The organism is Cupriavidus sp. 291-E7 (assembly GCF_057798835.1).
On sequence record NZ_JBYOJV010000001.1, the window covers coordinates 1 to 457,229 of the forward strand.

At 64.0% G+C, this 457,229-nt stretch carries 408 protein-coding genes, 4 tRNA genes, 3 rRNA genes, 2 pseudogenes and 2 riboswitches (1 of these 419 running past the window's edge); of the genes and pseudogenes, 201 read left to right on the plus strand and 216 right to left on the minus strand.

What is annotated here, in order from left to right:
- Positions 1-25 precede the first annotated feature (25 nt).
- From rrf to AC3FLX_RS00025, 5 genes are all read right to left on the minus strand, one after another.
- Positions 26-139 (minus strand): 5S ribosomal RNA (gene rrf / locus AC3FLX_RS00005).
- 117 nt (positions 140-256) lie between these two features.
- A 23S ribosomal RNA gene (locus AC3FLX_RS00010) occupies positions 257-3,135 on the minus strand.
- A gap of 284 nt (positions 3,136-3,419) precedes the next feature.
- A tRNA-Ala gene (locus AC3FLX_RS00015) sits at positions 3,420-3,495 on the minus strand.
- A gap of 11 nt (positions 3,496-3,506) precedes the next feature.
- Positions 3,507-3,583 (minus strand) — tRNA-Ile (locus AC3FLX_RS00020).
- 63 nt (positions 3,584-3,646) lie between these two features.
- A 16S ribosomal RNA gene (locus AC3FLX_RS00025) occupies positions 3,647-5,178 on the minus strand.
- The 16S, 23S and 5S rRNA genes sit together here with 2 tRNA genes alongside, the layout of an rRNA operon.
- A 562-nt stretch (positions 5,179-5,740) precedes the next feature.
- On the opposite strand from AC3FLX_RS00025, the gene AC3FLX_RS00030 reads away from it, so the two are divergent.
- From AC3FLX_RS00030 to AC3FLX_RS00060, 7 genes are all read left to right on the plus strand, one after another.
- Positions 5,741-6,130 carry an OsmC family protein gene (locus AC3FLX_RS00030; protein WP_488692958.1) on the plus strand — a complete coding sequence of 130 codons (390 nt, stop codon included), beginning with the start codon at positions 5,741-5,743 and terminating at the stop codon, positions 6,128-6,130.
- A 398-nt stretch (positions 6,131-6,528) separates the two neighbouring features.
- Positions 6,529-7,350, plus strand: coding sequence for a hypothetical protein (locus AC3FLX_RS00035; protein ID WP_488693656.1), 822 nt, complete (start codon positions 6,529-6,531; stop codon positions 7,348-7,350).
- Positions 7,351-7,696: 346 nt separating this feature from the next.
- Positions 7,697-8,320 carry a response regulator gene (locus AC3FLX_RS00040; protein ID WP_488692959.1) on the plus strand — a complete coding sequence of 208 codons (624 nt, stop codon included), beginning with the start codon at positions 7,697-7,699 and terminating at the stop codon, positions 8,318-8,320.
- The gene (locus AC3FLX_RS00045) at positions 8,317-8,733 is read left to right on the plus strand and encodes an Hpt domain-containing protein (RefSeq protein ID WP_488692960.1); all 417 of its coding nucleotides are present in this window, start codon (positions 8,317-8,319) and stop codon (positions 8,731-8,733) included. Before AC3FLX_RS00040 ends, AC3FLX_RS00045 begins: the two co-directional genes overlap by 4 nt.
- 116 nt (positions 8,734-8,849) lie before the next feature.
- Positions 8,850-9,827, plus strand: coding sequence for a VTT domain-containing protein (locus AC3FLX_RS00050; RefSeq protein WP_488692961.1), 978 nt, complete (start codon positions 8,850-8,852; stop codon positions 9,825-9,827).
- Positions 9,828-9,923: 96 nt separating this feature from the next.
- Positions 9,924-12,524: a hypothetical protein gene (locus tag AC3FLX_RS00055; protein ID WP_488692962.1), complete on the plus strand. Its 2,601-nt coding sequence runs from the start codon at positions 9,924-9,926 to the stop codon at positions 12,522-12,524.
- Between the two features lie 126 nt (positions 12,525-12,650).
- The gene (locus tag AC3FLX_RS00060; protein WP_488692963.1) at positions 12,651-13,661 is read left to right on the plus strand and encodes an LLM class flavin-dependent oxidoreductase; all 1,011 of its coding nucleotides are present in this window, start codon (positions 12,651-12,653) and stop codon (positions 13,659-13,661) included.
- Positions 13,662-13,731: 70 nt separating this feature from the next.
- Here AC3FLX_RS00060 and AC3FLX_RS00065 read toward each other — a convergent pair whose 3' ends face one another.
- On the minus strand, positions 13,732-15,294 hold the full coding sequence (locus AC3FLX_RS00065) for a methyl-accepting chemotaxis protein (protein WP_488692964.1): 1,563 nt from the start codon (positions 15,292-15,294) through the stop codon (positions 13,732-13,734).
- Positions 15,295-15,485: 191 nt separating this feature from the next.
- Here AC3FLX_RS00065 and AC3FLX_RS00070 point away from each other — a divergent pair, with 191 nt between their 5' ends.
- Positions 15,486-16,226 (plus strand): lipoate--protein ligase family protein, encoded by a 741-nt coding sequence (locus AC3FLX_RS00070; protein WP_488693658.1) that lies wholly within the window; start codon positions 15,486-15,488, stop codon positions 16,224-16,226.
- A 7-nt stretch (positions 16,227-16,233) separates the two neighbouring features.
- On the opposite strand, the gene AC3FLX_RS00075 is transcribed toward AC3FLX_RS00070, so the two are convergent.
- Positions 16,234-16,953, minus strand: a complete 720-nt coding sequence (locus AC3FLX_RS00075) for a DUF3047 domain-containing protein (protein WP_488692965.1) — start codon at positions 16,951-16,953, stop codon at positions 16,234-16,236.
- 140 nt (positions 16,954-17,093) lie between these two features.
- On the opposite strand from AC3FLX_RS00075, the gene AC3FLX_RS00080 reads away from it, so the two are divergent.
- The 4 genes from AC3FLX_RS00080 (at position 17,094) to AC3FLX_RS00095 (ending at position 20,778) form a co-directional block, all read left to right on the plus strand.
- The gene (locus tag AC3FLX_RS00080; protein ID WP_488692966.1) at positions 17,094-17,312 is read left to right on the plus strand and encodes a hypothetical protein; all 219 of its coding nucleotides are present in this window, start codon (positions 17,094-17,096) and stop codon (positions 17,310-17,312) included.
- Positions 17,309-18,181, plus strand: a complete 873-nt coding sequence (locus AC3FLX_RS00085) for a polysaccharide deacetylase family protein (RefSeq protein WP_488692967.1) — start codon at positions 17,309-17,311, stop codon at positions 18,179-18,181. The genes AC3FLX_RS00080 and AC3FLX_RS00085 overlap by 4 nt, the downstream gene beginning before the upstream one ends.
- A 104-nt stretch (positions 18,182-18,285) precedes the next feature.
- A complete protein-coding gene (fusA, locus tag AC3FLX_RS00090) occupies positions 18,286-20,394 on the plus strand; it encodes an elongation factor G (protein ID WP_488692968.1) in 2,109 nt (702 codons plus the stop codon).
- Positions 20,395-20,526: 132 nt separating this feature from the next.
- Entirely contained in the window at positions 20,527-20,778 is a 252-nt protein-coding gene (locus tag AC3FLX_RS00095; protein ID WP_488692969.1) for a GlsB/YeaQ/YmgE family stress response membrane protein, read from the plus strand.
- Here AC3FLX_RS00095 and AC3FLX_RS00100 read toward each other — a convergent pair.
- The 3 genes from AC3FLX_RS00100 to argG form a co-directional block, all read right to left on the minus strand.
- A complete protein-coding gene (locus tag AC3FLX_RS00100; protein WP_488692970.1) occupies positions 20,743-23,862 on the minus strand; it encodes a transglycosylase domain-containing protein in 3,120 nt (1,039 codons plus the stop codon). The genes AC3FLX_RS00095 and AC3FLX_RS00100 overlap by 36 nt on opposite strands.
- Positions 23,863-24,169: 307 nt before the next feature.
- The gene (locus tag AC3FLX_RS00105; protein WP_488692971.1) at positions 24,170-25,195 is read right to left on the minus strand and encodes an aldo/keto reductase; all 1,026 of its coding nucleotides are present in this window, start codon (positions 25,193-25,195) and stop codon (positions 24,170-24,172) included.
- Between the two features lie 261 nt (positions 25,196-25,456).
- Entirely contained in the window at positions 25,457-26,782 is a 1,326-nt protein-coding gene (argG, locus tag AC3FLX_RS00110) for an argininosuccinate synthase (RefSeq protein WP_488692972.1), read from the minus strand.
- A gap of 255 nt (positions 26,783-27,037) precedes the next feature.
- Between argG and AC3FLX_RS00115 the strand changes: the two genes are divergently transcribed.
- The 3 genes from AC3FLX_RS00115 (at position 27,038) to AC3FLX_RS00125 (ending at position 28,412) form a co-directional block, all read left to right on the plus strand.
- Positions 27,038-27,466, plus strand: coding sequence for a VOC family protein (locus tag AC3FLX_RS00115; protein WP_488692973.1), 429 nt, complete (start codon positions 27,038-27,040; stop codon positions 27,464-27,466).
- Positions 27,467-27,544: 78 nt separating this feature from the next.
- Positions 27,545-27,748: a SlyX family protein gene (locus AC3FLX_RS00120; RefSeq protein ID WP_488692974.1), complete on the plus strand. Its 204-nt coding sequence runs from the start codon at positions 27,545-27,547 to the stop codon at positions 27,746-27,748.
- Positions 27,749-27,824: 76 nt separating this feature from the next.
- On the plus strand, positions 27,825-28,412 hold the full coding sequence (locus tag AC3FLX_RS00125; protein WP_488692975.1) for a DUF1439 domain-containing protein: 588 nt from the start codon (positions 27,825-27,827) through the stop codon (positions 28,410-28,412).
- Here AC3FLX_RS00125 and AC3FLX_RS00130 read toward each other — a convergent pair.
- The 3 genes from AC3FLX_RS00130 to AC3FLX_RS00140 form a co-directional block, all read right to left on the minus strand.
- Positions 28,409-29,266 carry a DMT family transporter gene (locus AC3FLX_RS00130; RefSeq protein WP_488693660.1) on the minus strand — a complete coding sequence of 286 codons (858 nt, stop codon included), beginning with the start codon at positions 29,264-29,266 and terminating at the stop codon, positions 28,409-28,411. The genes AC3FLX_RS00125 and AC3FLX_RS00130 overlap by 4 nt on opposite strands.
- Before the next feature lie 376 nt (positions 29,267-29,642).
- Entirely contained in the window at positions 29,643-30,485 is an 843-nt protein-coding gene (locus tag AC3FLX_RS00135; RefSeq protein WP_488692976.1) for an NAD-dependent protein deacetylase, read from the minus strand.
- Positions 30,482-30,676: an oxidoreductase-like domain-containing protein gene (locus AC3FLX_RS00140; RefSeq protein WP_488692977.1), complete on the minus strand. Its 195-nt coding sequence runs from the start codon at positions 30,674-30,676 to the stop codon at positions 30,482-30,484. Before AC3FLX_RS00140 ends, AC3FLX_RS00135 begins: the two co-directional genes overlap by 4 nt.
- A gap of 223 nt (positions 30,677-30,899) precedes the next feature.
- On the opposite strand from AC3FLX_RS00140, the gene AC3FLX_RS00145 reads away from it, so the two are divergent.
- Positions 30,900-33,233, plus strand: a complete 2,334-nt coding sequence (locus tag AC3FLX_RS00145; RefSeq protein ID WP_488692978.1) for a patatin-like phospholipase family protein — start codon at positions 30,900-30,902, stop codon at positions 33,231-33,233.
- Between the two features lie 221 nt (positions 33,234-33,454).
- Entirely contained in the window at positions 33,455-34,303 is an 849-nt protein-coding gene (locus AC3FLX_RS00150) for an IclR family transcriptional regulator domain-containing protein (RefSeq protein WP_488692979.1), read from the plus strand.
- A 31-nt stretch (positions 34,304-34,334) separates the two neighbouring features.
- Here AC3FLX_RS00150 and AC3FLX_RS00155 read toward each other — a convergent pair whose 3' ends face one another.
- Complete coding sequence (locus AC3FLX_RS00155; protein ID WP_488692980.1) at positions 34,335-35,129, minus strand: flagellar brake protein; 795 nt, start codon at positions 35,127-35,129, stop codon at positions 34,335-34,337.
- 209 nt (positions 35,130-35,338) lie between these two features.
- Entirely contained in the window at positions 35,339-36,235 is an 897-nt protein-coding gene (locus AC3FLX_RS00160; protein WP_488693662.1) for a LysR substrate-binding domain-containing protein, read from the minus strand.
- Between the two features lie 137 nt (positions 36,236-36,372).
- Between AC3FLX_RS00160 and AC3FLX_RS00165 the strand changes: the two genes are divergently transcribed.
- Positions 36,373-36,996: a LysE family translocator gene (locus tag AC3FLX_RS00165; protein ID WP_488692981.1), complete on the plus strand. Its 624-nt coding sequence runs from the start codon at positions 36,373-36,375 to the stop codon at positions 36,994-36,996.
- Here the strand turns inward: AC3FLX_RS00165 and thpR are convergent.
- The 3 genes from thpR to AC3FLX_RS00180 are packed head-to-tail and all read right to left on the minus strand — an operon-like array spanning position 36,980 to position 39,585.
- Positions 36,980-37,528 (minus strand): RNA 2',3'-cyclic phosphodiesterase, encoded by a 549-nt coding sequence (gene thpR, locus AC3FLX_RS00170; protein ID WP_488692982.1) that lies wholly within the window; start codon positions 37,526-37,528, stop codon positions 36,980-36,982. The genes AC3FLX_RS00165 and thpR overlap by 17 nt on opposite strands.
- A gap of 3 nt (positions 37,529-37,531) precedes the next feature.
- Complete coding sequence (locus tag AC3FLX_RS00175; protein WP_488692983.1) at positions 37,532-38,074, minus strand: methylated-DNA--[protein]-cysteine S-methyltransferase; 543 nt, start codon at positions 38,072-38,074, stop codon at positions 37,532-37,534.
- On the minus strand, positions 38,071-39,585 hold the full coding sequence (locus AC3FLX_RS00180; RefSeq protein WP_488692984.1) for an AlkA N-terminal domain-containing protein: 1,515 nt from the start codon (positions 39,583-39,585) through the stop codon (positions 38,071-38,073). The genes AC3FLX_RS00175 and AC3FLX_RS00180 overlap by 4 nt, the downstream gene beginning before the upstream one ends.
- Before the next feature lie 201 nt (positions 39,586-39,786).
- Here AC3FLX_RS00180 and AC3FLX_RS00185 point away from each other — a divergent pair, with 201 nt between their 5' ends.
- Both AC3FLX_RS00185 and AC3FLX_RS00190 read left to right on the plus strand, forming a co-directional pair.
- Positions 39,787-42,648, plus strand: a complete 2,862-nt coding sequence (locus AC3FLX_RS00185; protein ID WP_488692985.1) for a M16 family metallopeptidase — start codon at positions 39,787-39,789, stop codon at positions 42,646-42,648.
- A 57-nt stretch (positions 42,649-42,705) separates the two neighbouring features.
- The gene (locus tag AC3FLX_RS00190) at positions 42,706-43,077 is read left to right on the plus strand and encodes a PHA-granule associated protein 4 (protein WP_488692986.1); all 372 of its coding nucleotides are present in this window, start codon (positions 42,706-42,708) and stop codon (positions 43,075-43,077) included.
- Between the two features lie 30 nt (positions 43,078-43,107).
- Here the strand turns inward: AC3FLX_RS00190 and AC3FLX_RS00195 are convergent, their stop codons facing one another.
- The 3 genes from AC3FLX_RS00195 to AC3FLX_RS00205 form a co-directional block, all read right to left on the minus strand.
- Positions 43,108-43,662 (minus strand): hypothetical protein, encoded by a 555-nt coding sequence (locus AC3FLX_RS00195; RefSeq protein ID WP_488692987.1) that lies wholly within the window; start codon positions 43,660-43,662, stop codon positions 43,108-43,110.
- 59 nt (positions 43,663-43,721) lie between these two features.
- Positions 43,722-44,879 carry an acyl-CoA dehydrogenase family protein gene (locus tag AC3FLX_RS00200; RefSeq protein WP_488692988.1) on the minus strand — a complete coding sequence of 386 codons (1,158 nt, stop codon included), beginning with the start codon at positions 44,877-44,879 and terminating at the stop codon, positions 43,722-43,724.
- Between the two features lie 136 nt (positions 44,880-45,015).
- Positions 45,016-45,351, minus strand: a complete 336-nt coding sequence (locus AC3FLX_RS00205; RefSeq protein WP_488692989.1) for a hypothetical protein — start codon at positions 45,349-45,351, stop codon at positions 45,016-45,018.
- A 383-nt stretch (positions 45,352-45,734) separates the two neighbouring features.
- Between AC3FLX_RS00205 and AC3FLX_RS00210 the strand changes: the two genes are divergently transcribed.
- The 3 genes from AC3FLX_RS00210 to AC3FLX_RS00220 all read left to right on the plus strand — a co-directional run bounded on the left by AC3FLX_RS00210 (position 45,735) and on the right by AC3FLX_RS00220 (position 48,574).
- Positions 45,735-47,048 carry an MFS family transporter gene (locus AC3FLX_RS00210; RefSeq protein WP_488692990.1) on the plus strand — a complete coding sequence of 438 codons (1,314 nt, stop codon included), beginning with the start codon at positions 45,735-45,737 and terminating at the stop codon, positions 47,046-47,048.
- Positions 47,049-47,121: 73 nt separating this feature from the next.
- Complete coding sequence (locus tag AC3FLX_RS00215) at positions 47,122-48,066, plus strand: LysR family transcriptional regulator (protein ID WP_488692991.1); 945 nt, start codon at positions 47,122-47,124, stop codon at positions 48,064-48,066.
- 31 nt (positions 48,067-48,097) lie between these two features.
- Positions 48,098-48,574, plus strand: coding sequence for an aminoacyl-tRNA deacylase (locus AC3FLX_RS00220; RefSeq protein WP_488692992.1), 477 nt, complete (start codon positions 48,098-48,100; stop codon positions 48,572-48,574).
- 15 nt (positions 48,575-48,589) lie between these two features.
- Here AC3FLX_RS00220 and eutC read toward each other — a convergent pair whose 3' ends face one another.
- Together eutC and AC3FLX_RS00230 are read right to left on the minus strand one after the other, a co-directional pair.
- Positions 48,590-49,363, minus strand: coding sequence for an ethanolamine ammonia-lyase subunit EutC (eutC, locus tag AC3FLX_RS00225; RefSeq protein WP_488692993.1), 774 nt, complete (start codon positions 49,361-49,363; stop codon positions 48,590-48,592).
- 19 nt (positions 49,364-49,382) lie between these two features.
- Complete coding sequence (locus AC3FLX_RS00230) at positions 49,383-50,765, minus strand: ethanolamine ammonia-lyase subunit EutB (protein WP_488692994.1); 1,383 nt, start codon at positions 50,763-50,765, stop codon at positions 49,383-49,385.
- Positions 50,766-50,923: 158 nt separating this feature from the next.
- Here AC3FLX_RS00230 and AC3FLX_RS00235 point away from each other — a divergent pair, with 158 nt between their 5' ends.
- Positions 50,924-51,982 (plus strand): AI-2E family transporter, encoded by a 1,059-nt coding sequence (locus tag AC3FLX_RS00235; RefSeq protein WP_488692995.1) that lies wholly within the window; start codon positions 50,924-50,926, stop codon positions 51,980-51,982.
- 87 nt (positions 51,983-52,069) lie between these two features.
- Here the strand turns inward: AC3FLX_RS00235 and AC3FLX_RS00240 are convergent, their stop codons facing one another.
- A complete protein-coding gene (locus AC3FLX_RS00240; RefSeq protein WP_488692996.1) occupies positions 52,070-52,777 on the minus strand; it encodes a FadR/GntR family transcriptional regulator in 708 nt (235 codons plus the stop codon).
- 132 nt (positions 52,778-52,909) lie between these two features.
- Between AC3FLX_RS00240 and AC3FLX_RS00245 the strand changes: the two genes are divergently transcribed.
- From AC3FLX_RS00245 to AC3FLX_RS00260, 4 genes are read left to right on the plus strand one after another with little or no spacing between them, the layout of a single operon-like run.
- Complete coding sequence (locus tag AC3FLX_RS00245; RefSeq protein ID WP_488692997.1) at positions 52,910-53,683, plus strand: (Fe-S)-binding protein; 774 nt, start codon at positions 52,910-52,912, stop codon at positions 53,681-53,683.
- On the plus strand, positions 53,680-54,396 hold the full coding sequence (locus AC3FLX_RS00250; RefSeq protein WP_488692998.1) for a LutC/YkgG family protein: 717 nt from the start codon (positions 53,680-53,682) through the stop codon (positions 54,394-54,396). Before AC3FLX_RS00245 ends, AC3FLX_RS00250 begins: the two co-directional genes overlap by 4 nt.
- Positions 54,393-55,838 (plus strand): LutB/LldF family L-lactate oxidation iron-sulfur protein, encoded by a 1,446-nt coding sequence (locus tag AC3FLX_RS00255; RefSeq protein WP_488692999.1) that lies wholly within the window; start codon positions 54,393-54,395, stop codon positions 55,836-55,838. Before AC3FLX_RS00250 ends, AC3FLX_RS00255 begins: the two co-directional genes overlap by 4 nt.
- A gap of 57 nt (positions 55,839-55,895) precedes the next feature.
- Positions 55,896-57,593: a lactate permease LctP family transporter gene (locus AC3FLX_RS00260; RefSeq protein ID WP_488693000.1), complete on the plus strand. Its 1,698-nt coding sequence runs from the start codon at positions 55,896-55,898 to the stop codon at positions 57,591-57,593.
- 76 nt (positions 57,594-57,669) lie between these two features.
- Here AC3FLX_RS00260 and AC3FLX_RS00265 read toward each other — a convergent pair whose 3' ends face one another.
- From AC3FLX_RS00265 to AC3FLX_RS00275, 3 genes are all read right to left on the minus strand, one after another.
- Positions 57,670-58,818 (minus strand): CaiB/BaiF CoA transferase family protein, encoded by a 1,149-nt coding sequence (locus tag AC3FLX_RS00265; protein ID WP_488693001.1) that lies wholly within the window; start codon positions 58,816-58,818, stop codon positions 57,670-57,672.
- A gap of 32 nt (positions 58,819-58,850) precedes the next feature.
- The gene (locus tag AC3FLX_RS00270) at positions 58,851-59,843 is read right to left on the minus strand and encodes a Bug family tripartite tricarboxylate transporter substrate binding protein (protein ID WP_488693002.1); all 993 of its coding nucleotides are present in this window, start codon (positions 59,841-59,843) and stop codon (positions 58,851-58,853) included.
- 66 nt (positions 59,844-59,909) lie between these two features.
- Complete coding sequence (locus tag AC3FLX_RS00275) at positions 59,910-61,709, minus strand: acyl-CoA dehydrogenase family protein (RefSeq protein ID WP_488693003.1); 1,800 nt, start codon at positions 61,707-61,709, stop codon at positions 59,910-59,912.
- 125 nt (positions 61,710-61,834) lie between these two features.
- Here AC3FLX_RS00275 and AC3FLX_RS00280 point away from each other — a divergent pair, with 125 nt between their 5' ends.
- Positions 61,835-62,728 (plus strand): LysR family transcriptional regulator, encoded by an 894-nt coding sequence (locus AC3FLX_RS00280; RefSeq protein ID WP_488693004.1) that lies wholly within the window; start codon positions 61,835-61,837, stop codon positions 62,726-62,728.
- A gap of 228 nt (positions 62,729-62,956) precedes the next feature.
- Here AC3FLX_RS00280 and AC3FLX_RS00285 read toward each other — a convergent pair whose 3' ends face one another.
- The 3 genes from AC3FLX_RS00285 to AC3FLX_RS00295 form a co-directional block, all read right to left on the minus strand.
- The gene (locus tag AC3FLX_RS00285; protein ID WP_488693664.1) at positions 62,957-63,826 is read right to left on the minus strand and encodes an alpha/beta hydrolase; all 870 of its coding nucleotides are present in this window, start codon (positions 63,824-63,826) and stop codon (positions 62,957-62,959) included.
- Between the two features lie 107 nt (positions 63,827-63,933).
- Positions 63,934-64,689: an anti-sigma factor family protein gene (locus AC3FLX_RS00290; RefSeq protein ID WP_488693005.1), complete on the minus strand. Its 756-nt coding sequence runs from the start codon at positions 64,687-64,689 to the stop codon at positions 63,934-63,936.
- On the minus strand, positions 64,686-65,204 hold the full coding sequence (locus AC3FLX_RS00295) for a sigma-70 family RNA polymerase sigma factor (RefSeq protein WP_488693006.1): 519 nt from the start codon (positions 65,202-65,204) through the stop codon (positions 64,686-64,688). Before AC3FLX_RS00295 ends, AC3FLX_RS00290 begins: the two co-directional genes overlap by 4 nt.
- Positions 65,205-65,419: 215 nt before the next feature.
- On the opposite strand from AC3FLX_RS00295, the gene AC3FLX_RS00300 reads away from it, so the two are divergent.
- From AC3FLX_RS00300 to AC3FLX_RS00310, 3 genes are read left to right on the plus strand one after another with little or no spacing between them, the layout of a single operon-like run.
- Complete coding sequence (locus AC3FLX_RS00300) at positions 65,420-65,734, plus strand: FeoA family protein (protein ID WP_488693007.1); 315 nt, start codon at positions 65,420-65,422, stop codon at positions 65,732-65,734.
- Between the two features lie 31 nt (positions 65,735-65,765).
- Positions 65,766-67,625: a ferrous iron transporter B gene (feoB, locus tag AC3FLX_RS00305; protein WP_488693008.1), complete on the plus strand. Its 1,860-nt coding sequence runs from the start codon at positions 65,766-65,768 to the stop codon at positions 67,623-67,625.
- A gap of 40 nt (positions 67,626-67,665) precedes the next feature.
- Positions 67,666-68,004 carry a DUF6587 family protein gene (locus AC3FLX_RS00310; protein ID WP_488693009.1) on the plus strand — a complete coding sequence of 113 codons (339 nt, stop codon included), beginning with the start codon at positions 67,666-67,668 and terminating at the stop codon, positions 68,002-68,004.
- Positions 68,005-68,519: 515 nt separating this feature from the next.
- Here the strand turns inward: AC3FLX_RS00310 and AC3FLX_RS00315 are convergent.
- The gene (locus tag AC3FLX_RS00315; RefSeq protein ID WP_488693010.1) at positions 68,520-69,890 is read right to left on the minus strand and encodes a hypothetical protein; all 1,371 of its coding nucleotides are present in this window, start codon (positions 69,888-69,890) and stop codon (positions 68,520-68,522) included.
- Positions 69,891-70,180: 290 nt separating this feature from the next.
- Here AC3FLX_RS00315 and AC3FLX_RS00320 point away from each other — a divergent pair, with 290 nt between their 5' ends.
- The 3 genes from AC3FLX_RS00320 (at position 70,181) to AC3FLX_RS00330 (ending at position 73,160) form a co-directional block, all read left to right on the plus strand.
- On the plus strand, positions 70,181-70,330 hold the full coding sequence (locus AC3FLX_RS00320) for a hypothetical protein (RefSeq protein ID WP_488693011.1): 150 nt from the start codon (positions 70,181-70,183) through the stop codon (positions 70,328-70,330).
- Positions 70,331-70,451: 121 nt separating this feature from the next.
- The gene (leuA, locus tag AC3FLX_RS00325) at positions 70,452-72,149 is read left to right on the plus strand and encodes a 2-isopropylmalate synthase (protein WP_488693666.1); all 1,698 of its coding nucleotides are present in this window, start codon (positions 70,452-70,454) and stop codon (positions 72,147-72,149) included.
- Between the two features lie 354 nt (positions 72,150-72,503).
- Positions 72,504-73,160: an OmpW/AlkL family protein gene (locus AC3FLX_RS00330; protein ID WP_488693012.1), complete on the plus strand. Its 657-nt coding sequence runs from the start codon at positions 72,504-72,506 to the stop codon at positions 73,158-73,160.
- Positions 73,161-73,317: 157 nt separating this feature from the next.
- Here AC3FLX_RS00330 and AC3FLX_RS00335 read toward each other — a convergent pair whose 3' ends face one another.
- Positions 73,318-74,805, minus strand: a complete 1,488-nt coding sequence (locus AC3FLX_RS00335) for an AMP nucleosidase (protein WP_488693667.1) — start codon at positions 74,803-74,805, stop codon at positions 73,318-73,320.
- A gap of 262 nt (positions 74,806-75,067) precedes the next feature.
- Between AC3FLX_RS00335 and AC3FLX_RS00340 the strand changes: the two genes are divergently transcribed.
- Positions 75,068-75,457: a GNAT family N-acetyltransferase gene (locus AC3FLX_RS00340; RefSeq protein WP_215530498.1), complete on the plus strand. Its 390-nt coding sequence runs from the start codon at positions 75,068-75,070 to the stop codon at positions 75,455-75,457.
- A 10-nt stretch (positions 75,458-75,467) separates the two neighbouring features.
- Here AC3FLX_RS00340 and AC3FLX_RS00345 read toward each other — a convergent pair whose 3' ends face one another.
- On the minus strand, positions 75,468-76,187 hold the full coding sequence (locus tag AC3FLX_RS00345; RefSeq protein WP_488693013.1) for an NADPH-dependent F420 reductase: 720 nt from the start codon (positions 76,185-76,187) through the stop codon (positions 75,468-75,470).
- Between the two features lie 193 nt (positions 76,188-76,380).
- Between AC3FLX_RS00345 and AC3FLX_RS00350 the strand changes: the two genes are divergently transcribed.
- Positions 76,381-78,465 (plus strand): ParB/Srx family N-terminal domain-containing protein, encoded by a 2,085-nt coding sequence (locus AC3FLX_RS00350; protein ID WP_488693014.1) that lies wholly within the window; start codon positions 76,381-76,383, stop codon positions 78,463-78,465.
- Positions 78,466-78,732: 267 nt separating this feature from the next.
- Here AC3FLX_RS00350 and AC3FLX_RS00355 read toward each other — a convergent pair whose 3' ends face one another.
- The 3 genes from AC3FLX_RS00355 to AC3FLX_RS00365 are packed head-to-tail and all read right to left on the minus strand — an operon-like array spanning position 78,733 to position 81,485.
- Positions 78,733-79,713, minus strand: a complete 981-nt coding sequence (locus AC3FLX_RS00355) for a Bug family tripartite tricarboxylate transporter substrate binding protein (protein ID WP_488693015.1) — start codon at positions 79,711-79,713, stop codon at positions 78,733-78,735.
- A 44-nt stretch (positions 79,714-79,757) separates the two neighbouring features.
- On the minus strand, positions 79,758-80,108 hold the full coding sequence (locus tag AC3FLX_RS00360; protein ID WP_488693016.1) for an AtuA-related protein: 351 nt from the start codon (positions 80,106-80,108) through the stop codon (positions 79,758-79,760).
- A 12-nt stretch (positions 80,109-80,120) separates the two neighbouring features.
- Positions 80,121-81,485, minus strand: a complete 1,365-nt coding sequence (locus AC3FLX_RS00365) for an acyclic terpene utilization AtuA family protein (protein WP_488693017.1) — start codon at positions 81,483-81,485, stop codon at positions 80,121-80,123.
- A gap of 126 nt (positions 81,486-81,611) precedes the next feature.
- On the opposite strand from AC3FLX_RS00365, the gene AC3FLX_RS00370 reads away from it, so the two are divergent.
- Positions 81,612-82,511: a LysR family transcriptional regulator gene (locus AC3FLX_RS00370; protein ID WP_488693018.1), complete on the plus strand. Its 900-nt coding sequence runs from the start codon at positions 81,612-81,614 to the stop codon at positions 82,509-82,511.
- Between the two features lie 17 nt (positions 82,512-82,528).
- Here AC3FLX_RS00370 and AC3FLX_RS00375 read toward each other — a convergent pair whose 3' ends face one another.
- The 8 genes from AC3FLX_RS00375 to AC3FLX_RS00410 all read right to left on the minus strand — a co-directional run bounded on the left by AC3FLX_RS00375 (position 82,529) and on the right by AC3FLX_RS00410 (position 91,048).
- On the minus strand, positions 82,529-83,308 hold the full coding sequence (locus tag AC3FLX_RS00375) for an SDR family oxidoreductase (protein WP_488693019.1): 780 nt from the start codon (positions 83,306-83,308) through the stop codon (positions 82,529-82,531).
- 47 nt (positions 83,309-83,355) lie between these two features.
- Complete coding sequence (locus tag AC3FLX_RS00380; protein WP_488693020.1) at positions 83,356-84,498, minus strand: ABC transporter substrate-binding protein; 1,143 nt, start codon at positions 84,496-84,498, stop codon at positions 83,356-83,358.
- A gap of 321 nt (positions 84,499-84,819) precedes the next feature.
- A complete protein-coding gene (locus AC3FLX_RS00385) occupies positions 84,820-85,332 on the minus strand; it encodes a DUF1269 domain-containing protein (RefSeq protein ID WP_488693021.1) in 513 nt (170 codons plus the stop codon).
- 165 nt (positions 85,333-85,497) lie between these two features.
- Positions 85,498-86,934, minus strand: a complete 1,437-nt coding sequence (locus AC3FLX_RS00390; protein WP_488693022.1) for an acetate kinase — start codon at positions 86,932-86,934, stop codon at positions 85,498-85,500.
- Between the two features lie 71 nt (positions 86,935-87,005).
- Positions 87,006-88,142, minus strand: a complete 1,137-nt coding sequence (locus AC3FLX_RS00395) for a hypothetical protein (protein WP_488693023.1) — start codon at positions 88,140-88,142, stop codon at positions 87,006-87,008.
- 13 nt (positions 88,143-88,155) lie between these two features.
- Positions 88,156-88,854, minus strand: a complete 699-nt coding sequence (locus tag AC3FLX_RS00400) for a C39 family peptidase (RefSeq protein ID WP_488693024.1) — start codon at positions 88,852-88,854, stop codon at positions 88,156-88,158.
- A complete protein-coding gene (locus tag AC3FLX_RS00405; RefSeq protein ID WP_488693025.1) occupies positions 88,851-89,309 on the minus strand; it encodes a hypothetical protein in 459 nt (152 codons plus the stop codon). The genes AC3FLX_RS00400 and AC3FLX_RS00405 overlap by 4 nt, the downstream gene beginning before the upstream one ends.
- 182 nt (positions 89,310-89,491) lie before the next feature.
- The gene (locus AC3FLX_RS00410; protein WP_488693026.1) at positions 89,492-91,048 is read right to left on the minus strand and encodes a hypothetical protein; all 1,557 of its coding nucleotides are present in this window, start codon (positions 91,046-91,048) and stop codon (positions 89,492-89,494) included.
- Between the two features lie 687 nt (positions 91,049-91,735).
- Here AC3FLX_RS00410 and AC3FLX_RS00415 point away from each other — a divergent pair.
- The 4 genes from AC3FLX_RS00415 to AC3FLX_RS00430 all read left to right on the plus strand — a co-directional run bounded on the left by AC3FLX_RS00415 (position 91,736) and on the right by AC3FLX_RS00430 (position 95,478).
- A complete protein-coding gene (locus AC3FLX_RS00415; protein WP_488693027.1) occupies positions 91,736-92,518 on the plus strand; it encodes a GntR family transcriptional regulator in 783 nt (260 codons plus the stop codon).
- 106 nt (positions 92,519-92,624) lie between these two features.
- The gene (locus AC3FLX_RS00420; RefSeq protein ID WP_488693028.1) at positions 92,625-93,641 is read left to right on the plus strand and encodes a tripartite tricarboxylate transporter substrate binding protein; all 1,017 of its coding nucleotides are present in this window, start codon (positions 92,625-92,627) and stop codon (positions 93,639-93,641) included.
- Positions 93,638-94,957 carry a 3-isopropylmalate dehydratase large subunit gene (locus AC3FLX_RS00425; protein WP_488693029.1) on the plus strand — a complete coding sequence of 440 codons (1,320 nt, stop codon included), beginning with the start codon at positions 93,638-93,640 and terminating at the stop codon, positions 94,955-94,957. The genes AC3FLX_RS00420 and AC3FLX_RS00425 overlap by 4 nt, the downstream gene beginning before the upstream one ends.
- Positions 94,954-95,478, plus strand: coding sequence for a LeuD/DmdB family oxidoreductase small subunit (locus tag AC3FLX_RS00430; protein ID WP_488693030.1), 525 nt, complete (start codon positions 94,954-94,956; stop codon positions 95,476-95,478). The genes AC3FLX_RS00425 and AC3FLX_RS00430 overlap by 4 nt, the downstream gene beginning before the upstream one ends.
- On the opposite strand, the gene AC3FLX_RS00435 is transcribed toward AC3FLX_RS00430, so the two are convergent.
- Positions 95,453-96,196: a phosphoribosyltransferase gene (locus AC3FLX_RS00435; protein WP_488693031.1), complete on the minus strand. Its 744-nt coding sequence runs from the start codon at positions 96,194-96,196 to the stop codon at positions 95,453-95,455. The genes AC3FLX_RS00430 and AC3FLX_RS00435 overlap by 26 nt on opposite strands.
- A gap of 335 nt (positions 96,197-96,531) precedes the next feature.
- On the opposite strand from AC3FLX_RS00435, the gene AC3FLX_RS00440 reads away from it, so the two are divergent.
- A complete protein-coding gene (locus AC3FLX_RS00440; protein ID WP_488693032.1) occupies positions 96,532-96,696 on the plus strand; it encodes a hypothetical protein in 165 nt (54 codons plus the stop codon).
- 80 nt (positions 96,697-96,776) lie between these two features.
- On the opposite strand, the gene cynS (AC3FLX_RS00445) is transcribed toward AC3FLX_RS00440, so the two are convergent.
- Positions 96,777-97,220 carry a cyanase gene (cynS, locus tag AC3FLX_RS00445; protein WP_488693033.1) on the minus strand — a complete coding sequence of 148 codons (444 nt, stop codon included), beginning with the start codon at positions 97,218-97,220 and terminating at the stop codon, positions 96,777-96,779.
- Between the two features lie 59 nt (positions 97,221-97,279).
- The gene (locus tag AC3FLX_RS00450; protein WP_488693034.1) at positions 97,280-97,420 is read right to left on the minus strand and encodes a hypothetical protein; all 141 of its coding nucleotides are present in this window, start codon (positions 97,418-97,420) and stop codon (positions 97,280-97,282) included.
- 541 nt (positions 97,421-97,961) lie between these two features.
- On the opposite strand from AC3FLX_RS00450, the gene AC3FLX_RS00455 reads away from it, so the two are divergent.
- The 3 genes from AC3FLX_RS00455 (at position 97,962) to AC3FLX_RS00465 (ending at position 100,237) form a co-directional block, all read left to right on the plus strand.
- Positions 97,962-98,087, plus strand: a complete 126-nt coding sequence (locus AC3FLX_RS00455; protein ID WP_029050781.1) for a hypothetical protein — start codon at positions 97,962-97,964, stop codon at positions 98,085-98,087.
- A 61-nt stretch (positions 98,088-98,148) separates the two neighbouring features.
- Complete coding sequence (locus AC3FLX_RS00460; RefSeq protein WP_488693035.1) at positions 98,149-98,454, plus strand: hypothetical protein; 306 nt, start codon at positions 98,149-98,151, stop codon at positions 98,452-98,454.
- An 835-nt stretch (positions 98,455-99,289) separates the two neighbouring features.
- A complete protein-coding gene (locus AC3FLX_RS00465; RefSeq protein WP_488693036.1) occupies positions 99,290-100,237 on the plus strand; it encodes a helix-turn-helix transcriptional regulator in 948 nt (315 codons plus the stop codon).
- A gap of 61 nt (positions 100,238-100,298) precedes the next feature.
- Here AC3FLX_RS00465 and AC3FLX_RS00470 read toward each other — a convergent pair whose 3' ends face one another.
- Both AC3FLX_RS00470 and AC3FLX_RS00475 read right to left on the minus strand, forming a co-directional pair.
- The gene (locus AC3FLX_RS00470) at positions 100,299-101,348 is read right to left on the minus strand and encodes a GNAT family N-acetyltransferase (protein WP_488693037.1); all 1,050 of its coding nucleotides are present in this window, start codon (positions 101,346-101,348) and stop codon (positions 100,299-100,301) included.
- A 230-nt stretch (positions 101,349-101,578) separates the two neighbouring features.
- Positions 101,579-102,817: a DegT/DnrJ/EryC1/StrS family aminotransferase gene (locus tag AC3FLX_RS00475; protein ID WP_488693038.1), complete on the minus strand. Its 1,239-nt coding sequence runs from the start codon at positions 102,815-102,817 to the stop codon at positions 101,579-101,581.
- A gap of 511 nt (positions 102,818-103,328) precedes the next feature.
- Here AC3FLX_RS00475 and AC3FLX_RS00480 point away from each other — a divergent pair.
- The 11 genes from AC3FLX_RS00480 to AC3FLX_RS00530 all read left to right on the plus strand — a co-directional run bounded on the left by AC3FLX_RS00480 (position 103,329) and on the right by AC3FLX_RS00530 (position 117,761).
- Complete coding sequence (locus tag AC3FLX_RS00480; protein ID WP_488693039.1) at positions 103,329-105,341, plus strand: polysaccharide biosynthesis protein; 2,013 nt, start codon at positions 103,329-103,331, stop codon at positions 105,339-105,341.
- 139 nt (positions 105,342-105,480) lie between these two features.
- The gene (locus AC3FLX_RS00485; RefSeq protein WP_488693040.1) at positions 105,481-106,605 is read left to right on the plus strand and encodes a GNAT family N-acetyltransferase; all 1,125 of its coding nucleotides are present in this window, start codon (positions 105,481-105,483) and stop codon (positions 106,603-106,605) included.
- A gap of 375 nt (positions 106,606-106,980) precedes the next feature.
- Positions 106,981-108,297, plus strand: coding sequence for a UDP-N-acetyl-D-glucosamine 6-dehydrogenase (gene wbpA / locus AC3FLX_RS00490; protein ID WP_488693041.1), 1,317 nt, complete (start codon positions 106,981-106,983; stop codon positions 108,295-108,297).
- Positions 108,298-108,315: 18 nt separating this feature from the next.
- The gene (wbpB, locus tag AC3FLX_RS00495; protein ID WP_488693042.1) at positions 108,316-109,266 is read left to right on the plus strand and encodes a UDP-N-acetyl-2-amino-2-deoxy-D-glucuronate oxidase; all 951 of its coding nucleotides are present in this window, start codon (positions 108,316-108,318) and stop codon (positions 109,264-109,266) included.
- Positions 109,267-109,273: 7 nt separating this feature from the next.
- Positions 109,274-109,855: an acyltransferase gene (locus AC3FLX_RS00500; protein ID WP_488693043.1), complete on the plus strand. Its 582-nt coding sequence runs from the start codon at positions 109,274-109,276 to the stop codon at positions 109,853-109,855.
- Positions 109,856-109,902: 47 nt separating this feature from the next.
- Positions 109,903-111,018, plus strand: a complete 1,116-nt coding sequence (locus AC3FLX_RS00505) for a DegT/DnrJ/EryC1/StrS family aminotransferase (protein WP_488693044.1) — start codon at positions 109,903-109,905, stop codon at positions 111,016-111,018.
- Positions 111,015-112,469 carry a lipopolysaccharide biosynthesis protein gene (locus AC3FLX_RS00510; RefSeq protein ID WP_488693045.1) on the plus strand — a complete coding sequence of 485 codons (1,455 nt, stop codon included), beginning with the start codon at positions 111,015-111,017 and terminating at the stop codon, positions 112,467-112,469. The genes AC3FLX_RS00505 and AC3FLX_RS00510 overlap by 4 nt, the downstream gene beginning before the upstream one ends.
- 44 nt (positions 112,470-112,513) lie before the next feature.
- Positions 112,514-113,626: a glycosyltransferase family 4 protein gene (locus tag AC3FLX_RS00515; RefSeq protein WP_488693046.1), complete on the plus strand. Its 1,113-nt coding sequence runs from the start codon at positions 112,514-112,516 to the stop codon at positions 113,624-113,626.
- Between the two features lie 288 nt (positions 113,627-113,914).
- Entirely contained in the window at positions 113,915-115,147 is a 1,233-nt protein-coding gene (locus tag AC3FLX_RS00520) for an O-antigen ligase family protein (RefSeq protein ID WP_488693047.1), read from the plus strand.
- 58 nt (positions 115,148-115,205) lie between these two features.
- A complete protein-coding gene (locus tag AC3FLX_RS00525; protein ID WP_488693048.1) occupies positions 115,206-116,159 on the plus strand; it encodes a GNAT family N-acetyltransferase in 954 nt (317 codons plus the stop codon).
- Positions 116,160-116,210: 51 nt separating this feature from the next.
- Complete coding sequence (locus AC3FLX_RS00530; protein WP_488693049.1) at positions 116,211-117,761, plus strand: hypothetical protein; 1,551 nt, start codon at positions 116,211-116,213, stop codon at positions 117,759-117,761.
- Between the two features lie 76 nt (positions 117,762-117,837).
- Here AC3FLX_RS00530 and AC3FLX_RS00535 read toward each other — a convergent pair whose 3' ends face one another.
- Entirely contained in the window at positions 117,838-119,190 is a 1,353-nt protein-coding gene (locus AC3FLX_RS00535) for a polysaccharide deacetylase family protein (RefSeq protein ID WP_488693050.1), read from the minus strand.
- A gap of 454 nt (positions 119,191-119,644) precedes the next feature.
- Between AC3FLX_RS00535 and AC3FLX_RS00540 the strand changes: the two genes are divergently transcribed.
- The 5 genes from AC3FLX_RS00540 (at position 119,645) to AC3FLX_RS00560 (ending at position 125,783) form a co-directional block, all read left to right on the plus strand.
- Positions 119,645-120,937, plus strand: coding sequence for a glycosyltransferase family 4 protein (locus tag AC3FLX_RS00540; RefSeq protein WP_488693051.1), 1,293 nt, complete (start codon positions 119,645-119,647; stop codon positions 120,935-120,937).
- Positions 120,938-121,181: 244 nt separating this feature from the next.
- Entirely contained in the window at positions 121,182-122,333 is a 1,152-nt protein-coding gene (locus AC3FLX_RS00545) for a polysaccharide biosynthesis/export family protein (RefSeq protein ID WP_488693669.1), read from the plus strand.
- A gap of 13 nt (positions 122,334-122,346) precedes the next feature.
- Complete coding sequence (locus AC3FLX_RS00550) at positions 122,347-122,811, plus strand: low molecular weight protein-tyrosine-phosphatase (RefSeq protein WP_488693052.1); 465 nt, start codon at positions 122,347-122,349, stop codon at positions 122,809-122,811.
- On the plus strand, positions 122,808-125,030 hold the full coding sequence (locus tag AC3FLX_RS00555; RefSeq protein ID WP_488693053.1) for a polysaccharide biosynthesis tyrosine autokinase: 2,223 nt from the start codon (positions 122,808-122,810) through the stop codon (positions 125,028-125,030). The genes AC3FLX_RS00550 and AC3FLX_RS00555 overlap by 4 nt, the downstream gene beginning before the upstream one ends.
- An 84-nt stretch (positions 125,031-125,114) precedes the next feature.
- Positions 125,115-125,783 (plus strand): acetyltransferase, encoded by a 669-nt coding sequence (locus tag AC3FLX_RS00560; protein WP_488693054.1) that lies wholly within the window; start codon positions 125,115-125,117, stop codon positions 125,781-125,783.
- A 31-nt stretch (positions 125,784-125,814) separates the two neighbouring features.
- Here AC3FLX_RS00560 and AC3FLX_RS00565 read toward each other — a convergent pair whose 3' ends face one another.
- The 5 genes from AC3FLX_RS00565 to AC3FLX_RS00585 all read right to left on the minus strand — a co-directional run bounded on the left by AC3FLX_RS00565 (position 125,815) and on the right by AC3FLX_RS00585 (position 130,886).
- Positions 125,815-126,516 (minus strand): hypothetical protein, encoded by a 702-nt coding sequence (locus AC3FLX_RS00565; RefSeq protein ID WP_488693055.1) that lies wholly within the window; start codon positions 126,514-126,516, stop codon positions 125,815-125,817.
- A gap of 9 nt (positions 126,517-126,525) precedes the next feature.
- On the minus strand, positions 126,526-127,203 hold the full coding sequence (locus AC3FLX_RS00570; RefSeq protein ID WP_488693056.1) for a sugar transferase: 678 nt from the start codon (positions 127,201-127,203) through the stop codon (positions 126,526-126,528).
- Between the two features lie 278 nt (positions 127,204-127,481).
- On the minus strand, positions 127,482-128,555 hold the full coding sequence (locus tag AC3FLX_RS00575) for an acyltransferase family protein (protein ID WP_488693057.1): 1,074 nt from the start codon (positions 128,553-128,555) through the stop codon (positions 127,482-127,484).
- 139 nt (positions 128,556-128,694) lie between these two features.
- Positions 128,695-129,510 carry a class I SAM-dependent methyltransferase gene (locus AC3FLX_RS00580; RefSeq protein ID WP_488693058.1) on the minus strand — a complete coding sequence of 272 codons (816 nt, stop codon included), beginning with the start codon at positions 129,508-129,510 and terminating at the stop codon, positions 128,695-128,697.
- A gap of 44 nt (positions 129,511-129,554) precedes the next feature.
- Positions 129,555-130,886: an NAD(P)-binding domain-containing protein gene (locus tag AC3FLX_RS00585; protein ID WP_488693059.1), complete on the minus strand. Its 1,332-nt coding sequence runs from the start codon at positions 130,884-130,886 to the stop codon at positions 129,555-129,557.
- Positions 130,887-131,250: 364 nt separating this feature from the next.
- On the opposite strand from AC3FLX_RS00585, the gene AC3FLX_RS00590 reads away from it, so the two are divergent.
- A complete protein-coding gene (locus tag AC3FLX_RS00590) occupies positions 131,251-131,904 on the plus strand; it encodes a sugar transferase (protein ID WP_488693060.1) in 654 nt (217 codons plus the stop codon).
- Positions 131,905-131,984: 80 nt separating this feature from the next.
- The gene (locus AC3FLX_RS00595) at positions 131,985-133,055 is read left to right on the plus strand and encodes an ATP-grasp domain-containing protein (RefSeq protein WP_488693061.1); all 1,071 of its coding nucleotides are present in this window, start codon (positions 131,985-131,987) and stop codon (positions 133,053-133,055) included.
- A gap of 76 nt (positions 133,056-133,131) precedes the next feature.
- On the opposite strand, the gene AC3FLX_RS00600 is transcribed toward AC3FLX_RS00595, so the two are convergent.
- Positions 133,132-135,510 (minus strand): polysaccharide biosynthesis tyrosine autokinase, encoded by a 2,379-nt coding sequence (locus AC3FLX_RS00600; RefSeq protein WP_488693062.1) that lies wholly within the window; start codon positions 135,508-135,510, stop codon positions 133,132-133,134.
- A gap of 450 nt (positions 135,511-135,960) precedes the next feature.
- Here AC3FLX_RS00600 and AC3FLX_RS00605 point away from each other — a divergent pair, with 450 nt between their 5' ends.
- Complete coding sequence (locus AC3FLX_RS00605; RefSeq protein ID WP_488693063.1) at positions 135,961-136,986, plus strand: DUF1839 family protein; 1,026 nt, start codon at positions 135,961-135,963, stop codon at positions 136,984-136,986.
- Positions 136,987-137,069: 83 nt separating this feature from the next.
- On the opposite strand, the gene AC3FLX_RS00610 is transcribed toward AC3FLX_RS00605, so the two are convergent.
- From AC3FLX_RS00610 to AC3FLX_RS00655, 10 genes are all read right to left on the minus strand, one after another.
- Positions 137,070-137,798 (minus strand): Crp/Fnr family transcriptional regulator, encoded by a 729-nt coding sequence (locus tag AC3FLX_RS00610; protein ID WP_488693064.1) that lies wholly within the window; start codon positions 137,796-137,798, stop codon positions 137,070-137,072.
- Positions 137,799-138,186: 388 nt separating this feature from the next.
- A complete protein-coding gene (locus AC3FLX_RS00615; protein WP_488693065.1) occupies positions 138,187-140,769 on the minus strand; it encodes a glycoside hydrolase family 2 protein in 2,583 nt (860 codons plus the stop codon).
- Positions 140,766-141,752, minus strand: a complete 987-nt coding sequence (locus tag AC3FLX_RS00620) for a DUF1839 family protein (RefSeq protein ID WP_488693066.1) — start codon at positions 141,750-141,752, stop codon at positions 140,766-140,768. The genes AC3FLX_RS00615 and AC3FLX_RS00620 overlap by 4 nt, the downstream gene beginning before the upstream one ends.
- Positions 141,753-142,715: an amino acid--[acyl-carrier-protein] ligase gene (locus AC3FLX_RS00625; RefSeq protein WP_488693067.1), complete on the minus strand. Its 963-nt coding sequence runs from the start codon at positions 142,713-142,715 to the stop codon at positions 141,753-141,755.
- A 10-nt stretch (positions 142,716-142,725) separates the two neighbouring features.
- Positions 142,726-143,922, minus strand: coding sequence for an acyl-CoA dehydrogenase family protein (locus AC3FLX_RS00630; protein ID WP_488693068.1), 1,197 nt, complete (start codon positions 143,920-143,922; stop codon positions 142,726-142,728).
- Positions 143,919-144,170 (minus strand): acyl carrier protein, encoded by a 252-nt coding sequence (locus AC3FLX_RS00635; protein ID WP_488693069.1) that lies wholly within the window; start codon positions 144,168-144,170, stop codon positions 143,919-143,921. The genes AC3FLX_RS00630 and AC3FLX_RS00635 overlap by 4 nt, the downstream gene beginning before the upstream one ends.
- Positions 144,171-144,292: 122 nt before the next feature.
- On the minus strand, positions 144,293-144,433 hold the full coding sequence (locus AC3FLX_RS00640; RefSeq protein WP_488693070.1) for a hypothetical protein: 141 nt from the start codon (positions 144,431-144,433) through the stop codon (positions 144,293-144,295).
- Between the two features lie 513 nt (positions 144,434-144,946).
- Positions 144,947-145,207 (minus strand): hypothetical protein, encoded by a 261-nt coding sequence (locus AC3FLX_RS00645; protein WP_488693071.1) that lies wholly within the window; start codon positions 145,205-145,207, stop codon positions 144,947-144,949.
- Between the two features lie 95 nt (positions 145,208-145,302).
- Complete coding sequence (locus AC3FLX_RS00650; protein ID WP_488693072.1) at positions 145,303-145,845, minus strand: DNA-binding response regulator; 543 nt, start codon at positions 145,843-145,845, stop codon at positions 145,303-145,305.
- Between the two features lie 269 nt (positions 145,846-146,114).
- The gene (locus tag AC3FLX_RS00655) at positions 146,115-146,933 is read right to left on the minus strand and encodes a helix-turn-helix transcriptional regulator (RefSeq protein WP_488693073.1); all 819 of its coding nucleotides are present in this window, start codon (positions 146,931-146,933) and stop codon (positions 146,115-146,117) included.
- 509 nt (positions 146,934-147,442) lie between these two features.
- Here AC3FLX_RS00655 and AC3FLX_RS00660 point away from each other — a divergent pair.
- Entirely contained in the window at positions 147,443-149,242 is a 1,800-nt protein-coding gene (locus tag AC3FLX_RS00660; RefSeq protein ID WP_488693074.1) for a methyl-accepting chemotaxis protein, read from the plus strand.
- 28 nt (positions 149,243-149,270) lie between these two features.
- On the opposite strand, the gene AC3FLX_RS00665 is transcribed toward AC3FLX_RS00660, so the two are convergent.
- A complete protein-coding gene (locus AC3FLX_RS00665; RefSeq protein ID WP_488693075.1) occupies positions 149,271-149,981 on the minus strand; it encodes a glutathione S-transferase C-terminal domain-containing protein in 711 nt (236 codons plus the stop codon).
- 253 nt (positions 149,982-150,234) lie between these two features.
- Here AC3FLX_RS00665 and AC3FLX_RS00670 point away from each other — a divergent pair, with 253 nt between their 5' ends.
- Positions 150,235-150,933 (plus strand): hydrolase, encoded by a 699-nt coding sequence (locus AC3FLX_RS00670; RefSeq protein ID WP_488693076.1) that lies wholly within the window; start codon positions 150,235-150,237, stop codon positions 150,931-150,933.
- Between the two features lie 1,067 nt (positions 150,934-152,000).
- Positions 152,001-153,605, plus strand: coding sequence for a phage integrase family protein (locus AC3FLX_RS00675; protein ID WP_488693077.1), 1,605 nt, complete (start codon positions 152,001-152,003; stop codon positions 153,603-153,605).
- 2 nt (positions 153,606-153,607) lie between these two features.
- On the opposite strand, the gene AC3FLX_RS00680 is transcribed toward AC3FLX_RS00675, so the two are convergent.
- Both AC3FLX_RS00680 and AC3FLX_RS00685 read right to left on the minus strand, forming a co-directional pair.
- On the minus strand, positions 153,608-154,624 hold the full coding sequence (locus tag AC3FLX_RS00680) for a ParB/RepB/Spo0J family partition protein (protein ID WP_488693078.1): 1,017 nt from the start codon (positions 154,622-154,624) through the stop codon (positions 153,608-153,610).
- Positions 154,625-154,629: 5 nt separating this feature from the next.
- Entirely contained in the window at positions 154,630-155,286 is a 657-nt protein-coding gene (locus AC3FLX_RS00685) for an AAA family ATPase (protein ID WP_066737651.1), read from the minus strand.
- On the opposite strand from AC3FLX_RS00685, the gene AC3FLX_RS00690 reads away from it, so the two are divergent.
- Positions 155,222-155,389, plus strand: a complete 168-nt coding sequence (locus tag AC3FLX_RS00690; RefSeq protein ID WP_488693726.1) for a hypothetical protein — start codon at positions 155,222-155,224, stop codon at positions 155,387-155,389. The genes AC3FLX_RS00685 and AC3FLX_RS00690 overlap by 65 nt on opposite strands.
- A gap of 322 nt (positions 155,390-155,711) precedes the next feature.
- Positions 155,712-155,915 carry a cold-shock protein gene (locus AC3FLX_RS00695; RefSeq protein ID WP_006159056.1) on the plus strand — a complete coding sequence of 68 codons (204 nt, stop codon included), beginning with the start codon at positions 155,712-155,714 and terminating at the stop codon, positions 155,913-155,915.
- 118 nt (positions 155,916-156,033) lie between these two features.
- Here AC3FLX_RS00695 and AC3FLX_RS00700 read toward each other — a convergent pair whose 3' ends face one another.
- Complete coding sequence (locus tag AC3FLX_RS00700; protein ID WP_488693079.1) at positions 156,034-157,128, minus strand: replication protein RepA; 1,095 nt, start codon at positions 157,126-157,128, stop codon at positions 156,034-156,036.
- A gap of 1,654 nt (positions 157,129-158,782) precedes the next feature.
- The gene (locus tag AC3FLX_RS00705) at positions 158,783-158,986 is read right to left on the minus strand and encodes a cold-shock protein (RefSeq protein ID WP_124685789.1); all 204 of its coding nucleotides are present in this window, start codon (positions 158,984-158,986) and stop codon (positions 158,783-158,785) included.
- A gap of 312 nt (positions 158,987-159,298) precedes the next feature.
- Here AC3FLX_RS00705 and AC3FLX_RS00710 point away from each other — a divergent pair, with 312 nt between their 5' ends.
- From AC3FLX_RS00710 to AC3FLX_RS00720, 3 genes are all read left to right on the plus strand, one after another.
- Positions 159,299-160,672: an NCS2 family permease gene (locus AC3FLX_RS00710; RefSeq protein ID WP_488693080.1), complete on the plus strand. Its 1,374-nt coding sequence runs from the start codon at positions 159,299-159,301 to the stop codon at positions 160,670-160,672.
- A 621-nt stretch (positions 160,673-161,293) separates the two neighbouring features.
- A complete protein-coding gene (locus AC3FLX_RS00715) occupies positions 161,294-161,767 on the plus strand; it encodes a hypothetical protein (protein WP_488693081.1) in 474 nt (157 codons plus the stop codon).
- A 128-nt stretch (positions 161,768-161,895) separates the two neighbouring features.
- The gene (locus tag AC3FLX_RS00720; protein ID WP_488693670.1) at positions 161,896-163,269 is read left to right on the plus strand and encodes a sigma 54-interacting transcriptional regulator; all 1,374 of its coding nucleotides are present in this window, start codon (positions 161,896-161,898) and stop codon (positions 163,267-163,269) included.
- A 171-nt stretch (positions 163,270-163,440) separates the two neighbouring features.
- Here the strand turns inward: AC3FLX_RS00720 and AC3FLX_RS00725 are convergent, their stop codons facing one another.
- Both AC3FLX_RS00725 and AC3FLX_RS00730 read right to left on the minus strand, forming a co-directional pair.
- Positions 163,441-163,767, minus strand: a complete 327-nt coding sequence (locus tag AC3FLX_RS00725; RefSeq protein WP_488693082.1) for a hypothetical protein — start codon at positions 163,765-163,767, stop codon at positions 163,441-163,443.
- 816 nt (positions 163,768-164,583) lie between these two features.
- Positions 164,584-164,781, minus strand: a complete 198-nt coding sequence (locus AC3FLX_RS00730; protein ID WP_488693083.1) for a hypothetical protein — start codon at positions 164,779-164,781, stop codon at positions 164,584-164,586.
- A 252-nt stretch (positions 164,782-165,033) separates the two neighbouring features.
- On the opposite strand from AC3FLX_RS00730, the gene AC3FLX_RS00735 reads away from it, so the two are divergent.
- From AC3FLX_RS00735 to AC3FLX_RS00755, 5 genes are all read left to right on the plus strand, one after another.
- The gene (locus AC3FLX_RS00735; RefSeq protein ID WP_488693084.1) at positions 165,034-166,029 is read left to right on the plus strand and encodes a YihY/virulence factor BrkB family protein; all 996 of its coding nucleotides are present in this window, start codon (positions 165,034-165,036) and stop codon (positions 166,027-166,029) included.
- A 120-nt stretch (positions 166,030-166,149) separates the two neighbouring features.
- The gene (locus AC3FLX_RS00740; RefSeq protein WP_488693085.1) at positions 166,150-167,742 is read left to right on the plus strand and encodes a peptide chain release factor 3; all 1,593 of its coding nucleotides are present in this window, start codon (positions 166,150-166,152) and stop codon (positions 167,740-167,742) included.
- 224 nt (positions 167,743-167,966) lie between these two features.
- Entirely contained in the window at positions 167,967-169,250 is a 1,284-nt protein-coding gene (locus AC3FLX_RS00745; RefSeq protein WP_488693086.1) for an MFS transporter, read from the plus strand.
- Between the two features lie 121 nt (positions 169,251-169,371).
- Complete coding sequence (locus AC3FLX_RS00750) at positions 169,372-170,268, plus strand: helix-turn-helix domain-containing protein (RefSeq protein ID WP_488693087.1); 897 nt, start codon at positions 169,372-169,374, stop codon at positions 170,266-170,268.
- Positions 170,269-170,450: 182 nt separating this feature from the next.
- The gene (locus AC3FLX_RS00755; protein ID WP_488693088.1) at positions 170,451-171,374 is read left to right on the plus strand and encodes a mechanosensitive ion channel family protein; all 924 of its coding nucleotides are present in this window, start codon (positions 170,451-170,453) and stop codon (positions 171,372-171,374) included.
- A 103-nt stretch (positions 171,375-171,477) separates the two neighbouring features.
- Here AC3FLX_RS00755 and edd read toward each other — a convergent pair whose 3' ends face one another.
- Positions 171,478-173,304, minus strand: coding sequence for a phosphogluconate dehydratase (gene edd, locus AC3FLX_RS00760; protein WP_488693089.1), 1,827 nt, complete (start codon positions 173,302-173,304; stop codon positions 171,478-171,480).
- A gap of 287 nt (positions 173,305-173,591) precedes the next feature.
- Here edd and zwf point away from each other — a divergent pair, with 287 nt between their 5' ends.
- The 5 genes from zwf to AC3FLX_RS00785 are packed head-to-tail and all read left to right on the plus strand — an operon-like array spanning position 173,592 to position 178,837.
- Complete coding sequence (zwf, locus tag AC3FLX_RS00765) at positions 173,592-175,040, plus strand: glucose-6-phosphate dehydrogenase (protein WP_488693090.1); 1,449 nt, start codon at positions 173,592-173,594, stop codon at positions 175,038-175,040.
- 31 nt (positions 175,041-175,071) lie between these two features.
- Complete coding sequence (gene pgl / locus AC3FLX_RS00770) at positions 175,072-175,761, plus strand: 6-phosphogluconolactonase (protein ID WP_488693091.1); 690 nt, start codon at positions 175,072-175,074, stop codon at positions 175,759-175,761.
- A gap of 20 nt (positions 175,762-175,781) precedes the next feature.
- On the plus strand, positions 175,782-176,771 hold the full coding sequence (locus AC3FLX_RS00775; protein WP_488693092.1) for a glucokinase: 990 nt from the start codon (positions 175,782-175,784) through the stop codon (positions 176,769-176,771).
- A 12-nt stretch (positions 176,772-176,783) separates the two neighbouring features.
- Complete coding sequence (locus tag AC3FLX_RS00780) at positions 176,784-177,503, plus strand: response regulator transcription factor (RefSeq protein ID WP_488693093.1); 720 nt, start codon at positions 176,784-176,786, stop codon at positions 177,501-177,503.
- Positions 177,503-178,837, plus strand: a complete 1,335-nt coding sequence (locus tag AC3FLX_RS00785) for a sensor histidine kinase (RefSeq protein ID WP_488693094.1) — start codon at positions 177,503-177,505, stop codon at positions 178,835-178,837. The genes AC3FLX_RS00780 and AC3FLX_RS00785 overlap by 1 nt, the downstream gene beginning before the upstream one ends.
- On the opposite strand, the gene AC3FLX_RS00790 is transcribed toward AC3FLX_RS00785, so the two are convergent.
- On the minus strand, positions 178,834-179,769 hold the full coding sequence (locus AC3FLX_RS00790) for a 2-hydroxyacid dehydrogenase (protein ID WP_488693095.1): 936 nt from the start codon (positions 179,767-179,769) through the stop codon (positions 178,834-178,836). The two genes, AC3FLX_RS00785 and AC3FLX_RS00790, sit on opposite strands and share 4 nt — an antisense overlap.
- A gap of 559 nt (positions 179,770-180,328) precedes the next feature.
- Here AC3FLX_RS00790 and AC3FLX_RS00795 point away from each other — a divergent pair.
- Positions 180,329-182,065 (plus strand): OPT/YSL family transporter, encoded by a 1,737-nt coding sequence (locus tag AC3FLX_RS00795; protein ID WP_488693096.1) that lies wholly within the window; start codon positions 180,329-180,331, stop codon positions 182,063-182,065.
- A 4-nt stretch (positions 182,066-182,069) separates the two neighbouring features.
- On the opposite strand, the gene AC3FLX_RS00800 is transcribed toward AC3FLX_RS00795, so the two are convergent.
- A complete protein-coding gene (locus AC3FLX_RS00800) occupies positions 182,070-183,458 on the minus strand; it encodes an aminotransferase-like domain-containing protein (protein ID WP_488693097.1) in 1,389 nt (462 codons plus the stop codon).
- A gap of 145 nt (positions 183,459-183,603) precedes the next feature.
- Here AC3FLX_RS00800 and cyoA (AC3FLX_RS00805) point away from each other — a divergent pair, with 145 nt between their 5' ends.
- The 4 genes from cyoA (AC3FLX_RS00805) to cyoD (AC3FLX_RS00820) are packed head-to-tail and all read left to right on the plus strand — an operon-like array spanning position 183,604 to position 187,614.
- A complete protein-coding gene (gene cyoA, locus AC3FLX_RS00805) occupies positions 183,604-184,581 on the plus strand; it encodes a ubiquinol oxidase subunit II (protein WP_488693098.1) in 978 nt (325 codons plus the stop codon).
- A 5-nt stretch (positions 184,582-184,586) separates the two neighbouring features.
- The gene (gene cyoB, locus AC3FLX_RS00810) at positions 184,587-186,575 is read left to right on the plus strand and encodes a cytochrome o ubiquinol oxidase subunit I (protein ID WP_488693099.1); all 1,989 of its coding nucleotides are present in this window, start codon (positions 184,587-184,589) and stop codon (positions 186,573-186,575) included.
- 2 nt (positions 186,576-186,577) lie between these two features.
- Entirely contained in the window at positions 186,578-187,252 is a 675-nt protein-coding gene (cyoC, locus tag AC3FLX_RS00815) for a cytochrome o ubiquinol oxidase subunit III (RefSeq protein ID WP_488693100.1), read from the plus strand.
- Positions 187,252-187,614 carry a cytochrome o ubiquinol oxidase subunit IV gene (cyoD, locus tag AC3FLX_RS00820; RefSeq protein ID WP_488693101.1) on the plus strand — a complete coding sequence of 121 codons (363 nt, stop codon included), beginning with the start codon at positions 187,252-187,254 and terminating at the stop codon, positions 187,612-187,614. The genes cyoC (AC3FLX_RS00815) and cyoD (AC3FLX_RS00820) overlap by 1 nt, the downstream gene beginning before the upstream one ends.
- A 98-nt stretch (positions 187,615-187,712) precedes the next feature.
- On the opposite strand, the gene AC3FLX_RS00825 is transcribed toward cyoD (AC3FLX_RS00820), so the two are convergent.
- Positions 187,713-187,907 carry a DUF1059 domain-containing protein gene (locus tag AC3FLX_RS00825; protein WP_488693102.1) on the minus strand — a complete coding sequence of 65 codons (195 nt, stop codon included), beginning with the start codon at positions 187,905-187,907 and terminating at the stop codon, positions 187,713-187,715.
- Between the two features lie 139 nt (positions 187,908-188,046).
- Between AC3FLX_RS00825 and AC3FLX_RS00830 the strand changes: the two genes are divergently transcribed.
- Positions 188,047-188,697 carry a DsbA family oxidoreductase gene (locus AC3FLX_RS00830; protein WP_488693103.1) on the plus strand — a complete coding sequence of 217 codons (651 nt, stop codon included), beginning with the start codon at positions 188,047-188,049 and terminating at the stop codon, positions 188,695-188,697.
- Here AC3FLX_RS00830 and AC3FLX_RS00835 read toward each other — a convergent pair.
- Positions 188,688-189,764, minus strand: coding sequence for a porin (locus AC3FLX_RS00835; RefSeq protein WP_488693104.1), 1,077 nt, complete (start codon positions 189,762-189,764; stop codon positions 188,688-188,690). The genes AC3FLX_RS00830 and AC3FLX_RS00835 overlap by 10 nt on opposite strands.
- A 474-nt stretch (positions 189,765-190,238) precedes the next feature.
- Between AC3FLX_RS00835 and AC3FLX_RS00840 the strand changes: the two genes are divergently transcribed.
- Entirely contained in the window at positions 190,239-190,544 is a 306-nt protein-coding gene (locus tag AC3FLX_RS00840; RefSeq protein ID WP_488693105.1) for a hypothetical protein, read from the plus strand.
- A 71-nt stretch (positions 190,545-190,615) separates the two neighbouring features.
- Here the strand turns inward: AC3FLX_RS00840 and AC3FLX_RS00845 are convergent, their stop codons facing one another.
- The 5 genes from AC3FLX_RS00845 to AC3FLX_RS00865 all read right to left on the minus strand — a co-directional run bounded on the left by AC3FLX_RS00845 (position 190,616) and on the right by AC3FLX_RS00865 (position 195,591).
- Positions 190,616-191,101, minus strand: coding sequence for an SgcJ/EcaC family oxidoreductase (locus AC3FLX_RS00845; protein WP_488693106.1), 486 nt, complete (start codon positions 191,099-191,101; stop codon positions 190,616-190,618).
- 184 nt (positions 191,102-191,285) lie between these two features.
- On the minus strand, positions 191,286-191,966 hold the full coding sequence (locus tag AC3FLX_RS00850; RefSeq protein WP_488693107.1) for a response regulator transcription factor: 681 nt from the start codon (positions 191,964-191,966) through the stop codon (positions 191,286-191,288).
- Positions 191,947-193,599: a sensor histidine kinase gene (locus AC3FLX_RS00855; protein WP_488693108.1), complete on the minus strand. Its 1,653-nt coding sequence runs from the start codon at positions 193,597-193,599 to the stop codon at positions 191,947-191,949. The genes AC3FLX_RS00850 and AC3FLX_RS00855 overlap by 20 nt, the downstream gene beginning before the upstream one ends.
- Positions 193,600-193,684: 85 nt before the next feature.
- Positions 193,685-195,088, minus strand: a complete 1,404-nt coding sequence (gene fumC, locus AC3FLX_RS00860) for a class II fumarate hydratase (protein WP_488693109.1) — start codon at positions 195,086-195,088, stop codon at positions 193,685-193,687.
- 152 nt (positions 195,089-195,240) lie between these two features.
- A complete protein-coding gene (locus AC3FLX_RS00865; protein ID WP_488693110.1) occupies positions 195,241-195,591 on the minus strand; it encodes a four-helix bundle copper-binding protein in 351 nt (116 codons plus the stop codon).
- A gap of 231 nt (positions 195,592-195,822) precedes the next feature.
- On the opposite strand from AC3FLX_RS00865, the gene AC3FLX_RS00870 reads away from it, so the two are divergent.
- The gene (locus tag AC3FLX_RS00870) at positions 195,823-196,194 is read left to right on the plus strand and encodes a hypothetical protein (RefSeq protein ID WP_488693111.1); all 372 of its coding nucleotides are present in this window, start codon (positions 195,823-195,825) and stop codon (positions 196,192-196,194) included.
- A 72-nt stretch (positions 196,195-196,266) separates the two neighbouring features.
- Here the strand turns inward: AC3FLX_RS00870 and AC3FLX_RS00875 are convergent, their stop codons facing one another.
- Entirely contained in the window at positions 196,267-198,252 is a 1,986-nt protein-coding gene (locus tag AC3FLX_RS00875) for a sensor domain-containing diguanylate cyclase (protein WP_488693112.1), read from the minus strand.
- Between the two features lie 292 nt (positions 198,253-198,544).
- Here AC3FLX_RS00875 and AC3FLX_RS00880 point away from each other — a divergent pair, with 292 nt between their 5' ends.
- Both AC3FLX_RS00880 and AC3FLX_RS00885 read left to right on the plus strand, forming a co-directional pair.
- Positions 198,545-200,467 (plus strand): putative bifunctional diguanylate cyclase/phosphodiesterase, encoded by a 1,923-nt coding sequence (locus AC3FLX_RS00880; RefSeq protein WP_488693113.1) that lies wholly within the window; start codon positions 198,545-198,547, stop codon positions 200,465-200,467.
- A 179-nt stretch (positions 200,468-200,646) separates the two neighbouring features.
- On the plus strand, positions 200,647-200,811 hold the full coding sequence (locus AC3FLX_RS00885) for a hypothetical protein (RefSeq protein WP_488693114.1): 165 nt from the start codon (positions 200,647-200,649) through the stop codon (positions 200,809-200,811).
- Positions 200,812-200,917: 106 nt separating this feature from the next.
- Here AC3FLX_RS00885 and AC3FLX_RS00890 read toward each other — a convergent pair whose 3' ends face one another.
- A complete protein-coding gene (locus AC3FLX_RS00890; RefSeq protein ID WP_488693115.1) occupies positions 200,918-201,247 on the minus strand; it encodes a PadR family transcriptional regulator in 330 nt (109 codons plus the stop codon).
- A 536-nt stretch (positions 201,248-201,783) separates the two neighbouring features.
- On the opposite strand from AC3FLX_RS00890, the gene AC3FLX_RS00895 reads away from it, so the two are divergent.
- Positions 201,784-202,695 (plus strand): DMT family transporter, encoded by a 912-nt coding sequence (locus AC3FLX_RS00895; RefSeq protein WP_488693116.1) that lies wholly within the window; start codon positions 201,784-201,786, stop codon positions 202,693-202,695.
- A 10-nt stretch (positions 202,696-202,705) separates the two neighbouring features.
- Here the strand turns inward: AC3FLX_RS00895 and AC3FLX_RS00900 are convergent, their stop codons facing one another.
- Together AC3FLX_RS00900 and fur are read right to left on the minus strand one after the other, a co-directional pair.
- Entirely contained in the window at positions 202,706-203,080 is a 375-nt protein-coding gene (locus AC3FLX_RS00900; protein ID WP_488693117.1) for a hypothetical protein, read from the minus strand.
- Positions 203,081-203,199: 119 nt separating this feature from the next.
- Entirely contained in the window at positions 203,200-203,661 is a 462-nt protein-coding gene (gene fur / locus AC3FLX_RS00905) for a ferric iron uptake transcriptional regulator (protein ID WP_488693118.1), read from the minus strand.
- A gap of 509 nt (positions 203,662-204,170) precedes the next feature.
- Between fur and AC3FLX_RS00910 the strand changes: the two genes are divergently transcribed.
- On the plus strand, positions 204,171-204,899 hold the full coding sequence (locus AC3FLX_RS00910; protein WP_488693119.1) for a 2OG-Fe(II) oxygenase: 729 nt from the start codon (positions 204,171-204,173) through the stop codon (positions 204,897-204,899).
- A gap of 111 nt (positions 204,900-205,010) precedes the next feature.
- Here AC3FLX_RS00910 and selD read toward each other — a convergent pair whose 3' ends face one another.
- From selD to AC3FLX_RS00965, 11 genes are all read right to left on the minus strand, one after another.
- Positions 205,011-206,093 carry a selenide, water dikinase SelD gene (gene selD, locus AC3FLX_RS00915; protein WP_488693120.1) on the minus strand — a complete coding sequence of 361 codons (1,083 nt, stop codon included), beginning with the start codon at positions 206,091-206,093 and terminating at the stop codon, positions 205,011-205,013.
- Positions 206,093-207,214: a transglutaminase-like domain-containing protein gene (locus tag AC3FLX_RS00920; RefSeq protein WP_488693121.1), complete on the minus strand. Its 1,122-nt coding sequence runs from the start codon at positions 207,212-207,214 to the stop codon at positions 206,093-206,095. The genes selD and AC3FLX_RS00920 overlap by 1 nt, the downstream gene beginning before the upstream one ends.
- A 106-nt stretch (positions 207,215-207,320) precedes the next feature.
- Positions 207,321-207,416 (minus strand) — tRNA-Sec (locus AC3FLX_RS00925).
- 16 nt (positions 207,417-207,432) lie between these two features.
- Positions 207,433-209,349: a selenocysteine-specific translation elongation factor gene (gene selB / locus AC3FLX_RS00930; RefSeq protein WP_488693122.1), complete on the minus strand. Its 1,917-nt coding sequence runs from the start codon at positions 209,347-209,349 to the stop codon at positions 207,433-207,435.
- Positions 209,346-210,785 carry an L-seryl-tRNA(Sec) selenium transferase gene (gene selA / locus AC3FLX_RS00935; RefSeq protein ID WP_488693123.1) on the minus strand — a complete coding sequence of 480 codons (1,440 nt, stop codon included), beginning with the start codon at positions 210,783-210,785 and terminating at the stop codon, positions 209,346-209,348. Before selA ends, selB begins: the two co-directional genes overlap by 4 nt.
- Positions 210,782-211,723 carry a formate dehydrogenase accessory protein FdhE gene (gene fdhE / locus AC3FLX_RS00940; protein WP_488693672.1) on the minus strand — a complete coding sequence of 314 codons (942 nt, stop codon included), beginning with the start codon at positions 211,721-211,723 and terminating at the stop codon, positions 210,782-210,784. Before fdhE ends, selA begins: the two co-directional genes overlap by 4 nt.
- 45 nt (positions 211,724-211,768) lie before the next feature.
- Positions 211,769-212,413: a formate dehydrogenase subunit gamma gene (locus AC3FLX_RS00945; protein ID WP_488693124.1), complete on the minus strand. Its 645-nt coding sequence runs from the start codon at positions 212,411-212,413 to the stop codon at positions 211,769-211,771.
- Positions 212,400-213,374 carry a formate dehydrogenase subunit beta gene (gene fdxH / locus AC3FLX_RS00950; protein ID WP_488693125.1) on the minus strand — a complete coding sequence of 325 codons (975 nt, stop codon included), beginning with the start codon at positions 213,372-213,374 and terminating at the stop codon, positions 212,400-212,402. Before fdxH ends, AC3FLX_RS00945 begins: the two co-directional genes overlap by 14 nt.
- A 10-nt stretch (positions 213,375-213,384) precedes the next feature.
- A complete protein-coding gene (gene fdnG, locus AC3FLX_RS00955) occupies positions 213,385-216,453 on the minus strand; it encodes a formate dehydrogenase-N subunit alpha (protein WP_488693126.1) in 3,069 nt (1,022 codons plus the stop codon).
- 245 nt (positions 216,454-216,698) lie between these two features.
- A complete protein-coding gene (locus AC3FLX_RS00960; RefSeq protein WP_488693127.1) occupies positions 216,699-216,848 on the minus strand; it encodes a hypothetical protein in 150 nt (49 codons plus the stop codon).
- 20 nt (positions 216,849-216,868) lie between these two features.
- Positions 216,869-217,315: a YiiX/YebB-like N1pC/P60 family cysteine hydrolase gene (locus tag AC3FLX_RS00965; protein ID WP_488693128.1), complete on the minus strand. Its 447-nt coding sequence runs from the start codon at positions 217,313-217,315 to the stop codon at positions 216,869-216,871.
- 117 nt (positions 217,316-217,432) lie between these two features.
- Between AC3FLX_RS00965 and AC3FLX_RS00970 the strand changes: the two genes are divergently transcribed.
- From AC3FLX_RS00970 to AC3FLX_RS00980, 3 genes are all read left to right on the plus strand, one after another.
- Positions 217,433-218,191: a helix-turn-helix domain-containing protein gene (locus tag AC3FLX_RS00970; protein WP_488693129.1), complete on the plus strand. Its 759-nt coding sequence runs from the start codon at positions 217,433-217,435 to the stop codon at positions 218,189-218,191.
- A 369-nt stretch (positions 218,192-218,560) separates the two neighbouring features.
- Positions 218,561-222,388: a M48 family metallopeptidase gene (locus AC3FLX_RS00975; protein ID WP_488693130.1), complete on the plus strand. Its 3,828-nt coding sequence runs from the start codon at positions 218,561-218,563 to the stop codon at positions 222,386-222,388.
- Between the two features lie 561 nt (positions 222,389-222,949).
- Complete coding sequence (locus tag AC3FLX_RS00980; protein ID WP_488693131.1) at positions 222,950-224,557, plus strand: hypothetical protein; 1,608 nt, start codon at positions 222,950-222,952, stop codon at positions 224,555-224,557.
- A gap of 108 nt (positions 224,558-224,665) precedes the next feature.
- On the opposite strand, the gene AC3FLX_RS00985 is transcribed toward AC3FLX_RS00980, so the two are convergent.
- Both AC3FLX_RS00985 and AC3FLX_RS00990 read right to left on the minus strand, forming a co-directional pair.
- On the minus strand, positions 224,666-225,355 hold the full coding sequence (locus AC3FLX_RS00985) for an ABC transporter substrate-binding protein (protein ID WP_488693674.1): 690 nt from the start codon (positions 225,353-225,355) through the stop codon (positions 224,666-224,668).
- 137 nt (positions 225,356-225,492) lie between these two features.
- Positions 225,493-226,386, minus strand: coding sequence for a metal-dependent hydrolase (locus AC3FLX_RS00990; protein ID WP_488693132.1), 894 nt, complete (start codon positions 226,384-226,386; stop codon positions 225,493-225,495).
- A 334-nt stretch (positions 226,387-226,720) separates the two neighbouring features.
- On the opposite strand from AC3FLX_RS00990, the gene AC3FLX_RS00995 reads away from it, so the two are divergent.
- A complete protein-coding gene (locus AC3FLX_RS00995; protein ID WP_488693133.1) occupies positions 226,721-227,071 on the plus strand; it encodes a mechanosensitive ion channel protein MscS in 351 nt (116 codons plus the stop codon).
- A gap of 62 nt (positions 227,072-227,133) precedes the next feature.
- Here AC3FLX_RS00995 and AC3FLX_RS01000 read toward each other — a convergent pair whose 3' ends face one another.
- Positions 227,134-227,355, minus strand: coding sequence for a DUF3079 domain-containing protein (locus AC3FLX_RS01000; RefSeq protein WP_488693134.1), 222 nt, complete (start codon positions 227,353-227,355; stop codon positions 227,134-227,136).
- Between the two features lie 266 nt (positions 227,356-227,621).
- A complete protein-coding gene (locus tag AC3FLX_RS01005) occupies positions 227,622-228,356 on the minus strand; it encodes a GntR family transcriptional regulator (RefSeq protein WP_488693135.1) in 735 nt (244 codons plus the stop codon).
- A gap of 133 nt (positions 228,357-228,489) precedes the next feature.
- Between AC3FLX_RS01005 and pcaB the strand changes: the two genes are divergently transcribed.
- The 4 genes from pcaB (at position 228,490) to AC3FLX_RS01025 (ending at position 233,713) form a co-directional block, all read left to right on the plus strand.
- Complete coding sequence (gene pcaB, locus AC3FLX_RS01010) at positions 228,490-229,863, plus strand: 3-carboxy-cis,cis-muconate cycloisomerase (protein ID WP_488693136.1); 1,374 nt, start codon at positions 228,490-228,492, stop codon at positions 229,861-229,863.
- Between the two features lie 31 nt (positions 229,864-229,894).
- On the plus strand, positions 229,895-231,274 hold the full coding sequence (locus tag AC3FLX_RS01015) for a cation:dicarboxylate symporter family transporter (protein WP_488693137.1): 1,380 nt from the start codon (positions 229,895-229,897) through the stop codon (positions 231,272-231,274).
- A 68-nt stretch (positions 231,275-231,342) separates the two neighbouring features.
- The gene (locus AC3FLX_RS01020) at positions 231,343-232,311 is read left to right on the plus strand and encodes a tripartite tricarboxylate transporter substrate binding protein BugD (RefSeq protein WP_488693138.1); all 969 of its coding nucleotides are present in this window, start codon (positions 231,343-231,345) and stop codon (positions 232,309-232,311) included.
- Between the two features lie 4 nt (positions 232,312-232,315).
- On the plus strand, positions 232,316-233,713 hold the full coding sequence (locus AC3FLX_RS01025; RefSeq protein ID WP_488693139.1) for a class II fumarate hydratase: 1,398 nt from the start codon (positions 232,316-232,318) through the stop codon (positions 233,711-233,713).
- Here AC3FLX_RS01025 and AC3FLX_RS01030 read toward each other — a convergent pair.
- The 4 genes from AC3FLX_RS01030 to AC3FLX_RS01045 all read right to left on the minus strand — a co-directional run bounded on the left by AC3FLX_RS01030 (position 233,710) and on the right by AC3FLX_RS01045 (position 238,617).
- Positions 233,710-234,603, minus strand: a complete 894-nt coding sequence (locus AC3FLX_RS01030) for a DMT family transporter (RefSeq protein ID WP_488693140.1) — start codon at positions 234,601-234,603, stop codon at positions 233,710-233,712. The genes AC3FLX_RS01025 and AC3FLX_RS01030 overlap by 4 nt on opposite strands.
- A 101-nt stretch (positions 234,604-234,704) precedes the next feature.
- On the minus strand, positions 234,705-236,918 hold the full coding sequence (locus tag AC3FLX_RS01035; RefSeq protein ID WP_488693141.1) for a xanthine dehydrogenase family protein molybdopterin-binding subunit: 2,214 nt from the start codon (positions 236,916-236,918) through the stop codon (positions 234,705-234,707).
- Between the two features lie 42 nt (positions 236,919-236,960).
- Complete coding sequence (locus tag AC3FLX_RS01040; protein ID WP_488693142.1) at positions 236,961-237,944, minus strand: FAD binding domain-containing protein; 984 nt, start codon at positions 237,942-237,944, stop codon at positions 236,961-236,963.
- On the minus strand, positions 237,937-238,617 hold the full coding sequence (locus tag AC3FLX_RS01045) for a (2Fe-2S)-binding protein (protein ID WP_488693143.1): 681 nt from the start codon (positions 238,615-238,617) through the stop codon (positions 237,937-237,939). The genes AC3FLX_RS01040 and AC3FLX_RS01045 overlap by 8 nt, the downstream gene beginning before the upstream one ends.
- 301 nt (positions 238,618-238,918) lie before the next feature.
- Between AC3FLX_RS01045 and gcvA the strand changes: the two genes are divergently transcribed.
- Complete coding sequence (gene gcvA, locus AC3FLX_RS01050) at positions 238,919-239,812, plus strand: transcriptional regulator GcvA (protein WP_488693144.1); 894 nt, start codon at positions 238,919-238,921, stop codon at positions 239,810-239,812.
- Here gcvA and AC3FLX_RS01055 read toward each other — a convergent pair.
- From AC3FLX_RS01055 to AC3FLX_RS01085, 7 genes are all read right to left on the minus strand, one after another.
- The gene (locus AC3FLX_RS01055; protein ID WP_488693145.1) at positions 239,809-241,026 is read right to left on the minus strand and encodes a CaiB/BaiF CoA transferase family protein; all 1,218 of its coding nucleotides are present in this window, start codon (positions 241,024-241,026) and stop codon (positions 239,809-239,811) included. The genes gcvA and AC3FLX_RS01055 overlap by 4 nt on opposite strands.
- A gap of 5 nt (positions 241,027-241,031) precedes the next feature.
- Entirely contained in the window at positions 241,032-241,418 is a 387-nt protein-coding gene (locus tag AC3FLX_RS01060) for a PaaI family thioesterase (RefSeq protein ID WP_488693146.1), read from the minus strand.
- Positions 241,415-242,407 carry a tripartite tricarboxylate transporter substrate binding protein gene (locus AC3FLX_RS01065; RefSeq protein WP_488693147.1) on the minus strand — a complete coding sequence of 331 codons (993 nt, stop codon included), beginning with the start codon at positions 242,405-242,407 and terminating at the stop codon, positions 241,415-241,417. Before AC3FLX_RS01065 ends, AC3FLX_RS01060 begins: the two co-directional genes overlap by 4 nt.
- A 64-nt stretch (positions 242,408-242,471) precedes the next feature.
- Positions 242,472-243,275 (minus strand): enoyl-CoA hydratase/isomerase family protein, encoded by an 804-nt coding sequence (locus AC3FLX_RS01070; RefSeq protein WP_488693148.1) that lies wholly within the window; start codon positions 243,273-243,275, stop codon positions 242,472-242,474.
- A 9-nt stretch (positions 243,276-243,284) separates the two neighbouring features.
- Positions 243,285-244,049, minus strand: a complete 765-nt coding sequence (locus AC3FLX_RS01075) for an SDR family NAD(P)-dependent oxidoreductase (protein WP_488693149.1) — start codon at positions 244,047-244,049, stop codon at positions 243,285-243,287.
- 1 nt (position 244,050) lies between these two features.
- Positions 244,051-245,196: a thiolase family protein gene (locus AC3FLX_RS01080; protein WP_488693150.1), complete on the minus strand. Its 1,146-nt coding sequence runs from the start codon at positions 245,194-245,196 to the stop codon at positions 244,051-244,053.
- Positions 245,197-245,206: 10 nt separating this feature from the next.
- On the minus strand, positions 245,207-245,560 hold the full coding sequence (locus tag AC3FLX_RS01085; protein ID WP_488693151.1) for a Zn-ribbon domain-containing OB-fold protein: 354 nt from the start codon (positions 245,558-245,560) through the stop codon (positions 245,207-245,209).
- Positions 245,561-245,691: 131 nt separating this feature from the next.
- Here AC3FLX_RS01085 and AC3FLX_RS01090 point away from each other — a divergent pair, with 131 nt between their 5' ends.
- A complete protein-coding gene (locus tag AC3FLX_RS01090) occupies positions 245,692-247,347 on the plus strand; it encodes a tetratricopeptide repeat protein (RefSeq protein WP_488693152.1) in 1,656 nt (551 codons plus the stop codon).
- A 55-nt stretch (positions 247,348-247,402) separates the two neighbouring features.
- Here AC3FLX_RS01090 and AC3FLX_RS01095 read toward each other — a convergent pair whose 3' ends face one another.
- Positions 247,403-248,170, minus strand: coding sequence for a DUF899 domain-containing protein (locus tag AC3FLX_RS01095; RefSeq protein WP_488693153.1), 768 nt, complete (start codon positions 248,168-248,170; stop codon positions 247,403-247,405).
- 87 nt (positions 248,171-248,257) lie between these two features.
- Between AC3FLX_RS01095 and AC3FLX_RS01100 the strand changes: the two genes are divergently transcribed.
- The 3 genes from AC3FLX_RS01100 (at position 248,258) to AC3FLX_RS01110 (ending at position 250,842) form a co-directional block, all read left to right on the plus strand.
- Positions 248,258-249,478 carry a helix-turn-helix domain-containing protein gene (locus AC3FLX_RS01100; RefSeq protein WP_488693154.1) on the plus strand — a complete coding sequence of 407 codons (1,221 nt, stop codon included), beginning with the start codon at positions 248,258-248,260 and terminating at the stop codon, positions 249,476-249,478.
- Between the two features lie 48 nt (positions 249,479-249,526).
- A complete protein-coding gene (locus AC3FLX_RS01105; RefSeq protein WP_488693155.1) occupies positions 249,527-250,159 on the plus strand; it encodes a Vgb family protein in 633 nt (210 codons plus the stop codon).
- 176 nt (positions 250,160-250,335) lie between these two features.
- Entirely contained in the window at positions 250,336-250,842 is a 507-nt protein-coding gene (locus AC3FLX_RS01110; protein ID WP_488693156.1) for a GAF domain-containing protein, read from the plus strand.
- Between the two features lie 10 nt (positions 250,843-250,852).
- On the opposite strand, the gene AC3FLX_RS01115 is transcribed toward AC3FLX_RS01110, so the two are convergent.
- Positions 250,853-251,764 (minus strand): bestrophin family protein, encoded by a 912-nt coding sequence (locus AC3FLX_RS01115; RefSeq protein ID WP_488693157.1) that lies wholly within the window; start codon positions 251,762-251,764, stop codon positions 250,853-250,855.
- 89 nt (positions 251,765-251,853) lie between these two features.
- Entirely contained in the window at positions 251,854-252,867 is a 1,014-nt protein-coding gene (locus tag AC3FLX_RS01120; protein WP_488693158.1) for an MBL fold metallo-hydrolase, read from the minus strand.
- 322 nt (positions 252,868-253,189) lie between these two features.
- Here AC3FLX_RS01120 and AC3FLX_RS01125 point away from each other — a divergent pair, with 322 nt between their 5' ends.
- On the plus strand, positions 253,190-253,750 hold the full coding sequence (locus AC3FLX_RS01125) for a ferritin-like domain-containing protein (RefSeq protein ID WP_488693159.1): 561 nt from the start codon (positions 253,190-253,192) through the stop codon (positions 253,748-253,750).
- 103 nt (positions 253,751-253,853) lie between these two features.
- Here AC3FLX_RS01125 and AC3FLX_RS01130 read toward each other — a convergent pair whose 3' ends face one another.
- Positions 253,854-254,840 (minus strand): DUF1254 domain-containing protein, encoded by a 987-nt coding sequence (locus AC3FLX_RS01130; RefSeq protein ID WP_488693676.1) that lies wholly within the window; start codon positions 254,838-254,840, stop codon positions 253,854-253,856.
- 204 nt (positions 254,841-255,044) lie between these two features.
- Positions 255,045-255,920, minus strand: coding sequence for a LysR family transcriptional regulator (locus AC3FLX_RS01135; protein WP_488693160.1), 876 nt, complete (start codon positions 255,918-255,920; stop codon positions 255,045-255,047).
- A 127-nt stretch (positions 255,921-256,047) separates the two neighbouring features.
- On the opposite strand from AC3FLX_RS01135, the gene AC3FLX_RS01140 reads away from it, so the two are divergent.
- Genes AC3FLX_RS01140 through AC3FLX_RS01160 form a run of 5 tightly spaced genes read left to right on the plus strand, consistent with a single transcriptional unit; the run spans position 256,048 to position 261,194 of the window.
- Positions 256,048-257,031, plus strand: a complete 984-nt coding sequence (locus tag AC3FLX_RS01140; RefSeq protein WP_488693677.1) for a tripartite tricarboxylate transporter substrate binding protein — start codon at positions 256,048-256,050, stop codon at positions 257,029-257,031.
- Positions 257,032-257,048: 17 nt separating this feature from the next.
- Entirely contained in the window at positions 257,049-258,281 is a 1,233-nt protein-coding gene (locus AC3FLX_RS01145; protein WP_488693161.1) for a CaiB/BaiF CoA transferase family protein, read from the plus strand.
- Positions 258,281-259,297 (plus strand): cyclase family protein, encoded by a 1,017-nt coding sequence (locus AC3FLX_RS01150; RefSeq protein WP_488693678.1) that lies wholly within the window; start codon positions 258,281-258,283, stop codon positions 259,295-259,297. The genes AC3FLX_RS01145 and AC3FLX_RS01150 overlap by 1 nt, the downstream gene beginning before the upstream one ends.
- A gap of 47 nt (positions 259,298-259,344) precedes the next feature.
- Positions 259,345-260,304 carry a Bug family tripartite tricarboxylate transporter substrate binding protein gene (locus AC3FLX_RS01155; protein WP_488693162.1) on the plus strand — a complete coding sequence of 320 codons (960 nt, stop codon included), beginning with the start codon at positions 259,345-259,347 and terminating at the stop codon, positions 260,302-260,304.
- Positions 260,305-260,318: 14 nt separating this feature from the next.
- Entirely contained in the window at positions 260,319-261,194 is an 876-nt protein-coding gene (locus AC3FLX_RS01160; RefSeq protein ID WP_488693163.1) for an HpcH/HpaI aldolase/citrate lyase family protein, read from the plus strand.
- Positions 261,195-261,201: 7 nt separating this feature from the next.
- On the opposite strand, the gene AC3FLX_RS01165 is transcribed toward AC3FLX_RS01160, so the two are convergent.
- A complete protein-coding gene (locus AC3FLX_RS01165; RefSeq protein WP_488693164.1) occupies positions 261,202-261,603 on the minus strand; it encodes a hypothetical protein in 402 nt (133 codons plus the stop codon).
- 63 nt (positions 261,604-261,666) lie between these two features.
- Complete coding sequence (locus AC3FLX_RS01170; RefSeq protein ID WP_488693679.1) at positions 261,667-262,563, minus strand: LysR family transcriptional regulator; 897 nt, start codon at positions 262,561-262,563, stop codon at positions 261,667-261,669.
- Positions 262,564-262,668: 105 nt separating this feature from the next.
- Here AC3FLX_RS01170 and AC3FLX_RS01175 point away from each other — a divergent pair, with 105 nt between their 5' ends.
- Both AC3FLX_RS01175 and AC3FLX_RS01180 read left to right on the plus strand, forming a co-directional pair.
- A complete protein-coding gene (locus AC3FLX_RS01175) occupies positions 262,669-263,541 on the plus strand; it encodes an aldo/keto reductase family oxidoreductase (RefSeq protein WP_488693165.1) in 873 nt (290 codons plus the stop codon).
- A 100-nt stretch (positions 263,542-263,641) separates the two neighbouring features.
- Complete coding sequence (locus AC3FLX_RS01180; protein ID WP_488693166.1) at positions 263,642-264,235, plus strand: DUF2239 family protein; 594 nt, start codon at positions 263,642-263,644, stop codon at positions 264,233-264,235.
- Here the strand turns inward: AC3FLX_RS01180 and AC3FLX_RS01185 are convergent.
- Complete coding sequence (locus AC3FLX_RS01185) at positions 264,214-266,019, minus strand: cytochrome c biogenesis protein DipZ (RefSeq protein WP_488693167.1); 1,806 nt, start codon at positions 266,017-266,019, stop codon at positions 264,214-264,216. The genes AC3FLX_RS01180 and AC3FLX_RS01185 overlap by 22 nt on opposite strands.
- Before the next feature lie 213 nt (positions 266,020-266,232).
- On the opposite strand from AC3FLX_RS01185, the gene AC3FLX_RS01190 reads away from it, so the two are divergent.
- From AC3FLX_RS01190 to AC3FLX_RS01210, 5 genes are all read left to right on the plus strand, one after another.
- The gene (locus AC3FLX_RS01190) at positions 266,233-266,976 is read left to right on the plus strand and encodes a response regulator (RefSeq protein ID WP_488693168.1); all 744 of its coding nucleotides are present in this window, start codon (positions 266,233-266,235) and stop codon (positions 266,974-266,976) included.
- Positions 266,973-268,277 carry an ATP-binding protein gene (locus AC3FLX_RS01195; protein ID WP_488693169.1) on the plus strand — a complete coding sequence of 435 codons (1,305 nt, stop codon included), beginning with the start codon at positions 266,973-266,975 and terminating at the stop codon, positions 268,275-268,277. The genes AC3FLX_RS01190 and AC3FLX_RS01195 overlap by 4 nt, the downstream gene beginning before the upstream one ends.
- Positions 268,278-268,698: 421 nt before the next feature.
- Entirely contained in the window at positions 268,699-269,352 is a 654-nt protein-coding gene (locus tag AC3FLX_RS01200; protein ID WP_488693170.1) for a copper resistance protein CopQ, read from the plus strand.
- Positions 269,353-269,414: 62 nt separating this feature from the next.
- On the plus strand, positions 269,415-269,834 hold the full coding sequence (locus tag AC3FLX_RS01205) for an organic hydroperoxide resistance protein (RefSeq protein ID WP_488693171.1): 420 nt from the start codon (positions 269,415-269,417) through the stop codon (positions 269,832-269,834).
- A 68-nt stretch (positions 269,835-269,902) separates the two neighbouring features.
- Positions 269,903-270,451, plus strand: coding sequence for a thioredoxin family protein (locus tag AC3FLX_RS01210; protein ID WP_488693172.1), 549 nt, complete (start codon positions 269,903-269,905; stop codon positions 270,449-270,451).
- 79 nt (positions 270,452-270,530) lie between these two features.
- Here the strand turns inward: AC3FLX_RS01210 and AC3FLX_RS01215 are convergent, their stop codons facing one another.
- Together AC3FLX_RS01215 and AC3FLX_RS01220 are read right to left on the minus strand one after the other, a co-directional pair.
- Positions 270,531-270,869: a cupin domain-containing protein gene (locus AC3FLX_RS01215; RefSeq protein WP_488693173.1), complete on the minus strand. Its 339-nt coding sequence runs from the start codon at positions 270,867-270,869 to the stop codon at positions 270,531-270,533.
- Between the two features lie 180 nt (positions 270,870-271,049).
- Positions 271,050-271,520 (minus strand): hypothetical protein, encoded by a 471-nt coding sequence (locus AC3FLX_RS01220; RefSeq protein ID WP_488693174.1) that lies wholly within the window; start codon positions 271,518-271,520, stop codon positions 271,050-271,052.
- Between the two features lie 308 nt (positions 271,521-271,828).
- Here AC3FLX_RS01220 and AC3FLX_RS01225 point away from each other — a divergent pair, with 308 nt between their 5' ends.
- From AC3FLX_RS01225 to AC3FLX_RS01245, 5 genes are all read left to right on the plus strand, one after another.
- Positions 271,829-273,391 (plus strand): diguanylate cyclase domain-containing protein, encoded by a 1,563-nt coding sequence (locus AC3FLX_RS01225; protein ID WP_488693175.1) that lies wholly within the window; start codon positions 271,829-271,831, stop codon positions 273,389-273,391.
- Between the two features lie 64 nt (positions 273,392-273,455).
- Positions 273,456-274,046, plus strand: a complete 591-nt coding sequence (locus AC3FLX_RS01230; protein WP_488693176.1) for an HD domain-containing protein — start codon at positions 273,456-273,458, stop codon at positions 274,044-274,046.
- Between the two features lie 101 nt (positions 274,047-274,147).
- Entirely contained in the window at positions 274,148-274,531 is a 384-nt protein-coding gene (locus AC3FLX_RS01235) for an NUDIX hydrolase (protein WP_488693177.1), read from the plus strand.
- 219 nt (positions 274,532-274,750) lie between these two features.
- Positions 274,751-276,169 (plus strand): selenium-binding protein SBP56-related protein, encoded by a 1,419-nt coding sequence (locus tag AC3FLX_RS01240; RefSeq protein ID WP_488693178.1) that lies wholly within the window; start codon positions 274,751-274,753, stop codon positions 276,167-276,169.
- A complete protein-coding gene (locus tag AC3FLX_RS01245; protein WP_488693179.1) occupies positions 276,166-276,828 on the plus strand; it encodes a hypothetical protein in 663 nt (220 codons plus the stop codon). The genes AC3FLX_RS01240 and AC3FLX_RS01245 overlap by 4 nt, the downstream gene beginning before the upstream one ends.
- Before the next feature lie 85 nt (positions 276,829-276,913).
- Here AC3FLX_RS01245 and AC3FLX_RS01250 read toward each other — a convergent pair whose 3' ends face one another.
- The 6 genes from AC3FLX_RS01250 to AC3FLX_RS01275 all read right to left on the minus strand — a co-directional run bounded on the left by AC3FLX_RS01250 (position 276,914) and on the right by AC3FLX_RS01275 (position 281,110).
- Entirely contained in the window at positions 276,914-277,501 is a 588-nt protein-coding gene (locus tag AC3FLX_RS01250) for a cysteine hydrolase family protein (RefSeq protein WP_488693180.1), read from the minus strand.
- A gap of 16 nt (positions 277,502-277,517) precedes the next feature.
- A complete protein-coding gene (locus tag AC3FLX_RS01255) occupies positions 277,518-278,402 on the minus strand; it encodes an isocitrate lyase/PEP mutase family protein (RefSeq protein WP_488693181.1) in 885 nt (294 codons plus the stop codon).
- Positions 278,403-278,505: 103 nt separating this feature from the next.
- On the minus strand, positions 278,506-278,823 hold the full coding sequence (locus AC3FLX_RS01260; protein ID WP_488693182.1) for a putative quinol monooxygenase: 318 nt from the start codon (positions 278,821-278,823) through the stop codon (positions 278,506-278,508).
- Between the two features lie 22 nt (positions 278,824-278,845).
- Positions 278,846-279,463: a flavodoxin family protein gene (locus AC3FLX_RS01265; protein WP_488693183.1), complete on the minus strand. Its 618-nt coding sequence runs from the start codon at positions 279,461-279,463 to the stop codon at positions 278,846-278,848.
- 150 nt (positions 279,464-279,613) lie between these two features.
- The gene (locus AC3FLX_RS01270) at positions 279,614-280,165 is read right to left on the minus strand and encodes a hypothetical protein (protein ID WP_488693184.1); all 552 of its coding nucleotides are present in this window, start codon (positions 280,163-280,165) and stop codon (positions 279,614-279,616) included.
- 69 nt (positions 280,166-280,234) lie between these two features.
- Positions 280,235-281,110, minus strand: a complete 876-nt coding sequence (locus AC3FLX_RS01275) for a LysR substrate-binding domain-containing protein (protein WP_488693185.1) — start codon at positions 281,108-281,110, stop codon at positions 280,235-280,237.
- 90 nt (positions 281,111-281,200) lie between these two features.
- Between AC3FLX_RS01275 and AC3FLX_RS01280 the strand changes: the two genes are divergently transcribed.
- A complete protein-coding gene (locus tag AC3FLX_RS01280) occupies positions 281,201-281,965 on the plus strand; it encodes a sulfite exporter TauE/SafE family protein (protein ID WP_488693186.1) in 765 nt (254 codons plus the stop codon).
- A 32-nt stretch (positions 281,966-281,997) separates the two neighbouring features.
- Here the strand turns inward: AC3FLX_RS01280 and AC3FLX_RS01285 are convergent, their stop codons facing one another.
- The 3 genes from AC3FLX_RS01285 to AC3FLX_RS01295 all read right to left on the minus strand — a co-directional run bounded on the left by AC3FLX_RS01285 (position 281,998) and on the right by AC3FLX_RS01295 (position 283,726).
- Positions 281,998-282,390 carry a hypothetical protein gene (locus tag AC3FLX_RS01285; protein ID WP_488693187.1) on the minus strand — a complete coding sequence of 131 codons (393 nt, stop codon included), beginning with the start codon at positions 282,388-282,390 and terminating at the stop codon, positions 281,998-282,000.
- Positions 282,391-282,398: 8 nt separating this feature from the next.
- Positions 282,399-282,815 (minus strand): cupin domain-containing protein, encoded by a 417-nt coding sequence (locus AC3FLX_RS01290; protein WP_488693188.1) that lies wholly within the window; start codon positions 282,813-282,815, stop codon positions 282,399-282,401.
- A 62-nt stretch (positions 282,816-282,877) separates the two neighbouring features.
- Positions 282,878-283,726, minus strand: a complete 849-nt coding sequence (locus AC3FLX_RS01295; RefSeq protein WP_488693189.1) for a class I SAM-dependent methyltransferase — start codon at positions 283,724-283,726, stop codon at positions 282,878-282,880.
- 67 nt (positions 283,727-283,793) lie between these two features.
- Between AC3FLX_RS01295 and AC3FLX_RS01300 the strand changes: the two genes are divergently transcribed.
- A complete protein-coding gene (locus AC3FLX_RS01300; protein ID WP_488693681.1) occupies positions 283,794-284,219 on the plus strand; it encodes a helix-turn-helix domain-containing protein in 426 nt (141 codons plus the stop codon).
- 12 nt (positions 284,220-284,231) lie between these two features.
- Here the strand turns inward: AC3FLX_RS01300 and AC3FLX_RS01305 are convergent, their stop codons facing one another.
- Positions 284,232-284,741 (minus strand): DUF3016 domain-containing protein, encoded by a 510-nt coding sequence (locus tag AC3FLX_RS01305; protein ID WP_488693190.1) that lies wholly within the window; start codon positions 284,739-284,741, stop codon positions 284,232-284,234.
- A 139-nt stretch (positions 284,742-284,880) separates the two neighbouring features.
- Between AC3FLX_RS01305 and AC3FLX_RS01310 the strand changes: the two genes are divergently transcribed.
- Entirely contained in the window at positions 284,881-285,345 is a 465-nt protein-coding gene (locus tag AC3FLX_RS01310; protein ID WP_488693191.1) for a nucleoside deaminase, read from the plus strand.
- 72 nt (positions 285,346-285,417) lie between these two features.
- On the opposite strand, the gene AC3FLX_RS01315 is transcribed toward AC3FLX_RS01310, so the two are convergent.
- The 4 genes from AC3FLX_RS01315 to AC3FLX_RS01330 all read right to left on the minus strand — a co-directional run bounded on the left by AC3FLX_RS01315 (position 285,418) and on the right by AC3FLX_RS01330 (position 289,181).
- On the minus strand, positions 285,418-286,365 hold the full coding sequence (locus AC3FLX_RS01315) for a Bug family tripartite tricarboxylate transporter substrate binding protein (RefSeq protein WP_488693683.1): 948 nt from the start codon (positions 286,363-286,365) through the stop codon (positions 285,418-285,420).
- Between the two features lie 221 nt (positions 286,366-286,586).
- Complete coding sequence (locus AC3FLX_RS01320) at positions 286,587-287,126, minus strand: cysteine hydrolase family protein (RefSeq protein ID WP_488693684.1); 540 nt, start codon at positions 287,124-287,126, stop codon at positions 286,587-286,589.
- 48 nt (positions 287,127-287,174) lie between these two features.
- Positions 287,175-288,143 carry a Bug family tripartite tricarboxylate transporter substrate binding protein gene (locus AC3FLX_RS01325; protein ID WP_488693192.1) on the minus strand — a complete coding sequence of 323 codons (969 nt, stop codon included), beginning with the start codon at positions 288,141-288,143 and terminating at the stop codon, positions 287,175-287,177.
- A 126-nt stretch (positions 288,144-288,269) separates the two neighbouring features.
- Complete coding sequence (locus AC3FLX_RS01330; protein WP_488693686.1) at positions 288,270-289,181, minus strand: LysR family transcriptional regulator; 912 nt, start codon at positions 289,179-289,181, stop codon at positions 288,270-288,272.
- Positions 289,182-289,358: 177 nt separating this feature from the next.
- On the opposite strand from AC3FLX_RS01330, the gene AC3FLX_RS01335 reads away from it, so the two are divergent.
- Genes AC3FLX_RS01335 through AC3FLX_RS01345 form a run of 3 tightly spaced genes read left to right on the plus strand, consistent with a single transcriptional unit; the run spans position 289,359 to position 294,078 of the window.
- Complete coding sequence (locus AC3FLX_RS01335; RefSeq protein WP_488693193.1) at positions 289,359-290,714, plus strand: MmgE/PrpD family protein; 1,356 nt, start codon at positions 289,359-289,361, stop codon at positions 290,712-290,714.
- A gap of 43 nt (positions 290,715-290,757) precedes the next feature.
- A complete protein-coding gene (locus AC3FLX_RS01340) occupies positions 290,758-292,902 on the plus strand; it encodes an acetate--CoA ligase family protein (RefSeq protein ID WP_488693194.1) in 2,145 nt (714 codons plus the stop codon).
- A gap of 30 nt (positions 292,903-292,932) precedes the next feature.
- Complete coding sequence (locus AC3FLX_RS01345) at positions 292,933-294,078, plus strand: acyl-CoA dehydrogenase family protein (RefSeq protein WP_488693195.1); 1,146 nt, start codon at positions 292,933-292,935, stop codon at positions 294,076-294,078.
- A gap of 72 nt (positions 294,079-294,150) precedes the next feature.
- Here AC3FLX_RS01345 and AC3FLX_RS01350 read toward each other — a convergent pair whose 3' ends face one another.
- Positions 294,151-294,471 (minus strand): hypothetical protein, encoded by a 321-nt coding sequence (locus tag AC3FLX_RS01350; protein WP_488693196.1) that lies wholly within the window; start codon positions 294,469-294,471, stop codon positions 294,151-294,153.
- A gap of 692 nt (positions 294,472-295,163) precedes the next feature.
- On the opposite strand from AC3FLX_RS01350, the gene fliD reads away from it, so the two are divergent.
- Positions 295,164-296,621: a flagellar filament capping protein FliD gene (gene fliD / locus AC3FLX_RS01355; RefSeq protein ID WP_488693197.1), complete on the plus strand. Its 1,458-nt coding sequence runs from the start codon at positions 295,164-295,166 to the stop codon at positions 296,619-296,621.
- A 203-nt stretch (positions 296,622-296,824) separates the two neighbouring features.
- Complete coding sequence (aqpZ, locus tag AC3FLX_RS01360; RefSeq protein ID WP_488693198.1) at positions 296,825-297,529, plus strand: aquaporin Z; 705 nt, start codon at positions 296,825-296,827, stop codon at positions 297,527-297,529.
- Between the two features lie 132 nt (positions 297,530-297,661).
- Here the strand turns inward: aqpZ and AC3FLX_RS01365 are convergent, their stop codons facing one another.
- A complete protein-coding gene (locus tag AC3FLX_RS01365; RefSeq protein ID WP_488693199.1) occupies positions 297,662-299,221 on the minus strand; it encodes a methyl-accepting chemotaxis protein in 1,560 nt (519 codons plus the stop codon).
- 245 nt (positions 299,222-299,466) lie between these two features.
- On the opposite strand from AC3FLX_RS01365, the gene AC3FLX_RS01370 reads away from it, so the two are divergent.
- On the plus strand, positions 299,467-300,063 hold the full coding sequence (locus tag AC3FLX_RS01370; RefSeq protein ID WP_488693200.1) for a PAS domain S-box protein: 597 nt from the start codon (positions 299,467-299,469) through the stop codon (positions 300,061-300,063).
- 98 nt (positions 300,064-300,161) lie between these two features.
- On the plus strand, positions 300,162-300,725 hold the full coding sequence (locus tag AC3FLX_RS01375; protein WP_488693201.1) for a dihydrofolate reductase family protein: 564 nt from the start codon (positions 300,162-300,164) through the stop codon (positions 300,723-300,725).
- 28 nt (positions 300,726-300,753) lie between these two features.
- On the opposite strand, the gene AC3FLX_RS01380 is transcribed toward AC3FLX_RS01375, so the two are convergent.
- Positions 300,754-301,224, minus strand: coding sequence for a DUF6130 family protein (locus AC3FLX_RS01380; RefSeq protein ID WP_488693202.1), 471 nt, complete (start codon positions 301,222-301,224; stop codon positions 300,754-300,756).
- 286 nt (positions 301,225-301,510) lie between these two features.
- On the opposite strand from AC3FLX_RS01380, the gene AC3FLX_RS01385 reads away from it, so the two are divergent.
- Positions 301,511-302,491 carry an alpha/beta fold hydrolase gene (locus AC3FLX_RS01385; protein ID WP_488693203.1) on the plus strand — a complete coding sequence of 327 codons (981 nt, stop codon included), beginning with the start codon at positions 301,511-301,513 and terminating at the stop codon, positions 302,489-302,491.
- Between the two features lie 97 nt (positions 302,492-302,588).
- Here the strand turns inward: AC3FLX_RS01385 and pdxR are convergent, their stop codons facing one another.
- Positions 302,589-304,004, minus strand: a complete 1,416-nt coding sequence (gene pdxR, locus AC3FLX_RS01390) for a MocR-like pyridoxine biosynthesis transcription factor PdxR (RefSeq protein WP_488693204.1) — start codon at positions 304,002-304,004, stop codon at positions 302,589-302,591.
- 98 nt (positions 304,005-304,102) lie between these two features.
- Here pdxR and AC3FLX_RS01395 point away from each other — a divergent pair, with 98 nt between their 5' ends.
- Both AC3FLX_RS01395 and AC3FLX_RS01400 read left to right on the plus strand, forming a co-directional pair.
- Positions 304,103-304,540, plus strand: coding sequence for a cupin domain-containing protein (locus tag AC3FLX_RS01395; RefSeq protein WP_488693205.1), 438 nt, complete (start codon positions 304,103-304,105; stop codon positions 304,538-304,540).
- 22 nt (positions 304,541-304,562) lie between these two features.
- A complete protein-coding gene (locus tag AC3FLX_RS01400) occupies positions 304,563-305,018 on the plus strand; it encodes a carboxymuconolactone decarboxylase family protein (RefSeq protein WP_488693206.1) in 456 nt (151 codons plus the stop codon).
- A 185-nt stretch (positions 305,019-305,203) separates the two neighbouring features.
- On the opposite strand, the gene AC3FLX_RS01405 is transcribed toward AC3FLX_RS01400, so the two are convergent.
- Positions 305,204-305,440 (minus strand): hypothetical protein, encoded by a 237-nt coding sequence (locus AC3FLX_RS01405; protein WP_488693728.1) that lies wholly within the window; start codon positions 305,438-305,440, stop codon positions 305,204-305,206.
- On the opposite strand from AC3FLX_RS01405, the gene AC3FLX_RS01410 reads away from it, so the two are divergent.
- From AC3FLX_RS01410 to AC3FLX_RS01435, 6 genes are all read left to right on the plus strand, one after another.
- Positions 305,369-306,022, plus strand: a complete 654-nt coding sequence (locus AC3FLX_RS01410) for a PepSY-associated TM helix domain-containing protein (protein WP_488693207.1) — start codon at positions 305,369-305,371, stop codon at positions 306,020-306,022. The two genes, AC3FLX_RS01405 and AC3FLX_RS01410, sit on opposite strands and share 72 nt — an antisense overlap.
- 37 nt (positions 306,023-306,059) lie before the next feature.
- On the plus strand, positions 306,060-306,581 hold the full coding sequence (locus tag AC3FLX_RS01415; RefSeq protein ID WP_488693208.1) for a DUF2271 domain-containing protein: 522 nt from the start codon (positions 306,060-306,062) through the stop codon (positions 306,579-306,581).
- A gap of 27 nt (positions 306,582-306,608) precedes the next feature.
- Positions 306,609-307,433, plus strand: a complete 825-nt coding sequence (locus AC3FLX_RS01420; protein WP_488693209.1) for a DUF4198 domain-containing protein — start codon at positions 306,609-306,611, stop codon at positions 307,431-307,433.
- A gap of 6 nt (positions 307,434-307,439) precedes the next feature.
- Positions 307,440-308,456, plus strand: a complete 1,017-nt coding sequence (locus AC3FLX_RS01425; protein ID WP_488693210.1) for an FAD:protein FMN transferase — start codon at positions 307,440-307,442, stop codon at positions 308,454-308,456.
- On the plus strand, positions 308,453-310,042 hold the full coding sequence (locus tag AC3FLX_RS01430; RefSeq protein ID WP_488693211.1) for a flavodoxin domain-containing protein: 1,590 nt from the start codon (positions 308,453-308,455) through the stop codon (positions 310,040-310,042). Before AC3FLX_RS01425 ends, AC3FLX_RS01430 begins: the two co-directional genes overlap by 4 nt.
- A 107-nt stretch (positions 310,043-310,149) precedes the next feature.
- Positions 310,150-312,588 (plus strand): penicillin acylase family protein, encoded by a 2,439-nt coding sequence (locus AC3FLX_RS01435; protein ID WP_488693212.1) that lies wholly within the window; start codon positions 310,150-310,152, stop codon positions 312,586-312,588.
- A 315-nt stretch (positions 312,589-312,903) separates the two neighbouring features.
- Here AC3FLX_RS01435 and AC3FLX_RS01440 read toward each other — a convergent pair whose 3' ends face one another.
- Positions 312,904-315,924, minus strand: coding sequence for an FAD-binding and (Fe-S)-binding domain-containing protein (locus AC3FLX_RS01440; protein WP_488693213.1), 3,021 nt, complete (start codon positions 315,922-315,924; stop codon positions 312,904-312,906).
- A gap of 76 nt (positions 315,925-316,000) precedes the next feature.
- Positions 316,001-316,693, minus strand: a complete 693-nt coding sequence (locus AC3FLX_RS01445) for a GntR family transcriptional regulator (RefSeq protein WP_488693214.1) — start codon at positions 316,691-316,693, stop codon at positions 316,001-316,003.
- Between the two features lie 250 nt (positions 316,694-316,943).
- Here AC3FLX_RS01445 and AC3FLX_RS01450 point away from each other — a divergent pair, with 250 nt between their 5' ends.
- From AC3FLX_RS01450 to AC3FLX_RS01465, 4 genes are all read left to right on the plus strand, one after another.
- Positions 316,944-318,152 (plus strand): pyridoxal-phosphate-dependent aminotransferase family protein, encoded by a 1,209-nt coding sequence (locus AC3FLX_RS01450; protein ID WP_488693215.1) that lies wholly within the window; start codon positions 316,944-316,946, stop codon positions 318,150-318,152.
- A 117-nt stretch (positions 318,153-318,269) separates the two neighbouring features.
- Positions 318,270-319,274 (plus strand): Bug family tripartite tricarboxylate transporter substrate binding protein, encoded by a 1,005-nt coding sequence (locus AC3FLX_RS01455; RefSeq protein ID WP_488693216.1) that lies wholly within the window; start codon positions 318,270-318,272, stop codon positions 319,272-319,274.
- 82 nt (positions 319,275-319,356) lie between these two features.
- Positions 319,357-319,863 (plus strand): tripartite tricarboxylate transporter TctB family protein, encoded by a 507-nt coding sequence (locus tag AC3FLX_RS01460; protein ID WP_488693217.1) that lies wholly within the window; start codon positions 319,357-319,359, stop codon positions 319,861-319,863.
- Between the two features lie 10 nt (positions 319,864-319,873).
- Entirely contained in the window at positions 319,874-321,400 is a 1,527-nt protein-coding gene (locus tag AC3FLX_RS01465) for a tripartite tricarboxylate transporter permease (RefSeq protein WP_488693218.1), read from the plus strand.
- A gap of 7 nt (positions 321,401-321,407) precedes the next feature.
- Here the strand turns inward: AC3FLX_RS01465 and trhA are convergent, their stop codons facing one another.
- Positions 321,408-322,025 carry a PAQR family membrane homeostasis protein TrhA gene (trhA, locus tag AC3FLX_RS01470; RefSeq protein ID WP_488693219.1) on the minus strand — a complete coding sequence of 206 codons (618 nt, stop codon included), beginning with the start codon at positions 322,023-322,025 and terminating at the stop codon, positions 321,408-321,410.
- 84 nt (positions 322,026-322,109) lie between these two features.
- Positions 322,110-322,808: a dienelactone hydrolase family protein gene (locus AC3FLX_RS01475; protein ID WP_488693220.1), complete on the minus strand. Its 699-nt coding sequence runs from the start codon at positions 322,806-322,808 to the stop codon at positions 322,110-322,112.
- A gap of 332 nt (positions 322,809-323,140) precedes the next feature.
- On the opposite strand from AC3FLX_RS01475, the gene AC3FLX_RS01480 reads away from it, so the two are divergent.
- The 4 genes from AC3FLX_RS01480 to AC3FLX_RS01495 all read left to right on the plus strand — a co-directional run bounded on the left by AC3FLX_RS01480 (position 323,141) and on the right by AC3FLX_RS01495 (position 325,155).
- A complete protein-coding gene (locus tag AC3FLX_RS01480; RefSeq protein WP_488693221.1) occupies positions 323,141-323,539 on the plus strand; it encodes an FKBP-type peptidyl-prolyl cis-trans isomerase in 399 nt (132 codons plus the stop codon).
- Between the two features lie 112 nt (positions 323,540-323,651).
- On the plus strand, positions 323,652-324,398 hold the full coding sequence (locus AC3FLX_RS01485; protein ID WP_488693222.1) for a sulfite exporter TauE/SafE family protein: 747 nt from the start codon (positions 323,652-323,654) through the stop codon (positions 324,396-324,398).
- 102 nt (positions 324,399-324,500) lie between these two features.
- Entirely contained in the window at positions 324,501-324,668 is a 168-nt protein-coding gene (locus AC3FLX_RS01490) for a hypothetical protein (RefSeq protein WP_488693223.1), read from the plus strand.
- A gap of 163 nt (positions 324,669-324,831) precedes the next feature.
- Positions 324,832-325,155, plus strand: coding sequence for a hypothetical protein (locus tag AC3FLX_RS01495; RefSeq protein ID WP_488693224.1), 324 nt, complete (start codon positions 324,832-324,834; stop codon positions 325,153-325,155).
- Positions 325,156-325,190: 35 nt separating this feature from the next.
- Here the strand turns inward: AC3FLX_RS01495 and AC3FLX_RS01500 are convergent, their stop codons facing one another.
- The 7 genes and pseudogenes from AC3FLX_RS01500 to AC3FLX_RS01530 form a co-directional block, all read right to left on the minus strand.
- Positions 325,191-326,612: an HlyD family type I secretion periplasmic adaptor subunit gene (locus AC3FLX_RS01500; protein WP_488693225.1), complete on the minus strand. Its 1,422-nt coding sequence runs from the start codon at positions 326,610-326,612 to the stop codon at positions 325,191-325,193.
- Positions 326,609-327,658: pseudogene (locus AC3FLX_RS01505) on the minus strand (ATP-binding cassette domain-containing protein); the annotation flags it as partial. The pseudogene AC3FLX_RS01505 and the gene AC3FLX_RS01500, both read right to left, overlap by 4 nt.
- A gap of 92 nt (positions 327,659-327,750) precedes the next feature.
- Positions 327,751-328,158, minus strand: a complete 408-nt coding sequence (locus tag AC3FLX_RS01510) for a hypothetical protein (RefSeq protein WP_488693226.1) — start codon at positions 328,156-328,158, stop codon at positions 327,751-327,753.
- A 287-nt stretch (positions 328,159-328,445) separates the two neighbouring features.
- A complete protein-coding gene (locus AC3FLX_RS01515) occupies positions 328,446-330,125 on the minus strand; it encodes an amidohydrolase (RefSeq protein ID WP_488693227.1) in 1,680 nt (559 codons plus the stop codon).
- A gap of 64 nt (positions 330,126-330,189) precedes the next feature.
- Positions 330,190-331,719, minus strand: coding sequence for an amino acid permease (locus AC3FLX_RS01520; RefSeq protein WP_488693228.1), 1,530 nt, complete (start codon positions 331,717-331,719; stop codon positions 330,190-330,192).
- A 143-nt stretch (positions 331,720-331,862) separates the two neighbouring features.
- Positions 331,863-332,924, minus strand: a complete 1,062-nt coding sequence (locus AC3FLX_RS01525; protein WP_488693229.1) for a phytoene/squalene synthase family protein — start codon at positions 332,922-332,924, stop codon at positions 331,863-331,865.
- A gap of 133 nt (positions 332,925-333,057) precedes the next feature.
- The gene (locus tag AC3FLX_RS01530) at positions 333,058-333,759 is read right to left on the minus strand and encodes a DUF899 family protein (RefSeq protein WP_488693230.1); all 702 of its coding nucleotides are present in this window, start codon (positions 333,757-333,759) and stop codon (positions 333,058-333,060) included.
- A gap of 207 nt (positions 333,760-333,966) precedes the next feature.
- Between AC3FLX_RS01530 and AC3FLX_RS01535 the strand changes: the two genes are divergently transcribed.
- The 4 genes from AC3FLX_RS01535 to AC3FLX_RS01550 all read left to right on the plus strand — a co-directional run bounded on the left by AC3FLX_RS01535 (position 333,967) and on the right by AC3FLX_RS01550 (position 338,162).
- Entirely contained in the window at positions 333,967-334,200 is a 234-nt protein-coding gene (locus AC3FLX_RS01535; protein ID WP_124685660.1) for a CDP-diacylglycerol pyrophosphatase, read from the plus strand.
- Positions 334,201-334,221: 21 nt separating this feature from the next.
- The gene (locus AC3FLX_RS01540) at positions 334,222-334,989 is read left to right on the plus strand and encodes a CDP-diacylglycerol diphosphatase (protein ID WP_488693231.1); all 768 of its coding nucleotides are present in this window, start codon (positions 334,222-334,224) and stop codon (positions 334,987-334,989) included.
- 148 nt (positions 334,990-335,137) lie between these two features.
- The gene (locus AC3FLX_RS01545; RefSeq protein WP_488693232.1) at positions 335,138-336,409 is read left to right on the plus strand and encodes an MFS transporter; all 1,272 of its coding nucleotides are present in this window, start codon (positions 335,138-335,140) and stop codon (positions 336,407-336,409) included.
- A gap of 211 nt (positions 336,410-336,620) precedes the next feature.
- The gene (locus AC3FLX_RS01550; RefSeq protein ID WP_488693233.1) at positions 336,621-338,162 is read left to right on the plus strand and encodes a methyl-accepting chemotaxis protein; all 1,542 of its coding nucleotides are present in this window, start codon (positions 336,621-336,623) and stop codon (positions 338,160-338,162) included.
- A gap of 43 nt (positions 338,163-338,205) precedes the next feature.
- Here AC3FLX_RS01550 and cyoD (AC3FLX_RS01555) read toward each other — a convergent pair whose 3' ends face one another.
- The 4 genes from cyoD (AC3FLX_RS01555) to cyoA (AC3FLX_RS01570) form a co-directional block, all read right to left on the minus strand.
- The gene (gene cyoD, locus AC3FLX_RS01555) at positions 338,206-338,646 is read right to left on the minus strand and encodes a cytochrome o ubiquinol oxidase subunit IV (RefSeq protein ID WP_488693234.1); all 441 of its coding nucleotides are present in this window, start codon (positions 338,644-338,646) and stop codon (positions 338,206-338,208) included.
- Positions 338,643-339,299 (minus strand): cytochrome o ubiquinol oxidase subunit III, encoded by a 657-nt coding sequence (gene cyoC, locus AC3FLX_RS01560; RefSeq protein ID WP_488693236.1) that lies wholly within the window; start codon positions 339,297-339,299, stop codon positions 338,643-338,645. The genes cyoD (AC3FLX_RS01555) and cyoC (AC3FLX_RS01560) overlap by 4 nt, the downstream gene beginning before the upstream one ends.
- Complete coding sequence (gene cyoB, locus AC3FLX_RS01565) at positions 339,292-341,295, minus strand: cytochrome o ubiquinol oxidase subunit I (protein ID WP_488693237.1); 2,004 nt, start codon at positions 341,293-341,295, stop codon at positions 339,292-339,294. Before cyoB (AC3FLX_RS01565) ends, cyoC (AC3FLX_RS01560) begins: the two co-directional genes overlap by 8 nt.
- 87 nt (positions 341,296-341,382) lie before the next feature.
- Entirely contained in the window at positions 341,383-342,441 is a 1,059-nt protein-coding gene (gene cyoA, locus AC3FLX_RS01570; RefSeq protein WP_488693238.1) for a ubiquinol oxidase subunit II, read from the minus strand.
- Positions 342,442-342,588: 147 nt separating this feature from the next.
- On the opposite strand from cyoA (AC3FLX_RS01570), the gene AC3FLX_RS01575 reads away from it, so the two are divergent.
- On the plus strand, positions 342,589-343,911 hold the full coding sequence (locus AC3FLX_RS01575) for an MFS transporter (RefSeq protein WP_488693239.1): 1,323 nt from the start codon (positions 342,589-342,591) through the stop codon (positions 343,909-343,911).
- On the opposite strand, the gene cynR (AC3FLX_RS01580) is transcribed toward AC3FLX_RS01575, so the two are convergent.
- Positions 343,877-344,782, minus strand: coding sequence for a transcriptional regulator CynR (gene cynR / locus AC3FLX_RS01580; RefSeq protein ID WP_488693240.1), 906 nt, complete (start codon positions 344,780-344,782; stop codon positions 343,877-343,879). The genes AC3FLX_RS01575 and cynR (AC3FLX_RS01580) overlap by 35 nt on opposite strands.
- A gap of 102 nt (positions 344,783-344,884) precedes the next feature.
- On the opposite strand from cynR (AC3FLX_RS01580), the gene AC3FLX_RS01585 reads away from it, so the two are divergent.
- The gene (locus AC3FLX_RS01585; RefSeq protein WP_488693241.1) at positions 344,885-345,532 is read left to right on the plus strand and encodes a carbonic anhydrase; all 648 of its coding nucleotides are present in this window, start codon (positions 344,885-344,887) and stop codon (positions 345,530-345,532) included.
- A gap of 16 nt (positions 345,533-345,548) precedes the next feature.
- On the opposite strand, the gene AC3FLX_RS01590 is transcribed toward AC3FLX_RS01585, so the two are convergent.
- Entirely contained in the window at positions 345,549-346,979 is a 1,431-nt protein-coding gene (locus AC3FLX_RS01590; protein WP_488693242.1) for an HDOD domain-containing protein, read from the minus strand.
- Complete coding sequence (locus tag AC3FLX_RS01595; RefSeq protein WP_488693243.1) at positions 346,979-348,751, minus strand: putative bifunctional diguanylate cyclase/phosphodiesterase; 1,773 nt, start codon at positions 348,749-348,751, stop codon at positions 346,979-346,981. Before AC3FLX_RS01595 ends, AC3FLX_RS01590 begins: the two co-directional genes overlap by 1 nt.
- 465 nt (positions 348,752-349,216) lie before the next feature.
- Here AC3FLX_RS01595 and ilvA point away from each other — a divergent pair.
- A pseudogene (gene ilvA / locus AC3FLX_RS01600) lies at positions 349,217-350,281 on the plus strand (threonine ammonia-lyase, biosynthetic); the annotation flags it as partial.
- A 24-nt stretch (positions 350,282-350,305) separates the two neighbouring features.
- Here the strand turns inward: ilvA and AC3FLX_RS01605 are convergent.
- Complete coding sequence (locus AC3FLX_RS01605; RefSeq protein WP_488693244.1) at positions 350,306-351,775, minus strand: MFS transporter; 1,470 nt, start codon at positions 351,773-351,775, stop codon at positions 350,306-350,308.
- Positions 351,776-352,005: 230 nt separating this feature from the next.
- On the opposite strand from AC3FLX_RS01605, the gene AC3FLX_RS01610 reads away from it, so the two are divergent.
- Positions 352,006-352,764, plus strand: coding sequence for an SDR family oxidoreductase (locus AC3FLX_RS01610; protein ID WP_488693245.1), 759 nt, complete (start codon positions 352,006-352,008; stop codon positions 352,762-352,764).
- A gap of 16 nt (positions 352,765-352,780) precedes the next feature.
- Here AC3FLX_RS01610 and AC3FLX_RS01615 read toward each other — a convergent pair whose 3' ends face one another.
- Complete coding sequence (locus tag AC3FLX_RS01615; protein WP_488693688.1) at positions 352,781-353,272, minus strand: ankyrin repeat domain-containing protein; 492 nt, start codon at positions 353,270-353,272, stop codon at positions 352,781-352,783.
- Between the two features lie 122 nt (positions 353,273-353,394).
- Positions 353,395-354,840, minus strand: a complete 1,446-nt coding sequence (locus tag AC3FLX_RS01620) for a catalase (protein WP_488693246.1) — start codon at positions 354,838-354,840, stop codon at positions 353,395-353,397.
- Between the two features lie 338 nt (positions 354,841-355,178).
- On the opposite strand from AC3FLX_RS01620, the gene AC3FLX_RS01625 reads away from it, so the two are divergent.
- Positions 355,179-355,361: a hypothetical protein gene (locus AC3FLX_RS01625; RefSeq protein ID WP_488693247.1), complete on the plus strand. Its 183-nt coding sequence runs from the start codon at positions 355,179-355,181 to the stop codon at positions 355,359-355,361.
- Here AC3FLX_RS01625 and AC3FLX_RS01630 read toward each other — a convergent pair.
- Positions 355,331-356,566: a diguanylate cyclase domain-containing protein gene (locus tag AC3FLX_RS01630; RefSeq protein WP_488693248.1), complete on the minus strand. Its 1,236-nt coding sequence runs from the start codon at positions 356,564-356,566 to the stop codon at positions 355,331-355,333. The two genes, AC3FLX_RS01625 and AC3FLX_RS01630, sit on opposite strands and share 31 nt — an antisense overlap.
- A gap of 199 nt (positions 356,567-356,765) precedes the next feature.
- On the opposite strand from AC3FLX_RS01630, the gene AC3FLX_RS01635 reads away from it, so the two are divergent.
- Together AC3FLX_RS01635 and AC3FLX_RS01640 are read left to right on the plus strand one after the other, a co-directional pair.
- Positions 356,766-357,077, plus strand: coding sequence for a hypothetical protein (locus AC3FLX_RS01635; RefSeq protein ID WP_488693249.1), 312 nt, complete (start codon positions 356,766-356,768; stop codon positions 357,075-357,077).
- Between the two features lie 135 nt (positions 357,078-357,212).
- A complete protein-coding gene (locus AC3FLX_RS01640) occupies positions 357,213-357,878 on the plus strand; it encodes an alpha/beta hydrolase (protein WP_488693251.1) in 666 nt (221 codons plus the stop codon).
- Positions 357,879-357,897: 19 nt separating this feature from the next.
- Here the strand turns inward: AC3FLX_RS01640 and AC3FLX_RS01645 are convergent, their stop codons facing one another.
- From AC3FLX_RS01645 to AC3FLX_RS01660, 4 genes are all read right to left on the minus strand, one after another.
- Positions 357,898-358,698, minus strand: coding sequence for a MipA/OmpV family protein (locus AC3FLX_RS01645; protein WP_488693690.1), 801 nt, complete (start codon positions 358,696-358,698; stop codon positions 357,898-357,900).
- A gap of 330 nt (positions 358,699-359,028) precedes the next feature.
- Positions 359,029-359,490: a two pore domain potassium channel family protein gene (locus AC3FLX_RS01650; protein WP_488693253.1), complete on the minus strand. Its 462-nt coding sequence runs from the start codon at positions 359,488-359,490 to the stop codon at positions 359,029-359,031.
- 429 nt (positions 359,491-359,919) lie between these two features.
- Positions 359,920-360,339: a copper resistance protein CopQ gene (locus AC3FLX_RS01655; RefSeq protein WP_488693255.1), complete on the minus strand. Its 420-nt coding sequence runs from the start codon at positions 360,337-360,339 to the stop codon at positions 359,920-359,922.
- Positions 360,340-360,739: 400 nt separating this feature from the next.
- Positions 360,740-361,456, minus strand: a complete 717-nt coding sequence (locus tag AC3FLX_RS01660) for a CerR family C-terminal domain-containing protein (protein WP_488693257.1) — start codon at positions 361,454-361,456, stop codon at positions 360,740-360,742.
- 106 nt (positions 361,457-361,562) lie between these two features.
- On the opposite strand from AC3FLX_RS01660, the gene AC3FLX_RS01665 reads away from it, so the two are divergent.
- The 5 genes from AC3FLX_RS01665 (at position 361,563) to AC3FLX_RS01685 (ending at position 368,597) form a co-directional block, all read left to right on the plus strand.
- Entirely contained in the window at positions 361,563-362,711 is a 1,149-nt protein-coding gene (locus AC3FLX_RS01665; protein WP_488693258.1) for an HlyD family secretion protein, read from the plus strand.
- Complete coding sequence (locus tag AC3FLX_RS01670; RefSeq protein WP_488693260.1) at positions 362,704-364,305, plus strand: MDR family MFS transporter; 1,602 nt, start codon at positions 362,704-362,706, stop codon at positions 364,303-364,305. The genes AC3FLX_RS01665 and AC3FLX_RS01670 overlap by 8 nt, the downstream gene beginning before the upstream one ends.
- 2 nt (positions 364,306-364,307) lie before the next feature.
- Positions 364,308-365,774 (plus strand): efflux transporter outer membrane subunit, encoded by a 1,467-nt coding sequence (locus AC3FLX_RS01675; RefSeq protein ID WP_488693262.1) that lies wholly within the window; start codon positions 364,308-364,310, stop codon positions 365,772-365,774.
- Between the two features lie 296 nt (positions 365,775-366,070).
- Positions 366,071-366,913, plus strand: coding sequence for a mechanosensitive ion channel domain-containing protein (locus AC3FLX_RS01680; RefSeq protein ID WP_488693264.1), 843 nt, complete (start codon positions 366,071-366,073; stop codon positions 366,911-366,913).
- A gap of 49 nt (positions 366,914-366,962) precedes the next feature.
- Positions 366,963-368,597: a phospholipase D family protein gene (locus AC3FLX_RS01685; protein ID WP_488693266.1), complete on the plus strand. Its 1,635-nt coding sequence runs from the start codon at positions 366,963-366,965 to the stop codon at positions 368,595-368,597.
- A gap of 21 nt (positions 368,598-368,618) precedes the next feature.
- Here the strand turns inward: AC3FLX_RS01685 and AC3FLX_RS01690 are convergent, their stop codons facing one another.
- Positions 368,619-369,014, minus strand: a complete 396-nt coding sequence (locus AC3FLX_RS01690) for a hypothetical protein (RefSeq protein WP_488693692.1) — start codon at positions 369,012-369,014, stop codon at positions 368,619-368,621.
- A gap of 190 nt (positions 369,015-369,204) precedes the next feature.
- On the opposite strand from AC3FLX_RS01690, the gene AC3FLX_RS01695 reads away from it, so the two are divergent.
- Complete coding sequence (locus tag AC3FLX_RS01695) at positions 369,205-369,477, plus strand: DUF2917 domain-containing protein (protein WP_488693268.1); 273 nt, start codon at positions 369,205-369,207, stop codon at positions 369,475-369,477.
- Here the strand turns inward: AC3FLX_RS01695 and AC3FLX_RS01700 are convergent.
- Positions 369,434-370,375 (minus strand): LysR substrate-binding domain-containing protein, encoded by a 942-nt coding sequence (locus AC3FLX_RS01700; RefSeq protein WP_488693270.1) that lies wholly within the window; start codon positions 370,373-370,375, stop codon positions 369,434-369,436. The two genes, AC3FLX_RS01695 and AC3FLX_RS01700, sit on opposite strands and share 44 nt — an antisense overlap.
- Before the next feature lie 172 nt (positions 370,376-370,547).
- Here AC3FLX_RS01700 and AC3FLX_RS01705 point away from each other — a divergent pair, with 172 nt between their 5' ends.
- Both AC3FLX_RS01705 and AC3FLX_RS01710 read left to right on the plus strand, forming a co-directional pair.
- On the plus strand, positions 370,548-371,810 hold the full coding sequence (locus AC3FLX_RS01705) for an MFS transporter (protein WP_488693271.1): 1,263 nt from the start codon (positions 370,548-370,550) through the stop codon (positions 371,808-371,810).
- Between the two features lie 123 nt (positions 371,811-371,933).
- The gene (locus tag AC3FLX_RS01710) at positions 371,934-372,449 is read left to right on the plus strand and encodes a hypothetical protein (RefSeq protein ID WP_488693273.1); all 516 of its coding nucleotides are present in this window, start codon (positions 371,934-371,936) and stop codon (positions 372,447-372,449) included.
- A 131-nt stretch (positions 372,450-372,580) separates the two neighbouring features.
- Here AC3FLX_RS01710 and AC3FLX_RS01715 read toward each other — a convergent pair whose 3' ends face one another.
- Together AC3FLX_RS01715 and AC3FLX_RS01720 are read right to left on the minus strand one after the other, a co-directional pair.
- Positions 372,581-372,916, minus strand: coding sequence for a hypothetical protein (locus AC3FLX_RS01715; protein WP_488693275.1), 336 nt, complete (start codon positions 372,914-372,916; stop codon positions 372,581-372,583).
- Between the two features lie 72 nt (positions 372,917-372,988).
- Positions 372,989-373,966, minus strand: a complete 978-nt coding sequence (locus AC3FLX_RS01720; RefSeq protein WP_488693277.1) for a LysR family transcriptional regulator — start codon at positions 373,964-373,966, stop codon at positions 372,989-372,991.
- 163 nt (positions 373,967-374,129) lie between these two features.
- Here AC3FLX_RS01720 and AC3FLX_RS01725 point away from each other — a divergent pair, with 163 nt between their 5' ends.
- Positions 374,130-375,449, plus strand: coding sequence for an MFS transporter (locus tag AC3FLX_RS01725; protein ID WP_488693279.1), 1,320 nt, complete (start codon positions 374,130-374,132; stop codon positions 375,447-375,449).
- Between the two features lie 32 nt (positions 375,450-375,481).
- Positions 375,482-376,978, plus strand: a complete 1,497-nt coding sequence (locus AC3FLX_RS01730) for a M81 family metallopeptidase (RefSeq protein ID WP_488693281.1) — start codon at positions 375,482-375,484, stop codon at positions 376,976-376,978.
- An 18-nt stretch (positions 376,979-376,996) separates the two neighbouring features.
- On the opposite strand, the gene AC3FLX_RS01735 is transcribed toward AC3FLX_RS01730, so the two are convergent.
- Positions 376,997-377,464: a hypothetical protein gene (locus AC3FLX_RS01735; protein ID WP_488693282.1), complete on the minus strand. Its 468-nt coding sequence runs from the start codon at positions 377,462-377,464 to the stop codon at positions 376,997-376,999.
- A 144-nt stretch (positions 377,465-377,608) separates the two neighbouring features.
- Here AC3FLX_RS01735 and AC3FLX_RS01740 point away from each other — a divergent pair, with 144 nt between their 5' ends.
- Together AC3FLX_RS01740 and AC3FLX_RS01745 are read left to right on the plus strand one after the other, a co-directional pair.
- Positions 377,609-379,186 (plus strand): histidine kinase N-terminal 7TM domain-containing protein, encoded by a 1,578-nt coding sequence (locus AC3FLX_RS01740; RefSeq protein WP_488693284.1) that lies wholly within the window; start codon positions 377,609-377,611, stop codon positions 379,184-379,186.
- A 90-nt stretch (positions 379,187-379,276) separates the two neighbouring features.
- A tRNA-Leu gene (locus tag AC3FLX_RS01745) sits at positions 379,277-379,363 on the plus strand.
- Between the two features lie 121 nt (positions 379,364-379,484).
- Here AC3FLX_RS01745 and AC3FLX_RS01750 read toward each other — a convergent pair.
- The 3 genes from AC3FLX_RS01750 to AC3FLX_RS01760 form a co-directional block, all read right to left on the minus strand.
- A complete protein-coding gene (locus tag AC3FLX_RS01750) occupies positions 379,485-380,753 on the minus strand; it encodes a D-amino acid dehydrogenase (RefSeq protein WP_488693285.1) in 1,269 nt (422 codons plus the stop codon).
- A gap of 59 nt (positions 380,754-380,812) precedes the next feature.
- Positions 380,813-380,927: riboswitch (glycine riboswitch) on the minus strand.
- A riboswitch (glycine riboswitch) is annotated at positions 380,928-381,026 on the minus strand.
- Between the two features lie 62 nt (positions 381,027-381,088).
- On the minus strand, positions 381,089-382,300 hold the full coding sequence (locus AC3FLX_RS01755; RefSeq protein WP_488693287.1) for a M20 aminoacylase family protein: 1,212 nt from the start codon (positions 382,298-382,300) through the stop codon (positions 381,089-381,091).
- Positions 382,301-382,320: 20 nt separating this feature from the next.
- The gene (locus AC3FLX_RS01760) at positions 382,321-383,637 is read right to left on the minus strand and encodes an MFS transporter (RefSeq protein WP_488693288.1); all 1,317 of its coding nucleotides are present in this window, start codon (positions 383,635-383,637) and stop codon (positions 382,321-382,323) included.
- 285 nt (positions 383,638-383,922) lie between these two features.
- Between AC3FLX_RS01760 and AC3FLX_RS01765 the strand changes: the two genes are divergently transcribed.
- Positions 383,923-384,837: a LysR family transcriptional regulator gene (locus AC3FLX_RS01765; protein WP_488693289.1), complete on the plus strand. Its 915-nt coding sequence runs from the start codon at positions 383,923-383,925 to the stop codon at positions 384,835-384,837.
- A gap of 5 nt (positions 384,838-384,842) precedes the next feature.
- On the opposite strand, the gene AC3FLX_RS01770 is transcribed toward AC3FLX_RS01765, so the two are convergent.
- From AC3FLX_RS01770 to AC3FLX_RS01780, 3 genes are all read right to left on the minus strand, one after another.
- Positions 384,843-385,520 carry a type 1 glutamine amidotransferase domain-containing protein gene (locus AC3FLX_RS01770; RefSeq protein ID WP_488693291.1) on the minus strand — a complete coding sequence of 226 codons (678 nt, stop codon included), beginning with the start codon at positions 385,518-385,520 and terminating at the stop codon, positions 384,843-384,845.
- A 123-nt stretch (positions 385,521-385,643) separates the two neighbouring features.
- A complete protein-coding gene (locus AC3FLX_RS01775) occupies positions 385,644-386,204 on the minus strand; it encodes a cytochrome b/b6 domain-containing protein (protein WP_488693293.1) in 561 nt (186 codons plus the stop codon).
- A gap of 2 nt (positions 386,205-386,206) precedes the next feature.
- The gene (locus AC3FLX_RS01780; protein ID WP_488693295.1) at positions 386,207-386,476 is read right to left on the minus strand and encodes a PepSY domain-containing protein; all 270 of its coding nucleotides are present in this window, start codon (positions 386,474-386,476) and stop codon (positions 386,207-386,209) included.
- A 262-nt stretch (positions 386,477-386,738) separates the two neighbouring features.
- Between AC3FLX_RS01780 and AC3FLX_RS01785 the strand changes: the two genes are divergently transcribed.
- Entirely contained in the window at positions 386,739-387,734 is a 996-nt protein-coding gene (locus AC3FLX_RS01785) for a LysR family transcriptional regulator (protein ID WP_488693297.1), read from the plus strand.
- Between the two features lie 33 nt (positions 387,735-387,767).
- Here the strand turns inward: AC3FLX_RS01785 and AC3FLX_RS01790 are convergent, their stop codons facing one another.
- From AC3FLX_RS01790 to AC3FLX_RS01805, 4 genes are all read right to left on the minus strand, one after another.
- Positions 387,768-388,274 (minus strand): DUF6630 family protein, encoded by a 507-nt coding sequence (locus tag AC3FLX_RS01790; protein WP_488693298.1) that lies wholly within the window; start codon positions 388,272-388,274, stop codon positions 387,768-387,770.
- Between the two features lie 31 nt (positions 388,275-388,305).
- A complete protein-coding gene (locus AC3FLX_RS01795; protein WP_488693300.1) occupies positions 388,306-388,995 on the minus strand; it encodes an ArsR/SmtB family transcription factor in 690 nt (229 codons plus the stop codon).
- Positions 388,996-389,180: 185 nt separating this feature from the next.
- On the minus strand, positions 389,181-389,651 hold the full coding sequence (gene cynS, locus AC3FLX_RS01800) for a cyanase (protein WP_488693301.1): 471 nt from the start codon (positions 389,649-389,651) through the stop codon (positions 389,181-389,183).
- A 29-nt stretch (positions 389,652-389,680) separates the two neighbouring features.
- Positions 389,681-390,340: a carbonic anhydrase gene (locus tag AC3FLX_RS01805; RefSeq protein WP_488693303.1), complete on the minus strand. Its 660-nt coding sequence runs from the start codon at positions 390,338-390,340 to the stop codon at positions 389,681-389,683.
- A 113-nt stretch (positions 390,341-390,453) separates the two neighbouring features.
- Here AC3FLX_RS01805 and cynR (AC3FLX_RS01810) point away from each other — a divergent pair, with 113 nt between their 5' ends.
- Positions 390,454-391,332 carry a transcriptional regulator CynR gene (gene cynR, locus AC3FLX_RS01810; protein WP_488693304.1) on the plus strand — a complete coding sequence of 293 codons (879 nt, stop codon included), beginning with the start codon at positions 390,454-390,456 and terminating at the stop codon, positions 391,330-391,332.
- Positions 391,333-391,583: 251 nt separating this feature from the next.
- On the opposite strand, the gene AC3FLX_RS01815 is transcribed toward cynR (AC3FLX_RS01810), so the two are convergent.
- From AC3FLX_RS01815 to AC3FLX_RS01825, 3 genes are all read right to left on the minus strand, one after another.
- Positions 391,584-392,225, minus strand: coding sequence for a DJ-1/PfpI family protein (locus AC3FLX_RS01815; protein ID WP_488693306.1), 642 nt, complete (start codon positions 392,223-392,225; stop codon positions 391,584-391,586).
- 67 nt (positions 392,226-392,292) lie between these two features.
- A complete protein-coding gene (locus AC3FLX_RS01820) occupies positions 392,293-392,988 on the minus strand; it encodes a helix-turn-helix domain-containing protein (protein WP_488693308.1) in 696 nt (231 codons plus the stop codon).
- Between the two features lie 125 nt (positions 392,989-393,113).
- A complete protein-coding gene (locus tag AC3FLX_RS01825; protein WP_488693310.1) occupies positions 393,114-394,442 on the minus strand; it encodes an MFS transporter in 1,329 nt (442 codons plus the stop codon).
- Positions 394,443-394,698: 256 nt separating this feature from the next.
- Here AC3FLX_RS01825 and AC3FLX_RS01830 point away from each other — a divergent pair, with 256 nt between their 5' ends.
- Both AC3FLX_RS01830 and AC3FLX_RS01835 read left to right on the plus strand, forming a co-directional pair.
- The gene (locus AC3FLX_RS01830; RefSeq protein WP_488693311.1) at positions 394,699-395,115 is read left to right on the plus strand and encodes a cupin domain-containing protein; all 417 of its coding nucleotides are present in this window, start codon (positions 394,699-394,701) and stop codon (positions 395,113-395,115) included.
- Between the two features lie 60 nt (positions 395,116-395,175).
- Positions 395,176-395,499: a DUF3470 domain-containing protein gene (locus tag AC3FLX_RS01835; RefSeq protein WP_488693313.1), complete on the plus strand. Its 324-nt coding sequence runs from the start codon at positions 395,176-395,178 to the stop codon at positions 395,497-395,499.
- 140 nt (positions 395,500-395,639) lie between these two features.
- Here the strand turns inward: AC3FLX_RS01835 and AC3FLX_RS01840 are convergent, their stop codons facing one another.
- The 7 genes from AC3FLX_RS01840 to AC3FLX_RS01870 form a co-directional block, all read right to left on the minus strand.
- A complete protein-coding gene (locus AC3FLX_RS01840; protein ID WP_488693314.1) occupies positions 395,640-396,359 on the minus strand; it encodes an SDR family oxidoreductase in 720 nt (239 codons plus the stop codon).
- A 19-nt stretch (positions 396,360-396,378) separates the two neighbouring features.
- Positions 396,379-397,935, minus strand: coding sequence for an MFS transporter (locus AC3FLX_RS01845; protein WP_488693316.1), 1,557 nt, complete (start codon positions 397,933-397,935; stop codon positions 396,379-396,381).
- 103 nt (positions 397,936-398,038) lie between these two features.
- The gene (locus AC3FLX_RS01850; protein WP_488693318.1) at positions 398,039-399,583 is read right to left on the minus strand and encodes an efflux transporter outer membrane subunit; all 1,545 of its coding nucleotides are present in this window, start codon (positions 399,581-399,583) and stop codon (positions 398,039-398,041) included.
- A gap of 22 nt (positions 399,584-399,605) precedes the next feature.
- Positions 399,606-402,809, minus strand: a complete 3,204-nt coding sequence (locus tag AC3FLX_RS01855) for an efflux RND transporter permease subunit (protein ID WP_488693320.1) — start codon at positions 402,807-402,809, stop codon at positions 399,606-399,608.
- A 24-nt stretch (positions 402,810-402,833) separates the two neighbouring features.
- Positions 402,834-404,018, minus strand: a complete 1,185-nt coding sequence (locus AC3FLX_RS01860) for an efflux RND transporter periplasmic adaptor subunit (protein WP_488693322.1) — start codon at positions 404,016-404,018, stop codon at positions 402,834-402,836.
- Between the two features lie 443 nt (positions 404,019-404,461).
- Complete coding sequence (locus AC3FLX_RS01865; protein WP_488693324.1) at positions 404,462-405,433, minus strand: LysR family transcriptional regulator; 972 nt, start codon at positions 405,431-405,433, stop codon at positions 404,462-404,464.
- Position 405,434: 1 nt separating this feature from the next.
- Positions 405,435-406,130, minus strand: a complete 696-nt coding sequence (locus AC3FLX_RS01870; protein ID WP_488693326.1) for a gamma-glutamylcyclotransferase — start codon at positions 406,128-406,130, stop codon at positions 405,435-405,437.
- A gap of 66 nt (positions 406,131-406,196) precedes the next feature.
- On the opposite strand from AC3FLX_RS01870, the gene AC3FLX_RS01875 reads away from it, so the two are divergent.
- Positions 406,197-407,114 (plus strand): LysR family transcriptional regulator, encoded by a 918-nt coding sequence (locus tag AC3FLX_RS01875; protein ID WP_488693694.1) that lies wholly within the window; start codon positions 406,197-406,199, stop codon positions 407,112-407,114.
- 135 nt (positions 407,115-407,249) lie between these two features.
- Here the strand turns inward: AC3FLX_RS01875 and AC3FLX_RS01880 are convergent, their stop codons facing one another.
- Together AC3FLX_RS01880 and AC3FLX_RS01885 are read right to left on the minus strand one after the other, a co-directional pair.
- On the minus strand, positions 407,250-407,891 hold the full coding sequence (locus tag AC3FLX_RS01880; RefSeq protein ID WP_488693327.1) for a glutathione S-transferase family protein: 642 nt from the start codon (positions 407,889-407,891) through the stop codon (positions 407,250-407,252).
- Positions 407,892-408,117: 226 nt separating this feature from the next.
- Complete coding sequence (locus AC3FLX_RS01885; protein ID WP_488693329.1) at positions 408,118-409,485, minus strand: NAD(P)/FAD-dependent oxidoreductase; 1,368 nt, start codon at positions 409,483-409,485, stop codon at positions 408,118-408,120.
- Between the two features lie 118 nt (positions 409,486-409,603).
- On the opposite strand from AC3FLX_RS01885, the gene AC3FLX_RS01890 reads away from it, so the two are divergent.
- The 3 genes from AC3FLX_RS01890 to AC3FLX_RS01900 all read left to right on the plus strand — a co-directional run bounded on the left by AC3FLX_RS01890 (position 409,604) and on the right by AC3FLX_RS01900 (position 413,002).
- Positions 409,604-411,154, plus strand: a complete 1,551-nt coding sequence (locus AC3FLX_RS01890) for a bifunctional AfsR/SARP family transcriptional regulator/alpha/beta hydrolase (protein ID WP_488693330.1) — start codon at positions 409,604-409,606, stop codon at positions 411,152-411,154.
- A 291-nt stretch (positions 411,155-411,445) separates the two neighbouring features.
- Positions 411,446-411,709, plus strand: coding sequence for a hypothetical protein (locus AC3FLX_RS01895; RefSeq protein ID WP_488693332.1), 264 nt, complete (start codon positions 411,446-411,448; stop codon positions 411,707-411,709).
- A 174-nt stretch (positions 411,710-411,883) separates the two neighbouring features.
- Positions 411,884-413,002 (plus strand): GNAT family N-acetyltransferase, encoded by a 1,119-nt coding sequence (locus tag AC3FLX_RS01900; RefSeq protein WP_488693334.1) that lies wholly within the window; start codon positions 411,884-411,886, stop codon positions 413,000-413,002.
- A gap of 97 nt (positions 413,003-413,099) precedes the next feature.
- Here the strand turns inward: AC3FLX_RS01900 and AC3FLX_RS01905 are convergent, their stop codons facing one another.
- The 4 genes from AC3FLX_RS01905 to AC3FLX_RS01920 all read right to left on the minus strand — a co-directional run bounded on the left by AC3FLX_RS01905 (position 413,100) and on the right by AC3FLX_RS01920 (position 418,344).
- On the minus strand, positions 413,100-414,191 hold the full coding sequence (locus tag AC3FLX_RS01905) for a porin (protein ID WP_488693696.1): 1,092 nt from the start codon (positions 414,189-414,191) through the stop codon (positions 413,100-413,102).
- 183 nt (positions 414,192-414,374) lie between these two features.
- Positions 414,375-415,619: an NAD(P)/FAD-dependent oxidoreductase gene (locus tag AC3FLX_RS01910; protein ID WP_488693336.1), complete on the minus strand. Its 1,245-nt coding sequence runs from the start codon at positions 415,617-415,619 to the stop codon at positions 414,375-414,377.
- A 39-nt stretch (positions 415,620-415,658) separates the two neighbouring features.
- Positions 415,659-417,020 (minus strand): MFS transporter, encoded by a 1,362-nt coding sequence (locus AC3FLX_RS01915; protein WP_488693338.1) that lies wholly within the window; start codon positions 417,018-417,020, stop codon positions 415,659-415,661.
- 403 nt (positions 417,021-417,423) lie between these two features.
- Positions 417,424-418,344: a LysR family transcriptional regulator gene (locus AC3FLX_RS01920; protein WP_488693339.1), complete on the minus strand. Its 921-nt coding sequence runs from the start codon at positions 418,342-418,344 to the stop codon at positions 417,424-417,426.
- A 174-nt stretch (positions 418,345-418,518) separates the two neighbouring features.
- Between AC3FLX_RS01920 and catA the strand changes: the two genes are divergently transcribed.
- The 6 genes from catA (at position 418,519) to AC3FLX_RS01950 (ending at position 424,775) form a co-directional block, all read left to right on the plus strand.
- A complete protein-coding gene (gene catA, locus AC3FLX_RS01925; RefSeq protein ID WP_488693341.1) occupies positions 418,519-419,454 on the plus strand; it encodes a catechol 1,2-dioxygenase in 936 nt (311 codons plus the stop codon).
- Between the two features lie 105 nt (positions 419,455-419,559).
- Positions 419,560-420,918, plus strand: a complete 1,359-nt coding sequence (locus AC3FLX_RS01930; RefSeq protein ID WP_488693343.1) for an SRPBCC family protein — start codon at positions 419,560-419,562, stop codon at positions 420,916-420,918.
- Positions 420,915-421,403: a benzoate 1,2-dioxygenase small subunit gene (gene benB / locus AC3FLX_RS01935; RefSeq protein WP_488693345.1), complete on the plus strand. Its 489-nt coding sequence runs from the start codon at positions 420,915-420,917 to the stop codon at positions 421,401-421,403. The genes AC3FLX_RS01930 and benB overlap by 4 nt, the downstream gene beginning before the upstream one ends.
- Positions 421,404-421,441: 38 nt before the next feature.
- A complete protein-coding gene (benC, locus tag AC3FLX_RS01940) occupies positions 421,442-422,464 on the plus strand; it encodes a benzoate 1,2-dioxygenase electron transfer component BenC (protein WP_488693346.1) in 1,023 nt (340 codons plus the stop codon).
- A complete protein-coding gene (gene benD / locus AC3FLX_RS01945; RefSeq protein WP_488693348.1) occupies positions 422,461-423,237 on the plus strand; it encodes a benzoate diol dehydrogenase BenD in 777 nt (258 codons plus the stop codon). The genes benC and benD overlap by 4 nt, the downstream gene beginning before the upstream one ends.
- A gap of 155 nt (positions 423,238-423,392) precedes the next feature.
- On the plus strand, positions 423,393-424,775 hold the full coding sequence (locus AC3FLX_RS01950; protein ID WP_488693350.1) for an MFS transporter: 1,383 nt from the start codon (positions 423,393-423,395) through the stop codon (positions 424,773-424,775).
- A 20-nt stretch (positions 424,776-424,795) separates the two neighbouring features.
- Here AC3FLX_RS01950 and AC3FLX_RS01955 read toward each other — a convergent pair whose 3' ends face one another.
- Both AC3FLX_RS01955 and AC3FLX_RS01960 read right to left on the minus strand, forming a co-directional pair.
- Entirely contained in the window at positions 424,796-426,007 is a 1,212-nt protein-coding gene (locus AC3FLX_RS01955; RefSeq protein ID WP_488693352.1) for an MFS transporter, read from the minus strand.
- A 298-nt stretch (positions 426,008-426,305) separates the two neighbouring features.
- On the minus strand, positions 426,306-426,773 hold the full coding sequence (locus AC3FLX_RS01960; RefSeq protein ID WP_488693354.1) for a DUF6884 domain-containing protein: 468 nt from the start codon (positions 426,771-426,773) through the stop codon (positions 426,306-426,308).
- A 236-nt stretch (positions 426,774-427,009) separates the two neighbouring features.
- On the opposite strand from AC3FLX_RS01960, the gene AC3FLX_RS01965 reads away from it, so the two are divergent.
- Complete coding sequence (locus tag AC3FLX_RS01965; RefSeq protein WP_488693698.1) at positions 427,010-428,086, plus strand: GlxA family transcriptional regulator; 1,077 nt, start codon at positions 427,010-427,012, stop codon at positions 428,084-428,086.
- On the opposite strand, the gene mug is transcribed toward AC3FLX_RS01965, so the two are convergent.
- Positions 428,083-428,646, minus strand: a complete 564-nt coding sequence (mug, locus tag AC3FLX_RS01970; protein ID WP_488693356.1) for a G/U mismatch-specific DNA glycosylase — start codon at positions 428,644-428,646, stop codon at positions 428,083-428,085. The genes AC3FLX_RS01965 and mug overlap by 4 nt on opposite strands.
- A gap of 1 nt (position 428,647) precedes the next feature.
- Entirely contained in the window at positions 428,648-429,055 is a 408-nt protein-coding gene (locus AC3FLX_RS01975) for a hypothetical protein (RefSeq protein ID WP_488693358.1), read from the minus strand.
- Positions 429,056-429,392: 337 nt separating this feature from the next.
- Here AC3FLX_RS01975 and aceE point away from each other — a divergent pair, with 337 nt between their 5' ends.
- The 3 genes from aceE (at position 429,393) to AC3FLX_RS01990 (ending at position 435,756) form a co-directional block, all read left to right on the plus strand.
- Positions 429,393-432,104, plus strand: coding sequence for a pyruvate dehydrogenase (acetyl-transferring), homodimeric type (aceE, locus tag AC3FLX_RS01980; RefSeq protein WP_488693360.1), 2,712 nt, complete (start codon positions 429,393-429,395; stop codon positions 432,102-432,104).
- A gap of 243 nt (positions 432,105-432,347) precedes the next feature.
- On the plus strand, positions 432,348-435,167 hold the full coding sequence (locus AC3FLX_RS01985; protein WP_488693700.1) for a 2-oxoglutarate dehydrogenase E1 component: 2,820 nt from the start codon (positions 432,348-432,350) through the stop codon (positions 435,165-435,167).
- 190 nt (positions 435,168-435,357) lie between these two features.
- Positions 435,358-435,756: a winged helix-turn-helix transcriptional regulator gene (locus AC3FLX_RS01990; RefSeq protein WP_488693362.1), complete on the plus strand. Its 399-nt coding sequence runs from the start codon at positions 435,358-435,360 to the stop codon at positions 435,754-435,756.
- Positions 435,757-435,870: 114 nt separating this feature from the next.
- Here AC3FLX_RS01990 and AC3FLX_RS01995 read toward each other — a convergent pair whose 3' ends face one another.
- Genes AC3FLX_RS01995 through AC3FLX_RS02005 form a run of 3 tightly spaced genes read right to left on the minus strand, consistent with a single transcriptional unit; the run spans position 435,871 to position 440,085 of the window.
- Positions 435,871-437,409: an efflux transporter outer membrane subunit gene (locus AC3FLX_RS01995; protein WP_488693364.1), complete on the minus strand. Its 1,539-nt coding sequence runs from the start codon at positions 437,407-437,409 to the stop codon at positions 435,871-435,873.
- Entirely contained in the window at positions 437,406-438,482 is a 1,077-nt protein-coding gene (locus tag AC3FLX_RS02000) for an HlyD family secretion protein (RefSeq protein ID WP_488693366.1), read from the minus strand. Before AC3FLX_RS02000 ends, AC3FLX_RS01995 begins: the two co-directional genes overlap by 4 nt.
- A 13-nt stretch (positions 438,483-438,495) precedes the next feature.
- Positions 438,496-440,085 (minus strand): MFS transporter, encoded by a 1,590-nt coding sequence (locus AC3FLX_RS02005; protein WP_488693702.1) that lies wholly within the window; start codon positions 440,083-440,085, stop codon positions 438,496-438,498.
- A gap of 676 nt (positions 440,086-440,761) precedes the next feature.
- On the opposite strand from AC3FLX_RS02005, the gene ilvB reads away from it, so the two are divergent.
- Positions 440,762-442,564, plus strand: coding sequence for a biosynthetic-type acetolactate synthase large subunit (gene ilvB, locus AC3FLX_RS02010; protein ID WP_488693704.1), 1,803 nt, complete (start codon positions 440,762-440,764; stop codon positions 442,562-442,564).
- Positions 442,565-442,590: 26 nt separating this feature from the next.
- On the opposite strand, the gene AC3FLX_RS02015 is transcribed toward ilvB, so the two are convergent.
- From AC3FLX_RS02015 to AC3FLX_RS02030, 4 genes are all read right to left on the minus strand, one after another.
- On the minus strand, positions 442,591-443,511 hold the full coding sequence (locus AC3FLX_RS02015) for a LysR family transcriptional regulator (RefSeq protein ID WP_488693368.1): 921 nt from the start codon (positions 443,509-443,511) through the stop codon (positions 442,591-442,593).
- Between the two features lie 210 nt (positions 443,512-443,721).
- Positions 443,722-444,798, minus strand: a complete 1,077-nt coding sequence (locus tag AC3FLX_RS02020) for a porin (protein ID WP_488693370.1) — start codon at positions 444,796-444,798, stop codon at positions 443,722-443,724.
- Positions 444,799-444,957: 159 nt separating this feature from the next.
- A complete protein-coding gene (gene mctP, locus AC3FLX_RS02025; protein ID WP_488693372.1) occupies positions 444,958-446,460 on the minus strand; it encodes a monocarboxylate uptake permease MctP in 1,503 nt (500 codons plus the stop codon).
- Complete coding sequence (locus AC3FLX_RS02030; protein WP_488693706.1) at positions 446,457-446,657, minus strand: DUF3311 domain-containing protein; 201 nt, start codon at positions 446,655-446,657, stop codon at positions 446,457-446,459. Before AC3FLX_RS02030 ends, mctP begins: the two co-directional genes overlap by 4 nt.
- A gap of 406 nt (positions 446,658-447,063) precedes the next feature.
- On the opposite strand from AC3FLX_RS02030, the gene AC3FLX_RS02035 reads away from it, so the two are divergent.
- Together AC3FLX_RS02035 and AC3FLX_RS02040 are read left to right on the plus strand one after the other, a co-directional pair.
- Positions 447,064-447,975, plus strand: a complete 912-nt coding sequence (locus tag AC3FLX_RS02035; protein ID WP_488693374.1) for a LysR family transcriptional regulator — start codon at positions 447,064-447,066, stop codon at positions 447,973-447,975.
- Between the two features lie 162 nt (positions 447,976-448,137).
- Positions 448,138-448,335, plus strand: coding sequence for a hypothetical protein (locus tag AC3FLX_RS02040; protein ID WP_488693376.1), 198 nt, complete (start codon positions 448,138-448,140; stop codon positions 448,333-448,335).
- Positions 448,336-448,387: 52 nt separating this feature from the next.
- Here the strand turns inward: AC3FLX_RS02040 and AC3FLX_RS02045 are convergent, their stop codons facing one another.
- The 3 genes from AC3FLX_RS02045 to AC3FLX_RS02055 form a co-directional block, all read right to left on the minus strand.
- Positions 448,388-449,593: a lactonase family protein gene (locus AC3FLX_RS02045; RefSeq protein ID WP_488693378.1), complete on the minus strand. Its 1,206-nt coding sequence runs from the start codon at positions 449,591-449,593 to the stop codon at positions 448,388-448,390.
- Between the two features lie 640 nt (positions 449,594-450,233).
- Positions 450,234-451,838 carry an MFS transporter gene (locus AC3FLX_RS02050; protein ID WP_488693379.1) on the minus strand — a complete coding sequence of 535 codons (1,605 nt, stop codon included), beginning with the start codon at positions 451,836-451,838 and terminating at the stop codon, positions 450,234-450,236.
- Positions 451,839-451,904: 66 nt separating this feature from the next.
- Complete coding sequence (locus AC3FLX_RS02055) at positions 451,905-452,861, minus strand: GlxA family transcriptional regulator (RefSeq protein WP_488693386.1); 957 nt, start codon at positions 452,859-452,861, stop codon at positions 451,905-451,907.
- Positions 452,862-453,121: 260 nt separating this feature from the next.
- On the opposite strand from AC3FLX_RS02055, the gene AC3FLX_RS02060 reads away from it, so the two are divergent.
- The 3 genes from AC3FLX_RS02060 to AC3FLX_RS02070 all read left to right on the plus strand — a co-directional run bounded on the left by AC3FLX_RS02060 (position 453,122) and on the right by AC3FLX_RS02070 (position 455,490).
- A complete protein-coding gene (locus AC3FLX_RS02060; RefSeq protein WP_488693397.1) occupies positions 453,122-453,505 on the plus strand; it encodes a hypothetical protein in 384 nt (127 codons plus the stop codon).
- 595 nt (positions 453,506-454,100) lie between these two features.
- Positions 454,101-455,090, plus strand: coding sequence for an SLAC1 anion channel family protein (locus AC3FLX_RS02065; RefSeq protein WP_488693398.1), 990 nt, complete (start codon positions 454,101-454,103; stop codon positions 455,088-455,090).
- Between the two features lie 73 nt (positions 455,091-455,163).
- The gene (locus AC3FLX_RS02070) at positions 455,164-455,490 is read left to right on the plus strand and encodes a DMT family transporter (protein ID WP_488693708.1); all 327 of its coding nucleotides are present in this window, start codon (positions 455,164-455,166) and stop codon (positions 455,488-455,490) included.
- Positions 455,491-455,552: 62 nt separating this feature from the next.
- On the opposite strand, the gene AC3FLX_RS02075 is transcribed toward AC3FLX_RS02070, so the two are convergent.
- From AC3FLX_RS02075 to AC3FLX_RS02085, 3 genes are all read right to left on the minus strand, one after another.
- Positions 455,553-456,830 (minus strand): dicarboxylate/amino acid:cation symporter, encoded by a 1,278-nt coding sequence (locus AC3FLX_RS02075; RefSeq protein ID WP_488693400.1) that lies wholly within the window; start codon positions 456,828-456,830, stop codon positions 455,553-455,555.
- Positions 456,827-457,081: a hypothetical protein gene (locus tag AC3FLX_RS02080; protein ID WP_488693402.1), complete on the minus strand. Its 255-nt coding sequence runs from the start codon at positions 457,079-457,081 to the stop codon at positions 456,827-456,829. Before AC3FLX_RS02080 ends, AC3FLX_RS02075 begins: the two co-directional genes overlap by 4 nt.
- A 130-nt stretch (positions 457,082-457,211) precedes the next feature.
- Positions 457,212-457,229, minus strand: partial view of an alpha/beta fold hydrolase gene (locus AC3FLX_RS02085; RefSeq protein WP_488693403.1) — the 3' portion only. Its footprint extends 798 nt past the window's final position; only the last 18 of its 816 coding nucleotides appear in the window; the start codon falls outside the window, past its right edge; its stop codon occupies positions 457,212-457,214.

The window sequence follows — 457,229 nt, forward strand, 5'->3', positions numbered from 1 at the left end:
GGGCTTGGGGGTTCTGGGTATAAGAGCCTGGCGATGACCTACTTTCACACGGGTAGTCCGCACTATCATCGGCGCAAAGTCGTTTCACGGTCCTGTTCGGGATGGGAAGGGGTGGTTCCAACTCGCTATGGTCACCAGGCATGAGGGGTTGCCGGGCTGACTAGTGTCAGCGCGGCGAATCTGGGTGTAGTAAAGATTGGGTTGTGTTGTACACCTGGGCACTAGGCGCACTCACCAGGTAAAACACACTGGTTATAGGATCAAGCCTTACGGGCAATTAGTACTGGTTAGCTTAACGCATTACTGCGCTTCCACACCCAGCCTATCAACGTCCTGGTCTCGAACGACCCTTCAAGGAGGTCAAGCCTCCAGGGAATCCTCATCTTCAGGCGAGTTTCCCGCTTAGATGCTTTCAGCGGTTATCTCTTCCGTACATAGCTACCCTGCGATGCCTCTGGCGAGACAACAGGTACACCAGCGGTACGTCCACTCCGGTCCTCTCGTACTAGGAGCAGCCCCCGTCAAGATTCCAACGCCCACGGCAGATAGGGACCAAACTGTCTCACGACGTTTTAAACCCAGCTCACGTACCTCTTTAAATGGCGAACAGCCATACCCTTGGGACCGGCTACAGCCCCAGGATGAGATGAGCCGACATCGAGGTGCCAAACACCGCCGTCGATATGAACTCTTGGGCGGTATCAGCCTGTTATCCCCAGAGTACCTTTTATCCGTTGAGCGATGGCCCTTCCATTCAGAACCACCGGATCACTATGTCCTGCTTTCGCACCTGCTCGACTTGTCGGTCTCGCAGTTAAGCACGCTTTTGCCATTGCACTTTAGGTACGATGTCCGACCGTACCAAGCGTACCTTCGAACTCCTCCGTTACACTTTGGGAGGAGACCGCCCCAGTCAAACTGCCTACCATGCACTGTCCCCGACCCGGATTCACGGGCCAAGGTTAGAACCTCAAACAAACCAGGGTGGTATTTCAAGGACGGCTCCACGTGAACTAGCGTCCACGCTTCAAAGCCTCCCACCTATCCTACACAGATCGGTTCAAAGTCCAATGCAAAGCTACAGTAAAGGTTCATGGGGTCTTTCCGTCTAGCCGCGGGGAGATTGCATCATCACAAACACTTCAACTTCGCTGAGTCTCGGGAGGAGACAGTGTGGCCATCGTTACGCCATTCGTGCAGGTCGGAACTTACCCGACAAGGAATTTCGCTACCTTAGGACCGTTATAGTTACGGCCGCCGTTTACCGGGACTTCAATCAAGAGCTTGCACCCCATCATTTAATCTTCCGGCACCGGGCAGGCGTCACACCCTATACGTCCACTTTCGTGTTTGCAGAGTGCTGTGTTTTTATTAAACAGTCGCAGCCACCATTTTATTGCAACCCCTTCACCCTCCTGGCGCAGGCCAGTCAAGCTACAAGGGCGTACCTTATCCCGAAGTTACGGTACCAATTTGCCGAGTTCCTTCTCCCGAGTTCTCTCAAGCGCCTTAGAATACTCATCTCGCCCACCTGTGTCGGTTTGCGGTACGGTCTCGTATGACTGAAGCTTAGAGGCTTTTCTTGGAACCACTTCCAATTGCTTCGCAGCACTAGGCCGCTCGCCCCACATCCTTGAATTCCGCGCCCGGATTTGCCTAAGCGCCTTCTCCAATGCAGGGACCGGGACTTCCAACACCCGGACAACCTTCCGCGATCCGTCCCCCCATCGCATCATACGACGGTGCAGGAATATTAACCTGCTTCCCATCAGCTACGCATCTCTGCCTCGCCTTAGGGGCCGACTCACCCTACGCCGATGAACGTTGCGTAGGAAACCTTGGGCTTACGGCGAGGGGGCCTTTCACCCCCTTTATCGCTACTCATGTCAGCATTCGCACTTCTGATACCTCCAGCATCCTTTACAAGACACCTTCACAGGCTTACAGAACGCTCTCCTACCACGCACTTGCGTGCGTCCGCAGCTTCGGTGACTGGCTTAGCCCCGTTACATCTTCCGCGCAGGACGACTCGATCAGTGAGCTATTACGCTTTCTTTAAAGGGTGGCTGCTTCTAAGCCAACCTCCTGACTGTTTTAGCCTTCCCACTTCGTTTCCCACTTAGCCAATCTTTGGGACCTTAGCTGGCGGTCTGGGTTGTTTCCCTCTTGACACCGGACGTTAGCACCCGATGTCTGTCTCCCGTGATTGCACTCTTCGGTATTCGGAGTTTGCTATGGCGGGGTAATCAGCAATAGACCCCCCAACCATGACAGTGCTCTACCCCCGAAGGTGAGACACGAGGCACTACCTAAATAGTTTTCGGAGAGAACCAGCTATTTCCAGATTTGTTTAGCCTTTCACCCCTATCCACAGCTCATCCCCTAACTTTTCAACGTTAGTGGGTTCGGTCCTCCAGTACGTGTTACCGCACCTTCAACCTGGCCATGGATAGATCATCTGGTTTCGGGTCTACACCCAGCGACTCAACGCCCTATTCGGACTCGCTTTCGCTACGCCTTCCCTAATCGGTTAAGCTTGCCACTGAATGTAAGTCGCTGACCCATTATACAAAAGGTACGCCGTCACCCGTTTCCAGGCTCCGACTGTTTGTATGCATGCGGTTTCAGGATCTATTTCACTCCCCTCCCGGGGTTCTTTTCGCCTTTCCCTCACGGTACTGGTTCACTATCGGTCGATTACGAGTATTTAGCCTTGGAGGATGGTCCCCCCATCTTCAGACAGGATTTCACGTGTCCCGCCCTACTTGTCGTACACCTAGTTCCACAACGCTGTTTTCGCATACAGGGCTATCACCTGCTATGGCCGGGCTTTCCATCCCGTTCTGCTAACAATGCTGCTAAAGAGTACAAGGCTCTTCCCATTTCGTTCGCCACTACTTTGGGAATCTCGGTTGATTTCTGTTCCTGCAGCTACTTAGATGTTTCAGTTCGCCGCGTTCGCTTCCCTTGCCTATGTATTCAGCAAGGGATGACCCATTAGGGCCGGGTTTCCCCATTCGGACATCTCCGGATCAAAGCTTGTTTGCCAGCTCCCCGAAGCTTTTCGCAGGCTACCGCGTCCTTCATCGCCTGTAATCGCCAAGGCATCCACCACATGCACTTGTTCGCTTGACCCTATAACGAGTGTGTCTCAAGGACACGACCGTCATAGGTCTGAGTTCTCGCGTTTGTGCCGTATTCCAAGTCATCTTTCGATCACTTAAATACATTTTGGTTGATACAATCACAACCCGGTATCGTGTTGGGTACTTCAGCCTCTCATCAAGGCTTCACGACACCTTTACTACATCCCATATTGTTAAAGAACAGCCGAGCTAAATGCTCGTTGGCAACAGCCAAAGACAATCACTCAGAATAAACTCCTGAATACTTGTCTTTGACGACTACCCCAAGGTAAGTGGTGGAGGATGACGGGATCGAACCGACGACCCCCTGCTTGCAAAGCAGGTGCTCTCCCAGCTGAGCTAATCCCCCGTGAGATAACTTGGTGGGTCTGGTAGGACTTGAACCTACGACCCCCGCCTTATCAAGACGGTGCTCTAACCACCTGAGCTACAGACCCTTGGCTGTAACAGCAAACAAACCGATAAGTGTGAACGCTTGACTTGTGAACACAAGCCTCTAGAAAGGAGGTGATCCAGCCGCACCTTCCGATACGGCTACCTTGTTACGACTTCACCCCAGTCATGAACCCTGCCGTGGTAATCGCCCTCCTTGCGGTTAGGCTAACTACTTCTGGCAAAACCCACTCCCATGGTGTGACGGGCGGTGTGTACAAGACCCGGGAACGTATTCACCGCGGCATGCTGATCCGCGATTACTAGCGATTCCAGCTTCACGTAGTCGAGTTGCAGACTACGATCCGGACTACGATGCATTTTCTGGGATTAGCTCCCCCTCGCGGGTTGGCAACCCTCTGTATGCACCATTGTATGACGTGTGAAGCCCTACCCATAAGGGCCATGAGGACTTGACGTCATCCCCACCTTCCTCCGGTTTGTCACCGGCAGTCTCTCTAGAGTGCCCTTTCGTAGCAACTAGAGACAAGGGTTGCGCTCGTTGCGGGACTTAACCCAACATCTCACGACACGAGCTGACGACAGCCATGCAGCACCTGTGTCCACTTTCTCTTTCGAGCACCTAATGCATCTCTGCTTCGTTAGTGGCATGTCAAGGGTAGGTAAGGTTTTTCGCGTTGCATCGAATTAATCCACATCATCCACCGCTTGTGCGGGTCCCCGTCAATTCCTTTGAGTTTTAATCTTGCGACCGTACTCCCCAGGCGGTCAACTTCACGCGTTAGCTACGTTACTGAGAAAATGAATCCCCAACAACTAGTTGACATCGTTTAGGGCGTGGACTACCAGGGTATCTAATCCTGTTTGCTCCCCACGCTTTCGTGCATGAGCGTCAGTGACGTCCCAGGGGGCTGCCTTCGCCATCGGTATTCCTCCACATCTCTACGCATTTCACTGCTACACGTGGAATTCTACCCCCCTCTGACATACTCTAGCCTTGCAGTCACAAGCGCAATTCCCAAGTTAAGCTCGGGGATTTCACGCCTGTCTTACAAAACCGCCTGCGCACGCTTTACGCCCAGTAATTCCGATTAACGCTCGCACCCTACGTATTACCGCGGCTGCTGGCACGTAGTTAGCCGGTGCTTATTCTTCCGGTACCGTCATCCGCCCCAGGTATTAACCAGTGCGTTTTCTTTCCGGACAAAAGTGCTTTACAACCCGAAGGCCTTCTTCACACACGCGGCATTGCTGGATCAGGGTTGCCCCCATTGTCCAAAATTCCCCACTGCTGCCTCCCGTAGGAGTCTGGGCCGTGTCTCAGTCCCAGTGTGGCTGATCGTCCTCTCAGACCAGCTACTGATCGTCGCCTTGGTGGGCCTTTACCCCACCAACTAGCTAATCAGACATCGGCCGCTCCTGCTGCGTGAGGCCTTGCGGTCCCCCACTTTCACCCTCAGGTCGTATGCGGTATTAGCTAATCTTTCGACTAGTTATCCCCCACAACAGGGTACGTTCCGATGTATTACTCACCCGTTCGCCACTCGCCGCCAGACCGAAGTCCGCGCTGCCGTTCGACTTGCATGTGTAAGGCATGCCGCCAGCGTTCAATCTGAGCCAGGATCAAACTCTTCAGTTCAATCTCTGTGTGGTGCCGAAGCACCTCGCTCTTTCGAGCGGTCGCTCACTCTCAGAAAACTGACTGGCTCACATCTCGCGACGTGAACCAACATGTTTTACTGTGCGAGCACTGATAACTTTTGAAGCATCACAAGGCCGAAACCTCGTGGCGTTCGCCATCAAGCGCCCACACTTATCGGTTGTTTGTTTGTTAAAGAACCTCAGCGGCCGGCTTTGCCGTTCGCTGTCGCTGCGTCGTTTTCGTTGCAGCGGAGAAACGAGATTATGCAGAGCATTCAGCGTTTCGTCAACAGTTTTTGCAGAACTTTTTTTCTGCCGGTCAGCGCTGAAAACTCCCCAGCCGCTCACCCCCTGTTGCCTCGCAGCCCTTGTCGCTGCTGCGTTTGCAGTGCGCTTCGTGTTGCGAGGGGGCGAATATTAGACCGCTTCCTCGCAGTGCGCAAGCCCTTTGTCACAAAACCTTTAAAAAACTACGAAAGCGCACGGCACGCCACTTGAAGCCAAGTGTATAGAATCGGGATTCCCCGGCCATTTGGCCGACCTCCACAGGAACACTACTGATGACTATCCAAGCCAAATGGCTCGCCAGCTCCGGCTCAAGCGTCTGCGACCTCGGCAACGGCGCCGCAAACTGGCAGGCAGACCTGGATGCGCCAATGGGAAATCCGTCGATTCCCAACCCGCATGATCTGCTGGATTCGGCGCTGGCAGCCTGCACCACCCTGACGCTGCAGCTGTACAGCAAGCGCAAAGGCTACGACCTGCAGGAAGTCCATGTCAGTGTGGCCCACGAGGAAACGCCGGGGTCCTACAAGCTGATTCGTCACATTGAGTTGCGCGGGGAGCTTGCTCCGAACGTACGCGAGGATCTGCTTCGCGTCGCCAACAAGTGCCCGGTGCACAAGTCCCTGTCCGCCCAGATCACGATCGATACCACACTCGCTGCCTGATCAATCCCTCAGTCATTGACCTCACAAATGATAATGGTTATCATTTGAATCCTCGGGTTTTGACACGACCTGAGTCAGCAAATGGGTTACCGGACACTCTCGTGTCCGGCCTTTTTTCCCGCGCCGCCCCAATCGCCCCCTTTTGACCTCGGCGTCATCTTCCTGTCCCACGACACGCGCTACGTTCTTGCCCAGCGGCACTCAGAACAGATTCGGGATGTGCATCCCCCGAACGTCGGGCACTTCTTAAAACTTTGTTCGATGGACCACGAAGCCCACGCCGTGAGATAGCGCACAGCGCACTTGCGCGCTTTGCCGTCGCTTAATCGGGACTTAACATGGACCCAAAAAAGAACATGGGTTGCACAAGTCAGGGAAGCATCGGGAGCGGGGACATCTTGGCGAATTACATAGAAGAGTATTGCGCGCGCATCCGGCGCGGCGGCGTTCGCGCCATCGCAGAAAGACCAGTCGTCGTGGATCAGGACGGAACCTACGTCCTGAAATACGTGCCGTTCGAGCATCGCAACGAGAACGCCAGACTGGTGCTGATCAGCACCACTCCGGGCCACACCCACGTGCAGCTGGCAGCAACGGTTACCGAGGAATTGCTGCGCTCGCACACGCCCGGCAAGGTCATTCAGCGGGAACACAAACGGCGCGTGGAACTAGGGGGGCGGATGGTGCGACCCAACCTGATCCGGATGCTCGATCATTTCCGCGTGCCGGAACTGGTAGGCCAGCCCCATGCCGCGGCGCTCTGGAACGAAGGGTTCGACTCGATCCAGCCGCTGGCCCTGCTTCCGCATGCCACGACTCGCCGCGGCCTCGCATTCGATGGCACGCTGGAAGAGATATTCGATGCGCCGATGCTGCGCATGGTGTTCGACAATCTGTTCCTCGCCGCCCTGCGGCAATGCCGACCCGACGCCCTGTATGTCGGACTGGGTCGCACCGCATGGGCCGGATTGCAGCACGCGGTCAACGCCGGGCTGCTTTCGCGCAACCAGCTCCTCGGCATGATGCCGGTGCCTGCCCGCGCGGGCAGCATGGTGCGCTACTTTCTGCGCGAGATCGGGGAGTGCGACTTATCGCCCAATGATCCCGTGCGCCATCGTATTGCCTGGCTCGATGCCGCGCACGCCGAGATGGAAAGCGGCGTGCGCCGAGCGCACAGCCCGGCGGCCACGGCCAGCCAACCCGATTCGCTCATCGCGTAGCGCCCAGCGCACCCAGCCCCGACATTTTGGCGAATGCCCCACCTTGGTAGGGATCAACGGCATAGGGAAGTGCCGATAACTCTCCTTGAGGAATCTGACCTCCTCGCATTCCCGATTCGCGGCCCCCGTAGCGCACGGTGGGTCGCTATTTTTTTGGCGCGCCGCTGTTGCTCCCAGCCGAACTTGCCGTGTCGTGCGAAATGCGAAATGAGGCGCGTCGATCACTCGTTTGCGGAAATTTCCTACAGCGATTGCGGACGCGTCGCATTTTCGGCGGGTAGGCGGCTCCCTATACTGGCTCGTCATTTGGAACGCCCGGCCACCCCGGCGTCAATGCGAGCAAGGCATGGCAACTATCCTGATCGTCGACGATCACCCCGCACTACGGCTCGCCCTGCGCGCCCAGATCATGCATTTGCTGGGCATCAAGCGTGTGCACGAAGCGGACAATGGCCAGGATGCCGATGACCTCGTCAGGCAATACAAACCCGATCTCGTCATTCTGGACCTGGATCTTCCCCGCATCAGCGGACTGGAGGCCATACCGCGCATGCGCGCGGTGCATCCCTCCGTGCGCGTGCTCATCCTGACCGCCCAGGATCCCGTGCCCTTCGCGGGCCGGGCATTCCAGGCCGGTGCGCAAGGTTTTGTCGGCAAGACCCAAGAACTGGGCGCGATCATCCGTTGTGTGGAAACCGTGCTGGGCGGCTTCACAGTGTTTCCGTCCGCCACGCCCCGCAATGCAACGACCGGCGAAGAAGCGAATGAAAGCGTGCACCAGCTTTCGGACAAGGAGATGGAAATCCTGCGCATGCTGTCGCGCGGCATGACCAACAAGGCGATCGGCAAATCGCTGTTCATCAGCAACAAGACGGTAAGCAGCTACAAGACCCGCATCATGAACAAAGTCGGCGCGAAGTCCCTGGTCGACCTGCTCGAATTTGCGCGCCGCAACCGCCTGCTTCCATGACACTGGGCGATGCATCCGTCCACCTGAAAGCCGACGAGCGCCGCGCCATCGGTGCCGCCATTTCAAGTGCCGCATGCCATGACCCGACCGTGCGAACCATGCTGCTCGCCCAACTGATGGATGCCAATACGACCGACCTGGCGGATTTGCGCAGGGCCGTTGTCCGGCGCGACTGGCCGGGCGTGAACCGCACCCTGCACCGGATCAAGGGCAGCGCGGCGCTGGTCGCGGCGGGCAAGTCCCTCGAATCGGCAGCCGGGAACGGTAATGCCGCTGTGGTCAACACACTGTTGCCGCGCTACGCCGCTATCCTGAAGGAATTCAATGACACACTATCGGCATTGCGCCCCGGCCGAAGTCATCGCTCCAGCGAGCACGACCCTGGCGTATCAGATTCAACGAATTTGAAGTAAGCCTGCGCTTCCGCTGCGTGCACGCAATGCGGCGCGCTGGCACACTGTGAACCGGTTCCGGGAGCGCCCCCAATTTCAACGCTGCCGGCGATAACCACATTGGCGGGAGACATGTCGTGGGCGATTTGCAGGCCTTGCTGGATAGTCACGGGTTAAGTCTGGTATTCCTGAACGTACTGGCCGAGCAGGCGGGCCTGCCCGTGCCGGCCTACCCAATGCTGTTCGTGGCCGGTGCCCTGTCGATGCAGGAAACCGGGCCGTCGATTGGCGCCGTGCTGTTCGCGGTCATCGCCGCCTGCCTGATTGCCGACAGCGCATGGTATTTCGCAGGCAAGCGGCTGGGCCAGCCGATGCTGCGCACCATCTGCCGGGTATCGCTGTCGCCCGACACCTGCATCCGCCAGACCCAGTCGCTGTACCTGCGCGTCGGTCCTCGATCGCTCGTTTTTGCCAAGCTGCTGCCCGGTGCCGGCGCCCTTTCCACGGCGATGGCAGGCATGACGGAAACCCCTTTCCTTACCTTCCTGTTCTATGACGCACTCGGCGCGCTGGTCTGGGCCGGTGGCGCGCTGCTGGCCGGTGTCGTTTTCAGCGATTTCGTCGATACGATCCTGGCGGCCTTCAGTGCATACGGCCACATCGCGGTCATGATCGCGCTGGGCGGCTTCGCGCTGTTCATTGCCTGGCGCTTCTGGTTGCGCTGGCGCCTGCTGCGCCGCACCGGCCGCATTCCGCGCATGACGGTGATGGAGCTCGAACAACGCCGTGGCGTGGTGGACCGGCCAGTAGTGGTGGTGGATGTCCGCGCTCACGGCGCGGCACCGATCGAGCGCATTCCGGGCGCCCTGGTCATGGAGATGCATGCACCGTTCAGCGCACTCAACGATCATGACAAGGCCTCGGATATCGTCGTCTATTGCGCCTGCCCGCACGAGATGTCCGCCGCTGTGCTGGCCGAGCGTCTGCACTCCGCAGGTTTCTCGAATACCTGGGCGCTGGCCGGCGGCTTTGACGAATGGAAGCGCCTGCAAGGCGTTCTGACCCAGCAGGCAGTTACCGCCCAAGAGGCCCCCAAGCAGGCCGCAGCCCACTAGCAACGGTGCAGGCGCGCGCCGGTCTCCGTTTTCCCGTTTGGTTGCGGCATTCCCCTTTCTATACTGGCCCCAGACGGTTTGTGCGCGGAGGGCGGCATGCCGGGCCAGGATCGCGGTTGGAACGATGAAGCGGCGCGCGTTGCACGGCGCCGTCGGGCGTTGGATCTGCCCGCGCCGGCAGCGCATGACCGTCTGGCCCTGGCCCTGTCAGGCAACGGTGTCCGTGGTGCCACCTTCTGCCTCGGTGTCATGCAGGCACTGGCCGAGGCGCCGTTCCCCACCGCGTCTACTGCGACGATTCCCCCGCCTTCCGACGACACGTCAGGCACACGCTCGCTGCTCGCACACGTCGACTACCTGTCGACGGTCGGCAGCGGCGGATACATCGGCGCGTTTTTCACCAGCCTGTTTGTGCCTGGCCGACTACGCGCCGACAGCAGCCCCGAACAAGCCGCCGCGGAGGCCTATCGCACACTGCGGGACGATCCCACCGACCGTGCCGCCATCGCGTCGCTACGTGAGAACACTCGCTACCTGACATCCCGAAGCACCGCCGACAGCCTGCGCGCCGCCGCCGTCGTGGTACGAAACTGGATCGCCATGCAATGCGTGATCGGGAGCGCGCTACTCACCGTTCTGGCCGTGCTGGCACTCGCCCTGCATTTGATCATCGGCGCGTGGCCGGGTGTGGGCCGCAACGAGATGGCGCTGTTGTACGAGGCCCGGCGCGCATTCCATGAAGACCTGCTGCCGATCTGGTGGAGCGAATATCTGTGGCTGCCGATCGTCTCGTCGCTGCTGCTGGCCGTGCCGCCCGGCATGGCGTACTGGCTGGTGTATCCGCGAACCGACGTCCCTCGGCAGCGGACCCACGCTGCGATGCGGGCCATCCTGCTGGCCATCGTCGCCGGAGCGCTGGTGTTGCTGGAAACCCTCGCCACTGCCGTACTGATATGGCTCGCGGTGGCCACGTGCTTGGTGATACTGCTGCCCGCGCCACGCACAGTGGCCGTCTATCGCGAGCGCGCCAGACGCGCATTGCGAGCCGCCTTCTCGCTCACGGCGGCGCTGATCGCACTGGGCGTTGCAGATACGGTCGCTCGCACCTGCTACCTCTATGGATCGATGACCGCGCAGCCGTGGAGCGTTGCGGCACCCGCCGCAGTGGCCATCGTTCTGGCATGGCTGGTGCACCATGTTGCGACGCGGCTCGACACCAGCGGTGCCGGCTCGCCTGGTCGACTGACGTCGCCATTGCCATTGCCGGCGTCGTTTCTGACTGGCGCGGCCGCTGCTGTGCTGGTACTCCTGCTCTTCGTCTCGTGGTCCTGGATCGTCCTCTGGGTACGCTGGGACGGCGGAGAGCCAGTCGACTGGCTGGTCTTTGGCAAGGCATGGACCACACCATCACTGGCCATCCTGGTAGTTGCCGCGCTTGCGATGTCCCTGGCGGTGGGCCGCTTGTCGAGCCTGCTGAACCGGTCGACCCTGCAGCCGCTCCATGCGGCGCGCCTGACCCGCGCCTACCTTGACGCATCGAACGGTCAGCATCTCCACGCGCCGGCAGGCAATCCGCACGGCAAGCATCGCCTGGGTGTGACCACGCCTGCGCCCGGCGATGCCCTGAGTCTCGACGCGTACTTCGATCCCCACGTGCTGGCACCGCTTCACCTGATCAACGTGACGATGAACCAGACGATCGATCCGTCAGCGCATCTGGCCAGGCGCGGCCGCCGGGGCAAGCCGCTCTGCATCGGCCCGGGGTCTGCATTGTCATGGCCGAGCGAAGCGGGGCCGATGAGCGCCGAAGCCTATGTCCGCTTCATGGCCGACGGCAAGCCGTGCCACGCGCCATCGCAACCATCGGGCGGCGCGTCAGTGCGGGCGGAAGAACCGGCACAGGCCCGCACCATCGCCGACTGGCTCGCCATCTCCGGTGCCGCCGTTCGCACGGGACCCGGCAACGCAGCCACGCTCGGCGCATCGCTGCTGGTGGGGCTGGCCAATCTGCGGCCCGGCATCTGGTGGCCATCGGGCACGATTGGCGACTGCGCGCACGGTGGCTGGCTCGGCAGGCTGTTCCGCACCCAATACTGCCTGGCGTGCGAGCTGACCGGCCGCTTTCATGGCGTGCGCGGCGACTGGCAGTATCTTTCCGACGGCGGGCACTTCGATAACACCGCCGTCTATGAACTGCTGCGGCCCGAACGGCACGTCGGTTTGATCGTTTTATGCGATGGCGGCGACGACAGCGGCTACCACTTTGACGGCCTGGCCAATCTGATCCGGCTGGCACGCGAGGATCTTGGACTGGAAATCGTCGTCGACCAAAGCGCGGCCCACGATCCCATCCTCGGCGATGTGTTTGGCACCCCGAGCGATTTCGCCGAAGCCGCACCGGTCCAGTCGCGGAACAAGGCTGCGCTTCTGCTGAACGTGCACACCGCCACACAGAGCGGTGTGGCAAACGGCCCGCCCGTGGCCCGTATCGTCCTGCTCAAACCGCGTCTGACCGCCTCGGCACCCGCAGAAGGATTGCGGCACGCCGCGCAACATCCTACGTTTCCGCAAGAAAACACCGCCGATGCCGGCTTCGGCGACGCCGAATGGGAAAGCTATCGCGCCTTGGGTGTGACGCTCGGCCGCCGCATCGCGGCCGGGGCGGTCGCCGCGCGGCTGTTTGCGCCGGCCTCCTAGCGTGTCCGATGAGGCCCCACGCCCAGCATGGCTTCTTTGCCGGCGCCAGCACGATATTGCCGGTGTGACTACCATAGCCCGTCCCTGAATCCAATGACGTGCGGCCCTCACCGCGCGTGGCAAGTCATGATCCCCTATTCCCTGCTCGATCTTTCGCCGATCGCGGAAGGCAGCAACGCAGCCCAGGCCATGCACAACACGCTGGACCTGGCCCGGCATGCGGAACGCCTCGGCTATCGCCGCTTCTGGCTCGCGGAGCACCACAACATGCCCGGCATCGCCAGCGCAGCCACCGCCGTGCTGATCGGCTACGTGGCTCAGGGCACATCGACCATTCGTGTCGGTTCGGGCGGGATCATGCTGCCGAACCATTCGCCGCTGGTGGTGGCCGAACAGTTCGGTACGCTCGCATCGCTGTATCCGGACCGTATCGATCTGGGCCTGGGCCGCGCGCCGGGGTCTGACCAGGCCACGGCGCGCGCACTGCGCCGCCATCTCGATCACGACACCGCCGACAGCTTTCCGCAGGATGTGGAAGAACTGCGGGCCTATTTCGAAGCCGTACGTCCTGGCCAGCGCGTGCGTGCGGTGCCGGGCGCCGGTCTCAAGGTGCCGCTCTGGTTGCTGGGATCGAGCCTGTTCAGCGCGCAGCTATCGGCCGCAATGGGCCTGCCCTTCGCTTTTGCTTCGCATTTCGCACCGGGCTTCATGCGCCAGGCCGTGGATCTTTACCGCCGCACATTCCGTCCCTCCGAACAGCTCGACAGGCCGCACGTGATGCTGGGCCTGAACGTGTTTGGCGCGGACAGCGACGACGAGGCGCGCCGCCTCTTCAGCTCGCTGCAGCAGCAGTTTCTGGCGCTCGTGCGCGGCACGCCCGGTCAGCTCAAGCCGCCGGTGGACGACATCAGCCGCCTATGGGATGCCAGTGAAGCCGATCACATCCGCCGCTCGCTGGCCTGCTCCGTGGTGGGCAACCCGGCAGTCGTGCGCGAGGGCATCCAGAAGTTTGTCGACGATCTGCGTCCCGACGAACTGATGCTGACCGGCCAGATCTACGATCACCAGGCACGGCTGCGCTCATTCGAGATTGCCGCCGAAGCCATGCGCGACGTGCAGCCAACGCCGACCGTCTGAAGATTGATCCGCCCAACAAAAAACCGCGGTCCTGGCCGCGTTTTTTTGTTTGATGCATGAAGGCAGGCGCTCAGACCTGTGCCAGCCGGAACGTCGCTACCGCGCGCATCATCGAATCGGCCTGCTCGGCCAGAGACTGTGCCGCCGCAGCCGCTTCTTCCACCAGCGCGGCGTTTTGCTGCGTGACCGAATCCATCTGCGTCACGGCCTGGCCCACCTGTTCGATGCCCGTGCTCTGCTCAGCCGAGGCGGCGCTGATCTCGCCCATGATGTCCGTTACGCGCCGTACCGCGCTGACCACTTCGTGCATGGTCTCGCCAGCCTTGGCCACGAGCGTGGAGCCGTTGTCCACCTGCGCCACCGAGTTGTCGATCAGCGTCTTGATTTCCTTGGCGGCGTTGGCGCTGCGCTGCGCCAGGCTGCGCACCTCGCCGGCCACCACCGCGAAACCTCGACCCTGCTCGCCGGCGCGCGCGGCTTCCACCGCGGCGTTCAGCGCCAGGATGTTGGTCTGGAAGGCGATGCCTTCGATCACGCCAATGATGTCGACGATCTGGCGCGATGCCTGGTTGATCTCGCCCATCGTGGCCACCACTTCGCTGACCACCTCGCCGCCACGGTTGGCGATTTCGGACGCATTGACGGCAAGCGCACTGGCCTGGCGCGCGTTGTCGGCATTCTGGCGCACGATGCCGGTCAGTTCTTCCATGCTCGAAGCGGTCTGCTCAAGCGCCGAAGCCTGTTCCTCGGTACGTTGCGACAGATCGTGGTTGCCGGCCGAAATCTGATTGGTCGCGGTAGCGATCGAGCTGGCGGAGCCACGGATATCGCCGAGCGTTGCCGACAGGCGATGCTGCATCTGGCGCATCGCGGCCAGCACACTGTAGTCGTCGTTGGCACGCACTTGCACCGGCACGGTCAGGTCACCACCGGCGATGCGGGACACCGCTTCCACCGCATACGCCGGCTCGCCGCCGAGACTGCGCTTGACGGTCCGCATGATGAGGCCCATCACCCCGGCGATCAGCGCGCCGATCAGCAGCGTGCTCAGAAACGCATTGATCAGGTTGGCGCGGAACGCGTCCTCGATGTCGATCAGGAACACGCCGGTGGCCACGAACCAGTCCCAGTCCGCCACGTAGCGCGCATAGGTCAGCTTGCGTTGCGGGTTCTCCGTGCCAGGCAGCCGGCCGCGATAGGTCGAATAGCCGGCGTCTTCACCGGTGGTACGGCGGGCGCCTTCGAGAATGGCGCGATACACGTACACGCCATCCGGGTCCTTGAATTCGCCGACCATGTTGCCTTCGGTCTGCGGAAGGCCCGGATTCAGAATCACCTGCGGCTTGGAATCGACGATGAACAGATAGCCGTTCTGCCCGAAGCGCATGGCGCGCAGCGCATCCTTGGCCGCCTTCTGGGCGTCTTCCTTCGACATCGTGCCCTTGGCGGCCCGCTCGACGAACAGCTTGACGATCCCCTCGCCGGTGGCCACCAGCGACTGCAGGCCGTCACGGCGCTCCGCCATCATGACGGACTTGGTGTGGAAGGCGTTCCAGGCGCCGAGCGCGAGCAGCAACACCCACATGACGGCAAGCGCCGCCCAGAGTTTGGCATTAAGGGTAAGTCGGTTCATGATGCGACAGGCTGAGGAGTACGGGAATCCGCACGGGAATTTGGGTAAGCCTCAGACATAACGGCATTTTTGGCCCCGCTGTTTAGCAACGGGCTGGCGTATGGCGTCCGGCACACGCACAATGTGAGACAGGCCGCACGCGGCGTGCTGCCGGGACAACCTTTCGAGTTGCCATGACCCTCATGAACGCCATGCGGTTTTCCTTTGTCGATCCCGATCCCGCCGAAACCGATCCGCTGCAGGGTGAGCTGTCCCTGCTGGACCATGCCGCCCGCACGGGTCCGGTGGCCCAGCTATGGGAGGCGCCGCTCTCGCTGGTGATCCCGCGCAGCTATCTGCGACAACCCGGTATCGAAGCCGCGCGTGCCAGCTTTGCCGCCAAGGGTTGCCCGGTCTGGCTGCGCATGTCGGGCGGCGGACTGGTGCCGCAGGGGCCGGGCATCCTCAATGTCAGCCTGGCCTATGCGGTACCCAAAGGGGCCGCCACGTGGATGGAGCCGGTCTACCTGCACCTGTGCGAAGTGATTGCCGCCGGGCTGCGCCAGGTGGGCGTGGAAACGCACTGGCAGGCGGTGGAAGGATCATTTTGCGATGGCCGCTACAACCTTGCCTGGGGGCCGGGCAACGCGGCGCGCAAGATTGCCGGCACCGCGCAGTACTGGCGCCGGGCGCCGGCCGACGCGCAAACGCCGGACGGGCAGCGCCATCTGGTGCTGGCCCATGCCATCCTGCTCGTGGATGCGGACCCGGAGGAGATCAACGCGCGCGCCAACGCATTCGAAGCGGCGATCGGCAGCGGTCGCCACTATGACCCGGCCAAGGTGGTCAGCGTGAAAGAGGCCGCGGGTCTGGACGACGCCAGCGGGCTGACCCGGCAGGTGGCCGCCGCGATCGAGGCCGCCATCGCCGTTGCCACACCGCCCGGGCATTGAGCGGCGCCTATTTGCCGGGCTTGAAGACCACGTCGCCGTACCAGGCGCGTGCGGTGGCCCCGGTGTTGTCGGTGTCGGTCAGGATGCCGTAGCCGGTCAGCTTGCCCGGCGCCTCGTGAAATACCTTCTGGAAGTCGCTGGCCACATCGCGGCGCAGGCTTTGCCATTTCCCGGGCTCGTTGCCCACCACGATCATCTGCACGCGGCTGGTATGCGGGTTGGCGATGACGGTCCCCACGGGTGCGCTGCTGGTCCAGATGTACATCAGGGTGGCGTACGGCAGTTTTTCGCCGGCGGCACTGGCGGCAAGCGCTTCGGCCCGTTCGCCGATCGACAGGTTGCTGCTGCGGCCGTCGAAGAAAAACACCAGGCGCGCCGGCGCATCTTCCTTGTCACCCACGGCGTTGTCGGCGCCGGGAATAGCCGCCGCAATCTTCCAGCGCCATTCCACCACGGGCGTCTTCGACAGGTCGATATCGCCTTCATGGACCAGCCCCGACGCCGCGCCGGTGGAATCCGCCTGCAGCACCGTGATACCTTTCTGCGCCACCAGTGTGTATTGCGTCAGCTTCTTGCCGGACAGGACGGGTCGGTTTTGCCAGCCATCAGGCAGGGCGTCGCCGGGCTTGGCAGCCGAGAACGCTACGCCGGGATCGTCCGCGTGAGCCAGCGGCACGGCACCGCACAGCAGGACGGACAGCACGATTGCTTCGAGGGGGCGCACCATGAATACCGCCTTCCTGTCGTTGAGGTGAGGGTTCGCAAATGTTCCACCATTCTAGGCAGGCCGCCAAAAGCTCGCCGTGAGCCGAATGCTGAATACGAGATCGGGCACGCGCTGACAACAAGCAAACAGGGAAAGACGGAATGGAGCTGCTGATCGGCGCAATGAGCTGGCTGTTCGTCGAGGTGATCGTCGGCGTCGTGTTCTATTCGATAGGCTGGGCCGTCCTCAAGACCGTTACACTGGGCCGCTATCCTGGCCCGTGGCGCGGCGTGGACAGCCTGATCGGCGCCGAGTGGGTCGCCGTCACTGGATTGTTGGTCACGGTTGCCGTCGTGTTCGTTGTACTGAAATTGCCTTGAACATCACAAAATTGCTGCTTCGCCGCGGTGCCCTGGCTCTGACCGCCACCGCACTGGCCTTGTCCGGCTGCGCCCTGTCTCCTGTCACCCCGCTGGCCCCCGATACCGCCGCCCATCTGCCGCCGGTGCGCTTCCTGCTGACGTTCGACGATGGCCCGGACAGCGGCCCATTCGGCGGCACGCCGCTGATCCTGCGCCAACTGGCCGACAATCCGCTCACGCCGGGCATCAAGGCGGTTTTCTTCGTCCAGACCGAGCACGTGCGGCGGGGTGGCAGTCCCGAGGGTCGCGCGCAAATGCACGATACCTGTGCAAGCGGTCAGTTGATGGCCGTGCACAGCGCGGTGCCGCGGGGCCATGTTTCGCATACGGATCTGGCGCCGGACGTCCTGGCGGCGTCGCTGCGTCGCGGCCAGGCCGATATCGCCGCCCAGTGCGGACACCCGCTCGCGGTGGTGCGGCCGCCGAACTGGACCTACAACGCCGGCACGCAGGCCATCTACGCCCAGACCGGGCTGGGCATGCTGATGGCGGACGCCAACGCGCGCGACGGCAAGATCTACGGCTGGACCATCAGCCTGCGCCGACGCCCGCACATGCGGCACGAGCTGGAGCGCGTCGGCCAGGCGATGGCGGCGCACAGGCTGCAGCCCGTGGATGGCGTCACGCCGGTGGTCGTGGCCTTCCACGATACCAACGGCTTCACGGCATCGCATATGACCGACTACCTGCAGATCCTGGTCGACACCGCGCGCGACAATGGCTTGCCACTGGCCAACCCGCCGTTCTATACCGATACACAGGCGGCCGCGCGTGCCGCGCTGGCGCGCGCCAGCGCAGGCGTCTACGCACGCGAAAGCTGGCCCTGATGTGAAGTAATTTCCCGCTATGCCTTATACGGCGCGGGGAAATACGTGCGCGGCGTGGAAGTGCTACGCTAACGGCCCGTGGTGCCCTTACCAGGAGAAACACCGTGCCCCGCAAGACCCCCATCGAACGCTATCGCAACATTGGCATCAGCGCCCACATCGACGCCGGCAAGACGACGACGACCGAGCGCATCCTCTTCTACACCGGCGTGAACCACAAGCTGGGCGAGGTGCACGACGGCGCGGCCACAATGGACTGGATGGAGCAGGAGCAGGAGCGCGGCATCACCATCACGTCGGCGGCCACCACGGCGTTCTGGAAAGGGATGGCCAACAACTATCCCGAGCATCGCATCAACATCATCGACACGCCGGGCCACGTCGACTTCACGATCGAAGTGGAACGCTCGATGCGCGTGCTCGACGGCGCCTGCATGGTGTACGACGCCGTGGGCGGCGTGCAGCCGCAGTCTGAAACCGTCTGGCGCCAGGCCAACAAGTACAAGGTGCCGCGCATTGCGTTCGTCAACAAGATGGACCGCGTTGGCGCCGACTTCCTGCGTGTGCGCGACCAGATCCAGTCGCGCCTCAAGGGCAATCCGATTCCGATCCAGATTCCAGTTGGCGCCGAGGACCATTTCCTGGGCGTGGTCGATCTGGTCAAAATGCAGGCCATTGTCTGGGACGACGCCAGCCAGGGTGTGCGCTTCGAATACACCGAGATTCCGGCCGACCTCAAGGACGTTGCTCAGGAATGGCACGACAAGATGATCGAGGCTGCCGCCGAAGCCAGCGAGGAACTGCTGGAGAAGTATCTGAGCGGCGAGACGTTGAGCGAAGACGAAATCAAGGCCGCGCTGCGCAAGCGCACCGTGGCCGGCGAGATCGTGCCGATGCTCTGCGGCAGCGCGTTCAAGAACAAGGGCGTGCAGGCGATGCTCGATGCCGTGATCGACTACCTGCCATCGCCGGTGGACGTGCCCGCCATCCTGGGCCATACCGAGGACGACAAGGAAGCGGAACGTCATCCGAGCGATGACGAGCCGTTCTCCGCGCTCGCGTTCAAGATCATGACGGACCCGTTCGTCGGCCAGTTGATCTTCTTCCGCGTGTATTCCGGCGTGGTCAATTCGGGCGACACCGTCTACAACCCCGTCAAGGCCAAGCGCGAGCGCCTGGGCCGCATCCTGCAGATGCATGCCAACGTGCGCAACGAGATCAAGGAAGTGCGCGCCGGCGACATCGCCGCGGCCGTGGGTCTGAAGGAAGCCACCACGGGCGACACGCTGTGCGACCCGGACAAGGTCATCATCCTGGAACGCATGACGTTCCCCGAGCCGGTCATTTCGCAGGCCGTGGAACCGAAGACCAAGGCCGACCAGGAAAAGATGGGGATTGCGCTGAACCGCCTGGCGCAGGAAGACCCGTCGTTCCGCGTGGCCACCGACGAGGAATCGGGCCAGACGATCATTTCCGGCATGGGCGAGCTGCACCTGGAAATCCTGGTGGACCGCATGCGGCGCGAATTCGGCGTGGAAGCGTCCGTCGGCAAGCCGCAGGTGGCATACCGCGAAACCATCAAGAGCGCGGCCAAGGACGTGGAAGGCAAGTTCGTCAAGCAGTCCGGCGGACGCGGCCAGTACGGCCACGTGGTGCTGAACGTGGAGCCGCTGCAGCAAGGTGGCGGCTACGAATTCGTCGATGCGATCAAGGGTGGCGTGGTGCCGCGCGAGTTCATCCCGGCGGTGGACAAGGGCATCCGCGAAACGCTGGAGACCGGCGTGCTGGCCGGCTACCCGGTGGTGGACGTCAAGGCGACGCTCGTGTTCGGCTCGTACCACGACGTGGACTCGAATGAAAACGCGTTCCGCATGGCCGGCTCGATGGCCTTCAAGGAAGGCATGCGCCGCGCCAAGCCGGTGCTGCTGGAACCGATGATGGCCGTGGAGGTGGAAACCCCCGAGGAATTCACCGGCAACGTGATGGGCGATCTGTCATCGCGGCGCGGCATCGTGCACGGCATGGAAGACATCGCGGGCGGCGGCGGCAAGATCGTTCGCGCCGAGGTGCCGCTGGCGACGATGTTCGGCTATTCCACGTCGCTGCGGTCGCTGACGCAGGGGCGCGCCACGTTCACGATGGAGTTCAAGCACTACGCGGAAGCCCCGGCCAACGTGGCCGAGGCCGTGATCAGTTCGCGCAAGGTAGGCTGACAGCCCTGGCAGGCAGGCACGGCGACGCGGCACAAGCATGCCGCGCCGCTGTTGCCGCCCCGTTTGTCACATGAATGCGGCACAATGTGCCCCAGACCTCTTCGCACCGCTTCGCAACGGAAGGAGCGCATCATGATGGCATTTCTCGGTACGGTATTCGTAGGCCTGATCGTCGGATTGCTTGCGCGGGCCATCAAGCCCGGTGACGACAAGATGGGATGGATCATGACGATCGTCCTGGGCGTCCTCGGAGCCCTGCTGGCTGGCTACGTCGGGCGCGCGATGGGCTTCTACCGGCCGGGCGAACCCGTCGGCTGGATCGCCTCGGTCCTTGGTGCGATGGCGCTGCTATTTATCTACGACGCCGTTCGTCGCAAGCGCTAGGTTGTCCGGCGGGCTGCCCTCGGGCAGCTCAAGCAGCGTCAGCGTCGGCATGGCCGCGCTGTCGCGGCAGCGCAGCAATGTGGCATCGCTGCCCGGCGCCGCCATTGCCGTGATCTGCGGCGCCAGCGAGCGCAGCACCCGTACGGCCAGCGCACTGGTGAACGAATAGCGCGCCGCATATGGTTCGCGCACGTGCACGGTTACCGTGCCGAAGTACCGCTCACCAATCACAAAGACGAAGGTTGCGGACCGATTCACTGCCCGCGACGAAATCACACGGCCACCCGAGCCATAGGTCTGAAAGCGCTGGTCGCCGGTGCCGGTCTTCCCGCCCACCACCAGCGGCGCACCCTGCGGCTGCCCCTTGCGGTTCAGCGGCACGAATGCGCCGTTGATCGACTTGGCCGTACCGGCCTGCACCACATCGAGCATCGACCGCCGCACCAGCGTCGCAATCTCCGGCGCAATCAGCGGCTTGCCCGGCTGCGGCCGCAGTCCGTACGTGGTGGCGTAGGGCGTCTGGCCCGCAAAAGCCAGCGTGCGCACTGTCGCCGGTTGCGCATCCACGCCGTTGTTCAGGATGATGCCGGCCAGCTCGGCCAGTGCCGCCGGGCGGTCACCCGACGCGCCAACCGCCGTCGCGTACGACGGTGTCAGCGATTCGAACGGATAGCCAAGACGATGCCAGCGCGTGGCGATCTTCTGGAACGCCTCGCGCTCCAGCAGCGTGCGGATACGCGCGTCCTGCCCGAGCTTGCTGCGCGTCTTGAACAGCCAGGCGTAGACGGTCTGCCGATCCGGCTCGCTGGCTTCAAGAATCTCCTTCAGCGTGGCGTCGGGATGCGTGCCGAGGTACTCCATCATCCACAGTTCCAGCGGATGGATGCGAGACAGGTAGCCGCGGTCGTTCAGGTTGAATTTGTCATGGCCATACTTGACGAAGAGCACCTGCATGTCTTCGTCCGACGGCTGGAATTTCTTCGGCAGGCGCTCACGCAGCATGCGCGCGAAGGTTTCGTAGTCGATGTTGGGCCGTGCGCTCAGCAGCGTCACGGCCAACCGGATGGCCGCAAGACGCGGCGTGGGCTGCTTGACGCGATCCAGCAGCACGACGAGCCGTTCGTCGTTGCTCTTGCCGCGATACCGCTGCCAGAACGCGGTCATGAACGCGGTGCCTTCCTCGTCGGCAAACTGTTCCAGGTAGGCGCGCCGGCTTGGCGAGTCCCGATCTTCGAACAGCGTGGAGGCATCGGGGTGTTCCTGCCAGACCTGGTAGCGCACGATGTCGCGCATCATGCGGATGAACACCAGGTTGACCGAGTGCTGGAATCCCACCCGCACGGTCATCTGGCGCTCGCCCTCCCATTTCTCGAAGTTCGTGAACGACTGCATGCCGCCGCCCGTGAAAAACGCTTCGCCGGCATTGCCCGAATACTTGCGCTCCATCGCGGCTTCCAGCACGGCCTGGCGCGTACGCTCGGCCGGGGCCTTCGCCTTAATCAGGTAATCGATCGTCCAGCGGGTCAGGGCATCCTGGCGCGGCACCTCGACGGCCTTCAGTTCCGCCGGCGTCATGCCCTGGTAACGCTCCAGAATCTCGCTGATGACTTCCAGATAGGTCACAAGCGTGCGCAGCTTGGCCGTGGACCCAAGGTTCAGTCGCGCCCCGCTGTTGATATCGAACGGCTGGTCGACGTTGTCCGCCTGCACGCGCACCACGCTGGCATTGCCCACGCGCTCGAACAGGGTGAAGCTGGCCACCAGCCTCGACGGGTCGTCGTTATCGCGCAGCAGGTTCTTGCCGTACAGGCCCATCTGGCGCGCGTCGTCCTTGTTGCGGATGCGCTGCAACGTCTGCGTCACCAGGCGCTGTGCCTCGCGGTTGATCGTGCTGTCCACGGTCAGGTCCAGCCTGTCGAGGTCATAGCGGCTGTCGACGCCGATCATGTGCTGCACGTCGTTGCGCACCTGGTTGACCGCCTTGCGCGTGACCCAGGGTTCGGGCACCGGACGCTGCGGCGGCGGCGCCTTTTCCAACGATTGCGCCAGCGCGGCATCGCGCAATTCCGGCGTGATGATGCCCGACGACGCCAGCAGGCGCAGGTAGCTGCCGGTCAGCGCATCGAGGTTGGTGTCGTCACGGCGCAGGTGATACGACGGCCGGCGTTGAGAAATGATCAGCGACAGCGCGCGTTTGTAAGCCTGCGCCGCACGCGGCGCGGGATCGCGCGGGTCCATCTCGCGCAGCATCCGGTTGACCTCGGCGAAGTCTTCGCCGTACCAGACATACATTGCGTCGCCGATGCCTTCGATCTCGCCGTGCCCGGCGCGCGCCGACATCGGCACCGTGTTGACGTAGTCAACCACGATGTTCTCGCGCGCGCGCTGTGTGTCGGGGCCATCGCGATAGGCCCGTAGTGAAGCGGAGGTCATCTGCCGCAACTTGTCGGCAATCGACTGGGTCTTGCCCTCCGGCGAATGACGGTATTTCTCGATCTGGGTGGCCAGCGTGCTGCCGCCGGGCGTGCCGTGGCTGCGGTCGACCAGGCGGATGCCCTGGTCCACGACCGCGCGAGAAAACCGGCGCCAGTCCAGCGCCGGATTCATCATCGGGTACTCGGGATTGAGCAGGTTCTGGTTCTCGACGAAAAGCAGGGACGAGACCAGCACCTTGGGAATGGAATCGAAATTCTCGTACTGCCGCTGCGGATAGCGGTCGTAGGACATGGTGAGCGCGTTGCAGTCGCGGATCACCAGTCCGGCCTGCGTCTTTTCGCGGTACGGCGGAAAGATGCCCTGCTCCATCAGCCGCACCATGTCATATGACATGCGCGACTGGGCCGTCGTGATATAGCCTTGCCGAAGTAGCCGCTCCCCAAATTCGCCGAGCTTTTCATAGCCAAGGCGCAAGTCGTAGGGGCCGGAGTGCGGGTAGCGGATGCTGTCGCTCGGTCCGGGCATGACTTCGTATGTCAATGACTTGCCCAGCCGGCTCATGTAGCGAGCCTGCCATTGAGACGTGCGTGCCTCGTTGGTGACGAGGCTCACGACAATGTACGCGCCGCCGCATACGGCGACTGCCATCCCAACGAGGATCCAGCCACGACGTGACACGATCTGCATCCGGTTGCGCCGGGCCTGCCGTTTCGGCAGGCATCGCCGGCTCAAAGCCTGCGCCACATGACTCTCATCCGGGAGTCACCGCGTACTTTTATATTACGCGGATCGGCTGCGGAATGTGCGATGGAAGTTGGCCTGCGCACGCATTCAAACGCGGCACCGTGCGAGCCGCGCAACAGGCAGCTTGGGCATCACACCCGCCTTTGTATTTCGCGGACGAAATGCCTGCTGCCGTTGTCATACTTACGTGCGCATGCCTGCGCGCGGCAACTCAAGCGGACGCCACCGGACGTCCGCCGAACGGATAGTTCGGATCGTTATAGCCGTGCGTCGATGCATGCCCGCGCGGCACGAGGTCGTCGATCATTGACTCTTCCTGCGCCGAAATGGCCGCGCCGACTGCACCAAAATAGTCCTCGAATTGCGCCAGCGTGCGCGGCCCCGCAATGACCGAGCTGATGATCGGATTGGCCAGCACCCAGGCGGTGGCAAACTGGCCCGGCGTCAGGCCGCGCCCTTCGGCATGCGCCTTCAGCTTTTGCGCAATGACGAGCGATTCTTCGCGGAACTCGGTTTCCATCATGCGCTTGTCGGCACGCCCGGCGCGAGAGTCCGCCTGCGGTGTCTGGCCCGGCAGGTACTTGCCCGTCAGCACCCCGCGCGCGATCGGGCTGTAGGGCACCACGCCCAGGCCAAAGTGCTGGCACGCGGGCAGGATTTCCACTTCCGGCATGCGGTTCAGCAGGTTGTAGTACGGCTGGCATGCCACCGGACGCGGCACGCCGAGCTTGTCACACAGCGCGGCGATCTCGGCGATGCGCCAGCCGCGGAAGTTCGACACGGCCCAGTAGCGGATCTTGCCCGCGCGGATCAGGTCCCCCATCGCGCGTACCGGCTCTTCCAGGTTCGCGCCGGCGAAGTCGCGGTGCAGGTAAAGGACGTCGACGAAATCGGTGGCCAGGCGGCGCAGGCTGTCTTCCACTTCGCGCATGATCCAGGTTCGCGAGTAGTTCTGCTGGTTCGGGCCGCTGCCCATGCCATTGCCGAGCTTGGTTGCCAGCACCCAGTCATGGCGCTGACCCTGCAGCAGACGGCCGACCATCGATTCCGACGCGCCCTTGGTGTACACGTCCGCCGTATCGATGAAATTGACGCCATGCTCGCGGGCGCTGGCGACGATACGGCCAGCTTCCGCTTCGTCGGTCTGGTCGCCGAACATCATCGTGCCAAGGCACAGGGTGGATACGTTCAGGTTGCTGGCGCCCAGGCGGCGGTATTGCATGGTGAAATCTGTCATGGCGTGGTTCCCCGATAAACGAAGCCGAAGCAAAAAATGACAGCCGGCCTCGTCGGCCGGCAATGCGCATTGTGCCGCGTTGCGGCGCAGCGTGCAGGGCCCGCGGAGAAACCGGCCCGGAACCGGGCGACGCCGGCGGCCGGGCAATCGGGGCTATGCGGCGCTGGCAGCAGCCATCGATCCGGCGCGCCGGCTCCGGGCGAAAAAAAACCGGCACGATCACTCGTGCCGGTTTTTGCTGTTTCAGCGTGCCGCGCTGGCTCAGTCTTCGAGCTTCGGCAGTGCCGCGCTGGTCTGCGTCGACAGCAGGCCGGTCTTGGCATACGTCTGCAGCTTCTCGCGCGTGTCGACGATGTCGAGCGTACGCATCGTCAGCTGGCCGATGCGGTCCAGCGGCGTGAACATCGACTCGCCCTTTTCCATCGTCAGGCGCTCGGGCTTGTACGTCAGGTTCGGCGAGGTGGTGTTCAGGATCGAGTAGTCGTTGCCACGGCGCAGTTCGATGGTCACTTCGCCGGTGATGGCACCAGCCACCCAGCGCTGGGCGGTTTCGCGCAGCATGATAGCCTGCGGGTCGAACCAGCGGCCCTGGTACAGCAGGCGGCCCAGGCGGCGGCCATTGTCACGGTACTGCTCGATCGTGTCTTCGTTGTGGATGCCGGTGATCAGACGCTCGTAGGCGATGAACAGCAGCGCCAGGCCCGGGGCTTCGTAGATGCCACGGCTCTTGGCTTCGATGATGCGGTTCTCGATCTGGTCGCTCATGCCCAGGCCGTGACGGCCACCGATGACATTGGCTTCCATGAACAGGTCCACGGCGTTGGCGAACGTCTTGCCGTTCAGCGCCACCGGCTGGCCTTCTTCGAAACGCACGGTCACTTCCTCGCGCTTCACTTCCACCTCGTCGCGCCAGAACTGCACGCCCATGATCGGCTGGACGATGCGGATGCCCGAGTTCAGGTGCTCCAGGTCCTTGGCCTCGTGCGTGGCGCCAAGCATGTTCGAATCGGTCGAGTAAGCCTTTTCCGTCGACATCTTGTAGTCATGGCCGTTCTGGCGCATGAACTCGGACATTTCCGTACGGCCGCCCAGTTCGTCGATGAACTGCTGGTCCAGCCACGGCTTGTAGATCTGCAGACCGGGGTTGGTCAGCAGGCCGTAGCGGTAGAAACGCTCGATGTCGTTGCCCTTGAACGTGCTGCCGTCGCCCCAGATGTTGACGCCGTCTTCCTTCATCGCGGCCACCAGCATGGTACCGGTCACGGCACGGCCGATCGGCGTGGTGTTGAAGTACGTCACGCCAGCGGTGGAGATGTGGAACGCGCCGCACTGCAGCGCGGCGATGCCTTCGGCCACCAGCTGGGTGCGGCAGTCCACCAGGCGGGCGGCTTCGGCGCCGTAGGCCATCGCACGGCGGGGGATGTCGTCGTAGTCCGGCTCGTCCGGCTGGCCCAGGTTGGCGGTGTAGGCGTAGGGAATGGCGCCCTTCTGACGCATCCAGAGGAGCGCGGCGCTGGTGTCCAGGCCGCCCGAGAATGCGATACCGACGCGCTGGCCGGAAGGAATGTGCTGCAGGATGGTAGTCATCGCCAGAAAACCAGGTGAATTTGTCGGCTCTTGGGGCGCCCCCGCACGATTGGATCATGCGGCGAGCCGGTCCGGCGCCCGAAACTCGTAACCTTGAATTGTGACATGGCACGGCGTCAGCGCCAAACGCAGGCCGCGCCAAAATAAATGTGGACATTGTCCAGACCGTCGACTAGGCTTTTGTGGACGGCGTACACAAGCGCCGCATCCGCACAATGTTCCGGCCCGCCGGACCCAACCCAGCAGGAGATGTCGATGTCTTCGAAAGTCCAGTCTTACCTGTTCTTCGACGGTCGCGCAGAGGAAGCGGCCGAGTTCTACAAGACCGCCATTGGCGCGAAGGTGGAAGCGCTGATGCGCTTCAAGGACGCACCGCCCGATGCCGGCCCCGGCTGCGGCCCGGCGCCTGGCAGCGGCGAAAAAGTCATGCATATGGCTCTGCAGGTCGGCGACACCACGATCATGGGTTCCGACGGCGAAAACAAGGGCAACGCCGAATTCAAGGGCTTTGCACTGTCGATCACCGTGGGCAGCGGCGCCGAAGTGGACAAGACCATCGGCGCGCTGTCCCAGGGCGGCCAGGTGGCAATGCCGGCCGCGCCGACGTTCTTCAGCGAGCGGTTTGGCATGGTGGCCGACAAGTTCGGCATCACCTGGATGGTGCTGGTGGCACCGAAGGAATGACGCGCTGATCCACGCGCCTCCGGCTGGGCGCCGGGTAGCATCCCGTACAATGCGCCGCGCCCAACCGGAGAATCGCTAATGGAATCCCGCCTGACCGATCTGGAAGTGAAGGTCGCCTTCCAGGAGGACCTGATCGACACGCTCAACCTGACCGTCGCCCGCCAGCAGCAACAGATCGACCTGCTGCAGGCCCAGTTCCGCGTGCTGTACCAACAGGTGCGCGCCGCCGCGCCAATGGCGGCCGAGACCAATCCTGAGCACGAAATTCCGCCGCACTATTGAAGCGCGCGCATCACTTTCCGGAACGATCAGCGCAGTGACCGGGTCAGACCGGCTATCGACAGTCCGTTCCGCACCCATGTTCCTGACCGCCACGCCCACCCGCCGCACCTCGCGGCTCCTGGCAGCAGCCATCGTCGTTGCTGGCGCCATTGCCGCCACTGGCACCGCCCAGGCCGGCTACAACATCTGGACCGGCGAATACACGTTCACCAAGGCGGAACTCCAGAGCGCCGTGGACAAGCGCTTTCCCACCACGCTGCGCTACGGCGAGCTGGTCAGCGTGCAGCTATCGCGCCCGCGGCTGGTGCTCGATGAAGCCACCAACCGCGTCACCACGCAGGTGGACGCGGCGGTGACCAACACCATCATTCCATCACCGCCGGTCAACGGCACGATGTCGCTCAACAGCGGCGTGAAGTACGACACCACGCAACGCGCGGTGCTGCTCGACAACCCCACCGTGCAGGATGTACAGGTGCAGGGCATGGCCCAGTACACACAGCAGCTCAATGCCATCGGCGCCGTGGTGGCCGAACAGTTGCTCAAGGACTATCCGCTGCATACGTTCAAGCCCGAGGAACTGCGCTTCAACGGCCGCGACGTACAGCCCGGCGCCATCACCGTGAAGCCCGACGGCATCAGCGTGAAGCTCGACCTGCGCTAGCGCGCGGGCCGGAACACCAGCGCCAGCCCCGCCGGTATGGCTACCATGCCGACCAGTGCCAGCGGCGCGGGCCGGTTGCCCAGGAACAGGTAATCAAGCAGCACGGTGGCCGGGGGCACGAGGTAGAACAGGCTCGTGACGTTGACGAGATCGCCGCGCTGGATCAAGCGGTAGAACAGCAGCGTCGCCACTACCGAGATCACGATACCCATCCAGAGCAGCGGCACGTAGAAGCCCGCGGCGTGCTCGAAGCGGAATGACTGGAACGGCAGACACGCCAGGCACATCCCCAGCGCCACGGCATATTGCAACGGCAGCACTTCAACGGGCGCCTGTTTCACACCCTTCTGCCAGACCGCCCCCGTCGTAATGCAGGCCAGCGCGCCCAGCGCGCAAAGCCATCCGCCCGCCGATAACCGAGCGGCAAGCAGACTGTCGGCAACGATCGTGACCAGCCCGGCCAGCGCCAGCACCAGCCCGCCCAGGCGTGTCAGCGAAACGCGACGTTCGGCCCAGAGCAGCGTCAGGATGGGCTGCACGCCCAGCACTGTCGCCAGCACACCCGGTGTCATACCGTGATCGAGGGCCAGCAGGTAACAGATCGAGTAGCCGCCAATCATCAATGCACCGGCCAGCGCCACCCGCCAGCGTGTTCCGGGTGCCGGCAGGAGTCGCCGGCGCAGTATCCCCAGCGCGGTGAGCACCGAAAGCGCGATCAGGAATCGCAATGTGAGAAAGGCAAACGGCGACGCATGCGCCAGGCCCCAGCGGCTGAAGATCGCGCCGCCGCTCCACAGCAGTACAAACAGCGGGGTAGCGCCATAGGTAGCCAGAAGGCTCGCGCGCGTGCGCATGACGGCATCTGCCGCCACGGCATTCTTTTGGGAAGTCATGAGTTGTCCTGTTGAAAACCACGCAGACCCCGGCGCGTGCTCACGCGGCACGCATCAGCACGACATCAGTCGGTCAAACCGGGGATAAGAACAGCGGCAGTCAGCCGCGTGGGGGCGCCATCGGGGGCGCCGTGGGAGGCGCGATGGAGGGAGGCGCCACAGGACCCGCGCCAAGCAAACCGCGCTCGCGCGCTGGCAGGCCGCAGGGATCGGCGGCGACAGCAGCAGTGGCGAAAGCGATGGCTCGGAGCGTCATGGTGTGAGGATGATTCGAAATATGCCGGCGCAATCCGCTGCACCGGCAACGCACAGATGCTAGCCGCGTCGTTCGCCGCGGTCAACCGGCGTCGGCGACATCCAGGCCGAGGGCATTGCCCAGCGCCGCCAGCGTTGGCCCGATCGGCGCCGACACCTTGAGCGTCAGCAGCGGATCGGCGCGCGTTGTGCCCAGGTTGAGCGCCGCGATCGGCACGCCGCGCTCCGCGGCCCACAGGCAGAACCGGTAGCCGGAAAACACGGTCAGCGACGAACCGATGACCAATACCCCGTCAGCGGCATCCAGTGCCTGCCGACCGGCATCCACGCGCTCGCGCGGCACCGATTCGCCGAAGAACACCACATCGGGTTTGAGCACGCCGCTGCAGCGTTCGCAGTCCGGCACGGCGAAGTCGTCGAACAGGGGCGATTCCAGATGCGCGTCGCCATCGGCGGCGGGCAACGCCGAGATGTCGCGGAACGAGGGGTTATGCAGCCAGAGCCAGCGCTGGATGTCCTGGCGCCGATAGCGCGTGGCGCACGACAGGCAGATCACCTGTCCGATGCTGCCATGCAGCTCGATCACATCGCGGCTGCCCGCGCGCTGGTGCAGGCCATCCACATTCTGGGTAACCAGTGCCGCCACCCGGCCGGCATCGCCCAGCCGCGCCACCACCCTGTGGCTGATGTTCGGCTGCGCCGCGTCTGCCGCGGGCCAGCCAACCATGCTGCGCGCCCAATAGCGTTGGCGCGCGGCGGGGCCGCTCAGGAACGCCGTGATCGTCATCGGCGCCGAGCGTTGCCAGCGGCCCTGCTCGTCACGATAGCCGGGGATGCCCGAGTCGGTGCTGATGCCCGCCCCGGTCAGCACGAACAGCCGCTGATGGCGTTCGGCGAAGCCGGTCAGCGCCGTGATGTCGCTCACGGGTCCACCTTGACGCGGCCGACCTGGCGGGCTTCCCAGGCCTTCAGTTCCTGGCGGTAGCGATCCATCTCGTCGTTGTAGAAGTCGAACACGCACGGATCGCAGCCGCTCTGGCAGCACTCGTTGTCGCCGGGGCGCTCGGGCGGCTGTGGCTTGGGGTCATCGGGCAACGGAAAGGACTCGGCGGACACGGCAATGCAGGAAGAAAACGAAACCGCGCCAGTATATGCCGCCTGCGAAATACGGCTCCGGCCACGGGCTCAGGGTCTTTGGTCCAATGCATGCGACGGCAATCCCTGATATGCAGGAATCCAAACCCATATTGAATTGTTTCGAGGGTGCTGTGCCGTGCCTGACGCTTGCTGCTAGTGTGGTTGCGCCAAAAAGCCGGTACACGGCGGAATGTCTCTTGTCATGGTTACTGCCACGCGCATCACTTCCGCATTGCGTCGGTCCGCCACAGCCGTGACGGCCGCGCTGGCCTGCGCCACCGTCATGGCCACCGAAGCGGGCCAGCAGCCATTGCCGCCGCCAAATCCCGCCCCTGCCGCCCCGCCGGTATTGAGTCCCGCCGTGCCCGGCACTTCCATCGTCAAGCCATCCATGCCGCCCCACCCGGCAGCACGGCCGAAAATATGTCTCGTGCTGTCCGGGGGCGGCGCGCGCGGCGCGGCACACATCGGCGTATTGAAGGTGCTGGAGGAGCTGCGCGTGCCCGTGGACTGCATCGCCGGTACCAGCATGGGTTCGCTGGTCGGCGGCGCGTATGCCGCCGGCATGAGCACCCCCGATATGGAAAAGCTCGTGGGCGGCCTCTCCACCGACGCGATCTTCAAGGAACGGCCGCCGCGGCAAGACCTGGCCATCCGCCGCAAGATAGAGGACCACACCAACCTGATCACGCCCGAGATCGGGGTACGCAGCGACGGCCTGCTATTACCCAAGGGCGTGGTATCGGGCGTGCAGCTGGAAACCGTGCTGCGGCAACTGGCCAATGCGCCGGGCTACCGCAACTTCGACCTGCTGCCCATTCCATACCGCGCCGTCGCCACCGACCTGGTGGCCGGCACGCCGGTCGTGTTCAGCGAAGGCGAACTGGCCAATGTAATGCGCGCCAGCATGTCGGTGCCCGGTGCCGTGGCCCCGACCGAGTACCAGGGCAAGCTGCTGGTGGACGGCGGCCTGACCGACAACCTGCCCGTGGACGTGGCGCGCACAATGGGCGCGGACATCGTCATCGCGGTCAACCTTGGAACACCCCTTATGAAGCGCGAGGAACTCACCTCGCTGATCGGCGTGACGGGGCAGATGCTCAATATCCTGACCGAGCAGAACGTGCGGACATCGCTGGCGTCGCTCAAACCCACCGACATCCTGATCGAGCCGGCACTCGGCGATTTCTCGGCGGGCGACTTCAACCACCTGCCAAAAGCGATTCCGATTGGCGAAGCAGCGGCGCGCCGCGAGACCGACAGGCTGACTGCGCTGTCGATACCGCCCGACCAGTATGCGGCGCTGCGCACCGCCCAGCGCGCGCTGCCGCCTCCTGACCTGCGCCCGGTCGACGAGATCCGCTTTTCAAAGCTTGAGCGCGTGAACCCGGACTTCGCCGCGGCCACGATGGAGACCAAGCCCGGCGAGCCAATCACGCAGGCCACGCTGGACCGCGACATGCGGCGGCTGTTCGGCACCGGCGACTTCGAACACGTGAACTATCGATTCCTGGAAGAGCCTGGCAAGCGCGTGCTGGGCGTGGATGCCGTGGAAAAGACCTACGGACCGGACTATCTGCGCTTCGGGCTGGGCCTTAGCTCCGACTTCCGCGGCAACGCCTATTTCAACCTGCTGACGAGCTACCGCCGCACATGGCTGAACGCGCTCGGCGCCGAATGGCGCAACGACGTGCAGGTTGGGCAGACTTCGAGCTTGGTCAGCGAGTTCTACCAACCGCTCGATACGCGCCAGCTGTTCTTCGTGGCACCGCGCATCGAGCTGGAAAGACGCCCGGTCAACGTGTTCAGTGGTGACAACAAGATTGCCGAATACGACTTGCGCCGCACCGACTTCGCCTTCGACGTCGGCAGCCAGTTCACAAAGTATGGCGAAGCACGGCTGGGCGTGGTGATCGGGCAGCAGCACCTGTCCCTGTCCACCGGGCCCAAATCACTGGCACCCGCCGCCGGGAGCGAAGTGCAGCGACGCGCCATCGCTGGCCGCCTGCTGTTCGACCAGCTCGACAGCATCAACTTTCCACGCTTTGGCTACGGTGGAACGCTGAACATTTTCTCGTCGCAGGCAGGCATGGGCGCCACCGATACGTACACGAAAGGCGAATTCACGGCCACGGGCGCCTATTCGGTCGGCAACAACACGCTGAGCTTCGGCATCCGTGCCGGCTCCAATCTGGGCGGCCCGGCGCTGCCCCGCTACGACCTGTTCCAGTGGGGCGGCTTTCTGCAACAGTCCGGGTACAGCACGGGTCAGCTGATTGGCGGCAACATCCAGTTTGCTCGGCTGGTCTATTACAACAAGCTCGCCAAGCAGACACTGCTGGAAGGCGTCTATGCGGGAGCCTCGCTGGAAGTCGGGCGCGTCGGTGCCCCACTCGTTCCGGGCAGCCCGACGGGGCTGCTGAAGTCCGGCTCGCTGTTCCTGGGCGTGGACAGTCCCATCGGCCCGCTATATCTGGCCTACGGGCGGGCGGCCGGCGGCCAATACGCGTTCTACCTGTTCCTGGGCAAACCATGACCGCGGCCGCGAAGTGCGCCAGACGGGACCCCACCTAAGTTGTATTTAATGTCTCTATGGGGCTCTCTATACTTGGCGATGTCACCGGGATCTCCGTCTCGACTGACACCCCCCCTTCCCCCGTCGCCGTCCCAATCGGCGACATTTTTTTGCCCGAAGTTCGGAAATCCGCCAGCCGCGGCGGTAAGATGCGCGATTATCGAACAGCGCATTGGCCATTCATGGACGCCCCCAATCCCATCCACCTGAAGCCGGCCCAGGCCGATACGGTCCGCGCCGCGCACCCGCCGGCCGACATCCTCAACAGCTTTGCCGGGGACCCGAACTTCATGCTGTCGCTGGCCCGCGGCCTGACGGTGCTGGAGGCGTTTTCCGAGCGCAAGCGGCCGCTGACCATCTCGCAGGTGGCGCAGCGCACGCAACTGTCGCGCGCGTCGGTGCGGCGCTGCCTCTATACGCTTGAGCAATTGGGATATGTGAGCCAGCAGGATGGACACTTTGCGCTGCGGCCCCGCGTGTTGCATCTGGGCCACGCCTACTTTTCGTCGACCTCGCTCGTGTCGTCGGCACAGCCGATTCTCGACACGCTGAGCGCCCGCGTGCACGAGACATCGGCACTGGCCATTCTCGACGGCATCGACATCCTGTACCTGGTTCGCTCCGAAGTGCAGCGCGTACTGACTCACGCGCTGGGCATGGGCAGCCGCCTACCGGCCTATTGCACGTCCACCGGCCGCCTGCTGCTGGCCCATCAGCCCGATGCGGTGCTGGAAGCGTTCTTCGAACATGCCGAATTGCGTCCGCGCACGCTGCTGACCAAGGTATCGCGGCCAGAACTGGAAGCAGCGTTCCAGCGCGCGCGCGAGCTGGACTATGTGCTGATCGACGAAGAACTGGAACCCGGCCTGCGCGCAATTGCCGTACCGGTGCGCTCGCAGACAGGCATGGTGGTGGCCGCCATCAGCGTGAGCGTGAAGGCCAACAAGGTTTCGGAATCGGAAATGGTTGCGCGACTGCTCGCCCCGATGCGCGAGGCGGCAGTGGCAATTGGCAAGCTGGTAGGCAGCTGACGGCTACGCCGGGGCATGGCCCCGGCATTTTTCAGCCCCGGTGGGCCAGTTCGAGCTGGAACACCAGGCGCTGCAGGAAGTTTTCCATACGCCCATCGGGATTCAGGAAGGCGCAGCCGTAGTGGTGGACGGTGTTGTCGTCAAACCCGACCAGCCAGTGCCCCACCACCTGCATATCCAGCTCCAGGCGCCCCAGTTCGGCAAAATCGAGCCGGCATTTCTTGATGACGGTTCCTACCGGCAACTGGTCGGCGCCCACGGCACGCGAGCGCAGGCCGACGCCCGACAGCGAAAGGTCGGCGATATCGAGCTGCAGAACGGACTTGTCCGCCGATTCCGGCAACTGGATCTCACAGCGGTAGCCCTTGGTCAGCAGCGTGCGCGCGCGGAAATGGCGGCGGCGCTGGAAGTGATAGAGCTTTTCCGGGAAGTCGGCGATAAAGGCCGGGCCGCCCTCGAAGCGAGTGGCACCGGGCGTGCCCACCACGAAGTTCACCGGCACACCGCGCAGCAACCCCGAAAAGGCGTTCTGCTCCGATGCCAGCAGCGCCTGGCGCTCCGCATCGGCACGGCACCAGTCGAAGATGAAAGTCTTGTTGGCCGGATCGACATGCAGGATCGATGTCACGATCTCCGAGCCGCCCCGCGAACGTACGTTCAGCAGGCATTTCTGCCATGCCATGTCGCGCAGCACTGTGCCGATCTGGGAACTGTGAGTCAGCCGGTAGCGTTCATCCGACTGCGTCGAGTCCCGCTCATCGGGCTCGCCCTCGAACTGGGACAAGGATTGGCCTGCATGCGGCCCGCGGGGATCTTGAAGACTCATGGAATACGCTACTTCGAATAGTGGTTGCGCCGCAGTACGCCAGGGCGGGGGACGCAATGGATCTGTTGGCGCGCGGCGCGCCAGCGCCGCATGGTAAGCGCGCCACCATAGCGGCGCAAGCATATGCCTTTGGCCTTCGGCAAAATACGACGTAACTTTAGGAACCGACTTCGGTGGGGTAGCTTCCGCTACGCTTTCGACCCCGCCGGTTACAAAGTTTGCGGCCCTCCCGGCTTCCGTGCCAGTTCGGCACGCAGCCAGCTCAGAAGCGCCTGCCGGCGCGGGTCCCGCGCAAACGGCACCGGCGATATCAGGTGATAGGCCGTGCCATCCGCCACAAACCCGTTGGGCGCGGTCAGCCGGCCATCGGCCAGTTCATCGGCCGCCATCCATTCGGACGCCACGGCCCAGCCCAGGCCCGCCGCGGCGGCTTGCAGGCTCAGGTAGAAGTGCTCGTACCAGGCGTCCTGCCGGCCCGCCCCCATGCCGTCTTTGCCGCCCGGCACCGCCACACCCGCGCTGCGCGCCCACCGCTGCCAGGCGTCGGGGCGCGTGCGGGTATGCAGCCTGACTACATCAGCCAATGCGGTGGCTGACTGGTCGGGACGGCAGACCGGTCCCACACGCTCCGGCGCAAGCTCGCTCGTATGCCAGCGCGGGTCGAACGCAAAATCGTTTCGCCGCAGCGCAACATCGATACCTTGCGCGGCAAAGTCGACCGGACCGCCGGCCGTCATCAGGTGCAGTGGAATCTCGGGATGTACCGCCGTGAACCGCCCCAGCCGTGGAATCAGCCAGCGCATGGCGATGGTTGGCTCGCAGGACAGCACCAGCGCCGTACTGGGCGCGGGCACACGAATCCTGTCCGCGGCCGAGGCCAGCAGCTCCATCGACTGTGTGGCCGCCGCATGCAGTGTTTGCCCGGCTTCGGTCAGGAAAACCGCGCGATTGCGCCGTTCGAACAAGGCCACCCCCAGCGCGTCTTCAAGCTGCCGGATCTGGCGACTGATCGCGCCGTGCGTCAGATGCAGTTCCTCCGCCGCGCGGGCGAAATTCTGGTGTCTCGCAGCCGCCTCGAAGAAGCGCACCCACCCCATCCAGTGCATGGAAGTCATGCCGATCAGTCAGCTTTTCTATCGGAATTCCGCAAGTATAAATCGCTTTGCGTACCCATTTCTGCGAGACAGAATTGTCATGGCTGGCTACCAACGCCATCCGTTTCCGCAACGAAAACTGACCTTAAATGACCCCGCTCGCAGAACTCGCCGCCGTCGCCACGATCACCGTGCTTGCCGTCATCAGCCCTGGCCCCGACTTCGCAATGGTCACGCGCAACAGCTATCTGTTCGGCCGCCGAACCGGCCTGCTGTGCGCGCTGGGCATCGCACTGGGCGTTCAGGTGCACGTCGCCTATACGATGTTCGGGGTGTCGCTGCTGATTGCCCACGCGCATGGGCTGCTGTCCGCCATCAAGCTGATGGGAGCGGTCTACCTGATCTGGATTGGCCTGCAGACCCTGCGCAACCGCAAGCCGCTGACGATCGACACGAGGGCCGCCCCGGCCATTTCGGGTGCGGCGGCGCTGCGCATGGGTTTCCTGACCAATGCCCTGAACCCGAAGACCACGCTGTTCGTGGTCAGCACGTACACGCAGGTGGTCAGTCCCCATACGCCGCTGGCCGCACAGTTCGGCTATGGACTGTTCATGTCGGTGGCCCACCTGGTGTGGTTTGGCATCGTTGCCTGGTGCTTTGGCTCCCCGGCGTTGCGCGCCGCGATGCTGCGCCGCCAGCGATTACTGGATCGACTGATCGGCGGCACGTTGTGCGGGCTTGGCGTGGCGCTTGGCGTCAGCAATCTGGGGTGACAAGCCGATAGGTGTCACGCGCCACGTGCCGGGCGCCCTCCCTGCCCAAAAAGCTCTCGTACAACACAAAACCGGCGATATTCCAGGAAGGCAGCGTCAGCCCGTGAAACGCCGCCAGCCAGTCGCGCAGCAGCGGCTCGGGCGTGCCGGGACGGCAGCGCGCCAGCGTAAGGTGCGGCCAGAAGCGGCGATGCTCGGGCGCAATGCCCTCTGCCTCAAGCACCGTGTTGATAGCGTCGGACAGCGCCACCAGCGCCGGCGACGCTGCCAGCCCGGCCCAGAGGATGGCGCCCTGTCTGCCGCGAAACCGGCCGACGCCATGCACCTGCAGGGCCAGTGACGGCATCAGGACCGATCGCAACGCCCCGGCTATCCCCGCCGCCGCCAGCTCGTCCCGTTCCCCCAGGAAGCGCAACGTCAGGTGCAACTGCGCCGCCGGGGTGGGACGAATATCGTGATGCGCGGGCAGTGTCCGCAGCAATTCATCGGCCAATTCCGCCGGCGTATCGATCGCGATGAAGAGTCTCGGCACCGTTCAATTGAGTGCCAACGCTGCCTGCCCTGCTATGGCGTTCGGCAGGTTGCCGGCTGGCAACGCGCCTTCCAGCCTTAGCAGCGCACGCTTGCGATCCACGCCGCCCGCGTAGCCAGTCAGGTCGCCCGACGCGCCCACGATGCGGTGGCATGGCACGACGATCGAAAGCGGATTGCGCCCCACGGCCCCGCCAACCGCGCGCGAGTGGCTCGGCGGCAGGCCAATTCCGGCGGCAAGCTGGCCATAGGTCGATGTTTCGCCAAAGCCGATATCGCATAGCGCCTGCCAGATGCGCTGCTGGAAGTCGCTGCCGGCAATCCGGATGGGAATAGTGAAGTCGTGCAGCCTGCCGTCAAAATAGGCTTCGAGTTCGTCCGCCGCCTGCGCCATGACGCGCGCATCGGCCACGGATTCCGGTGCCACGGCACGGGCCTGTGCGGGATAGTATTTCTGCCCCGCGAAGAACACGCCTGTCAGCAGGCCGTCTTGCGCGCGCAGCAGGATATCGCCCAGTGGGCTGTCGATGATCTGATAGCTGTTCATGCTGCCTCTTCCTCGATATCGGCGCCTTGCGCCTTCGGTTCTTCCTTGAGTGCTTCGTAGCGATGCCACAGATGGATCGCCGCATAGGCGCGCCACGGCGCCCAGTGCGCGGTCTTTGCCTGCATCGCCCGCACAGTGGTGACACCCAGCACCTTGCGCAATGCGTAGTCGGTGGCCGGGAAGGCATCAGGCCAGCCCAGCGCACGCATGGCCACGTACTGCGCGGTCCATTCGCCAATGCCCTCGATCGCGCAGAGCCGCGCCACGGTGTCTTCGGGCGCAGCATGGGGATCGAGCCGGATATCGCCCGATGCCACCTGCCGCGCCAGGGCGCGAATCGCCCGGACCTTGGCCATCGGCACGCCCGCCGCCTGGTAATCGGCATCCGGCAGCGCGGCCAGTGCCTGGGCAGTGGGAAATGCGTGAGTCAACGGCGCCGCATCGATGGGCTGCACCACGCCGGCCAGTGCCGCCTCCGGCAACGGCTCACCGGCGATTCGCACGAGCCGCGCCAGGATGCGCCGCGCCTGTACCACCGAAATCACCTGCCCGACGATGGCCCGCACCGCAATCTCCAGGCCGTCGAATGTGCCCGGCAGACGCATGCCCGGTGCCTGCGCGGCCAGCTCGCCAAGGTGCGCATCGACGATATCGGGCCGACAACCCAGGTCGCACAGGCGGCGTACCTTGCCCAATGCCTGCGGAATGGCTTGCGCCAGCGAGCCGGACAGCGTCACGCGGACCACGGTCCGCTTCGGCACATGCTCCAGGCGCACCCACCCCAGATAGCGATGGCTGCCGACGTCGATCGACATCGTGCGCGTATAGATGCCGCCCTGGCATTGATCGATACCGTCGACCGCCCGTACCGCCAGGAACTGCAGCCACTGCGACCATGCCATCGGCGGCCGGTAGCCCAGTTCGAACACGAGCCGGTCCGCCATGCCATCGGCCGCGCGCTTGCGCATGGCCAGCGGCGTCAGACCGTACCGGTCCTTGAGCACGTCGTTGAAGCGGCGCACGCTGCCGAAACCCGCGGCAAGCGCCACCTGCATCACTGGCAGATCGGTGTCCGTGAGCAGGCGCTTGGCCAGCAACAGTTTTTGCGTCTGCGCGTATTCATGCACGGACACGCCGAACTCGGCATCGAACAGCCGTCTCAGGTGACGCTCCGTCACGCCAATGCGCGCGGCCAGCTGCGCCACGCCCGCGCCGGTCATGAATCCTTCATCGATCAGCGTGGCCGCCGCCTGGGCCAGCCGGCCCGAAATGTCCGCCAGCCCGTGACCGGGCGCCAGTTCCGGGCGGCATCGCAGGCAGGGCCGGAAGCCATGCTTTTCCGCCGAAGCCGCTGATTCATAGAACGTGCAGTTTTCGCGCTTCGGCGTGCGCACCGCACAGATCGGCCGGCAGTACACTCCGGTCGACGACACGCCTACGAAGAAGCGTCCGTCGAAGCGCCGGTCGTGCGAGGCAACGGCCTTGTAGCAGGTGTCGGGATCGAGTTCCATGACACGCATCGTACGCCTTTGCCGCCCATCGAATGCGCTGGAATCGGACATTCTCCTCGATCGGTTTCGGATGGATGACGAGCCACTTTGTACCCGATTATGAAAGTGCGGTCGGACTCGTTGCATGGTGCGCGCCTGCGGCTAGAATCTGCTCACTCACGGCGTATCGGGCCGCGGGGTTTGCCTGAATCCGGAGTTTGCATGAACCGTCGTCGTTCCGTTGCCGGCATGGCCAGTCTGGCCGGCGCCCTCGCCATCGCGTGCGGGCTGATCGCGCCCGCCGCGCACGCCGCGCGGACGGCGGCGCCCGTCGCGCCGACCGCCGCGCCCGTGGCGCATGCCACGCGCGTCACCACTGTCGAAGGCATCACCGAATACCGGCTGCCGAACGGCTTGCGCATCCTGCTGGCGCCCGACGACGCGCAGCCCACCACCACGGTCAACATGACCTATCTGGTGGGGAGCCGTCACGAGAACTACGGCGAAACGGGCATGGCGCACCTGCTCGAACATTTGCTGTTCAAAGGCACGCCGTCGCTGCCGGGCAAGACGATACCCACCGAATTCGCGCGCCGTGGCATGCAGTACAACGGCACCACGAACCAGGACCGTACCAATTTCTTCGAGACTTTCGCGGCCAGCGAGGACAATCTCGACTGGGCCTTGCGCATGGAGGCCGACCGCATGGTCAACAGCTTCGTCGCGCGCAAGGACCTGGACAGTGAGATGACGGTAGTGCGCAACGAAATGGAGATTGGTGAGAACAATCCCATGCGCATGCTTCAGCAGCAGATGTACGCGGCCGCCTATCGCTGGCACAACTATGGGAAGGCGGTCATCGGCGCACGCAGCGACGTGGAGCGCGTGGGCATCGATAACCTGCAGGCGTTCTATCGCCGCTACTACCAGCCCGACAATGCCGTGCTGGTGGTCACCGGGCAGTTCGATCCCGCCCGTACGCTCGCGCGCATCGAGCAGGCGTTCGGATCGATTCCGCGCCCGACGCGCGTGCTGCCGACCGAGTACACCGTCGAGCCCGCGCAGGAAGGCGCGCGCGAACTGATGCTGACGCGCCCCGGTGACAGCAGCATCGTTTCGACGATGTATCACGTGGCGCCCGGCACCCATCCCGATATCACCGCGCTGGACATGCTCTCGGTCATCCTGGCCGACACGCCGGGGGGCCGGCTCGAACGCAACCTGGTCGACACCCGCAAGGCGGCGTGGCAAGGCTCGTTCTTCACGTCGATGAAAGACCCGGGCGTCATCCAGTTTGCCGCGGGCACGAGCAAGGATCGGCCGATCGAGCCGGTGCGCGATGCGCTGATCGCCACGGTGGAAGGCGTCGCGACCCAACCCGTGACGGAGGAAGAACTGGAGCGCGCCCGCGTGCGGCTGCGCAATTCGTATGAGAAAACGCTGAACGATCCGGTGGCCTATGGCGTCGCGCTGTCTGGTGCCATTGCGAAAGGCGACTGGCGGCTGTTCTTCATCAACCGCGACCGGGTTGAGACCACCACGCTGGCGAATGTCCAGCGCGCGGCCGAGAACTACTTCCGGCCGGCCAACCGCACCGTGGGTGAATTCATACCCGGCGACAAGCCGCAGCTTGCCGCCATCCCCACGGCACCCGATCTGGCTGCACTGACGCAAAACTACACCGGCAAACCGGCCACGCAGGCAGTGGCGGCGTTCGATCCGAGCCCTGCCAATATCGACGCGCATACCGTACGCCAGACCTTGCCCAATGGCATGCAGCTTGCGCTGTTGCCCAAGCCGACGCGCGGTGGCGCGGTCAATGGCACGCTGATCCTTCGCTTTGGCAACGTCCAGGCATTGCAGGGCAAGACCGCCGTCGGGTCCCTGACGGCGGCCATGCTCGACCGCGGCGCCGGCGCGTTTAGCCGGCAGCAGATTGCCGACCGCCTCGAGGCCCTGAAAGCCAATGTCTCGATCTCGGGCAGCGACGAACGGCTGACCGTCCGCTTCGACACCCGCCGCGAATATCTGCCCGATCTGCTGGCCCTCTTGCGGACTGTGCTGCGTATGCCCACGTTCCCGGCCAACGAACTGGAGACCTTGCGCGCGAGCAGCGTCGCCGGCATCGAGAGTCAGCGCAAACAACCAGGCGCGGTGGCGCCCAATGCGTTGGGGCGCCACGGCAATCCGTATCCGCCCGGCGATCCGCGCTACACGCCGACGTTTGACGAAAGCGTGTCGGAACTGAAGACGGTATCCGTGAAGGATCTGCGAGATTTCCACGCGCGCTTCTATGGCACCGAGCACGCGCAGCTGGCCATCGTGGGCGATTTCGATGCCGGGGACGCCATCAGGCAGGCCCAGTTTCTGTTTGACGATTGGCGCGCGGAGATACCTTTCGAGCGCGTGGACCGGCCTTTCGTCACGATCCCGGCCACCGAGTTCACGCTCGATACGCCCGGCAAGGCCAACGCCGTGTACCTGGGCTCGCAGCCGATCGACCTGGTCAGCGATTCGCCCGACTATCCGCTGATGCTCATCGCGACTCGCGTATTCGGCGGCACCGGCATGCGCAGCCGCCTGGCGGACCGGCTGCGCCAGCTCGACGGCATCAGCTATGGCGTGTCCAGTTCGCTCTCCGTTGGGGCGCTCGACCGCGCCGGACGATTCGGGCTGTCGGCTGCCTACTCGCCCAAAAGCCTGCCCCGCCTGCGCAAGGCGATCGACGAAGAGCTGGCACGCTTTATCCGCGACGGCATTACCGCCAGCGAACTGGCCGAAGCCTCCAGCGGCCTGCTGCAGGCGGGCATGGTGAGCCGTACCCGCGATGGCGCGCTGGCAGCGGCACTGGCCAACCAGGCATATCTCGGCAGGACGATGGCACACACGGCCGCCATCGAGGAGGCGATCCGCACCGCCACGCCGGATGCCGTCAACGCCGCCATCCGGCGCTATCTTGGCCCGGCCACATTGACGCAGGCGTTTGCAGGGGATTTTGGTGCGACCCAGGTGGTGCCAGCGGCGGTTACGGGCGAAGCGGGCCCCACTGCGGCCGCCACCCCGACCGACGCAGGCAAGCCTTGAGGCAATCGGTCGATCACTGTATATTTATACAGTATTTTGTTGAGACTTGAGGTGTGGATGTCAATCGTGCGAGCTGGCAGCAAGGCGGAAGCGCTCAGGCTTCTGACCTCCGAGCATGCGCTGGCGCTTGAGCTGGACTACGAGACCGGATGGCAGGACGCCATCGAACTCGGCCGGCTCGGCGAAAAGCGCGGCATCAGGGTGCAATACCGAGGGCAGGAGAGTGTCGCCGTTCGCTCCCGCGAGGCCCTGCTGGAAGGACTGCGCAAACCCAAGACCACGTTCCGGCAGCGCAATCTGTACTGCCAGTTCGATCTCGGCCTGCTGGCCGACCGGGAATTGCTGGACCTCGAAGCCAAGGCATCGCGCCTTGGCGACTACATCCTGGCGGGTCATCTGCTGCGCCATGTCGATAGCGTCTGGGCGTAAGCCCAGCGCCATCACTGGTCCGGCGGAGATTTAGCGCCAGACGCGCGTGGCGCCTGCCCAACGCGCCGCAGCCATCACGTGCATCAGTGCGCAGTCGGCTTCTGTCCTGATGGCCGGCTGCTCGGCTTCCGGAATCGCGCTGGAACACAGCACGGCGGTGACCAAGGTCTTGATATGGCCGCGCCCCGTATTGGCAAGCGCGGCCAGGCGATCATGTCCATCAAGCACGATGAGACCGTCGCCGGCCTGCGGGTTCAGTTCCAGCGAATACAGGTGATCGCACTCGCAGCGCATGATACCGCCCGCCACTGCTACCACGATGGCGCTGGGCAATGCGAGTCCGCAGTCGCGGACGGCATTGTGCAGACGATCCAGATGAGCTTGCGCACGATAGTCGCGTGCCGAGTGCGAAGGCTCGGGGCCGTTCGAGAGGGCCACCAGCTCGTCGGCGGACACGACCAGCGTGTACGCCTGCAGCGTGGTGCGATACGTGGCCACCACGGCGCGCAGCCGGTGCACCGCGCCGTCCTTCTCTGAGACTGCCCCGACTGCCCCTTGCGGGGCCGTTACCTGGATCTTGCTCATCCTGTCTCCTATCCCCTGTCAGGCCAGCCAGGCCAGTTCACTGCGAGCCGCTACCGGCCTCAATCGCGCAGCAGTTGCTTAGCGATGATCAGTTGCTGGATCTGCGTGGTGCCTTCGTACAGGCGCAGCAGGCGCACGTCGCGGTAGAAGCGCTCGGCCTTGTACTCGGCGATGTAACCGGCGCCGCCGTGGATCTGCACGGCGCGGTCGGCCACGCGGCCCACCATCTCGGTACAGAACATCTTGGTGCAAGAAGCCAGCATGCTGACTTCCGGATCGCTCTTGCCAGCCGGCTTGGCGTCATAGCGCTGCGCGCAATCGCGCACCATCGACAGGCCTGCGTACAGTTCTGCCTGGCTGTCGGCCAGCATGCCCTGGATCAGCTGGAAGTCACCGATCGGCTTGCCGAATTGCTTGCGTTCCTTGGCGTAGGCCACGGCATCGGTAATCAGGCGATGCGCCATGCCGCAGGCCAACGCCGAGATATGCAGGCGGCCACGGTCCAGCACCTTCATGGCGGTCTTGAAGCCCACGCCCGGCACGCCGCCGATAATGTTCGCGGCCGGCACGCGCACGTTTTCAAGCACCACGTCGCACGTCTTGGTGCCACGCTGGCCCATCTTCTTGTCCGGCTTGCCCAGCGAAATACCCGGCGTGTCGGCCGGCACAATGAACGACGAAATCCCAGAGGCGCCCTGGCCGCCCGTACGGGCCATCAGCGTGAAAGCGCCGGCGCGCGGAGCATTGGTGATGAAGCGCTTGGTGCCGTTGATGACGTAGTGGTCGCCATCCAGTTCGGCGCGCGTCTGCAGCGAGGCGGCATCCGAACCGGCGTTCGGCTCGGTCAGTGCAAACGAGATGACCAGCTCGCCGCTGGCGATCTTCGGCAGATAGGTCTGCTTCTGCTCCTCGGTGCCGTCCATCAGGATGCCCTGCGAACCGATGCCAACGTTGGTCCCGAAAACCGAACGGAACGCGAACGCGGTATGGCCAAGGTCGTAGACCACGTCACATTCCTGCGACATCGACAGGCCGATACCACCGTAGTTTTCCGGGATGGAGATGCCGAACAGGCCCATCTCCTTCATGTCGGCCACGATGTCGGCCGGCACGTCATCGATTTCCTCGAGCGTATCTTCGGCCGGCTTCAGGCGGTCATCGATAAATCGCTGCACCGAAGCGCGCAGCAGGGAAAAGGATTCGGCGTCGAGGGCCATGACAGTCTCCGGGTGAGTCGGTACAACAACAATGGCCGCCAATGGTACGCCGACCATTGATTTTGACAATCCACGCCAACTTGTACAGAACCGTCAATCAAATTTGACAATCACCGGCACGCCCGTCGATTGAGTTTTATCGATCACATTTCTTTTGCGCCAGCGTCTCTCGCGTATAGCCATAGCTCACACGCAACCGATGTTCGATCTCATCGGCCTGATCGAGGCAGGAGAACACGAGGTCGTCCTTGAACTTCTGCGTCACGCCGCGCAGGCGCGGCGCGTCGTATGAAATCTGTCGTGCCCGGCAGCGCAGGAACAGCAGCGTTTCCTCGGATGCCGAGCGCAGCTGCGCCTGGTTGATCCGCTGGCACTGCGCAAGGTTCGTTTCACCTTCGGCATGGACCATCCCGGACGTCCATAGCAGAGGTGTCAGCATCAACATGAAAGGCAGGTAGCGCACGTATGACATCGACAAGGAAATTGAAAGGCGCGGCGTTCAAAATCGGCGGCAAGGATTGCGCAGCCGTATCGTCCACGCAAGTTAGCTGGATGACGGAGGTCAGGCCAGTGAAAATTCTCTCGCCCTTCGGGCGCGCATTGTAAAAACTCTTTCCAGCCAGCCAGACAATGCGGCGCAAAGTCGTTGGTGGCAAGGCTTTTGCAAAAAGACATAGGAACAAAGCAGGCTACCCCTCTTGGGTAGCCGGCGGTTCCGGGTTACGCTCTGCCATGCACACGGGTCCCGATGTGCGACGCCCCCCTCCGGCATGGCTGGCCGGCCCCGCCGCACCTCGCTCTCCCCGTCCCGATCCAGCGGCGCCCCCGCCGCCAAGAACACAAACAGAAGGTCCTATGACAGACATCGCCTCCTCGGCCGTCACCGGTACGGCACCGTCCCCCGAAGAAACCAGAAAGCGCGTCTTTGCCATCGTCGCCGCGTCGTCAGGCAATCTCGTGGAGTGGTTCGACTTCTATATCTACGCGTTCTGTGCGATCTATTTCGCGCCCGCGTTCTTCCCGAAAGGCGACCCCACCGCGCAGTTGCTGAACACGGCCGGCGTTTTCGCGGCCGGCTTCCTAATGCGTCCGATCGGCGGCTGGCTGTTTGGCCGCATCGCCGACCGCAACGGCCGCAAGAATTCGCTGCTGATCTCCGTGGTCATGATGTGCTTCGGCTCGCTGCTGATCGCCTGCCTGCCCACCTACGCCGCCATCGGCAACTGGGCGCCGGCACTGCTGCTGGCGGCGCGTCTGCTGCAGGGCCTGTCGGTCGGTGGCGAGTATGGCACCACCGCCACCTATATGAGTGAAGTGGCGCTCAAGGGCCGGCGCGGATTCTTCTCGTCGTTCCAATACGTGACGCTGATCGGCGGCCAGTTGCTGGCCGTGCTGGTGGTGGTGATCCTGGAACAGCTGCTGACCGAAGCCGAGCTGAAAGCCTACGGCTGGCGCATCCCGTTCGTCGTCGGCGCCATTACCGCGGTTGTGGCCCTGATGCTGCGCCGCACGCTGCATGAAACCACCACGGCACAGCAACGCAACAACAAGGAAGCCGGCAGCGTTGCCGCGATCTTCCGCCACCACAAGGCGGCATTCTTCACCGTGCTGGGCTATACGGCCGGCGGCTCGCTGATCTTCTACACGTTCACCACGTACATGCAGAAGTTCCTGGTCAACACGGCAGGGCTGCCGATCAAGACCACCAGCTATGTGATGACGGCCTGCCTGTTCCTCTACATGTGCATGCAACCGTTCTTCGGCGCCCTGTCGGACCGCATTGGCCGCCGCAACAACATGCTGCTGTTCGGCGCGCTGGGCGCCATTGCCACCGTGCCTATCCTGACCGCGCTGAAGACCGTCTCCAGCCCCGAGATGGCCGGCCTGCTGATCTGCGTCGCGCTGGCCATTGTCAGCTTCTACACGTCGATCAGCGGCATCGTGAAGGCCGAGATGTTCCCGCCCGAAGTGCGCGCGCTGGGTGTGGGCCTGGCCTATGCCGTCGCCAACGCGCTGTTCGGCGGCTCGGCCGAATACGTCGCGCTGGGCCTGAAGTCGATCGGCCACGAGAACGCGTTCTACTGGTACGTCACCGGCATGATGATCATCGCCTTCCTGGTCAGCCTGCGGCTGCCGCGCCAGGCAAAGTACCTGCATCACGAGAACTGAGCCGCGCACCGATGCCGTCATGGCAAACTGAGGGGCCTTCGGGCCCCTTTTTCATTTCTGCGCCAGCCTCTTCATGGACCTAAACGCCCTGCGCCTGTTCGTCGATATCGTCGACGCGGGCAACCTCAGCGCCGCCGCGCGCAAGCTGAAGATGACGCGCGCCAACGTCAGCTACCATCTCAAGGCGCTCGAAGAGGAACTGGGCGTGCAGCTGCTGCGCCGGACCACGCGCCACGTGGAACCAACACCCGTGGGTGCGGGGCTTTACGAGCACGGCCGCAACATCCTTGGCGAAGTGGCCGCCGCCAACGCGCTGATCAGCAGCATGGGCAAGAGCCTGCAGGGCCATGTGCGGCTGTCGGTACCAACCGGCCTTGGGCACGCCATGCTGTCGCCGCTGCTGGTGCAGTTCAAGCAGCGCTATCCCGACATCACGCTCGACGTCGTTTTCGACAACCGCATCCATAACCTCGTGTCCGAGGACGTCGAAGTCGCGCTGCGCATCATCTCGACGCCACCCGATTCCGTCGTTGCCACGGAGATCGGCATCGTCGACTGGATCGTCTGCGCCGCTCCGTCCTATCTGGCCGGCCGGATACCGCCGGCGGCGCTGGCCAGCCTGAGCGAGCATGCCATCGTGTGCGCGTCGCCGATCGGGCAGAAGCTCAAGGCATCGGGTATCCGCCACGGCACCAGCGAGCGCGAGCAGGTAGTGCTTGCACCGACGCTGAGTTCCGAGAACTTCGCCTTTCTGAAGGATGCGGTGGTCAGCGGCCTCGGCATCGGCATCTTTCCGCTCTATGCGGTGGGCAAGGATCTGGAAGCCGGCGCGCTCGTGCCGTTGCTGTCCGACTACCGCATCAGCGTGTTCGGCAGCAAGCTTTACATGCTGACCATGCCCAACCGCTACCAGACGATGGCCACGCGCTACCTGCTGACATTCCTCAAGACCGAGCTACAGGCAATCTGGCCTCGCATGCGCGCCGACAGTGCCTATAGTGAGAACACTCAGGACTAGTCCGCGCCCCCGCGCGGGGAGGAAGACGATCATGGCAATGGCAGGCACACTGGCTGGCCGGCTCAGCCGTATGAACAGTCGGTTCGACATCATTCGTCACCCATACAGCCTCAGCAGCATGGCCACGGCGCACGCTGCACATGTACCGGGTCATCGTCTGGCCAAGACGTTGTTGCTCGAAGACGAAGGCGGCTATGTGGCCGCCGTGATTCCCTCGAATCACCACCTGCAGCTCTCCGCCATCTGCGACATGACGGGCCGCAAACTCGTGCTGGCGCACGAAGACGAAATCCGCGAAGTATTCAAGGATTGCGATCTCGGTGCCATCCCGCCCTGCGCCATGTCCTATGGCATGCAGACCTATGTGGACGAAAGCCTGTTCGAAGAACCCGAAGTCTGGTTCGAGGCCGGCGACCATCTGGAACTCGTTCACATGGACCGCGACCAGTTCATGATGCTGATGGAAGATGCGCAGCGGGGTAAGTTCTCGCGCCTCATGATGTCGTAGCACCGGACGCAGTTGTCACGTCCCTGGCAGCGTCGCCGCGATGGCGACGCTGTCGTCTTTCAGGTCCACCCCGGACCTTCCCAGCGCCACCGCCCCACGCAACAGGAACACCAGCCGATCCGCCGCCTGCGCATAGGACAAACCTTCCGGCCGCACATTGGAGATGCAGTTGCGCTGCGCGTCGGTACGCCCCACGCGCGGGTCGTAGGTCAGATAGATGCCAAGGCTGTCCGGCGAACTGAGTCCGGGCCGCTCGCCGATCAGCATGACCACCTGGCGCGCGCGCAGCCGTTCGCCGATATCGTCGCCCAACGCCACGCGCGCCTGTTCCGCGATGACGACCGGCCCGATGCGCCATTGCCGCAACCGCGCCAGCACGGCCTGCAGCAGCGGCACGCCGTGGTGCTGGGCCGCGAGCGCGGACAGGCCATCGGCAATCACAAACACCACGTCATAGGGCTGCGCATCGGGTTTCAGCGTGGCGCCGCTAACTTCGTCGAGCCGGCGACCCAGGTCGGGCCGGCGCAGATACTGTTCCCGATCGCGCACGGCGCTGTGGACGTGCAGCACGGGCAGGCCGGTCTGCCGCAGGTCGGTGTCGATCGCGTGCGTATCCAGCGGCAAATGCACGGCATCGCGCGCCTGCGCATGCGCCATGCCGAATGCGAGCACGGTGTCCGTCGTCTGGGCATGGCCGGTCCGGCCAATGGCCACGCGGGCGCGCGTGAACTGGCGCAGGCGCCGCCAGGGATCGGTGGTGTTGTCGGGAGTCACGGGAGGGGTCGGCATCAGGCAAGCTCCGGCAGCGTCAAAGCGAGTCGGCCATCGCCAGCAGCGGCTGGCGCGCGCCGGGTTCCAGCAGCCTGCCGGTACCGTCGAGGATACCCATCGTACGCAGCCATGCCTCGAACTCGGGCGCGGGACGCAGGCCCAGCACCTCGCGCAGGTACAGCGCATCGTGGAATGACGTGCTCTGGTAGTTCAGCATGATGTCGTCGGCCCCCGGCACGCCCATGATGAAGTTGATGCCCGCCACGCCAAACAGCGTCAGCAGCGTGTCCATATCGTCCTGATCCGCTTCGGCATGATTGGTGTAGCAGACATCGCAGCCCATCGGCACGCCGAGCAGCTTGCCGCAGAAATGGTCTTCCAGCCCCGCCCGGATGATCTGCTTGCCGTCGTAGAGATACTCGGGGCCGATGAAACCAACCACCGTATTGACCAGCAACGGTTCGAAGCGGCGCGCCACTGCGTAGGCGCGCACCTCCATCGTCTGCTGGTCCACGCCATGATGGGCGTTGGCGGACAGCGCGCTGCCCTGGCCGGTTTCGAAGTACATGACATTCTGGCCCACGGTGCCGCGCCGCAGGGACAACGCCGCCTGCCGCGCCTCGTCGAGCAACGCCAGCGAGATGCCGAATGCCGCGTTGGCGGCCTGGCTGCCGGCCACCGACTGGAACACGAGGTCGACCGGCGCCCCCTGCTCCATCACCCGCAGCGTGTTGGTCACGTGTGTCAGCACGCACGATTGCGTGGGCACCTCGTAGCGGCCGCGGATATCGTCGATCAGCTTCAGCAGCGTGACGATGACGCCGAGATTGTCGCTGGCCGGGTTGACGCCGATCGTTGCATCGCCGCAGCCGTAGAGCAGGCCATCGACGATCGATGCCGCAATGCCGCGCGGGTCGTCGGTCGGATGATTGGGCTGCAACCGCACGGCCAGCCGGCCAGGCAAGCCGATACTGCTGCGAAAGCGCGTGACCACGCGGCATTTGCGCGCAACCGCGACAAGATCCTGGTTGCGCATCAGCTTGCTGACGGCCGCCGCCATCTCGGGCGTGATGCCGGGCGCCACGCGCGCCAGCGTCGCCGTATCGGTCTCGTGCCGCAGCAGCCAGTTGCGGAAATCGCCCACGGTCAGGCTGGAGATTTCGGCAAACGCCGCCGCATCGTGGCTGTCGACGATGAGCCGGGTCACCTCGTCTTCCTCGTAGGGCACCAGTGCTTCGGTCAGGCACCGGGCCAGCGGCATGTCGGCCAGCGCCATGCGCGCCGCCATGCGCTCTTCCTCGCTGGCGGCGGCGATACCGGCCAGCGCGTCGCCCGAACGCGCCGGGCTGGCTTTGGCCAGCAGCGTGCGAAGGTCGGCAAAGACATGCCGGCGGGTGCCGACGGTATGCGTGAAGGCCATGCGGTCTCCTGGCGTGATGGCTGCCCTGCTGCTCAATATAGGCGACGGCGAAGACGCAAGTTTCGCGCCGGCCAGTCACCAACACTGACTTGCCATTGTTACGCGGCACATCGACAATCCGCCTACCTATTTCAAATTCATACGTGCTCCGCCGAGACATGACGCAGCTGGAACCCCAGGAAGACCGCGCTGAAAGCGGCGCCGCAACCCCTTCTCCCGCCAACCCGCGCAGCCGGTTCAACGTCGTCACGGTGTCGTACGTGCTGACTGCCGGCGTATTGCTGCTGGTCATGCATGCCAATCTGGTAGCCGCGCTGCTGTCGGGCCTGCTGCTGTATTCGCTGGTCGACGTGCTGGCGCCCCGGCTCACCCATTCCCGGCGCGACGCGCTGGCCGTGGCCATCCTGTCGGCCATCATCCTGCTGGTGCTGACCGGTGGCATCTGGGCACTGGTGCACTTCCTTAACGTGGACAGCGCCACGGTCGAGCGCCTGCTGGACCATGCGGCCGATATCATCGACCAGTCCCGCGCCCAGTTGCCAACCTGGCTCAGCGACTATCTGCCCAGCGGAACCGAGGAACTGGTCACAACGCTGCTGGCCGCCATGCGCGAACATGCGCAGATGGCGCAGCGGCTCGGTACCGATATCCTGCGCACGCTGCTCCATATCCTGCTGGGCCTGATCATCGGGGCAATGGTGGCGTTGTACCGCGCCATTTCGCGCCCCAATCGCCGGCCGCTGGCCGCCGCGCTGATCTCGCGGGCGCGCACACTCCAGCAATCGTTCGCACAGTTCATCTTTGCCCAGATCCAGATCTCGTCGATCAACACCGCCCTGACGGCGATCTACCTGTTGCTGATGCTGCCGCTGTTCAACCAGCACCTGCCGCTGTCCAAAACACTGGTGGCGATCACGTTCATTGCGGGGTTGCTGCCCGTGCTGGGCAACCTGATCTCCAACACGGCCATCGTGATCGCTTCGCTGTCGGTATCGCTGCCGATCGCCATCGTGTCGCTGCTGTACCTGGTGGTCATCCACAAGCTCGAATACTTCCTGAACGCCCGCATCATCGGCGCGCGTATACAGGCCGCCGCGTGGGAGCTGCTGACCGTGATGCTGGTGATGGAAACGCTGTACGGGATTCCCGGTGTGATTGCCGGACCCATTTTCTACGCCTACGTGAAGCGCGAGCTGACGACCGCGGAGCTTGTGTAGCCCGCCGTGCCAAGTACCTGATTCCATTGGGAAGTGGCACGCAGCAACTGGTACGACCAATTCCGTGGCGCGTTGCGCTCGACGGGATCAGGCGTCTTCGCCGTCCACCTTGCTGCGTACGAAGTCGATGTGCGTCTGCATGGCCGTGCGCGCCTCTTCGGGGCGCCGCGCCAAGATTGCCTCGCAGAGCGTGCGATGCTGGCGCAGCAGCATGTCGGACGATTCGCCGTCCGCTTCGCGCAGGCCTGTGCCGTTGATCGTGATGTGCTCGCGCAGCATGCCGATCACGCTGGTATGCAGGTGCAGGAACATCGTGTTGTGCGAAGCCAGCGCAATGGCATCGTGCAGTTTCGCATCGGCTTCGGCCTCGCTGGCCTTGTCGTCCGCCTTGCGCGACCGCTCCAGCTCCTTCAGTAACGCCCGTATTCGCTTCAGGTCCGAGGCATCGGCCCGTTGCGCCGCAAAGTAGGCCGTCGCTCCCTCCAGCACGCGGCGGAATTCCAGGATGTCGTCGCGCAGCGCCGGATGATCGGCCACCAGTTGGCCCCAGGGCGATGCAATACCGGTGCGAAGCTGGTCCGTGACGTATACGCCCGCGCCACGCCGGCTTTGCAGCAGCCCGCGCGCCGCAAGCCGCTGGATGGCCTCGCGGATCGTGTTGCGCGCCACGGCGTAATGCTCGGCCAGCACGCGCTCGGCGGGCAGCCGCGTGCCGACGGGCCACGTGCCGTCCAGCAACGCGGTCTCCATCCTGCGCATGATGTCTTCCACGCGGTTGCGTGCGCTGCCCCCCATCGAATCCCTTTCCTTTCGTGCCGCCACCGGATTGGTCCAACCAATTTGTACTCCGGCGCGAGAGCGGGAATTATGCGCTCAAAAATGCCGCGACGCCTTTCACCCGCGGCGACCCCACATCGGAGGCAGACGATGCAACCCAGGCAGTATCCCGCCACGGTTCCGCAGCAGGTGTACCTGTTCGGCACCTGTCTAGTCGACCTGTTCGTCCCGCAAGCCGGCCTCGACGCCGTGCGCCTGCTGGAGCGCGAAGGGCTGACCGTTCACTTTCCCAGAGGCCAGAGCTGCTGCGGCCAGCCGGCCTATAGCAGCGGCAATCCCGAGCAGGCCCGCAAGGTAGCCCGTGCGCAGCTGGAGCTGTTCCGCGAACCCTGGCCGATCATCGTGCCTTCCGGGTCGTGCGGCGGCATGATGCGGCACCACTGGCCGAAGCTGTTTGCCGACGATTTCGAGGCCGCGATGCTGGCCAATGACATTGCCGGCCGCGTCTATGAACTGGCCGAATTCCTGCTCAATGTGCTGCATGTGCGCTTTGACGAAGTGACGGCCGGCGATCACGAGCGCGTGGTGCTGCATACGTCCTGCGCGGCGCGCCGAGAAATGGGTACGCGCGCGCACGGCGTGGCACTGGTCGATGCGCTGCCTGGCGTGACGCGCGTCGAGCACGAGCGGGAATCGGAGTGCTGCGGCTTTGGTGGCACGTTCTCGCTCAAGCACGCCGATATCTCGGGCGCGATGGTGCGCGACAAGGTGGCCTCCGCCTGCGCCACCGGTTGCGACCGGCTGGTGTCGGCCGACTGCGGCTGTCTGCTCAATATCGGCCACGCGGCCGCCCACGCTGGCGCCCCCCTGCCGGTCGAACATCTGGCGTCATTCCTGTGGCGCCGCACCGGAGGTGGCGCATGACCGCGATGAGCGCCCGCGAGCGGATGCTGGGTCGGCTGCGTGCCGCCGTGCCGACGTCCGGTTCGACCCTTGCCAAGGACACCGCCACGCTGGACCGGCGCATCGACCTGCATTTCGATACCCGGCGCGGCGAGCGCCCGTCGATTGCCGCAATGGTGGCGTCGATGCAGGCGGCACTGACGGCTTCGCATGCCGAAGTGGCCTGCCTCGATGCCAGTAGCTGGCCAGCATGGGTGGCCAATCGCCTCACAGTCGAAGGCGTGCGCCGCCTGCTGCTGGACACGCAACGTCCCGAAGGCGCCGCGCTTGCCCAGGCGCTGCCCGCAGGTATCGCCGGCGTCGGCTTCGATCGCCCGCTCGAAGCCTGGAAGGCCGAGCTGTTCGACACCATCGACGCCGGCTTCACGGTCGCGCGCTCGGGCTTGGCCGCCACCGGCACGCTGGTGCTGGCGCCCGACGCCGGCTCGCCGCGCACGATGTCGCTGGCACCGCCCATCCACATCGCACTCGTCTACGCATCGTCACTGCATCCCGACCTGCACAGCGCGGCGCGTGCCGAACGCTGGGCCGATGGCATGCCGACCAACCTGGTCATGGTGTCCGGCCCGTCCAAGACCTCGGACATCCAGCAGACGCTGGCCTACGGTGCCCACGGGCCGCGCCGGCTCTGGGTGGTGATCGTGACCGATCATGAAGAAGGTGCCGCACAATGAGCGAGCAAACCCTGCACTTCGTTCCCAGCGCCGATTTTCGTACCCGTGCGCGCGAGGCACTCGACGATCCCAAGCTGCGCAAGAGCTTTCGTGGCGCAATGGATTTCCTGCAGCAAAAGCGGGCCGTGCAGTTTCCCGATGGCGACGAGCTGGAGCATCTGCGCGACCTTGGCGAAGCGGTGCGCCAGCACGCGCTGGCCAATCTGCCCGACCTGCTGACGCAACTCGAAGCCAACCTCACGCGGGCTGGCGTGCAGGTGCACTGGGCCGAGACCGCCGAAGAAGCCAACGCGATCATTCATAGCATCGCCCAGAGGCGCGCGGCAACGCGCGTGATCAAGGGCAAGTCGATGGCCAGCGAGGAAATGGAGCTGAACCATTACCTGGCCGAGCGCGGCATCGACTGCATCGAATCGGACATGGGCGAGTACATCGTCCAGATGGCGGGCGAGAAGCCGTCGCACATCGTCATGCCGGCCATCCACAAGACCAAGGCCGACATCGCCACGCTGTTCGAGCAGAACATCCCCGACACGCCCTATACCGAGGACGTCGACGCACTGATCCAGACCGGCCGGCGCGCGCTGCGGCAGGCGTTCGTTGAGGCCGATATCGGCCTGTCGGGCGTCAACTTCGCCGCGGCCGATACCGGTACGCTGTGGCTCGTCGAGAACGAGGGCAATGGTCGACTTTCGACCACGGTTCCCGACGTGCACATCGCGATCCTGGGCATGGAGAAAGTGGTGGCAAAGCTCGCGCACATCGTGCCGCTATCGAGCCTGCTCACACGTTCGGCCACGGGCCAGGCGATCACCACGTACTTCAACCTGATCTCCAGCCCGCGCAAACCCGGCGAGCAGGACGGTCCGCGCGAGGTGCACCTGGTGCTGCTCGACAACGGCCGCAGCCAGGCCTATGCCGATACGCAGCTACGTGCCACGCTGCAGTGCATCCGCTGCGGCGCGTGCATGAACCATTGCCCGGTCTATACGCGGATCGGCGGCCACGCCTACGGCACGACGTACCCCGGCCCGATCGGCAAGATCATCTCGCCACACCTGCTGGGCCTGGATGCCACGGCCGACCTGCCGACCGCATCGAGCCTGTGCGGCGCCTGCGGCGAGGTTTGTCCCGTGCGCATTCCGATACCGGAGTTGCTGGTGCGCCTGCGCACCGAATCGAATCGCGATCCCGAAGAAGCCGTGCCGCATCCGCTGAAAGGCCAGGGTGCGAAGTACAGCCGCCGCGAGCATCTGGTCTGGCGCTTCTGGAGCGGCGCGTTTGCGCATCCGGCCGCATACCGTTTGTTCCGCTGGGCCGCCACGCGGTTGCGCATGTTCACGCCGTCGTCGCAGATGGGATGGACCCAGCATCGCAAGCCTTTGACACCGGCCCCGCAGAGTCTGTCCGACCTGCTCGCGGCGCGCGACCAGCCCGAATAGCCGGATACCGGCAGCGCCCCACGCACAAGAACTTAAACACCATCAAGGAGACTTCCCGTGCAACCCTGGACTCAGCTATACACACCGCTGGGCAGCCTCTGGCTGTCCGCGCTCGCCGCGGCGGTACCCATCCTGTTCTTCTTCGTCGCGCTGGCGGTGCTGCGCATGAAGGGCCATGTGGCCGCTGCTATCACTCTGGCGCTGGCGCTGGCCGTGGCGATCTTCGCCTATGGCATGCCCGCGCAGCAGGCTTTCGCATCGGCGGGCTTCGGCTTTGCCTACGGTCTGTGGCCGATTGCGTGGATCATCGTCACGGCGGTGTTCCTGTACAAGATCGTCGTGAAGACGGGCCAGTTCGATGTCATCCGCGCGTCGGTGCTGTCGATCACCGACGACCAGCGCCTGCAGATGCTGCTGATCGGCTTTGCGTTCGGCGCCTTTCTGGAAGGCGCGGCCGGTTTTGGCGCGCCAGTGGCCATTACCGCCGCGCTGCTCGTGGGCCTGGGGTTCAATCCGCTGTATGCGGCGGGGCTCTGCCTGATCGCCAATACGGCGCCGGTGGCGTTCGGCGCGATGGGCATTCCGATCATCGTGGCCGGGCAGGTCACTGGCATCGACCCGATGCACATCGGCGCGATGGCCGGCCGGCAACTGCCGCTGCTGTCGATGGCCGTGCCGTTCTGGCTCGTGTTCATGATGGATGGCTGGAAAGGCGTGCGCGAAACGTGGCCGGCAGCCTTTGTCGTCGGCGGTAGCTTCGCGGTGACCCAGTACTTCACGTCGAACCATATCGGTCCCGAGCTGCCGGACATCACGTCGGCGCTGGTAAGCCTGATCTCGCTGGCCGCGTTCCTGCGGGTCTGGCAGCCGCGCACCGCATCGCAGTCGGCACGCGGCGCCGTTTCCGGCGGCACCGTGGCGATGGCCGGTTTCGGTGGCGGCATGGGTGCGCCGTCGAGCCGCAAGGCATCGCCCTATACCTTCGGCCAGACCGTTCGCGCATGGGCGCCGTTCGGCATCCTCACGGCCATCGTCACGGTCTGGAGCCTGCCGTCGTTCAAGGCGCTGTTCGGCGCCAACGGCCTGCTGGCCGGCACGGTGCTCAAGTTCAAGGTGCCGATGCTGGATCAGCTCGTGATCAAGGCAGCGCCGATCGTGGCATCGCCCAAGCCCTATGAAGCCGTACTGAAGCTGGACCTGCTGTCGGCCGTGGGTACCGCAATCCTGCTGACGGCGGTCATCTCGGTGGTGCTGCTGCGCATGAAGCCGCGCGATGCCGTCGCGACGTTCTTCGAGACGCTGATGGAACTGCGCCGCCCCGTGTTGTCGATCGGTCTGGTGCTGGCATTCGCGTTCGTGGCCAACTACTCGGGCATGTCGTCGACGCTAGCATTGCTGCTTGCCGGCACCGGCGCCGCGTTCCCGTTCTTCTCGCCGCTGCTGGGCTGGCTCGGCGTGTTCCTGACCGGTTCGGATACGTCGTCCAATGCGCTGTTCTGCTCGCTGCAGCACACCACCGCGCATCAGATTGGCGTGTCGGACACGCTGCTGGTGGCCGCCAACACCACGGGCGGTGTCACGGGCAAGATGATCTCGCCGCAATCGATCGCGGTGGCCTGCGCGGCCACGGGACTGGTTGGCAAGGAATCGGAGCTGTTCCGCTTTACGCTCAAGCACAGCCTGCTGTTCGCATTCATCGTGGGCGTGATCACGATGGTGCAGGCGTACTGGTTGACGGGGATGATTCCGGGGTAAGTGTTATCGCCCGATGTTTGCGCTCAGTATTTGCGCCGCTCTCCCGCACGGGAGAGCGGCGCAAACGCTCGCGGCCTCAGTCGTTCGCCGCGTCTCTCGGCAGGAACGCATTCCCTTCCGTCAGCGGTGCATACCGGTAAGTCGCCGGGGTCCGGCTCAGTTTGACCGGGGCGCCCAGTCCCTTGTAGCCGCCGGCCATCTCCACCACCATTTCCCTGTGCGCGGTATGCGGATGCGTCAGCGCGTCCGGCACCGACAGTACCGGTGCGCACGGCACACCGGCGGCCGAAAGCTGATCGGCCAGCACCTTGCCGTCCCACGTTGCCAGCTTCGACTCCAGCGTGCCCTTGAGCTGCGCGCGGTTGACCGATCGCGCGCCGGCCGTGGCAAAGCGCTCGTCGTCAGCCAGCTCCGCCACGCCGATGTGTTCGCAGAAGATGCGGAACTGCCGGTCGTTGCCCACGGCCAGAAAGATCGGATCGGTGGCCGTGGCCACGGTGTCGTACGGATAGATGTTCGGATGCGCATTGCCGGTGCGGCCCGGCGTCTTGCCGCTCATGAACCAGTTGGCCGCATGCGGATGCAGCAGCGACAACCCGGAGTCGTACAGCGCCGCTTCGACGAACTGGCCGCGCCCGCTGCGTTCGCGCTCCTGCAGCGCCAGCAGCACGCCCAGCGCAGCGTTGAGTCCGGTGACCATGTCGACCACGGGCAGACCCACGCGCAACGGATCGCGGTCGGGCTCGCCGTTGATGCTCATGATGCCCGCCATCGCCTGGATTGCCGCGTCGTACCCCGGCAGGCCGCCCAGCGGGCCATCGGCACCGAAGCCCGAGACACGACAATGAACCAGACGCGGAAACTGCTGCGACAGGGCGTCGAAGCCCAGGCCCCATTTCTCCATCGTGCCCGTCTTGAAGTTCTCGACCAGCACATCGGCATCGGCCAGCAGGGCCAACAGCACGGCGCGGTCGGCGTCGGCGGTCAGGTCCAGCTTCATCACGCGCTTGTTGCGGTTCAGGCCGAAGTAGTACGACGCCACGCCATCGCGGAACGGCGGACCCCAGGTTCGCGTGTCATCGCCCTGCGGCGGTTCGATCTTGAGCACGTCGGCGCCGTGGTCGCCCAGAATCTGGCCGCAGAACGGGCCGCCGAGAATACGCGAGAGATCCACTACGCGAATCCCGGCAAGTGCACCGGTCACGCCGGCTTTGGTTGGCGTCATTGTCTCTTCCTATGTCTTGTTCTAAGTGGTCGTCAGTCCAGCTGTGCGCCAGACTTCTGCACGACGGCACGCCACTTGCCGACCTCCGCCTTGACGAAGTTGCCCAACTGCTCGGGCGATGTCGACGGCGCCAGCTCCAGCCCCTGCGCGAGCAGCGTCTTGCGGACTTCGGGCTGCTGCAGCGCGTCGGCGAATGCATGGTTCAGCTTGCCGATGACAGCGGGCGGCGTGCCTGCCGGTGCTACCACGCCAAAGAATACCGAAACATCGAAGCCGGCGACACCCTGCTCGGCAACGGTAGGCACATCGGGCAAGGCTTGCGACCGGCCCTTGGTGGTCACACCCAGGGCACGCACCTTGCCACTCTTGATGAAAGGCAGCGCGGTCAGCACATCGGTGAACGTCATGCTGACCTGCCCGCCCAGCAGATCGTTGAGCGCGGGGCCGGTGCCCTTGTAAGGCACGTGCTGGAAGTCTGTGCCGGCCAGGTTGTTGAACAGCACGCCGGCCAGGTGCGACGACGCGCCGTTGCCCGACGACGCATAGGTCAGCTTGCCCGGATGCGCCTTGCCATAGGCGATCAGCTCCTGCACGTTCTTGGCGGGCACGTTCGGGTTGACCACCAGTACGTTCGGCAGATGGCCGATCTGGATCACGGGCGCGAAGCTCTTGATCGGGTCATAGTTGATCTTGCGATACAGGCTCACGTTGATCGCCAGCGGCGCCGACGTGCCGAACATCAGCGTGTAGCCATCGGGTTCGGCGCGCGCCACGACTTCCGCGCCGATATTGCCGCCGGCGCCCGCGCGGTTTTCCACCACCACGGGCTGGCCCAGGCTGTTCTTCAGCGCGGCGGCCAGTGTGCGGGCCATCGCATCGGTCGGGCCGCCCGGCGGGTATGTCACCACGAGCATGATGGGCTTGCTGGGAAAATCCTTCTGCGCAAGCGCGGGGGTGGCAAGCAGCGTGCAGGCTGCGAACGAGGCGATGGCGGCCAGGGCCGCGCGGCGGTGCCATTGGGGCATGATGCGTTGTCTCCGGTAATGCTTTTTATAGGTTGGCGCGATTCGGGCCGCGCCTGTCCCTGAACTTCAGAACACGTTGATCCGGTCGACCGGACCTGCCGCTCGTACGGCGCCATCCGCGGGCTGTGCCACCGTCTCGCCGAGCCAGTCCGGCTCGGCGGCGCCACGCAGCGGGTCTTGCGGCAGCACGCGGTGCACCAGCACCAGTTGCGCCAGACGCATGCGGCGCGCCGATCCGATGCGGCCGGCTTCCCATGCCATCGCCACGGCGCTGGTCACGTGATAGAGCGCGGAGGCAGCCTGGCGGGCCAGCACATCGCCGTCGGCTCCCGCATCCGCCGCGCGCGCGGCCAGCGCCGTCGCGTTGGCGATAGCCGACGCGAACACTTCGCGCGCTTGCGCATGCAGCGGCGTGTCGCCGAGCAAGCCTTCCAGATAGGCGCGCAGCACCGGCAACGACCCTTCGCGGCGGATCGCACGCAGCACGTCGAGCGCAACGATATTGCTCGTGCCTTCCCAGATCGAGCCGAGGTGGGCATCGCGCACCAGGCGCGGGTCGCTCCATTCCTCGATGTAGCCGCAGCCGCCCCGGATTTCCATCGCATCGCCGGTCACCTTGCGGGCATCACGGCAGGCGCGGAACTTGATCAGCGGCGTCAGAATCCGCATCAGCGGATAGGCGTCGGCCTCGCCGGTATCCGCCCGGCGCAGCGCTTCCGCGGTCTGGAAAACCATCGTGCGCGCCTGCTCGGTGGGCAGCGTCAGCTTGAGAAGCTGGCGGCGCATCAGCGGCATGTCGGCAAGGCGCTTGCCAAACGCACGCCGCTCGCTTGCGATGAACTGGCCCTCGGTCAGCGCGCGGCGCATCAGCCCGGCGGCGCGCACGCCATTGGAAAGCCGCGAGTTGTTGATCATGTCGGCCATCTGCACGAAACCGCGCCCCAGCTCGCCCACCAGGTGAGCGTGTGCGCCTTCCAGGCGGATCTCGCCGCTGGCCATCGAGCGTGTGCCGAGCTTGTCCTTGAGACGGATGATTCGATAGTGGTTGGCACTGCCATCGGCCAGCGTGCGCGGCAGCAGGAACAACGACACGCCCTTGATGCCATCGACAGCCGTGCCGTCGGCCTCTTCCACGCGGGCCAGCACCATCGCCAGCGCGGCGTCGGGGTTCGAGCAGAACCACTTGTCACCCACCAGGCGCCAGCCGCCTTCGGCGCTGTCGTCACGGATGGCGCGCGTGGCGGTGGCGGCCACGTCCGACCCGGCGCCCTGCTCGGTCATGAACATCGCGCCCTGGTAAAGGTCGTCGAAGACCTGCGTGGTCAGATTGGGCAGAAAGCGTTCCACCAGCGACGGATCGCCGAACTTGCGCAGCGTGCGCGTCAGCGAATCGGTCATCGACAGCGGGCAGCAGAGGCCGAACTCGGCCTGCACGAACAGATAGGTCAGCGCGTATTTGGCCGCCGGGGGCATCGGCTTGTCCCAGCCGAGCACGCCACCGCGATGCGATGCCGCGGCGAGGCCGAACTCCGAAAACGCCACGCGCTCCAGTTCCACATAGGCCGGGTGCTTGTGAATGCGCTGGGCATCCAGCCCGGTGCGGGTGCGGTGTGACAGCGTCGGCGGCTCGTGGTCCGCCACGTTGGCCAGCTCATCGAGCACACCGCCCGCCAGCGCGCCCATGCGCTCCAGATGCGGCAGCAGGTGATTGAACAGGTCGGCCGGCAGGTAGAGCGGCAACAGCGCCCGCAAGTCCGGGTCTGCCGCGAACAGGCTGGAGCCGTGGCGATCGGGAACCGGATGGGCTTCCGCCTGGGCAATAGGCGCGGATTGGGATGCGGCGGGGCGTGCGGCGCTGGTTGGCATGCAATGTCTCCAGAATCTCCCTGCCCTGCAGAACGGGGCGGGATGGTTTGGGATCCATTATTTGATCGCCAACGATTCGCGTCCAATTCTAAAATTGGCTCGATCAATACAAATTCTGTATCGCTATGGAATTCCGTCATCTGCGTTACTTCCTCGTGCTGGCCGAGGAACTGCATTTCGGGCGCGCCGCGAAGCGGCTGTCGATTTCCCAGCCGCCGCTGTCGCTCAACATCCAGCAGTTGGAGGCATCGGTCGGGGCGCGCCTGTTCGAACGCGACAGCCGGGGCGTACGCCTGACCGCGGCTGGCCGCGCGTTCCGCGAGTCGGCCACCGCGCTGCTGGCGCAGGCCGAATCGGCGCGGCTGCTGGCGCGCGAGATCGAGGCCGGCGCGGTCGGCAGGCTGCGCGTGGGTTTTGTCGGTTCGATGCTTTATCGCGGTCTGCCGCAGCGGCTGCAGGAATTCCAGGCCCGCTACCCAGGCATCCACGTGGCGCTGACCGAACTCAATTCGCAGGAGCAGATCGATGCACTGCTGCATGGCGAACTGGACGCCGGCTTTGTCCACACGAGCCGGGTGCCCGACGAGCTGGCGGCAACGCTCGCGCATTCGGAGCCGTTCGTTTGCTGCATGCCGGCCGACCACCCACTGACGGCGCGCGATGCGGTGGCACTGGCCGACCTGCGCGGCGAGCCGTTCGTGCTGTTCTCGCGCAAGGCGTCGCCCGACTACTACAGCCGTATCTTCGACATGTGCGCGGCACAAGGCTTCTACCCCCGAATCCGCCACGAGGTGCGCCACTGGCTGTCAGTCGTGTCGCTGGTATCGCAGGGCATGGGCGTGGCGGTGGTGCCGGCGGCGATGGCTCGCTCGGGCATGGCCGGTGCGGCGTTCCGTCCGCTTGCCGATGCCACGGTACCGTCCGAGGTCTATTGCGTCTGGAAGCAGGCACCCGATCACCCGGCTCGCGATCACTTTGTCGAGACGGTCAAGACGGCGGCGGCACACGCGGGCATATGAACCGGCATCGGGGCAGCCATCCGGCCACGCGCATGCCGGGCGCAAAAAGAAAAAGCCACCGGTCCAGGGGACCGGTGGCTATGAAGTACGCGTGGAACGGGGTGTTCAGCGTGCTTGCAGCTTATGCCTGGGGTTGCGGCGCACCAATACCGCAAATGTGTTATTCGCCGATAAAAGTCTGCCAAGCAACCTGATTAATGCGCCAAACAGGGGTAATCCCTAAGTCAGTCAGGCGCCATCGGTGAAAGGATCGCGCGGTGCCGTGACGGCGGCGTAGTACGGCGTACCTGTCTGTGCGACGCGCGCACTCCCCTGTCCGCCGGCTGCCTGCAGAATCAGGTTCGCAACTTCCTTCGGATGCGAGATCAGCGATACGTGACTCGACGGAATCTCGATCGTATGGGCGCCCATGCGCTTGGCCATGAAGCGTTCGAGATCGGAATTGATGGTCCGGTCTTCGGTCGACACGGCGTACCACGTGGGCTTGTCGCGCCAGGCCGCCACCGTGGTCTTGGCCATCGTGATGGCCTTGCCCATCGGCTGTTGCACCGCATAGTAGGCTTCGGCCTCCTTCTTCGGCAGGTCGCCGGCGAAGTCGTTCACGAACGCCTGCTCGGACAGCTTGCCGTAGCCATCGGCCGACCATTGCAGGCCAGCCGATGCCGGGGCGGCCGGAAACTTGCGCGTGAGCGCCGGATAATCTTCGCCTGCATCGGGCGCGCGCGCGGCGATATATACCAGGCCGGACACCTTCGGATCGTCACCGGCCTGCGTGATCACCATGCCGCCATACGAATGCGCGACCAGCAGCGTCGGGCCATCCTGCTGGGCCAGTGCGCGCTTCACTGCATCGACGTCGGCATCGAACGATGTGGTCGGGTTCTGCACCGACGTCACGTGATAGCCCTTGGCCTGCAGGAGCGGAATCACCTTTTCCCAGCTCGATCCATCTGCGTAGAGGCCGTGCACGAGCACGATGTTCCTGACCGCGCCGGGGGCGGTGGTCTTCGGGGTGTTGTCCTGGGCCATCGCGCCTTGGGCGAATGCGAGGGCGGCGACGGTGGTGGCCAGGGCGGCCAGCGGGCGGTTCAGTTTCATCATCAGTCCTTTCATCTGGAACACGAGACACGCGCATGAAGCGGTCATGCTCTGTGTTTCAGTATGACGAGCGACACCGCATCGCTATTTCCACCGTCGTTCATTTTTTAGATATTGCCCGGATCGACTGCACGCTGGATGGGCAGCGCCGCCGGATTGTCGGTTGGCGTGACCACGGCATACAGATAGCGGCCGTTGCGCCAGTACTGCGCCATCAGGTTGCCTTCCGTGCGTGCGCCGTTGTGAAAACGCAGATCGCCGGGCGGCCGCACGTAATAGACGATCGTCTGCATCTGCGGGTTCTGGTACAGAATCATCGCGGCCGGGCCCTGTTCGGTCGACATCAGCCGGCCTCCCACTGGACGGAATCCGTGCGCCGAAAAATCGGGCAATGGCGCCGGCTGCACGAAATGACGATTCAGCCAGGACTGCAGGTCGCGCGCGTCGCTGGCCTTCACGTCGACCATCTGCGGCGCATCGCTGACGGCGAACAGGCGATAAGCCGACATGGCATCCGCCATCGGCAGATTGCTCTGACGCAACGCGATTTCGCGCGTCTGCCAGCCGCCCATGCCACCGACGGCCAGCGCCATCACCAGCGATGCGGCGATTGCCACACGATGCCGCGCACGATCGCGCAGGTTGCGGCGGATGCGGAACGGATCGAGCCGTGCCGGCGTATCGGCGGGAGGCGGCTCCAGGTTGGCACGCAGATGCTGCATGTCCTGCCGGATCTGCTCCACTTGCCGCGCCAGGTCGGGATGGTTGGCGATCAGCGCATCGATCTGCAGACGCCGCGTGTCATCCAGTTCGCCATCGACGTAGGCGTGGAGTTCCGGTTCGGTGGGCATCAAGGTATTCATTTGAGAACCTGCAGGGGAGGATGAACGACTTTGCCGTCGGTGAGTTCGCGGAGTGCCTTGCGGGCACGCGAGATACGCGACATGACCGTGCCGATCGGCACATCGAGGGCGTCGGCGGCTTCCTGGTAGCTGAGTCCTTCCACCGTCACCAGTATCAGCAGCGCGCGCTGTTCCGCGGACAAGCGGTTGAAGCCATCGAGCGCGGACCGTGCCATGACCACGTCCTCGGTGGACGGGGCGCTGTCTTCGTCACTGCCAATCCCGAACAACGTCAGCAGGCCTGCATAGCGCTTGGCCCGGCGCTGGCCGTCGACGAACAGGCGATAAAGGATCGAGAAAAGCCACGCGCGCAAGTCACTGCCGTCGTGGCGTGTGGCGCGGCGCGACAACGCACGCTCCAGGCACGCCTGAACCAGATCGTCGGCGCTTGCTTCATTCCGGGTCAGCGACACGGCAAAGCGGCGCAGCCTCGGAATCACTTCGCGCAGCGCGTCATCTGAGAAGTCGTTGTCCATTGGTTGGGGTGCGGCGAGGGCGGGGTTGTCGTTACATCGTTAACGTCTGGCGGACACAGCTTATTCCCCGCCAACATTACAAACAGCTAACAACATCACCCCTACAGCGCGCATATGGCGCGAATGCTATACAATCGAGAACGATTTTTATTTACGTACCCGACAGGATTTTCCCTGTTGCGCGGCGGCGATCCCGCCCCTGGACTGGAAGCATAATGCGGTTGCCTGAACTGCCCCGGCGCACGGTCGCCATCGTCAAATCGGTGGACGACGTCATTCCCAACGACCCTGTAGCGCGACGCCTGCGCGATCTCGGCTTCGTGCCGGGTGAATCCGTGCAGATCATCACGTTCGGTCTGTTCGGCAAGGACCCGCTGGTCGCCCAGGTTGGCTATACGCGCTTTGCGCTGCGTCGTTCGGAAGCCGAGCGTATCGCGGTGGAAGTGGCCACCGCTTCCGTTTCCAGCATTGCACCGGCAAGCCAGGCCAATGTGGCCGACGCTTCCGACGCCGCCCAGCGTATTGCCTGAGGGCCCGCCCGCCTTCCGACCCTATCCCATCATGTCAGTTGCCCAGAATTCCTCCGCCTTGCGCATTGCGCTGGTAGGCAACCCCAATTGCGGCAAGACCGCGCTGTTCAATCGCCTGACCGGCAGCCGGCAGAAAGTGGCCAACTACGCCGGCGTGACCGTCGAGCGCAAGGAAGGCCAGTTCGTGTCGCCGGCCGGCCGCACGGTTCGCATCCTCGATCTGCCGGGCGCGTACAGCCTGCATTCGGCCAGTCTGGACGAAGCCATCACGCGCGAAGTCTGTATGGGCCAGCGTGCCGGCGAAACCCGGCCCGACCTGCTTGTCTCGGTGGTCGATGCCACCAACCTGCGCCTGCACCTGCGTTTTGTGCTCGAACTGCGTCGCCTGGGCCTGCCGATGGTGGTGGTGCTCAATATGAGCGATGCCGCCGCGCGACGCGGTATCGTGATCGATCGTGACGCGCTGTCGCGCGCGCTGGGCGTGCCCGTGGTGCAGACCGTGGCCGTCAAGCGCGACGGTGCCGCCGCGCTGATCAAGCTGTTCGACGAGACGTTGCCGCCGGCACCGCCCGCGCAGGCACTGGACAGCGTGTCGGAACTCGACACGCACGCCGAGGTGAAGCGTCTGCTGGACGCAGCCGTGACGATGCCCACGCGCACCGCGCGCTTCGACGACGCGGTGGACCGCGTGGTGCTGCATCCGGTATTCGGCCTCGCAATCCTGGCCGTACTGCTGTTCTTCATGTTCCAGGCCGTGTTCTCGTGGGCCGAGCCCATGATGGACGGCATCGAAGGCGGCGTGCATTTCTTTGGCGAATGGCTGGGCGCAATGATGCCCGACGGCATGCTCAAGAGCCTGCTGGTCGACGGCCTGATCGCCGGCCTGGGCAGCGTGATCGTCTTCCTGCCGCAGATCCTGATTCTGTTCCTGTTCATCCTGACGCTGGAGGAATCGGGCTACCTGCCACGCGCCGCGTTCCTGCTGGACCGGTTGATGATGAGTGCGGGCCTCTCCGGCCGGTCGTTCATCCCGTTGCTGTCGAGCTTTGCCTGCGCGATCCCGGGCATCATGGCTACGCGCACGATCCAGGACCCGCGTGACCGGCTGACCACGATCCTGGTGGCGCCGCTGATGACGTGCTCGGCGCGGCTACCCGTGTATGCGCTGCTGATTGGCGCGTTCATCCCGGAGCGCACCGTGGCCGGGCTGTTCAACCTGCAGGGGCTGGTACTGTTCGCGCTTTACGTGGCCGGCATCGTCAGCGCGCTGCTGGTGGCCTACGTGCTGAAGTGGTTCCGGCGCGACCATACCGACCATCCGCTGTTGATGGAGCTGCCGTCGTACCGGATACCGAATCCGCGCGACATCGCCATCGGCCTGTGGGAGCGCGCGCGTATCTTCCTGTCGCGCGTGGGCAAGGTGATCCTGACGCTGACCGTGCTGCTGTGGTTCCTGGCCACGTTCCCGTCGCCGCCCGAGGGCGCAACGCTGCCGCCGATCGACTACAGCTTCGCCGGCATGATCGGCCGCGGGCTCGAGCATGTGTTCGCGCCGATCGGCTTCAACTGGCAGATCTGCATCGCACTGGTGCCGGGCCTGGCCGCGCGTGAAGTGGCGGTGGGTGCGTTGGCCACGGTGTATGCGCTGTCGGGTAGCGACGATGTCGTGGCCGTGCAGCTGGCGCCGATGATTGCGGCACAGTGGTCGCTGGCCACCGCGCTGTCGCTGCTGGCCTGGTACGTGTTCGCGCCGCAGTGCATTTCCACGCTGGCGGTGATCCGTCGCGAGACCAACTCCTGGAAGGTGATGGCGGCCTCGGCCGGCTACCTGGCTGGGCTGGCCTACCTCGCCTCGTTCATCACCTATCGCGTGGCGTTGATGTTCAGCTGATCTGGAGGAAACGGATGCCGCGGCATCCAGTCAAACTGCCATGACGCTTTATCACGTCTTCGAAACCCTGATCGTCCCGCTGATCGTGCTGGCCTGCGCCGTGCATGTGGCGGGGCGCTACATGCCTCGCACCCGCGAGCGCGTGAAGGCCAGCCTGGCGGCGATGCTGGGCGGCACATCGGCCAACGGTCTGCGCGGATGGCTGGCACGGCGCCTGGCGCCAACCCAGGCTGCGGGATGTGCCAGCGGGTGCGACACGAACAGCGGCTGCGGCACTTGCGATTCGAATACGTCGAATACGTCGGGGACATCGGGCGCCGGCAGTACCGGCTCCGGCGGCAGCAACGAGCAGGTCATCCACTTCGTGCGCAAATCCTGATTCTGGCGCCTCCGAGCGCAGGCAGACATGGCAACGGCGATCCCCTGGGATCGCCGTTTTGCATTGTGCGGCCTGACTTTCGGGCACGCAGAAATGGGTACGCTTTTCGTTGTGCGCTGCCGTTTCGTGGGATAGGGCGCGGTGGTTCCATTGCCGACTTACCGCAAGTTGAACTGCTTGCCCTCTCCCCCACCCCTCTCCCATTTCATGGGAGAGGGGAGCGCATAGCGAGTGCACGTGGTGGAGAGCCAAGGACGACTGACGTTCGATGCGCCAACGGTTTGCTCCCCTCTCCCGCAAGCGGGAGAGGGGCCGGGGGAGAGGGCGCGGTGGTCCCATTGCCGACTTACCGCAAGTTGAACTGCTTGCCCTCTCCCCCCACCCATCCCACGATTTATCGGAGAAGGATGCGCATCATCCGCCGCTCGGGACGGCACGCAGAAACGGGTACGCTTCGCCCAATAAAAAGCCCGCCGCATCACCAGGCGGCGGGCTTTGGTCCAGGCTGGGCAGTGCTACTGCGCCGTCCCCGGAATCGTCAGCGATACCGGCATGGCCTCGGTGCCGGCGGTGCAAGACACGGTCACTGTGAACGGACCCGAACCGGTTGGCAGCAGCGACGCCAGATTGTCCGTGAACGACACGACAGAGATCGGACCGCTGGTCGCCACCCAGTTCCAGGTGCCGTTGCAACCCATGATGCCCTCGTCCACACCGCGGTGCAGGATGTGGGCCGAAACCGGCGCCCCACCATTCGGCACGACGAACGGGCTCGGGCCGCTGTAGATCAGGCCCCATGTCGGCTGTTCGGTCACCAGCAACTGCGCGCGCGGCTTGGCGCTCAGCGTCAGGCTGCCGGCCATTTCATCGAGCACGCTTTGCAGCGGCGCGACGCCGGGCGGCCGGCTGGTGCTGACCGTGGTCACGCGAGTCGCGGCATTGGGAATCACCGCCAGTGACGGCGACGTTGTCATATACGTCCACAGGCCAGTGAAATCCGCCGTGGCATCGCCGCCATCGTTGCGCACCACTTGGGAGTCGTACGTCTGCGGCGAACCATTGAGCACGTTCAGCGCATTGATCTGCTTGCCGAACTGGGACAGCACCAGGCGATACGTCGACACGCTGGTCTTGAACACCGAAACCAGGAACGCACCGGTCAGCGTGTTGCCGTCAGGCGCGGTGACCTGCACCGTCACCACGGATTGCGCGGCGGTATCGCTCGCATTCACGCCTAGCAGCGTGCCCACGTTGGCCGCGCCGGTGACCTGCACAGCCGAGGTGCTGCTGCGCCACGTCCAGCCGGAGCCCGCGGTGGACCGATCCGCGCCGTCGCTATCGATCAGCGAGGCCGTCACCGGCAGCACCTGGCCATTGGTCATCGAAAGCACCGGATAGGGCAGCGCCAGGCTGTAGGTGCGCACGCCGGGTGCCACCACGGTGATGGTCGCGGCCACTTGCGGCAACACCGTGGTAACGCCGGATGCGCCGGTCACCGTCGCCACTACGCCGATCGTCGCCGTGCCGACGCCCACGCCGGTTACCACGGCACTGCCAGGAATCGTGCTGCCCGCCACGGCCGCTATGGAATTGTTCGTGGTCGACCAGACGAAAGCCGTGGAACCGGTCACATCGTTGCCCAGATCGTCAACGACCGATGCGGTCAGCGAGATCGTGCCACCGACGCTGACCTGTCCCGATGTACGGTTCATCACCAGCGTGTACGACTTGGCAACTGGCGTGGTGGTGCTCCCGCCCGCGTTGCCGCCCGAGTCCGCTGGCGTCGTCGAGCCCCCGCCGGAGCCGCCTCCCCCGCCGCCGCACGCCGCCATCAGCACAGCCGTCGCCATGCACGCGACCCAGCCACTCCACGTACGTGTGCCCATGATGCCCCCTCTTGTTATCGGTCCCGTTCCGAGTCCTATCAGCCTAGGCTTGATGTGCGGTGCGATGTACTGGCCAGACGACTGAGCGCCAGGCCACATATCGGGTGGAAGCCATCCATTCGGGGTAAGACATCAACGTGCGTTCGCGCACATGCGGGGCCGATATGCAGGCAGCCGGTGGATCTGCGCGAACAACGCTGGAGTTGGCAAAGGTTGACGCTGCCGCGCCTTTTGCACTACGCTCCGAGTTCGCCCCAACCCGATGGGCGAGTGACATTTCTTCCGGTTCGATGCCAGCAAACACCCTCAACCTCCGCCACGCCGCCGATGCCTCGCGCATCGATGCCGCCGTGCGCGCGCGCGTTGATGGCCTGCTGTCGGGCCGCGCCCTGCGCGCTTTCTCGCTACTGCTAAGCCTACCGACCGGTTGCCGGGCCTAGTGCCTAGTGGCAGTTCGGCAGCCTTTCGCCACCCTTTTTCCGTTTTTCTTTCGACACGAAGCGCTCGTATCACGTGCCGCTTCCTGATGCTTCCTTAGCGAGGAAGGAGATTCCCATGCCCATGTTGCGCACCCCGTCCGTCAAGTACCGTCCCGCCACCATCGTCGACATTCCCGATCGCACCTGGCCCTCGCGCCAGATCACGCGCGCGCCGCGCTGGATGAGCACCGATCTGCGCGATGGCAACCAGGCGCTGATCGAGCCAATGAACAGCGATCGCAAGCTGCGCTTCTTCGAACAGCTGGTGAAGGTTGGACTCAAGGAGATCGAGGTCGCATTTCCATCGGCATCGCAGACCGATTTCGATTTCGTGCGTATGCTGATCGAGGAAGACCGCATTCCCGACGACGTCACGATCGTCGTGCTGACCCAGGCCCGCGAAGACCTGATTCGCCGCACGGTGGAATCCGTACGCGGCGCCAAACGCGCCACCGTGCATCTGTACAACCCCATCGCACCGGCCTGGCGCCGCATCGTGTTCAATGCCTCGCGTGAAGAGATCCAGGAAGTGGCCGTCGCCGGCACGCGCCTGATCCGCGAGCTAACCGATGCCATGCCGGACACTGCCTGGTCCTACGAATACTCGCCCGAGACCTTCAGCCTGGCCGAGCTGGATTTTTCGCTGGAGGTTTCCAATGCCGTGTCCGCCGTCTGGCAGCCCGATGCCAATCGGCCAATGATCCTGAATCTGCCGACAACGGTGGAATGCAGCACGCCGAATATCTTTGCCGATCAGGTCGAATGGATGCACCGGAATCTGGCCCGCCGCGAACACATCGTGCTGTCGGTGCATCCCCATAACGACCGTGGCACGGCAGTGGCCGCCGCGGAACTGGCTGTCATGGCGGGCGCGGATCGTGTGGAAGGCTGCCTGTTCGGCAACGGCGAGCGCACCGGCAACGTCGACCTCGTGACGCTGGCCTTGAATCTGTACACGCAAGGCGTGGACCCCGAACTCGATTTTTCCGATATCGACGAAGTGCGCCAGTGCGTGGAGCACTGCAACCAGCTGCCCGTGCATCCGCGCCATCCGTACGTGGGCGATCTCGTGTTCACGGCTTTCTCGGGGTCGCATCAGGACGCGATCCGCAAGGGCTTTGCTCAGCAGAAGCCGGACGCCATCTGGGAAGTGCCCTACCTTCCGATCGATCCGGCGGACCTTGGCCGCAGCTACGACGCGGTGATCCGCGTGAACAGTCAGTCCGGCAAGGGCGGCATGGCATACCTGCTGGAGCAGGTGCATGGCATCTACATGCCGCGCCGTCTGCAGATCGAATTCAGTCGCGCGGTGCAGGTGATGACCGATGAAACCGGACTCGAAGCCAGCGCCGAAGACCTCTACGCGCTGTTCCGCCGCGAATACCTCGATGGCGACGCGCCGCTGCGCTATGTCTCGCATCGCATGGTGTCGACCACCGACAACGCCGTGGAGATCGAAATGGAAGTCATGCGCGACGGCCATCCGGTACGGGTGCGCGGCGCGGGCAATGGTCCGATCGACGCCACGGTCGATGCGTTTTCACGCGGGCTGGGTATTGCCGTGCGCGTGATGGACTACCACGAGCACGCCATGACCACCGGCGCGGATGCCAACGCAGCCTGCTATGTGGAAGTACGTGTCGGTGACTCGCCCACGGGTTTTGGCGCGGGCGTGGATGCCAGCATCGTCACGGCGTCTCTGAAGGCCATGATCTCCGGCGTCAACCGCCATCTGCAGGCGCGTGGCGGCGATGAAGCCGAGGTGGCCAGGGCCGCCTGAGAAGGCCAAGGCCCGGCGGCATCCGCTGTCTGAAAAACCGGTGTGCCCTGCCCCCACAGGGCACACCTGAAAAGACGTCCTGGCGGACGCCCACGACATGTGCGGTGCACAACCACGTGCGCACAGCGTACGGGCGCCGCCACGGTCGCGCCACGAATAAATCCGCATGTCCATAGAAGCATCACCCATGCGCGACAGGTTTATGCGGTGGCTCGGCAAACCATCTGTCGCGCATTGGCGACGGCGTCGCACGCAAATTGTGTCGGCTGCGCTTCACTTGTCTTGCATCAAGGTTTGAGGGTCAGGCTCGGGACACACTGGTCGCACTTTTTCGATGTTTTGTGCATGACCAACATGACCACTTCAACCACTCCCCGCCTTAAATCCCTCACTTCCTCGATCTGCATGGCGCTCGCCGCCGCCACGATTGGCACGCTTTCCGCCCCGGCAATGGCTGCCGACGAGGCCCAGAGCAACTGGATGATCCGCCTGCGTGGCACGTATCTCGATATGTCCAACAAGTCCGACCCGATTGGCGGCGTTGGCGCATCGGATCGCATCCATGTCAACAACAAATGGATTCCGGAAATCGATATCACGTACTTCATCGTGCCGCATATCGCGGCCGAGCTGGTACTGACCTATCCGCAGAAGCAGGACGTCAGCCTTGACGGCAACAAGATCGGCACGTTCAAGCACCTGCCCCCGAGCCTGCTGCTGCAATACCACTTCCTGCCGAATGGCACGTTCCGTCCGTACGTGGGTGCTGGTATCAATGCGACGCGCGTCTATGGTGTGAACCTGGCCGGCGGCACGCTGGGCCTGGACAACTGGAGCGTCGGTCCTGCCCTGCAGATCGGCATGGACTACAAGCTCAACAAGAACTGGTTCCTGAACATCGACGCCAAGAAGGTCTGGATCTCGAGCAACGTGTATGCGAACGGCGTCAAGGTATCCACGGTCAACCTCGACCCTTGGCTGTTCAGCGCCGGCGTCGGCTATCGCTTCTAATTTACCGGAACTCCGACACTTTCTACTTTGTCTCCTCGACGGAAGGTCGCCTGATCCGGACGCCCTTCCCGCCTCACTGCGCGCGGCAATCCCGCGCGCTTTTTTATTTCTGTGTCGTAGCCAGTGAGGCGTGCGGTGGGCCCCCGCAACGGGGACTTCAGCGGAATGCCGGTTCGTCGAAGCTACGCAGCTTGCGCGAGTGCAGTTGCTCGACGCCGTTTTCGCGCAGGATACGGATCGCTTCGAGGCCGATCGTCATATGCTGGCTCACGCGCTGGCGGTAGAACGCATTGGCCATCCCGCGCAACTTCAGCTCGCCGTGCAGCGGCTTGTCGGATACGCAGAGCAGCGTGCCATAGGGCACGCGCAAGCGGAATCCGTTGGCCGCCACGGCGGCGCTTTCCATATCGATCGCAATCGCGCGCGACTGGTTGAAGCGCGCATACAACGACTTGGACTTCAGTTCCCAGTTGCGGTCGTCGGTCGACACCACCGTGCCGGTACGCATGCGGGTCTTCATCTCGGTGCCGGACAAACCCGTCACGCGCGCCACGGCTTCCTGCAGCGCCACCTGAATCTCCGCGATCGGCGGCACGGGCACCCACGGCGGCAAATCGTGGTCGAGCACGTGGTCGTCACGCACATAGGCGTGCGCCAGCACGTAGTCGCCAAGCTGTTGCGAACGCCGCAAGCCGCCGCAATGGCCCACCATCAGCCAGCAGTGCGGCCGCAGCACGGCAAGATGGTCGGTCATCGTCTTGGCGTTGGACGGGCCTACGCCAATATTCACCAGCGTCACGCCAAGGCCGTCTTCGCGCACCAGGTGATAGGCGGGCATCTGCGGCAGCGCCCTGGGACGCGCCGCGTCGTCCGGCTCCACGCCGCCAAGCTCCTGCACGATGTCTCCGGGTTCGACAAACCGCACGTACCCGTCGCCACCATCGCCCGACATGAGGTTGCGCCCCAACGTCACGAACTCGTCGACGTATCGCTGATAGTTCGTGAACAAGACAAAGCGCTGGAAATACTGGGGTGCCGTGCCCGTGTAGTGGTAAAGCCGCTGCAGCGCCAGGTCCACCCGTTCGGCGGAGAACAGCGACAGCGGCCATGCTTCGCCGGGCGTTGGCTCGTAGGTGCCATTGGCGATGGAATCATCGATGCGGCTCAGCTCCGGCAGCACGAACGATGCTTCGAGTTCGCGGGCCTGCGTATAGCTGATGTCTGTGGTCGATGCCTCGATCACGAACGGCAGCGGAATCGGCCGCCGCGACAGACCCACCACCACCGGCACGCGGTGGTAGCGCATCAGGCGTTCGATCTGGTCACGGTAGTAGTCGCACAGCAGGTCCGGCCGCGTCACCGTGGTGCCGTACACACCAGGGTACGCAACCGTGCCCCATGACGGGCGGCTGTCGGTGACCATCGTTTCGAGATTGACTGAAATGCCGAGATACGGATAGCACGCGTGCGCGGCCGATGGCAGGGGCTTGCCCTTGGCAAACGCGTCGAAGCGCGCGCGCACCGCTGCCACGGAGCTGTCGTAGATCTCACGAATGCGCGCCAGCGCGCTATCGGCATCGCTGAACTCGGCTAGCTGATCGGCCGGGTGTGCGGAAGAGAAGATCGGGGCGTTCATGACAGGCATCATACCGCCAGCTTCAGCGCTGTGACAGGCCATTGCACGTCCGATGCATGACCGTGACGCGCCCGCCCGCTGCGTGCGGGCGCTCGCACTTTCCGGACAAAGTCGTTTGACGCCGCGGCATCGGCTTCGCTACACTCTGCGCCGAAATGCGCGACAAATCAGCGCGACACATCGCGCGACTCGCGGCGCAACCGCAGTGCGCCCCCCACTTCTGGAGGGGGCAGCATGCACGCGCCCCGGGATCACGCAGGAGGAATTGTCGATGGAAATCCGTAATCCGTTGCCCGCGGAAATCGAGGCCGCCAGGCTACTACTGGCTGCCAACGGCTGGGAACAACGGGTCGGCAATCCAGAGCGCTTTGCGCAGCTGATCGCCAACTCGCAACGCGTTGCCGTGGCGGTTGAGAACGGTGAAGTCATCGGCTTTGCGCGCGCCCTCTGCGACGATATCTCCAACGGCTACATCTCGATGGTGGCCGTCGCGCCCCAGCATCGGCGCCGTGGCATTGGCCGCGCACTGCTTCGCCACGTCATGGGCAACGATCCGGACATCACCTGGGTTCTGCGCGCGGCGCGCTCTTCCGAAGCCGCCTTTTTCGGCCAGTTGGGTTTCACGCCATCGATGGTGGCGATGGAGTGGCGCCGGCGCTAGGCCGGGCCGGTCACTGCGCCATCGCGCGCCTGAATTCCTCGGCAGTCCCCATCTGGCGGAACAGCTTGCCACCGGGCGCGAACCGGTCGGCCGTGGATAACCCACCCACCACCACCGGATCGAACCCCGCATCGCGCACCAGCCCGGCTGCCACGGACAATGCCTCGGCATCGTTGCCAGCCAGCGGCACCGCCATCAACGGTCCCTTGCGGTGACTCTCGCGCGTGAACTCGCCCGCCCCCGTGAAATTGAACACCCGGACGACGCGCGCACCCTTCAGGTACTTTTCCGTCGTCGCGCCAATGCCATTGGCCTTGACCTCGTCGACGATTGCGCCGTCGCGCGGTGCGATTGCATTGGTCGCATCGAGCACGATCTTGCCCTGCCAGCGGTTCTGCTCGCCCACTTCGGGCACCGCGCCATAGGGCACGGCAAGCAATATCACATCGGCAAACACCAGTGCCTGCGCGACCGTGCCCGCCTGCGCCAGTGAGCCGAGCGATTCGACCATCGACTTCAGTTCTCCGGGATGGCGCGAAGCGAACATCACCGGATGCCCGGCCTTGACCAGAAGGCTGCCAACCGCGCCGCCAAGCCTGCCCGAGCCGACCACGCCAATCTTCGACTTGGGCTTGTCGTGCGTTGGCTGGGCCACGACGTGACCGGCCGGCACGGCCAACAGCACGCTCCAGCCTCCGGCAATCAGGACCCTCCGCCGCCCGTGCGACATCCCTCGATATCCGTGCGCCATCTCCTGTCTCCGCTTAGTCCCGCTCCGATCACTCTAGATGAAAAATCCCGCGATGCCGAAACGCCAGGCTGTCACAGGAACGTCACGCCCCATCCCTAGACTGGCGCGCGGCCACGTGCCGCAGACGGCGCATGCCGGCCACAACAACGAACAACGATAACGGGGAAGAAACATGGAAAGCAGGTTGAGCAAGCCTGGGCAATGGATGCAGCGCGGCGCCGGCAAGGCAGCCATGCTGCTGGCCACCGCGGCGCTGGCCGCATGCGGCGGCGGCGATGACGGCACCACCGCAAACACCGGCAACAATGCCGGCGCCACACCGGCCGAGGTCAAGCCGCTGGCCGGCGGATCGCTCTACGTGGGCGCCGTGAGCTTTGGCGATACGGTTTCGGTCCAGCTCGACCAGCCTGCCGCAGGCCAGCTCACGCTGCGCTTTCTCGATTCCCGCTTCGGCCTGGCCGGCGCGCTGGTCGGCCAGTACACGGTCGATGGCGGTACCTATCGCGTATCGAATCTGACCGCCTCCGGCACCGACGTGCCAACCGCTCTGGCCAATGCCGCCGCCTCGATCACGTTCAGCTTCACGCTGGACGATGGCCTGCTGTCCGGCGCGCTGGGCCAGGTGCCCAACGTCAAGGCCGGCAATGGCAGCCTGCTGCAAGGCTATATTTCGGCCGCCAACAAGGGCGCCCAACTGAAGGACGTCGCCGGCACCTACAGCTATCTGCGCCAGGTAGGCGACACCGCCACCGCTGGCCAGCTTGCCATCCAGGCCGACGGCTCGGTGCGTGTGTGCGCCGGCCAGGGCTACAGCGCCAACTGCGCGGGCGGACAGACCGGCCAGCTCAGCGCCGATGCCGACCAGTCGCGCTATCCGGGCGCGTTCGCACTGACGATCGCCGGAAGCAAGGTCGGCCGCGTGTTCGTCGGCAAGCAACAGGGCGGCACCGCACTGTTCGTCGACGAAACGGGCGCCAGCGCCACCGCCGCTACCGGCAACTGGGTGGTGCGCGCCGCCACGTCGCTGGCCACCAACGCCATCGACGGAGACTGGGTCTGCGCCGAGCCGGAACTCGACGCTGCCAACGCCGTGACCGGCCGCACCCGTCGCAACATCATTTCGGTGACCGGCAACGTGCTGACCGCCGACAACATCCCGATGGACGTGGCCCTGGTCTACAACGGCTTTACCGCCGGCGCCGCCTTCGGCCTGATCTCGGGTACGTGGCAGGAACCGATCGCCAACCAGATGCAGAACGCCTCGCTGGCCTGGCTGCCGGTCAGCGCCAAGCTGGCCTATCAGCTGCGGCAGGTGCCGGGCACACAGCGCGTCCTGCCGGCCGTCTGCACGCCGCTACCGGCCCCAACGCCGATCAGCACGTACCTACAGGCCGCCGCCCAGCAGAACATCCTGGTCACGATGGCCGACCTGCGTCCGACGCAGCCCGCCATCGGCCGCGACCAGATCTACTACAAGCTGGGCCGCTACGCGGCGGAGCCGGCCAAGAACTTCGACGACGCCTGCGAGAACAACGGTCAGAACAAGACCGCCAAGGACGGCATCAAGACCGATTCGCGCATCGATAACCTGGCCTCGTTCACCTGCACAAAGCTGGTCGGCGAAAAGCCCGAGGACATGAAGACGCTGGTGGTCGGCCCGTACGGCGAGCCGTACCTGACCGACGGCCATCACGCCTTCAGCACGGTCTGGGAAGCACCGACCGGTGGCCCGCAAGCCAAAATGTGGGTCCGCGTGCAGGACAACCTGTCGAACCTGAACCGCGCCCAGTTCTTCCGCACGATGCGCGCGCGCAAGCTGGTCTGGCTCAAGGACGGTGACAACCGACCGGTCTACCCGGCCGACCTGCCGCGCAAGCTGGGCCTGTCGAACGGTCTCGGCAACGATCCGTATCGCTCGCTGGTCTATTTCACGCGCGACATCGGCTACAGCCAGCCCACCGGCGCTACCGAGTTCACCGAGTTCTACTGGGGCGAATGGCTGCGCAAGATCGTGGACCTGAAGCAGGTGAACCTGAACGACAACGCGAGCTATCTGGCCGCCGTGCGCAAGGCTGCCGAAGCGATGGTGGCGCTGTCGCCGGATGCCATCGTCAGTGGCGACAAGACCGCCGCCACGCTGGGCCGTCTGGGTACCTTCAATGAAACGGAATTCACGGCGCTGTCGCAACCGGTCGGCTCGGCCAAGCCGGGCAAGCTGCCGTATGCGGTGGATTATCGGCTGAAGCTGAAGCCGTAAAGACGGGCGGGCCGGAAGGCTCGCCACGTCCTGGACTGGCCTCCGGTAGGCCGAAGGCAAACACCCCGGTCCCTGGAAACAGGGCCGGGGTGTTCTTGTTTGAGGGGCAGGTCAGCATCGACGCTGGCCTGCCCGACCACCCTTGAAGGGCGCCGAGCGTACCCGTTTCTGCGGGCGTGGCAGTGTGGATGTCCGCATGGAAAAACCCACACCGCTTGCCTTTTTCACACCCTCCCGCACACGGCCGGGAGGGGAAAGCGGCAACGCTTATTCAGGCTGGATGTTCGCTGCCTTGATGATGCGGCCCCACTTGTCCGACTCCTGCGTCTGGAACTTGGCCAGTTCCGCCGGCGTGCTCGTAAACACGTCGGTACCGGTGGACTTGTAGAAGGTAGAAGCCGTGTCGCTCTTGGCGGCCTTGACCAGCATCTGGTTCAGCTTCGTCACCACGGCCGGCGGCGTGCCGGCCGGCGCGTAGGCCGCGAACCAGTAGCTCATCTCGTAGCCCTTCACGCCCGCTTCGTCGATGGTCGGCACGTCTGGCGCCAGCGGCGAGCGCGCCTTGCCCGACACGCCCAGCGCACGCAGCTTGCCCGACTTCACCTGCGGCAGGCCGGTCGCCGTGTCGGTGATCATCATCTGGATCTGGTTGCCGAGCAGGTCGGTGATCGCCAGCGGATTGCTCTTGTACGGCACATGCAGCAGCTGGACGTGCGCCATCTGCTGGAACAGCTCCCCGGCGATGCGCGACGACGAACTGCCGCTGCCGAAGCTGAGCTTGCCGGGTTCCTTCTTGGCCAGAGCGATGAACTCGCCCACGGTCTTGGCCGGCAGCTGCGGATTGACCACCATGATCTGGCCGCCACGGCCCAGCGCGGACAGCGGCGCGTAGTCCTTCACCGGGTCATACGGCAGCTTCTTGAACAGGTGCTCGTTGGCCGCATGCGTGGTGTTGGTGGTGATCAGCACCGTGTAGCCGTCCGGAGCGGCCTTGGCCACGTCGGAAGCGGCGATGAAGCCGTTGGCACCTGGCTTGTTGTCGACCACCACGGTGGCCTTGCTGTCCACCGTCATGGCCTGTCCGATGGCCCGGGCAAGCTGGTCCGTGGCGCTGCCGGCCGCGAACGGCACGACAAAGCGGATCGGCTTGTCGGGGAACTCCGCCCATGCGCTGCCTGCGGGCAAGGCCAGGCACGCGAACGTGGCAAGAGCGGCAGCAACGGCCAACGGCCTGCGAATTCCGTACATCTGTGTCTCCTCGAATCGTTTTGACATATGGGACGGCTCGGCAATCAAGCGGCGCCGCCGGCGAGCCGCGGCGGCAGGGGGATCGGCAAACCCAGCAGCAGGAAGGCCAGTGCCTTGCCGTGGGTATCGAGATTCAATGCATCGTTGACGCCACCGTCGAGCACGCCATCGATCACGAAGTTCATGGCCTGGATCGATGGCACGACGTAGCGCTTCACGGCCGAAGGCTGACGCGCCGCAAACAGCGCGCGCACGGCGTCCTCGGTAACGTGCGCGACCAGATGGTCGAAATCGCGCGCGTCATAGGCGATCACGCTGATGTTGGAGCGGTCGCCCTTGTCACCGGTACGGCCGTGGGCAAACTGATAGAGCGGCGCAACGTCGGTAGCGGTCATGGTGGACTCCGGTCAGGCGTCGACAAACGAATGGCTGGTCGCCACGGCTTCGCGCGGCACCAGGCATGAGGTGGCATTCAGTCGCGTGCGCATGGCCGTGCGCACGCCACCGCCGCCGGCGGGGCCGCAGGTATAGAGAGCATTCACCTCGCGCAACAGCGCCTGGGCGACGGCCTTGTCCTCATGAGCCAGTGCGGCACGCATGCGCACATCGCGTGCCTCGGCTTCGGCAGGCTGCTGCGCGGCGATCATCGTTCCGGCATCGTCGCCGAACACGCTCAGCACACCGATCAGGTCGAAGCGGATCGGCACGTCGAAGCCCAGCCCCTGCATCCGCTTGCGCACGATGTCGGCGGCCAGGCGCGCACGGGCGGCGGCATTGGGACCCGCGTACGAAATCTCGCCTTCGGCAAACCATCCACCCTGATGGAACAGGTTGGCCTTGAGTTGCGCGGGACGCGCGTGGCCCCGGATGTTGCGAACGGCCACGCGATCCGGCCCGGTCTGCTCGACGCTGACCGCGCCAATATCGGCAATCACGTCGGGCGTCAGGTAGGCACAAGGGTCGTGGACTTCGTAGAGCAGCTGTTCCTTCACGGTGCGCAGATCGACGCAACCGCCGGTATTGGCCGCCTTGAAGATTTCGATGCCCCCGTCGGCGTCGATCTGCGCGATCGGAAATCCCACGGCGTGCACGTCGGGCACGTCCTTCATCCCAGGGTCCGCAAAATAGCCGCCGCTGACCTGGGCGCCGCATTCCAGCAGATGGCCGGCCATCGTGGCCGCGGCCAGGCGGTCCCAGTCGTCCCAGGCCCAGCCGAAGTGAGCCATGACGGGGCCCACGGCGAGCGCGGGGTCGGCCACGCGGCCGCACACCACCACTTGCGCGCCATCGCGCAATGCATCGGCAATGCCCTGCGCGCCGATATACGCATTGGCGCAGACAAAACGCGCCTCGGGGAATGCGTCGCCAACGATACCGCGCAGCAACGCCCGCCCCGCATCGTGAGACAGGTCATCGCCCTCCACCACTGCCACGCGCGGCACCGGCAGGCCCAGTTCGGCGGCCAGCGCAATGATGCGGCGCGCGGCGGCGCGCGGGTTGGCCGCGCCGAAGTTGCCGATGATCGGAATGCCGTTGGCCAGGCACAGGCCCAGCACGGGGGTCAGCAGGTGGTCGAGCAGCGGCTCGTAGCCGTGTTCGGGATTGTCGCGGCGCGCCAGTTGCGCCAGTGCCAGCGTACGTTCGGCCAGCGTTTCGAATATCAGCGCGGCGGGGCCGCCGGCGGCGATCAGCGTACGCACCACGGGCAAGGCGGCGTCGGTACGGTCGCCGGAGAATCCGGCACCGGACCCGATCAGCAGGGGAGCAGTCATGGGCGTTGGCAACTTCGGCAGGTGAAATGGCAGCGATTCCATTCTAGAGCCCGGCTCGGCCACCCAAAAAGCGGATTATTTGGATTAATCTATCGGCTTTATGGATGAATCGCCCTCGCTCCCGCCATGTTGTCGAACCTCTCGGTGAAGCATCTGCGCGCCTTCGTGGCGCTGGCCACGCAGCGCAATTTCACACGCGCGGCCCAGGCCTGTCATCTTTCGCAATCGGCGTTCAGCACGCTGATCCAGACACTGGAAGACCAGGCGGGCAGCCGACTGTTCGAGCGCACCACGCGGCATGTGGACCTGAGCGCCGACGGCCGCCGTTTCGAGGAAGTGGCGCGCCGCCTGCTGGCGGACTTCGAGACCGCCTTCGAGGACCTGCGCGACCACGCCGAACGCCGCAAGGGCCGCGTTGCCATCGCGGCGCTGCCGTCACTGGCCGGTGGAGATCTGCCACCGCTGCTGGCGGATTTCCATCGCCGCTATCCGGGCATTTCGCTGGAGCTGTACGACCAGCTGGCCGACGGTTGCATCGACATGGTGCGGCGCGGTCAGGCCGACTTCGCGCTGGCGCCCGCCCCGGCACAGGATGCCGACCTGCGCGTGGAATCGCTCGTGCACGACACCTTTCACCTGGTTTGCCCGGCCGATCATCCGCTGGCCGCCAAGCGCCGCATCGCGCCGCAAGCGCTGGCCGGGCTGCCGTTCATCCAGTTGTCGCGGACCAGCAGCGTACGCCAGCATCTGGACGCGGCCATGCATCCGCTGAAGCTGCATGGGGTGATGGAAGTGGAGCACCTGGCCACGGTGGCGGCGCTGGTGGAAGCGGGTCTCGGGGTGTCGGTGGTGCCGGCGCTGGCGCTGTTCCAGTTTCGCCGCGAGGGGCTGGCCGTGCGGCCGATGCAGATGCCCGCCCTGGTACGCGAGATCTGCCTGGTCCGGCTGAAGGACCGCGGCGATTCCGCGGCTTCCGCGGCCATGATCGAATGCCTGCGCGCGCACTATGGCACCGGCAAGCGATAGTGAATCAGGCGCGGCGCTCAGAAGTGGCCAAGATAGCCGCCATCGACGGCCAGCACCTGGCCGGTAATGTAGGACGCCGCGGGCGACGCCAGAAAGACCACGGCGCCAGCCACCTCGGAAGGCTGGCCCCAGCGGCCCAGCGACGTACGATTGCGCAGCCATTCGGCAACCGTCGCATCCTCCACCATGCCCTGATTCGGTTCGGTGGCGAAATAGCCCGGCGCAATGGCGTTGACGGTGATGCCCTGTCGGCCGAGATCGGCGGCCATCGCGCGCGTCAGCGCATCGAGACCGCCTTTGGTGGCCGGGTAGAGCACGTCGTTGGCCCGCGCCACCTGGCCGGCAATCGACGTCACATTGACGATGCGCCCGTACTGCCCCTGCTGCATCAGCCGCGCGGCGTGGCGGCATAGCGCATAGGGCGCCACCAGATTGGTCTCAAGCATCGCGCGCAGGTCGCCTGCGTCCAGCTGCGCCATGCCGTTTCGATTGCGAGCACCGGCGTTGTTGACGAGGATGTCGAGCCGGCCGTGCCGTGCGGCAATGGTGTCGAATGCTTGGCCGACGGCGGCTTCGTCGGTGATGTCGAGCGGCAGCGCCTCTGCACTGCCGCCGCGCGCCTGCAATTGCGCCACGGCATCGGCCACGCGCTCGGTACTGCGCGCGCAGACCAGCACGTGCGCGCCAGCGGCGGCCAATGCGTCGGCCATCGCCAGGCCAAGGCCCTGCGCGCCGCCCGTGACCAGGGCCACGCGGTCAGCAAGGGAAAATGGGTGAGCTGCGGGTGAAGTCGCCATGCCGGCAACTATACCGCAGCACACTGGCCATATTGCGGCCGCGCCGCTTAGCGAATCAGCTTGCCGGTCGACGAAACGATCGACATCTCGACGAACGATGAGCCTGTGTGGCGAGTCGGGCTGTAGCTGATCAGGATGCCGCCAAGGTCGTAGTCACGCAGACCTTCCAGCGCGGCGATCAGCTTCTCGCGTGTGGGTTCGGCGCCAGCGCGGCGCAATCCTTCCACCAGCACCTTGGCCGACATGAAGCCCTCCATGCCCGCGTTGCTGGGTTCCTGCTTCTGCGCCTTGGCCAGGCTGCGGTACTCGCTGGCAATGCTCATCTGGCTCGAATTCATGCCCGGCACCACCTGCGTGATGATCAGGCCCTTGCCATCGTCGCCAAGCTCCTTGATGAACGAGTCCGCCGCGTTGTTCGACAGCGTGACGAACTGCGCCTGACTGCCCGCCTTCTTCATCTCGCGGATGATCTTCGCGGCCTCTGAGCCCGAACCGATCACCATCACGGCCTGCGGATTGGCCTTGTTGACACTGGCCACGCCCTGGCTGATATCGCCCATCGGACGGTTGAACGAGGCGGCGCCGGACGGTTGCACGCCACGCGCCTGCAGCGCGGTGGTGAAGCCTTCGAACACATCCTGGCCAAAGCCGTCGTTGGCATAGAAGATGGCGATGCGGCTCATGCCCGACGTGGCCAGGTGGTTGATCGCGCGCGCCACTTCATCCTGGTACTTGGCGCGGACGTTGAACACATAACGGTTCACCGGCCGATGCAGCGTGATAGCACCGGTCAGCGGCGCAACCAGCGGTATTTTCTCGGCGCCGATGATCGGGAGAATGCTTTCGTTCTGCGGCGTGCCGCGCACCATGAACAGCGCGAACACCTTGTCCTCGCCGATCAGCTTGCGCACGTTGTCCGGCGTGCGCTTGGCGTCGAATCCATCGTCGTAGGTCAGCAGTTCGATGCGGCGGCCCGCCACGCCGCCATTGGCGTTGACGTGGTTCAGGTACACCTGGGCACCGGCGATCTGTTCCTTCACGGAACCCGCCACAGGGCCGCTGACGCCGGCCGACTGGCCGATACGGATGGCCGATTTGGTGATGCCGGGTTCAGCGTGCACCGCCGTAGGCGTGACAAACCCGAGCGCGGCGGCAAGCATGCCGCACGCGAAGTATCGTGCGTTCTTCATTGTGACCCCTCCAGAAGCGCTGGCTTTAATAGTGTTTTGCAGCTGCCCGCCGCGCAGACGCGCGCATTCCAAAGATGCGCCGCGGGCGGCTCACGCAAAGTACCTCATCGGAGGTAATTGTTCAAATCGGGGAACAATCCGAGGGGGGAACTGTTGCTGCGGCAGCACACCACGACCTGGTTGGTCCGGTGACGGCCGGGTGTGGCCGCAGCGTGGCGCATGGGGGAACATGCGCCTGAGGCGCGCCACGTAGGGCGCGCTAAGGAAAATCATCCGCAGGCCATTGGACAACCTCGCCCGGCCTGCATTGGCCCGCGACGATCAGGGAAACGCGGGCACCGCGGGATCCAGCCCTGCAAAGTGGGCTTCCGGATGGGCCTTCTGCAGCATGGTCTCGACTTCTTCCACGCGGCCACGCGGCACATCCACCATCAGCAACAACTGCCCGGATTCGATGTCCTTCTCGAACGCGCGCAGGCGGCTGTTAGGCGCCGAACTGCCGATCATGCTGGATGCCCACGCACCGAACACCGCGCCCAGGACGGCCAGCACGCCAACCAGGCCCCATTGCGGGGTATCGCTGACGATCGGGAACATGGCTACCACCACGCCCGCGACAATGCCGACGCCACCACCCACCATCAGGCCCATTTCCGCTGCGTGCACGATGTCCGAAGTCTGGAACAGGTTCGCCTCGTGCAATCCGGTCATGTCCGCACCGTCGCGCCCCACGAAGTGAATGTGGCGGTTTTCGATACGGGCCAGCAGCAGGTCGTCCATCGTTCGGCGGGCGCTTGCCAGGTCCGGTAACAACCAGAAGATCCGTTTGCGCATGACTTGCCTCCTCTGTCAGGCCGCCCCGGAAATTGGGTCATCCGTCAGGGACGGTTTCGTTCGTTCTACTCTCTCAGCCGGAACAGCGCAAGGCACATGACGGCTGACTGTGGGATGACTCGCCTGATAAGAATTTCGTGCGTCACCTCGCGCTGCATCATCGGCTCAGAAAGTGATCGGCAAGCGCACCGTGACCGTCAGGTCGGGCGTGTCGCGCGTCAGGCCGGCACCCACTGAAAGGTTGAGGGTGTAGCGGTTGTTGAAGCGATACGAGTAGCCCACCAGCAGCGTGCCCTGCGTGATCCGTACCGAACCCGGAATGGTCTGCCCGTTCTGCTTGGTCGGCCAGATGATGCTCTGGTCGTAGCCGATACTGAACGACGCATGTTCGTTCAGCGACAGGCCCATACCGAAGTTGAACTGGAAGATATCGCCCGGGGCGATCTTGCCGAGGTTCTCCGTCTGGCCATTGAGCACGGTGCGGCTGACGTTGTCGCGCGCAAAGTTGTGCAGATAGCTGAAGGTGCCGAAGAATACCGCGGGGTCGGTCGGCAGCAGCCACGTGACACCTGGCTGGATGGCCTGGAAGCCCGTGCCGGTTGGCATGCCCAGCGGCAGGCCGGTACCGGTGGTGTTGCTCACGCAGCGTGTAATGCAGTCCGTCACCACTTCGAACGGATCGCGGCCCGTGTTCGACTTATAGCGCAGCCAGCCGATGAAGAACGGCATCTTCTCGTTGCCGTAGTTGAGCTGGTAGCGCAGCGTCGCTTCCACATCGCCCAGCCCGCTGCCGCTGGAACTGAAGACGTTGTCGACCGCCGTGCCGGTAAAGACTTCGCGGCTGACGGTATCGCTGCTCGAATGCACGTACGGAATTTTGGCTTCGATTTCGAGCCGCTTGGTGAGGCCGTAGCGGAACGCCAACGCGCCGATGTAGGTCGACGTCTTGACTTGCCGCACATCGACCAGACCAATCAGGATGGCCGGAATCACCGTATAGCCCACCAGCGCCACACGGTCGCTGGACGAATAGCCGTACTGGAAGCTCGGTTCCACGATGATCTTGCCGGCCGGCGTCAGCACACCAGGCTGGTCGAAGATAGGTGCGATTTCCGGCGGGCGCGTGTCGCGCTCGGGCGGCTTGCCCACCGGCTCCTCGACCCCGGAGGCCGACTCGCCGGGCTGCGCGGCCTGCCCCTGCGGTGGTGCATCGGGTGGCGCGGCCTCGGGTGCCTGCTGGGCCTGCACGCCCTGCTGCGCCGTGTTGTTGATCTGCGTGGCGCTAGCCGCGGCGCCGGCGGCGGCGGCATTGGTCGCCATGTTGCCGCCCGTCACACCGGTACCCTGGCCGCCGCGCTTGCGCGACAGCGTTTCGCTGTCCACGGTACTGCGCAGTTCGCGGATCGTGGCCTGTTGCTCGGCCAGCGCGCGTTTCATTTCTTCAAGCTGCCGGGCCTGATCCGCCAGCTCCTTCTGCAGCGACTCCAGCCGCGCGGCGGCAGGCGGCCCCGCATCTGGCGGTGTCTGCGCCTGCGCCATGCCACCTAAAAGCAGCATCGAGCATCCGGCATAGCCGATGCCCTGCAGCGAACGCTTCTTCATGACGTCTTCCTCCCCCGGGACGGCGGGCGTACTGCAGGGCCCGCACCTGTTCGATCATGACTACACGCTTGTTACCTCATTGCCGCAGACCTTTGGATAACGCTGTTCAACGCGGTGTTTGCCATTTGATTGCGGAACGCCGCTAGGGTGTTCACGCTTGCGTTGAGCGTCATCAGGCTCTGAATGTTTTGGTTGTTGAGATTATTCTGAATCACAGTACCGGGCATGTTCGATACCGCACCTATGTTTGCGGTGTTTCCTGCACCGTTCTGAATGACTGTGAGCAACCCGTTGGTCACGACCGTACCCGCGGCATTGGCCACGCCCGCGGCACCCGCTGCCATCGTCGATGCGCCTGTCGCGCCCGCGGCTGCCGTACTGCTGGCCGCACCAGCCGCGCCTTGCGCCGTCGCGGCCGCTCCAGCGGCGGCGGCGGTAGCCGATTGCCCGGCTTGCCCCGCGGCACCCTGCGCCGCGGCAGCGGCGGCCTGGGCAGCGGCCACGGCCGCTGCCGCCGCGTTGTTGGCCGCGGTGACCGCAACGGTCACCTGACCCAATGCCTGTGCGAGTTGCGTTGCCTGGGAGGCGGTGATGGCGCTGATATCGGGAATCGTGATGCTCGTCGATACCGCCAGCGCGCCATTGACGAACACGGCGCGGTCAATGCCGAAGCCAACCTGCAGGCCGCCCGCTTCGAAACCGCCACGCGACTCATCAAGCCGCGCCTGCGCGACCGGCTTCCACTTGGCCATTTGCTTGCGTGCTTCGGCCACCGGCGCATCGGGATCACGCTTGGCCAGTGTCATGGCCACGGCGAGCGGATCCTCGTTGGGGTGATGCCGGGCCACGCTGGCCTTGCTCACCGGAACCACTCGCGCAGGCGCTTCGGCGACGGGTTCGACTGCAACGGATTCAGAAACGGATTCGGTGGATGCGGCGACACGCGCCTCCAGCGTCGGCACGGACGGCGGTTCCTGCGCGCGTTCCACCAGCGCCGGCAGTTCCGTGGCGGCCGGCAGCGCTGCCATGTCGATGGCCGTCGGAATCGCTACACCGGCGCTTTCGGCGGCTTCTGTATTTTCGCTGGCCAGTGCCTCGGTGCTGGCGTGTGCCGTACCGGCGCACGCCAGTCCCGCGCCCAGCAGCACGGCAGCGGTCGCATGACCGGCCGTGCGTCTGGGCGGGGGTGAAATGCTTGTCTGGGCCATGATGTTCCTCAACTCAGAAATCAGAGGCGCCATGCTTGGGCATGACGGTGAAGAACAGACTGTCTCGCGGTACTCCTATCGAGTAAGGGCCCGTCGGCGCGACTCGCCAGTCCGAAGCCAGATTGAACCGCGCCTGGTCGGTACGGTTGTGGATCACGAACAGCAGGCTGCTGTCCCAGATCCGCTCAAAATGTTCGCGCTCCAGTGCGCGGGTGCCGCGTGCGGGGTCGCCAATCAGGACACGGTTGCCCTTGACGCCCTTCACCACGACGAAATGGTGGTAGCCGTTCTCCACGATCAGGACGATCGCCGGAATCTGCGCTTCCTCAAGCTTCGACAACGGCAACTCATAGCCGTCGGCCTGGAAGCCACGCGACTCCAGGAACCGCTTCATGTCCAGCAGCGAGAAACCTTCGGCGCGAATCTTGGCCTGGTCGCCGTTGACATACATGTTGGCGAAGACCGTCTGCTCCGACGTCGGGAAGTTGTACTGGAACGTCAGTAACGTGGCCACGGCCGCGGACCCGCAGCTGAAGTCGTACTGCTGGCGGATCGTGGTCCGAAAGCGTGCCTCGCGCAGGCTTGTGACCGGCACGTAGTAGGAGTTGCCCTGGTCTCCGGGAACGCGAATCGTGTCGGCCTGGGCGGCCGCGATGCCGCCCAGCGCCGCCGCCATGAGGACGGCCTTACACAGCAGGCTGCGCATGATCATTTGAACTGGACGTTGAGAATGGTCGCGTTCTGGATCAGTACGTTATTGCCCGAGTTCTGTATCACGGTCGGCAAGCCCGCAGCGTTCGAGAACGATCCTTCCGACACGATGTTGCTGCCGGAGAACGTGTTGACGGCCGCGTTGTCGCCAACGGTGCCATGCAAGCGCATGTCGTTGACCACCACTTCCGCGCCACCGCGCACGTCATCGAGCTTCTCGCTCGCCACAGCCTTTGCGGCCGTGCCGAATACATTCAGTCTGGACCCCGAGTCCGGCGTTGCCGCCACACTGGCCACCGCGCCCGCCACTGCCGTGGCCGCGCCTGTTTCACTGCTTGCAACCGCGACCGCCGTGGCGGATGCCTCGGCGATTGGCGGCCCTGCATTGGCCTGCATGAATGGCCAGACCATTAAGGCTGTCGACAGTGTCACGACAACCGCGCGATGCGATCGCATGGTGCGTCTCCCCTTGTGCTCCGAGGCATACCCCCCATCCGGGCCACTTGCTTCGGACCTGCAGGCCTTGGACATGGCAACGCGCACGGCCCAACCGCACCGTTCGCGCTGCCCTGCCTCATTCAACCCTGACGGTGGTGTTCCGCTCCGTGCGGAACGGAACATACCGCGTGCCAGGATGCTTACTTGCCAACTTGCATGTTGGCCTGCACATTGACGCTTTGTTGCACCAGCGATGCCATGCCGCTGTTCTGGTTGGCAATCATGATGCCCGCGGCCGACTGACCGACGCTGGTCATGGCATTGGACATGTTGAACGTGCCGGCATCGACATAGTTCACACCACCATTGCCACCGGCGCCGCCAACCGCACCGTTGCCGGTGCCGCCAGTACCGCCATTGCCAACACCGCCAGCACCACCGGCGCCACCGGTACCCGAGGAAGCACCCACTGCACCGTTGCCGGCCGTAGCGCTGCCGTTCGAGGCCGAGCTGGAAGCACCGCCATTGGTAGCCGAGCCGCCAGCACCGCCATTGCCGGCCACGCTGGTTTGCGCACCGCCGTTGCCGCCAGTGCCCGAACCCGCGCCACCCGTGGCAGCACCCGAAGTACCCGTGCCAGCGCCACCGTTGCCGCCAGTACCAGTGCCGGAGCCTGCCGATGCGGTTGCCGCAGCGGCGCCACCAGCAGCGCCCGCGCCGCCAGTGCCAGTGCCCGAAGCACCCGTGCCGGTAGCCGTCGCCGAGCCCGTGCCAGTGCCAGTGCCAGTGCCAGCGCCGCCATTGCCGGCGGTTGCCGTACCGGTGCCTGCGTTACCCGCACCGCGGTCGTTCGACTGGTTCGAAGCGCCCGAGCTGCCGCCAGCACCGAGACCACCACCCAGACCAGCGCCCAGAGCGCCGCCCAGACCGGAGCCACCGCTGCCCTTGGCCCAGCCGCCATCGCCGCCGGAACCGCCCTTCGAACCGGCACCAGCGCTGCCGCCCGCGCCCAGGGCCGAGCCGCCCTTGCCGCCTGCGCCCAGAGCTGCCGACAGCGCATCGCCGCCATAGCCCTTGCCGCCGCTGCCGTCGCCACCCCAGCCAATGGCCTTGCCGCCATTGCCGCCGTCACCGGCCGAAGCGCTGCCGTTCACTGCATAGCCAGCGCTGGCGCTGCCGTTGTTGGCATTGCCGCCGCTGCCGCCGGCGCCGCCATTGCCGCTGTTGCCGCCATTACCGCCATTGCCGCCCGTGCCACCCTTGCCGGTGCCGCCATAGCCATCGCCGCCTGCGCCGCCCTTCGCACCGTTAGCGTTGCCGCTATTGGTGGCGTAGTTGCCGATGTTATGGATGGAGTTGCCGGACACCGTGCCGTTCAGCTTGCTGATGGCCAGGGCCTTGCTGCTGTTGAACGAGTTGGTCAGCGTGGCGTTCGCGGTGCTGCCGTTGGCGGCCGCTGCCGTGCCATACCCGCTCAGGTCCTGGTCGGTGTAATTCTTCGAGTTGGAGTTGCTCGACGTACGGGTCGATGTCTTGGTCGACGTCAGCGTAGCCGTCTTGGTGGTGGTGCTGCGGTCAGAATTGTCCTGGGTCGCCGTCGAATTTTCGTTTGCGTTGGCCCCTCCGCCCTTCTGGGTGGAATTCGCGGTGGCAGTCTGTTCGTTCCCGCCTCCGGTCGTGTTGTTGTTCGTCGGATTCGCCCAAGCAGTACTTGCAAAGGCCAGTGCGATTGCCGACGCGAGTAAAGTCTTTTTCATACGAAGCTCCCAGGAAGTTTGTGCTGCGGCTCAGCCTCCGGCCGGCGCTCTCGAGAACATCGGCTGGAGGTTCAGGTCCGGCACGGTCGCCAAACCAGCCTTCCCTTGCGCATATTCAGTGCCAGCCCGCCCGCACATGGCGGAAATCCGTTGAAATACAAAGGCTGCCGGGGCCTTGCACGGGAACTTTTCGACGAGATTCGGTCTCCCGCCGACTCGGCGGACTGTGCTTGGGAGTAGACATGTCACAGGGGTGTGACACAGGTTCCGGCCGGTTGTCGGCCAACGGCCAACACTCTTCCGAAAAGCACCACACATTCAATGAGTTAGCGCGCACCTCGCGGCAAACCCGCATGGCTACGCGGCGTAACGGCCATGAAACAAGCACTCCGAGGGTGGTCGATATGCCGCTCTCGATGTGGCGGCCAGCGCGCGGGAGCTTTCCTCATCGGCTGGCGCATCGCGCCCGCGAGGGGGAAAACGCGTGTGCGCCAGTGCACAGGGTGAATCGCGCGAATCGGGCATGCTTTCTTGCGGAACCCGTACACATTCGGCGCCAGATGGGCGGTAATGAGCCGTAACACAGTGGCCCACGCGCCGCTAGGGTGTTTCATGCTAGGCTCTATGTCTGATTTAAAGTACATTAGTCCCATCAAGGACTTGTTAGCGCATTCGCCAGGCAAAACCATGAGTGAAGCCGTCGTTCCCCTGTATCACCAGATTTACGTGGTGCTCCGCCAGCAGATCGTGGAAGGCCGTTTTGGCCAGGGTCCGCTGCCTGGCGAAATCGACCTTGCCAAGCAATTTCATGCATCGCGCGTGACGATGCGCCGCGTGTTTGACCGCCTGGTTCAGGAAGGTCTGGTGCGCCGGCATCGTGGCCTGGGTACCTTCGTGAATCCGCACCCCGTGAAGCCGGCTTCCTCCGAGGAACGGGCCACGAGCCTGCTTGGCACGATCATCGACATGGGCGAGAAGACCGCGGTCAAGGTCATCTCCATCGATGAGGTCCACGCCACGCCGGAAGTGGCGGAGGCGCTGAAGATCCAGGTAGGCGACCCGGTCATCAAGATCGTGCGCGTGCGCCACTACAAGAGCCGGCCGCTGTCGCACATCACCACGTACCTGCCGGCGGACCTCGGACGCCCGCTGGTTCGCAAGGATCTGGAAACCACGCCGATGCTGCGTCTGCTGGAAGCGGCCGGCGTGGAACTGGGCCGCGCCTCGCAGGTGCTGACCGCACGGCTGGCCGATGTGGTGGTAGCCCCGCTGCTCGACGTACCCGTGGGCGGCGCGCTGCTGGCAGTGCGCCGCGTGGTGCTGGACAAGGCCGGCCGCCCGGTGCAACTGCTGATGGGTCAGTATCGTCCCGACCGCTACGAGTATCGCATGGAGCTGTCCCCGATGGGCGGCGGCGACAGCGCGAACGTCTGGGTGGAAAACGAAACCCGCACCGGCCTGCGCGACTGAATCCCTGGGCGCGGGGACGTCTCCCCGCGCCGACCACCGCTTTTCCGGGCGACGCATTTCGAGCCATACTGCGCACTCCTGATCACACTGTCGAGGAGCCATCGTCATGCCAGTCGTTCGCCCGGGCGTGCTTCAGCCGTCCCGTTACTCCGTCAAACCAGGCCGCCGCCGCGCGCTGGCGCTTCTGGCTCTGGCATCGCTGCTGGCGATGCCAGCCGCGCATGCCGCGATTGCAGGCGGCAAGCCGATCCGCATCCTGGTCGGCGCCCCCGCGGGCGGCACCACTGACACCCTGGCACGCACGATTGCGCAGGAAATGTCCCAGACGCTCGACCAGCCCGTGGTGGTCGAGAACCGTCCCGGCGCCGGTGGCAACATCGCCGCCGACATGGTGGCCAAGAGCGCCCCGGACGGCACCACGCTGCTGATGAGTTTCACCAGCCATACGATCAACGCCACGCTATACAAGAAGCTGCCGTTTGATCCGATCGCCGATTTCACGCCGATCACACTGGTGGCCAACGTACCCAGTGTGCTGGTGGCCACGCCCAAGCTGCCCGCCAACAATATCCCCGAGCTGATCAAACTTGCGCGGTCAGAACCGGGCAAGCTCAACTTCGGCATCGGCTCGGTTGGCTCGTCGGTGCATCTGGCCGGCGACATGTTCAAGATGATGACGGGCACCTACATCGTCAACATCCCGTACAAGGGCACCACGCCCGCCATCACCGATCTGCTGGCTGGCCAGGTGGATCTGATGTTTGCCAGCACCATCAACGTCGCGCAGCACGTGAAGGCCGGCAAGCTCAAGGTGCTGGGCGTGACCAGCCCGGCGCCGCTGCCGCAGTTCCCTGGCGCGCAGCCGATCGGTGCCACGGTCAAGGGTTTCGAATCGAGCGCGTGGTTCGGCCTGTTCGGCCCGGCCAACCTGCCTCCCGAGATCACGCAGACGCTCTATCAGGCGGCACGTCAAGGCCTGGCGCAACCGGCCGTACGCAAGCGTCTGGAGAATGACGGCGCGCAGCCCAGTGCCATGCCGCCGGAAGCATTCGCAAACTTCGTGAAACAGGACGTGAAGCGTTGGGCCACGGTGGTGAAGTATTCCGGAGCCCAGCCGGAATGACCCTGTCCAGCGGCACCGCCGTCGACCCCGTCCAGTTGCCCGCCACGCTCGCGCAAAAGCTCGTGGCACGCGCGGCCGGCGTGGCGCATGTCACCCCAGGCAGCATCGTGATGTGCAAGGTCGATCTGGCGATGTCGCACGACTCCAGCGGACCTCGCCGCGTGGCGCCGCTGCTGCGGGACCTGGGCGTGAGCGTCTGGGACCCATCGCGATACGTGGTGGTCACCGATCATTTCGTGCCGGCCTCCGACCCCGATGCGGAAGCCATCGTGCACTTCACGCGCGACTGGGTTCGTGAAGCCGGCATTCCGAACTTCATCGATGGCGAAGGCATCTGCCACGTCGTGCTGCCCGAGCGCGGCTTTGTATTGCCGGGCCGCTTCATCGTCGGGGGCGACAGCCACAGTCCCACGGGCGGCGCGTTTGGCGCCTACATGTTCGGCGTGGGCGCCACCGAAATGGCCGGGGTGCTGGCCACGGGCGAGATCTGGCTGCGCGTGCCGCAGACCATCCGCATCGATTGGCGGGGCGCGCTCGCCGACGGCGTCTGCGCCAAGGACATCATGCTGTTTCTTTGCGCCACGCTTGGAATGTCTGGCGGCGGCTACGAAGCCATCGAATTCACCGGCACGGCTGTCACGGCGCTACCGATGCAGGAACGCATGACGCTCACGAACATGTGTACCGAACTCGGCGCGCAGACAGGGCTGATCGCGCCCGATGCCACGACCATCTCCTGGCTGGCGCAGGCGGGCGTCGATGCGGCCACGCTTGCGGCCATCGACCCGCGCCAATGGCGCAGCGATGCCGACGCGCCGACGCTCTCCACGCATCGCTTCGATGCCGCGACGCTGGCACCGCATGTAGCGGCGCCGCACACGCCCGCCAACAGCGCACCCGTGGCCCAGGCCGCGGGGCAATCGATCGATATTGCCTATATCGGCGCCTGCACCGGCGCCAAGCTCGAAGACCTGCGCATGGCGGCGCGCATACTGCGCGGACGCAAGGTAGCGGCCGGTGTATCGCTGCGCGTGGCGCCCGCGTCGGCGCGCGATCAACAGCAGGCCGCCCATGAAGGCACGCTTGGCGTGCTGCTGGATGCCGGCGCCGAGCTGCTGCCGAACGCCTGCAACGCGTGCGCCGGCTATGGCGCCAGCCGCTTCCCGGCCGGCAGCCGGGCGATTGCCTCGACGGCGCGCAACTTTGCCGGACGCATGGGCGATGCGGGCAGCGCCGTCTGGCTGGCGTCGCCCTACACCGTGGCGGCCACCGCCGTGACGGGCCAGATCACCGATCCACGCACGCTGCTTGCATGACCCCTGCCCCCGATTTTTCACATCCGCCCGCCGGACGCATCTGGCGCTTCGGCAACGATGTCGACACCGATGCGATGGCGCCCGGCATCTATATGAAAGCGGGCCTTGATGAACTGGCGCGCCATTGCCTGGAAAACCTGCGCCCGGAATTCCCAGGCACGGTCCGGCCGGGCGACATCGTGGTAGCGGGTACCAACTTCGGTATGGGTTCCTCGCGCGAACAGGCGGCGCAGGCGCTCAAGCATCTGGGCGTGGCTGCCGTTCTGGCGCCGTCGTTCGCTGGCCTGTTCTACCGCAACGCCATCAATATCGGCCTGCCAGTGCTTGTGTGCCGGCAGACCGATGTGCTGGCCGATGGCACGCACGCGACTTTCGATCTCGATGGCGCGCAGGTGCGCCTGGACAACGGCACGCGCGTGCCCTGTGAACCCGTGCCGGATTTCCTGCGCGTGCTGCTCCATGCAGGCGGGCTGGTACCGCACCTGAAATCACGCCTCAAGGGGCAAGCGGGCCATCCCTGAACGGCGTATCGCCACGCGGCCAGGCGGCAACATGCGGGAACGCGGCTGCGCGCAACAACGTCATGGCCTCGTCGTCAGTGGTCTGCGAGAAATCGAGATAGAAGGCACCCACCGCGCCGAAGTTGGCCGGCGTATTCAGGCACACGACCTCGTCCGCCACCTCACGCAATTTCTCAAGGCCTTCCGCTGATCCCACCGGTACGGCGGCCACTATCCGGGCAGCCCTTGCCATGCGCGCGGCATCGAGCGCGGCACGCATCGTCGCGCCCGTGGCCACGCCATCGTCGACCACGATCACGCAGCGCCCCCGCATGGCCACCACGGGCCGCCCCTGACGGTAACGCTGCTGGCGGCGGCATATCTCGCCAAGCTGGCGGCCCCGCTCGGCATCGAACGCGCCGGACTCCACCGCGCGTTGCGCCCACGGGTCTTCATTGATCACGGTGTGCGGGTCGTGTCCGCTGGCATCGCCCTCCACCACGGCACCGAGGGCGAGCTCCGGATAACCGGGCGCGCCGATCTTGCGGACCAGCAGGATGTCGAGCGTGCCATCGAGCGCGATGGCCACCTCATGGGCCACCGGCACACCGCCGCGCGGCAATGCCAGCACCAGCGGCGGATCACCATCCGGGGTGCGCGAATAGCCCAGTTCGGCCAGACGGCGGCCAAGGTACTGACCTGCCTCCCGGCGGTCGGCAAAGCAAGGCGGCAGACTCATGGCGGACTCCTGCGTCAGGTGGAGCAGGGAAGTGAAGAACCGCTTCGGGACGCGGCTCCACAGCCACTATAGTCCTGCGCTACACGCGCGGCGGGATTTCTTCACAAGCGTCGCGCGCATGCCGATTTGATGGCATTTGTTGCGCCCGCTCCACTATGGGCCAGATAGCCGACGGCGATTAATCCTCGAATTGAAACAGTCTTTTCAGCGTATACCCGATGATCAAGCGCGCATGGTTCCGTAGGATTGCTGCGTGGCGGCAATCCCGCCTCAAAAGCCAAATCCCATGCAACGCGGCGCCCAGCAGGCCCGCCTTCGATTGAGTGAGTGTTACCGTGAATCCGCAACACATTTCCCGCACCGACGACGTGGCCGATCAAACCGAGGCCGATCTCGACATTCCCTTTGGTTCGCTGGAAGCCGCCGCAATGGCCGAGCTGCCCTACACCTTCCGCCAGGCAGGCACCTGCACGCGCTTCTATCAGGAATACTTCGGCTGACTGCCGGCGGTTCCGCGTAGAAATGTCCAGAGTGGCCGCACACACGGCCACCCTGGCGCCCGCAGTGCTTCAGTACGTTGTCAGTACGTCTTGTAGGGCAAGAACTTTCCGGACATCTCGATGCGCACGCGATCCCCGTTCGGATCGGCTTCGCGCTGCAGATCCATGCGAAAGTCGATGGCGCTCATGATGCCGTCGCCGAATTCCTCATTGATCAACGCCTTGAACGTGGTGCCATACACGCTGATCAGCTCGTAGAACCGGTAGATCAGTGGGTCGGTGGGTACCTGGGTCGGCAGAGATCCCTTGTAGGGCACCGTGCGCAGCCACGGCTCCGCCTCGGCGGGCAGGTCGAAGATTTCCATTACTGCGCGCGCACCCGCCTCGTCGAACGTCATCTGGCCCAGGCAGGCCGCGGTCGTCCATTCCTTGCTCTTGCCAACCCGCTGGGCCACATCGGCCCATGCGATGCCACGCTTTACCTTGGCTTCGATGATCAGGTCGGTTACGTCGTCGCGATTCATGGTTAGTCTCTCCGGTCATTCGTCAATGGAATCCCGGAGAAGACGGCGCCATCAGGGGGCTAGCGCGAGTGCGTTCGCTCGATGACCGCTACCGCATCGGCGGCGCCGTCGTCGAACCGTGCACGCGCGAACTGCGGCACGGTGAGCGGGCTCAAGCCTTCGAGTGCCTGCAGGACCAGCACGATGAACATGACCGGCATGACGTCCTCCCTCCGGGAATACGGCGAAATGACTGGCGCAAGCTTCGTGCCATCGCATCGCGCGGATGACGAGGCGCGTTTGACGCATCGTGGGGCGTACCACGGCCCGCTGGCTCCACCACTGGCGCGGTTCGCGCACCACCACGGGGAAACCGGCAGCTGGCCCCACATGGCTGAAGCGTACCCGTTTCTGCGCATAACGTGGCAAACCCGTAACGCGATGACGGGGCGGTTAAAGACGCCGCCATCACTGCGTGCCCACCCGCGCATTGCCAATGCCTCCGCCAAACCTTTACGTGAGTCATTTCCGATGTAACGCCACATTACTTGCGGCTGACAGGTCAGAGATCCCGTAAACGTCCGCGTCACATTCCCGCAAAGCCTTGCTGCACAAGGCTTGCCGGGCAGCTCGACGCATCACGAAAAGGGCGATGCGCGGCCTCCGTACATGTGAGACAGCCTTACAAGTGCAACCGCGTGGGCGGCGGACCCGCCGCTAGAGTGAAGCCGTATTCAACGCGAACCGAAAACGGAGCCCCACATGAAACGCGCAATCGCCCTGGCCATCCTGCTGACCACCACCAGCGCTCTGCTATCGGCGTGCATCGTTGTGCCGCCACGTGGTCCGCACTACCACCACGACTACTACCGCGGCGGCCGCTACTAAGCCGATCGCACCTAGACAACCGAACGACATTCCGGCTACCGCCGAAACCAGGAGAGCCACCATGAAACGCCAGATCCTGCTTGCTGCAACCGTCCTAGCCACGGGCGGCATCTTCGGACTGCTGTCGCCTGCCGCACAGGCGCACGACGGCTACTACAAGAACCCGCCCCCGCCGCCGCACCACGAGGTGCGCCCGGGCCCGCGCCCCGGCCAGGCCTGGGTGCCGGGCCACTATGACCGGGCCAATGGCAACTACGCCTGGCGTAGCGGCTACTGGCAGGCAGCGCGCCCCGGTCATCGCTATGTTCCCGACCGCTGGGTCCAGGGTCCGCATGGCTGGTACAAGCGCCCAGGCTACTGGCGCTGATAGCCGGGCATCGGTGGTAAGTCAGCGCACGCTCTGGCTTTATCGCTAACGCGGCATGCTTGCATGTGCGCAATGCGTGTGACTGACGAAGGTAATGCGGGCCGGACCCACGGGCATGGGGACCGGCCCGCTGCCTTTGCGCCGATGGTTGCAGTCATCCATTGAGGTAGGTTGCAGACCGGGCGACGGTGACGGTACAACGCGTTTTTCTTTCCTGCCGAGGCACGATCCCCGCTTCATCCTTTTGCACTAGTCCGCCAGACTCCCCACGAATGGCGCCATCATAAATAGTGACATCCGGAACATTTTCAGAGGGTTTCAGTAATGCGCCACCGGACACGATTTTCGTTAATGCCACACCCCCCAACCGGGTTAGTTTTTGATATTCGTCCGGCCATTTTCATTCAAATCGGTTGCATGCGTGAAACAACCTCCAGAGGTGCTGTATCAATCGTGAAACCCTCATGACAGGCCGTTCTGGATGGCTTTGCAAATACTTCTCCAGCCAAATGCACTATCCCGGCAATGGATTATGAGGGGGAGCGCATTACAACCCGGCATCAACCACGATCAGCCCGCTTGCATTCGTTCCGACCAGCCCATAAGATGAATTTAAGTTTCGATTTAGGAGCGAGATTTACTTTCGGGTTAGGGTACGGGTCATACTTCCGGTCGCGCGGACAAGCCCTTCTTACAAGTGGGCATCGACTGACACGGAAGCACGGGGTTACAGCTGAAGTACGCGGTGCCATCCACGGCATGCGCACAGGCCAGCGGTGTACTTCCCTCACGCAAAGCGTCCCGCATCTCACCCATAAACGGGGAGTCAATAAGAATGAACGCCTTGCTGATCGAGGAGCATCCACTGCTCCGGCTCGGGCTGTTGCAGATGCTCGAAACCATCCAGGAATCCGGACACGTACTGGCGCTTGCGCCGGCCGACATCAACCGCCTGGATATCCCGCACCGAAACGCCGATCTGCTGGTCTTCGGCATGCCCGCCGATGAAGCCACTGGCTGGGCACAGCTGGAACAGGCCCGTGAGCGCCTGGCACCGCAGCGCATCCTGGTTCTGGCCGATGCACTGCCATTGCATGTCCCATCTTCCGATGCCGCGCGCGGCATCTGCGGCTGCCTGCCGAAATCTGCATCGCTCGCCGTGATCGAAGCCGCCATCCGGCTGGCCATCTCCAGCGTGCAAGGGCTGATGTTCGCGGGCGAAGCCGTGACGACGCCGGCCGCATCGCGCTCGGCCATGCCCGCGGCCACCTCGCTGGCGTCGGCCGCGCCGTTGCCGCTTTCCGCCGCCCTGCCGCAGGACTCCGCATCGCCGTTCGCGTGCGCCAGCGCAATGCGCGCCGCCGTGGCCGTGCGCGATCTCACCAGCCTGCGACCTGGCCAGCCGATCGCATCGGCACCGGCCGTGCCGGCGCAGTCGATGCCGATCGCCGAGGATGGTCCGAGCTACAACGAAGCAGAAATGCTCAAGATCACGCCTCGTCAGTACGAGGTGCTGGTACTGCTGGCCCGTGGCTACCCGATCAAGACTGTCAGCCGCATGCTCAATATCTCCGTGGCCACCGTCAAAAGCCATGCATGCACGCTGTACCAGCGGCTCAAGGTACGCAACAAGGGCGAGGCGGTCTACGCAGCCTTGCAGCGCGGCGCCACGCTGGAATGGGTGAGCGGCGACGAGCACATGACACGCGGCAGCGGCACGCTGCCGGTGGTGGCTTCCCGCAGCAGCGAATCCACCTACCAGGCCACGAGTCCGACGATCTGAACGCTTCGCCGCGCCGCGCCCGCTCTGACGGGCCGGCGCGGTGATGGCAACGATGCCAGCGTCATTTCAAAGCGACCTCCTGACGTCGGTACGCCGGAAAATATCCGTCCAGGCCACTCATTTCGTCGGCTCTGCCGCAGCCGCAAAGCGCCGCATACCGTTGAGGGTTGACGATCAGCCGCTGCGTCTTGAAGACGTGGATGTCGGGCGAGAAGCGGTGCTTGAAACTGAATAGCGAATCCTCCGCCTGCCCGTTGCACGTCCGTCCTCCGCCCAGGATCAACCGCTTATGACCGTGCTCGCGGCCCCATGCGCGCTGCGCGTGGATCAGCAGCTTCTGCGGCTGGCGATGGAGAAACCGTGTATCGGCGCCGAACAGGTGGCTCTGCAGGATACCCATCGCCCGCGCAACCGATAGCAGCCCCGCACCGATGATCTGTCCTTCCTCTTCCGCCACGAACAGCTGCACGTCGGTACCGAGTTCCTGCCAGAGCGTCATGTAGTACCGCTCGTCGAAGTAGTAGTACTCCAGCGCATGCAGGCGGCTCATCGACTGGTTGTAGAGTTCGATAAACCTGATCATGGCTTCGAGGCTGGTGTCGACCCTTACGCCCACACCGGCCCGCTTGGCCTTGACGATGCCGCAGCGATGACTATGCGCGGTCTCATGCCAGTGCTCCGCCTCGGTCTTGGTCAGATCGATCGTGACAATCGGGCCTTGCTCGATGACGGCGCCGACCGAACTCTCCCAGCCGGCGTTGATGAGCGGATGAAGGCGAATGAACCATGACACGCAGCCCGCTTCGCGCAGGATGTCGACGGCCTTGCTCAGGGCTGCGTCCGTGAAGGCTCTCGATGTGCCGTCGCTGACAACGGGTCCGCCGTAGCCATAGGGCGAGACCGCATCCCAGTCGCCCCCCGGCAGCTCCCGGCGGATGAAAGGCACCAGCAGGTGTGCGCTGCCGTCCGTCGCATGCACGGCGTATGCCTTGCCTCGGTCGCCATACTCAGCGGCGCGCAGCCAGCCGGGCGTGTGGCAGCAATCATGCCGGCAGCATCCGAGCACGGCGTTCCATCGGGCGCTGGACGTATCAAGAATGGAGATTTCCATCAGATATCGCCGATGAGAATCGCGCATTCACGCGCAGCCGCCTTCATTGACGCCAGGCGCACATTGCCTTCGCCGCGTCCCCATCGAATCGCGCCGAAGCAAGCCAGCCAGCTATACGCTTGAGTCCGGTGTCCTGAGCGGACTAGGACAATACCAATGACCACTGCCATCGCCATCGCCCTCCCCTGCTTCCCCGAAAAAGAGCTGCGATTCCAACGACGCCATCGTCGTCATGCATCCCCACTCATCAGGCCCGCGGTCAGGGAGACGCCTGCGGCGGCACGGACGGGCGCACGGGAGGTGGCACGTGTGATGACCTCCGCGGCGACGCGCCCTGTCTCGCTGACCTCCGCATCGCTAAGGGTGGGGTGCACCAGGAACATCAGACTGGCTTCACCCAGCAACTTCGCATTGGGCAAACGCCGCATCGGGCGCCAGCCAGTGCCGTCGAATGCCTTCTCACGATAGACCTCGGAGCAGCCGCCCGGATAGCATGGCACGCCCTGCGCCTGGATCTCCGCCACGATGCGATCGCGGCTCCAGCCATCGTTGAGCAATCCCGGGCGGATGAATGCGTAGAACTTGTACCAGGCTGGTTGTGAATGTGCCGGACAAGACGGCAGGCGCACGGCGGCGCATGCGCCAAGCGCATCGGCGATGACCTCCGCATTGGCCGTGCGTTGCGCCGTCCATTGCTCCATGCGCGCAAGCTGTATCCGGCCGATAGCGGCCTGCATTTCCAGCATGCGCCAGTTTGTACCGAACGACTCATGCAGCCATCGGAAGCCCGGGGCATGTTGCCGCTCATAAACGGCCTCCCAGCTCTTTCCGTGATCCTTGTACGACCACATGCGCGACCAGAGCTCTTTCGAGTTGGTCGTCACCATGCCGCCCTCACCGCCGGTGGTCATGATCTTGTCCTGGCAGAAGGACCATGCGCCGATGTCTCCGATCGTGCCGACCGAACGCCCCTTGTAACGTGCGCCATGCGCCTGGGCACAGTCCTCGATCACCTTGATTCCGTGCTCCTCCGCCAGGACCATGATCGGGTCCATGTCGCAAGGTATGCCGGCAAGGTGCACGCACAGAATCGCGCGCGTGCTTGGCGTCAGGACCTTGCGTATGGTGGCCGCGGAAAGATTCCCGTTCGCAAGATCGACGTCCGCGAATACCGGCGTAGCCCCCGCGTTCACTACGCTTGAAATGCTGGCGATGAAGGTGCGTGGCGTCACCACGACTTCGTCGCCCGGTCCGATGCCCAGGGCCTTCAGCGCGACATCGAGCGCAAGCGTCCCGTTTGCCAGTGAGACCGCATGCGCCGCGCCAACCCACGCGGCGAACTCCTTCTCGAACGCCCGGCATTCCGAGCCAGTCCAGTAGTTCACCCGGTTGGAGAGCAAGACCTTTTGCACGGCCGCTGCCTCATCGGCAGAGAAGCTCGGCCAGGGAGAGAATCCGGTATCCAGCATGGTCATCTGCCTCGGCAATCGTTGTCAGGGTAAGTGCTGCAAATCGGGCGGGTCATGGCCCGCCCGATTCCGCACGCGACGCGACACACCGGGTCCTGCGGAATGCCTCCATCTAATCAAACTCGCATCGGCAAGTGAAGGCCGCCATGTGGCCTAGACCACTCAGTTGAGATGGAGCGGCCGTGGCGCGTGAATTCTCTTCGCGCCGCCGCTACGTACGCGAACACACGTAGCTGTGTTGCAAGTACCGAGGCAACAACAATAATTGCTTCAATCGGGCCTTGCGTCGACGGATCTCGTCGCGCTGATGGCGTGAAGGAAAAATCGGGAGCCGTGACTAGAAAGCATGACCTTGCGGGCCACCAGCCAGTGGCCCTTTCCATAGAACGAAAAGAAAAGCCTTCGAGCAATGCAGAACCGTGCGCAGCGATTTTTGTTCCCCAGGGTATTCGGATGCCAGTCGGGTAGTCGCCGAATCTTGGCCCGCCTCAGCGAGTGGAGGTAGCGGCAAATGATCAAATGGTTCTCGCACTGGCTGATGGCTCTGCCAAGACGCCGCAAAACCGCGCTCATGGTGACGGCGGACCTGCTCGCATTGCCGCTGTGTTTCGCCTTCGCGCTGTTCCTGCGTGCCGGCAACTTCGAACTGCTCGCGCAGTACGGCATTACGCCTCCGCTGATCATTGCTGTCTGTACGATTCCCGTCTTTTCGATGAGCGGGCTGTACCGGACAGTCATCCGGTACTTTGACCTGAAAGTCCTGTGGACAACCGGCGCCAGCCTGGCCTGCCTGGTCGGCCTTACCTACGCGCTCTCGTTCCTAGTGCATCTCGACAGGCTGCCCCGTACCGGTCTGCTGATCTACTGGTTCATCGCATTTGCCTACGTCGTGATCTCGCGCTTTGTCGCACGCGCGTTGCTGACACGCTCGCAGCAATTCCGGAAAGCGCAGCCCGGGCCCACCGCATCGCGCGTGGGCATCTTCGGCGCCGGCGAGGCCGGTTTTCAGCTAGCCATCGCCATGCGCGCCAGCATGGGCCACAAGGCGGTCTGTTTCTTTGACGATGATTTCACGCTCGACGGTAAGGTCTTTGCCGACCTGCGCGTCTATCACAGCAACCAGATGCGTGAGCAGATCCGGCTGCACGCGATCAATGAAGTCGTGCTGGCCGTTCCAAGCCTGCCGGTGGAACGCCGCCGCCAGATCGTCGACAAGCTGCACCGCTACTCGGTCAGCGTGCGCACGCTGCCCACGCTGCTCGAACTCGTGGATCGCAAGATCACCGTGCACTCGATCCGGGACATCCGGGTGGAAGACCTGCTGGGCCGCGACATCGTCCCGCCGCGTGAAGACCTGTTCGCCAAATGCACGCAACGCAAGACGGTGATGGTGACCGGCGCGGGCGGCTCCATCGGCAACGAGCTGTGCCGTCAGGTGGCAACGCAGGGGCCCAGTCGCCTGATACTGTTCGACCACTCCGAATACGCCCTCTACGCGATCGAGCAGGAACTGCGGCAACGCCACCCCGACCTGCAGATCACAGCGCTGATCGGCTCCGTTTGCGACACCGATGCCGTGTCAGCCGCCTTGCGCGGCCAGCGGGTGGACACCATCTATCACGCCGCCGCCTACAAGCATGTGCCGCTGGTCGAACAGAACATGCCAGAGGGCATTCGCAACAATGTGCTGGGCTCCCTGACCATTGCCAATCTGGCGGATCACTTTGGTGTTGAGACCTGCGTGCTGATATCCACCGACAAGGCGGTGCGCCCAACCAACGTGATGGGCGCCAGCAAGCGCATTGCCGAACTCACCTTCCAGGCCGCGGCCTTCCGCCCGAACACGCGAACGACGTTTTCGATGGTGCGCTTCGGCAACGTGCTCGGTTCATCCGGCTCGGTGGTGCCGCTGTTCCGCAAGCAGATCCGCGCGGGCGGGCCGATCACCATCACGCATCCCGATGTCATCCGCTTCTTCATGCTGATCCCGGAAGCCGCCCAGCTGGTCATTCAGGCCGGTGCGATGGCGAAAGGTGGAGAGGTCTTCGTGCTGGATATGGGCCAGCCGGTCCGCATCATCGATCTTGCCCGCACGATGATCGAGATGTCCGGGCTCGTCGAAAAGACTCGCAAGAACCCTTCCGGCGACATCGAAATCAAGGTGGTGGGTCTGCGCCCCGGTGAGAAGCTGTTTGAAGAACTCCTGATCGGTGGCGAGGTAACGCCGAGTGGACACGAGCGCATCCTGTGCTCGAACGAACCGTTCCTCGAAACCGCGGAGTTACATGCGAAGCTCGATCGTCTGTTCGCGGCCTGCGACACCCGCGACGAACTGGAGATCCAGATCGCAGTACAGGGCCTGGTCAGTGAATACACCCCTTACAGCTCTCTGGATTCGCCTGCCCGCAGGGTAGCGGCACCCGCGCAGCAGTTGCGCGGCACGACACCGCACCGGCATCCGTCCACGGAAACCAGCGTAGACCTGCCGCCGGCGACATTGTCCAATCCGAGCGAGGCTGGCTGAAGGCTGCCAGCCTTGCGCCCGATCCACATCAGGCCGGCATCGAACCGTTCGAGTGCGCCTACCTGGCCAGCGTCGGCAAACTGGCGGAGCAGCATGCCGCCACGGAAGCATCAGCCGGCTAACGGCATGGGAGGAATCGATGAACAGCGCGAATGTGATTGCCAGTGCCGCAACCGACGTGGTCCAGCCGACTTCCGACCCTAGCGGTAAAGCGGATGCCGACCACCACGCCGGACTTCATGCCCCAGCGGCAAGCGCAGCCACTACTCCCGTCAGTGAGACCGCCGAGGTGAAGGTCGCGGGCGACACGTCGCAAGTCCGCTACCACCAGCACTGCAATACCGCCGCGAATATTCCGCTTTTTAGCCAGGCGTGGTGGCTGGACGCCACCGCCGGCCCCGGAAACTGGGGCGCTGCGCTGGTCGAGCGCGGCGGACAGATAGTCGCAAGCCTGCCCTACGCGCCCCGGCACATGTACGGGTTTTTCGTCATTGCCCAACCGGCACTGGCCAAAATGGCAGGACCGTGGCTGGCACCGATGGATGGCAAGCCGGCGAGAGTGCTGGGTCAGCAGAAGGAGCTGATGGACGAACTGATTGCGCAGCTCCCTCGGTTCGACCATTTCCAGCAGCACTGGGACCCCAGCCAGACCAACTGGCTGCCCTTTTGCTGGAAGGGCTTCCGTCAGACCACCAAGTACACCTACGTACTCGATGACCTGTCGGACACGGACGCGCTCTGGAACGGCATGCAGCCCAACATCCGCGCCGAAATCCGCAAGGCCAGCTCGCGTCACGGCCTTCAGGTTCGTGACGATCTTGGTATCGACGAATTCATCAAGCTGAACCGGCAGGTCTTCTCGCGGCAAAGCATGGCGCAGCCCTACACGGAAGCCTATGTTCGCCGTCTTGACGCCGCGTGTGCGGCACGCGGCGCGCGCAAGATTTTCATCGCCGTGGACAAAGAGGGCCGTCGTCATGCGGGCGTCTATCTGGTCTGGGACGGCAAAGTCGCCTATTACCTGATGGGAGGCTCGGACCCAGTGCTCCGCACCAGTGGCGCGGCAAGCCTGTGCATGTGGGAAGCGATCCGCTTCGCATCGACCGTGGCGCGCTCGTTCGACTTCGAAGGATCGATGCTGGAACCGGTCGAGCGCTTCTTCAGAGCATTCGGCGCCAGACAGCAGCCGTACTTCTTTATTCAGAAGACCCCTTCACGCATCCTGCTGACCTACCTGTTCCTGCGTTCGCTCCGCAATCCCTGAGCTATTGCTTACGCACGGATTCGCGGCAGCTCCACATCCCCATCGATCGCATCGGTGCGGCTTCGCACATTGCCGTGCATATCGCGCACCGCGTGCGCGATGGCGTGATGCGTCCTCAATCGAATGGACGATGCCCGTTCGGGCGATGCTTCTTTTCAACGCGAATCGATAGCCTGATGACTCTCCGGCATGCGGCTGCAAGTACCGGGAAGATCGCTGCGGAAAGTGCAGCGTTGTGTGCGGGTGGCAACAATGCCTGCATCTACAGAGGTTAGGGAGTTTCTACAATCGAAGCACGGCTGATTAGTTCAGCGCTATCACCTCGCACGTCAGTCTGACGCAATCGAGTTCAACCACAAAACTTCTGATTCCATCATGTCGAGCCCAATTGCTAAAGACCTCATCGAACGGATCAAGAACAGGGAGTCCATTATCGGCATCGTCGGCCTGGGCTATGTCGGGCTGCCGCTGATGTTGCGTTACTGCGCAATCGGGTTTCGTGTGTTGGGTATCGACATCGACGAGAGCAAGGTTGCAAAACTCAATGCCGGACAGAGCTACATCGAGCATATTCCCGCGAGCAGCATCGGCCGTGCCCGCGAGACCGGATTCGAGGCCACTACGGATTTCGAGCGTGCCAGCGAGTGCGATGCCATCATCCTGTGCGTGCCGACACCGCTCAACAAGCATCGTGAACCGGACATGAGCTTCGTCATCAATACGGCGGACGCGATCAAGAAGTATCTGCGCGCCGGACAGGTGGTGTCGCTGGAAAGCACGACCTACCCCGGCACGACCGAGGAGGAACTGCTGCCGCGCATGCAGGAAGGTGGGCTGGAGGTAGGCAGCAACATCTTCCTGGTCTATTCGCCGGAGCGCGAAGATCCGGGCAACGGCAAATTCGAAACGCGCAGCATTCCGAAGATCGTCGGTGGCCAGACGCCGGTCTGCCGCGAGGTTGGTCTGGCGCTGTACGAAGTGGCGATCGACCGCGTGGTGCCGGTGAGTTCGACCAAGGCCGCCGAGATGACCAAGCTGCTGGAGAACATTCACCGTGCCGTGAACATCGGCCTGGTCAACGAAATGAAAATCGTGGCCACGCGGATGGGCATCGATATCTTCGAAGTGGTCGACGCCGCCTCAACCAAGCCATTCGGTTTCACCGCTTACTATCCCGGGCCTGGTCTAGGCGGGCATTGCATCCCGATCGATCCTTTCTACCTGACCTGGAAAGCGCGCGAATACGGCCTGCATACCCGCTTCATCGAATTGTCCGGTGAAGTCAACAAGGCCATGCCCGAGTACGTGGTCACGCGGCTGGTGGAAGGGCTGAACCAGCAGGGCAAGGCACTGAAAGGCTGCAAGGTACTGGTGCTGGGTATCGCCTACAAGAAGAACGTCGATGACATGCGCGAATCGCCGTCCGTCGAGATCATGGAACAGATTCGCGCACGCGGCGCGATTGTCGCGTACAGCGATCCGCACGTCCCGGTGTTTCCGAAAATGCGCGAGCACCAGTTCGATTTGTCGAGCGAGCCGCTCGACGGCGAATCGCTCTGCGGCTTCGACGCCGTGGTGCTGGCCACCGATCACGATGCGTTCGACTATCTACTGATCCGCCAGCACGCGAAGCTCCTCATTGATAGTCGCGGAAAGTACCGCGCGTCGTACGCAAACGTTGTCAAAGCCTGAGTACATAGGAGCGCTAGCGTGAAACGATTCGCACTGATCGGAGCGGCCGGTTACATTGCGCCACGCCACATGACCGCAATCAAGGATTCGGGCAACGAGCTGGTATCGGCGTACGACATCAACGATTCAGTTGGCATCCTCGACAGCATTTCGCCACAGAGCGAATTCTTTACCGAGTTCGAGCGTTTCTATGACCACGCCTGGCGCCTGCGGCGCCAGCCCGGTTCAGCGCTGGACTACGTCTCCGTCTGCTCGCCGAACTACCTGCACCAGTCGCATATCTCTGCCGGTCTGCGTTTGGGATGCGACGTGATCTGCGAGAAGCCGCTGGTTCCGACACCGGCCTTGCTCGATGAACTGGCGCTCGTCGAACGCGAGACCGGAAAGCGTGTGTCCAATATTCTGCAGTTGCGCCATCACCAGGCAATCCTGGCGCTCAAGGACAAGGTGGCGAGCGAGCGCAACGAGCGCAAGCACGAGGTCGACCTGACCTACATCACCTCGCGCGGAAAGTGGTATCTGGAAAGCTGGAAGGGCGACACGCGCAAATCCTTCGGCGTGGCCACGAACATCGGCGTGCACTTCTACGACATGCTGCACTTCATCTTCGGCAACCTGCAACGCAACGTGGTGCACTATGCCGCGGAGAACAAGGCCGCGGGCTATCTCGAATACGAGAACGCGCGCGTGCGCTGGTTTCTCTCGATCGATGCCAATGACCTGCCGGCGTCTGTGGTGGGCAAGAAGTCGACCTATCGATCCATCACCGTGGACGGTTCGGAGATCGAGTTTTCGGAAGGCTTCACCGACCTGCACACCACCAGCTACCGGGAAATACTCGCGGGCCGCGGCTACGGCCTGGACGACGCGCGTCATTGCGTAGAGACGGTCAGCACGATCCGCTCCGCGCGCGCGACGGCGCCCAGCGACAACGAAGGCCATCCTTTCCTTCAGCAACTGCTTGCCTGAGGCTGTGATGACGAACCATAAAGAGTTATCGGCCATCGTCGACGAAGGCGCCCAGATTGGCGAAGGGTCGCGCGTCTGGCATTTCGTGCATGTCTGCGCGGGTGCGCGCATCGGCAAGCATTGCTCGCTCGGCCAGAACGTATTCATCGGCAACCGCGTCGTCATCGGCGACGACGTCAAGATTCAGAACAACGTTTCGGTCTACGACAACGTCACGCTGGAGGACGGCGTTTTCTGCGGTCCCAGCATGGTGTTCACCAACGTCTACAACCCTCGCTCGCTGATCGAACGCAAGAACGAATACCGCGACACCCTGGTGAAGCGGGGCGCGAGTCTGGGTGCCAATTGCACCATCGTCTGCGGCGTCGTGATCGGCGAATATGCATTCGTCGGTGCAGGCGCCGTCGTCAACAAGGACGTGCCCGCCTATGCGCTGATGGTCGGCGTTCCCGCGCGGCAGATCGGCTGGATGAGCGAATACGGCGAACAGCTCGACCTGCCGGTGCGCGGCGGGGGCGAGGCCGTCTGTCCGAATAGCGGGCAGCGCTACGTCCTGGATGGCGCAACACTGCGCAAGGTCGAAGCCTGATGCAGTGACAAGTCCTCTCCGCATGCCATCCGCACAGGAAATCAGCCATGATCGAGTTCATCGACCTCAAAGCGCAGCAAGCCCGGATCAAGCACAAAATTGACGCCGCCATTCAGCGCGTGCTGGCGCATGGTCAGTACATTCTCGGGCCGGAGATCGACGAGCTTGAACAGCGGCTTGCGAGCGATACCGGCGCGCTGTACTGCATCAGTTGCGCCAACGGCACGGACGCGCTGCAGATCGCGCTGATGGCGCTGGGTATCGGGCCGGGTGATGAGGTCATCATGCCCGGCTTCACCTATATCGCCACCGCCGAAACCGTCGCCTTGCTCGGAGCGAAGCCAGTCTATGCGGATGTGGACCCACGCACCTGCAACCTCGACCCAGTGGCGCTCGAAGCGGCGATCACCGATTGCACCGCGGCCATCATCCCGGTCAGCCTGTATGGACAGTGCGCCGATCTCGACGCCATCAATGAAATTGCCACACGCCACGGCTTGCCGGTCATCGAGGACGCCGCGCAGAGCTATGGCGCCACCTACAAGGGACGCAGTAGCTGCAATCTGTCGACGATTGCCTGCACCAGCTTCTTTCCCAGCAAGCCACTGGGCTGCTACGGCGACGGCGGAGCGATCTTCACCAACGACGAGGATCTGGCCAAGGCGATGCGCCAGATCGCGCGTCATGGCCAGGAGCGGCGCTACCACCACGTCCGCATTGGCGTGAACAGCCGCCTGGATACGTTGCAGGCAGGCATCCTGCTGGCAAAGCTGACGATCTTCGACGAGGAAGTCGAACTGCGCCAGCAAGTGGCGGCACGGTACGGCGATCTGCTGCGCAACGGGGGATTCGAGGCCACGCCGCATGTCGAACCCTACAACCGCAGCGTATGGGCGCAGTACACCATCCGCGTGCAGGATCGCGATGCGTTGCAGGATGTGCTGAAGGCCGCCGGAATCCCCACGGTCGTGCACTATCCGTCGCCGCTGAACCGGCAGCCCGCCGTGGCCGCGAGTCAGGCCTGCCTGCCGGTCGGTGACGCGCTGGCGCGGGAGGTGTTGAGTCTGCCGATGCATCCATACCTCGACATGGCAAGCCAGGAGGCAATCTGTTCGGTGATTCTCCAACATGCCATGTGCCAGCCAGAGCGAGTGGTGCCTTGAACAAGCAAGCGCTCGCCGCGGACGCCGGCACGGTGGAGAAACCCCGCGCGGGCAGAAGTATCGGCGTGCTGGTCAGCGGGCAGGCCGCCGCGCAGATCATTACGTTGGCGGTTTCGCCGATTCTGACGCGCCTTTATTCTCCTCAGGATTTTGGCGCCGTGGCGGTCTTCGCGGGCCTGCTCGCGTTCTTCAGCGTTGTCGCGTGCCTGCGCTACGACTTATCGATCGCGCTGCCCGCCAGCAATCGCGCCGCCGAGAATCTGGTGGCCCTGTGCCTGCTGTGCGTGGGGGGAACCAGCGCGCTTTGCGCGCTCGGCGTGCTGTTCTTCGGTGACTCACTGATCCTGACCCTGAACTGGTCGATCAGCGCCAACGCTCTCTGGCTGCTCCCCTTCGGCGTTGCCGCGACCGGTCTCTACACCGTGATCGAGCGGTGGATGGTCCGGATGCAGTACTTTGGCCAGCTCGCGCAAACCAGACTCCTGCGATCCGTGATTGCAAACCTGGTGCAACTGGGCGGCTACAGTTTCGGCGTACTGGCCTTGATGGGCGGAACGGTGATCGGTCATGGCACCGGCGGACTGCTCTACGCGATCAAGGAAATCCGTCGCAGAGGGGGCGGCAATGTGAAGCTGGTCCGCATCGTGGCGCTTGCGCGGCGCTACAAGGACTTTCCGCTTTACTCCACCTGGACGGCCATATTCAACGTGGCGGGCGTGCACCTGGTGCCGCTGATCTTCTCGGCGTTGTTCGGCGCTGCCGTCGTCGGCTACTTTGCTTTCGCGCTGCGCATGGTATCGGCGCCGATCTCACTGATCGGTGCGGCGATCGGCAGTGTCTTCTTTGCCCAGGCCCCCGCCGCCTTGCGCGCCGGTCGCCTGCCCGAGGTGGCCGAAGCGCTGCGCCGGAAGCTGGCCAATGCCGGCGTCCCTGCGCTCGTGCTGCTTGTCTGCGCCGGGCCCGATCTGTTCGCCGCCGTGTTCGGCGAACGATGGCGCATGGCCGGCCACTATGCGCGCTGGATGGCACCCTGGGTCTATTTCCAGTTTCAGTTCTCGCCGCTTTCCTGCCTGCCCGATGTGATGGAACTGCAGAAGATGGAACTGTTCGCGCAGTTCAGCACCTTTGCGGTTCGTCTTGCCACGCTGGCAGCGTGTTACGGATTCAGCGTCCCGGCCGACACCAGCGTTGCCGTGTTCTCGGTAGTGAGCGCCGTTGCCTATCTGGGGATGCTGACGCTGTTCATGTCTCGGGTGGGAGTGGGACTTCGGGCAATGGTGACGCATGACGCCCGGCGCCTGCTGATCTTCTGCGCCTGGGCACTGCCTTCGATACTGCTGTTCAGCGGCGAACCCGACTGGAGGTCGCTGGTTGCCGCCGCTTACTTCCTGGGCCTGTCTGCGTTCTGGATGCGGCGTACGCTGCGGCCATCGCGGGCGGGTGATGAATGACGGTAGCCACGATGCACGTCGTGGCGTTGTAGACGGAGTTTCAAGTGCAAGTTCCTAGCGTAGCCCACCTCACGTCGGTTCATCCGCGCTACGATGACCGCATCTTCCTCAAGCACTGCCGTAGCCTGGCGGCCAACGGCTATCGGGTGTCGCTGGTGGTGGCCGACGGTGATGGGGATGAAAGCCGGGACGGCGTTTTCATCACCGATGTCGGCGGCTCCGCTGGGCGTCTGAACCGCGTGTTCCGCACCACGACGCGCGTGCTGCGCCGGGCGATCGCGCTGAATGCCGACGTCTACCATCTGCACGACCCCGAACTGATTCCCGTTGGCTTGAAGCTGAAGAAGCTGGGCAAGCGCGTCATCTACGATTCGCATGAGGATGTGCCCCGGCAGTTGCTCAGCAAACCCTACCTTGGGCCGAGACGATTGCGCGCGCTGGCGGGCGCCTTTGCCATGTACGAGCGACGTTCCTGCCGCGAATTCGACGGCATCGTGGCAGCCACGCCCTTTATCCGGGACAAGTTCCTGTCGATCAATCCTCGCACCATCGACATCAACAATTACCCGATTCTCGGCGAGCTTGGCGGGCCAGTGCAGTGGGAATTCAAGCAAGCGGAAGTCTGCTACGTCGGCGGCATCAGCTCACCGCGCGGTATCCGCGAGACCGTCATGGCGCTGGAGCAGGTGAAATCGCCGGCGCGACTGAATCTGGCCGGCCGCTTCGGCGACCAGGCGCTGGAGTCGGAGGTGAGAGCGGCCAGCGGCTGGTCCCGCGTGAACGAACTCGGGTATCTGGACCGCGCCGGAGTGCGCGGCGTGCTGGCGCGCTCGGTGGCCGGCCTGGTGACGCTGCACCCGCTCATCAATTTCCTCGATGCTTTGCCCGTGAAGATGTTCGAGTACATGGCGGCGGGGATTCCGCCCATTGCCTCCAACTTTCCGCTCTGGCGCGAAATCGTCGAGGAAAGCGGCAGCGGCCTGTGCGTGGACCCGCTCGATCCAAAGGCCATCGCCGATGCCGTCGACTATCTGGTGACGCATCCCGACGCGGCGCGCCAGATGGGCGAGAACGGCCGCCGCACCGTGACAAAAAAGTACAACTGGGCAAACGAGCAGGACAAGCTGCTTCATTTCTACGAGCGGGTGCTGGCGTGAGCGCATGAGCGGCGCACCGCTTCAGTGGTCTCGCCCGAGCAGTGGTGTCGGGTTCGGGCGGCACATCGTTGGGTGTGGGCTGGCTCACGCACCGCGCTATCAATGTCACAGTAAGTTTGATTAGATGGATGGAGCGCAAGCGGATATCCGTGGCGGAGCCTTGCATTCGGAAAGGCCAGATCCACCGCTTGCCAAGGGCAGCCTCTTTCACTGGCTGATCGACTGCAAGGGGGCGACGATCCGGAGTTCTGCCCGCATTAACGACCAAAGGGAGGCGGCGGGGCAATCATGAAGCACGGCAAGCTCTCACTCTTTGGCAGCCTGGTTTTCCTCACGCTCTTTCCGGGCTACTTCTACTATCACAGCGCGGTGGCCAGCGCCGTCATTCCACCGGTGCTGGGCGGCTTCTTCGGCCCGATGTCGGTGCTGCTTGGCGTCCCGATGGTGGTATTCGGTTTCGCTCCACTGCTACGCGGGCGCGAGCCGACGCTGTTTATCGATCGGGCTTTCGTTCTCTATTCGATCTTCGTCCTCGCATGGTCAACACTGCACTATCTGCTTGGTTCAGACGTGCAGGAGTCCGTCGACTTCTACATGTACAACGTGAGCACGGTATTCATGTGGCTGGCGATCTACCTGGCGGTCAGGAATATCGATCTGAGCAACAAGTGGCTGCGTTGGATAATCGCCATTTCACTGCCCATATTCCTGGCCATCGCCGCGATGAACTCGAATGGGCAGTTCTACGATACGGAGAAGATTGCCGGTGATGCCGTGCGGGTTTCCGGCTATCAGGGATTGGCCCGTTCGGCCGTCGTGGTCGCCCTGGTAGCGCTCGGATTGCATCGCGGACTGCGTGCCGCACTGGTGGTGGTGATTACCGTACCGCTGTTGTTCCTGCTCGGGGCAAGAAGCGAATTCATTGCATTCCTCGTCGTGGCCGCGGTGCTGTTCGGGCTTCGGGACGGCGCATCGCGGACCACGCTGGTCTGGATTCCGCTGGGCATTGCCGCACTCGCCATTCTGGCTGTCAACTTCCACGTCTTCGAAGGCAGTTCCCGCATCCTGCAAATTCTGGAAATCAAGGAATCGAGTTCTTATCAGGCCAGAAACGAATTGCAGCAGTATGCCATCAGGACAATCACGGAACACCCGCTGCTCGGCGGCTACGCTTCGCAGCTGGATCTCGGCGAGAGCGGGGGCTACGCGCACAACGCGCTTTCCGCGTGGGTCAGCTATGGCTTGGTGGGTTTTCTGGGCTTCGTGTACCTGCTTGGCTATGCATTGGTGCAATCCATCAGGCTGGCCAGGAAGGGCTACGCGGCGGATCCGGAGGTTGCCATCGCGCTGGCATTCAGCGTCTATACCGTGACCCTGGCGGCCACCGCCAAATCCGTCAACGACCCGATTTTCGCCTTGGCATGGGGCGCGATTGCCTGCGCACTGCGCACGCACACGCACGCGCGGGTGGGCAGGCGTCCCGCGCCGCGCTACGCAGGTCAGGGAGCCGCGCGACCCTGAAGGCCATCGGGCAGTCTCCTTTACAGCGACAACCGTCATTCATCAATGATTGAGGCATATGGACATCAATCAAAGGAAATACCGCGCGCTCTGCGAGAGCGAACGTTCAATCCCGCTGTCCAGCCAGGCCTGGTGGCTTGACGCGACGGTTGGGGCTGACCGCTGGAGCGTGGCCCTGGTGGAGCGCGGAGGAAAGGTCATCGCTGCCATGCCCTATGTCAAGAGGACAAAGTATGGCTTTGTCATCCTTACCCAGCCGCGCTCCGGACACGGATTGGGGCCGTGGCTGGCTTGCGAGGATGCAAAGCCGGCGAGAGTGCTGGGCCAGCAGAAGGAACTGATGACGAACCTGATCGAACAACTGCCGAGGTTCGATCATTTCGCGCAGGCGTGGGACTACAACCATACCAACTGGCTGCCGTTTGCCTGGAAGGGTTTCCGTCAGACCACCAAGTACACCTATCTGCTCGACGATCTGTCGGATTCGGAAGCACTCTGGAACGGCATGCAGCCCAACATCCGCGCCGAGATCCGCAAGGCAGGCTCGCGCCACGGTCTTGAGGTGCGCGACGACCTTGGTATCGACGAATTCATCAAGCTGAACCAGCAGGTTTTTTCGCGCCAAAGCATGGCGCAACCCTACACGGAAGACTACGTGCGCCGCCTTGACGCCGCGTGTGCGGAACGCGGCGCGCGCAAGATCTTCATCGCCGTGGACAAGGAAGGCCGTCGTCATTCCGGCGTCTATCTGGTCTGGGACGAGCGTGCCGCCTACTACCTGATGGGAGGCTCGGACCCGGTGCTCCGCACCAGTGGCGCGGCAAGCCTGTGCATGTGGGAAGCGATCCGCTTTTCCTCGGGTGTGTCGCGCACGTTCGACTTCGAAGGGTCGATGCTGGAACCGGTCGAGCGCTTCTTCAGGGCATTCGGCGCCAGGCAGCAGCCTTACTTCCTCATTACGAAGACACCATCCAAGGCGCTCTCGCTATATCAGCTCATGCGATCCCGATAGCCATGCCGCCGGGAAGCCAACGCGCCCTCGCTCTTACAAGGAGATACTGGAATGAGCAAGCACCATGCACGCGCCCGTCGCCCTCTTGCGCGCGCGCTGCTGCGCGCCGGTAGCCTGGCCGCGCTGCTGGCCTGTACCGTTCCGGCGGCGCAAGCGCAGGAGAGCACCTTGATGCCGGCCGCGCTGGAATGTGGTGGCCCCGTCGAAGACTTGGTCTGGCGCCGCTGGGACGCGGGCGGGCACGCCTTCGTGCAACAGCAGCTGATCGCGGACCGGCTCGTGAAGCAACGCGACACCTATGCGCTGTACGACATCGAGATTAACTTTCACAACCTCCTGGCGATGGCTCAACGTTGCCAGCGCAGCGACCGGCAGGCCCAGTTGGCCCGCCTGGTTGCCAGCACCTATACACAGCTCAAACCCGCGCCCGGTGACCAGCCAGGGCGGGCGTGGATATGCAGCGGCGGTCCCGAATGCAGCCACACCGCACGGCTGCGCGATACGGAGGTGATGCTCAACAGCACCCAGTTCCTGGCCTTCGCGAGCAGCCTTGCCAACGGCATGAGCCGCGCGAATCGGGCTGAGGCACCCAACGACTTCGTCGAGCAGACGGTAGGCATCGTGCGCGAGCACCTGGAGCGCTGGAACACGCCAGCCGCGCAGGAAATGCTGCGCAAGCAGATCGCCGCCCGGCCGGAAGATGTGAAAAATACCTCGTCAGCAATGTTCCTGACCGACAAGGAGCTGTGGCAGATTTCCGCCTACGCGGATCTGGCCGGCATGTTGGTAGCGCGGCCCCGGCTTGCACAAACGGTGGGCCTGAGTGACGCCAATCTTGCCACCATGAAAACGCACCTGGAGTTGTTGCTGCGCCTGGTCGCGGCTCGTACCACGGTGCAGGTGCTTCCCGGCCAGGATGGCAAGACCGGCAGGAGCATCAAGGTGGCCGACCTCGATGCGGGATTCTGGCGGCTCTATGACACAAACCGGTATGCCGCCTACACCGGGCGCGAGAAACCCGTGGTGTGCAAGTACGATCCGACCACCAAGCAAACGGTGGCACAGACGCTTATCCCCGCCGACCGCTTTGCGCCCGTCGCCAACATCGGCTGGGACATCAGCCATGCACGACGACTGGTGCATTTCTTCGATGCCATCGAGCGCAATCGTGCGGCGATGATCCAGATCTACGTCCTGGACCCGGCGAGTCTGCCATCGCAAGAGACAATGGCCGCCTTCGTGCGTCAGTTCAGTCTTAATGTCTGGAATCAGAGTAAGGCCCGCCCGCTGTTCACCAACTACTACAGTGGCGCCAACGGCTGGTATCGGGTGAATTACGACAACGGTACCGGAAGCTGCTCGGAGGGCTATCCACCGTACGGCGTGGCGGACTCCTTCCCCACCGGGGGCTATGCAGCCTGGCCAGCCATGCACGCGCTGGGCGCGCGCTTGTTCGACATTACGCAGTCGTTGCGCAAGGAAGACCGGGAATTCGTGGCAACCTACTACTCCGACTTTGCCAGGGCGCCCGGCGACAGCTCGCGCATGCTTGCCGAGATGATGTTCTGGCCGTCGCTGGTGCGCCGCGCCGGCACGCGCTGATCGGATGAGCCAGCCGCCGCGCTCATCGGGCGCGGCCTTCGCGGCGGCGGTCGTGACTCGCCGCCGCGACGGCCTGTCAGTGGGCCACCACCCTCTGATACAGCTCGCGCTCATCGGCGTTGCCGAGCGACGAGTTATGCCATAGCACGGTAAAGCAGCCATTCACCGCGTTGCAGGTGTCCTTCAGATCGCGGAACTTCCTCCAGGCAGCCTCGCCCATCCCCAGCCCCATGTAGCCGATAACCGTGCCTTCCATCGCAATCAGCGGACGAATGCGCAGGTTCAGCGCCTTGCCCGCGACCGGATCGAAGGCCGGATATTCGAAGCAGGTGCCGCAGCGAAAGCCTGCGTGATCGGCATAGCTGAGCGTGCTGTCGTACGTCATGCCGGCCTGCTCCCAACCGCGCATCGTGGTCGGGTGCTCCCAGCGCAGATAGTGCATACGTCCGCCCCATACCTCCTGCCTGATCTGCTCTTGCTCGCATACCTTCCGTAGCCGGTCTGCCTCCTCCTGCACCGCGCGAGGACTCTGATAGGTATTGAAGCTCGGGTGCAGTCCGATTTCGTGACCACGAGCGTGGATATGCTGCATCAATGCGCGGATCGCCGGATGCTCGGGCACGTAATCGGCATCCTTGCTGGCGTCGGTGCAGCCGCAGATGAAGTAGAAAGCGCTGACCAGCCCATGACGCTCGGAAACATCCATGATCCAGTCAAAGGTGTTGACCCGATCGCTCGGATGCAGCGTGTTGCGCGTCTTCATCCTTATCACCGGGGCCTGCAGCACGCTTCGCAAGTCACGGCGTATCAGAATGTCGCCGGCCATGCGGCGAATCATTCGCGCCGCCGAGCCAAAGCCATAACGACTCGGCACATCCACGTCATGCGACACCTTCATGCTGGGCCGAAGTTGTCTGAGCTGCAATGCCGGCCACTGGCGCTTGATCACCTGCCCAAGGATATGCAACCACTCGTCCACCACCGGCCGCTCCAGATAGCCATGCTTGTGGGCATGCGAGCCGCTGGCCGGAAAGCGCCCGAAGTTATCGAGGTCCGTTCGGCCGACTTCCTCCTGGCGCGACAGCATCCAGTAGCAGAGGCCCAGCACGTCATAGTGGATTCGATAGCCATCCGGCGTCGCTTCGATCAGCGGCGAAGGCGCGTCCGCGAGGCCCGGCGCCGGCAACGGCCCACGCAGCGCCGGCTGCCAGCCTTCGGCAAGCGCATCCCAGGTTGTGAAAGCGAGCGCCGAATCCGCGCGCCTGAACGTGACGGGGTCCGCTGCAATCTCAATCGATCCCTGGCCGGAACCGGCAAGGGTCAGGCGGACAAAACCCGCATCGGTACCTTGCAACTGAAAATCATGGCCATACCGCTCCGCGAGAATCCGTTGCAGCCAGGAGAGGGTTTCCTCAGTCATATGCCTCATTGGAATTCCAGAGTGAAGTGCCAGCGCTCTGATTGATGTCGTCCGCGGTCCACCACATGAGCACGGCATGGTGACAGCACAACGGAAACCGCGTGGCCGAACCTCGGCCGATGGCGCCGATGGAGAAATTATCGGGACTCGCCATCGTGCTCGCAATCGGGCTGGGTGTGGCACCGAACGCAAGGCGGCAGGGTGCGCCGGGCAGTGTGGTCTCGGCCACATTGGGCGCTTCCACGGGGCGTCGGACTCTGATTAGATGTATTCGTACGGATGGAATAAATACGCTGCCATCACGGCAAGGTGTTTTCGTCATCCGATTCCGACCATGCCCCAGCGCGTCCATATGCGGTCGCGGCAGGACCCGCTTTTGTCAGGCCCGCGTCTGCTCTGGTGATACGCCGGGGCGAAATCCGCCGACGACATGCGCGCCAGCCTCCAACGAACCTGTCCTTCCATGAAGAACGTCTGGATTCTCAACCACTATGCCCAGGAGCCCGGCAGCGGTCCCGGCGGCACAAGACACTTCCACCTGGCGGAGCACCTGAGCTCGTCGGGCTGGCAGGCAACCGTTATCGCGGCCAATACGGTCGGCACGCGAGAACGGCAGCAGGTAACCGGCAAGCTGTCGCACCTTGACAGTAGTCGAGAAGTTCCTTTCCTATGGGTACGTACGCCCACATACGAAGGCAATGGCGCCGGCCGCATGCTCAACATGCTGGCCTATAGCTGGCGCGCCTTGCTGCGACGGACCACGCGCGGCCTGCCACGTCCCGACGTGGTGATCGGCTCCAGCGTGCATCCCTTTGCCGCGGCGGCGGGCGCCCTGCTGGCGCACCGCTTCAAGGTTCCGTTCGTGTTCGAGGTGCGTGACCTGTGGCCGCAGACGCTGGTCGACATGGGTCGCCTGCGCGAGGGGGATTTCGTGACGTGGGCGCTGCGCAAGCTGGAGCATTGGCTGTATCGGCGTGCCACGCGCATCGTCGTTCTGCTGCCGCAGGCGTGGGAGTACATCGCGCCGCTTGGCATTCCGAAAGAACACATTACCTGGATACCCAACGGTGTGGATCTGTCGCTATTCCCACCGCCCACACCTGCACGCACCGTGCCCCCGTCGGAGCCTTTCACGCTGATGTATTTCGGCGCCCACGGGCAGGCCAACGGCCTGGACAATGTGCTGCAGGCGATGAAGCTCGTGCAGCAGCGGCCAGAGGGGCAGCACATCATTCTGCGCATGGTCGGAGATGGCGGGCTCAAGCCTGCGTTGATGGCGCAGGCACAGCAACTCGGCCTGGGCAATGTCATCTTTGAGGCGCCCGTGCCGAAAACCCGCATTCCGACGGTCGCGATGGAAGCGGATGCCTTTGTCATCGCCGTGCGTGACCTGCCGCAGCTTTACCGGTACGGCATCAGCATGAACAAGCTGTTTGACTACCTGGCGGCGGGCCGGCCCATCGTCATGGCTTCCAATGCCTCCAACAATCCGGTCGCCGACTCGACGGCGGGATTGACGGTGGCCGCGGAGCGTCCCGAGGCGCTGGCCGACGCCATCATCAGCATCGCCGCGGCGCCGCTCGAAGCGCGTCTGCGCATGGGACGGGCCGGCCGCGAGTATGTCGAGCGCAACCACAGCTTCGAGCTGCTGGCACAGCGCCTGGCAGGAGTGCTGGACGAGGCATGCAGCGCTCAGACCAAACCCGGCCGCATGACCGGGTTGATATCGAGGCTCGGTGCATTGCACAAGGGTTGAAGGGACCGGCACCGGCCCTTTTCACCCTTGCCGCGAGAGCGAGACACAGCGAACGGCGGCCCCACCCGGCGACGCCCGCTGCTCGCGGCAGCACCGCTTCCAGAGCCGAGCACTCAACGTGCGACAACGCACCGAATCATGGCACCGCCCCTCCTACGATGAGTGCCATCGGGGGCATGCCGTATGCGGTGCGATGCCCACAGCTTTCAGTAAGGAGACCACCGTGAGACCAGTCAATTGGGGCATGCATTTCGGGATCATCCTTGCTGCCTATCGCCACCGTATCGCCTCCAGCGTGTCGATCCTCATCGCCACCGGTCTGCTTGCCGCCTGCTCGGCATCGCCGGGCATGTACTTTGACAACAAGGCCGTGGTGAGCGCAATCGGTCCGGATGTCGTACCCACGGTGACACCGATCACCCTCGACCTGGTGAAAGCCCAACGCAGCAAGGCGCGTACGGACAACGAACGGGTCGATGAACTGTTCGCCACGCCGACGCCTTATCTGATCGGCCCTGGCGACATCATCTCGGTCGTGGTGTGGGATCACCCGGAACTGGTGTTCCCGACGCAGACCTACAGCATCGGCGCCGCCTTTGAAATGCCGACGTCCAGCGGCGGCTCCAACGTGCCGGGCTATGTGGTCAGTGCACAGGGCGATGTGCAATTCCCCTACGCCGGCGTCATGAAGGTTGGCGGGAAGACCGCAAACGAAGTTCGCGACCAGATGGCACGTGTCCTGTCACGAGTGGTCAGGAATCCTCAGATGACGGTGCGGGTGCTCGGCTTTCGCAGCCAGCGCGTCTACGTGGACGGCGAGGTCAAGACGCCTGGCATGCAGGCCATCGACGACGCGCCCATGACGCTGGTGGAAGCGCTCAATCGCGCCGGCGGCGTGCTGAACCTGACCGGTGACAACAGCCGCATCCGTGTTACCCGTGGCGAGCGTAGCTGGTACGTCAACATTCCCGCGCTGCTCGCCAAGGGCGTCGACCCATCCCGCATTCTGCTGCGCTCTGGCGACATCGTCCGCGTGGAACAGCGCGAGGACAACAAGATCTTTGTCACTGGCGAAGTGGTGCGCCCGGCCTCCCTGCTCATGCGTAATGGACGGATGACGCTGAACGAGGCACTTGGCGATGCCGGCGGGGTCAATCCGAGTTCAGCCAACGCGGAGCAGATCTACGTGATTCGCAAGGCGGCCGATGGCGAACCCAGCATCTTCCACCTGAACGGCAACAATCCAGCGGCGCTGGCGATTGCCGAGGGTTTCGAGCTGGAACCGAAAGACGTGGTTTATGTGGATGCACGCGAAGTGGTTCGCTGGGCCCGCGTGATCAACCAGTTGCTGCCGAGCACGCAGCCCGTGATCAGCTCTGCCACGGCATTCAAATAGCGGGATGCGAAATATGACACGCTCAATCCTGGTGATTTGCATCGGCAACGTTTGTCGCAGCCCTATGGCGGCTTGCCTGCTGAGCCGTGTCATGCCCACGTGCGAGGTAACTTCGGCGGGCCTCGCACCGCCGGTCGGCGCACCCGCCGATCCCAGCGCCGTCAGGCTGCTTGCACGCGAGGGTCTCGATATCGGCGGTCACCGCGCCCGCGCCATCGACGACGCGCTCGTGGCGGCGGCGGACCTGATCCTGGTGATGGACAGCGAGCAACGCGAAGAAATCGAGCGGATTTTCCCAATGGCGCGCGGAAAAACGCATCGGATCTGCGAATCCACGGCGACGGATGTGCCGGACCCGTACGGATGCTCGCCGACGATGTTCTATATCGTTTTGGAACTGATCAAGCAGGGCATCGCTTCGTGGTCTGTCAGGCTCGGAGATGTCGCACCAACTGAGGTTCGAGGAGAGGCATCATGAGAACGGTCAGTACCCGGGACCAAGCCCCCGCAGGCGTGGACGAGCACCAGCCGACGGTGGACTTTACCGCCTACATCGATTTGCTTGCCCGCTATCGAAGGACCTTCCTGACGGTCATCGGCATAGCCGTCGTGATCGGCCTTACCTATGCCATCCTGGCCAAGCCCGTCTACCGCACGAACATGACCGTGCAAGTGGAGGAACTGGGCGGTAACCACGTCAGCAAGCTCATCGCCGCGTTCTCACCGGGCCCTGAAACCAAGCCCGCCGCTTCCGCGGAGATTGAACTGCTGCGCTCGCGGATGGTGGTCGGAAAGGCTGTCGATAACCTGCGGCTGTACATCGAAGCCACGCCGCGCTATTTCCCCGTGATTGGCTCGACGATCGCCAGCTTCAATCCTGAACTGTCGCAGCCCGGACTGTTTGGATGGGGCGGCTTTGCATGGGGCCATGAATCGATTACCGTGTCCCAGCTCGACGTTCCCGCGGCAATGGAGGAGCGCAAGATCCTGCTGACCGCGCTGGGTAACAACGAGTTCAGGATCCGGTTTGCCAGCGACGATGTCCAGGCTACCGGCAAAGTGGGATCGCCGTTGACGATCACGACCGCCAACGGCCCGGTCACCATGCTGATCAACCAGATGGATGCGCGCCCCGGTACGCAGTTCGTGCTGCGTCGCCTGGCACGTGTTGCGGGCATCGCGCGTCTGCAGGACAAGCTGACGATCAGCGAGCGCGGCAAGGATAGCGGCGTGCTCGGCGTGTCGCTGGAAGGCGCCTCGCCGGAAATGACGGCGGCCGTGCTCAACGAAATCGGGAACGCCTACGTCGACCAGAACATCCGCCGCAAAGCCGCCGAAGCCGAAAAGTCGCTCGCATTCCTCGAACAACAGTTGCCGGTGCTCAGGCAGCAGGTCGATACGGCCGAGACGCGGTATAACGCGATGCGCAATCAACGCGGCACGATCGACCTCGGCGAGGAATCCAAGCTGATCCTGAGTCAGTCGGTACAGATCCAGACCAAGCTCCAGGAGTTGCAGCAAAAGCGCCAGGAACTGGCGGCGCGCTTTACGCCGAGTCACCCGGCAATCGGCCTCGTCGACGGCCAGATCGCCAGCCTGACCGCCCAGCTGAATGGCATATCGGGGCGAATCCAGAAACTGCCGGACGTGGAACAGAACGTGGTGCGGCTGATGCGCGACGTCAAGGTCAGTACCGAGCTGCTGCAGTCCCTGCTGAACGATGTGCAGCAGTTGAAGCTGATCAAGGCGAGCAAGGTGGGAACGGCACGGATTGTCGACCCGGCCGATGTACCGCTCAGGCCGGTCCGGCCGGACCGCGTGCTGATCGTCGGACTCTCGCTGGCCCTGGGTGTGGTTGCCGGTCTGCTGGTGATCTTCGTGCGCTATACGCTTGAGGGCGGCGTGGCCGATCCGGACGAGATCGAGCGGCAGACGGGGATGACGGTCTACTCGACCATCCCCTTCAGCAAGCAGCAGTCACAGTTGTCACCGGGCGCCGGCCTCCTGGCACTCCAGCAGCCGGACGATCCCGCCGTGGAAAGTCTGCGCAGCTTCCGTACCGCACTGCGTTTCGCAATGGCCGGAAACAACAACCGGACAGTCGTGATCACCGGGCCTGCTCCGGGCGTCGGCAAGTCATTCGTCTGCACCAACTTCGCCGCGATTGCCGCGACAGGAAGCCGCGTGGTGCTCGTCGATGCCGACCTGCGTCGCGGCAGTCTGCAGAGTTCCTTTGATGTCAGGCGCGGGCCTGGCTTGACCGAACTGTTGATGGGCGCGCCGTTGGAGCAGGTATTGCAGCGGCAAGTGGCGCCCGGCCTGGACTTCATACCAACCGGCTCGCAACCGCCGCATGCGACGGATCTGTTGCTGAGTCCCGCTATGGACTCGCTGCTTGAGCAGCTCAGGGCGCGCTATGACGTGGTGCTGATCGATACGCCGCCAGTGCTTGTGGCTGCCGACGCGGGCATCCTGGCAGGCAAGGCCGGCGCCGTGTTTCTGGTGGCACGCGCCGAGAAGACCACGACCGGCGAACTGCTTGCGGCGCAACGCGCGATCCTGCAGGCCGGCGCCGACGTCAAGGGCGTGCTGTTCAACGGGCTTCTGATCGAGGGACGCTGGTACCGCGCCCACAGCTACTTTGGCAAGTATCGCTATCTCGCCGACTATGGCAACGGGCAGACCAAGCGGGCTTGACCAAGGCGATGGCGGCTGGTGTGGTTCCCCTCCAGCCGTCCGCCGCTGAATTCGAATTCCGCTTCGTCCGTAGACCAACCAATCATGCCTCTCCTTCACGCGAACAACGTCTCATCCGTGGTCATCGCCGGCGCCGGCGGTCTTGGGCTGGAGCTTTATGACTATCTGCAGACAGAATCGCGCAGCGGCGGACCGCAGGTAGCAGGCTTTATCGACGACACGCCAGACAAGGTTCCGGAAGGCATCGACCTGCCGCATCTGGGCTTGATTCGTGAGTTCCGCCCGGCGCCGCACCAGGCCGTGCTGGTGGCGATTGGCGCCACCTCGGCACGGCAGGACGTGCTGTCATGGTTCCAGCAACTTGGGGCCGAGCTTCCGATCTATGTCCACGGCACGGCCCTCGTCTCGCCCTCTTCCCAACTGGGCATTGGCGCGTTGATTTTTCCGTTCACGGTCATCAGCCGGGGCGCGGTGGTGGAGGATGGCGTGGTGGCCAATGCCTTCAGCGGAATCGGGCATGGTGCCCGCGTGGGCGCGTGCTCCGTGCTGTCTCCTCATGCCGTTCTCAACGGCGACGCCGCCATCGGCCCGCGGTGCTTCCTGGGGACACGTGCGACGCTCTTTCCTGGCGTCAGCATCGGCGCCGATTGCGTTGTCGATTCACACACCTGTGTTTCGGCCAACGCCAAGGATCGGCAGTTCATCACGACTGGCAATTTCCAGCTGACTTCGCGCGTGATTCGCAATCAGTGATGAACGGCGCGGGGCGCCAACTGAGAACGTTTCAGAACGTTTCCGAACATTCGCGATACGACGGCACCCGGCATTTCACGACAGTCACCACGACCTCGCCGGAAACCGGATCTGTGTCGATGGACCTGGAATAGCGCTCGGTAACGCCAAACCAATCCATTCCACGTGACCACAGTCGACTTTTGACGGGGCTTGTTCCTGCCAGCGCAAAGACGAACAGGAAACCGCAAAGCGCCAACCTCGCGAGCATTGGCGAGCGGGCGGGGCGCGCAGGCCGGGGCGCGTGCTGACGAAACGGATACAGGTTGAGCCACGCCACGGCGAATCCGACGGTCATGCCGATCAGCGTTTCGGCGGGCGTGTGATATTGCCCGACCACCAGCGCAACCGCCACGAGGACCGCCACGAATATCCCGCCAGCCAGTCCGATCCTGGCCATTCGCGTGCCCAGCATCGATCCCAGTGTGGCGCCCAGCATCGGATAGACCGACGCAGTGAGCACGGCGTGCCCGCTGACGCTGTACACGTTCACCGATGGCATTGACCATCCAGTAAATTCGAACGCCAGCTTCCCCGCAAGAATGAGGCCCGCGCCGCCCACCAGCGACAGGAGCCACAAACAGGCGCGCTTCCACAAACCCAGGTAAGCCAGGCGGAGCGCAACAAGGCCCGCCAGGGGAATCGTCAGTGACGCGCCGCCACTATGGACAATCAGAAGCCAGGATAGCTGCATCGGTATGCCTCAGCTCGTCGAATGGCCGCTTATCCGGGCGTCCCGGCGATCGCCGCCGGTATCCAGGTCACGCGCGATATCCGCATCCGATGCGCTCCGTTTGCTTCCCATGAAGCGCGGGGCGGAGAACTCTCCCGCCGCGCTGATTCCCTCGCGCGCTACGACCTTGATGACGGTCTTCCACAGGATCACGATGTCCAGCCACACCGATACGTGATCGACGTACCAGACGTCCAGCCGGAATTTCTCTTCCCAGCTAATCGTGTTGCGCCCACTGATCTGTGCGAGCCCGGTAATGCCGGGACGGACCAGGTGGCGGCGCTTCTGTTCCGGAGAGTAACGCGGCAGGTATTCCATCAAGAGCGGACGGGGTCCAACCAGACTCATATCACCCTTGAGTACGTTCCAGAGTTCCGGCAGCTCATCGAGGCTGGTGGAGCGAAGAAACGCCCCGAACTTGGTCAGCCGCTCGGGATCGGGCAACAGTTCGCCATCGGGCCCGCGAGCATCGGTCATGGTACGAAACTTAAGAATGTAGAACGGTTCGCCATGCAATCCCGGCCGCATTTGCCGGAAGAAAACCGGTTTGCCCAGACGCACGCGCACCATGCAAATCAGCAACAGAAGCGGAACGGCAAGCAGCAACATGCCCAGCGAGGCCAGGACAACATCAAAAACGCGCTTCATCACAATAACTCCGAGAAACCGCACCCAATTGGGCATGGTGCAGAGGAGAGCACCGCTAATGGGCGGCCCCCCCCCGCTTGAATGGCCGGTCCGCGGCCAGAAAAGGGTGCGCATTGAATACAGAGGGGTTGCGTGCCGCGCCGGCACCTGCCTTGAACAGGCACGGACCACGCAGGCGGAGGGAGCGGCTTCATACCTCGCTGAGTCAATATAGTTCACGAGGAACGCACGCTTCGCAGCGTTGTGTGGCGATGGACACAGAATGCACGCCGCCTGCGCTATGCACTCCGGTCCAGGGCCGCCGGCCTCGTCGCCGTCCTCCGGCGCAACGCACGCAGCTTTACGTCAATCTTTCGCTCGACAACTCTGTAGACGATCATCGAAACCACGACGGTCGCGCTCACGATCAACAGGCACGCGACATCGCCCGGCAGGATTCTGTGTTTGTCGATTCCGGAAACGAGACGAGCAAAACCAGGGACCGTGAAAGCCTGCAATAGATACAGCGAATATGACGCATCGCCGATGGTCGATAGCCAGGTACCACCTGCCCAGCCTCCGGCGCTCTCCCAGAGCACCGCTCCGGAAACCAGCAACGCAGCCGGAATGCCCGCGGTGACCACCCTGTGGTCCATCGAAGAACCAGGAGTCAGGACCAGGAATCCGATGATGCCGAACACGATCAACGCGGTGAATCCCGGCGTGGAGAGTCTGTAACCGGACCTGTAAATCCAGGCGAACACGGCACCGAATACGAATTCCAGCAGCAACGGGGAGGTAAGGAATCTGTAGATGTATGGCGTAGGGCTCGTCAGCGACAGTATCGAAAGTACCGCGAAGAATGCGGGCAAGGCCCAGCGCATGGCTCGCTCGGGAAAACAGATTGAGATGGCAAAGACCAGATAGAAGAACATTTCGTATATCAGCGTCCAGCCGACATACAGTACCGGGTAGACGTTACCCTCCCCCGCGACCTCATACGGGACAAAGAAATACGAGTCAAAAATCTCCGTCGTCGTGAATTCGAAGTGCTTGAGGCTCGGTACCACCCACAATATCGCCAGCATCAGGCTGGTGAGAATCCAGTACATCGGCACGATTCGCATAAGCCTGGCGACCATGAAATCCTTCGCCGCCAGCGGGCCGCGACGCTGGCCCGTCGTCGCGATCACCATCACAAACCCGGATATGAAGAAGAAGATATCAACGCCCGCCCATCCCCATTTGCTGGCATCGCTGAGGGCGCCCGGTGTCCATCCGAAATTCCTGATCGTCGCCGCCGAATGGTAGGCAACCACTGCAATCGCCGCGATGGCGCGCAGCGATTGCACGGCAAACAGGTTTTGCTTCATGTCTTGGCTCCGGTGCGCAGCTCATGGCCCAAGCTCCAGCCACGGGCACTCAATGCGGAGGATTGCCTGTCAGATGACGTATGCGCGGTCAGGCAACGGTCTGGCGAGCAGACCGTTTGACTCGGCGATTTACCAGGATTCATCTTGGCCTCGATGGTTCGACATGATTTGCCCGAGGCAATTCATACACCGTGGTACGAATGACGCCTCCGCTGTCCTTCACCTCGCACAGCACCCGCGCCGACAACGTCTTTAGCCCGAACGGCGGCGCCGTCACCACGATGGCGCTCGGTTTCGCACCCCATAGCCGCAGGGCGGAACCAATGGGCTTGTCGAGATTCGGTGTAAAGCCGGGCTTCGCTGGCGAGTACTCGGTCAGGATCAGAATCTTGTATGGCGTCAGGCGCGCCAGTACCTGGGCAATGCGCGCGTTATCCAGGTGATCGAGCACCTGCCGCAGAAAGACGACGTCACCCGGCGGCAGGGACTCGCTGGTAATGTCCACGCACCGAAAATCCACATCGAGACTGGAGAACCTGCTGCGGTTCGACTGGATGACCGGCTCCACCACGTCGCAGGCGATATAGCGTGCGCAAGCGGAGCGGATACGCTTGCCGATATTGAAATCGCCGCACCCGAGATCCACCACGTCAGGCCGGCTTGGCATCGATTCGAGATAGGCCGTCACCGCATTGACATACGTGTCGACGATCGTCGGGTCATGGGAACTGCTCCCGCTGTAAAACTCCGCGGGATTCTCCGCCACGCCCCAGGCGCCGGTTTCGTAGACATTGGAAAACACTTCGCGTAGCGACTTTCCCTGATACGTCGCCCCGTCTTTGCGAATGATGCGGTTATGGTGGTAATTCAACAGCCACGTCGGCGCATATGGTTTTACCCATTGCTTCAATTTTTGTGTCAGCACACTACGCAAAGGCCTGCTCAGCGAATTCATGGTGCCTCCTGGTTTGGGCGCGAATGACGAGAACCCTGCTCGAACTAGTTTTCCGGGACCTGAAGAATGCTTTGTCCCCGCAGACCGTTTCCATCGGTTGCCTCTGCCGGCTCCAATGGGATGACCTGAGGTTTGACAAGGCCACTGCCGGCCTCCTTCCTGAAGCATCGACTGATATGCCCTGCGAGGTGTGGGGCCGCGAATTTAGCGCCATAGATAAAACGCAGAGCAGGACCAAAGCTCAGCGCGGACGCCGGCCCCACGACATACAGGTCGCGCACATTGGTTTCGAAATTGCGGGTCAGGCTCGGCGAGCCACCAATGAGCGAGAGTGAATTCAGAAGTTCGTCAGAAAGGAAGGAGTGCCTGGCCATATCGGCCTTGAACCCGGTGGCAAGCACAACATGGTCGGCACGGATGCTGGACTGCTCGGTCCCGCTTGCTACCTGTAGAACTATTTGATCGTTCTTGAGTTCGGCGCGCGTGATTTCGGTCTGCGTCGAAATATCGACCTTGCCTTCCACGCGATCGCGCAGCCACCAGGCACCCGACGCGGCCCAGCCGGTTTCCATGATTCTCTGGCGACGCGGCAGATTCATCATATGGAAAACCATCGGGTATTCGGAAAGCAGGAATGACAACAGGAGCGTGCCCGGACTATTTGAATCCCAGCCGCGTCCCAGGCCGACGCGCCCTCTGAGCAGCTTTGAGATACCCCCGCGAGCGCTACGCGGCGCGCCACTCCAATTCACCTCTTCGCGCACCAGCAAGCGAACCCGCGCGCCGAGTTCGCTGAAGAGCGCGGCAAGCCCGATCGCCGACTGCCCGCCCCCGACCACGACGATATCCTTGCCTTTCGCCCAAGTGAGGTCGCCGATTTCGCTGGAGTGAACCACATAAGGTTTCGGCAAACCCCGCAATACGGAAGGCTTCTGCGCAAACCCTTTCAGCCCCAAAGCGATTACCGCGCGTCGCGCCACCAGGGAACTGCCATCGGTCAGGCTCAGCTGAAAGCATCCATCCTTGCGATGCATATCGACCACTTCCACGCCGCGCACATGGTCAACCACTTGCTGCTGAAACCAGAGCCCGTAGTCTACAAAGAGTTCCAGCGGCATGCGGATTCCCACTGGCTTGTAGGCAATGCGGTGGCGACGGCAATATTCTTCCATCGTGTAGCCGCGCCACGGCGCATAGAGATTCGAGGCGAAAGGTTCCGAGCGCAGAAGCATCCCGGGAGGCATGAAGTTTCTCCAGGCATGCATGGGATGCCCGAGAATTTGATGGGGCACGCCGGTCTTGGACAGGTGGGCCGAAATCGATAAGCCATAGGGGCCGGCGCCGATAATCACCGTGTCCGTCGACGTGATTGTCATTACTTCTCCCATTGAACTTGCTTGTCGGCCGTTGCGGGTCCGGGCAGTGCAAGCGCGCTTGATCTCTGGCGTCACCTCGCCGGATCGGAGCGATCCAGCCAGCCACGTCGTGTCAATGTAGAGGTGGCCCGTCGTGTCATCCGTGCGGGCGCACACACTCCCCCAAACCCTCGTCACCATATTCAGTGTTGAGCGGAACCACCCTCTTTTGTATGACCCGCGGCACCGTGGAACGTGGCCTCGGCCACATTTCCCGCTTCACGCCGCAGCCCGGCTTTGGTTAGATTGACTCCGGAGCGGATATCCGTTGTCTGTCCAGGGACGACCGTGAATGCCGCCCCGGGACGAACCGGACAGATCGATCATGAAGCGTTTGTTTGACATAGTTTTCGCCTCCATCGCATTGCTAGGGTTGGGCATTCCGTTGCTACTTCTGGCAGCCGCTGTGCGCTGGAAGCTCGGCAGTCCCGTACTGTTCCGTCCGACGCGCGCGGGCCTCGGCGGGAAGCCATTCCCATTGGTAAAGTTCCGAAGCATGACGGAGGCTCGTGGCCCCGACGGCGAACTCTTGCCCGATGAAGACAGGCTGACGCCGTTCGGCGTTTTTCTTCGCCGATTCAGTCTCGACGAGCTGCCTCAGTTCTGGTGCGTCCTGATGGGCGACATGAGCGTGATTGGTCCGCGACCTCTGCCAATGAAGTATCTGCCGTGCTACTCATCGGACCAGGCGCGTCGGCTTCTGGTCCGTCCCGGCATTTCCGGCTGGGCACAGATAAACGGACGGAACTCGCTGACCTGGGAACAGAAGTTCACCCTGGACACCTGGTACGTCGATCACTGCTCTTTCTGGCTCGATATGAAGATCCTCTTGCTCACACCGGCCACCGTCATGCGCCATCAGGGCATCAACGCGGCTGGCGATACGACCGTGCCGACGTTCACCGGCAGTCCCGCCCAGCCGACGTCCGGCAAGTCCGCGCATGTGCCAGAGCAAGACATTCCGATCCACACGACATGACGAGTCCTCATCGTGAATGCCGAAATTTTCCTCGTAACATCGTGGCAAAGTCATAGTGATCGGATGCAATTGGAGTGCACATGAACGTTCTGCTGACATGCGTAGGTAGAAGGCGCTATCTCGTGGAGTACTTCAAGTCGGAGCTGAACGGGACTGGCATGGTGCTTGGCGTGGATATGCAACGCAATACGCCGGCCGCGAGTGCATGCGACCTGTTCCTGGTGGCGCCGAGCCTCCATGCGGAGCACTACATCGACTTCCTGCTCGATGTCTGCAGGGAACATCGGGTTTCAGCGATCCTGTCGCTCAATGACCTGGAACTGCCGCTCATTGCGGCGCACGCACATCGGTTCCGCGACATCGGAACGATACCCATCATCTCGTCCGCCGACGTCGTTCGCCTATGCGCGGACAAGTTCCTGACTGCGCAGTTCGCCGAATCGATCGGGCTGTCCACGCCGCGCAGCTATGCGACCCTGGAAAGCGCGGAGTCCGCCATCGCGGCCGGTTCCGAGGTCTTCCCGCTCGTCGTCAAACCGCGTTGGGGCAGCGCAAGCTTCGGCATCTTCTTTGTCGAGGACCAAAGCGAGCTTCGCTTCGCGCATGCCTACTGCCAGCGGCTCTGCCAGCAATCGATCTTTGCAAAGATGGGGCCGCCGGGGGAACAGGTTCTGATCCAGGAAATGATTTCGGGCCAGGAGTACGGGATCGATATCTTCAATGATCTCGATGCAAACCCGATCGGCTTCGCGGTGCGCCAGAAACTGAGGATGCGCGCGGGAGAGACGGACCAGGCAATCACTGTCGAAGGCAAGCCGTTCAGCGACCTGGCCGCCCGCATCGGCCGGGAACTACGGCATATCGGCAACGTCGACTGCGATGTGATCGAACGTGACGGACGCCAGTACCTGCTGGAAATGAATCCAAGATTCGGAGGCGGCTATCCCTTTACCCATATGGCGGGCGCCAACCTCGTACGGGTGCTGCTGAATTGCCTGCGCGGTGAACACGGGCAGGAAGTCCGCTATCAAGCCGGCGTCGAACTGGTCAAGTGCGACGAACTGGTCAGGATGAACACCGCGAACGAAGCAGGAAAGACGCTGGAGACGCCGCTCCCCTCATATGTGGAAGGCGTCGCCGAAGGTCAGTAAATCGCCGCTGAAGGATTGCGCTCCTCGGATATGGTCCTTATCGGACCATATCGCGTAGGAGCGCAATGCTATGGGCTCAGGCAGGCTTTCCCGGCGCGGCACGCACATGAGCGATCTGCCTGACTGACGGCGCCGCCACGGGCATGCCCAGGTAGGGATTCATGGTGCCGAACTCCGCCTGATTGCTGCGCTTCGGTGTCACGCCATTGAGGATGCCGCCGGACAGACTGGCGTGTGCACGTGCCAGCCGCTTGAGCGATTCATCGACCTGGTCGGGCAACGTCGACCCTGCGCGCAGCACCATCAGCGTGCCGCCGACAACGTTGGCGACGAGCGCGGCATCGGCCACGGCCAACACGGGCGGCGTATCGATCAATACCAGATCAAAGCGTTCCGCACAGGCCCGCACGGATTCTGCAAAGGCCGGATGCATCAGCAGCTCCGATGGGTTCACCGGAGGAATACCGGCCGGCAGCACGGACAGGCCGTTGACCACGGTGCGCTGGACGGCTTCCGGCAACGCCACGCGGCCGGCGAGCAGATCGGCAAGGCCCACGTCGGTGGCCAGATCAAACCAGCTTGCCACCTTGCCGCGCCGCAGGTCGGCATCGATCAGCAGCACACGCTGGCCGGCCTCGGCAAACAGCACGGCGAGATTGACCGATGCGAATGTCTTGCCAGCGCCCGCCGTGGGGCTCGTCACCGCGAGCACCCGTTGCGGCGTATCGCGCAGCATGAAATGCAGCGCCGCGCGCACGCTGCGCAGCCCTTCCACCGCCATCGAGTGCGGTGAATTGCGCGCCAGCAGGAACTGATCGTGCAGGCCAAGGCGCAGCAGCCGTTCAGCGCCGTCCAGGTCATCCTCGGAGTTCGCTACCAATTCGTCCTGGCTGACGAGCGCGCGGCCGGGTTCATGCGCGAGCAGCCCCGCAACCTTCCCGTGTACCGACTTTGCTCGCGCGTCGACAAGCTTCTCCAGTTCCACCTGCTCCTGGCTGAACACGACGTCGCCAAGCATCGGCAGGCCGAGCCGCAATTCGGCATCGTTGGCGGAATCCAGCGTGGGCCGGACGCGCTGACGCATGGTCACGCACGCCATCGCCAGACAGATCCCCATCAGCGCGCCCGCCGTCGTGGCGGGCCAGGGTCCCAGGCCCACGGGGCGTACCGGCACCAGCGCGCTGTCCAGCACGCGCACCTGTCCCGTGCGATCGAGTTGCACCAGCGACAATTGCTCCGACTTGTTGCGCAACGTCATGTACATGTCTTCGGCGACCTTCACATCGCGCGTCAGCGCCACCGACTCCCGCTCGGTCGAAGACAGATTCTGGTAGCGCGAATCCATATCCTTGCGTTCGCGTATCAGCTGCTGGATCTGGTTGTCGACCGTCTTGACCTCGTTCGCTTCCTCGGTAAAGCGTTGCAGCAGCTTCGTGCGTTCCAGCTTCAGCAATGCGATCTGGCGCTGGTAGTCCATGCTGCCAGACAGGTATGACTGCGCATCCTGCGTCGGCGTCATCGAACCGGCCTTCGAGCGATAGCGCGTCAACGCAGCCTCGGCGCGCTCCAGTTCGACCTTCACGCGCGGAATCTCGTTGCCCAGGAAGGCCAGCGTCGCCGCCGTATCGTCGCGCCGCTGCGTGGCCTGGTTGCCGATGAACGATTCGGTGATGCCATTGACCAGCGCGGCGGCGACCGTGCGGTCGGTGGTCCGCCACGAGATGCTCACGGTGCTCGCATCGCCGGGCTGCATCTCGATATGCAACCCGTTAGCCACGTCATTGATGGTCTGCACCATGTCATGGCGCGTCAGCATGAAGCGCGTGCCGGGGTGGGCGTCGATGCGCATCACCATCAGCGTCACGCCATTCGCCTCCGCCCGCGCGCCCACGCGGCCTTCGAGCAGTTCGCTGTCGCGGTCATAGAGCCGGTAAGCGTTGTCGGGCAGAACCTCCAGCGTCAGCGGCACGTTGAGCAGGCGTTCAGGCACCGAGAGCTTTTCCACCGCCACCTGCTCGCCGCTCCACGCGTACCCAAGGCTTTCCGGCCACGGCGTGCCGATCTTGCCGGGATTGGCAAAATGCGCGACCAGCCCACCGATCAGCGGCGCGCGCAAGGGCAGCGCCGTAATATCAAGACGCAGCCGCTCCACTACGGGGGCCACGACGGTGCGGCTGCGAAGCATGCCGACATCGAGCGGCACGCTGGGCGCCTGCATGGCCGCGGCGGCATTGCGTGCCTGCGCCGCGCCTTCGCGCGGCTGCAGCACCTGGACCAGCGCGCTCGCGCTGTACACCGGCGGCTGCGAAACCGCGCACACCCAGGCCACCGCCGCGCCTACCAGCCCCGCGCCCAGAATCCATCCAGCGTGGTCGACCATTGCACGCCGCGCCACGCCGCCAGCCGCGGGCATTGCCGCATCTGCCGTTCCGGCTCCCGCTGCAAAAAATGACATCTTGTTCACGACGTCCCCCTTGACTCCGAATACTGCCTAACCCCTGCGGGCGCGGCTTGTCTGGTTGCGCCAGTAGTGATGGGGCCCTTTGGTCGGCGTTTTCATCCTGCCTCCTGGTGCCCACTCGGTCGGCGTGCCGATGCATCGGCGGTTGACGCATCGGCGCGTTGTGAAGACTCCGGCAACCGGGCCTGTCACGGCAGGCGCCACGGACGCGCGCGCCCGCGCCCTGGCCAGAGTGGATGCGATCAGTGTAGGAAGCTGCCTTGGCAGGATTCTGTTCGATTCCGCACACGCTACCTGCCGCGCCGTGGCCTTGCCCTGACAACGGCCCGTGTGTTGGAAAACGTACCGAAGTGCCGCGCCGGAACGGCTCCAATGCAGGTGGACATGCCAACGCACGGCCGGCCGGCTCCGAGCCGCTTGCCATCCGAACCCGGAGGAAATGAGATGGAGCAATGCACAGCGAACACCGTGGCGCCTGCGCAGGCAGCACGGCCCGTGGTGGCGCCGCAGCGCCTGCTGCATGGCGAGGCATCGATCTGGCAGGAAACGAACTGCTACATGGACCTCTGGATCGAGCTGCTGCATGGCTGGCACCTCGACCCGCGCGCGGCACTGCCGTTCACTGTGACGCAGGACTACGAAGGCGACCATTTCACCTTCTTCAAGTTTCCGCAGGCCGACCTGGAGCTGCTGTATGGAACAGTCGTGCAGGAGAGCGCCATCTACGACACGCTGGAAGCGCACGTTGCCGAACAGGTGCGGCGCGGCCACACGATGCTGGTGGAAGCGGACAGCTTCTACCTGCCCGATACGGGCGCCACGACCTATCGCACGGGTCATGTGAAATCCACGATCGCGATCGACGAGATCGACACCGCGGCGCAGACCATGTCCTACTATCACAGCCTTGGACGCTACGCCGTCGAGGGCGAAGATTACCGGGGCGTGATGCGTCTCACGCCCGAACTCAGCACCAACGGCAACATCCTGTTTCCGTACGTCGAATGCGCGAAGCGCGTGCGCGCGCCGCTGCAAGGCCGTGAGCTGGCCAATACGGTTGCGCAGCTGATGCGCCACCACCTGGGCCGGCGCCCGACGCAGAACCCCATCACGCGCTGGCGTACCGAGTTCCCGGCGCAGGTCGATACGATCCTGGCGCGCGGCGATGCCTACTTCCATCTCTATGGATTCAACCTGCCGCGCCAACTGGGTGCCAACTTCGAGATGCTCCATCACTGCCTGAACTGGCTCGGCGAACACGGCCATCCGGTGCCGTCGGCCATCAGCGAGGCGGCCGGCAGGATCGCTACCGAATGCAAGGTGCTCCAGTTCCGCCTGGCGCGTGCCGTGGCACGGCGCCGCGCCGATGCCTGCACAGAGTGCCTGGACAACCTGGAGTCGGCCTACGGCACCGTGATCACGGGCCTGGTAGCGTCGTTCGGCAGCATCGATCCGGCACATGGCTACTGAGCGTCGCGTGTGAAGCGCGCCCCGGAACGCCGCCTGACGGCGCGTGGCATTCGGGGCGAGCTGCATTGCGCGAATGACGCCGGTCAGGCGTGCACCAGGGCAAGCGCCGGCAGAAGGCGGTCATACTCGCGCTTGACGAGCTTGTAGCATTCGCAAGAATGCTGCTCAAGTCCGCAACGGTCGAGCACGGTGATGTGGCCGCGGCTGTGGTGGATCAGGCCCATATCCTCCAGCTTGCCAGCGGCTTCGGTCACGCCTTCGCGACGCACACCCAGCATGTTCGCAATCACCTGCTGCGTGATCACGAGTTCGTTGCTGGCCATGCGATCGATCGCCAGCAACAGCCAGCGGCACAGTTGCTTGTTCAGCGAGTGATGGCGATTGCAGGCGGCGGTCTGGGCAATCTGCGTCAGCACGGCCTGCACATAGAGCAGCGTCATGCGTTGCAGCGTGGGAAGCTGCGACAGCTCGGCGCGCAGCGCGCGGGCCGGGATGCGGTACGCAAAACCGGGGCTGCGCACTTCCACGCGGCTGGGCATGGTGTCGCCACCGGTAACCACGGGGATGCCGACCAAGCCCTCGTTGCCTACCGCCGCGAATTCCACCGTGGCGCCATCCTCAAGCAACGAGAGCAGCGACACCACCGACGTGGTGGGAAAGTAGACGTGGACGATGCGCTGGCCCGAATCGGTCAGCAATTCCCCTGCACGCAGGCGGACGAGCTCGAAGTGTCGCGACAGGACTTCCCATTCATGGCGCGGCATGGCGTTGAGCAGATGATTGACATGCAGGTCCGACCGATGCGTGATCATTTTTTCCTCTCCGTTTGACCGGAGCGACATCGGTACGCGCACGCTGGCAAACGCCTGCGAGACGTGTGACCCGACTTCGCCGCTCCACCCTTTATCAGCTAGCTGCTGGCGAATACCTGGCAGCCTTGCGACTGCCGCCCGTAAAACCTGCCGAAGCTTTTTTGCGCTCCGGATATTCTTCGTTGTTGACTGTATTAAGTGCTATGGCGCACTGAACCGACAGTAGGCAGACGGATAGGTCTGGTAGTCATGCTTTGGTAGGTTGGATGTAGGAATTCGGGGGAGGAAGACGCGGGCGCGGCGGGGCGGGCGCACCGGCCATGTGGATGAGGGATATGTGTCCTGCCGCGCCAGCCGTGGCATGGCGGGCAGGTGGAGATCGACGGCGTCAGCCGTCGTAATTGACCGACCGGTCGGCGTTCAGCGCGGACACCTCGCCCGAAGGGATGGCGTTGGCCCCGGCTACACCCGCGGCATCGTGCATCAGGCGGATGCGGCGCGATTCGCCCGGCCCGAGATGGAACCAGTCGGTCTCGGGCAGGTAGGCGTGATCGTCGATATGGACCCAGCGCGCGAAGCGCCGCGCCTCCACCGTGAGCCACCAGACGCCGTCTTCGCATGCCACGCTGGCACGGAGGCCCGGATCGCGCAGCGCATCGGCGCGCCGGTTCGGCAGATAGACCGACTGGCTGAGCAACCGGTTTCCTGCCTCGTCCGGGGTAGTGTCCGACGCGGTTTCCGGAGACGCGTCATGCAGCGTCGCCAGCACCACGTCGTGCGCGGGCGGACCAAAGCGGTATGCGTATGTGAAATCGAAGAAGTGATCGAGCAGTTCCGCCGCCACCAGCCGCCGTGACTCGCGTGGCCCCAGCGTCAGCGTCCGCGTGGCCTGGTCGGCCACGGCCTCGCCATCGCGCAGGCAACGCAGCGTCAACCGCACCGTGCGCGGCGCGCCGGACTCGTTGATCAGGTGCACGTGCAGGCCGTTCAACCCTTCGTCCGTCAGCAACACCTGCAGCGGCTGCCATACCTGCCGCAGCGCGTGCCATGCCGACTTGGGCCGCGCCCGGGCATCGATGATGCCCCAGCCGGCGCCCGGCAGCAGATCTTGCAGCTGCCACACCAGCCCTCCCATGCAGGAGGAACCCGTGCGGCGCCATTCGCCGAACACTTCGGTCATGATCTCCGCCACCACGGCGCGTGACAGCGCCAGGTAGCGGGCCGGATGCTCATAGCGCAGCCGTGGCGGGTCCACCTCGAACAGCGCTCGCAGGTAGAAGTCGCGGATATCTTCGAAATCCCAGGCCGAACCGGCGTCGCGTGGCACGCGCGCCTTCCAGCGCGGGTCGTGCAACGGCTGCGACAGGCCCGCCTCCGCCAGCGTGCGCGCGCACGGCACATTGGCGAATGCCAGGCATTCGGACGTAAAGCGCACGTTGGCGAGCCGCGCATCGGCCAGCGGCCGCTCATATGCGCCCACGCCGTAGTAGTGCGTGACGCCGGTATCGGGCTGGAACGGCCACGGGCCCTCGCTCGGCGAGTTGCGCACGTAGACCGTGTCCGGCCGGTGCCTGGCCACCAGCGCCGGAATCAATTCATCGAACAGCGGCTGGCGCCATGTGCCGCGCGGGGCGCCCAGCATGGCCGCCTGCTGCTCCGCCTCGCTGCCGCCGCACAGCACGGCCAGGCTCGCATGCGCACCGGTCGACGTCAGCCACTGCGAGACTTCGCGGCTCGCATCGTCCATCAACGCGGCACTGGCGCTGGACTCGCTGCCGTAGTCGAAATTCGCGAACATGAAGTCCTGCCAGACCATCAAGCCCAGTGCATCGCAATGGCGATAGAACGCCTCGCCCGGATAGCAGGTCACGCCACTCACGCGCACCATGTTCGCGCCGGCGTCGCGGGCCAGCTCAAGCCAGCGTGCCACGGCCTCGTCGGTATCGGCCAGGCCCGGCAGGTCGTGGCTCGATACGCACGCGCCACGGCAGAACACACGTTCGCCGTTGACGCGCAGCGCAAAAGCGCCGGGTTCGCCATCGCGGTCTTCGGTGATCGTACGAAACCCAACGCGGCCGCATGCCAGTACGTGGCCGCCAAAGCTGGCGTCGATCCGGTAAAGCGCCGGATCGCCATGTGTATGCGGCCACCAGCGTCGTGCATCCGGGATGCGCAGCGTGCCGGCCAGCGTTTGGCCGCCGATGCTGCACAGTTCGCCCTGCCACACGGCGTGCTCGGGGCCCATCGCCGAGAACGTACCGTGCGTCGGCACCGGCCCTGGAAAATGCAGTTTTGCCTCGATGACGCCGTCGCTGCCTTCGATCCGGCTCGACAGTTCGGCACGTACGCCATGCGCGAGATCGGTACCGGCGGGATCGAGCAGTTCGATATCGCGCCACGGGCCGACCGCATGCACGGGCGGACACCAGCCAGGCATGTGCCCAAGCAGCGTCGTGCGAACCGTGCGCAGCGACGGCGGCTGGATCATGCGCGGCTTCCACCGAACCGGGCCGCGCTGCGTGCGCAGCCACGGATGCATCGCGCGAAAGCAGATATGCAGCGCGTTGTCCGCGCCCGCCAGTTCCACTTCCACCTGGTGTGCCGCGAACATATGGTGCGTGGTAAGCACCTTCACGCCGTTGAGCCAGACCTCGGCAATCGTGGCAAGACCGTTGAAGCGCAGCAACCGGCGGCCGCTGCCGGAGAAATGCAGCCGGTACCAGTAATCGTTATGGTGCAGTGGCGGCGGCGCCGTATCGTCCCAGCGTCGCGCGGCGCGCAGCGCGCTGGCCACGGTACCGGGCACTGGCGCGGGCAACCAGTGGCCGGTCTCGGACAGCTCGCCCGGATGCGCGGCCGCATTCGCAAAGGTTTCAAGCAGGGTCCAGTCGCCTTCAAGCCGCGATCGCCCCACGGCCACCCCGGGCTGCAGGATGGGCAGCAATGCCGGTTCCGGATCCCGTGCGGTCATGTGACGGTCTCTCCAAAGTGGGCCGCCAGCGCGGGTACCGTGCCCTGGTAAGCCAGTTCGAGCTGTTCCAGGCAATCCTGGCAGCTATCGGACTTGTGGCTGATGACGGCGCGCATCAGGCGGAACTGCATGACCATCGCCTCGGACGCCATCGTGTAGCACGCTTCGGCCACGGTATCGGGTAGTGACTGCCCGTTCATGACCAGCCAGCGCACATAGCAACCGAGCAGTTCGAAATTGGCGCCGAGCTGACGCAGCACGCTGGCGGCATAGATCTGGAAGTTGGCCTCGTTGCGCGCCATCAGTTGTTCCAGGTGCGCCGGGAAAGCGGCGCGGAATGCCTGGATCGGGTTCTGGCGCGGACGCCGCGCCAGGTGTCCGCGCAACAGGTCCACCGACGCGCGCAACAGGGCATCCTCGGTCATGGCCGGAAAGCGGCGGCGCACCACTTCCGCCTGTGGAAACATCGCCACGCCCCACATGGTTTCATGCGCAGGCATGCGGAAGATGGCCAGGTAGTCGTCGCCGCTGGCGGTGTGGTAGCCGTCGTGATGGTAGTAACCCACCGCCGTCGCCTCGGGCACCAGCGCATCGATCGCGATGCACGCTCGTGCATGCTGACGCCGGTATGCGCCAGCGGGCTGGGGAAGCTGGTAGCTGTCCACCTCCAGCAGCACCGCGTTGCCACGGTTGGTCTGCGCGGCAACGTGCGCTTCGAGCTGGTTGTAGGTCGACAGTTCGTCCTTGACGATGCCGTACAGCCGCTCAAGGTCGGCCGACGGGATGTTCGACGAAGTGAACTGGTCCCCTTCGAAATCTAGGGTGACCGTGAACGGCAAAGCTGCGACGGGTTCGAAGTCCCATCCATGCAACAGTTCAACCCAAAGGTCGATGTGGCGGTTGGCATGTGACCATACCGGATTTCCACCATGCAGCGCGTGCGCGCCGCCGCGTGTGCGTACAGCCTTGCCGTCTCCGTACATTTACACGTCTCCCAGCGTCTCACGCACCGGTTGCGGCCACTTCGCGGGGTCGAGACCGTGGTGCTTGAGCAGTGCCAGCACCAGCCGTTCAATGCCGAATCCCACACAACCCGTATGCGCCACACCGCCATCGGCCAGGCCGATATGCCAGAGCGCGCCGAAGTGGTCGATGTGGTAGTTGAAACTCATGCAGGCCGTGGGCGGCGCGCCATCGTTGACCGGAATCAGCAGCTCGAACTTGAGCTTCAGTTCGCGCTGGCTGTCGGCCACGATCTTGCCGCCGCGTCCGAAGAAAGGATCGTTGGCGACGTCGACCTCCACCGGTAGCTGCAACGCCTCGGCCAGGGCTTGTCCGCGCTCCATCCACAACTGGCGGAACGCGACGATGCGCTCGGGCGAGCCCAGGCACACGTATTCGCGCTGGCGAAACAGCTGCATGCGCGTAGGCTCCAGCGACGGCTCATGCCGATAGCAATACGACAGCACGTCCACCACCTTGCCTTCGCTGGGCAACGGACCACGCTTGGCCACCACCGGGTAGATCGGGTAGCAGGCAGCGGGCGTCAGCACCACGCCAGTGAATTCCTGCTGGTCGGTCCACTCTTCCTTGTCTTCTATCCTGGCGAGCAGGCGGCGATGCCCGCGGTCGTCGCCGCAGAAGCTGTGAATCGTGCCCGCCAGCTGCGGAAAGTTCTTCAGGTATTCGCTGGTCTCGAAGTCCTGCCGGCCCATCGCGGGCGGAAAGCGCAGGACTTCGGCGTGCTGGTCCACGCCGATTCGCGTGATGGCCGCGTTCAGGCCATCGGCAATGCTTTCGAACTGCGCGCTGCGGCCATACAGGCCCTTCACGCCGGTTTCGATCAGCAGGCCAGCGGCCAGCAACCGCTCCAGGTAGGTCGGCCCGACCGCGGTTTCGGCTGCGCCGCCGCCCGGCGCCGCCTCAGTCAATGCATGGGCGTCCATAAGTGGTTCCTCACGAACGGTCGGCCAGCAACAGATTGGCCGTGTTGGTCTGGATGCGATCGTTGTTGATCATCAGCGGTGCCGACCACAGGTCGCGCAGATGGCGGCCCAGGCTGAACGGCGTGCCGTGCTTGTAGCCGGCCATGCCGCATACCAGCAGTGCCTGCTGCACGACTTCGAGCGCGGTCGTCGACATGGCGGTCTTCAGTCCATTCATCTCCGCCGCGAGCGCGAACGCCGCCGGCACCGATGCGCCCGCGTGACGCGCGCGCTGGCGCTCTAGCGCCATATCGATGCGTGCTTCCATCATCTGCAGCAGGCTGACCGCTTCGGCCACGCGCGGTGCCGACGGCGGCAACTGCCCGGGGCGCGCGCGCGCCTGACCCTGGAAGAAGGTCTTGGCACGCGACACCGCATCGCCGGCAATGCCCAGCCACAGCGCACTCCAGAGGATGTGCGAAACGGGCGTCATCGTGGTATCGGCAATCTCGCCGAACGGCACCGGCAGCACCTGGTCCACCTGCCCCGTGGCCTCCAGCCGGAAGCCATTGCTGCACGTGCCACGCATGCCAAGCGTGTCCCACGTGTTCAGGCTTTGCAGCGTGTAGTCCGGCTTCAGCGCGCAGACCAGCACCTGGTCTGACGGCGAAGCATCCGCATGGCGGCGTGCCGTGATCAGGATGCCGTCGGCATGCGCGCCGTAGGAGATCGTGGGCGCCATCTTCAGCAGATGGAACCGGTCGCCTTCCACATTGACGGCGCAGCCACTGTTGCGCAGTGCGCCACCGATGGCTTCCTCAGACGTGGCCGACGCCAGCAGCAACTGTTCCTTGGCCACGCGCGCCAGCAATTGCTGATGCCAAGGGCTGCCAGTGCCGTGTTCGAGCAGGCAGGCCACCTGGATCTGGTGCATCGCGTAGATCATGCCGGTGGATGCGCACATCTCGCCCAGCACGCGGCCGATGGTGGCCACCGTTGCCAGCGATGCACCGCTGCCGCCCAGCACGGCCGGCACCATCGCGCCAAGCAGGCCGTGCTCGCGCAGCACCTCGAACGCTTCGTGCGGGAATCGCGCTTCCTGGTCCACGGCGTCGGCAAAGCGCTGTGCCACGGCAGCGGCTTCGCGCGCGGCCGCGATCAATTCTTCACCGGCGATGGCGCCGGCACCGGAATTGGCATGGGCCAGCGATACCCTGGCGGTGTTCATGCGGCCTCCTGCTGGTTGCGAATCGTCTCCACGGCCGCCGCCAGCGAGTCCACGCTGCGAAAGAGCTGACGCGTCAGCATCTGGTCCGGGATTTCGATGTCGAAGGCGTTTTCCAGCGCCAGCATGACGTGCACGGTGGCCAGCGACGACAGGCCCGCCGCATAGAGGTCATCGTTGTCGGCCAGCGTGGCCAGCGGCACATCGAGTCGCGCCACTTCACCGAGAATATTGCGGATGGTTGACTTCATTCGATCTCTCCGATTCGTTGACGAGCTCCATTCCATGTTCTTTGCGCGATGAGCTCGGTGCGATGTCGCACCAAACCGCGCGCTACGGTTATCGGGCGCACTCAATACGCCGCGGCGTAAGTTCAGCCGCGCAACGCGGTGCGCACGAAGATACGTAGGTCAGGCTGGAGCGGCCAGTGCCGGATGTCGTCGATATCGAGCCAACTTTTCAGATCGACGCCATGACCGGCCCATGCCCCTTGCGGGGGGCTGACTTGGGTCATGGTTGCGTAGCGGTTCCCGAGCGTCTGTTGGGCGCCGCACACAGATCCGCCCGGCGTGTGCGTCGCCAAATCGGGGCCCCGCGGCGCATCTCGCGCGTGCGAGAGTCCGGTTGCGTGGCACGCGCTTGCGGCGTGCGATGGCATGCGTGGCGCCATCAATTTTGGCGCGCCAACTGCTCGTGCGCACCGGCATCCATCCCGAAGCATGAGGCCGGAGGCCGGCGGATGGATGACCCTGCACGGGCCGCATGGTCGGCGCGAGCGCGCCAGTGCTGGTGCCGCGGTTTTGACACGGCCCGTAATGCAGGGATGAGGTGCCGGGTCCGCATGCGTCTTCTGGTTGATACTGTCTTGCGCGGCGATTCGATATGTTCAATGCAATGGTCGCTCACCAAGTGAGCGGCCATTTCAAAGCCCGCATGGTCCCCCGGTCGGCGGGCTTCTTTTTTGGCCGGCCGGTGAAGCGGGTACGCAAGACGTTACGTGAAGGTGCGAATGGCGGACCCTGCGCGGTCAGGGAACCGGCGTGCGGGTCAAGGCGACGAACATCGCGCGCGCGGTATCCAGATGTCGGCTCGCTTCGCGTTCGCCGATCTCTCGCGCCGCCGTGATGGCGGCATCCTCGGTGGCAAAGCACCGTCCGTGCAGTTCGCCCCGATACAACAACGGCCCGCCAATGATGGCGAGCCGTATCTCATAGCAACATGCCCATTTGCCCCGGCCCTCGCGCACGGCAAACCCGTGGACGACCAGGATATCCAGACTGCGTTCCATACGACCCCCTGCTCCCCGCGGCGGCCGGTCTCGCCAAGGCACCGGCTTCTGACCGCGGGCAAATCCAGCATAGTCGTATCAACGCGCGAGCGCCTTCATCCGATGGCAGTAGACCCATCGGGACTTACCCGCGCCGCAGGGATGAACCGCGATATCGGCGCCGCTTGCGCGCCGTGCGGATGCAGGGATCTCAGCAGTGACAGCGCGCTGCGCGGAAAACACTGGCCACCGGCCCACACCAGCGTGGCGGCGGCACAGACCAGTTCCACCGGCGCCGGTACGGCCAGGCAGCCGTTGGCACCCAGCAGCGCGGCATGGGCCATCAGCGGGGCATCGAGCGCATCGGACAACACCAGCCAGCGCCGTGGCGCCAGCAGTGCGAGCACGCGGTCCAGCAGCGCGCGCGGATCACCGGGTACGCCGCTGCAGTCGACCAGCGCCATCTCGACCGGCCGCTCCGGTAACGGCTCGGCTGCGTCGGGATTTTCAATCGAGGACATGCGCGCGCCAACGGGATCACCGTCGAGCAGCCATTCAGGCCCGTGCCAGCGAACTGGTGTCGGGATGTCCTGCCCCTCCATGCGCCGCGCAAGGATGCGGCACATCATTTCATTGCTGGCGATGAGATAGGTCGTCATCTGAATGCCATCCGCGCTTGTCACGCGTCTATCCGCAGGGTGTGGTGCACCGGCGGGGCGCCCTGGTTGGGCGCGTCGTATTCTTGTGGAAATGATGGCGATGAGGGTTCATGCCAGAGATTTCGCTGATCCCTGCGGCTGCCCCCCGGCGCCGGACATGAAATACAAGCTAGCAACCACGGCCGGCGGCCGCCTCATACTTTTGGACGAGGGGCGGGCCGGCGAATGGCGGAGGCGGGCCAAGACCCGCGGGCAATACGTGACTTCTTTTATGCGGCCTCACAAGCCTCCCGCGCGTTCAGGGACGACATCGGGATATGCGTGGGCTTGGCCGGCGCGGGGCCTGGCCAGTTCAAGGTGGCACCGCGCTGCAGCGCCACGTACACAGCCTCACCCTTGTTGCGCACATGCAGGCGCTGGTACAGCGTGCAGGCGTGGGTCTTGGCAGTGGCCACCGATATATTCAGCAACCGGCTGACCGTCTTGATCGGATAACCGCGCGCCAGCAGCGCAAGGACTTCGTACTGGCGTTCGGTGATGTTGAGCAGATGGGCGCCCGCGGCCGGTGTTTCCTGCGGCGCGGCTTGCCCCGGCGCGGCAGCGTCGGCCATGTGCGCCGGCACGCTGTGCAACGGCACCACGATCGGCGCGGCGTCATGGCGGGCATCGTGGTGCGACAGATCGGCATGACGCGCGGCCGGCAGTTGCGACGGGAAGCATTCGCCCCCGGCCAGCACCAGGCGGATGGCGGCTTCGAGCGCATCGGCCGAACACGTCTTGGCCAGCAGACCACGCACCGCATCGGGCACACCGGATTCGGGCAGCGACACCGGCAGGTGGTCTGCCAGCACCAGCACGCGCAGCGGCGTCAGACGGCGGCACAGTTCGGCCAGCGTCTGCCAGCCAGCGTCCGTTTCGGCCGGCAGGCCGAAGACGAGCAGATCCGCGTGGTGTGTCCACGGGTCGGGATCATGCAGGCCGGCGGGATCGAGATCGATGAGATCGCCCGGTACATGCGCCTGAGCCAACAGATGGCGCAGACCGAGACGCAACAAAGGGTGTGGCTCGAGCAACAGGATGGTGGCCATGGCCGCTCACTTCTTCTTGGCGCGTCACTCCGAGTCCTAAGGTTCGTGCGGCGCGCTGATTGGAGATGCTCCGCTTATGGCGCGGCTGCATTTCCATACGATCTACATCACCTCCTGAGCCTTGGCAGCGTTTCCCGTCCTGGCTCGCTGCCTACCTGCTTGGGCCCTCCCTCGGAGGATGTAAGACCGCCCCGTGTGCGTATGTAACGCGTTAGATGCTTCTGAATACAGATTCAAATTAAATTGAATTCTGGTGTTCAGCATAGGCAGCACGCCTTGCGAATGCAAGTTGGTGCTGCAGCGCAACGGGTTTTCCCTCGGTTGTATAGCAATGCCTGTACAGACATATGGCAACTGCCCTGCAGGCCCCGAACGATCGCTCAGTCGGGCAAAAAGTGACTCGAAAATCTCTATGTTGCAGCGCACTAAAGTCGACCGGCGGCATGCCGTCAATGCGAGGGCAGATTTCCCGCCCATACCAGGGTCAACTTGAGAGAAGAGTTCAACACATGCTTTCCTCGCTTCGCGCACGTATCGTGGCCCTATCCGTGGCCATCGTGATCGTGGCGCTGGCAGCCAATGCCATCGTCAACCAGTTCGTGGCTCGTACCTACAACAACGAGGCCATCGACAACAACCTCGCCGCCGTGCAGACAGGGCACGTGGATGCCATCGCGGCATGGGTCTCCAGCCACACGCAGATGATCGAATCACTGCAGGAAGCCGCGCTGCAAGACGACCCCATTCCCGCGCTCAAACTTGTTTCGAACGCGGGCGGCTTTATCAAGACCTACGTGGGTTATCCGGACAAGAGCCATCGGTTTTCCGATGCCGCCGGCCTGAAGCCTGACTACGATCCCACCGCGCGCCCCTGGTACAAGCAGGCCGTGGCCGCGGGCAAGCCGATCGTCACGCCGCCTTATATCGCGGCCAGCAGCGGCAAGCTCGTGGTGACCTTTGCCGTGCCGGTGATACGCGACGGTGGCGTCAAGGCGGTGATCGGCGGCGACGTGGCGATGGATGCGGTGGTCGCCAATGTCCGCTCGATCCATCCCACGCCTGCCAGCTTCGGCATCCTGGTGGCACGCGACGGCAAGATCGTCGCGCACCAGGACGACAAGCTGACGCTGAAGCCGATTACCGATCTGGTGCCTGCACTGGACGGCGACAAACTCGGCGCACTGGTCTCGGCCACCACGCCGATGGATGTGAGCATCGGCGGCGCCGCCAGACTGCTGCGCGGCCGCGAGATTCCGGGCACCGACTGGGTGGCCGTGATTGCGCTGGACAAGTCGGAAGCCACCGCGGGCATGCGGTCGGTGCTGATTGCATCGTTGATTTCGCTGGTCGTCGTTGCCTGCGCGGCGGCGGTGATCGTGGCCGGCGTGACGGCCGTTTCGTTCCGCCGGCTCTCCGGTATTCGTGATGCCATGATGGCAATCGGTTCCGGCGACGGCGATCTGACGCGCCGCCTGGCCGCCGAGGGTACCGATGAAGTGGCGCAGATCGCGCGCGCCTTCAATGCGTTTGCCGACAAGCTCGTGCATGTCATGCGCCAGATCCGCGATGCGAGCGAATCCGTGCACGTGGCTGCAAACGAGATTGCGGAAGGCAACGCCGACCTGTCGCAACGCACGGAATCCGCGGCGGCGAGCCTGGAGCAGACCGCCGCATCGATGGAGGAGATCACCGCCACGGTCGGACAATCGGAAAGCTCGGCCCGCCAGGCCGACGAAACCGCCACCCAGGCACAACTGGTTGCGACGGACGGCGGCAATGCGATTGCCGGCGCTATCGAAACCATGAGCGATATCGAACGCGCCGCGGTAAAGGTTTCGGAAATCATCGGCGTCATCGAAGGCATCGCGTTCCAGACCAACATCCTCGCGCTCAACGCGGCCGTGGAAGCGGCACGCGCTGGCGAGCAGGGCCGAGGCTTCGCGGTGGTGGCGGGCGAAGTCCGTGCGCTGGCCCAGCGTAGTTCGCAGGCGGCCAAGGAGATCAAGACGCTGATCGAATCCACGGTGGGCAGCGTGAATGCCGGTTCTGGCCAGGTGCGTCTGAGCGGAGAAACAATGCGCGAGATCGTGGGTAATGTGGGCCGCGTCACGCAGATCATCTCCGAGATCACGAGCGCCGCGCGCGAACAGACACGCGGCATCCAGGAAGTGAACGTGGCGGTCAGCCAGCTGGATCAGATGGTTCAGCAGAACGCCGCGCTGGTGGAGCAGTCGACGGCCGCGGCCGCCGCGCTGCAAGGACAGGCGGCGACACTGGCTGAAGTGGTGCGGACCTTCCGACTGGATTGATTCCAGTCCGCGAGGACCCTGGCGGCGCTCAGGTTCCTCGCGTCTGCTTCTGCATGACGCGATCGTGCACCTCGCGGCAATGCCGTACGAGGTTCGGTCGCGTCAGCACGTATCGCCGCAACGGCGTATCGATCTCGTAGTAATAGATATTGGCGACAAAACCGTAGATCGCGGCATCGATCGGCGTGGGCTGCTCGCCGAACACGAAGCCTTCCTCCCCAATCAGGTCCGCCACCACACGCAGGTCTTCGATGCCGCGTGCGTAGACCTGCTCCGGTGCATAGCGACCGATCCCCTGGTAGTAATAGCGCTGGTCGTTGTATTTGCGCGCGGCTTCCAGCGCGTCTGGCGTGATGTCGGGATGCGTGGCGCGCAAGGCGTCGCGGAAAGCCGGCCAGTACCGGTCATCGCGCCAGCGTGAATAGCTCATCGGCCAATACAGGTCGTCTAACGTACGGCGCACGAGCAGGTCGAGATTTCTTTGCCCCGGCGACAGTTGCGCATCCAGCGTCAGGCCGTACTGCTTGGTCAGGTAGGCGATGATGGCGTCGCTGTCTCCCACCGACGTACGTCCATCCTCCAGGTAGGGCAACTGGCCGCGCGGCGCCTGGGAGGTATCCAGGATATGGCGGTGCTCGAAGGCCAGCCCACACAAACGCATGAACGCGAACACTTTCAGGCCGAAGGCGTTGTTGTCCGCCACGCCAAAAAGGTCAGGATAGGAGTAGAGCGTTGGCATGGCGTTTGGCTCCTCGGTCGTGGGCGATCTGCCCGCTCGATTCTGACAGACGCCGGCCCTATCGACGACGCCGCTTCGCTATTTCAATAATTTTGAACAACTATGACAGCGATAGCCGACTTTCTCCGGGAAGGCGACCGCTATAGTTCTGCACATGGACAGCGCAGCAACGCAGCGAAGCAAACGAAGCGAAGCAGACGCCGCCCTGAATAACCTCAAACTTATTGAATCATTTTTTATACCGGAGAGCACCATGTCGAACGCCAAACTGCAAGTCCTGACCCCGCGCAACAGCCAACTGATCATCATCGATCATCAGCCCCAGATGGCCTTCGGCGTGCAGTCGATGGACCGCCAGACCATGAAGAACAATGTCGTGGGCCTGGCCAAGGCAGCGAAGATCTTCGACGTGCCCACCACCATCACCACCGTGGAAAGCGATTCGTTCTCCGGCTACACCTACCCCGAACTGCTCGACGTCTTCCCGGGCAAGGAAACGCTGGAACGTACCTCGATGAACTCCTGGGACGATCAGAAGGTGCGCGACTCGCTGGCCGCCAACGGCCGCAAGAAGATCGTCGTGGCCGGCCTGTGGACCGAAGTCTGCAACACCACGTTCGCACTGAGCGCCATGCTCGAAGGCGATTACGAGATCTACATGGTGGCCGACGCCTCCGGCGGCACCACCAAGGAAGCGCACGACTACGCCATGCAGCGCATGATCCAGGCCGGCGTGGTGCCGGTGACCTGGCAGCAGGTACTGCTGGAATGGCAACGTGACTGGAAGAACAAGGAAACGTACGACGCCGTGACGGGTCTGGCCAAGGAACACTCGGGCGCCTACGGCATGGGCATCGACTACGCCTACACGATGGTCCACAAGGCCGCGCAGCGCACCGCGACACCGCATGCGTCGATCGCTCCGGTGCATGCGCCGGTGATCGAGCACTGAATCACCGATCCGCTTCCGTAACCAACCGTAAGGGCGCGCGAGGACCACTGCATGTGGCGCTCGCGCGCCCAAGTTCTTTCCGCTTAATTTATTCGGTGGATTAGTAGTTGGGGTTCATCAGGCGAATGGAAAACTCATTCGACGAATGATGCCCGTTTGGCGAATGTCGGCACGCGATGCGCCACGCGCGACGCCTCTCGCCGCAAGCAGTCAAACGCGTATACCTCGTATACGTATACGCTCATCGCGCTTTTCGGCGTGCCTCGATTGCGCATCCGCGCGCGTGGCGAAGAGCATCGCAGCGACCCAAGCGTACTCACTGCTGCGTATGAAATTCCTTTTAAATCAATGCCGCAGAAACAGCACTGCATCAGGGAAATTTTCTCGGCCTGAGACGGTTTTTGCACACGATACGGACCCTCTGATCGTGTGCGGTCCAGGCGACGAAACCTACCCTCGCTGCGCTGGCCACGTTGAGCGAATCCACTGCCCGACAGCATCCACTTCTTCGATGGTATAGCTTTGCTGCATACGGGAAGAATGAGGGTGGTCGATTGCGAGGCGTCAACATTCGTTGGCTGGATTGTGGGCTGGGCTCGCTATCATTCAGTCGCGCTTTGGCTCACTGGCGCTATGCTCCAGGTGGGGCTGCAGGCCGTCTGAGGCCGCTCACGAGTCCCATCAGCCGCTGATGGGGCAGCCGCCGCCGGCCAGGCGGCACAACCGTGTGCCAGTCGTCTCCGCGCCTCCGGCGTTGATCTGATGCATATGAAGCCCCATGCGCGCCCTAATCACCAGCTGCGTCATCGGCAACACCGCACTAAGCCCCTGCTTTCCCATGTGCGCCCACTTGCATTAAAATAATTTGCATTGCATTTTAAGGTGCAGAATGCGCCGGTTCAGTTTGGAGACGGGAAGTTTCGGTTGCAAATCAGTCACTTAGGTGACGTTTGCGCACGTGCTGATGAACCGACCTTTTGGGTGATTCTTCGGGGATCTCGATGACGCGAGCCGCACTGCCCGGTATGTATAAATGATTAATAAAGCACATTCAAGGGAGCGCTGTTGTGGCGGATGATCGCGACACTCTGGCCGCGACCAAGCTGACCCGTACCGAATTTGCGGTGGTGCGCGCCTATGCACAGGGCATGCGCCCGGTGGAGATCGCCAACCGCTACCTGCTGGACCCGGACGACGACGACGAGCTGACCGAGCATCAGGCCGTGCAGCGCATTCTCGCGCTGCGCGACCGTCTGGTGCAGTTCGCCCTGCAGCACGACCGCCCGGACATCGCCGAGATGTTCGAGGCACTCCGTGGCCGGTCAGATACGGGCATGACGCGCCGCGTGGAGGCGCTGTCGTCGATCGAGCAACTGGGGCAGGGTCGTCCGCTGGCATCGCACCGTGTATCGCTGTGGTTTGGCCCCAATCTGGCCCGGCGGCTGATGGTTGCCGACGTCCATACCATCGCCGACCTTGTGAACCTGGCAAACCGTCATGGCACCAGCTGGTGGCGCCATGTGCCGCGCATTGGCCGCCAATCCTGCGAGACCATCGTTCGTTGGCTTGCCGCACAGCAGGCAGGGTTCGATATCAGGCTGCGGGAGTTCGTTCAGGTACCGTCCGATTTTGTGAATCGTAAATCACTTGAGGACGCAGCATTGGGTACGGGCATGCGGTTTCCGGTGCCGCTCGAATCGATGCGCGCGCCTGTCGGGACCAACATTGCCCAGGTAGAAATTGGCGAAGATCTAGGTACGGTCCGCGAGTGGCTGAAGGCCAGCGAATCCTCGCCGAACACCTGGAAGAGTTACCGGCGAGAAGCGGAACGAATTCTATTGTGGGCCGCCCGGCAGGGCCGATCGCTCCGATCTTTGGGTGCCGACGACTTGCGGACTTACGCGTCGTTTCTGGCCGATCCGCAACCGGCCGACTTCTGGTGCGGCCCGGCCGGCCGGCGTGACAGAGTCCATTGGCGACCGTTCGAGGGCCCGCTGCGTACCAGTTCCTGCGAGGCCGCGTTGCGCGTGGTGCGTGTGATTCTGGGCGTGGTGCGTCCCGATGACATCCCTCAGCGCACGCGGCGAGTCAATGTCCGCCCGGACAGGGATCGGGAGGCGCCGACCGATGACACCGCCACCCAAACCAAGACGGAGTTGTCGGCCACGCATCCGGCCGACCACCAGCTTGTCATTGCCCGATTCATCGAGTGGCTGGCCAGCGATACACCGTCGCCGCGCCAACGCGCGGCCCTCGCTGCGGCATTGCTGATTGCGCGGCACGGATTGCGCGTCGTCGAGTTGCCGACTATTTGTTTCGCGCAGATTGATGCAAATAACGATTCAGGACGGCTGGCTTGCCTTGCGAAGAGTGCGGCGCGCCGAGGGGATATCGAACTGGCCGCCGATGTCTGGCGGGCATTGACGGACCATTGGCGCGACCGCGGCCTGGACTGGCATGCCCAGGCACCGGGATGGAATCCCGACGCGGCGCTGCTGGCGCCTATTGATTTTCCGGATACGGAACGGGGCCGTGCCAAACGCGCGCTGGCGTCGGCAGGCTATTCAGCAAGTGGGCTGGACCGGCTGCTTCGGTCCAGCTGGCAGCGTTTTTCAGCGGCAAACGGCGACGTGCCCAGGACGTTCACGCCGCGCCAGTTGCGCATCGCCTGATCTCAGAGCAGCGTCTTATCGAGCCCGAACCGCGCCTTGAGTACCTCGAGCAGGTCCTCCCGCGCGTTGCGGTCCGTCAGTTGGACGTCGAGCATGATTCGGCCCGAATCCCATTCCTTGATCGTGCCGAGCAACTGCCCCGACTCCGTCCGGATCTTGTACTGGCGGCTGATTTCCTTGACCTTGCGTGACTTGCCTTCCTGGGCCTGCTTACGGATCGACTCGACCTCCCGGCTGGACAGTCCATCGTTCATGATGCGCGTGGCCAGTTCGCGGGTGCGATCTTCGCCGGCGATCTTGAAATACAGCGTCAGCTCATAGCCGGCGGCGATACCAATGGCGCTGGGCCGTTCGCGCATGACGCCAATAACTGACTCGGGCAGCTTCAGCAGCGCCAGCGTCTTGTTCACCGTCCCCGCCGACATCCCGGTCAGCTCGCAGATTTCCTCTTCCTTCAGGACCTTGCCTTCATCGAGCAGCTGGCGCCACGCAATCGCGTTGTCCAGTGCCGACTGATCCGAGCGCTGCTCGTTGAGCAAGAACGACAGCCGGTAGAAATCGAGGTCACTGAGGTTGTCCTCGATGAAGCATTCCATCTCCAGCTTGCCGGCCGACGCCAGGGCACGCTTGCGGTAGTGACCGTCGATGAGGATGTAATGCCCCGGCCGGGTCGGGTCGGGCGCGGCCAGGCCAGGCGTCTTCTGCCCATGCGTGGCGATGGATGCGGCGCGTTCCTGTACCACCGCCGGATCGTAGATGCGGCGCGCATTGAACGGGTTGTCGTGCAGCTGGGCAATGGGCACGCGAATCAGCTGGCGCCCATCGGGCGCGGACACCGCACTTTCAGCGCTGAAAGTGGCGGCCAACGCCCCGGCGCGTTGCGACTGGAGCAGCCCATTCGGATGTTCGGACAGCGCGGCCTCCGCACGTGCGAACCGGTCGATCGCATCGTTGCGGGTCTTCTCCGCTGCCATGCCGGCGAGCATGCCGGCCTTCAGGCTTTTCAATTTCGTTGCCATTCGTATTACTCAATCAGGGACAGGATTTCGTCGACCATCATGTCGACTTCCTGGATCGCCTCGCGCGCGCCTGGCACGCCGTGAACAGTACAGCCAATCGCCTGGCATTCGCGGAATGCCGAGCGCGAGCCGATCATCGAATTCAGCAGAGGCACATCGCCGTCGTCGCCAAGGATTTCGATGGCCTGGCGCGCGATGGATACCCGGCGTTGGACCATATTGGCCATTACGCGGATCTGCAGTGTCTCGTTCTGGACCTGGGCGTGCTGTGCCAGCGTCTTCGCGGCGACCGCGGCCCACAGATCGGGCGGCGAAGGCACGACCGGAATGATCGCCAGATCAGAGATCAGCAGCGCGCTCGAGGGTGCAGCCGAATGCACCGCAGGCGGGCAGTCGACAAGAATGTAGTCGTAGTCGTGAACGAACTTGCGGACCTCGCGGTGCATGGCACCACCTGAAGGCGCAAGACCGATAACGGACGCGGGGAAAGGCCTTTCGTCACTGGCCTGGGCCGCCCACCGAGTGGCCGTGCCCTGTTCGTCCATATCGACCAGCATCGAGCGAGCGCCGCGAAGGCCAAGTGTGCCAGCGAGATGCATGCTGACGGTGGTCTTGCCGCAGCCGCCCTTCTGGTTGAAAACGGTGATGATTTTTGCTGCCACTTGGGGCCTCACTTTCAGCGCTGAAAGCGCGAATGTTGGTGTCAATCAAGGCGAGACTTTAGCCAATCCAACATTCCGCTACAACCCATTTTCGAAAATTTAAATAATTGGAAACCTGCGCCATTGCGCTGTATCAGCATTCCGTCGGAGATACCCGCCGCGTCGCTGCCGAAAATGGAAGAAATATCGCTACATCAATCCTGCGGGATTCTTCTTCTTGAAAAGCGATGGGGAATCTGCCTAAAGTAAAGGCAGTGCGCATTACGCCGCACATGACACCGCAACACAATGTGGTTATGATGCCCGCTACAGTCGAGTCAAGTCGTTTCAACCTCGTTGACCTCCGTTCGGTATCTACGAGACCCCAGCGTGCTTGAACGGTTGTTTGCGTTGTGTAAACGAACTTGCTTCGAAAGGAATTTCTTATGGCAACCGGTACGGTCAAGTGGTTCAACGAGACCAAGGGTTTCGGCTTCATTACTCCAGACGACGGTGGTGCAGACCTGTTTGCCCACTTCTCGGAGATTCAGGGCTCGGGTTTCAAGACCCTGAAAGACGGCCAGCGCGTGACGTTTGAAGTCAAGCAAGGCCCGAAGGGCCTGCAGGCGTCCGCCATCAAGCCCGCCTGAGGCGAACCACTGCAGCATCCGGTCGTCAGTCTGATTGGCCGGTAAGCAAAAAGGGCAAGCATCGCGCTTGCCCTTTTTGCTTTTTGCCGCCGCGGCTGTGCCGGCAGCAGCATCCTTCTTACCCGAGCTTGCGTACGCTGGTACGGGACGGCTGCAGAATCAGCGCCTTGGAAGAATCCGCATCCACCTTGGCACCCGGATAGACCACCAGCACGTCCTTCAGTGCCTTGCGGAACAACGCCCGGAATTTCCGCTCGCTCTCGGTTTCGGTGCCGAACTGCATCTGCAGCGCTTCCCACGGGATTTCCGTGCGGCGCTGGATCGTGAAGAAACGGTAAGTCAGCCAGGAATACACATCGAGCGCAAATGGCGACTGCTTTAGCGCCTTCAGCGCGCGCATATCCACCGGTACGGGGCGATTCACCAGTTCGTTGAAGAACGGCTCGGACAGCACCACAAAGCTCTCGAACATCGAGCCCTGGCCCGGCTGCATCGGATCCCACCAGGTCGACAACTGATCGGCTAGCAGATAGCCAACGCGGTCGATCGACAGCGGCTCGTGATTCGGCACCTGGTTCGGGACCGGAATCGACTTGTTCTGCACGATGGCGATCGTGGCCGAGAACAGACGGATCATCTGTTGCCGCACCAGCGTCATCGTGCCGCGCTTGCCCCCGGTGGCCATCGGGATGCCGAGGTTGTACATGAACTCGGACAGCGAATTGCCCAGCGATATGCGGCGGTCTTCGACCGTGCCCGTGAACTCGCCCCGCTTCTTCTTGGCCATGATTTCCTTGCCAATCCAGGCAAGCATCAGGCGCGGATAAGAGCCGTAAGGGTAGCCTAGTGACACCGTCTCGGAGACGAGCTTCTGACGGCCGTTGGAGGCGCGTTCCGAACGCTGCTGCGTGAAGTACCCAGGCTGGATCATCAGCGAGATATTGCCGCTGGTTCGCGTCCAGACGGGCGGCGCGCCTTTAGGCGCGCGGTACGGAAGCGTCACCTGCACGCTGGCGCGGCTCAGAAAGCCAACTTCACCGCTTTGCCAGGCGTCCTCGCGTTCCATCGCCTGAGCTTCATCGAACAGACGCTGGAACTTCTCGGAAGGCACTACGACGTTCTCGTTGCCAGGAACGATGATGCGGGACGGTTCTCTGTCCGCTTCCAGGACTGAGCGTTCTCCCTCGGAGGCCATTGAGCGTTTGATCGACATATTGGTGGGCTTCGGATTACCCGCCTTTGTACGCGATCGCGTATACGTTGTCACGCAGAAACGGGTACGTATACGCGATTGTGTGTCTGCCGTCGTTTTTATCGCTGTTGGGAGCCGTGACCCTTGCCAACAGCGTTTCTTGCAAGCCCGCTGTTCTGCATTGCCGGGTATCCGGCGATTGGCAGGATGGCAGGCACACGGTGGGCAACCCAGCAGGGTTGTCCACGGTTGGCTGCTCATCCACTACAAGTAAACGATACCGATACGGGTTAACTACTCGTAAACCGTATACGGAGCGCCAAGCCCATTGATTCAGAAGCGCTTTTTTGCCCTCTCCGTACCCGATTCTGCGCGGTTCCGTACTCGTTTCTGCGTCAGCCCGAACCCGATTCTGCGGTAAACCGAACCCGTTTCAGCGGAAACCGCGAACCAGAATCAGCGGGGATAACCTACTGATCCCACAGGCTTTTCCACAGCGGAACGACGAAAAAGCGTACCCGTTTCTGCGCAGCTCGATGGGTGCGTACCCTCTAGGCGCCTGTGCGAGGCCTGTGCCAGGCATGTCTGCCCGCTTATCCACGCAGAATCGGGTACGGAATTCCCCGAATGCCGGCCCGGCTGCGCGCAAAGCGTACCCAAATCTGCGGGGCGGGCCCCAGAAAGCGTACCCAATTCTGCGCTACCACGCTTGAGGGTGCCGAAACCAGCATGTCGAACCCATTTCTGCGGCGTACCCAAATCTGCGATGACTCGGGTACGGCCTCGAGCTCGCGCAAAGCGTACCCAATTCTGCGAGGCATCAAGGCGTCGCGTGATGGCAAAGCGTACCTACTTCTGCGTAGATGAACGGGGCGCGGTTGACGTCCGTATCGATCTCCCCGCTCAATTTCGCTACGTATACGTAAAGCTAGTCCCCACTCTCATCGAAACCGTTGTCGCTGGGCCTTGCGCGTCGCGTACCCGTTTCTGCGGGGTAGCTACGTATACATCCAGCGGGGGCCTATCGCGAGAGTGCCTGCGTATACGTGTCCCGTACCCGTTTCTGCGGGCAGGCGAAGTCCTAAAGCGTACCCATTTCTGCGCCGCCGATCTGGGTCGCTACCGCATACGTGAGATTGATTCGCCAAGTACCCGTTTCTGCGGGGATAACCGATGTGCTCAAACAAGAGGCGGGATAACCGTGCGCGTAAACCGCCGACTCAGGCACTTCTCCGCCAAAAGCGTACCCATTTCTGCGTCGCACAAAGACCGTTGCAAGAAAGTCAAAGTCGAGCGCCCGATCGACCTCCAGGTGCCGAGCGTACCCAATTCTGCGGCGCAGCAGCGGGCGAGCGTACCCGTTTCTGCGCAAGCTACGGGCCGTCGAAGGCGAATACCGTACCCATTTCTGCGTCCCTCCAAACAGGTGGCGGGATCGCAACAAAGCGCTGGCGCGTGAGCGGACGTTGTACGGAAGCGGAAAACAGGGGCGGACCAGGAGCGGTGGTCGAACGACGGAATCGAAGGGCGGGGAGAGTGAGGCGTAAAGCCCCAAGGCCCCAAGGCCCCGTACGGCGCCATATCTGGTACGGATCGCGCAGGCGAAAAAAAACCCGCCGGTTAGGGCGGGTTTTCGTGGCGTCGACGCGTGCCGGAGCACGCGTGCTGCCGGGTCTTAGATCGGCGTGATGTTGGCCGCTTGCAGACCCTTCGGGCCGTTCTTCACTTCGAACGACACGCGCTGGTTTTCTTGCAGCGACTTGAAGCCCTCAACGCGAACTTCCGAGAAGTGCGCGAACAGGTCGTCACCGCCGGCGTCCGGCTTGATAAAGCCAAAGCCCTTGGCGTCGTTGAACCACTTGACGATACCGGTTTGCATGGTATTGCTTTCCAAAAAAAGAAAAAAGAAACCGATGGTGCTCACACCACCGTACTGCGAGAACTCAAGGAAAGGACACCATGGACAACCGAAGTACCAAGACGGTGGCTAACGAATGAACTGTTGCCTCGTCGCTTGAATCTGGCCGAGATTTATACGGGGGATTGGCGCCGACGTCAAGGCAGGGAAATCCCCGGCCAGACTGGATGCACCCGCGGGCTTGTGGGATGATCCGGCCTTTTCCGACTTGTCGAGTCAACACGGCACACAGCAACGTGCGCCGCAAGCGCCGCCCAAGAACCTGGAGACCCCATGTCCACGCCCGATCAGCCCCCTTCGCCCAGTAGCAACCCAGAGCCTGCCGTGACGGCGGCGCCGCCTTCGGCGAGCCTCGTCGAACGTATCTTCCGCCTGCGCGAGCACGGTACCGATGTGCGAACCGAAGTGCTCGCCGGCGTCACCACGTTCCTGACGATGGCGTACATCATCTTCGTGAACCCGAGCATCCTGGGCGATGCAGGTGTGCCGAAGGACGCCGTCTTCGTCGCCACGTGCCTGGCCGCCGCGCTCGGTACGCTGATTATGGGCTTCTATGCCAACTACCCGATCGCTATGGCGCCGGGTATGGGACTGAACGCCTATTTTGCGTACACCGTGGTCAAGGGTATGGGCCTGCCGTGGCAAGCGGCGCTGGGCGCGGTATTTATCTCGGGCTGCCTGTTCCTGGTGGTGACGCTGTTCCGCGTGCGCGAAGCCATCGTCAAGGGCATTCCGCAGGCCATCCGGGGTGCCATCACCGCCGGCATCGGACTATTCCTGGCCATCATCGCGCTGCACAGCGCCGGCATCATCACGGGCAACCCGGCCACGCTGGTGACCATCGGTGACCTGCATCAGCCACCGGCCGTGCTGGCCATCATCGGATTCTTCGCCATCGTGGCCCTGGACCGCCTTAAGGTGAAGGGCGCCATCCTGATCGGTATTCTGCTGACCACGGTGCTGAGCTTTATATTTGCGGGCAATCAGTTCCACGGCGTGGTGTCCGCCCCGCCGTCGATCTCGCCGACGCTGTTCAAGCTCGATATCTCCGCGGCCCTGTCCATCGGCATCGTCAATGTCGTGCTGGTGTTCTTTCTGGTCGAACTGTTCGATGCCACCGGTACGCTGATGGGGGTCGCCAACCGCGCGGGCTTGCTGAAAGCCGGCAAGATGGACCGCCTGAACAAGGCGCTGATGGCCGACAGTACCGCCATCATGGCGGGATCGCTGCTGGGCACGTCGTCCACTACCGCCTATATCGAAAGCGCATCGGGCGTGCAGGCGGGCGGTCGCACCGGATTGACCGCCGTCACCGTGGCCGTGCTGTTCCTGGCGTGTCTGTTTATCTCCCCGCTGGCCGGCACCGTGCCCGCCTACGCCACTGCGCCGGCGCTGCTGTACGTGTCGTGCCTGATGTTGCGCGAGCTGGTCGATATCGACTGGAGCGACGTCACCGAAGTCGTGCCCGCCGTGCTGACCGCACTGGGCATGCCGTTCACGTACTCGGTGGCCAACGGCGTCGCCTTCGGCTTCATCTCGTACGCGGTACTCAAACTGCTGACGGGGCGCGCCAAGGATGTGCCGCTGATGGCCTGGATCATTGCGGCGGTCTTCCTCTTCAAGTTCTACTATCTGCCCGGTCACTAACTGACTGATGGACGGCGAAACAGTCTCATGAAACAACAGGGGGATGGCAGCACAGCCATCCCTTTTTTCATGATGCGGGCTGCGTCAGACATTCAAAATGAAAACGATGACATCCGACGCTGGCAGTGTATGAAGGCGTACCCGTTTCTGCGTATGAAACGGATGTCCGCCCGGTGCACGGCGTACCCGTTTCTGCGGCGAGTGTAAGGACTCATTTACCTAGCAAGCAATGCCAAAAGCCCCTTTCAAGCCTCATACAAAAGTATGAGACTTGGCTGAAGGCCAACATTCCGGGCTGGACAAAAGGGGTGAAATGCACTGAACTAGAGGCGTGGCAAAAATTTGAGGGGCGCGTGAGAGCGCCCTTTGTTGACTCCGGGTTTAACGCGCCGTCCCTACAACCGATCGGACGTGCGCAACCGACTCACGGCCAGGCCCGCCAGTAGTGATAGAAGGAGGCCAGCCGACAACGAGACCGTCCGTAACAGGGCGGCTTCGCCACCACGAAAAGAGTGCGCGGCATACATGCGCACCAGACAAAGACAGCTCAAATCCAGAACAGAGAAAGTGGTAACCGCGAACGTGTAGTGCCGGGGGATGTTGTTCAACGGGGAACAAATCATGATCGCAGGAGAAATCCGGCGTCCCGCCATCGGGCCCATGAACCAGCCCGGCAGCCAGCCGGCGCATGGTGACTGGGCAGCCCTGGGAGAAGCCTCAGAAGAAATCGCACGGCACGAAGGGGGCGATAAAGGGCACGAAGACTACGCCATTGCAGATGTTGCCTTGGTGCTCGCTGAAGACCACGACGTCTCGCCGCGTACGCGTGCCGCCGTGGAGGGCCTGTTGCAGCGCCACCGCCTGCTGGCCGACGAACTCCATCGACAGCGCCAGTTGCTGCAGGAATGGATCCTTAGCCAGCTCACCTACAAGGCGCTGTACTACCAGTATTCGGGCCAGAATCCGGAAGCGCCGAGCATCGAGTTGATGCGTGAGAAAGACATGGTGCGCCGACGTATCCGCGACGAGCTTCACGTGGGCGCCGACCAAGCCGAGGTGCCCGAAGATCCTTTGCGCAGTTTGTCCAGACCGTGATCCACCAGACGTTGCGCGCGGGCAAGCCCGCGCAGCCGGCGGAACTCGAGCGGGCCCAGTGGCCCGTGGCCGCACGCGCGGCCGGTACCGCCACAACCAACAAGAAGCCCAACGTCAGGGAGAACGTCATGGACCGACTGTGCAAGGCGCCGGCACGCACCGCACAGATCGTGCTCGTGTCGCGTTATGAAGATTTTGGTTTCAGCGCGAACCAGTTTGGTTCGGGCTGGGAGATCCGGCGGGTGCAACAGGTGAGAGACCTGGAGCGCACGGTGCGCGGCAGCGCGCCGATGGCCGGCATCATCGATCTGCAGGCCCCGTACACCGATGCCGAGCTGACGCAGCTCGAACAGGGTCTCCAGCATCTACATGTAATGTGGGTGGCGATCACGTCCACGGGCATGCTCGAAGACGAGCGTGTGCGCCGGCTGATCCGCGACTACTGCGTGGACTACGTGCGCACGCCGTTCTCGTTCGATGAGCTGCTTTACACGCTCAAGCACGCGCATGGCATGGCGTGCCTGCACGGCGCCCGCATGCCGGAGCAGGCAACGCGCGGGCCGATGATCGGTGAATGCCAGGTCATGCGCGCGATGTTCCGATCGCTGGCCAAGGTGGCCCACAACGATGCGCCGGTATTCATCTCGGGCGAATCGGGCACGGGCAAGGAGCTTGCCGCGCAGGCCATCCATGAATCGTCGAGCCGCCGCAAGGGACCGTTCGTCGCCATCAACTGCGGCGCCATCCCGTCGCACCTGGTGCAGTCCGAACTGTTCGGTTATGAGAAAGGCGCGTTCACCGGTGCCAACCAGCGCAAGATCGGCTGGATCGAGCAGGCGCAGGGCGGCACGTTGTTCCTTGACGAAATCGGCGACCTGCCGCTCGAAAGCCAGGTGGCGCTGTTGCGATTCCTGCAGCAGGGCACCATCACGCGCCTGGGCGGTCATCAGTCGATTCCGCTGGACCTGCGCATCATTTCGGCCACGCACGTGGACCTGGTTGCCGCGCAGGGCGACGGCCGGTTCCGCTCCGACCTGTTCCACCGGTTATGCGTGCTGACGCTGACGATCCCACCGCTGCGCGACCGCGGCGAGGACATCCTGCTGCTGGCCAACGCGGTGCTGGCCGAGCACGGGCACGAAGCGCATCGGCGCATCCGCGGGTTCTCGTCATGTGCCACGCAGGGCATGATGCAATACCCGTGGCCGGGCAACGTGCGGGAGCTGATCAACCGCGTGCGGCGGGCCATTGTGATGACCGACAACCGGAAGATCACCGCGGAAGACCTGCAGCTGCATGGCGGCGTGGAAGTCCCGCGCAAGACGCTCGACGCCATCCGGGAAGAAGCCGAGCGCGAAGCCATCCGCACGGTGATGGCCAGCCACGGTTTCCACGTGGTACCGGCCGCGCGCGAACTCAACGTCTCGCGCGTGACGCTGTACCGGCTGATGCACAAGCACAATATCCGCGTGGATCTGCAGCCGGGAGCACCGGGCGACTAGTCGTTCGTCACAGGGGATATCACTGAAGAAGCGCCACGGCCAGTGCTGTGGCGCCAAGGGGGATCCGGCGACGTCCGCTCGCCGGATCCCCTTCGTCCTTCTGCCCGGACAGCGGCGCGAAGGCTGGCGCGGCTTGGCCCGCGCAAAATCTGCTGATCGACTCCCTTACCCTTAGCTCATGCTGACCTTGCCGCGCCGCCCGCGCGGCGGTGTGCTGTCATCGTGTAGCTGCCGTCCGGGCGCCACATCGTGCGGATCGGTGACGTTGTCGCGCGCCTGGCGCTCGGCGGGTTGCGCCGTGGCCGGGTCCTGCTTGTATCGCACGTCACCCCACGTCCAGCCAAAGGCGCGCACATAGATATCGTTGCTGACGGCCGCGTGACTGTTCAGGTTGACGTCTTCAGGCCGGTCGAAATAGGCATAGTTGCCAGCAAGCGCCGGCGTGGCCGCGGTTGAGAGCAAGGCCAGCGCGATGGCGGCGAAGACTCTGGCGTACATGGGTGGCTCCCTCCCTGCTTGAAAAAAGGTGCCCGCCGGGGGACGGAGCACGTAAACCGGTTTAGGTCCGGGCGCGCCAAAAAGCAACGGGCGCTTACCCGAAACTTGTTTCACGTCTGCCGCGGCCGCAAAAAATCAGCAGCCGGGATGCCCGTTGCGCTGCCTGCTGGCAGGCGCGGCCACGCCCCGCTGGGCGGCGGCACAAAAGGTCGTCACAGGACGCGCGGCAAGGCGTGGAGACGGAAGCAGGGGCGGCGACAGCAGCTCCCTGACGGACGGAGGTGGGCCGGCAAGCCGATAGGCGCGCCGGCGCGCCGTCATTCGCGCTGGTGGATGACGCATGGCAGAGTCTTCTCCTGCGTTCTGACTATCTTGTTCTTGGACTCGTACTTCTCCCGGTAGGCTATAGAGCGACAAGTGTGCCAATCCCATGCAAACGCTTGTTTTACAAGGATTACAGGAAGGGTGGGCGCTGTATGACAGGCGCTATGGCGCGCGCGCGGCAGCAATCGGTTACGTCGTTGTAACCGCAAGCGGACGCAAGGCCCCGTAGAGCGGTCCACCGTGAAACGCCGCGCGCCTGCGTACCGGCGGCCAGCGCGCAGATTAGGGGTTTATGAAGTGGGAAGGGGCAGCCATCCGGTGCGCGAAACAAACACCCGTGTCTGCTTTTTCAGGGGACTTCGGCCATCCGGCCGTGCTGGCGTAGCACGTCGGACGTCATGACGTCCGCCCTCCGGGCCGCTCGTGCATCCGGTTGCAGCACTGAAACCGGCGCGGTCCGCAGAAACGGGTACGGCCGGGACGATGCCGACGCTAGCGCGGTGCGGCCTGCGCGCCGGAGGCGGCGGTTGCCGCGGGCGACGCCGGGCCATTGCCCGAGATCGGTTTCGGGCCAGGTCCCGGGGGCTGGTTGCGTTCGCAGCCTGACAGCATGGCCAGGCAGAGCGCCAGGCAGGCGGAGAGCGAGGCCGCGCGCGCGGCATGGCGCCGGCCATTCAAGGTGAGGATCACGTATGGCTCCTGTTCTGAGCGGACGGGCACGTACCCTGCGGTGCGGGTCCGGCATGTGTGCCTTGATCAACTGTAGCAGGCGCCGTGCGCACTGTCGGCCAAGCGAACTATGATGAACGCACGCATGAGCGAATGCATGACCGTATGCATCAGACGCCGGCCGACAGACAGGATCGGCCACGCCAGCCAGACTGTGCCGACGCCGTGAACCCGCCTCGGCCCGACGCCAGCCCACTTTAGGACGCCCCCGGCATGCCCTCAGAACACGTGCCCGAGAATTCCGATCCATCGCCCCCGCGTCCGCAGCGCGGCCGCTGGCTGCCCGACCGTCATACCGGCGCCCGTACGGTACGCGTGGTGTCGGCGGCCATTGTGTCGTGGTTCGAGCACCGCGCGGCCAGCAAAGGGGCGGCGCTGTCGTTCTACATGCTGTTCTCGATGGCACCGATCCTGGTGCTGGTGATTTCGATCGCCGGGCTGTTCTTTGGCGCCGAGGCCGCGCGCGGCGAGATATTCACGCAGTTGAACGGGCTGGTGGGCGAGCAGGGCGCCGCGGCGATCCAGGGCATCCTGGCCGCCACGCACCGGGCCGGCGGGAGCGGCGTTGCGGCGATGATCGCGTTCGGCATCCTGATCGTCGGCGCCACGAGCGCGTTCGCGGAACTCAAGAGCAGTCTTGACGATATCTGGCATGCGCCGCCGCCGCTCGGCGCTGGATGGAAGAAGCTGCTGCGCGCGCGGCTGCTGTCTTTCAGCATCGTGCTGGCGCTGGCATTCATGCTGCTGGTGTCGCTGGTCGTCAACGCGGCGCTGGCCGTCATCAACCGGTTCTGGGGCCAGCTCTGGACGGCGTCCTGGTTCGCGCCGGTGGCCGATGTGATTTCCACCGCCTTTTCATTTGTCGTGGTGACCGCGCTGTTCGCCACGATCTTCAAGATGCTGCCCAATGTGCGGATCGCGTGGAAGGACGTGCTGATGGGGTCCATCATCACGGCGCTGCTTTTTGCCGTTGGCAAGCGGCTGATCGGCGTCTACCTGGGCAACAGCGCCGTGGCGTCGTCCTATGGGGCGGCCGGTTCGGTGGTGGCGCTGATGCTGTGGGTGTATTACTCGGCACAGATCTTCTTCTTTGGCGCCGAGCTGACGCGGCAGTACGCGCTGCAGTTCGGCAGTCTGCGCGGGCGTGATCCGGCGCGGGAAAACCTTGCCACGCCAGCGCATGCCCCAGCCGGGACCGCGAACCGGTAAAATAGCGCCCCAATCCGATCCCGGGATGCGTCCCGGGCTGCTTCCCTGGCCTTTCCGCCTCGCCGTCACCGGCGCCAGCGCTGTGCCGAGGGCCATTGCCTCTACCCGATTCCAAAAGCCGTGAGTTCGCTCGTTTCCGAAATTGCGCGTCGTCGCACGTTTGCCATCATTTCCCACCCGGATGCGGGTAAGACCACGCTGACCGAAAAGCTGCTCTGGTTCGGCGGCGCCATCCAGGTTGCCGGCGAAGTGCGCGCGCGCAAGGCAGACCGCCACGCCACGTCCGACTGGATGGAACTGGAAAAGCAGCGCGGCATCTCGGTGACGTCGTCGGTGATGCAGTTCCCGTATCAGTCGCGCGCGGACCAGGCCGAGAACATCGTGAACCTGCTCGATACGCCGGGCCACGAGGACTTCTCCGAAGACACATACCGCACGCTCACCGCCGTTGATTCGGCCGTGATGGTGATCGACTCGGTCAACGGCGTGGAAGCGCAGACCATCAAGCTGCTGAATGTCTGCCGCCTGCGCGACACCCCGATTCTCACGTTCATCAACAAGCTCGACCGCGAGGGCCGCTCGCCGATCGAACTGCTCGATGAAATCGAGGACGTGCTCAAGATCCAGTGCGCGCCGATGACCTGGCCGATCGGCATGGGCAAGGCGTTCCGCGGCGTGTACCACATGATCGACGACAAGGTGCAGCTGTTCGACCCGAAGGGCGAAAAGGGTACCGCCGCCATTCTCGACGGGCTGGACAACCCCGAACTCGACCGCATCCTGGGTTCGCAGGCCGACGAGCTGCGTATGGAGATCGAACTGGTGCGCGGCGCGTCGCACACGTTCGACAAGGACGCCTTCCTGGGCGGCAAGCAGACGCCGGTGTACTTCGGCTCGGCGATCAACAACTTCGGCGTGCAGTCGCTGCTGGGCGCGCTGTGCGAGCTGTCGCCGCCTCCGCTGGCGCGCCAGACCGAGACGCGCACCGTGGAGCCGCAGGAAGGCAAGTTCAGCGGCTTCGTGTTCAAGATCCAGGCCAACATGGACCCGCGCCACCGTGACCGCATCGCGTTCGTGCGCGTGTGCTCGGGCCGTTTCGATCGCGGCATGAAGCTGCTGCATGTGTCGCAGGGTAAGACCGTCGCCATCAACAACGCCATCACGTTCATGGCGCAAGACCGCAACACCACCGAGGAAGCCTTCGCCGGCGACATCATCGGCGTGCCCAACCACGGCACGATCCGCCTGGGCGATGTCTTCACCGAAGGCGAGCCGCTGCGCTTCACCGGCATTCCGTCGTTCGCCCCGGAGTTCTTCCGCCGCGCACGCCTGAATAACCCGCTGAAGGTCAAGCAGTTGCAGAAGGGCCTGCAACAGCTGGCCGAAGAGGGCGCCACGCAGATGTTCCGTCCGCTGATGTCGAACGAGCTGGTGCTCGGTGCCGTCGGCATGCTGCAGTTCGACGTCGTGGCTCACCGCCTGGAGCACGAATATGGCGTGGATGCGATCTTCGAGTCGCACGAGTGCGCCACGGCCCGCTGGCTCAAGGGCGACCCGGCCGAGATCGAGAAGCTGATCGACAAGAACGGGCACAACGTGGCGGTGGATGGTGCCGGCGACCATGTCTACCTGGCGCCCAGCATGGTCAACCTGCGCCTGACGCAAGAGCGCTTCCCGAACATCCGCTTCCTGGAAACGCGCGAAATCGCTTGATCCTTGCCGTGTGGCGCCCCTCTCCCGCTCGGGCGAGGGGTAGGGCATGCGCGCGGATCAAATCGCGCGCAAGGCGCCCGGCAGATCCTCGCTGCCCGCCCCATTGTGTCCTTCCCGATACAGAGATGCCCGGCACGTTGGCGCTGACTCGGCTAGAATCGTGAGCTTTGTACGCGATTGCGTACATTGCCTGTCTCCTGCGTCCTCAGGGCGCTTCCAGCCTCATGTCCAACGCCCCCGCGCTGCCGGCCGACGAGCCGGCTACCGTCTTCCGTGACCCCGCCTTCCGGCATTTCTGGTTTGCCCGGCTCTGCACGACCATCGGCTACCAGATCTTCACCGTGGCGGTGGGCTGGCAGATGTATGACCTGACGCGCGATCCGTTCATGCTCGGGATGGTCGGCCTGGTGCAGTTCCTGCCGTCCATCGTGTTGTTGCTGATGTCCGGCCATGTGGCGGACCGCTTCGATCGCCGGATCATCGTGCGCACCTGCCAGATGCTGGAGGCCGTCATCGCTGCCTCGATGGCCGTGGCTAGCTTTTCCGGATGGGTCACCAGCGAGCACATTTTCTTCTTCGTGGCCGCGATCGGCGGCTGCCGCGCGTTCGAAACGCCCACGCTTCAGGCGCTGCTGCCCAGCGTTGTCACGCCGCGCCAGTTGCCGCGTGCCGTGGCGCTGGCCAGCTCCGCCGCGCAGACGGCCATCATCATCGGCCCGGCACTGGGCGGGTTTGCCTATGTGGCCGGCGCGGGCGTGGTCTACACGATCAGTGCCGTGCTGTTCGCCATCGCGGCGGGGCTCGTGTTCACGCTCAAGCTGCGCCAGGCCGCGCAACGCCTGACGGCCCCCGTCAGCATCAAGACGCTGTTCGCAGGGTTCGCCTATATCCGCGGCCATCAGGTGCTGCTGGGCGCGGTGTCGCTGGACCTGTTCGCGGTGCTGCTGGGCGGCGCCACGGCCCTGCTGCCCATCTATGCGCGCGACATCCTGCACACCGGCCCGTGGGGCCTGGGGCTGCTGCGGTCGTCGCCGGCCATTGGCGCGCTGGTGACGGCGCTCTGGCTGGCCCGCCATCCGCTGAACCGCCGCGTGGGCCGCGTGATGTTCGGCGCGGTGGCCATCTTTGGCGTGGCCACGATGGTGTTCGGTGTGTCGACGTGGCTGCCGTTGTCGATGGCCGCGCTGGTGGTGCTGGGCGCCTCCGACATGATCAGCGTCGTGGTGCGCCAGACACTGGTGCAACTCGATACCCCCGACGACATGCGCGGCCGCGTGGGCGCGGTCAACTCGGTATTTATCGGCGCGTCAAACCAGCTTGGTGAGTTCGAATCGGGGGTGACGGCTGCGTTGCTGGGACCAGTTGGCGCGGTGTTGCTGGGCGGCGCCGGCACGATATTGGTCGTGGCGGCGTGGATGAAGCTGTTCCCGATGCTGACCAACCGAGACCGCCTGCACGACCATCCTGCCGAGCCAAAAGCGCAGCAAGGCGCGGCCCCCGCACGCTGACGCAGCGGGCGCGAAGACGAGCAAGGGCGGCCCGGCCGCCCTTTTTCGATGGCAAAGCGTACCCGTTTCTGCGTCGAGTCGCTCCTTCGCGCGGCCACTCGGATTGGGATAGAGTCACACCATGTCAGACCCCCGCCAGCCGCTCAGCGACAACGCCGTGTTCTCCGCGCTCGCGCAATCGCGTGCATCGCTCGAACGCGCCTGCGTGCTCGGCGATGGCCTGGGCCTCGCCCTATGGCGCAACCGGCACGATGACACCGCCTACGCACGGCCGGGCCATCACACGATGTCGGTCTACCTGGAGGGTGGCTATTCCACGTTCCGCCGCGATGTGCCGGATCGCAAGGGAGGCCCGGACCGTCTTTGCATTCTGCCGGCCGGGCACGAGTCCGCTTGGCACGTGGGTGGCACGCAGCGCTTTCTGCATCTCTATTTCCAGCCCGATCACCTGGCGTGGCATTGCGTGCGCGTGCTCGATACCGAGCCTCGGGCGCTGCATTTGCAGGATCGTCTCTTTGCCGAGGATACGAAGCTTGTTGCGCTCTCGCGCCGGCTGGTGGCATTGGACTGGCAGAACCCCGACAGCCGCATGATAGGTAATGCGATGGCGCACGAGGCCGTGACGCACCTGCTGCTCTCGCACGGCGCGCGCAAGGCGTCGACGGACTGGCGCGGCGGGCTGTCGGTCCAGGCGCGGCGCCGGGTGGCCGACTGGATTCAGGCCCATCCAGCGGAAAACCCGACGCTGGGTACGCTGGCTGCGTTGGCCGGTCTGTCTGAATTCCACTTCGCGCGGATGTTCCGTGTTTCGTTTGGCATGGCGCCGCATGCCTGGGTCATGCGCACGCGGCTAGAGCGTGGGCGTGCCCTGCTGGACGATGGCCGGTTGTCACTACAGCAGGTGGCCAGCCGCGCCGGGTTTGCCTCGCCCAGCCATTTCAGCAACCGGTTTCGCGCGGCTTATGGCGTGACGCCGGGCCAATGGCGGACGGCTGCAGGAATTTCAGGCGAGTTGTAAATCCTGCACGTGCCGGGCTGCTTATGGCGTCGGCGGCACAATCGGCAGCGGCGAAGGGCGCACACCGGCCAGCCCTTGCGCGGTCGCGCCTCACGCAGAAACAGGTACGCTTTTGCCTCGGCGGTGCGGGTTGCTGGCACGTCCTTCGCAAGTGTCGCGGGTTTGACACCCGGAGCCGACGCATGGACCTGAACCTGATCGATCACGCCAAGCTGGAAGCTACCTGGGCCTATCTGACCCAGTTCGCCATCAGCCAGGGTTTGAACTGCCTGGCTGCGCTGATAATCCTGATCATTGGATGGTGGCTGTCCGCCCGCGCCGCCAGAGCGCTGCGCCAGACGCTGCAGCACACGCACGTCGACGACACGCTTCGGCCGATGCTGGCCAGCATCGGCCAGTGGGTGATTCGCGTGCTGACCGTGGTGCTGGTGCTGTCGCAGTTCGGTGTACAGACCGCCAGCATCATCGCCATGCTCGGCGCCGCGGGGCTGGCAATCGGCCTGGCGCTGCAGGGCACGCTGCAGAACATCGCCGCGGGCATCATGCTGGTGTTGCTGCGGCCGTTCCGCGTTGGCCAGTACATCGATGCGCAAGGCGTGGCGGGTACGGTGCGGGAAACGGGGCTATTCATGACGGAGCTGCAGACGTTCGACGGCGTCTGCCTGCGCGTGCCCAACGGCAAGATCTGGGGCAGCCCGATCATGAACTACAGCGAGAATCCCACGCGCCGCATGGACATGGAGGTCACCGTGACCTTCGACAGCCCGATCCAGGCCGGCCTCGACGCGCTGGCCGCTATGCTCGACAGCGAAAAGCGACTGCTGTCCGAACCGAAGCGCGAAGTCATGGTGGTGCGCTACACCGACCGTGGTGTGACGCTGAACGCGCGCTACTGGACGTCGAACGACAACTTCTGGGCCGTGCAGTTTGCGTTGTACGCCAGGTTGAAGGCGACGGTCGAGGGGGCCAACTGCCGCATCGCCGTGCCGGTGCAGGAGGTGCATGTGCCGGAGACGGACCAGGCGGAAACGGCTGAAACAGGCCAGGGCGATGGGCGTCGCGATACCTACCCGGGCAGGCCGTCGGGGGCGGGACGGCCAAATTGAGGCACGCAGAAACAGGTACGCTTTTGGCGAAACCGTGTTGGTTTCTCCCCTCTCCCGCGCTGCGGGAGAGGGGAGCCAACCGAGAGAAAAAATTAGCCCGGCCTCACGCCTCATCCGCAAACAACGAGCACGCCCCGGTCTCGGCCGTGCTCACATGCTTGCGAAAGCCGCCGAACAGATCGCGCCCCACGCCATGCCGATTCGCCGTGAGGTCGGGAACCTCGATCTTGCGCGCGGCCCAGTCGGCATCGCTGGTGAGCACCGTCAACACACCGGCCGGCGCGTCCACGCGCACAACATCACCGGTGCGGACCTTGCCGATGGCGCCGCCCGCCAATGCTTCGGGACACACATGAATCGCCGCAGGCACCTTGCCCGATGCGCCGGACATACGCCCGTCGGTGACCAGCGCCACATGGAAGCCCCGGTCCTGCAGCAATGTCAGCGTCGGCGTGAGCTTGTGCAGTTCGGGCATGCCGCACGCCGCCGGACCCTGCCACGGCAACACGGCCACGAAGTCACGCTCCAGCTCGCCGCGCTTGAAGGCGGCCAGTACATCGTCCTGATGGTGGAACACGATGGCGGGTGCCTCAACCACCTGATGCTCGGGTTTGACTGCCGATGTCTTGATCACACAGCGGCCCAGCTTGCCGTCCAGCAGCTTGATGCCGCCATCGGGCGCGAACGGATTGTCGGCGCCGCGCACGATGGTGTCGTCGAGCGTTGCTTCCGGGCCGTCCGCCCACGTCAGCTTGCCATCGCGCAATGCGGGTTCGCGCGTGTAGTCGGCCAGGCCGCGCCCGACGATCGTGTTCACTTCATCGTGAAGCAGCCCTAGCGACAGCAGACCGCGTATCACCAGCGAGAGTCCACCAGCCGCCTGGAACTGGTTCACGTCGGCCTTGCCGTTCGGATATACGCGCGCCAGTAGCGGCACCGTCGCGGACAGCTCGTGAAAGTCGTCCCACGCAAGCTGGATACCGGCCACGCGGGCCATCGCAATCAGGTGCAGCGTATGGTTGGTGGAGCCGCCCGTGGCCACCAGGCCGACGATGCCGTTCACGAACGCGCGTTCGTCCAGCACCTCGGCTATGGGCGTGTAGCGCTCGCCGCCATGCACCAGGCGCAGCGCCTGTCGTGCGGATTCTCGTGTCAGCGCCTCACGCAGCGGCGTGTTGGGGTTGATGAAGGCCGTGCCGGGCAGGTGCAGGCCCATGATTTCCATGAGCATCTGGTTCGAGTTGGCCGTGCCGTAGAACGTGCAGGTGCCCGGGCCGTGGTAGGACTTCGTCTCGGCCTCCAGCAGGCCGTGCCGGTCGACCTTGCCCTCGGCATAGAGCTGGCGGATATGGGCCTTCTCGTCGTTGCTCATGCCCGTGGTCATCGGGCCGCCGGGCACGAACACGGCGGGCAGATGGCCGAACGACAGCGCGCCCATCACCAGACCCGGCACGATCTTGTCGCAGACGCCCAGGCACAGCACGCCGTCGAACATCTGGTGGGACAGCGCCACGGCCGTGGCCATTGCAATCACATCGCGCGAGAACAGGGACAGGTCCATGCCGTCCTGTCCCTGCGTCACGCCATCGCACATCGCGGGCGTGCCACCGGCAAACTGGGCCGTGCCGCCGGCTTCGAGCGCGGCTTCCTTGAGCCATTGCGGATACGCCTGCAGCGGCTGGTGAGCCGACAGCATGTCGTTGTAGGCCGAGACGATGGCCAGATTGGGCCGCTCCTGCGCCTTGAGCCGGATCTTGGCGTCATCGGGCATGGCAGCCACGGCGTGTGCCAGGTTGGTACATGAAATATTGGCGCGCTCGACCTTCTGCCCCGCCATCGCGCGGGTGCGGTCCAGGTAAGCCTGCCGGGTGGGGGCGCTGCGGGCCACGATACGGGCCGTGACCTTTTCCAGTACGGGATGGCGGGGCATCGGGTATCTCCTGAAAGGGCGCTTTTCAGCGTAGCCGAAAAAACAGGGCGCCACCGTCACGGTGGCGTCATCGCCATCGGCTATTAGCGGATGGGAGTGATGAAAGGCGCGGATGTTCCGCATCCGGCGCTCCTTCGGGCACGCAGAAACGGGTACGCTTTGTTCCGCCTGGCAATGCGCCGCGCCTGTCCAAGCGGCCATGAGTGACGTAACATCACTGGAACCAATGCGCCGCCCGGCGGCACTTAGTAGTTGTCCCCGATATCCGGAAGGAGCCCAGGGTGAGCATGCCCGATTTCGATATGGTGCTGTTTGGCGGCACCGGTGACCTGGCGCGGCGCAAGCTGCTGCCGTCCCTTTTTGACGCGCACCGTTGCGGCGTGCTGCATCCGTCGGCACGCATTTTGGCTACCGGCAGCCACCCGCAGACCACGGAGCAGTACAAGGCCACGCTGGAAGACACTGTGCGCCCCGGCCTGGAACACGCGCCGCCCGAGGCCTGGGCGTCGTTCCTGGACCGCATCTGCTATGTGCAGGCCGACGCGCGTCAGCCGGCCCACTTCGACGCGCTTGCCGAGAAGGTGCTGACCCGCAAACCCGAAGTGGTGGTCTGCTACCTGGCCACCGCACCGCACATTTTTGTCCCGATCTGCGAGCAATTGGCCCGCACGGGCCTGAACACGCCCAATGTGCGCGTGGTGCTGGAGAAGCCGCTCGGTCACGACCTGGAGTCGTCCGAAGCCATCAACGCGGCCGTGGCGCAGTTCTTTGCCGAAGACCAGATCTACCGGATCGATCATTACCTTGGCAAGGAATCGGTCCAGAACCTGATGGCGATTCGCTTTGGCAACGCGCTGTTCGAACCGTTGTGGCGCCGCGAATGGGTGCAGGACGTGCAGATCACCATCGCCGAGGAACTGGGCGTGGAAACGCGCGGCGATTTCTATGACCGCACCGGCGCGTTGCGCGACATGGTGCAGAACCACCTGCTGCAATTGCTGTGCATGGTGGCGATGGAGCCGCCCGCCAGCCTTAGCGAAGACGCGATCCGCGACGAGAAGATCAAGATCCTCAAGGCGCTCAAGCCGATCCAGCCACAGGACGTTGCCGAGAAAACGGTACGCGGCCAGTACCGCTCGGGCGCCATCGCGGGCAAGCCCGTGGTGGGCTACCTGGAAGAGCAGGGCATCGCGGCGGACAGCCGCACCGAGACCTTCGTCGCCATCAAGGCCGAGATTGCCAACTGGCGATGGGAAGGCGTGCCGTTCTACCTGCGCACCGGCAAGCGGATGCAGTCGCGCGTGGCGGAGATCGTCGTGCATTTCCGAGACGTGCCGCATGCCATCTTTCCCAAGCCATTGGGTTTGTCGCCGCAGAACCGGCTGGTGATCCGGTTGCAGCCAGAGGAAAGCATCCGCCTGTACTTCCTGGTCAAGCAGGCGGGCGACACGCTCGAACTCACGCCAACGTCGCTCGATCTCGACTTTGCCAACTCGTTCAAGTCCCGTCGCGCCGGTGCCTACGAGCGCCTGCTGCTCGACGTGATCCGTGGGCGCCTGGGTCTGTTCGTGCGGCGTGACGAGCAGGTGCAGGCCTGGCGCTGGGTGGAGCCGATCATCGACACCTGGGACACCAGCACCGTGCCGCCCAAGTCATACACGGCAGGCACCTGGGGCCCGGCCGCTTCGACGGCGCTGATGTCGCGCGATGGGGCGCTCTGGCACGAGGAAGTCTGATATCCATCCATTCCTGACAGGAGCCCGAGCCATGCGCCAGTTCGAACACGCCACGTTGATGGACCAGGCCGAGTCGCTGGCGATTTCGGTAAGCCATGCGCTCGACCTCGTGATCAAGGCCCGTGGCTGGGCCGTGCTGGCGGTGTCCGGCGGCAAGTCGCCGGTGCCGATGTTCGAGCGGCTGCGCTATCGCCCGATCCGCTGGGACGCCGTGACCGTGACGCTGGTGGACGAGCGGGCGGTGCCGCCCGATCATCCCGACAGCAATGGCGCGATGGTGCGCAGCCATCTGCTGCGCGAAGGCGCGGGCGTGGCTGGCTGGGCGCCGCTGATCCGCGATGAAGCTGAAGCCGCCGCACCGCTGCACGCCGTGCAGCGGCTCAATGCATCGTTCCAGCAGCCGGATGTGGTGGTACTTGGCATGGGCGAGGATGGGCATACGGCTTCGCTGTTTCCCGACGCGCCCGAGCTGCAGACGGCCTTGTCCGAACCGAAGCCGGGCTATCTCGTCACCCATCCGTCGATGGCGCCCCATGCGCGCGTGACGCTGAATCTGGCCGCGCTGCTGGCCGCCGAACGGACCTTTCTGGCGATTACCGGCGAGAAAAAGAATGCGGTGCTGGAGCGCGCGCTGGAAGCGCCCACGCCCGCGCTGCCGGTCAGCGTCGTGCTGGCGCGGTACCGGCGCGGCGTGGATATCTTCCGCACCGAAGGTCTATAACCCGCAACGCTGCGACTGCCATGTCCTATCCACGCTTGCTGGCCGATGTCGGCGGCACCAATGTCCGTTTTGCACTGGAAACCGCGCCGATGCGCATCGGCGAGGTCACGGCTTACAAGGTGGCCGATCATGCGACGCTCGAAGCCGCGATGCGCCGGTACATCTCGACGCTGGCCGACGATGTACAGCCGCACCATGCGGCAATCGGCCTGGCCAATCCGGTGACTGGCGACCACGTCAAGCTGACCAATCACAACTGGGCATTCTCGATCGAGGAGATGCGCCAGTCGCTGGGTCTGTGGACGCTTGTGGCCATCAATGACTTCACGTCGCTGGCGCTGGCGCTGCCGCATCTGCCCGACGCCGACCTGACGCAGGTGCGTCCGGGCAATGCCATTTCCACCTCGCCGCGTGCACTGATCGGTCCCGGTACCGGCCTTGGTGTGTCCGGCCTGATTCCGGCTCCGGGCGGTGGCGCCGTGGCGCTGGCCGGCGAGGGTGGCCATATTGAGGTCATGCCGGTCACCGACGATGAATGGATCGCCTGGCGCGCCGCGCGCGATCAGCTGGGCCGCGTATCGGCGGAGCGCCTGTTGTCGGGCATGGGCCTGTCCCAGATCCATGCCGCGCTGTCCGCAGAAACGGGTACGCCCCTGGCCACGCCGCTGACACCGGCACAGGTCACGGAAGGCGCGCTGAAGCGGAACGACGCGCTTTGCCGCCGTGCCTTCGATGCCTTCTGCGGCCTGCTGGGATCGATCGCTGGCGATATCGCGCTGGTGCTTGGCGCGCGTGGCGGCGTCTATATCGGCGGCGGCATCGTGCCGCGCTTCGTGCAGGCGTTTCAGGCGTCGCCCTTCAACGCGCGCTTTACCGATAAGGGCCGTATGGGCAAGTACCTGGCCGACATCCCGGTCTTTGTCATTACGGCCGACTTTCCCGCACTGCCCGGCCTGGCGCACGCGCTGGCGGACCGGCTCGAAGGCGACATGCGCCGCTCCAATACCTGAATCCCGACGAACATGCGCGTACTGCTGGTGGAAGATGACGCCATGATTGGCGAAAGCGTAAAAGTGGCGCTGCGCCAGGAAGGCTTTACCGTGGACTGGGTCACCGATGGCGACGCGGGGCTGGATGCCGCGTCCGACCAGCACGGCCCCCGTGCCGATGGCGGCTATGACCTTGTGCTGCTGGACCTGGGCCTGCCGCGTCGCTCGGGCCTCGATGTCCTCAAGGCGCTGCGCGCGCGCAACGTCCGCACGCCGGTGCTGATCGTCACCGCCCGCGATGCCGTGGCGGATCGCGTGGCCGGGCTGAACGCGGGCGCCGACGACTACGTGATCAAGCCGTTCGACCTGCAGGAACTGGTGGCGCGCATGCATGCGATGGCGCGCCGTGCCGAAGGCCGCGCGGAGCCGGAACTGCGCTATGGCGACATCGTGCTCAATCCGTCCACGCGCGAAGCCACGCAGGCAGGCGCGCCGGTGCGGCTGTCGGCGCGCGAGTATGCGCTGCTGTCGGCGCTGATGGCCCGACCCGGCAAGGTGTGGTCGGTGCCGCAGTTGCAGGAGCGGCTCTACGGCTGGGACGACGAGGTGGGCAGCAACACGGTGGAGGTCTATATCCACGCGCTGCGGCGCAAGTTTGGCGCGGCGCTGATTCGCAATATCCGGGGCGTCGGCTACCTGATGCCGCAACTGGACGACATCGCGGGCAACCGCACGGAAGGAACGCCCGACTGATGCGCTCGATTCAACGTACGCTGCTGTGGTGGCTGGCGGCGGGCCTGGCCGCGGGAATCGCCGTGGCCACGGGTCTGATCTACGGACAGGCGCGGCAGGAAGCCAACGCGCTGTTCGACTACCAGATGAAGCAGTTGGCCGCCGCGCTGCCGAGCCAGTTTTCGGCACCGATGGCACCGGCGTTCGATCCGGGCGGGGCCACCGGCGCAGACCTGTTGCGCGCCGACGAAGACGTGGTGATTCACATCTGGGACGGCTCCGGCCGCAGTCTTTACCTCTCGCATTCCCGTCCTTCCCTGCCGCCGCGCGCGGAGCTGGGCTTCACCAATGCGCAGACAGAGTCGGGCGAATGGCGCATCTATAGCGTGCAGCTCGGCCCGGCCGTGGTACAGATCGCCCAGCCGCTCAGTGCGCGCCGTACGCTGGCCGCCCACATGGCCTTGCGCACGGTGGCGCCGTTGCTGTTGCTGCTGCCGCTGTTGGCGTGGCTGGTCTGGATGGCGGTGGGGCGCGGCTTGCGGCCATTGCGCGAGATTGCCACCGAGGTGCGCGCGCGCGATGCCAATACGCTGGCGCCGCTGGCCGTGCGCGACATGCCCGATGAAATCGCGCCGCTGTCCGACGCGCTGAACCAATTGCTCGGGCGGCTGGCCCACGCCATCGACACGCAGCGCGCATTCGTGGCCGACGCCGCGCATGCGTTGCGCACGCCGCTGACTGCATTGCAGCTACAGGCCCAACTCGTGGAGCGGGCGGAGAGCGCCGACGCGCGGCAGGCGGCGATGGGACAGTTGCGGCAGGGTCTGGAACGGCTGACCCACCTGGTGGCCCAGCTTCTGACGCTGGCGCGGCAGGAACCTGGCGCGGCACCCCCGCCGCACGAACCGGTGAACCTGCGCGCGCTGGCGGGCGAGGTGGTGGCCGAGATGTCGCAGGCGGCGATCGATCGTGACATCGATCTTGGGCTGGAGGGCAGCAGCGCGCAGGGGCCGGTCACGATTCGCGGTGATGCCGATGCGTTGCGCATTCTGCTGACCAACCTCGTCGACAACGCGCTGCACTACATTCCTCGCGGAGGTCGCATCGACGTGGACGTCGGGCATACCGGGCAGGGTATCGAGCTTGCGGTGACCGACAACGGACCGGGAATTCCGGCTGCGGAGCGCGGGCGTGTATTCGACCGCTTTTATCGCGTGCCCGATGCGCCGACCGGCGGCAGCGGCCTGGGACTGGCCATCGTCGACGAAGTGGCGCAGTCCCACGGCGCACGTGTGGCGCTGGAAGACGCGGCGCCGGGCTTGCGCGTGCGCGTGGTCTTCCCGGCCGTGGCTTAGTTGACCGGCGCCAGCAGCGGCTCGCCGGCAAAGTGCCGGCGGGCGTTTTCGACGAACTGGTTGACCGACGCCAGTACCGCTTCAGGCGACCAGCCGGCCACGTGGGGCGTCAGCACGACGTTCGGGCAGTCGAACAGTTCGACCGGCGGCTTCGGCTCGCTCTCATAGACATCCAGCCCGGCGCCACCGAGTTCGCCAGCGCGCAGGGCATTGGCCAGTGCAGCCGTGTTGACCACGCTGCCGCGCGCGATATTGACGAGGTAGCCGCCCGGACCCAATGCGCGCAGCACGGGCGTATCGACCATGTGGCGCGTTTCCGCGCCGCCCGGCGTGGCGATGATCAGGTAGTCCGCCCATTCGGCCAGCGACATCACATCGGCAAAGTACTGGAACGGTGCATCCTCACGCGGGCGACGGTTGTGATAGCCGACCTCCAGATCGAAAGCCTGCCCGCGCTGGGCGATGCGGCGGCCAATCGTACCCAGACCGACAATCCCCAGGCGCTTGCCGGACACATTGGGCGGCAGCGGAATCGTGTTGCGCCAGACGCCGTCGCGCGTGGCGCGGTCCAGCGTCGGCACGCGGCGCACCGTGGCCAGCAGCAACGCCATCGCATGGTCGGCCACGCAGCTATCGTTGGTGCCCGCGCCGTTGCCCACCGCAATGCCGCGCGCCTTGCATGCCGCGATGTCGATGTTTTCGTATCCGGCGCCGAGCGCGCAGACCAGTTCCAGCGCGGGCATCGCGTCGAGTTCGGCGGCCGTGATACCGGTGGTTCCATTGGTCAGCACCGCACGGAACGACTTGCCGGCGCTGGCGACGGCCTCGGTCCGCTGCGCCGCGCTGGGCGCGTAGCAGACGTCGTATTGGCGGGAAACTAGGACGAGGTGGTCCGGTTCGAGCTGGACCAGGACAAGCAGGGCGGGCTTCATGCGTGACAGCGGGATCGAGGAGATTTTGTTGTGGAGGTCGGCCAGGCCGACGCCACATTCTATGCTCGCCGGGCAGGGCCTGCTCGGAAGCGGTTGGCGGTTCTGGGCGATTATCAGATGCGGGCGACGGTACGGAGGCGCGCGCAGAAACGGGTACGCTCCGCGATTTTTCGCTGGGTGAATGACGCAGAAATGGGTACGCTTTGAGCGTTGCGGTGACGGAAAGGCCGGCCCTCTCAGCGTTGCAGTGATGGAAAGGCCAGCCCTCTCCCCCGGCCCCTCTCCCGCAGGCGGGAGAGGGGAGCAAACCAGCGGCGAGTCCAATGCCATCGGAGCAAACCAGCGGCGAATCCAATGCCATCGGTGGTCTCCCCTCTCCCGCATCGCGGGAGAGGGGCCGGGGGAGAGGGCAAAGCGCATCAATCCCCAACCACGCCAACCCATCACCCGATGCGCCCGCCCAGCGCCACCGGTTTGCTCCCCTCTCCCGCATCGCGGGAGAGGGGTTGGGGGAGAGGGCAAAGCGCTTCAATCCCCAACCACGCCAACCCATCACCCCATGCGCCTGCCCACACCCAATACCTGGCAATACCACGCGCTGCTCGGCGCCGCCGGCATGCTCGTGCTCGGGCCGCTTGGTGGTGTCGCGGCGGCCTATATGAATTTCTCGCTGGGTTTCTTCGTCGGCGGGCAGGTTCTGGCCGGCATCCTCGGGTCGGCCGTCACGGCGGGCTACGGCGCCGAAGGACGGCATGGCGCCAACTACATCCAGACGGCGGCCGCCTCAGTGGCCGGTATGAGCGGCATGGTCGTGGTGATCCAGGCCTTGAGCTGGATGAACATGGCGCCGCCGCCGCTGTGGCAGATGATCGGCTACATGCTCTGCATCGGCATGTATGGCGTAGGTGTCGGCATGCTCTACACGCCGTTGCTGGTGGACCGCATGCAGCTCACCTTCCCGTCCGGCCTGGCCGTGGCCAACATCCTGCGCGCGCTGACCGATCCGGTGTTGCTGAAGCGATCGATCACCCGTCTGGCCAGCGGCATGGGCCTCGGTGTGCTGGCCAGCGTCTGCGCCACGCGCGTCGCATGGTTCGGCGCGATCGACCTGTCGGCGTCGACCTTCGGCGCCGGCATGATCGTCGGGGCGCGCATCGGCATCGCCGCGCTCGTCGGCGGCCTGGCCGGATGGGCGCTGACACCGTACTTCGTGTCGATTGGCTGGCTGTCTCCCGGTGATCCATATCGCAAGATCACCTTCCTGTTCGCGCTGGGCATGATCATGGGCGCCGCCGCCGTGGACGTGTCGCTGCTGCTGATCCGCGCGTGGCAACGCTCGCGGCAGACGGCGCGGCGTGGCGCGACGCCCATGCCGCAGCGCTGGATCGTCGCATGGGTCATCGTTTGGGGGCTGGCCGTGGTGGGCACCGGTGCCGCATGGTTCGGCCAGCCGGTGGGCTACCAGTTGATGGCCGTGCTGCTGGTGCTGGTATTCGCGCTGGTCAACGGTATCTCGGTCGGCATGGTCGACCAGAATCCGATTTCGTCGGCGTTCGTGCTGACCGTGATCCTGATGGCGGCGATGGGCCTGCGCGATCCGCAGATCGGACTGATTGCCGCGACGGTGCTGCTGGTATCGACGGCCGAAGCATGCGACATGCAGCAGGACCGTTCCACCGGATGGCGGCTCGGCACCAATCGCATGGTGCAGTTCGGCTACCAGGTCGCCGGCATCGTAGTGGGCGCGATCCTGGCGGTGCTGATGGCGCGGCTGTTCATGGATGCCTATCCGGTATTGCGCCTCGATCAGACCTTGCTGCCAGCGGATCAGCAGCCGGCACGCTGGACCTCGGCGATGACGTACAAGATCGTCGGCGCGCTGCGCAGCATGACCGAAGACCGGGCCTATCAGCGACTGGCGGTGTGGATCGGTCTTGCCATCGGGCTGGTGACGGAGGTACTTCGCAAGCTGCTGCGTGCGTCGTCGCGCTACCGGCAAATCGCCGAGCGCGGCGGCGCGGGCAAGACCTGCGACTTTCTGATCGACGCGGTGATCCTGCCATCGCCCTATGCGTCGTCGTTCGGTGGCTTCGTGAACCTTGCCGCCGCCACGTGGATGGCGGCGGGTGGCGTAGCGGCCAGCTTGTGGGAGAGCCGGCGCAAAGCGGCCTCGACCGAATCGGCCTTACCCGAGGACATGAGCACCACATCGTTGATCGGCGGAGGACTGATCGCCGGCGATGCGCTCGCCGCGTTGGGCTTCGGCATCGCTGGCCTGCTGGCCGTGGTGGCGTAAAGCGTCAGATCACCGGCATCGACGCATTCGGCGGCTTGCGCGCCAGCAGGCCGGACAGCTTCTTCAGCGCCATCGACAACTGCGCGCGATCCGCCACGCCACCAAGCGAAATGCGAATCGCATTCGGCGGGGTGGCCCCGTCGTAGAACACATCGGAAGCGGTCACGCGCAGCGAGGCATCCTGCGCCGCGCGGCTGAAGCCCGCCGACGACCAGTAGCTAGGCAACGGATGCCATACGTGGATGCCGGACGGCGCGTACTGGCCGCTGGCCGACAGCCACTGCCGCGCGATCTGCTGCCGCGCGGCGGCTTCCGTGCGAATGCCCGCCAGCAACTCGGTCGCCGACCCGTCTCGAATCCATTGAGTCGCCAGCGCCGTGGCAATCGGCGATGCCATCAATGTGATCGCGCGCAGCGCACCGAGGATCGACTCCTGCATGTCGCGCTCGGGGGCCACTACGTACGCGGTACGCAAACCTGGACTCAGGCATTTGGCGAGCGTGGCGATGTAGACAGTCTGTTCCGGGGCGATGGCGGCCAGCGGTGGCGGTGCATCGGGTGTCAGCAGCCAGTAGGGATCGTCTTCCACGATCAGCACGCCGTGCTGCTGCGCCACGCGAGCGATGTCGCGCCGGCGCGCCTCCGGCATTGTGTGCGTGGTCGGGTTCTGTAGCGTCGGGTTCAGGTAGATCAACTGCACTTTGCCCGTGCGGCAGGCGGCTTCCAGCGCATCGGGCCGCATGCCGTCGTCGTCGACGGCGATCGTCACCACTTGCCGGCCCAGTTCCGCGGCCGCGGCACGAACGCCGGGATAGATCAGCGGCTCGGCGGCAATCGCCGCGCCCGGCGCGGTGCGGCACAGCATCAGCGCAGCCAATGCGGACTGGGCGCCGGGACTGGCGATCACGCGCTCGTGCGCGACATCGCCCAGCATTGGCGTCAGCCACTGCGCGCCGGCCACACGATCGGGCATCGTGCCGCCGCCAAGCTGATAGGTCATCAGCAGGTTTGCATCGGCGCGCAGCGTCACCTGCGCCAGGCCACGCCGCAGCATGTCCGCAAAGTCGATGCCTTCCGGCGGTGGCGGCACGTTCATGCTCAGGTCCACGGCCTGGGCCAGCTCGAACGCGGGCGCGGCGATGAATGTGCCTAGCGATCCGCGCGGCTCCACCAGCCCGCGCCGCCGCGCCTCGGCCAGCGCGCGCGTGACCGTGGTCAGGTCCACGCCGAGCAATGCCGCCAGTTCGCGTTGCGGCGGCAGCCGGTCACCGGCGGCGAGTACGCCATCGGCCATCGCGCGCTCCAGGAATCCGGCGATCTGAACGTAACGCGGCCCGCTCGCGGCGGCGAAAGTGCCGATCCAGCCGGGTTTGTCTTCGAGATTCGGATGCATTTGCGGATTCGTTGTACGCAAGACAAGCCTCATCTTGTATGGATGTTGTCTTACATTAGCATGCCGCGCAACCCAGGCAAATCCATACAAATACCGGGATGTTGTCTGGGTCACCCCCGCCTGTGCCCCTGTTTAAGGTGTTGAAATGCGTGAGCAACCGGCCGACCCCAGACGCGAGCGTCGGCGCCCCCCGTTCCTTTTTCCGCGTGCGTGGCTGTGTGCCATCGCCCCCCTGATCCTGACCGGCTGTTCGTGGGACCTGCTGAACCCCAGCGGCTCCATCGGCGTGCAGACGCGCAACCTGATCGTGCTGGCCACGGCGCTGATGCTGCTGGTGGTGATTCCCGTCATCATCCTGACGCTGGTGTTCGCGTGGCGCTATCGCGAAACCAACACCAAGGCCGAATACGCGCCGCGCTGGTCGCACTCGACCAAGATCGAAGTGGTGGTGTGGGGGATTCCGTGCGTGATCGTGGCGCTGCTGGGCATCATCATCTGGGACACCACGCACAAGCTCGACCCGTTCCGGCCGCTGGAATCGAAGGTGGCGCCGCTGGAAGTGGACGTGGTCGCGCTCGACTGGAAATGGCTGTTCATCTATCCGCAGTACGGTGTGGCGTCGCTGAACGAGCTGCCCATCCCCGTGGGTACGCCGATCAACTTCCGCATCACCGCCGAATCGACGATGAACGCGCTGTTTATCCCGCGCCTCGGCAGCATGGTCTATGCGATGGCCGGCATGCAGACGAAGCTGCATCTGATTGCCGACGAGACCGGCGTATTCGACGGCCGCTCCGCTGCCTATAGCGGCTCGGGCTTTTCCGATATGCACTTCCGCACCATCGCCACATCGCGCGCGGAATTCGATGCGTGGATCGAGCGCGCCCGCGCCTCGGGCCATACGCTCGATGAAGCCACGTACCGCAAGCTGGAGCAACCCAGCAGCAAGGACCCCGTCACGGTGTACGCCAAGGTTGAACCGCGCCTGTTCCAGGGCGTGGTGGACCAGTACATGGCCAGTAACGGCGAAATCTGCCGTGCCGACAGTCCGGTGACCCTCGGCGCCATTGCCGGCGCCAACATGCCGCCGCTCCCGGCGCAGCAGACGACCCTGGAGCGCTAATCATCATGCTCGGAAAACTCTCTCTCGACGCCATCCCCCTGCACGAACCCATCATCATGGGCACGCTGGTGGTGGTGCTGCTCGGTGGCGCGGCCTTGCTGGGCGCCATTACGTATTACAAGAAGTGGGACTATCTCTGGAAGGAGTGGATCTGCTCGGTCGACCACAAGCGCATTGGCGTGATGTACATCATCCTGGCGTTGGTCATGCTGCTGCGCGGCTTTGCCGACGCCATCATGATGCGTACCCAGCAGGCCATCGCCGTGGGCGAGGCCGTTGGCTACCTGCCGCCGCATCACTACGACCAGATTTTCACCGCGCACGGCGTGATCATGATCTTCTTCGTGGCCACCCCGTTCATCCTCGGTTTGATGAATGTGATTGTGCCGCTGCAGATCGGCGCGCGCGACGTGGCCTATCCGTTCGTCAACTCGCTGAGCTTCTGGATGTCGGCGATGGGCGCGGTACTGGTCATGATGTCGATGTTCGTCGGCGACTTCGCCGCTACCGGCTGGGTTGCATATCCACCGCTGAGCGGGCTGGGATATAGCCCAACGGTCGGGGTCGACTACTACATCTGGTCGCTACAGATATCGGGGCTAGGCACTACGCTGACCGGTATCAACTTCATCGTCACGATCCTGCGGATGCGCGCGCCTGGCCTGAACATGATGAAGATGCCGGTGTTCACGTGGACCGCGCTGATCACCAACATCCTGATCGTCGCGATCTTCCCGGTGCTGACCGCCACGCTGGCGCTGCTGGCCGCCGACCGCTACCTGGACATGCATTTCTTCACCAGCGAGCTGGGCGGCAACGCCATGATGTACGTGAACCTGATCTGGATCTGGGGCCACCCCGAGGTCTACGTGCTGATCCTGCCGTGCTTTGGCGCGTTCTCGGAAATCATCGCCACGTTCTCGCGCAAGCCGCTGTTCGGCTACACGTCGATGGTGTACGCCACGTCGTCGATCGGTGTGCTGTCGTTCTTCGTCTGGCTGCACCATTTCTTCACGATGGGCTCCGGTGCCAGCGTCAATGCGTTCTTCGGCATCATGACGTCGATCATCTCGATTCCCACGGGCGTGAAGCTGTTCAACTGGCTGTTCACGATGTATCGCGGCCGCATCCGCTTCCATTCGTCGACGCTGTGGACCATCGGCTTCATGGTGACGTTTGCCGTCGGCGGTATGACCGGCGTGCTGCTGGCGGTGCCGGGCGCTGACTTCGTGCTGCACAACAGCCTGTTCCTGATCGCCCACTTCCATAACGTGATCATCGGCGGCGTGGTGTTCGGCTGCCTGGCCGCGATGACGTTCTGGTTCCCGAAGGTGTTCGGCTTCACGCTGAACGAGTTCTGGGGCAAGGTCGCGTTCTGGTGCTGGCTGATCGGCTTCTATCTGGCCTTCATGCCGCTGTACGCGCTGGGTCTGCAAGGCATGACCCGCCGCATGAACCATTACAACAACCCGGACTGGCAGCCGTACCTGATCGTGGCGCTGGTCGGCGCGGTGGTCATCGGTTGCGGCATCCTGGCGATCCTGTGGCAGCTGTTCGTCAGCGTGCGCGACCGCAAGCAGAACCAGGACTTGTCCGGCGATCCGTGGGACGGCCGCAGCCTGGAGTGGGCCACCGCCTCGCCCGCGCCGTTCTACAACTTCGCGCACGTGCCGCACATCACGTCGCTGGAGCAGCACTGGGACAACAAGGAAGCCGGCACCGCCTACGTGCCGCCCAAGCAGTACGAGGACATCCACATGCCGCGCAATACGTCGACCGGTTTTCTGGTGTCGGTGTTCGGCCTGGTGCTCTGCTTCGCACTGGTCTGGCATATCTGGTGGATGGCCGGCTTTGGCCTGGCCGCGATGATCTTCACGTTCATCGCCCGTGCCTATGACCGCGACGTGGACTACTACGTGCCCGCCGCCGAGGTCGAGCGCATCGAACGCGCCCGCTATGCACTGCTGGGTGCGCAAACGAAGGGGGCCAACTGATCATGACTACGACCCTGAAGCTGCGCGCCGATGCCGTTGAGGTTCCGCAAGGCACCGTGCCGGCCGATCACGCGCACGACGACGATCACGCGCATCACGCCCATCAGGCCGAGTCCAGCCTCAAGCTGGGGTTCTGGATCTACCTGATGAGCGATTGCCTGATCTTTGCATCGCTATTCGCCACGTTCGGTGTGCTCGTCCACGGCACGGCTGGCGGCCCGACGGGCCGCGAACTGTTCGACCTGCGCTTCGTGCTGGTGGAAACGATGCTGCTGCTGACCAGCAGCCTGACGTTCGGCGTGGCGATGCTGAAGCTGCACGAAGGCAAGGATGGCAAAGGCAATCCGCAGGCGGTGATCCGCTGGCTGGTGCTGACCTTCGCGCTGGGCGCGGCCTTCGTGTGCATGGAAGTCTATGAATTCCGCGAACTGCTGCACGAAGGCGCGGGCCCCAACCGCAGCGCTTACCTGTCGGCCTTCTTCATGCTGGTGGGCACGCACGGTCTGCACGTCAGTGCCGGCCTGCTCTGGATCATCGTGATGGTCAACCAGGTGCAGGTGTTCGGGCTGGACGCTGTGGTGCGCCGCCGCCTGGCCTGCCTGAGCCTGTTCTGGCATTTTCTGGACCTGGTGTGGATCTTCGTGTTCACGGTCGTCTATCTGCGGGAGTTCCTCTGATGTCCCATCCACAACACGCCCATGACGCCTCGCACGGCAGCCTGCGCAGCCACCTGATCGGCTACGCACTGTCGCTGGTGCTGACCTTCATGTCATTCGGTGCCGTGATGGGCCGCCTGCTGACGCCGCGCGCGGGCCTGGTGCTGATCGTGACGCTCTGCGTCGTGCAGTTGCTGGTGCAGCTGGTGTTCTTCCTGCACCTGGGTGCACGCCGCGGCCAGCGCGGCAATACGGCGATCTTCGTCTGTACGCTGTTCCTGATCGCGATTGTCGTGTCGGGATCGCTATGGGTGATGCATAACGCCAATCTGAACATGATGCCGATGCAATCCGTGCCGGCTGGGGCGGGCGCGGTCCGCTGAGGCATCTGTACCGGACTCTGGCTGGGGCCGGTTTTTTGACAGGACAGACGTGCCTTGCACGGTCTGTCCTTTTTTGCTTTTTTCGCCGGCGCGTCCGGTCAGGCGGGTGGGGCGCCTTCCTTGAACAGCGCCTTGAGCTGCGTGCGCAGTTCGGGGGTGTCCTGGTGCTGATGCACCTGGATGGCGTGCTGCACCGCGGCTTCCAGCAGTTCGTCCTCGGTGTCGGCACTCAATGCGACAGTGCAGTTCGTATCACTGGGATAGTCGCGGCAATCGATGTATTTGCGTCCCATGACAGGCCTCCTGACGCGCATGATGGGCGCGCCTGATCCAGTATAGGGCGCGGGTGATTGCGCGGTCGCCAGCACGTATCGGCAAATCCGGCTACCCTGTCGCGTCTCGTATCCCGATACCAGCCAACAGGAAAAAGCCATGACCCAATCACTCAGGATCGACTTTGTCTCGGATATCGCCTGCCCGTGGTGTGCCATCGGCCTATCGTCGCTGATGAAGGCGCTGGAGCGCACGCGCGACGTGGTGGACGCCGAGGTGGTGATGCACCCGTTCGAACTGAATCCGCAGATGGGGCCGGAAGGTGAGCCGATCGTCGACTACATCGCCAAGAAATATGGCCGTACGCCGGAACAGATCGCCGAGACGCAGAAGATGATCCGCGAGCGCGGCGCGACAGTCGGCTTCACGTTCGGTGCACGCAACTTCATCTACAACACGTTCGACGCGCACCGCCTGCTGCAATGGGCCGCCACGCAAGGCAAGCAGTTGCCGCTCAAGCAGGCGCTGCTGCAGGCTTACCACGGCGACAGCAAGGACCCGAGCAGCCGCGGCGTGCTGCTGGAGGCCGCGCAGTCGGTGGGCCTGGATGCCGAGGAAGCCCGCAAGGTGCTGGACTCCGACGCCTACGCCGATGAAGTGCGCGACGAAGAGCGCGAGTACCAGGCGATGGGTATCCAGTCGGTGCCGTCGGTGATCTTCAACAATCGCTACCTGGTTACCGGTGGCCAGCCCGTGGAGGCGTTCGAGCAGGCGATCCGCGAGATTGCGAAGGAAGCCGATCAGAACTGATGGCGCATGCCGACCATCACGCCCACGCGCGTGCTGCGGCTGACGTCGGTGACGGGCGTGCCTGACCAGTACTCGGTCTCGCGCCCCACCGTGCCGCCACGCGCCAGCACCATATCGGTCTCCAGATACAGACTGGTTCGCTTGGAAAACGCATAGTCGGCCACAAAGGCGACGCTGTCCGCGTTGCCGCTGCCCAAATGCACGGGAACGTCCTGGAACTGCGTGGTGACGTTGCCTGACTGCTGATAGCGGTAATAGGCACCGGAGAGGTGCAGCACCGGCGTGAGCTGGTAGCCCAATCCCGCATACGAGATGGCGTAGCGGGCTTCGCTTGCCGACTCTCGCCGCCCAAGATGGCCCACGTAGGCGGTGGCCTTGCCGATCGCGTAAGAGGCACCGATCGAATAGTTGCGCAGGGTGTTGCCGCCGTTGTCGTTGCGGCGCTGGTCATACGCCACGCCCAGCGCGAGTGGCCCCTGCTGATACTTCACGCCACCGCCCAGCGTGGTGCCGCGAATCATGCTGCCTGGCTGCTCGCCCGCGCCGTAATCGAGCTGCACGGAAAACGGGCCGATCGTGCGCTGATAGACCACGCTGTTGTTGATGCGGTAGTCCTGAAAGAAGATATCGCCGCCGATATAGAGCGGATCGGACCAGAACAGACCCCAGCCTTGCGCGAGCGGATCGAATGCCCAGCCGATGTTGTTCAGCGCGTTGTACTGGCGCCCAAACGTGAGGCTGCCCCACTGCCCGCTCAGACCCACCCATGCCTGGCGCCCGAACAGGGCGTTGTAGCCCGGACGCCCGATGTCGGTGTCGAAGCGCGCTTCGAGCTGGAATATCGCGTGGTTCCCACCGCCCAGGTCTTCATCGCCTTTCAGGCCAAAGCGGCTGCCCGCCATGCCGCCGGATAGCAGCCCGATCTCATCGTGGTGCCGCGCATCGATGTTCGAGGTGTAGCGCGCGGCCGAATCAACGATGCCATAAAGCGTGACGCCGGAGCTGGCGTAGGTGGCGCAAGGCAAAAGCCCGGCCGCAAGCAGCCAAAGGCTGGCTGTTTTCATCACTGATTGTCCTCCGGAATACGGATCCCTCCGGCGCGCGCCGGAATGGTCGGTTCAGGCCAAAAAACCTGGGGGGTTCCAGTCCTGCGCGGAAGTCCTTCGGCGGAAGGGGACACAGGGCGTTATCCGGGATACGCGCTGCGCAGATGGCGCAGCACCCGGATCGAGGCGTCGAAGCGGATGGCGAATGCTGTGAGCAAGCACAGGCAAGCCGGAGCGGGCGCGATTGGCCCATTTGCGACGCTGCCGACACCTGCTTCGACGTTTGCAATGGCCGGTGTGCCTGAAGAGGCGAACGATCCGGCGATGCCCGGTGTGGCGGCAGTGCGCTAGTTTACCGCACGATTTGTTGATGACTCAAATGTGCGGCTTTGATCCCGGAGGGCGTCATTTTCAGGAACCGGAAATTTCGCTGGTCGGGAGACTTTCGAATTCATTCGATGTTGCGCAAATCGCCATGACGGTATCGACGAAGGCATGTTCCGCCGGCTGGGGTTCCCGGATTGGACGATCACGAAGACCACCGAGGAATATGTTACCTCGGCATTGCGTCTGATCGAGAACGTGGAGGAACGACGTACCTTGAGCGCGGCACTCGCGGGGCCGCAGGCAATTGAAAAGCTGATCTTCAAGGGCCGTCCGGAAATTCTTGGCGAGCGTATGCAGGAACTGTGGGAAGCCAAGCTGCAACCGGCGAAGGAAAAAGAGAAAGAGGCGGCGACAGCGACGCCGACGGCGACGGCAAAGACGAAGTCGAAGGCGGGAAAGTCCGAGCGGGCTTGACCACCCTCACATGAAAAAAACGGGCACGACTTAACACCGTGCCCGTTTTTGCATGAATCGATTTGTAAAGATCAGCGGGCGGCCACCGGCTCCGGCATGGCCGACGAATGGTGGTGGGCGATCAGCCACTTGCCGTTCTGCCACTCGTACACGTAGGTGTAGCGCGCATGCACCGTTTTGCCGTCGGCGAATCGGAACGTGTAGCTGCCCACGTCCTGCGCCACATTGCAGCCGATCCGGATAAAGCGGTTGTCGATGGTCCCTTGCGGCTTGTTCTTGAGGAACTTGACGAAGTAGTCCTTGATGCCGGCCGGGGTGTTGCGTGCCTGGTTCGAGACCGTTGGCAGCAGCACACCGTCAGGTGCGTAGTTCGCCGCAACCTTGTCGGGGTCTCCCGTGCGCAGCGTGTCGTTCCAGCGGTCGAACAGCCCGGCGATCTGCTGTTCCGTTGCCGGGGCGCATGCCTGAGGCGTCGTCGTTTGCGCGGCAGCGGGCATCGAAACCAAGAGAACGCTTGCGGCGACGGAGAGGAGGGAAGCGGCACCAACGTATTTCATCGAAATTTCCTGTGTTCAGACGGGTCATCGCACCTGCTGGCGCGGTACCGGTGAATCGGCACAGGTCCATTCTCGGGGCCGAAGGTTAACCACAGGCCGCGCTTTCGATGAAGCGATCCTGACGAAAAGATGAACGGAAGATGAACAGGCGGTAGCGGCGTTGCCGTGCGGTGACGTCGGGCGCTCAAGGCGCATCGTCGATCCGGTAGCCAAGGCCGCGCACGGTCTTGAGCAGTGGCAGCGCGTGGCCGTCGTCGATCTTGCAGCGCAGGCGGCGCACATAGACATCGACGATATTCGTCAACGGGTCTTCGTTGGCACCCCAGACGTTCGACAGGATGCGCTCGCGGCTGAATACGCGGCCGGGTGCACTCATCAGCAGTTCCAGAAAGGCCAGCTCCTTGGCGGTCAGTGTGATGGCGTTGCCGCCTCGCGTGACCTGCATGCGATCGCGGTCGAGCACGAGGTCCGCCACCTGGAGCTGTTGTGCCTTGGCTTGCTGCTCGCGCCCGCGCCGGAGCAACGCCTCGATACGCGCCAGCAATTCTTCAAATGCGAACGGTTTGGTGAGATAGTCGTCCGCCCCAAGCTTCAGGCCCGCCACGCGGTCGCCCACGTCGCTGAGCGACGTGAGCATCAGGATTGGCACGTGATTGCGTTCGGCGCGCAGGGTCTGGCAAAGCTCCAGGCCGTTGATGCCGGGCAGCATCAGGTCGAGCAACAGAATGGCGGCATCGCCGTGACGCGCCATGTCCAGCCCCTCGGGACCGGTGCGCGCAAGCTGGACGAGGTAACCCTCGGCGCGCAGGCCACGCACCAGGAAATCGGCTACGCGGGCGTCGTCTTCAATGACCAGGATGTTCATGGCGTGGGGTGGCGTCGGCGGTGACAACGGGGTGCGGGCCAGCGGGAAGTTCGATACATGCGCATGTGCCCTGCGGCTCGACCTGGGCCAGCGTGATGTTGCCATGATGCGCGTTGACGATGGCCTGCGCAATCGACAGCCCGATGCCGGTGCCATCGGCCCGATGCGCGCGAGCGCGCCGGCCACGGACGAAGCGCTCGAAAACTAGCGCAAGTTCATCGGCATCGATACCAATGCCACGGTCTTCCACCTCGATGCGTACGCCGGTGGGCACGAGCTTGCAACGCAGGCACACGATACTGCCGCGCGACGAGTAGCGGATGGCATTGTCGAGCAGGATCACGATGGCCTGTCGCAACCGGTCCGCATCGGCCATGACCGTCACGCCTTCGATGTCATCGGGCAATTGAAGCTGGATGCGGACGTCATGCTCGGCGCCCAGCGCATCGGCAAAATCGGCGGCGTCCTGCAGCAGCGGCAGCAACGCGACGCTGTGCGGTTGCATGACGAGTTGGTCGGCCTCGGCCCTGGCGATCAGCAGCAAGTCATTGATATGGCCGGTCAACTGCTGCGCGGCGCCCGCGATGTGTTGCAACGCCTGGCGATATTCCTGCGCGGGCTTCTCGCCGCCGCGCAACGCGATCTCGGCCTCGCCACGGATGGCCGTGGTCGGCGTGCGCAGCTCGTGGCCCAGGTCCGCAAACAGTTGGCGGCGGCGCTGGTCGATATGCTGGAGCGCTTCGTGCGCGGAGCTTAATTCGGCCGTACGCGCCTGCACGGCGTCTTCCAGCCGCCGGCGCGCCGCGTCGGCATCGCTGCGGTGCTGTTGCAGTTCGGCGGTCATGGCGTTGAAGCCCTCGGCGACATGCTCGAACTCGTCGCCCGAGCGAATCGGCATGCGGTAATCGAGCGCGCCTGCGCGCAGCGCCCCAACACCTTCGAGCAATTGGTCCAGCGGCCGCTTGAGTCGACGCCCGAGGTGCCACGCGAGCACGATGGCCGCCAGCAGCGTGACGGCCGCCATGCCGAACGCCTGGGCGCGCACGCGGTCCAGGCCGCGCTCGGTAGCGGCTCGCGCCACCGGCACCGCTGCGCGCTGGCGATCGATCGCACCATAGAGCAGCTCGCGCAGATCACGGCCGCGTGCCTTGTCGAAAACGTCGTTGAGTTCGTGCCATACGCCCGCAAAATCCGCATCGCGTGGCAGTGGCTGCAGGGCCAGCAGCCGGTTCTCGACGGCGACGATATTGTCGCCAAGCAGCTCCGTCATGCTGGCCAGCCCGTTGACATCGAACGGGATGGGCACGCCGTCGCGCGCGGATATCTGGTTCCAAAGCTCGATGTCGCGCTGCGCAAGCTGTTGCAGGGTTGCGGCGCCTTGCTTCATGTTTGCCAGCACGCGGTCACGCACCTCGGGCGACGCATCGGCATTCATCAGCCGCTGCGAAGCCCAGACGCGGAGCCGCTGCTTGTTGGCGGAGAGGTCCAGCAGTTCGGACAAGATGTCGCTGGCCAGCCGGCTATGCTGCGCATAGTCGTTGACGCGGTTGGCGCCCCAGTAAACGAAGCCGGCCTGTACGCAGACCAGCGCGACCAGCAGGGCAAAAGCTATAGAAAGGCGAAAGCGGAACATGGCGGGATCGAAGATTGTGCGCGGCCAGGGTGTTGCATAGACCCGGAAGGCCGCGGCCCGTTCCGTATCGCCTTTCGGCGCGGCCTCAGACTTCCTTCGTCATTGATTTGAAGTCGATCCACTGGTCGAACTGCTCGTTCGTCACGTGACCCGAATCAATGGCGGCTTCGCGTAGCGACAGGTTCTTCTTGACCGCCAGCTTGGCGATTTCAGCGGACTTGTCATAGCCGATATGCGGATTCAATGCGGTCACCGACATCAGCGAGCGTTCCAGCAGTTCCTGAATACGGGCACGATCCGGCTCGACGCCTTCCACCATGTGTTCGGCAAAGCTCGCCGCCGCATCGGCCAGCAGCGTCACCGATTGCAACAGGCTGTAGACGATGACGGGCTTGTAGGCGTTCAGCTCCAGCGTGCCCAGGCTGTTGGCCAGTGTCACCGTGGTGTGATTGCCGATCACGCGGCAACAGACCATCGCCAGCGCTTCGGCCTGGGTTGGATTGACCTTGCCGGGCATGATCGACGAGCCTGGCTCGTTTGCCGGCAACTGCAGCTCGGCAAAGCCCGCGCGCGGGCCGGAACCCAGCAGCATGAAATCGCGCGCGATTTTCAGGAACGACGACGCGGTGGTGTTGAGCGCGCCCGACAGATCGGCCAGCGCATCGTGCGCGGCCTGCAGCGCGTAGCGGTTCGGGGCTGGTTCGAATGGCAGTCCCGTATAGGCAGCCAGTGCGCGGGCGAAGGCCGACGCAAAACCATGCGGGGCGTTCAGCCCGGTGCCCACGGCGGTGCCACCCTGCGGCACCGGCATCGCGCGCAGCATGGCCTGTTGCAGGCGCGATTGCGCATCGGCTACCTGCGTCATGTAGCCGGAAAATTCCTGGCCCAGCGTCAATGGCACCGCATCCTGCAGGTGCGTGCGGCCGACCTTCACGATGTCGGAGAACGCTTCCACCTTCTTTGCAAACGTCTGTTGAAGTTTTTCCAGTGACGGCAGCAGTGTCTGCTGGATGGCGCGGGTGGCGGCAATATGCATTGCCGTGGGGAAGCTGTCGTTCGACGACTGGCTGGCGTTGACGTGATCGTTCGGGTGCACCGGCTTCTTGCTGCCCACTTCGCCGCCAAGCATCTGGATCGCGCGATTCGAAATCACCTCGTTGAGGTTCATGTTGGTCTGCGTACCGGACCCCGTCTGCCAGACCGACAACGGAAACTCCGCGGGCCATTTGCCGGCGATGACTTCTTCGGCTGCTTTTTCGATGGCGTCGGCCACGTCGGGCTTGAGTACGCCCAGTTCCCGATTGGCACGCGCGGCGCAGAGTTTCAGTACCGCGAACGCCTCGATCAGCGCGGGCGGCATCTTCTCACTGCCGATACGAAAATTCTGACGCGACCTTTCGGTCTGGGCACCCCAGAGATGATCGGCGGGGACGGCAACGTCTCCCAGGCTGTCTTTCTCGATACGGGTGGCGGTGGACTTCTCGGACATGGACGGACTCCTTCACGAAAGGGATCACAGCAGAATCGGGGCAGACCCCTAGGATAGCCGTCCGGTGCTACATGCGTCGCATAGCCCTGCCGCCGGCATGTGCATGCGCACCACCGGCGGCGGTTGCCCGGTTTGCAATGCGGTTGTGGCGGTCAGGCAGTCATCTTCAGGCACATTTCCATGCAGGCGGCGCAGGCCTTGGCGCATTCCTGGCAGTGCCAGTGGTCATGCCGCTCGCATTCTTCCTTGCACCACTTGCAGACTTCCGCGCAGTCCTCGCAGACCAGCGGCGCAAACTCGCTATTGCGCAGCATGTAGGACGCAGCCAGATTGGCGATACCGGCGCAGTCCATGTCCAGAGCGATGCAACGGGTCATCTTGCGGGTGTCGGTCTCTTCCAGGCACGCTGCGGCACACTTGAGGCAGGCTGCCGCAGCGGCGTTGCATGCTGCGATACAGTCGGCGTAACGGCTGAAGTTTTCCTGCACGGTGGGTCGGATCATCGGTGTCCTCCTTAGGGGTAGGTGGTAGGCAACCGTTATCCACAATAGCAGGCGATGCGGCAGCATGCCGGGTGCGCGCCATTCACGGCTTTGCAGTCGGACTGTTCTACAATGGCCGCCTCTGCCCTTGAAGGATCGCGTCTCGCCAGAACAGACGAGATCGATATTTCGCTGACAAAGCGCGCAGAAGGCGGCAGTTAACAGAATCAGGCGGTTGGAAAGGACAGCATCATGGGTGAGGCAAAACGGCGGGGAACGCCAGAAGAGCGCGCGCAGCAGGCACGGGCGCGCGTGGATGCACTACGGCCCGCGCAGCTGGTCTGCGGATCGTGCAAAACCGCATTCACGAATTTCGATGCCATTCCGGCGCCGGGCCTGCACGGTATCGACGCTGTTTTCGGCGGCCAATGCCCGAACTGCGGCAACGACGTCGTGGTGTTCAAGGGCGAATCGAAGGCCGTGGCGGAAGCCATGCTTGCCTACGAAAGGATGATGGGCGAGAACGCCAAGCTCGGATATCAGTCCGCTGACGGCCGCCACGTGCCGTTCGACGCCGATGCCCCGCTGGCCTCGGACGCTTCCGACGAATCCACGAAACACTGACAACACCGTCTTCGTGGCACTGGCGGCTTTCAGCGCGGAAAGTCGCCAGCCAGCCTGGCCGCGCGGCGCGGGTCAGGCATCGACTTCCAGCAATTCCACCGGACCGATTTCGTATCGTCCGCGTCCCAGCGCCTTGGCGCGATACAGCAGCACGTCCGCCATGCGCATCAGCGCTTCGTCGCTCAGCGATGTGCCGCGATAGAGCGCAACGCCAATGCTGACATCCACGTCGGCCAGCACGCCGTCGAAATAGAATCCTCGCGCCACCGCTTCCAGAATGGCCTCGGCCACGCGCTGCGCCGCGCCCGGCGTGTCGATATCGGCCAGGATCACGGCGAATTCATCGCCGCCTAGCCGCGCGACGTGATCGTGCTTGCGCACGCAACGGCGCAGCCTCAGCGCGAAGGATTGCAGCAACTGGTCGCCCGTGGCGTGTCCGTGCATGTCATTGACGGCCTTGAAGCGGTCCATGTCCAGATAGAGCAGGGCCATCAGACGATTCTCGCCGCGGCTGAGCGACATGGAGTCGCGTAGCTGCGCTTCGAAGGCGCTGCGATTCTGCAACTGGGTCAGGTGATCGGTGCGAGACAGGTGGGACAGGCGCTGCGTCTCCAGCTTGCGTTGCGTGATGTCCTGCACGTGAATGTGCACGCCCACCACCTGCTTGCCGTCCTCGCTCCACTCTGGCCGATAGCTGGTTTCCATCCAGTGCAGATGCGGAAAGACGTACTCCCCTTCAAAGCTGACCACGCTCCCGGCCAATGCCCGCTGCAGATGCGGGCGGGCGCGCAGGTAGCGCTCCTCGCCCAGCAACTCGCGCACGGTCATGCCGCGGATCTGACCCACGGGCAGCCCGAATACTCGTTCATATGCGGCGTTGTTGAAGACGTAGCGCTCATCGTTGTCGATGAATGCCAGAAGCGACGGCAGGGTGTCGGTCACGGCACGCAGCCGTCGTTCGCTGCGCGCCAGTTGCTGGCCACGCTGGCGCACGTCCCGCATCAGGCGGATGAAAGCGCGCGTGACGTCGCCGATTTCGTCGCGCTGCGGTCGCTGGGGCAGTTGTTCGAAAGCATCCACGTCGCTCGTGCTGTCGCGCACCACCTGGTGCAGCCGCGAAAGCGGCGTCAGCAATCGGCGTACCGCCAGCCAGATCAGCAGGGCCACCACCACGAGCACGATGCCGGCCATCACCAGGAAACGCGATTGCATCTGCCGAAGCGGGGCGTAGGCCTCGCGCGCGGGCAGCACGGCAATCAGTTCCCAACCGGTCGTGGCCATCAGCCGCCGGGCGATGACCGGGCGTGCCGGCGTCAGGAATTCCAGCGTCGCCGCGCGGTTTTCGATGCCGCAGGTGTCGTTGGAGGACTTTGCTGGCTGGTGGGCGTGGGCCGGGTCCGCGTGCTGGACGTACACCGGAGAACCGCCGGCGGAAACCAGGCAGTAGAAGCCCGTGATGCCCAGCCGGCTGTGACCGATCTCGACCAGGAAGTTCGACTGCGCCAGGTTGAGCCAGCCGCCCACCAGGCCCAGGAACCTGCCCGACGCGGAGAGCACCGGCACCGCCACCAGCGCGCCCATCGACCCATCGGTGCGGGAGCGCAGCGGGGCGGCCACCACTGCATTGTGGGTGCGGGCCGCTTCCATGAAGTAGGCGCGGTCGCTGACGTCCGCGGGCGCCCCGCCCATCGTCAATACGGTGCCGCTGGCGTCCGCGATCATCACGGCGTCGAAAGCGGCCGGCACGGGGATGGCCCGGTCGATCATTGCGAGCAGGCGCTGGCGCAAGGTGTCGCGCTGCGTGCTGGAGGCGCTGTCGAGCAGCCCGGCAAGCTGGGGCGCCAAATGCGTCAGCATCACGATGCGGTCTTCCATCGCGGTGTCGAGCAGTTCCGTCGACATCTTGACGATGGAGTCCTGCTGATTCTGCAGCACATCTTCAAGATCGCGGTGCGCGTAGTAGAGCGAGCCGAGCACAATGCCGCCGCCCAGCACGGCGGCTAAAGCCGTGGTGATCAGGGCGATACGCGCCTTGAGCGAGGGCAGTAATCGAGGCATGCGTTTCAGGGACGTTTCCGGCGCGTAGGTTGTAGCGCCTGGGTGGCCTGTGGACGCCGGGACTTGCGTTGTGCAAAGCGGACGTCAAGGCATGCGCAAGGTATCACGACTCACCCGTTTGAGGCAGCCCGGACTACCCGGACTCGACGCGCACGGCACGCGCGGCGCATGTGTTGGCCGAGGCACTGTGCGGGCGTAGGACGGCAGGTTATAGTGCGGCGGTCATGTCGGGAATGTATCCCCGAGGACGCACTGGCCATCCTGGCCCAGCGATTTACCCCTGAACCCATCCATGACCACGTTTTCGCCGCCCTCGATCCAGTTGTCGCTGCTGCTTGCCGCAGCGGGGCTGGCGGTGGTGTGGCTGCTGTTCGCCCGGGCCAATGCCCGGCGAAACACCCGCAGGCAGGCGCGCAGCGCCGAGGCCGCAGGACTGCGCGCCAGCCTGGCACTCGCCGAACAGAATGCGGCCACGGCCAGCCTGCGCTACGCGCGCCTGCTCGACCATGCGCCGTTCTGCGTCATCACATTCGATGGCGGCGGCATGATCACCGGCATCAACCGCGCCGGCCAGCGCATGCTCTGGTATTCGGAAGCCGAACTGGTGGGGCGCATGCCATATGTGGCCCTGCACGATGCCGACGAAGTGACCGCGCATGCGCGCGAGTTATCGAACGATATGGGCGAACCGGTTGCGGCCGGACTCCCGGCGCTGGTGGCCAAGCCCCGGCTCGATGTACCGGACGGCCGCGAATGGACCTACCTGCGCAAGGGCGGGTCGCGGCTGCCGGTGCACCTGACGGTGACGGCCGTCAGCGACGGTGTTGCCGAGAATGGTTTTCTGGCGATCGCGCATGACCTGACCGAGCGCCGGCGCGTCGACGAGTACATCCGTCATCTGGCCCAGCATGATTCGCTGACCGGGCTGCCCAATCGCACGGCGCTCCACACGCGCACGGAAGCGGTACTGGCCGACGCGCGCCGGCACGGGCATCGCGTGGCCTTGCTGCTGCTGGACCTCGATCACTTCAAGCACATCAACGAAACGCTCGGCCATCCGGTGGGCGACGACGTGTTGCGAACCATCGCGGACCGCATTCGCGGCGCCGTGCGGCCGCGCGATGTGGTGGCGCGCATGGGCGGCGACGAGTTTGCCGTGGTGCTGGGTGGGCTGCAGCATGACAGTGAAGCGGAACTCGCCGCGGCAAAGATACTGGCGCGTGTTTCCGAGGAGATGCAGTTGGCCGGCCAGTTGTTGCGCGTGACGCCGTCGCTGGGCATGGCCGTCTATCCGGACGATGGCGATACGCTGACCAACCTGATGAAGTCGGCCGATTCGGCCATGTATGCGGCCAAGCAGGACGGGCGCGCGCAACTGCGCCGCTTTGCTACCGAAATGGCGCAGGCATCGTTGGCTCGCTTCACGATCGAGGCGCTGCTGCGCCGCGCGTTGGCCGAGCAGGAATTCCGGCTGCGCTACCAGCCCATCATCGATGTGGCCACGCTGGCGGTGGTTGGCGTGGAAGCGTTGATCGCCTGGGAAACCCCCGAGCGCGGCCAGATGCAGCCATCGGAGTTCATTCCCATCGCCGAGCAGTGCGGGCTGATTGGTGCGCTCGGTGAATGGACGCTGGCGACGGCCTGCCGCGAAATCCAGGCGATGCGCCAGGAGCTGGGGTTGGACATCGACGTGGCCGTCAACATTTCGCCGCTGCAACTGCGCCAGGCGAATTTTCCGGAAACCGTGGCGCGCTGCCTGCAGGCGGCGCAACTGCCGGCCTGCAACCTGACCGTCGAAGTGACCGAAGGCATCCTGGTCGATGGCGGCGAAAAGACGATCGAAACGTTCCGCCGCGTGCGCCAGCTTGGCGTGGGTGTGTCGATCGACGATTTCGGTACCGGATACTCGGGGCTTGGATACCTGACCCGTTTGCCGATCAGCAAACTCAAGATCGACAAGTCATTCGTCAAGGATCTGGCCATGCCGGGCCACGACCGCGCCGTGGCGGCGGCCATCATCGCGCTGGGCCACCAACTGCACCTGCAGGTGGTGGCGGAGGGCGTGGAATCGAAAGCCCAGTTCGATTTTCTGCGCGGCGAAGGCTGCGATGCGGTGCAGGGCTACCTGTTCTGCCAGCCCGTGAAGCCCGATGCGCTGCGCCAGATTCTGCTGGGCGGAAAGGGCTTTGCAGAAGGATTTGCCGACGCTGCGTGAAGTTTCCGTGTCAGCGTCATCGGCCTTGTCACATAGCACGTTCAATCTGCACGCTTGCGACCTAAAGTGCGTTCAGCTCTGCGCATCGCGGGACGTAAAAGCGCGAATAATCTTTTCCATGGGCGGATGGCGAACATAGCCGGAACACGACGGCTCGCCATCCATGCGGAGGGGTCTCCATGATGAGAAAAATGCTGGGCAGGCTGAGTGCTATCTGGGTCGTACTGAAAGGCGCGGCGCCGCAAGGCGTTCATATCGAACGCTTCGAGATGCAGCGCATGGCGCCGTCGCAGCGCCGCCATCTGTGGCTGTCCTTTGTCTGCTGCGTGGCACTGCTCGGTTAGCACGCAGAAACGGGTACGCCCGGGCAAGAAAAGATAAAAGAAAACCCGGCTGACGCACTTGCGTGCAGCCGGGTTCTCGGGAGCGGGGGCGCTCAGTGATTCGTGGTCAGGTCTTGCTGGCGATAGGCAGCGGCTCGGGCTCGCCCGTGGGATTGTGCAGGCGCCTGTAGAGGTCGTCGATCCGCGAGCGGCTGTTGGCCAGTTCTTCGCGGCCCTGCTCGGTAAGCAGGTAGACGCGCCCGATACCGTCGCGCAGGACGCTTTCCAGGTAGCCCTCCATCTGCAACGCGCGCAGCAGGGGTCGTACGGTGCCGATGTCTACCTGGAATCCATATTCCATGAGCATTTCTGCAAGCATGGCCACGGTGGCGGGCACCTCCATGGCGAATTGCATGACGTAGACGCGGGCTAGCAAGCCGAGGAACTGTCGTTTCATGTGGCAGGCAACGCGAAACCGGGGTCGGCGGTTGACGCAGGAATGCAACGTGCGCGCAACGCCCCATCCCCTACACGCTGCGCAGTCGTTACGATACGTGTTTTTCCGACGCTAGAAAAAAAGAAGCCGCCAGGATGAACTGGCGGCTTGTCGGGAATGCGTCGGAGGGGTCAATTAACTCTGGCGCAGGGCAGATTTTAATGGAACTGAATACGCGATGTCACGCGCTGTGGTAAGTACCCCTACCTCGGGGGGGTAAACCTGTAAGGCACCCGAAAGCGATCTTGCTGCGTAAATGCAACAAACGTGGCTTTTGCCCTGTTTTTGGGCGAGATTCGTGGATTTATCGTCGCCTGGACCTGGCCGGTTTTTTTGGGCGCATGTCCGGTTCCAGCGCGCCAGGCGTCTGGATTTGCGATCAAATGGATGCAACCGATCGCCCATGCATCCCCCGGCGGCCGACCCAAGTGGCGTTTTTGTCGCATTGCAGCAACGGTCTGCCCTATGTGAGTCTGATTTTTGCCTCGACTGAACCAATGAAACCCGCCGACCTGTTTCGCCTGCTGCTGCTTTCCGCCATCTGGGGCGCCAGCTTTCTGTTCATCCGTATCGCGGCGCCGGTGCTTGGCCCGCTGCCTACCGCTTTCTTTCGTGTGCTGATCGGCGCCGTGACGCTGGCAGCGTGCCTGCCCATGCTTGGCGTGAAGTGGGACATGAAAGGCAAATGGCCGGCCGTTGTGATGCTCGGCATCATCAATTCGGGGATACCTTTCGTGATGTACTCGATCGCCGCGCTATGGCTGCCGGCAGGGTACTCGGCGATTTTCAACGCCATGACGCCGTTGATGGGCGTGGTCATCGGCACACTGTTCTTTGCCGAGAAGCTGACGCGCGCCAAGGCGGCGGGGGTGTTGATGGGTTTGGCGGGCGTGGCGGTGCTGACGCGCACGGGGCCGGTAGTGTTTTCGCACGATGTGCTGCTGGGTGCGCTGGCCTGTCTGGTGGCAACGTCCTGCTACGGTCTGGCCGGTTTTCTGACGCGGCGCTGGATTACCGCGCAGGGCGGCCTCGATAGCCGGCTCGTTGCCGGCGGCAGTCTGATCGGCGCCACGCTGTTCCTGCTGCCGTTCAGCGCGGTGGCGCTGATCCGTGAGAACACGCTGCCCGCGGCCGGCATGGGCGTCTGGGCGTCCATGCTTGGGCTGGGCATGTTCTGTACGGCCATTGCCTATGTGCTGTATTTCAAGCTGATCGCCAACCTCGGCCCGGTGCGTTCGCTCACGGTGACCTTCCTGATTCCGCCGTTCGGCATTGTCTGGGGCTGGATGTTCCTGGGCGAAACGCTGTCCTGGGCGCACGCCGGCGGCATGCTGTTGATCGGCGTGGCGGTGTGGCTGGTGTTGCGGCCGGCCGCGCCGGCGCCAGCGCCGGCAGTGGCCCGGTCATGATGGGTAGGGATTAGCGGCGATAGTAGCCGCGGTCGTATCCGCGATCGTGGTCGTCGTGGCGGTGCCAGGCGTGGTACTCGCGGCGGTCGTACCAGCGGCGGCCGTCCCAGTAGCGCTCGCCATGCCAGCCGATGACCACTGCCGGCGCGGGCGCGACGATTACAGGCGGGGCCGGGCGGTAGACCACGGGCGGCGGCGGGGGCGGCGCGACATAGACCGGTTGGGGCTGTACGTAGACCGGGGCCGGAGCCACGATGACCGGGGCTGGCGCAACCGGCACGCCGAGATTCACGTCGACATCGACGCGCGCCATGACGGCGGTGGAAGTAGCCAGCGCGGCGGCGCCGGCAATGAACAGGGAAAGATAGAGGGGGCGCTTGCTCATGGTATTCACCAGTGGGTGAGATGCTATGGCTCCACTCTACCGATCTGGCGTATTACCGTTTGCACGCCTTTGTAACGGCACTTGGTGTTTCTGTAAGAAACCTCGGCGCTACTTGCTGGCTATTTGTGAAAGACGTTAGCGGCGCTTTCGACGCCTGATTCCTGGCAAGCGGGGCAGAGGCCATACAGCACCAGCATGTGCTCGCGGAGCACAAAGTCGTTCTGGGCGGCCACCTGTCTTTGCCGCAGCTCGATGCCTTCGTCCTTGAACTCCTCGACCAGACCGCAGCTCACGCAGATCAGGTGGTCATGATGGCCGCCCTCGTTGAGTTCGAAGACCGCGTGGTCCGACTCAAAACTGTGGCGCAGCAGGATATTGGCCTGCACAAGCTGGTTCAGCACCCGATAGACCGTGGACAGGCCCGCGTCGATATCGAGTTCGAGCAGGATTCGGTAGACGTCTTCCGCGCTCAGGTGTCGACGATCGCTGTTGCGAAACGCTTCCAGCACGTACATGCGTGGCGACGTGGCCTTCAGGCCAGCGCGCTTGAGAGGGACGGCATCGGAGTTCACGGTAGGCATAGTCGTGCGGCAGCTCACGCCCGATACGGGCGTCGGGTTAAAACTCCAGGCGGTGGGTCCGGGCGGGGCGCGAAAGCCGGCGCGCTTGGCCGGCCACCACCGCCGGAACGTGGCGGAAGCAGGCGGGAAGCGTCTGGGAGACCCGCGATTCTTCGCGGTATCGCCCAGGACGGCGCGCTGTGCCTGCATGGCGCGCGGAATAAAAAGGTGGCCTGGCTTGCTGCAGGATGACGCGATCGGGAAAACGGGGTCTGGATGTTTTCCCGATCTTCCTGCAGCTGGCTACTACCAAACGCTCCGTGTTTCGGAGCGGTCCCCACAAAAGACGGTATTGGGCGCCGTATCGGCCGATGCCGGTTCAGCATCGTTTTGCTACCACGCCCTGCAATCTGTATCTGTTCCTGTCCGGTGTCGGCAGTGCCGTGCGTCAGACAGTGGTTGGATAGTAAATGGGAATCGATCTCATTTCAAGGAATATTTTTGTCCGGAGTAGCGGAAGGGAATTGGTCATGACGACGCAAGCAAAGCCAATGTCCGTGGGGCGGCAGGTGGATGCGCTCGACTGGGGCGCCATCGGGCGCGGTCTCGATGATTTCGGCTGCGCGGTCATCCCCGCGCTGGCCACGCCGCCCACATGCGACACGCTCGCCGCCCTCTACCGGCGCGACGAGCGGTTCAGGTCGCGCGTGGAGATGCAGCGGCATGGGTTTGGCCGTGGCGAGTACAAATACTTCGCCTACCCGTTGCCGGAGGTCGTGGAGGCATTGCGCACTTCCTTATATCCGCACCTCGCGCCCATCGCCAATCGCTGGAATGCGTCGATGGGCATCGATACCGTCTATCCGTCCGCGCATGCCGACTACCTGGCGCGCTGCCACGCCGCCGGCCAGTTGCGACCCACGCCCCTGCTGCTCCAGTACGTGGCCGGCGACTACAACTGCCTGCATCAGGATCTCTACGGCGAGCATGTCTTTCCGCTGCAGGTGGCCATTCTGCTTTCGGAACCGGGGCAGGACTTTACCGGCGGAGAGTTCGTGATGACCGAGCAGCGGCCACGTATGCAGTCGCGCGCGGAAGTGGTATCGCTGCGCAAGGGCGACGCCGTGGTGTTCGCTGTGAGCCAGCGGCCGGTGCAAGGCACACGCGGTACCTATCGGGTCAATCTGCGGCATGGCGTCAGCCGTCTTCACACGGGGCAGCGCCAGACACTCGGCATCATTTTCCACGACGCTACTTGATGCGCCGTGACGGCATGGCGCGATGGTTTATATCACGACGTGATGTAAAGACTTCAATCGAACTCCGGCAGTCCGCCGACGCCTATGCATAGCGCCGCGGACAGCGGAGCCTCACTCGGTCACGCGCACACCTGCCGCACCCTTCTTCATTTCTCCAATCACGGCGGCGTGCCCAAATCTCTCGCGCCGGAACACCCCCATCACCGCATCGACAGCGTCCGGCGCACAAGCCACCAGCAATCCTCCGCTGGTTTGCGGATCGGTCAGCAGCGCCTGCTGCACGTGCGAGACACCGGAATCGAGCGTGACTTCGTGCCCGTAGCTTGCCCAGTTGCGCCGCGACGCGCCGGTGACGGCGCCGCTCTCGGCCAGCGCGGCGACGCCCGGCAGCAGCGGAACCCGGGACATCTCGATCGTGGCGCCAAGCCCGCTGCCACGGCATACCTCCAGCAGATGGCCCAGCAGGCCAAATCCGGTCACGTCCGTCAGCGCATGCACGCCATCCAGCTCGCCGAGCGCCTTGCCGGCGGTGTTGAGCTGCGTGGTACTGGCGATCATCTGCCGGTAGCCGTAGTCATCGAGCAGGTCCTTCTTGATGGCGGCCGAATACACGCCAACGCCAAGCGGCTTGCCCAGAATCAGCACGTCGCCTGCTTGCGCGTCTCGATTGCGGCGGATGCGGTCGGGGTGCACCAGGCCCATGACCACCAGCCCGTAGATGGGCTCCACAGAATCGATCGAGTGACCACCCGCAACCGGAATCCCGGCTTCGGCGCAAACCGCCTCGCCGCCCTCAAGGATCTTGCCGATGGTTTCGGGCGACAGCTTGTCGATTGGCATGCCAACCAGCGCCAGCGCCATGATCGGCGTGCCGCCCATCGCGTAGACATCGGAGATTGCGTTGGTGGCGGCGATGCGCCCGAAGTCGTAGGGATCGTCGACCACGGGCATGAAGAAATCCGTGGTGGCGATCAGCGCCTGCGTATCGTTGATCCGGTAGACCGCGGCGTCGTCGCTGGTTTCGATACCGACGAGCAGCGCCGGTGGCGCCGGAAAATGGCGCGTATTGCGCAGGATGTCACTCAGCACGCCGGGCGCGATCTTGCATCCGCAACCGCCCCCGTGCGCCAGCGATGTCAGCCGGGCTTCGCCTTCGCGATCCCCGCGTGCATCGCCTTGTATTGGTTCTGTCATTACGCCACCCTTCGCGATGTCATGCGATAACCGAAAGCCGCCGGGTCCAGGCTGTCCAGCGTGCCCGCCACGGTCTTGCCCTGCGGGTACATCAGGAATGGCACCGGTGCCAGGCTGCTGCCGGGCAGGCGCACGTCATGCCCGTGGTTATAGGCCACCCAGTTGCCTTCCCACGCACCAAACAGCATCGCGCGCGCTGCCCGGACCTTGGCGTCGGTCATGGGCAGACCTCCCGGCACTTCTTCGAGCGCAACCTTGCGCACATCGCCGGGATCGGCCGGAATCCATCCATAGCCCGCGGCATAGAACTCGGAACGGCAGTGCTGGGCCTTGGAAATATCCCCGGCCTTGCCGAGCGCCCGGAAGCCGAGCTTCGAATCGTCGACGCGGACGCCGTATGCGTCGCGCGCCGGAATGCCCACCGAGCGTGCCAACGCGACGAACAGCCCGTTGATGTCCGCGCACTTGCCGTTCATGACGCCACCGGTCTTCAGCATCGTCACCACGTCCCCGGTGCCGCAGCCGCGCACGCTGGCGTCGCGGCAGGTATGGTCGACCACCCACTGGTAGATTGCCTGCGCCTTCGTCATGTCGTCGGTCATGCCGGCGGTGATGGCCAGCGCCGTCTTGCGCACGATGCCGTCCGTGGGCATCAGTTCGGTAGGCCGCTGGTATTCGCGTAGGGTGGCCGCCGATTCCGCGCCGGCACCGCGCGCCGGCGCCGCACCAAGATCGACATCCCGGTCGCGTAGCGCGACGGTGCTCGTCAGCCGGCCCGAGAGCGGAGCGCCGTGGGTCGTGGTGGGCCAGTCGATGACCAGCATGCTCACGCCATAACGGCTCGCGCGCGCGACACGCGCCTGGGCGCCCGGTGTGATCCAGTCGTTGGAAACGGTGCGTTGGTAGTCGCCGAGTTGCGAGGCCGTGAGGGGTAGCCAGACCGTAGCCGGCGCCGAAGTGGCTGGCAGATTGACTTCAGTGGTGAGTTCGTAGACCCGCCAGCCCGCCGATGCCGGGAATGCGTCCGGCGAGGCCGTTGCGGAAAACGCCGGGGCGATACCCGTGGCGCCAATGGAAACCGGTACTGCGGCGCCCAGCCGCAGGAATGCGCGTCTGTCCATGATGTGAATTCCTCTGGATGAGAAGTTCGAGACTCGAAACATGCCCAACCGCTGCCATTGGATGGTAGGTCAGCCGGCCGCGAAGCGGAAACCGAAAAAAGGAGGATGGCGGAAAGCAGCAGGAGTCGAACCTACCTGGGAACGTCTGGCGCCCCCAACCGGGTTTGAAGCCCGGCCGCATCACCGGATACGGATGCCTTCCCTGGACTTCTATGCTTCTATGACGGTGCCGCCACGGCCAGCGGACGCCATTCGCTATCGGGCCGCAACATGCGCGCATTCGCCACGCGGCGAGTGTATCCCGCGCGATCGAAGAACTCCAGAATGTGGATTGTGCGTTTCCGCCCCAATCCCACCGCATCCCGGAACCCGATCACGTCGACGCGGCCGTGCGCGGCGGCCATCGTGCCGAACAGTTTGGCCAGCGTCTCGATGGACGCCTCCGCGTAAAACAGGTCGCGTACCACCTGGTGCACCGTGCCCTGCCGGGCCAGCTTGCGCAGCACCTGTCGCACCTGTTCTTCGGGAGCGTTGAGCGCGACGGCGTGCTCGCGCACCCACGGCGGATCGAAGCCACCCTCGGCCACGCGCGGCAACAGCCGCGCCGTCAGCGCCTGCTCGGCGTCCGTGAACGTGATGGCATGGCCCGGCAAGCGAAGCCAGCCGCCGTGCCGTTCCACCAGATGCAACCGCAGCAGCGTGTCGAGCAGGGCGGACCAGAGCGCGTTAGGAATCGGCGTCCCGGCAAAGGCCACGCGGCGCAGCGAGCCGGCGCCCAGGCCCGGTTCGTCGGGCATCCGTTCGTGAAAGCCGGTCAGGGTCTCCAGCACGCGGGTCCGCAGGGCGTCGAGATATCGGGACAGGATCAGGGCGTCGCCCACGCGCTCCACATCGGCGGGCAGCGACGCGGCATCGACGGCGAGGCCCGTCAGTTGCGCGAAGCGCGCCTCGCTTACGCCATGCGGCGCGTGCTCCAGCAGCGGCAGCATGCCGCCGCCTTCGAGCATGCGTTCCACGGCCTGCAGCCAGGCCAGTCGTGCAGCGGCGCGCCGATGCCGCTCGGGGGCGACGTTGTCGAGCACCACGCCGCCACCCACGGTATGCGTGGCCTGTGCGTTGCGGACGATGATGCGATCACCGGCCAGCGCGACGACCGGTGCGGCGAACACCAACTGGGCCAGCGCCGTGCCGCCCGCTTCCAGCGATTCGGCATCGAGCAGTACCACGTTGGCAACGCGATGCGAGGCCCCCAGATGTACGTGCACGGGCGTCCAGTGCCCGATCCGCAGACCCGCATCCGGCTGCAGCGTCAGGCGGACATCGATGCGCGTGACGGGCGTCATCAGCGCGGGATCGACAATCCAGTCGCCGCGCCGGATATCGTCCTTGTCCACACCCACGAGGTTGAGCGCGCAACGTTGGCCCGCGACGCCGGCTTCCGAAGGGCGGTTCTGCGCGTGGATGCTGCGCACGCGCGCGGGCAGGCCCGACGGCGCTACCTGCATCACATCGCCCACCGCCACGCGGCCGTTGAACACGGTGCCGGTGACGACGGTGCCGTGCCCGGCCAGCGTGAACACGCGATCCACGGCGAGCCGGAACAGCCCGTCGCTGCGATGGGCGGGCATGTGTTGCGCGGCGTCCTGCAGCCATGTACGCAGATGCGTCACGCCGGTGTCGTCCGCATTGGTGGCGTTCAGTGCAAAGACTTCCGCGCCCGCATAGGGCGTGTCCGCCAGCAGCGCATCGATCTCGCCGCGCACATTGGCCAGCTGCGCGGCATCGGCATGATCGGCCTTCGTCAACGCCACCACGGCGCGTGGAACACCAAGACGCTCGACGATGGCGAGGTGCTCGCGCGTCTGCGGCATGACGCCGTCGTCAGCGGCCACCACCAGCAAGGCGAGATCGATGCCGCTGGCGCCGGCGGCCATCGTATGAATCAGGCGTTCATGTCCCGGCACGTCGATGTAGCCAAGTACATCGCCATCGGGCAGGGGCGTGTAGGCATAGCCGAGTTCAATTGAAATGCCGCGCGCTTTCTCTTCCTTGAGCCGGTCGGTATCGACGCCGGTCAGCGCGCGCACCAGCGTGGTCTTGCCGTGGTCGATATGTCCGGCCGTGCCGACGATCATGGGCGCAAGGCCTCCGCCAGCGATGGCAACTGGCCGATGAATTCGGCTTCGTCGGCGGCCTCAAGACAACGCAGATCGAGCCAGAGCACATCTTCACGGATGCGGCCAATCACGGGACGAGGCAGCGCGCGCAGCGCGGCTTCAAGCTGCTGCAAGCGGCGGCCGGCCTGCTTGCCGGCGGCGCGCGGACCAATCGCCAGTCCGTAGCTGGCGAGCTGCCCGCCGGGCATCGCGCCGCTGCCGATCTGGCTGACCATCGGCACGACGGACGTCTGCCAGCCATCGCCAAGCACCGCCTGCAACGGCGAAAGCAGCCGGTTGGCCAACGCGGAAAGCTCAGAGGCGGGCCGCGTCAGCAGACGCAACGTCGGTAGCGACCGCGCCAGCGTGTCCGGATCGCGATAAAGCTGAAGCACCGGCTCCAGGGCCGCCAGTGTGAGCTTACCCACGCGCAATGCGCGCTTGAGCGGGTTCTTCTTGATTCTGGCGATCAGGTCCGCACGGCCCACGATCAGGCCAGCTTGCGGGCCGCCCAGCAGTTTGTCGCCGCTGAATGTCACCAGGTCCGCGCCGGCTGCGATGGTTTCTCGCACCGTGGTTTCTTCCGGCAGACCCCACCGCGTGAGATCGCATAGCGTGCCGCTGCCGAGGTCGACCACGACGGGCAGGCCATGCGGCTGTGCGATGCGCACCACCTCGGCCACGTCCACGCTGTGCGTGAAACCGGTGATCTCGTAGTTGCTGCAATGCACCTTCATCAGCAGCGCGGTGCGTGCGCCGATGGCGCCCGCATAGTCGTGCGGATGGGTGCGGTTGGTCGTGCCGATTTCCACGAGCTTGACGCCCGCGCGCTGCATGACGTCCGGAATCCGGAAGGCGCCGCCGATCTCCACCAGCTCGCCGCGCGACACCACCACTTCGCGCCGCTGCGCGAGTGTGTTGAGCATCAGCAACACCGCCGCCGCGTTGTTGTTGACCACGGTGGCGGCCTCGGCGCCGGTCAGTTCGCAAAGCAGGTCGTCGATCAGGTCGTCCCGGTCGCCACGGCCGCCTGTGTCGAGATCGAATTCGAGATTGGCCGGCGAGGTCATCGCGCGCACGACGGCCTGCACCGCGTTATCCGGCAGCAGCGCTCGCCCCAGATTGGTATGCAGCACCGTGCCGGTCAGGTTGAAGACGGCACGCAGGCGCGGCTGGCTGTCGCGCGCCAGTTGGGCGGCCAGTGCTTCGCACAGGGCGGTGTCGCCGATTGCATGGCGCGTGAGCTGGCCCGCGACGGCTTGCGCGCGCAATGTGTCCAGCAGGCGCCGCACCGCCGTGGTTGCCGCTGCGCGGCCGTATTGGTCCAGCAGGGGCTGCACGCCCGGCAGCCGCAGCAAGCGGTCGACCGACGGGATGTCCGCTGGCTGTGCAGGCATCGACACGCTGTCGTTCATACCGGCGCCTCCCGCTCCGCGCCATCGCCCTCGGCTTCTTCATCGTCCGCCAGCCATAGCAACGGATTGCCGTTGGCACGCCCGTAGCCAGCCTCGCCCATCATCACGTCGAGCGCGAGCGAACCCAGGTCGTCGGCCAGCGGCTCGGCCATCGGGTCCTTTTCCATGTAGCTGATCTTGCGGTAGTGATGGCACTGGTCGCAGGCTTCCGCCTTGAGCGCGTCGCCGTGGCCTTCCACCGCGTAGTAGCTGATGCCTTCGGTGGTTTCGCAATGACTGCATTTGACGCGGACCATGTGCCACTCCGTCGCGCACAAGCCGCAGTGCAGATAGCGCAGGCCCTGGTAGCGTCCGCCGATGCGCACGATGCTGGCCACCGGTGGTGTGCCGCAGACCGGGCAAACGGTATGCACGTCGAGCATCGGGATGTCCTGCTCGCGCAACTGGCTGGCCAGCACGGTACGGTCCAGTTGCAGGGCCGCCATCAGCAGCGGCGCAACGCTCGGGTCCACGGGGGCATCGTGCAGGCCCAGCAATGCGCGCATCTGGGCGGCCAGTGCTTCCGGCGGCATTGCGCGTAACGCGGCCAGCGGCGCGGCGAGTTCGGGTGTGGAGGCCAGTTGATCGAACAATGCCGGCGCGGAAAGCGGCACACCCGCATCCTGCGCGGGCAGCAGCGGCATGCAGTGCTCGCCGGCACGCGCGATGACTTCCGGTGAGATCGTGGGAATGTCGAGATTGCGGGCCACCGCGTGCTGCGCATCGGCAACCGTGGCCATCAGCAGCAGGTATGGGCCGATGGGATTCGAAGGTGCCAGCTGGCGCAGGCGTTGCGCCCGCGCGCTGAACACGTCCGAGCGGTCCGGCAGACGCAGACGCGCGATCGCGATGTGGTCGATCGATTCGATCTCCGCCGGCTCCAGAATGCGCTGCACCATCGTGTCGTCATCCTTCGGCAAGCCGGCGTTGCTGCTCCAGCCCGCCTATTTGTCGCCCGGTTTGAAGTTCTCTCGGAACCAGGCGCGATGATGTTTCCACGCCCAGCCAGGCGTGACCGTCCCGCGCGTCATGGCCTGCACGGAACCCTTGACCCATACGGCTGCATAGATGTGCACAATGATGCCGCAAATCAGCAGGAAGGCGCAAACGGCGTGCACGACCGATGCCAGCCGTATCCCCCAGATCGGAAAGTACGCGGCAAACCACGCGCGCCAGATGACCAGCCCGCTGAGCAACAGCAGCAACAGGCACGCGACCATCAGGAAGAACAGCAGCTTCTGCCCGGCGTTGTAGCGGCCGACATCGGGCACGTTCTCCTCGTGGTTGCTCAGTACATCGCGGCTGTGGCGCAGCCATTCCCGATCGCTCCATGTCAGCAGGTTGTGGTGCCAGAATTTCAGCGCCAGGATGAGGAACGCCACGAACATCACCACGCCGATATACGGATGGAGGATGCGGGTCCACGTGCCGCCGCCGAACAGCGCACTGAGCCAGTACATCGACGGATGAAACAGTGCCAGCCCGGACAATGCCAGCAGCACGAACGTCATTGCCACGATCCAGTGGTTGGTGCGCTCGCCCGAGGTGTAGCGGCGGATGGTTGCCTCGCGTCGCTTATCGATTCTCATCGCGCATCTCCTCTGGCGGCGTCACTTCATCGGGGGTGCCGCGCGGCTTCGGGTTGTCGCGGCCCCAGCGCACGATCTCGTCTTCGGCAGCCGCCTCGTCCTCGGGGCCCGTTTCGTTCGGACCCACGCGAATGTAGTGGAAGAAGCCGGCAATCGCCGCAATCGCCATGCCGGCCACGGCCAGCGGCTTTGCAATGCCTTTCCACAGGCCGACCAAGGGACTGATGTGCGGGTCTTCGGGCAGGTTGTGATACAGGCCCGGCTGATCGGCGTGATGCAGAACGTACATCACATGCGTGCCGCCGACACCGGCCGGATCATAGAGACCGGCCTTTTCGAAGCCGCGCGATTTCAGGTCGACGATGCGCTCCTCGGCGTGCGCGATCATGTCGGTCTTGGTGCCGAACACGATGGCGCCCGTCGGGCATGTCTTCACGCAGGCCGGTTCCTGGCCCACCGCCACGCGGTCCGAGCACAGCGTGCATTTGTACGCCTTGTGGTCGGCCTTCGAGATACGCGGAATGTTGAACGGGCAGCCCGTGATGCAGTATCCGCAGCCGATGCAGTTTTCCTCGTGAAAGTCGACGATGCCGTTGGCGTACTGCACGATGGCGCCCGGCGAAGGGCACGCCTTCAGGCAGCCGGGGTCCTCGCAATGCATGCAGCCGTCCTTGCGGATCAGCCATTCGAGGTTGCCGTTCGGGTTTTCATACTCGGCAAACCGCATCAGCGTCCACGTATGCTCGTCCAGGTCCGCTGGATTGTCGTAGACGCCCACGTTGACGCCCACATCGCCGCGCAGATCGTTCCACTCCATGCACGCGGCCTGGCATGCCTTGCAGCCGATGCACTTGGTGGTGTCGATCAGCTTGGCCACGCTGCCGGTGATCGGCTGGCGCACACTCGGGGACGGCGTGGTGGTGGCCGAGCGGCGCACGATATCGAGAGACTGTAGTGCCATCGCTGCTCTCCTATGCCTTTTCGACCTTCACCATGAACGACTTGAACTCGGGCGTCTGCGTGTTGCCGTCGCCCACGAACGGCGTCAGCGTATTCGCCAGGAAGCCCGGCTTGGTCAGCCCGGTGAAGCCCCAGTGCAACGGTATGCCCACCATGTGCACGGTCTTGCCATCGATCTTGAACGGCTTGATCCGCTTGGTGACCAGTGCCACGGCCTTGATGTAGCCGCGTGTCGACGTCACCTTGACGCGGTCTCCCGCCTTCACGCCCACCTGTTTGGCCAGGTCCTCGCCGATTTCCACGAACTGTTCCGGCTGCAGCACCGCGTTGATGCGCGCATGCTTGGTCCAGTAGTGGAAGTGCTCGGTCAGCCGGTACGTGGTGGCGATCACCGGATAGGCATCGGGCTTGCCGAACTGCGCCCAGTCGTTCTTGAACACCCGCGCGGCGGGGTTGCTGACGACTTTGGAGTCCTTGCCATTGAGCGGGTTATAGCCGAGCGGGTTTTCAAACGGCTCATAGTGTTCGGGGAACGGCCCCTCCACCATATTCTGCCGCGCGAAGAATCGCGCCACGCCTTCCGCCTGCATGATGAACGGCCCCATCCCGTTGGCCGGATCTTCATCGAGCTTGAAGTCCGGCGTGTCGAAGCCGGTCCAGCTCTTGCCGTTCCACGCAATCAGTTTGCGTTCGGGATTGAACGGCTTGCCGTTCACGTCGCACGACGCGCGGTTGTACAGCACGCGGCGATTGGCCGGCCACGCCCACGACCAGTTCAGGTTCTGGCCGATGCCGGTGGGATCGGTGTTGTCGCGCTTGGCCATCTGGTTGCCGGCCTGCGTCCACGAACCGCAGTAGATCCAGCAGCCGCTCATGGTGCTGCCGTCGGCCTGCAACTCGCCAAAACTGTTGAGCTGCTCGCCGGCCTTGCGCACCACCTTGGTCGGGTCTTTCGGATCGACGAGGTCGGTCAGCGCGCGGCCCGAGTACTCCTTGGCCAGCTCTTCAGGCGTGGGCGAGTGCGGCACCGCATAGGGCCACCACAGGTTGACGATCGGATCGGGATACTTGCCGCCGTCCTTCTGGTACATCGCACGGATGCGCAGCCAGAGCGCGGACATGATCTCGATGTCGCTGCGCGCTTCGCCCGGCGGATCGGCGCCCTGCCAGTGCCATTGCAGCCAGCGCGACGAGTTCACCAGCGCGCCGTTTTCCTCGGCAAAGCAGGTCGTGGGCAGGCGGAAGACTTCGGTCTGGATCGACTTCGTGTCCACATCGTTCGACTCGCCGACATTGCGCCAGAACTCGCTGGTCTCGGTGGCCAGCGGATCCATGACGACCATGAACTTGAGCTGGCTCAGGCCCTTCAGCAGCTTGGCCTTGTTCGGCGCCGCCGCGAGCGGGTTGAAGCCCTGCAGGATGTAGCCATTGACGCGGCCGGCGTTCATCAGCTCGAACACCTGCAGCATGTCGTAGCCCTTGTCGAGCTTGGGCAGGTAGTCGAATGCCCAGTTGTTCTCCTTCGTGGCCGCGGGTCCCCACCATGCCTTCATCAGGCTCACGTGGAACTTGCCGTAGTTCTGCCAGTAGCTGAGCTGGTTGGGCCGCAACGGCTTGAACGCACGCGCCTCGATGTACTTGTCGTAGTCGACCTCGGAGTCGGCCGGCAGCGTCAGGTATCCAGGCAGCAGGTTCGTCATCAACCCCAGGTCGGTCAGGCCCTGGATGTTCGAATGGCCGCGCAGCGCGTTCATGCCGCCGCCGGCGATGCCGATATTGCCCAGCAGCAGTTGCACCATTGCGCCGGTGCGAATCATCTGCGAGCCGATCGAGTGCTGCGTCCAGCCCAGCGCGTACATGATCGTCATGGCGCGGGTCGGCGTGGCCGTCGAGGCCATCATCTCGCAGACCTTCAGGAACTTGTCCTGCGGCGTGCCGCATACGCGCTCCACCATCTCTGGCGTGTAGCGCGCGTAGTGCGCCTTCATGAGGTTGTAGACGCAGCGCGGGTGCGTGAGCGTGGGGTCGGTCTTCACATAGCCGTCGGCATCCTTCTCCCAGTCCCAGGTCTCCTTGAGGTAATAGCGCTTCTCGGCGTCGTAGCCGGAGAAGATGCCGTCCTTGAACTGATAGTCCTCGCGCACGATGAACGTGAAGTCGGTGTAGTTCTTCACGTATTCGTGCTGGATCTTGTCATTCTCCAACAGCCAGCGAATCACGCCGCCCAGGAACACGATGTCCGTGCCGGTACGGATCTGCACGTAATAGTCCGCTACGGACGCCGAGCGCGTGAAGCGCGGGTCCACCACGATCAACCGCGCCTTGTTATGCGCCTTGGCCTCGGTGACCCATTTGAATCCGCACGGGTGTGCCTCGGCGGCATTGCCGCCCATGATCAGTATTACGTTCGCGTTCTTGATGTCGACCCAATGGTTCGTCATCGCTCCACGGCCAAACGTCGGGGCAAGACCTGCCACCGTCGGGCCATGTCAGACACGCGCCTGGTTGTCGAACCCCAGCATGCCAAGACTGCGGATAGTCTTGTGCGTGATGTATCCCACCTCGTTGCTGCTCGCCGAAGCGGCCAGCATCGCGGTACTGAGCCAGCGGTTGACCGTCTGTCCCTGCTCGTTCTTCTCGATGAAGTTGGCGTCGCGGTCCTGCTTCATCAGCTTGGCGATGCGGTCCAGCGCGTCATCCCACGTGATGCGCTGCCACTTGTCCGATCCCGCGGCGCGGTATTCGGGGTATTGCAGGCGACTCGGGCTATGGATGAAGTCGATCAGGCCGGCGCCCTTGGGGCACAGCGTGCCGCGGTTGACCGGATGATCGGGATCGCCCTCGATATGGATGATGCTGGCTTTTGCGTTCTTGGCTTTGTCGCCGAGGCTGTACATCAGCAGGCCACATGCCACCGAACAATAAGGGCAGGTATTGCGGGTCTCCGTGGTGCGCGCGAGCTTGTACGCACGCACCTCCGCCAGTGCCGTATCGGGCGTGAACCCGATCAGCGCCAGGCTCGATCCCGCCAGCGACGCTCCCGTGAATTTCAGGAACTGTCGGCGGTTCATCGTAACCATGAGCACACCTCCTTGTACCGGAGCGCGGTGCCCGGTCATGGACTTTCTGCAGGGACAGGATTTGAGTATAGGCATTAGTGGCGTTTTCGCTATGTGCGCTGCGAATTTGTGATGACGGCGCTTGGCCAGGCTGCCGCATATGGCGAGCGGGGCGGTTTTCGCGCCGACATATGGCCGGCCATCCGCTTGTTTCAGGGCTACGCGCGGCGATGCTGCACCGCACACCGGCATTGCACCGCCGCCGGTCACGCCACCGTCCGACACTGCTCCGCTGCTTCAAGCACCATGCCGTCGAACACCAGTTTGAGCGCGGGGCTGCGCAGCAGGCTGGCGGGCGTGACCGTCTGGCGCTGCCAGGGAATACAGCCGAAGTACCACCAGCGCCAGAAGCCCAACGCGGCATCGGGCTGGCGCGTCAGCAGCTGCGGAAGCTTTCCACCTCGCCGATATCGATGCCGGTGCCCTCGGCCACGACTTCGCGCACAAAGCGCGAGCAGAATTGCCGGCGCGAATGCAGGTTGAAGCCGGTGTCGTACCAGATGCCGGTGCGGTCCCGCGCCGCCTGCACGATCCGGAGTTTCTGGGCCAGCGTCAGCGGCTGTTGCAATCGCGCAATCGCCAGGCGACCTTGCCCCGAGCGGGCAATGAAGCGCCGCAGCGTGGTGATCCGGCTCAGCGGGAACGTGCTTTCCGCGATCTGCACGTCGGCCCCGCTGGCGCCCACCACGATGCCGACGTGGTTGGTCCACGTACCCGTGGCGGCGGATACCTCAAGGAACGGGCGGGCCTGAACCTGAATGAACACGATATCGCCGGTCTGGATTTCCGCGGCAAGGCGGGTCACATCGGTATCGATCTGCATGGTGGCTAGTGGCGTGAAAGGAATGCCGCGCAGCTTGCCATTTCGTATCGAAGATCGCTCCTGTCTCGTGATATCGTCGCGCCAGCCTCTACCTAAAGTATCAATATCCGATACCAGATGACCATTCCGACGAACGAAGCCGCCCAGCTTGTGGCTGCCATCAAGCGCCAGCTCAAGTCGCAGGGCCTGACATACCGCGATGTCGCTGCCGCACTTGAGTTGTCCGAAGCCAGCATCAAGCGCTTGTTCTCCGGCGAGCGGTTCACGGTGGAGCGGCTGGTACGGATTGCCGCGTTGCTTGGGCTGACCCTGGCCGAGCTGGCGCAGGATGCCGCGGCGGCCCCGCCCCTCAGCGTCATGACGCGGGCGCAGGAGGCGGAACTCGTGGCCGACCGCAAGCTGCTGCTGGTTGCCGTCTGCGCGCTGAATCAATGGTCGGCGGACCAGATCGTCGGCAGTTATCGGCTGACACGCGCCGAATGCATCCAGCGGCTGCTGGTTCTCGATCGCATGGGATTGATCGCGCTTCTGCCGGGGGATCGCATCCGCCTGCGCGTGCGCAGGGATTTTCACTGGCTGGCGGATGGGCCCATCCGTGCCTACTTCATGAAGGAAGGGCTGAATGACTTCCTGGACTGTTCTTTCGACGGCACCGCGCAGACGCTTGAATTTGCCCATGCCATGCTGACGGCGCCCGCGATGGAGCAGCTACGCCAGGAGTTGCAGCGTCTGCGCGCACGGCTGGCCCTGCTGCACGAAGAATCCGCAAGCGCGCCGCTGGCGCAGCGGCACGGCGTGGGCCTGCTGCTGGCCGCGCGCGAATGGGAGCCGGCCGGATTTGCAGCGCTGCGGCGGACCTCGCCCATGCCGGCGTGAGCCGCGTCGGGCCAGTGTCAGCAACCGGGCTGGCTGTTGCGGTGCTACCAGTCAGTGGGGTCTGTACTTCCCGACGAAAGTAGTATGCTTTTGCCGCACCGCGGTGCCGATAGCCGTTCAATAACAATCAAATCGCTACAGGGTCGAAACATGGTTACTTATCAGCGCGCAACGCGCCATCGCCGGGGCGTTCCAGGTCCGGCGGGACTGCTGTCTTTCAGTCACGCCAGTTAAGCCAGTACCCAGGGCCGCCGTTGGTCTGAGCGGGTCCTGTTCGCGCATCATCCCGTCGCACTCCGATATTCCCAATCCCAGGGGATGGCAAGGCGTGTCCGCTCGCCGTGCCGTTTCCGCACGCTGATTGAGACCATGAATCTGATCTACCCTGACGGCCCCGCATCGGTGCCCAGAGATTTTGCTCGCCCCGGAAGTACCTATCAACGCAAGGCCTGGCTGGCGGTTGGCGTGCTGGCCCTGTTCATCGCGCTCTATCTGGGATTGACCGGCTGGTTCGTGACCACGGCCGTGTGGCGGTTCCAGGCACTGGGCAGCCATAGCGGGCCGCTTGAGTACATCATCTTCGCGTGCAGCATCTTCTTGAGCGTCTTCCTGATCAAGGCGCTGTTCTTCGTGAAGAAAGGCGCCGTGGGCAACGATGCCGTCGAGGTGAAGCGGGCGGATCAGCCGCAACTGTTCGCTTTTCTCGATCGCGTGGCCGATGAAGCGCGGGCGCCGCGTCCGCACAAGGTATTCCTGAGCCATCGCGTCAATGCGGCGGTCTTCTACGACCTGTCGCTGCTGAACCTGGTCTTTCCGTCGCGTAAGAATCTGGAGATCGGACTGGGTCTGGTCAACATGCTCAACCTGTCCGAATTCAAGGCCGTTTGCGCGCATGAGTTTGGACACTTCGCGCAGCGTTCGATGGCGGTGGGGCGCTGGGTCTACACCACGCAGCAGATTGCCAGCCACATCGTGGCCAAGCGCGACATGCTCGACGGCTGGCTCAATGCCCTGTCCAGTTTCGATGTGCGGCTTGCATGGATCGGCTGGATACTGCGATTGATCGTCTGGTCGCTACGGACCGTGGTCGATGCCGGCTTCCGTCTGGTTGTGATCGCGCAACGCGCCCTGTCACGAGAGATGGAGATGCAGGCGGATCTGGTGGCGGTGTCCGTGGCGGGCAGCGATGCCATCGTCCACGCGCTGCACCGTCTGCAGGTGGCCGATGACGCCTGGGAGCGCGCGTTGAATTTTGCGCGTACCGAGGCCAACGCCGGGCGTCCGCCGCGCGACATCTTCGCGCTCCAGCAGGCCATTGCCAGCCGCCTGAGCGTGGTGTTCAACAACCCCGAGTATGGCAATCGGCCCAATGTCCCGGAGGATGCACGGGCAGCCCATCGCGTGTTCAAGGCGCAAATGGCGCAGCCGCCGCGCATGTGGGCCACGCACCCGATGAATCATGAGCGCGAACAGAATGCCAAGCGCAACTACCTGTTTGCGCCAGAGGACGACCGCAGCGCCTGGGACTTGTTCGATGGTGCCCAGGCGCTGCGTGAACAGGCAACGCGCACGTTGGCCGGCGATGTCGAGCATGAACCCGTTGCCGTGGAAGACACGTTGCAGCGGGTGGACGATGTGTTCACACAGGAGCGCCTGAAGCCCGCTTATCGCGGGCTATACGTGAGTCTTTCGCCGACGCGCCATGCACGCACGGTGGATGCGCTCCATGAGCGCGTCGATGCAAGGCCCGTGGACGCCGAATCGCTGTATCCGCCATCGCTTGCCGACGATCTGGCGAGGTGGCAGACGCTGGAGCAGGAATACGCCCAGCTCTGCGCCCTGCGCGATGGCGCCTTTGTGGCTGCCGACGGGGTGATCCGCCATCGCGGAGAAATCATCCAGCGGGGGGACCTGGGCACGGCCATCGCCGAGGTCAAGGCCGATAGCGCGAAGGCCCGGGCGGTGCTGGAAGCAGCGCTGAAGCGTGTGCGCAGCGAACATCTGTCCATCGCCAGCGAGCTGAGTCCGGCATGGCACGCGCACCTGCTGGGCGCGCTCGGCGTGTTGCACTACGCGAATCACGCGGAAGCCGATCTGCGGGACGCCCACCGTGTGGTGCTGCACTGCCTGTATCGTGCGAACGCCAGGCGGTCTCCGCGCGCGGAAGATATCAAGGCTGTGAACCTGGCTGCTGACGCCACGCATCGCGCGCTGGAGCGCATCTTCCAGGATGCCGGCGCCGTGCGGCCGGACAGCCGCGTGCTGGCGGAATTCGAAGCCGAAAGCTGGGCTGCCGCGCTCGGCGAGCTGAAGCTAGACGCGCCATCCGCCAGTGACCTCAACCAGTGGCTCAGGTATGCGGATAGCTGGGTCACGCACACCTGCGCCGCGCTCGAATCGCTGGGACGGTTCACGTTGAACCGCCTGCTCGCCGACGAAGCCATGCTTGCGGCGGCGTCGCGCGGTGCCGCACTGGCGGAGGTGCCCGAGGGCGTTCCCACCGCACCGCGCGGCTACGACACGCTCGTGATAGGCGGGGAGCGTGAGCTGCAGAATGTCGAATCCAACCTGTGGGACCGCCTTCGCAATGCATCGGGGCCACTGCCCGGCGCGGGGCGCGCGGCAGTGGCGCTGTGCATTGTCGGTGGCGCGCTGATGGTGGGGGCCTCGGTCGATAGCACGCAGGTGGTCGTCTTTAACGACCTCGCGCAGCGCGTGGTGGTCACCATCGACGGCAAGCGAGTGGAAGTCCGGCCGGAATCGAAGGTCACGGTTGCCGTCAACGGCGGACGCGAAGTCAGTGTGTCGGCCACGACCGAGCGTGGTGAGCCGCTCGACGCGTTCCAGGGGCTGGTCCGCAGGCAGGACAGATTCGTGGTCTATACCGTGGCGGCGGCGGCACCGCTCCGCACATGGACCGCCGCGTATGGATCGGCGAAAGGGACAGCGCCAACACTGCTGCCACCGCAGCGCTGGCGCCAGGTCGCGGCGGACTACGTCTTCACGGAGCCGCCATCCAAGCTCCGGGCCACCGGCTCGGCGGTGCGCAACGTCGTGGATGCCGCCGATGAATGGGCGCCCTTGGATCGGGTGAATGGCCTGAAGGACAAGGACAGCGCGGTGGCGATGGTGATGGCCCACGTGCGCTACGACGCGCCAGACTCTCACAACCTCGAAGACTGGCTCAGCCTCGCTTCCTCCCTGCCGGGCTTCGAAGCGACGCTGGCAGAGCGGCTGGCGCGTTATCCCGAGGACGTCACGGGCCGCCGCTTCGAACAGGAGCTCGCAAGCGGTGCCGCGCGCGAAGCGGTTTGCGCGCGTCATCGCGCGTTGGCCGCGGCGGCGCCGGCCAATGGCGACCTGGCCTATCTGGCGATTCGCTGCATGCCGGAGGGACGCGAAAAGGAAAAGGCGTTCGAGGCGGCGCACCGGCAATGGCCGCGCTCGGCCTGGCTGGCCAATGCCATCGGATGGGATGCGATGGAGGCTGGCCGCTATCGCGATGCGGAAGTCGCACTCGCTTTGGCCATGCAGAACAATGACACGCTGCGGCAATCGCGTGCGGTGGACTATCTGCGCCTGGTGCGTCTGCGCGATCCTGGCAATGCGATGCTGCAACTCGAGATGCGGGAGCGCACGAATCCCGAGCTGCGCTGGCTGGCGATGTTCGAGCCGCGACATTCGCTGCCGGACGAAGGGGTGGACCGCGCCCTTGGGCTGCTGGCCAACGGCCGGCTCGACGAGGCCGTGAATCTGATGAATCAGATGCAAGGCTCACCGGGCGCCGCTTATATAACGCGCATGGCCGCCGCGTCGGATGGTGCGCCGGCATCGCTGCGCGCCAGCGCAAAGGCACTTGCCCCGGACGCTGGTATCAATTCCCGTTCGGTCTGGTTGGCCTTGGCCGACGGTGTCTCAACGGACACGCCCGGCGTCAGGGATCTGCTCGACGCCATGTCTACCCAGGCTGGCAGCACGGGTGGCGTGGCAAAGGTGCGTGCTTTCGTGAAGCTGGTGCGCAGCGGCAATGTCGATGGCGCGGAGCGTACGCTGGACGGACCGCTGCATCCGGTGCTGCGCGCGCAGGCGTATATGGCCGGTGTCTATGTGCTGGGCAACCGGGCACCGACAGCGTGGCGCCAGTTCGCGCAACGCGCACTGTTTGCGGCCGAACGGCCCTATCTGGCGGAGCAATAGGGGGATGGATCGCGGCTGAATCGCGGATGAATGAGGCGATGACTGGATTGTTGTGAATGGACTGCACAGCGGCACACTTCCTGTTTCCAGTCTTCGCCCACACCGCAATGGACCTAAGGCGCCAGCGCGCGCTATGTGGGCGCTCGCTATGCCGATACGTCCAGCCAGGCGCGGTGCCGAGCTTTACGGTCCTCGATACGGCGCCGTCATGCGCGTATCGAAGCAAATAGATCTGTCGTTGCGTGTCTGCAACCCGACCAACCGCTACTACGCCGACCCGGTGTCCAGCGATGGTTAGCAATGGCTGCCCGCACGCCCGCGCGCAGCCGAACGCTCCGCGATGTTGTATTTCCAGGTATCGATCTTGTATGGCAGAAATTACAAATTTGTCATATGTCAATGCCTCCGTGGGGGGTTATCCGGCGTTAAGTGGCTACTACACACTTCACGCCGCCTGGCGCTGGGTCAGAAGCCGTGCCAGTTTGTGCGTGCCAACAGGGAGACAAGGGTCGGAGCCCGGCGCGCATGAGATGAAAACCAACCATAGAAGAGACAACAGGGATGAAATCGAGACTTCTTTTGACGGGGCTGGTGGCAGCAGTGCTGACGGCTTGTGGCGGCGGCGGTGGCGATAGCGCGCCGGCAGTTACTACGACAAAGATCAGCGGCACGGCGGCAGTTGGTGCTGCGGTGCCCAACGCTACGGTCGTTGCCAAGTGCGTTTCGGGCAGCGGCTCGACGACGACGGCCACGAACGGTACGTTCACGGTCAGCATCGATAATGCCGTGCGTCCTTGCGTGCTGAGCGTACCGGCACCGGATGGCACCACGCTCCACTCGATCGTGGAAGCCGGCACCGGCACCACGCCCGTTGCCAACATCACGCCGCTGACGGAACTGGTTGCCGCGGCGCTGGCAAACGGTGATACCAATGCGTTCTTCGCCAACTTCGACGGCAATGCGCAGGCACGGCTGACGCCGGCCAATGTGGCTACCGCGCTCGCCGCCCTGGCAGCGGCGCTGAAGCCCGTCATCGATCTGTCCAACGTGGACCCGATCAAGGCGCAGCTCGTGGCCGCCAATGGCGCCAATGCCGGCAATGCGCTCGATCAGCTGCTGGATAAGCTTGGCGTGCAACTGAAAAAGGCCCAGACGACGCTCGCGCAACTGTCGGCGGCTGTAGGCGCCAACGCCGGCTCGTCGGCGATCCAGACCATTCTTAAGACGGCTTCGGCAACGTGTGCCGGCCTGCGGACTGGCGACTATCTGGCCGCAACGCCGATGGGCGTGATGACCGTGCAAATCGACGCCACGGCGCTGACCGTGAGCCAGAGCAATGGCCAGGGCGGCACGCTGAGCGTCCCGCTGACACCCATCTCGTCAGAGGCTTGCCGCTTCTCGACATCGGTTCAGGGTACGGTCTCGGACATCCAGGTTGCGCCGTCGGGCGTCGCGCTGGTGCGCAATGTGACCACCCAGGGCGGCGTCGCCGCGCTGCCTACCATGATCGTCCCGGCGCAGGCGCTGTCGCTGGCCGACCTGGCCGGTAGCTGGAACGCCCTTGGCTTCGAGTCCAATGGCGGAACCTACCTGCCGACGCGCACGAAGCTCACGTTCGGCACGGATGGCAAGGCAGTCGCCGGCGCCGACTGCACGGGCCTGGATAGCTGCACGGCCTGGGCAGCCAACGAACTGCCCGCGCTGACGGCGCAGCCCGGTGGCGGCTTTGCGCTGACCGACAGTAACGGTACGGCCTACGTGGCGGCATTCAAGGGCACGGACGGTCTGGTCACCGCGGTGATCTCGAACGCAAGCGGCCTGATCCTGGCCACGAAGCAGGCTGTTCGTCCGATGCCGGTGGTCGGCGCGAAGAACGCGTACTGGGATCTGACGGTCTTTGGCGATCTGACCGTCAACACCATTGCTGCCTCGACCGAAATCACCGCCGTCGACGCAGCAACCAGCACCTACTCGCGCAAGCGCAATGACGGCCGCACGGATACCTGGGTGCAGAACAAGCCTGTGGCCGGCCTGCGCTATCGTGGCCCGTCGAACGACATTACGGCCCGCGAAGCGCTTTCGCTGACGCTGGGCAACACTGGCGTCGGCGTGCTGATCAGCCTCGATACCCAGTCCTTGTTCTACGACATCTCCGTGAATCGCCCGTAGCCATAATGTTCCGGCGGCGCAAGCCGCCAGCAGCATTCGGCATGAAAGAACCCGCTTTGCAGCGGGTTCTTTTTTTTGACGAGATGGCGGGCGACGTCACGCGGCCGTTCAGGCCTTGCCGCCAGCCGGCGCCACACTTGCGCCTTCGATCTGATGCCGCCGCAGCGCAGCGGCGACAAAGCCCGATCCCTTCATCTCCTCGATGAACCCGCTCAGCCAGGCTTGTGCCGCCGTACGGCCCTTGGGGACGCCCATAGCCTGCTCGATCACCATGAAGCGGCCCGGCAGCAAGCGCACGCCGCCCACTCGCTTTGCATCGGCTTCCAGCTGCTGCCTGACGCCCGCTGCCACTTCCATCCGTTCCGCCAGAAACATGTCGGTCACCGCCGGCGATGTGGGCGCGCGTACCAGCGAGGCCTGCTTGAGTGCGCGCGTCAGGTACAGGTCATAGGCGCTGCCCTTGCCGACCACCACGCGCGTGCCGGGGCGGTCCACGTCCTCGTTGCGTTGCAGGGCGGAATCGCCGCGCACCAGATAGGCGCCCTCGATGATCACGTAGGGCGCCGTGTAGTCGATATCGGCGCCGCGCACGGGATCGATGGCTACAAACGCCAGGTCCACCTGCTTCGATTTGACCGCGTCGACCACGCTGCCGGCGGACTGGAACGCGATCAGGTCGGGCGTCAGTCCCAGCCGGCGTGCCGCTTCGCGCGCCAGATCGACCGATACGCCCTGCGGATCGCCATTGGCCGCGCGGCTGGCCAGGATGGGGTTGCCGAGGTTGATCGCCACGCGCATCCGGCCCGTGCTTGCGAGTTGCGCGCGCGCATCGGCATCGGGCGCGGCGGCGCGGGTGGCGCAACCTGTGAGCGTCAACGCAGTCGTGATGGGTGCGGCGATGCAGATCGCCCGCCGCCAATGATTGACCGGCGCCATCAGAAGTCCACCTTCTGTCCCGGCTCGGGCACGATCACCGCAGTGGTGGTTGCATTGCCGAGCGCCGCTTTCAGTTCCGCAGGTGTGCCGCGTGCTACCGGAGAGGTGCCATAGTGCATCGGAATCGCGTACTTCGGCTTGATGAAGTCGCGCAGCGCGATGGCCGCGTCCTGCGGTCCCATCGTGAAATGGCCGCCGATCGGGAGCATCACCAGATCGGGCTTGTAGCGGTCCGCCATCATGATCATGTCGCCGTACAGCGCGGTGTCGCCCATGTGCCAGATCTTGAAGCCGTTCTCCATTTCGATGATGTAACCCACCGGCTCGCCGCCGTAGTGCGTTTCATCCTTGCCGGTGGCGGGATTCTTCCAGACCAGCTCCGACGAATGCTCGGCGTGGACGGCCGTGATCTTCGGGCCGTTGGCGCCCAGCGGCGCAATGGTGCCACCCTTGCCAAAGCGCTGGACCTGACTGGCCGGCAGCAGCCCGAGCGTAATCAGTTGCTGGCCCAGACCGCCGGCATTCCAGACGGGCGCGTTGTTGAGCTTGGCCAGTTCGACGGCATCGCCGAGATGGTCTCCGTGTGCATGGGTCACCAGGATCATGTCGACCTTGCCCAGTGCGGAAAGCTGCTTGAACGCAGCGGGCGTCTTGGGATTGGCCGTCAACCACGGATCGATGACGATGACCTTGCCCCCCGGCGTGGTGATGCGCGTCGCGGACTGGCCCAGCCAGAGCACTTCGGTCTTGCCGGTAGCTACCGGCGCCTGCGGGGCGGCCGGCTGACCCGGTACGGGAGGATTCGAAACACTGCTGGCACAGGCGGTGAGCAGGGCCACCGCGCTGGCCAGCAACAGATGGCGTGCGCGCAAAGGTAGGCGGCGGGTGATCATGGGCGTCCCTCGTTGAAGTTGTATCGACATTGCCGAAACCGCACCGCTCCAGGGGGTATCTCGCGCAGGCACTGAGGCATTGCGAGGTGGAGTATTTGCATAACCGGGGGCGCTGTCAACCGGGTGTTCCCACGCAGGCACCGAGCGGACGCCGGGCGGAAGTTGTAACGCCAGATTCACCAAACGGCGCCGTGGCCGTGTGCGCAGGCCGCCGGGCAGGCGCCGAAGTCTCGCCGCATTTACATCTGCTCACCACGGCGTAACCCGCTGTAATCATTCGGCATCCATCATGCATTCCGTAGAGAGGCCATTGCGGCCCGACAAGGAGTGAAAGATGCGCAAGTCGATTCGTTACACCGGTATTGCTGTCCTGAGTGCCGCCATGCTGGTCGCGGGGACGGCCTCGGCCCATGACCGCTACCGTCACGGTGGCGGCGGATCTTCGGCGGGCGCCGCGATTGCGGTGGCCGCGGTGGCCGGCCTGGCGCTCGGCGCGCTGGTCGCCAGCAGTCAGCCGGTGGTGGCCGCCCCGGCACCGTATTACGCGCCGCCGCAGCCGGTCAGCTATGCCGCGCCGGCGGTGCCGCCCGGATATTGCTACGACAGTTATCGCGGTGGCTATGTGCCATGCGGCCGCCCGGCGCCGGTGCAATACGCGCCGCCGTCGTCGTACTACGGCTATTGATGTTTCGGGGTCGGTGATGGCCCCGTGTTGAGGATGTCCGAAACGGGAGCGCGGACGACGCGCTAACCGGTCACGACTTGCAGGCGGATGGTGGGGGCAGCGGTGTCTTCGACTTCGATGCCCCAGTCGCCGTGTTCGTACCAGTCATCGCCGAGTAGTTCGGCCGGGTGCTGCGTGCGGCTGGAGCCGTTACCGCAGCCCAGTGAGTCGACCGGGCAATATTTGTCGCAGCCCCAGCAGATGCGCTCGGGGTGCTTTGGATGAAGTGGAAATTTCTTGGCCATGTGCGATGCGCCGGCGTGCGGGGTGACGCCAACGCAATCGATGGTAGTCCGTTCATGGCGGGAATTTGGTGATTTTGCTATTCGCTTTGCGCGGAATCAAAAGCGACTTCACGAAGTGGAATTCGCGCCCGCGCCACGTCACATCCATCATCGCAGGCCGCATTGCCACCGGCAGTTGCACGCGCTAGTCACACACCCTTCAGTGCTTCAATGAGAAAGCGGGCCATACCGGCCCGCTTTTTCGTTGCCTTCCGCGCGCATTCGCCTCAGCCCGTCGACCGCTTCAGCCGCATGGATACCGCAAAGCTGTCGGCCGGGTGCACGGTTACCGAGACTTCGACCGTTTCGCCTTCGTCGTCGATATATCGCCGCAGGATCTTGAGCACCGAAGCGCCCGGTTCAAGGTGCAGCGCGTCCGCGATACGTGCGTCGGTGAGCGTTGACGCGCGTACTTCCTGCTCGATCTCGGCGATGTGTTTTGCGTACAGGCTTTCCAGCAGCGAACTCACCAGCATGCCCGGAGGCCGGCGCACGGCGTCGGCGATATCGGTGAAGGCCGGGTCGATATAGATGTCGGTCCAGGCGATTGGCGCCGTGCTGCCGGCATCGCCCATCCGCACCGTCGAAATGCGCAGGCGTCGGGTCTGCTCCGCGCACCCGATGTCCTTGGCTGCGTTGCCAGTCACGGCCACGGTTTCCACCGACTGCACCACGCGGCGATGTTCCTCGCTGAACTGCATCAGATCTTCCACCGACGCCAGCGTGGGACGAAACGCCGCGCGCGGCCGTGAAGCCTCCACCCGTGTGCCCACGTTCTTGCGGCGCGATACCAGCCCCAGATCCTGCAACTCCTGCAGCACGGCGCGAATCGTGTAGCGGCTGGCCTGGAACTGCTCGCACAGCTCGAATTCGGTAGGCAGCAGCGCCCCTACCGGATAGCGGCCGGTGGTGATCCCGTCCAGCAACTGGCGGGTGATTTCAGCGGAATTGGTTCTGCTCATACAAGCCTGATGCACCACGACTTTTTTGCATGGCGCGGGTTAACCCTGATTTTCTTAATATGTTCGAACATATTTAATGAGCGATATGTTCGAACATATTAAGACTCCTGTCTGATCGCCACAAGGTAGCACCATGACCCCGATTTCCATTCCCGCCGCCAGTACCGTTGTCGATTCCGCGCTGTTCCGCGATGCCTTTGGCACGAAGAAGATGCGGCAGATCTTTTCCGATGGCGCGCTTGTTCAGCGTTACATCGATGTCGAAGTGGCCCTGGCCCGCGCCGAAGCGCGCGTGGGCGTGATTCCGGCCGAAGCGGCGGACGTCATCGCCCGCGAGTCCCGGATCGAGCGCATCGACTTCGATCACATGCGCGACGAAACCGACATTGTCGGCTATCCGATCCTGCCGCTGGTCCACCAGCTCGTGAAAATGTGCGGCGAAGCGGGCCGCTATGTGCATTGGGGTGCCACCACACAGGACATCATGGACACCGCCGTCGCGCTGCAGGTGCGCGATGCGCTGGACAGCATCGACGCCGACATCCGTGAGTTGCGCGCCATTCTGGCCGACCTCAGCGTCAAGTACCGCGACACGCCGATGGCCGGGCGTACCCACTTGCAGCAGGCGCTGCCGGTGACGTTCGGCTACAAGACCGCAATCTGGCTGGCCATGTTCGACCGCCATCAGCAGCGCATTGCCGAACTGCGCCCGCGCGTGGCCGTGGTGGAGTTTGCCGGCGCGGCCGGCACGCTGGCATCGCTGGGCGACAAGGGCTTTGAAGTCCAGCAGGCGCTGGCGCAAGAGCTGGGCCTGGGCGTGCCCGCCACCACATGGCACGTGGCGCGTGACGGTTTTGCCGAAGCGGTGAACCTGCTTGCGCTGGTCACCGGATCGCTGGGCAAGATCGCGCTCGACATCATGATCATGGCGTCGACCGAGTTTGCCGAAGTCTATGAACCGTTCGTGAAAGGGCGCGGCGCCAGCAGCACGATGCCGCAGAAGCGCAACCCGATTTCCAGCGAGCTGATGCTGGCCGCGTCGAAGGCCGTGCGCCAGCACGCCGGGTTGATGGTCGACGCGATGGTGCAGGACTTTGAGCGCGCCACCGGCCCGTGGCATGCCGAGTGGATCGCCATCCCCGAGAGCTTCATCCTGACTTCCGGCGCACTGCACCAGGCCAAGTTCGCGCTGGGCGGGCTGATCGTCGACACCGGCCGCATGCAACACAACCTGGGCATTTCCAGGGGCCTGATCGTGGCGGAGGCCGTGATGATGCGCATGGCGCCGCATATCGGCCGCCAGCAGGCGCACGACGTGGTCTATGACGCGTGCCGCACGGTGAACGAAGCCGGTGGCATGCTGGCCGAAGCGCTGCTCGCCCTGCCCGAAGTCACGAAGCACTTTGATCGCGCCGCCATCGAGCAGATGGTCGACCCGGCCAACTACCTCGGCCTGGCGCCGCAGATGGTGGACCGCGCCATCGCATTGTCCAAGGAAGTAGCCTGAGGCCGCGCGGCCCTGGGTGGAGGAAGACACCATGCAGCACACATCCATACAAACACCCGCCGCACCGCCGGCACCGAAGCACCTGCCCTGGTACCGCAAGCTCGGCATGCAGGTGCTGGTCGCGCTGATCCTCGGCATCGTGGTCGGGTTCGCACTGCCGCAGTTCGCCTCGAAGCTGAAGCTGCTGGGCGACATGTTCCTGTCGTTGATCAAGGCCGGCGTGGCGCCGCTGGTCTTTCTGACCATCGTCCACGGCATTGCGTCGGCGGGCGACGTAAAGAGCGCGGGCCGCGTGGGCTGGCGGTCGATCGTCTATTTCGAGGTCATCTCCACGATTGCACTGGTCGTCGGCATGCTCGCGGGGAACCTGCTCGAAATCGGCAAGGGCATGAGCCACGTGACGGGCAGCGCCGCGGTGCCGGCAGCCAAGGCCGCCGCACCGCAGGGCTTTCTCGAATTCATGATGCATATCGTGCCGGACAATTTCGTCGGTGCGTTTGCCAAGGGCGAGCTGCTACAGGTGGTGGTGCTGGCCGTGATGGTCGGCATCGGCATCCTGGCCATTCCCGAGGCACGCCGCGAGAAGGTCAACGCCGGTCTCGACATGATTTTCGAGGTGCTGTTTTCGTTCATCAACCTCGTGATGAAGCTCGCTCCGATCGGCACGTTTGGCGCGGTGGCCTATTCGGTGGGCAGCAACGGTTCCGCCGTGCTGATCGCGCTGGCGCAACTGGTGCTGAGTTTCTACGCCGTGGTGATCCTGTTCGTTGCCGTGGTGCTTGGCATCGTGGCAAAGCTGGCCGGCTTCAGCCTGTGGCGCTTCCTGCGATACATCAAGGATGAAATCCTGATCGTGCTGGGCACCGCATCGTCGGAGAGCGCGCTGCCACGACTGCTGATCAAGCTGCAGCGCCTGGGCTGCGCCAAGCAGACCGTCGGGCTGGTGTTGCCCACGGGCTATGCGTTCAACCTCGATGGCACGTCGATCTTCATGGCGATGGGCGTGATGTTCATCTCCCACGCCTATGGCGTGCCGCTGTCGCTCGATCATCAACTGGGCATCCTCGTGCTGATGCTGTTGACGTCAAAGGGCGCCGCCACGGTGTCGGGCGGATCGTTCGTGGTATTCGCCGCGACCGTGACGTCCACCGGCGTGCTGCCGGTGGAAGGGCTGGCCGTGATCTTCGGCGTCTACCGTTTCCTGTCGATGGCCATTTCCACGTGCAACACGATTGGCAACAGCGTGGCGACGGTCGTGGTGGCCAAGTGGTCGGGCACGTTCGATGCCGAAACCGCGAAGCGTCACCTGTATCCGGAGCGGTATCCGGATCAGGCACTGGCCGATGAAGCGGCCGACAACCCGGCGGTGCAGGCGAACGAGGCAATGAAACTGCGCACGTCGGCAACGTGACAGGCGGACGCTGCTGACCCTGACCACACCAGAACAAGATCCAAAACAAGATCCAATCCGGAGACAACATGAAACCCATCTTCGCCGTGGCCCTGGCCGCGCTACTCACCACGTCGGCCCACGCCCAGAACTATCCATCCCGGCCCATCACCTGGATTGTTCCGTTCGCGGCCGGCGGCCCTACTGACGCGCTGGCGCGCACCATCGCGGACCGCGTGTCGCGTGAAGTCGGCCAGTCGATCATCATCGACAACTCGCCGGGCGCGGGCGGCACGATCGGCGCCGCCAAGGCCGCGCGTGCGCAGCCAGACGGTTACACGATGCTGGTGGGCCATATGGGTTACATGGGCGCCGCGCCGGCGCTGTACAAGAAGCTGGCCTACGACCCGGTCAAGGACTTTGCGCCGGTGTTCCGCTTTCCCGATACGCCAATGGTGCTGATGGTGCGCAAGGACCATCCCGCGCGCGACGTGCGCGAGTTCGTCGACTACGGCAGGAAGAATCCGGGCAAGCTCAACATCAGCAATGCGGGGATGGGTTCCACGTCGCACCTGGTAGCGGCGATGTTTGCGGCGTCGGCCGGTATCAAGGTGTCGCTGGTGCCGTACAAGGGCGCCGGCCCGGCGCTGATCGACGTGATCGGCGGTCAGGTCGACGGGATGTTCGACCAGACCAATACCGCGCTGCCGCAGATCACCGAATCGAAGGTTCGTCCGCTGGCAGTGACGTCGGCCGTGCGTGTGCCGCAACTGAAGGATGTGCCGACGCTGGCGGAAACCGTGCTACCCGGCTTCGAGGCCGCTACGTGGTACGGCATCTACGCACCCAAAGGCACGCCGCAAGCGGTGGTCGACAAGATGCAGCAGGCCTACCTGAAGGTGATGACCGACAAGGATTTCACGTCGAAGATGGCCGCGCAGGCCATCCAGATGCTGCCGCCGGATCAGTACTCGGCCAGCGCACTGGGCAAGCATACGGCTTCCGAAGTGGCGCGCTGGAAGGGGCTAGCGGCCAAGGCCAATATCACGCTGGATTGAATCGATGCACGACATTCGGATAGAGCATGATGCGTTCGGACCGGTGGAGATACCCGCCGACCGGTATTGGGGTGCGCAGACGCAGCGCGCGCTGGCGGTATTCGACATTGGCGACGAGTGCTTTCCACCGGCGCTGGTCCACGCATTCGGCGTTCACAAAATGGCGGCGGCGCGGGCCAATCTGCGCTGCGGCGTGCTGGAGCCTGCCATCGCGGACGCCATTGTCGAGGCGGCCACCGAAGTTCGGGATGGCGTACTCGACGCGCATTTCCCGCTCACGATCTGGCAGACCGGTTCCGGCACGCAGACCAACATGAATGCCAACGAGGTGATCGCCAACCGCGCCAATCTGCGGCTGGGACAGCCTCTGGGAACCAGAAGCCCGGTGCATCCGAACGATCACGTCAACGCATCGCAATCGTCGAACGACAGCTTTCCGTCGGTCATGCATATCACGGCGGTCCTGGAACTGGAGGCGAAGCTGCTGCCGGCGCTGACGGTATTGCGCGACAGCCTGCAGGAGCGCGCCACCGCGTTCGCGGACATCCTGAAGCTCGCCCGCACACATCTGATGGATGCGGTGCCGATGCGGCTCGGCCAGGCATTCGACGCCTTCACGCTACAGGTCGACCATGCGCTGGCCCGCGTGCAGTCCGTGATGCCGCGCCTGCTGGTATTGCCCCAGGGCGGCACGGCGGCCGGCACGGGCCTCAACGCGCCGGTGGGCTTTGACACCGCATTCTGCGAAGAAGTTAGCCGGCTGACCGGCCAGGCGTTCCGCGCCAGCCCGTGCAAGGTCGAAGGCATGGCCGCGCACGATGCACTGCTTGAACTATCGGGCGTGCTCAATGTGATCGCGGTGTCGTTCATCAAGATCGCCAACGACCTGCGCTGGATGAGTTCCGGGCCCAACTGCGGCATTGGCGAACTGGTGATGCCCGAGGATGGCCTGACGTCGTCGATCATGCCCGGCAAGCGCAATCCGACGATTGCCGAAGTGATGGTGCAGGCCGGCATGCAGGTGGCCGGCAATCATGTGACGGTCACGATGGCGGGTGCGTCCGGAAACTTCGAATTGAATGTGGCCAAGCCGGTGCTGATCCATAACGTGCTGCAATCGATTCGCCTGCTGGCTGACAGCGCGCGCGTTGTCGCGCAACGCGTGGTGCCCGGACTGGAACCCGAGCGCGAGCGGTTGACCCGCCAATTGCAAAGCCCGCTGCTGGCGGCGACGGCTCTGAACCCGGTGCTGGGCTACGACAAGGCCGCGGCCATCACGCGCTATGCGCGCGATCACCAGACCTCACCGCGCGCCGCGGCGATCGCGCTGGGTTTGTTGAGTGGCGAGGAATACGACCGGCTCGTGGATCTGCCGCGCATGGCGCGCGGCGGATGCGCCTAGCGCCGCCGCATCACCAGATAGAGGCCGGCTGCCGCGATGGCCATGCCCGGCCACGCCATCGGCGGCAGCGATTCGCCGAGCAGAACGAACGCGATCACGGCCGTCACCGGCGGCACCAGGAAGAACAAGGCCGACACGCGCGACGCCTCGCCGTGCCGGATCATCGCGAGCAGCAGCGTGATGGCAATCAGCGAGTTGCCGATGACCAGATAGGCCAGCGACCCGAACAGTCCCGCCGTCCACTGCACGTGCATCGGTTCCAGCAGCCATGCCAGCGGCGCGGTGACCACCAACGCCACCGCGTATTGCACCGTGTTGGCCAGCACCGGTTGCACTGGCGCGCCGAAGCGCTTTTCCCAGAGCGTGCCGGCGGTCATCGCTAGAAGGGCCAGCACCGCGAACATCAGCCCCAGCGCGGAACTCATCTGGACCGACGATTTGGCGGTGATGACCAGCGCGGCGCCGGTCACGCCAAGCGCCAGCCCGGCCCAGCGAACGCGGTCCACGCGCTCTCCGGCGATGATCGGTGCCAGCAGGCCGATCAGGATCGGTTGCTGCGACGTGACGAGCGCCACCGCGCCGGCGGACATGCCGAGTTTCAGGCTCAGGTAAGTGAACGCGAAGTACCCGGCCTGGATCAGCAGGCCGATCATCGCCAGATGCAGCCACGGAGCGATGCCGCGCGGCATCGCCGGGCGCAGCCACAGGCACGGACCAATCAGCAGGGCCACCACGCACGCATAACGCAGCGCGAGGAATGTCAGTGGATCGGCGTACTGCAGCCCGAGCTTGAGAAAAACGAAACCGCAGGACCACAGCAGCAGGAACAGCGCGGGGGCCAGGCGCAGCCAGAGCGGTGTGGCTGGCGCCTGCAATGTGCTTTCGGACATGGACGCGGCCGTCTTGGCGGAGTCAGGGGATCAGGGCGAAACGATAGCACCGCTTCGCCCGCCGCGTATCCGCTCATTGATGGTGCCTCCGGGGCACCCGGTCACGCCATCAGTTTTTCCTTCACGATCGGCAGATCTCGAATCCGCTTGCCCGTGGCGTGGTACACCGCATTGGCCACCGCGGCGGCAAAGCCGGTGATGCCGATCTCGCCAATCCCGCGCGCGCCGAACTCGTTGAATTCGAGATCGGGATGGTCGAGCAGTATCACGTCGATCTGCGGCTGGTCGGCGTGCACCGGCATCGCATACTCGGCGTAGTTGTTGTTGCCCGGCATGCCGTTGCGCTCGTCGTACTCGGTGGCTTCGAACAGCGCCATGCCGATGCCCATCACGATTGCGCCTTCCACCTGGTTGCGTGCCGTCACCGGATTGATGACGCGGCCCACGTCGATGGCGCTCACCACCCTCGACACGCGCAACCGGGAGATGCCTGGGTCCCAGCGCACCTCCACGAAATGCGCGCCAAAGGACATGAACGACATCTTGTCCAGATTCGGTGCGCCGCCCGTGCTCCCGAATCCCTCGGCGGCGGCAAAGCGCTGCTTGCTCAGCACGGCGGCGTAGTCGACGCTGCGCTTGCCATCGGTCAGCTTCCCGTTCTGCAGTGTCAGCGCCTCCGGCTTTGCTCCGGCGAATTCGCCGCCTTCGCCGGTGGCAAATGTTCGCAGTTGCGCGATGGCGTTGCGCGTGGCTTGGGCCACGGCCGGCAGCACGCTGGCCGTGGCCCACGAACCGCCGGCCACGGGCGCGGCCGGGAACGACGAGTCGCCGAGCTTGACCTCGATTTTCTCGAATGGCAGTCCGGTCAGCTCGCTGACGGTCTGCGCGACGATCGTGTACATGCCCGTGCCGATGTCCTGGATCGCGCAGGTCACGGACGCCGTGCCGTCACCGCGCAGGAACACGCGCGCTTCGGACGGCGTGCGCCAGGCATCCCAGTTGCACACCGCCAGGCCGTAGCCAATGATCTCGGTGCCTTCGGTCATCGAACCGGGACGCGGATCGCGCTTGTCCCAGCCGAACTTGCGCCCGCCCATCTCGATGGCTTCGCGCAGATGATTGCTGGACCACGGCAGGTTCGTGCTTTCGTCGCGCGTGGAGATGTTGTCCAGCCGGAATTGCAGCGGGTCTTTCTTGCAGGCCAGCGCCAGTTCGTCGATGGCGGATTCCAGCGCGAACAGTCCCGGTGCCGCGCCGGGGGCACGCATCGAGGTCGGCGCGCCACGGTGCACATTGGTGGTGTGATGCGTGACCGTGACGTTGGGGCACGAGTACAGGCTCTGCGTCATGCCACCGCAGTTTTCCAGATACTGCTCGACAAACGACGTGGTGTTGACGGACTCATGCCTGATCGACGTGATCTTGCCATCCGCACCGGCCGACAGGCGCATATGCTGGCGCGTTTCCGGACGATGGCCCGTGGTGGTGAACATGAAGGCGCGCGGCACGACGAACTTCACGGGCCGCCCCGTTACCCGCGCCGCGGCACTGGCCGCGACCGAATGCGGCCACATGAACAGTTTTGATCCGAAGCCCGAACCGATGAACGGGCAATCGACGGTGACACGCTCGGGGGTCAGCCCGAAGACCTGCGCGATCGTGTTGCGATGCACTGTCGCGCCCTGCGTGGCTTCGTAGAGATGCAGTTCGCCGCCTTCCCACCACGCCACCGTGGCGTGCATCTCCATCGGGTTGTGCGTTTCCACGGGCGTACGGTAGACGGCATCGAGCCTGTGCGGCGACTGCTCGAACACAGGGTCCGACGTGCCGCGTGCATAGACGCTGCCAGCCTCCCGCAGACCGTTCGCCTTGATGCCGTGCTCCAGGTCCGTCACGGCTTTGCCTGCGTTGTACGAAACCTTGACGCGGTACGCGGCCTCGCGTGCGTGCTCGAAGGTGTCGGCAATCACCAGCGCGACCATCTGGCCGCCATAGTGGATGGTGTCGTCCTCGAATGGCAGGCGATGCTCGTCGGTGATCGATGCCGTCAGGATCGTCGCGCCGGAGATCGGACTCTTCGGCGTTTTGTACAGGCGCGGAAAATTGCCGCTGTGCAGGATGTCGACCACGCCCGGCACGCGGCGCGCGTCCGCCTGGTCGATGCCCGTGACACGTCCGCTGGCTACGGTGCTGTAGACCCCGTAGGCGTACAGCATGCCCGGCATGGTCCGGTCGGCGGTATAGAGGGCGGCGCCGGTCACCTTGAGCCGGCCATCGATGCGGCGCGGTGACGCGCCGATAGCAGTGCTGTTCACGCGGATATCTCCTGTATGGGGATCAGGCGCAGGCTTGCGCCTTCACGCGGTCAGGCGGGTCAGGTTTCGTATCAGCGCCTGCTGGCCGAGCGGGATCTTGAAAGCGTTCTGACCGTACGATTGCGCGCCAGACATGGCGACGGTGCCTGCCTCGCGGATCAATGCTTCGCTCAGCGGCTTGCCGCGCATCACGTCTTCGGCGTTAGCAGCGCGCCACGGCTTGGTCGTCACGCCGCCCAGCGCGATACGGATATCGCGCACGGTGTTGCCGTCCATCGACAGGATCACGGCGCTCGATGCCAGCGCAAACTGATACGACGTGCGGTCCCGCAGTTTCAGATAGGCGGATTTGCTGCCCGCCATCGGCGCATCGAGCGTGATATGCGTGATCATTTCGTCGGCTTCCAGCGCGTGCTCTTTCCACGGCGTCTCGCCCGGCAACAGATGGAAGTCGGCGAATGGAATGTCGCGCTTGCCCTTCGGACCCTGGACATGGACCGTCGCGCCAATGGCCACCAGCGCCACGCACATGTCCGACGGATGGGCCGCGATGCACTGCGGGCTGCCGCCCAGTACCGCATGCACGTTACGGTTCAGGCCGTCGATGGCGGCGCAGCCGGAGCCAGGGGTGCGTTTGTTGCACGGCGACACGCCATCGCGGAAGTAGCCGCAACGCACGCGCTGCATTACGTTCCCCGCAGTCGTGGCCTTGTTGCGCAACTGCGTGCTCGCGCCCGACAGGATCGATTCGGACAGCACGGGATAGTGTTTGGCGATGTGCGCGTGACGGGCGAGGTCGGTGTTGCTGACCATCGCGCCAACGCGAACCTTGCCATCGCCAAGCGTCTCGATCTTGTCGAGGCCCAGCTTGTGGATGTCCACCACGCGGGCGGGGCGCATTACGTCGAGCTTCATCAGGTCCAGCAGGGTGGTGCCGCCGGCCAGGAAGACGGTGTCCGCGCTGCGGGCGTGGAGCGCGATTGCCTGCTCCACGTCGGCGGCGCGCGCATATTCAAAGTTACGCATCACGACTCCGGATTTTGCCGCGCGCGTCCTGAATGGCCGCCACGATGTTCTTGTATGCGCCACAGCGGCAGATGTTGCCGCTCATCGCTTCGCGCACCGCCGCTTCGTCCGCCGCAATCCGCTTGTCCTGCAGGATGCCTAGCGCGCTCATCATCTGGCCCGCGGTGCAGTATCCGCACTGATAGGCGTCGTGGTCCCAGAACGCCTGCTGTACCGGATGCAGCGTGCCGCCTTGCGACAGGCCCTCGATCGTCGTGATCTCGTCACCGTCGTGCATGACGGTGACCGACAGGCAGGAATTGACCGTGACGCCGTTGACCATCAACGTGCACGCGCCGCACTGGCCGTGATCGCAGCCCTTCTTGGTGCCGGTCAGGTGCAGTTGGTCGCGTAGCGTATCGAGCAGGATGGCATTGGCCGGTACCGTCACGCGATGGGTGACGCCGTTGACCTTCAACGTGACCGGATAACCCTCCACGGTGGCGGACGGTGCGGAAGCGGTAGCCGTGGCGTCGCGCTGCGCGGCCGCTTCAGACGTCAGCGTCGCGCTGGCGGCGACGCCTGCCCCGGATGCGCTCACGGTTTGCAGAAAGCGCCGTCGCGTGAGTACGCTGCCGGCGCGGCCGGGCATGGCACCCGGGCCATCGGTGGGCGCAGTTGTGGGGTCTTCCATTTCTTCTCCTTGCGTGGAGTGAGACCGCTGGCCCAGGGAACATTGCATTCTTGTCATGTGCTGGGCGGGGGACGGGGGCGACGGCGGCGCGCGCGCTCTCACTTTATGCACAACTTCAACTTTTTCAAGGACGGCCTAAATGGCGCCCGTCATCGCGGACGGCAATGACGTAAATGTCTGCGTATGTCTCATCGACGCCGTGCCGCCGTGATCGCGTCACGCACAGTGATGAACGCGCACCTCGGCGGTGCCGGCATTGCGTCGATTGAGAATTCCTCAAGCGCGTGCCAGAATCCGCGTCATGGATCGACTCCCTCCGCTAAATGCCATCCGGGCTTTCGAAGTCGTGGCACGCCGCCTCAGCATCACGGTGGCCGCCGAAGAATTGCACGTGACGCCTGGCGCGGTCAGCCGCCAGATTCGCACGCTCGAAGATGCGCTCGGCATTCCGCTGCTGGTGCGAGGCCACCGGCAGATCGCGCTCACGCGCGCCGGCGAGGAATACTATCGGGCCGTCACCAAATCGATGGATGGCTTGCGTGAAGCCACGGTCCGCCTGACGCGCCGCACACGCCGCACGCAACTGAAGGTGCGCGCGTACACCACGTTCGCCATGCGCTGGCTGATTCCGCGGCTGTCGAGTTTTCATGCGGCCAACAAGAGTATCGAAGTGCTGCTGACGGCGTCTCTCGACCCGGTGGATTTTCGGCGCGAGGACATCGACGGTGCCATCCGCCTTGGTGACGGCAAGTGGAATGGCGCGAACGCGTACCGCCTGGTATCCAATATCCTCGTGCCCGTCTGCAGCCCGTCCGTCTCGAAGACGGTGCGTAGCGCGGCGGACCTGCAGCGCCAGGTGTTGCTGCATTCGATTGCCCGGCCCGACGACTGGGCCTGCTGGCTTGCGGCCGCCAAGGTCGACCGGCAAGTGGATGCGCGCAGCGGCATGACGTATCAAAGTTCGGCGATGGCCTATGCGGCCGCGCTGGAAGGGCAGGGCTTTGCCATTGCCCAGCGCTTCCTGGTGGAAGACGACCTGGCCTCGGGCAAGCTCGTGGCGCCGTTTCGCAAGGCCGTGGACATGGGCGACTTCACCTATTACCTCGTCACCCCCGCGGACCGGGCGGAAAGCGCCAGCATGGCAACTTTCCGCAAGTGGCTGCTGGCGCAATTCGACGAAGATACTTCCGCCTAGCCGGAACACGCCGGTGCCGTGGCGCAGTGGATCGCCCTGCGCTCGGATAGTGCGGCAATCTCGCTCTCGTCGTAGCCAAACGTGCGCAGTACCTCGGCGGTGTGCTGCCCGCACGCTGGCGCCGCGCGCGGTGTCCGCGCATTGACCTCGCCGCTGCAGACCGGAAAGCCCGGCATGCGCAGCGTGCCCAGCGTGGGATGCCGCGCCGCGCTGATCATGCGGTTGGCGGCGACCTGCGGATGATCGACGACGTCGGCATACGTGGCCACGCGCGCGCAGAGAATGTCCGCGTCGCGCAGCACCTGCAGCCACTGTGCGGTGGTGCGCGTGGAGAACACCCGCGTCAATGCGTCCACCAGCGCCGGGCGGTTTGTCACACGAAGCGGCGACGTGGCAAAGCGCGGATCGTCGATCAGCTCTGGCAGGCCCAGTGTCTGGCAGAGCCGGCGCCAGCGTTCCGGCATATACGCCGCCACCATGATCCAGCCGTCGGCGGTGCGAAATGCCTGGTTCGGGGCCGAGTAGGGCGCCGCGCTGCCCGCGCGTACCGGCAGTTGGCCATCGGCCAGATAACTGGTCAGCGACGATTGCTGCAACGCCAGCGCGGCATTGAGCAGATTGACGTCGAGATGGCCACCCTGCCCGTCACGCTGGCGCTGGGCGAGCTTGGCGAGGATACCCATCACGGCCACATAACCGGTCATCACATCGACGACTGGCGATTGCACCTTGCACGGCTCGCCGCCCTCGACGCCGATCAGGCTCATCAGGCCGGCATCGGCCTGCAGGACGCCGTCCACACCGGCGCGATCCGCATAGGGGCCGCTCTGGCCGTAAGCGGAGATCGAGCAATAGACGAGCGCCGGATGATCGGCGGAAAGCGTTGCATAGCCGAGGCCAAGCCGGTCCATGACCCCTGGCCGCATGCTTTCCACAACGATGTCGGCGCCGGCAATCAAACGGCGCGCCACGGCCAGACCTTCGGCGGACTTCAGGTCCAGCGCAATGCCATCCTTGTTGCGGTTGAAGGCGTGGAACAGGGCGCTGTCCGTGCCGATCCATCCGGGGCCGAGGCCGCGCCCCAGTTCCCCGTCCGGCGGCTCGACCTTGATCACGCGGGCGCCCATATCGGCCATCAGCATGGTCGAGATCGGCCCGGCGGCAATCTGCGTGAAGTCGATGACGGTCAGTCCTTGCAGTGCGTCGCTCAACATGATGTTCACTCCTTCGCCCGCTTGAACGTGCCTTGCGCGGTGGCAATGCACACCCCTGTATCGCTGGTCAGCGTCGCCGACGAAAAATAGACGCTGCGTCCGGCGCGCGTGACGGTGGCCGTGGCACGCACACGGCCGCTGCTTGCCTTGTCCAGGTAGCAGATCGACAGCATCAGCGTGACGGCGTTACCCATCGCGCCATCGTCCTGCCCCAGGCCCGCATAGCCGCAGGCGGCGTCGAGCAGCGTCGCGCTGACACCGCCCTGCAGCGTGCGCTGGCGGTTCAGGTGACGCGGTTCGATGTCGAGTTCGAAGGTGCAGGTGCCCGGCGCGGCATGCGCCAGCCGGATGCCCAACGATTCCAGGAGCGGATTGTCGATCGACGGATTCACATCGCCACCTTGATGTTGTTCTCGGTAATCACGCGCTGCCAGCGCGCGAGTTCGCGGCCGATATACGCCTTCAGCTCGTCAGGGGTGGAACCCTTGACCTCGAAGCCCTGCTTCGTGAACTGCTCGGTCAGATCGGGCGACTTCAACGCGGAGAGCAGGGCGGCGCTGATCTTGTCGACCACGGCGCGCGGCGTCTTGGCCGGTGCCAGCAGGCTGTACCAGAGTTCGGCGTCATAACCCTTGAGTCCAGCCTCGGCGAAGGTCGGCAACTCGGGCATGAGCGCCGTGCGATGCTGGCCGGCGATGCCCAGCGCGCGTAGCTTGCCCGCGCGCACATACTGGATGGCCGAGGCAAACGTGGCGAACGACACCTGCACCTGATTGCCCATCAGGTCGGCGATCGATGGACCGGTCCCGCGATAAGGCACATGCAGCAGCTCGGTCTTGTTCAGCTTGGCAAAGACCTCACCGGCCAGATGCTGCGGCGTGCCGGGGCCGGGGCTGCTGTAGCTGACCTTGCCCGGATTGGCGCGCGTGTAGTCGACGAATTCCTTCAGCGTCTTGTACGGCTGCTCGGTGTTCGAAACCAGCACCAGCGGCACCGAGCCGATCCGTCCCACTGGCTCGAAATCGCGCTCGATGTTGAACGGCACCTTCATGCCGAGGTACGGATTCATCGTGACCTGGCTCGATGCGATCACCAGCGTATAGCCGTCGGGTGCCGCGTGCGCAACGTAGTCCGCGCCGAGGTTGCCGCCCGCGCCGGGCTTGTTCTCGATCACGATCGGCTGGCCGAGCTGCTTGCTCATTTTCGGGGCGATCAGTCGCGCCAGGATGTCGTTGCCGCCGCCGGGCGCAAAGGGCACGACGATCGTGATCGGTTTCGTGGGGAACTGGCCTTGCGCCGCAACGGGAACGGCCGCGATGGTGGCGCTTGCCGCGATGGCGCTGAAGGTCATCGCGCGCAGGAAGCGGAGAAGATTGGTCATGGGTTGTCTCCTGGTTATGGGTATGTTTTGGGGATGCGCGTTATCGCGTAATTGCACTATCGGGCTAGCGGCCGGTGAAGACCGGCGGGCGCTTTTCGGCAAACGCCCTGCGGCCTTCCACGCGGTCCGCCGAGTCGCGCAGCACACCCCAGTAGAGTTCGGTCAGGTCTTGCGCATCGGCCTCGCTCAGATGCGCGGTTTGGCGCGACAGCTTCTTGACGGCTTGCACGGCCAACGGCGCATTGGCCGCGATCTTGTGCGCCAGCGTGAGCGCACGGTCGAGCAGCCGCTCGGGTGTCACCGCTTCAGATACCAGTCCGATGCGCGCAGCTTCCGTGGCGTCGATGCGCTCGCCGGTCAGTACCATCTGCATCGCCACGGCGGCCGGTATGGCCTTGAGCAGCCGATGCAGTCCCGATACCGCTGGGATCGAGCCGACGCGGACTTCCGGCAAGCCGAACGAAGCATCGGTCGAGGCCACGCGCATGTCGCATTGCAAGGCAATCTCCAGGCCCGCGCCGAGGCAATGACCGTTGATCGCCGCAATCAGCGGCTTGTGGCACTGCAGGTCGCTCAGATCCATCAGCCGGATATAGAGGCCGAGTTCCGCGGCAGGCTCGGGCGCCTGAAACATCGCCTCGGGGTAGGACGCCGCCGAGGTCTGCGTGCCTTTCAGATCCGCGCCGGCACAGAAAGCCCGCGTGCCGCTGCCGGTCAGTACGGCCACGCGCACATCGGCACGGTCCCGTACCTCGCACAGATGCGCGCGCAGCGTGCGCAGCGCTTCGACATTGAGCGCGTTCAGCGCATCGGGCCGGTCAATCGTGATCAGCGCCACGGCGCCGTCGATATGGAGATGGACGGTCATGACGCCCCCTTAGACGCTTGGCGACGACAGACTGCGTCCGCCGCAGACGTAGAGCGTCTGGCCCGTGATGTAGGACGCCTCCGCGCTGACGAAAAAGCTCACCGCGTTGGCGATATCGTCGGCCGTGCCGATGCGCTGCGCGGGCACCGATTTCTGCAGGCGCGACTGAATGTCGGGCGCGAAATTGCGGAACAACGGTGTATCGACGATGCCCGGCGCCACGGCGTTGACCGTGATGCCGTGCGCGGCGAACTCGATGGCCAGCGAGCGCGTCAGGCTGACCACGCCGCCCTTGGCCGCCGAGTAATTGGCCTGCCCGAAGCCGCCAAGCCATGCACGCGAGGAGATGTTCACGATGCGGCCCTGCCGCCGCTCGACCATGCCCGGCAATGCGGCGCGGCAGCAAAGGAACTGCGAACGCAGGTTGGTATCGATGACCAGATCCCAGTCCTCGTCGGCCATTTTCAGGAAGCGCATATCGCGCACCACGCCCGCGTTGTTCACCAGGCAGTCGATGGGCCCGAGCGTGCCGGCAATATGCTCGAAGGCCGCGTTGACCGCTGCGGAGTCAGTCAGGTCTACCGTGACGCCGAGCGCACGGTAGTCATCCTGGATCAGTCCGGCCACGGCGTCGGACAGCGCGGCGGCGTCACGGTCGAGCAGTGCCACGGCCATGCCCTGGCGCGCCAGCCGGCGCGCGATGCCAAGGCCGATGCCGCGTGCCGCGCCGGTGATGACGGCAACCTGGCGCGTATCGGTGGAAGACGTATTCATCTCAGGCTCCCAGAATGTGCACCGACGAGGCGGCGTGATCCACGCCGGCGATGCCGCCGCCCGTGCATTGCGTCAGGCCGATCCGCGCATTGGCCACCTGACGGCTGCCGGCGCGATCCTGCAGGTGCCACATGATCTCCACCATCTGCGCAATGCCGGTGGCGCCGAGCGGATGGCCCTTCGCCAGCAGGCCGCCACTAGGGTTGACGGGCACGCGCCCGCCCAGGCGCGTGGCACCCGAGCGCAGCAGCGGCACCGCGTCACCATGACCGGCAAGCCCGAGCGCTTCGTAGTAGAGCAGCTCGGCGATCGTGAAGGCGTCGTGCAGTTCCACCACGTTCACATCGTCCGGACCAAGACCGGCCTGCTCGTATGCCTGGCGCGCCGCGCGGGCCGTGATCTCGGCATCGAGGATGTCGTCGTCGGCCTGCTCGCGGATGCCCGACACCACAATCGAGGACAGCACCTTGACCGGCTTGCGCTGCGTGGGACGGCGCGTGCTCATGACCACGGCGGCCGCGCCATCCACCTGCGACGGGCAGCACTGCAGCAGCGTGAGCGGATCGGCGATCATGCGCGAAGCCAGCACTTCGTCAACCGTCGTTTCGGTGCGCTGCTGCGCGTATTCGTTGAGCGATCCGTGATGGCGATTCTTGACCGCCACCGTGGCCAGATCTTCGGCGGTGGCATCGCGCTCGTGCAGAAAGCGCGTGCCGCGCATGGCGTACACGGCTGGCAGCACCATGCCGGCCGTCGCGTAGAGGTCGGTCTTGATGTCGTTGCGCTGCATCGGGATCGTGCCACCGCCCAGCGCGGTGAGCTGTTCGATGCCGAAGACCAGCACGGTCGAGTACTGCTGGGCAAGCAGCGCATGGCGCACCAGATGCACCCCGGTGGCACCGCTGGCACAGGCGTTTTCGACGTTGTAGACGGGAATGCCGCGCAGGCCGAGGTCGCGCACGATCAACTGGCCCAGGATCATGCCGCCGAGTACGTTGGCGCAGTACACCGCTTCGATGTCATCGAGCGTGACGCCCGCGTCTTCCACGGCCTTCAGGATTGCCTGCTGCGCCAGCTCGGGCGCCATGATGCCGGTGTGACGGCCAAACGGCGTCATGGCGCCGCCAGAGATGTAGATGTCTTGCATGATGTCCTGCTCAGTCCTGAAGCGCGTGGAAAACGTAGCCGTAGGTGTCGTCGGGCTGCGGCACGTAGCGGTCGCCGATGACTGGGCGATCCTTGCCCTGCAGCCGGCCAAAGATGCGGAGCAGGCCATCGAAGTCGACATAGCCCAGCGCATAAGGCGGCAGCCCGGTCTTCGGCGCCGGATGGATGACGGTGAAGCTGTACACGGTGCCGACGCCACGCACGGGCACCGTGGCATGGTGTGACGCCAGCGGCGAGTGTTCGGGCAGCGTCGGGAACAGGCATTCGCCGGTGGCGTGGGCGCGGGACGCGAGCAGGGCTGGCGGCGTGTCCGTGCTCCACAGTCCGGAAGTGTCGATTGGCACGAGTGTCTCCTTTTTCGATGTCATGCACGGGGCCGTGCGTTGACTCGATATTGGTTGCCGGACCGCATGCCGGCAAACGACTTTTCCGGCGTCTTCGGTTGCGTTTTTCTCAAGTCAAGGCGAAAAAAGGCTTGGAGAAGTTCCTAAGCGATCCCTTACAATCAGCGCCTTCCCATTCGCATGCAGCCTGCATTCTTGCAACGATCCATATCGCCATGAATCTCGACATTGAACATGCTCTCTCGGCTGCTCAACGGCACTGTGCGGCAGAGCAATTCGACGACGCGTCACGCCTGCTGCACGGCGTTCTGGCGATCGCTCCCGATCACAACGAAGCGCTCGAAGGCCTCGGTTTCATCGCCGCCCGACAGGGCGATCATGCACGCGCGGCTGAGTATCTGATGCGGGCATCGGCGCGCATGTCCACCGTGGAGGATTTGAGCTTCGCCGCGAGCATCTGTCAGTTGGCCCAGCGCCACGAAGATGCGATAGCGCTGTTCGAGCGCGGACTGGCCCAGTTTCCTGGCCATATGGCCTGCTTACATGGCGTCGCAATGTCGCTGGTACAGCTTGGCGAGCATGAGCGTGCGCGTCAGGTGCTGGAGCGTCTGTGCAAACTCCAGCCGAAATCAGCCGAAGCGCAATACAACCTGGGGACGCTGCTTGGTACGATGGGGCGCCCCAAGGACGAAATGGATGCCTATTTGCGGGCAATCGCGATCAATCCGCGCTTTGTGCCCGCATACGTCAACCTAGGGGTCGCATTGCGGGATATGCGTCGCTTCGACGAGGCGCTGATTCAATTCAAGAAGGCGCTTTCGCTCGATCCAAACGATGCCAGTGCCCGTACCAATCGGGCACAGACCAATTTGCTTCGCGGGGAATTCGAACACGGATGGCGCGAATATGAATGGTGTTGGCGCGACGGCGCCCAAAGCCACGGTTTTTCGCCGGGTACCCAATGGACCGGTACCCAGCCGATAAGCGACAAGACGATTTTCGTTCATCACGAGCAGGGGCTCGGCGACACACTGCAATTCCTGCGCTTCGTGGATCGACTCAGTGCGGCTGGCGCTCGCGTCGTGCTGCGAGTTCAGGATGTGCTGCTGCCACTTCTCAAGGATTATCCTGGTGCGGCGGAAGTCATTGGCACGACAGAAGAAGTACCAAGCTTTGACTACCATATTCCATTGCTGAGTCTGCCGTGCGCGCTCAAGGCCCGTGCAGCGGATCTCGCGGCGCCTGGACCCTATGTGCGCGCGGACACCCGGGTTGTCGCGCAATGGGATGATCTGTTGGCAAGTCCCTCCGGACGGCCGAGGATCGGAATAGTGTGGTCGGGCAGCCGGATACATCTGAATGATCGCGCACGGTCCATGTCGCTTGAGCAACTGATGCCAGTGCTCGATGCCAATGCGGATTTCTTTGCGCTGCAACCCGATGTCCGGGAAAGTGACCGTGCCCTCCTCGCGCAACTCGATCAGCGCGGGGTGCTGCGCGATGTTTCCGCGCGGCTGACCACGTTTGCCGAAACCGCTGCGCTGATCGCTCGGCTTGACCTCGTGATCAGCGTCGACACGGCTGTTGCGCATCTTGCGGGCGCGCTCGGCAAGCCAGTATGGATAGCGTTGCCGTTCATGCCGGATTGGAGGTGGCAACTCGACAGAAGCGATAGTCCCTGGTACGCCCAGGCGCGGCTATTTCGGCAACCGACGCAAGGTAACTGGACTGAAGTCGTCGGCGCACTTCGCGCGGAAATCGACGCCTTGCGCGGGCGCGTGAAGTAGTCGTTGCGCGTCGCCGTTGCCGGAGACTCGCAACGAACGGTTGAGACGTGCGCGGTCAGGACGCCTCTTCGTACTCGTCGTGCCGCCGCCACCAGTTCACGGTTTCATTGCGCCCCAACGGTGCGCGGTCCAGCCACTGGTACATGCCCCACAGCGCGTCCAGCCCGCGCGCGTAGGCCGAATACGTGTGATAAACCGCACCGTCCTGCAGCGCGAAGGCGCTCATGCCGGGACGGTCGCGGGCGAACGTGGGAACGTCGGTGCCGCAGGACGCGGCGGTCCGCACCGTCGATTCGGATGGCGGGGAATTGCCGGACTCTTGCGAGCCTCGCTCGAAGTTGTATTCGTAGTTGCCTTCACGCTGCTGCTGCTCGGTGATCGACACATCGAAATCGAAGTTGAAGCTGCTATCGCTTGAGGACGCCCACGGAAAGCTCCAGTTCATGCGCTTGCGATAGGCCAGCAGCTTGTCGATGGGCGCGCGTGACACGGCCCAGAGCATGACGTCGTGGTGGGCCAGGTGGATGGCAAAGCCGTTGAAGCTGTCCGCGATCGACGAGCATGACGGACAACCCGCCTTGTAGTCGGGGCCGAACATGAAGTGGTAGACCAGCAGTTGCGAGCGGCCGCGAAACAGGTCGGTCAATGCGACATTGCCGTGCTCCGTGTCGAAGCGGTAATCCTTGTCCAGGCGTACCCACGGCAAAGCCTGCCGCTGCTGTGCCAGGGCGTCGCTGCGATGCGAGAGTTCCTTCTCGGCCTTGAGCAGGTCCAGCCGCGCAGCCAGCCATTCCGCGCGGGTGCCTGTGCGATGTGATGTCATCGAGATACCTCCTTGCATGAAAAGGGTCATGTGCTAGATTAGGCGCCGGCTCCCGGCCCGGGGAGTAACAGGTGTGACGGGATTCCTATGGACTCACTGATCACGGCTGCGGCGCGTGCCCTGGCGGCGGGAGATCCGCTTGGCGCGTTGAACCGTATTGCCTTGCGCAATGACGCCTCCGCGCTGGCGTTGCGCGGTATTGCCATGTCCCAGCTCGGCGACTTCACACGCGCCCGCACGCTGTTGCGCGGCGCCGCGCGTGCATTCGGTCCGAAGGAAAGCATCGCGCGTGCCCGCTGCGCCGTGGCGGAGGCTGAGATCGCACTGGTCTCGCGGGATCTGGGCTGGCCCGCCAGGGCGCTCGACGCCGCGTGTCACGTACTCGACAGTCATGGCGATGCCATCAACGCCGCCCACGCGCGCTACCTGATCGCGCGACATCATCTGATGACCGGCCAGCTCGATGCCGCCGAGCAGACCATTGCCGTTATCGATACTTCAACGCTCCCGCCCGCGCTGCGCGCCGCGCACGAACTGGTGGCGGCGGGTATTGCGATCCGCCGTGTGCGTTCCGCGCCCGCGCGCGAAGCCCTGGCGCGCGCGGGCATTGCTGCCCGGCAGGCGGGCATTCCCGCGCTGGTGGCGGAAGTGGAGAGCGCAATGGAAGCGCTGCGGACACCGGTGGCGCGCCTGCTGGCACGCGGCAACGAAGCGCCGCTGCTGCTCGACGCCGTGGAAGGCTGGTTTGCGTCCGGTGCGTTGATCGTCGACGCGTGCCGCATGACCGTGCGGCAGGGCGATGCCATCGTTCCGCTGGCGCGCCGCCCCGTGCTGTTCGCGCTGGCCAGGACATTGGCGCAGGCCTGGCCGGGCGACGTCGCGCGCGACACGCTGATCGCCACGGCCTTTCGCATGCGCCATCCCGACGATACGCACCGTGCGCGCCTGCGCGTGGAAATCGGGCGCCTGCGCAAGGCGCTGGGCAAGCTTGCCGATGTTCGCGCCACGCCGCAGGGCTTTGCACTTGTTCCGGCCAGCCAGGCCGAAGTCGTCGTCATGACGCATCCCGTGGAACAGGCGCACGCCGCGGTGCTGGCCTGTCTGGCCGATGGTGAGTCGTGGTCCAGTTCGGCGCTGGCTCTGGCGCTGGGCACGAGTCAGCGCACCGTGCAGCGTGCGCTCGACGCTTTGGCCGATAAAGGCAAGGTGCAGCCGGTGGGTAGCGGCCGCGCGCGCCGATGGATGACGCCACCGCTCACCGGATTCACGACGGCCTTGTTACTCCCGGCTCCGCTGCCGGGCGCATAGCATGGTTTCCATCATCCACCACGCCAGAGACTTCGAAAGGAAACCATCATGAAGCGAAGCACCGCCGAAATTGTCCAGGAGTACGGTCCGTTCCCCGGTATCGATCACGTGCACGGCCTGACCTACGACGGCAAGCAGGTCTGGTTCGCCGTGGGCGACCGGCTGCTGGCACTTGATCCGGCCAGTGGCAAGACAGGACGCGAGATTGCCGTGCCGGCCCATGCGGGTACGGCTTTCGATGGCCGCTATCTGTTCCAGATCGCGGAGCGGCGCATCCAGAAGATCGATCCGCAAACCGGCGCGGTCGTGGCGACGATTCCGGCGCCGGGCAATGGCAACGATTCGGGCCTGGCCTGGGCCGAAGGATCGCTCTGGGTGGGCCAGTACCGTGATCGCAAGATCCATGAGATCGACCCGGATACCGGAGCGGTTCGCCGCACGATCGAATCGAGCCGCTTTGTGACCGGCGTGACGTGGATCGATGGCGAGCTGTGGCATGGCACATGGGAGAACGACCAGAGCGAGCTGCGCCATATCGATCCTCAGTCGGGCAAGGTGCTGGAGGCATTGGAGATGCCGCCGGGCGTGGGCGTGTCGGGGCTTGAATCCGATGGCGCCGACCGCTTCTATTGCGGTGGCGGCGACAGCGGCAAGGTGCGGGCGGTAAAGCGGCCGCGATAGGCGGTGTTTCTCCCCTCTCCCATTTATGGGAGAGGGGAGCCGGTCACGACACACGGGCACGCATCGTCCGAACATTAGCCGCGCGACGTCGTTGACCCGGTTGCATCCCCGTACGGCGCAAGAGGGAATTCGATCGGCGGTATCATCGGGCACACCGAATTTGCGAGGCCTTCCCGATGTTCCAGCTCTCCGACAACCTTTCCGAATCCTCCAAGCCCGAGCAGTACGCCGCACTGATGGACATGGCGCGCGGGCTGCTGGCCGATGAGCGCGATCTGATCGCCAATGCGGCCAACTTCTCGGCACTCGTCTATCACTCGCTGCCTGACCTGAACTGGTCCGGCTTCTATTTCTTCGATGGCACCGAACTGGTGGTGGGTCCGTTCCAGGGCAAGCCCGCCTGCGTGCGGATCGCAATCGGGCGTGGCGTGTGCGGTACCGCCGCGCAGACCCGCGTCACGCAACTGGTGCGCGACGTTCACGCATTCCCCGGTCACATCGCTTGCGATGCCGCGTCGCGCTCGGAAATCGTCGTGCCGCTGGTGGCGCCCGATGGCACGCTGATCGGCGTATGGGATGTCGACAGCCCGCGCGAGGCGCGCTTCGACGAGGCCGACCAGGCTGGCATGGAAGCGCTATGCGCGGTGTTCGTCGAACTGGCGTGGGGCCGCCACCCGCGCTAACCGATGGCGCTCAGACCTGGATGAAGTCGTGCGGCGAGGGCATCTGGCTTTTGGGCGCCTCGCCGATCATCTCCAGCACCGTCGATTCGATCATGTAGGACATGGCCGTCAGGGCCAGGTCGTTCGGTTCTTCGCCAAACGGCTCCTCGATCTCGGCGCTCAGCGCTTCCAGCGCGAAGAACGTATAGGCGATAAAGCAGACGATCACGGGCGTCATCAGGCCAATCGAATCGAGCAGACCGAACGGCAGCAGCACGCAATACAGATAAATGCAGCGGTGGATGATCACCGAGTACGTGAACGGGATCGGGGTGCTGGCAAGGCGCTCGCAACCGCCCAGGGCGGTGCTGAGCTGGTTCAGCGACATCTCCATCGACTGCGCCAGCGCCGGGGCGAGCTGTCCGGTGCGAAGCCGCTCGCCGACCCATTCGCCGGCCATCAGCAACATGATGGCGGGCTTGAATGTGGCGGCCTTGAGCCTGGCCGCATCGGCGTCATCGAGGAACGGCGCGACATCCGGCCACGCATCGGTGCCGCGCAACTGGTGGCGCAGCGCGTGAACGAATGCGCAGAGCCGGTATGCGAGCTGCCGCGCGGCATGCTGGTCGCCCACCAGCGTCAAGGCCTGGCGTGTCAGTGAACGGGATTCGTTGAGGACGCAGCCCCAGAGCGTGCGGCCTTCCCAGAAGCGCGCGTAGCTGGTGCTATTGCGAAAGCCAAGGAAGATTGCGAGCGTCAGGCCGATCAGCGAGAACGGCACGAAGTTCAGCGACACCTTCCATTCGCCGATGCGGCCGTGGAAGAACGTGATGAGCGCCGCGAACAGCGTGATCGTGACGAGCTGCGGAGCAATCCTGAGCAGGACCGACCCACGCAGCACGAACAGCATCTTGAACCAGTGAAGCGGGGGACGGGTGATCATCGGCGTGCGAGCATCGGTGTAAAGACCCCATGTTCGCACGCCAGCGCGCCGGCGTCAGCGGGTAGCCACGGCCGGCGGCGGCGAGCCGGTCAGCGGTCGCTACGGATCGGACCGTATTCCACCGGCACCCACGTATAGCCCACCTGGTCACTCCGCACGTGGCCCAGGCCGGGGAACGGCAGGTGTGCGCCGCCGACCCACAGCTTGCCCTTGGCGGCATCGGCCAGCACGCGCTTGCGCGTCTGCACGGCCTGTTGGCTGTCCACGTCGAATTCGATGGCGATGTTCGGCCGGCGGAATTGCGTGGCATGGCTGTGGACGATATCGCCCCACAGCAGCAGGTTCTCCTTGCCCGATGCGAACAGGTAACCCGTGTGTCCCGGCGTATGGCCGCGCGTCGGTACGGCGCGCACGCCGGGGATCGGTTCCTCTCCGGCAGCGGCATTGAAGGTACGGAAGCGATTCGCGGCCTGATACGGTGCCACGGCATTGCGCGCCATCGCAAAGAAGGCCTTGGCACCTTCGGGGGCGGCGGCCGCCACCGATTCGCTGAGCCAGTAGTCGGCGTCGGCCTTGTCGGCGTAGACCGTGGCGTTCGGGAACACTGGCTTGCCATCGGCGGTCAGGCCGCAGGCGTGGTCGCCGTGCAGGTGGGTCAGCAGCACCGTGTCGACCTGCTCCGTCGTGTAGCCCGAAGCGCGCAGGTTTTGCAGAATGCCGCCCAGCGTCGGGCCGAAGCAGGAGGCCGCGCCGGTATCGACCAGCACCAGGTGCGTGCCGGTGTTGACCAGGTAGGCATTGACCGCCGTCTGCATGCCAGGCGTCGAGGCCACGAACATGCGGGCCAGCAGGCTCTGCACTTCACGGGCGCTGGTGTACTTCAGCAGCTTTGGATCCAGGTCGATGTAGCCGTCATAGAGCGCGGTGACTTCGAGCTGGCCCACCATCATGCGGTAGTAGCCGGGGACTTGCGTTTTCTGCTGCGCGGGCGGCGCGGCGTGGGCTACGCCTGCCGTAAGCGGCAAGGCGGCCAAGGTTGCGGTGGCGAATGCCGCGGCGGCAAGGGCGGCGGACAGGCGGGCGCGAGGCAGGCGCAATTCCATCTGGGATCTCCCTGGGATAGGTAGTCGGAAAACTGCAATGCATGACAGATGCACGAGGCTGCACATTACGCGGTTCGTCACGTGCGGACAAGTCGGCTCTGCGGGTCATCGCGTGCATACGTTGGTCTGATACCCACGGATGAACCCGGCGAGCGGCAGGCATCGCTGCGCGGTTTTGTAAAAAACACATGGCTGAAGGCGGCCGCTCCACGGTACGACGAGGGCTGGCGCAATGGCACCGTTCTTGCCTGCAGCGGTAAAGTCCGCTCCTGCCCCGCGTGCGCGGGAGCGGGACCATTCGAACGATGACGAAGGAGTCCCCATGTCTCAGAAGCAACCGTTCCTGACGGACATCAAGACGATACGCGAGCGTGCCCGCCAACACATCGACGACGGCGCGGTGACGGCTGGATACGATGCCGAGCGCGCCACCGTGATCAAGCTGCTGAATGAAGCGCTGGCCACCGAGATTGTTTGCACGCTCCGCTATCGCCGCCACTATTTCATGGCCAAGGGGCCGAACTCGAAGAGTGTTGCCGATGAATTCCTGGCGCACTCCAATGAAGAGCAGGGCCATGCCGACCAGATTGCCGAGCGGATCGTGCAACTCGGCGGCGAGCCGGACCTGTCGCCCAACAGCCTGACGTCGCGCAGTCACGCCGAGTACGTGGAGGGCGCCTCACTGACCGAGATGATCAAGGAGAACCTGGTGGCGGAGCGCATCGCCATCGACACCTACCGCGAAATGGTGCAATTCCTGGGTGACAAGGACCCGACTTCGCGCCGGCTGATGGAGAGCATCCTGGCCGTCGAGGAAGAACACGCCGACGAAATGCTGGACCTGCTGTCGTCGCATCCCGATGACAAGGGCAAGAAGCACTGACAACACTGACGCGCAACGGCGGACACCGCCGGTCCGAACCGGCAACAAAAAAGGCGAGGCCGTGGCCTCGCCTGCTTCATTTCCCGCGCCGAGCGCGCGAGAGTCAGTTCACCGGCTGCGGGTCCGGGAATTTGTACTTGCCGCTGAGCACTTCCGCGCGCGGACGGTACAAGCGCACCGCGTAGTTCCACCCTTCGACGATTGGCAGACAGTTGCCGGTATTCGCTTCGCAGCCGCCAAACTGGATGGTGATGCCACCGTCGCCGTCCTTCTTCGCCGTCAGATTGTTCAGCGCATACATATTGGCGGCGTTCTTCTCGAAGTAGCCCTTGGCGTTGTAGACGCTGATGGACCAGAACGCATCCACGGGCACGTCCTTCACACGCAGGCGATACACGGTCTTGCCATCATTCTTTGATGGCGTGACGTTCAGGTACGTCGCGTCCTTGTCGGGGTTGCCGCCCCAGCCGGCCGCCGTGCCGAGCAGATGGCGGATCGGGTCGACTTCGCCCTTCTTGCCGAAGGCGCCCTTGAAATCGGGAGCGGTGGCGGTCAGCACCAGCACGGCATCGCGCACTTTCTTCTGGCTGGCCGGGTCCCATTTCGGCAACTCCAGCGTGCCGGGCGCCTTCTGGCTGACCTGAATGGCGTCCTGCAGCGCGTGCACCTGCTTGAAGTCCTCGGCGTTGTTTGGATCGATGAGCGTGCGGATGGCCACCGCGACATAGCGCGTGCCCACGTTCTCGCGCGTCAGCACATGCTTGCCTGCGCCGTAGTAGACGGCCGGTACGTAGTGATCTTCGTTGATGACCTGCATCGACATGAAGCGCTTGCCCGCGTTCGGCATGGTGATGGTCACCGGGCCTGCGTCGAGGTCGAACACGCCGGACGAATAGAGCGTGTCGCGATTGAGACGAATCACGGTCTGGTGTTCGATCGAAGCGGGTTCGCGCCGATGCAGCAGCTTGCCCATGCCGGCTTGCTTGGCAAGGTTGGCGATATACATGTCCGATTCGGCGCGCACGAAGTTGTCGACCGTGACCGGTACCGTGACGCCCTCCGCGGCCGATTTTTCCTGGGCGTGGACCATGCCGGCACCGGCAAGGGCTACACCGATGACGGCATTGACGATGTGCGATGTTTTCACTGGCTTACCTCTCGCTAGGAAGCGTGGCCGAGGCCACTCGCGGGCCAGTATGCCGCATGGCGATATGCCTCGGTACGTCGCACGAAAGGACTTAGATCGCCGTTCGAAACCGTTTAACCGAGGGTTCCGGATGCGGCATCGTCAGACTCAGATCTTTCCGGCCGCGGCACTGCGCAGTGTGTCGAGCAGCGCGGCGATGACGCGGTCTTCGGTAGCGGTCGCGCGCGAGATAAACGAGATCTGCCGCGATGGCGGGTTGTCGCCCAGCGTCATGACCCGGACCGGAAACGCCTCAAGCAAATATGGGTCGGGCTGCGGCAGCACCGATACGCCAAGCCCGCGCGACGCCATCGCCACGATGGCCGGGATCGACAGCAGTTCGATCCGCGAGCGCACATCGGGCGCCACGCGGCGCACGAAATCGGCCGCCACCGATCCGGCGATGGTCGATGTGTCGAAGCGAATCCATTCATAGGCCTTGAACAGCGTTTTCATATTGCGGCTGCCCGATTCGCGCGGGGCAATCAGCACGCATGGTTCGCGGAAGAGCGGAGTCCAGTGCACGCGCGTGGACGCGCCGGAGTCGGGTTGTGCCACGACGGCGGCATCGATCGCGCCGGAGCGCAGCGCATCGACGAGCGCGGTGGAGCGGCCGCGCTCCAGCCGGACGTCCAGCTTGGGATATCGCTCGCGCACCAGCGCCGTGAACGACGGCAGCAGCGTCACCTGCATCGGCTCGATGATGCCCAGCGTGACCTTGCCTTTCACGCCCGGCGCGGATCGGCGGCGCAGCGATTCGAGCGCGCGTATGGCGTCGTCGAGCGTGGCGCTGACTTCGAGTGCGAAAGCGGTGGGGCGCACCTGCAACGCGGACCGGTCGAACAGCGGCTGGCCGAAATACGCTTCAAGCTGCTTCATCTGCAGGCTGACCGCGCTGGGCGACAAGCTCATGCTGGCCGCCGCGCCGGCAAAGCTGCCGCTGCGCAAGACCGCGGCCAAGGTCTGGAAGCATTCGACCTTCATGAGTTTTTCTCACCAAGAGGTTTAAAAACGTCACTTTATCTCAACCGTCGGCGTGGCTAGGATGTTGTCCGACGGCGCCGATATCGACAGGTGCCGCATTGCACAATAATCCGGAGACAACGTCGTGATGCCGCATCGCTATCGCCTGCGTACCCTCGCAACCTTCATCACCGCCCTTGCTGCCGTCACCGCCATGCCGGTGGCTAATGCGGCGGAACCCGTGATCCCGAAGAACATCCGCGTGGTGGTGCCGTTTCCGCCGAGCGGCAGCAACGATGTGTTCGCGCGCCTGGTCAGCGAGAAGCTGTCGAAGAAGCTCGGCGTCACGGCCATCGTCGACAACAAGCCTGGCGCGGGCGGCGCGATCGGTGCCGAATTCGTGGCACGTTCCGCGCCCGATGGCGCCACCCTGCTGGTGACGTCTTCCACGCTGACGGCCAACGCCGCCGTGCAGCCGAAGACGAGCTACGACGTGAACAAGAGTTTCGCGCCCGTGGCGATGCTGGCCAGCGGCCCGATGGTGCTGGCGGTATCCGACAAGTCGCCCTTCAAGACCGTGGCCGATCTGGTTGCGGCGGCCAAGAAGGATAAGGGCGCGATCAACTACGGCTCGGCCGGCATCGGCTCGATCAACCAGATGTCCAGCGAACTGCTGGCCGGCGACGCCGGCATCGAGTTCACGCACGTGCCTTACAAGGGCATCTCGAACGCACTGACGGATCTGATCGCCGGGCAGGTGCAGTTCGTGATCGCCAGCTTTCCGTCGGTGGCCACGCAGGTGAAGGGCGGCAAGGTGCGCGCGCTTGCCGTGACGTCGCCCGCGCGTTCGCGCTTTGCGCCGCAATGGCCCACCGTGGCGGAGACCGTGCCCAACTATTCGGCCGAGCTGTGGTGGGGCGTGTTCGCGCCCGCCGGCACGCCGCAGCCGGTGGTGGACAAGATCAACGCCGAGATCCGCGACATCATCGCCACGCCGGAAATGCGCGAGATCTTTGCGCGGGAAGGCGCGGAACCGTCCGCGCTGACCGCCGCGCAGTTTGCCGAGCATGTCCGCCGCGACAGCGCACGCTGGAAGCAGGTGGCCAAGGCCCGCAACATCACCGCCGAGTAAATCAACAGAGTCTTCCCATGTTCAGGCAGCAAGCCCTGGCGCCCGACGCCACCGGACCGCTCGACGGCATCCGCATTCTCGATCTCTCCCGCCTGGTGGCGGGCAATACGCTGACGATGGCGCTGGCCGACCTGGGCGCCGATGTGCTCAAGGTGGAGCCGGCCACCGGTGACACGCTGCGCGACTGGAAGGTCAGGGACGTGCCCACCGCATGGAAGGCGTACTGCCGCAACAAGCGCAGCCTGTGCCTGAACTTCCGTGCCGAAGGTGCGATCGACGTGATTCTCGATCTCGTGTCGCATGCCGACGTCTTTATCGAAAGCTTCAAGCCCGGCACACTCGAATCGATGGGACTCGGCCCCGACGTGCTGATGGCACGCAATCCCCGGCTCGTGGTGGTGCGGGTGTCCGGCTGGGGCCAGGACGGCCCGTATTCGCACCGGCCCGGCTTCGGCACGTTGGTGGAAGGCATGTCGGGGTTCGCATCGATGAATGGCTTTGCCGACCGCGAGCCGGTATTGCCGCCGATCTACCTCGGGGACATGACCGCCGGTCTCTACGGCGCCATCGGCGTGCTCAGCGCCGTGCGCAACGTGGAGGTGCGCGGCGGGGTGGGGCAGGTGATCGACCTGCCGCTGCTCGATCCGATTTTTGCGATCCTGGGCGCGCAGGCCGCCAACTATCGGCTGACGGGCTCGGTCAAGCCGCGCACGGGCAGCCGCTCCACCAACAGCGCGCCGCGTAACGCGTATCAGACGTCGGATGGCAAATGGGTTTGCTTGTCCGCGTCCACCCAGGCCATGACGGAGCGGCTGTTCCGGGCCATCGGCCGGACGGAGCTGATCACCGATCCGCGCTTCGCCACCAATGCGGAGCGCGTGAAACATGCCGCGCTGCTGGACGGCATCATCGGCGAATTCCTCGGCACGATGACCCAGCCCGACTGCGTGGCGTTCTTCGACAAGGCGGGCGTGACGATCGGGCCGATCTACGATATTTCCGATATCGAGCACGATCCGCATTTCCATGCGCGCGACATCGTCGTGGAGATTCCCGACGCGGAGATGGGCCAGATTCCCGTGCACAACATCTCGCCAAGACTGGGTGGCACGCCGGGCGCATTCCGGCGCGCGGCACCGGCGCTCGGCGAGCATTCGGCCGAAGCATTGCGCGCGGCCGGGTACAGCGACGAGCGGATTGCCGCGCTGACGGCCGCCGGCGTGGTCGTCGATACCGGCGAGCGTGCATGATGGCCGCGAACCCGCGTTGGAAACAGCGCCCGGAGGGCGCCAACTGGGGCGATTTCGGTCCCGATGACCAGCTGGGCCGGCTCAATCTGATCGGGCCGGAACAGGTGTTGGCCGCCGTGCGTGAAGTGCGCGAAGGGCTGACGTTCTCGCTGAGCCTGCCGCTCGATGTGCCACGCGCCGGGGTGCTGAACCCGCGCCGGCGTCCGCCCGTGCTGCATGCTTCGGAAAAGGACGGCCAGCGCGTGTTCAACCGCCCGATGGCGGGCGATGTACCGGGCGCGACCGACGTGATCAGCGACGACCATGTCACGCTGTCGCCGCAATACTCGACGCAGTGGGATGCACTCGGGCACGTGAACTGCCTGTTCGATGCCGACTGCGATGGCCACGCCGAAACGGTGGGCTACAACGGCTTCTCGGTGGGTAGCGGCATTGCGGCCGATGGCACGTTCATCGGCGCCGACGCGCTGTCGATCGCGCCGATGGCCGCACGCGGCATCCAGGGGCGCGGCACGCTGGTGGACCTGCGCCAGCATTTCGGCACGGGCCGGCGAGCGGTTGGCTACGACGACCTGATGCGGGTCATCGAAACGGATGGCATAGACGTGCGGCGTGGCGACATCCTCTGCATGCACACCGGGCTTGCGGACATGGCGCTGGCGCTGTCCGCGACCGATGACCACACCGTGCTGCGCAACGCGTGCGCCGTACTCGATGGCACCGATACGCGGCTGCTGCGCTGGATCGACGATGCCGGCATCGCCGCCATTGCCGCGGACAACCACGCCGTGGAGGAGCGCCGGCATGCCTTGCCGCCGGGCACGGCCGGACCGCTGCTGCCGCTGCATGAACTCTGCCTGGTCAAGCTCGGCATTCCGCTGGGCGAGATGTGGCATCTGACGCCGCTGGCCGCGTGGCTGCGCCAGGCGGGGCGGGCATCGTTCCTGCTGACCGCGCCGCCGATGCACCTGCCGCGCGCCGTGGGATCGCCAACCAATCCGATTGCCACTGTCTGACATTCCCGATCAACGTAGATCAACGTAGAAGACCTGGAGACTCCCTCATGCATCCGACCTTGCGCAAACTGCTGGTCGCCGTGGCCACCTGCGTGCCGCTGCTGGCCGCCGCCGGCTATCCCGACCGCCCGATCCGCATGATCGTGCCGTATTCCGCCGGCGGTGGGGCCGACAACACGGCGCGTGTGATCGCGCAACGCATGAGCGCGTCGATGGGCCAGCAGGTGGTGATCGACAATCGCCCCGGCGCGGCTGGCGTGATTGGCGAGGAAGCCGTCGCCAAGGCCACGCCCGACGGCTATACGGTGCTGTACGACGCATCGGCGTTCGCGGTGAATCCGAGCCTGCGCAAGATGTCGTTCGACCCGCTCAAGGAACTGGTGCCGATTTCGCTGGTGGCCACCGCGGCCAATATCCTCGTGGTACCGCCGAACGCTCCGTACAAAAGCATCAAGGATTTCATCGCCTATGCGAAGGCGAATCCGGGCAAGCTGACGTTCGCGTCGGCCGGCGCGGGCAGCGGGTCGCATCTGGCGGGCGAATTGCTCAATGCCAAGGCTGGCATCGACATGATGCACGTGCCGTACAAGGGCGGCGCGCCGGCGCTGACCGATGTCATGGGCAGCCAGGTATCGGCCTACTTTGGCAACGTCGCCTCCACGCTCAACTATGCGAAGAGCGGCAAGCTCAAGGCGCTGGCGGTGACCTCGCTCAAGCGCAACCCGGGCCTGCCCGATACGCCGACGCTGGCTGAAAGCGGCCTGCCCGATTTCGAAGTGCTGGAATGGAACGGCGTGTGGGTGCCGAAGGGCACGCCGCCCGAGGTGGTGGCGCGGCTGGCGAAGGAAGTGCAGGGCGCCGTGGCCGATCCGCAGGTGCAGGACAAACTTCGTCAAATGGGGCTGGAGCCGGTTGGAAATTCGCCGCAGCAGTTCGACAAGTTCGTCAAGGGCGAAGCGTCGCGCTGGGGTGCGCTGGTCAAGGCGCGCAACATTCGCGCCGAGTGAGGGTGGAGCACACCATGCGCAGCAAACTGTTTGTGCCGGGATCGCGCCCGGAACTGTTCGACAAGGCGCTGGCGAGCGCCGCCGATTCACTGTCCTTCGACCTGGAGGATGCCGTGGCCGAGCCGCGCAAGGCGGAAGCCCGCGCCGCGCTGCGTGACCTGCTGGTATCGGGCCGTACTGCGGTAGCAGGCGGAGCGGGCAAGACCATGATCGTGCGGGTGAATGCGCCGGACACCGTGCACTTTGCGCCCGATATCGCCGCTGTGGTCCAGAACGGGCTGCACATGATCAATGTGCCCAAGGTCGAGGACGTTGAGCAGGTTCACATCGCCGCCCGTGCCGTGGCCGAGGCGGAGGCCGCCAACGGCGTGACCGCGCCGGTCACGCTGCTGCTCAATATCGAATCGCCGCGCGGACTGCGCAAGGCCTATGAACTGGCCGCCGCGGACAAGCGCGTAGCGGGGCTGCAACTCGGCTATGCCGATCTGTTCGAGCCGGCCGGCATTCATCGCCGCGAAATGCTGGCGGTTGCGCAGACGATGTACCAGATGCGGATGGCCACGGCCGAAGCCGGCGTTTTCGCCTATGACGGGGCATTTGCCGACGTCAAGGACGCCGACGGTTATCGTGCCGAAGCCGAACTGGCACGACGGCTTGGCTACCTTGGCAAGAGCTGCATCCACCCGAGCCAGATCGCGCTGGCCAACGATGTCTTCCGCCCGACGGAGGCGGAGATCGCCGCCGCGCAGCGCATTGTCGCGGCGGCGGCGGACGCCGACGGCAAGGGCGTGGGTGCCTATCTGGTCGACGGCAAGATGGTGGACCGCCCATTCGTCGAGCGCGCCCGTGCCGTGCTGGCGCAGGCGCGCGCGATGGGCTGGACGGGCTGAGCCGATATCAGCGCGCCGCCGTGCCGGGCTTGCAATCCTTGACGTAGCCGGTGACGCGTCCCTTGCTGAGCATCGGCCGCCAGTCTCCGGCGCTGCGGATCTGCACGTCCGTGCCCTGCCGGGCCGCGCGCAGGTTGATCAGATACGAATAGCCCGCATCGGTACGATGGCCGTAACCCACGCGCACATCGACCTTGCCCGGCTCGGGATAGGCCATCACGTTGGCGTCGTCGCCGAGCTTCTGCTTGAGGCACAGGACCAGGTCGCCCACGCTGGCGTCGGAGTGAAGCTCGCTGCCATCCTGGGATTCCAGGTATTCCATGCTGGTGCCGCTGGCACATGCGGCCAGTAGCGGAGTGATGATGGCCGCGATAAGAAGTGGCCGGAATCCGCGCGTTGAGGCTCTCATAAGTCCTGTTGGAAGTCGTCCGAAATAGTTGCCCCGCGATGCTGCCATGCGCGGCGCGGCGGGTCAAAGCCCGCTTTCCTTGAGGAAATCGACAAACGCCCGCAAAGGCGCCGGCAGATGGCGGCGCCCTGGGTAGTACAGGAACGGCCCCTGAAATTCCTGCCACCACGGCTCAAGGACCGGTTCGAGCGCGCCGCTGTCCAGATGCTCGCGCAGCATGCCTTCGAACAGATGGATGACGCCGGTGCCGGCCAGTGCCATCCGGATACATAGATCGATGGCCGCGCCGGGGCGCGTCAGCAGCCGGTGCGGTGGATCGAGCCGCAGCACTTCACCATCGCGCTCGAAATCCCAGGTGGGCATGGCCCCGCCCGCGAACTGGCCGCGCAGGCAGGCATGTTCCAGCAGTTCGCGCGGATGCATGGGGCGGCCATGCCGGTCGAGGTAGCCAGGCGTGGCGGCGGTGGCAAAGCGCTGGACGCGCGGGCCGATCGGGATGGCCACCATGTCCTGTTCGAGCCGTTCGCCGTAGCGGATACCGGCGTCGCAGCCAATCGACAGCACGTCGACAAAGCCGTCTTCGACCATCACTTCCACGCGGATATCGGGATACGAAGCCAGGAACGGTGCCAGCACCGCCGGCAGTACGATGCGCGCCACACTCGACGGCACATTGAGCTTGAGCGTTCCGGCCGGCTTGTCGCGGAATGCGTTCAACACGTCGAGCGCCGATTCCATTTCGCCAAACAACGGCGTGAGCCGTTCCATCAGACGCTGGCCGGCTTCAGTGGGCGCCACGCTGCGCGTGGTGCGGTTCAGCAGCCGCAGGCCCAGCCTGGCTTCCAGGCGCCGCACCGCGATGCTGAGACTCGACGCCGAAACGCCGCTGATGCGCGCGGCGTCACGGAATCCGCCCGCGCGCGCGACCGAGACAAAGGCAGCCAGGTCGTTGAATTCCATCGCATTGTTCAAAATCTTCAACAGGGCATTCAATCTAGCCCCGGTTATCAAACAATGCAACGCTGCCCATACTGGCTCCGTCAATCCGTTACCAAGGACTTAGCCATGACCACCACCTCTACTCGCGGCGCCGATACCTGGCTGCTCGGCGATCGTCGCGTGAACCGCATGGGCTACGGCGCCATGCAATTGGCCGGCCCCGGCGTATTCGGTCCGCCGAAGGACCGCGACGCCGCCATCGCCGTGTTGCAGGCGGCCATCGCGGCTGGCGTGAATCACATCGACACGAGCGATTTCTATGGCCCGCACGTGACGAACCAGATCATCCGGCAGGCGCTGCATCCCTATGCCGACGACCTGCTCATCGTCACCAAGGTCGGCGCCGTGCGCGACGAAAAAGGCGCCTGGCTGCCAGCGATGGAACCGGCGGACCTGACGCGCGGCGTGCAGGACAACCTGCGCAACCTGGGCCTGGCGCGGATGGAAGTGGTCAACCTGCGCATCGTCGGCAATGTGCACGGCCCGGCGGAAGGCTCGATCGCGCGCGAGGTGGAAGCCTTGGCCGATCTTCAGGCGCGGGGCCTGGTGAAGCACATCGGCCTGAGCAATGTCACGCCCGCCCAGGTTGAAGAGGCGCTGAAGATCGTGCCAATCGTCTGCGTGCAGAACCACTACAACCTCGTACACCGCGAGGACGATGCGCTGATCGACACGCTCGCCGGCCAGGGCATTGCCTATGTGCCGTTCTTCCCGCTGGGCGGCTTCACGCCGATTGCGTCGAGCAGGCTGTCGAGCCTCGCGGCATCGGTGAACGCCACGCCGATGCAACTCGCGCTCGCATGGCTGCTGGACCGCTCGCCGAACATCCTGCTCATTCCGGGCACGTCGTCGGTGGCCCATCTGCACGAGAACCTTCGCGCGAGCGATCTGGCGCTGACCGATGCGCTGCGCAAGGATCTGGATGCGCTGACGCTGTAACCCTTCCAAAAAATATTACCCGGATGTAATTGACTCGCTAAATATCATCCGGGTAATATTCGATCCCATCACAACTCACAACCGGGGATGGAGATCATTCATGGAACACAACGAAACCTGCACCGCGTTTGCCGGTGAGCGCCGTCTGGTGGCGGGCACGCCGGTCCAGGTTGCATTGGCGGTGGCGGCGGCGCTGCGTGAGGACGCCGGTCAATCGATTCTTGTATTCGAAGACCTGAGCGGCCGGCAGGTGGATTTCGATCTGCGAGGCAGCGACGCGGACATCGCCGCGCGGCTAGCCCCGGCCGTTGCCGATGACGGGCAGGCCAGGAAGGCCGGCCGGCCGAAACTCGGCGTGGTTGCGCGCGAAGTCACGCTGCTGCCGCGCCATTGGGAGTGGCTGGGCGATCAACCGGGCGGCGCGTCGGTGACGTTGCGCAAACTGGTGGACGCCGCGCGCAAGGGAGCCGGCGTGGACCTGGCCGCTGGCCGCGCCAAGGCGGCGGCCGACCGCTTCATGTCGACCATGCTCGGCAACCAGCCGGGCTACGAGGAAGCGTCGCGCGCGCTCTATGGCGGCGATCAGGAACGCTTCCTCGCGCTGTCCGAGGCCTGGCCCGCCGACTTGCGCGACCACGCGCGCCAGCTGGCCGCCCAGGCATTCGCGGGCGATCAGCCGAACGTGAACGCATAAGCCTGCGCGCCTGGGTCGAGGAAGCGAATCTCGAACGTGTGCTCGCCCACGTCGCCAGCCTGGCGCACCAGCTGATAGAGCCGCGTGGCGGTGATCGCGCCATTGCCGTTGGCGTCGGTGTCGGCGCCGTGGCTCGCGCCCGGTGCCTTGCCATCGATCGTCACGACAAAGCGCACCGCGCGGCCGTCGGCTGCCGGCCCGAGCACCAGATGCAGGTCGCGTGCACGGAAGCGGTAGCGGATGCTGCCGTCCGCGCGGTCGAGCATGGCCTGCTCGGCGCCGACGGTCCATTGGCCGTTGAGGCCCCACTGGTTCAGGGGCAGGGTGCCGCCCACGCTGTAGGCGCGCGATGCGTCCGGGCGGATGCCGCCCGGCGATGCGAAGTTCGACGCCTGGCTGTAGCCCACATAGGTCTCGCCCGAACGGACGTTGCGCAGATCGGGAGCCGCCTGTGCGCCCTGGGCGTCCGGGATCACGACATCGCGCGACGTGGCGGGCCGGCCGGCTTCGGCCAGCAGGGACTGGATCACGCGCTCGGAGTTGGCGTAGTCGCCCTCGCCAAACTGGTGGTGACGGATATTGCCGCGTGCGTCGACGAAGTAGGCAGCGGGCCAGTAGTTATTGTTGAAAGCGCGCCAGATGTTGAAGTCGCTGTCCAGCGCCACCGGGAATCCGATCTTGAACTCGCCGATCGCGCGGCGCACGTTGTCGGGGTTCTTCTCGAATGCAAACTCGGGCGTGTGCACGCCGATGACCGTGAAGCCCTGGTCCTTGTACTTGTCGGCCCAGGCGCGCAGATAGGGCAGCGTGCGGATGCAGTTGATGCACGAGTACGTCCAGAAGTAGACCAGCGTGACCTTGCCTTCCACCTGCTGGCGCGTGACGGGTGCGCCGTTGGGCGTGTTGAACCACTTCGCCGCGCCGTCGAACGCGGGCAGCTGGCCTTCCACCGGCAGGCGGTTGCCGAATCCGACGCTGGTGTCGTTGGCGGCCAGCAGCATGCCGGTGCTGGCGGCCGGTGCGTCGTTGGCAACGGCAACTTCCTGACGGGCCTGCGGCGCGGGCGCTGCATCGTTGTGCAGCCGGTTGATCAGCGCCTGCTCCAGCCGGGCCGGGCCGGCCACGGACAGCCGTGCCAGCAAACCGGTATCCGCGCCGATCGCAATCGCCGCCACGCCACCCAGCACGCCGACACCGAGGCCGCGGCGCAGCCATTCGCCAGCACCCATCGACCGCTTCATGGCCGCGAAGAGCCGGCCGCCCACACCCAGCGCCGCCGCCAGCGAAGTGGCCGCGCCAGCCGCGTAGGCCACCAGCAGCAGCGAGCTTTGCACGCTCGCGCCTTGCAACGCCGCCGTGGTCAGCACGATGCCGAGGATGGGGCCGGCGCACGGCGCCCAGAGCATGCCGGTCGCCACGCCCAGCAACAGCGACGCCCACGGCGATGCGGCCGGGCCATTGCCGGCCAGCCGGTTGCCCAGTGCCACCACGGGGCGCGTCAGCGTATCGGCCAGCTTCGGCACCAGCAGCGACACGCCGAACACGGCCAGCAGCGCCAGCGCGGCATAGCGGCCATACTCGTTGGCGCGCACCGCCCACGCGCCACCCACGGACGCCAGCGTGGCCACGGCGGCGAAGGTCAGCGCCATGCCCGCCAGCATCGGCAGGCGGCCACGCAGGAACGGCTGTCCGCTGCTGCTCAGCACGAATGGCAGCACGGGCAGGATGCACGGACTCAGGATGGTCAGGGCACCGCCAAGGTAGGCAAGGATTAGCAGGGTCATGATCGGGCACCTTCAGGAAGGATTTGGCATGCCCCAATGAGACGCCCGTGATCTACCGTAAATGTGTCGCCGAACGGCAAAGTTGTATGACTTTGTGCGGCCGGAGCGGCCAGATACATTGCGATACACGCAAAGCAGCGGCCGCCCATACAATCACGCCAACAGACTGATCGTTCACATTTCTCCAAGAACAAAATTACCAGGGTGACGCTGATGGAATCGCATGTTGACCACGTCCTGATCGTTGATGACGACCGGGAAATCCGTGAGTTGGTATCCACTTACCTGACCAAGAACGGCCTGCGCGTGACGATGGCGCCGGATGGCCGGCACATGCGCCAGTTCCTGGAAGCCAATACCGTCGACCTGATCGTGCTGGACGTGATGATGCCCGGCGACGACGGCCTGGTCCTGTGCCGCGAGCTGCGCGCGGGCAAGCACAAGGCCACGCCGATCCTGATGCTGACCGCGCGGGACGACGAGACCGACCGCATCATCGGCCTGGAAATGGGTGCCGACGATTACCTGACCAAGCCGTTCGCGGCGCGTGAGTTGCTGGCCCGCATCAAGGCCGTGCTGCGCCGCACGCGCATGCTGCCGCCCAACCTCCAGATCACCGAGGCCGGCCAGATGCTGGCCTTCGGCGACTGGCAGCTCGATACCACGGCGCGTCACCTGATCGACAGCGAAGGCACGATCGTCGCGCTGAGCGGCGCCGAATACCGGCTGCTGCGGGTGTTCGTCGACCATCCGCAGCGCGTGCTGAACCGCGACCAGCTGCTGAACCTGACCCAGGGCCGCGAAGCCGACATGTTCGAGCGCTCGGTGGACCTGCTGGTGAGCCGGCTGCGCCAGCGCCTGAACGACGATGCACGCGAGCCGGCCTATATCAAGACGGTGCGCAGCGAAGGCTATGTGTTCTCGATGCCAGTCGAGATCAAGGAGGTACGTCAGTGAGTACTCGCCGCTGGCACTGGCCGCATACGCTGGGGTCGCGCCTGTTTCTTATCCTGTTGACGGGCCTGATCGTCGCGCACCTGATGTCGATTGCCGTGCTGTTTTCGGAACGCTACATGTCGGCGCGGCAGGTGATGCTCGGCACGCTGGAAACGGACGTGGCCACGTCGGTGGCGATCCTGGACCGGATTCCGGCCGCCGAGCGTCCGCAGTGGTTGCCGCGCGTGAATCGCGGCAACTATCAGTACATCCTTGGCCCGGGTTTGCCGGGGGTGCCTGAAATGTCAGAGCGGGGCAGGGACATTGCCGAGCGGATCATGGAAGCCACCGGCACGCACTATCCCGTGACGGTGCAGTCGATTCCCGGCGACGGCAAGCAGCTTCAGGCGCATCTGACGCTGAGCGATGGCAACCCGCTGACCATCGACGTGCATCCACGCATGACGCCCATTGCCGAATGGCTGCCCTATGTACTGGTGCTGCAACTGGCCCTGCTGATCCTGTGCTGCTGGTTTGCCGTCCGGCTGTCGATCCGGCCGTTGGTGGCGCTGGCCGAGGCCGCCGATGCGCTCAATCCCAATATCAAGTCGGCGCCGCTCGATGAAACCGGCCCGACGGAACTGGCGCGGGCCGCGCGGGCGTTCAATGCGATGCGCGACCGGATTGCGCAGTTCGTGGAGGAGCGCGTCCAGATCCTGGCCGCTATCTCGCATGACCTGCAGACGCCCATCACACGCATGAAGCTGCGTGCCGAGATGGCCGAGGATTCGGAGGAAAAGCGCAAGATGGTGAGTGATCTGACCGAGATCCAGACCCTGGTGCGCGAGGGGCTGGCTTACGCCAGGAGTGCGAGCGGCGATGCCGAACAGGCGTCGCGGATCGATCTCGGGTCGTTCGTGGAAAGCCTGGTCTACGACTACCAGGACACCGGCAAGGACGTGACGTTCGGCCAGAATGCCGGCGGCGCCATCATGACGCGCCCGAACGCGCTGCGGCGCGTATTGACCAACCTGATCGACAACGCCATCAAATATGGCGGCGGCGCCGCCGAGGTTGGGGTGCACCGGGAGCAGGAGGCCGTTGTGATTGCGATCATGGACCGCGGGCCGGGTATCCCGGAGGACAAGCTCGAAGCCGTATTGCAGCCCTTTGTCCGGCTGGAGGGGTCGCGCAATCGTGAAACCGGTGGCACGGGCCTGGGTCTTGCCATCGCCCATCAGCTCATCGCGGCGATTGGCGGCACGCTGACGCTGCGTAACCGCGAAGGCGGCGGCCTGGCCGCCGAGATCCGCCTGGGCTGATCCGGCCCTTCCCTGACCCGCCACACAGTCTTTTCTTCCTGGCCGCACCGGTAACGGTGCGGCCACGTCATTTTCCGCGTCCCGCTTCCCACATTCCGTATCCCGCGCGATCCCCCCCGCGTGTGCCCGCCTGTGCGTCATGCGCCTTGCATGGCGCCGTCCGGGCGTCACTTTCGCGGTCCGCCGGGCGTGATTCGCTTGCGCCGCTTCCCCTTTTTGTACGCGACTGTATCAAGCCGCCGCGACGATACGTGCCCTGACACAAAGGCCGCGAAGTCGCTACGGGCGCGATACGTGGGCCGCCTTAAATACGTTCCGTGGCAGCGCAACGCATCAACGACTAAGTGAAGACGCTGCTTCGGCATACCACCGATTGAAACCGAAACCGCTCACTTACTCACTATCCAAAAGGAAACCGATCATGTCCAAGACCCTCACCAAGCGCCTCGTTCTCGCCGTTGCCCTGGTTGCCGCCGCTGCCGGCGCACAGGCTTCCGTCCTCGGCGCCCGCGACCCGTACTCCGATGGCGCCCGTGCCGTGCAAGGTGCACGCGATGTATTCAGCGACGGTGCCCGCTCGGCCACGGAAGCCCGTGACCCGTACACCGAAGGCGCCCGCTCGGTACAGGACCAGCGCAGCCCGTTCTACGACGGCGCCCACACGGTGGCCAGCCTCCGCTCGGCCGACCCGTTCCTCGACGGCGCCCGCTCGGTGCAGGAACCGCGCAGCCCGTACTCGGATGGCGCCCGCTCGGTACAGGAACCGCGCAGCCCGTACTACGACGGCGCGCACACGGTGGCCAGCCTCCGCTCGGCCGACCCGTTCCTCGACGGCGCGCGCTCGGTGCAGGAACCGCGTAGCCCGTACTACGACGGCGCCCACACGGTGGCCGGTCTGGACCGGGTAGGCGTGTCGGCCCCGCCGGCCCGCTCGGTCGATCAGTACCTGGACGGCGCCCGCACGCTTGACCCGTACTACGAAGGTGCGCGCTTTGTTGCAGGCATGGACCGCACCGGCGTATCGGCGCCCCCGGCACGTAGCGCCGACCCGTACCTCGACGGCGCCTACGCCTGAAGCCCCGCCACCGGAATTCCGAACCAATTACGCATCAACCGCTTTTACACAAGGAACGCATCATGACCCGCATTGAAAAAGTCCTGTACACCGGCAAGGTCCACACCACGTCTGGCGGCCGCGATGGCTCTGCCCGCAGCGACGACGGCAAGCTCGACATCAAGCTGTCCCACTTTGCCGGAAAGGGCCCGGGCACCAACCCCGAACAACTGCTGGCCGCTGGCTGGTCCGCATGCTTCATCGGCGCCATCGGGATTGCCGCTTCCAAGGCAAAAGTGCAGCTGCCGGAAGACCTGTCGGTGGACACCGAAGTGGATCTGGGCACGGCAGGCACCGAGTTCTTCCTGCAGGCGCGCCTGCGCGTGAATATCCCCGGCGTGGCGCGCGAGGTTGCCCAGCAGCTGGTGGAAGTGGCGCACCGCACCTGCCCGTACTCCAAGGCGCTGCACGGCAACATCCATATCGAAACCGAACTGGTCTGACCAGTGTCCCGCCCCGTCGTCCGTGATGCGGACGACGGGGCGTTCCTCTTCTTCACGAGCCCAGCATCATGCGTAACCTTCTTCGCGCCATCGTGGCCGCGGCCGCCATCGCCGCGATCTACACGTTCGGTACCGGCGCCATCGCCGAAAGCCCCAAGGTGGGTGACCAGGGTGTCGCGCCCGAATTCGTGGGGATCAACAACTGGCTGAACTCCAAGCCGCTGTCGATGCAGGACCTGCGCGGCAAGGTGGTACTGGTGGACTTCTGGACGTACGCGTGCGGCAACTGCGTGAATACGCTGCCGTATGTGAAGCAGTGGTACGACAAGTACAAGGACCAGGGCCTGGTGGTGGTGGGCGTGCACACGCCCGAGTTTCCGTTCGAGAAATCGACCGAAAACGTGCAGGCCGCGCTCAAGCGGTATGACATCCGCTACCCGGTGGCGCAGGACAACATGTATGGCACGTGGTCCGCGTATCGCAACCAGTATTGGCCCGCGCTCTACCTGGTGGATGCCAACGGGCGCATCGTCTATCAGCACTATGGCGAAGGCCGCTACAAGGAAACCGAGGCGGTGATCCAGAAGCTGTTGGCCGAGCGCAAGCCGGCGCAGTAACGGCAGCCACGGTTGCACAGTTGCACGGAAAAAAGGGGGCTTTGCGCGCAAAGCCCCCTTTTTCTATGGCGTCGCCGGTTTAGCTCCCGCCGTCCAGCAGCACGATCGTCAGCAGTACCGAGGCATCGCTGAGCGCCTTCACGTCGTGCCTGACGTTGCCAGCCAGATAGATCAGGTCGCCCTGGTGCAGGCGTTGCGATCCGTGATCGAGCGTCACTTCGATCTCGCCCTCGATGCACTGGATCGTCAGCGGGCCGGCCACGGCGTGCGGCGGCAACTGTTTGCCGGCCAGCATCACCAGGCGCGCCACTTCCATGTGCGGTGCCTTGAACAATGCGGTGGTGGGGGTGTTCTTGAGATTGACGCCCAGCGGAAGCACGCTGGCGGTCTGGCCGGAGGTCAGGTGGGGAATCGACATGGCTCTCGCTCGCTGAATGGGGATTGGCTGGTTGTACAGCCGCGCCTTACTGCGCACGGTAGCTTTCAGTCTATTGCCAAATCGCTCCCACGGCACAACACGAGTGTGGCAAAGGCAGCGTATGTCGGTCAGCGGTGTCACGGGCCACGCCGCGGCGAGCGTGGCCACGTCACGCGCGGTTCAGGCCAGCGCGCCGTCGGTGTAGACGTCGAACTTGCGCGATGGCTCGGCTGAAACTCCACGGAGGTCCATGCCAGCGAGCGCGCCGTCGGTGTAGACGTCGATCATGCGCGATGGCTCGGCCGAAACGCCACGGAGGTCCATGCCAGCGAGTGCGCCGTCGGTATAGACATCGATCATGCGCGACGGCTCGGCCGATACACCACGGAGGTCCATGCCGGAGAGCGAGCGGTCGTTATTGAGCTCACGGGTGGCCGGCGCAACATCGCGTGCGCCTTCGCTGTACGTGTCGAAGCGGCCGGCGCGTGCGCCATCCGTAAAGACATCGCGCATATCCATGCGGAAGCTGTAGCCGTACTTGTCGCCGGCGTGCGTGCTGTCGCGCGGACCCGAGGCGTGGGCGGCGCCGGCAGCCAGGCCGAGGGCAAGGGCAGCGGTGGAGAGGAGGGAAACGGCAAATCTGCGAGACATGGCAACACTCCAGAAGCAGGTGAAAAGCAGGGGGAACGCGATGAAGCGTTCCTTTGCTTTTACGCAGGAGTCGTACCAATGGATGCAGACCGCCAGATGTGGTGCAGCCGGCGCGCAAGGCGCCTTGCATCGCGTGAAATGGTGGGCAACGGCCAACAGGCCGGCCCTGCCGGTGCCGGGGGATGCCAAACACCGGCGCTGGATCAAACCGCACCGAAATTAGCGTCATCAAGCGTATAGAGCCGCGATGAATTGCCGTTAAGTCATGTACCCCCCGCATCCGCTGGCATAGACGGCACAGACATTTCATGAAGGCATACCTCCACTCGATCAGGTTCGGCCTGATTCGCACGATGGCGATTGGTGCGCTGATCACCGCAGTGTTGGTGGCTGGCGGCCTTTTCGTCATGAAGCGGTTCGACACCTATGTCAACGCCATCTACCTGCGCAACACGCTGCCGGTGGGCCAGCTTGGCGAATTGCGCGCGAGTTGCCTGGAAGCCAGGCGCCGGCTCTGGCGTGCGCTGGCGCTGCGCAGGCATGCCGATGATCATGGCATCGCGGCAAGTGTCGACGAGGATCTGGCCCGGATGGACCGCGCGTGGGATGCGTATTCTCCCGAGAACATCAGCAGCGACCGCGAACGGAATGCCGCCAGCGCGCTGCGTGCGGAACTGCCCGCCTTCCGTTACGCGGCCCAGGCCACGGCCAGCATGATCGGGGCCGGCCGCCATGACGACGCGCGTGAATACTTTGGCGCGCAAGCGGGGCTGATGCAGCACATCGACAACCTGATGCTGGAGGCCATCGACGCCAACGTCGGGCAGGCCGCGGGTATGGCGGCAGACAGCCGGAAGATGTTGGAACGGAGCGGCCGGGCGGCGGCGTTGCTGCTGGCCATCGGGTTTGGCGTCTTCCTGCACTTCGCGCTGCGGCTGCTGCGTGAACGCGAGGATGCCCGGCGCAAATCGCGCTACAGCCTCTGGCTGGTCGACCAGGCATTCGAGCTGACGCAGGACGGCATGATGATCACCGACGCCAACGGCGTCATCGAGAAAGTGAACCCGGCATTCGTGCGGCTGACCGGATACAGCGAGGCGGAACTGGTCGGCAATACGCCGCGCCTGCTCGGCTCGGGCCGGCAACCGCCGGAGTTCTATCGCGACATGTGGCAGACGCTGCGGGAATCCGGGCACTGGCGCGGCGAGCTGTGGAATCGCCGCAAGGACGGGGCCATCTATCGGGAATCGCTGTCGATCAACGGCATTCGCGGCCCCAACGGCGATATCTCGAACTATGTCGCCGTGTGTGCGGACATCACGCAGCGCCAGCTTGCGCAGGAGCGCCTGGGCTACCTGGCCACGCACGATCAGCTGACCGGCCTGCCCAATCGCACGCTGCTGGGCGAGCGGCTTACGCAGGCCATCGCGCGCGCGCGTCGAGGCACCACGCACGTCGCGGTCATGTTTGTCGATCTCGACGGTTTCAAGGCCGTCAACGATACGTTGGGCCACGGCATCGGCGATGAAACGCTGATTACCGTCGCCCGGCGGTTGAGGGCCGAATTGCGCGAGGCCGATACCGTGGCGCGCCTGGGCGGCGACGAATTCGCCATCGTGCTGGAGGACGTCGCAAATATCGAATACGTGGCACCGCTGGCCGAGAAACTGGTAAGTGCCGTGGGCGGTATCGACACGATCAACGGATGCCGGATCCATATCACGCCGAGTATCGGCATCGCCCTGTATCCGGACGACGCCGTCGAGCCGGACCTGCTGCTGAGTCTGGCCGACGAAAGCATGTATGTGGCCAAGCGGTCCGGGAAGAACGGCTATTGTTTCAGCGGGTCGCTGGCGCCGCGCGTGGCGTAGGGGGCCTTGCCGATGACATGCGGCTGCTAAACTTCCGGGGCAATCTGGCTACCCCGTATTCACCGTGAATCTGTCAAATCTCCAGCGCCAACTCGACTTTCTCCGCGAGATCGATCGCCTCAAGAGCGTCGTGCGGATGTCGCCGCTCATCAACCAGTCACGACGCGAAAACAGCGCCGAGCACTCGTGGCACCTGGCCATGTACGCACTGGTGCTGTCGGAGCATGCAGCGGCACCTGTCGACGTGGTGCGCGTGGTGAAGATGTTGCTGCTTCACGACATCGTGGAAATCGATGCTGGTGATGTGCCGTTTCACAACCCGGCGGCCCATGCCGCCCAGGCGGAAAAGGAGCAGCTCGCGGCGGAACGCATCTTCGGGCTGTTGCCCGATGCGCAGGCTGAGGAATTCCGCAGCCTGTGGCTTGAGTTCGAGGCCGGCGAGAGCGACGACGCAAGGTTCGCTAAAGCGTTGGACCGGTTTCAGCCGCTGCTGCACAATGCGGCCACGGGCGGTGGCAGCTGGGTCGAATTCCAGGTTACCGAAGCGCAGGCCGTTGCGCGTTACAGACCCCCTATCGAGCGGGGCGCCCCCGCGCTCTGGGAAGCTGCCGCCGCGCTGGTGGAAGAACACTTCCGCAAGCCGCGGACCGAATGAGCTGAGCTGCCATCGCCACCGGTCCGCGAATCTGTGAGGCGCGCTCGTGAAGGCACGGCGCATGCTTTGGGACATGCCATCCAACGCTTGAAACGACCGACATGCCATTCATCAAGCCCAAAGTCAGAGCCACGGTCATATGCGTACGCGAGGGACAGGTACTGCTCGTGTCGAAGGATGGCGTGCGCTGGTCCCTGCCGGGCGGGCGGCCTGACAGCCAGGAATCGCTGGCCGACACGGCGCGTCGTGAATTGCGTGAGGAAACCGCGCTGGACGCCAAATCGATGATCAACGCCTTCCAGTTCATCGGCGCCACCACGGTGCATCATGTTTTTGCGGCCACCGTTGGCAAGTCGTCCACGCCCAAGCCTCGCAACGAGATCAAGTATCTGCAGTGGACGTCGCAGGATCTGCTCGATGGCCTGGCAACCAGCCCCACAACGCGCGCGATCGTTTTGCAGTACTTTCTCTGCAAGGTCAACTAGCGAACGCCTCGCCGGTATTTTTTGCACGGCATGGATGAGCAGGGAACGGTACCGAAGCCGGATAAAAAATCCGGCATGGCGCGCCGAATGCATGGATGGCCGATGAACGTGGGCATGAGCCGGCATAGGGCAAAAAAGCGCGGCGTTTGACGGGCCGTTGATGCCGACCTAGGCTAGTCAGGCGCGTGCGCCACTTCGGCTGCCCAAGGAGACATCGACATGAACCTGCGGCCTGATCCGACGTTCCATGCCTCGCCACGGCTCGCGATGCAGGCGCCGGTGGAAACCCATGCATACACCTTGCTGCTGAGCCCGGATGCATCGCAACCGGACGCGCTCGCGGTAATCGACGTCAACCCCGCATCGCCGCGCTACGGGCAGATGGTTCACACGGTGCCGATGACGGAGAAGGGCGACGAGCTTCACCACTTCGGCTGGAACGCGTGTTCGTCCGCGCTCTCGCCGCTGACCGGCCATGCCTTCCTGGAGCGGCGCTACCTGATCATTCCCGGCATGCGCAGCTCGCGCATTTACGTCGTCGATACCAAGCCCGATCCCACGCAGGCAAGGATCCATAAAATCATCGAGCCCGAAGAAGTGTTCCGCAAAACGGGCTACTCGCGCCCGCACACCGTGCATTGCGGGCCGGAGGGTATCTACGTCAGCACACTCGGTGGCGCGGGTCCCGACGGTACCGAGGGCACGCCAGGCATCTTCATCATGGACTGCGAGACGTTCGAGGTACTGGGCCGCTGGGAGATCGATCGCGGCACGCAGGACAAGCACTACGACTTCTGGTGGAACCTGCCGCGCGACTACATGGTGTCGAGCGAATGGGCGTTGCCGCCGCAGTTCGAAAACGGGCTGGTGCCCGAAGACCTGCTGGGCAACCGCTATGGCCACCGGCTCCATTTCTGGGACTTGCGCGCGCGGCGCAATGTGCAGACGATCGATCTCGGCGCGCAGCATCAGATGGCTCTGGAAGTCCGGCCCGCGCACGATCCGGTGCGCGAGTACGGCTTTGTCGGCGTGGTGGTCGACACGACGAACCTCGAAGGATCGATCTGGACGTGGTGGCGCGAAAACGGCCAGTTCCATATCGAGAAGACAGCGACGATTGCACCCGAGCCGGCCGCCGCGGACGATCTTCCTCCGTTGCTCAAGGGCTTTGGTGCCGTGCCGCCGCTGGTGACCGATATTGATCTTTCGCTCGACGATCGCTTTCTCTACGTGTCGTGCTGGGGCACCGGCGAGATGCGCCAGTACGATGTCAGCGATCCGCGCAAGCCCAGGCTTTCCGGATCGGTGCATGTCGGCGGCATCGTACGCCGCACGCCGCATCCCGATGGCAAGCCGTTTGCGGGCGGCCCGCAAATGGTGGAGATCAGCCGCGACGGCAAGCGTGTCTACTGGACCAATTCGCTGTACTCCACCTGGGACAACCAGTTCTATCCGGACGGCGTACCGGGCACGCAGGTCATGGCCCATGCGGCGCCCGAAGGTGGCCTGACCCTTGACGACCGCTTCCGCGTGACATTCCCCGACGGTTATCGCGCGCACCAGATCCGGCTCGAAGGGGGCGACTGTTCGACGGATTCGTTCTGCTACACGTCGGTCAAGCCAGCGGCAAACGCTTGACCACGGCATGGGAGCAGGCCGGCCTGTGGGCCGCCGTTGTGGCGAGCGGCCTGTACCACGGCATCAATCCCGCGATGGGCTGGCCGCTGGCCGTTTCCGGGGCGATGCTGGCGCGTAGCGCGCGCGGGTTGCCGCTCGCGCTCGGTGCCCTCGGCGCGGGACATGCGCTCGCCGTGCTGGCCTTGACGTTGCCATTCGGCCTGCTGGTGTCGCTGGCGGCATGGCAGACGCAGATCCGGCTTGCGGCCGCGTTGCTGGTCACGATCTATGGCGTGGGCTTGCTGGTGTGGCGCCGTCATCCACGCATGCTGGCGCGCATCCGTCCATCGCGGCTGGTCCTGTGGTCGTTTGCGGTAGCCATCGCGCACGGTGCCGGGCTGATGCTGGTGCCGATCTACCTGGGGCTGTGTTCCGTGCAGGCCGATAGCGGACACCAGGCCGTCAATGCGCTGGCGCTCGGCAATGCCGGCACCGCGCTGCTGGTGGCTGTCGCGCACACGCTGGCGATGCTGTTGGCGGGCGGGGCGCTGGCCTGGCTGACATGGCGCTACCTGGGCGCGCAGTTTGTCGCGCGTAGCTGGTTCAACCTCGATCTGGTGTGGGCCGTCAGTCTGGTGCTGGTGGGTGGTGCGTCGCTGGTGCTGCTTGTTGCGGGCTGAATGGCCGTCAAGAAAAAAGGCCGTGCGATGTCAACGGTCCGGCGATGCGGTGACACCGCCGGACAAGGGCCGATGGCGGTGGCGGCTAGCCTTCGCGCAATGTAGGTAGTGCATCGACAGTCGTCACCGTGGCGATGGCGCTCAGGTTCTTCAGCGCATGACGATGATCGTCGTCGCTGCGCGCTGCGCAAGCGTCTTCCACCACAATGACCTGATAGTCCCGGTCGTGTGCATCGCGTGCGGTCGACTCCACGGCCCAGGTGGTGCTGACACCGGTCAGCACCATGCGATTCACGCGGTGCGCGCGCAGGATTGCTTCCAGCGCCGTGCCATAGAACGCGCTGATCCGATGCTTGGCAACCACGCTGTCGGCCGGCTGCACGTCGAGGCCGTCCACCAGCGCCGTGCCCCATGCACCCAGCGTCAGCGCACCGGCCGCATGGGCCTTGCCGAAGAAGGGCGAGTCCTTCGGATGTTCCGCATAGCTCGCGGAAAAACCCACCTTAACGAAGATGACCGGCCACTGCCGCGCACGCGCGTGCGCGATGACGGCATTGTTGGCGGCTACCAGATTGCGTGCCGCCGCCTGTGCCGCCGTGCCGCCGCCGGCCAGCTTGCCTTCGGCGTGGACGATATCGTTGATCAGGTCCAGCACGATGAGCGCGGTGTTCATGGCCACCCTCCCGAGTTCAGTCGTCGCTCTTGTAGCGCCCGTCCAGTTCGTCGTACAGCGGCTTGCGGACCAGCCGCTGGCGCTCGCCGAACGGCGCGACGATGGCGGGGTCCTCGTTCATCTGGCCGTTGGTCTGCAGCAGATCGAGCGCCTGCTGCATGCCGCGCACCGCGCCTTGCAGCGCGGCGTTGGCGTACAGCACCAGGCCGTAGCCCAGACGCTCCAGCGCGTCGCGGCCCTGCACGGGCGTCTTGCCGCCAATCACGATGTTGATCAGCAGCGGCGTCGTGAACAGTCCGGGCAGACGCTCGATGTCTTTCAGGTCTTCGATCGCTTCAAGAAACAGGATGTCGGCGCCAGCCTCGGCAAACCGATGTCCGCGATCGATGGCATCGTCGATGCCGTGCACGGCCGCCGCATCGGTGCGGGCCACGATCAGGAAGTTGGGATCGTCGCGCGCATCGGTGGCCGCGCGGATCTTGCCTACCATCTCGCCAGTGCTGACCACGTGCTTGCCGGCAAAATGGCCGCACTTCTTTGGCATGACCTGATCTTCGAGTTGAATCGCATCGGCACCGGCCCGCTCCAGCGTGCGCACCGCGTGGTGCACGTTCAGCGCATTGCCAAAGCCGGTGTCGGAGTCCACCAGCAGCGGCAGGTCCACGGCATCGCGCACGCGCGCCGTGTGCTCGGCCATGTCGCTCAGGCCGATGAAGCCAAGGTCGGGCAGGCCGAACGACATGTTCGTGACGCCGGCTCCGGTCAGGTACACGGCCTGGAAACCAAGGTCTTCAATCACGCGGGCGCTCATGGCGTTGAACGCGCCGGGCATCAGCAACGCCTTGCGTGCCGCCACCTGTTGCCGAAAGGCCTGTCTGCGGGATGATGCTTTGGAGGTCATGGGGTGTGCTCCAGTCAGGGGCGGAATGCCGTCGGGCATTCCGTTGCGCGAGGGATTGGCGAAAGCGGGCGCGCAATGCAGGCTGAAGATTACACCCTGACGGTCAACGCTTCAGGTATTCCTTCAGCGGGTCCAGCCATTCGATGGTGCGGGGCGCCTTGAGCAGCGATGGCAGGGCAGCCTCATAGTCCTTGCGGTATGGCTTGGCCAGATGATGCGCCTTGAAATAGTCCGCGGAGCAGGCCCACGTCTCGTAGACCACCAGCGTGTCCGGGTCATCGGATGCGCGGTGCAGCGTGGTGTTGATGAAGTCCGGCTCGCCGGACATGGTCTCCAGAACGTGCTGCAGTTGGGTCAGCAGTTGTTCCCGGTGTTCGGGCTTGCCCGGCAGGCGCACGACGAAAGAAACGATATCGCTCATGATGTTTTTCCTGGTCGTGTGGTCAGGCCGCGGCCTTCAGTTCGGCCAGTGCCTGGCGGCCGGCCTTCAACTCGCGTGCCACCTGGGCCACGCGCGCGCCAAGGTGTTCGGCCGTGCGCAGGTCCGCCAGCGGCGGGGATACTTCGGCGCTGACGTCGGCATCCGATTGCGCGGCGGCGCCGATGAAGAATCCGTGCCGGTTCAGCGTGTCTTCGGTCGACTTCGAGTTGTTGTGTCCCGATGCCAGGCCCAGGTTGACCCAATGCATGTGATGCTGGGCAGCGAAGATCGCCATCTGCTGCAGCGTCACGAGCTTGTCGCCGGCGCGTGAGGCGGCGTTGGTGAAGCCGGCGGCAACCTTGTCGGCCCAGCGGAAGCCCTTGGCGAACACGTTGCGCGAGGTGGCGTCCATGAATCCCTTGAACTGGGCGGAAGCGCTGCCCATGTAGGTCGGGGCGCCGAAGATGATGGCGTCGACCTGCTCCAGCGTTGCCCAGTGCTGCTCGATCTCGTCGACGCTGATCAGCAGGCTCGTTGCGCCCGGGGTGCTGGCGGCGCCGCGTGCCACGGCCTGGGCTTGCCTGGCCGTGTGGCCGTAGCCGCTGTGGTACACGATCGCAACTTGAACGGGGGTGGTCATGATGTCTGGCTCCGGGTGAGAGGAAGGTGAAGCCAGTATGGTTGGCGCGATCTGTTACCGGTAGCCGTAGATGCGGAGAAGGATCTTCAACCGCTGGTTGAAGACCCGGACCGCTTACCGTTCGCCGTTCGCCGTCGACGAACCTATGACCTAGAGCGGCGCCGCCACTTTCGCGGCAGGCGCGCTCGCGGCCGCCGGGGCCTTGTTCTGGCTGCTGCCGTACGCGAAGTAGCGCGCCTTGGCGCCTTTGCCCCAGTACGCCACGGTGAACTGGTTGCCGTCGCGCGCGTAGAGCAATTCCAGCGTGCCGTTGGACGCCGCCCATTCGGCATAAGCGTTCTGGGCGTTCGCATCGGTCTTGCGTTTCGATTCGTAGCGCGCGTCGAGCTTGTGGCTGACATCTTCCAGCGCGGCCTTGTCGAAGGTCAGCGTCACCAGCGTCACAATGTCCTGCGCGTCGCAATTCACGACCGCACGGGTCAGGCCGGTCAGGTTGAAGCGTTCGAGGTGCTTCAGCTCGAATGCGTCGCCGCCTGCCCACGGTGTCTTGCCGGTTTTCTCGCGGTTCGGGCCCGGGGTCAGCTTTGCGCACTGGGTCTTGCCAAGCTCCAGTCCAAGCGGCGCGGCGATGCCACCGACCGTGGATTGCGCGTTGGCAGCGGTGGCCAGGCACGCGGCGGCCAACAGGAATACCTTCTTCATAGGGAATGCTTCCAAACGATGACTCCGGATTTTACGGCTTTCCGGTGGGCCGACTTGAGCCGGCGGGCGTCAGCCGCCGCTTAGCTGCCGCGCCAGCAGACCGGCATGCGGCGTCAGGGCGCCAAAGTCGCGTGCGCAAAGATAGAGCCGCCGCGTGGCCCAGGGCTCGGACAGCGGCAGGATGGCCAGACCGCGCGGCATCGACCTGGCCAGGGCATCGGACACGATAGAGATGCCGATGCCTTGTTCGACCAGCATTGCAACATGCTCCACGTTGCGCAGCTGCACACGATAGTGAAGCTGATGCCCCAGCCGTGATGCACGCTCGGCCAGGTGGGTTTCAAGCGCGGTGTCCGCCACGCCGACGATCGGCTCGCCGATGATGTCCGCGAAGGCCACATTGGCTTGCGCGGCAATCCGGTGCGTACGGCTGGCAACCACCACGAGCTGGTCCTGCGCGATGCGATGGGTCTGCAGGTTCGAGAAATCGGTGATGTCGGCAACGATGCCAAGGTCGGCCCGGCCTTCGACCAGCGCCTGCACGATTTCCGCACTGGGGCGCTCGCCAAGATCGACCGACAGGTCCGGGTGCGCCGCGAGAAAGCGGCAGAGATGCGGCGGCAGGAAGGCGGCCAGCGCAGCGGTGTTCGTCAGCAGGCGGATGCGGCCCTTGAGACCGGTGGCAAAGCTGCGTAGCTCGCCGCGCATCTGCTCCACCTGGCCCAGGATCGAGCGCGCGTGCCGGACCAGCGCTTCGCCCGCGGCCGTGGGCCGCACGCCACGGCGGTTGCGCTCCAGCAGCGGGGCGCCCAGCGCCGCTTCCATGCCGGCGATGCGTTCGCTGACGGAAGCCAGCGCCAGATGCATCGACCGTGCGCCCTGGGTCAGGCTGCCGCATTCCACGACGCTCAGGAACAGCCGCATATCGGTCAGGTCGAAGCGCACCGCAATGATCCCCTGCTTTCGGTTTTGCCGAAGTCTAGCACCGGAATTGCCAGATTGCGGGGGCACGGATGGCTGGCTAGCATTCGGTGCATGGACCCCATTCTTCTGGTTTTCTGCGCGGGATTTGTCGCCGGCGCCATGAACGCGCTGGCCGGCGGCGGCTCGTTCGTCAGCCTGCCCGCCATGATCGCGGCCGGTGTGCCACCGGTTCAGGCGAATACTTCGAGCACGGTCGCGCTGTTTCCGGGTGGCCTGGCCAGTGCCTGGGCTTATCGCGACGGCCTGGGTCCGGTCGGTTCCGTGCCGCTGAGAGCGCTGCTGGTGGCAACCCTGTGCGGGGGCCTGGTCGGCGCGATGCTGCTGTTGCACACCTCATCGGCGGCCTTCACGTTCGTGCTGCCGTGGCTGCTGCTGATTGCCTGTATCGCGCTGGCGTTCGGACGACAGCTTGGCGAAGCACTGCGCACGCGCTGGCACATCCACGCGCACGCGGTGCTGGCCGTGCAGTTTGCGCTCGGCATCTATGGCGGGTATTTCGGCGGCGCGGTCGGGATCATGATGATCGCCATGTGGGGCCTGCTCGACAGCCGCGACCTCAAGAACCTCAACGCGCCGCGCACGCTGATGGTCAGCGCGGCCAATGCCGTGGCGGTGATTGCGTTCGTCCTGGCCAATGCGGTGCGATGGCCGGAAACGCTCGCCATGCTGATCGGCGCCATCCTGGGCGGATACGGCGGTGCGTTGCTTGGCAGGATGACGCCGCCGCGTGTGGTGCGTACCGGCACGCTGCTGGCCACGTCGTGCATCACGCTGGCCTTTTTTCTGAAGACGTACGCGCCGGGGCTGTTTCGATAGATGAAGGGCGCGCCTCGTGGGCGCGCCAGCGATCATTGCGTCGAATCGAACAAAGCGGCGTCCATCAGCGCAATCGTCAGCCCGATCAACAGTGCCACCGCCGATGCGATGAACCAGCGCACGGTCTTGCGGTATTCGGGAATGCTGTCGTCCTCGATGCGCAGCGCGCGAAACAATGCAAGGATCTGCAGCGCCACGGCGGCGATCAGGCAGAGCGCGGCCACAAGGGCGCCGGCATTCCAGTGGCCGGGGCTTTCGAATCCCCAGAAGCGCCAGAACGCGAGCGAGAACCCCAGCAGCACGGTGATCGCCGTGATGATGCCCTGGCGAAAGCCCGAAGGCACCGTCGGCGGCGGTGGGGCGGGCGGCGGCAGTTGCGGCGTGGCGCCCGGGTTCTGTTGCGGCGGGATGTCGGGTGTCGGCATCCGCGCGCTCAACGTCCAGGTTCCGGCATCTGCACCACGGCGAGCGTGGCGATATTGCCGCCGATCACGCGGCTGCGGTGGCCTTTGCCACCGGTGTCCTCCAGCAGCAGCGCACTGCCCGGCACCAGGGCGCGGCGTTCGCCGTCCGATGCTTCGAATTCCATTTCGCCGTCGAGCAGGAAGATCCACATGCGAATTGGCGAGGGGTGGAGGTCTCCCACCCAGCCGGTGGGCACGACCAGGAATCCCTGCCGCACGGCCTCGTCCATGCGTGACACCCGAAAGGCCGGCGCGGGCGGCGCAAAGTTGCGCTCGCTCATCTCGAACGAGAGCGCGCCGAAGTGCGATTCGCCCGTTTCATCGTTGTAGATTCGGCCGAACGCCAATGTCGAATGGCCGACCGGCTGGCCCCTGGTTGCGGTCATGGCATGTCTCCCGCCCGCGTTGTGATCTACCCAGTCTAGTTCGGGCGCATGGCGGCGCAATGTCAGGCGGGGGCACGAGCATCGATCCGCCAGCAGGCAGCCGTGAACCGGACCATGCCGTCCCGCACGTACGGTTCGAACGCGGCGCGCACCGTACCGATGACGGCCGACCGAAGCGGCTCGTCGGCGGTCTGCAACCGTTGCCCCACGCTGCCAAGCCAGCCGATATAGCCAATCAGATCGGGCTCGGCAATCGTGCAGGCGACGTCGATTGGCTCGATGTCGACGTCCGACCATCCGGCCTGTGCCAGGATCGCGGCAACGCGCGCCCGATCGGCGAACGCGAACTGCCCCGGAGCATTTGGCTGCCGCACGGGCAGGTCGGGCAGCAGCGATGCGGCTGCACGCTCGCCGGTGGTCATGAAGGCGTTTTCGTCGGGACTGCGCCACGCGACGAGGCGCATGGCCGCACCGGGCCGCGCTGCACGGCGCAGGTTGGTGAAGGCCGCCACGGGGTCGTCGAAGAACATCACGCCGAAGCGCGACACGATACGGTCGAAGCTGGCCGGGGAAAATGCATGGGTTTGCGCATCGGCTTCGACAAAGCGTGCCGCGATGCCCGCCTGCGCGGCACGCTCGCGTGCCAGTGCCAGCATCGGCGCGGAAATGTCGACGCCGATGCACTCACCCTGATCGCCCGTACGCTGCGCCGCAGCAAGCGTGGTGGCGCCGGTGCCGCAGCCGACATCGAGCACACGCTGGCCCGCGCCGGCCGGCAGCGCGTCCATCAGAATCGGTTCGAACGGTTCGAACATGCGGTCCATCGTGGCCTGGTTCACGACCCATGCGCGGCCGCCCGTGCTGTTCCATAGGACGCTCTGGTCGCGGTTGGCCTGAGGATTGGCGTTCATGTCGGTGGCTTTTGGAAGGAGGAAGCTACACTGTGCCAGTTCAAGTCGACTTGAGGTCAAGGTGAAAATGCTCGACATCGGGGACGTGGCGCGGCAATCGGGCGTGCCGGCTTCCGCATTGCGTTTCTATGAGACCAAGGGGCTGATTGCCGCGGCCGGACGCAACGGCTTGCGGCGGCAGTTTCATCCCGACGTGCTGGATCGTCTGGCGCTGGTGGCGTTGGGGCGTGCCGTGGGATTCTCGCTCGACGAAATCGCCGGCATGCTGGCACATGATGGACAGCTGCATATCGACCGCGAAGTGCTTTCCGGCAAGGCGGACGATCTCGACCGCACGATCCGCCAGCTCACCGCGATGCGGGATGGCCTGCGGCATGCTGCCGCTTGTCCGGCACCCAGCCATATGGCGTGCCCGACGTTCCAGCGCATCCTGCGGGCCGCGGCGGCGGGCGCTATTGGCGAGCGGGGCAGACATGCCGCACCGCGCAAATAGCCGTGTCGCCGCTCAGCCGTGCACGCGCCGCGTGATGGCGCGTGCGAACCAGTCGTCGAGCATCGCCTTTTCGTAGCGCAGCGGATCGCTGTAGCCATACAGGTTCACGCCCCAGTTGAAGTTCATATTGTTGATGTGTTCTTCACTGGTGGCGATCGTTTCATCGCCGCGCTTCAGCGCATAGCGCAGCGTCATGCGCGGCCATGTGGCGTCGCGCACCACGCGAACTTCACTGGAATACCGCCAGTCGATATAGCCGGCCAGGTCGATGTCCAGGACTTCGATCGACAGCGAGTAACCCGGCGGCAGTTCTCGCGCGGCCAGCTTCTGCAGATGCTGGCGAATCGCATTGAGCACCTGCGGGTCGCTGCCGTAACCGTAGTGCCTCGATGCGTCCTGATAGGTTTCCGGATGGATGAAGGTGACCGTGAGCGCGGTGGGCGACTCCGCGGCGATGGCCGTGCCCAGTGTGGCAAGCATTGCCACGAGCTGAGCGGAAATACGGACAGAAAAGCGAGACATGGTTCCCCGCTCCCGAAGATCGACACGGCTGCCGCGACAAGTGCGGACGCGGCTTCCAGCCGGTGAAGCGTGCGCCTCTATCAGCTTAGTACAAGCCGCGAGCGGCTATTATCGGAGCCTTGTTTCACGGAGATCGAGTATGACGAATGCACAGCAATACCTGCGCGAAGCCATCCGCCTGGCGCGCGAGAACATGGACGCGGGCGGGCGCCCGTTCGGTGCGGTGATCGTGCGGGATGGCGAAGTCCTGGTGACGGCCGTCAACGAGATCCATAAAACCAACGATCCGACATCGCATGCCGAACTCAACGCCATTCGCGCCGCCAGCCACAAGCTCGGCAGCCCGAGCCTGGCCGGTTGTGCGGTGTACGCCAGCGGCCATCCGTGCCCGATGTGCATGGCGGCGATGCGGATGTCCGGTGTGACGGAAGTGGCGTATGCCTATTCGAACGACGATGGCGAACCGTTTGGCCTGTCGACGGCTACCATCTATGCGGATCTGGCGAAGCCGTTCGCCGAGCAGTCGATGGCGATCGCGTACGTGCCCGTGCGCCAGGAGGGCGAGGCGGATCTATACGAGGAGTGGAAGCGCAGGCAAGGCTGATTCGCCGCTGCCCAGGATGGCTCCCTCTTGCGCGGGGCAAAGGAGGGAGCTATCCACGAAAGGCGGCAACGCTCAGTCGAGCGTAATCTTTCCAGCCTTGACGATCCGCGCGTAGCGCGTGGTATCGCGCTCGATCAGCTTGCGAAAATCTTCCTGCGTGCCGCCCACCGGAATAAAGCCGAGTTCCGTGAGTTTCTTTGCCACATCGGCGCTGCGCGTGGCGGCCGCGATTTCCCGGGCCATGCGGTCGATCACCGGCTGCGGCGTGCCCGCGGGGGCCAGCAGGCCCGTCCACGAACTCATCACAAAGCCCGGAAAACCGGACTCTTCCATCGTCGGGATATTCGGCTCGCCGGGCCAGCGCTTGGCCGACGCTACCGCAAGCACGTTGATCTTGCCGGACTTCACATGGGGCATCGGCACCAGCAGCGGATCGAAGGCCACGGAGACCTCGCCGGCGACCAGGGCCGGCAGAATCGGCGCGCTGCCGTTGTACGGAATGTGGGTCATCTTGACCTTCGATTCCATCGCAAGCCGCTCGCCGGTCAGGTGCGCGGAGCTTCCGACGCCGCTGGAGCCGAAGGTCAGCGTGTCAGGGTGCTTCTTGCCGTAGTCCACCAATTCGGCGACGGTCTTGACGGGCACCTTCTTGCTGGCGAACAGGAACAGCGGCAGCTCGGCCATTTCGGACACCGGCGTCAGATCCGACGGCTTGTAGCTGAGTTTCGAGTACAGCGACATGTTGGCGCTATACGCGGCCAGCACCGATACGAAGGTGTAGCCATCGGGTGCCGAGCGCGCGGCCACGCCCACGCCCAGCGTGCTGTTGGCGCCAGGCTTGTTCTCGATGATGATGGGCTGGCCCAGGCTTTGCGACACCCTCTCGAACACCACGCGCGCTACGGTGTCGGTGGACCCGCCCGGCGTGTACGGCACGATGACCTTGATCGGCTTGGTGGGCCACGCATCGGCCGCGAAGGCGAGCTGGGTGGTGGACAGGGTGGCGATGGCAACGGCCATCCCGCACGCAAGGCGCACGGCTTGACGCTTGATACGCACTACATCTCCTTCACTGATTTTTTTCCGCGCCCGGTGGCAACGCCCCAGGCTATTTGGGCCGGACATGGCCAGCCTCGCGGATTATCGGTGAGGAAATCGGGAACCGAAGTCAGGGTCAGCCCCGGTTTTGCGACGCATTGTGCGATAGCCGCACCGCCGGCCTGCAGGGCAGGCCAGGGTGATCAGTGCGCGAACGACAGGTCTGCCGCGGCGACGGGCGTCACGCGCGGGCCGAAGCTTTCGATGCCGGCCAGCGTCAGGTTGTGGTGCCGGATGATCTGCGCGGCGGTCAGCGCCGCATTGTCCACCGTGGTATGGCCATCCGCCACGAGCGTGACCGGATAGCCGAGCGCCAGCGCCCGGCGCGTGGTGGTATCGATGCAGTAATCGCTCTGCATGCCGCAGATCACCAGCGACGATACGCCGTGCGTCCGCAGTGTGGCGGCAAGCTCGGTGCCGTGGAAAGAATCGGGAGTGGTTTTGCGGATGCGCAGGTCTGAGTCTTGCGCTTCCAGCCCTTGCACCAGTTGCCAGCGGTCCGAGCCGTACTTCAGGTAGTCGGAAGCCGATTCATGCTGAACGAAGATGACCGGCACGCCGGACCTGCGTGCCTTCGCAGAGACGTCGTTGATGCGTGCAACGGTGGCTTGCCAGTCGAAGCAGGCCTCGTCCCCTTCGCAGAGGCCTTGCTGGACATCGATGACGATCAGCGCCGTGGTCATGATCGCGTTCCCCGGATTGGAAAGCGCAATCATGCCACAGCCCCGCTGTCAGTCGATGCGTGCGCCCGAACTCACCACTACGGGCTTCCACGCCTGGTACTCGGCCACCACGAATTTGCCGAACGCGTCCGGTGCCAGGTTCATGGCCTCGGCGCCCTGCTGCGCGAGCTTGCTGCGCATGTCGGGCTGTGACAGCGCGTCCGTCACGGTCTTGTTCAGCCTGGCGACGATCTCGGGCGGCGTGTTCTTCGGCGCGAACAGGCCGAACCACGCACCGGTCACCAGGTTCTGCACACCGGCCTCCGCCATCGTCGGCACATCGGGCAATGCGGCGGACCGCTTGCGCGACGTCACGGCCAGCGCGCGTAGCTGCCCGCCACGGATATGCGCGATCACCGACGGCACCGTGGCGAACATGAACTGCACCCGGCCGGCCAGCAGGTCGTTGAGCGCATCGGCGCCCTTGTACGGCACGTGGGTGGTTTTGGCGCCGGTACGCTCATTGAACAGCACACCGGACAGGTGCGCGGCCGTACCCACGCCGGTGGAACTGAAGTTGAGCTGGTTCGGATGCGCGCGGGCGTAGGTGATGAATTCCTGCACGGTCTTGGCCGGCACGCTGGGACTTACCACCATGACGTTGGGTACGTCGGCAATCGGCGCCACCGGTTGCAGGTCGGTTTGCGGATTGACCTTGAGCCGGCTGTACAGCGTGGGATTGATGGCCACGGGGCCGACCGAAGTGGCCAGCAGCGTGTAGCCGTCGGGGTCGCTGCGGCCGACGAAGTCGGTGCCGATGTTGCCGCCCGCGCCGGGCCGGTTTTCCACCACCACGCTCTGGCCCAGTGCCTTGCTCATCTGCTGGGCCACTTCGCGGGCCAGGATGTCCGTGGTGCCGCCCGCGGTGAATGCCACCACCACGCGAATCGGTTTGGACGGATAGGGTTGCTGCGCATGGGCTGCTGCGGCGCAAAAAAGCAGCACGCCGGCGGCTGAGCGCCGCAGGAAGTCTTTCATCGCTGTCTCCGTATGTCTCTTGTCGTGGGGCCATCCTTTCGGGAAAGGGACACCCTGTAGAGCATCTTAGAAAGATGCGGGCACGGAGCTTTGACGAAACAGAAACGCAGCGTTCTCAGCGGGCCATCAACGGGGTTTCAGAAAATGCTGTTCCATCGCGGCGCAGCGGCTCAGGTATTCGAGCAGTCTGCCCACGGCCGACGGCAGGCTTTCGCGGTCGCGCACGCAGACGTAGAACTCGCGCTCCGCCCAGTCGTCCTTCAGCGTCAGAAGCGAAAGTCCCATCATCTGCAGGTAGTTGCGCGCGATGCCCTCCGGCACCACGGCCAGGCCCAGCCCCTCGCGCACCATGCGGCAGCGCGCCTCGAAGTTCGAAACCTGCGTCTTGACGGTCAGCGGCCGCGAGATCGTGCCCGATACCAGCGTCAGAAACGCATCGAAGGTATGGCGCGGAAAGTAGCCCAGGAAGTCGTAGTCGAGCGCCTCTTCCAGATGCAGCGCGCCCTTGGCCTCCAGCGGATGCCCGCGCGGCACCACCAGTCCCACGCGGTCCTTGCGGTATGGCAGCGAGTGCACGCCGGGGCTGGGGCTGCGCGCGTGATAGATGCCGATATCGGCGTCGCCGTTGGAGATCATGCGCGGAATGTCGAAGCTGAACGCTTCCACCAGGTCGATGCGGGCCTCGGGGTCGTGCTTCAGGAAGCCGCTGATATCGGCGGGCAGGAACTGCAGGATCGTCGAGCGGTTGGACGCCAGCCGGATCTTGGCGATGCCGTCGAGCGAATATGCGGCCAGCGCGTCCTGCGCCAGCTGCACGCTGCGCACGATGGCCTTGGCGCGCTGGTAGAGCATGGCGCCGGCCGGTGTCGGTTCCACGCCGCGTCCGTGGCGGCGCAGCAAGGCGGTACCCGCGCGCCGTTCCAGCTCGGCAATGCGTTTGCTGGCCGCCGACGTCACCAGGTTCTCGCGCTCGGCCGCGCGTGACAGGCTCTTTTCCTCTACGGCGGCGATCAGGATGGCAAGCGAAGGAATGTCCATGTCCATGACTTGAGCGTGCTCCAAATGGAAAGGCTGGGCGGCGAGCGGCGTGCGCAGAGTATGCACCAGCCCGCAAACGCCGGGATACGCGCGCCGGGTCGGGAGCTTTCACCAAATGTCAAAGCTGGGCCGGTTGCCGTTCGTACTATGGAAGTCATTCCAGAGGAGACAACCGGCATGCTGATCGACCAATTTGCCGCCTATGTCGGCAACCAGGCCCATGCGCCGCTGCCTGACGACGTACAGCACCACGCGCGGCGCGTGGTGATCGACTGGTTTGCCGCGCTGCTGGCCGGCGTGCCGATGGCACCGGGCAAACAGCTGATGGCTGCCCATCGTGAAGAACTGGGCGTGGGTCACAGCACCGTGCTTGGCCACGGCACCACGGCATTCCCCGCGCTGGCGGCGTGGATCAATGGCAGTGTCTCGCACGCGGCCGAATTCGACGATATCTTCCGCGACGCGGTGTACCACCCCGGTTGCCCGACCATCGCCGCCGCGCTGGCGCTGGCGGAACAGCGCAACGCAAGCGGAGACGACCTGCTGCGCGCCGTCGTAGCGGGTTACGAAGTATCGACGCGCGTTGGCGCGGCCATCCAGCCCGCGCACTATCGCTTCTTCCACACCACGGGCACGGTCGGCTGCATCGGCGCGGCCGCCGCCGGCGCGTTGCTGCTGGCCCCCGGCGACGCCGCCGTGGCTGGCCACGCCATTGCCACGGCCACCACGTTTGCTTCGGGCCTGCAGCAGGCATTCCGCTCGGATGCGATGACCAAGGCGCTGCACGCTGGCCATGCCGCGCAGACCGGCGTGCTGGCCGCGCAGGGTGCGGCGCATGGCGTGACCGGCGTGAGTGACATCCTCGAAGGCGATGCGGGCTTTGGTGCCGCGTTGTGCGGTAGTCCCAACTGGGATGTTGCCACCGCCGGCCTGGGTGTCGACTACAACGTCACGCGCATCACGCAGAAGAATCATGGCTGCTGCGGCCACACGTTTGCCGCCATCGACGCGGCGATGCAGCTGGTGCGTGACCACGATCTCGACCCGTCGCGCATCGCCGCCATCCATGTGCATGCCTATCAGGTGACGCTGGACGTGACCGGCAATTTCAATCCGACCACGCCGTTCGAAGCACGATTCAGCCTGCCTTATGTGGTGGCGCACGGCATTCTGCATGGCGCGGTGCGGCTCGACGCGTTCGAAGCGGAGCGGCTTGCCGACCCCGCCATCCGCGCCCTGATGCAACGCATCACGCTGACTGCCGACGCGGCACTGACGGCGGCATTCCCGCGCCAGCGCGCGGCACGGGTCGAAATCGAAATGGCCGATGGCAAGCGGCATGCCCACTTTGCGCCATATCGGCTTGGGGACCCGGAGGCACCGCTCGATGACGCGATGCTGGCGGACAAGTTCATGGAACTGAGCGGCCCGGTGCTGGGCACGAGCCACGCCACGAACCTGCTCGACGCACTGTGGCAGCTCGGCGCGCGCCCGGTTCGAGCGCTTGGCCTCGGTGCGCTGCGCGCGCGCTGAACGGCATGCACCGCATCCCAACATTCACTGGAAGACTGCATTCATGACCAGAGTCGACAAGGAAATCGTGGCGGGCGCGCCGGTAGTGGGCGCCACGGGCAAGGCATTGGCCAGCGCATTGTTCGCGCCGGGCGTCGTCGCGCTGGTGGGCGCTTCCGCCGACGAGAAGAAGAACACGGCGCGGCCGCTGCGCTTCATGCGCAAGCATGGTTTCAAGGGCCGAATCCTGCCGGTCAATGCCGGCCGTGCCGAAGTGATGGGCCTGCCCGCGTATCCGAGCGTAGCCGCGTTGCCGGAATCGATCGATCACGCCTTCGTGATGGTGCCAGGCGCCCAGGTGTCCGAGGCCCTGGCGCAAAGCGCGGCGCGCGGCGCGCGCGTGGTGACGGTGTTCTCGGACGGGTTTGCCGAACTGGGCGAGGCCGGCATGGCGGCCCAGCAGGCGCTGGCGGATCAGGCCAGGGCGCTTGGCGTGCGGCTGCTGGGACCGAACAGTATCGGCGTGGTCGATGTGCATAGCGGCGCCATCCTGTCGGTCAACGCGGTGCTGGAGATGGATGAGCTGCATGCCGGCGCGGTGAGCGTGGTATCGCAAAGCGGTTCGATGCTTGGTGCGTTGCTGTCGCGCGGCGCTGCACGCGGCATGGGCTTTGCAAAGCTGGTGTCGGTGGGCAACGAGAGCGATATCGGCGTGGGCGAGCTGGTCGACATGCTGGTGGACGACGATGCGACCGAAGTCATCCTGTTGTTCCTGGAGACGATCCGCGACGCGCCCGTGCTGGGGCCGGCACTGCGGCGCGCGCGGGCCGCTGGCAAACCGGTGCTCGTCTACAAGCTCGGACGCTCGGCGCAAGGCGAGGCGCTGGCACAGTCCCACACGGGCGCGCTGGCGGGCAATGACGCGGCGGTTGACGCCTTCCTGCGCAAGCACGGCGCGATGCGCGTGGAGATGCTGGAAACGCTCTTTGAAGCGGCGCCGCTCGCCAGCCGCCACGCTCGCACGGTGCCCGCGCTGGATCGTGCACCGCGCGTGGCCGTGGTGACCACCACCGGCGGCGGCGCGGCTACCGTGGTGGACCGTCTGGGCCTGGCCAACGTTGAGGCGGTGCCCCCGCCCGACGCATTCGTCGCGCATATGGCCGCGCGTGGCGTCAGGATTCGCCAGACGCCAATCATCGATCTGACGCTGGCGGCCACCAGTGCGCAATATCAGGACCTCGTGGAGCAGATGCTGCGGAGCGATTGGTGCGATGCCGTGCTGTGCGTGGTCGGTTCGTCCGCGCAGTTTCATCCGCAGCTTGCCGTGAAGCCGATCGTCGAGGCATCGGCAACGGGCGGCAAGCCGTTGCTGGCGTTTCTTGCGCCGGATGCCACGCAGTCGCTGCAGGTACTGCAATCCGCGGGCGTGCCGGCGTTCCGCACGCCGGAAAGCTGCGCCGATGCACTGGCCTGTCTGTTCCGGGCGGCCAATGCCGCCAATGCGGTGGATGACGCGACGGTTCCGCCGCTGGCGTGGCCCGCCAATCTGCCGACGCAGGGCGATCTGACCGAGCTGGAGGCGGGCACCGTGTTCAAGGCGCTGGGTGTGCCGGTGGCCCCGGCCGCATTGGTCACGGCTGCGGAACCTGGCCATGCCGTGCCGTATCCCGTAGTCGCCAAGATCTGCTCGCGCGACATTCTGCACAAGACCGAAGTGGGTGGCGTGCAGGTGGGCGTGCGCGACAACGCCGAGTTGGCGGCTGCTGTGGATCGGCTGATGGCCAATGCGCGCAGGTCCGCGCCCGACGCTCGTATCGACGGCATTCTGGTGCAACGCATGGAAGAGCGTCTGCTGGAGCTGATGCTCGGCTATCGCGCGGACCCGCTCGTCGGGCCGGTGGTCGTCCTCAGCGCGGGCGGCATCACCGCCGAACTGCACCGTGACGTGAGCCTGCGGCCCGCGCCGGTGAGCCTGGCGGAAGCGCACCAGATGATCGACGAGGTGCGCTCCACACGGCTGGTACGCGGCTTTCGCGGGTTGCCACGCGGCGATGTCGATGCACTGGCCGATGCCATCGTGCGGTTCTCGCGTCTGGGCGCCATGCAGGGCGTGAACGTGGCCGAGGCGGAAATCAATCCCTTGTTCGTGCGCGCCGACGGCGTGGTCGGTGTCGACTGCGTGCTGCGGCTGGCCGAATCCCAACACTAAGTCGGACACCCAGAATCATACGGAGACATCATGCATTTCAAGCTCACTCCCGAACAGCAGGAATTCCAGGACGCCGTCAGCCGATTCGCCGAAAAGGAACTGCGCCCAGGTGCGCGCGAGCGCGCCCACACCGATGACTATCCGTGGGACGTGGCACGCAGGATGGCGGATCAGGGCCTGCTTGGCATCACGATCGCCGAGGCCGACGGCGGCCAGGGCGGCACGCTGATGGACGCCGTGATCGCCATCCAGGCGGTGGCGGCGCACTGCCCGCGCAGCGCGGACGTGGTGCAGGCCGGCAATTTCGGCGCGATTCGCGTACTGGCCGAGTACGGCTCGCCCGGCCAGAAGGCGCGATGGCTGGCACCGCTGCTGCGCGGCGAGACGCTGATCTCGGTCGGCATGACCGAACCCGAGGCCGGCTCGGCCGTCACGGAACTGAAGACCAGCGCCACGCCCGATGGCGACGGCTATCGCATCAACGGCACCAAGATCTTCACGACGCACGGCCCGCATGCCGATGTGATCCTGGCTTATGTGCGCTTTGGCCCCGGCGTGGGTGGCATTGGCTCGGTGCTGATCGATACCAAGGCGCCAGGCGTGCGCATCGGCCAGAAGTCCCGCTTCATGTCGGGCGAGGAATGGGCGCAGATCTATTTCGAGGACGTCTACGTGGCGCCCGAGGATGTGTTGCTGGGCGAGGGCGGCTTCAAGAAACAGATCGCGGGCTTTAACGTCGAGCGTATGGGTAACACGGCACGCTCGCTGGCACTGGGGCGCTATGCGTACGAAGTGGCGCGCCAGTGGGCGCTCCAGCGCAAGCAGTTCGGCCGGCTGCTGTGCGAATTCCAGGGGCTGCAATGGAAGTTCGCCGAGATGAAGATGAAGCTCGATGCCGGCCAGCTGCTGCTGTACCGTGCCGCGAGTAATGCGGACAGTGGCCTGCCGTCCGCCGAGGAAACCGCCATCGCCAAGGCGTTCTGCAACCAGGCCGGTTTCGACATCGCCAACGAGGCGCTGCAGGTGATGGGCGGCATGGGTTACAGCCAGGAAGAACTGGTCGAATACTGCCAGCGGCGCTGCCGTGGCTGGATGATCGCGGGCGGCTCGATCGAAATTCTGAAGAACCGCATCGCCGAATCGGTATTCGACCGGACGTTCTCGCAACGGCCCTGATATCAGGCGGCTTCGGCCGCCATGCCTTGCAAGCGCTCAGGGCGTTCGTGCGGTAGATGCGCTGGCGACGCTTCAGTCGTCGTCATGCCAGCGGCGCCACTCGCGCTCGCGCCAGCGTTGTTCGCGGCGCCATTCGCGTTCGCGCCAGCGCTGCTCGCGCCAGCCTTCGTAGTAGCCATAGCCGGGCTGCACCACCACCGGGCGCGGTGCGACCACTACGGGACGCGGTGCCACATAGACCGGTGCTGGCTCGTAGTAGACCGGTGCCGGCGGTGGCGCGGCAACGTATGCCGGAATGCCGATGCCGACATCGACGTTGACGCGCGCCTGTGCCGCGCCGGAAGCCGCCAGGGCGGAAAGACCGATCAGACTTGCGATGAGGAATCTGGACATGGTGAGCACCTCTTTGGCTCGGTTTGCTGCGTGGGTGCCGATAGTAACGGCGCCCCGGCATGTCCGTTGACCCTCTCGCAAGCGTCTTTGTAAGCTGTTGTATCGAATGTCTTGCCATTCGCGGCCTGCTGGCTGGTCGCGTCCTCATCGCCTTCACCCGCCGGGCGTTCGCCTGGTGTCCTGCCCGGTTGCGAGTGTTCCTGCTGAAGGGCATGGCCCGAGGTCTCGTCATCGACCAGCCCGTTTTCCCTTGCCAGAGATCTTTACTTCGATCGTGCCCTCGCGGTGATCGGACGCTTCCTGCACCGACTGGTTGTTACGTACGGATGCATCTTCCAGTGCGGTCGTGGCGTGCTCCGGTTCGAGTCTTAATGGGAAATTAAAAAAGGCGGTAACGAGCGTGGAGCGTGCCGCAACGTTCTGACCACGGATCGAACGCCGGCCCGACGGGTGTCTGACCTGGCGATTCGGGGCGGCTGGATGGGCCGCGTGTCCAATATCCCTTCAAATGTGAGTCATACGACGCTTAAGGTAACTTAAGTCCCTTTGTGTATCGTCTTTGTATCGAGTTCGTATCAAAAAGCCTAAAGAACCACTTTTCGGCGACGTAAACATGGATGTCAAGACATTCGGGCGACGCAGCGCCTGGATGACATTCCAAAAGAAGCGAACAAGAACAAGGGCACACACGCATGGCATCCGTTACCTCCCTCGGGGTGGGATCGAACCTCGAACTGTCCACGCTGCTGGACAAACTCGCCACCGCCGAGCGCGCGCCGCTGGACGCGCTGGAAAAGCAGCACGGCGCCTATCAGACCCGTCTGAGCGCGTACGGCACGGTCAAGAGCATGCTCACCGCCTTCCAGGCCACGGCCAAGGCGCTGATGAACAAGGACACGTTCGGCGCGGTCAAGGCCAGCGTGGGCAATGGCGACGTCCTGTCCGTAACCACCGGCGCCAATGCGGTGCCGGGGGACCTGAGCGTCAACGTGACGCGGCTGGCGCAGGTCCAGTCGCTGGCCGGCAACGGCTTTGCCAAGCAGGACGTGCAGATCGGCTCGGGCACGCTGTCTTTCGAGTTCGGCACCACCACGGGCTGGGACGAAGCGTCGGGTACCTACATCAATCCGGCGTTCACGGCCAACGCGGCCACGGGCACGGCGCCCAACCCGCGCACGGTGACGATCGATCCGGGCAAGGGATCGCTGCAGGACATCCGCGATGCCATCAACAAGGCCGGCATCGGCGTCAAGGCCAGCATCATCAACGATGGCAGCGCCACGCCGTACCGCCTGATCCTGACGTCGGAAAAGACCGGCGAGACGATGAGCATGCGCGTGACCGGCTCGTCGCCGGAACTGCAGGGCCTGGCGGGCTATGACCCGACCACGCCCGGCGCGAACGCAATGAAGGAAACCCTGCGCGCCACCAACGCCGCGCTGACGGTCAATGGCATCGCCATCACAAGCACCAGCAATACCGTGGTGGATGCGGCGCAGGGCGTGACGATGACGCTCAAGAAGACCGGCACGACGTCGATGTCGCTGACGCAGGACAGCGAGAGCATCAAGAACGCGGTGCAGGCGATGGTGACCGCGTACAACAACATCCAGTCGACGGTGAAGTCGCTGTCGCAGTTCGACACCAAGGCCAAGACCAAGGGCGCGCTCAACGGCGACAGCTCGATTCGCGGTATTCAGTCGACGCTGCGCGGCGTGCTGAACACGCCCGAAACCGGCATGCCCGCCAAGGCGCCGACGATGCTGGCCGCGATCGGCGTGTCCATGCAGAAGGACGGCACGATGGCGATCGACAACAAGAAGCTGGACGCCGCGCTGAAGGACAACCTGCGGGACGTGACGCAGCTGTTCGCGGGTGACGGCACCACTGGCGGCTTTGGCCGCCGGCTCTCCGATGCCGTGGATCGCATGAACGGAGAAACCGGCCCGATCGGCGCCGTCACCGCCGGCATCGAGCGCAGCATGAAGGACGTGGAACGGCGCTACGAAGCGATGGAAGTGCGCGTCAACGCGACCATCGAACGCTATCGCAAGCAGTTCACCCAGCTTGACCTGGTCGTGGCGCAAATGAACAGCACCCGCAACTACCTGACCCAGCAGTTTCAGGCGCTGACCAATTCGAAGAAGTAATACGCCGCGGGCTGGCAGCAGAAGGGCGATGGCTTTGGCCATCGCCCTTTTGTTTTGGCCGCCGCCCCCGTCACTTGTGCATTTTCGTTTTTGTTCGATGTCTGTCTGGGTAACGAATGGCTAGGCTTCCTACAGCACGTCGTGGATCGTGGCCTCCGGATTTGGGGCCCCACGCGCGGCATTTCATTAGGGAGTTTTGTTTCGTGTCACTAGGTAAGCGTATGGTCGCCGAAATCTTCGGGACCTTCTGGCTGGTATTTGGTGGGTGCGGCAGCGCGGTGCTGGCTGCGGCAGTACCCGAGCTTGGCATCGGATTTACCGGCGTCTCACTGGCCTTCGGCCTCACTGTCGTGACGATGGCCTATGCCGTCGGTCATATCTCAGGCGGGCACTTCAACCCGGCTGTCACCGTTGGGTTGTGCGCCGGGGGCCGTTTCCCGGCCAAAGAAGTACTGCCCTATGCCGTCGCGCAGGTCATCGGCGCGGTTGCGGCAGGCGCGGTGCTCTACCTCATTGCCAGCGGCAAGGAAGGGTTCGATGTGGTCGCGGGTTTTGCTTCCAATGGTTATGGCAAGCACTCGCCCGACGGGTACACCGTGCAGGCGGCCATCGCGGTGGAACTGCTGCTGACGGCGTTCTTCCTGATCGTGATCCACGGCGTCACGGACAAGCGCGCGCCGTCGGGATTCGGTCCGTTGGCGATTGGCCTCACGCTGACCCTGATCCATCTGATCAGCATTCCGGTGACCAACACGTCGGTGAATCCGGCTCGCAGCACCGGTGTGGCGCTCTTCCAGGGAACGTGGGCGATGCAGCAGCTCTGGCTGTTCTGGATCGTTCCGCTGATCGGCGGTGCAATCGGCGGCCTCATCTACCGGCATCTGCTCGAAAACAGGGACCCGGATTAACGCCGAACGGCGCGCCGCTATCGGCGCGCAATAGGCAAAAGTCAAAAGTAAAAAGGCAAAACAAAAAGGCCCGCATCGCTGCGGGCCTGGAAAGCCTGGCTTGTGATTGGGTTCTTGTAATTTCCCCCTTCCTTACAACGCCCCCGCCAACCTGAACTGTCCCACGGCGCGATGCAGCGCATCGGCCTGATCTTCCAGCGATGCCGCCGCTGCCGTCGCTTCTTCCACCAGCGCGGCGTTCTGTTGCGCCATCTGGTCCATCTGCGATACGGCCTGATTGACCTGCTCGATGCCGCCGGTCTGCTCCTCGGTGGCGGCACGCATTTCGCCCATCAGGTCGGTCACGCGCTTCACGGCATCGACGATTTCCTCCATCGCCTTGCCCGCGCCTTCCACCAGCACGGAACCGTCTTCGACACGTTGCGCCGAATTGTCGATCAGCGACTTGATCTCCTTGGCTGCCGTGGCGGACCGCTGCGCCAGGCTGCGCACCTCTCCGGCCACGACCGCAAAGCCACGGCCTTGTTCGCCAGCGCGTGCCGCTTCCACCGCGGCGTTCAGCGCCAGGATGTTGGTCTGGAATGCGATGCCTTCGATCACGGCGATGATGTCGACCACTTTGCCCGATGCGGCTTTGATCTCGCCCATCGTGGCCACCACCTTGTGCACGATCTCGCCGCCGCGCACCGCGATATCCGATGCGCCTTCCGCCAGGTGAGCGGCCTGGCGCGCGTTATCGGCGCTCTGTCGCACCGTGCTGGTCAGCTCCTCCATGCTCGCGGCGGTCTCTTCCAGCGAAGCCGCCTGTTCCTCGCTGCGACGTGACAGGTCGACATTACCAGCGGAAATCTGGCGCGCCGCGCCGGCGATGGAATCGGCCGAGCCACGGATCTGGCCAATCGCGCCAGTCAGGCGGGCCTGCATCTGCTGCATGTTGTACAGCACGCTGTCGCGGTCGTTCGGTGCGGTCTGCACATGGGTGCCCAGGTCGCCGTCGGCGATGCGCGCGGCAATTTCGGACGTCAGCGCCGGTTCGCCGCCGAGCTGCTTCTGCAGGCTCATCGACACGCGCACCATCACCACGCTCATCAGCGCGCCCACGCCGAGCAGCAAGCCAAGCGCCTTCCAGAGTGCGGCGCGGAATTCGGCATGGATGTCATCGAGGTACAGGCCGGCGATATAGTTCCAGTCCCACGGCTTGAAGTTCAACGTGTAGCTGAGCTTGGGCTGCGGGGCATCGGCGCCGGGTTTGGGCCAGAGATATTCGATGAAGCCACGGCCCGTGGTCTTGCCGATCTGTGCGATGTCGCGGAACAGGTAGACGCCGTTGGCGTCCTTGGTGTCCGACATGGTCTTGCCGTTGAGTTCGGACTTGATCGCGTGCATCAGCACGACCGTGTCGGAGCGCATGATCGTGAAGTAGCCGTCGGCGCCAAAGCGCATCGCGCGTACGCGATCGATCGCCTGCTTCTGTGCTTCCTCGGTGGTGATCTTGCCGGCGCGGGCCATCGCTTCGTATTCGGCGACCACTGAATTCGCGGTGTCGGTCACCTGTTCGAGCGCGACCTTGCGATCTTGCAGACGTTGCTCGCGCATTTGCCAGGCATTCCACAGCGTGATGGCCAGCAGGCAGATCCAGCTCAGCACCAATGGCAGCATGAGCTTCTTTCTCAGACTCAGGTTTTGCAGCATCCAGTTCCTCCATTTCGCTTCGTTGATCGACGGGACGCTTTTCCCGGCGTCCTCTCTATGGCCGCGCTAACGGCCAGCCGAAGCGGAAACTTGATTGAGGATTGATACCAATATGGCAATAGTGGAGAGGGCGCCGCATTTTTCTGATGATGATTTGACCGGATGCAGTCAAACGCGCTCCCCTGTGGCAGTATCTGCAAAATCGTCGAATTCGACGTGGGCATCGTGAGTTCGAGGCGGAGCTGATGGAGCGATTGACTGAGGACGTTGTCCTCACCCTGGCGGAAGACTCGCCGGACACGGTGTTTCTGGTGGACCGCGGCGGCGTGGTCCGCTATGTCAACGCGCGTTGCGCGGCAACGCTCGGCTTTGCCCAGGCCGATGTCATCGGACAACCGATCATTGAACTCGTGTTGGCACGCGATCGTGACCGGACCCTCAGAGAGGCAGCGCAGGTGTTGGCGGGTCACGACCGGACAGGATTCGAAAACCGGTATCAGCACCGCGACGGCCGGGAAATCTATCTGGCCTGGACGGCGCGCTGGCTCGATTCGCATCAGCTTCGCATGGGCTTTGCGCACGATGTGACATCGCTGCGGCAGCCCGCTTGCGCGCATCTGCTGTCACCGGACCTGCTTGGCGTGCTCGACCCCGTCGAGCGCGACGTGCTGGTGCTGCTGCTGACCGCGGCGTCGGAGCTTCAGATCGCCAGCCGCCTGGGTCTGAGCGCAGCCAGAACACAGGCACACGTTCTCAGCGTGTTCCGCAAACTCGGCGTACCCGGCCGGCTCGGATTGATGAGCCTGTGCATGCGTGGCGTCGAAGCACCGGTCGGGGCCTGACACTCGCCGCGATACAGACGCGGGTTTATGCCGATGGCGGGTGTAAGCCGTCTTCGGCCGGACACCCATCGCCAGATACATCGAACACAAAGCACTCAATGACGACTGGAACTATCGGAACTACCGGAATTACCGGACACGTTTTTATCGCTACCAGCCTCGATGGTTTCATTGCCCGCGACGATGGCGACATTGCCTGGCTGCTGGAACGGGATGACCCAGCCGAAGACCACGGCTACGCGGAATTCATCGCCGACAAGGACATGATCGTGATGGGGCGCGGCAGCTACGAAAAGATCGTGACGCTGGGGGAGTGGTTCTACGACCGGCCCGTGCTGGTGCTGTCCCGGCAACTGGCCGACCAACCGGTGCCCGATGGCTTGCAGGGCAAGGTCCGCTTCTCGGGGCTGTCGCCGGCGGACGCCATGTTGGAACTCGCCGCGCAAGGCGTGCGGCGCGTGTATGTCGATGGCGGACAAATCATCCAATCGTTTCTGCGCGATGGATTAATTGCCGACCTCGTGGTGACAACGGTGCCCGTCCTGCTCGGATCGGGCAGGCCGCTGTTCGGCACCTTGCGGCACGACGTGAGCTTGTCGCTGGAATCGTGCCGCCACTTTCCTTCCGGGCTGGTGCAGTCGACGTACCGCGTACTGCGCTGATCCGTCCCGCACCAGTCCGTGCCACGCCTCAGTGCTGATGAGGTGTGGCGGCCTTCACGTCGGGCACCGTCACGGGGACGATTTCGGTGGCCAGGATCTTGTGGTTGGGGTCGGCCAGTTCCAGGCGGAGCTTGTGCGCACCCGGTGTCAGCCCCACGACGATGATCGGGTCCTGGCTGGTGTGAGCCCACGTGCCGTGCGCATCATCGACGGTCACGTGCAGGTGCCCGATGCGCGGTGATATCTCCGTCGCGGTCTTGCCGAACACTGGCATTACGCGGAAGTTCTCGGTTCTGAACTGGACGATGACGACGCCACGCGCCAGCGGCTCGGGCAGCGGCGCGTAAGGCACCAGTTTGGGAGCGGCCTCGCCATTGAGCGGCAGCAATGCCGGCGGACGTATCGCATCCTGCGCACTTTGAGCGAATGCGGGCAGGCAAAATGCCGCGGCGGCCGTGACGGCAACCAGGGCTGGCAGGGTCTTCAGAATGTGGCGCATGATCTTGTCCTTCGGTGCAGATGAATTGCCTCGGCGAGTCGCGCCCGGATGGACCCGACCCGCAACTCTCAGCGTAGGCCTCGCATCAGAGCACAGGCGAATCTCGTGTCGTCGGGATTTTTGTATGCCAACGTATCAACGGCCGCGCACGATACTTGGCAATACGCTTGGGCGTGCCATCCCCCTTTGCACAGATACAACGCCGTCCTTCAATTCGGCTTGGCAACAGACGGCAGCCGCGTTGGTCCCGCTCTGAGTGCCGCGATTCAAGAGAAAGGTGAAGGACATGACAAGGCACTCCACGACACGTAATCCATTTCGATTTTCCGCCGCGGCCGGCGCAGCGGCGCTGGCCGGATCGCTTCTGACCGGCGGCGCGCAGGCCACGCCGGTGCAGCCGCAGGCTCCCGAAATAGGCGAGGTGCGGATCGATGCGGATTTACAGCTCAGGCGAATGGTCGTGCACAACGTTGCGCCGAAGGGCACCGTGCTGTTCCTGCATGGCTTTCCCGAAACGATTTTCGCGTGGCGCGAGATCGCCACGACGCTTGGGGCGGATTACGAAGTTCATGCGTTCGACTGGCCCGGATATGGACAGTCGTCGCGCCCCGCGGCGGAGCGGTTTTCATATGCGCCGCGCGACTATGCCAATGTCCTGCGCCGCTATATCGAGACGGCCGGCATCGACAAGCGGAATCTGGTTATCTATGCGACCGACATCGGCGCATTGCCAGCACTGCTAGCAGCCATCGACGACCCCGCGATAGCAAGGCGCATCATCGTCGGCGATTTCGCGCCGTTCAATCGTCCGCAATACATGAGCGAACGTCTGCGGGCACTCAAGGATCCGAAATCGGCTGACGCGGTGCGTGCCGCCTTCAACAAGTCGCGCGACGAAGTCCTGCAGAACGTCTTCACGGGCGGATTGCCGCCCGCTTTGCACTATGAGCTGCCGGCCGAGTACAAGGCCGATATGGCGCGAGGTTGGCCGCACGGTGAAATGACATCGGCCGATGCGTTCTATCACTACTACACGCACTTCACCCGTGACGAAGACCGCTTCGAGGCAAACCTTGCCGCGCTGACCACGCCGGTTACGGTGGTCTGGGGCGAGCAGGACAACTACATCAGGAAGGAGATGGGTGAAGAGTTGGCGCGCCGGGCAAACCTGAAGTTCCGAGTGTTACCCGACATCGGCCACTACCCGCATCTGCAGGACAAGGCCGCGACCATTGCCGAAGTGCGCGCGGCCTTCGCGGAAAAATAGGGCGGCCTGCCGTCGGGCTGGTTTGGTGCCGTGCGGTTCTGATTCCCCCCGCGCGGCGCAGGATCGATGTTTGCGCCGCCGTGGGGAACGGCGTCAGTCAAGCGAACTTGCGAATCAGTTGCTGTAGCCGGTCGCAGGCATTCGGCACTTGCCGTTCGATGGCGGTCGCCACGCCAAGCAGCAGTCCGGAGCGCTGCGTGGACGCGGAGCAGTAGAAGCCCGATAGCGGCGCGGGTGCCAGGCCATATGCATAGGCTTCGCGCGCGATGCGCCGGTCGTCGGCGCCGTCGGGCAGTTGCACGACCACGGCCAGCCCCGCCGGGTAGGCGTGGAACTGCCTGGCCGCCAGCGCATCGAGCAATGTCTCGCCGCGGCTGGCATAGACGCGCTTCATCCGCCGCAGATGCCGCATGTAGTGCCCTTCGCGCATGAACTCGGCGGTGGCTGCCTGCACGGCGGGGCCGGGGGCCGAACCCAGGCAGGCCACGGCTTCTTCGAAGCGGGCGACCAGGCCAGGCGGTGCCACGATAAAGCCCAGCCGTAGCGTCGGACTGATCGTCTTACTGAACGATCCGATATGAATGACGCGGCCCGCGCGATCCAGCGACGCCAGCGCCGGAGCGGCACGGCGCCGGAGCTGAAGTTCGCCCAGGTAATCGTCCTCGATGATCCATGCGTCTGCGCGGCCGGCCCACTCCAGTAGTTGCATCCGCCGTGAGAGTGACAGCGTGGGACCGAGCGGCGCTTGCTGTCCCGGCGTGACCAATGCCACGGCTGCGTCCGGCGCATGACGCTCGCCGTAGTCGACGTCGATGCCTTCCTCGTCGACGGGAATGGCTTCCGTCGTGAGCTGGCTGATCGCCAACGCGGTGCGTGCAGGCAGGAATCCCGGATTCTCGACCCACGCCTTGCGGCCGGGGGCCTGTATCACGCGCAATGCCACGCCAAGCGCGCCGGTGAATCCGGCCGCCACAAAGACTTGCGAGGGCTGGCATTCGATGCCACGCGACAAGGCCAGGTGCGCGGCGATCTCGCGCCGCAGCGCATGTTCTCCACGCGGGTCCGGATAGGTTGCCGGAGCTTCGATTTCCTCGCGCGCCGCCCGCGCGCGCAGCCGTGCGAACAACGTCGCAGGAAAGCAGTCGGAGGCCGGTACACCCATCTGAAAGACGGCGGGGCCCGGCAAGAAGTGCTGATACAGCGCGGACTGCAAGTCGGATTCGATCGAGCGCGCCGTCTCGGCTCCAGGGCGTGCGGTGGACGTCCGCTCCGCTACCCGCGTCCCGCCGGCGCGCGACGAAATCAGCAACTGCGCATCGACCAGCCGCTCATAGGCGGCCTTGACCGTGCCGCGTGCCACACCGAGCTGCGTGGCAAGGTCGACCCACGACGGCAGCCGCGCGCCCGGCAACAACACCTGGCTGTCGATGGCGCCGGCAATGCCGAGCCGTATCTGCTCCGCCAGTGAAGTCTTGGACGCACGGTCGAGTTGCAGATTCAGGATGGTCGTCATGATCTCTGGTACATCAGGAATTGAGCTTCTTGGTTCTTTTTGATGTACCAGGAAGCGTCCATGATTCTACCGTCGACTTGGACATCTGGAGCTGAATCATGAAACCCCGTCATCTTCTTGTTTCTGTTGTTGCAGCAGTCGGTCTGGCGCTTTCGGGTGCCGCCGCTGCCCACGGCGCCGCCGATCACGCCGCCGGTGAATCCGTGAAACCGAATTTCTCGCAGCCGATTACCAATATCCCCGGCAAGTCGGTGGTGGCCGTTGAGGTGGACTATGCGCCGGGTGGCGCGTCCCAGCCGCACGTGCACGCCAAGTCGGCGTTCATCTATGCCTATGTGGTTTCTGGCAGCATTGCGAGCAAGGTGAACGACGGGCCCGAACGTGTCTACAAGGCAGGAGAAGCGTTCTATGAGGAACCCGGCTCGCGTCACCCGGTGAGCCGCAATGCCAGCAAGACCAAGCCGGCCAAGCTGCTGGCCGTGTTTATCGTCGACACCGACGACAAGGAACTGACCGTCTACCAGAACCAGAAGTGAATGCGAGATAAAGGAGCCTGAAATGAGATTGGACTACACCAAGGCGTCGCCCGGCGGCGTCAAGGCATTCGGCGGCGTGTATGGATACATCATGCAGTCGGGTCTGGAAGACGTGCTCGTCGAACTGGTCTATCTGCGCGTCAGCCAGATCAATGGCTGCGCCTATTGCCTGGACATGCACACGCGAGACCTGATCAAGAAGGGTGTGTCGCCGCAGAAGCTGGCGCTGGTGCAGGCGTGGCACGAGGCCGGCGCGCTGTTCAGCGAGCGCGAACAGGCTGCGCTGCGTTGGGCGGAGTCGGTGACGCGCGTGGCGGACACGCACGTGCCGCAGGCTGACTTCGATGCCGCGGCGGCGGTATTCGGCGAGAAGGAACTGGCCGATCTGACGATGGCCATCGGCCTGATGAATGCCTTCAACCGCCTGGCGATCAGCTTCCGGCGCAGCCCCGATTCGGCCCTGGCCGCGAACGGCTGACGTTCCGATCCAACGCGCGCCGCGCCATGTCGGGGCGCGCGTTTTCGAGGACGGCGAATCAGCGCCCGTCCTCCAGCAGCTTCGCCACCCGGCGCGACAAGGGCTGCGCTTCCCGATGGATTCCTTCCTCACCCGTCTGCAACACGACGGCTGCGGTGCGGCCTTACATGCGCCGCGACCCGTAATCAACCGTAATCAAAACGACCCGGCGGCGCGTCGGTGATTTGTTGCCGGCACAGATGAGAATCATTATCATCGCTCGGCTTGCGCCGGCTTTGTGATGCCATCGCCAGCCTTGCAGGCGGATGACGTGCCGACCGGCGCACCCCGCTCATCGTTTCCGCAACCGAATGACCGACACCGCGCCAGTTTCCGGCCAGCAGCGCCGCGCCTTCTGGCTCAAACATCTTCACCAGTGGCACTGGATCAGTTCCGCGATCTGTCTGATCGGGATGCTGATGTTCGCCATCACCGGGTTCACGCTCAATCACGCGGCGCAGATCGAGGCCAGGCCCAGCGTGGTCACGCGCAGCGAAACCGCGCCGCGCGATGTCGTCAGTGCGCTGCGTCGTGCCGCACCGTCCGGGGTGGAGTCGAAAAACCAGAAGGGCATCGTGCCTCCGGCGCTGGCCGAATGGCTGGCGCGCACGCTGGAGGTGGACGCGGCAGGACGTGAGGCGGAATGGTCGGCGGACGAGATCTATGTGGGACTGCCACGGCCGGGCGGCGATGCCTGGGTCAGCGTCGCGCTCGATTCCGGCGAGGTGCAGTACGAAGCCACGTCGCGTGGCGCCATCTCGTATCTGAATGACCTGCACAAGGGCCGCAACACGGGCCGTGCATGGAGTCTGTTCATCGACGTATTCGCCATCGCCTGCCTGGTCTTCAGCGTGACGGGCCTGGTCCTGCTGAAGCTGCACGCATCGGGCCGAATGGCCACGTGGCCGCTGGTGGGCGCGGGTCTGGTGATTCCGCTGCTGCTGGCCATCCTGTACATCCACTGACCCGCTTTCCATTCCATCGAGAAAGGTAGTTTTGACAATGCGCCGACTCCTGACCGTCACCATGACTGGCCTCGCTGCCGCGCCGCTGGCACCCGCCGGGGCCGCGGACCTTAACGTCAAGGTGGAAATTCCGCGCCTGAACGTGGCCGAGTACCACCGTCCGTACGTGGCGATGTGGATCGAGCGCGCCGACCAGAGCCCGGTGTCCACGCTGGCGGTCTGGTACGACGCCAAAAACAAGGAAGGCGAAGGTACGAAGTGGCTCAAGGACATGCGCCAGTGGTGGCGCAAGGCGGGCCGCGACATACAGATGCCCGCCGATGGTATTTCCGGCGCCACGCACGCGCCGGGTGAGCACGCGCTGAGTTTCAAGGACGGCAAGGTGCCGCTGAACAAGCTGCCGGCCGGCGACTACCAGCTTGTCGTGGAGGCCGCCCGCGAGGTGGGTGGCCGCGAGCCGGTGCGTGTGCCGTTCACGTGGCCGGCAAAGTCGGCGCAGACGGCGAGCGTCAAAGGCGAACATGAGCTCGGCGGCGTGACCGTCGAAGTGAAACCCTGATTCGATCGAATGGAACGGAGTCCGACGATGAAAAAACCTGCCCGCTTTTCCACCCGTATGGCCGTGCTGGCCCTTGCCGCGCTGGCCCCGCTGGCAGCGCACGCGCATCGCCAGTGGCTGCTGCCGTCCGCCACCGTGCTGTCCGAGAAAGACGCATGGGTGACCGTGGACGCCGCCGTGTCCAATGACCTGTTCTACTTCGAACACGTGCCGATGCGGCTCGACAACCTCGCCGTGACCGCGCCGGATGGCAAGTCCGCCGTGCAACCGGAGAACGCGTCCACCGGCAAATACCGCAGCACGTTTGACCTTCACCTGACGCAGCCGGGTACCTATCGCGTCGCCGTGATCAACCAGGGCGTGTTCGCCAGCTGGAAGGAAAACGGCCAGACGCGGCGCTGGCGCGGTTCGGCCGATGCGTTTGCCAAGAACGTGCCGGCCGGTGCGCAGGACCTGCAGGTCAATGAAATCGCGGGCCGAGTGGAAACCTATGTCACCAATGGCCGCCCGACCAAGCAGGTGCTGGGCGCAACGGGCAAGGGCCTGGAACTGGCGCCGATCACCCACCCGAACGACCTGATCGCCGGTGAGTCGGCCAGCTTCCGCCTGCTGCTCGATGGCAAGCCGGCTGCTAACCAGAAGGTGTCGGTGGTGCCGGGTGGCATCCGCTACCGCGATCGGCTGAACGAGATCGCGGCTACGACTGACGCCGACGGCAAGTTCAGCGTCAAGTATCCGGCGCCGGGCATGTACTGGATGGAAGCCGAACTCAAGGATGACAAGACCACGATCAAGGAAGCCAAGACCCGCCGCGCGACGTATGCGGTGACCGTGGAAGTGTTGCCGCAGTAAAGACCGATGCACCGTGTGCTGATCCCCACCGCGCTGTCCGCGCCGCCGCCGTCGCCTGTTTCGCAGGGACGGTTGCGGCAATGGGCCGGCGAAACGATGGGCACCACGTGGTCGGTCAGCGCGGTGTTGCCGCTTGCGGCTTTGGGTGCTGACGTCGATGCTGGCATCGGCGTAGGAATTCATGCCGTGCTCGACGGCGTCATCGCGCAGATGAGCAACTGGTCCGGGTCGTCGGACGTGACGTCGTTCAACCGCGCCGTCGCCGGTAGCTGGATCACCTTGCCGGAAGACTGCTTCACGGTGCTGCAGGCCGCGTTGCAGACGGCGCGCGACAGCGGCGGTGCCTACGATCCCACGGCCGGCCCATTGGTCGACCTCTGGGGCTTTGGCCCCACCGGCAGGCGCACGGCTGCGCCGCCGGCCGACGAAGTGGCGCGGCTGCGCGAACGTTGCGGATGGCAGCGGCTGGAGGTCGATGCGCCGCTACGCCGCGCGCTTCAGCCCGGCGGTGTTTCGCTGGATTTCTGCGCCATCGCCAAGGGCTTCGCGGTCGATGCCGTATCGCGTTATCTCGATGCCCAGGGCGTGCCGCATCATCTGGTGGAGATCGGCGGTGAATTGCGCGGCCAGGGGCTCAAGCCCGATGGCATGCCGTGGTGGGTCGAACTGGAGTCGCCGGCCGCCGATGGCGATGCATCGGCGCGCACGTTGATCGCTTTGCTCGGGTTGTCGGTGGCCACGTCGGGCGACTATCGCCGCTATTTCGAGCAGGACGGCCAACGCTTTGCCCACACCATCGACCCGCGCACCGGCTACCCGGCAGCGCATGCGCTGGCGTCGGTCACGGTCATCCACCGCGACTGCATGATGGCCGACGCGCTGTCCACCGCGCTGACCGTGCTCGGTCCGCAGGCCGGTATGGCCTTCGCCCAGCGCCAACGGCTGGCGGCACGCTTTCTGGTGCGCACGCCCGCCGGGTTCGATGAACTGACCACGCCGGCTTTTGCGGCGATGCTGTCATGACGCGCTGGTTCTGGTGGATCGTCTTCATGATGGGCGTGGCGCTGGCCATGCTGGCGCATGGCCGCGCGCTGACGGCCGCTGGTGTGGTTATCGCGTACGCCGGTTTCTGCGCCGCCATTGTTGGCGCCCATCGCCGCCGCCGCGCGGCACGCATGGTGCCGTCCACACCGGACGATGGCCAGACCAGGCCGACGCTGGTGGCCTATGCCAGTCAGACCGGGTTTGCCGAGCAACTGGCCGCCCAGACCGCGCGTGCGCTGCAAGGCGCCGGTGTGCCGGTTCAACTGCTTTCCTTTGCCGATCTCGATGGCGCGCGCCTGGCCGCGTGCGATCAGGCATTGTTTCTGGTCAGCACCACCGGCGAGGGCGACGCGCCCGATGCCGCATCGGGTTTCGCGCGCAAGCTGTTGTCGGGCACCACCCCTGAAACACTGAAGACGCTTCGCTACGGCATTCTGGCGCTCGGCGACAGCAGCTATGCGCGGTTCTGCGCCTTTGGCCATGCGCTGTCCGCGTGGTTGCAACGCCATCATGCGCTGCCACTGTTCGATATGGTCGAGGTCGACAATGGCGACCCCGGCGCGCTACGCCATTGGCAGAACCATCTGTCCGCATTGAGCGGCGGCGCCGAAATCGAAGACTGGGAGCGCCCGCGCTATGGCCGCTGGCAGTTGGTGGAGCGGCGCCTGCTCAATCCGGGCAGCCTTGGCGAGCCGGCATTTCATCTGGCGCTGGTGCCGGAGGATGGCGGCGGGCCAGGCTGGCAGGCCGGCGATATCGCGGAAGTGGGACCCTGCCAGCCGCCCGATGTGGTGGCACGCCTGCTGGACCGCCTATCGCTCGACGGGGCGATACCGGTGCGCTGTGACAGCCGTGCGATGACGCTGGCCGATGCACTGGCCACACGACTGCCGCTGCCCGATGCCCATATGGCGACGATGGCGGACCTGAAGCCCCAGCAGTTGATCGACGCGCTGCCCGCGTTGCCGCACCGCGAATATTCGATTGCCTCGCTGCCCGCCGATGGGCGGCTGGAGCTGCTGGTGCGCCAGACCGTGCGCGAGGATGGCCGGCTTGGTCTGGCATCGGGCTGGCTGACGCGGTACGTGGCGGAGGGCGGATATGTCGCGCTGCGCGTGCGAACCAACCGCGCCTTCCATGCGCCCGACGACGACCGGCCGCTGATCCTGATCGGCAACGGCACGGGCCTGGCGGGGCTGCGCGCGTTGATCAAGTCGCGCGCGGCCGCGGGCCGGCATCGCAACTGGCTGCTGTTCGGCGAGCGCTCCGCCACGTGCGACGACTTCCACGGGGCGGAACTCCGCGCATGGCATGAAGCGGGGGTGCTGCAGCATGTAGACCACGCGTGGTCGCGCGATGGCGGCACGCCGCACTATGTGCAGGACGCCGTGCGCGCCAATGCGGCGGCCGTGGCCGAATGGGTGGCGCAGGGCGCGGCGATCCATGTGTGCGGCAGTCTGCAGGGCATGGCCGGAGGCGTGCATGCGGTGTTGACCGAAATCCTTGGTGAAGCGCGGTTGCAGCAGATGATCGAAACGGGCCACTACCGGCGCGACGTCTACTGACGGGCGCAGGCTGCCGCACGCCAACGGCCGTTTGTTTGCGGCAGTGCAGGATCGCCGTCGCCGTCACATTCCGTTATCCTCGCATCAGTTTCCGCCGAGGAGTCACGATGTTCCGTCCCACCCGTTCATGGCGCCGCGCAGCCGTCGCCGCCTTCTGGCTGGCCGCTGCCTGCCTGCCTGCCCACGCCGCGGGTATCGACAAGTATGCGGTGCCAGGCCTTGAGAAGCCGGCCACGGTGCTGATTGACCGCTGGGGTGTGCCGCACATCTACGCCAATACGCTCTACGACGCGTTCTACGTGCAGGGTTTCATGGCCGCACGCGATCGGCTCTGGCAGATCGACCTGTGGCGCAAGCGCGGTCTCGGCGAAATGGCGAAGGACTTCGGGCCAGCCTATGTGGAGGGAGACCGCATGGCGCGCGCGGTGCTGTTCCGCGGCGACATGTACCGCGAATGGCTGGCCTATGGGTCCGATGCCAAGCGCGTTGCCGAGGCATTCGTCGCCGGCGTGAATGCCTACGTGGCGCAGGTGGAGGCGCGTCCGGAACTGCTGCCGCCCGAGTTCAAGATCCTCAACTACAAGCCATCGCGCTGGCGTGCCGAAGATATCGTGCGCATTCGCCACCACGGGCTGACCTTGAATTTCACCGGTGAAATCGATCGCGCACAGATTTTCTGCCACGTGAAACCCAACGCCGTGCGTGCCGACTGGGTGCGCCGCGAACTCGACCCGTCAGTCGAGCCGAAGGTGCCGGACGGACTCGATACATGCGCCGTGCCCGGCGCGGAACTGCGCAAGGCGTACGACCTGGCGACCGCCGCGCCACGCTTTCCGAAAGACTGGTGGCAAGGGGGCGCCAGCAAGGCGGAGAACCTCCCGGTGGACCAGCTCTATGCCACCGTCGACGCGAACAGCGATACCGGGCGCAGCCTGGGGTCGAACAACTGGGTGATCGCGGGCAGCCGTACCACGACGGGCCGGCCGATCCTGGCCAACGATCCGCACCGCGCGCATGGCGCACCGAGCCTGCGCTATATCAGCCATCTCAATGCACCTGGGTTGTCGGTGATCGGTGCGGGCGAGCCGTTCCTGCCGGGCATCTCGATTGGCCACAACGGCACGATTGCCTTCGGCCTGACCCGGTTCTACATGGATCAGGAAGACCTCTACATCTACGAGACCAATGCCGCCCAGCCGCACGAGTACCGCTACAAGGGCCGCTGGGAACCGATGGAAACCGTGACCGAGCAGATCGCGGTACGAGGCGAACCCACGCCGCGCAAGGTGACGGTCGACTACACGCGCCACGGCCCGGTGCTGTACGCCGATGCCAAGTCCAATCGCGCCTATGCACTGCGCGCGGCCTGGCTCGACTACGGCATGGCGCCGTACTTCGGATCGATGGACTATATGCGCGCTCAGAACTGGGACCAGTTCCGCGCCGCGATGAATCGTTGGGGCGCGCCTGGCGAGAACCAGGTCTACGCCGACCGCTCGGGCAACATCGGCTGGGTTCCGGGCGGGCTGACCGTGAATCGTCCTAACTGGGATGGCCTGATGCCAGTGCCGGGCGATGGCCGCTACGAGTGGGCCGGTTATCGCAATATGGACGAGTTGCCGTGGGCCTTCAATCCGGCGCCCGGTTACGTGGTGACGGCCAACGAAAACAATATCCCGCCCAATCATCCGGCCGCGAAGATCGGCGTGGGCTACGAGTGGAGCGACAGCTCGCGTGCGCGCCGCCTGAAGGCGCTGGTCGGTGCCAACCCGCGCAGTTCGCTGGAGGATTCGATGGCGTGGCAGAACGACACGGTATCGCTGCCCGCGCAACGGATGGTGGCACTGATCAAGCCGCTGAACAGCAGCGATGCACAGGTGCAGCGTGGCTTGGACCTGCTGCGCAACTGGGACGGCAACGAGCGCGCCGACAGCGCGGCGGCGGCGCTGTTCGAAGTCTGGTTCAGCAAGCATCTGCGCACGGCCGTCGTGCGCGCGGCGCTGTCGCAGGACGGTTCGCGGCTTGTTGGCGCTGGCGATGCCAGCCGCGTGATCGCGGTGCTGGAACGGCCCGATACCTGGATGCCGGTGGACAAGCGCAACGAGATCATCATGGGCACGTTGAAGTCCGCGATGGTTGAGGTGGAAAAGCGGCTTGGCACCGATCCCAAGGCGTGGCAATGGGGCAAGCTGCACACGGCGGTGTTCAGCCATCCGCTCGATCCGATTCTCGATGCGAACCAGCGTCAGCAGTTCGATGTCAATGCTGGCCCGATCGGCGGATCATCGTTCACGCCCATGAATACGAGCTACCGCAACAGCGATTTCCAGCTGACGGCCGGTGCGTCGTTCCGCATGGTGCTGGACGTGGGCAACTGGGATGCGTCGCGCGTGGTGAACACGCCGGGACAGTCGGGCAATCCGGCCAGCCCGCACTATCGTGACCTCGCGCCGCTGTGGGCCAAGGGCGAGTATTTCCCGCTGGTGTATTCGCGCAAGGCGGTGGAGAAGGAAAGCAAGGAGCGGGTGGAACTGGTGCCGCAGTGATGGCCGGCGGCCGGGGTGAATGAGGCGCCGGCCCTCTCCCCCAGCCCCTCTCCCGCTGTGCGGGAGAGGGGAGCAAACAGACGGGTATTAAAAAAACCCCTCGGTGTTCTCCCCTCTCCCGCGTGCGGGAGAGGGGCCGGGGGAGAGGGCCGGCCTTTACGCGACTACAGCGCCATCTCCAGCACCCGCGCCACATGCAGCGCCTCCCGCCCGGCGCCATCGTGGATCTGGTGCCGCTATCAAAAATCCCCTCGGTGTTCTCCCCTCTCCCGCCTGCGGGAGAGGGGCCGGGGGAGAGGGCCGGCCTTTGCGCGACTACAGCGCCATCTCCAGCACCCGCGCCACATGCAGTGCCTCCCGTCCGGCGCCATCGTGGATCTGGTGCCGGCAGCTCGTGCCATCGGCCACCACCAGCGTTCCGGCTTCAGCCTTGCGCACGGCGGGCAGCAACGACAGTTCCCCCATCTTCATCGATACCTCATGGTGCTCGGCCTCGTAGCCAAAGCTGCCAGCCATGCCACAGCACGACGACTCGATCAGCGATGTCTTGAGCTCGGGAATCCATCCCAGAACCTGCTCCACGGGACGTACCGCGTCGAACGCCTTCTGATGGCAATGACCGTGCAGCAGGGCCTGCCCGTGGCCGATAGGTTTTAACGTCGGCGCGAAACGTCCCGCCGCATGTTCGCGGACCAGGAATTCCTCGAACAGGAATGCGTTGTCCGCCAACTGCCGCGCGGCATCGCCATAGCCGTACTGCAGGAATTCGTCGCGCATTGACAGCAGGCACGACGGCTCAAGGCCCACGACCGCAACGCCGCGCGAAAAAAACGGCAGCAGGGCATCGAGCGCTCGCTTGGCTTCAGCGCGTGCCTCGTCGACGAGGCCGGCCGCCAGGAACGTGCGGCCGCAGCACAGCGGGCGCTCCCCCGGGACCCCGGACAGATGCACGACATAGCCAGCAGCCTGCAGCACGCGCTGCGCTGCGCGCGCGTTCTCAGGCTCCATGTGGTTGTTGAAGGTATCGACGAATAGCACCACCTCCTTGCCGCCGGCGGGCTGGCTCACATAGCCGTCGGTCAGGAAGGCCGGTTGCCAGCGCGGCAGCGAACGCTTTGCCGACAGCCCCAGCAGTTTTTCGCCAAGCAGCGGCAGCCCCGGCACGCGGTCACGCAGGTTGAACAGCCAGGGCAACTTGCTGGCGATGCCAGCGTAGCGCGGCAGGAATGCCACGAGCTTGTCGCGTGCGCGCAGGCGGCCGGCCTTGGCGTTCGCGGCGCGGACTTCGATCTTCATCTTCGCCATGTCGATGCCGGTGGGGCAGTCGCGCTTGCAGCCTTTGCATGAGACGCACAGGTCCATCGTCTCCTTGACGGCGGGATCGAGCAACCCTTTATCGCCAAGCTGGCCAGACAGTGCCAGCCGCAGCGTATTGGCGCGGCCTCTCGTCAGATGCTGTTCGTCGCGCGTGACGCGGTAGCTCGGGCACATCGTGCCCGCATCGAACTTGCGGCAGTGGCCGTTGTTGTTGCACATCTCGACGGCGGCAGCCAGGCCGCGCGCCGGATCGAGTCCGGTGCCGGGCGCGCTCTCGGCTTCGGTGACGGGATTGCGCGTGACGTTCCATGCCGACCAGTCCAGCGCGGGCTGCAGCGGCTTGACCGAATAGCTGGGCGAAAAGCGGAACAGCGCGGCATCGTCCATCTTTGGCGTGCGCACGATCTTGCCCGGATTGCAGCGGTTGTTGGGATCGAACAGTGCTTTGACTTCCTCGAACGCCTTGGCCAGCGACGGGCCGAACTGCCAGGCCACCCATTCGCCGCGGCACAGCCCATCGCCATGTTCGCCCGAGTAGGCGCCCTTGTACTCGCGCACCATTGCGGCGGCTTCCTCGGCGATGGCGCGCATCTTGCCCGCGCCGTCGCGGCGCATATCGAGGATTGGCCGCACATGCAGCGTGCCGACGCTGGCGTGCGCGTACCAGGTGCCGCGCGTGCCGTGCTTGTGGAAGACTTCTGTCAGGCGCGACGTGTACTCGGCCAGATGTTCCAGCGGCACCGCGCAATCCTCGATGAATGACACCGGCTTGCCGTCGCCCTTCATGCTCATCATGATGTTCAGGCCGGCCTTGCGCACTTCCCATAGCGCCTTCTGCGCGCCGGCATCCGGCATTTCCACCACTGAGCCAGGCAGGCCCAGGTCCGCCATCAGTTCCACCAGTCGCCGCAGGCCGCGCAGCGTGGCGTCGCGGTCTTCGCCGGCAAACTCGACGAGCAGGATCGCCTCGGGTTCGCCGATCAATGCCTTGTCGATGACCGGACGGAACGCGGGATTGCTGCGCGCCAGATCGATCATCGTGCGGTCGACCAGCTCCACCGCCGCAGGCCCGAGCGCCACGATATGGCGCGTGAGGTCCATCGACTGGTAGAAGGTGGGGAAATTGACCACGCCCAGCGCCTTGTGCGTGGGCAGCGGCGCGAGCTGCAGCGTGATCTGGCGGAAATAGGCCAGCGTGCCTTCGGAGCCAACCAGCAGATGCGCCAGGTTGACGCTGCCATCGGCCGTATAGGGCCGTTCGCTCTGTGGCTGGAAGATGTCGAGGTTGTAGCCGCCCACGCGGCGCAGCACCCTTGGGTACATCTGCGCGATGGCTTCGCGCTCGCGCTCGGCAATGCGGCGCACGCCGTCGGCAATCGCGCGATGCGGCGCGTCTTCCGCCGGCCACTCGGCGTCGAAGCGCACGTCGTCGCCATTGGCCAGGATGGCCTGCACGCCCAGCACGTTGTGCACCATGTTGCCGTACTGGATTGAGCGGGAGCCGCACGAGTTGTTGCCCGTCATGCCACCGATCGTGCATTGCGCGGCCGTGGAAACGTCCACCGGAAACCACAGGCCGTGCGGCTTGAGCCATGCATTCAGGTGATCGAGCACGATACCGGGCTGCACGGTCACGGTACGCGCCACGGGGTCGAAGTCGATGACCTGGTTCAGGTACTTGCTGTTGTCGATGACCAGCGCCTCGCCCACGGTCTGTCCGCACTGGCTGGTGCCGCCGCCGCGCGGCAGCAGCGGGGCCTTCAGGTCGCGCGCGATATCGAGCGCAAGCCGTGCGTCGGCTTCATCGCGTGGCACGACCACACCGATCGGCATGATCTGATAGATCGACGCATCGGTGGCATAACGTCCACGGCTCGCGGTGTCGAACAGCACTTCGCCACGCAGTTCGGCGGCCAGGCGCCGGTACAGCGGCGATTGCAGGGCAGGAGCGGAAGCCGCGCCAGGCATGAAGCGCAGCGGCTGCACGCCGGGTGGCGTGGGAGTGACGGGCAAGGCCATGAGCGGGGATGTCTCCGTTTGCGTGCACTAAGGACGCACCGTCATGGCCGGAGAGCGCGCCGATGCGCGCGTCCGTTCAGGCGGCGACGTTCTGTGCGCGTTCTAGTTCGGCGATCAGCGCATCGTGCTTGTGTTTCAAGTGCGCGCGCAGGATGTCTCGCAGGGCTGCACCGTCGCGCTTGGCCAGGGCATCGAGCATGATGCCGTGCTCGCGCACCGCCATGTCCCATTTGTCGTGGTCGAAGTTCGAGCGAAACCGCAGCGCCTGGATACGCAGGTTGATGCGTCGATAAGTCTCCTCAAGAATCGGATTGCGCGCCGCGGCGTTGATCGCGTCGTGGATGCGCCGGTTCAGCGCGTAGTAATTGGGCAGGTCGCGGCGTGCGTGGCACGCCAGCATCTCGAAATGCAGCGCGCGGATCTCGTTGAGCTCGGCCTCGGTGATGCGCTGGCAGGCCAGTTCACCGGACATCGCTTCCAGCGCGCCCATCATCTCGAACAGGTGGTCGACGGTTTCCTGCGACAGGACCACGACCTCGGCGCCACGGTTCGGCAGCAATGTCACCAGTCCGTCGGCGGCCAGTACCTTGAAGGCCTCGCGCAACGGCGTGCGCGAAACCTGCAGCAGGTCGCACAGCACGCGTTCGTTGAGCCGGGTGCCGGGCGCCAGATCGCCTTCCATGATCATCGTGCGCAGGCGCTGGGCTACCGCCACATGCAGGATCTGGCGGTCCACGGCTTGGGAAGAGATGGTCGGAGAAGTGCTCATCAGGGATCGTGTGGCTTGACAGTATTGTATTCAAAACCTACTCTGGGGCAAGCACGAATCTCGTTCCGGTAGCATTTTTTCTGTCCGGAACCATGCAACGACTGGCATCAAAGCCTTGTAGTTGTTGATTTACAAGGGTTTTTAGCGGAGAGGCAGGTGTTTGCGCCCGCCAACATTATCCCGCATGCCGGCGCTGTAGTGCATCCGAGTTTTTTGAATACAAAATTCAAACGTGAGGACACGAGGCGACATGATCCGACTGAATTCCCACCCCAGCGGCCGGCACTTCCTGCAGATTCCGGGCCCCACCAACGTGCCGGATCGCGTGCTGCGCGCGATGGACTATCCGACCATCGATCACCGTGGCCCCGAGTTCCAGCAACTCGGCAAGAAGGTACTGGCCGATATCCGCAAGGTTTTTCAAACCGAACAGCCGGTGGTGATCTATCCCGCGTCGGGTACCGGCGCGTGGGAGGCGGCGCTGGTCAATACGCTGTCGCCGGGTGACAAGGTGCTGATGTACGAAACGGGCCACTTTGCATCGCTGTGGAAGAAGATGGCCGACAAGCTCGGCCTGAATCCCGAATTCATCGTGGGCGACTGGCGCCACGGCGTGGATGCCGCCGCCATCGGCGCGCGCCTGGCCGATGACCGCAACCATGAGATCAAGGCGGTTTGCGTGGTCCATAACGAAACGTCGACTGGCGTGACGTCCGATATCGCGGCCGTGCGGCGCGCCATCGATGGTGCAAGCCACCCGGCGTTGTTGCTGGTGGATACGATTTCGTCGCTCGGCTCGGTCGACTATCGCCATGACGAATGGGGTGTCGATGTCACGGTATCCGGCTCGCAGAAGGGGCTGATGCTGCCGCCGGGCATCTCGTTCAACGCGGTCAGCCAGAAGGCGATTGCCGCGTCGGCCAAGGCGAAACTGCCCAAGGCGTTCTGGGGCTGGGAAGAAATTCTCGAATCGAACAAGAACGGCTTCTGGCCATACACGCCGGCCACGAACCTGCTCTACGGGTTGTCCGAAGCCTGCGACATGCTGTTCGAAGAAGGGCTGGCAAACGTGTTCGCGCGCCATCAACGGCATGCAGCCGCCACGCGCGCATGCGTGACGGCCTGGGGCCTGGAGATCCTGTGCCAGAACCCGGCCGAATACAGCCCCGCGCTGACCGCCGTGGTCATGCCCGATGGCCATAGCGCGGACGCATTCCGCAAGGTGGTGCTGGAGAACTTCAACATGTCGCTGGGGCAGGGCCTGTCCAAGCTGTCGGGCAAGGTCTTCCGCATTGGCCACCTGGGCGATTTCAACGACCTGACGCTGATGGGCACGCTGGCTGGCGTTGAAATGGGCCTGGCGCTGGCCGGCGTGCCGCATCAGGCCGGCGGTGTGCTGGCCGCGATGGATAGCCTGCGCAAGGCAGCGGCGTCGCAGCCCGCATTGCGCGCCGCCTGAGCGGGAGACTGGCAACCCGACCGATGTAGCAGAAGGAGGCGGCCCCTCAGAAGCCGCCACGACAACAGTGCCGATGCGCCGCCAGAGCGCACGGCCGCCACCCAAAGGAGACAGACCATGACGTTTCGTTATGCCGCGCGCGCGCTTGCGTGCGCCTCGCTGTTTGGTGTCGCGCTGGCCGCCGCGCCGGCTTTTGCATGGGAACCGACCAAGCCTGTGGAAGTGATCGTGCCATTCAGCGCGGGCGGTGCATCGGATCAGATGGCGCGCTCGATCCAGGGCATCATCGCCAAGCACAAGCTGATGAACCAGCCCATGATCGTCGTGAACAAGGCCGGTGCCAGCGGCGCTGAAGGGTTGATGGATACCAAGGCATCGAAGGGCGACGCGCACAAGCTGCTGGTCACGTCGTCAGCACTCTATACGGTGCCGATGATCAGCCAGCTCCCGTTCAACTGGCGCGACCTGACGCCGGTGGCGATGGTGGCGATGGACGAGTTCGTACTCTGGACCAATGCCCAGGACCCATACAAGACGCCGTCCGACTATCTGGCCGAAGTGAAAAAGACGCCGGGCAAGTTCAAGATGGGCGGTACGAGTTCCAAGCGCGAAGACCAGATCATCACCGCGCAGACGGAGCGCAAGGCAGGCGTCCGCTTTATCTACATCCCGTACAAGGGTGGCGGCGAGGCCGCGACGCAGCTGTCGGGCAAGCATATCGACTCCAACGTCAACAATCCTTCCGAATCGATCGGACAGTGGCGCGCCGGCGAGCATCGCGCGCTGTGCGTGTACGCGCCGGAGCGCATGCAGTACACCACCAAGGTCACGGGCACCCAGAGCTGGCACGACATCCCGACCTGCAAGGAGCAGGGGCTGGACGTGCAATACCAGATGCTGCGCGTGTTCATGCTGCCCGGTGGCGTCACGCCGGATCAGCAGAAGTTCTACGTGGAGCTGATGCAGAAGGTGGTGGCCACGCCCGAGTGGAAGGAATACCTCGAGAAGAACGCGCTCAAGAACGATTTCATCACGGGCCAGAAACTGACCGAGTTCCTGACCGCGGACGAGACGCGCCATAAGGACATCATCAAGGAAGCGGGTTTCGTGGCGGCGAAGTAAGCGCCGTTTGATGGCTGATGGTTTGCTCCCCTCTCCCGCAGATGAGAGAGGGGAGTCAAAACAGAATGGGGAGACAGACCCAATGAGCAATCCAACGCATGACGCTGCCGCGCCGGCGGCGATCACGGTGCGCGCTGCCGAAATCGGCATGGCCATCCTGATCGCCATCGGCGCGGTGGTGGTGATGGTGACGAACTACCAGATCGGGGCCGGCTGGGCGCCCGACGGCCCGCAGGCCGGTTATTTCCCGCTGCGCATCGGTGCGCTGATCTTTATCGCGTGCCTGGTCGTGCTGTGGCAGGCCTTGCGCACGCCGAACGACGCGGTGTTCGTGACCTGGCCGCAACTGAAGCAGGTGGCCGTGATCCTGGTGCCGCTGACCGTCTATGTGTCCCTGATCTCGTTCCTGGGCATCTACGTGGCATCCGCGATCTTCATCGCGGGCTTCATGCTGGCGATTGGCAAGTTTGCGTGGTGGCGTGCCGTGCTGACCGGCGTGGCCATCAATGCGGTGCTGTTCTGGATTTTCGAAATGCAGTTCCGCGTGCCGCTGCCCAAGGGGCCGCTCGAAGCGGCCTTTGGATTCTGAGGGGAAGCGCATGGAAGAACTCAATGCACTGATGGGCGGCTTTGCCGTGGCGATGTCGTGGCACAACGTCGGGCTGATGCTGGTGGGCATTCTGCTGGGCATCGTGGTGGGCGTGCTGCCCGGCCTGGGCGGCCCCAATGGCGTGGCCATCCTGCTGCCGCTGACGTTTTCGATGGAACCGACGTCGGCCATCATCATGCTGTCCTGCATCTACTGGGGCGCGTTGTTTGGCGGGGCCATCACGTCGATCCTGTTCAATATTCCGGGCGAGGCGTGGTCGGTGGCCACGACGTTCGATGGCTATCCGATGGCGCAGCAGGGCGAAGCGGGGCGCGCGCTGACATCCGCGTTCACGGGATCGTTCCTGGGCGCGCTGGCCGGCGTGCTGCTGATCACGTTTCTGGCGCCGATGGTGGCGAAGTTCGCGCTGCGCTTTGGCCCGCCGGAATTCTTCGCGGTCTACTTCCTCACGTTCTGCAGCTTCATCGGCATGGGCAAGGAATCCAAGGCCAAGATCCTGATTGCGATGTGCATCGGCTTTGCGCTGGCGGCCGTCGGCATGGATACCGTGTCGGGCACGCTGCGCATGACGTTCGGTTCCACGGAGCTGCTGCGTGGCTTCGACTTCCTGGTGGTGGTGATCGGGCTGTTCGGCATCAGCGAGATCCTGATGACGATGGAGGAAGGCATCGCCTTCCGTGGCAAGCGCGCCAACATCGACCTCAAGGTGGTGCTGAAGACCTGGGCCGAGCTGCCGCGCTACTGGATGACGCTGATCCGTTCGTCGATCATCGGCTGCTGGCTCGGTGTGACGCCTGGCGGTGCCACGGCCGCTTCGTTCATGGGCTACGGCGTGGCCAAGCGTTTTTCCCGCAAGCGGGACACGTTTGGCAAGGGCAACGTCGAAGGCGTTATCGCGCCTGAATGCGCCGCGCACGCGGCCGGCACCAGCGCGCTGCTGCCGATGCTGGCACTGGGTATTCCCGGGTCCGCCACGGCGGCCGTGCTGCTCGGTGGTCTGATGATCTGGGGGCTGCAGCCGGGGCCGCTGTTGTTTGCCGAGCAGAAGACGTTCGTGTGGGGCCTGATCGCCAGCATGTATCTGGGCAATCTGGCCGGCCTGATCGTCGTGCTGTCGACGGTGCCGCTGTTTGCCGCCATCCTGCGCATCCCGTTCGCGATCATCGCGCCGCTGATTCTGGTGGTCTGCGCGATTGGCGCGTTCACCGTGCACAACGCGATGTTCGACGTCTGGCTGATGTTGATCTTCGGCGTGATCGGCTACGTGCTCAAGAAGCTCGATTACCCGCTGGCGCCGCTGGTGCTGGCACTGGTGCTTGGAGACCGGGCCGAGGATTCGTTCCGTCAGACCATGCTGATGTCGCAGGGCGAGATGAACGTGTTCTGGTCGAACGGCCTGGTGGGCACGATCATGGCGCTGGCGGTAGCGATCCTGGTCTGGCCCGTGATCGGCGGCGTGATCGAAAAAACCAGGCGCCGCAAGATGGTGGCGGCGCACGAGGGCGCCGCGGAGTAGGACGGCGTCAGTCGACGTAGAACAGGATGCTGATGAACTGGCAGATGCTGCCACCCAGCACGAACAGGTGCCAGATGCCGTGGAAGTGGCGCACCTTCTCGTCGAACAGGAAGAAGCCGATGCCGGCGGTGTAGATCGCACCGCCGGCCACGAGCCAGTACAGACCCGCGGTGGGCAGCGCGGCCGCCAGCGGCTGGAACGCGATCAGCACCAGCCAGCCCATGATCACGTAGATCGACAGCGATAGCACGCGGGTGCGATGGCCAATCCATAGTTCCTGGATGATGCCGATGGCCGCCAGTCCCCAGTTGATGCCAAACAGCGTCCAACCCCAGGGGCCGCGCAACGTGACCAGTGCGAACGGCGTATAGCTGCCCGCGATCAGCAGGTAGATCGCGCAGTAGTCGAGCCGGCGGAAGATGTCCTTGGCCGGGCCGCGCACGCTGTGATAGACGGTGGAGATCGTGTAGAGCAGCACCAGTGTGGTGCCATAGACGACGGAACTCACCACCTTCCAGGCGTCGTGATAGAGCGCCGATGAGGTGACCAGCACCGCCATGCCTGCCGCGGCCAACACCGCGCCAGCCAGGTGGCTGTAGCCATTGAACCGTTCCCCGCGATACATCCCGAATGCTCCGTCTGCGTTAAGGGCAACGGGCATTGTGGCATGGATCGCGGGTAAACGATGATGATGCCTGCAGTTGCAGGGTTATTTCATGGCCTGGAAATGCTGCAGCGTGCGGGCATTCGCGGCTTTGGCTGCCTCATCCACGTAATGCACGCCTTGATTTCGCGCAAATGCATGCTGACAACCGGGGTACGAATGAATCTCGACGTGACGGTTGTCCTTCAATGTCTCGACGATTTTCGCGCGCGCCTCGGGTGGTACGAATTCGTCGGCCTCGGCGATATGCATGAGCAGCGGCTTGGAAATTTTCGACGCTTCGCCCAGGTACTTGTCGATGCCGACGCCGTAGTACGACACGCTGGCGTCCGCATTGGTACGCGTGGCGCTCAGATAGGCCAGTAGCCCGCCCAGGCAGTAGCCCACCGTGCCAACGCCGCCCGTGACGCCTGGCTGCTGGCGCACGGCCTGGATCGTTGCATCGATATCGGCCACGCCCTTGTCGACGTTGAAACCGTTGTAGAGCGCCAGCGCCTTTTTCCATTCCTCCTCGGTCTTGTCCGTCAGGTCGACATTGGGTTCCTGGCGCCAGTACAGGTCAGGGCAGATCGCCACGAAGCCTTCGCGCGCGAGGTTGTCGCACGTTTCGCGCATGTCCGCGTTGATGCCGAAGATCTCCTGGATCACGACGATGGCGGTACCGCGCGCGTTGGCGGCGTCGGGGGTGGCAAGGTAGGCGGCAAAGCTGCCGTCCGGCACGGTGATCGTGATGCGCTGGCTCATGGTGGTCTCCTCATGGTGGGCGGATCTGCATAGGTGAGCCAGAAAAGCTTAGTCAATAGCCATGACAAGGCGAAGCGGCTTGTGCGCCGGACTTTGAAATCATGCCCAGTTGCAACCGCGTGCGGCGAGTGTTCGCCACGTGACCCCGAATCCACGTTTGAAGTGTTCAGGAACGGCGGTGAGCGATCCGGCAATGGGTGAGACGTCGCAATGCCGTAGCGCGGAGCGCGCAGGGTGCGGGATGGCATGGCGTGTACACTTGCCGGCTGGCACCCGACCCGCATCGCCGGGCGTTGGGTGCCGCTCCTGAGAACCCGACACGACAGAACCTCATGAAGAAATTTCCCCTGCTCCTCGCTGCCGTCGCGCTGACTGCTTCGGGTATCGCCGCCGCCGCTGAAACGCTGCCTTCGGGCGTGGTGGTAGATACCGTGACCAAAGGCACGGGTGCATCGCCCAAGGCCAGCGACACAGTGAAAGTGCACTATCGCGGCACGCTGACCGATGGCACCGAGTTCGACAGCTCGTACAAGCGTGGCCAGCCCATCTCGTTCCCGCTCAACCGCGTGATTCCGTGCTGGACCGAAGGCGTGCAGAAGATGCAGGTTGGCGGCAAGGTCAAGCTGACCTGCCCGGCGTCCACCGCCTACGGTGCGCGCGGCGTGCCGGGCACGATTCCGCCGAACGCGACGCTGAATTTTGAAGTGGAGCTGCTGGGCATTGGCGGCTGATTGACCGGTTGGTGATTGCCTCCGCTCTCCCTCCCGCTGGAGAGCGGAGCATTTCGGCGCGGGTTGCGGCACGGCTCAGACCGTCCCCATCGATAACTACAAGAACACCTGGATGGATTCCGTCATTCTCATCGTCGCCCTCGGTGCCGCGGTCGCTGGCTTTGTACAAGGGCTTTCCGGTTTTGCTTTCGGCATGGTGGCCATGTCGTTCTGGGCATGGGGCGTGGACCCACGCATGGCTTCGGCCATGTCGGTCTTTGGTGCACTGACCGGACAACTGCTTGCCGCCTTCACGGTGCGGCGCAAATTTCATCTCGCCGCGGTGTTGCCGTTTCTGCTGGGCGGCATCGTTGGCATTCCCATCGGCGTGAGCCTGTTGCCCAGGCTCGATGTCAACCTGTTCAAGCTCTGCCTGGGCTGCATCCTGATCGTGTTCTGCCCGATCATGCTGTTCGCGGCCAGAATGCCGAAGATTCATCACGGTGGCCGCGTGGCGGACGCGGTGGTGGGCGGCATCGGCGGCATCATGGGCGGTATCGGCGGCTTCACGGGCGTGGTGCCGACACTGTGGTGCACGCTGCGCGGCTTCGACAAGGACAAGCAGCGCGTGGTGATCCAGAACTTCAACCTCGGCGCGCTGCTGGTAACGATGGGTGTCTACGTGGGCACCGGGATCATTACGCGCGACATGCTGCCGATGTTTGCCATCGTGGCGCCTGCCATGCTGATCCCGACGCTGATCGGCACGCGCGTCTACATCGGTATCAGTGACCTGACTTTCCGGCGCATCGTCCTGACGCTGCTGACCTGCTCGGGCGTGGCGATGCTGGTGTCGGCCGTACCCAAATTGTTTTCATAAAAGCGGCGGATCAGGCATGTTTCAGGACGAATACGGCCCTGTGTAATCAGGGTTTATACTGACGTCCGATTTCGCCTATCTTCCAGACAGAGGGGTTCGCCAATGCATGCCGGACCCGACTTCCGCCGCATCATGAACAAGCGTTTCTACCTCTTCTGCGCCACCACGTGGGCTGCCGCCGCCATCCTGATCATCGGTAACGGCGCCATGTCCACCGACGTCCTGAGCGGCGTGGTAGCGCTGGCCGGCTTCGACCTGTTGCGTCCCTGACCAATCCCTTGCGCACGCGCACGGAGATTTCGGCTTCGCACGGTCCGATGGCCGGACATACATGATCAGTGATAGCGATTTCGCTATCTGACGCCTACGCTTATGGTTGGCCCGTGCGGTTCCCGCACGTCGTTATCCAATCAACCGTTTGCAGGAGATGTCGATGAAAGCGTCCACGATGGCATTGGCAGTGGCGGCAATGGCGGTACTCGCACCGGGACTGGCGGCTGCGGCCGGCCCAGCCAGCCCTGCCGATCGCTATGACTACAACATGCGCACGACCAACAAGGACGGCTATGTTGCCGATCCGGCACGCGCAACGAACAAAGATGGCTATGTTCCGGACACCGCACGGGCCGGCGACAAGTTCGATCCGTACACACAGGGCGCCAACCAGGGCACGGCTTCGGCCCTGACCGACAGCAAAACGACCAAGAAGTCGTCGACAAAGTCGCAAAAGAAGGCGCCGGCTGCGGCCGCGCAGTAGTGATTTCGATAGAGGTCTGGCGGTTCTCGCCAGACCTATCGTTCCCGCATGCTTTCCCGCACCGTCTCTACTAATGGCCCGAGGAAATACTCGGCCACGCTACGTCGTCCCGTATGGATATCCGCGGCGACCTCCATGCCCGGTGTCAAATCGATCCAGCGACTTTGCGCGTAAATACGGTGGGTGTGCAACCGGATGCGCGCCGGAAAGCGGAAAATTCCCTGCTCATTCTTCGCTGCGTTGTTCGACACGAACAACACGGTACCTTCCAGCAGTCCATAGCGTGTGTAGGGAAATGCATCGATCTTGAGCGCTACGCGCTGCCCGACCTCAACGAAGCCAATGTCCTGATTGTCGATCAGGATCTCGACTTCCAGCGCATCGTCGGGGACGATTTCCATCAATGCCTGAGCCGTCGTGACGACGCCGCCCACCGTATGAGTGGCAAGTTGCTGCACGGTGCCAGCTACGGGCGCCGTCAGCACCATAAAATCCTGCTGGACCCTGGCCTTGGCCTCGTCGCGCTCGTGCTGGCTCAACTGCGTCTGATAGCGCTCCATCGCGTCGAGCTGTTCCCGGCGGAAGCGCGACTGGATGGCCTCTATGGATACCTGTTGCTGACGAACCGCCGCGCCCAACTGCTGCACCCGCATCCGCTGGGCCGTGCGCTCGTGCGTCAATTCATCGGCGCGACTTTCCTTCTCAAGGACGGCATGTTGCGAAACAAAGCTCCGGTCGGCAAGTTTCCGGAAGTCCTGTGCCTGTTGCTGGGCCGTGGCGACGCTTGCCTCGACCCGCCAGCCGATGGCCTCGGCCGAAGCCAGTTCGGCGCGCCGCTCCGCCAATGTGGCGTGTGCCGCTTTTACCGTGTCGGCGTACTCTTGGTACGCGCCATCGGCAAACTGCTGCATTTCTTCCAGACGGTACTCGGGCGCGGAATCGACGCGCGCCACCTTCGGCGGCTTGCCGGCTGCCTGCGCTTCCAGTAATGCCTTGCTGCGCGCGGCACCCAGCGCGGCATCGATGCGTGCGAGCGATGCCTTCTCCGTCTCCGCGACAGCTTGGGTGGCATCCAGCTTGATCAGCGCATCGCCAGGCGCCACGCGCTGACCGTCGACCACCATCACCTCGGCTATCACACCGGTCGTGGCAGGCTGAATCACCTTGACGCGTGCGTTAGGAATCAGCTTGCCCTTTGCCGTGACGACAATGTCCAGCCGGCCGAAGATACCAATCAGGACGGCAATCGCGCCCAGGGAGACGATTATCCGCATGGTCCAGCGTGGCGCGGGGTGGATCGGCGTTTCCACCAATTCCAGCTGAGCCGGCAAAAATGCGAGTTCCGTGCGGTCGCGGTTGACCGGCGCCAGCTCATCGCGTATCGACCACGTAGCGCGAAAGACGTCGCGATATCGGCGCAGTAGATCGCCGAATCCGTTGAGTGAAAAACGACTCATGCGGGGTTTTGTTGAAGCGAATGCAGATGCGCGTAATAGCCGCCGAGCGTCAGCAGTTCGTCATGCGTGCCGCGTTCCACGACCCGGCCCTTGTCCAGGGCGATGATCTGGTCGGCATGCCGTACAGCACTGAGCCGGTGGGCGATGATGATGACCGTTCGTCCCGCAATCATCGCCTGCATGTTCCCCTGGATGATTTGTTCGGTTTCGAGATCCAACGCACTGGTGGCTTCATCGAACACCAGAATGCGCGGATCATTCATCAGTGCGCGGGCAATGGCGATGCGCTGACGTTGCCCGCCGGAAAGCGACGCACCCTGTTCGCCGACGATCGTGTCGTAAGCCTGTGGCAATTCCGCAATGAAGTCGTGCGCACCAGCCAACCTGGCCGCCTCGATGACGGCACTCATGGGCGCGCCACTGTCGGTGAGCGCAATGTTGTCGCGTACCGACCGGTTGAACAGCAGGTTTTCCTGCAAAACCACACCGATCTGCCGGCGAAGCCAAGCGGGGTCTGCTAGCGCCAGATCGGTGCCATCGACTCGCACGGCACCTTGCGTCGGCAAATACAATCTTTGCAGCAGTTTTGTCAGCGTGCTTTTACCGGATCCCGAGCGTCCGACGATGCCCACGACTTTTCCCGCCGCAATCTCGATATCGATGCCATTCAATACAGATGGGCCATCCGGTCGATAGCGAAAGACAACGTTGTCGAACGAGACCTTACCGACGATGGGTGCAGCCGCCACGCGGCTTTGCGTGAGTTCGGAGCGCGTATTCAGAATATCGCCAAGACGATTCATCGATATACCGACCTGCTGAAAGTCTTGCCATAGTTGCGCCAGACGTAACACCGGGCCACTGACACGCTGCGACATCATGTTGAAGGCAATCAGGCCGCCGATGGTCAACTGTCCATCTATCACCAGGCGAGCACCCATAAACAACGTGGCCACCGAAACGAGCTTGCTGATCAGCTGGATCAGCTGTTGCCCGATATTGGCAAGCGAGTTGACGCGGAAACTCGCACTGACGTACGCGGCAACAGGCAAGCAATATCAAAACCTGAGCTATCGCGATGGCAAGCTGGTCGGAATTATGGATTTCAGAGACGGCAAGTCGTATCGCTACACGAGCGTCAATGCTGCCACCGGCTCGCCGGTGCAAACACGGGAATGGAATCCGGAGACCGGCATCCGCATTGCCACGTACGACTACACCAACGGGAAGCTGTCTTCCAAGCAATTTCTTTGGCGTCCCCTACGATTTGAACGCCAAGAATTCTCTCGATCTCCGCATTCGATGTGGCGGGGCGCCCCTCAACGGGTTCTTTCTGCTTCAGCACCACCAACGCGTCGATCCCCTGCCGAATCGCTGGCGGCCACTTTGCCGCCACTGCCTTGTTCATCGGCGGCAATGCCTCTCCCGGCTTGCCAGGCACCAGCACAAAAGGCGCCGACGCCGTCTCCGATGCTGTCGCCTGACGTTCAGCGGTGGCACATCCAGCCAGCATCGCCAGCCCACATGCCAGCGACATCGCTTGCATAAGTCCCGATCCGTTTCCCATACGAAGTGAGTTCTTCATCTGCTGCCTTACGTTCGCTGCTATCAGGAATACGCCCTCGCTTCGCACATGCGCGGCTTAGGCACCGCGAGCCACTTTTTCGGCTCCAACCGGCGACAGTATTCGTGCGAGTCAATTTTTGATATCGCCGATCTCTTGAATGGCAGCGCTCCATCACCATGCGTTCAAAAAGCAAAAAGCCCCGCTGAACCTTCGTTCAGCGGGGCCTTCGCCTTGGTAAGACTAGCGCGGCGTCGCGCTATGCGGACTTAACGCTGCGCCGACTGATCCCCGCGCGCGAACACGCGATCCCCGGCCACCCACGTTTCCAGCACCTGGATCTTCCAGATGTCGGCCGCCGGTACCTTGAACAGGTCGCGGTCCACCACGATGAAGTCGGCCCACTTGCCAGCTTCGAGCGAACCGAGCGTTTTTTCCTGGTGCTCGGCATAGGCGGCGTCCAGCGTGAAGGCGCGGAACGCCTGCGGCAGGGTCATCGCTTCCTCCGGATGCCAGCCCTTGATCGGACGGCCTTCATGGTCGGTGCGCGTCACCGCGGCGTGCAGGCCGTAGAACGGGTTGGCCGATTCCACGGGGAAGTCCGATCCGCCAGCGATCACGGTGCCTTGCTTCAGGAACGTCTGCCATGCGTACGCGCCCTTGATACGGTCGTGGCCGATGCGGTCTTCCGCCATGTTCATGTCGCTGGTGGCGTGCGTGGGCTGCATCGACGCGATCAGGTCCAGTTTCTTGAAACGAGGGATGTCCGGCATCGACACCACTTGCGCATGCTCGATGCGATTGCGCAGTTCGCGGCCGCCCACTTCCTTGTAGGCCACTTCCATCGCGTCCAGCACCTGGTGGTTGGTCTTGTCGCCGATGGCGTGCACGTTGACCTGGTAGCCGGCCTTGATGGCCGTCTTCACGGCAGCCTGCATGGCGGCATCGCTCATGAACAGCAGGCCGCTGTGCGCGTGGTCGTCGGTGTACGGATCGATCAGCGCGGCGCCACGGCTGCCCAGTGCGCCGTCGCCATAGAGCTTCACCGCGCGCAGGTAGTAGCGGTCGTTGCCATAGCCGATGACCGGGCCCTTGGCCGACAGCGCCTTGAAGTCGTCGCCCGTGTCGCGGATCATCGCGTAGATGCGCGTGGTCAGCTTGCCCTGGTCGGCGAACTCGCGATAGATGCGGTCGTCGGTCACGGTTACGCCGGCATCGCCAACGGCGGTCAGACCCAGCGCATTCATGTGCGCAATGGCGGCGGAGAGTGCGGCGCGGCGATCATCATCCGTGTAGGGCGGGATGATGTCGTTGACCAGTGCCATTGCCTTGTCGACCAGCACGCCGGTCGGGTTGCCGTTGGCGTCGCGTTCGATACGGCCGCCGGCCGGGTCCTTGGTATCGCGCGTGATACCGGCGGCTTGCAGCGCCTTGGTATTCAGCCACGCGGCGTGGCCATCCACACGCACCAGGCGCGCGGGGCGGTCCGATACGGCGGCGTCAAGCTCGGCAGCGGTCGGAAAACGGCCCAGCTTCCAGTTCACCTGGTTCCAGCCATAGCCAAGCAGCCATTTGCGCTGAGGATTCTTCTGACCGTAGGCGCGGATGATGCCCTGGGCCTCCAGCAGGTCCTTGGTGCCAGACAGCGAGATCTCCGTGGTCTTGAAGCCCAGGCGGAACACGTGGCCGTGGGCATCGATCAGGCCCGGCAGCAGCGTCTTGCCCTGGCCGTCGACACGCTTTGCGTCGGGATACTTGGCGCGCAGCGCAGCGGCATCGCCGGTGGCCAGCACCTTGCCCTGATCGAATACCAGGCCGCTGAATTGCGTGACCCGGTCGTTCTGCAGCGTGTAGCCCTGTACGGATTCCACCAGCGTCGGTGCGGCGTGGGCGTGCAGCGCTGCCGTGGCGGCCAGCGCCAACACGCTCGTGCGAATGGACTTCTTCACGGAAGACTCCTTGAACGTTGTGCTTTGTTTTTGGTGTTGTAAATGGCGCCTGGGAATGGCGCTCTTATTCACCGGCTGCCGTTGCCATGCCGGGCGCGGAAGCGTCGGCATCGATCACGGGCAGCGCGGGGAATTGCATGTCGGCATAGCGCACGAATCGCGTCTTGCGCGTGATGCGGTAGCCGAGCCAGATCAGCAGAAAGATCGGAATGCCGACGTAGGTTGCCGTCACCGCCACCCAGTCGATCTTGCCTTCTGTAAATGCCTGATAGTTCTGGCCGAGCGTCACGATCATGCACAGCGCGAACGCGAAGATCGGCCCATACGGGAAGAACGGCGAGCGATAGGGCAGGCGGTTGAGGTCCAGGCCCTGGGCCATGAAGCCCTTGCGGAAGCGGTAATGGCTGACCGCGATGCCGAGCCAGGCGATAAAACCGGTCATGCCCGACAGGTTCAGCAGCCACAGGTAGACCGACTTGCTTTCGAACAGCGAAGTCAGAAAGCACAACGCACCGACGGCTGTGGTGGCCAGCAGCGCCATCAGCGGCACACCATTGCGGGTCAACTGCGCGAAGATGCGCGGCGCGCGGCCTTCGGTGGCAAGGTTGTAAAGCATGCGCGTGGATGCGTACATGCCGGAGTTGCCGGCAGACAGCACGGCGGTCAGGATCACCGCATTCATCACGCCCGCGGCAAACGCCAGGCCGGCGTGACGGAACACCAGCGTGAACGGGCTCACGCCCACGGTTTCCACATCGGTCTTGAGCAGGCTCGGATCGGTGTACGGAATCAGAATGCCGATGATGAAGATGGCCAGTACGTAGAACAGCAGAATGCGCCAGAACACCTGGCGCACCGCGCGCGGAATGTTCTTGGCCGGGTCCGCCGATTCTCCGGCGGCCACGCCAATCAGCTCGGTGCCCTGGAACGAGAAGCCGGCGATCATCGCCACGCCGATCAGCGCGGGCAGCCCACCGACGAACGGCGCATCGCCGGTGGTCAGGTTGGCAAAGCCATTCACGTGCTCGAAATCGCCGCGCATGACGCCGAAGATCATCAGCGTGCCGATCACGATGAATGCAATCACCGTGACCACCTTGATCAGCGCGCACCAGTATTCGGCCTCGCCGAAGCCGCGCACCGAGATGGCGTTGAGCGCGAACATCAGCCCAAGGAACAGGGCGCTCCACAACACGCCCGGCGTATCGGGGAACCAGTACTGCATGACGAGCTGCGCGGCGGCCAGCTCTACGGCGATGGTCACTGCCCAGTTGTACCAGTAGTTCCAGCCCAGCGCGAAGCCGAAGCCTTCGTCCACATAACGGGCGCCGTAAGTGGCAAACGATCCCGAGACCGGCATATACGCGGCAAGCTCGCCGAGGCTGGTCATCAGGAAGTAGACCATCGCGCCGATCAGGATGTAGGCCGCCAGCGCGCCGCCGGGTCCGGCCTGCGCGATCGTGGCGCCCGACGCCACGAACAGGCCCGTACCGATGGAACCGCCAATGGCGATCATGGTGAGATGGCGTGCGCGCAGGGTGCGGCGCAGCCCGGGCGCGTGCGCGCCTTCTTTTGTATTAGATTGACTGGACATATAAGACATGCGTCCGGGCCCTTGTGAGGCCGCGAACGGAGTTCACCGGCCAGCAGTCTCCTCTCCACTGGCCAGCATGGTGGGCGGCATCATAAGAGAAAACGGAGGGCGCGGAAAGGCGGGAAATGCCGGAGCGGAATGCTTCAACGCAAGCTTGTGTCGATGCGGGCGGTGATGCTGTCCATCCAATTGCGCAGTGCGGTGTCGGACATCACAAGCGCCGTGCTGCGCCACAGTATGCGATACACACTGTTGCGATTCACCTTGCTCACGCGCGCGGGATCGAGCCACGCATCGTTTTCCACAAGCAGCGCCAGCGTTTCCAGACCGATCAGGATTGGCCACAGGCAGGCCAGGCGCAGACGGATGGCAGTGCGCGGCAGGGCGAACGTATACGCCGTTGCTTCGCGGAAATGATCGAGTGCGATACGGACCAGCTCGTGCAGCATGGGGCGTGCACGCAGCGAGTTCGACGGATCGAGCAGAAGCTGCACGGTCAGTTCATGGCGATCGAGCACTTCGGTGGGCAGATAGCAGCGGCCGATGCGCAGATCCTTGCCGCAGTCGCGCAGCACGTTGACCATCTGCAGCCCCTTGCCGAAGCGCACGCCGCGGCGGAGCATCGTGTCGAGCGGTGCCTTGAGCGTGCCGGGTAGATGCGCATCGGTCATCGTGGTCCAGAACTCGCCGACGCAACCGGCCACCAGATAGGTGTAGCGGTCCAGCTCCGCCAGCGTGGGCAGTGCGGCAACCTGGCCGGAGCGCTCGTCGGGGAAGGTCGTGAGGTCGAACTCCATGCCTTGCGTCAGCGTGGTGACGATGCCCTGTACGGCAGTGCGATCCGACGCCTGGAGTTGCGCGAGCACGTCCAGTGCCGGGCCGATCGATTCGAGCAACTGCTTCTCGCCGGAGTCGATCTGCTGGCTGGCCACTTCCACGGCCAGCCGTTGTGAAAGGGTGCCGCTGCTGTCGTCGCCGTCCTTGCCGCTATTGACGCGCTCGCGCAATGCCAGTAGCAGATCGAGCCGTTGCTGCGGTGGGATCAGCGAGGTATCGGCAATCGTATCCGCGGCACGCGCCAGCAGATAGGCAAGCCCTACCGGATCACGCATGCCTGCGGGCAGGATGCGCAGTGTCAGATAGAAGGAACGGGAAACGCCCTTGAGCAACGGGCCGAGCAGGAAGGCCCGGTTCGGGTTTGGCATGACGCGATTGGCAGACGATGGGACGGCGCATTGTACCCATTGTGGCTGCCGCTGCCCTTGCTGTTGCCGTTGCTGGCGGAGCGCGCCCCTCTGCCGCTTGTGGGAGAGGAGCGCGGAACAGGCGCCACTCGACTTAGTCGTACTGCAGTTTCGGATACCAGTTTCCGCCGCGACCTTCCGGCGTGGTGTCCAGCAGTGTCCAGAGCGGATCGGGGTCGGGCGCGCTGCGCGGGTCCTGGCCGGGATCGGACATGCTGTCGCTCATCTCCACGCTATAGAAATGCCGGATCTTGCCGTCACGCTTGCTGAAGACGGTATAGGCGGGCATGTCGGCGTCTTCGGCGCTGACGTAATCGCGCGTGAAATCGCCATCGGTATCGGCATAGACCTTCAGTTGCGTCCAGCCGCGCGCGGCCTTGGCGGCCTTGAGCCGGTCGATGGGCGAGCGCGCCACCATCGCCAGTGCCACGCGCTGTTCGATATCGGGAACCTTGCCCTCCCACGACGCCATCAGCGATGTGCACATTGGGCACGGCTTGTCGCGTTGCGGGCCGAACATATAGCTGTAGACCACCAGCGTGTCCTTGTCGCCGAACAGGTCGGCCAGCGTGACCGGGCCGTTTTCGCCAGTGAAGTGATAAGTTTTCTTCACTTCGCCGCCGTCCGGCAGTTCGCGGCGCATTTCCGCAACATGTTCGATGCGGCGGCGCAGTTCGATTTCCTCGGCCAGCAGCGCATTGCGTGCCTGCCGATACGCGGCGCTTTCATTTGGAAAGTGCGCGCGGTTGCGTTCGGCCAGTGCACGGGCCGGGGTCAATGTGGACGATTGCGTCATCGTCTTGCCTCCTAAACCATGAATCCGTGGCGTGCGCGCCACGCTGGGGAACACCCGCATCCACCCGGAAAGCCCGGTCTGGCGCGGCCGTCTGACCAGCATAGGCAAAGAACTGTCCACATACGCAACACAGGGTTTGCCAGGTCATTCCCATGTCATGTCCGGATATGCATAATCTGTAGCATCTGGGCTTCAAGATTTGATCTGATGCGCGTGACGATTCGAACCACGACGATTCCCGGATCCCTTGACCGGGGCCCACTGCATCGAGCGGCGGTCTACCTCAATACAGAGGAAGATGCTTCGCCGCTGATGGTCAGTGCATGGAGTCAGCGTGAACCCGATGCCTTCCTTGCTGCCCAACGCTGGGCCCGCAACCACCATTACATGGTTTCGAATCCTCGCAACGGCACTTACTACGGCGGCCGCACCGCGCGCTGAACCGTACGCCGGCTGCCTGTCATGAAACGATGGCTGTTGTATTGCCTCGCGCTTGCCGCGTCGGGGCCTGCCTGCGCCGACGCTGGCCTGCTCGAACGCATCGTCGGCGGTTTCTCGCGCGATTCGCTGTGGAAGAACGTGCAGGAGCGCTGCCTGGTGCCGCCCACGCCGTCGCACGCGGATTGCGTGATCGTCGATCGGACGCAAGGCTTCGTACTCTACAAGGACATGATCGGTGCCTCGCACTACCTGGTCATTCCCGATCAGGCCGTGGCGGGCGTCGACGATCCGCGCGTATGGAAAGACGGCCAGCGCAACGCATGGGCCTTCGGCTGGCAGGCACGCGATGTCGTGGGCAAGGCGGTCGGGCACGCGCTGCCGGACACGCTGCTCGGCCTGGCGATCAATGCCAGGGCATCGCGCAGTCAGGACCAGCTTCACATCCACCTGGATTGCATCAGCGAACGCGCGCGCGATTTCCTGGCTAACGGAGATATCGGCACGCAATGGCGTGATCTGAGTTTCAACGGCAAATCGGTGCGGGCCATGCTGATTCCGGCGGACCAGCCCTCGCTATCCGTGAACCCGTTCGGCCTGGTGCGGCAGGATGTGGGCGGTGATATCGCCGACCGTGGCGTGTTCATGGCCTATGTGAAGCCCGCCAGCGGCACGGCCGGGTTTGTCGTGGTCGATGAGCCGGTGGACAAGGTCAGAGGCAGCAACGGCCATGCGAGCGATTTTCTGGATCGCGGATGCAAGCTGGGCCGCTCGCTGGCGCCGGACAAGTAGCGGCGCGGCGGGTTTCGCCAGGCGGAACCTGAGTGCGCTGCTGCGCGGTGATCGACCGCTTTTATTGTCGTCACGTGAAATCCGGGGAGTTTCGCCGCGTAGAATAATCGCCAAAATCAGGCCGCGAGCCACTCCACGACGCGTATCAATGAATACCCCGGCAACAGAACCGGCAACAGACCGGCGTCCGCACACCCCCGCATCCATCGACGAGAATTCGGCCGCGCGTGGCATTGCGCTGCTGACGTTCGCGTTCATCCTGAGTCAGTTCTATCGCAGCTGCCTGGCGGTTATCGCACCTGAGCTGCAGCAGGACTTTGGCCTGTCGCCCGCCGGATTCGGCGCACTGTCGTCGTGTTTCTTCCTGTCGTTCGCGGTGGCGCAGATTCCCGTTGGTATTGCGTTCGACCGCTATGGCGTGGGGCGCCCCACCGCATGGCTGCTTGGCATCGGTGCGGCCTCCGCCATCGGCTTTGTGCTGGCGCCTAGCGGCGCGGTGGCCATGCTGGCGCAGATGGGGCTGGGGCTGGCGTGCGCGCCGGTCTTCATGGGCCTGCTGCACTACGCGTCCGAACAGCTTTCAGAACGGCAGTACATGCGCGTGGTGAGTCGTTCTAACGCAATGGGCATGATTGGCGCGCTCTGCGCCACGGCGCCGCTTGGCTGGTTCTCGCAGCATTTCGGCTGGCGTCCCGCGCTGGCCATTTCCGCGTTGTGCATGGTTGGCGCGTGCTATGGCGTATGGCGCCATGTGCGTGACGGCGGCCATGAGCAGGCGCGGCAGGCGCCGATGGGCGCGATGCTGGCGGAAAGCGTAAAGCTGCTGGGCATGTGGCCACTCTGGACGCTGATTCCACTATGCGTGGCGATGGCGGCCGGCACGGGCTTTCGCAACGCCTGGAGCGGGCCGTACCTGGCGGATGTATTCGGCCTGCAGGCCGGCACGCGCGGCGTGGCATTGACGCTGCTGAGCCTGGCGGGCTTTGCCACGGCGTTCCTGTTGCCGGTACTGGTCCGGCGCAGCACGCTCAAGACCACTATCGGCGCCTGGGCCTGCCTGTCGATGACGGGCGGCATCGTGCTGACAATCTGGCCGGACACCGGCGTGGTGTCTGGCGTGGGCATGATGGCGCTGCTGTCGACGATCGGTATGCTCCATCCGCTGGTGATGGCGCAGGGCCGCGCACTGATTACGCCGGCCAAGCGCGGCCGCGGGCTGGGCCTGCTCAATACGTTCGTGTTCCTGGGTTCCGCGCTGACGTCGTGGGGGTTTGGACTGATCGCCAACGCGGGCCACCTGCGCGACTGGCCCGTGGCCAATACGTATTCGGCCATCTTCTTCTCCGCCGTTGCCGTGGTGGCACTGTCGCTATTGCCATACTGGTTCAGTCCGTCCTCGGTGATAACGCACCACAAATAGGCGCCAACATTACAGTTGGCTTTCAACGCGAATCTGCGCCCGCAATTCGCGTTTTCCCTGATATTTGTCTCAAGTTTCTTCTACGTGCGGCCGTTAGGTCTTCCAATGTCTGCTCATGCGTACATGTTTCGTGCGCACGAACGCAGGAGGAGCGGCCGGGCGCAGCGTGCGACATCCGGCCTGCCACGAACCAATCGATCAGGTAGAAGAAATGAAGAATCTTGGTATTGGTGTGCGCCTTGGCATTGGCTTTGGCGTGGTGATGGTGTTGTCGACGCTCATGACCGTGCTGGGCGTGCTGCGTCTGCAGGAAGTTGCGGGCCGTACGCACGCGATGATGCAGGAACCGTTGGCCAAGGAGCGTGTGGTCAGCGACTGGTACCGGCTGATGTATGCCAGCGTGCGTCGTACCACGGCCGTGGCACGCAGCAGCGACCCCACGCTTGGCACGTTCTTCGCCAAGGAAACGAAATACTCCACCGACGCCATCGCGGCGCTGCGCGACAAGATGCAGCCGATGCTGACGTCCGACGCCGAGAAGGCCGCGTTCCAGCGCATCCTGGTGGTACGCAATCCGTATAACGATTCGCGCGACAAGATCACCAAGCTCAAGGCCGAAGGGCTGACCGACGAAGCGAACAAGGTGCTTGAAACCGAGTTCGTGCCGGCCGGCGATGCCTACCTGGGCGAGATCCAGAAACTGCTCGACATCCAGCGCGCATCGATCGATGCCACCGCCGTCGAGATCAACGCCATCTACGAAAGCGCGCGCAATGGCCTGATCACGCTGGGCGTGATCGCGCTGGCGATTGGCGTGGCCTTCGCCTGGTGGTTGACCATCGGCATCACGCGGCCGCTGCATCGTGCCGTGGGCTTTGCCCGCACCGTGGCCGCTGGCGACCTGAGCAGCCGCATCGACGTCGACAGTCACGACGAAACCGGCCAGCTGCTCGAAGCGCTGCGCGAGATGAACGACAACATCCTGGGCATCGTCACCGAAGTGCGCAACGGCACCGAGGCCATCGCCACGGGTACGAGCCAGATCGCCGCCGGCAATACCGACCTGTCGCAACGTACCGAGGAACAGGCGTCGTCGCTGCAGGAAACGGCGTCGAGCATGGAAGAACTGACCAGCATCGTGCGTCAGAACGCCGATAGCGCCAAGCAGGCCAGCGCGCTGGCCGTGAATGCGTCCGACGTGGCGACGCAGGGTGGCGAAGTGGTCGGCCAGGTCGTGAATACGATGGAAGAGATCAATACGTCGTCACGCAAGGTGGTCGACATCATCTCGGTGATCGAAGGCATCGCGTTCCAGACCAACATCCTGGCGCTGAACGCTGCCGTGGAAGCCGCCCGCGCAGGCGAGCAGGGCCGCGGCTTTGCCGTGGTGGCTGGCGAGGTGCGCAGCCTGGCCCAGCGCAGCGCGACCGCTGCCAAGGAGATCAAGTCGCTGATCGGAGATTCCGCCGAGCGTGTCGAGCGCGGCTCCGAACTGGTGGCGCAGGCAGGTCAGACGATGGAAGAGATTGTCGGCGCGGTGAAGCGCGTGACCGACATCATGGGCGAGATCAGCGCGGCGTCGGCCGAGCAGAGCGCCGGCATCGAGCAGGTCAACCAGGCCGTTACGCAGATGGACACGGTAACGCAGCAGAACGCCGCGCTGGTGGAGCAGGCCGCGGCGGCCGCCGGCTCGCTCGAAGAGCAGGCCCAGCGGCTCAAGGAAGCCGTGGCGACGTTCCGTCTCGCGGCCTGATCGCCCCGTTGCTTCGTGTACTTCGTGTAGTGACTTAGCGCGGTTACTTCGTCCTGGGCGGCACGATCGTGCCGCCCGACTGCGCCGCTTCGCGCGTGTGTTCCATCTGCGGCATCATGTTGCTGTTCAGGTGGAACATCACCCAGAGCGATCCTGTCAGCGTGATGACCACCAGTGTCAGCGTGAACATCAGCGAGAGCATGTTCCAGCCGCCCTCCGACTTGGCGTTCATATGCAGGAAGTAGATCATGTGCACCACGATCTGCACCGCGCCGATCAGCAGGATCACGACGGCCGTGGTCGACGACTTGTCGAACACCTTGCCCATCACCAGCCAGAACGGCACCGCCGTCAGGAACACCGACAGTACAAAGCCCGTCAGATAGCCGCCCAGCGTGGCATGGGGTCCGATGTCTTCTTCGTGATGGCCATCATGGCCGTGTCCATGCCCGTGGCCGTTCATCGCGTGGTCTTGCGCGCTCATGGCAGCGCTCCCATCAGGTAGACAAAGGTAAAGACGCCGATCCAGACGACGTCCAGAAAGTGCCAGAACATCGACAGGCACATCAGCCGGCGCTTGTTGGCGGTGATCAGGCCGTGGCGGCCCACCTGCAGCATCAGCACGATCAGCCAGACCATGCCGAACGTCACGTGCAGCCCGTGCGTGCCGACCAGCGCGAAGAACGATGTCAGGAACGCACTGCGCGTGGGCCCCGCGCCTTCGTGGATCAGATGCGCGAACTCGTACAGTTCCACGGCCAGGAACGCGGCGCCGAACACACCAGTAATGGCCAGCCAGATCTGCGTGCCCGCCACCCGGTTCTGCTGTAGCTGCAGCATCGCAAAGCCATATGTGATCGACGACAGCAGCAGGAACGATGTGTTCAGTGCCACCAGCGGCAGCTCGAACAGCTCGGCGCCGGTGGGGCCGCCGGCATACTCGCGCCCCAGCACGCCATAGGCGGCGAACAGGCACGCGAATATCAGGCAGTCGCTCATCAGGTAGAGCCAGAACCCGAGCAGTGTCCCGTTCTCGGGGTGATGCTCTTCGGTCAGATAGAACTGGTAGCCGCCCGGCGGTACGTCATCCGCCGCGGCGGTACCGTGCGCATGGAGGGGAATGGTCGTGTCAGCCATGGCCAGCCATCAGTTGAGTGCGCGCCGCTTCGGTCCGGACCACGTCTTCAGTCGGAATGTAGTAGTCGCGCTTGTAGTTGAAGGTATGGATGATTGCCGCAATGATCGTCGCCGCGAAACATGCGACCACGAGCCACCAGATGTGCCAGATCAGGCCGAAACCCATCACTGTGGAAAGCCCCGCCAGCACGATGCCGGCCGCCGTGTTCTTCGGCATGTGAATCGGGATGAAACCTTCCATCGGCCGCTTGAAGCCGTGCTGCTTCATCTGCCACCACGCGTCGGTGTCATGCACCACGGGGGTGAACGCAAAGTTGTATTGCGGTGGCGGTGACGAGGTTGACCATTCCAGCGTGCGGCCGTCCCACGGGTCGCCGGTGAGATCGCGCAGTTCTTCACGGCGCAGGAAGCTGACCACGAGCTGGATGATGAAGCAGGCTATGCCCAGCGCAATCAGGAAGGCACCGAACGCGGCGATCTGGAACCAGATCTGCAGCGATGGGTCGTCGAAATGGTTCATGCGGCGCGTGACGCCGAGCAGGCCCAGCCAGTACAGCGGCATGAACGCGAAGTAGAAGCCGGTCAGCCAGAACCAGAACGATGCCTTGCCCCACGACGACACCAGCCGGTAGCCGAACGCCTTAGGGAACCAGTACGAGATGCCGGCCATCAGCCCGAACAGCACGCCGCCGATGATCACGTTGTGGAAGTGGGCGATCAGGAACAGGCTGTTGTGCAGCGAGAAGTCCGCTGGCGGCACCGCCAGCAGCACGCCGGTCATGCCGCCGATCACGAACGTGACCATGAAGCCCACCGTCCAGAGCATGGGCACCTCGAACTTGATCTTGCCGTGGTACATCGTGAACAGCCAGTTGAAGATTTTGGCCCCGGTCGGGATCGAGATGATCATCGTGGTGATCCCGAAGAACGAATTCACGCTGGCGCCCGAACCCATCGTAAAGAAGTGGTGCAACCAGACCAGGTAGGAGAGCACCGTGATCACCACCGTGGCGTACACCATCGACGCGTAGCCGAACAGTCGCTTGCGGCTGAACGTGGCGGTGACTTCGGAGAACACGCCGAACACCGGCAGCACGAGGATGTAGACCTCCGGGTGGCCCCAGATCCAGATCAGGTTCACGTACAGCATGGCGCTGCCGCCCTGGTCCGCGGTGAAGAAGTTGGTGCCGACGTAGCGATCCAGCGACAGCAGCGCCAGCGCGGCGGTCAGCACCGGGAACGCTGCAATGATCAGCACGTTGGTGCACAGCGACGTCCACGTGAAGATCGGCATGCGCATCAGCGTCATGCCGGGCGCGCGCATCTTGACGATGGTGACGAGCAGGTTGATGCCCGATAACAATGTCCCCACCCCGGCCACCTGCAAGGCCCATATGTAGTAGTCGACCCCGACGTCCGGACTGTGCAGGATGCCCGATAGCGGCGGATAGGCCAGCCAGCCCGTGCGCGCGAACTCGCCAACGAACAGCGACATCATCACCAGGATGGCGCCGCCCGTGGTCATCCAGAAGCTGAAGTTGTTGAGGAAGGGGAACGCCACGTCACGCGCGCCGATCTGCAGCGGGACCACGAAGTTCATCAGGCCCGTGACCAGCGGCATGGCCACGAAGAAGATCATGATCACGCCATGCGCCGTGAAGATCTGGTCGTAATGGTGCGGCGGCAGGTAGCCAAGGTTGTCACCGAAGGCAACGGCCTGCTGGAGCCGCATCATGACCGCGTCGGCAAAGCCGCGCAGCAGCATCACGATGCCCAGCACGACGTACATGATGCCGATCTTCTTGTGGTCGATGCTGGTGAACCACTCATGCCAGAGATAGCCCCAGACACGGTAGTAGGTCAGCAGCGCCAACAGTGCGATGCCACCGAGCAACACCGCGGCGAAGGTGGCTATCAGGATCGGTTCATGCAGCGGGATGGCCTCCCACGACAGGCGGCCAAAGATCATGTTGGCGAGTTCGGAGCGCTCGGGCATGGTTGTCACCTGGGCCTGTATTGACCAATCCTGGCCAATGATGATGGGCGAAATCGAAAACGTGAAGGGATGAATCCGGGCGATGCGTCAGCGCAACAGCCGCCTGCCGTCGTTGAGTGCGGCATCTGGCGCGAACACCGGCGCCACGTCCGGTGTATTGCTCGCGGTGCAGATTTCCGCGGACGGATCGAAGCGAACACGGCTGCCATTCCGGTTTTGCGCCATCGTGTCCGCCATGCAGGTCCCGCCCTCCACGCAGCGGTTCAGAATCAGCTTGTAGAGATCGGGCGCCACACTCGCATAGCGTTGCACAGGCTCGCTCTCGCTGGGCTTGGCCAGCTTCATGTACGTGTCCTTCGACAGCGGCGTGCCCGACGATTTGGCCTGCTGTACCCAGCGGTCGAATTCCTCGTTCGACATGCCGTGGAACTTGAAGCGCATATGCGAGAAGCCCGCGCCGCTGTAGTTGGCGGACATGCCATCGAAAACACCGGGCTTGTTGATCACCGCATGCAGCTTGGTTTCCATGCCCGGCATCGCGTAGACCATGCCGGCCAGCGACGGGACAAAGAAGGCGTTCATGACGGACGTGGCAGTGATCTTGAAGGCGATGGGGCGATCCACCGGCGCGGCCAGTTCGTTGACCGTCGCAATGCCTTGCTCGGGGTAGAGGAACAGCCATTTCCAGTCCATCGCCACGACCTCCACGGTCAGTGGTTTGGTCTCGGCCGGCACGGGGCGCCGGTCGTCAAGGCGGGTGAGCGGGCGGTAGGGGTCGAGCTGGTGGGTGCTGACCCAGGTGACGGCGCCCAGCGCGATGATGATCAGCAGCGGTGCGGCCCAGATCGCCAGTTCCAGCACCGTGGAATGGTCCCACTCGGGGTTGTAGGGCGCATCTTTCGCGCTTTCCCGATAACGCCATGCGAACAGCAGTGTCAGACATATCACCGGCACGATGATCAGCAGCATCAGGCAGGTGGCGATGATGATCAGGTCGCGTTGCCGCACGGCCATGTCGCCCGACGGCGACAACAGCACGGCGTTGCTACATCCCGCAAGCCCCAGCAGCACGGCAATTGCGGCACTTCGCAAAAGCATCTTTCCCGTCACCTTAAACGTCGGCACAGCAGCTTCGAAGCGTTGCATGGTCTTGGAAGTGGCGTTTGATTAACGTCGACGGCTGACTGACGCCGCAATCTTTCGATTTCCAATGGCAGTTTAGGCGCTATTCTTGTTACTGCGGGACTTTAAGTGCAGTACGACATTCCTTCCGCACTCGATGGAGACTCCACGATGGCAAGTCTGTCCCACCAGCATCGCGCGTCGCCGACTGCACCTCCGGCGCCTGGCCACCATGAGGTGGCACCTGCCGAGATCGCCACAGGCGTGGTGATCGGGCGCGCCTCCGAATACTTCGACTTCTTCACCTACGGTATCGCCTCGGTACTGGTCTTTCCCACGGTTTATTTTCCGTTCGCCAGTGAGCTGGCGGGGTTGCTGTACAGCTTCACGATCTTTTCGTTCGCGTTTATCGGACGCCCGTTTGGCACGGGATTGTTCATGCGCGTGCAGCGTCGCTGGGGGCGCGGCGTCAAGCTGACGGCATCGCTGTTTCTGCTTGGCACGGCCACGGTGGGCATTGCATTCCTGCCTTCGTATGCATCGCTGGGCAGCACGGCGATTTATCTGCTGGCGCTGTTCCGCTTCCTGCAGGGCATTGCGTTTGGTGGCTCGTGGGACGGCCTGCCATCGCTGCTGGCCCTGAACGCGCCCGAGCAAAAGCGCGGCTGGTACGCGATGGTGGGGCAGCTGGGCGCGCCGACTGGGTTCCTTGTGGCAGGCGCGTTGTTCCTGTTCCTGCATGTCAGTCTGACACCGGAGGAGTTCATCGACTGGGGCTGGCGCTATCCGTTCTACGTGGCATTCGCCATCAACGTGGTGGCGCTGTTCGCGCGGCTGCGGCTGGTGGTCACGCACGAATACACGCGGCTGCTGGAAGAAGACGAGCTTGAGCCGATCAGCACGCTGCAGATGGTGAACGCGCAAGGCTTCAACATCTTCCTCGGGGCATTCGCGTCGCTGGCCAGCTATGCGCTGTTTCATCTGGTCACGGTATTCCCGCTGTCATGGGTCAGCCTGCACAAGACGCAGGAGATCAACGACGTGCTGGCGGTACAGATCATCGGCGCGGCCATTGCGTTCATCGGCACGCTGATCTCGGGCTGGCTCGCGGACCGCATTGGCCGGCGGACCACGCTGGCGACGATGGCGGTACTGATAGGTATCTTCAGCCTGGCGGCGCCGTGGCTGCTCGATGGCGGCGCAACGGGGCAGGACGCATTCATCCTGGTGGGGTTTGGCTTGCTGGGGCTGTCGTATGGGCAGGCCGCCGGCGTGGTCACCTCGAATTTCGATAGCAAGTTCCGCTATACGGGTGCGGCGTTGACCACGGACTTCGGCTGGCTGTTCGGGGCCGCGTTTGCGCCGCTGGTGGCGCTGGGGCTGTCCTCGCTGTTCGGCCTGGTGGCGGTGAGTCTCTATCTGCTGTCCGGCGTGGTCGGGACGTTGATCGCGCTGCGTATCAATCGTGCGCTGGGGACGCCCGACGACGTTTGAATTCACTGAGCGCAAAGTCCACGAAGGCGCGTGCCGCAGCAGTGCGGTACGCGCCTTTTCGTTGCAGGAGCGCGGCGTGCCGTGGCGGCAGCGGCCGTTCCAGTTTCAGGATGCGCAGGTCAGTCTGTCCGGCGGCGATGGCGGCGGGCAGCACCGTGGCATGGCGCCCGCTGCGCACCGCATCGAGCACCGCACTCACCGAGTTGGCTTCGAACGTGATGCGTGGCTCGATACCGAGCGCGCCAAAGTACCGCGCAATATAGCCGCGGGTGGCGAACTCCCGCGTCAGCATCGCCATCGACTCTCCCGCCAGTGACGCCGCGCCCAGCGCGGTACGGCGCCGGGCCAGCGCGTGCGTGGCGCCCACCATGTAAGCGAGGGGTTCCTCGATCAGCGGCGTGGCCTCCAGGTCAGGCAGGTGAATGTCGTCGAAGGCGATGCCGATGTCGATGTCGTCGTTGGCCAGCATCGGCTCCACGCGCTCCTGCGGCATTTCGCGCAAGCTCAATGTGATGTTCGGATACTTCAGATTGAACGCCACGATCAGCGGCGCTACCAGATATGGCGTGAAAGTCGGCGTCATGGCCAGCCGCAGGTTGCCGCGCGTCAGTTCACCAACGTCGTGAATGGCGCGCTGGCCGGCCTCCAGGTCCTGCAATGCGCGCCGCGCATGTCCGTAGTAGGCCTGGCCCGCATCGGTCAGCCGCACGGTGCGGCCGCTGCGGTCGAAAAGCGGTGCGCCAAGCGAATCCTCTAGCTGGCGGATCTGTTGCGACAGCGTTGGTTGCGAAACGTGCAGCGCCTCGGCGGCACGTGTGAAATTGCCGGCGTCGGCAACGGCCAGGAAGTATCGAACGTGGCGCAGCAGCATGATCGGTCAGCTATTGGTATTGCCAATGCTCAGCATAATAATCCCGTCTTTGACCAATGGCGCGAGGTTCGACATGCTATCGGTTCAAATGGGGGGATTACCGTGAAGGATCTGATTCAAGGCATTCTGAAATTCCAGCGCGAAGAGTTTCCGAAACTCTCCACGCTGTTCCAGGAACTGGCTACGCAACAGAGTCCGAGCACGCTGTTCATCGCCTGTTCCGATAGCCGCGTGGAACCGGCGCTGTTGACGCAGAGCGAACCGGGCAAGCTGTTCGTCATCCGCAATGCGGGCAATATCGTGCCGGCCTTTGCGGTGCAACCGGGCGGGGTGTCGGCCAGTGTCGAATACGCGGTAGCTGGCCTCAAGGTGCGCGACATCGTGATCTGCGGCCATTCGAACTGCGGCGCGATGACGGCGGTGGCCATGTGCCAGTGCCTGGACCATATGCCTTCGGTTGCGGAATGGCTTGAGCACGCCGCCGGTGCCCGAAAGATCAGCCTGGCGCGTCCACATGCGTCGGACCGCGAGCGCGTGGACGATATGGTGCGCCAGAACGTGATCGAACAACTCGCGCATCTGCGCACGCATCCGTGCGTGGCCCAGGCGCTGGCGGAACACCGCGTCGCGCTGCATGGCTGGTTCTATGACATCGGCACTGGCGCGATCGATGCGCTGGACGGCAGGACCGGAGAGTTCGTGCCGCTGGCCCAGTATCCCGAAGTCAATGCCACGGAGATGAGCCGATGAACGTCGATGCCGGTGCCTAGCGGCTTGCCGGTGCCGCGCGCATGACGCCCGCCGCAATCTCGCTGGTCAGCGCATCGATGGCTTCGAGTTCGGCTTCACCGATCACCACCGGCATGCGTGCGCTGCCCCAGTCGCCATAGATCATGGCGATGCAGCGGTTGCGGATCTTTACCGGTGCCAGCAGCACGGTGCGCGCGTCGGGCATCGCGTCGCGATACCAGCGCGGCATGCGGTGCGCCACTTCCGCGTCGAACGTATCCTCGACCAGCAACGGCCGCGCGGACAAGCCGGCGAAGTGGAACACATCGGGCACGAAGCCTTCTTCGAATGACAGCGAGGGCAACGCTTCGCGCATGCCTTCGCCAAAGCCCAGGCGCGCGTGGAACCGGCGCGTCGTCGGATTCAGCATCATCAGGAAGCAGCGCGAGAAATCGAGTGCGCGCATGCTGGTTTCCAGCACCATCGGCGCCAATTGCGAAACGGTCAGGCTCGCGCCTTCGCGCCGCACCTCGGCCAGCCCCTGCCGCAGCCGCTCCAGCACGTTCACCGGTTGCGGATGCGGCGCGGCGCCGTCCACCGGGGCGGGTGCTTCCGATGCGGAAATCGACGTGTTGAGCGCTTCGGCCTGGCGCACGGCAACGCTGACGTCGCTGGGGTTGAGGCCCAGCATCTTGGCGTGCGTGGTCAGCAGCGCCTCCACGGATGCCTCGGTGCCTTCGCGCACCATCGTGACCGCGGCCTCCGCCGAAACGTGGGCGATCGCGGACAGCCAGTCCGAATGCGTCTCCAGCACGGTGTCGCTGGAAAGCGTGCGCGGCTTCATCGCGTGGGCGATCAGGCCGGGCAGGCGCCATTTGCGCGCTGCTGCCTCGGCAATGTCTTCCAGCGAAACCCCGAGCACTTCCTTGGCGGCTTCGTCCTCGGTCATCGGATGCGCGGCGCACATCGCTTCCACGCGCTCCCATTCCTCGGGGAAGTAGAACACCAGCAGAAGGCGGCTCATGTGGTGCATCAGCGTGCAGACGACCGCTTCCTCGCCTTCGTTGATGCCGCGTGCCTGAGTCAGCGCGCGTGTGATTTCGCCGGCCACCAGCGCGCGCTGCAGCGCCTTCAGGGCCTGCGGGCGCTTTGGGGCCACGCCGTGAAAATAATCGAGCAGCTGGATGCCGAGCGTCAGGTGGCTGATGGCCTCCACGCCCAGTACGAGGATGGCGCGCGAAACCGTGGTGACTTCACCGCCGAAAGACCGGTACATCGCCGAGTTGGCCAGCCGGATCACTTTCTGGGACAGGCTGAAGTCGGACAGTACGCTCGTGGCCATTTCGCCGACGGTCAGGTCGGCGTTGAGCGTCTTGAAGATGTTGTCGACGCAATACTGCAGCGTGGGAAAGTCTCCCTGCTGGGCCATCCGAGCCCACAGGGTCTCGAAGAAGTCTGTATTGGACATCAGGCGCCCACCCGCTGCGTGAACACTTCGCCGTGGCCCATGATGAGCTTGCCGTCGAGCACCGCGTTCTCGAAGTCTGACGGGCTCAGTGCGCGCGCATAGCGCCAGCCCTGTACGAGGTCGCATCCCTGCGCGGCCAGCAGCGTGCCTTGCGCATCGGTCTCCACGCCTTCAGCGATGGCCACCAGGCCCAGTTCGCGTGCCAGCGACAGCACGGCGGACACGATCGTGCGCGCGTGCGGGGAGTCGATCATGTCGGCCACGAAGCTGCGATCCACCTTCAGCGCGGATAGCGGGAAGCGCCGCAGGTAGGACAAGCTCGAATATCCCGTGCCGAAATCGTCCACGGCAAAGCGGATGCCGAGCGCGCGCAGCGACAGCAGCAGACGCTCCGCGGCCTTCGGGTCGGTCATCAGCGCGCTTTCGGTGATTTCCAGCACCAGGCGGTCCGCGCCGATGCCGGCGTCCTGGATTGCGCCGCGCACGCTGTCGTAGAAGTTGGGGTGCAGGAACTGCACGGCCGACACATTGACCGACATATGGCCAACGTGGATGCCCTGCGCGTCCCAGGCGGCCAGCTGCGCGCAGGCGCAGCGCAGCGCCCAGGCGCCCAGATGTTTGATCAGTCCGTTTTTCTCGGCCACCGGGATAAAGACGTCGGGACGGATTTCCTGCCCGGCATGCTCCCAGCGCATCAGTGCTTCCACCGCGCAGATCTCGCCCGAGCCGGGCCAGACGATCGGCTGATAGTGCAGCAGGAATTCGCCGCTCTGTACCGCCTCGAACATGCTCTGCTCGATCCGGAACTGCTCGTCGAGCCGGCGGTCGAGTTCCGGCGAATAGATGCAGTAGCGGTTCTTGCCCAGTGCCTTGGCCTCGTACATGGCCAGGTCGGCGCGACGCAGCCATTGCGATTCGGACTGCGTTCCCTCGGTCGAGAATGCCAGGCCAATGCTGGTGGTGATGCGCACGTGGCACCCGCCCAGCAGGAACGGTTGACGGCAGACGTGAATGACGCGCTCAAGGATGCGCACTGCCTCGGCCTCGGATTCCAGGCCGTCCAGCATCAGCACGAATTCGTCGCCGCCCAGGCGCGCCACGCTATGGTGGGTGCGCACGGTGTCCTGCAGTCGCGCGCCCACTTCCTTGAGCAGCGCGTCGCCGTACTCATGGCCAAGGGAATCGTTGACGTTCTTGAATCCGTCCAGGTCCATCAGCGCCAGCGCAAACGGCTGGCTGGCCATCGGGCCGGACGTGTATTCCTCGATGCGCTTGCGGATATAGGCGCGGTTGCCCACGCCCGTCAGCGGATCCAGGAAGGCACGCTCGGTCAGCTGGCGCTCGGACTCGACCCAGTCCGTGATGTCGTGGCCGAACAGCAGCAGGCTTGCGGCGCCGCCGGCGGCGCGGTGATGGCTCACGCGCAGGTCGAACCAGCGGGGGCCGCCAATACCGCCAGCCACGCGCGCGCGCTCGCGGCGCGGGGCATGGTCGAGTACGCATTCCTGCAGCATGCGCGCGACCAGGTCGCGCGATTCCAGCGCGATCACATCGAGCACGGAAGTGCGCAGCAGATAGTCGAGCGGATAGACCAGTAGATCGGCAGTGGTGTCCGTGGCTTCGAGGATGCGGCCCTGAACGTCGACCCGCATGGCCAGCGCGCCGGAAGCCTCCAGCAACGCCCAGGCCTCGCCCCCGGCAGGGGTGGCACCTGCCGGCCGGCGTTCGGCAGGCTCGGGTGCCAGAGCTACATCGAATGCAAGCGCGGTCATGTATCTGTTATGCCCGAAGTCCTGTGGACGCAGGACAGATATCGGTGGAATTCTGTGAAACTGAAGCGCCGGAAACCCGTGAGATAAAGCAGTCCGCAGCAAACCAAGTCACGGAACATGATCACGGCTCCGACAGGGACGTTTGGCGCGACAGCGCCGATTCTAATACGACCTTGGGTGCGGCTGAGCACCGCATGGGCCAACGGATTGCGGGAATCGGCGCGGCTGCAACAGGCTGCATTGGCCACCACGGGGCAGAGCACTGCCGGGATTGACTAGCATGCGGAAATCCGTGACACTCGCTGCCATGTCCTGTTTCGGCCTGCAAACCATCGCGATTATTCGCACCATTCCTCGAATGGTGGGTTAGCGCGCGTCCGAAACAGACATCAAAAACCCGCCCAACGAGGCGGGTTTTTTTGTGGCCGCCTCCTGGGAAAACCCCAACTCAGACAGGAGCGTCCCATGCCGTTATCCACAGCCCAGTTCACTGCCACCGTGGCGCCCGCCCCGATTCTGCATGCGGAAGCCGATGCGATCGACGCAGATGACTACCTGAGGCGGATTCTGACGGCGCGGGTCTACGATGTGGCCCGCGAAACCTCGCTCGACCCGGCCCCGGCCCTGTCCGCCCGCCTGGGCCACCGCGTCTGGCTCAAGCGCGAAGATCATCAGCCCGTGTTCTCGTTCAAGGTGCGCGGCGCGTACAACAAGATGGCCAACCTGTCCGCCGACGCGCTGCAGCGTGGCGTGATCACCGCGTCGGCCGGCAATCATGCCCAGGGCGTGGCGCTGTCGGCGGCGCGGCTTGGCGTGCGCGCCATCATCGTGGTGCCGCTGACTGCACCGCAGGTCAAGGTCGATGCCGTGCGTGCCCACGGGGGCGACATGGTCGAGGTGGTGCAGGCCGGCGAATCCTATTCCGATGCCTATGACCATGCGATGCTGCTGCAGCATGCCCAGGCGCTGACCTTCATCCCCGCCTTCGACGATCCGGACGTGATTGCCGGGCAAGGTACGGTGGGCATGGAAATCCTGCGCCAGCATCGCGGGGCGCTGGACGCGGTGTTCGTGCCGATCGGTGGCGGCAGTCTGGCAGCAGGGGTGGCGTCCTATATCAAGGCGGTGCGGCCCGAGGTACAGGTGTTTGGCGTCCAGACCGAGGATTCTTGCGCGATGGCGCGCTCGCTGGCGGCCGGGGAGCGTGTGACGCTGGAATCGGTGGGATTGTTCTCGGATGGCACGGCGGTCAAGCGCGTGGGGGAAGAGACGTTCCGGCTATGCCGTCATCTGCTGGATGGCGTGCTGACCGTGAACACCGACGACCTGTGCGCGGCCATCAAAGACATTTTTCAGGACACACGCAGCCTGGTGGAACCAGCCGGAGCGCTGGCGGTGGCGGGTCTGAAGCAGTATGCGGGGCGACTGCCGCACGGTGCGCAGCAGTCGCTGGTGGCGATCACGTCGGGGGCCAACATGAACTTTGACCGCCTGCGCATCGTGGCGGAGCGGGCCGAGGCCGTGGAGGCCGCCGCCCGCTGAAGTGGGTGGATGTCAGGACTGGAAGTCCTCGGCGTCCACGTCGTAGTTGGCCGGTTCCCAGCGGATCACCAGCAGGGCCAGCAGGCCGGCCAGCGGCGCCAGCGCGATCACCCAGAACACCTTGGTCGAGAGCGCGGCGGCCAGCACGGGGAACAGGAACAGCGAGGCCGTGGAGCTGCCGCGCATCAGCGTCTGGTTGAAGCCGACGCCCACGCCGCGCAGCGAGGTGGGATAGCTCAGCGACGCATAGGTCATCGTGTGCGCGCCGGGGCCGAAACCCTGGCCCAGCAGGAACAGCGCCAGGAACGAAATGGCGATGACCACCTGCGCCGCGCCGGCGGGTTTGCCCACCAGCGCCAGGCCAATTAGCGCGGCGAGCTGGAACGCATAGCCGGTGACGGTCAGCTTCCAGGCGCCGGTCTTCGGTACCAGATGCACGCCGATCAGGCCGCCGACGAAGGCAAACAGCAGGTTCAGCGCCAGCGACACGAGAATCGTCGTCAGCATGGTCTGCGCCAGGAAGCTGGCGATGATCACGGGCAGGCCGAACGCCACCGCGTTGTAGGCGAACGATGAGGCAATCGACATGATCGTGGCCAGCGCGGTACGGCGTGCGTAGACGCCCTTGAGCAGCAGGCCATAGTTGCGCCACGAGGCAGGGCGCTTGGGCGGTTCCACGACGGCGTCCGGTGCCACGACGGCGTCGATGCCGTACGACGTGCGCAGGATTTTCGCGGCGCCCTGGAGGTCGCCCTGATTGGCGGCCCACACCGGCGACTCACTCATATAGCGACTGCGCACGGCGATGATGATCAGCGCGGGCACCGCGCCAAAGCCGAGGATGATGCGCCAGAGCAGGCCGCTGTGCGATTCGGGCAGGATCGAGTAGCACCCCAGCACCAACAGGTAGGACACACAGATCGCCGCATACCAGGTGGGGCACCACATCGCCACGCGCGCGGCCTTGTTGCCGTGCCCCTTGAGCTTGGAAAACTCGGCCAGGAATGCCATTGCCACCGGCAGGTCGATGCCGACGCCCAGTCCCATCACAAAGCGGGCGCCAGCCAGCACGTACTCGTTCGGCGCCAGCGCACAGGCAATGGCGGCGATCACGAAGCAGAGCATATCGGCCATGAAGACGCGGTACCGGCCGATGCGATCGGTGAAATAGCCGCCCAGGAAGGCGCCGACAATCGCACCGAACGTGATGGCCGATGCCACCATGCCCGTGCCCGCCGGACTCAGGCCAAATTCCTTGGTCACGTCCTTCAGGCCGAAGGCGAGCGCGCCCAGGTCATAGGCATCCAGGAAGATGCCGCCCAGCGCAATCGCCACCACGATGCGGGCATTGCTGACGGAGGCTCCGCCTTCGTTGACGAGCCGCGCCACGTCGGCGGCGGAACGGATGACGGCCTTGGACGGCGCGGCCGTCTGGGCAGCCTCTTGTGCGCCGGCTGGCGACAGGGCGAGATCGACTGACATTTGTATTTTTGAGAGCGCTTGTAAACAGGAAGGCGAGAGCCTCCCAGCTCTCGCCCAGTCAGCCGGAATGTACGACAACCTTGTTGTCGGACCAAATGCATTATTGTTATATCTTTAGAACCGCACTCCCGCTGGGCCAGTTGTTGCAAGCGCGCTGAAAGCTCGGCCGCTGTCAGGTGATGTACGATGACTGCCTCATCTAGGCTGGACTCACCGACAGGAGACAAGGGATGACAAAGCAGGCAAAGGTTGCACTGGTTACCGGCGCAGCCCGGGGAATCGGCAAGGCCGTGGCGCAAGCGCTATTGGCGGATGGTTACCAGGTGGTGCTGGCGGGGCGTACCGCCGAAACCCTGGAGGCGCTGGCGGAACAGGCCCGGGCCGCGGGGCAGGCCGCACTGGCCGTGCAATGCGATGTCAGCAATCCCGATTCGGTCGACGCGCTGTATGCGAAAGTGCGTGAGCACTTCGGTCGCCTGGACGTGCTGTTCAACAATGCCGGCATCAACGCGCCGGCTGTCTGTATTGACGAGCTGTCGGTCGAGCAGTGGAAAGCCGTGGTCGATACCAACCTGACCGGCGCATTCCTGTGCGCGCGCGGCGCGTTCGCGCTGATGAAGTCGCAGGACCCGCGCGGCGGACGGATCATCAACAATGGTTCGATTTCCGCCCATGCGCCGCGACCGAATACCGTGCCCTATACCGCAACCAAGCACGCCATCACCGGCCTGACCAAGAGCCTGTCGCTCGATGGCCGGCCTTATGACATCGCCTGCGGTCAGATCGACATCGGCAATGCGGGGACCGACATGGCCAACCGCATGGCGCGCGGCGTGCCGCAGGCCAATGGCGAAATCCGCCCGGAGCCGTTGATGGATGTGGCGCACATCGCCAGTTCGGTCCTGCACATGGCCAATCTGCCGCTCGACGCGAACGTGCAGTTCATGACCGTGATGGCCACGAAGATGCCGTTCGTCGGTCGCGGCTGACGGAGGACAAGCCGGATCAGTGCGCTGGCCGGCCCGCGCGGCCGGCCATGAATGCTGCCGCATCGGCCGCCGTCATGCCGCGTTCGTCGCGCGCTTCGGGATCGGCGCCGTGCGCCTTGAGCAGTTCGACGGTCTCCGCGCGCTGGAACATGGCGGCCACCATCAACGCGGTGCGGCCATCGGGGGACGCGCCTTCCACGTCCGCGCCGTGTTCCAGCAGGATGGCGATGATGTCCTTGTAGCCCTTGTAGGCGGCGCCGGCAATCGGCGTCTGTCCCGCCGCGTTGCGCGTGTCGGGCGAGGCGCCGGCCTGCAGCAGCGTGCGCAGCGCGTCGGCGTGACCGTGATAGGCGGCCAGCATGACGAGGCTGTCGCCCTTTTCATTACGCAGGTTCGGCGGCATGCCGCGTTCGATCAGTGCCGCCAGCGCCGACGCATCGCCGTTGCGCGCGAGATCGAATACCTGGCCGAGCGCGGCGATCATGCGGGCCTCTTCGTCGGCGGTCATGGTGGGGGCTTGGGTTTGATCCATCTGATGCTCTCGTTTTGCATTCGCGGGAAGGGTGGGACTCGCCCGCCCTTTTTCCCCGGCCCTCTCCCGCAGGCGGAAGAGGGCGACACTGCCGGGGCTTACTTTGCTTCGACCTTTTCGATGGCTGCCGCAACGCCGGCACCATAGGCCGGATCGGCCTTCGTGCAGTGATCGATGTGGCGTTTCTGGACGGGCTTCGACACACCCTTGATCGCGCGGGCGGTGTTGTCGAACAGCGTCTGCTGCTGGGCTGGCGACATCAGGCGGAACAGGTCGCCCGCCTGCGAGAAGTAGTCGTCGTCGACACGGTGGTTCCAATGATCGGCCGCGCCTTCCACCGACAGCGGCGGCTCACGGAAATCCGGCTGCTCGGACCATTCGCCACGGGTGTTCGGCTCATAGCCGATCGTGCCGCCCGCGTTGTTGTCGGTACGGCCAAGACCATCGCGGTGATAGCTGTTGACGTAGCGCGCGGCCTTCGGCGAGTTCACCGGAATCAGATGGTGATTCACGCCCAGGCGATAGCGCTCGGCATCGCCATACGAGAACAGGCGGCCGTGCAGCATCTTGTCCGGCGAGAAACCGATACCCGGCACGATCGTCGACGGTGCGAACGCGGCCTGCTCGACCTCGGCGAAATGGTTCTCGGGATTGCGGTTCAGCTCCATCACGCCCACTTCGATCAGCGGGTAGTCCTTCTTCGACCAGACCTTGGTCAGGTCGAACGGATTGTGGCGATACTTGCCGGCTTCGGCCTCGGGCATGATCTGCACGAACAGCTTCCAGCGCGGGAATTCGCCACGCTCGATGGCTTCATACAGGTCGCGCTGATGGTATTCGCGGTCGCGGCCGGTGACTTCGGCCGCTTCGGCGTCGGTCAGGTTCTGGATGCCCTGCTGGGTCACGAAGTGGAACTTCACCCAGTAGCGCTGCATGTCCTTGCTGATGAAGCTGTACGTGTGGCTGCCGAAGCCGTGCATATGGCGCCAGCTACGCGGAATGCCGCGCTCGCTCATCGTGATGGTGACCTGGTGGAACGACTCGGGCAGGCTCGTCCAGAAGTCCCAGTTGTTCTCGGCACTGCGCATGCCCGTGCGCGGATCGCGCTTCACGGCGTGGTTCAGGTCGGGGAACTTGAGCGGGTCGCGCAGGAAGAAGACCGGCGTGTTGTTGCCCACCAGGTCCCAGTTGCCTTCCTCGGTATAGAACTTCATGGCGAAGCCGCGAATATCGCGTTCGGCATCGGCCGCGCCGCGCTCGCCGGCCACCGACGAGAAACGCAGGAACAGGTCGGTCTTCTTGCCAATCTGGGAAAACAGGTTCGCGCGGGTGTACTTGGTGATGTCGTGCGTGACGGTGAACGTGCCATAGGCGCCCGAACCCTTGGCGTGCATGCGGCGTTCAGGAATGACTTCGCGGTCGAAGTGGGCGAGTTTTTCCAGGAACCAGACATCCTGCAGAAGGGCCGGGCCACGCGGGCCGGCAGTCTGGATGTTGTTATTGTCGACGACAGGCGCGCCGAAAGCGGTCGTGAGCTTTTTCATGCGGGATCCTTGAAGCGGGGCAAGACCTCATGGGCCATGCCTGGACGTTTGTGGGTCTGACTTGCAGGCTGCCACCGTTAGAGCGAGAGACATCGGCGGGAGACGGGCCAACTATCGCAGATGGAATGCGACAAGTCATATCGTATTGATCAATCACTGCGATAGGCCATCAGACTTTTAGGTTACTGAATTAAGTGTTTTGCCATTTTCTTGCCCGGTGGCACCGAGCGTTGGGGGGCGTTTTGACAGGAATTTGACGTCGCGGTGGCCAATCTTTGCGATGTCTGGACGGCGGAATTCGTAGGCTGGAGGCAGGACAACAGCAAGGTGCCGTCATCATGTGGATCGCCTATCGGATCGGGATTGCCGCTATCGCGCTGGTAGCGCTGATTGCGCTATTCGTGTGCCAATACCGCCTGTCAAGCCGCATTTCGCAGCGCGATGTGCCGCGCCGCGAGTCAGATGCGGCACGGTCTGGCGCAGGGGGCGTTCATTCGTCGGACGTGGCGAACTGGAACTGACCCTTGCCCTGGGCCTTGGCCCGGTACAGTGCCCGGTCGGCCAGATGCAGGATATCGTCGGCGGTCAGGCCTTCGGGGCGCACGTGGGCAATGCCGATGCTGACGCCGAGCCGCGCATGGTGGCCGGTGGATAACACATAGGGCGCGCTCACTTCGCGCAGCAGATCATGCGCCAGCGCCTGCACGCTCTGTTCGCTTTCATTGCGCAGCACGATCACGAATTCGTCGCCGCCGATGCGGTAGACCAGTCCACGACCCGGCACGGTACCGCGCAGGCGCTCACCGACACGAACCAGCAACTCGTCGCCGCTACCGTGGCCGAACGAGTCATTGACGGGTTTGAACCCATCCAGATCCAGATAAAGCAGCGTCAGATAACGGCCCGCGGCCATGCGCTGGGCACTGGCTTCGCGGATTTCCGCCAGCAGGCTGGACCGGTTCAGCAGTCCGGTCAGGGAATCGTGACGCGCCCGATGGGCGTTCTCGCGTTCAGAGCGCATGGTGGCCACCACCATTGCATTCATGCGGAACGATGCGCTGGTCATGCTGATGACATAGACCGGCAATTGCAGCAGCGTCAGCAGGAAGAGCGGTTCGCCGGCCATCAGCGCGCCCAGGCAGATCGGACCCAGGCTCAGCAGGATCATCAACGCCGTCATGCGTGGCGCGCCGTAATTGCGGAAACAGATGCCGCCACACATGGCCGCCCCGGAAAGGCATGACATGGCCGCGCTGAGCCAGTCGCCGCTGACCACGCTCAGGTAAGAACCCAGGCCGACGCTGGCGGCCCAGGCCAGCGTCAGGCACATGTGCCAGTCGGTGGGGGTGGGGTGCCCCTCGCGCGCGGCACGGCGCGCGCGAAACAACACGGCCACGCGGGACAGGCAGATAACGATCTCCAGCCCCAGCCAGACCGCGAATTCTGGGCGTCGCAGATGGAGCGTGATGATCGTCGCCACCATCAGCGTATTGAGAATGCCGCCGAAGAAAATCGATAGCGTGCCAAACAGGCTGCCGACCAGTGCCTCTCGAATTTCCTTCGGCACGTCCCGGCCGGGCTCCGCAAGCCAGCGCGTGAAGCGCCAGCGCGGGGCGCTATAGGACTGGCCCGACAGGAACATGGGGGAATAACGTTGGCTCATCGCTTTGGCATTCTGCCAGAGCCACGTTACGCCGCGTGCACCAGAAAGGGGGGTGTTTTCCATCACCCTCGCCACGACAGCGCCTGAAAACCGGAATCCCCGGACGTCCGGCGGCCCGTCAATATGGCGGCGGCGGAATCGTCACGGGGGATGGATGAAAGCGGCGTCCGCACAACCCGTGGCTGCCGGTAAAGCACGTTTACCGTGCCTTTTCGGGCCGTGCTTATATCCTTACAGGGAAAACAACCCGCAGGAGATAACGATGCAAGCGAGGTTTGCGCGCGGCATTGCGCAGACGCCACTGACGGTGGCGGCCCGGGAATATCCGCTGGCGGAGGAGGCCGCCATGCCCGAGGTCGGCGACCTGGTGACCGTTTATAGCCAGGATCTTGAGACCGAGTTCAGCGTTCGCCTGAACGCCGTGGCAGGTCCGGATCTTTGGTATGGCGTGATTTATGCCATCAATCGTGGTGCGGAAATGCTGGTGGTGGCGGAAGGGCTGGAGTTGGACGATGTGGTCAGCGTGCGGCGTCAGGAAGTCGCATCGGTGATCAAGGCAGACCATTCGCATTGATGCGTGGCCACTGGCAGGCCGCGGGTGGTGGCTGCAGTGGATGTTGCCGCATGGGTCCGGCTGAAGGTATGCTGCTGCGCGCCCATACGCCTGCATCCGCGGGCAGTCCCCCGTTCCAGCCGGTAGCCGCTTTACATGTCATCGTCATTCACGACCTCCACCTCCGCACGCGAGTTTGTTGCAGGGCCTGTCGGCCAGCTTGAAGTCCTCGTCGATACCCCCGATGCCACGCCACGTGGCATCGCGGTGGTCGCGCATCCGCACCCCAGCCAGGGCGGTACCGCCGAGCACAAGATTCCGCAATTGCTCGCGCGCGTGCTGCAGGCACATGGTTTCCTGACGCTGCGGCCCAACTATCGCGGTGTGGGACAGAGCGAAGGCCAGTACGACGATGGCAATGGCGAGACCGATGACGTGCTCGCCGTGATCCGCCATGTGCGCGCCGCCCATCCGTCCCTGCCCCTGGCTCTGGCTGGATTTTCGTTTGGCGGTTTCGTCCAGGCGCGTGCCGCGGCGCAGCTGACATCGGCCGGCGAGCCGATCGCGCATCTGATTCTGACGGGCATGCCGGCGGGCGCGCTGTCTGAAACGCTGTCCTACGACACGCCGACGGTGCCCGGCAATACGCTGGTCGTCCACGGAGAGCGCGACGAGCGCGTGCCGCTGGCCAACATTCTCAACTGGGCAAGGCCGCAGGAACTGCCAGTGGTGGTACTGCCGGGCGCGGGCCACTTCTTCACCGGCAAGCTGCCGGGCCTGAGGCGCGTGGTGGAAGGCTATCTGAGCCGCCCCGAAGCCTGAAGGGTCGGGGCCAGCCCGGTCAGAACTGGTAGTTGATCGAAATATCGCCAGTCCAGCTTGTCGAGCGCGATGTCACAGGGCTGCTGCGGGCATCGCCCACCAGGGCCGATACGCCGACGTCCGCCGTGGTGAACCAGTGCTTGTCGAAGAACCACATGGCCGAGATGCCGCCGCCGTAAGACTTGATGCCGCCTCCGGCGCGGTGCTGCGCCAGGCCCGACCGTGCCGACTGTTCGGCCGAGACACCATACCAGCGGCTCATGTAGGCCGAATCCGCGAAGGTCACCGTGGGGCCGGCAAACCAGAAGAAATTCTCGTTGCTGCCCGGTAGCGGCATATAGGCGCCGATATCGCCGATCACACCGTTGGCACCGCCGAACTGGCGCCGCACGTTGGCGCGGACCACCAGCGGGAATTCCTTCGAAACCACGTACTCCGCGAACAGCTTGGTTTCCAGCGCCATGCCGATATTGCCCAGGCCGCCCAGATGGTCGTGGTCATGCTTCTCGCGCCGGCCAAAATCGTACGTCAGGGCGATGCCGGCACGCAGATTGTTGGTGTGGATGATGTTCCAGCCCAGGCCTTCGCCCGTCGACAGGAATCCCAGGTCGCGGTAGCGCACGTCGATCAGTGGGCCGGCCAGCATGAAATAGTTGGTGGTGCCTTCGTAATAGGGACGCACACTGGTGGCAATTCCCAGGCGGACTTCCCACTTTTCCGGTTCGCCTTCGAACAGCTTTTCCAGCGGCACGCCTACCGAGTACTGCCACTCCGCCAGCGGCGCGGGCGTCTGTGCGTGGGCGCGGGTGGTGCCAAGCATGGCAAGGGCGGCCAGCAGCGCCAGGGTCAACCAGCGAAGCGCGGGTGCGATGGCAGTGATGCGTGGCAAACGTGGAAAAGGGACGAGCCTTGGCTGGCTATCCGGGATGATCGACACTTGGCTCTCCGGTCTTCTTGTTACCCCGGGGGCCGGGGTGGAATCGACATCTAACGAGACAACTGGCCATCTGGATGACGGCAACTTATCTTTTCACCGAAGCCGGCCGCTCGTAACTTCCCGGAATCCCACAACCGTGTAGGAAGGACGCCGATTTCGGCGTCAGCCGACGGTGCCCGCCATTACAGGGGATACGGTGCTTTTTCTCTTTCCCTAATCGTGCCGCTCCGCCTCTTCGCCGCGCCAGTCGCGCCGCATGATCAGGAACGTAAACGACGTGGACCAGCCGATCAGGATCAGGCCGACCAGCGGCTGCACGGACGCGAGCAGTCGCAATGGCCCAACCGGGAAGATATCGCCAATGCTTTGCGTCGTGAACGTTTCGAGCGAGAAATAGATATAGGCGATGGCGCCGTGCTCGCGCATGCCGGTCAGTCTGCCAATGGTAAGTACGTCGGCGCCAAGCCAGTAGCCAACGCTGAACACAATGGCTTCGACGCAGTGGGTCACGATGATCAGCACGATGACCGCGCCGATATTGAGCTTGCCGCTGAGCCGTTTCGGGTGGAATTCCGAGATCAGCCGCAGGGCCTCGTAGTGGATGCCCACGGCCAGCACGGTCAACGTGGCAGTGAGACCGACGGAAATCAGATAGTTGACCGGAGTGTCGTCCATCGACGGGAAGGAAAGACGCGTAGAAGGCCAGACTATACGGCGGGTTGCGCTCTGTAAATGCGGCGGGTGTGAGGGAACGGATACAAAACGGGGGAGGCGAGACTTCGTCGCGCGTGACGAAGCGGAGGCCAGCGAAGCACTGCGCGCCGATGGCGCCAATGTGCTGCCGAACGATGTGCCCGGTTGACGAGCGAAGGGATGGTTAACGCAAAAAAGCCCAAGGCCGCCAGTAATGGCGGCCTTGGGGCTTTCAGACGGGCAGTGCCGTGGCGACGAGGGCTGCCGCGGCTCCGCTGGCGGCACTGAGTGCCAGCCATCCGCCCAGGATCAGGGCGCTGTTCCGGAAAGTCATGATGGGCTCCGTGGAGAGGGTCCGGAGCCCGTTTGGACTCCGGTTACTGCGTTTGGACCGCCAGCATCCGGCGGGACTCAGGCGTTGGCGCCGTCGGTATAGATGTCGCGGGTGCGGGCACCGTCGTAGTACGGGCTTCGCGGGTCGTTCACGCTGCGGGCGCCGTCGTAGTACGGGTCAACCTTGCGAGCCGGGCTTGCCGATACACCGACTTGGTCCAGGCCGGCCACGATGCGTGCACCGTCGGTGTACGGATCGGCCTTGCCTACCTTCGCGCCGTCGGTGAACGGGTCAGCCTTGCCAACACGTGCGCCTTCAGTGAACGGGTCGAAATTGCCTTGGCGTGCACCGTCGGTGAATGCGTTGCGCTGGTCTTGCACGCGGTAGCTGTAGCCGTAGACTTCGCCGGCCTTTTGCGCGGCGGGGGCGGCTTGTACGGCGCCGGTCACGAAAGCGGCTGCGAGGGCGGCGGCGGAAAGGATGGTCTTGGCGTTCATGATTTGCTCTCCTGGCAAAGTGGCCGGGCGATAACGTTGTGGTGTCGCGGGGCCGGGTATCTGCTGCATGTCGGGGGTCTTTTTTCTTGCTGCTATCTACTGGTAGGTAGATTTGCTGCGCTAAAAAAAGAACCGCCTCCGGTACTGATTCACTGCTCGGTATTGCTTGGACGGTGTCTGCGGCGTCTTTGCTGTTTGCTGCATCCGTCGTCCATGACCCGAATATTATCTACTACTAGATAGACAAGCAAGGACTTTTTGCAAAGCACAATCGTATAAGCGCCAAAATTGGGGTATGAGCCTGGTCGAGCCGACGCGGGTGAGTCGGCCTATATCATTGAATTACAACGATAAAGTACCGATAACTATCGTTGTCAGTGAACCGATTAGAGTGTTTACTCTACTCGTTGGATTGCCGCTGATCGCGTAAGGCAACCAGCCCAAGCAGAAGGATTCGCGTGTTTTCCTGTAGCACTTCCTGCACACGGAGGGTCTCCGTCTCGCCGTAGCCATCCCATTGCAGGGCGCGCAACACGTGGCGCCGCATGATCTTGAAGGCGGCAATCTGGCTGTCGATGGCCACGGTACGGATGCGCGTGGTCTCATCGGACGCCGGCTTCCCCGTCAGCCGGCCGATCAGTGTGGAAGTCAGCGCGAACAGACGCCGGTTGATGCCCGCGTCAATCCGCTCGAATGCCGTGGGCGGGCCCAGGCCCGCGCGCTCGCGCGCCATGAACTGGCGCCAGTGATGGGTCTCGGGGCACTCGTAGAGAAAATTGGCAAAGCGCGCCTGCAGCGCCAGGTATCCGTCGACGAGTTCAGCATCCGTCACGTCGGCGCGTGCCAGCAGCGTTTCGGTGCTGGCCACCACGTCCTGCAGCATGGCCCAGGCGCGCTCGACGAAATAGTCGATGCAGGCCAGATAGACGCCTTCCTTGTTATCGAAGTAGTACTGCAGCGCCGGCGCGTTGACGCTGGCTTCGCGGGCAATGTCGCGCGTCGATGCGCCGTCGAAGCCATGCGCGGCAAACAACCTCATCGCTGCTTCGATAATGCGTGCGCGGGTTTCCTCCCCACGCTGGTAGCCACCTTCGGCCGCAGGCCTGTGTCGCGCCATGTCGCCGCTTCTCCCCTGTCGTGTACAGGCTGAAATATATCAGTTGACAGATTTATTCCGAGTGGAATAATTGCGCGGCTCTCCCGACTCCAGCGCCTCTCTCATCATGTCCGCCCCCAATTCCGCCGCACCAGCCGCGCCCGCCGGCGCCGCTCCCCAGTCCACGCCCGTCAGCCGTGCCTCGCGTCGCCGCTCGATCCTGCTCGGTATCGGTGTCGTGCTGGCGCTCGTCGCCGTCGTCATCGGTGTGCGCTGGTGGCTATATGGCCGCTTTATCGAAAGCACCGACGACGCCTATATCCAGGCCGACAGCGTGACCGTCGCCCCGAAGGTCAATGGCTACGTGGCCGAGGTCTACGTCCGCGACAACCAGCAGGTGGCGGCGGGGCAGCAACTGGTGCGGCTTGATAGTCGCCAGTACCAGGCAGCGTTCGACGAGGCGCAGGCCAATGTGGCGTCGCGCCGGGCCGATGTGGCGCGTGCCGATGCCGACCTTCAGCAGCAGAAGGCGAGGATCGCCCAGGCGGCGGCCGAAGTGGATGGCGCCCGCGCCAATGCGCGCTACGCCGCTTCGCAGGTGGAGCGCTACGCGCCGCTGGTCAAGTCCGGCGCGGAGACGGAAGAACGGACCGCCGAACTGCGCAACGCGCAGACCCGCGCGTCGACCACGCTGGCCGCCAATGAAGCGGCGCTCAAGGTCGAGCAAAGCCAGACCGTGACGCTGCAAACGCGCCTGCAGCAGGCAAGCGCCCAGCTGGAAGTGGCCGAAGCCAGCGCGCGCAAGGCGAAGCTGGACCTGGAAGACACGGTGGTGCGCGCCACCACGGCCGGACGGGTGGCCGACAAGGGCGTGCGCGTGGGCCAGTTCGCCCAGCCGGGCACACGGCTTCTGACCGTGGTGCCGGTGCAGGACCTCTATCTCACTGCCAACTTCAAGGAAACGCAGGTGGGCCGCATGCGCCCGGGCCAGCCCGTGACGCTGCACGTCGATGCGCTGTCGGGCGAGCCGCTGCATGGCGTGATCGAAAGTCTTTCGCCGGGCACGGGATCGCAGTTCGCGCTGCTGCCCGCGCAAAACGCCACGGGCAATTTCACCAAGATCGTCCAGCGCGTGCCGGTGCGCATTCACGTGGATGTGCCGAACGACGCGCGCCCGGTGCTGGTGCCGGGCCTGTCCGTAGTGGTCGACGTCGATACACGCGACCTGCAACCGGCCACGGCGCAGACGCCGGCCAGCGGAGCCAGTCATGGCTGAAGCCGCGGCTACCGGTCAGCTACCACCGGCGCCCGCGGCACCGCAGCAACCGAATGCGTCGGCGGCCGACTGGATCGCCGTGGCCGCCGGCTCGCTCGGCGCGCTGCTGGCCACGCTCGATATCTCGATCACGAACTCCGCGCTCCCGCAGATCCAGGGCCAGATCGGAGCGGCAGGCACCGAGGGCACATGGGTGTCCACGGGCTATCTGATGGCCGAGATCGTGATCATTCCGCTGACCGCATGGCTCACGCGCGTCTTCGGCCTGCGGCGCTTTCTGATGTGGAATGCGCTGCTGTTCACAGCCTTCTCGATGCTGTGCGGGATGTCGCATAGCCTGCCGCAAATGGTGATCGGCCGGATCGGGCAGGGGCTCGCAGGCGGCGCGATGATCCCGACCGCGCAGACCATCGTGCGGACTCGTCTGCCACGGCACCAGATGCCGATCGGTATGTCAATGTTCGGCCTGATCGTGCTGCTGGGGCCGCTGCTCGGGCCGGTGGTAGGCGGCTGGCTGGCGGAGAACATCAACTGGCGCTGGTGCTTCTTCCTGAACGTGCCGATCACGGCCGTGCTGGTGCCGCTGCTCTACTTCGGGCTGAAGGCCGAGCGCGCCGACGTGGAGGCGTTCTTCAAGGCGGACTGGCTTGGCATCGTCGGCCTGACCATCGGCCTCAGTTCGCTGACCGTCGTGCTTGAGGAAGGACAGCGCGAGCAATGGTTCGAGTCGCAGTTCATCGTCTATCTGTCGGCGCTTTCGGCAATCGGGCTGACGCTGATGCTGGTGAGCCAGTTCACGGCCAGGCAGCCCATCGTGCGGCTGCGGCTGCTGCTGAACAAGAACTATGCGAGCGTGATCCTGATCGTGACGACAGTGGGCGCGGGCCTGTACGGCGTGTCGTACCTGCTGCCACAGTTCCTGTCGCTGATCGCCGGCTACAACGCCGAGCAGGCCGGCGGCATCATGCTGCTTTCCGGACTGCCGGCGTTCCTGCTGATGCCGGTTCTGCCGCGCATGCTGGGCAAGTTCGACAGCCGCTGGCTCGTCATCACCGGGCTGGTGTGCTTCTTCGCCAGTTGCATGCTCGACATCAGCCTGACTGTGAATAGCGTCGGGCACGACTTCACCGTTTCGCAGATCCTGCGCGGGTTTGGCCAGATCCTGGCGATGATGCCGCTGAACCAGGCGTCGATGGCCGCCGTGGCCACGCACGAGGCGGGCGATGCCGCCGGCCTCTACAACATGGCGCGAAACCTTGGCGGATCGATTGGCCTGGCGTTGCTGGGCACGCTGATCGATCGCCGCAATGCTTATCACGACTCGGTGATTCGAGAATCGGTCACCGCCAATAGCGCGCTGGGCCAGGAACACATGACGTCGAGCATCGCGGGGTTCGTGGCACAGGGCGGCGACTACGCGCATGCCCAGTTGCAGGCGGTCGCCCAGCTCAGTGGCGAGATCGCGCGGCAGGCGGCCGTGATGACGTTCTCCGAAACCTTCTACGCGCTTGGCATTGCGCTGCTGTGCTGCGTGCCGCTGGCACTGCTGCTCAAGCCGCCCCGCCCAGGTGCGCCCGTATCTTCCGGTCATTGATCATGTTTGCCTCCTCACACGCCACGCTGCCACGCCTGCTGGTGCTCGCCGCCGCGCTGTTCGCCGCCGGTTGCACCGTAGGCCCCGACTATCGCACCGCGCCGCAGGTGGCCGCCAATGCCATCGATGCCGGCCGCTTTCCGCATGCGCCCGCCGAGGCCGACCACAGCGCACCGCGCGCGGCCGACTGGTGGCACGCGCTCGGCGATACCCAACTCGATGCTTTGATCGAAACCGCGCTCAAGGACAGTCCGGACATCGATGCCGCGCGTGCGCGGGTCCGGCAGGCCCGTGCCGGCCTAGATAGCAACAAGGCCAATCTGCTGCCGAAGGTCGGTTTCGATGCGGCCATGCTGCGCACACGTTCGCCGGACCTGTCCGCGCTGTCGGGGCAGGGGTCGTCGGGCGGCGGCCGCGGGCCGCTGTCGCTCTATATCGCCAGTTTCGATGCAAGCTGGGAGATCGACCTGTTTGGCGGTACGCGCCGCTCGATTGAAGCGGCGTCGGCCGAAGCCGATGCGGCGTCGGCACAGCTGGCCGACGCGCATGTGCAACTGGCCGCCGAGGTGGCGCAGACGTATATCACGCTGCGCGAACAGCAGGCCAGCCTTGCCCATCTGCAGGCGTCGGAAAAGCTGGAGGCCGACATGCTCGATCTCACGCAGCAACGCCGCGCGCGCGGCGTGGCGTCGCAGCTCGAAGTGGAGCGCCTGCTCACGCAGCTCGACAACACGCGCGCGCAGATGTCGCCGGTGCAGGCCGGCATCGTCGAATCGTTCGATCAGTTGGCGCTGCTGACCGGCCGCGCGCCGGGCGCGCTCGACACCGAACTGGCGGACGCGAGACCCTTGCCCAATGTCCCGGAAACCGTGGCGGTGGGCGATCCTGCCGCCATGCTCAAGTCGCGTCCCGACATTCGTGCCGCCGAACGCCGCCTGGCATCCAGCACGGCGCAGATCGGCGTGCGCAAGGCGGACTGGTTCCCGAAGCTCTCGCTGCTTGGCTCACTGGGCTTCAGTGCGATGGACCCCGGTCACCTGGCTCGCAAGGACAACGGCACGTGGCTGACGCTGCCGCGCTTGCAGTGGAACATCCTCGACTTCGGCCGGGTGGCGGCCGGGGTGGATAGCGCCGAGGGCGGCCGCGACGAAGCCGATGCCAACTACCGCAGCACCGTGCTGAAGGCACTGCGCGACGCGGACGTCTCGCTGTCGCGCTACGGTCACCAGCGCGAGCACGTGGTGGTGCTGCGCCGTGTGGAAGCGTCGGCGGACCGTGCCTCCACGCTGCAACAGCAGCGCTACCGTGCCGGCACCGCGAGCATGCTCGAATGGCTCGACGTGGAGCGCACGCGCGTGGTGGCCCAGCAGAATCGCATCTCCGGCGATGCCGATCTGCTCAAGGATTATGTGTCGCTGCAGAAATCGCTGGGACTCGGATGGCAGGCGTCATCCGCCCCTGCTTCCTGAGCCGGGACCGGCCACCGGCCACCGGCCATCCGCTGATCCACGCTGCGCGCGCGCTCCGGCGCGTGCCTGCCCTGGCGCCACCGGGCCCCGGATTTTGTCCAGGATCTGGCGTGCAGGTGCAGCAAATGACAGAAAAACGCCGACAGCGGAACCGGACAGCGCCGACTTTTGTTCGCATTGGGTCGCACCGCACACTGGCAAGTGGATAGAATCGCCGTGGGTATTCACGCCTGCGGCACCGGTTGCGACAGTCTGAGCGGTGGAGGCGGGCATGCAGGACAACAGGCAAGGCACTCATGCACTTCAACGCCAACGACAGCATCCTGGTCAACATCGTCACCAGCTTCGTGGTCATCCTGGCCGGCACGCTGGTGGTCAAACTGATCAACCGCTTTTTCTCGGCGCGGCTGCAAGCGGACAACCGCGGCAGCTATCGCGCCTGGACCGTCGCGTCCCGCAACCTCGTGGCGGCCGTGGTCTTCCTGCTGTTGCTGGGCATCTGGGTGTCGGAACTGAAAAGCGTGGCGATTTCGCTGGCTGCGTTCGCCGCCGCGCTGCTGCTGGTCGGCAAGGAACTCGTGATGTGTTTCCTGGGCGCGTTCATGCGCATGATCACGCGCCCGTTCCAGCTTGGGGACCTTGTGGAGATCGGTCCGTTCGGCGGCGAAGTCATCGACATGGATGTCATGTCCACCACGCTGGTGGAGGTGGCCGCCGCGCGCCAGTACACGGGCTTTACCGTGCAGGTGCCAAACAGCATGCTGCTGACCACGGCCGTGCGCAATCACTCGCAGGCCGGCGCCTATACGCTGGATATGGTGCGTATTCCGCTGGCGGTGGGGGACGACCCCGAAGCCGTGGAAACGCTGCTGGTGCAGGTGGCTCGCCAGGCGTGCGAAGGCTTCATGGAGGAAGCCGGCCGTACGTTGCGACGCTACGGCGACATGCGCTTCGTCGATCTCTCGCAATTCGAGCCGCGCGTGATTTTCGAGCCGTTCGATGTCGACCGCTACGACGCCGTGGTGCGCTTTCCGGTGCCGGTCAGCGCGCGGCTGGCGGTGGCGCAACAGATCGTGCGCGGCTACTACCGCGAACGGGCGCTGGTCCGGCCGGACGCACCGCCACCCGCGCAGCCGTAGCGCCGACCAGAAGCAAACCGGTATTGGCGGGACCGTCGGGGAGAAGACCATGACGCAGACGCTGATTCAATCGAACGCAGCGGTGGCGGCACAGGCAGGGTGGCGGCATGCCCGTTCGTTGGCCTGGCTGGTCTTGATGTCGGTCTGGCTGGCGCTGCTGGGCGGGTGCGCCAGCCTGCCGGCCAATGCCGGCCGCACCCCGACCTATGCCGCTGCCGATACCGGAAATACGTTGCTGGCGCGCTCCCTCGCGCCGCGTCTCGCCCAGAATCCAGGGCAATCGATCTTCTACCCGCTGGGCACCGGCCCGGATGCGTTGACGGCGCGCATGGCGCTGGCCCGCGCCGCGCAAAAGACGCTCGACCTCCAGTACTACATCTACGAAATCGACACCACGGGCAGCGCGCTGCTGGGCGAGGTCATCGACGCCGCCGATCGCGGCGTGCGCGTGCGCATCCTGATGGACGACATCCATACCGGCAAGCAGGACAAAGTCTGGGCCGCGCTGGATTCGCATCCGAACATCGAGGTGCGGATCTTCAATCCGTTTGCCAATCGCAAGGCGCGCTGGCTCGAAATCCTGTGGGACTTCGGCAGGCTGAACCGCCGCATGCACAACAAGCAGATTACCGTCGACAACCTCGTCTCGATCATGGGCGGTCGCAATATTGGCGACGCATACTTCTCGGCCAAGCCGGACTTAGCGTTCAGCGATCTCGACGTGATGGTCGCGGGCCCGGTCGTGCCGGCTGCCAGCAAGGTCTTTGACGAATACTGGAACAGCAATCTGGCCTATCCGGTGGCCACGCTGACGCCCGAAGGCAAAGAGGCGCCGGAGGAACTGAAGGCCTTCCGCAAGCAGATCGAAGCCCAGGGCGATATGGCGCGCTCCAGCCCGTTTGTGCAGGAACTGCTCGACTCCGGGCTGGCAAAAGGTATCGAGGTCGGCCACCTGCCCGGCTATATGGGCGCTGCGCGAGTGATTGCCGACCGGGCCGACAAGATCGAGGCGGACGAGGACGATCCCTCGACACATGCGATTCCACAATTGCGCGCGCTGATGGAAAAGGCGCAGACCGAGCTGGTGCTGGTATCGCCTTACTTCGTGCCGGACGATGAGAACGAGAAGTGGCTGACGACGATGGTCAGGCGCGGCGTGAAAGTCCGTGTGCTGACCAATTCCTTCGCCGCCACCGACGTGGCAGCCGTGCACGCTGGTTATGCGCCGCGCCGCAAGAGCCTGCTCAGGGCCGGCGTCGAGCTGTGGGAACTGAAGGCCACGGCGGCCAATGCCGAACTGGCGCGCAGCCGATCGTCGCAGCGCAGCATGTTTTCGTCGAGCCGTGCCAGCCTGCACGCCAAGGCTTATGTCGTGGATCGCCGCACGCTGTTTGTCGGATCGATAAACCTGGACCCGCGCTCGATCAAGCTCAATACGGAAATGGGCGTGGTGCTCGATAGCCCCGCACTGGCCAGGCAGCTCGTGGAAGACATCGACCGTCGACTGATCGATATCGCCTATCGCGTGGAACTGAAGAAGACCGATACGGGCGCCGAGTCACTGACGTGGACCACGCGCGACAACGGCAAGGAAGTTACCTACGACACGGAACCCGGCATGAATGTGTGGCAGCACATGGGTATCGGCATCCTGCAGGTGTTGCCGGTGGAAGACCAGCTATAGCGCGTTTTTCTCTGCGCCAGACTATGGCGCGGGTGTGTCCGTGCCGCCCGGCTGCAGCAATGTCAGCAGGAATTCCTGCAGGCGCGACAGTTCACCCGCGATGCCGCCGGGAAACCCTTGCCGGCCGCCTCGCTTGTCGATCAGCAGTTCGGCGAGAAAGGCCGACACCGTCGCCGCATTGCCCAGCGCGGCCAGATGGTTGCCGATGCGCGGGTAGGCGTAGAACAGTTCCAGCGGACGCACCTCGCGCGGCAACTGCGCCAGCCAACGGAGCGCCACTGGCGTGAGCGACAGATTGATCGGATCGGGAGCCTGGCGCAGCTCGCTCCAGTCGACAGCCGCGGTGGCCGGTGGGCCGCTGTCCAATACCTTCTTGGCTTCTTCGACAGTGACGAATTCGAACGAGATGGGATCCATGATGTGCGGCCTGATGTATGGCATGAGATTTCGCGCCGACGCACATATTAACGGGCGGGCGAAGCGATACCTTTAGCGGCGGCATCCGGCTGCATCCGGCGGCTGCGCAAATGTCATGGCTGGCTGCCCGATTGCTCATGGCAGGAAGACACCGGTTTGCCACACTGCAGACGTGAACCGGAGCTTTGCCATGACCTGGGATCTGCTGATCGAATCGGACTGTGTACCCGTAACACTGCGCGCGGGCGCCGAAGTTGCCTGCCGCGCCGGCCAGTTATGGATGACTGTCGAACACCGCACTGCAAGGCCATCGGCCGATATCGTGCTGCTGGCCGGCCAGCGTTGCCGCGTGGCGGAGGATGGCATCTACTTTCTGAGTGCGCTGCGCACGGACAACGGCGGGATGGTGCAATGCCACATCACGCCGCCGGGCCGGCACCGGCTGGAGCTGCGCCCGATCTGATGCGCGCCGCCTCTTCCGCAATCCAGTCGGCTACGTGGCGAACGTCCTGGCGTGGGCTATCGGTCGCGTGGATCAGCCAGTACGCGTTGGGGCTGGGAATGGCCGCGCCCGCCGTGGTCACGACGCCAAGCTGGCCACCTTCGATCAGGGACCGGATCAGTTCCAGCCGCCCCAGTGCCACGCCTTGCCCTGCAAGGGCCGCGTGGATGATCTGGTCGTACTGGTTGAAGCGCAGCATGCCGCGCCGGCTGGCCTGGCGGTAGCCCTGCGCGCTGAGCCAGTTGCGCCAGTGCAGCCACGGTCTCGGGTCGTCGAATTCCAGCAGGGGCAGGTCGGCCAGTGCTTCGGCCGATGCCACGCGCGTGGCGCCCAGCGACGGGTTGGCCACGGGAGCGATGGTTTCATCGAACAGGTGGATCGCGTGCGGCGGAGCGGCCGATGCCGGGCAATACCGGATGGCCAGGTCGATGCCGTCGGCGCGCAGGTCGCTGATCTGATTGTTGGCGGACAGCCGCACGTCGAGCTGCGGAAAACGGCGCTGCAGTCCGCCGAGCCGTGGCAGCAGCCACAAGCCGGCCACGCCGATGCTTGCCGTGACCGTGACGGGCTGTCGGCCATCGCGCTTGCGCAGTTCGGCGGCCACATCCTGGAGCTGCTGCACGGCGCCGTCGGCACTGCGGAACAGCCGCTCGCCCTCGGGTGTAAACGCGACGCCGCGATGTTGGCGCACGAACAGGCGTACCTGGAGTTGCTCTTCCAGCGCACGGATCTGGCGGCTCACTGCCGATTGCGTCAGGCACAGGTCGTCGGCCGCCTGCGTGATGCTCATGCGCCGGCCGACGGCCACGAAGCCCTTGAGCAGGTCGAGCGGAAACAGCCGGACGAGGGGGACGGACATGGCAAGGACTCACGATGACCTGGAACTCGCGCCATTACAGCACGAACGCGATACCGTTGCCATGCGGCTCAGGAATGGCAGAACGTCTGAAAACTCGTTTGTCCCGCGTGAGGAAGTCGCGTGAAATAGACGCGATTTCGCCTAGTTCGATCTTTTCGCCGTGGAGCCAGTCATGATGACCCGCCAGTCTTCGCATGATGCCAGCGCATTGCAGCTTGCTGCCTCGCCACCCTGGTGGCGCACCACCGTATTCCTGCTGCTTGCGGCGGGGCTTGTGATGGGACTGGCGCTTGGAGTGCGCCATGTGCAGGGCCTGTTCCTGCTGCCGGTGATTGCCGAGCGGGGCTGGACCCGCGAAACCTTTGGCTTTGGCATGGCCGTGCAAAACCTGGTGTGGGGCATCGCCCAGCCATTCACGGGCATGGTGGCCGACCGCTTCGGATCGTGGAAGGTCATGCTCGGCGGGCTGGTGCTGTACGCAACGGGGCTTTGGGGCATGGCGATGGCGCCGTCGTCGATGACATTCATCCTGGCGGCGGGCATCTGTATCGGGATTGCCCAGTCCGGCACGACCTTCGGTGTGGTCTACGGTGCGCTGAGCCGCATGGTGCCGCCGGAACAGCGCAGCCGTACCCTGGGCATCGCCGGGGCGCTCGGTGGCGTCGGCCAGTTCCTGATGGTGCCGTCGGCCCAGGCGTTGATGTCGGTGGCAGGGTGGCATCTGGCGCTGATCGTGTTTGCCGTGGCGGCGCTGGTCCTGCTGCCGTTTGCGCTGCCGTTCCAGGACAGGGCAGTGGGCGATGCCAGTGGCAATCATCCGCCGATGCTCACCGCGATTGGCGAAGCATTCCGCCATTCGGGATTCTGGCTGTTGAACCTCGGCTTTCTGGCGTGTGGCTTTCAGCTCGCGTTTATCGCCAACCATCTGCCGGCCTATCTGCGCGACAAGGGCATGGCGCCGGCCAGCGCGATGATTGCGCTGGCCATCATCGCGCTGGCCAATATCGCCGGAACCTATGCATTCGGCTGGCTCGGCGGACGCCATGTGAAAAAGTACCTGCTGGCAGGCATCTACCTGGCCCGGACTTCAGCGATGGCGCTGTTCGTCTTGCTGCCGCTGAGTCCGGTCACGCTGTACGCGTTTGCGGCGGTGATGGGCTTCCTGTGGCTGGGCACCGTGCCGCTGACCAGCGGCATCGTGTCGCAGGTGTTTGGCGTGCGCTATATCACCACGCTGTTTGGCTTTGTGTTCTTCGGCCATCAGCTCGGATCTTTCCTGGGGGTATGGCTGGGCGGGCTGGTGTTCGAACTGACCCGTTCCTATGATCTGGTGTGGATGGGTGCGATGGCGCTGGGCGTGGTTGCCGCGGCGTTGCATTGGCCTATCGATGACCGTGAGATCGTGCGCGTTCCGTGGCAGGGTCTGCGGCCCTGAGCGCGCGGAGGGAATAAACGGCCGGCCTGATGTGTTTACGTGTCAGGCAGGCTGCGTGCCGCACGCCGGGGGTGGAGTATGCTTGGCACGCAGTCCTGTCGTCCCTGCTATCCGGAGGCCGTCATGCCGATTCGATTTTCTGCCTGGATGGGTACCCTGGTGGTGGCCCTTGCGTTGAGCGCATGCGCGTCGTTGCAGCCGGTGGAAACCGGGCAGAAGCTGATTGGCAGCCCGCCGGCGGCCATCCAGCAAACGTTCGGTACGCCAACCGATACTTTCCAGCTGGCCAATGGCACGCAGCGGTGGCTTTACTCGAAACAGCCCTACGGTTATGAGGTCTACGCAGCGGATTTCGATGCGAGCGGCAAGCTGACCAGTTTTCGTCAGATGCTGACGGAAACCGAGGTCTACACCGCACGCCCCGGCACGTGGACCAAGCAGGATGTGCTGGAGCGCTGGGGCAAGCCGCGCGAGCCTATCCAGTACTACGCACTGATGAAGCGCGAGGCGTGGTCATATCGCATGTATCTGCCAGGGTACTTGCCGGCGCACTTCAGCGCTTACTTCGACGACAACGGCGTGCTGGATCGCACGATGATCATCCAGGACTCACGCGGCGGCGAACGTAGCCGTAAATAGGCCACCGGCGCGACAACGTTCTTTTGATGGATCAACCCGTTCCGGGTTGTCCACGCGCGGGATGAACGCGCGTTCTACAGTTGCGATGCACGAAGCAGGAGGCTTCCAGCGAAGCCTCCCTGTTCGCTGCCTTATCCCCTTCGGACTGCCGTCACCTTGCCACCCATCACATCGATCGTGCGGCGTTGCGGGTTGTAGTCCATCGTGCCCGGCATATGCTGGCCCTCGCGATTGCCGAAGCGCCATGCGCAGCCCTTGAGCAGGGCGGCAGCCTCCGCCTCGGTCTTGCCGATCAGTGCGTCGTCGCCGAGCTTGTCGGCCTGGCAGCCTTCCGGCGTGCCACGGCCGCCTTGCGGGCCTGGATCGGCTACGCCGCCCGAAGGTGGCTGTGCGGCGCATCCCGCCATCATCGCGGCCATCGCCACGGCGCCCGTGAGGGCAATCCCTTTCCAGTTCGGTGCTGTCATGCGCGGGCTCCTTGCTGTCTGTTGCGGCCAGTCGGATTTGTCGAAGTCCCGATTCTAGCGGACCGTCAGTGCCTACCGCGACGCGCGCGCCTTTCGCACCGCGGCGCGAGGCGTCGATTTTCCTCGGCTACGCGGCACCGGTGCCGCAAACATCCGCATGTCACGGAGGATGCAACCGAGCAATGTGTCCGCCGCCACGCCTAACGGCCGACCGGTCTTCACCAGCAGCCTGGCCTTGGCCGCTTCGAAAAGCGGATGAGCGACCGGCAGCGTCACCAGTTCGCCCGATTGCAGTTCTCGATACGCGGCAAATGCGCCGATGAGCGTAATGCCGTGATGACGCTTGACGAAGTGCCGCAGCACGGCCAGCGAATTGGTGGTCAACGTGGGGCGGATCTGGATGTTCTCGGCATAGGCCAGCATCTGCACGACCTGCCCGAGCCCGAACGCGGGCGGCATCATCGCCAGCGGATAGTCGGCCAGTTCGTGCACCTCCACCCTGGTGCCGCGCAGTGCCAGCGGATGCTCGGCATGAACCAGCAGCACCACCGGCTGCGACGACGTTGCCACCCAGCGGACGTCGGCATGCGAGGGCGGGTTGTAGGCCAGCCCGATATGAGCGCGGCTTTCCGCCACCTCCTGCAGCACGTTATTGACGGGCAGGGTGTCCACCGTGACATCGAGCCGTGGATACTGCGCGCAGAAGTCGGTCAGCACTTCGTCCATCAGGCGATCGACATAGCCTTCGCTCGTGGCAATGCGCACCTGGCCGTGTTGCAGGCCGCGCAATGCCTGCAGGCGGTCTTCGAACAGTTCCTGTTGCGCGCGGCAGCCGCGCCAGTATTCCAGCAGATGCAATGCCGCCTCCGTGGGCTGCACGCCGCGCGCATGCCGGTCGAACAGCGGCGCGCCAACCTCATCCTCCAGCAGGCGTATCTGCCGTGTGATGACCGATGGCGAGGTATTGATGCTGTCGGCCGCGCCCCGGATCGATCCGTGCGTGAGCACCTCGTGGAAATAGCGCAGCCTGCGCTGGTTCAGTTCTCGCATGTCGAAGTCCGCCCAATGCATGGTGTTGCCGAATGGGCAACGATAACCGACTTAAGTTGCTCTTGCGCTGATTTTTCATCTGCCCGACGATCTTTCGAAAACAAGAACACAGCAACAGCACAACGTTCATCGCATCCACAAGGACGACCACGGGAGAGATCGGATGTCCGCCACACTGCCCCCAAGCACCACGCCGGCGCATGACAGTGCCGCGCACCACGCGCTGTATCGCAAGCTGAACTGGCGCCTTCTGCCATTCCTTCTGCTTTGCTACACCTTTGCCTATCTGGACCGCGTCAACATCGGCTTTGCCAAGTTGCAGATGCAGAGCGACCTTGGTTTTTCGGATGCCGTGTATGGCCTGGGCGCGGGCATCTTCTTCTTCGGCTACGTGCTGTTCGAAATCCCGAGCAATCTGCTGCTGCCCCGCATCGGTGCGCGCAAGACCATCAGCCGCATCCTGGTGCTATGGGGCCTGACGTCGGCCGGCATGATGTTCGTGCGCGACGAGACATCGTTCTACGTCATGCGCTTCCTGCTCGGCGTGTTCGAGGCCGGCTTTGCGCCGGGCATGATCTTCTACCTGACGTACTGGTACGGTCAGCAGCGCATGGCGCGCGTGATGGCCATCGTCATGCTGGCCGGGCCGATCGGCGGCATCTTCGGCTCGCCGCTGTCGACCTGGCTCATGACCGGGCTTTCCGGCGCGCACGGCCTGGCCGGGTGGCAGTGGATGTTCCTGGTGGAAGGGTTGCCCTGCGTGCTGCTGGGCGCGCTGGCGTTGCGCGTGCTGGCCGACCGCCCGGCCGATGCCAAGTGGTTGTCCGAAGCAGAAAAGCGCATGATTGCAGCGGAGCTTCACTCTCCCGGCGCGGGCCATCATTCGTTTGCACAGGTCGCGCGCGACCCGCGTGTCTACTTGTTGGCTTTCGCGTACTTCACGATGATCTGCGGCATCTATGCCGTGAGCTTCTGGCTGCCTTCCATCCTCAAGGCGGACGGCGTCACGGACACCATGCAGATCGGGCTGTATTCGATGATCCCGTACATCGCCGCCGCCATTGCGATGATCGTGATTGGCCGACGCTCGGACCGGCGCGGCGAGCGGCGCCTGCATAGCGCGGTGCCCGCCTTCGTGGGAGCCGTGGCGCTGGCCGTGGCGACGCTGTCCAGCGGTAACCTGGCCGTGTCGCTGTTGTGCATGACGATTGCCACGGCGATGATGTGGTCGGCCTACACGGTGTTCTGGGCCATTCCGTCGCAGTACCTGAAGGGGGATGCGGCGGCCGGTGGCATCGCGCTGATCAATACCATCGGCCTGATCGGCGGGTTTCTCAGCCCAACGATCATTGGCTGGGTGCGCACGGCCACGGGCAGCATGCAGGCCGGCCTGCTGGTCATGGTGGCGTTGCTCGTAGCTGGCGCCCTGACGCTGCTGGCCAATCGCATGCCGGCATCGCACGGCAGCGTGGCCGCCGCCTGACACAACCAATGAGAATGCATATGGAGATGTCCTTGTCACCCCGAATCCTGATCGCCGGCTTCCAGCACGAAACCAATACGTTTGCGCCGTCGAAGGCTACCTACACCAGCTTCGAGCGCGGCGAGGGCTTTCCGGCCATGTGTCGAGGCGACGATGTGCTGGCGTTGCGCGACGTGAATATTCCCGTGGGCGGGTTCATCCAGGCAGCGGAACGCAACCGCTGGTCGCTTTGCCCGGTGATCTGGGCCGGCGCGAGCCCGTCGGCGCACGTGACCGAGGATGCGTTCGAGCGCATCGCCAGCGAAATCGTCGCGGCCGCGCGGGCGGGCGGCTTCGACGCGATCTACCTGGACCTGCACGGCGCGATGGTGGCCGAGCACGTTGACGATGGCGAGGGCGAACTGCTGGCGCGGCTGCGTGACGTGATCGGTCCCGGCGTGCCGCTGGTGGCCTCGCTCGATCTGCATGCCAATGTCACCGAGCGCATGCTCGACGCCGCCGATGCACTGGTGGCGTACCGCACCTATCCGCACGTCGACATGGCGGAAACCGGCGTGCGCGCTGCGGAGTTGCTACAGCCTCTGCTGGGCCGTTCGATCCGCTGGCACGTCGCGGCGCGGCGCCTGCCGTTCCTGATTCCCATCAACGGCATGTGCACGATGCTGGAACCCGCAAGCGGCCTGTACGCGGCACTGGAGGACGCCGAGCGCAATGCGGTCGTGTCGCTGTCTTTTGCACCGGGATTTCCGGCAGCGGATTTTCCGGAGTGCGGGCCGGTCATCTGGGGCTACGGCGAGGATGCCGATGCCGCCGAAGCTGCCGTCCAGTCGCTTTACGACCGGATGCTGGCGGAAGAGGCCGCCTGGGAGGTGCCATTCCTGTCGCCCGACGACGCGGTGCAAGAAGCCATGCGGATGGCCGAAGGCGCAACGCGGCCGGTCGTGATTGCCGATACCCAGGACAATCCTGGCGCGGGAGGCGATTCCAACACGATGGGGATGTTGCGCGCGCTGCTGCGTCATGGTGCGCGGGACGCGGCGATTGGCCTGATCTGGGACCCGACGGCGGCCGCGACAGCGCATCGCGCGGGCGTTGGCGCGGTGATCGACATCGCGCTTGGCGGAGTGTCCGGCGTGCCCGGAGACGAGCCGCTGCAGGGGCGCTTCGAAGTGCTCGGCTTGTCGGACGGCGTGTGCCGCTTTGGCGGGCCGATGATGCACGGCATGGTGGCCGACGTCGGGCCTGTGGCGCTGCTCGGCATGGGCGGGGTACGGATCGTGGTCAGCAGTGGCAAGGCACAGATGCTCGACCGCAATCTCTATCGCGTTGGCGGAATTGAGCCAGAGGCGATGAAGATCCTTGTGAACAAGAGCTCAGTGCATTTTCGCGCGGACTTTCAGGGCATCGCGCATGCCGTGCTGGTGGCCAAGGCACCCGGACCGATGACCGCCGATCCGGCCGATCTGCCCTGGAAGCACTTGGCACCCGGCATCCGTCTGAAGCCAATGGGCCGGCCGTTCCAGGGCTGATGCGCGGGTAGCGCCCGTTCAGAGCTTCTGCTGCGCCGCCAGCCGGAAGATCTTTGCCCAGCGGTTGGCGGTATCGCGGTCCGGTACGGGAATGGCCCATTCGGCCTGCTTGTGGTGCTGCAGTGCCACGACCACATACCAGTGGCCCTGGCGCGCCTCGGGCCGCGCGCCGTCGATGTCCGCAAAGATCATGACTTGGCGCTGGCCGCCCATTTCCAGCACGCCGTTCTTGCGTTCGGCATCGATCCTGAGGTTGCCCCAGTCGCCGCGCAAGGCCAGGATGCGCTCGCCCTTGACGCGCCGGCCGTGAATGGCGCGGTAGCGGCGCAGCCATGCCATGAACAGCGCGGTCAGCGCGGCGAGCACCGCAAGCACGGCGGCGGTACCGGCCAGCATGCCGGCCGCGGCCGCCACCGTCTGGTAGAGCCGGACCATCCCGTAAACAAAGGCGGCGATGACCGCGAGGCCAAGAAGGATAATGGGCACGTCTGGTTTCCGTAGTGTTGCCGGGTGGTATTGACGAGTGTGGCGCCGTGGCGGATGCCCGCCAGCGTCGGACAGCGCGGGCCTATAATGGTTCGCCCCCGCACTGCCTGGCGAAGGGGCGCTATCCGGTTCGGCCACTCGTCAATGCCATCGTATCCTCTCGTCCTTTGCCTGACCATTGCCGTGGTGTGCAGCGTGGGCATGGCTGTCGCAGCGTGGCCGCGGCGCGATGATCCCACCGTGCGCGCGTTTCTGCTGCTGGCCGCCGGCGTGGCCATCTGGAGCGGTGGCCGGTTGCTGGAGATCAGCGAGACGGAACTGGCTGGCCGTATCTTCTGGGCCAAGCTGCAGTATGTGGGCATCGTGGCCGTGCCGATTGGCTGGCTGGTGGCGATGGTTCACCTGAGCCGCCCGCGCTTTGTGGTGCCCTGGTCGATGCTGTGGGTGCCGGTGTTTGCGGCATTGCTGACGCTCGTGCTGGTCTTTACCAATGAGCGCCACCATCTGATCTGGACCACGATCGAGCGGATGCCACCGGGCGTGGCGCCTGGCGCGGTATTCCATCACGGCATCGGCTATACCGCCGCGGCGGCCTGGACGTACGCGATGCTCGGTCTGAGCATGTACTTTCTGGCCACGGCCGAAGTGCCGAACGCCGCGTTGTCAGTGCGCGGCCGCAACGTGCTGATGGCCGGGCTGATGTTGCCGCTGGTCACGCATATCGCCTACCTGTATCGCTGGACCAGTCCGCTGGGCGGCGACCTGACGCCCGCCACGTTTTCGTTGATGACGTTGCTGGTCTGGTTCTGTGCGCTGCGCACGCACCTCGACGATACGGGGCACTATGCGCGGCTCCGCGTATTCGACACGATCCGCGAGGGCTGCGTGATCCTGGGCGCCGATGGGCGTATCGTGGAATTCAATCCTGCTGCCGCACGGCTGGTGCCGGAGTTGTGCCGTGGGCAGATTCCGCCATCGATCTGGCACGACGCATTGAACGCAGCGGGCGAGGTGTCGCCCGTCATTCCGGACGGGGCCGGGTACGAAGTGGCGGTGGAACCGGTACGTCGCATGGATGGCAAACAGATCGGTCTGCTCGTGTTCATGCGCGACATCAGCCGCTACCAGTCGCGCGAGCTGGCACTGGCCACCCAGCTCGGCGAAACCACGGAGCAGTTGTCGCGCGTACAGGCGGACCTCGACATCGACGCGCTGACCGGCATTCCGAACCGGCGCTACTTCCAGCGCGAGTCACACGAAGCTGTGGCGCGTGCGTTTGAGCGCGGCACGGAACTCGGGCTGCTGATCCTGGACGTCGATCTGTTCAAGCAATTCAACGATCTTTACGGACATCCACGTGGTGACGAATGCCTGCGGCAAGTGGCGGCGGCGCTGACTGGCGTACTGCGCGGCGCGCAGTTCTGCACGCGCCTTGGCGGCGAGGAATTCGCCGTGGTGTTGCCCGATTCCTCGATGAAAGAAACGCGCGGCATTGCGCGCAGCATGGTGGCGGCCGTGCGCGAACTTGGCATTCCGCACAACGGCACGCCTGTGCAGCCGTATGTGACGATCAGCGTGGGCGCCGTGTGCGCGGTACCGGAGGCCGCGCGGCTGGAGCCGCTGCTGCATCGCGCCGACAGTGCGATGTACCGCGCCAAGCGTGCTGGCCGGAATCGTTATGTGCTCGACGCCAGCGTGTATCTGGGGGTGCAGAACAGTTGATATCGAGGCCGGTTGAAAAAGGGCTTGCAAATTCCGAAAGCTTCTGTAGAATTCGCGGCTCGCGTCGCAGCAGCAATGCAGCGAAACGAAGCCCAGATGGCGGAATTGGTAGACGCACTAGGTTCAGGTCCTAGCGGTGGCAACACTGTGGAGGTTCGAGTCCTCTTCTGGGCACCAATTCAAAAGCCCTGCTCATTGAGCAGGGCTTTTTTCATTTTGGCCAGGCCATCGATGCAGCGTCGGGAGTTCTCCCCTCTCCCGCTGCGCGGGAGAGGGGCCGGGCGAGAGGGTCAGCGCCTCAAGCCGCCACGCCGCTTGCGCCTCCGCCAACGGCCACGCACCCGTCCTGCGGCACCGCCTGCCGCACCACATCGCCCACCATCTCGGCCGTCACCGCCGACAATGTCCAGCCCAGATGCCCATGCCCCGTGTTGTAGAACACGTTGGCCGCATGCCCACGCCCAACGCGCGGCATCATGTTCGGCATCATCGGGCGCAACCCGGCCCAGGGCACCACGCTGCGTGTGCTCACGCCCGGGAAGCACTGCTGCACCCAGTCGATCAGCGGACGAATACGGTCGGCGCGGATATCGCGGTTGACGCCGTTGAACTCGGCCGTGCCGGCCACGCGGAACCGGTCCACACCCAGACGGCTGGTCACGAGCTTGGTCTCGTCGTCGAGCAGGCTCACGGTCGGCGCGCTCGCCTGGCTTTCGGCATCGTTCAGATTCACGGTGATCGAGTAGCCCTTGACCGGATAGATGTTGACGCGGTCGCCAAGCTGCCGGGCAAAGCCGCGGCTGGCTACGCCCGCGCAAATCACCACGCCGTCGAAGTCGCGCGACGTCGGCAGGTTATCTTCCGCCGATACCACGGTCACGCGCCTGCCAGTGGTCGATACGGAACGCACGTCCTGGTTGTACAGCGTCTGCACGCCCAGGCGCCGGATCGCAGTGGCCAGTCCGCTGGTGAACTTGTGGATATCGCCGGTGGAATCGCTCTCGGTGTAGTAGCCGCCGTAGTAGGTGCCGGCCAGAGTCGGCTCGATGTCACGCATCTCTTCCGGCGTGACCGGCCGGCGTTCCAGCCCGCCATCGGCCAGCAGCTTCGACACGCGGCCGGCATGTTCGAACCCCGACTTGTCCCGATAGATATGCAGGATGCCGCGCTGCTTCAGGTCGAAGTCGATGCCTTCGGCCTGCGCCCAGGCAAACAGGTGCTCGCGTGCCGCAACGGCCAGCCGTGCCGTCTCGACCGTATTGGCACGGTAGTGCGGAATCGACGCGATGAATTCGGCAAACCAGCTCAACTTGTGCCACGAGGGGCGCGGGTTCACCAGCAACGGTGCATCGGCGCGCAGCATCCACTTGATGCCCTTGGCCAGGGTGGACCAGTGCGTCCAGACTTCGGCATTCGATGCCGACAACTGCCCGCCGTTGGCGAAGGACGTTTCCATCGCGGCATAGCGATGCCGCTCGAACAGCGTAACGGAGAAGCCGCGTTTGGAGAGGGCGTAAGCGGTCGTGACGCCGGTAATACCGCCGCCGATCACTGCAATGGTTTTCATGTGGAAGGTCTTCCAGGACGTCATGGGGTGGCAGTCCACGGCGCACCATGCGCTACGCGGACGCCCCCTCTGTCCTTGACCTGAGAGATTCGCAATGCCGCGTGAAAAAACGGGCATCGCTTGCTCCTTCGGTACCACCGGCCGACGTACAAGCCGGGGGTTCTTCAGAGTGCACTGGCGATACCGGTCCTTTTGCCTGAGAGTTTCCGGGGCGGTTGCTCCTTCGGCGCCGTGCTGCCTGATGGCAGGCACGGACTCTCCCGAGATCGCGGGATACAGCGGTGGCAACTATGCCACAGAACTTCAGGAATCCGCTATCGGGATTTCCAGCATGGTCAGGGCTGGGCAGTCAGAAAGCGTTGCGCCAGCCGCACCCAGGCGGCGGCACCGAGCGGCAATACCTGGTCGTTGAAGTCGTAGCCGGGGTTGTGCACCATGCAGCCGCCGAACTCGCCCTCGCCGTTGCCGAGGATCAGGTAGCAGCCCGGTACGGCATTGAGCATCCATGCGAAGTCCTCGCTGCCGTTCAGCCCCTTGGGTGCGTGCGTCACCACCTGATCCGCGCCAACGAGTTCCGTGCAGACTTCCTGCGCCAGCGCCGTGGGTGCCGCCGCGTTGACCATCGGCGGTGTGAGCTGGCGATAGTCGATCTGCGCCGTCACACCGTGTGCCTGCGCGGTCAGGCTCACGATCTCGTAGATGCGTGCTTCCACCAGTGCGCGGGTTTCGGGGCGCGCGGCGCGCACATTCAGGCCAATTTTGACTTCTTCGGGAATCACGTTGTGCGTGGCACCGGCGTGGATGAAGCCGACCGAAACCACGGCGGTGTCGTCAGGCGCGACGTTGCGCGCCACCACGGTCTGCAGTGCCGTGATGATCGCGGCCGATGCCGCGATCGGGTCCTTCGATCGATGCGGCATCGCACCGTGGCCGCCAACGCCGCGAATCGTGACGTCGGCAACGTCGGACGATAGGCTCACCGGACCTTCGAGCACGCGAAACGATCCGGCGGGCACGCCGGGCATGTTGTGCAGTGCAAACACGGCGTCGCACGGAAAACGCTCGAACAGGCCATCGTCGATCATCGCGCGCGCGCCGCACAGGTTCTCTTCGTCGGGCTGGAAAATCAGGTTCAGCGTGCCGTCGAAGCTGCGCGAATCGGCCAGCGCCTTGGCCGCGGCCAGCAGGATCGCGGTGTGTCCGTCGTGACCGCATGCATGCATGCGCCCAGGCGTCTTGCTGGCGTAGGGCAGGCCCGTGGCTTCGACAATCGGCAAGGCATCCATGTCGGCGCGAATGCCCAGCCGCCGTGTGCCATTGCCCACCTTGAGTTGCCCCACCACGCCGCTTTTGCCGATGCCGGTGTGCACGTCGTAGCCCCAGCTTTCCAGTAGCGTCGCCACCAGCCGGCTGGTGGCGCCTACTTCGAAGCCAAGCTCGGGTTGGGCGTGAATCTGCCGGCGGATATCGACGAAGGTTTCGGTGTCGATGGCGGGCAGCAGGTGCGGCAGGAGCTGGAACGGCGTCAGGGTCGGTTCGCGGGTCATGGTTTCGGTCTCGCAGAGGTTCAGTGTTCGCGTTTCTCGGCAATGCGCAGCACGGCGGTCAACGCCAGTACCCCGCACGCCATCATGTAGAAGGCCGGTGACATCGGGTTGCCGGTCTTTGCCAGCAGCCAGGTGACGATGAATTGCGACGAGCCGCCGAACACGGTGACTCCCACGCTATAGATCACGGCCAGGCCAGTCGCCCGTACGCCGGCCGGCAGCATTTCCAGCAGCATCAGGAACAGTGGCGTGGTGCCGAGGTTGATGCTGGCCGTGAGCAGGGCGGACAGGCACAGCACCAACGGCACGCTTGGGTAGTGGTTCATCAGCCAGAACGCGGGATAGACGGCGATCAGGCTGAACAGCAGCGATCCGGCAACCAGCGGCTTGCGCCGGGGGAGCCGGTCCGCCAGCGTGCCGGCGGCCAGCGAGACGACCAGCAGCGTGACGCCCGTGACACAGCCGGACAGATACGACAGCGACGCCGGCATATGCAGCACGCGAATCATGTACGTCGGCATGAAGAACACCACCAGGTACATCGTCGCCGTGCCCGCGGTTCCGGCCAGAATGCCGAGCACCACCTTGCCGGCATGGCGTCGGAACAGTTCGCCGACGGGGCTTGGCGCGTGCGCGTCGGCCTCGTGCGTTTCATCGAGATTGGCGCGGATGTAAAGGCCCACGGGTGCAATCAACAGGCCCAGCAGGAACGGCACACGCCAGCCCCAGCTTTCCAGCGCGTCGGTGGACAGCAGCGCGTAGAGCGTGGCGCCGGTGGCAGCGCCGGCCAGCGCGGAAATACCCTGGCTGCCGATTTGCCAGCTTACGCGCCAGCCACGGCTTTTCACGTCGCCACCTTCCATCAGCATCGCGGTAGACGCGCCGATCTCGCCGCCAAGCGAAAAGCCCTGCAGCAGGCGGCCCGCGAGGATCGTCAACGATCCCCACACGCCCGCCGTGGCGTACGTGGGTGCCAGCGCAATACACAACGTACCGATCACCATCAGCCCGATCGTCAGCGTCATGGCCGCCTTGCGACCACGGCGATCCGCATAGTTGCCGATCACCACGCCGCCCAGCGGACGCATGACGAAGCCGATGCCGAACGTGGCGACGGCGAGTAGCAGCGACCCGTACGGACTATCCGAAGGAAAGAACAGCTTGCCGATCAGCAGCGAGAAGAAGCTGTAGACCGTGAAGTCGAACATCTCCAGCGCGTTGCCGATGGAACACGCGGCGATGAGGCGGAACTGGCTTGGCCGTGCGGCATGGACGGCGGGCGCCGCGGCTACGTCAGCGGACAGCGGTGTGCCGGCGGGCAAGGTTGCGTTGTTCATGTCGGGGGCTCCACGAACCGGGTTTCGAAAATCGTGGAGCCGTTCTTCCCGGCATCCATCGCTTAAGTCGTACGTCCTTGGCGATGGAGTATTCCGGCAAACACAGCGCACCGAAAATCATTTATTGTCATCGTGATAACGAAATGGAATCACCGTCATCAACCCCGGCCGCATGCCATCAGGACTAGTACCTACGCGGCGCATTCGCAGGTGGCGTGCACGGCAAATGCGCACGCGCGCACCACGGCAAGGCATGGGGGAAACGGGCGATCAGGAGAAACCCCGATGAAGCTGCAACAACTGCGCGTGCTGCTGGCGGTAGCCCAGCACGGCAGCATGCATGAGGCCGCGCGCAGCCTGCATACGTCCCAGCCGGCGCTGTCGAAAGCGATTGCCGAGCTTGAACGTGAGCTGGGTGTCACGCTGATGTCGCGCTCGGTGCGCGGCGTGAGCCTGACGGCCTACGGCCTGGCGCTGGTTCGGCGCGCCACCGTGGTGGAGCAGGAGCTGCGGCATGCGCTGGAAGACATCGAATCGATTCGCGGCCACGCCGAGGCGCAGCTTCATATCGGCTTTACGGCGGTGGCATCGAGCGGCGCATTGCCGGACGCCGTGGCGGCCTACCGGCAGCGCTATCCGAACGTGACGCTTCGCGCGCAGGAACTGCGGCCGCAACAGATCATGGAGGGGTTGCGTGAAGGGCGGCTCGACCTGGGGCTGATCTCGACCAACGGCGGCCCAGGCGGCGGTGGCATGCAGTGGGAGCCCTTGTTCTCAGTCGGCATGGGACTGGCCGTGCGGCCCGGTCATCCGCTGCGCCGCGCCCGGCGTCTGCGCGCGCTGCTCGATGCCGACTGGCTGACGCTCGATCCGCTCGACGATCCGGGCAGTCCGCTCGCCAGCCTGATGCGGCTGCACCGGCTGGACATGCCCAAGCGCATCGTGCAAAGCGCGTCGAACCTGCTGGGTTTGCAACTGGCGACCAAGACCGACCTGATCAGCGTCTGGTCGAAATACGTATTCGATGGCACGGGGCCATTGAAGCTGGACCCGGAGGCATTGGTGCGGCTGCCCATCCTGGATGAACTGCCCGATTTCGAAGTGTTCCTGGTCTATCGGTCCGAAGACATGATGACGCATGCCTGCGCGCAATTCACGCGCGAGGTGCGGCACGCTGCAAAGCCGCGCCGCACCCGCTAGTGCGATTACTTCAGCAGCTTCAGCAACGCATGCGCGCCGGCTTCCGATGATGCGGGGTTCTGCCCCGTCACCAGCAGACCATCCACCACCGCATAGCTGCCCCAGTCATCGGTGCGCGAGAACTGGGCGCCGTTCTGCTTCAGCACGTCCTCCACCAGGTACGGCACCACATTGGTCAACTGCACGGCTTCTTCCTCGGTGTTGGTGAAGCCGGTGACCTTGCGGCCCTTCACCAGCGGCTCTCCGTCCGCACGCTTGACGTAGCGCAGCACGCCGGGCGCGTGGCACACCAGCGCCATCGGCTTGCCCGCGCGATCGAATGCCTCGATCAATGCAATGGAGCGCTTGTCATCGGTCAGATCCCACAGCGGGCCATGCCCGCCGGGATAGAAGACCGCGTCGAAGTCGTCGGCCTTGACCTGGTCGAGCGTCAGCGTGGTGGCCAGGTGTTTTTGCGCAGCGGGGTCGCCCTGAAAGCGGCGTGTGGAATCCGTCTTGAAATCGGGTTCGTCGCTTTTGGGGTCGATGGGTGGCTGGCCGCCCTTGGGCGTTGCCAGCGTAACGTCCACGCCCGCGTCCTTGAACACGTAGTAGGGCGCCGCGAATTCCTCCAGCCAGAAGCCGGTTTTCTTGCCCGTATTGCCGAGCGTGTCGTGCGAGGTGAGTACCATCAGGATCTTCATTCTCGTTCTCCGGTGCGGTGACGCCAGCGGCCGGATGACGCCGGCGATGGCATCAATCCTAGTCACCGGTTCCGTATCCGGGTAGGTCGAAATTGAAAGTCCGAAAATCGGGCGGCGCCCCAATCATTTGCCGTAGTCGCGCTTGCGTCGCTTGTAGCCCGTGATCATCGAGACGATCAGGTTTTCGCGGCCCTTGACGCTCATGGCGATGGCCGCCACGACATGCACGGCCACAAGGCCAAGCAGCGTATTCGACAGCCAGCGATGAATGTCGATGGGCCAGTCTTCGCCCCAGAACGGATCGAGCCGGGACATCCAGCCCGTGATGGCCAGCGACAGGATCAGCACCCACATCGCCAGCATCATGACGGCGCCCAGCGGTGTGTGGCTGATGAACCGTGGCGCACGGCCGCGCAGCAGCGCACGGCCGTAGGCCAGCACGCCGGCGGGACGCGGCAGCCAGGCACTGAAACGCGCATGCTCGGTGCCGACGAAGCCCCACAGAATGCGGAACAGCACCAGGCCCGCCGCGACGTAGCCGAGCACGCGATGCAACTGGTCGCCGGAATCATCGACCAGGTCATAGAGAACGATGGCCGCCACGCTCCAGTGCGTGAAGCGGACGGCCAGATCCCACACGCGAACCGTGTCAGGGTGGTGCACGCGATCCGCGGGGGTTGCCATGCTTACTTCTCGATTTCCGATTTGACGATGTCCAGCGTCTTGGTGTCGAAGTAGATCTCGGCCTTCTTGCCGTCCTTGGTGGTGCCGTAGATCTCGTAGCAGTTGCCGTCGACCTTGAACTTCTTGATGTTGTAGCCCTGGGCCGCGATCTTGGCCTTGGCGTCCGCCTCGGGCATCCAGTCGGACTTGGGATGCTTGGTGCAGTTGGCGCCTGCGAATGCGGCGGTTGAGAACAGACCTGCGACAGCAACGGCGGCGATCTTCTTGAACATGGCTCAACTCCTCGTCTAAAGCCCATCAGGGCGAATGCTATGAATCCTAGAGTCTATTGAGATTGATTCTCAATGTTGGTTTTCCCGGTGAGCCGTGGGGCATTCGTGGTTTTAAGCGCACTGCGGCCGCAGATGTAATGTCGCTGTCACTCCTCCGTAATGTCCCTACGCTGAACGTGGACTTCATCATTGTTCGTGATGTGGGACAATCGCGGCCCATCGGGTAAGGGTTTTCCCGATGCCTCGCATCGAAGGGTTTCGCATGAAAACGATTGACTGGAAGGACTGGGAAATTTTCTGCCGTGTGGTGGAAGGCGGCGGCTTCACACAGGGGGCCGAACTCGCGGAAGTCCCCAAGTCATCGGCGAGTGCCGGGGTGGCACGCCTGGAAGGGCAGCTTGGCGTGCGCCTGTTCGAGCGCACCACGCGGCGCGTGCGTGTGACGCAGCGTGGCCAGCAGCTTTACGACCGTGTGGCGCCGCTGTTTGGCGCATTGCGAGAGATCAGTGCCGAAGCGGCTTCGGTCAGCGCCGAAGTCAGTGGCACCATCCGCATCGCCACGCCGTACGAAGTGGGTTCGCAGCATCTATCGCCGACGGTGAACCGTCTGCTCAAGCAGCATCCGGCGCTGAGCGTCCAGCTCGACATGAACTGGGAACAGCCCGATCTGATCCGCCACGGCTACGACCTTGCCTTTGTGATGACGGATACGGGCCTGCACGACAGCTCGTTTGCCAGCAAGCGAGTGGTGCTGATCGAGCGCGCGTACTACGCGGCGCCCTCGCTAATCCGCGAGCGCGGCCTGCCACGCACGCCGCAAGACCTGCAAGGCTGGCCCACTGTCGGCAATCTGGACGATTCGCACTGGGAATTTTTGCGCGACGGCGTGGAGACGTTCTCGCTCGACGTGCAGCCGCGTATCTGCACGCACAACGCCGAAGTCCGGCTGAAGGCGGCGGTCGATGGGCTTGGCGTCACCCGCCTGTCGCCGCGCTTCGTGCACGAACAACTGGTGCAGGGGCAACTGGTGCGCGTGTTGCCAGGCTATTCCTCATCGCCGCTCAAGGTCTACGTGCTGATGCCCGCGCGCAAGCTGATGCCCGCAAGCGTGCGCGCGTTCCTGAACGCCCTGGAGGAAACGCTGGGCGTACCGGAGACGCGGCGCCCCATGTCGCGTCTGAATGGCACGTTGCTGCCGAACGCCGAGGAGGCGCTGACCGAGGACGACAGCGAGCCCACGGTCCTGACGCTCGACTGAGCCGCCGGGGGTCGCTCTCAGGCGCGATGCCGCTCAGTAGGGCTGGTCGCCGCTGCGCACGTCGAAGGCCAGCGTATCGGCGATCTCAAGCATCTCGTCGTCGTCTTCGCTGCGCGTGATCCAGCCCGCATAGGCGTCGCCACCGGTATCCCAGTTCCAGAGCGTGTAGCCGGCCACGCGCAACTGGTCGGTGGCAAGTTCCATCAGCTCGGGCACGCTCGTGCCTTCCAGGAAATCCTCATCCTCGGGGTCGTCGGTGCCCCAGTCGATCTCCAGATCGACGCGCTCGCAGAGCTGGTTCAGGCAGCCGATGAAGGATTCGGCATCCTTCCAGTCGACATAGAAGCCCGCCTCCCAGTCGATGATCTCCTTGATCTGGAAGAGCAGCATTTCGGCGTCGGCGTCGTCCTCTTCGGCGTCTTCCAGCGCCTCTTCGAACAATGCCAGGTGCCGCGTGGTCTGCTGGGTGTCTCCCAGATTGATCAGCGCAAACAGCCGGCTCACGGCGTCCTGCGCGTCGTCGTCCAGTTCTATTGCCATCGGTTGCTCCTTTGTGGCCCGGATGCTCCGTTCATGCGGCCATTTTTCCAATCTCACGATGCCCCCGCGGCGTCACGCGCAGCGCCCGCGACGTTTGGGTAGGCTCGATCCAGCCCCGCTCCAGCATGGTTTCCAGTAACGCCGCGCCCAACGCCCCGCCAAGATGCGGCTTGCGCTCGCTCCAGTCGGGGCAGGTGCAGGCGAACTGACGGCGCTTGCGCCGCGTGGCATCGAGGTCGATACCGAGCTGCGTCAACGCCTGTGCGCCGTTGCCGGTCAGGTCGACCCGCGTGCCGTCCACGGCAAGCCAGCCAGCCTGCGACATTCGTTCGAACAGACCCACCGCAAGTTCCCCGGCCAGATGGTCATAACAGGTGCGGGCCTGCCTGAGCGCCGGTGGCGTGGCGCGCGAAACCGGCACGGCGCGCATGCGCGCCGGCCGGCTGGCCAGCGATGCGGTGGCCAGTGCCTCGATGGCAACCCCAATTTCGGGTGCGGCCAACCGGTAATAGCGATTGCGCCCGCGCGATTCCACCGCCAGCAGCCCGCCCTCCGACAGCCGCGCCAGGTGGCCGCTAGTGGACGACGCCGACAGCCCGGCAATCAACGCAAGCTCACCAGCGGGCCGCGCGCTGCCATCCATCAAGGCCCACAGCATGGCCGCGCGCCCTGGGTCGGCAAGCAGGCCAGCCAGCTGGCTGATGCCTGGAGCGTATTCCATAGTTCATCACTGGGTGAAGAGACGCATGCAGTATAGGCGGTTTGGTGGCGGGGGTGACCTTGGAGATTAAACCTCTTGCAAAACATTAAAGCGCTTGCGACATGTATTGCGGGGGCTGGGTCCTCGATGTCTCCTCCCCGCCCTGAAGGACGGGGCTTGTCGCGCGTTTGGGCAGAAGGGCTTGATCAGAAGGGCTTGGTCGGCAGGTACTTGCCGTCGAGCGTGATTACCGCACGGTGGCCGCCATCCGGGTCGGGCACTTTCTGAATGTCCAGGCGGAAGTTGATGGCGCTGATGATGCCGTCGCCGAACTTCTCGTGTACCAGGGCCTTCAGCGTCGAACCATAGATCTGGACGATTTCATAAAAGCGGTAGATCGTGGGGTCGGTCGGAACGCCGCCGGGGATGCTGCCGCGCACGGGAATCGTCTGCAGCTGCAGCACAGCGTCATCACCGAGGTCCAGTTTGTCGGCGACCTTCTTTGCCACTTCGGCCGGCAGAGGGTGCTGGCCAAGCAGGGCGGCTGTCACGAAGGCCAGCGTCAGGCCGGTTCCTTCGTTGATCTCTTCGAAGGTCAGGTTCTTGCGAATCTTCGAGTCGATGATGGCATCGGTGAGAGCTTGACGATTCGATTGACGGTATTGCGATTGAGGCATTGCATATCTCCTGAGGATGGGAGGAAGGCTCAGACGGTTGCGCTGAGTCGGGGCGGATTCGCGGTTGCCCGGGGGTTTTCCGCAAGGGAAAGGAAGCGGTTGGTAGTCCCATCCAATGCGTTGATGGAACCGGTCTCGATGTCATAGACCCAGCCGTGCAGGTTCAAGCGGCCTTGCTCGACGGCGAGTGCCACCGACGGATGTGTCCGCAGATTGGCCAGTTGGGCAATGACGTTCTCACGCACCATCGAATCAATCCGTGCGCGTTCTGAAGCGTGCTCGCGTGCTTCGTTCACCGCCTTTGCGGCGTCCGCATGGTGCAGCCAGCCCGCAACGGCTGGCATGTGATCCAGACACTTGCATGTAGCCACCGCAGTCATCGCGCCGCAGTCCGAGTGACCGCAGATCACGACGTCCGTCACGTTGAGACCGGCAACTGCATACTCGACGCTCGCCGATACACCGCCAGGCTGTACGCCATAGGACGGGACAATGTTCCCTGCATTACGGATGACGAACAGCTCGCCCGGCTCTTGCATCGTCAGCAATTCGGGGACGACACGGCTGTCGGAACAGGCGATGAAGAGAGTGCGAGGATTCTGGGTAGTGGCGAGATGCTTGAACAGGGCGGTGCGCTTTGGAAACTCTTCGCGCTGGAACTTCAGAAAGCCTTCAATAAGATCTTGCATGGTGGCGCTCCGGTAGGTTGCGGGAGGACTCGATGTGCAAAGAATGGACGAGCTGTCCTATAGCGTCCAAGACCGGTTTAATATCAAAGCTATTTGTTTCTTAAATAGCTCCCATGCTGCTACGACACATCCGTTACTTCCTGGCCGTGGCCGAACACGGGAATTTCACGCGAGCAGCTGAAGCGCTGCATGTATCGCAGCCGACGCTTTCGCTCCAGATACGGCAGCTTGAGGAGAGCTTGCGAGCACAACTGTTGGATCGCACTGGGAGGACCGTGCGCTTGACGGATGCCGGAGCTGCGTACCGCGCCTATGCGCAAAAGGCGCTTCAGGACCTGGAGGCGGGAAAACGCGCGTTGCACGACGTGCAGGAATTGACTCGTGGCGAGCTCCGTCTCGCCATCACGCCGACCTTTACTCCATACCTGGTAGGTCCTCTGGTAGCCGCCTTTAACGAGCGGTACCCCGAGATTTCGCTCGGCGTATTGGAGATGCCGCAGGAGCGCATCGAAGCAATGCTTGCGGATGACGCATTGGACATCGGCATTGCATTTGAGGAAGTCTCGCACCCCGACATTGAGTCGCGGCCATTGCTGGTGGAGACACTGGCAATGGTCGTGGGGCCCTTGCATCCGCTTGCCAGCAAGCGGAAGGCGCTTTCGCTGAAGCAATTCGAGCGAGAGAAGTTCGTTTTGCTTAACGAGCAGTTCGCAACGCGGCTATACATCAACCGTTACTGTCGGCAATACGAGGTCGCTCCACATATCGCAATGGAATCCAATTCTGTTAGTGCGGTGATAGAGGTCGTGCGACGAACAAAAATGGCGACGCTGCTGCCTTCCGCGGTTGCAGACACGCAGGAAGGTCTGCATCAGATCAGACTTGAGCCGGCGCCATCGAATCGAGTCGCTGCACTACTCCAGCGTAAGGACGCCTACCGTAGCGCTGCGTCACGAGCGTTCATCGAAATTGCCACCAACTTGCAAGCCTGAGTCGGGCTTGCTTTTTCTCGACTGCCTTGAAGAGTCGGAATGACGGCATCGAAGTCCAATCCCACGCGGGTCGGCGCCACTCTTGCGGCTTACGGGCAGATGTGGGCCCCAAAAAGAAACCGCGCAGTGTGGCTGCGCGGTCAGGAGAAGTACCAACGGGGCAAGTTATGGCACGGCGGACTGAGCGTCGATTTGCTAACGACCATCAGTCCATTGTGAGGGGCGGCTTGCTTGCATTCAGAACCATGTTTCTATTGATTTACAGCGCTATCAATAGTCAGCGTAGGCAGGCGACCTTGATTCGCGCGGAGCGCGGCGCTGTATTCCATGATTCGTGCGGTTTCGTTGCTCACGTCTGGTCCAAGATAGCGTTCGAGGAGATAGAGCGTTGTGTCGATCCCGAGTGTGACGCCTCCACCTGTAACAATGTCTCCCTCGTCTACCACGAGCGCCTCCGTGGCTTTAGTGGTCGAGTAAAGGCGGCCCATCGTAGTAATCGGGCACTCTTCAGGACTCGCGACAGGCGCCTTGGTTGTCGCTCGCTTGCCATCGAGGAGTCCAGCTGCCCCCAGGATCATCGCCCCGGTGCAGACGCTCGAAATCAACGCGCCTGAGGCATGACGCTGCTTAAGCCAAGCATGCATTGCCGGGTTGTCGATCTCGTTTCGCCAACCTGGCCCGCCGGTTACGACTATCGCGTCCGACGCAGGGGCATCAGCGAATGAAAAATCGGTCTGGACTCGTAGCCCGTTTTGCAACTCGACCTCGCCGCCGTGCTCTGAAACCGTGAAGTAGGACAGTTTGTCCGTGACACGCTTGGCCATCGAGAGGGTGCCGACCACCGCCAGGTCGATGGGCTCGATGAAGGGATAGATAACGACGGCAACGCGCATGGGTGTCTCCTGTTAGTAAGTTTCCCAATTCTAGGAAAAAGTTTCCAAACAGGCAACACCGGTTGACTCAGATTTTCGGTTCGGATGGTTCCGTGACTACGACGATGGCTTGTGCGTCGCCTTCGAGAGCGCGGCCCCGATGTGGGGTGCCGGACTCGAAGTACAGGCTATCCCCAGCTTCGAGGACGTAGCGCTGGAGCTTGCCATGTAGCTTGAACTCGAACTCCACCTTTCCTGAAAGAAGAAAGACGAATTCTTCGCCGCCATGCTCGAAGAAGAAATCCAAGTCCGTCGCGGACGGAAAGGTGAACATGAACGGGTCCATCAGCTTGTGCTGTTTCTTATGGGCCAGACTCACATAGTCATACCCATAGGCGCTTCCGCCGCGAACAACGGGTTTTCTTTCCCAGTGATGCACCAACGAGATGGGGCGATCTACATCCTCAACCGCTGCGGTCTCGGTTTGATTGGGGTCTGAGAAAAAATAGCTGAGCTCCATCCCCATTGCCCTGGCGATACGAGCGAGTGAGCCAATCGGAGGGGCTTTCTTGCCGTTTTCAATCTTGGAAAGGTAGCCTTTGGTGAAGCCAGATTTCTCGGCCAGCGCATCCAGCGTCAGGCCGTGCTCTATCCGTGCCATCCGCAACCGCTGGCAAACGACTTCTTCATCATCCTGTGCTGCGCTGATGTCTTGGGACACCTGCGCGGCGGCTCGGGGCGCTTGGGCAGGTGTCGTGTTCCGCTGGAGGGTTTTTGCCGACATGGCTCGCAAATCCGGTCGTCCGTTCAACATGGGAGTCGGGAAACACATGGTTTCCTACGGAGATTGTATGCGGGATTTGCGAGCCCGCCCAAAACGGGTGCTTCAGCGCGGTGTTGGACCGCGGGTCACGAATCGTACAAATTGTCGCGATACGTTTCAGGGCTCGCAACCGTTGCAATCAACGTCACGATACCCAGGACGGCGATCATGATGGCAACGCCAACGAAATGTCCCTGTTTCGCGAGTAAGGCCGTGGCCAACATGGGAGCCAGGCCTCCACCGATGCCGGCGGCCATCTGGCAGCCAAGAGACGAACCGCTGTAGCGTACCTTGGTGCCAAAGAGTTCCGGGAGCAGAGCCGCTTGTGGACCATACATCGATCCGTGGCCAAGGTTCATGCAAAGCGCAACCGCGAAGGCGATGACGACAGGACTTCCAGTCTGGATGGCCAGGAAGAGGGGATATGCCGTAGCGATAGTAAAGAGCGAGCCCAGGAAGTAGAGGGTTCGGCGTCCCCACCGATCAGATAGCCACCCGAACAGCGGAATCGTGAACAATTCCAGGGCTGCTCCCAGCAAAACGCCGTCCAGGATGACTGTCTTAGGAAGGTGCAGCACTGTCGTACCGTAGACGACCACGAAGACGGTGAGGATGTAGACCCATGCCACCTCGCAGACCTTCAATCCAATGCTGATAAGCAGATTGCGTCGGTGTTTGGTGAGCACCTCAAACAGCGGAATCTTCGGGCTTTCCTGACCATCGTCGGATGCTGCCGCAAACACTGGGGACTCTGTCACCTTGAGCCGGATGTAAAAGCCCAGCAGGACGAGGACGGAGCTGAGCAGAAAGGGGATGCGCCAGCCCCAGGTCAAGAAGTCGCTGTCGGGCATGCGGGACAAGTACGCGAAGATGCCGGTTGAGGCAAGCATTCCAAGGGGAAAGCCCATCTGAACCAGGCTCCCATAAAAGCCACGCTTACCGCGCGGCGAATGCTCGATGACCATGAGCGCGGCTCCACCCCATTCGCCACCAATGCCGATGCCCTGGACAACCCGCAGAAGGATCAGCAGGGCAGGGGCCCATACGCCGATTTGTGCGTAAGTCGGCAGCAATCCGATGGCAAATGTCCCGCCTCCCATGAGGAACATGGTTGTCATCAGCATCGTCTTCCGGCCGATCTTGTCGCCGAAATGACCAAAGATGACGCCGCCGAGCGGCCGTGCGATGAATCCGACCGCAAACGACCCCAGTGCCGCGAGGGTACCCATCAAGGGGTCCAGGGCGGGGAAGAAAAGCTTGTTGAATACGAGCGCAGCCGCCGTGCCGTAAAGCAAAAAATCGTACCACTCGACCATTGTCCCGATGACGCTAGCCGTCACCACCTTCCCCATGCTGTTGGTGCTGCTTGCCGAGTGGGCCGTGGGGGCTAATCCGGCCACATCGGAGTTGTACATGTCCACTTCTTGTCTCCTGTTCATCGTGGCCTGAGGCCACTGGTTTCCTTTGACTGCTGGTTGATGTTATACAAAAAGGAAACATATTCAACAAAGCAAGGGTAAACGAGGGAAACATAAGTGTGTTAAGGGGCATATACACGTGATTTCCTTCTTCATCGGTTGACTATTGGGAAACACGAGGCTAAATTGAGTCACAGCGGCATCGCAGACTTCGTGTGCACGCTTTCATCCTTCCAAATCCAGGAGACAACACATGACTACTCAGACCGAGAACACGCACTTCGCAGAGCGCCTCAGAGGCAAGTTGGAACCCACCGCGGGCGGTTCCGTCTACATCGACCCGAACACGCTGGAGTGGGAACCCTCTCAGTTCGAAAAGATCTCCATGAAGGTCCTGTACCGGAACGACGACATCGGTGAGATGACGGTGCTACTGAAGTGGGAGCCAGGTGCTGTGTTGCCGTTCCACAAGCATCCGGAAATTGAACAGAGCTATGTTCTGGAAGGGTCGTTCTACGACCATGACGGGATCTGCCGCGCCGGCCAATTTGTTTGGCGGCAACCTGGCTCGCTTCACGAGACCCATTCCGACGAAGGCTGTCTCTTGCTGGCCGTCTATCGCAAGCCCAATGTGTTCTTCGGTACGGCTGGCTTCCGCAAGGCGTCCTGAAGGCGGCTGAAAGCAAGGCAATCCGCTTGGATTGCCTTGATAGCTTCATAGGAGGAAACCATGACGTATGTCGTCACCGAGCCTTGCATCAATTGCCGTCATGGAGACTGCATCGAAGTTTGCCCGGTTCAGGCTTTCCATCAAGGGCCAAACTTTATGGTCATCGATCCCGAGGTATGCATCAATTGCTCAATCTGCGAGGTCGTTTGTCCTGTTTCCGCGATCAAGAGCGACTTCGACCTGGCACCTCATGAAGCGGAATTTGCGGAAATCAACCGGCGGATGTCAGTGCAATGGCCTGTTGTCACTAACGCATCATTGCCTCTTCCCGACGCGGAATCCTGGGCGACCAGGAAGGACAAGCGGACGTTCCTGGAGCTGTGAAAGCCTCGCTTGTACCGATCGCGCTCGATATGGAGGGGCTCAGGAAAATAGGGCGTTGAGCTCGCGTCCGATGGCTGGGCGCCAGACCACGGGAAGCGAATCCGAGTATCGGAACCAGACGCTTGGCGCGCAACCGCGCGTCAAGCGTTAGCCCCTCCATCGATCTGCAAGACGGTGCCGGTTGCGAAGCCGTTGGCCATCAGGAAGAGGCCGGCCTGGGCAAGTTCGGATGCGGTCCCCACGCGGCCGACCGGTAGACCCTCTCCGATGCCTTGCAGCACGCCGGCACGGGCGTCCGATGGCAGAAAGTCCCAGGTCGGAGAATCGACCACGCCTGGGGAAACGACGTTGACGCGGATCGGGGCCAGTTCCACGGCCAGCGTTCGCGCCAGCCCGTCGAGCGCGGCGTTGACCGCCGCCACAATGCTGGCACCCGCGTTGGCCTTGTAGGCGGCCAGACCGCTGTAGAACGTAATCGAACCATCGCTGGCCAGGCGCGGCGCCAGATGCCGGACCAGATGGATCGGCCCCAGCAGCTTCGAACGCAGCATCGCGTCGATGTCCGCACGCGTCGTTTCCAGGAAGGGCTTGAAGACGAGCGCGGCGGCGGTTGTGACCAGATGGTCAACCTTCGGGATCGCCCGGCTCAGCGCTTCGACCTCGGATTCCCCACCGATATCGGCGCAATGTGTGGTGACGCCAGCGCCCAGGCTGGCTTGCGCGAAGGCAAGCCGGTCGGCCGAGCGGCCCACGATGTGTACATGCGCACCGAGCGCGATGGCTTGCTTCGCCAGTTCCAGGCCGATGCCGCTGCTTCCGCCAGCGATGACTACCACTTTGTTTTCAAGATTCACGGACATGGTTTTCTCCAATGAGGCGTCAGACGCCGGTTTGTTCGGCGGCGCCAAGTACGGCGTCGTCGTTATTGCCAGTGCGGCTCAGGAAGCCGAAGACGGCGCCGGCCGACAGCACGGTAATCACCGTCATGATGTGCAGCAGGCTCCCGAAGGCATCGCCGTAGCCCGCGAGCAGGCGGTCGGCAGCGATTTCCGGCAGCGTGGACATCGCGTGAGCCAGGTCGCCCGTTGCCAGGCGCTGGGCACCTTCGGCCAGGCGCGCCGCGCTGATGCCGGTGGCGTCACCGGTCACATCCGTCAGGCTCGTGCAGGTGAGCGCGGCCAGGATGGCGCTGACGATGGCAAGCGCGATACCTTCCCCGGCAACGCGGGTCGTATTGAAGATCCCGGCGGCCATGCCGGCACGTTCCTTTGGCACGACGCTGACGGAAAGGCCATCCATCAGGCCCCACGGCATGCCCGCGCCCACGCCGATCAGCAGCATCGGCAGCGCCACCGTCATGCCCGTGGCGCGGACATCGCTCATGCTGAGCCAGTGCAGGCCGGCTGCCGCAATCAGGAAGCCGATGCCGGACAGCACACCCGGCGAGATCCAGCGCGTCAGCGTGGCCACGACGGCCGGCACCACCAGCATCGGCAGTGACAGCGCGATCATCAGGATGCCCGCATCGACTTCGCTCAGCCCGACCACGCCGATAAAGCGCAGCGGCAGCATGATGATGAGCACGATGTAGCAGTAGCAGGTGCCCACCGGCAGGATCTGCACGCCGATGAATCGCGCGTACTTGAACAGCGACAGGTCAAGCATCGGGCGTTTGACGCGCGTCTCCACTACTACGAAGACCAGCAGCATCAACACCGAAGCAGCCAGCAGCGTGATGACCAGTGGGTCACCCCAGCCGAGTTCCGGTGCCTCGATGACGCCGGATGTGAAGAGCACCAGCGTAGCCGTGAAGGTAATCGTGCCGGGCCAGTCGACGCCCTGGGCGTTCGGGTCCTTCGTCTCGCGCATGCGCGGCGCGCCAAAGATCAGCGCGATCAGGCCGATGATCGCTGTCGAAAGGAATACGGCACGCCAGCCGAACGTGCTGATGAGCGTGCCTGCCAGCAACGGGCCGAATGCCAGGCCGATGCCGAAGCTCGTGCCCAGCATGCTGAATGCGCGGGTGCGCGCATGGCCCTCGAATTCCTGCGCCAGCGCGGCGGAACCGCCCGAGAGCGCGGCGGCGGCGGCGATGCCTTGCAGCGCGCGCAATACGTCGATCCAGAAGACCGACGGCGCGGCGGCCAGTGCCAGCGAGAACAGTGCGAACAGGCCGATGCCGGTTGTGAACATGCGCTTGCGGCCGAAGACGTCGGCCAGTGCTCCGGCGGCCATCAGCAGGCTGCCGAAGCTCAGCATGAACGCGTTGGTGATCCAGGTCAGCGAGGTGGCGCCGCCGCCGAGTTCGCGGCCGATGGCGGGCGTGGAAACCGCGCCGCCCGAGAACGACAGCGGCAGGACAATGGCCGCCAGGCATACCGAGGCCAGAATGAGCGGCTTGCCATGCCCTTCGGCATGGCGATGTTGGGTGGTCATGGTTAGATCGGAATGACGTGGAAGAACAAGCGGCCCCCGCCTGCCGGTGCATCGGGTGGCACCGGCAGGGCTGGGACGGCTTTGTTTTTGGGTTGCCGGAAGGCTAGCGCTGGGCGACCGGCGCGTTGGTGGCGCTCTGGGCGGGCTTATCCCGTTCATCCCAGCCGCCGCCGAGCGCGCGGATCAGGTTGACGGCCGCGGCGGCCTGCACGCTTTGCAGTTGCACCGCACCTCGCCGCGTTTGCAGCGCGGTGCGCTCCGCATCGATGACGTCGAGGTAGTTCACGGCACCTTCGGTGTACTGCGTGCGCGAGATGTCGGCCGCGCGGGACGCCGCGGCTACCGCATCCGCCTGCGTGCGTGTCTGGCTCTCCAGGATGCGCAGATCGGACAAACTATCCTCGACCTCCCGGAACGCCGTTAGCACCTGCTGGCGGTACTTGGCGACTTCCTCTTCGTGGCGCGCCCGCGCATTCGCCAGGTTGGCCGTGCGCCGGCCGCCGTCGAAGATCGGAATGTTCAGTGCCGTGCCAGCCAGCGGCCCCAGCAGGAACGCGCGGCTGCTCCACTTGAACAGGTCGCCCAGCGTGGCCGATTCGAAGCCGCCCGTGCCGGTCAGCGTGAGCGACGGAAAGAACGCGGCCTTGGCGATCCCGATGCGGGCGTTGGCGGCCGCCATCGCCCGTTCCGCGGCGGCGACGTCGGGGCGCCGTTCCAGCAGCGAGGAGGGCAGGCCGGAGGGAATCCTCACGTTCACGGCCTGCAGCGGCATGGCTGGCATCGAGAACTCGGCAGGTGCCTTGCCGAGCAGCACCGCAAGGCTGTGTTCGGAAGCGGCGCGCAGGCGCTGCACCGTCATCGCATCGGACTTGGCCGTGGCCAGTTCGGCGCGTGCACGGGAGGCGTCCAGCTCACTGATGTCGCCTTCGGCGAAACGACGCTCGACGAGTTTCAGCGCTTCCTCGCGCAGCTTCACGGTGGTCGTAAAGACTTCGGCTTCAGCATCCAGCCCTCGCAACGCGAAGTAGTTCTGCGCGACGTCCGCCTGCAACGCGAGCTGGACCGAACGGAACAGGGCATCGCTTTGTTGCGCATCGGCCTTCGAGGCGTCCACGGTGGACGCGACGCGGCCGAACAGGTCCACTTCATACGAAGCACTGGCCTGTGCGCGCCACAGCGTCTGTTGGGGGATGTTGGTGCCATCCGGCTGGAACTGGGCGGCGGCCGACTGCTTTTGCCGAGTCGGGCCGAAGCCGGCGTCCAGCGTCGGGAACCACCCCGCCTTGGCGGCCTGCACCATTGCGCGGGCTTCCTTCAGGCGAGCGGCCGCGGCCTTGAGATTCTGGTTCGCTTCCAGTGCCTGCGCTTCAAGCGCGTTGAGCTTGTCGTCGCCGAAGATCGTCCACCATTCTCCACGGAACAACGCTTCCGACGGGCTCGCAACCTGCCATTCGCCCGCTTCCTCCTTCTTCAGTTCACCGCGCGTCCAGTCCTGCGAGGCTTCCTTGAAGGCCACCGACTGGCCCGTGGTCTCCGGCACCTCGTAGGTGGGCGCCAGCGAGCACCCGGCCAGGACGAGCAGGGACGCCAGCAGCATCGAACCCTTCGCCAGCCACCGATTACCGGTGTTGAAAGTGATCTTGTTCATCATGTTCTCCTTGCGCCCCGGCTTACTCGGCCGATGCGGCGGCGGGTGCCACGCCATGCAGTGGCTGCGTGTGCGAGTGATGCTTGTCGAGGATCGGCTTGCCGCCGGTCAGCTTGCGCAGCGCCACGTAGAACACCGGGGTCAGCAACAGGCCAAACAGCGTCACACCGAGCATTCCGAAGAACACCGCGATACCCATCGCACGTCGCATTTCGGCGCCGGCTCCGGTCGACATCACCAGGGGCACCACACCCATGATGAAAGCGATCGACGTCATCAGGATCGGGCGCAGACGCAGGCGGCTGGCCTCGATGGCGGCCTGCACGATGGTGCGGCCCTGCATTTCCAGTTCGCGTGCGAATTCCACGATCAGGATCGCGTTCTTTGCGGATAGCCCAACCAGCACCATCAGGCCGATCTGGGTGAAGATGTTGTTGTCGCCGCGCGTGACCCATACGCCAAGCAGCGCGGACAGGATCGACATCGGCACGATCAGCAGGATGGCCAGCGGCAGCGTCAGGCTTTCGTACTGCGCGGCCAGCACCAGGAACACCAGGAGCACGCTGATCGGGAACACCCAGAACGCGGCGTTGCCGGCCAGCACTTCCTGATAGGTCAGGTCCGTCCATTCCATCTTGATGCCGCGCGGCAGCGTTTCGGCCGCGATACGCTCGATGGCGGCCTTGGCCTGGCCAGAGGAGTAGCCCGGTGCCGGACCGCCGTTGATGTCGGCCGCGGTAAAGCCGTTGTAGCGGACCACCATCTCGGGGCCGTAGGTCGGCGAGACCGTGACCAGCGACGACAGCGGCACCATTTCGCCAGCGGCGTTGCGGGTTTTCAGTTGCAGGATGTCGGCGGCCGTCGCGCGGAACTGCGAATCCGCCTGGGCACGCACCTGATACACGCGGCCGAACTGGTTGAAGTCGTTCACGTACAGCGACCCCAGGTAGATCTGCATCGTGTCGAACACGTCGGTCACGTTCACACCAAGTTGCTTGGCCTTGGTGCGGTCGAGGTCCACGTCAAGCTGCGGCACGTTGATCTGGTAGCTCGTGAACATCGGGCCCAGTTCAGGTGCCTTGGCGGCGGCCTTCATGAACGCCTGCGTTGCATCGTTGAGCGCTTCGTAGCCCAGCGATCCACGATCCTCCAGTTGCAGCTTGAAGCCACCGAGCGTGCCCAGGCCTTGCACCGGCGGGGGCGGGAAGGTGCCGGTGACGGCGTCCTTGATGACCTCGGTGTACTTCGCGTTCAGCGCGGCGGCGATTTCCTCGGCGGATTCTCCCGGACCGCGTTCCTTCGACGGCTTGAGCACCGGAAAGACCAGGCCACTGCTCGACGAATTGCTGAAGCCGTTCACCGACAGACCCGGAAAGGCGGGAACACCGACCACGCCAGGCTGTTTCAGCGCGATCTCGGTCATCTTGCGCACCACTTCCTCGGTGCGTTCCAGCGACGAACCCGGCGGAAGCTGGGCGATGCTGACCAGGTAATCCTTGTCCTGCCCGGGAACGAAGCCGCCCGGCACGACCTTGCCCATCAGCACGGCGCCGGCCAGCAGAACGCCGTAGATGACGAACATCACGGCCCTGCGCTTGATGACACTGCCAACGCCCTTGCCGTACGAGTCCGAGCCGCGATTGAATACCTTGTTGAAGCGGACGAAGAACGGGCCGAGCACCTTGTCCATGACGCGCGTCAGCGCATCCTTCGGTGCGTGGTGATCCTTCAGCAGCAGCGCCGCCAGCGCAGGAGACAGCGTCAGCGAGTTGAAAGCCGAGATCACTGTCGAGATCGCAATGGTCATCGCGAACTGCTGGTAGAACTGGCCGGTCAGGCCCTTCATGAAGGCCAGCGGCACGAACACGGCAACCAGGGTAAGCGCGATGGCGACGATCGGGCCGCTTACTTCCTGCATGGCCTTGTACGTGGCCTCGCGTGGCGTCAGCCCTTCCGAGATATTGCGCTCGACGTTCTCCACCACCACGATCGCATCGTCCACCACGATCCCGATGGCCAGCACCAGCCCGAACAGGGACAACGCATTGATCGTGAAACCGAAGCCGAGCAGCAGCGCGAAGGTGCCGACAATCGACACCGGCACGGCCAGCAGCGGAATCAGCGACGCGCGCCAGGTCTGCAGGAACACGATCACGACGAGCACCACCAGCGCGATGGCTTCGAACAACGTATGCACGACGGCGTCGATGGACTCCTTCACGAAGCGCGTCGGGTCATACACGATCTCGGCGCGCACGTCTTCGGGCATTTCCTTCTGGAGTTCGGCCATGATGGCGCGCACGTCGTCGGAAATCTGCAGCGAGTTCGCGTTCGGCTGCTGGAAGATGATGATCTGGACTGCTTCCTTGTTGCTGAGCATCGCCCGCAGCGCGAATTCGGCCGAAGACAGTTCGACGCGCGCGACATCGGAGAGATGCACGACGCCGCCATCGGGATTCGTCTTGAGGATGATGTTGCGGAACTGGTCCTCGTTCTTCAGGCGGCCTTGCGCGTTGATTGAAAGCTGCATCGGCACATTGGTCGCCATCGGCGCACCGCCGACGATGCCGGCGGCCACCTGCACGTTCTGCTCGCGGATCGCCTTGACCACGTCGGTGGCCGTCATGTTCTGGCGCGCCACCTTCTGCGGATCGAGCCAGACGCGCATCGAGTAGTCGCCCGCGCCCCACAGCACTACCTCGCCAACGCCCGGCACGCGGGCCAGACGGTCCTTGACGTTGATGAGCGCGTAGTTGCGCAGGTAGGTCAGGTCGTACTTGCCATTCGGCGAGACCAGGTTGACACCCATTGTCAGCGTTGGCGACGATTTCACCGTGGTCACGCCCAGCCGCTGCACGTCCTCGGGCAGACGCGGCAGCGCCTGGTTGACGCGGTTCTGCACGAGCTGCGCCGCCTTGTCCGGGTCGGTGCCGAGCTTGAAGGTTACCGTCGTGGTCATGTTGCCGTCGCTGTTGGCCTGCGACTGCATGTACAGCATGTCTTCGACGCCGTTGATCTTTTCTTCCAGCGGCGACGCCACCGTTTCGGCGATGACTTTCGGATTGGCGCCAGGGTACTGGGCGCGGACCATCACGGAAGGCGGAACCACTTCCGGATACTCGGCGGTGGGCAACTGCACCAGCGCGATCAGGCCGGCCAGCAACACCACCACCGACAGCACGCCCGCGAAGATCGGGCGATCGATGAAGAACTTGGAGATGTTCATGATGAACTCCGTTGGCGGACCTGATCAGGCCGCCGGCTTCGTGACGCGCGCAACATCCACCATGTTCACTGCGCGGGGCTTCACGACATCATTGGGGCGCACGCGCTGCAGGCCGCCGACCACGATCTGGTCGCCCGCCTGCAGTCCCTTCTCGACGATGCGCAGACCGTCGTGGAGGTTGCCGATCCTGATTTCGCGGTACTGGACGCGGTTGTCCTTGCCCACCACCAGCACGTACTTCTTGGCCTGGTCGGTGCCGACAGCGGCGTCGTAGATCATCACGGCGTCGCGCGGCTGGCCGCCGCCAACCTTCACGCGCGCGTAGAGGCCCGGCACGAGCGCGCCATCGGCGTTGTCGAAGCGCGCGCGCACGCGGATCGTTCCGGACGTGACATCGAGACGGTTGTCGACCGAGACGATGGCACCCGTGCGCGAGTAGCCGCTCTCGTCGGCCAGGCCCAGTTCCACCGGGACCTCTTTCCTGCCGGCGCCGCGCAGGTAGCGCAGGTAGGTCTGCTCGTCGACCTCGAACGAGGCGTACATCGGCGACACGGACACCAGCGTGGTCAGCAGCGGGGCGCTGGCGCCAGTCGACACGATGTTCCCGACCGTGAGTTCGGCGCGCGACACGCGGCCCGAGACCGGCGCGACGACGTCGGTGTAGGAAAGGTTCACGCGGGCGGCGTCCAGGGCCGCGCGGGCAGCCTTGACGCTGGCCGATGCTTCGCGGGATGCGTTCTGCTTTTCGTCGTAGTCGCGCTTGGCGATGGCGTTGCTACCGATCAGGCGGTCCGCGCGCGCGGCATCGCTCGATGCATAGGCGGCGCGTGCGTCGGCGGCGGCCAGTTGCGCGGCGGCGCGATCGACTTCCGCCTGATAGGGACGCGGGTCGATCGTAAAGAGCGATTCGCCCTTCTTCACGAGCTGGCCGTCCTTGAAGTGCACGGCGACGATCTTGCCCGGCACCAGCGGACGGATGTCGACCTTGTCGATGGCCTCCAGCCGGCCCGAATAGCTCTGCCATTCGGTGATCTGGCGGGCCACGACGGCGGCGATGTCGACGTCGGCTGCCGGTGGGGTGCTGGCGTCGGCCTGCGCCGCGGCAACGGGGCTGGCGTCGATGCCGAAATGATGGGTGGCGGCACCGATGGCGCCCAGGACGAACAGCGTGCCCAGTGCGACGGAAAGCCGTTTGCGGTTGGTGTCCATGTCAAAAGCTCCAATCAATTTTTCACAGAGTCGAGGGCGAAGATGCGGTGTGGCTCGCCTTTGAAATCAGTATGGTTGTCATTGTTTTGCGGATAAAGAATCGAGATGTGGATTAACTGTCTCCGCAATGGAGACAATTGGCGACGCAATGTGCCCGGTAACCGATGGCCCCCAATGGCCAGGGATCAGGACGGACTAGAGGAGTCGTCGGAAAAAGTCGGCTACTTCGTCGATGGCCCGCGGATGGCGGACAAGGGCGCGATGGCACATGCCGTGGTGGCGGATGGCTTCAGTGCGGTGGTGCCTTGCCCCTGCATCAAGGCAGATGGGGTGAGAACCTGGACGCCTGCAATGTACGGCTTGCGGCGCTCAAGATCTGCTGCTTTGGGCGGGGAAGAGAATTCATGTAAATGGAAAAATCGGCGACGTGGCGCGCCTTTCATTTATGCGGCAATTGGCGCAAGCGCTTGCGCGGCCGCCTTCTTGCCGTGCTGGATGCCGCTGACGTTCGGTTGAACGGCGGGGCAGCGCGCGAACAGTTCGGCGGTCCAGTCGACGAACGCCCGCACCTGCGGCGACAGATGCTTGTTCTGTGGGTAGACGGCGGAGATTGGCAGCGGCGCGGGACGGAACGCTGGCAGGACCTCGACGAGCGAACCGCTATCGAGAAATGACTGGGCGATGACGCGGGGCACCTGGATGAGGCCCAGGCCCATGACGCCGCACTGGAGATGCGCGTCGCCATCGTTGGCGGACAACCGCGAGCGCGTCCTGACATTGACGGCTTTGCCCTCGACGTTGAAATTGAGGTTGACCATGCGGCCCGTGCGCGTGGAGAAGTAGTTGACGGCCAGATGGTCCGGAAGCGCGTCAAGGTCGGCCGGCACGCCGTAACGCTCCAGATACACGGGACTCGCCGCGGTCACGAGCTGGAACACGCCAAGGCGCCGGGCAACCATCGTCGAGTCGTTCAACTCGCCGATCCGGATGACGCAGTCGATGCCTTCCTGAACCAGGTCGACCAGCCGATCGCCAAAGCCAAGCGTGAGATCGATGTCGGGGTAGCGCGTATGGAATTCATTGAGCGCCGGGAGGACGATCAGCTTGCCCAGCGTGCCGGACATGTCCACGCGCAGCTTGCCGCGTGGTGCGCGGGTAATGGCGGCGAATTCCGCCTCCGCGGCATCCACCTCACCAAGAATGCGCACGCATCGCTCGTAGTAGGCGGCGCCCTCGGATGTCACGCTCAGTCGTCGGGTGGTGCGGTTCAGCAGCCTGACGCGCAGGAAGGCTTCCAGTTCCTGGATGACCCGCGTGACCGATCCGCGTGGCACGCCAAGCGTATCGGCGGCGCGCGAGAAGCTATTCGTATCGACGACACGTGTGAACACGTGCATTGCATGAAGCTTGTCCATGTCACGCCTCAGGCAACAGGCGCCGCAGTTCGGCGGCAAGGGATTCGATATAGATGTCGCGCAGCCCGCAGTCGCGCAGGGCGCCTTCGAGCTTGAAGACATAGTCGGCATTGCTGCCGAAGGAGCCCGCCGCGCGCGCGATGACGGGGGCCACGCTGGCGATCGAGGCGTCGCGCTCGAAGAGTGGGCGGTCGGGGTCGACGACGAAGGCGATAGCGTGTGTTTGCGTGCCGTCGTCGAGCGTGACCGTTGCCCATGTCGGGCGGTATGAGCCGCCGACCATCTCGCGCCGCCACACCACGCGAAGTTCCTCGTCGCGCCGCGCAGCCGGCAGTCGCAGTGCAACGCCTTGCGTCGAGCCGCCGGACTCCAGGCCGAGCATGCGGCCCGGACGTTCCGGGCTGCCCCGGCCCTCGATGCTCCGCATGCAGAAGCTGCGATGCCATCCGTGCAAGGCGGCAACCGAACGCCGGTCGAAATGGAGCAGCGGGTTCCACATCAGCGAGCCGTACGCAAAGATCCAGACGTCCTCTGCGTCGTCCAGCCGGGCCGCGAGCGTGCTGGCCAGCGAGGCGTCGATGCGGTTCTGGGTCCAGCGAAACTCGGCGGGCAGCTCAATGTTGTCGAGGTAATACCCGGACTGGAGCGATTCTCTTGTCAGCATGCGAGTGGGAAGAAAGAGGGTGCTTGCTGGCATTGTGGTTGCTGCAACGTGGCTGATAAACTGCGCAAATTGATTTTCTTTGTCGCCGAGAGGGAAACAATGGTGGATCGGGTGGAAGCGCAGGTTCAGGACATCGAATCGTTCCTGGCGGTGGCCAAGACAGGCAGCTTCACGCGAGCGGCGGAGGATCTCGGCACCAGCAAATCGAACGTCGGCAAGGCTGTTCAGCGTCTGGAGATACGGCTCGGCACGCGCCTGTTCCAGCGCACCACGCGCGCGGTGCGGCTGACCGAGGATGGTGAGACCTACATGCTCGCCGCACAGGCCGCGCTTGAGGGGCTTCGTGAGGCTGAGCAGGCACTGGCCGCCCGGCGTGCCGAGCCGATCGGGCGTGTCCGGCTCGACGTACCGGCGGGCTTCGGCCGGTTGCTGCTGCCGTTTCTCGCGGCGCTTCGGCGCCGCCATCCGAAAGTCACTCTCGACATGGCGTTGACGGATCGCATGTCGGACCCGGTGGCCGAAGGCTGGGACATCGTCGTGCGCATTGGCGAGCTGCCCGCCGACGGCGACATGACGGTGCGCAAGCTGTGCGATCTCCGCCTTGGCCTGTACGCGTCGCCCGAGTACATCCAACGCAAGGGCGCCATCCATACCGTGGCGGATCTCAGTCACCACGACGCGGTGATCTTTCGCGGACCGACCGGACGGCATCGCCCCTGGACCGTTTCCGACAACGGGCATGTGCGCGATATCGTCATGGAGCCCGTGCTGGTGCTCGCGGACGGCCAGGCGCTCGTCGACGCGGCGATCAGCGGATTCGGCATCGCGCAGATCTTCGATCGCGTCGCGAAGCCACACGTACTGGCTGGAAGACTGATCCATATCCTGCCCGCATCCGACGTCGATGGCCCGCCCGTGCACGCGATCATTCCGGTCGGGCGACGGATGCCGGCGAAGACGCGGGCCGTTCTCAATCACCTGGCAGACAGTTTGCGCGACGAAGCCGCGCAGGGCTGAGCGGCCCAGGCAACTACGGCAGTGCTTTGCCTTGGTCGGCAGGGCGGGCGTGTGGACACGAGGCTCGATGGCATGGTGCCGGCGCGCGCTTACCCGAAGCCGCGAAGGCTTCGGGCGTTACGTGCGTGGGGAGGGTCAGGCGGCCTTCAGCGCATCGTGCTTCGCGACCATTTCGGCTTCATCCTTGAGCGCCTTCTTCACGGACGCGCGCGCTTCGATCCGCTCGATGTAGTTGAAGAGGTTCTTCAGGTGCGTGATCGGTGCACCCGAGCGCTCGTGCCACAGCGTTGCCCAGACATAGGCGTCGGCCACCGTGAATTTATCGCCGGTCAGGTAGGCGCGGCCATCGGCCAGTTGGGCGTCCAGCTTCGAGTAGGCGGCTACGAGCTTGTCGCGGGTCCACTGGGCGCCGAATTCCGTTTGCAGCTTGCGCATCAGCGGGATGTGCTTCTGCGCGATTTCGGTAGCGATGAACGTCAGCAACTGGTCGAGCTTGACGCGCTCCAGCGTTCCATGCGGCGGGATCAGGCCGGCGTCCAGATTCTGGTCGGCCAGGTACGACGTAATGATGGTCGTTTCGGTCAGATGCGTCCTGGCTTCATCATCGAGCACAAGCACGGGAACGTAGCCGAGCGGGTTGGTCTTGCTGAAGTCGTCGTTGGCGGAAGTGCTCTTGCCGAACACATCGTAGTGCACCAGTTCGGGCTCCAGGCCCAGTTCATTGGCGATGACCTGAACGGCAAGCGAGCAAGTGGCGTGAGCGATATAGAGTTTCATGGCGAGGTGTCCTTCCGGATTGAGTAACTGGTTGCGTCCCGCCTGTCTGAGAGTTCGACGTCGGCGTCACGGATGTCACTCTACTAACCACGGCTCGAGCGATAAAGGCGAGATCTGGAGCCAGACCGTATCCGGATTGGAGACAAAGGCGCGACGCTGCCCGCCTTTGGCATGAAAGCGGTCCTTTCAACGCTCGCCACTCGCCACTCGCCACTCAATCCACCCCTCACGCGACTCGTTCGATTGCGGGCGACGCAACCGATGGCGCGGATCTTCCGCAGCCCCGCCATACCCGCCACGCTATCGCAGGGCTGAGCAGTGCCGTCGGCGGAGTCATCAGGTTGATGACGTTCAGAAACGCCATCGCCAGTGTGGTGTCGTGCACTGCGGCAAGATGAAGCTTGCCGATGTACCAGTTGATGAAGCGCAGCATCGGCGGCCGTGCGCCTTTGACGCGCGGATTGCGGAGATCGTTGCCAACCGCGATGTGCCACGGGATGTCCACGATTTCCGCGGCCCCTTTGAAGAACCGCTGCGCAAGATCGTTCAGGCCCGTGCGCAGGAGGCACTGTTTCAGCATCGCCGCCTCCTGGGCCGCGACCGTCATGCCCTGTCCGTAGACCGGATTGAAGCTGCAGATAGCGTCGCCGAATACCAGGTAGTTGCCGGGGAAGCATGCAAGGTTCTCGTACCGTCGGCGCAGGTTGCAGGCGTAGTGGTAGCGTCTGTAGTCGCTCAGCGGCTCGGCTCTGGCGACGATGTCGTGAATCTCCATAGTCGGCAGCGTCGCCAGATACGCGAGAAAATCCTGATCGTTGTCGGGTGCCTCGTCGCCGAGGTAGCCGCCGGTGCTGACGATCCAACTATCGCTCTCCTGCGCGAGCATGACACCGTTACGCCAGTTTGGCGCACTGGCGGCGACAACGATGCCGCGCTTGCCGTCCAGATCCGTCGGCCGGCGTCGATAGGTGCGCGTCATGTAACCGATGCCGACCTCGACCTTCTCGCTGATGGGCGGGAGGTAGCCCAGTTCCTGGAGCCACATCGCACTGGACGACCCGCGACCCGTCGCATCGACGACAAGGTCCGCGCTGAGCGTTTCTTCCGGCCCGCCTTCGATGCATACGCGCACACCGGTCACCCGTTTTCGAGCGGCGTCGCTGGCGAGCCCCCGCACAGCGCAATTCTCGACGGCGCACACGTTTGGCAGTTTCAGGAGCCGCCGCCGCAGATGGCCTTCGAGCACGGGACGGCTTGCAAGCAGACCGATCAGGTCGCTCCTGCCATTGGCAAGCGCGAGGTTGCGGCTTATCCAGGTCACGTCGCTGCCGACATCGCCGAGCAACCCGCCGCTTTGCGCGACGACCTCGTTGTTGTATCCGGGAAAGAAATCCTCGATTACCCGGCTGCCGCGCGCAAGAAGCCCGTGGGTGTGGCGGCTCTGGGGGACCCCTTTGCGCGGTGTGTCCGTTATCGGAAACGCATCGCGTTCGAGCACAGTGACAGTGGTAAAGAAATCCGACAGTGCGCGTGCGGCCAACAATCCACCCATGCTGGCGCCCATCACGATCGCATGTTTGCCGAGGTTTTTCATGACAATCCTCCAGTTCGATCCGCTGCATTGAGCCCAGCGACCATCGTCTGCGGTGCATGGTAGGATCGGCGCGTCCCCTGATCGTCCCCTGGGCGCCGTCATTGAGGGTTGCACTGCTATGGCTCAGTTCAGCGTGCAGACGCTTGGATTTCCGCAGATCCGCCGGGACGGCAGGCCGTGCCCGCTGGCCTTGCGCAAAGGCCTGGCCCTGCTGGTCTATCTGGCGGAAGCGAAGGGCCCGGTCGGGCGCGATGTCGTCGCAACCATGTTATGGCCCGATGGCGGCGAAGATGTCGTGCGAGCGCGCCTGCGGCGCCTCATGTGCCGCCTCCGGCTCACGCTCGGTGAGGACGTTCTCACGGCGGACCGATCGACGGTTCGATGGTCATCGGCGATTGACCTGCAACTGGATTCCCAACGGTTCGAGCAAGCCTGCGATCGCGGCGACTTCGAGTGGGCGTGCCGCAATTATCCGGGCGACTTTCTCGAGGGATTTTCGCCGGGTGATTGCCCGCAGTTCGATGAGTGGGCTTTCTTTCGCCGTGAGGCTTTGCGGGGCCGGGCGATTCAGGCGCTGGAACGGGTGGTGCACGACAGCCATGCGGCCGGGGACTACGTGGCCGCGGCGGCGCACGCCGGCCGGCTCGTTCAGCTGGATCCTCTTAGCGAAGTGTATGGCCGGCACCTCATCCGCAATCTCCTGCTTGCTGGAGACCGCGCCGCGGCCGAGCGCCATTTCGACGCGCTCTCCCAACGCCTTCACGACGCGCTCGATGTGGTACCAGAAGCCGAAACCCGCGCGCTGCTGAACACCGCCACCTCGCTGCCGATCGAGGAGCCGCCACCGACGCGCTATGTCTGCGACGACGGCGTCCATCTCGCGTTCCAGACCTATGGCGCCGGTCGCATCGACATACTCGTACTGCCCGGTTTCGTATCCCACGTCGAACGGATTTGGGAAGAACCCCGGTGCAGGGAGTTCCTGTCCTCTCTAGCAAAGATGGGCCGGCTCATCCTGCTCGATCGTCGCGGCATTGGACTTTCCGACCGGGTCGGATTCAATCCCAGCGTTGATGCCACCGCGCAGGACATCGGCACCGTGCTCGACGCTGCCGGGACCCGTCGGGTAGTGTTGTTCGGTGCATCGGAGAGCGGGCCGGCATGCATCAAATTCGCCGCCGATCACCCCGACAGAGTCGCCGCGCTCATACTGTTTGGCTCATTGGCCAAGGGGAGCGCCACGGCCGACTATCCGCACGCGCTGCAAGCCAGCCAGTATGAAGACTGGCTTCAGCGCCTTGTCGCGGCCTGGGGCGGGCCAGCCGGCATCGAAACGTTCGCGCCGAGCCTGTCAGGCGATCCGCTGGCGAGAGCGTGGTGGGCGGGCTTGCTCCGGGCCGCGTCGAGCCCGGGAGCGATCAAGGGCGTGCTGGAAACGCTGCGCGATATGGATGTGCGCGATCTGTTGGGTCGAATTTCCTCGCCGACTCTGGTGCTCCACAGACACGATGACCGCGCTGTTCGCATCGGCGCCGGCCGGCATCTCGCCAGCCATATCGCGCATGCGCGATATGTCGAGCTGGAGGGTGCCGATCACTGGGCTTTCGCGGGCGACCAGCGGGCCGTACTGGTCAGCATCAAGCAGTTCGTCAGCAGTCTCGCCGTATGACGGCAGGTAATCGACGGACTATGCTGTTGTAACGGTGATGGCCGGGATGGCTGCGCGAACGGCACCGATGGGCGCTTGTGGCCAGCCCCCGCCAAACGCACTTTCGATGTGTGACCTAGGTAACAGTGATGTCGCTTGCAAGGGGTGTACTCTAATTTAAGAACTGCTTCCCGACATCTTTTGCCCGTGCGATCCACCAGGCTTGGCCTTATCTCTCTTGTCTTTGCTCTGCTCGGAATACTGGGCTGGGCACATGCAACGCTGTCGCCGTTATCGGTCAACAGCGAAGAGATGATCGTCGATGTCCAAAGCAGTGACAGCGTGGCCCATTTGGCTGTTTGCTGCGCCGACCGTATGGCGCACGCTTCCTTCGTGCCTGACGACGCCGCGGAAACACAACCCACGCCTGCTCTGGACCCTGCCGAGCAGGTGTTCCTCCTGCAGTTCCGCACGTTGCCTGCCGCCGGTATCCGGAACGCGCAGGCACCTCAAGAGGCCAGTACCTGGCTACCCGGGCCCGATCTGCCCACACCGCATCGCCCACCCCGCGCCTGACGATCCCTTCCGCTAGCAGTGTCGGTAATTTACGGCGCGGTTCCGGCGTAGGTACGTCGTCCACAGTCTCCCGGAGCACCGGCAGATCTCGCGCCTATTTGCAACTGACACTGTCCGACCAATGACGCCTGCATCAACAGAAATAGCAGCGCGTCCAGGGATACGGAGGTATCTATGCAAACGAGCTTGCTGGAACCGGCATGCCCGGAGTGGCGCGAGACACTCACACGCTGTCTCCATGATTGCCACCACACGCCAGGCTGGTACATCGCCGCGGAACGCAGCGATCACGGTAGCGCCGCGGCGGTACGGGTGACCGACGGCGCCCACGAGTTGCTGGTGCCAATGCTGCGCCGCCCCATCGGATGGGATAGCTGGGATGCCACTTCGGCCTATGGCTACGGTGGCCCGGTGTTGAGCCACGACGCGCCCGCCGGCTTTGCCGACGAAGCGCTGGGCGCGGCGATCGCGCTGTTGCGCGAGCGGGGGTGCGTGTCATGGTTTATCCGTATGCACCCGCTGCTCAATGCCGGCTGGAACAGCGGCTTGGGGCTGGTGGTCGAGCAGGGCGAGACGGTGTGGGTGGACCTGACCAAGAGCGCCGAGCGGCAGTGGCAGGAGACACAGGCACGCCACAAGCAGGGCATCAATCGCGCACGGCGCGCGGGCGTGACCGTTCGGCTGGACCGGGAGTTTGCCGGGCTGCCGCGTTTTGTCGAGCTGTACAACGCGACGATGACGCGCCTGCAGGCGTCGCCCTATTACTTCTTTGACGCGCTGTACTACCGCGCGCTGGCACGCGGGCTGGGAGACGACCTGCTGTTGTTCGTGGCCGAAGAAGGGGGCTGCACGATCGGCGCGGCACTGTTCACCGTGGCGCGCGACAGCGGAATCATGCAGTACCACCTGTCGGCCTGGGACTGGGAATATCGCCGCCATCAACCGACCAAGACCGTGATCCACGCGGCGCGCGAATGGGGACAAGCCAATGGCATGCACTATCTGCACCTCGGCGGCGGGCTGGGGTCGGCCAACGATTCGCTGTTCGAGTTCAAGCGCGGGTTTTCGCCGGACACGCATGTTTACCGGACCCAGCGCCTGGTGCTTGACCCCAACCGCTATGTGGCGCTGTCCGGCGGCGACGATGCCACGCTAAAAAATCTGGACGGCTTCTTTCCCGCCTACCGACGCCCTGGCGCCAACATGGGGAAGTACTTCTCGAGTTCAGAAAAGGTGGTCAGCGCGTCAGACGGCTCGGCTCGTCGTGCCCCAATGTCACTTTCCGGTCCGTAGCGGTCCTTGCGGCGAGCGGCGAGCGGCAGCGCGCTCCGTCGCGGAACAACCGGGAGAGCAGCGGGAATCGCCGCTCTCCCGTTCCGGCATCGTCAGGCTAGAAGATGTGTTTTATGCCGATCATCATCCCCAACTGATTTCCGCCCGGCCTCGGGTTCGCGCCCGTTGCCCCTGCGCTCACAGAGTTTGTGAGTTGGCCGCCGTTGTTGATGAATCCAGCCGTGGCATAGACGGAGCTACGCTTCGAGAAGGCGTAAGTGCCGCGCATCGCCCATAGCAGCGCCTTGTTGTCACTGTTGTGATAGCGAAGGTAGTACATCTGGCCGGCGAGCGTAAATGCGGGGGTGATGTCGTACGCAGCGCCGGCATACCAAAGGTCGCTACGCGGCGTCGGACTACCATCGTTGTTGCGCCGGATGACGCCGGCACCCAGCTTGGTGCGCTCGAAAAGCATGTATCCGCTAAGTGATAGCCGGTAGTCTTTGCGGCCGCTATCGGTCAGTCCTCCGAAAGCCCCAGTGCCGCCACGCAGCGAGTCATAGACAGCCGATACGCCCCACTGCTTGTTTTCGTACTGGAGCAGCGCCGACCATTCCCGGCAGGCGCGCTTGTCCGCCGGGTTTTCTCCAGCGCAGTTCGTGCCGGCCGGGCTGGGCCCCGCATTGACCGCGTCACGACCAAAGCTGTAGGTACCGCCAATCGTGAAGTTTCCAAACGTGCCCTTGTATGAGATGGCATTGTCCGCGCGAGCGTTTGGCAAATAGACGTCAAGCGAACTGGAGCCATAGATATTGGGGCCGAGGATGTCGGAGTCGAGGCCAGCCCAGAACATCATGGTGTACTGGCGGCCGAATGCCACTTGTCCCCAATTGCCTGACAAGCCAACAAAGGCCTGGCGGCCGAATAATCGCCCTCCTTGATTGGAAGTGGCCGAGTCGCTGGCAAAGCCCGATTCGAGTACAAAGACACTTTTCAATCCGCCGCCCAGGTCTTCAGTCCCACGCAGGCCCCAGCGAGACGGCACCGTAGCCGTGAGATTCGGCATGCGCACGACACTGTTCTTTGCTTCGCCGATGTTGTTCACGTACTCAATGCCGGTGTCGATGACGCCATACAGCGTCACGGATTGGGCCGCGGCGCATAGCGGGGCGGATGCCAGGATGGCAACTGCAAGGCTTCGTGACTTCATTTCTGTCTCCTCCATCTTTCTTTTGGTGTTTTTCATTGCGGTGCGTATCCAGGACGTACGCACGTGACTAGCCCCGGCCGGGTCACAAGGCGTGACGGCCGTGGAAGCCATTCGTTGGATTGCAGCCGGGTGATGCCGCGCTAGCAGAGCGTTCTGTCTGCCCGCGCGGCGAGCGTCGATCGGCTATTCGCCGGCGCTTTCACCATAGGCCGGTGGCCGCTGGACCACGGGAGCGGCGGCCGCCAGGATGTCGGCGGCGATACCGGTCCGGGGCGGGTAGATGCGCTCATGGTTGATGGTGAGCTTTGTCTTCTTGGCGACATCGCCTTCCGCGACGAGGCGTCGCTCCCATCCCTCCGTGTAGACGGCGCCCCACGGCCCGAGGTCGAGGATGGTCGTGTACCAGTCGATGTTCAGTTCCAGCATCGGAAGCCCGAACAACTCGGCAACGGCGTTGTGCCCTGCAAAGCGGCCCATTGGCCGGGCATGCTGGCACGACATGACCGACGCATGCTCACCGTCGATCAGCGCGCTGGCGGCGTCACCCGCTGCAAACAGGTTCTGAACGCCTTTCACGCGCATGAAGACATCGACCGGAAGCCGCCCCTGACTATCGAGCGCTACCGGGATGGATTCATTGAACGGATGCGCTCGCATGCCGCCGCACCATACGACCGTCGATGCGGGCAGGTGCTCGCCATTGCCCAGCACCACGCCGGACGCATCGATGGATTTGAACGAGAAATTCGGCAGCATTTCGACGCCGAGTTCGTCGCAGGCGCGCTCGATAACCGGTTGCGCGCCGCCCATCGCTTCGGCAATGCGCGGTGACCGGTCGGCAAGAATGGTTCGGCATGTTCCGGTATCCACCGATCCGGGAGCGCGCCGGGCGGCGTCGCGCAGACGGTCGGGAAGTTCCAGAGCGAGTTCGATGCCAGTCAGGCCAGCACCAATGACCACGGCGGTGAAGCGTCCTTCGGTGGATGGCAACGCTCCCAGCCGATGAATATGGTCCTGCAGGCGTTTGGCGCCTTCATAGGTGTCGATATCGTAAGCGTATTCGGCCAGGCCGGGGATCGGTGGCCGGGTGAGCCGGCTGCCGGTTGCCACGATCAGCTTGGCATACGTTAGCTCGCTGGTCTCGGCGCCTTGCCGGACGAGCACGATCTGTTCCTCAACGTCGATACCTATGACTTGCCCTTGCACATGCTTGACGCCGATGGGATCGAGAATCTCCGCATAGGGCACCAACGTGCTTGGCAGGTCCGCCTCATAGTTCCTGACCCGAATCCTGTGATTGACTTCGGGGTCCACCAACACGATCTCCACATCATGCTGGTCTGTGCCGACTTCACGAAGCATCCGAGCCGCACCAACCGCACTCCACAGCCCGGCGAAACCGCCACCTGCAACGATAATTCTCTTCATTACGTACTCCGTTCTTTCCTTAATGGATTAGTTCGTGTTTTAGACGGCGACTTGTTGAAGCGGTACGGGAGGGCGGCGGAAGCCGAGCCAGAGCATGGCGATGCCAGCGATCAGTGCGGGCAGGCCGATCACGGCGAAGAGGACAGGCATGCCCCAACCCATCGCGAGCATGCTTGCGCCTCCCACCGAACCCACGACGGAGCCGATGCGGCCAACGCCATTGGCCCAGCCTACTCCGGTAGCGCGGCAATCCGTCGGATAGAACTTTGCGATCAAGGCATTGACCCCAACCTGGGCGCCAGAGAGGCAGAATCCAGCGCAGAACACGGCTGCACCGGCGGCCAGCGGATCGGCAGACAAACTACCGATTGCAGCGATGAAGACGCACGCGAGCGAATAGCTCGTGGCAAGCACAAAGTACGGGTTGAGGCGGTCCATCAGCAGACCGAGAATGATGGCACCCGCGGTGCCGCCGCCCTGCAACATCGCGGTAATGAGCGCCGCGGTGCTGAGCGACAGACCGGCGCCACGCAGGACGGTCGGCAGCCAGCTTGCCAGCAGGTATAGCACCAGCAGGCTCATGAAGAAGGTCAGCCAGAACAGAAGGGTATGGCGAAGGAACTCCGGTCGAAACAGATGTGCGAGCGGTGAATGTGTACCCTTCCGGTCCGATACGGCGAACGTAGCATTCTCTAGTTCGGTCTTCGGCGCGATCCGATGAAGAATGGCACGTATCCTCGCCGCGTTTGCGCCTGTCGTAACGAGATACCGCACAGACTCAGGCAGACTCAACGCGACGCATGCGGCAAGGGCGATCGGAAGAACGCCACCGACAAACAGAACCGAGCGCCATCCATAGGCCTCGACAAGCCAGGCAGAAGCGAGTCCGCCCAGCGACATGCCAACGGTGAAGCCGCAGAACATCGTGGTCACCATGAAGGACACACGGCGCTGGGGGCAAAATTCCGATGTCAGCGTGATGGCGTTTGGCATCGCGCCGCCAAGCCCGAGGCCCGTAAGAAAGCGCAGCGCGGCCAGTTCCCACAGCACCTCGGACCTGGCGGACGCCAGGCTCGCAATCCCAAAGAACAGGATCGAAACCACAAGAATATTCTTGCGCCCAAATCGATCCGCCAGCGGGCCGAAGATGAAAGCCCCTGCCATGAGTCCTACCAGCCCGGCGCCGAACAACGGTGCAAGGTCGGCATTCGTAAGATGCCAGTCAGCGCGGATTGCCGGTGCGATAAAGCCGATGGATGCCGTGTCGAAGCCGTCCACGGCGACGATCAAAAAGCACAAGGCAACGATGATCACCTGAAACGCCGAGAGCGGCTGCTTGTCAATAAACTCAGTGACGTTTATGGGGCGGTTTAATGGCACGGTTGTCTCCTGAATAGTCATGTTATTGGTGATGACATTTTTAATATTTATGGTTGGCTGAGCGGGGCCCTTCGCCCGCCCCCCGTCATACCTGGATGTCTGCCGGAGTTATATTCCTGTAGCCATAAGATAAGAAATGAAATTTTCATCTCACCTATACCGACCCCGATATGCCTCTAGCGGTGACGAATAGGTACCGCGCGCTGCGCGGGGCGTCCATATGCAGAGGTACGCGCTGAAGAAGAGGCGGAGGTGTGCCGCGGGCGGCTGGAAGCGTTGCGGAGTCAACGAACATTCGCTTTGCACGAATGTGTGCTTGCCTACCCGAGGTCGTTCGCTAGCTGTGTGTTGAATTCAGCCGGTCGTGCGGGAGCCAGCGTCGAGTGAAGCTGGCTTGAACTGGAAGTCAGACAGCGCGCTCGGCCTATCCCTTGTCCGAGCGAGGCACATGAGGAATCTGCGCTTCCTCGTAAAGCCGATAAATCAGTTCCAGCATTTCCTTGATGTCATGCGACTCATCCATTGCGCGCATGCTCATGATGATTGGCGACGTGAGAGTGGGGTCATCGAGTTCCATGTAGCTCACGTCATCGCGCTTCAGTCCATAAACGCTGCTTGGCACGACTGAAATTCCCTCACCCGCCGCTACAAGCCCTAGTGCGATCTGCAACTCTCGCACGTCGTAGATGCGCCGGGGCGTCAGTGCGCGTTCCTGGAAAGCCGCCAGAACCTGATCCGCATAGCTGGGCCTCGGCGCCTTTGGAAAAACAATCAGTGTTTCGTAGATGAGATCGCGAAGCGACAGTACCGGCTTCGACAATGAAAGCGGATGCCCGACGGGCAGCGCGACGATCATTTTCTCCTCGCGGAGAATCACGCGGCGGATGCTTGCATCCTCGTGCCGAATCCGGCCGAACCCAACATCGATGCGTCCATCCTTCAGTGCGCGAATCTGGTCCATCGTCGACATTTCGTGCAGACTCAGCTCGACCGATTTGTTTTCGTCCCGAAATCGCCGAATGATCTTTGGCAGCATGCCGTAGAGCGTGGAGCCCACGTAGCCGACCGACAAACTACGCTCGATGTTGCCAACGCGCCGCGTCATCGACTCCAGTTCATTCGTCTGCGCAATGAGATGTACCGCGTGCGAGTAGAAAAACTTGCCGGTCTCGGTGAGCTTGAGCGGACGAGAGTTCCGTTCGAATAACTGCACCCCCAGTGACTCTTCGAGCTGCTGTATCTGGCGGCTGAGTGGCGGCTGCGCAATGTGAAGCCGCTTGGCCGCGCGCGTGAAGTTGCGTTCTTCCGCAACCGCTACGAAGTAGCGCAGGTGTCGCAGCTCCATACAATACCTCCAGGATATAGCCTGATACTAAAACGGTGTTGGACTGCCCCGTTTTGCGCCCCTATTCTGCTTTCATGCTCTGTTTCGCCGCCGAATTATACCTTCTGAGTAGCTTTGGATCGGCTTGAAACAAGGGTTAACCCCAGCAAAAAACATAGAGAGTTAGGAGCAGACATGAGTGCCAAAGTATTCGACTCGAAGGAAGTGCAGGACCTGCTGAAGGCCGCTGCAAATCTGGGAAGCCAAGCTGGCAACGCTCGCACCAAGCAGATTACTCATCGTCTGCTGAGCGACCTCTTCAAGGCCATCGACGACCTGGACATGACGCCCGACGAGATCTGGGCTGGCGTGAACTACTTCAACAAACTCGGCAAAGATGGCGAGGCGGCACTGCTGGCCGCTGGCGTCGGCCTGGAGAAGTTTCTCGACATCCGCATGGATGCAGCGGACCGCGAAGCCGACATCCACGGCGGCACCCCGCGCACCATTGAAGGCCCGCTCTATGTTGCCGGCGCCCCGGTGCGTGATGGCGTTTCCAGGATCGACATCAATGCCGACGAAGACGCGGGTCCGCTCGTCATTCGTGGCACGGTCACCGGTCCCGACGGAAAGCCTGTTGCCGATGCGGTTGTCGAGTGCTGGCACGCCAACTCCAAGGGTTTCTATTCGCACTTCGACCCGACCGGCGCGCAAGACGATTTCAACCTGCGCGGCGCGGTGAAGACGGGCGCCGATGGCAAGTACGAGTTTCGTACGCTGATGCCGGTTGGCTATGGTTGCCCGCCGCAGGGCGCCACGCAACAACTGCTGGACGGGCTTGCCCGCCACGGCAACCGCCCGGCCCACGTGCACTTCTTCGTGACGAGCGACAAGACGCGCAAGCTCACGACGCAGATCAACATCGAAGGCGACCCGCTGATCTGGGACGATTTCGCGTATGCGACGCGCGAAGAACTGGTACCGCACGTGGTCGAGAAGACCGGCGGCGCCGCGCTCGGCCTCAAGGCCGACGCGTACAAGGAAATCGAATTCAACATCGCAATGACGCCGCTGGTGCAAGGCAAAGACAACCAGCTGGTGAATCGCCCGCGCGTATCCGCCGCAGCGTAATCCCCGCACGGCGGCCTGCCTGCCCAGGCCGCCCACCTCTCCGCACGAACCATCCGCACCGATGCCACAGCGCTTCACCACGAAGCCTGCATAGGGAGACGACTCATGTCCGCAACTATCGATAAAGCACGACAACTGGACGACTTGCTGAGCAACGCCGTTCAGGATGACAAGGAAAATGGCGTCTTCCGCTGCCGCCGCGACATCTTCACGAACGCCGATCTGTACGAACTCGAGATGAAGCACATCTTCGAGAGCAACTGGGTCTACCTGGCGCACGAAAGTCAGGTTCCCAACAACAACGATTACTACACCACGTGGATTGGTCGCCAGCCAATCGTCATCACCCGCGACAAGACCGGCGAGCTGCATGCGGTGATCAATGCATGCGCGCACAAGGGCGCCATGCTGTGCCGCCGCAAGCACGGTAACAAGGGCAGCTTCACCTGTCCGTTCCACGGCTGGACGTTCTCGAACGCCGGCAAGCTGCTGAAGGTCAAGGACGAGAAGACCACCGAATACCCGGTGCAATTCAACAAGCAGGGATCGCACGACCTGAAGAAGGTTGCGCGCTTTCAGAACTATCGTGGCTTCCTGTTCGGCAGTCTGAGCGACGACGTGATGCCGCTGGAAGACTACCTCGGCGAGACGAAGGTCATCATCGACCAGATCGTTTCCCAAGCGCCGGAAGGTATCGAAGTGCTGCGTGGCAACTCTTCCTACATCTACGACGGCAACTGGAAGATGCAGATGGAAAACGGATGCGACGGCTATCACGTCAGCACCGTGCACTGGAACTACGCCGCAACGATGGGCCGCCGCAAGGTCGAGGGCACCAAAGCCGTGGATGCGAATGGCTGGAGCAAGTCGATTGCCGGTGTGTATGGCTTTGAGCATGGCCATATCCTGCTCTGGACCAATACGATGAATCCGGAAGTGCGCCCGGTTTATCAACACCGCGACGAGATCGCAGCGCGCGTCGGTGAAGACAAGGCGAACTACATCGTAAATCAGACGCGCAACCTGTGTCTGTACCCGAACGTGTTCCTGATGGATCAGTTCAGCACCCAGATTCGCGTGGTTCGTCCCATCAGCGTCGACAAGACGGAAGTCAGCATCTTCTGCTTTGCGCCAAAGGGCGAAAGCGCGGAACAACGCGCCATCCGCATTCGCCAGTACGAAGATTTCTTCAACGTGTCGGGCATGGGAACCAGCGACGACCTCGAAGAATTCCGCGCTTGCCAGTCCGGCTATGCCAGCACGACGTCGATGTGGAACGACATGTCGCGTGGCGCGCCGTTGTGGGTCCACGGACCCGACGCAAACGCGAAGGGCATGGGGTTGAACCCGCTCATCTCCGGCGAGCGCAGTGAAGACGAAGGTCTCTTCGTCGTGCAACACGAATACTGGATGCAGGTCATGCGCGAGGCCGTGCGTAAAGAGAAATCAGAGGCAGCGGTATGACCATCGACTATCAAAAAATCTGTCAGGCGCTCTATCAGGAGGCGCGCTTTCTGGATGACCGACTTTGGGACGAATGGTTGGCCTGCTACGCGGACGACGTCACCTACTGGATGCCGGCCTGGGACGACGACGACAAGCTCACCGAAGACCCGCAAAGCGAGATCTCCTTGATGTACTACTCGGATCGTGGTGGTCTGGAAGACCGGGTGTTTCGTATCAGAACCGAGCGCAGCAGCGCGTCGATGCCGGAGCCGCGCACCAGCCACAACGTGACCAATGTGGAAGTGCTGGCCGAGCGCGATAACGAAGTCGACGTGCGCTACAACTTCAACACGCTAAGCCATCGCTACAAGGTAACGGACCAGTACTTCGGCACCGTCTACCTCACCTTTCGCAAGATTGACGAGCGCTTGCTGATTTCGAGCAAGAAGATTGCGCTCAAGAATGACTACATCCGCCAGGTGCTGGACGTCTACCACGTCTGAAGCCACAGGTCGGAATGAAATCGGACGCAGGAGGCAACATGTCCAGCTACAACATCGCACTGAATTTTGAAGACGGCGTGACCCGCTTTGTCGAATGCAAGGCCGGGGAAAAGGTTCTCGATGCCGCTTTTCGCGCCAAGATCAACCTGCCGATGGATTGCTCAGACGGCGTGTGCGGCACTTGCAAGTGCCGCGCCGAGAGTGGCCGCTACGACCTGGGTGACGATTACATCGAGGACGCGCTGAGCGAGGACGAGAAGGACAGTGGCCTCGTGCTCACCTGCCAGATGGTGCCGCAGAGCGACTGCGTCATCGCCGTTCCGGCATCGTCGACGGTGTGCAAGACCGAGCAAAGCAAGTTCGCCGCGACGGTTACGAAGGTCGAACAGCACAATGATGCGGCAGTGGTTCTTGAGCTGGACGTTGACAGCATTCCTCCGGTCTTCCTGGCTGGCCAGTACGTGAACATCGATGTTCCTGGCAGCGGACAGCATCGCTCGTATTCGTTCTCGTCCGCACCAGGCGCGTCGAAGATCAGCTTTCTGATCAAGAAGATTCCTGGCGGCGTGATGAGCACCTGGCTGGAATCGGCCCAGCCGGGCCACAAGGTGCAACTGACCGGCCCCTTGGGCAGTTTCTATCTTCGGGCAGTGGAACGTCCCTTGCTGTTTCTGGCCGGCGGCACGGGCCTGGCGCCTTTCCTGTCGATGTTCGAAGTGCTGGTTCGCGCGAACTCGCAGCAGAAGGTGCATCTGATCTATGGCGTGACGCGGGACCTCGATCTGGTACAGGTTGAAGCGATCCAGGCGTACGTCGCCAAACTGCCGAACCTGACGTTCAGCACCGTGGTTGCCGAGGCGGAATCGAGCCATCCTCGCAAGGGTTGGGTGACCCAGCATATGCCGGCGGAATGTCTGAACGACGGCGATGTCGACGTGTACTTGTGCGGCCCGCCCCCGATGGTCGATGCCGTGCGCAAGCACTTCGACGACAAAGGCGTGAAGCCGAACAGCTTCCACTATGAGAAGTTCACGCCCAACGCTGCCCCGGTGACGCCATGAGTGCGCAGCGATTTGAAGGCAAGGTCATGGTGGTGACCGGCGCGGCGCAGGGCATCGGCCGTGGCGTGGCGCTACGCGCAGCGGCGGAGGGCGCCAAGGTCTTGTTCGTCGACCGTGCGGACTTCGTCTCCGAAGTCGCGGCGGAGGCAAGAGGGGCCACTACCGCCGGCTTTATTGCCGACCTGGAGACCTATGACGGCGCGGCCGTCACGATGGCATTCGCGGTGAAGCTCTTTGGTCGCATCGACATATTGGTCAACGGCGTGGGCGGCGCGATCCGGATGCGGCCCTTTGCCGAATTCGAACCACAGCAGATTGACGCGGAGATTCGTCGCTCGCTCATGCCTACCCTGTACGCCTGCCACGCGGTGCTTCCGCATATGCTCGCGCAGGGTGGTGGAACCATCGTCAACGTTTCTTCGAATGCAACGCGCGGTATTCGCCGCGTACCGTACTCCGCTGCGAAGGGCGGCGTTAACGCGATGACGCAGTCGCTGGCAATGGAGTATGGCGAGCACAACATTCGAGTGGTCGCGGCCGCTCCCGGCGGAACGGAGGCCCCTGCGCGTCGCGTGCCGCGCAATGCCGCCGGAGATAGCGAACGAGAGAAGGTCTGGATGAACGAGGCCGTGACGCAGGTGACCGATTCGACGTTCTTCCGGCGCTACGGAACCCTTGACGAACAGATCGCGCCGATTCTTTTCCTCGCCTCCGACGAAGCGAGCTATATCACTGGCACCGTGTTGCCGGTTGCTGGCGGCGACAACGGCTAGCACTCGTCGCAATCCATCGTATCCCTGCCAACGCCGCGCTAGACGGCGACCGGCAAATTCAACGTTTCAAGCTCGGATAGCCGCTGCCACCCACGCGACATGCAGATGCCGCGAGGGATGGCGCGCCATTCCTTAAAAAACGGAGGAGACAAATCATGCGTCACGTTGACGTTCAAAAGCTTGCAGACGACGCGCGCTTCAACCGGTTTCATGCCGGACTACTGTTCTGGTGCGCGATCATCATCATCTTCGACGGCTACGACCTCGCCGTCGTGGGCATTGCCCTGCCGTCCATCATGAAAGACATGGGTGTCGACGCCACGCGCGCCGGCTTCATGGTCAGTTCCGCGCTGTTCGGGATGATGTTTGGCGCGGTCATCATGGGAACCATTGCCGATCGTATTGGCCGGCCAAGGGCGATTGCCATCTGCATCGCCCTGTTCAGCGTCTTCACTGCGGCGGCGGGAATGACGCATGATCCGATTACGTTCAGCGTGACGCGCTTTCTTGCCGGACTGGGGATCGGCGGTGTGATGCCGAACGTCGTCGCGCAGATGACGGAATTCTCGCCGCGCAAGATTCGTGGGACGATGGTCACGCTTATGTTTAGCGGGTATTCCGTCGGCGGGATGCTCGCGGCATTGATGGGCAAATCGCTGATCGAAACGTACGGCTGGCAATCGGTGTTTCTGGCGGCGAGCGTTCCCGTACTGATCATCCCTGCCGTGCTGCGGCTGATGCCGGAATCGCTGCCGTTCCTGATTCAACGTAATCGACTGGATACGCTCCGAGCCGTGCTCCTGAAGATCGACCCGTCCTACCGTGCCCAGGCAACAGACCGGTTCGACTTGCCGCAAGCCGAGAAGAGTGCCAGTGCGCCCATCAGCATGCTGTTCCGCGACGGCCGTGGATTCAGCACCGCGATGCTGTGGATTGCCTTCTTCATGTGCCTGTTCATGGTCTACGCGTTGAGTTCCTGGCTCACGAAACTCATGGCTGGTGCGGGCTATAGCCTCGGATCGGCGCTGACGTTCGTGCTGGTGCTGAACTTCGGCGCGATGGCCGGCGCAATCGGCGGCGGCTGGCTGGCGGACAAGTTCAATATCAAACACGTACTGGTTGGCATGTACGCGCTTGCCGCCGTTTCCATCACGCTGCTTGGCTACAAAATGCCGACCGAAGCGCTGTTCTTCGTGGTCGCGCTTGCTGGTGCCTCCACCATCGGTACGCAGATCGTGACGTATGCGTATGCAGGCCAGTTCTATCCGGCGACCGTCCGGGGAACCGGTATTGGCTGGGCCTCCGGTGTCGGGCGAAGCGGTGCAATCCTCGCACCGATCGTCATCGGCGTGCTGGTGAGTATGTCCCTGCCACTGCAGCAGAATTTCGTTGCCATCGCGGTGCCTGCCGTGATCGCGGTGCTGGCTGTGCTGCTGATCGACCACAAACGATCGGCGTCGGTGATCGACAGCGAGTCCAGCCAGGGCACAGCGGATGCCGAACATGCCACCGTTCTGCGCGAACGCGCTGCACGGTAGGCAGATCGGCGTGCCCGGCGTTACGTCGACTTCAGTACATTCCGGGGCGCACTCGTCCAGTGAATCACCGATGCGGCGATGCCGAGGGCGATGCCGAAGACGACGATGCCGGGCCAGCCAAAGCGCGTCATCAGCCAGCCGCTGATCATCACGCCGACGGCGCCGCCGAGGAACGTGGCGGTCATGTACAGGCTATTGATCCGGCCTTGCGCTTTGGGATCGACGGCGAAGGCGCGTGTCTGGTTCGAGACCAGCCCCGCCTGCACGCCGATATCCAGCACGACGACGCCGATCACCAGGAGCGCCAGCGATGTCTCGGCGCCGGCCAGAAACAGATAGGACAGCGTAACGAAGCCGATGCTCGCGGCGATGACGGTTCGCGGGCCCAGTCGGTCGGTGGCACGACCGCCGAGCGAAGCGGCAAGTGCGCCGGCTGCACCGATGATGCCAAAGCCGCCCGCCCAGGCACTGCTCAGATGCAGCGGCCCGTCGGCAAGCAGTGCTGCCAGGTTGACCCAGAAGGCATTGAAGCACGCCCACAACAGCGCCTGGATGATCATCGACTGACGAATGGGAGCGTTATCCCGAGCCAGCGGCCAGAGCGATGCGAGCAAGCGTCCATACGAAAGGTTCGTGCTCGGCAGACCGCGAGGAAGGAGCGAGGCGGCGGCGATCCAGACCGGGATCATGAAAATTGCGGCCAGGCCGTAGACCGCGCGCCAACCATAGGCCGCGCCAACCACGCCGCTGATCGTGCGGCCAAGCAGGATGCCAACCATGATGCCGCTCACGACGGTGCCGACGGAGCGTCCGCGCTCGCTCGGCAATGACATGACGGCCGCAAATGGAACGAGTTGCTGAGGCACGCAACTGACGACACCGAGACCGAAGGACGCAATGATCAGGGGCCAGATGCTCGGCGCGAGCGCCGCGGCCAACGCGAAGCAGAACGCAAGCGCGATCTGGATCAGCACGAGTTTGCGCCGGTCGAATCGATCACCCAGAGGCAACAGCAATGCCAGTCCGCTGGCAAAGCCGAGCAACGCCGCGCCGGCAACGAGGTCAACGGTTGTCACGTTGACTTTCATGCCCGTGGCGATCAGTGGCAGGATTGGCTGCGTGCAATAGATGTTGGTGATCACCGCGCCCGCGATGATCGCCATCATGATGATTTTGGCGCGGGACGCCACGGGCGGCGCACCGGCGGCCGAAGTATCGTGCGGGGCGCTCATGGCAGTCTCCTGCTGGAAATGGCGCGCCGCGTCATAAACGCCGATGCGCACGCGACCGCAGCGAGGCTGGTCAGGCTGCGACGCTTGGGTCGCGTAATGTTCCGTCTACTCGCTTCGGAACCGTGATTGCAATGTCGAGGCATATGACTCTCCAAGCCGATAATGCGAGCCCGCCGAGGGCATCGCGTCTTGGTTCGAAGACTACGCGCGTGCAATCGCCAAGAGAATGCCTCGATATCGGGAATCTCTCTTCCACGATTTGAGAGGGTGATGCCAAGACGCCTAATTCAATGCGACGTCATCGGTACGCCGCGCGCAGAAATGCGCCGAGCTGCGCCCGCTGCTGGCCGATGCCACCCGACGTTTCGCCCGCGAATGGCACGGCTTCGGGATACAGCGCCGCAAGCATTGCCCACATGACGCGCCGCGATTCGGCCCCGCCAGCCAGGAACGCTTTGCCGATCTCGCGCGGCCACGCTGCGTGGGTGTTGAACCGACCAAGGTCGGACAGCATTTCATCGGCGCGCATGACCGTCATGCGCCGGTTGTAAGGCGCGATAACGCTATCGGGCGATACGAATCCATGTTCAGCGGAAAGGATCAGAACGTTCGGCGGCGCATCGGCGCTCTGGTGCTTGGCGAGCGTGGTGTACATCACGCCTTTGTACAGTTCAATGGCTTTTGCAGGCCGATCGAGCTTGGTCCCCGAGCAAGCCAGAAGGACCAGCGGGCGCGCGGAAGGCGAATAGGCGAAAAAAGGGCGCATGGCGAAAGTTGAGGGCGGCAGTGTTGAGCCAGGTTGGGACGCTGCCTGGCGCGCGGCGTCGACGGAATGGCGGGGAGGTTATCGAGGTCGCACCCGGATGTGCTTCTCGATTATTGGAAGAATGTTTCTCACATTCGTCCTCTAATCTCTCTGGGCGAAAACGCATACCATCCCTCTCAACGGGGCGGCCCGCCTCACGAATTGGCGTTGCAAGTGTTGGAAGTGAAGCAGAAGCGATGAAAGTAGCTCTTGTTGTGTTCGATGGTGTTCAAGCGCTGGATGTGGCCGGCCCGATGGACGTGTTTGCGGAAGCCAATGCGCTGCTGCCGCACCACAAGCGCTATGAGGTCACGCTGGTTGGCGTAACGCCGCATAGCGTTACCTGTTCCAACGGCATGCACGTGGGTGTTCATGTCGACTATCGCAACTACCGCGATGAATGCGACCTGCTTCTCATGGCAGGGGGACCTCGGGCGCCAGGCTTGCAGCCCGACCCGGACTTTCTTTCCTGGCTTCACGACAAGGCGTTGACCGCACAGCGGTTCGGAGCCGTCTGCAATGGCGTGTTCCTGCTGGCACACGCCGGATTGCTCGACGGACGGGAAGTCACCGCGCATTGGTCCGATACCAAACGGCTGCAGGAATATTTCCCGCGTGCGCTCGTCCGCCCGGACAAGATATTCGTGCGCGACGGCAATCTTTTCACCAGTGGCGGTGTCACGGCCGGCATTGATCTGTGCCTTGCGCTCGTTGCCGAGGACTTTGGGCATGCCATTGCGGTAAAAGTCGCAAAGCGCCTGATCGTGTATATCCGCCGCGATGGCGGGCAGTCCCAGTACAGCCCCTACCTGGCCGTTGGCCCCGAAGAAGATTCCATCGTCAGCCGCGCCATGCGCTACATCAACGACCACATCGCGGAAGCCTTCTCCATCGAGGAATTGGCGGATGCCGTGGGCGTGAGTCGTCGAACATTCAGCCGCACCTTCGCAAAGCACGCGAAGGTCTCGCCGTCGGTATTCGTCGAGCAGGTGCGGGTCGACTTTGCGCGCAAGCTGCTTGAGCAAACCGACGTGCCGCTCAAGACCATTGCGTTCCGGAGTGGATTCCATAGTTCGACGCATATGCGAATGATCTTTTCCCGCCGGCTCGATATCACTCCAAAGGAGTATCGCCAGCGCTTTCAGGAAACCGAAGGCAGCTCGCAGGCAATTCCGGAAAAGCACGGCGAAGGCGAGCAGATCATGTTCCCATCCTCTCCGTCCCCGCGCCGGGAGCATCCCCAACACCGCGCCGTCGCTGCTACAGCGCATTAGTCTGCATCTCGCGGGGCCGTTAAAGCGGCGGCCTCGCGGAACTCGCAATAGGCCGCCACAAGATCCGCGAGTGCGAACCCGCGATTGCGACCACTTGGATTGGGTAGCAGCCAGACTTTCGATGCGGCGATCGGCTCCGGCTGAAGTCCCCAACTGACGTGCTTCTGATGGCTCATGGCGGCGTAGGCGTCCTTGCCCAGGAAGGCAATGTAGTGGGGACGAAAGCGATTCAGTCGACTAACCAGTCCTGCCGCGGCGTCGGCATACTCCTGCTTCGACAACTCGGCGGCGCTGGCGGTTGGCCGGCAGACTACGGTGGCGAGGCCAAATCCATACTTCAAAAGCTGCTTGTCCTCGGCGGGCTTCAGTTCGCGCTCGGTGAATCCTGCAAGATGAAGGGTCCGCCAGAATCGGTTTCCGCGTCCTTCAAAGTGGTGGCCGACTGCCGCCGCCCGCAAGCCAGGGTTCAGGCCGCAGAAGATCGCCGACAAGCCGGGCACGATGAGGTCCGGCAGCGCGCTTCCCGATGTCGGCATCGCTGCGGAGCTTTGATCCGTCATGTCATTTCCACAAAACCGGTTCCATATAGAACCTGAGTACGGGGTCTCCGGTGGCGGATGCGTCGATCACTTGCTCATCCTTCCGAAATTCGATCACTGATGCCAATCGTCGCGCGAAGCAATCGGCCGCGGCCCGTGCCAGATGCTCCGCGGCAAGTGTGTCGTCAAGACGGCCCGCAAGTAGAGATCCGTTCGTCGCAAAGACCGCAATGTCTCCAACGCTGTCGCTGGTGCGGTCTGCCTGGCCTAACGCTAAAGCCACGACGAAAGGCTTTCTGATTTCAATCAGCGCTGCGGCCATGCCGACCGGGTCGTCGGATATCGCGTCCGGCAATGTCCGATGCTCGTTGATTCCACAGGCACCAGCAATGCCGCAATGCCGTGGATTGCCGCTTCTTTCGAGTTTCATCGGACCACTCCTGCTATTTGGCGAGCACACGCAGCCATTACCGTGACTATAGAGATCGCCGCGATTGGCAGCGTCGCGGGATAGGACCGAATCCGGCCAACATCGCGCGTTTCCAGGCCAAGGCGTACCGGCCCCCGAGTTTCGCTGCCGGAACCGCGTCGTCCTTACCGTACCGCGCATCCGGAAAAATCGCCGGACGTTGCGGTTTCAGGCCAAGTTGTAGCGCTTATCTGCCGCGACACCGCCCTCGTCCTTACCGCTACCTAGAATGACTTTCACCGGTGACACGCATCCGCGATGCCACGCGCGAACATACGCATTCCTCTGGAGGTTCCAAATGGCTGCAGTACCAAATGATGGGTCGACGGGCGTGACGAAATATGGCCAGGACCCGCGCGATGACGATGATCCTCAGGAGACCGCCGAGTGGCTCGACGCACTCGATGGTGTGGCGTCGCATATCGGCATGGACCGTGCGCGTTTCCTGATTCAACGGCAAATCGAGTTTGTGCGGATGAACGGCGAGTATTCCCCGTTCTCCACCGCAACGCCCTATGTGAATACGATTCCGACGAGCAAGCAGGTCGCCATTCCCGGAGATCAGGCCACGGAACACAAGATTCGCTCGTACATGCGCTGGAACGCGATCGCGATGGTGCTGCGTGCCGGCCGCGAAACCAATGTGGGTGGGCACATTGCTTCCTTCGCCTCCGCCGCAACGCTCTACGACGTAGGCTTCAACCACTTCTGGCACGGCGCCTCCGCCAATCATGGGGGAGATCTTGTCTTCTTCCAGGGGCATTCTTCGCCTGGTATCTATTCGCGCGCCTTCCTCGAAGGCCGCCTGACGGTCGCGCAACTGGACAACTTCCGCCAGGAAACGGGCGGGCAGGGCATGCCGTCGTATCCACATCCCTGGTTGATGCGCGACTTCTGGCAGTTTCCCACTGTCTCGATGGGCCTTGGTCCCCTCATGGCGATCTATCAGGCCCGCTTCATGAAGTACATCGAAGCCAGGGGTGTCGTGACGACAAAAGGGCGCAAGGTCTGGGCGTTTCTTGGCGATGGCGAGATGGACGAACCCGAATCGATGGGCGCAATCGGCATGGCGGCGCGGGAGCGGCTGGATAACCTGATCTTCGTGGTCAACTGCAATCTCCAGCGCCTGGACGGGCCGGTGCGTGGCAACGGCAAGATCATCCAGGAACTGGAAAATCTGTTCAGCGGCGCCGGATGGAACGTCATCAAGGTGATCTGGGGTAGCCGCTGGGATGCGCTGCTGGCGCGCGACCGCAATGGCGCGTTGATGCGCCGGATGATGGAAGTGGTGGACGGGGAATATCAGACGTACAAGTCAAAGTCCGGTGCTTACGTGCGCGAGAAGTTCTTCAACACGCCGGAACTCAAGGCCCTGGTGGCGGACTGGACCGACGATGACATCTGGGCGTTGAATCGTGGTGGACACGACCCCCACAAGATCTACGCCGCCTATGCACAGGCTTCGACGCCGAACGGTCGACCGACGGTAATCCTGGCCAAGACCATCAAGGGCTATGGGATGGGCGAGGCCGGCCAGGCGATGAATAACACGCATCAGCAGAAGAAGATGCAGGTGGAGCAACTGAAGGCGTTCCGCGACCAGTTCAAGCTTCCGATCTCCGACGAAGCCATTGCGGACGTGCCCTATCTGAAATTCGACGAAGGCTCGAACGAATTTGAGTATCTGCAGGCGCGTCGCCACGAACTCGGTGGCTATGTGCCGGCACGGCGGCAAAAGGCCGCGTCGCTGCCAACGCCCGACCTCGGCGCGTTCGACGCTCTGCTCAAGGGCACGACGGAAGGCCGGAAGATGTCGACGACGATGGCTTTCGTGCGTTTTCTGGGTGTGCTGCTCAAGGACAAGACGCTAGGCAAGCGCGTTGTGCCAATCGTGCCCGATGAGTCGCGGACGTTTGGCATGGAAGGCTTGTTCCGGCAGATCGGCATCTGGAATCAGGACGGACAGCGCTACGAGCCGGAGGATTCGGGACAACTGATGTTCTACCGTGAATCCGAAACCGGGCAGATTCTTCAGGAAGGCATCAACGAGGCAGGTGGCATGTCGGACTGGATCGCCGCGGCGACGTCGTACTCGACGCACGGCGAGACCATGATTCCGTTCTTCGTGTTCTATTCGATGTTCGGCTTCCAGCGCGTCGGCGACCTCGTATGGGCGGCCGGCGACATGCGCTCGCGCGGCTTCCTGCTGGGCGGCACCGCGGGCCGGACCACGCTTAACGGCGAGGGGTTGCAGCATCAGGACGGGCATTCGTTGCTGTGGGCATCGAGCGTGGCAAATTGCATTAGCTACGACCCCACATTCAGCTACGAACTCGCCGTGATCATGCAGGACGGTTTGCGGCGCATGGTGACCGAGCAGGAGGACGTCTTCTACTACGTCACCGTGATGAACGAAAACTACGAGCACCCGCCGATGCCAGACCGCGCGGATGTGGCGCAGGACATCATCCGGGGCCTGTATCTGTTCAGAAAGTCGGCTGCCGAAAGCGCAATGCCCCGTGTGCAGTTGATGGGCGCGGGCACCATCTTCAACGAAGTCATCGCCGCTGCAAGCCTGCTGGAGGCGGACTGGTCCGTGGCAGCGGACTTATGGAGTGCCCCGGGCATCACCGAACTGGCCCGCGAAGGCCGCGAGGTCAAGCGCTGGAACCTGCTGCATCCCACGGAAGTTCAGCGCGTCTCACACGTGGAGCGGCTTCTCACCGGTGCGCAAGGTCCGGTCATTGCTTCGACCGATTACGTGCGCACGCTGACCGAGCAACTCCGCGAGTTCATCCCGCAACGCTTCGTCGTGCTCGGCACCGATGGCTTCGGGCGCTCCGACACCCGTGAAAAGTTGCGCGACTTCTTTGAAATCGATCGCTACTGGATTGCTGTGTCGGCGCTCAAGGCGCTTGCCGACGAAGGCACGATCGAAGCCAGTGTCGTGGCCGATGCGATCAAAAAGTACGGACTCGACCCATCCAAGCCGAATCCGATGGGTGTGTAGGCCGGATGCGTAAGCCAATGGGCCGGCAACGGCCCGTGTGGCCGACTGGCCCTCGTCGCTGCCGTGGCGTCGAGGGCCAGCCTCATTGTGAGCCGCGCTTGCATTGGCAATGGCTGCACCTGGCCGGAAATCGGTATGAGATGGCCCCAAACCTCCATAACCAGGCCGTCGTCCCAAGCGCCAAATTTCTAGACTTTAAGCAACGGGCAATCGCTCAGTTTCACGACAGGTCTAGCAATCATGATGATCGAGAATCGGAACTCCTCCTTCCTGTTTGGAGGCAACGCTCCCTACGTTGAGGAGCAGTACGAGGCGTACCTGACCGACAGGTCCGCGGTGTCTGAAGAATGGCGCGGCTATTTTGATGCGCTCCAGGCCGTGCCGGCAGTGGATGGGTCGAGCAGTGCCGATGTCGCGCACAGTCGCGTCGTATCCCGCTTCGTCGAACTGGCGAAGCATTCACGGCCGGGTGAGCATCCGCCGAGCGGCAATCCCGGATTCATCCGCAAGCAACTCGCCGTGCAGGCCATGATCCTGGCTTACCGGATGGTCGGCACGCGCCATGCGAATCTCGACCCGCTGCGCTGGATGGAACCTGTGGCGGTGCCGGACTTGATTCCGAGCTACTACGGACTCTCGCAGGCGGACATGAAGACGAAGTTCGATCCGTCGGATACGAATTTCTCCGACGACGATATGACGCTGGAGGCAATGGTCGAGGCGCTGTCCGAAACATACTGCGGCACCCTGGGTGCGGAGTTCATGTACCTCACGGACCCGGCCCAACGAAACTGGTGGCAGATGCGGCTTGAGTCCACGCGGTCGAAAGCCAAGCTGACCGTCAACGACAAGCGCCATGTTCTGGAAAAACTCACGGCCGCTGAAGGACTGGAGAAGTACCTTCATTCCCGTTACGTCGGGCAGAAGCGCTTTTCGCTGGAAGGTGGCGAGTCGCTGATCGTGCTGTTGGACGAGCTGGTTTCCTACGGCGCGTCGCGGGGCATCCAGCATTCCATACTGGGCATGGCACACCGGGGCCGGCTCAATGTGCTGGTGAATATCGCCGGCAAGCCGGCCGCGGCGCTCTTCGATGAATTCGACGGCAAGAAGTCTCAGGATCTGATCGCGGGTGACGTCAAGTATCACAAGGGATTTACCAGCACGATCGCCACGGAGGCGGGGCCAGCCGAGGTTACGGTCGCCTTCAACCCTTCGCATCTGGAGATCGTCAATCCCGTGGTGCAGGGGATGGCCAGGGCGCGCGCCGAAGCGCTGGGACTGAGTTCGGGCGCCGTGCTTCCGATCGAGATTCATGGCGATGCATCGATCTCCGGGCAGGGCATCGTCATGGAAACGATGAACTTGTCGAGCACGCGCGGATACGGCACCGGTGGCACGATTCACATCGTGGTCAACAACCAGGTTGGCTTTACTACGTCCCGTCCGCAAGATGCACGGTCGTCGTTCTACTCTACGGATATCGCCAAGATGATCGAGGCGCCCGTGCTGCACGTGAATGGCGACGATCCCGAGGCCGTGGTCGCGGCCACGCGCATGGCCATCGATTTTCGTGCGACGTTCAATCGGAGCGTGGTGATCGAACTGGTCTGCTTCCGCCGCCACGGCCATCAGGAGCAAGATACGCCGAGCATTACGCAACCGCTGATGTATCGCTCGATCTCGGGTCATCCCGGTGTGCGGTCCATCTACGCCTCGACGCTCGTGAGCGAACAGGTTGTGAGTGCGGAGGACGTCGAGCGACTTGTCATCGAGTACCGCGAGCGGCTGGACGCCGCGCAAGGTGAGGCCGATCATGCCGCATCGCATGACGATCGGACCAGCGCGGCATCGCTGCAGGAAGTCCTTGGACGGACCCCGGACGCTGTGCCGGTTGCGCGACTCAAGGCGCTTGGACAGCGCATCACATCCGTCCCCGAACAATTCACGTTGCACCCGCTGGTCGAAAAGGTGATCGCGGCACGCCGCGAAATGGCTGCGGGAACGCGTGCTCTTGACTGGGGAATGGCCGAGCACCTGGCGTATGCGTCGCTGTTATCGGATGGCGTGAACGTGCGGCTCAGCGGCCAGGATAGCGAACGCGGAACGTTCAGCCATCGGCACGCCGTGCTTCACGATCAGAAGCGCGTGGCGCGCGATCAGGGCTTCTATACGCCGCTAGAGCATGTTGCCGAGAATCAGGGAACCATCGCGATTGCGAATTCCACGCTGTCCGAGGCGGGTGTGCTCGGTTTCGAGTACGGCTACTCGCTGGAGCGGCCCGATTCGCTGGTGCTGTGGGAAGCGCAGTTCGGCGACTTTGCGAATGGTGCCCAGGTCGTGATCGACAACTTCCTGTCCGCTGGCGAAGCCAAGTGGGGGCAGCGCAGCGGCATCACGTTGCTGTTGCCGCATGGCCAGGAAGGGCAGGGTCCCGAGCATGCATCGGCACGGCTCGAACGTTATCTTCAGCTTTCCGCACAGGGCAATATGCGGGTGGCGCAGCCCACAACCCCCGCGCAGATCTATCACCTGCTGCGCGAACAGGCGTTGGGACACGACCGCGTTCCCCTGATCGTCATGACACCGAAGTCGCTGCTCCGCCATCCCGAAGCGATCAGCTGCCTGGAAGACCTGGCAAATGGCGAGTTCGAGCCAGTGCTGACGGAAGCGCGGACCAAGGCCGAAGCCGAGAAAGTGGATTCGCTGATCCTGAGCTCCGGCAAGGTCTACTTTGAATTGCTTGCCCGTCGTCGCAAGGCCGGCAAGGACAATATCGCACTGCTTCGCGTGGAACAGCTGTATCCGTTCCCGGATCTTGAGATCGCTAACGAACTGGCGCGCTACCCGAACCTGAAGCACGTGGTGTGGTGCCAGGAGGAGTCGAAGAACCAGGGCGCATGGACCTTTGTGATGGAGCGGATGCTGGACATCGTCAAGACACCGGGCATGCTGCGTTACGTCGGACCGGAAGCCACGGCATCGACTGCACCGGGCTACGCATCGATGCATGCAACGCGGGTGGAGAGCTTTCTGCGCGCCGCCATTGGAGATGCCCGCGAATAAGGCGGCACGGGGCGAAAAGGCATTGCCGATATGCCCACTTCAGTTTTCGGCCTTAGTCAGTAGTCAGTAGTCAGCAAAAGGGAGTCGGCGCCGATGGCGCCGATTTTCTTTGCCTGCTTGGGTTCCTCCCTTTTGCTGATGCAGGCACAACGCGTCTATCGAGATCGCGGTGAATCAAATGGATGAAATCATGTCAAGAAGCGCTCTGGCGACCGGCACGCTGCCGTCGCAATGGGAACCTGAAAGTCCGCAGGAAGACCTTCAACTGATCGCGCGTGTGCTGGATATCGTAGGTGATGCCTGGACACTGCTGATCGTCCGCGAAGCACTGGCCGGCACGACCCGCTTCGGCCAGTTTCAGCGGCATCTAGGGCTTGGCCCGAACATCCTTGCCGCGCGGCTGCGCACGCTTGTCGAGCATGGCGTGCTGGAGGCGCAGGCAAGCAGGCAGCGCGCGGACTGGAGCGACTACGTTCTGACGGAAAAGGGCGCGCGCTTGCACGCCGTTCTGGCCGCGCTACGGCAATGGGGCGGCGACCATTGCGTCCCGTCCGCGCTGGATCAAGCCTCGGTGCACGAGTCCCGCTAGCCTGGGCACGTTGCAGGGCTGGAAAGCAACGCGGCACCTTCAGGCATTACGCCGGAAGGTGCCGCTCAAGACAGAGTTCGCAGAGAAGGCTACCGAGGTAGCCAGCGCGCTGCGTCAGTTGACGACGGGGGTTTTGCCGTAGGTCGATTCCCAACCGCCACCGAGGACCTTGCAGAGCACGATAAGGTTGGTGGCCGCCGCGGCGCGGCTCTCCTCAAGATTGCGCTGGGCCTGAAGGAGTTGCCGCTGCACGTTCAGCACATCGAGATAGTCGACGGCGCCAGCCTTGTATCGCTGTTGGGCAATGGACAGCGCCCGTTGGTTCTCGCCAACGACCGTCACGAGCTTGTCTCGGCGACGTTGCTCGGCATCGTAAGCGACCAGCGCGTCATCCACCTCACGCCATGCCTTGAGCACCGTATGGCGATACTCGATGGCCGCCTCTTGCTGCTGCGCTTCGCGCAGACGCAGCGTGCCCTTGAGCCGGCCTCCCTCGAAAATCGGAATGGAGATCGACGGACCGACGACAAACTGACGCGAGGCCCAGTCGGCGAGATTCGAAAGCTGCAGGCTCTGAAAGCCCGCACTGCCATTCAGCGTGATGCGCGGATAGAAGTCGGCCTTCGCCATGCCGATCGATGCCGTGGCCGCGTGAAGGTTCGCCTCGGCGCGCCGGATATCGGGACGCCGCTGCACGATTTCGGATGGCAGGCCAACGGGTACGCGCGCAGGGAGCGCCGGCATGTCGCGCGCCTCGCCTAGCTTTTGACGCAGCGCGCCGGGTTCTTCGGCCAGCAACAGGCCAATCGCATTGATCATGGCATCGTGCCGCGCCTCCAGCGTCGGAATCAGGCTCTCGATCGATGCCACCTGGGCCGATGCATTGGCGACGTCGAGGTCGGTCGTCACCCCCTCGCGTGCCCGAACCTGCGTGAGCTTTGCCGTGTCGCGGGCAATGGCCAGGTTGTGATTGGCGATCTCCAGCAGCGACTGGATGTCGCGCAATTCCACATAGTCTCGCGCCAGTTCCGCGCGGACCGACAGCAGCACAGCGTTACGGTCTTCGAACGACGCATCGGTAAGCGCCCCGGCGGCTTCGACACTGCGGCGCACACGGCCCCAGACATCGATCTCCCAGGAGGCATCGAATCCGAACTGGTAGACATCGAACGGAGGCGATCCGCTCGATCCCGGCATCGGGGCGACGCCGAGCGGGGAGCCGCCAGATGCCGGCTGCGGCGGGCTTGCGTTGGGCGAGGCGCCAAGCAGCGAGAGAATACCGTTGGGACTGCCACGCTCACGATAGTAGGAAGCGGCACCGTCCAGCTTCGGAAGCTGAGCGGCGCCAACCACCTGCTGTGTCGCCCGGCTCTGTCCCAGACGCGCCGATGCCGCCGCGACGTCAAGGTTTGCCTGGGCCAGTCGGTCCTCCAGTTCGTTCAGCAGGGGATCGTTCAGCAGCGTCCACCAGTCCGCGTTGAACTCGGTGTCGACCGGGCGGCTTTCGGATTGCGCGGACTGGAGCCGTTGGAAGACATCCGGTGTGGACGATTCCGGGCGTTTGAAGTCGGGGCCGACGGCGCAGCCCGCAAGCACAAGTGCCGCGAGTAACGCGAGCGCGGTAGCGCGCGGAGAGAATTCTTCGGCATTCATTGCTTGTTACCTCCCTGGCGGGGCGCGTCGCCGCGCTGGTCAGTGTCGACGTCCGCCACCACCGAGAGACCCACGCCAAGCTCGGCGGCGGCCTTCTGACCGTGGTCGATCGTGATCTTCACTGGCACGCGCTGGACGATCTTGGTGAAGTTTCCGGTCGCGTTGTCTGGGGCGATTGCTGCAAAGCTGACGCCCGTGGCGGGAGCGAGACTGTCGATATGACCCTGGATTTCGACGCCGGGAAGACTGTCGACCCTGATTCGGGCGCTCTGGCCGGGACGCATATGCGTGATCTGGTTTTCCTGGAAGTTGGCGACGACGTAAGCATCGGAGACCGGGACGATTGCCAGCACCGGCGCACCTGTCGTGATGTACGCACCGACCCGTGCGGAACGTCGCCCGATCTTGCCGTCCACGGGCGCATGGATCTCGGTATAGGAGAGATTGAGCCTGGACTGCTCCAACGCTGCCTCGGCGCGCGCTTGCGCCCCCAGTGCCTTGTCGCGCTGCGTGCGCAGGACATCGAGATTCTGTTCGGCCGCACTCAACGCCGCGCGATCATGGGCTTGCTGTGCAAGCTGCTCGGCCAGGGCGCTGGATGCGCGCTGCTGCTCCTGTGCGGTGCCGGCGCCGGCATCGGAAAGGTTCTGGTAGCGCGAGGCATTGGCGCGTGCGAACGAGATGGATGCATCGTCGGACTGGAGCTTGGCCTTGGCCTGCTGAACCAGTGCGGGGTGCCTGGCGATCTCCGCATCGAAGTTGGCAACGAGCGCCTTGGCCGCCACGACGTCGGCCTGGGCACTTTGCAACGCGGCGCGGAAGTCGCGGTCATCCAGGCGAACCAGCAGTTGACCTGCCTTTACCCACTGGTTGTCGTCCACCAGCACTTCGGCGATTTGTCCTGCGACACGCGGGGCAACCAGCGTGAAGTCGGCCGTGACATAGGCGTCGTTGGTGGACTCGCTGCTTGAGCGGAACATCAGACCTGTGCAGGCCCAGACAACGACACCGACGGCAACGATGACTGCGGCAAGGCGGAGGTTTTTAACGGGGGGGCGTTTTGCGGAAGACATGATTGACCTTTACTCAATTTTTGGAAGGCGGTGTGGTGCACCAGGGCGGATAGATGCGCACGGGAAGAAGCGGAACAAGGATCAGGAGTCCGATGGCAAGGCAACCCATTGCGCGGTACAGGTCTGCCGAGGTCAGCACGAGCGCTTGCTCATGAATGCGATGGGCGAGCTGTCCGAGGTTCTGCGCCGTGTCGAAGCTGCGCCCGGACATGCCGGCACTGTTGCCGAGGTGATCCACGAGTACGTTCGAGTGGAAGCGCTCGCGCCCTGTGCCGAACCCTTCAATCAACGCCGTGGCAACGGCAGCCGAGAACGTCTTCAGGGAGTTGAACATGGCCGATGCGAAAGGGCCCTCGGTGGGTGGCAAGCCGGTGGTGACGCCCATCAGGATCGAGAGAATCAGCATCGGCTGCGCGACGATCTGCAGCGATTGCAGCCAGAAGAAGTTGTCGCGAATCCATTCCGATGTCACGTAGCTACCGAGCAGGCAGGTCGTCGCCATCAGACAGAGTCCCACCGCCATGACCCATCGGGAATCGATGCGTCGGACATTCAGGATCGCGGCCGTCAACGGGAGCGTCAGCAGCAATGGCAGGGCCACCAGCAACGACAACGGCGCCGTTTGGAGCGGACGGTATGCGTGCAGTCGGGCCAGATGCTGGCCGGGAATGGCGGCCACGCCGACCAGCAGGATCACGGCGCCCGCAAGCGTCAGCAACCCGTGCGTGAAGTTCCTGCGTCCCAGCAACTGAAGTTTGAAGAACGGGACCGGGTGAAACCATTCGTTGAACAGGAACACCACCAACAGCAGCGTGCCGCCACCGAACATCACGCGGATGAAATGCGAGTGCAGCCAGTCCAGACGGTCGCCTTGCATCAGGCCGATGACGAGCATGGCCACCGCGGGGAAGCCGGTGAGGAATCCAGTCCAGTTGAACGCGCCAAGCCGTTCGAGCTTGAGCGGATCGTCGGGAAGCCCCCAGCGCACGGCGAGGCAACTGACCACGCCAAGCGGCACGATCTGCCAGAAGACCATCTGCCAGCCGACATACTCGGTCCACAGTGCCGCGAGCGGCGTGCCAAGTGCAGGGCCGAATGTCGCGGTCATTGCGTAGCCGGCGAGTCCGTAGAGCTTGACCTTCGGCGGCAGATAGCGAAGCGCCACGATGATCAGCATCGGCGGCAGGCACCCGCCAGCGATGCCCTGGAGCACGCGCAGCGTGTACAACGCATCGAGGTTTGGTGCGAGCGGGCAGAGCACGCCAAGGAACATGGTGGCGAGCACCGCGCCGATCGTGAATCGCTTCAGCGTGAAGGTGATGCCAAACCAGGGCGCGAAGACCATCGTCGCCACATTGGCGGCTTCGAAAAGCGTGGTAAGCCACGTGCCGTCGTCGCGCCCCACCGAGAACACGCCTTGCACATCGGCGAGAGCGAGGGCCGTGACCTGTTCGTTGAGGATTGCCAGCAACGATGCGAGCAGTACGCCAACAAGGCCAGTGGCAACACGCAGAGAAAGCGTGGCCTGCGCGGCCGCGGGTTGCGCGGGAGTCGAATCGGTGCGCGCCGGTAGTGGTGGCGGCTGCTGCGCGGCTGGCGGCATATCGTTAGCCGGCTGTGTACTGGAGGCGGTGCTCATGGAAATTCCCTGGCAGTCGATGGGTCTTGGGCGGCGATGCATGCGTGTCTTGCTGACTGGGGATTCCGCACGCCTTACAGCACGAGTGCTGGTGCGTTCAATGTACGAGATCGGAAGTATTTCTTGCGGCCCAAGCGCGTCGGTATCGGGCCAACTTGTGCGTGAAATTTGCCAGGCGATGTCGGCGGTCCTTCACTGGCATCCTCAGACGAATTAGTCTTGTTCCCCGCGTTAAAAAGTAGCGAGGTGTCGGCTGATCGGCGGCTTGATGCGACTGCCAGTTGATCGAGACAGTGCTTCCGCTGCTTGGCCAGGAATCGCGCATATTTGGCCTGCGAGACGCTCATCGTGGCGAGCGAACAGAGCGAATCGTTGCCACAATTGCGCACAGCACCCTCACAATTCCCCAGAAGCACACTGAACAGGTGTGAGTTGGACCGCAGGGCACGGAGAACCCGCAACTGCGTACGTCCACGCTCTGGCGCCGAACATAAGCTGTTCTCAAGTTGGAAGGGAGAGATTGTCCATACACCCGGTGGCCGCGAATGCGGCGCGCCAATCTCCTTGTCAATTACCCGTGCCCCAAGCTACCCAATCCGTTTCCCCATTCCCCGAGACATCGGCAGCAACCACCGAAGTGATGTCGGGCGCCGACATCATCCTTCGTGTACTCAGCGAGCAAGGTGTCGATACCGTGTTCGGCTACAGCGGCGGCGCGATTCTGCCCACGTACGACGCCGTATTCCGCTTTAACGCCAGGCATGAGGCCACACCGGAACGACAGATCAACCTGGTCGTGCCGGCCAATGAGCAGGCAGCCGGATTCATGGCCGCGGGCTATGCGCGCGCAAGTGGAAAGGTCGGCGTGTTCATGGTGACGTCCGGACCGGGCGCGACGAACGCGGTAACACCGATCGCCGATTGCAACGGCGACTCGGTACCGGTGGTCCTGATATGTGGCCAGGTGCCGCGTGCCGCCATCGGCAGCGATGCATTCCAGGAGGCACCGGTCTTCAACATCATGTCGGCGTGCGCGAAGCAGGTGTTTCTCGTGACCGACCCGGAGAAACTTGAGCACACGCTGCGAACGGCTTTCGAAGTGGCCCGCACGGGGCGTCCCGGCCCGGTTGTCGTCGATGTACCAAAGGATGTGCAGAACTGGATCGGCCCGTATCACGGGCACGGCACGCTACAGTTCCGTGGCTACTCGGAACGTCTCAAGCGGGTGGCGCATGGCGACAAGCTCGAAGGCAGGAAGCGCGACAAGTTCTTCGAACTGCTGCGTCAGAGCCGACGGCCGCTGCTTTACGTCGGCGGCGGCGTGATCAATGCGGGGGCGACGGCGGAGCTGCGCCAGTTCTGCGAACAGTATGAGATTCCCGTCGTCTCGACGCTGATGGGGCTTGGCGTGATGCCCGCAAAGCACGAGTTGTATCTGGGCATGCTGGGGATGCACGGTATGGCAACCGCGAACTATGCGGTCGAGGATTGCGACTTCCTGATTGCCGTTGGCGCGCGCTTCGATGATCGCGTGGCCGGCGGAAGGCCGGACGCCTTCGCTCCCAATGCGCGTTACGTGGCCCATATCGACATCGACGCGGCGGAGATCAACAAGGTGAAACGGGCGCAATGGAGCCATGTCGGGGACGCGAGGCGCGCGCTGGTTTCATTGATGGACCAGGGGGCGATCAAACTCGCGCATGAGCCGTGGCTGCGGCACGTGAGTGAGCTGAAGCGAACCTATCGCATGAACTACGATCGCGCCAATCCCAAGATCCAGCCGCACTTTGTGGTGGAACTGCTTGGCGAGATAACCGGCGGAAACGCGATTATCAGCACTGGGGTTGGACAGCATCAGATGTGGGCGGCGCAGTACTTTCCGTTTAACGATGGACGGAGTCTGTTGACGTCGGGCAGCATGGGCACGATGGGTTTTGGTCTGCCTGCGGCGATCGGTGCGCAAATCGCCCGGCCCGATGCGCTGGTTATCGATATCGATGGCGACGGCAGCATCCGCATGAACCTCGGTGAGATGGAAACCGCGACCACCTACGGCGTACCGGTGAAGGTGCTGCTCTTCAACAATCGCGGCGACGGCATGATCCGCCAGTGGCAGCGCCTCTTCTTTGACGGGCGCATGTACGTGAGCGATAAGGCGCTACACCGGAAGGACTTCGTCCAGGCGGCGCAGGCCGATGGCTTTGAGTTCGCACGGCGCGTGGAAGACGTCGATACGCTTGAAGCGGCGCTGAGGGCATTCGTCGAATTCAAGGGGCCGGCGTTCCTGGAAGTGATGATCGATGAGGATGCCGACGTGTTCCCGATGGTCGGGCCTGGCCAGAGCTATGCCGGAATGATCACGGGCCCCTTCATTCCATCACGCATGAAACCGGGGGCAGACGACCACCCGCCAATGGGGCAACCCGCGGCGGACATGTTCTAGTCCGGCCAGCGCGGGTACTCGTAGCATCAGGTACCCGCGTTGGCGGTGAGCGGCGGTGCCGTGCGCGCGCGCAAACGCGGTGTGACGAAGTCGAGGAACGCTCGCAGCTTCAGCGGCAGTGGTCCCTTTCCCTTGTGCACCAGGCTCACCGGCAGCGGCGCGGACTCGAATGCTTCGAGCACAACGGTAAGGGTGCCGTTGCGTATGGCGTCGTTGACCTGGTAGGACAGTACTCTGATGAGTCCGACGCCGAGTGTCGCTGCGGCAATCGCGGCTTCCGCCGTGTTGACGGTTAGCCTCGACTGCACGGGAACGGCGATCTCGCGTCTTCCCATACCGAACACCCAGGCGCGCATCGACGCCATGACTTCGAATGTGACGCACTCGTGCGCCGCGAGGTCTTGTGGCGTGGCGGGGGCGCTGTGCGCCTGCAAGTAGGCAGGGCTTCCGCATACAACCCGGCGGACACTCCCGACGCGCGTCGCTACCAGCGTACTGTCGGGCAATTCACCGATCCGGACCGCCACGTCGGCGTGCTCGTCCATGAGATGGACCACGCGATCGGTGAGCACCAGGTTGATGTTGATCTCCGGATACTCCGCGAGGAATTCGGCAACGACGGGCACCACATGCAGTCGTCCAAAATTCACCGGCGCGGTAATGACAAGTTCGCCGCGCGGTGAGGCGTGTTCGCCAGCGGCGGTGCGTTCCGCCTCGCCGACCTGCTCCAGGATGCGTCGACACGACTCCACGTACGCGATGCCGGCCTCGGTCAACGATAGCTTGCGCGTTGTGCGGTGCAGTAATCGTGTTTTGAGGTAGGTTTCCAGGTCCGCCACCTTGCGGCTCACGGTCGGCAGCGGCACCCCCAGGCTGCGCGCCGCGGACGAAAAGCTACCCGCATCGACAACGGCGACCAGGAGAGACATCGACTCGAACAGGTTCATCTCATTCTCTCGCCAGGCGGAAGGAAGTTCCTGGATTTTCTGGAAATATCTCTTTGCACGCAAGTCTGTGTGAACGCATCGTTCGGCGGGCCAAGGGCAAGAAAAGGGCGTGGTGCCAAACTAGCCACCACGCCAATCGGAGGAAAGGAAAGTGTCAAACCACCGAGTCTAGAAACGATGTTGTCCAGGCCCCGCTTGCCGGGGCCATTCTCAGAACCGGTGACGGACGCCCATTACGGCACCGAACTGGTCCTTGCCCGGCTGCACGTTGTAGACCGCGGTCGTACCGCTGCCGCTATTGAAGCCGTTGACGCCGAGCTGCGAATTTTCCTTGTTGAGGGCATACGAAACCGATGCATATACGTCGGTGCGCTTGGACAGCGCGTAGTCGCCCGTCAACACGAACTGCCACGGATCGGACCCCGTCTTGCTGAAGTCCTGGTAGTAGGCGGTTCCCATCAGTGAGAACGCCGGCGTCACCTTGTAGGTCATGCCGAGCCAGTAGAAATTGGAACCCGCATCCGGCGCCTGGGCGCCTGTCAGCTTCGCACCGTCATACGCTTTTGCCAGGCGATATCCCGCGAACACCTTGGCGGCGCCCAACGAATAGGCGCCCCCGACGGAAACGCGCCGGATGACCGGCGCCTGGTTTGCGGGCGTACCCGAATGGATATCGTCGTAGGCCAGACCGACGGAATACGGCCCGGCTGCGTAGTTGACGAATGCGCCGAACTCCCGGCCGAACACGTTGCTGCCGGCAACCTCGGCACCGTTCGATTGGAACGAGTAGAAGGCCTGCGCGCTCAATCCGCCGAACGTGGCGAGATATTTGATTGCGTTGTCGGCCCGTGCGCCAAATTCCGGAACCATCGCCAGGACGCCATAGCGATCGGCGATGACAGTCGGATCGTAGGTGCTACCGAATTCGCGCATGGACGTCTGCTGTCGGCCAAGGCGCACCGCACCGTACTTGCTCTCCAGACCGACGTACGCATCGCGGCCAAACAGACGACCGCTCTGTCCGGAAACCCCCGTGTCGATGTCAAAACCACTTTCCAGTTGAAGGACGGCCTTCGTTCCGCCGCCCAGGTCTTCCACGCCTCGCAACCCCCAACGCGACCCGGACTGGTTTCCGGACGTTACCCGTGCGAGACCGTTACCGTTCTTCCCCGAATGATTGATGTACTCGATGCCAGCGTCGGCAACGCCGTACAGCGTGACGCTCGTCTGGGCATAAACCATATTGGCGGCGACCGATGTAGCAATCACCGCAACAACCTTTTTCATTAAAACTCCTCCTGCTCTTTTGATGGGACTCACAAATAAAACGACTGCGACAGACTTACGTATGGACTTCGACCCCTAAACCGCTTTCCTTTCGACCATCCACGCCCCTGCTTCCGGAGGAGGGGCGTGGATGCGAACGCGCTATTTGCGCTATTTGTTCTATTTGCTGGTAGCGGCACCTTCGACTTCACGGACGCGGCGCCCCTGCGTGACGGCCGACACCGCAAGCGATACAACGATATTGAGCGCGAGGGCGAGCACGCCAACGTACGTTGGGTAGACCTCGCCGCCGATGCGCAGGGCATAGACGGGCTTCAAGCCAAGGGAAATCGCCAGGCTCGTGCCAACCACGATGCCGACGGCCCATCCAGCCAGCAGACCTGTAGCTGTCAGGCGCCGGGTATAGAGCGTGAACACAACCGCCGGGAAGATCTGAAGGATCCACACACCGCCGAGCAATTGCAGATCGATCGCGTATTGCGTCGGCAGCACGATGATGAAAAGCAGCGCGCCAAACTTGACGACCAGCGAGAACAACTTGGCGGTCTTGGCTTCCTTCTCGGGCGTGACGTTGGGCGAGACCAGTGGCTTGTACAGATTGCGCGTGAAGAGATTCGCCGCGCCGATCGACATGATGGCGGCCGGAACGAGTGCGCTGATTGCGATAGCCGCCGCCGCGAAGCCGACGAACCAGGACGGGAACAGCTTTGCGAACAGCGCGGGCACCACGTCCGACGCGGAGGTGACGTGTATCCCCGCCGCAATCGCCATGTAGCCGAGCAGGGCGATCAGGCCCAGCAGCAACGTATAGGCCGGAAGGGCGATGGCATTCTTGCGTACCGTATTCGCCGAACCGGACGACAGCACGCCCGTCATCGTATGGGGATACATGAACCCGGCCAGCGCGGACCCGAGGGCCAGCGTGGCATACGCCGTGAACTGCGTTGGCTTGAGGATGATGCCGGTCGCGCCGCCCTTGGCCTGGAAGAAGGTATCCGCCGCATGAAACAGCGCACCATATCCGCCGAGTTTGGTCGGGATGATCGATATCGCCGCGATGACCACGATATAGATCATGATGTCCTTGACGAAGGCAATCATCGCTGGGGCCCGCAATCCGCTCGAATAGGTGTACACGGCCAGAATGGCGAAGGCCACGATCAACGGCAGTTCGCCATCGACGCCGAGGCCCTTGATCACCACCTGCATGCCGATGAGCTGCAGCGCGATATACGGAAGCGTCGCAACGATGCCCGTCACCGCCACCACGGCAGGCAGCCACTTTCCGCCGACTTCACCCTGAACGTAGTCGGCAGCGGTGATGTGGTTTTTCCGATGACAGATTTCCCACAGCTTTGGCATGACCGCGAACACGAACGGATAGACGATGATCGTGTACGGCATGGCGAAGAACCCATACGCCCCGACGGAATAGACCAGGGCGGGTACCGCAATGACGGTGTAGGCGGTATAGAAATCGCCACCGACAAGGAACCAGGAGATAACGGTTCCGAACTGACGTCCGCCGAGTCCCCACTCATGTAGTTGCGACAAGTCGCCGCGCTTCCATCGGGCTGCTACAAAGCCCAATACGGTCACGAGCGCAAAGAAGGCGATGAACACCGCCATTGCAACACTATCGATCTCCGCGGTCTTGATCATTTCATGCTCCTGTAGACGATGTAGAGCAACAACGAAGTGATCGGTACCCACAGGAACTGATACCAGTAGAAGAACGGGAATCCGAACCACTCTGGCTGCGCGGCGTTATAGAACGGCAACCACAAGAGGCCGATGTAGGGGGCGAAGAGGAGGAGCCACAGCCATTTGCGGCCTCCGTTGTCGGGCGATTTCACAATTGTTCTCCTGCTGTACTCGGGCGGACACTGGCATTCGCCCATCGAGGGAACGCATGCTGAATCGCTGCTCCCTTGAGAAGGATGGTAGTGAAACGCGCGCATATGGTGCCGACCAACAAGCGCGATCTCAGGCCAAAGTTGACGAACATCTGGCCAGCAGCGCATTCGCCATACTCGTCCGCGTCCGTGACGCTGATCGAACGAAATAAATCACGATGTGATGCAATAGACCGATCGTGGAAACGCCCGTTGCGGGTTGGCGTGAATCACGAACAGACTGGCCAGGTAGCGCTATTGATGGCGCGATGAAGACGGTCTCTGCTTCGTACCATTCATCAAGTGCCGGCTGGCAGGAATGCACGGCGATGTGTCAATGAATGGGACGGCCGTGGTGCCGTAAAAAGTGATGCTCCACAAAAAATCTGATGAAGCTGCGTACTGGAACGATTGGGAGAACTTCTGCTGGGTTGTCGAGGCCGGGAGTTTTACCGGTGCCAGCGACATGACTGGCGTTCCAAAATCATCGATCAGTCTTTCGCTCTCACGTCTGGAAGCGCGTCTTGGCAACAGGCTGCTTGACCGCACGACCCGAAAAATCCGGGTGACGGATTTGGGCCAGACGCTATACGCCCGGATCAAGCCGTTGCTGAATGAATTGCGGGAAGCGGACAACGATGCAAGATCGAACCAACAGAAAGTATCGGGAACGCTGCGGTTGGCTGCGCCATATGAGACCGGATGGCTTCACCTGGCGCCGGCGTTGGGAAAGCTGCTTAAGGCGCATCCCGAGTTGCGAGTGGAGATCGACGATACGCGGAAGATCCCCAATCTTCTTGAGCAACGCTATGACATTGCATTCGTGAAGACCGATGCGCGGCTGCCCGACAGCTCCCTGGTCAGCAAGCGCGTGGTGGCAATGGAAAGGGCATTCTTTGCGGCGCCGGAGATGATATCCAGACGCGGTCTCCCTCGGAAACTCCAGGATATCGAATCGTGGCCGACCATCGTCGACATGGATGATGAGTACTGGGATCTTATGGAGGATGGCCAGGAGGTGGAACGTATGGCGCTATCACCGACCATTCGCACGTACAACGTCGAGATAAGAGTGAGGGCCGCATTGGATGGCCTGGGTGTTGTGAGATTGCTGCCTGCCTATATCGAAGATCAGCTCAAGAGCGGAAAGCTCGTCCGGCTGTTTCCGCAGCATCTTTCCTCTCCGCTCAAGGTGTACGCGCTGACACCGGCACGCAGGCTCCCGCCAGCGAAAGTTCGCGCGCTGCTGGAAGCGCTCGATGTACCCGAGGCGGGAGTGTGAGTGCGACAGAGAGTGCCGGACCAGAGCGAACAGTGTGCCTCGCAAGTTCGTTCACGGCGATGGACGGTGTGTCGATCCGGGATCGTTGTTGCGTATTCGATGAGGACATAGAGTGGATTCGCGGCTTTGACCGCACAGCATCCAAACTCTCTGGAGATCATCATGTACAAGCTTCTACTGGTTGGCGTAGCACTCTCGTCCCTCTATGGTTTCGCATCGAGCGCAACCGCGTCGTCGCTGACGTCGGACCGCGACCGCCTCGACGGCAGCCAGGGCCGCGTCGCCACGCAATCGGTCGCGGCGGGCACCTTCAATCGTTCCGCAACCGAGCCGCGCGATCCGTACACCGAGGGTGCCTGAGTCGTCCGCATCGATTGGGGAACGGTGCTGGCGGCGCCATCGCCGCCGGCTATCAGTGCGTCGGGGCGTATGCGGTCGTTACGGAAGTCGGGTGATTTCCCGCGGTGACGGACGCCGTTGCCATCGGGGTGAGCGCGCCGCTGGCATCGATCAGGAACTGCGAGACGGTGTTACTCGTCCAGTTCGGCACGTAGACATACTTTCCAGTCAGATCCACGGTGATGTCGTACGGGAGGCGGCCGGCGCCGACGTTGGCCGTTGTCATGGGCGCGAGCGCGCCGCCGGCGCCAATTGTGAACTGCGAGACGGTGTCAGTCACCGCAGTTGCTGCATAGACATACCTGCCGGTTGGATCGACAGCCAAGGCATACGGGTTGGAACCGGCACCTGTGCCGACACTGGGCATAGCCATCGGCGTGAGTGCGCCGTCCGCGCCAATTGTGTACTGCGAGACCGTATTACTCCCGCTGTTTGCTACGTAGGCATACTTGCCAGTCGGGTCCACTATGATGGCGTACGGGTTTGGGCCAGTGCTGAAATTGGTCATAGGCAATGACGCGATGGAACCATCGGCGTCAATCGTGAACTGCGACACCGTATTGTTCAGGTAGTTGGCGATATACACATACTTGCCCGAGGGATGGACGGTGACGAAGGCGGGGTAGGACGTGGTACTGACAATGGCAGTTGGCATCGGCGTGAGTGCGCCGTCCGCGCCAATCGTGAATTGCGAAACACTGGCCCCCCCTCTGTTTGCCACGTAGACATATTTTCCGGACGGATCCACGGCGACGGACTGGGGGCCGACACCGGTGCCGACACTGGCCGTAGCCATAGACGTGAGCGCGCCGTCGGCACCAATCGTGAACTGCGAGACGGTGGCATCCGATATGTTGGCGACATAGGCATACTTGCCGGACGGATCCACGGTGACGGTCTGCGGGGAGCCACCGGTGCTGACACGGGCCGTAGCCATAGGCGTGAGCGCGCCATCGGCGCCGATCATGAATTGCGAGATGGTGTTATCCGACGAGTTTGTCACGTAGGCATATCCGATCCGCGAGCACGTCACGCCGATGCTGGTAACGCTACTTGTGGCGACCGCGCCCGACCCGTTGGACACGACACAGGTCTGGCCCTTCGGCTGTGTCCCCACGCTGACAGCGTAGCTGCTGCCCGATGTCATGCTGGTCGAAAAGCCGAAGGAGCCGTTGGCGTTGACGGTCAGCGCATCGCCGCTCTTGTTCAGCAGCGTCACTTGTGTGCCAGTGACGAGGCCGGAGACAGTGCCGCCCACCGAATACGTTGCCGCGGCCGGTGCCGGGCCGCTGGCGACTGGCGGGGTTGTCGATGCGGCGCCGGATGGCGTCGTGCTATCGCCGTCTCCGCCGCAAGCGGCCAACGCCAGGCACATGGAAAGGCCAGACAGGACTGCGCGCGAACGAGCCGCGCATGTCCAGGTAAGACGATTCATCGTTCGCATAGCTCTTATTCCCGTTTTTTTTTTGATTGTTATCGACCGTCCATCGCGGCGGATACGGCGTGCGCGGTCCGCCGATAGTCACCGGTCTATCGCAAGAAATGGGAAAGGGACCCGTGACGAGGTGTGTTGCCAGACCCGTAGGCAAGCCACTGCGTGCAGCGCGCTTCCGATAGCGAAGGCACCGTCAGGGGAGCGTCAATGCATGGACCCGAACCGCATCCTGTACGTACCCCCCCAACCTGTCGACGGCGAGGTGGCCGTGCCATCGTGGGCACTTGCGCGCGAGTCTAGCAGAGGGGTGACGATCTCCGCGTCCCCTGTTTTGGGGACAAATCGATGCCATTGGATGTCACGCTGATCGGGGAAATTGGGATTCGCCGGGCCACACACGCCAAGGCGTGGGTGGTGCACGAAATCACTTGCGTGGCCCGATTGTCGCTACCGCAAGTCCCGCTTCGGCGAACGCGAACACGGCGCAAACCAGCGCGACGGCGCGCAGCGCATCGCCGATGGCTTCAGCGTCCGCCACGGCCAAGGGGGTTCCCGCTACCGCCCCGGCTTGCGCGTCAGGCGCCAACAACGCCCCGGTCTGCCGCGCTTCCCGAGGAACGTGTAGTTCGTCGAGCCGCTTGGACAGCGACGCCTGATGCGACCACACGAACACGATGCCGAGCACCGCAACGGCCAACAGGCCCGCCACGCGCGCAACGGCGTTGTTGATACCGGATGCAACGCCTACGTGCTCGCTCGGCACCGATCCCATCACAGTTGCCGTCAGCGGTGCGACGGTGATCGTCATGCCGATGCCGAGCACGGCCAGCGCGGGGAAGAATCCGATCCAGTAGCTTTCGCGCACGAGCGGCAGCGCCAGCATGGCGAACCCGATGCCGGCAACACATGGGCCAGCGCTCAACAGGACCCGCGCGCCGAAGCGGCTCGTCAGGCCACCGGTGAAGCGAGAGAACAAGCCGATGATGACCGGCACCGGCAGCAACGCCGCGCCCGCCTCGGTAGCGGTATAGGTATGCGCGCGTATCAGCGTGAACGGCAGGAAGAACAGTATGCCGCCGAGACCGAAGTAGAGCAGCAGCGTGACGAGGTTTGCACCGGTGAAATCGCGCGAGCGGAAGACGTCGAGCGGCATCATGGGATGACGGCTATTCGCTTCGATCCTCACGAACGCGGCCAGCACGACCACGCCGGCGCCGATCATGCCCAGTACGAGCGGGTCCGTAAAGCCGCGCGTCGATGCCTCGGTCAGGCCATAGGCCAGGGCGGCCAGGCCCGCCGTCGCGCTCAGTGCGCCGGGCCAGTCCAGCCGTTGCGGCGCGTCGAGCTTGTGGCTGTTCGGCACGGAAGATATCGCCAGCGCAATCGTTGCCGCTGCAAGCGGGACGTTGAGGAAGAATATCGCGCGCCACGACAGCGCATCGACCAGCCACCCACCCGCCACCGGCCCCACTGCCGACGTGATCGCCCCGACGGCCGACCATGTGCCGATGGCGCGGCCACGCGCTTCGCCTTCGTAAATGGCACCGATGATCGCCAGGCTACTGGGGACGAAGAACGCCGCGCCAATCCCCTGCCAAACGCGCGCTGCAATCAGCGAACGCGCACCGGGCGCGAGACCGCAGGCAATCGACGCCAATGTGAAGATTCCGATCCCCGCGATAAAGACGGTGCGGCGGCCGAGCTTGTCGCCCATCGACCCGCCGACCAGCACGAGAGACCCGAGAAAGAGCAGATAGGCATTCACGACCCACTGCATTTCGGAGACGCTGGCGCCGAGTTCACTCTGCATGGCGGGCAGCGCGACATTGACGACGGAACCGTCGATAAACGCCATGCTTGACCCGAGGATGGTCGCGGCGAGCGCCAGACGCTTGCGCCGGCACGGGCGATCCGTCGCAGTGGGCTGCGCGCGGATGACGAGTTCGTCGCACGGGCTGGCTTGAACGGCTACGACGTGCGCGGTCTTAGCGGATTCAAGGTCGCTATCGAGAAGATCCGGGTTGGCCAAGCTCACTCCCGTGCAGGTTGAAAGCCGAGATCCTGCGCATGATAGCCCAGTGATTGCTACGAAACTTCAGTCGTTATGGAAGCGTTCGCGATACTCGGCGGGGGACACCCGCATCTGCCGTAGAAATGCCCGCCGCAAGCCATTAGGGTCGTTGAAGCCGGTCACCGCCGCCACCCGCTTGAGCGGGCTGCGCGTATCTTCCAGCAAACGCCGTGCAGCCTCCACCCGCGCGCGCTCCACGAATTCCGCCGGGGTGACCTTGGATTCGCGTTTGAAGATGCGCGCGAAATTCCGCGTACTCATGCCCGCCCGCGCCGCGAGTTCCTCCACTGACAGTGGCTGGCTAAGGTTTTCCAGAATCCAGTCCTGGACATCCCGGATGCCACCCTTCTGTGCCACCTGCGCGGCCAGATGTGTGCTGAACTGAGACTGTCCGCCAGGGCGCTTAAGAAACATCACAAATTCACGCGCCACCTTCAGTGCAAGCGGCCGGCCGAAGTCTTCTTCCACCATCGCCAGCGCAAGGTCCAGGCCGGCAGTGACGCCTGCGGACGTATAAAGATTCCCGTCCTTCACAAAGATCTGATCGGGCTCCACGTGAACGGCGGGGAAGCGTTCGGACAGACGGGTCGTCTCGTTCCAGTGAGTCGTGACGCGCTTGCCATCGAGCAGACCCGCGTTCGCGAGCAACATGGCGCCGGAGCACACGGAGGCGAGCCGGCGTACCGTCCGCGCGTAGCGATGCAACCACTCCCGGATGGTCGGGTCCTCTTCGATCAGCTTGACGGAAGAACTGCCGGCAATCAGTAGTGTGTCGATGTCAGGGCTGCTGGTTCGCAGCGTGGAATCGGGGGTGATACGCATGCCGTTGGATGCCAGGAGGGGACCCTCCACCGCGGAGACAATCTCGAACGTGTAGGTGGTCGGATCGCCTAGTTGGCGCGCGGCTTCGGCAAAAACGTCGATCGGGCCGACGAGGTCCAGCATTTGAACCTTGGGAAAGGCCAGTACAGCAATCTTCATGGGGTAACGCTCGCAGACGGTGCATGGAGGCACGCGAATCCAGTAGTTGGCGATGGCCGGATTCTATGCAGAGTTTAGGCTTCCGCCAGTTGGGGTGGCAGGTTATGACACCACGTTGGCTGAATTCATCCGCAAGTTGATGTGGACTTTTGCTCACTTGATGCTGGGCGTCGCGCCATATACGACAGTCGCGGCCAAGATTGCCGCAGGAGCAGACACGGCACACAACATTTGCGCGGCACCGTCATAAGCTGACGCCCATGAAATACAGCATCCTTGCCCTGACATGGCTGGTAGCCGGCTGCATGACGCAGGTCGCGCTTGTCGATCCGTCCGGAAAATCCAGTCAATTCCAACTCAATCCCGTCGATCGCACCGTAGCGGGGGCGATCGACGGTAAGCGTTATTCCGGTACCTACGTGTTAAACCAGTCGACGTGGCATCCGGTATTCACGGATTCGAGGGATCGATCGCACCAACCGACCGCGTGGACGTCGTCGGGGTCTTCGGGGCAGGCCCTGCTTTTTGCAACCGATGGCACCAATCTCCATTGCGATTTTGCCTATCAGGGCCTGACCGTATTGGGCCGATGCCAGGCCAGTAGCGGCGTGCCATATGTACTGACGAGCGGTTCGTTGCCCTGATCGATGGTGCCTGACGAGCGGCTGGCGTCCTGGCCGATAGTCGCATCACGATGGCCGATACAGCAGGGCACCCATCGCTATCATGCTTCTGTCGATTCGCACTGCAGGCGCGAGTCGACCACGCCAGCGCAACGGGCAACCTGATGCTCCGTCAGGTGTGGCCTTTCCCGTTCTCGTTCTGAACGGCATGCGGAATTGGCTGCTGCCCGTCTTGCACTTTGCGGGGCTCGGCTGGCGTGATCCTTCTCTTTGCTTCCTCCGGGCGGTCCCACCAGGACCGCCCATTTTTTCGACATGCGAATGCAAGTCGCGTCGTCGAACTGGCCGGCATTAATTAACTAATTCCTTAAAGACTGATTGCGCGGCAACGCGTCTGCCGGAGCGCTGCGACGATGCCGAAAGAGACCTCGTGCGTCCCATTTATTTCCGTTGTCTTTCACCTCAAGACGATTGGCTGAAATTGACGTCTTGGTGAGCTTTCGGTCTGCCTGTCCGACTTCCATAATCGGTTCACCAGGCAGCGATGTTCGCAACGCCTACCAGCACGCCAGACAAGTTCCGGGTGTTGAACGCAGCCAAGCACACTGAGGAAATCATGAGTACTGTCACCACCGCCGCGGCCCATTCTTCTGCTCCGCGCAGTTCGGTCAAGCATCTTCCCGTCAATCTGTTCGGCGCTGTGATGGGCCTCTCCGGCCTTTCACTCGCGTGGCGCGGCGCGCATCACCTGTTCGGCGTTGACCCGGTCATTGCACAAGGCGTCGGCGTGGTTGCCATCGTGACGTTCCTTGCGCTGGCGGCCGGATACGTGGCCAAGTGGCTGCGCTATCCGGACGCCGTCAAGGCCGAGTTCATGCATCCGGTCGCCGGCAACTTCTTCGGAACGATCACCATTGCGATTCTGCTGCTGTCGTCGATCGTGGGCGAGTACAGCGAATCGTTCGGGCAGATTGTCTGGACGATCGGAACCGTGCTGACGATTGCGTTGACTTTCGTGATTGCCGGCCGGTTGTTCCGAGGCAAGGAAGATCCCGCGCATGCCGCGCCGGCCTGGCTGATTCCCGGTGTCGCGACGCTTGATATCGCCGTGGCGGGTGGCACGATGCCGATGGCGTGGGCCCATGAAGTGACCATGTTCGCGATTGCGGTGGGTACGATGATGGCGCTGGTCTTCTTTACGATGATCTTCTCGCGCGTCGTGCATCACGATCCGCTGCCCAATGGCATGGTGCCGTCGCTGATCATCATGATCGCGCCGTTCGAAGTGGGGTTCCTGGCCTACGTCAACGTTACGCAGCACGTGGATATGTTCGCCGGCCTGCTATTCTACTTTGGCTTGTTCCTGTTCGTTTCGCTGTCGTTCAAGGTGTTCCGTCGCTCGATCCCGTTTGCCGCGTCCTGGTGGGCGATCAGCTTCCCGATGGCCGCGCTCGTGAATGCCGCCCTGAAGTACGCGATGCATGCCAACACCTGGATTCTGAATCTGCTGGCGGGCGTCCTGCTGTTCCTGCTGAGCGCCGCGATCCTGGTGCTGCTGGTGCGTACGCTTCACCGCCTCTTTACCCACCGCCTGCTGGTTGGCTGATTCCCCTTGTCATTCACTACGGGCCCCTTCGGGGGCCCTTACTGTTTTTGAAATCCAGGAGATTAAATTGAACTTGTCATGGATGCTGCTCGGCATTGCCGGATTGCTCGAAATCGCCTTTGCCTTCGGAATGAAATGGTCGGTCGGCTTTAGCCGGCCCGGCCCAAGCCTCTACGCTGTCGTCACGGGTATTTCCAGCATCTTCCTGTTGACGCTATCCTTGCGCGTTCTGCCCGTCGGCACCGCCTATGCGGTCTGGACGGGCATCGGCGCCGCCGGCACGGCGATGGTTGGTATGCTCTTTCTTGGGGAATCCACGTCGATTGCCCGCATCGCGTGCATTGGTCTGATTCTCTGTGGTGTCATCGGGCTGAAGCTGGCTTCGCCCGCTGTTCACTGACTAACGCGGGCAACCTGATTGACGCAGGCGGCCGCATCCGATGCGGCCGCCTGCGCGGAGATTCAGCGATATCCAACGTGCCTGGCCCCTGCGACGGGCGACGCATCAGCGTGCGTGTCAAGCGCACCTTCACTGTGTGCGACCACGGCGGTTGCCAGCGCGTTGCCGAGGACATTGGTCGCGGTTCGTGCCATGTCGAGCACATGGTCGATGCCGAGCACCAGCAGAATCCCAGCCTCAGGCAGCCCGAACATTGGCAGCACTGCGGCCACGACCACGAGCGATGCACGCGGAACACCGGCGATTCCCTTGCTCGTCACCAGCAATACCAACAGCATCGTCACCTGTTGCGCGAGGGACAGCTCGATGCCATAGACCTGTGCCACGAACAGTGCCGCGAACGACGTGTACATGATCGAGCCATCGAGGTTGAACGAGTAGCCAAGCGGCAGGACAAAACTGACGATGCGGTCGCGGATGCCGAATCGCGTAAGTTGAGCCATGACTTTGGGGTAGGCTGACTCGCTGCTTGCCGTCGCAAAGCCGAGTAACAGGGGTTCACGAATCTCGCGCAGCAGCGCAAACACCCGGCGTCCAAGAAAGGCATAGCCCGCCCCGATCATCAGGACCCACAGGATTGCCAGGGAGAGATAAACGCTACCAAGCAGCTTGCCGTAGACCAGCAGCACGCTCAGCCCCTGCGTGGCAATGACTGCCGAAACCGCGCCGAATACGCCTGCCGGCGCAAACATCATGACCGCACCGGTCAGTTTCAGCATGACCTGGCCAAGCCCTTCCACCGATTGCAGCAGCGGTTGCCCGATACCGTCCTTGAGACGCCCCAGTGCAATACCGAAGAACAGCGAGAACACAACGATCTGCAGGATTTCGTTGCCCGCCATCGCTTCGACGATGCTCTTTGGAAACACGTGGGCGATGAAGTCGCGCAAATTCAGCGAACTGGTCTTGAGACTGGTGACGGCATCAGCCGTCGGCAGCGGAAGGTTCATCCCTTTGCCCGGCAACGTCAGGTTGGCCATGACCAGACCGAGCAGCAGCGACACGATCGAGGCGACGACAAACCAGCTCATGGCCTTCATCCCCACGCGGCCTACGGCATTGCCATCGCCCATGCCGGCGATGCCACCGACCAGCGTGGCAAAGACGAGCGGCGCGATGATCATCTTGATCAACCGCAGGAAGATGTCGCTGAGAATGGAGAGGTAACCGCCGACGGCCACCGCAGTTTCAGGACCATACGCGTAGTGAACCGCGGCACCCACCACGATGCCGGTCACCATTGCCACGAAGATATAAATGGGGAGTCGATGCGATGTCATGACTTCGCCGGCTCCGCAAGAAACTCGGTGATCGGCGCATGGGGATCGATCTCGAAGACCTTGCCATCCAGAACCAGGCTGGGCAGTCGCTTGACCCCGGCCGTTTGCGCCTGGGCTGCGAGGTCTCGTTCCATGCTCAAGTCGATGACACGCAGATCGTGTCTGTCGGCGTCGATTAGACGGGTCACCGCGTCGACGACAGACAAGCAGATGTTGCAGCCGTCGTGATACAGCGTAACTTCGTTACTCATGATGCGCTCCAATGAATCGATCCGATGCCCCTTGCAGGATCGAAGGGGGCATATCGGAAATCGATTATCGGAGCCGATGCTTGCGCGCAGTGCGACGGCGGTACGCCGGACTCAGCCAATATTCCGTCAACTACGGCCGGGCGTTTCG

Coding starts and splice junctions, on each gene's coding strand:
- AC3FLX_RS00030 (WP_488692958.1), top strand. CDS start 5,741: ATGACTATCCAAGCCAAATGGCTCGCCAGCTCCGGCTCAAGCGTCTGC.
- AC3FLX_RS00040 (WP_488692959.1), top strand. CDS start 7,697: ATGGCAACTATCCTGATCGTCGACGATCACCCCGCACTACGGCTCGCC.
- AC3FLX_RS00045 (WP_488692960.1), top strand. CDS start 8,317: ATGACACTGGGCGATGCATCCGTCCACCTGAAAGCCGACGAGCGCCGC.
- AC3FLX_RS00055 (WP_488692962.1), top strand. CDS start 9,924: ATGCCGGGCCAGGATCGCGGTTGGAACGATGAAGCGGCGCGCGTTGCA.
- AC3FLX_RS00060 (WP_488692963.1), top strand. CDS start 12,651: ATGATCCCCTATTCCCTGCTCGATCTTTCGCCGATCGCGGAAGGCAGC.
- AC3FLX_RS00065 (WP_488692964.1), bottom strand. CDS start 15,294: ATGAACCGACTTACCCTTAATGCCAAACTCTGGGCGGCGCTTGCCGTC.
- AC3FLX_RS00070 (WP_488693658.1), top strand. CDS start 15,486: ATGCGGTTTTCCTTTGTCGATCCCGATCCCGCCGAAACCGATCCGCTG.
- AC3FLX_RS00075 (WP_488692965.1), bottom strand. CDS start 16,953: ATGGTGCGCCCCCTCGAAGCAATCGTGCTGTCCGTCCTGCTGTGCGGT.
- AC3FLX_RS00080 (WP_488692966.1), top strand. CDS start 17,094: ATGGAGCTGCTGATCGGCGCAATGAGCTGGCTGTTCGTCGAGGTGATC.
- AC3FLX_RS00095 (WP_488692969.1), top strand. CDS start 20,527: ATGATGGCATTTCTCGGTACGGTATTCGTAGGCCTGATCGTCGGATTG.
- AC3FLX_RS00100 (WP_488692970.1), bottom strand. CDS start 23,862: ATGGCAGTCGCCGTATGCGGCGGCGCGTACATTGTCGTGAGCCTCGTC.
- AC3FLX_RS00105 (WP_488692971.1), bottom strand. CDS start 25,195: ATGACAGATTTCACCATGCAATACCGCCGCCTGGGCGCCAGCAACCTG.
- argG (WP_488692972.1), bottom strand. CDS start 26,782: ATGACTACCATCCTGCAGCACATTCCTTCCGGCCAGCGCGTCGGTATC.
- AC3FLX_RS00115 (WP_488692973.1), top strand. CDS start 27,038: ATGTCTTCGAAAGTCCAGTCTTACCTGTTCTTCGACGGTCGCGCAGAG.
- AC3FLX_RS00120 (WP_488692974.1), top strand. CDS start 27,545: ATGGAATCCCGCCTGACCGATCTGGAAGTGAAGGTCGCCTTCCAGGAG.
- AC3FLX_RS00125 (WP_488692975.1), top strand. CDS start 27,825: ATGTTCCTGACCGCCACGCCCACCCGCCGCACCTCGCGGCTCCTGGCA.
- AC3FLX_RS00130 (WP_488693660.1), bottom strand. CDS start 29,266: ATGCGCACGCGCGCGAGCCTTCTGGCTACCTATGGCGCTACCCCGCTG.
- AC3FLX_RS00145 (WP_488692978.1), top strand. CDS start 30,900: ATGGTTACTGCCACGCGCATCACTTCCGCATTGCGTCGGTCCGCCACA.
- AC3FLX_RS00150 (WP_488692979.1), top strand. CDS start 33,455: ATGGACGCCCCCAATCCCATCCACCTGAAGCCGGCCCAGGCCGATACG.
- AC3FLX_RS00155 (WP_488692980.1), bottom strand. CDS start 35,129: ATGAGTCTTCAAGATCCCCGCGGGCCGCATGCAGGCCAATCCTTGTCC.
- AC3FLX_RS00160 (WP_488693662.1), bottom strand. CDS start 36,235: ATGCACTGGATGGGGTGGGTGCGCTTCTTCGAGGCGGCTGCGAGACAC.
- AC3FLX_RS00165 (WP_488692981.1), top strand. CDS start 36,373: ATGACCCCGCTCGCAGAACTCGCCGCCGTCGCCACGATCACCGTGCTT.
- AC3FLX_RS00175 (WP_488692983.1), bottom strand. CDS start 38,074: ATGAACAGCTATCAGATCATCGACAGCCCACTGGGCGATATCCTGCTG.
- AC3FLX_RS00180 (WP_488692984.1), bottom strand. CDS start 39,585: ATGGAACTCGATCCCGACACCTGCTACAAGGCCGTTGCCTCGCACGAC.
- AC3FLX_RS00185 (WP_488692985.1), top strand. CDS start 39,787: ATGAACCGTCGTCGTTCCGTTGCCGGCATGGCCAGTCTGGCCGGCGCC.
- AC3FLX_RS00190 (WP_488692986.1), top strand. CDS start 42,706: ATGTCAATCGTGCGAGCTGGCAGCAAGGCGGAAGCGCTCAGGCTTCTG.
- AC3FLX_RS00195 (WP_488692987.1), bottom strand. CDS start 43,662: ATGAGCAAGATCCAGGTAACGGCCCCGCAAGGGGCAGTCGGGGCAGTC.
- AC3FLX_RS00200 (WP_488692988.1), bottom strand. CDS start 44,879: ATGGCCCTCGACGCCGAATCCTTTTCCCTGCTGCGCGCTTCGGTGCAG.
- AC3FLX_RS00205 (WP_488692989.1), bottom strand. CDS start 45,351: ATGTCATACGTGCGCTACCTGCCTTTCATGTTGATGCTGACACCTCTG.
- AC3FLX_RS00210 (WP_488692990.1), top strand. CDS start 45,735: ATGACAGACATCGCCTCCTCGGCCGTCACCGGTACGGCACCGTCCCCC.
- AC3FLX_RS00215 (WP_488692991.1), top strand. CDS start 47,122: ATGGACCTAAACGCCCTGCGCCTGTTCGTCGATATCGTCGACGCGGGC.
- AC3FLX_RS00220 (WP_488692992.1), top strand. CDS start 48,098: ATGGCAATGGCAGGCACACTGGCTGGCCGGCTCAGCCGTATGAACAGT.
- eutC (WP_488692993.1), bottom strand. CDS start 49,363: ATGCCGACCCCTCCCGTGACTCCCGACAACACCACCGATCCCTGGCGG.
- AC3FLX_RS00230 (WP_488692994.1), bottom strand. CDS start 50,765: ATGGCCTTCACGCATACCGTCGGCACCCGCCGGCATGTCTTTGCCGAC.
- AC3FLX_RS00235 (WP_488692995.1), top strand. CDS start 50,924: ATGACGCAGCTGGAACCCCAGGAAGACCGCGCTGAAAGCGGCGCCGCA.
- AC3FLX_RS00240 (WP_488692996.1), bottom strand. CDS start 52,777: ATGGGGGGCAGCGCACGCAACCGCGTGGAAGACATCATGCGCAGGATG.
- AC3FLX_RS00245 (WP_488692997.1), top strand. CDS start 52,910: ATGCAACCCAGGCAGTATCCCGCCACGGTTCCGCAGCAGGTGTACCTG.
- AC3FLX_RS00250 (WP_488692998.1), top strand. CDS start 53,680: ATGACCGCGATGAGCGCCCGCGAGCGGATGCTGGGTCGGCTGCGTGCC.
- AC3FLX_RS00255 (WP_488692999.1), top strand. CDS start 54,393: ATGAGCGAGCAAACCCTGCACTTCGTTCCCAGCGCCGATTTTCGTACC.
- AC3FLX_RS00265 (WP_488693001.1), bottom strand. CDS start 58,818: ATGACGCCAACCAAAGCCGGCGTGACCGGTGCACTTGCCGGGATTCGC.
- AC3FLX_RS00270 (WP_488693002.1), bottom strand. CDS start 59,843: ATGCCCCAATGGCACCGCCGCGCGGCCCTGGCCGCCATCGCCTCGTTC.
- AC3FLX_RS00275 (WP_488693003.1), bottom strand. CDS start 61,709: ATGCCAACCAGCGCCGCACGCCCCGCCGCATCCCAATCCGCGCCTATT.
- AC3FLX_RS00280 (WP_488693004.1), top strand. CDS start 61,835: ATGGAATTCCGTCATCTGCGTTACTTCCTCGTGCTGGCCGAGGAACTG.
- AC3FLX_RS00285 (WP_488693664.1), bottom strand. CDS start 63,826: ATGAAACTGAACCGCCCGCTGGCCGCCCTGGCCACCACCGTCGCCGCC.
- AC3FLX_RS00290 (WP_488693005.1), bottom strand. CDS start 64,689: ATGAATACCTTGATGCCCACCGAACCGGAACTCCACGCCTACGTCGAT.
- AC3FLX_RS00295 (WP_488693006.1), bottom strand. CDS start 65,204: ATGGACAACGACTTCTCAGATGACGCGCTGCGCGAAGTGATTCCGAGG.
- AC3FLX_RS00300 (WP_488693007.1), top strand. CDS start 65,420: ATGCGGTTGCCTGAACTGCCCCGGCGCACGGTCGCCATCGTCAAATCG.
- feoB (WP_488693008.1), top strand. CDS start 65,766: ATGTCAGTTGCCCAGAATTCCTCCGCCTTGCGCATTGCGCTGGTAGGC.
- AC3FLX_RS00310 (WP_488693009.1), top strand. CDS start 67,666: ATGACGCTTTATCACGTCTTCGAAACCCTGATCGTCCCGCTGATCGTG.
- AC3FLX_RS00315 (WP_488693010.1), bottom strand. CDS start 69,890: ATGGGCACACGTACGTGGAGTGGCTGGGTCGCGTGCATGGCGACGGCT.
- AC3FLX_RS00320 (WP_488693011.1), top strand. CDS start 70,181: ATGCCAGCAAACACCCTCAACCTCCGCCACGCCGCCGATGCCTCGCGC.
- leuA (WP_488693666.1), top strand. CDS start 70,452: ATGTTGCGCACCCCGTCCGTCAAGTACCGTCCCGCCACCATCGTCGAC.
- AC3FLX_RS00330 (WP_488693012.1), top strand. CDS start 72,504: ATGACCACTTCAACCACTCCCCGCCTTAAATCCCTCACTTCCTCGATC.
- AC3FLX_RS00335 (WP_488693667.1), bottom strand. CDS start 74,805: ATGCCTGTCATGAACGCCCCGATCTTCTCTTCCGCACACCCGGCCGAT.
- AC3FLX_RS00340 (WP_215530498.1), top strand. CDS start 75,068: ATGGAAATCCGTAATCCGTTGCCCGCGGAAATCGAGGCCGCCAGGCTA.
- AC3FLX_RS00345 (WP_488693013.1), bottom strand. CDS start 76,187: ATGTCGCACGGGCGGCGGAGGGTCCTGATTGCCGGAGGCTGGAGCGTG.
- AC3FLX_RS00350 (WP_488693014.1), top strand. CDS start 76,381: ATGGAAAGCAGGTTGAGCAAGCCTGGGCAATGGATGCAGCGCGGCGCC.
- AC3FLX_RS00355 (WP_488693015.1), bottom strand. CDS start 79,713: ATGTACGGAATTCGCAGGCCGTTGGCCGTTGCTGCCGCTCTTGCCACG.
- AC3FLX_RS00360 (WP_488693016.1), bottom strand. CDS start 80,108: ATGACCGCTACCGACGTTGCGCCGCTCTATCAGTTTGCCCACGGCCGT.
- AC3FLX_RS00365 (WP_488693017.1), bottom strand. CDS start 81,485: ATGACTGCTCCCCTGCTGATCGGGTCCGGTGCCGGATTCTCCGGCGAC.
- AC3FLX_RS00370 (WP_488693018.1), top strand. CDS start 81,612: ATGTTGTCGAACCTCTCGGTGAAGCATCTGCGCGCCTTCGTGGCGCTG.
- AC3FLX_RS00375 (WP_488693019.1), bottom strand. CDS start 83,308: ATGGCGACTTCACCCGCAGCTCACCCATTTTCCCTTGCTGACCGCGTG.
- AC3FLX_RS00380 (WP_488693020.1), bottom strand. CDS start 84,498: ATGAAGAACGCACGATACTTCGCGTGCGGCATGCTTGCCGCCGCGCTC.
- AC3FLX_RS00385 (WP_488693021.1), bottom strand. CDS start 85,332: ATGCGCAAACGGATCTTCTGGTTGTTACCGGACCTGGCAAGCGCCCGC.
- AC3FLX_RS00390 (WP_488693022.1), bottom strand. CDS start 86,934: ATGAAGAAGCGTTCGCTGCAGGGCATCGGCTATGCCGGATGCTCGATG.
- AC3FLX_RS00395 (WP_488693023.1), bottom strand. CDS start 88,142: ATGGCCCAGACAAGCATTTCACCCCCGCCCAGACGCACGGCCGGTCAT.
- AC3FLX_RS00400 (WP_488693024.1), bottom strand. CDS start 88,854: ATGATCATGCGCAGCCTGCTGTGTAAGGCCGTCCTCATGGCGGCGGCG.
- AC3FLX_RS00405 (WP_488693025.1), bottom strand. CDS start 89,309: ATGCGATCGCATCGCGCGGTTGTCGTGACACTGTCGACAGCCTTAATG.
- AC3FLX_RS00410 (WP_488693026.1), bottom strand. CDS start 91,048: ATGAAAAAGACTTTACTCGCGTCGGCAATCGCACTGGCCTTTGCAAGT.
- AC3FLX_RS00415 (WP_488693027.1), top strand. CDS start 91,736: ATGAGTGAAGCCGTCGTTCCCCTGTATCACCAGATTTACGTGGTGCTC.
- AC3FLX_RS00420 (WP_488693028.1), top strand. CDS start 92,625: ATGCCAGTCGTTCGCCCGGGCGTGCTTCAGCCGTCCCGTTACTCCGTC.
- AC3FLX_RS00425 (WP_488693029.1), top strand. CDS start 93,638: ATGACCCTGTCCAGCGGCACCGCCGTCGACCCCGTCCAGTTGCCCGCC.
- AC3FLX_RS00430 (WP_488693030.1), top strand. CDS start 94,954: ATGACCCCTGCCCCCGATTTTTCACATCCGCCCGCCGGACGCATCTGG.
- AC3FLX_RS00435 (WP_488693031.1), bottom strand. CDS start 96,196: ATGAGTCTGCCGCCTTGCTTTGCCGACCGCCGGGAGGCAGGTCAGTAC.
- cynS (WP_488693033.1), bottom strand. CDS start 97,220: ATGAATCGCGACGACGTAACCGACCTGATCATCGAAGCCAAGGTAAAG.
- AC3FLX_RS00450 (WP_488693034.1), bottom strand. CDS start 97,420: ATGCCGGTCATGTTCATCGTGCTGGTCCTGCAGGCACTCGAAGGCTTG.
- AC3FLX_RS00455 (WP_029050781.1), top strand. CDS start 97,962: ATGAAACGCGCAATCGCCCTGGCCATCCTGCTGACCACCACCAGCGCT.
- AC3FLX_RS00460 (WP_488693035.1), top strand. CDS start 98,149: ATGAAACGCCAGATCCTGCTTGCTGCAACCGTCCTAGCCACGGGCGGC.
- AC3FLX_RS00465 (WP_488693036.1), top strand. CDS start 99,290: ATGAACGCCTTGCTGATCGAGGAGCATCCACTGCTCCGGCTCGGGCTG.
- AC3FLX_RS00470 (WP_488693037.1), bottom strand. CDS start 101,348: ATGGAAATCTCCATTCTTGATACGTCCAGCGCCCGATGGAACGCCGTG.
- AC3FLX_RS00475 (WP_488693038.1), bottom strand. CDS start 102,817: ATGCTGGATACCGGATTCTCTCCCTGGCCGAGCTTCTCTGCCGATGAG.
- AC3FLX_RS00480 (WP_488693039.1), top strand. CDS start 103,329: ATGATCAAATGGTTCTCGCACTGGCTGATGGCTCTGCCAAGACGCCGC.
- AC3FLX_RS00485 (WP_488693040.1), top strand. CDS start 105,481: ATGAACAGCGCGAATGTGATTGCCAGTGCCGCAACCGACGTGGTCCAG.
- wbpA (WP_488693041.1), top strand. CDS start 106,981: ATGTCGAGCCCAATTGCTAAAGACCTCATCGAACGGATCAAGAACAGG.
- AC3FLX_RS00500 (WP_488693043.1), top strand. CDS start 109,274: ATGACGAACCATAAAGAGTTATCGGCCATCGTCGACGAAGGCGCCCAG.
- AC3FLX_RS00505 (WP_488693044.1), top strand. CDS start 109,903: ATGATCGAGTTCATCGACCTCAAAGCGCAGCAAGCCCGGATCAAGCAC.
- AC3FLX_RS00520 (WP_488693047.1), top strand. CDS start 113,915: ATGAAGCACGGCAAGCTCTCACTCTTTGGCAGCCTGGTTTTCCTCACG.
- AC3FLX_RS00525 (WP_488693048.1), top strand. CDS start 115,206: ATGGACATCAATCAAAGGAAATACCGCGCGCTCTGCGAGAGCGAACGT.
- AC3FLX_RS00530 (WP_488693049.1), top strand. CDS start 116,211: ATGAGCAAGCACCATGCACGCGCCCGTCGCCCTCTTGCGCGCGCGCTG.
- AC3FLX_RS00535 (WP_488693050.1), bottom strand. CDS start 119,190: ATGAGGCATATGACTGAGGAAACCCTCTCCTGGCTGCAACGGATTCTC.
- AC3FLX_RS00540 (WP_488693051.1), top strand. CDS start 119,645: ATGAAGAACGTCTGGATTCTCAACCACTATGCCCAGGAGCCCGGCAGC.
- AC3FLX_RS00545 (WP_488693669.1), top strand. CDS start 121,182: ATGCATTTCGGGATCATCCTTGCTGCCTATCGCCACCGTATCGCCTCC.
- AC3FLX_RS00550 (WP_488693052.1), top strand. CDS start 122,347: ATGACACGCTCAATCCTGGTGATTTGCATCGGCAACGTTTGTCGCAGC.
- AC3FLX_RS00555 (WP_488693053.1), top strand. CDS start 122,808: ATGAGAACGGTCAGTACCCGGGACCAAGCCCCCGCAGGCGTGGACGAG.
- AC3FLX_RS00560 (WP_488693054.1), top strand. CDS start 125,115: ATGCCTCTCCTTCACGCGAACAACGTCTCATCCGTGGTCATCGCCGGC.
- AC3FLX_RS00565 (WP_488693055.1), bottom strand. CDS start 126,516: ATGCAGCTATCCTGGCTTCTGATTGTCCATAGTGGCGGCGCGTCACTG.
- AC3FLX_RS00570 (WP_488693056.1), bottom strand. CDS start 127,203: ATGAAGCGCGTTTTTGATGTTGTCCTGGCCTCGCTGGGCATGTTGCTG.
- AC3FLX_RS00575 (WP_488693057.1), bottom strand. CDS start 128,555: ATGAAGCAAAACCTGTTTGCCGTGCAATCGCTGCGCGCCATCGCGGCG.
- AC3FLX_RS00580 (WP_488693058.1), bottom strand. CDS start 129,510: ATGAATTCGCTGAGCAGGCCTTTGCGTAGTGTGCTGACACAAAAATTG.
- AC3FLX_RS00585 (WP_488693059.1), bottom strand. CDS start 130,886: ATGACAATCACGTCGACGGACACGGTGATTATCGGCGCCGGCCCCTAT.
- AC3FLX_RS00590 (WP_488693060.1), top strand. CDS start 131,251: ATGAAGCGTTTGTTTGACATAGTTTTCGCCTCCATCGCATTGCTAGGG.
- AC3FLX_RS00595 (WP_488693061.1), top strand. CDS start 131,985: ATGAACGTTCTGCTGACATGCGTAGGTAGAAGGCGCTATCTCGTGGAG.
- AC3FLX_RS00600 (WP_488693062.1), bottom strand. CDS start 135,510: ATGTCATTTTTTGCAGCGGGAGCCGGAACGGCAGATGCGGCAATGCCC.
- AC3FLX_RS00605 (WP_488693063.1), top strand. CDS start 135,961: ATGGAGCAATGCACAGCGAACACCGTGGCGCCTGCGCAGGCAGCACGG.
- AC3FLX_RS00610 (WP_488693064.1), bottom strand. CDS start 137,798: ATGATCACGCATCGGTCGGACCTGCATGTCAATCATCTGCTCAACGCC.
- AC3FLX_RS00615 (WP_488693065.1), bottom strand. CDS start 140,769: ATGACCGCACGGGATCCGGAACCGGCATTGCTGCCCATCCTGCAGCCC.
- AC3FLX_RS00620 (WP_488693066.1), bottom strand. CDS start 141,752: ATGTACGGAGACGGCAAGGCTGTACGCACACGCGGCGGCGCGCACGCG.
- AC3FLX_RS00625 (WP_488693067.1), bottom strand. CDS start 142,715: ATGGACGCCCATGCATTGACTGAGGCGGCGCCGGGCGGCGGCGCAGCC.
- AC3FLX_RS00630 (WP_488693068.1), bottom strand. CDS start 143,922: ATGAACACCGCCAGGGTATCGCTGGCCCATGCCAATTCCGGTGCCGGC.
- AC3FLX_RS00635 (WP_488693069.1), bottom strand. CDS start 144,170: ATGAAGTCAACCATCCGCAATATTCTCGGTGAAGTGGCGCGACTCGAT.
- AC3FLX_RS00640 (WP_488693070.1), bottom strand. CDS start 144,433: ATGACCCAAGTCAGCCCCCCGCAAGGGGCATGGGCCGGTCATGGCGTC.
- AC3FLX_RS00645 (WP_488693071.1), bottom strand. CDS start 145,207: ATGGAACGCAGTCTGGATATCCTGGTCGTCCACGGGTTTGCCGTGCGC.
- AC3FLX_RS00650 (WP_488693072.1), bottom strand. CDS start 145,845: ATGACGACCTATCTCATCGCCAGCAATGAAATGATGTGCCGCATCCTT.
- AC3FLX_RS00655 (WP_488693073.1), bottom strand. CDS start 146,933: ATGGCCACCATCCTGTTGCTCGAGCCACACCCTTTGTTGCGTCTCGGT.
- AC3FLX_RS00660 (WP_488693074.1), top strand. CDS start 147,443: ATGCTTTCCTCGCTTCGCGCACGTATCGTGGCCCTATCCGTGGCCATC.
- AC3FLX_RS00665 (WP_488693075.1), bottom strand. CDS start 149,981: ATGCCAACGCTCTACTCCTATCCTGACCTTTTTGGCGTGGCGGACAAC.
- AC3FLX_RS00670 (WP_488693076.1), top strand. CDS start 150,235: ATGTCGAACGCCAAACTGCAAGTCCTGACCCCGCGCAACAGCCAACTG.
- AC3FLX_RS00680 (WP_488693078.1), bottom strand. CDS start 154,624: ATGGCAACGAAATTGAAAAGCCTGAAGGCCGGCATGCTCGCCGGCATG.
- AC3FLX_RS00690 (WP_488693726.1), top strand. CDS start 155,222: ATGCTGACGGTGGTCTTGCCGCAGCCGCCCTTCTGGTTGAAAACGGTG.
- AC3FLX_RS00695 (WP_006159056.1), top strand. CDS start 155,712: ATGGCAACCGGTACGGTCAAGTGGTTCAACGAGACCAAGGGTTTCGGC.
- AC3FLX_RS00700 (WP_488693079.1), bottom strand. CDS start 157,128: ATGTCGATCAAACGCTCAATGGCCTCCGAGGGAGAACGCTCAGTCCTG.
- AC3FLX_RS00705 (WP_124685789.1), bottom strand. CDS start 158,986: ATGCAAACCGGTATCGTCAAGTGGTTCAACGACGCCAAGGGCTTTGGC.
- AC3FLX_RS00710 (WP_488693080.1), top strand. CDS start 159,299: ATGTCCACGCCCGATCAGCCCCCTTCGCCCAGTAGCAACCCAGAGCCT.
- AC3FLX_RS00715 (WP_488693081.1), top strand. CDS start 161,294: ATGATCGCAGGAGAAATCCGGCGTCCCGCCATCGGGCCCATGAACCAG.
- AC3FLX_RS00720 (WP_488693670.1), top strand. CDS start 161,896: ATGGACCGACTGTGCAAGGCGCCGGCACGCACCGCACAGATCGTGCTC.
- AC3FLX_RS00725 (WP_488693082.1), bottom strand. CDS start 163,767: ATGTACGCCAGAGTCTTCGCCGCCATCGCGCTGGCCTTGCTCTCAACC.
- AC3FLX_RS00735 (WP_488693084.1), top strand. CDS start 165,034: ATGCCCTCAGAACACGTGCCCGAGAATTCCGATCCATCGCCCCCGCGT.
- AC3FLX_RS00745 (WP_488693086.1), top strand. CDS start 167,967: ATGTCCAACGCCCCCGCGCTGCCGGCCGACGAGCCGGCTACCGTCTTC.
- AC3FLX_RS00750 (WP_488693087.1), top strand. CDS start 169,372: ATGTCAGACCCCCGCCAGCCGCTCAGCGACAACGCCGTGTTCTCCGCG.
- AC3FLX_RS00755 (WP_488693088.1), top strand. CDS start 170,451: ATGGACCTGAACCTGATCGATCACGCCAAGCTGGAAGCTACCTGGGCC.
- edd (WP_488693089.1), bottom strand. CDS start 173,304: ATGCCCCGCCATCCCGTACTGGAAAAGGTCACGGCCCGTATCGTGGCC.
- zwf (WP_488693090.1), top strand. CDS start 173,592: ATGCCCGATTTCGATATGGTGCTGTTTGGCGGCACCGGTGACCTGGCG.
- pgl (WP_488693091.1), top strand. CDS start 175,072: ATGCGCCAGTTCGAACACGCCACGTTGATGGACCAGGCCGAGTCGCTG.
- AC3FLX_RS00775 (WP_488693092.1), top strand. CDS start 175,782: ATGTCCTATCCACGCTTGCTGGCCGATGTCGGCGGCACCAATGTCCGT.
- AC3FLX_RS00780 (WP_488693093.1), top strand. CDS start 176,784: ATGCGCGTACTGCTGGTGGAAGATGACGCCATGATTGGCGAAAGCGTA.
- AC3FLX_RS00785 (WP_488693094.1), top strand. CDS start 177,503: ATGCGCTCGATTCAACGTACGCTGCTGTGGTGGCTGGCGGCGGGCCTG.
- AC3FLX_RS00790 (WP_488693095.1), bottom strand. CDS start 179,769: ATGAAGCCCGCCCTGCTTGTCCTGGTCCAGCTCGAACCGGACCACCTC.
- AC3FLX_RS00795 (WP_488693096.1), top strand. CDS start 180,329: ATGCGCCTGCCCACACCCAATACCTGGCAATACCACGCGCTGCTCGGC.
- AC3FLX_RS00800 (WP_488693097.1), bottom strand. CDS start 183,458: ATGCATCCGAATCTCGAAGACAAACCCGGCTGGATCGGCACTTTCGCC.
- cyoA (WP_488693098.1), top strand. CDS start 183,604: ATGCGTGAGCAACCGGCCGACCCCAGACGCGAGCGTCGGCGCCCCCCG.
- cyoB (WP_488693099.1), top strand. CDS start 184,587: ATGCTCGGAAAACTCTCTCTCGACGCCATCCCCCTGCACGAACCCATC.
- cyoC (WP_488693100.1), top strand. CDS start 186,578: ATGACTACGACCCTGAAGCTGCGCGCCGATGCCGTTGAGGTTCCGCAA.
- cyoD (WP_488693101.1), top strand. CDS start 187,252: ATGTCCCATCCACAACACGCCCATGACGCCTCGCACGGCAGCCTGCGC.
- AC3FLX_RS00825 (WP_488693102.1), bottom strand. CDS start 187,907: ATGGGACGCAAATACATCGATTGCCGCGACTATCCCAGTGATACGAAC.
- AC3FLX_RS00830 (WP_488693103.1), top strand. CDS start 188,047: ATGACCCAATCACTCAGGATCGACTTTGTCTCGGATATCGCCTGCCCG.
- AC3FLX_RS00840 (WP_488693105.1), top strand. CDS start 190,239: ATGTTCCGCCGGCTGGGGTTCCCGGATTGGACGATCACGAAGACCACC.
- AC3FLX_RS00845 (WP_488693106.1), bottom strand. CDS start 191,101: ATGAAATACGTTGGTGCCGCTTCCCTCCTCTCCGTCGCCGCAAGCGTT.
- AC3FLX_RS00850 (WP_488693107.1), bottom strand. CDS start 191,966: ATGAACATCCTGGTCATTGAAGACGACGCCCGCGTAGCCGATTTCCTG.
- AC3FLX_RS00855 (WP_488693108.1), bottom strand. CDS start 193,599: ATGTTCCGCTTTCGCCTTTCTATAGCTTTTGCCCTGCTGGTCGCGCTG.
- fumC (WP_488693109.1), bottom strand. CDS start 195,088: ATGTCCGAGAAGTCCACCGCCACCCGTATCGAGAAAGACAGCCTGGGA.
- AC3FLX_RS00865 (WP_488693110.1), bottom strand. CDS start 195,591: ATGATCCGACCCACCGTGCAGGAAAACTTCAGCCGTTACGCCGACTGT.
- AC3FLX_RS00870 (WP_488693111.1), top strand. CDS start 195,823: ATGGGTGAGGCAAAACGGCGGGGAACGCCAGAAGAGCGCGCGCAGCAG.
- AC3FLX_RS00875 (WP_488693112.1), bottom strand. CDS start 198,252: ATGCCTCGATTACTGCCCTCGCTCAAGGCGCGTATCGCCCTGATCACC.
- AC3FLX_RS00880 (WP_488693113.1), top strand. CDS start 198,545: ATGACCACGTTTTCGCCGCCCTCGATCCAGTTGTCGCTGCTGCTTGCC.
- AC3FLX_RS00885 (WP_488693114.1), top strand. CDS start 200,647: ATGATGAGAAAAATGCTGGGCAGGCTGAGTGCTATCTGGGTCGTACTG.
- AC3FLX_RS00890 (WP_488693115.1), bottom strand. CDS start 201,247: ATGAAACGACAGTTCCTCGGCTTGCTAGCCCGCGTCTACGTCATGCAA.
- AC3FLX_RS00895 (WP_488693116.1), top strand. CDS start 201,784: ATGAAACCCGCCGACCTGTTTCGCCTGCTGCTGCTTTCCGCCATCTGG.
- AC3FLX_RS00900 (WP_488693117.1), bottom strand. CDS start 203,080: ATGAGCAAGCGCCCCCTCTATCTTTCCCTGTTCATTGCCGGCGCCGCC.
- fur (WP_488693118.1), bottom strand. CDS start 203,661: ATGCCTACCGTGAACTCCGATGCCGTCCCTCTCAAGCGCGCTGGCCTG.
- AC3FLX_RS00910 (WP_488693119.1), top strand. CDS start 204,171: ATGACGACGCAAGCAAAGCCAATGTCCGTGGGGCGGCAGGTGGATGCG.
- selD (WP_488693120.1), bottom strand. CDS start 206,093: ATGACAGAACCAATACAAGGCGATGCACGCGGGGATCGCGAAGGCGAA.
- AC3FLX_RS00920 (WP_488693121.1), bottom strand. CDS start 207,214: ATGGACAGACGCGCATTCCTGCGGCTGGGCGCCGCAGTACCGGTTTCC.
- selB (WP_488693122.1), bottom strand. CDS start 209,349: ATGATCGTCGGCACGGCCGGACATATCGACCACGGCAAGACCACGCTG.
- selA (WP_488693123.1), bottom strand. CDS start 210,785: ATGAACGACAGCGTGTCGATGCCTGCACAGCCAGCGGACATCCCGTCG.
- fdhE (WP_488693672.1), bottom strand. CDS start 211,723: ATGGTGCAGCGCATTCTGGAGCCGGCGGAGATCGAATCGATCGACCAC.
- AC3FLX_RS00945 (WP_488693124.1), bottom strand. CDS start 212,413: ATGAGAATCGATAAGCGACGCGAGGCAACCATCCGCCGCTACACCTCG.
- fdxH (WP_488693125.1), bottom strand. CDS start 213,374: ATGGCACTACAGTCTCTCGATATCGTGCGCCGCTCGGCCACCACCACG.
- AC3FLX_RS00965 (WP_488693128.1), bottom strand. CDS start 217,315: ATGCAGATCGATACCGATGTGACCCGCCTTGCCGCGGAAATCCAGACC.
- AC3FLX_RS00970 (WP_488693129.1), top strand. CDS start 217,433: ATGACCATTCCGACGAACGAAGCCGCCCAGCTTGTGGCTGCCATCAAG.
- AC3FLX_RS00975 (WP_488693130.1), top strand. CDS start 218,561: ATGAATCTGATCTACCCTGACGGCCCCGCATCGGTGCCCAGAGATTTT.
- AC3FLX_RS00980 (WP_488693131.1), top strand. CDS start 222,950: ATGAAATCGAGACTTCTTTTGACGGGGCTGGTGGCAGCAGTGCTGACG.
- AC3FLX_RS00985 (WP_488693674.1), bottom strand. CDS start 225,355: ATGCGCGTGGCGATCAACCTCGGCAACCCCATCCTGGCCAGCCGCGCG.
- AC3FLX_RS00990 (WP_488693132.1), bottom strand. CDS start 226,386: ATGATCACCCGCCGCCTACCTTTGCGCGCACGCCATCTGTTGCTGGCC.
- AC3FLX_RS00995 (WP_488693133.1), top strand. CDS start 226,721: ATGCGCAAGTCGATTCGTTACACCGGTATTGCTGTCCTGAGTGCCGCC.
- AC3FLX_RS01000 (WP_488693134.1), bottom strand. CDS start 227,355: ATGGCCAAGAAATTTCCACTTCATCCAAAGCACCCCGAGCGCATCTGC.
- AC3FLX_RS01005 (WP_488693135.1), bottom strand. CDS start 228,356: ATGAGCAGAACCAATTCCGCTGAAATCACCCGCCAGTTGCTGGACGGG.
- pcaB (WP_488693136.1), top strand. CDS start 228,490: ATGACCCCGATTTCCATTCCCGCCGCCAGTACCGTTGTCGATTCCGCG.
- AC3FLX_RS01015 (WP_488693137.1), top strand. CDS start 229,895: ATGCAGCACACATCCATACAAACACCCGCCGCACCGCCGGCACCGAAG.
- AC3FLX_RS01020 (WP_488693138.1), top strand. CDS start 231,343: ATGAAACCCATCTTCGCCGTGGCCCTGGCCGCGCTACTCACCACGTCG.
- AC3FLX_RS01025 (WP_488693139.1), top strand. CDS start 232,316: ATGCACGACATTCGGATAGAGCATGATGCGTTCGGACCGGTGGAGATA.
- AC3FLX_RS01030 (WP_488693140.1), bottom strand. CDS start 234,603: ATGTCCGAAAGCACATTGCAGGCGCCAGCCACACCGCTCTGGCTGCGC.
- AC3FLX_RS01040 (WP_488693142.1), bottom strand. CDS start 237,944: ATGCGTAACTTTGAATATGCGCGCGCCGCCGACGTGGAGCAGGCAATC.
- AC3FLX_RS01045 (WP_488693143.1), bottom strand. CDS start 238,617: ATGGAAGACCCCACAACTGCGCCCACCGATGGCCCGGGTGCCATGCCC.
- gcvA (WP_488693144.1), top strand. CDS start 238,919: ATGGATCGACTCCCTCCGCTAAATGCCATCCGGGCTTTCGAAGTCGTG.
- AC3FLX_RS01055 (WP_488693145.1), bottom strand. CDS start 241,026: ATGTTGAGCGACGCACTGCAAGGACTGACCGTCATCGACTTCACGCAG.
- AC3FLX_RS01065 (WP_488693147.1), bottom strand. CDS start 242,407: ATGACCAATCTTCTCCGCTTCCTGCGCGCGATGACCTTCAGCGCCATC.
- AC3FLX_RS01070 (WP_488693148.1), bottom strand. CDS start 243,275: ATGACCGTCCATCTCCATATCGACGGCGCCGTGGCGCTGATCACGATT.
- AC3FLX_RS01075 (WP_488693149.1), bottom strand. CDS start 244,049: ATGAATACGTCTTCCACCGATACGCGCCAGGTTGCCGTCATCACCGGC.
- AC3FLX_RS01080 (WP_488693150.1), bottom strand. CDS start 245,196: ATGCAAGACATCTACATCTCTGGCGGCGCCATGACGCCGTTTGGCCGT.
- AC3FLX_RS01095 (WP_488693153.1), bottom strand. CDS start 248,170: ATGACATCACATCGCACAGGCACCCGCGCGGAATGGCTGGCTGCGCGG.
- AC3FLX_RS01100 (WP_488693154.1), top strand. CDS start 248,258: ATGGACTCACTGATCACGGCTGCGGCGCGTGCCCTGGCGGCGGGAGAT.
- AC3FLX_RS01105 (WP_488693155.1), top strand. CDS start 249,527: ATGAAGCGAAGCACCGCCGAAATTGTCCAGGAGTACGGTCCGTTCCCC.
- AC3FLX_RS01110 (WP_488693156.1), top strand. CDS start 250,336: ATGTTCCAGCTCTCCGACAACCTTTCCGAATCCTCCAAGCCCGAGCAG.
- AC3FLX_RS01115 (WP_488693157.1), bottom strand. CDS start 251,764: ATGATCACCCGTCCCCCGCTTCACTGGTTCAAGATGCTGTTCGTGCTG.
- AC3FLX_RS01120 (WP_488693158.1), bottom strand. CDS start 252,867: ATGGAATTGCGCCTGCCTCGCGCCCGCCTGTCCGCCGCCCTTGCCGCC.
- AC3FLX_RS01125 (WP_488693159.1), top strand. CDS start 253,190: ATGTCTCAGAAGCAACCGTTCCTGACGGACATCAAGACGATACGCGAG.
- AC3FLX_RS01130 (WP_488693676.1), bottom strand. CDS start 254,840: ATGGTCCACGCCCAGGAAAAATCGGCCGCGGAGGGCGTCACGGTACCG.
- AC3FLX_RS01135 (WP_488693160.1), bottom strand. CDS start 255,920: ATGAAGGTCGAATGCTTCCAGACCTTGGCCGCGGTCTTGCGCAGCGGC.
- AC3FLX_RS01140 (WP_488693677.1), top strand. CDS start 256,048: ATGCCGCATCGCTATCGCCTGCGTACCCTCGCAACCTTCATCACCGCC.
- AC3FLX_RS01145 (WP_488693161.1), top strand. CDS start 257,049: ATGTTCAGGCAGCAAGCCCTGGCGCCCGACGCCACCGGACCGCTCGAC.
- AC3FLX_RS01150 (WP_488693678.1), top strand. CDS start 258,281: ATGGCCGCGAACCCGCGTTGGAAACAGCGCCCGGAGGGCGCCAACTGG.
- AC3FLX_RS01155 (WP_488693162.1), top strand. CDS start 259,345: ATGCATCCGACCTTGCGCAAACTGCTGGTCGCCGTGGCCACCTGCGTG.
- AC3FLX_RS01160 (WP_488693163.1), top strand. CDS start 260,319: ATGCGCAGCAAACTGTTTGTGCCGGGATCGCGCCCGGAACTGTTCGAC.
- AC3FLX_RS01165 (WP_488693164.1), bottom strand. CDS start 261,603: ATGAGAGCCTCAACGCGCGGATTCCGGCCACTTCTTATCGCGGCCATC.
- AC3FLX_RS01170 (WP_488693679.1), bottom strand. CDS start 262,563: ATGGAATTCAACGACCTGGCTGCCTTTGTCTCGGTCGCGCGCGCGGGC.
- AC3FLX_RS01175 (WP_488693165.1), top strand. CDS start 262,669: ATGACCACCACCTCTACTCGCGGCGCCGATACCTGGCTGCTCGGCGAT.
- AC3FLX_RS01180 (WP_488693166.1), top strand. CDS start 263,642: ATGGAACACAACGAAACCTGCACCGCGTTTGCCGGTGAGCGCCGTCTG.
- AC3FLX_RS01185 (WP_488693167.1), bottom strand. CDS start 266,019: ATGACCCTGCTAATCCTTGCCTACCTTGGCGGTGCCCTGACCATCCTG.
- AC3FLX_RS01190 (WP_488693168.1), top strand. CDS start 266,233: ATGGAATCGCATGTTGACCACGTCCTGATCGTTGATGACGACCGGGAA.
- AC3FLX_RS01200 (WP_488693170.1), top strand. CDS start 268,699: ATGTCCAAGACCCTCACCAAGCGCCTCGTTCTCGCCGTTGCCCTGGTT.
- AC3FLX_RS01205 (WP_488693171.1), top strand. CDS start 269,415: ATGACCCGCATTGAAAAAGTCCTGTACACCGGCAAGGTCCACACCACG.
- AC3FLX_RS01210 (WP_488693172.1), top strand. CDS start 269,903: ATGCGTAACCTTCTTCGCGCCATCGTGGCCGCGGCCGCCATCGCCGCG.
- AC3FLX_RS01215 (WP_488693173.1), bottom strand. CDS start 270,869: ATGTCGATTCCCCACCTGACCTCCGGCCAGACCGCCAGCGTGCTTCCG.
- AC3FLX_RS01220 (WP_488693174.1), bottom strand. CDS start 271,520: ATGTCTCGCAGATTTGCCGTTTCCCTCCTCTCCACCGCTGCCCTTGCC.
- AC3FLX_RS01225 (WP_488693175.1), top strand. CDS start 271,829: ATGAAGGCATACCTCCACTCGATCAGGTTCGGCCTGATTCGCACGATG.
- AC3FLX_RS01235 (WP_488693177.1), top strand. CDS start 274,148: ATGCCATTCATCAAGCCCAAAGTCAGAGCCACGGTCATATGCGTACGC.
- AC3FLX_RS01240 (WP_488693178.1), top strand. CDS start 274,751: ATGAACCTGCGGCCTGATCCGACGTTCCATGCCTCGCCACGGCTCGCG.
- AC3FLX_RS01250 (WP_488693180.1), bottom strand. CDS start 277,501: ATGAACACCGCGCTCATCGTGCTGGACCTGATCAACGATATCGTCCAC.
- AC3FLX_RS01255 (WP_488693181.1), bottom strand. CDS start 278,402: ATGACCTCCAAAGCATCATCCCGCAGACAGGCCTTTCGGCAACAGGTG.
- AC3FLX_RS01260 (WP_488693182.1), bottom strand. CDS start 278,823: ATGAGCGATATCGTTTCTTTCGTCGTGCGCCTGCCGGGCAAGCCCGAA.
- AC3FLX_RS01265 (WP_488693183.1), bottom strand. CDS start 279,463: ATGACCACCCCCGTTCAAGTTGCGATCGTGTACCACAGCGGCTACGGC.
- AC3FLX_RS01270 (WP_488693184.1), bottom strand. CDS start 280,165: ATGAAGAAGGTATTCCTGTTGGCCGCCGCGTGCCTGGCCACCGCTGCC.
- AC3FLX_RS01280 (WP_488693186.1), top strand. CDS start 281,201: ATGGACCCCATTCTTCTGGTTTTCTGCGCGGGATTTGTCGCCGGCGCC.
- AC3FLX_RS01285 (WP_488693187.1), bottom strand. CDS start 282,390: ATGCCGACACCCGACATCCCGCCGCAACAGAACCCGGGCGCCACGCCG.
- AC3FLX_RS01290 (WP_488693188.1), bottom strand. CDS start 282,815: ATGACCGCAACCAGGGGCCAGCCGGTCGGCCATTCGACATTGGCGTTC.
- AC3FLX_RS01295 (WP_488693189.1), bottom strand. CDS start 283,726: ATGAACGCCAATCCTCAGGCCAACCGCGACCAGAGCGTCCTATGGAAC.
- AC3FLX_RS01300 (WP_488693681.1), top strand. CDS start 283,794: ATGCTCGACATCGGGGACGTGGCGCGGCAATCGGGCGTGCCGGCTTCC.
- AC3FLX_RS01305 (WP_488693190.1), bottom strand. CDS start 284,741: ATGTCTCGCTTTTCTGTCCGTATTTCCGCTCAGCTCGTGGCAATGCTT.
- AC3FLX_RS01310 (WP_488693191.1), top strand. CDS start 284,881: ATGACGAATGCACAGCAATACCTGCGCGAAGCCATCCGCCTGGCGCGC.
- AC3FLX_RS01315 (WP_488693683.1), bottom strand. CDS start 286,365: ATGGCCGTTGCCATCGCCACCCTGTCCACCACCCAGCTCGCCTTCGCG.
- AC3FLX_RS01320 (WP_488693684.1), bottom strand. CDS start 287,126: ATGACCACGGCGCTGATCGTCATCGATGTCCAGCAAGGCCTCTGCGAA.
- AC3FLX_RS01325 (WP_488693192.1), bottom strand. CDS start 288,143: ATGAAAGACTTCCTGCGGCGCTCAGCCGCCGGCGTGCTGCTTTTTTGC.
- AC3FLX_RS01330 (WP_488693686.1), bottom strand. CDS start 289,181: ATGGACATTCCTTCGCTTGCCATCCTGATCGCCGCCGTAGAGGAAAAG.
- AC3FLX_RS01335 (WP_488693193.1), top strand. CDS start 289,359: ATGCTGATCGACCAATTTGCCGCCTATGTCGGCAACCAGGCCCATGCG.
- AC3FLX_RS01340 (WP_488693194.1), top strand. CDS start 290,758: ATGACCAGAGTCGACAAGGAAATCGTGGCGGGCGCGCCGGTAGTGGGC.
- AC3FLX_RS01345 (WP_488693195.1), top strand. CDS start 292,933: ATGCATTTCAAGCTCACTCCCGAACAGCAGGAATTCCAGGACGCCGTC.
- AC3FLX_RS01350 (WP_488693196.1), bottom strand. CDS start 294,471: ATGTCCAGATTCCTCATCGCAAGTCTGATCGGTCTTTCCGCCCTGGCG.
- fliD (WP_488693197.1), top strand. CDS start 295,164: ATGGCATCCGTTACCTCCCTCGGGGTGGGATCGAACCTCGAACTGTCC.
- AC3FLX_RS01365 (WP_488693199.1), bottom strand. CDS start 299,221: ATGCTGCAAAACCTGAGTCTGAGAAAGAAGCTCATGCTGCCATTGGTG.
- AC3FLX_RS01370 (WP_488693200.1), top strand. CDS start 299,467: ATGGAGCGATTGACTGAGGACGTTGTCCTCACCCTGGCGGAAGACTCG.
- AC3FLX_RS01375 (WP_488693201.1), top strand. CDS start 300,162: ATGACGACTGGAACTATCGGAACTACCGGAATTACCGGACACGTTTTT.
- AC3FLX_RS01380 (WP_488693202.1), bottom strand. CDS start 301,224: ATGCGCCACATTCTGAAGACCCTGCCAGCCCTGGTTGCCGTCACGGCC.
- AC3FLX_RS01385 (WP_488693203.1), top strand. CDS start 301,511: ATGACAAGGCACTCCACGACACGTAATCCATTTCGATTTTCCGCCGCG.
- pdxR (WP_488693204.1), bottom strand. CDS start 304,004: ATGACGACCATCCTGAATCTGCAACTCGACCGTGCGTCCAAGACTTCA.
- AC3FLX_RS01395 (WP_488693205.1), top strand. CDS start 304,103: ATGAAACCCCGTCATCTTCTTGTTTCTGTTGTTGCAGCAGTCGGTCTG.
- AC3FLX_RS01400 (WP_488693206.1), top strand. CDS start 304,563: ATGAGATTGGACTACACCAAGGCGTCGCCCGGCGGCGTCAAGGCATTC.
- AC3FLX_RS01410 (WP_488693207.1), top strand. CDS start 305,369: ATGACCGACACCGCGCCAGTTTCCGGCCAGCAGCGCCGCGCCTTCTGG.
- AC3FLX_RS01415 (WP_488693208.1), top strand. CDS start 306,060: ATGCGCCGACTCCTGACCGTCACCATGACTGGCCTCGCTGCCGCGCCG.
- AC3FLX_RS01420 (WP_488693209.1), top strand. CDS start 306,609: ATGAAAAAACCTGCCCGCTTTTCCACCCGTATGGCCGTGCTGGCCCTT.
- AC3FLX_RS01425 (WP_488693210.1), top strand. CDS start 307,440: ATGCACCGTGTGCTGATCCCCACCGCGCTGTCCGCGCCGCCGCCGTCG.
- AC3FLX_RS01430 (WP_488693211.1), top strand. CDS start 308,453: ATGACGCGCTGGTTCTGGTGGATCGTCTTCATGATGGGCGTGGCGCTG.
- AC3FLX_RS01435 (WP_488693212.1), top strand. CDS start 310,150: ATGTTCCGTCCCACCCGTTCATGGCGCCGCGCAGCCGTCGCCGCCTTC.
- AC3FLX_RS01440 (WP_488693213.1), bottom strand. CDS start 315,924: ATGGCCTTGCCCGTCACTCCCACGCCACCCGGCGTGCAGCCGCTGCGC.
- AC3FLX_RS01445 (WP_488693214.1), bottom strand. CDS start 316,693: ATGAGCACTTCTCCGACCATCTCTTCCCAAGCCGTGGACCGCCAGATC.
- AC3FLX_RS01450 (WP_488693215.1), top strand. CDS start 316,944: ATGATCCGACTGAATTCCCACCCCAGCGGCCGGCACTTCCTGCAGATT.
- AC3FLX_RS01455 (WP_488693216.1), top strand. CDS start 318,270: ATGACGTTTCGTTATGCCGCGCGCGCGCTTGCGTGCGCCTCGCTGTTT.
- AC3FLX_RS01460 (WP_488693217.1), top strand. CDS start 319,357: ATGAGCAATCCAACGCATGACGCTGCCGCGCCGGCGGCGATCACGGTG.
- AC3FLX_RS01465 (WP_488693218.1), top strand. CDS start 319,874: ATGGAAGAACTCAATGCACTGATGGGCGGCTTTGCCGTGGCGATGTCG.
- trhA (WP_488693219.1), bottom strand. CDS start 322,025: ATGTATCGCGGGGAACGGTTCAATGGCTACAGCCACCTGGCTGGCGCG.
- AC3FLX_RS01475 (WP_488693220.1), bottom strand. CDS start 322,808: ATGAGCCAGCGCATCACGATCACCGTGCCGGACGGCAGCTTTGCCGCC.
- AC3FLX_RS01480 (WP_488693221.1), top strand. CDS start 323,141: ATGAAGAAATTTCCCCTGCTCCTCGCTGCCGTCGCGCTGACTGCTTCG.
- AC3FLX_RS01485 (WP_488693222.1), top strand. CDS start 323,652: ATGGATTCCGTCATTCTCATCGTCGCCCTCGGTGCCGCGGTCGCTGGC.
- AC3FLX_RS01490 (WP_488693223.1), top strand. CDS start 324,501: ATGCATGCCGGACCCGACTTCCGCCGCATCATGAACAAGCGTTTCTAC.
- AC3FLX_RS01495 (WP_488693224.1), top strand. CDS start 324,832: ATGAAAGCGTCCACGATGGCATTGGCAGTGGCGGCAATGGCGGTACTC.
- AC3FLX_RS01500 (WP_488693225.1), bottom strand. CDS start 326,612: ATGAGTCGTTTTTCACTCAACGGATTCGGCGATCTACTGCGCCGATAT.
- AC3FLX_RS01510 (WP_488693226.1), bottom strand. CDS start 328,158: ATGCAAGCGATGTCGCTGGCATGTGGGCTGGCGATGCTGGCTGGATGT.
- AC3FLX_RS01520 (WP_488693228.1), bottom strand. CDS start 331,719: ATGTCCAGTCAATCTAATACAAAAGAAGGCGCGCACGCGCCCGGGCTG.
- AC3FLX_RS01525 (WP_488693229.1), bottom strand. CDS start 332,924: ATGCCAAACCCGAACCGGGCCTTCCTGCTCGGCCCGTTGCTCAAGGGC.
- AC3FLX_RS01530 (WP_488693230.1), bottom strand. CDS start 333,759: ATGACGCAATCGTCCACATTGACCCCGGCCCGTGCACTGGCCGAACGC.
- AC3FLX_RS01535 (WP_124685660.1), top strand. CDS start 333,967: ATGCGCGTGACGATTCGAACCACGACGATTCCCGGATCCCTTGACCGG.
- AC3FLX_RS01540 (WP_488693231.1), top strand. CDS start 334,222: ATGAAACGATGGCTGTTGTATTGCCTCGCGCTTGCCGCGTCGGGGCCT.
- AC3FLX_RS01545 (WP_488693232.1), top strand. CDS start 335,138: ATGAATACCCCGGCAACAGAACCGGCAACAGACCGGCGTCCGCACACC.
- AC3FLX_RS01550 (WP_488693233.1), top strand. CDS start 336,621: ATGAAGAATCTTGGTATTGGTGTGCGCCTTGGCATTGGCTTTGGCGTG.
- cyoD (WP_488693234.1), bottom strand. CDS start 338,646: ATGAGCGCGCAAGACCACGCGATGAACGGCCACGGGCATGGACACGGC.
- cyoC (WP_488693236.1), bottom strand. CDS start 339,299: ATGGCTGACACGACCATTCCCCTCCATGCGCACGGTACCGCCGCGGCG.
- cyoB (WP_488693237.1), bottom strand. CDS start 341,295: ATGCCCGAGCGCTCCGAACTCGCCAACATGATCTTTGGCCGCCTGTCG.
- cyoA (WP_488693238.1), bottom strand. CDS start 342,441: ATGCAACGCTTCGAAGCTGCTGTGCCGACGTTTAAGGTGACGGGAAAG.
- AC3FLX_RS01575 (WP_488693239.1), top strand. CDS start 342,589: ATGGCAAGTCTGTCCCACCAGCATCGCGCGTCGCCGACTGCACCTCCG.
- cynR (WP_488693240.1), bottom strand. CDS start 344,782: ATGCTGCTGCGCCACGTTCGATACTTCCTGGCCGTTGCCGACGCCGGC.
- AC3FLX_RS01590 (WP_488693242.1), bottom strand. CDS start 346,979: ATGTCCAATACAGACTTCTTCGAGACCCTGTGGGCTCGGATGGCCCAG.
- AC3FLX_RS01595 (WP_488693243.1), bottom strand. CDS start 348,751: ATGACCGCGCTTGCATTCGATGTAGCTCTGGCACCCGAGCCTGCCGAA.
- AC3FLX_RS01605 (WP_488693244.1), bottom strand. CDS start 351,775: ATGTCAGTCGATCTCGCCCTGTCGCCAGCCGGCGCACAAGAGGCTGCC.
- AC3FLX_RS01610 (WP_488693245.1), top strand. CDS start 352,006: ATGACAAAGCAGGCAAAGGTTGCACTGGTTACCGGCGCAGCCCGGGGA.
- AC3FLX_RS01615 (WP_488693688.1), bottom strand. CDS start 353,272: ATGACCGCCGACGAAGAGGCCCGCATGATCGCCGCGCTCGGCCAGGTA.
- AC3FLX_RS01620 (WP_488693246.1), bottom strand. CDS start 354,840: ATGAAAAAGCTCACGACCGCTTTCGGCGCGCCTGTCGTCGACAATAAC.
- AC3FLX_RS01625 (WP_488693247.1), top strand. CDS start 355,179: ATGTGGATCGCCTATCGGATCGGGATTGCCGCTATCGCGCTGGTAGCG.
- AC3FLX_RS01630 (WP_488693248.1), bottom strand. CDS start 356,566: ATGGAAAACACCCCCCTTTCTGGTGCACGCGGCGTAACGTGGCTCTGG.
- AC3FLX_RS01635 (WP_488693249.1), top strand. CDS start 356,766: ATGCAAGCGAGGTTTGCGCGCGGCATTGCGCAGACGCCACTGACGGTG.
- AC3FLX_RS01640 (WP_488693251.1), top strand. CDS start 357,213: ATGTCATCGTCATTCACGACCTCCACCTCCGCACGCGAGTTTGTTGCA.
- AC3FLX_RS01645 (WP_488693690.1), bottom strand. CDS start 358,698: ATGCTTGGCACCACCCGCGCCCACGCACAGACGCCCGCGCCGCTGGCG.
- AC3FLX_RS01650 (WP_488693253.1), bottom strand. CDS start 359,490: ATGGACGACACTCCGGTCAACTATCTGATTTCCGTCGGTCTCACTGCC.
- AC3FLX_RS01655 (WP_488693255.1), bottom strand. CDS start 360,339: ATGAACGCCAAGACCATCCTTTCCGCCGCCGCCCTCGCAGCCGCTTTC.
- AC3FLX_RS01660 (WP_488693257.1), bottom strand. CDS start 361,456: ATGGCGCGACACAGGCCTGCGGCCGAAGGTGGCTACCAGCGTGGGGAG.
- AC3FLX_RS01665 (WP_488693258.1), top strand. CDS start 361,563: ATGTCCGCCCCCAATTCCGCCGCACCAGCCGCGCCCGCCGGCGCCGCT.
- AC3FLX_RS01670 (WP_488693260.1), top strand. CDS start 362,704: ATGGCTGAAGCCGCGGCTACCGGTCAGCTACCACCGGCGCCCGCGGCA.
- AC3FLX_RS01675 (WP_488693262.1), top strand. CDS start 364,308: ATGTTTGCCTCCTCACACGCCACGCTGCCACGCCTGCTGGTGCTCGCC.
- AC3FLX_RS01680 (WP_488693264.1), top strand. CDS start 366,071: ATGCACTTCAACGCCAACGACAGCATCCTGGTCAACATCGTCACCAGC.
- AC3FLX_RS01685 (WP_488693266.1), top strand. CDS start 366,963: ATGACGCAGACGCTGATTCAATCGAACGCAGCGGTGGCGGCACAGGCA.
- AC3FLX_RS01690 (WP_488693692.1), bottom strand. CDS start 369,014: ATGGATCCCATCTCGTTCGAATTCGTCACTGTCGAAGAAGCCAAGAAG.
- AC3FLX_RS01695 (WP_488693268.1), top strand. CDS start 369,205: ATGACCTGGGATCTGCTGATCGAATCGGACTGTGTACCCGTAACACTG.
- AC3FLX_RS01700 (WP_488693270.1), bottom strand. CDS start 370,375: ATGTCCGTCCCCCTCGTCCGGCTGTTTCCGCTCGACCTGCTCAAGGGC.
- AC3FLX_RS01705 (WP_488693271.1), top strand. CDS start 370,548: ATGATGACCCGCCAGTCTTCGCATGATGCCAGCGCATTGCAGCTTGCT.
- AC3FLX_RS01710 (WP_488693273.1), top strand. CDS start 371,934: ATGCCGATTCGATTTTCTGCCTGGATGGGTACCCTGGTGGTGGCCCTT.
- AC3FLX_RS01715 (WP_488693275.1), bottom strand. CDS start 372,916: ATGACAGCACCGAACTGGAAAGGGATTGCCCTCACGGGCGCCGTGGCG.
- AC3FLX_RS01720 (WP_488693277.1), bottom strand. CDS start 373,966: ATGCGAGAACTGAACCAGCGCAGGCTGCGCTATTTCCACGAGGTGCTC.
- AC3FLX_RS01725 (WP_488693279.1), top strand. CDS start 374,130: ATGTCCGCCACACTGCCCCCAAGCACCACGCCGGCGCATGACAGTGCC.
- AC3FLX_RS01740 (WP_488693284.1), top strand. CDS start 377,609: ATGCCATCGTATCCTCTCGTCCTTTGCCTGACCATTGCCGTGGTGTGC.
- AC3FLX_RS01750 (WP_488693285.1), bottom strand. CDS start 380,753: ATGAAAACCATTGCAGTGATCGGCGGCGGTATTACCGGCGTCACGACC.
- AC3FLX_RS01755 (WP_488693287.1), bottom strand. CDS start 382,300: ATGACCCGCGAACCGACCCTGACGCCGTTCCAGCTCCTGCCGCACCTG.
- AC3FLX_RS01760 (WP_488693288.1), bottom strand. CDS start 383,637: ATGAACAACGCAACCTTGCCCGCCGGCACACCGCTGTCCGCTGACGTA.
- AC3FLX_RS01765 (WP_488693289.1), top strand. CDS start 383,923: ATGAAGCTGCAACAACTGCGCGTGCTGCTGGCGGTAGCCCAGCACGGC.
- AC3FLX_RS01770 (WP_488693291.1), bottom strand. CDS start 385,520: ATGAAGATCCTGATGGTACTCACCTCGCACGACACGCTCGGCAATACG.
- AC3FLX_RS01775 (WP_488693293.1), bottom strand. CDS start 386,204: ATGGCAACCCCCGCGGATCGCGTGCACCACCCTGACACGGTTCGCGTG.
- AC3FLX_RS01780 (WP_488693295.1), bottom strand. CDS start 386,476: ATGTTCAAGAAGATCGCCGCCGTTGCTGTCGCAGGTCTGTTCTCAACC.
- AC3FLX_RS01785 (WP_488693297.1), top strand. CDS start 386,739: ATGAAAACGATTGACTGGAAGGACTGGGAAATTTTCTGCCGTGTGGTG.
- AC3FLX_RS01790 (WP_488693298.1), bottom strand. CDS start 388,274: ATGGCAATAGAACTGGACGACGACGCGCAGGACGCCGTGAGCCGGCTG.
- AC3FLX_RS01795 (WP_488693300.1), bottom strand. CDS start 388,995: ATGGAATACGCTCCAGGCATCAGCCAGCTGGCTGGCCTGCTTGCCGAC.
- cynS (WP_488693301.1), bottom strand. CDS start 389,651: ATGCCTCAATCGCAATACCGTCAATCGAATCGTCAAGCTCTCACCGAT.
- AC3FLX_RS01805 (WP_488693303.1), bottom strand. CDS start 390,340: ATGCAAGATCTTATTGAAGGCTTTCTGAAGTTCCAGCGCGAAGAGTTT.
- cynR (WP_488693304.1), top strand. CDS start 390,454: ATGCTGCTACGACACATCCGTTACTTCCTGGCCGTGGCCGAACACGGG.
- AC3FLX_RS01815 (WP_488693306.1), bottom strand. CDS start 392,225: ATGCGCGTTGCCGTCGTTATCTATCCCTTCATCGAGCCCATCGACCTG.
- AC3FLX_RS01820 (WP_488693308.1), bottom strand. CDS start 392,988: ATGTCGGCAAAAACCCTCCAGCGGAACACGACACCTGCCCAAGCGCCC.
- AC3FLX_RS01825 (WP_488693310.1), bottom strand. CDS start 394,442: ATGTACAACTCCGATGTGGCCGGATTAGCCCCCACGGCCCACTCGGCA.
- AC3FLX_RS01830 (WP_488693311.1), top strand. CDS start 394,699: ATGACTACTCAGACCGAGAACACGCACTTCGCAGAGCGCCTCAGAGGC.
- AC3FLX_RS01835 (WP_488693313.1), top strand. CDS start 395,176: ATGACGTATGTCGTCACCGAGCCTTGCATCAATTGCCGTCATGGAGAC.
- AC3FLX_RS01840 (WP_488693314.1), bottom strand. CDS start 396,359: ATGTCCGTGAATCTTGAAAACAAAGTGGTAGTCATCGCTGGCGGAAGC.
- AC3FLX_RS01845 (WP_488693316.1), bottom strand. CDS start 397,935: ATGACCACCCAACATCGCCATGCCGAAGGGCATGGCAAGCCGCTCATT.
- AC3FLX_RS01850 (WP_488693318.1), bottom strand. CDS start 399,583: ATGAACAAGATCACTTTCAACACCGGTAATCGGTGGCTGGCGAAGGGT.
- AC3FLX_RS01855 (WP_488693320.1), bottom strand. CDS start 402,809: ATGAACATCTCCAAGTTCTTCATCGATCGCCCGATCTTCGCGGGCGTG.
- AC3FLX_RS01860 (WP_488693322.1), bottom strand. CDS start 404,018: ATGGACACCAACCGCAAACGGCTTTCCGTCGCACTGGGCACGCTGTTC.
- AC3FLX_RS01865 (WP_488693324.1), bottom strand. CDS start 405,433: ATGGACAAGCTTCATGCAATGCACGTGTTCACACGTGTCGTCGATACG.
- AC3FLX_RS01870 (WP_488693326.1), bottom strand. CDS start 406,130: ATGCCAGCAAGCACCCTCTTTCTTCCCACTCGCATGCTGACAAGAGAA.
- AC3FLX_RS01875 (WP_488693694.1), top strand. CDS start 406,197: ATGGTGGATCGGGTGGAAGCGCAGGTTCAGGACATCGAATCGTTCCTG.
- AC3FLX_RS01880 (WP_488693327.1), bottom strand. CDS start 407,891: ATGAAACTCTATATCGCTCACGCCACTTGCTCGCTTGCCGTTCAGGTC.
- AC3FLX_RS01885 (WP_488693329.1), bottom strand. CDS start 409,485: ATGAAAAACCTCGGCAAACATGCGATCGTGATGGGCGCCAGCATGGGT.
- AC3FLX_RS01890 (WP_488693330.1), top strand. CDS start 409,604: ATGGCTCAGTTCAGCGTGCAGACGCTTGGATTTCCGCAGATCCGCCGG.
- AC3FLX_RS01895 (WP_488693332.1), top strand. CDS start 411,446: ATGATCGTCGATGTCCAAAGCAGTGACAGCGTGGCCCATTTGGCTGTT.
- AC3FLX_RS01900 (WP_488693334.1), top strand. CDS start 411,884: ATGCAAACGAGCTTGCTGGAACCGGCATGCCCGGAGTGGCGCGAGACA.
- AC3FLX_RS01905 (WP_488693696.1), bottom strand. CDS start 414,191: ATGAAGTCACGAAGCCTTGCAGTTGCCATCCTGGCATCCGCCCCGCTA.
- AC3FLX_RS01910 (WP_488693336.1), bottom strand. CDS start 415,619: ATGAAGAGAATTATCGTTGCAGGTGGCGGTTTCGCCGGGCTGTGGAGT.
- AC3FLX_RS01915 (WP_488693338.1), bottom strand. CDS start 417,020: ATGACTATTCAGGAGACAACCGTGCCATTAAACCGCCCCATAAACGTC.
- AC3FLX_RS01920 (WP_488693339.1), bottom strand. CDS start 418,344: ATGGAGCTGCGACACCTGCGCTACTTCGTAGCGGTTGCGGAAGAACGC.
- catA (WP_488693341.1), top strand. CDS start 418,519: ATGAGTGCCAAAGTATTCGACTCGAAGGAAGTGCAGGACCTGCTGAAG.
- AC3FLX_RS01930 (WP_488693343.1), top strand. CDS start 419,560: ATGTCCGCAACTATCGATAAAGCACGACAACTGGACGACTTGCTGAGC.
- benB (WP_488693345.1), top strand. CDS start 420,915: ATGACCATCGACTATCAAAAAATCTGTCAGGCGCTCTATCAGGAGGCG.
- benC (WP_488693346.1), top strand. CDS start 421,442: ATGTCCAGCTACAACATCGCACTGAATTTTGAAGACGGCGTGACCCGC.
- benD (WP_488693348.1), top strand. CDS start 422,461: ATGAGTGCGCAGCGATTTGAAGGCAAGGTCATGGTGGTGACCGGCGCG.
- AC3FLX_RS01950 (WP_488693350.1), top strand. CDS start 423,393: ATGCGTCACGTTGACGTTCAAAAGCTTGCAGACGACGCGCGCTTCAAC.
- AC3FLX_RS01955 (WP_488693352.1), bottom strand. CDS start 426,007: ATGAGCGCCCCGCACGATACTTCGGCCGCCGGTGCGCCGCCCGTGGCG.
- AC3FLX_RS01960 (WP_488693354.1), bottom strand. CDS start 426,773: ATGCGCCCTTTTTTCGCCTATTCGCCTTCCGCGCGCCCGCTGGTCCTT.
- AC3FLX_RS01965 (WP_488693698.1), top strand. CDS start 427,010: ATGAAAGTAGCTCTTGTTGTGTTCGATGGTGTTCAAGCGCTGGATGTG.
- mug (WP_488693356.1), bottom strand. CDS start 428,646: ATGACGGATCAAAGCTCCGCAGCGATGCCGACATCGGGAAGCGCGCTG.
- AC3FLX_RS01975 (WP_488693358.1), bottom strand. CDS start 429,055: ATGAAACTCGAAAGAAGCGGCAATCCACGGCATTGCGGCATTGCTGGT.
- aceE (WP_488693360.1), top strand. CDS start 429,393: ATGGCTGCAGTACCAAATGATGGGTCGACGGGCGTGACGAAATATGGC.
- AC3FLX_RS01985 (WP_488693700.1), top strand. CDS start 432,348: ATGATCGAGAATCGGAACTCCTCCTTCCTGTTTGGAGGCAACGCTCCC.
- AC3FLX_RS01990 (WP_488693362.1), top strand. CDS start 435,358: ATGTCAAGAAGCGCTCTGGCGACCGGCACGCTGCCGTCGCAATGGGAA.
- AC3FLX_RS01995 (WP_488693364.1), bottom strand. CDS start 437,409: ATGAATGCCGAAGAATTCTCTCCGCGCGCTACCGCGCTCGCGTTACTC.
- AC3FLX_RS02000 (WP_488693366.1), bottom strand. CDS start 438,482: ATGTCTTCCGCAAAACGCCCCCCCGTTAAAAACCTCCGCCTTGCCGCA.
- AC3FLX_RS02005 (WP_488693702.1), bottom strand. CDS start 440,085: ATGCCGCCAGCCGCGCAGCAGCCGCCACCACTACCGGCGCGCACCGAT.
- ilvB (WP_488693704.1), top strand. CDS start 440,762: ATGTCGGGCGCCGACATCATCCTTCGTGTACTCAGCGAGCAAGGTGTC.
- AC3FLX_RS02015 (WP_488693368.1), bottom strand. CDS start 443,511: ATGAACCTGTTCGAGTCGATGTCTCTCCTGGTCGCCGTTGTCGATGCG.
- AC3FLX_RS02020 (WP_488693370.1), bottom strand. CDS start 444,798: ATGAAAAAGGTTGTTGCGGTGATTGCTACATCGGTCGCCGCCAATATG.
- mctP (WP_488693372.1), bottom strand. CDS start 446,460: ATGATCAAGACCGCGGAGATCGATAGTGTTGCAATGGCGGTGTTCATC.
- AC3FLX_RS02035 (WP_488693374.1), top strand. CDS start 447,064: ATGCTCCACAAAAAATCTGATGAAGCTGCGTACTGGAACGATTGGGAG.
- AC3FLX_RS02040 (WP_488693376.1), top strand. CDS start 448,138: ATGTACAAGCTTCTACTGGTTGGCGTAGCACTCTCGTCCCTCTATGGT.
- AC3FLX_RS02055 (WP_488693386.1), bottom strand. CDS start 452,861: ATGAAGATTGCTGTACTGGCCTTTCCCAAGGTTCAAATGCTGGACCTC.
- AC3FLX_RS02060 (WP_488693397.1), top strand. CDS start 453,122: ATGAAATACAGCATCCTTGCCCTGACATGGCTGGTAGCCGGCTGCATG.
- AC3FLX_RS02065 (WP_488693398.1), top strand. CDS start 454,101: ATGAGTACTGTCACCACCGCCGCGGCCCATTCTTCTGCTCCGCGCAGT.
- AC3FLX_RS02075 (WP_488693400.1), bottom strand. CDS start 456,830: ATGACATCGCATCGACTCCCCATTTATATCTTCGTGGCAATGGTGACC.
- AC3FLX_RS02080 (WP_488693402.1), bottom strand. CDS start 457,081: ATGAGTAACGAAGTTACGCTGTATCACGACGGCTGCAACATCTGCTTG.